Here is a 458,431-nt window from a genome sequence, read left to right as displayed (position 1 = left end):
GCGGGGTTTTCCCTGTTTGGGAAGAACCCGGTCAACACCTGGCCCATCGTCCTGGGGACTTGGCTGTACGCCAAGAGCAGAAAGGAGCCCTTTGGAAAGTATGCGGCCGTGGCCCTGCTGTCCTCGGCCCTGGGGCCGGTCATCAGCTATATCATCCTGGACAACGGCTGGGGCACCCCGGTGCTTGGGGTGGCGACCGGCCTGATGATCGGCTTTGTAATGCCCTCTCTGTCCGCCTATACATACAAGATCCAGAACGGGATGAACCTGTACAATGTAGGGTTTGCCTGCGGGCTGATGGCCATGCTGCTGGTGTCCCTGATGAGCTCCTTCGGGGCGGAGCCGGAGGTCTCTTACCTCTGGGCCACAGGGTACAACGCTCTGTTCGGCGGGCTGCTGGGGACGATGTGCATAGCAGCCATCCTTGCCGGCCTGTTTTTCTGCAGGAAGCCGGTCTGGGCGGCCTGGGCGGGTTACCGCCGCCTGCTCCAGACCAGCGGCCGGGCCCCCAGCGACTATCTGCGCATGTTTGGCGCGGCGCCGGTGCTGATCAACATGGGGGTCAACGGGTTGATCGCAATGGGGGTGATCCTGCTCACCGGCGGGGACCTGAATGGGCCCACAGTGGGCGGGGTCCTGACTATTGTGGGCTTCTCTGCCTTTGGAAAGCATGCGGGCAACATCGTGCCCATCATGGCCGGTGTGGTCCTGGGCAGCTTCGTGATGCACTCCTCGGTCTCCAGCGGCGCCGTCCAGCTGGCCATGCTGTTCGGGACTACCCTGGCTCCCATCTCTGGCTACTTCGGCTGGCCCTACGGCGTGCTGGCGGGGTTCCTCCACTCGGCGGTGGTACTGTATGCGGGCACGCCGGTGGCCGGGCTGAACCTCTATAACAACGGCTTTTCCGGCGGCCTGCTGGCTATCATCCTGTATCCCACCATCGTGGCCATCGCCCGCCACCGCAAGCCGGTGATCACCGAGGCGGAGTACTTCGACCACATGGAGCACGACGAGCCGGAGACCCCGCCTCCAGTGCAGGACATGATCGAGGAGGAGGACTGAGGGAGCGCCCCGGCTGGAAAAAGAAAATGGATTTTCCATACAGAACTTCTTTACAGAGCGGGATGGGGAGTATATAATCATTCCGCGGCAGGGGGGCGGCGCAGGTGTACGCTCCGGCAAGACCGCACGGGACAACGTCATTTTGGAGGCTGCTATGGAAAAAGAGGTCATCATCTCCATCAAGGGGATGCAGAAATATGAGAACGCCGAACCGGACACCATCGAGCTGGTGACAGGGGGGCGTTTGGAGCGGGACGGCGAGAGCTTTACCCTGTCTTATCAGGAGAGCGCCGTCACCGGCATGGACGGGACCCTGACCACCTTCCAGATAGAGCCGGAGCGGGTGACCCTGCTCCGGGTGGGGGAGTACACCTCCCAAATGGTGTTTCAGGAGGGGCGGCGGCACATGTCCATGTACAACACCCCCTATGGCACCATGTCCATCGGGGTGAACACCCGGCATTTGACAGCCCAGGTGGGCGAGAGCGGCGGCGACATCGAGATCGATTATGCCATCGAGATCGACCACACGGTGGCGGGGCGAAATGTATTTCAGATCAAGATCAAGGAGGCGGCACCGGGCTGCAGCTTGAAGCAGTAGCGTGGTCAATCTCGATTGCGGGCGTTCCGCGCCCGCACCGCAGGGCGGGATCGACTCCCGCCCGAGGAATCAAAGAGCCCGGGATCCCGCCGCGGGCCGGCCCGCGGTGGGCGATCGACCACACGGTGGCGGGGCGAAATGTATTTCAGATCAAGATCAAGGAGGCAGCACCGGGCTGCAGCTTGAAGCAGTAGTGCGGCCCACTCCAGCGAGAAAGAATTATTGTAAGGTGTGATACGAGAGATGAGCAATATGATTCAGGCCGCGCGGGCTCAGGTCGCTGAGCTGACCCAGGCCGCGTACGAGAGGGCCGCTGCAGCAGGTGTGCTGACCGGCGGAGCAGAGGTGAAGGCCACCGTGGAGATCCCCAAAGACACCGCTCACGGGGACTATGCCTCCTCCTTCGCTATGGCGGGGGCCAAGGCCCTGCACATGGCCCCACGGGCCATTGCCCAGGCCATTGTGGACCACATGGACCTGACAGGGAGCTATTTCCAGAAGGTAGACATCGCCGGCCCCGGTTTTCTGAACTTTACTCTGGGGCCCAAGTGGTACGGCCAGGTCCTCGCCCAGGTGGAGCAGGAGGGGCCTGAGTACGGCTCCGGCAGCGAAGGAAAGGGCGAGCGGGTGATGGTGGAGTTCGTCTCCGCCAACCCCACCGGCCCCATGCACATGGGCAACGCCCGTGGCGGCGTACTGGGGGACACCCTGGCCAACGTGCTGAAGCGGGACGGCTGGGACACCTGGAAAGAATTTTATGTCAACGACGCCGGCAACCAGGTCCACAAATTCGCCATGTCCATCTACGCCCGCTGCATGCAGCTGACGGTGGGGGAGGAGAACTACCCCTTCCCGGAGGAGGGCTACCATGGGGACGACATCCGGGAGCTGGCCCGGGGCTTCCTGGCCCAGGCGGGAGAGTTTCCAGGCCAGACCTCTCAGGATGCGTGGGAGACCGCTATGGCGGAATATGGCCTGTCCGTCAACATCCCCAGGATGAAAGCGGACCTGAAAAAGTACGGCATCGAGTATGACCAGTGGTTCCTGGAGTCTGAACTGCACAACAGCGGCTATGTGGAGGAGACTGTACAGCTGCTCACCGACAAGGGCTGGACCTATGAGAAGGACGGGGCCCTGTGGCTGAACACCACCCAGCTGCTGAAGGAAAAGTTCATGCGGGAGGGGAAGAGCCAGGAGCAGGTGGACAAGCTGGACCTGAAGGACGACGTGCTCTGCCGGGCCAACGGCTTCTATACCTACTTTGCCGCCGATATCGCCTACCACCGCAACAAGCTGGAGGTGCGGGGGTTTGACAAGGCCATCAACATCTGGGGCGCCGACCACCACGGCCATGTGGCCCGGCTCCAGGCCGCCCTGGACGGGCTGGGCCTGGACGGCTCCCACCGGCTGGTGGTGGTGCTGATGCAGCTGGTCAACCTGATGCAGGACGGCAAGCCGGTGCGGATGTCCAAGCGCTCCGGCAAGGCGATCGCCCTCCACGACCTGCTGGACGAGATCTCAGTGGACGCGGCCCGGTACTTCTTCAACTCCCGGGCCAGCACCAGCCCCCTGGACTTTGACCTGGACCTGGCGGTGCGGGAGGACAGCGAGAACCCGGTGTACTATGTCCAGTATGCCCACGCCCGCATCTGCTCCTTGGTGTCCCGGCTGGCGGAGGAGGGGGCGGCGGTCCCCGCCGCTGCGGGGGTGGACGCCGGTGTGCTGAACGCCCCGGAGGAGCTGGCCCTTATCAAGGCTCTGTCCCAGTATCCGGAGGAGCTCCATCTGGCGGCTCGGGATTATGACCCCAGCCGCATTAACCGGTATCTGGTGTCCCTGGCCGGGGACTTCCACCGCTTCTACAACGCCTGCCGCATCAAGGGGGAGGAGCCCGGCGTGCTCTCCGCCCGGCTGAAGCTGGCGGACAGCGTGCGGGCCGTCCTGGCCAACGGCCTGGGTCTGCTGGGCGTCACCGCGCCGGAGAAGATGTAACGATCTGGACGTTGAGCCGGCCCTCAGCCCCCAGGGCTGAGGGCCGGCTTTTTCCAAACCATGAGAGAGGAACGTGATACCATGCCGCAGAAAAAAGGGGCCCTGGACCGGATCCGGGACAGACTCCAGGCCAACCGGAACCGGCTGACCTACGTCCTGCTGCTGCTGGGGGGCCTGCTGGGACTGGCGGGGTGGGCCCTGCTGCCGGAGGTGGTAGCCATCCACGCCCAGCAGGCGGCCAACATCGGGAAAAACACCATCCTGCTGGCGGACCTGGCCCTGACCTGGGGATTCACCGCCGCCTTCTGGGTCCGCCCTAGGGAGATCATCTATTTTGTAGCAGCATGTTTGGGGGCGTTCCTGTCTCTGAGCGTGCTCATCATCAATGTGATGCTCTGAAAGAGGTGGGGAACGGAATGACGCTGGAACAGCTGGAGGAGAAACTGAGGGGCAGAGAGCCGGGGCTGATGGACGCCTCGGGACAGTACGCAGTTCTGGTCCCTCTGGTGGAGCGGGAGGGGAAGCTGCATATCCTCTATGAGGTGCGCTCACAGGACATGCGCCGCCAGCCCGGGGAGGTCTGCTTTCCCGGAGGGCGGATAGAGGGAGATGAGACCCCGGAGGCCTGCGCCATCCGGGAGACGGAGGAAGAGCTGGGCATCCCCACAGCATCCATCACCGTTCTGGGACGGCTGGATTTTGTGGCCCACCGAGCCAATTTCATCATGTATCCGGTGCTGGCCAGGGTGGAGACGGCTGCGGCAGAGAGGATGGCCCTGAACCCGGCGGAGGTAGATCACACCTTTCTGGTGCCGCTGGAGCACATCGTGCACAATCCGCCGCTGGAGTACAGCTACGCCCTGGAGCCCCGCCCGCCGGCGGACTTCCCCTACCAGCTGATCGGCATCCCACGGGGATATCGGTGGCAGCAGGGGAGGGAGACGGTGCCCGTCTATCTGTGGCAGGGCCACGCCATCTGGGGGCTGACCGGGCGGATCACACGGCATCTGGCGGGCCTGCTGGGCGGAGAGATGGGATGAGCGGGGCGGAGCACCTGGGCCCCTACCTTCTGGAGGTAAAGGAGGGGGTCTTTCCCCTGGGGGGAGACAGCCTGGCCCTGGGGGCCTTCGCTACAGTGAAGCGGGGCTGGCGGGTGTGCGACCTGGGGACGGGGAGCGGCTGTCTGCTCCTGATGCTGGCGGCCCGGGAGGGGGGGCTCTCTCTCACGGGAGTGGAGCGGGAGGAGCGGGCGGCCCAGTGTGCCCGGGAGAACCTGGTCCACAGCGGCCTGGAGGGGACGGTCCTCCAGGCGGACTGGCGGCAGGTGACCCTGCCGGCTGGCGGGTTCAACCTGGTCATCTCCAATCCCCCCTACTTCCAGCCTGGACACGGCGGGGACGGGGGCGGGGCCCGGCAGGCCGACTGCTCCCTTGAGGAGCTGTGCCGCACCGCGGCCCGCCTGCTGAGAAACAGGGGGCGGTTCGCCTTGTGCCACCGGCCGGAGCGGCTGGCGGACCTGATGTGCGCCCTGCGGGGGAGCGGCCTGGAGCCCAAACGGATGCGGCTGCTGGCCCATGGGCCGGAGCATCCCCCCTCCTGTGTTCTGATGGAGGCGGTGCGCCGGGGGCGGCCCGGTCTGCGGATCGAACCGTGAGGGGCGCAGGTGCTCCCAACTGGAGTGCTGAAAAATTTCAGAAAAATTTTGGGCCCCATGCAATAAACGAGACCTCCCACGCATTATGTAGTTGAACGGCAAACAGATAAGCCCGAGATACAGCCGGACACAACATAAAATGACATTTGGGAGGAACATGAAATGAAACGGAACTGGAAGAGCCTGATGGTGAGCGGAACTGTACTGACGGTCCTGGCGGGAGCGCTGACTCTGCCTGCCCTGGCCTCCGTGGGCCAGCGGACGGCCGCCCTGCATTATCAGAACATCAAGGTGACGCTGGATGGCAGGACCCTGGATCTGACGGACAGCAGGGGCAACGAGGTGGAGCCCTTCACCATCGACGGGACGACCTATCTGCCGCTGGCTTCCATCAGCAAGGCGCTGGGAATGGACGTGCGGTGGGATGCCGACACCAACACTGTGATCCTGAACACCAAGGGCACCGGCACCACTGCCGCTGAGAGCTACATCGGGGTGGAACGTGCCAAGGAGATCGCCCTGAAGGATGCGGGGCTCTCTGCCTCCCAGGTCAGCTTTGTCCGGGCGGGGCTGGACTGGGATAACGGCCGCATGGAGTACGAGGTGGAGTTCTGGAAGGACAACGTGGAGTACGACTATGAGATCGACGCCTACACCGGCACCATCCTCCACAGCGACCGGGACATCGAGGGGTACAGCATCCCCACCCAGTCCTCCGCCGACATCGGCGCCGACCGTGCCAAGGAGATCGCGCTGGACCACGCCGGTGTGTCCGCCTCCAAGGCCACCTTTGTGCGGGCCCATCTGGACTATGAGGACGGACGCCGGGTGTACGATGTGGAGTTTTACAGCGGCAGCAAGGAGTATGACTATGAGATCGATGCCGCCAGCGGCGATATCCTGAGCTGGGACTACGACGCCGAATACTATACAGGTCAGGCCGCCGGTCAGACCGGCAGCTACCTCAGTGAGGCGGAGGTCCGCCAGATCGTGGAGGACCGGGCGGGGGTCTCCGGGACCTTCCGGGAGCTGCATCTGGACCGGGACGATGGCCGCGTAGTCTACGAGGGCGAGATGCGGGACGGCTGGACCGAGTATGAGTTCACGCTGGACGCGGTGACCGGTACCATCCTGGAGTGGGACGTGGACCGGCACTGAGCATTGGTTTCATGACAGAACGGCAAGAGGCCGCCGCGGAGTTCCGCGGCGGCCTCTTTGGCTGAGCGGAGGCATGTCATATGGGAGGGGGCTGCTTTGAGCGGGAAAGGGAACGGAGAAAAAATGGGCGGCCCGGAGCTCCGTTCGGGGATAGAAAAAAGGCGGGTCCTGTGTTATAATGGCTCCATGGAAACAAACCGAGCCGCCCTGTCCCAGGGTGGGCGGCGGCGGAAAGGAGCATAAGGCATGGCAGGAACCCTCTATCTGGTCCCGACTCCCATCGGCAATCTGGGGGACATCTCCCCGCGGATGGCGGATACTTTGGCGCAGGCGGACTTCATTGCCGCAGAAGACACCCGGGTGACAGTGAAGCTCCTCAACCATCTGGGGTTGAAGAAGCCTATGGTCACCTACCACCGGCACAACACCGCAGCCAGCGGTCAGGCGGTGCTGGACCGCCTGCTGGCAGGGGAGAGCTGTGCTCTGGTCACGGACGCGGGGATGCCGGCCATCTCCGACCCGGGGGAGGAGATGGTGGCCCTGTGTGCCGCTGCCGGGGTCCCGGTGGTACCCATCCCGGGTCCCTGCGCCCTGGTCACGGCGCTGGCAGCCTCCGGCCAGCCCACCGGCCGCTTCACCTTTGAGGGCTTTTTGGCCATGAACAAGAAAAACCGCCGGGCCCACCTGGAGTCCCTGCGGGGGGAGGAGCGGACCATGATCTTCTACGAGGCCCCCCACAAGCTGGTTGCCACCCTCCGGGACTTGGCGGACACTTTTGGCCGGGAGCGGGAGATATCTCTGTGCCGGGAGCTGACCAAGCTCCATGAGGAGATCCGGCGCACCACTCTGGGGGAGGCGGCGGACTGGTATGGGGAGGAGACGCCACGGGGAGAGTTCGTCCTGGTAGTTCGGGGTGCCCAGCCGGAGGAGGAGGGGGAATGCACTCTGGAGGACGGCCTGACATTGGCGGAGCGGCTGCGGGAGGAGGAAGGGCTCTCCCTGCGGGACGCGGTGCGCCAGGCGGCCAAGGAGCTGGGGCTCTCACGGAATGAGCTCTACCGCCTGGCGGTGGAGCAGGAATAAAAACGGCCCCTGCCCAGGAAAGGGCAGGGGCCGTCTGCTGTGGGGGTCATGGTTTGCACTGGCCGCAGGGGGAATATCCCTGGGCGATCAGCTCCTCACGGCTGCCGGAAAAGGCCTGGCGGTTTTCCTCTTTCATGGAGGCGGCGCCGGAGCAGAAGGGGAGATGAAATTTTCCAGAGCTGGTGTTCAGGATGTACAGGGTGTCCTCCGGCTCCTTCTGGGTGCTGTCCTCTGGAAGAGCATCCCCCTCCAGGGAGCTGGCACCGGTAGCGTAGTCGATGGTGATGCCGGGCTGGTCATTATAGACATAGACGTTGAAGCAGATGCCCTCGCCCTGGTCCTCCACCGACTCGGCCTCCATCTGCACGCCCCGGGCCACCAGCTCAGTGCCCTGAAAGATGGGAGTGACCCGGTAGAGGACGTGGTTGCCGGTCTCCTGGACGTAATCCGCCACCATGTTTTCAAAGGGGAGCATCCCCTCCACGTTGAGGTAGCGGGTGCCGGTGATGAGGTTCTGCTCATTGGCATTCTCACCGCTGAGCTGATAGCCGATGAGATGGCAGCGGTTGTACAGGTACTTGCCGTCCACGATGTCATATTTCACCGTCTGCCAGCCGCTGGGCTTGACTTGGCCGATGCTGTCCCGTTCCTCCGTGGGCATCAGGTCCAGACCGATGTTGGCATAGGCGGTGCCGCACCGGCCAAGCAGATCCAGGCTGCTGTAAGTCTCGAAAGAGTCGGTGGTGAAGTCCTCCTGGGAAAAGCCGGGCTGGTTGTCCTGGAGCACCACATAGGGCTCGCCGGAGAAGGGCGGGACGTCCTCCAGAGAGAAGGAGGAGGGCGCGGCCTGAAGGAGCTGGCCGCAGCCGGACAGCGCCGCGCAGAGCAGCAGGAGGAGGGGGATGAGATGGAGCGTACGTATTTTCATGGGCAGTAGACTTCCTTTGTGATTTTTTTATGGGAGGAGCCGGGAAATTCCTCCCGGCCCAACAGGGACCACCCCAGGGCGGCCGGGTCCAGGTCCAGAAACAGGTCCGCGGGGTAGCGGCGGTTCCAGTGATAGAGGACCATGGACTCCACCCGGTCCAGGAAGGGCCGGATGGGCCGGTCCTCCAGAAAGCAGAACTCCCCCGGGGCGGCCTGGGCGAGAAAGTCCTCCGAGGTCAGGATGGAGCTGGAGAGGCCGTCCCGCAGGGAGGAGAAGAGGGAGCGGGAGCCGGGGGCCATCCACAGGGGGGAGCCGGCGCACGTCCGGAGCACGTCTTGGCAGAGCACCCGGTCCCGGCTGAGCCGGCGGCCATGGAACAGCAGGCCGCCCCGGTCATCGATGCAGGAGATCAGGATCATGGTCTACCCTCTTTCTTCGGAAACAGTACATTTGTTCTGGTGTGCCTGTTGATTGTAGCAGAGATGGGGCCAAAATTCCAGAGGAAAAGAAAAAATTTTTCTCCGTTCCGAGAAAAGGCGGCCCTCCCTAGGACCTTGTATCCGGGGCGTCCGATGTGGTATGATGGAGACGTCCGGTACATGATCAGGACTGGAAAGGAATGTTTGGATATGGAACTGGAAACAAAGGAACTTTTGGACCTCTCCCACACCCTGGCGGGGGAGTATCTGGCGGGATTTCAATACCCCTGGCAGGCCCTGGACGGGATCAAGGAGCTGATCCTGACCCTGGGGGCTGCGCTGCCGCCGGAGGAATATGACCAGCCCGCCCCCCAGGTCTGGGTGCATAAAACGGCGGTGGTGTTCCCCACAGCCTATCTGGGGGCGCCCTGCATCATTGGGCCTGAGACTGAGGTGCGCCACTGTGCGTTTATCCGGGGCTCGGCCCTGGTGGGGGCCCACTGCGTGGTGGGCAATTCCGTGGAGCTGAAAAACGTGATCCTGTTCGACAACGTGCAGACCCCCCACTACAACTATGTGGGAGACTCCATCCTGGGCTATAAGAGCCATATGGGTGCCGGCTCCATCACCTCCAACGTGAAGTCAGACAAGACGCTGGTGACAGTGAAGAACGGAGCAGAGCGGATTGAAACGGGCAGGAAAAAGTTCGGCGCTATCCTGGGCGACCATGTGGAGGTGGGCTGCAACTCCGTGCTGAATCCGGGGACCGTGGTGGGGCGGGGGAGCAGCATCTACCCGGTCTCCTGCGTCCGGGGTGCCATCCCGGCGGGCAGCATCGTCAAGACCGGGGGCGTGGTGGTCCAAAGGAGCTGAGTGCCGCGGGGGATGCGGAACAAGACAGAGGGCGCGGCGGGATCTGCCGCGCCCTCAAGCTGTTTGTGGGAGCCCTCTCTCCCACGGACCGGCGGAGGCGGAGACCAAAAGAAAAACGCCCCAAATCCTGGCTGGATCCAGAGCGTTTAAAAAACCGCATAAAATTTGTCTGCTGTTTCTATCTGGGCTGCTGGGGATCAAATCAGAACTGTCCGCACTCCTGGAGTGCCTTGATGCACTTGGGGCAGATATTCTTGCCGCGGAAAACGATGACATCCCGGGCGTCATCACAGAAAATGCAGGCGGGCTGATATTTTTTCAGAATGATGGACGGTCCATCCATATAGATCTCCAGGGAGTCTTTCTCCGCGATATCCAATGTACGGCGCAGTTCGATGGGAAGGACGATACGGCCCAGCTCATCGACCTTCCGGACAATGCCGGTAGATTTCAATGTGATCATTCCTTTCTTCCTTCTTCATGTCCCAGTCGTCAAAACGATCGATGCGGTTTCGCAGTCATAATGTACGATTTTGGAAACTAAACATTATTATACTACAAAGTGCGACTGTGTCAACCATAATTTGTGAAGATTCTGCAAAAAGTGTTCGGAAAGAGCAAAAAATGATGGGAAAACAGGGAAATCAGAAAAATGAACACCACGGCAGAGAATGGTTATCTTTTCCAGACATGTCCCGTATATATGATTTGAAGGGGGGACAGGGGTATGACGATGACGATCCTCTGGACGGGGATGGTGGTGCTCTCCATCCTGTGCGGACTGGCTACGGGGCAGTCGGCCCAGGTGGCCGCGGCGGCGGTGGAGGGGACCCAGGCGGCGGTGGAGCTGTGCCTGTCCATCGCGGGGATGCTGTGCCTGTGGACCGGGGTGATGGAGGTGATGCGGCGGTCCGGGCTGGCAGAAAAGCTGTCCCGGCTGCTTCGACCGATGCTCCGGCTGCTCTTTCCCCAGGTAGCCCGGGACCGGGAGACCATGGACAGCATCGCGGCCAATGTGTCGGCCAATTTGCTGGGGCTGGGCAACGCTGCCACCCCTCTGGGGCTGGAGGCCGCCCGGCGGATGAGCCGCTGCAGCCCCGGGGTGGCTTCCGATGCGCTGTGCATGCTGGTGGTGTGCAATACGGCCTCCATCCAACTGATCCCCACCACGGTGGCCACGGTGCGGGCTGGGGCAGGGAGCGCCGCTCCCTTTGACATCCTGCCTGCCGTTTGGCTGGCCTCCGGGCTGTCGGTAGGGGTAGGGGTGCTGGCCTGCAAGATATGCGCGCGGATATGGAGGGATTGACATGCTGGACCTGATGATGACCCTGGTGGTGCCGCTGACGCTGGGGCTGGTGGCGGTCTACGCCGCCTGCCGCCGGGTGGACGTTTACGATGCCCTGATCCAGGGAGCAGGGGAGGGACTGGGCACCTTGGCCCGTATCATCCCCAGCCTGGTGGGGCTGATGACGGCGGTGTATATGCTGCGGGCGTCGGGGGCGCTGGATCTGGCCGCTCAGGCCCTGGCTCCCCTGCTGGACCGGGTAGGGGTGCCGGCAGAGCTGCTCCCTCTGATGCTGGTGCGCCCCATCAGCGGGAGCGCCGCCCTGGGGGTGGGGGCGGAGCTCATCACCAGCAGCGGGCCGGACTCCTATGTGGGCCGGGTGGCGGCGGTGATGCTTGGGTCCACGGAGACCACCTTCTACACCATCGCGGTCTACTTCGGCGCAGTGGGCATCTCCCGGACCCGGTACGCGGTCCCCGCCGCCCTGTGCGCCGACCTTACCGGCTTTCTGGCGGCGGCCTGGGCGGTCCGGCTGTGCTTTGGAGGCGGATAAAGCTCTCACACACCGCGTCAGGCGGCATGTGAGAGCTCTCTTACTATGGGGCGGACAGGAGAGTCAGGGGCGGCCCGTCCAATCGGATGACCCGGTCCGCCCGGTCCAGAACGGCAGGCTCATGGCTGACCAGGATGACAGGGGCGGCCAGCTCCCCCAGGGCGGATAGGATGCGGTCTGCCCGCTGAGGGTCCACCCCTGCAAAGGGCTCGTCCAGCAGATAGAGGGAACCGCCCAGGGCCAGCGTGCGGACCAGGGCCAGACGCCGTCCCATGCCGCCGGACAGATGGGCGGGATAGGTACGCTCTTCCCCTTCCAGCTCTGCCAGCCGCAGCCAGTGGGGGACCTCCACCCACCGGGGGCGGGGGAGCACGTCGGTAAGGTGCTGCTCCACGGTACGCCAGGGGAAGAGGCGGTCCTCCTGAAAGAGCAGGGCAGCGGAGCGGAGGGACAGGCCGGTGATCCGGCCGGAAATGGGGTGCTCCAGCCCGGCCAGAACCCGCAGCAGGGTGGTCTTGCCGCAGCCGGAGGGGCCGGACAGGGCGGTGATCCCCGTCTCAGGCAGGGTGAGGGAGAAGCGGTCCAGCACCCGCTTCTCTCCAAAGGTGACGGTGACCTCCTCCAAACAGATCATGGCGACCACCTCCTGTTTATCCGGTTCAGCAGAGCAGAGAGCAGTTTTTCCAGGGTAAGGGACAGAAGGAGGATAACCAGCGTCCAGGCAAACAGGGAGGGGGTCTCCAGATAGTCCCGGGCCTGGACGATCTGCGTGCCCACCGCCCAGGCGGGGCGGCAGAGCACCTCGGCGGCCACCCCGGACTTCCAGGCAAGGCCCAGAGAGGTGACCACTGCGCTGAGAAAGTAGGGCCGCACCGAAGGGAGATAGACCAGCCGGACGGTCTTGGGGCGGGAGAACCGGAGCGCTCTGGCCTGTTCCAGCAGCCTGGGGTCGGTCTCCCGGATGCCCCGGCTCACGTTCCCCCACACCACCGGCAGCACCATCAGGGCGGAGACCACCACAGGCACCAGACCACGGCGGGTCCACAGCAGGACGAAGAGGATGAAGGAGACCACTGGCACCGCCCGGATGACCCGGACGGCGGGGGAAAGGAGGACATCCGCCCATCGGCTGGCGCAGGTGAGGGCGGCGGTCAGCGCCCCCAGCAGAGTGCCGGCCAGCAGTCCGGCCAGGACCCGGACCAGGGAGAGCAGGGCGGTCTGCCAGAAACTGGGTACCCCCGCCAGCTGGATCAGCGTTCCCAGGACCGCGGCAGGGCCGGGAAGGATGAAGGACTGGCCCACAGCCAGGGCGGCCAGCTGCCACACCACCAGCCAGAAGGCCAGGGGAAGGAGGGGCCGCAGCAGACGGTCAGGGCAGATAGTACAGGCTGTCATAGGGGATGCTGCCGCCGATAGCGGCGGGGTCGGCGCGGTACAGGACCTCGTAGTAGGCCTGGACGGTGTCCTGCATCTCCTCCCCGGTGAGCAGGGTGAGATTGCACTGGGGGATGGCGGCCTCCGCGATCTGGGCGTTGGCGGTGATGCCGTATTTGGCCACCAGCTCCGCCGCCTCCGACCGGTTGCCCTCGTCAGACATGAAGGAGATGGAGTCACCGTACAGGTCCAGGAAAGCGTCCACGGCCTCAGGATGCTCCTCCACGAATTCCCTGCGGGCTACGATGCAGCCCATGGGCAGAGGGGTGGAGGAGACGGCATCCCACTCAGCGCTCAGGTCCAGGGCTTGGCGCACGCCGGGGTCCTTCATCAGCAGGGCAGTGGCGGCGGGGACGGGCAGCATGCACACGCCGTCCTCGGCGGAAAGCATGTTGGCAGTGACCTCCTGGGCGGTGAGCCACTGGATGGTCACATCCGCGGCGGGGTCCAGCCCGTTCTGGGTCAGCAGATAGTTGAGGATGTACTCCGGGTTGGCCCCCTGGCCGGTGGCGTAGATGGTCTTGCCCTGCAGGTCGGCCATGGACTGGATGGAGTCCCCCTTCTCCAGGATGTACAGCACACCCATCGTGTTCACTGCCAGCATCTGAATGGAGCCGTCGGTCTTGTGGTAGAAGTTGGAGGCCACATTGGTGGCCACAGCGGCGATGTCTGCCTCGCCGTTGGACAGCAGGGCGGTGGCCTCGCTGTTTTCCGTCACCACGACGGAACTGACGGAGATGGGGCTGTCAGCAGGAACGTGTTCCGGGGCGTAGTACTCCATCAGATAGGCAGCCCCTACACCGGTAGGGCCGGAAAGGACGGCCAGATCGATGGGGAGGACCTCATCGTTCGGGGCGGGGATGCCGGAAGAGGAGGTGCTGGAGCTGACGGAGGAGCTGGCGCCGCCAGAATGGGAGGGTGCCTCTGCGGGACGGCAGCCCGAGGCAGAGAGGAGGAGCAGGGCGGACAGGAGCAGGGGCAGAAGCTTGGTTCGTTTCATGGCAGGATTCCTTTCTCAGATTTGGACGGATACACCTATTCTGGGCAGAGACGGATCGTTGACTGGATTTGTACACCGAAGGGGAAATTTTCTTACCCGGAGCCCCGGACACCCTCCAGAGCGGCCGGATCGGGGACGAGGATGGCCCGTCCCTCCCGCCGGATCAGGCCGGCCTGTTCCAAGTCCTGAAAGGCCCGATACACCGAGGCGCGGCTGATGCCCAGCTGGCGGGCCAGACCGGAGGCGGAGCACTCCACTGCGCCATAGGAGAGGCTGCTGAGCAGATAGCGGACCACCCGGCCCTCCGTATCCCCCACAGCCAGGGAACCCAGCCGGGCGTTGAGGAAGCGGATGCGGCCGGTGAGATAGGTCAGATAGTTCCGGCGCAGCAGGGCCTCCTCCCCCAGAAGGCGGTCCAGCAGCTCCTGGTCCAGCAGGAGGCAGCGGCAGATCCCTTGGGCGGTGAGGGTGGTGGCATAGTCGGGGGCGTCGTTGTAGAGGGCGGCGGCGCCGAAGAGATCCCCTGGCTCCAGGGTGCTGACGGTGAGGCTGCCCTTGGTCACCAGTACCCGTCCGGAGAGGAGCAGCCCCAGACAACGGCGGAAGCGGTCGGGTCGGTAGATCTCTGCGCCGGAGGAGAAGTCCTCCACCGAACAGCCGGACCGCGCCAGGACATCCCGGACCAGTGCCTCGGGACATGCCTGAAACAGGGGGCAGCGGAGGAGCAGATCCCACTGGTGCGGAGGGAGAGAGACAGGCATGGAGGTCAGCTCCTTTCCAAAACTGTCTCATTTGAGACGGTTTTATTGTAGAACAGCTGGAGGGAAATGTCAAGGGAAAGAGCATACGCCATGAAAACATGTAAGACCGGTATATGAGGAGGGGCGCGCACGGAAGGGAGAGGGAATTACCTGTATGGTAAAACGCCTGGGGAGACAGACGACCCTGTCTGCCTCCCCAGGCGTTTTTACCATATCGTTCCGCCCCAGGGGTCAGCCCTTGAGCAGATCCTTGAAATAGGTGTCTGCGTAGTGGATGGCGCCCACTGGGTTGTGGGCCAGCACCCGGTCTTTTACCACCAGGGTGGTAACCAGTGCTTTGGAGTATTGATAGAAGAGGGAGTCGTGGCCCACACAAAGCCCCAGACAAATATTGAATTGGGTGTCCTGGCTGTTGAGCAGCTCGGCCTGGGCAATGGGGTTGCACATGGCCTCAAACTGGCCGGGCTGGAGCTTGCACTCCTCCGGCACCCCGGCCCGGGACTTGTCCAGTCCGCCGGTCTTGCAGATGACGGACACCACCTGGAAGCCGTTATTCCGCAGGACCCGCTCCACCACAGCGGCCTCCTTCTTCAGTGCCGCACAGAAAGCCAGACCCAGCTTTTGATAGTGCATGGATCGGGAGAACTCCACGATCTCCTTCAGGCGGGGCCAGCGGCAGTAGCCAGCCGACTCGATGGCGGCGCTGGTGACAAAAAAGTCGTGGTTTTCCTCTGACCAGTAGCGCTCCAAAAGCCGGTCAAAGAACTCCGGGTCCCGCATGGGACAGTTCCGGGGCAGGTCCCCGCCCCCCTTCTGGCAGGAGCGGAGGGTACAGCTGGCGCAGGTGTACATACAACAGATCCTCCTTACAGTCTCTCATTCTTCGTCAGGCTGATACAGCTCCGGACGGAACACTCCGCTCTGGTCCCGGCACCAGGCGGTGCCTGGTTCGGAGTCCAGCAGAGGGATGATGTCCGGGTCGTAGTTGCACAGGGTGTTGAGGTGATAGATGCCGCTGCGGCCGGGGTCGTCCATATAGCTGTCGCTCTCATCTCCGGCGGTGAAGCGCCAGCCGCTATCCCAATTCTCGTCCCCCTCCTCCGGCTCCTCCCTGTAGCAGTAGCCCACCCGGCAGCCGTCCACCAGGATTCGGTCAGTGGCGAAGCAGCCCTGGGGGCCCTCCCCGTCATAGAGGTGCCGGAGCTCCCGCTGGGGGATGGCGAACTCCTTCTGGGGGCGGTCGGAGAGGACGCTGGGGCGGTCCACGTCCACCGTCTCCAGGTCCTCCTCGGGAAAGAGGTCCAGCAGCTCTCCGGCACTGTGGGAGAGCTTGAAGTCCATCTCCTCCTGATACAGAGGGAGGAGCTGATAGAAATTTACCTCATCGCCGCCGGAGAGGGGACAGACCGACGCCTCCTGGGGGAAAGCACCGGGGTTGACCAGCATGATGCCGTTGAAGCGGGTGTTTTCCGCAAAGGGGGAGCCGTCCGGGTTGGCAATGGTATGGCCCCAGCCCAGCCAGCTGTCCTCGTTGATGGGCAGGCGGGCCAGGATTTTCAGCCAGCGGATGGGCCAGTACCACGCCTCGCCCTCTTCGCCCACCTTCCAGTCGGGGGGCAGGCAGATAAACAGCTCAGCCCGCTCCAGCTTCTGGCCGGCCAGATCCTCCGGCACGTTCATGGCGTGGGCCCCCATGCCGTGGGTCATCAGGATATAGTAGTTCCGCTCCGGGCTTGGGGGGATGATGTAGATGTCCACATGGATATCGGGGGAGACGATCTCGTGGAACACGTTCTCCGACGATCCGAAATAGGTGTGGATATGCTGGTCCACGGTGTCCCAGTCCTCCTGGCCGTACACCTCGGGACAGCACTGCTTGGCGGCGATGTACTTCTGGCACTGGCGGATGAACTCAGGGGCATCCGGGTCCTGGGGGTCCAGCTCTGCCGCCCGCTGGAAGTGGGGCAGGGCCTCCTCTTCACGGTCCAGATAGAACAGGGCGTAGCCCAGCCGGTAGTGCCACAGGGGGGCCTCCTGTCCCTGGTCTGCGATGGACTCCAGAAGGGAGACGGACTTTTCCAGCGGCCCGGCCTCCTCGGGCCCGGCCAGGTTGTTGTAGGCCCGGGCCAGCTGGCAGGTGAGCTCATAGCCCCGCTCCCGCTGGGGGATGGCCTCGATGGCGTCGATGATCCGCTGATATTGGTCCTCCTCGTGCCAGCGCTGAAGCTGGCCGAGCAGTTCCGTATCCAGGTCCTCCATATTTGGAACCTCCTTCTTCTGACTCTGTCCGGCGCCGGATGTCAGGCCAGACTGGCCAGATAGGCGGCCGGGCCGCTCTCGTACAGGTCACCCCCGTGGGCGTCCAGGATAACGGTGAGGGGGAAGTCCTCCACCTCCAGACGGCGCACCGCCTCACAGCCCAGGTCCTCCCAGCAGATGACCTCCAGCTCCTTCACGCTGGCGGCCATCAGGGCCCCGGCACCACCCAGGGCGGCCAGGTAGACCGCCCCATTGCGGACCACCGCATCCTTCACGGCCTGGTCCCGCTTGCCCTTTCCGATCATGATGAGCTGGCCCAGGTCCAGCAGGCGGGGGGAGTAGGCGTCCATCCGGCCGCTGGTGGTGGGACCGGCGGAGCCGATGACCTGACCGGGGCGCTCCGGAGTGGGGCCCACATAGTAGACGGCGGAGCCCTCCACGGGGAAGGGCAGGGAACCCCCGGTGTCCAGCAGCTCCATCATCCGCTTGTGGGCGGCATCCCGGGCGGTGTAGACGGCCCCAGACAGGAGCACGGTGTCACCGGTCCGCAGGGGGGCGAGGTCCTCTCTTGTAACGGGGGTTCTGAGTTTATATTGCATGGAAATCCCTCCCAAATGGCTTGGTCGATATTTTAGATGGGTATTACAGATGATCCAGCAGAAAACGGTGGACCGTATCCGCAATCTCTTTGGGGCGCTGGCGGTATAGATCATGGGGGAGCTCAAACAGATGGAAAGAGGAGGTGGAAAAAGCAGAGAGATAATTCCTCGCACACATCCGCCATTCCTCTTTGGGAAGAGGAGTGCCTTTGCCGTTGGAAAGCAGAAACAGCGTGGGGACAGAGGCAGGCGGTCCCTCCTGACGTATCTGACGGATGCTGTGGGGAAGGGCTTTTGCCTCGTTGATCCAGACGATGCTGGCAAAGTTCCGACGGGCGGCGGGCACCAGGTCCTTCCGAACTGAGGCGGGACAACGCCTCAGCAGAGAGTGGGAAGCGAGCTGGAAAAGTATGGCTCGCTTCCAGTCGGGGCGGCCCAGATGTTCCAGATGGTGCAGGACAGAGGCAAGATCCATGTTCTGATAGGCATCGGGAGTGGCGGGGTCCAGTCCCACAAGGGCGGAAATCTCCTCTGGATATTTAGAGGCCCAGTGCAGTGCCTCCAGAAACCCCATGCTGTGGGCCGCCAGCACCACTGGAAAAGGGTGCTTCAGTGCGGCCAATACCCTGCGGTACTCCTCCACCACGGTGTCCACATCCCGGGGGGCCTCGGTCAGATCACTGAATCCATAGCCGAATTTGGAGGGGATCAGGACGGAGTACCATTCTCTCAGGGCATCGGCCAGAGGGGCGTATTCCAGTCCGGGGAAGAGGATATTGGAGCCGGACAGGATCACAAGTGTGACCGGCCCTGATCCCACAGAGGATACCTGGAGGGCCCGGCCGCCTACAGCTACCATTTGCTCGTCCATGACAACACCTCCATGGGCGGTCAGAGCTGGGAGGAGGCCCGGCGGGTCACATGGCAGCTCACATTCACCGCCACGGGCAGGCCGGCCACGTGGGTGGGGGCGGTCTCGATGGACAGGCCCAAACAGGTGGTCCGGCCGCCGAAGCCCTGGGGGCCGATGCCCAGGGCATTGATCTCCTCCAGCAGCTCCTCCTCCAGCTGGGCATAGAAGGGGTCGGAGTTGGGCTGGTCGATGGGGCGGAGCAGGGCATGCTTGGCCAGATAGGCCGCCTTGTCAAAGGAGCCGCCGATACCGATGCCCAGCACGATGGGGGGACAGGGGTTGGAGCCGGCCAGGCGCACCGTCTCCACCACGAATTTTTTCACGCCCTCCACCCCGTCAGCGGGCTTGAGCATCCCCAGGCGGCTCATGTTCTCCGAGCCGAAGCCCTTGGGAGCCACGGTGATCCGGCACCCGTCCCCAGGCACCAGCCGGAGGGTGATGGCGGCGGGGGTGTTGTCCTCTGTGTTCACCCGGCGCAGGGGATCACCCACGATGGACTTGCGCAGATAGCCCTCGCCGTAGCCCCGGCGGACCCCCTCGTGGACGGCCTGCTCAAAGTCGCCCTGGATGTGGACCTCCTGGCCCAGCTCCACAAACACACAGGCCATCCCCGTGTCCTGACAGACAGGCAGTTCTTCCCGCTCCGCAAGCTCCAGATTGTCCCACAGCAGGCCCAGGGTCTCTTTGGCAAGAGGCCAGGGCTCCTCCCGGCGGGTGCGGTCCAGGGCGGAGACGATGTCGGGGGGCAGGTGAGTGTTGGCTTGGATACACAGCTTTGCCACCGCGTCGGTGACGGCGGCGGCGGAAATGGTACGCATACAGACGCCCTCTTTCTTCGGGTTTTCTCCATTGTACCAAATTTCGCAGAGAGGGGAAAGGGCTGGACGAAAAAAATGCCCCGCCGCAGGCGGGGCATTGAAAAAAACGACGGCCCTGGTGCTGACTGGGGCCGTCGTTAGTTCAAAGAAAGCATATTAAAAAGGCCCTTATGGGACAGAGGGAATGGAAACTCAATCTGGAAGATTACAGAACAAATTGAGCCTGTTTTCTCTGTAAACTCATCTTGACTGAATTCCGACTTCCTATGGAAGAACTGGATACAGAAAGCAATATTCTTTAAGAAATCAGATTCATCATTAGAGAGGACTATCATTCAAATGCCGAAAGGAAATCATCAATAATTTTTGATAAAGCATCTCTTTGCTTTGGGGTTAACTGTTTGAGTTCGTCATGTTCAGCCAATGAATCCAACATTACAGATTCGCCACATAATAAACGATCAGTAGAGATGGATAGACATTCGCATAATTTAATGATGTTTTCCGGCCGCATAGCCTTGTGCCCATTCTCTGCGGCAGAAATCATTTTAGTGGAAAGCCCACTTAAATTTGCCAACTGTTCTTGTGTATAGCCTTTGTCTTTCCGTGCTGATGCAAGTCGCGACCCAATTTCTTCTAAAGTTTTGTTTTTCATTTCATCCCCCGCCATAGAACTATAATATTACCCCGATAGGGATTTTTAGCCCTCTATGGCGGGCAATACCCCGTCATAGCTCCATATCTTGCTGACAGATTGAAAGAAACGCATCTATAATTTTGTTAAGGGCTATGCGTTGTTTGTGTGTAAGAGAAACAGAAATATCTGAATGCAATGCATTGCCAGTCATTAAATAAGAGATGTCCAATTCAAGAGAGTGACAGATACGCACAATATTTTCAGGGCGAAGTGCCTTTTTTCCTTTTTCAGCAGAGCTAATCGTTTTTACTGATACTCCCGATAGTTCTGCTAAATTTTCTTGAGTTAATTTTAATGATTTGCGTTGGGTAGCTAGGCGCTCTCCCATTTCGACAAGGAATTTATTACCAGATGTCAGAAAAACACCCCCTATAGGGGAATATTATCTTGAATTCAGGAATTTTATAATCCACCATAGTAGATATATACCCCCTATAGGGGGTATAATAAAGAAAAATTTTTGATATGGATGGCGTGTGCGAAATTAAATGTCGGAGGTAGCATGTGGTCATAGATAAAACGACAGGAAGAGGTTGTGCCTGGAGCATAGCATCAAAAACAATTACCAAGAAACTAATTGCTGAAGGGATTGTAGATAAGACCATTTTTATAAAGGCTTGGAAAAATGGCTATGATTTGCTCCGAGTGACCGACTGCGGGGAGAATTGTGCGTATCTAATGTCACAAAGGACAAAGGAGTTAACAGGGCAACCATTATGGGCCCCTTCTTTTATTGCTCCAGAAATATGGGGAAAAGCTGTAAGCAGATTTCAAAACTATGGAAAATTGGGCAGAAATGTGGAGATGTATCTGCTCCCGGAAATGAGTGAATACCTGCGCAGTATTCCGGATATAGAACTGATTTCTATGACGAGAGAGTTTCTCATAAAGCATGGTGTGGTCAATAAGCCCATTCGCCAGCATGCAGGGAAAACATACTATTTTAATGAAAGTGAAGTTTATTCTCTTGATGAGCAGTCCCAGATGTTCCCGTATGAGGGGCGTATGAAATTTAATACATTTCAAGTAAGGGGCGAAACCTGCTTCAACAGAAATGTCTGGATCAAAGCCGCGTCACGGTTTGAAATCGGGATGACATTGGAAGCGTGTATTGAGATTTTTTTAAACACAGAACTGACGCATAAGGCCCAGCAAGAACTATCTCCAATCGACCGATTAGTACAGCACATAGGGCCGCCCACATATGAGCGTGTTCCAGAGAACAAAGATGAAGCTGCATTTGACCATATTCGTGTGATTGTTGGCCTCCCTCGTTATCAGTTCTACTCATGGGAAGCCTTACAGAATGAAGTTAAAAAGTATCAGCGTGAAATATATCAGCAAGTCATTCAGCGGTTGGAAAAAGATCGTCAGTTTAAAAAATATGGCGTGCCAGTCAATTTTCTTAAAATCAGTAATGTTACATTGTTGCGGGATTTTTCATTGGAGTTTATTTTTGAACTGAAAGAATAAAAGATCATTAAAAAGAGGAGGACGCCGCTTTGCGGCGTCCTCCTCTTTCGTTGGTTATGGACGTTGTATCGTACCAGGGTTCTTTCAGTTAAATTTTATAATGAGACGCAGCTCACTGATGGATACCGCGGTTCTGGTCGCCCTCGGGATTGACGCCGAACTCGTAGTCGTTGCCGGGGAGGATGGCGTTGAGCAGGATGCCCGCCAAGGCGGCGATGGCCAGGCCGGTGAGCGTGATGGAGGTGCCGGCCACGGTGAAGGTGATGCCGCTGGAGAAGCCCAGGCCGCACACCAGGATGACGGCGGCGATGATGAGGTTGCGGGACTTGGTCAGGTCCACGTTGTTCTCCACGATGTTGCGCACGCCGATGGCGGAGATCATGCCGTAGAGAATGAAGGACACGCCGCCCACGATGGCGGAGGGCATAGAGCCGATGATGTCGGCCATCTTGGGAATAAAGGAGAGCACGATGGCATAGACGGCCGCCAGACGGATGACCCGGGGGTCATGGACCTTGGACAGGACCAGGACGCCGGTATTCTCGCCATATGTGGTGTTGGCGGGGCCGCCGAACATGCCGGCCAGGGAGGTGGCGATGCCGTCGCCCACCAGGGTGCGGTGCAGGCCGGGCTCCTGAATGAAGTTCTGCCCCACGGTGGCGGAGATGGCGGACATGTCGCCGATGTGCTCCATCATGGTGGCCAGGGCGATGGGGGCCATCACCAGGATAGCGGTGAGGTCAAACTTGGCCATCTGGAAGGGGGGCAGGCCCAGGATGCTGGCCTCGCGCACGGCGGTGAAATCGATGAGGGGGATGGCCTCTCCTGCGGCGTTCAGCACAGTGACGCCGCAGGCGTTCATGATGAGGGCGGCGATATAGGAGACCACCACGCCCATCAGAATGGGGATGATCTTGAACATCCCCTTCCCCCAGATGTTGAAGATGATGATGGTGGCCAGGGCGATCAGGGCCAAAGGCCAGCAGGTGGAGGCGTTGCTCACCGCGGAGGGGGCCAGGGTCAGGCCAATGCACACGATGATGGGGCCGGTGACCACCGGGGGCAGGAAGCGCATGACCTTCTTCACGCCCACCAGGCGGATGACCAGGGCCAGCGCCAGGTAGAGCAGGCCGGCAACCACGATGCCGCCGCAGGTATAGGCCAGCTTATCCTGGGGAGACATGTCCGCATAGATGCCGGTGTTCAGGTTGGCCATGGTGCTGAAGCCGCCCAGGAAGGCAAAGGAGGAGCCCAGAAAGGCAGGCACCCTGAATTTGGTGCACACATGGAAGAACAGGGTGCCGATGCCGGCAAAGAACAGAGTGGTCTGGATGTCCAGGGGCAGACCGTACTGCTGGACCAGGATGGGGACCAGGATGGTAGCGCCGAACATGGCGAACATGTGCTGGAGGCCCAGCACCAGCATCTTGGGGGTGCCCAGCTTCCGGGCGTCGCGGATGGGTTCGTTTGGATTCATGGATAAAACTCCCTTCTCACTTTCTCTGACACACAAAAAAAGACAATCACACCGGTGATTGCCCGCCTGCGGAACAGAAGAGAGGCCCCCAAACCCGATACAGCGACCCGTACAGCACGGTCATGGACCTCTCCTCCCTTCCATTTCCGAACAATCATACCAGAAGAGCGGGAGACACGCAAGTCTTATTGCCGAATTTCGTCTTTTTTTCCGGAATCACCAAAGGAAGGCCCGGGTGGGGGAACAGGTTGGAGGTTGTGTTGATTGACAACGTATGGGGGATACGATACAATAAAAACGATTTTTTTCTTGGGGCGGCGGGCTATCCGGCCCGGGACCGCCTGACAGATTTGAAAAAGGAGCGTCTGCCCGTGAAAAAGCCCTTTGTCACCCTGGAGCAGCTCCAGGCCATCACAGAGCAGTATCCCACCCCATTCCACCTGTACGACGAAAAGGGAATCCGGGAGAATGCCCGCCGCCTGTACCAGGCTTTCTCCTGGAACCCCGGCTACCGGGAGTTCTTCGCCGTCAAGGCCACCCCAAACCCCCAGATCCTGAAGATCCTGCGGGAGGAGGGATGCGGCGTGGACTGCTCCTCCCTCACCGAGCTGATGATGTCCGACCGCTGCGGCTTCCGGGGAGAGGAGATCATGTTCTCATCCAACGACACCCCGGCGGAGGAGTTTGCCCTGGCCTCCCAACTGGGGGCCACCATCAACCTGGACGACATCACCCACATCGACTTTCTAAAGGACACCATCGGATCCATTCCCAAGCGGATCTCCTGCCGATACAACCCAGGCGGGACCTTCACTCTGGGGGAGTCTGAGGAGGGCTTCCAGGTCATGGACAACCCGGGGGACGCCAAGTACGGCATGACCCGGGAGCAGCTGACCCAGGCTTTCAGCCGGCTGAAGGAGCTGGGGGCGGAGGAGTTCGGCATCCACGCCTTCCTGGCCTCCAACACCCTGTCCAACGACTATTACCCCGCCCTGGCCCGGATTCTGTTCCGGGTGGCTGTGGAGCTGAAGGAAGAGACAGGCTGTCACATCACCTTCATCAACCTGTCCGGCGGCGTAGGGGTGCCCTACCGCCCGGAGCAGCCCGCCAACGACATCGCCGTTATCGGGGAGGGGGTGCGCCGCGCCTATGAGGAGGTGCTGGTCCCCGCCGGGATGGGGGATGTGGCCATCTGCACCGAGCTGGGCCGCTTCCTGCTGGCGCCCTACGGCTGTCTGGTCACCCGGGCCACCCACGAGAAGCACATCTACAAGGAGTACATCGGGGTGGACGCCTGCGCAGCCAACCTGATGCGGCCCGCCATGTATGGGGCCTACCACCACATCACCGTCATGGGCAAGGAGGACGCCCCCTGCGACCACAAGTACGACGTTACCGGGGCCCTGTGCGAGAACAACGACAAATTTGCGGTGGACCGGATGCTGCCCAAGATCGACATGGGCGATCTGCTGGTCATCCACGACACCGGCGCCCATGGACACGCCATGGGCTACCAGTATAACGGCCGGCTGCGCTCCGCCGAGGTGCTGCTGTGCCAGGACGGCTCCACCCGCCTGATCCGCCGGGCGGAGACCCCGGAGGACTACTTTTCCACCGCAGTGTGGGAGTGAGCTCCCCAGACCACAGATCGAGAGACAGGACCGCCGCGCGTGCCGCGGCGGTCCTGTATTTGAGTGCTTCTTGTTGAGGTGATTTTGTTGCATATCCTGACTGAACTCAGCCTGATCTTTGCCCTGTGCCTGGCGGGGGAGGGGATCGCCGCCCTGCTTCCGGTGGCCTTCCCCGCCAGCGTCATCAGCATGCTGCTGCTCATGGCCCTGCTCTTGACCGGCGTGGTCAAGGAGCGGCGGATCCAGACAGTCTCCCGCTTCCTGGTGACCAACATGGGGCTGTTTTTCATCCCCTCCTTAGTGGGGACCATGGAATATGTGGAGGTCCTGAGGGCCCAGGCCCTGCCCTTTCTGGCCGTTACCTTTCTGACTACGCCGGTGGTCTATCTGGCGGCCGCCTGGACGGTCCAGCTGCTGATGCGGCGGAGCAGAAAGGAGGCAGGGCGTCATGTTTGAAGCGGTGATTTCCTCCCCGTTTTTCGGGTTAGCCCTCACCCTGGGGTGCTGGTGCCTGGGGGTGGAGCTCCAGAGACGGACAGGACTGCTGATCTGTAACCCAGTGCTGGTGGCCTCCCTGCTGGTGATCGGGGCGCTGACAGTATTACGCGTCCCCCTGGAGTGCTACAATGCCGGCGGCGGGCTGGTAAAGCTGATGCTGGGCCCGGCCACCGCGGTGCTGGCCCTGAATATCTATCAACAGCGGCAGGTGCTGCGGGAACACTTTCTCCCCGTGTTGGCAGGGTGTCTGGCGGGCAGCGCCGCCAGCATGGGCTCCGTGCTGCTGCTGTGCCGGCTGTTCCGCGCCGAGGAGATGCTTGCTGCCTCCATGCTGCCTAAGAGTGTCACCACAGCCATCGCGCTGGGCATCTCGGAGAGCGGGGGAGGCATCCCCGGCATCACCGCGGCCGCCGTGGTCATCACGGGAGTGGAAGGAGCCATGCTGGCTCCTCTGTTTGCCAGATGCTTCCGCATCACCGACCCGGTGGCGGAGGGGGTAGCCATAGGCGCCAGCAGCCACGCCGTGGGTACCTCCAAGGCCCTGGAGATCGGCCCCCTCCAGGGGGCCATGAGTTCCATCGCCATCTGCGTGTGTGGGATCTTCACCTCAGTGCTGGCGCTGTTCTTCTGAAGGAGGCAGCGGAGCTGGACACAGAGAGGATAGATAAGAAAGCACAGAAGGCCGCCGGCATCGCCGGCGGCCTTCTGCTGTTTATTTGCCTTGAGATCAGTCCAGTACGATATAGTCCAGGGAGACATAGCCGATAGCGGCCTGGCCGGACTGGGTGAGGTAGGAGACGTGGAGCCAGCCGTCTTCCGGCGGAGCGAGGAGGATGACCCTGCCTCCTTCCCGCAGATAGCCCACCACAGAGTGGGAGGTGCTGGGGCCGGAACGGACGTTCAGGCCGTTCTCCGCCCCGCGGACGGTGCCGGCGGAGGCGGCGGTGTCGCAGAGGACCACAGCGCTGGTGCAGGCGTCCCCGCAGGAGGCGGTAATGGTGACGCTCACCTGCCCGCCGGTGGTGTTCAGGTTGGTGATGGTGCCGTCGCTGGTGACTGGCGCCACAGTGGGCACGCTGCTGGTCCAGACGACGGTGCCGGCGGCTCCCTCAGGGGAGAGCGTGGGGGTGAAGTGATAGCTGGAGCCGGCCTGGAGGGTCAGTTCGCCAGTGTCCAGGGTGATGCCCTCCACGGGGACAGCGGGCTCCTCCGGCTGGCTGGTCTGTCCCGGCTCCTCCGGCTGGTCCGGATCAGCAGTTTGGCCCGGGCCCTCTGCCTGGCCGGGGTCGGCGGTGCCGCCCGGCTGAGGGTCCTCCTCCGGCTGGACCAGGTCGCCGGGGTCCAGATCGGCAGGAGGCGTATAGTTGGACAGCTTATACAGCAGAGCGGCCATCTCAGCGCGGGTGAGGAAAGCCTGAGGATTCAGGTTGCCGTCGGTGTCGCCGCCCACGATCTGATAGGCCACCAGGGTGGCAGCGTGCTGGGCAGCCCAGTCGGAGAGGGAGGCGCGGTCACCGAACTGATCCAGAACGGTGAGAGCGCCGGGCTGGCAGGTGATGCCCAGGAGAGGCAGGGCCTGGTTCAGAATGGTGAAAGCCTGCTCCCGGGTGACATCAGAGGCGGGAGCCAGGGTGCCATCCCCCACGCCGGTGGCCAGACCGTTGGCCTGGGCCCAGGACACAGCGGTGTAGTAGTAGTCGGAGGGGGATACGTCAGTAAAGGAGGCGGGGGAGGTGACGGCCGGCTTACCCGCCGCGCCGTAGAGCATCAGCAGAAAGTCGCCCCGGCGGATGTGCAGGTCAGGGCCGAACTCAGTGTCCGAGATGCCGCCCACCAGGCCGTTGGCATAGCAGTAGTCCACGGCGGTGTAGGCCCAGTGCCCCTCGGGCACGTCCTCGTGGGAGTTCTCCAGGGAGACCGTGATGGTCTGGCTCTGCCCGCCGGCAGAGGCGGTGAGGGTTCCGGAGGCGCCCCCGGGGCCCTCAGCGGTGAACAGTCCGTCCTCGGTGATGGAGCCGATGCTGCCCTCCACCGTCCAGGAGATGGCTCCCACGTCCCGCATGGCAGCCCGGGACCAGTAGGTACCCTGGGCAGTGAGCTGGACCTGGTCTCCAGGCTCCAGGGTGAGGGAGGTGAGGGCGTCGGTGCTGTTCTCCCGGGAGACGGTGAGGCCGGTGAGATGGTCCACTACGTGGATCTGGGCGGTGCCCTCCACATCCAGATCCGGGGACCAGAGCTCCAGGGTATCGGTGCCCGCGTCACTGCCGGCGGTGTAGATGTTGTCCTCCACCCGGCCCAGGTCGTCCAGGGAGGAGATCTCCACCTCGCCTGGGTCATCCCGAAGGATGTTCAGACCGCTGTCCAGCACGGCCGTCTCCCCCAGGTCCACAGAGGTGCCGGTGAGGACCACCAGCCCGTCATTTTTCAGCACCAGCCGGTCCGGATCGCCGTCACCCTCATCCCGGGAGACCAGGAGCAGGTAGGTGGCGCAGGCCCGGGGCTTGCCATCGGAGGGGATGTTGACGATGGAGGGGCCCTCTTGGCCGGGGACCCAGACACTGATGGCGGTGGAGCCGCCGCCGTCCAGGTTGACCGCCCAGACGCAGCCCTGGGAGAGCATCTCCTCCGCCAGATCCAGCTGGCTCAGTCCGCCGGAGTAGCCGCTCCTGCGGCCGTCCACAGCGTACAGGACCAGGGTGCCGTCCTCCCGCACGCCCAGGGCGGAGCGGGGGTCGCGGCCCTTTTCCACATAGGTCCAGGCAGTGGAGTCAGTGATCTGTCCGTCCCGGACCATCACATCGCCCACGCCGCTGGCCCACTGGGCGTCCTCGAGGGTGGAGGAGGTGCAGTCGGTGTGGAGGGTGACCCGGTCGCCCACCTGGAAGCTCTGGAATACGGACTCCAGGCCGCCGGCGTCGGCGGCAGTCAATATGTACTCGTTCTCGCCAATGACCACTGAGGTGTCGGTGCGGAGCAGCTCAGTGACCTCCAATTCCAGACGGCCGGAGACGGAGAGGGTGTCGTCGGGATCGGTCAGCTCCATGCGCACCATCCAGCCGGGGGTGCTGGTGTGGGTGGAGACGGTGGAAAAATCGTAGTTGAACAGGTAGAGCCCGCCGGAGTCGGCCCGGTATTTGTTCAGGTGGGTCAGAACGGTCTGGCCTCCGGTGGACTCGTTGGTGAGGGTGAGGGTGACCTGGGGCTGCTCTACCAGCTCCACCTCACCGTCGGTGATGACCACGGCGGCCTCGGCCTCCGGGCTGGATTTATAAATGCCGTCCTCAATGGAGATGCCCAGAGGCACGCCGGTGGAGGGAGCAAAGAAGTCGGTATTGATGGCGCCCAGCACGTGGTAGCCCAGGCTCTGGGCATAGCTGACCGCCAGATTGATGGAGCCGGCCCCGTAGGCGGTGCCGGAGGCCTGGAGGAAGATGGGCTCCACCTCCCGGCTGTCCGGAGAGAGTTCCAGGGAGAAGCTCTCCACCCGGCCCGCGGCGGAGTGGCTGGTGATGGTGTTGGAATAGGTCAGGCCGTCAGCCAGCTCCCGGGTGGTGCGCAGCTGGGGGGAGCCTGCGGCGGCGTAGGCCGAGGGCAGTGCCAGCAGCAGTGCCAGCGTCAAGGCGGTGAGGCGGCGGGCAGCTTGGGTGAAATGACGATGTTTCATGGATACTCCTTTTCACATGGTTAGGACAGGTGGTGGGGACAGCAAAACTAATTCCTTATTATAGCAGTGGAGCAGGGCACTTTCAATGGAAAAAAGTGTACAGATTTCGGGAAAATGTGAACATCCTATGAACACACGGGCCAACGGTTGAAAAAGTCGGAGGGGTGGTGTAAAATAAAACGATTTTATTGGGGATCCATAGGAGGTGGCGCGATGGAGGAGCGGCAGGACCATGCCACACGGACCATCAGCATCGTGATGATCATCGCCCTGGTGGGCAAGGTGCTGGGGCTGTACCGGGACCATCTGCTGGCGGTTTACTACGGGACGGGGATGGCGGCTAACGCCTTCAATACAGCCAGCCGGATCCCCAGGGTGTTTTTTGACGCGGTGTTCGCCTCCGCTATCTCGGCCTGCTTTATCCCGGTGTTCAGCGAGTATCTCACCCGGAAGGGGCGGGAGCCGGCCTTCCGCTTCGCGGGCTGCTTCATCACCGTGATGGGGCTGCTCTCTGCGGTCCTTTCGGTGCTGGGCATCCTGTTCGCGGGGCCCCTGGTCAGCCTGTTTGCCGACGGATATGATGCCCAGACGGCGGAGCTGGCCGTCTCCCTCACCCGGGTGATGTTCCCCACGGTGCTGTTCACCGGGGTGGCCTTCTCCTTTGTGGGAGTGCTCCAGTCCCTGGGGGAGTTCAATGTCCCTGCCCTGATCAGCGTGGTGTCCAACCTGGTCATCATTCTCTATTACCTGACGTTGGACCAGCAGTTCGGCATCTACGGCCTGGCCGTTGCCTTTCTGGTGGGCTGGTTCCTCCAGGCGGCGGTCCAGGTGCCCTCACTGCGCCGGCTGGGCTTCCGCTACCGGCCGGGGCTGGAGCTGCGCTCCGAGGGGATGCGGAAGGTCTTTGCCCTGATGCTGCCAGTGATGGTCTCCACCTGGGTGCAGCCCATCAACCTGACTATCAACTCCAAGTTCGGGTCCCGACTGTACGAGGGGGCCGGAGTGTCCGCCATCGAGTTTTCCACCAACTTGTATCTGGTGATCGCCGGGGTGTTCGTCCTGTCCGTCACCAATGTGATCTTTCCCAAGCTGTCCCGCCTCACCGGCCGGGAGCAGGAGGGGGAGTTCCGGGAGACGCTGCGGACCACCCTGCACGGCTGTCTGTTCTTCGTCCTGCCCATGTCGGCGGGGTTGATGGTGCTCTCCCGCCCGCTGATCTCCTTTATTTATGGAGGAGGCGCTTTTGATGATTTTTCCGTCTCCATCACCTCCCAGGGGCTGTTCTGGGTCTCGCTGGGGATGACGGGATACGCGGTCCAGAATATCCTCAGCCGGGCCTACTTCGCCCGGCAGAAGGGGAAGGTGCCCCTGGCGGCCGGTGCGGCCTCCATCCTGGTCAATGTCCTGCTGTGCATGGCGCTGGCCCAGAGGATGGGGGTGGCTGGTCTGGCCCTCTCCTCCGCTGTATCCTCCACCGTCTACGCCCTGTTGCTGGACATCCCCCTGGAGCTGCGGGGGGAGGGGGTCCTCAGCCGGAGTTTCCTGCTGGACCTGGGGAAGATGGCGCTGGCCACCGCGCTGATGGCGGTGGGCGCCTGGGCGGTGGCCGGCCTGACAGAGGGCCTGCTGCCCGGCAAGGCGGGGGAGCTGCTCACCCTGGGGGCTTCGGCGGCGGCTGGCGTGGCCGTCTACTTCCCGGCGGCGGTGCTGCTGAGATTGGACGAGGGGCAGCTGGCCCTGAAGATGGTGAAACGAGTGTGGAAACGAGGCTGATGCAATGAATCGAGCGATAGAGATCTGGAACAGCAGCATACTGGGGCGGGTGCTCACCGCCATCTGTCTGTGGTTCAGCGGACAGTGGCAGAGAAGTCGGGTGGTCCGGGCCTTCGTGGCCCCAATGGCGGGCCGACAGGCGGCGGAATCCAGTGTCTTTTTCCGACTGTGGGACCTGATCCGGGGCGGGCTGTGCGCCCTGTACCGCAGGCTGGGACTGGAGCGCCTGTTCGGGGGGAGCATCTTTTTGTGCCTGACCCTCTGGTGTTCTGCGGCGGTGGTGCTGGCCCCCCTGCTGCCCACTATGGCGGTACTGGCTCTGGCGGCGGTGGCTTTCGCCTCCCTGGCACTGAATCTGGTCCGGGACCGGGCACGGCCCCTGGCCTACTCCCCGGTCAACCGGTATATCCTGCTGTACGCGGCGGTGTATCTGGCGGCCACGGCCACCTCCGTCACGCCCCGGCAGAGCCTGTTCCCCGGCCTGCTGATGGTCTTTTTCATGGCCTTCGCCTTGGTGGTGGAGAACGCCGTGGACAGCTGGGAGCGGGCGGAACAGCTGGTGTTTCTCATGGTGCTGGCGGGAGGCGTGGTGGCTCTGCTGGGCGTGGGCCAGTATGTGCTGGGCGCCACGGGGGATGCCGCCTGGGTGGACAGCGACATGTTCTCCTCGGTCACCATCCGGGTCTACTCCACCCTCCAGAACCCCAATGTGCTGGCCGAGTATCTGATTTTGATGATCTCCCTGGGCGGGGCGGCCCTGCTCACCGCCAAGGGGACCGGGAAACGGCTGGTGCTGCTGGCCTGCTGCGGGGTGATGTGCCTGTGCATGGTGCTCACCATGTCCCGCGGCGGCTGGCTGGGCCTGCTGATCGCGGGGATGATCTTTTTGGTGCTCCTCAACCCCCGGGTGCTGGTGCTGGCGCCGGTGGTGCTCCCAGTGGCGCTGGTGGCCCTCTACTTTGTGCTGCCGGATACCGTCATCAGCCGCTTCACCAGCATCGGAAACCTGGAGGACACCTCCACGTCCTACCGGGTGTCCATCTGGATGGGCACCATAGCCATGCTGAAGGACTACTGGCTGTGCGGCATCGGGCCGGGCACCGGGGCTTTCAATCTGGTCTACCCGGCATACAGCTACAATGCAGCCAATGCTCAGCACGCCCATAACCTCTTTTTGCAGATCATGTCGGACGGCGGCGTGGTGGCCCTGGTGGTGTTCCTGCTGATCATCTTCATTTTCTGCCGGGTGATCTGCTCGGCACTCTCCCGGAACCGGAGCTGGCGGGCCCGGTGCTATCTGGCCGGCGCCATCGGCGGCGTGGGCGGGTTCATGGCCCAGAGCATGACCGACTACACATTTTATAACTACAGGGTGGCCCTGCTCTTCTTCGCGGTGCTGGCCCTGGGAGCCAGCTTTGCCCGGCTGGCGGAACAGGAGGTGGAGGACCGGTGAATACCATTTTACAGGTCATCAGTGACACCAATATCGGCGGCGGCGGCCGCAGCCTGCTCAACTATCTGAGCTGTCAGGACCGCAGCCAGTTCCAGTCCCAGGTGGTGCTCCCACGGGGCAGCGCCCTGAAAGGACCTGTAGAGGCGCTGGGGGTGCCGGTCCATGAGATCGACGCCATGGCGGACCGGTCCATGGATCTGTCGGCGGTGGCTCCCCTGCGCCGGGTCATCCGGGCGGTGGACCCGGATCTGGTCCACACCCACGGTTCCATGTCCGCACGGATGGCTGCCCGGCTGTGCGGCAAAAAGGTGATCTACACCAAGCACTGTGTCTTCCCCCTGGGGCGGGTGATGGGAAGCCCGGTGGGCCGTCTGGCGGGCCATGTGCTGGATGCCTGCCTGTCCGACGGGGCCATCGCAGTGAGCCCATCGGTGCGGGAGCTGCTGCTCCAGTCCGGCGTACCGGATCGGAAGATCCACGTGCTCTTCAACGGTGTGGCTCCCCTGGAGGCCCCTACGGAGGAGGAGCGGACCGCACTGCGGGCGGAGTACGGCTTTGGGCCGGAGGACTTCGTGGTGGGCATCCTGGCCCGGGTGGAGGAGTACAAGGGGCACAGCGTGCTGCTGGATGCGGCGGAGCAGCTGCTCAGTCAGGGCCGCCGGGTGAAGGTGCTGGTGGCCGGAGAGGGCAGCGCCGAGGCTGCCCTGCGGCTGCGGGCGGTGTCCTTCCCCCAGGGGACAGTGTTTTTTGCCGGCTTTATTGAGCGGGTGGAGCGGGCCCTGTGGGCCATGGACGCTCAGATCAACGCCTCCACCGAGAGCGAGGGGACCAGCCTCTCCCTGCTGGAGGGCATGAGCTTCGGCCTGCCCGCCGTGGTCAGCGATATCGGGGGCAACCCCCTGCTGATCCAGGACGGAGAGAACGGCCTGGTCTTCCCCAACCGGGACAGCCGGGCCCTGGCCGACTGTGTGGCACGGCTGATGGATGACCCCGCCCTGCTGCGCAGGCTGGGAGAGGGGGCCAAACGGTCCTTTGAAGAAAACTATACCGGCGAGATCTTTGCCAAGCATGTGGAGGACGTCTACCGGGACGTCCTGAAAGGAGTATCTCATGGAACCAAATAAGCCGAAATTCCGCTTCCGACTGAACCTGTTCGACAGCATCGTCCTTGTACTGGCCCTGGCGGTGGGGGCATTCCTGGTGTGGAGCGCCATAAAGCCGGCGGCCGCACCGGCGGAAGGGGCCGTTTCCGCGGCAGGGACGGTGCAGTACACCATCCGATTTCAGAAGATGATCCAGGGAGCCAGCGAGCGGATCAAGCCCGGGGACCAGCTGGTGGACACCGTGAAGAACTACGAGCTGGGCACAGTTGTGTCTGTGGAGACAGTGCCGGCCCAGGCTCTGATCCAGGATCACGAGGACAAGGCCTTTGTCCTCGCCGGGATCGAGGGTTACGAGGACGCTTTGGTGACAGTGGAGGCCCCCTATACCGAGGGAGAGGACTCCCTCCTGCTGGGCGGAGGCTTCAAGCTGCGGGTGGGCGTGACCGCCTATGTCCGGGGCTCCGGCTATATGGGCAGCGGGCCCGTGGTTTCCATTGAGAGGGGGGAGCAGGGATGAAAAAGATCATCGACCGCAACGGCCGCCTGTTCGGCTTCATCAGCGTCATCGACCTGCTGGTCATCGTAGTGGTGGCGGTGATGGGCTTTGCCCTGTACACCAAGAACACCCAGATGGCCATCACCAGCACCAACACGGCGGACCAGACCATCACCTACCAGATCCTGGCCAGTGGGATACGGACCTATGTGGCCGAAGCAGTGCGGGAGGGCGACCAGCTCTTTGACCCGGACCGGAGCAGCGGCGGCACCCTGGGCACCATCACCGACATCCAGCTCATGCCCGGCACCAAGCTGGCCGAGTTTGACGACGGCACCGTGGCGGCCGCCACGGTGGAGGATGGCGTGGACATGCTGATCACCGTAGAGGGCACCGGCCTAGTGAGCGAGTCGGGACGCTATACCCTGAATCGGGTGTATGAGCTGGGGGTCAACTCCTCCCGGACCTTCTGCACAAAATACGCGGAGTTCATCGGCACAGTGACAGAGATTTTTTAAAAAGGGGCGGCAGACATGAAGATCCTGATGGCCACTATGGGCCTGGATATCGGCGGAGCGGAGACCCATATCGTAGAGCTGGCCAAGGAGCTGAAGGCGGAGGGACACGACATCGTGGTGGCCTCCAACGGCGGTGTCTATGTCCCTGAGATCGTGGCCGCGGGCATCCGCCACTACCAGGTCCCCATGCACCGGCGGGACGCCGGATGCATGCTCCGTTCCCGAAAGCTGCTGAAGGAGATCATCCGTACTGAGAGGCCGGACGTGGTGCACGCCCACGCCCGCATCCCCGCCTTCCTGTGCGGCACCCTCCAGAGAACGATGAAGTTCCCCTTCGTCACCACCGCCCACTGGGTGTTCACCACCAAGGGCGGGCTGCGCTACCTCACCAACTGGGGGCAGCGGACCGTCGCCGTCTCCGATGACATCAAGGCGTATCTGATCCGGGAATACGGGGTGCCGGAGGAGCACATCTCTGTGACCATCAACGGCATCGATACAGAGAAGTTTTCTCCACAGACTTCCGGCCAGTCAGTGGTGGAGGAGTTCGGCCTGGACCGGTCCAGGCCGGTGGTCTCCTATGTGAGCCGGATGGACGAGGACCGGGCCCTGGTGGCCCGGCAGCTGATCCAGATCGCGGAGGAGCTGGACCGGGCGGTGCCCGGGGTGCAGCTGCTCATCGCCGGAGGGGGCAACGTGTTCCGGGAGCTGAAAGAGCAGGCGGAGGCGGTGAACGCCCGGATGGGACGCACCTGCGTGGTGATGACCGGCCCACGCACCGACATCAATCAGATCGTGGCAGCGGGGGACATCTTCGTAGGGGTGTCCCGGTCGGCGCTGGAGGCCATGTCCGCCGCCAAGCCCGTCATCGTGGCGGGAAACGAGGGGTATCAGGGCCTCTTCGGTCCGGAGAAGCTGGAGGAGGCCCGGCTGGGCAACTTCTGCTGCCGGGGACTGCCCATGTCCACTCCGGAGCGTCTGCTGGCCGATGTGGCCGCCGTCCTGTCCCTCTCCCCGGAGAAGAAGGAGGCGGCGGGGGCCTACGGCCGGGAGGTGATCTTCCAGTATTACTCCGTGCGCCGGATGGCAGCGGACTGTCTGGCCATGTATGAGCAGGTGCGCCGCCGGAAGTACCAGGTGGTCATGAGCGGCTACTACGGCTTTTCCAACGCGGGGGACGACGCCATCCTGGAGGCCATCCACCAGAGCATTCTGGAGGCCAGTGGGGAGGTGGGGGTCACCGTGCTGTCCAACGACCCCCGCGAGACCCAGCGGCACTACGGCATGAATGCCATCCCCCGCTTCCGTTTCTGGAAGGTGTTCGGTGCCCTGCGCCGATGCGACGCTCTGCTGTCCGGCGGGGGCAGCCTGCTCCAGGACCGGACCTCCACCCGCTCCCTCCTCTACTATCTGTCCATCGTGCGCTGTGCCGAGTGGATGGGGAAGCCGGTGATGCTCTACGCCAACGGCATCGGGCCGGTGCAGAAGCCGGCCAACCGCCGCCGGGTGAAGCGGGCAGTGGAGCGGGCCGCTCTGGTGACCCTGCGGGACCACAGCTCCGCCCGGGAGCTGGTGGAGATGGGGGTGGAGCGCCCAGATCTCCACGTCACGGCCGACCCGGTGTTCAACCTGGATCCCGCCCCCAAGGAGCGGGCCGGGGAACTGCTCCGGTCCGCCGGGCTGGAGCGGGGCACTCCCTTCGCGGCGGTCTCGGTGCGGGACTGGCCGGATACGGGCAGCTTCGCCGGGGAGCTGGCCGCCCTGTGCGACCATCTCTACCGGACCTGCGGGATGGAGATCCTGTTCCTGATGATGCAGCCCTGCCGGGACCGGGCGGCCACCGCCCAGGTGCGGAGCGCTATGGAGTGCCCCTCCCATCTGCTGGACGCCCCCTGCACCCCGAGGGAGCTGATGGCCGTGCTGGGGGAGGGCAGGCTGTGTTTGGCTATGCGGCTGCACACCCTGATTTTCTCCGCCCGGATGGCGGTCCCTGTGCTGGGGTTGGTCTATGATCCCAAGGTGGCCAGCTATCTGAAGGAGCTGGACATGCCCTCCGCCGGTGATGTGCATCACTTCCGCCGGGAGGAGGCCATCGCCGCCGCGGACCGCCTGATGGCGGACTATGAGGGGAGCCTGGAACGCCTGCGGGTGAAATCCGCCGCCCTGAGCCGGGCGGCCCGGGAGAACGAGCGATTGCTGCTGGAGCTGCTGGAGAGGAAACAATAGAGCTTTTGACTGGAACGCGCGGCAGGAGCGGAGACGGGGAGCTCCGGCTCACCGAATCAGCTTGAACAAAAAAGATCCTTTCGCTTACGGGCGGCCCCACGGGGCCGCCCGTAAATCGTTTTCAGGGATGAGACGGGCGAGCCTGTGCGGGCCTATGCAGGGCCGCTGCCCGCTCCGGAGTCCGATAGGGAAATCAGGCTCTTGACAAGAGAGGTTTATTGCGATAAACTTGCAGTGAAAGAGAGGTTTATTAGAATAAACCTAAAGGGGGACGGACGGTGGAAAAGCTGTTTGACGGGGAATACCGGCTGATGGAGGTGCTGTGGGAAAGTGCACCAGTGAATTCCACCCAGCTGGTGACTCTGTGCCGGGAGCAGCTGGGCTGGACCAAGAGCACCACCTATACGGTGCTGCGCAAGCTGTGCCGGAAGGGGGCGGCCAGAAACGAGCGCGCGGTGGTCACCCCGCTGCTGACCCGGGAGCAGGTCATCCGAGCCCAAGGGGAGGAGCTGGCGGTGAAGGCGGGGGGGATGGCCCCCTTCCTCAACGCCTTTTTCAGCGGGCGGAAGCTGACCATGGAGGAGGCACTGGAGCTGAAGGACCTGATCGACCAGCACACCTGGGAGGACTGACCGTGGACGGACTGAACACGTGGCTCACCATATTTTTGAATCACCTGAACGCGGGGCTGGCACTGGGGGTCGTCCTGGCCGTCCTGATTCTGCTGCGCCCTCTGCTCCTCCGGCTCCTCACCCCCCAGCAGCGGGTGGCAGTCTGGTATGTAGCGTGGAGCATCGGCATATTTGGGAACCTGTGGGGGCTGACCAGCCTGGTAAGGGTGCTGCCGGTAACGGTCTGGGACCTGCTGGGACCCCGGCCGGGCGGGATATTCGGCGCGCCGGCTTTCCTGCCGCCCGCCTACGACGGGCCGGGGGAGTACCCCGTGGTCCTGCCCGGCGGGGAAACTGCGGCGGTGGAGCTGAACAGCGGTCCGCTGCTGGCCCTGTCCCTCCTGTGGGCCGCGGTGGCGGTGGGGCTGCTCCTGTGGTATTGTCACCGGTCCTTCGCCCTGATGTGCTGGGGGCGGCAGGGGAGCGAGCTGGAGGAGAAGGAGCTGGTGGCCCTGGGGGCCGACCGGCTGGAGCTCTGGATGCAGCCCGGAAAGATCCGGGCGTGGATCACCCCCGGGCTGCCCACTAGCTTTGTCATGGGGGATTCGGTGTACCTCCAGGCAGAGCTGCCCAAAGAGCAGCTTTCCCTGGTGCTGCGCCATGAGCTGAACCACATCTATCTCCGCCATGGGTACTTCTCCGGGCTCAGGGGCGCCTGCCTGCTGCTCCACTGGTGGAATCCGATCCTGTGGCTGGCATTTCGGTATATGGGCCGGGATATGGAGCTGGCCTGTGACCAGAGGACCCTGGATCAGCTGGAGCCGGAGCAGCGGAAGGAGTACGCCAAGACCCTGGTGGAGCTGGGGGCGGGGCGGCGCCTGTGGGAGGCCCCGCTGTGCTTTGGGGAGTGCGACGGAGCCCTGCGGGTGCGGGCGGCGGTGGCCTGGCGTCCCCTGACCCCTGTGCGCCGCCTCACCGGGCTGTTCTGTGCCGCCCTGGTGTTCCTCCTCTTTGCGGGGGCGCCGGCCGTGCCGGGGGGAGTGACAGAGACTGATTTCTCCCGAAACCTGACGCAGATGGAGGAGGCGCCGGAGAAGGTGGTGGAGGAGCTGATCCGGCGGCTGGAGGAGAAGGGGGACCTGCTCTCCGGGGTGAGCATCGCCGCCGGCTGGTGGAAGTGGGAGGGCACAGGGGGCCGGATCTATCTGGAGACCAGCGTGGGCACTTGGCGGGCGTTCCGGTGCGTGCTGGGGGAGAGCGGCAAGATGGGGATGATCCAGCTCCGGCAGGAGGGCCGGCCCCATGACCTGGCGGACTGCACTCAGTTTTATCCCGTGGACTGAGCCTGAGAGAAAGGAGAGGAGCGGATATGATCGGCCGATTTTTTGTTGTGGGCATGTTTATGATGATCAATCTGGGGCTGGCAGTGGGAATGATGTTCGCCGCCCTGTTTCTGCTGCGCCCCCTGCTGGTGCGGATACTCTCCCCGGGGCAGCGGGTGGCCCTTTGGGTGGTGGGCTGGATCAGCCTGTACAGTCCGAGCTTTTACGGCCTGCTCAGCCTGGTCCACATCCTGCCCGTCACCTTCCGTGACCTGATCACCGGGCGGGTAAAGGACGGCGGATGGACGACCTCAATCCCCGCCTATCTGCCCATGGATTACCACGGGGCGGGGGTGTACCATCTGTCCCTGCCCGGCGGGGCGGTGGTGCCGGTGGAAATCGGGGAGGGGATAGCCGGGGCGGCCGCGCTGCTGTGTCTGGGCGTCCTGGTGCTGGGGATCGTTTTTTCCTGCCGACAGGACAGGCGGCTGAAGGAGCTGCTGCGCAGGGGGGAGCCGCTGGGCGGAGAGGAGGCTCTGACCAAGCATGTCCTCCAGGAGGAGACGCGGAAGATCCAGATCCGGCTGGTGGAGGGACTGCCCACCAGCTTCCTCACCAGCAGGAGATGGCTGGGGTCGGTGGAATATGTGATCTGCCTCCAGCGGGAGCTGTCCCCGGAGCAGCGAGCCCTGGTGCTGCGCCACGAGCTGGAGCATATCAGGCTGGGGCACCTCTGGTTCAAGGGGTGGGCCAACATGGGGGTATTTCTCTATTGGTGGGACCCGCTGATCTGGCTGGGCTACAAATATTTCTGTCGGGACCTGGAGCTGGCATGCGACGCGGCCGTTCTGAAGGAGCTGGAGCCGGAGGAACGGCGGGAGTACGCCAGGACCCTGGTGGAGATGGGGGCCGGGCGGAGCCTGTGGAGCACGCCATTGTGCTTCGGGGAGTGCGATACAGCGGTGCGGGTCAAGACAGCGGCCCGCCCGCAGCGAACAGGGGGAGCCTGGCGGGGCCTCTCCTGGCTGACGACGGTGCTGCTCTTCCTCTTCTTCCTGGGCGGCCCCACCCAGGGGGTGCTGGCGGAGGACGCGCTGCTCACCTGGGAAAGAGGGGGCGGGACTGTGGACACCCTGGTGGCCCATACGATGGATCAGGTGAGGCAGGATCTGGGACTGGGGCCCATCCTGGCCCTCCAGGTCTGGTGCGTCGCGGAGGACGGCGAGCACGTCTGGGTGGTGATGGAGCTGCTGGAGCAGGGCTGGGTGGGGGCCGAGTATTTCTGGTATCCCACGCGGGACCGCCTGTATTTTACTCATGCAGAGGTGCTGAAAAAGCCCCCGGATCTGACGGGGGCGGTGCCGCTGTCATGAAAGCGGGAAGCATTGTGCTGAGGTCATGTTCCCTGCTCATGGAGGCATTCCTTGGCCTTTCCCTTCTGCGGTGGACCTTCCGCTATGAGAGGGCCCGGTTGGTACTGCAAAAGGGTGAGTGCAGTGGAGGACCTGGACCAGGAGGGCTGGGACCGGGTCAAATAGCATACGCCCGCCCTGCCGCCATGGTGACAGGGCGGGCGTATGTGGAGCTCGGCCGGCGGGAGTGGGCAAAAAATACAGGGAGCGAGGCCCAGGGCTTGTCAACCGGAGGCTTTTATGAGACAATAAAACGTGTACGGCGGTCCTTGAACCGCCAAAATGGAATGTGACCAACGATCCAGGAGTTTTGTATATGAGTGAACTGTTTGAAAAATCTATGGCCACCCTGGAGCTGCCCCAGGTGCTGGCTCTTCTTGCCGACTGCGCGGCCACCCTGGAGGGAAAGGAGCGCTGCCTGGCACTGCGTCCCCTCACTGATCTGGACGACGTGGCCCGGGCGCAGGAGGAGACCTCCGCCGCGGTAAAGATGCTCATTCTGCGGGGGAGCCCCGGCTTCTCCGGGGTGAAGCCGGTGTCGGCCAGCCTCCAGCGGGCGGACATGGGGGGGAGCCTGTCTACCCGGGAGCTGCTGGACATCGCCTCTGTGCTGCGGTGCGCCCGGGGGGCGCGGGACTACGGGGACAGCGAGGAGAAGACCGTCATCTCCCACCTGTTCCGCTCCCTGACCCCAAACCGCTTCCTGGAGGACAGCATCACCAACTCCATCCTCAGTGAGGAGGAGATCGCCGACTCAGCCAGCAGCGAGCTGGCCTCCATCCGGCGGCACATGCGCTCCACCGAGGCCAGGGTGCGGGACATCCTCCAGCGGCTGATCTCCTCCAACCAGTCCAAATACCTCCAGGAGTCCATCATTACCATCCGCTCCGACCGGTACGTGGTACCGGTGAAGGCGGAGCACAAGAACGCCATCCCCGGCCTGGTCCACGACGTGTCCTCCAGCGGCTCCACCTTCTTCATTGAGCCCATGGGGGTGGTGAAGGCCAATAACGAGCTGCGTGAGCTGGCGGCCAGGGAGAAAAAGGAGATCGAACGCATCCTGGCGGAGCTGTCCGCCCAGTGCGCCGCCCATAAGGAGGATATCGGGGAGGACTATACCCTGCTGATCCTGCTGGACACCATCTTCGCCCGGGGACAGCTCTCCCTGAAGATGGAGGCCAGCCAGCCCGGCCTGTCGGAACGGTACCTGAGGCTGCGGGGAGCGCGGCACCCCCTGCTGGATAAAAAGAAGGCGGTGGCCAACGACCTGGAGCTGGGAGACCGGTTCGACACCTTGGTCATCACCGGTCCCAACACCGGCGGCAAGACGGTGACCCTCAAGACCCTGGGCCTCATTACACTGATGGCCCAGTGTGGGCTGCACATCCCTGCCAAGTCGGACAGTACGGTGCGGGTCTTCCGCCGGGTGCTCTCTGACATCGGGGATGAGCAGTCCATTGCCCAGTCCCTGTCCACCTTCTCCTCCCATATGACCAACATCGTGGGCATCCTGAAGGAGGCGGACGGTCAGACCCTGATCCTGTTCGACGAGCTGGGGGCAGGCACCGACCCGGTGGAGGGCGCCGCCCTGGCGGCGGCCGTCATTGAGAGTGCCCGGGAGCTGGGGGCACTGGTGGCGGCCACCACCCACTATGCCGAGCTGAAGGTGTACGCTATGACCACCCCCGGGGTGGAGAACGCCTCCTGCGAGTTCAATGTGGACACCCTGGCCCCCACCTACCGGCTGGTAATGGGCATCCCGGGCAAATCCAACGCCTTCGCTATCTCCCGGCGCCTGGGCCTGCCGGAGGAGATCATCGACCGGGCGGCCGCCCGGCTGGATGCGGAGAACGTGCGCTTTGAAGACGTACTCACCAAGCTGGACCAGCAGCGCCAGGAGATGGAGAAGGACCGGGCGGAGGCCCGGCGGCTGAAGCTGGAGATGGAGCAGTCTGCGGGCAAGGCCCGGGAGTACCGGAAGCGGCTGGAGGAGGAGCGCTCCAAGGTGGTGGAGAAGGCCCAGGCGGAGGCCCGGGCCATCATCCAGGAGGCCAGAGACGCCAGCGACCTGGCCCTCTCCGAACTGAAGGAGCTGAAAAAGCGCCAGGACCTGGACTGGCAGCAGGTGAACGACGGACGGGCGGAGGCCCGCCGCCTGCTTAATGAGGCGGAGCGGTCCATCGGCGGGGCGGCGCAGGAGCCGGAGGCCCCGCCCCCCACCCGGCCGGCCCGGGCCGGGGATACGGTGGAGCTGGTATCCATGGGGACCAGAGCCAGCGTCCTGTCGGTAAACAAGGACGGCACCCTCCAGCTCCAGGCGGGGATCTTGAAGATCACCGCCAAGCAGGACGAGGTGCGGGTGGTGGAGGGCGAGACCCAGAGCCAGAAGGAGGCCAGGCGCATCGTCCAGCGGGCCCAGCACACCCTGCGCGCCGCCGCGGCCCCCTCTGAGATCGATTTGCGGGGCATGATGACCGACGAGGCCATCGCGGTGCTGGACCGCTTCCTGGATACTGCTATGATGGGCAAGCTGGAGAGCGTGACCATCATCCATGGAAAGGGGACCGGCGCGGTGCGCAAGGCGGTGCGGGAGCATCTGAAGCGCAGCCGCTATATCAAATCCTTCCGCCCCGGCCGCTACGGCGAGGGGGAGGACGGCGTCACCGTGGCGGAGCTGCGGTAAGGGGCCGGGCCCTCTTTCCAGGGGGACAGAAGCGCGCACGGCCGGCCCAGCGGTGGGCGGAGACCGGGAAGAAGGGCATCTGCCGCCGAATGCCGTGGACCTCCCGCAATTTTTGTTGAGAAAAGAAGGCAGATTTGTGAAAAATGTCATTGACGGATGCGGGATGAATTTGGTATGCTAGTAACACACAAATCGAGTGCGGAGGTACGGATATGTATAGTCAGGAAGCGGTCGTCAATAACCAGGTAGGCCTGCATGCCAGACCCGCCACGTTCTTTATCCAGAAAGCCAACGAGTTCAAAAGCTCCATTTGGGTGGAGAAGGACGAGCGCAAGGTGAACGCCAAGAGCCTTCTGGGCGTGCTCTCCCTGGGTATTGTCAAAGGTACTCCTATCAAGCTCATTGCGGATGGTCCGGATGAGAAGGAAGCGGTGGAGGCTCTGTTCAAGATGATCTCTTCCGATTTTTCCGAGTGAGCCACACAGCGCAGATCCGAAAGGCACCGCTTCGCGCGGTGCCTTTTTTAACATCTCCCCGGGAGGCCCCCTATGACATTTGACGAATTGAAGGAAAAGGCCCACGCCCTGCCTCTGAAGCCAGGCGTGTATATCATGCAGGATGCCAAAAACACGGTGATCTATGTGGGCAAGGCCAAGGCGTTGAAAAACCGGGTGTCCCAGTATTTCCAGGACTCCGCCTCTCACACGGAGAAGACCCGGGCCATGGTGTCCCAGATCGACCACTTTGACGTGATCGTGGCGGACAGCGAGTTTGAGGCCCTGGTACTGGAGAACTCCCTCATCAAGCGCCACCAGCCCCGGTACAACATCCTGCTCAAGGACGACAAGGGCTACCCCTACATCCGCTTGTCCGGGGAGGAGTACCCCCGCTTCTCCCTGGCCAACCGGGCGGCGGAGGACGGGGCACGCTATTTCGGCCCTTACGCCAGCCGCCACGCCACCCAGGCTATCGTGGACGCCCTGCGCTCCGCCCTGCGCCTGCCCTCCTGCGGGAAGCGCTTTCCCCGGGACATTGGGAAGGAGCGCCCCTGCCTCAACTTCCACATGGGCAAGTGCGATGGCTACTGCCGCAGCCTCCAGATGAAGGAGCAGCATGAGGAGGCCATCGCCCAGGCGGTCTCCCTGCTGGAGGGGCGGTTCAAGGAGGTCAAAGCGGACCTGACCGCCGAGATGGAGCGGGCGGCGGAGGAGCTGCGCTTCGAGCGGGCGGCGGAGCTGCGGGACCGCATCCAGGCCATCGAGCTGCTGGGGATGCGGCAGAAGGTGGTGGCGGGCTCCCTGGCGGATACCGACGTCACCGGCTTTTTCCGGGGGACAGCCAAGAGCTGCTTCGTGGTCCTGCACTACATGGAGGGGGAGCTGGCGGCCAAGGATATGGACCTGCTGGAGACCCCTATGGAGGAGGACGAGGAGGAGGTCCTCTCCTCCCTGGTGCGGGAGTACTATGTGGGACGAAGCCGGCTGCCCAGGCAGATCCTGCTGCCCTGTGAGCTGCCCGACCAGGTCCCGCTGACCCGGATGCTCTCCGAGCAGGTGGGCCGCCGGGTGGAGCTGGTGACCCCACAGAGGGGGGCAAAGATGGATCTGATCCGGCTGGCCAACCAGAACGCGGCAGAAGAGGTGGCCCGGGCCACCACCCGGGAGGAACGCCAGAACAAGCTGCTGGAGGCGCTGGCCAGGATGCTGGGCATGGAGGAGCCCCCCCGGCGGATGGAGTCCTACGACATCTCCAACACTGGAGCCAGTGACATCGTGGCCTCCATGGTGGTCTATGTGGACGGAAGGCCCCTGAAGCGGGACTACCGCCGCTTTAAGCTGAAGGATATGGAGGGCCCGGACGACTACGCCTCCATGGAGCAGGTGCTGACCCGGCGGTTCCGCCGGTATCTGGACGGGGACGAAAAATTTGTGGAGAAGCCCGACCTGCTGCTCATTGACGGCGGTCTGGAGCATGTGCGGGTGGCCAGGCGGGTGCTGGAGGCCATGGCGCTGGACATCCCGGCCTTCGGCATGGTGAAGGATGACCGGCACCGCACCAGGGCCCTGGTCCACCCCGACGGGCGGGAGATCGGTATCCAGGCGGTGCCGGCAGTGTTCTCCCTCATCGGGCAGATCCAGGAGGAGACCCACCGCTTCGCCATCGAATACCACCGGCAGCTCCAGGCGGGACACGTAAAAGGCTCCGTTCTGGACAAAATACCCGGGGTGGGGGAAAAGCGCCGGGCCCAGCTGCTCAAGCACTTCAAAAGCGTGAAGGCCATCCGGCAGGCATCTCTGGAGGAGCTGGAGCGGGCGGTCCCCCAGAGCACGGCCCAGGCGGTGTACCAGTATTTCCGCAGGGGAGAGACAGAAAATCAGGATCAGGCTGAGAGAAAGGAAGAGTGACCATGCGAGTGATCTCCGGCTCCGCACGGGGCAGAAGACTGAAAGAGCTCCAGGGGATGGACACCCGGCCCACCACCGACAAGGTGAAAGAGTCCCTGTTCAACATCATCCAGTTCGAGATCGAGGGGCGGAGCGTCCTGGACCTGTTCGGCGGCACCGGACAGCTGGGGATCGAGGCTCTGTCCCGGGGGGCGGAGCGATGCACCTTTGTGGACGCCCGGCGGGAGGCTGCTGCCCTCATCCGGGAGAACCTGAAGGCCACCGGACTGGAGAAGGCGGGCCGAGTGGTGCAGGGGGATGCGATCTCCTTCCTCAGCGGGTGCCGGGAGCGGTTTGGTGTCATATTCCTGGACCCGCCCTATCAGACCCAGCTGCTGGAGCAGACTCTGGAGCTGGTGTCGAAGATTGACATTCTTTCGGAACATGGTATAATGATTTGCGAAAGTCCCGCGGAGAGGGAGCTTCCCCCGCTGGCACCTCCCTATGAAAAGGGGAGGGAATACCGGTACGGCAGGATCAAACTGACAGTTTACCGCCGTCAGGGGAGTGACCCGAGATCATGAAGACCGCTATCTATCCCGGCAGCTTTGACCCTGTCACCCTGGGGCATCTGAACATCATCAAGCGGGCCGCTCAGTGCTTTGACCGGGTGATCGTCTGTGTGATGGTGAATTCCAAGAAGCACGGGCTGTTTACCCCGGAGGAGCGGGTGGAGCTGCTGGAACGGTGTACTGCCCGCTTTCCCAACGTGGAAGTTGACTTCTCCGACGAGCTGCTGGCCGCCTATGCCAAGCGCAGGAAGGCTCATGTGGTGGTGAAGGGCCTGCGGGCGGTATCCGACTTTGAGCAGGAGGTCCAGATGGCGGTCATCAACCGCAAGCTGAACCCCAGGCTGGAGACCATGTTCCTGGCCTCCAGCGATAAGTACACCTACCTCAGCTCCACCGTGGTGAAGGAGATGGCCCGGTATGGAGCAGACCTGGGGGAGTTCGTCCCCCGGGAGATCGTGGACGACGTAGACCGGAAAATGCGCCAGGCGCAGGAAAAGGAGAATGACTGATGGCAAGCGGTGTGGAAGAGCTGCTGGACATGCTCTTTGAAATGGTGGATGAGGCCAAGAATATGCCCCTTTCCAGCGACAAGTGCGTGCTGGAGCGGGACCGCGCCCTGGATCTGATCGATGACATCCGGGCCCAGTTCCCTGTGGAGCTGGGAGAGGCTAAGAAGCTGGTGGCCTCCCGGAACGACTATATCGCCGCGGCTAAGCGGGAGGCGGAGGTGATCCGCAAGCAGGCGGAGGCGGAGGCGCAGCGCATGCTGGCAGAGGAGTCCGTGCTGAACCAGGCCAAGCAGCGCTCTGCTGAATTGATGCGCCAGGCGGAGGAGCGCAGCCGGGAGTTGAAGCGCTCCGCCAACGAGTACTGCGAGGACGCCCTGCGCCGCACCGAGGAGGCGGTGGCGGAGGCCTATGACGAGATCAAGAAGTCCCGGGCCCGCTTCCGGGCGGCGGCCAGCGCCACCGCCGCGGGGAGCCCGTCGGGAGGGCGGGCTGCCTATGACGCGGCGGCCGAAGAGGACTGAATCACAGAGAACAGCGGGGGCCGCACGGATGTGCGGCCCCCGCTTTGTGCCACGGTGGGTGGGCCTCCCGGGAAAATGAAGGGGGGATGGGGCAGGCCTTCATTTTTTACAAAAAATTTTCTTGACATTTGGAGAAGAGAGGTTTACAATAACAACAATCAGCCGGCGGGAGGCGCTGGACGCTCCGGCAGTATGGAGAAAAAAGCGTCGGAATGGACAAAAAGGGGAAAGTTGTCCTGCCTGTTGAGAGACACAGCTGCCAAAGAAACGGGCGGCGGAGAAAGAGGTGAGCACAGATGAGATCTCAGCGTTATGTGACCCAGGGAGAGAGGTGGGACTGCAAGCGGTGCGTGCAGACTGTGCATAGGAGCCAACATGATCTGGGGTGACCCCCAAAAATCTTGTTTTTCCAGTTCAGCCTGATTTTCTCCGCCATCGTTTGCAGTAGTGCAGCGGTGGCGTTTTTGTTGCCTGAAATGATAAAATGACGTTCCCATGGAAAGGAGAGATCGACATGACGATGCTTCGTGAGAAGAAGAACAGTATCTGGAATCAGATGCGTCAGGATAAAGACATCGACGACATGATCTTTGAGAGTGAGCCTGCTGCCCGCAAGGAAGCTGTGGTATGCAGTGAGCGCTGACGGATCTTCGGATGACTGGACCGGGAGCCTGTACCCAGCCGCGGCAGAGCTGCGGGTCGGGGAGACAGGCTCCCGGTCTCTGCGTTTCAGGCAGGGCCGTGCCTGAGGAGAGGCCGGGCGGCCCCGGTGCGCCGATGACCGGGGAGCAGCGGAGGGGCAGGCCCCGTTCCTGCGTGGAGAAGGAGAGTGGCGTGTACCATAGGGGCCGATGCCTGCCCGATCAGGGCCGGTTGCTGAATCTTGCTCCATAACTGGATAAAGTGGGCCAATTTGCACAGAAAGACTTGCACCCGGGCAAAAAATATACTAAAATAACCATAAGATTCAGGCCGGAGGGGGAAACCGGCCCTTTCTGCCGTCCAGAAGGGACGCCGGAAAAGTCTTTGCCCCTGTTTATGTTTCATAGAATCCAGCTTTGAAAAAGCATCACGGAGGTCAGATGAACATGAGAAAGATCAACTTTACAGAGACAGTGCTGCGTGACGCGAACCAGTCGCTGATCGCCACCCGCCTCCCCTATGACAAATTCGAGTCCATTCTGGAGACCATGGACAAGGCTGGCTACTACTCCGCTGAGGTGTGGGGCGGCGCTACCTTTGACGTGTGCCTGCGTTATCTCCAGGAGGACCCCTGGGAGCGGCTGCGGAAGATCCGGGCCAAGATGCCCAATACCAAGCTCCAGATGCTGCTGCGAGGCCAGAACATCTTGGGCTATAAGCACTATCCCGATGACGTGGTGCGTAAATTCGTGGAGTACTCCGTCAAGAACGGCATCGACATCATCCGTATCTTCGACGCTCTGAACGATGTGCGCAACCTGGAGGTAGCCATCGACGAGACCGTCAAGCAGGGGGCCCACGCCTCCGGTACCATCTGCTTCACCACCAGCCCGGTCCACACCCTGGAAAAGAACGTAGCCATGGTGAAGGATCTCCAGAAAATGGGCGTAAAGTCCATCGCCATTAAAGACATGGCGGGCATCATGGGGCCCAAGGACGCCTATGACCTGGTCTCCGCCATCAAGGACGCGGTCCCTGAACTGCCGGTGGTGGTCCACACCCACTGCACCACCGGCCTGGCTTTCATGACCTATCTGAAGGCGGTGGAGGCGGGTGCCGATGTGATCGACACCGCCATCTCCCCCTTCTCCGGCGGCACTGCCCAGCCTGCCACCGAGACTCTGGCTTACGCCCTGCGCCAGCTTGGCTACCAGGTGGACCTGGACGACAAGGTCCTCGTCAAGATGGCCGACTTCTTCAAGGGCGTCCGGGCCGACTTCCTGGCCGACGGGACTCTCGACCCCATCTCCATGGCCACCGATACCCAGTGCCTGAATTACCAGATCCCCGGCGGCATGCTGTCCAATCTGATCTCCCAGCTCAAAATGATGAACGCCATCGATAAGCTGGACGAGGCCTTGGCCGAGACCCCCAAGGTCCGTGCCGACCTGGGCTATCCGCCCCTGGTCACCCCCACCAGCCAGATGGTGGGATCCCAGGCTGTGCAGAATGTACTGGCCGGCGAGCGCTACAAGGTGGTGGGCAAAGAGATCAAGGCCTACTGCCGGGGTGAGTACGGCCGTACCCCTGCCCCCATCGATGCCAAGATTCAGAAGAAGATTTTGGGCAACACCCCTGTGGTGAAAGGCCGTTTCGCCGACTCCCTGGAGCCCGAGTTTGAAAAGACCAAGAAGGAACTGGGCGACAAGGCCAAGAGTGACGAGGATGTCCTGTCCTATATCGCGTTCCCCCAGGTGGCCATGGCCTTCTTTGAGGACCGTGCCACAGGGTTCAAGAAGAAAAAGGAGGCTGCCCCTGTGAAACCTGCTGCGCCCGCCGCCCCTGCTGCGGCTCCCGCTCCCCGCGCGCCCTTTGCCGGCCCCGTCTACTATGCCGCGGTGCCCGTGCCCCAGACCCCCGGCTATGTGAGCCGTGCCATCCAGCCCTTTGCCGCGTCCTACCAGCCCTCTTATCTGAAGATGGGAGACCGGGAGGACTGCACCGGAAACTTCACCATCACCATCGATGGCAAGCCCTATCAGGTGTCGGTGGCCAAGGCTGATACCCCCACCGCCGCTCCTGTGGCCGCCGCCCCCGTGGCTGCCGCCGCTCCTGCGGCCGCCGCTCCCGTGGCAGCGCCCACCCCGGCACCGGCCGCTGCTCCTGCCCCTGCCCCTGCTCCCACCGCTGTTGCCGCCGGCGAGACGCCGGTAAACAGTCCCATGCCCGGCAATATTTTTAAGGTGGAGTGCAAGCCCGGCCAGGCAGTGAAGGCGGGCGATGTACTGGTGGTGCTGGAGGCCATGAAGATGGAGATCGAGGTCTCTGCCCCGGTGGACGGCACCGTCAAGTCTGTATCCGCCACAGTGGGCACCGCCGTCAATACCGATGACCTGCTGGTAGTCCTGGGCTGACAACAGAAATTCAGAGGATAAGCAACGACTCCCCGCCAGCCAGTTCCGGCTGGCGGGGAGCCTTTCTGACCGCCCGGGCAGGGGGAAGAGAAGCACTGCGGCCCTCTCACACACTTTTAAGGAAGTCTTAATGGAAATCACCTTGAAAAGGCAGAGGGAACATGGTAAACTGAATCATCTGAACAGGCCGGATGGAAGAGGAGGAGTGACCGCATGAAAGGGATCGTATTGGCCGCAGGGAAAGGCACCCGTCTGTATCCCATGACCAAGCCGGTTTGCAAGCCGCTGCTTCCCGTGTACGACAAGCCCCTGATCTACTACCCCATCGCGATTCTGATGCAGGCTGGGATCTCAGAGATTCTGGTGATCGTTCCCCCTAACGAGACCGCCACCTTCACCGCTCTGCTGGGGGACGGGAGCCAGTACGGTCTGAAGATCTCTTATGCGGAGCAGCCGGTGCCCCGGGGGATCGCGGACGCCCTGCTCATTGGGCAGGAGTTCGTGGGGGACGACCGGGTCTGTCTGGTGCTGGGGGACAACATTTTCTACGCCCCCACCTTGGGAGCCACCCTGAAAAAGGCTGCGGCCAGTCCCGCGGCCGCCACAGTGTTCGGCTACTACGTGGAGGACCCCCGCCCCTTTGGCGTGGTGGAGTTCGACAAGAATGGAAAGGCCATTTCCATTGAAGAGAAGCCCCGCTACCCCAAGTCCAACTATATCGTGCCCGGTCTCTACTTCTATGATCAGCAGGTGATGGAGATCGCCCGAGCCCTGAAGCCCTCCGCCCGGGGAGAGCTGGAGATCACCGATGTGAATCTGGAGTATCTCAGCCGAGGACAGCTCCAGGTGATACCGCTGGAAAAAAATTTTACCTGGCTGGACGCCGGCACGGCGGACAGTCTGCTGGCGGCGGCCCAGACAATCAAGGAGATCCAGGACACCACCGGCCGCTATGTAGGCTGCCTGGAGGAGCTGGGTTTCTATGAGGGCTGGATCTCGGAGGAGCAGGTCCACGCCATCGGGGACGAGCTGGAGATGACCCTCTACGGCAAGTATCTGAAGTGCCTGTGAACGCCTCTATCGGGCCCCGGCGGGAGATGTCCCGCCGGGGCTTTCCTGCGTGCCTCCCTGGGCCAGACAGGTGCGGCGCAGCTCCTCCACCTCTCCGGACGTGAGGGAGGCGCCATCCAGCGTCAGCAGGGCGGCGAGGAGCTCCTGAGGTGGATACCCAGATGTACCCGCTCCGTATGTGAAGGCATCCACTGCCCGCTTGTTCTCTGTGAGATCCATGTCTACCCCTCCTTCCTTTTCCAAATGGCGGGGCTGCGCTTCAAGTGTCCCCACATAAAATGATAGGGGATTTTGTCGAAACATACAATACCAACAAAGTGGATTTTGGAGTATCATAGTGACCGGAGAGGGCGGGTGGCTGTCCTGATCCGCCTGTCTCCCCATTAGAAGGAGAGGCGGAGGTGAGGAATTAAGACTTTGATATTGCCATTTGTCTGATTTTATGGCAAAATGAAATCCTGCAAAGCGGTTTTTGCAGAATGACGGGAGCAGACGGAAAGGAGGCTGGTTTCATGAGGCGGCTGCGGCGGAGAATGACCGCTGTGCTCACAGCGCTTCTCCTGTTGACCCTGCTGATTCCCTGGGGTCTGGCGGAGCCGGCCCCTGGGCCCCACCAGACCACGGTGCTCTTTACCCATGATCTCCACTCCCACTTCCTGCCCTTGGAGAGGGCGGACGGCGGGGAGTCCGGAGGCTATGCCCGGCTGGCCTCCGCACTGGAGCAGCAGCGGGCCCTCCACCCGGATGCTCTTACCCTGGACGGGGGAGACTTCTCCATCGGCTCTCTGGTCCAGACCCTCTACACCACCCGGGCGGCGGAGCTGCGGACCATGGGCGCTCTGGGTTATGACGCCACGACTGCGGGCAACCATGAGTTTGACCACACTGGCCTGGGCTTTGCCCAGATGCTCACGGCGGCCTACACCAGCGGAGATCCGCTTCCGGCCCTGCTCATGGCCAACTACGCCCCATCGGCCGGTGGTCCTGACCAGCTGGACATCCAGCGGGCCATGTCGGCCTACGGCGTGACCGACACGCTACTGCTGGAGCGGGGCGGGGTCACCTACGGCATTTTCGGCCTGATGGGCACCGACTCGGACGACTGCGCCCCCACTTCGGGCTTCACGCTGGAGGACCCGGTGCAGGCGGCCCAGCGCTGCGTGGACAGCCTGGAGGAGCAGGGTGCGCAGTTTATCATCGCGCTGTCCCACAGCGGGACCGACGAGCGGGAGCGGAAGTCGGAGGACCAGCAGCTGGCCAGGGAGGTGGAGGGGATCGACCTGATCCTCTCTGGCCATACCCACACCACCCTCACCCAGCCCATTGTGGAGGGGGATACCTATATCGTCTCCGCCGGGCCCTACTGCGAGAATCTGGGGAGCATCACTCTGGAGTGGTCGGAGGACGGAAGCAAGACCCTGGTGGACTACCAGCTGATCCCTATCGACCAGACCCTGCCGGAGGACCAGGAGATCGCCTCCCTGGTGGAGGAGTGGAAGGCCCAGGTGGGGGTGGATTATCTGGCCCGCTACCACCTGACCTATGACCAGGTGCTGGCCCGGGCGGACTTCTCCCTGACGCGGCCGGAGTCGGGCGTCCAGCAGGGAAATCCCCTGGGGGAGCTGGTGGCGGACGCCTTCCTCTGGGCGGCGCGGGAGCTGGCAGCGGAGGACCCAGGGGTGCCCACGGTGGCAGTCACTGCCGACGGCGTGCTGCGGGCCGATCTGCCTGCGGGGGATATCACCGTCTCCCAGGCCTTTGATGTGCTCTCCATGGGAGTGGGGGAGGATGGGACCTCTGGTTTTCCACTGGTGACCTGCTACCTCACCGGGAAGGAGCTGCGGGCGGCGGCAGAGGTGGACGCCTCGGTGACCCCTATCATGCCGGCGGCCCAGCTGTACATGTCGGGGATGGTGTACACCTTCAACCCCCACCGGATGTTTTTCAACCGGGTGACCTCCTGCTGGCTGGAGGAGCCCTCCTTCGCCACCGGCCTGTTGGAGCGTGAGATGTCCCGGATCGAGGACGACCAGCTCTACCGGGTGGTGACCGGGATGTACTCCGCCCAGATGCTGGGCACGGTGAAGGAGAAGTCCCTGGGGCTGCTGTCTCTGGAGCCCAAGGACGAGAACGGAGTGCCCATCACCGATTTTGCCACCCGGGTGCTCCGGGACGGGAACGGCAGCGAGATCAAGGAGTGGTATGCCCTGGCGGCCTACCTTCAGTCCTTCGGGGATGAAGGGGTGCCCGAGCGGTACGGCATGCCGAAGGGGGACGGGCGCAAGTCGGTGGACCGCAGCTGGAACCCCATCGAGCTGCTCCGCTCCCCCAACTGGATCACCCTGGTCACGCTGCTGGCGGCGGCGGCGGTCCTGGCGGCGGCGGTGCTGCTGGTCCGGGCCCTGGTCCGGCGGGTAAGGCGGCGGCGCTACGGCGGCGGCCGGAAGAGGTACCGGGGATAGGATGCCGGCGCGGGCATCCGCCCATCAGAATCAAGATCCGGGCGGCAGGGACCGCCTGTGAGGAGGAAAGAGTGTGAAAGAACAGTATCGCATCGCGGCCAAGCGGAGCCTGACCCCGGAGATCGGGCAGATCTCGGTGGAGGCGCCGCTGATCGCCGCCAAAGCCAAGGCGGGCCAGTTCATCATCCTGCGGGTGGACGAGGCGGGGGAGCGTATCCCCCTGACCATCTCCAGCGCCCAGGACGGAAAGGTCACTGTGGTCTATCAGAAGGTGGGGGGCACCACCTTGGCCCTGGACCAGCTGCAGGAGGGGGACTGCCTCCACGACTTTGTGGGCCCTCTGGGCACCCCCACCCACGTGGAGGGCTACCGCCGGGTGGCGGTGCTGGGCGGAGGCCTGGGCTGTGCCATCGCCCTGCCGGTGGCCAAGGCCATGAAGGAGGCCGGGGCCCAGGTGGACCTGATCGGCGGCTTCCGCTCCAAGGACATCGTGATCCTGGAGGAGGAGATGGGACGGGCGGCCACCGACTTGTACATATGCACGGACGACGGCAGCTACGGTTACCACGGCTTTGTCACCGGCAAGCTGGAGGAACTGATCCAGGGCGGGGCCCAGTATGACCATGTGGTGGCCATCGGCCCCCTGATGATGATGAAATTTGCCTGCAAGCTCACCGAGAAGTACCACATCCCCACCACGGTGAGCATGAACCCCATCATGATCGACGGCACCGGCATGTGCGGGTGCTGCCGGGTGACGGTGGGGGGCGAGGTGAAATTCGCCTGTGTGGACGGCCCGGACTTTGACGGGCATCAGGTGGACTTTGACGAGGTGATCGCCCGCAACGCCACCTATCGGGAATTTGAGGCGCGGCGGAAGCAGGACCACCTGTGCCGCCTGGGAGGAGGTGCCATGAATGGCTAACATGCAGCTGACCAAGACCCCCATGGCGGAGCAGGACCCCCAGGTCCGGAACCAGAACTTCCTGGAGGTGGCCCGGGGCTACACCCTCGAGGAGGCCATGAACGAGGCCAAGCGGTGCATCCACTGCAAGAACCCGGCCTGCGTGTCTGGCTGCCCGGTGGGCATCCCCATCCCGGAATTTTTGGATCAGGTGGCCCAGGGGAACATCGCTGCCGCCTATGAGATCCTGTCCAACGCCAACGCCCTGCCCGCCATCTCCGGCCGGGTGTGCCCCCAGGAAAATCAGTGCGAGGGCAAGTGTGTCCGGGGCATCAAGGGGGAGCCGGTGGCCATCGGGCGGGTGGAGCGGTTCGTAGCTGACTGGGCCGCCCAGCAGGGAGTGGCCAACACGGCCACCGCACCCAAGACCGGCAGAAAGGTGGCGGTCATCGGTTCCGGCCCGGCCGGCCTGACCTGCGCCGGCGAGCTGGCTCGGATGGGATACAGCGTTACGGTGTTCGAGGCGTTCCACCTGCCCGGCGGCGTACTGACCTACGGCATCCCCGAGTTCCGTCTCCCCAAGGCCATCGTGGCCCGGGAGGTGGCCAACCTGGAGAAGATGGGGGTGGAGATCCAGCTGAACATGGTCATCGGCAAGGTGCTGACCATCCCCGAGCTGTTCGACATGGGCTATGAGTCTGTGTTCATCGGCTCCGGTGCCGGGCTGCCCATGTTCATGAAGATCCCTGGTGAGTCCCTGGTGGGGGTGTACTCCGCCAACGAATACCTCACCCGCATCAACCTGATGAAGGCCTATCAGCCGGACAGCGAGACTCCCATCCTCCACAACCGCAAGGTGGCGGTGGTGGGCGGCGGCAACGTGGCCATGGACGCCGCCCGCTGCGCCAAGCGCCTGGGGGCAGAGGTCCACATCGTTTACCGCCGCTCTGACGCGGAGCTGCCTGCCCGGGCGGAGGAGGTCCACCACGCCCGGGAGGAGGGCATCATTTTCGACCTGCTCACCAACCCTGTCTCTATCCAGGGGGATGAGAAGGGGCATGTGGAGTCCATCACCTGCATCCGGATGGAGCTGGGAGAGCCGGACGCCTCCGGCCGCCGCAGCCCGGTGCCCATCCAGGGCAGTGAGTTCACCATGGAGGCGGACGCCGTCATCATGGCCCTGGGGACCAGTCCAAACCCCATGAGCTACGGCGGAACTCCCGGTCTGGAGCGCACCCGGAAGGGCTGCGTGGCCGCGGACGAGGCGGGACACACCTCGGTGGAGGGGGTCTTTGCCGGCGGCGATGCCGCCACCGGCGCCGCCACTGTCATCCTGGCCATGGGGGCCGGCAAGCACGCCGCAAAGGCCATCGACGAGTATTTGAAGAGCAAGAAATAAGACAAAGGGCTCCGCACAAGCTGCGGGGCCCTTACTGTAAAAGTCCTGTTTTTGGGGCTGCTTCTGCGGTAGGATGGAAAAAGGAGGGGAAAGACATGCTTTATCTGAGGAGGTTCTCCCTGCCGGGGCAGGGGGCAGAGGCCAGCTTCCTGGCACGTGACAGCGAGAACAAACGGACCTGTTACGGCAGCCGCTACCCCTTCGGCATCTTTCTGTCCCGAAAGGTCCCTCCTCTGACCTTTGAGCCCATCACCATCCTGTGCGGCGGGAACGGCTGCGGCAAGACCACGGTGCTCAATCTGATGGCGGAGAAGTTGAAGCTGCGTCGCGGGACTGTGTTCAACCGGAGCTCCTTTTTTCAGCCCTATCTGGATCTCTGCGAGGCGGAGACGGCAGGGGCCTTCGGGGCGGCGGAGCTTGAGAACAGCCGGATCATCACCAGTGACGATGTGTTCGACGGCCTGCTGGATCTCCGATATATGAATGAGAACGTCGAGCACAGGAGAAAGGAACTGCTGGAGGAATATGCGGATGCCCGGTACGCCCGTTTTCAGATGCGCTCTCTGGAGGACTATGACCGCTTGCGCCAGGTGGTGGAGGCCCAGCGCAAGACCGGCTCCCACTATGTGCGGGACCGGGTGATGAAGGATATCCCGGGCCGTTCCAACGGGGAGAGCGCATTCCTTTACTTCACCAGGGAGATCCAGGAGGGCGGGCTCTACCTGCTGGACGAGCCGGAAAACAGTCTGTCTGCCCGGCTCCAGCTGGAGCTGGCCCGCTTTCTGGAGGACTCCGCCCGCTTTTACCGCTGTCAATTCGTCATCTCCACCCATTCCCCCTTCCTGCTGGCCCTGCGGGGGGCGAAGATCTATGACCTGGACCAGGACCCGGTGGAGCCCTGCCGCTGGACCCAGGTGCCCAGTGTCCGCACCTTTTACGAGTTCTTCCGCAGCCGCCGGGAGGAATTTGAGGATGAGAACGGCGCCCCGGACTGACCGGGGCGCCGTTTCATTTGTGGAGAAAGCCATACTGGGGGGAGCTCCGCCGCTTTTTCACGCGTTTTTATGCCTGCTCCGGATGTTTCTCCAGCCAGGAGACAGCATAGGTGCAGGTGGCGGCGGGGGTGCCGCCGTTTTTACGGATCTGCTCCAGGGCGGCCCGGACCAGCTTATCCGCCATCCCCTGCCCCCGGAGGGAGGGGTCCACAAAGGTGTGGTCGATGGTATAGATCCCGGGCTGAGTGCAGGGGAATGTGATCTCAGCCACCAGACGGCCCCCGCCGTCCAGCCCGTAGACCCGGGTAGGCTCAAATTGCAGCTCCATGTTTATCACCTCGTGCCCAGTGTAGCACACAGGTGGAGAAAAAGCCAGAAAAATCCTGCTCTGAGGAAAAGAGCCCCCAGAGCGGGGGCATCAGCTCTTGGGCTTGGACTTGAAGAGCAGCGCCACCAGGAAGCCGAAGAAGATGGCGGCGGTGATGCCGCCCGCCGCTGCGGTGACACCCCCGGTGAGGGCCCCCAGGAAGCCCTGCTCCTCCACTGCCTTGCGCACCCCCTTGGCCAGCAGATAGCCGAAACCGGTGAGGGGGACGGTGGCTCCGCTCCCGGCCCAGTCCACCAGCTTCTGGTAGACGCCCGCGCCGCCCAGGACCACGCCGGTGACCACATAGAGGACCAGGATCTTGGCCGGGGTGAGAGGCGTCTTGTCGATGAGAAGCTGTCCGATCAGGCACAGGATGCCGCCGCAGAGAAACGCGTTGAAATATTCCATATCAGTGACCTCTTTTCTTGGACATGACGGGGATCATTTGACAGCGGAGATGGCGATGGCGTGGCAGATACCGGGCACCGACTCTCCCTGAAAGGCGGAGGTGGGGGAGTGGAGGGCGCCGGTGGGGCAGAAAAGGATATTTTTCCAGCGGCCCTCCCGCATCCCGTTGAGCAGATAGCCGGTGAGCACCGAGGCGGAGCAGCCGCAGCCCGAGCCGCCGCAGTGGACGTCCTGATTTTCCAGATCGAAGATCATCAGACCGCAGTCGTTGTGGTTGGTGGACAGGTCCACCCCGTCCTGCCGGAACAGCTCCAGCAGCAGCTCACGCCCAAGCTTGCCCAGGTCGCCGGTGACGATCAGGTCGTAGTAGTCCGGCCCCCGGCCGGTATCCTGAAAGTGGGCGGTGAGGGTGGCATAGGCCGCCGGGGCCATGGCGGCCCCCATGTTGTTGGTGTCAGTGATCCCCTTGTCGGTGATCTTGCCCAGGGTGCAGTGGGTGACGTAGGGACCGGGCCCCTCCCGGGCCAGGATGGCGGCCCCGGCGCCGGTCACCGTCCACTGGGCGGTGGGGGTGCGCTGGCCTCCGTACTCCAGGGGGGTGCGGTACTGCCGCTCCGCCGTACAGAAGTGGGAGGAGACCACCACCGCCGCCCACTCCCCGAAGCCGCCGTCCAAGGTCATGGAGGCCAGGGCCAGACCCTCCCCCATGGTGGAGCAGGCCCCGTAGAGCCCGAAAAAGGGGATGTCCTGCCCCCGGGCGGCGAAGGAGGAGCCGATGCACTGGTTGAGCAGGTCGCCGGCAAAGAGCCAGTCCATGGTGGAGGCAGCCTGGCCGGCCTTGTCCAGCGCCAGGGCGAGGGCCTGCTTCTGCATGGCGCTCTCCGACTTCTCCCAGGTGGCCTCCCCAAAGGTGTCATCAGAGCCGATGAGGTCGAAGGAGCTGGCCAGAGGGCCCTCCCCTTCCTTCTTGCCCACTACATTGGCGTGTCCGGCCAGGGTGGGCGGGTTGGCAAGGGCCACCGTTTGACGGCCCAGTTTTTTTGTTGTCATGGCGTCAAGGACCTCCGTGCTGTTGAAAATCAGAGGTAGCTTGCCCCGAGAATGAAAAAATATGAAAAAAGGCGCATGTCCCGTCCGACAAAATATGGCGGACGGGACATGCGCAGCAGCTGGTGGAAAAACTTTTTTAGAGGGTGACCTCTCCGGCCAGGTTGGAGTCGAAGATATCGCGGACCTGCGCCGGGTCCTCGGTCTGGCCCAGGGCCCACATGAGCTTGGTCACCGCGGCTTCCGTGGTCATGTCGCGGCCGGGGATTACCCCGCACTCCAGCAGGCGCTGGCCTACCTCGTAGATGGACAGGTCGCTGGACTCATAGAGGCACTGGCTGCACGCCACCACCGACACCCCGTGGGCAGTGAGCTCGCCCAGCCGGTCCAGCAGGTTCCGGCGGAGAAAGTGCATCCCGCCGGCGCCGAAGGTCTCCAGGACGATGCCCCGGTAGTGCATGTCCATCAGCATGGAGAAGACCGCCGGGTTGGTGCCGGGGATCAGCTTGAGCAGAAAGACGTCGGGGCACAGCCGATCCAGCAGCCGGGTGGGGCGGCTGGGGTCGCCGGGGCGGATGGCGCTCTCGTTGCGGTGGATGCCGTTGGCGAAAACTTCCCCCAGATAGGGGGCGTTGACGCTCTCGAAAGCCTCAAAGCCCATGGTGCGCACCTTCACTGCCCGGCAGCCCCGGATCAGCTTGTGGTCAAAGGCAATGGAGACGCCGGGGATGCGGCAGTCCACGGCGGAAAAGGCGGTATAGAGGTTGTTGCGGGCGTCGGTGAGCAGGTTGTCGATGGGCATCTGGGAGCCGGTGAGGACTACGGGTTTGGTGAGATTCTGGAGCATGTAGCTCAGCACCGAGGCGGTGTAAGCCATGGTATCAGTGCCGTGGGTGATGACGATGCCGTCATAGGCGTCCAGATTTTCCATCACCGCCCGGGCGATGGTCTGCCACTCCTCAGCCTGGATGTTGGAGCTGTCCAGGTTGAGGATGTCCCGGGCGTCGATGTGGTAGTGGGCGCGCAGGTCCGACATATATTCCAGCAGGCCCCGGGCAGAGATCTGGGGCTCCAGTCCCTGGTCGCCCCGGCGGGAGGCGATGGTGCCCCCGGTGGTGAGAAGCAGGACTCGGGTCATGGAAAACCTCCTTGCAGAAGAGATGGAAGGGTCAGGGGAGGGGGCGTAAGAACCGGACGAGGACCTCCGCCAGCGCTTCGGGGGCGTCTGTGTTCACCTCGTGCCCCGCACCGGGGATGAGGGCCAGCTCCCCCTGGGGCACCAGCCGGCAGAGCTGCCGGGCGGCTTTCTGGTTGGCATGGTCCCCCGTGCCGCAGACCGCCAGGACAGGACAGCGGAGCCGGGCCAGGCAGCCTCGGAAGTCCAGGGCCATCATGGAGCGGGACAGGCGCATCGTATCCGCCTTGCTCAGCCCGCTGGCGGAAAACATGGACCCGGGCATCAGGCGGAACATGGCGTTTTGGAGCCGGAGCAGGCCCTTGGGCATGACGAACTGGGTGCCGATCAGGACCAGGGCCCCAACCCGGTCCGAATGCTCGATCCCGTATTGCAGAGCCAGGACCCCGCCCAGGGACAGACCGCACAGGGTGAGGGGGGCGGGAAGGGCGCCGCAGTACCGTGAGAAGGCCTGATAGAGATTTTCATAACAGACCTCCTTTCCCCGAATCAGACCGAAGAGATCGGGACAGAGGCCGCCTGGCTCCTGCCCCAGCACGCGGAGCACCGACTCCCAGCTGGCCGGGGTTTGGCCCAAGCCATGGAGATAGACAACAGACATGGGATCGCCTCCTGGCCCTCCCGGACCGGTAGAGGAGCGGCCGGAAGAGAGTAAGATCGGACCGGACAGGGCCCGTTTTTTCCATCATACGATATTTTTCACCCGCCATCAAGGGAGAATTCCGATTTTGTTCGGGGCTGGGGCACGGAAGAGAGCTGACTCGATCCGAGGCGCCCTTCTGGCCACAGCGATATTAAGCGGGGGACCTGAAAGCCTTTTTACTTTATCTGAAACGATAAAAGATAATTATTTTATGTTTATCATTAAAAAATAATTGACAAAAATATGTTGAGTGATATACTGTGTGTTAAGAAATGAAAGGAGCCTTTATTTATGAAAGAAAAAGCGTTGAAAAGATATGCTCATTTTATCTCCATACTTCTTAACATCGTCTGCATTGTTTTCGGCGTATTAAGTGTATCGTTATTTGCAGGGATCGTGGTTATCGTTTGTGCCCGGCTTTTTTTGCCGGAAATGTTCCGCCAGGCGTGGGAAACTGCTGTTAAAGCAGGGCAAACTCTTAGCTTTGGACAATGCGCATTCTTTTTCATTTGCTGTCTTGGAATGCTCATCTGTATCTTTTTAGCCCTGTATAACGCCAAAAGATTGTTTGGATGTATCGGCAAAGGAAATTCTCCTTTTACAGCTGAAACAGCCAGTCAGATACGGAAAATAGCATTGTATGTCCTGGTGTTTGCTGTTTTTTCTGCATTCTCTGTCTTTAAAATGGCATTTTCACAATTCTTCATGAGTGGTTTGTTTGCCCTCATTCTGTTTTGTATCTCCCTTATTTTTGACTATGGATGTGAGTTGCAGCAAGAGGTGGATGAAACGCTGTAAAGGAGATATGATATGGCAATAATTTTAAGGCTTGATAGAATGATGGCAGATAGAAAAATAAGCCTAAACGAACTATCTGAAAAGGTCGGCATCGCAAATGTCAACTTATCTAAAATCAAAACAGGTAAAGTAAGTGCTATCCGCTTTTCTACACTGAATTCCATTTGCAAAGCACTGGATTGTCAGCCAGGGGATATATTAGAATATCAGAAAGACATGGAAGAATAAAATTTCTGTTTTTTATGATATTTTTCTGCTTTGTCCAGTGTGTAGTGAAATTGACGGAGTTGAAAAAGAGGAAAAAATTGATATAATAAAAAATCAGAGATCCTGCGTCCGGCGAAAACGGCCCATCGGGGGCGGAGGCTGGACTGCCACAGAAAGGAAATTCGTTATGTCGGTTGAAGAGCCAAAGCGTACCCTGGCTTATATCTGCCCCGCCTGCCGCCAGTCGGTCATTGTGGAGCGGGACCTGTTTTCCCTGGCTGCCGCCACGGCCCATATCAAATGCCCCTGCGGCAGATCGGAGCTGCGGGTGGAATTTGTGGACGACCATGTGGACCTGGAGGTGCCCTGTCTGTTCTGCGGCCGGGAACACCGGGTGAGCTGCTCCACCCACGCCTTCCTGCACCAGAAGGCCCTGGCCTTCTCCTGCGCGGCCTCCGGCCTGGACTGCTGCTACGTAGGGGAGGAGGGCCCTGTCTTTGCCGCTACGGCCCGGCTGGAGCGGGCGGCCGATAAGCTGAAGGAGGAGCAGGCGGCCGAGGAGAAAGCCGCGTTCCTGGACGAGATCGTCATGCACGAGGTGCTCTCCGAGGTGAAGGACATCGCGGCCCGGGGAGGTGTCTCCTGCGTCTGCGGCTCCAGGGAATGGAAGCTGAAGGTGAATTACAGCTCCATCGACCTCATCTGCGCCCAGTGCGGCGCCCAGATGCGCATCCCGGCCGCTACGGCGGACGACATCGACGACATCTGCTGTAAAAATACCATATTGATCCGGGGAAAGAAGTGAAACGGCATGGGACAGTTTTTTGAATATGAGATGACGGTGGACAGCCGGGATGTGGACGGCTGGGGCCGGTGCCGGCCCTCCGCCGTGCTGGGCTATCTCCAGGAGGCGGCCACCCTGGCCGCGGAGGACGGGGGCTTCGGGCGGGAGAAGACCCTGGAGTACCACGCTTTCTGGATGCTGGCCCGGATCTGGTTCCGTCTGGACCGCCCCCTGCGGTGGGAGGAGAAGGTGACGGTGCGCACCTGGCACCGGGGCAGTAAGACGGCGCTGATGTACCGCGATTTTGACCTGCTGGCGGGCGGCGTCCCAGTGGGCGAGGCGGTGTCCGCATGGGTGCTGGCTGGTGTGGAGGACCGGAAGCTGCTCCGCCTGTCCCAGATGCGGGAGCTGGAGGGGACCGAGGGCGGCGGGCTGTGCAAGCAGCTGACCCTCTCCAAGCTGCGCATGCCTGGAGAGATGGAGGAGCGGGACCGGCGGAGGATGGGGTACAGCGACACCGACATCAACGGCCATGTGAACAACACCCGCTACGCCGACTTCGTATGCGATGCCCTGCGGCTGGAGGGCCTGCCCCGCAGCCGCTTTCTGAGCGACCTCCAGATCGGATACACCGCAGAGAGCCGGGCAGGTGATGTGCTGACTCTGGAGGTGGGAGAACAGGGGGGGCAGCACTTTGTGAAGGGTGTAGACGAGGCGGGCAAAACTCACTTTGAAGCGGCCGCGAAATTTGGAGAAGAGATTCATTGACAAGCCCGCGAGGCGGGGGGTACAATAGAAAAAATATGATCCTCAAATCCCAACATCATTCCTTGCTATTGGAGAGAAAAGGAGCTGTGAACTATGGTCAACCAGGACGCTTCCCAGAAGTTTGTCAAGCAGGGGCTTACCTTTGACGACGTGCTGCTGATCCCCGCCGCCAGCGATGTGCTGCCCGCTGATGTGGATCTGCACACCAATCTGACAAAGAAAATCCGGCTGAATATCCCGCTTATCAGTTCCGCTATGGATACCGTCACCGAGTATCGCATGGCCATCGCCATCGCCCGGGAGGGCGGCATCGGCGTCATCCACAAGAACATGTCTATCAGCCAGCAGGCGGAGCAGGTGGATATGGTCAAGCGCAGCGAGAACGGCGTCATCACCAACCCCTTCTGGCTGGCTCCGGGCCACACCCTGGCGGAGGCCGACGAGCTGATGGCCAAGTACCGCATCTCCGGCGTGCCCATCTGTGACAACGGAAAGCTGATCGGCATCATCACCAACCGGGACATGAAGTTCGAGACCGACATGAACCAGCTCATCGACAACGTGATGACCAAGGAGAACCTGGTCACCGCCCCCGAGGGCATCACCTTGGAGGAGGCTAAGGAGATCCTGCGCCGCCACAAAATCGAGAAGCTGCCCCTGGTGGACAAGGATTTCCGCCTCAAGGGCCTGATCACCATCAAGGACATCGAGAAGGCGGAGGTGTACCCCAACTCCGCCCGTGACGAGAAGGGCCGCCTGCTGGTGGGTGCCGCCATCGGCGCCACCGCCGACGTGCTGGACCGGGTATCCGCTCTGGTGGAGGCCGGCGTGGATGTGCTGAACCTGGACTCTGCCCACGGGCACACCCAGAACGTGCTGGAGACCGTCAAGCGCATCAAGGCCCTCTACCCGGAGGTCCAGCTGATTGCTGGCAACGTGGCCACCGCCGAGGGCACCCGCGCTCTCATCGAGGCAGGCGCCGACTGTGTGAAAGTGGGCATCGGCCCCGGCTCCATCTGCACCACCCGCGTGGTGGCCGGCATCGGCGTGCCTCAGATCACCGCCATCTATGACGCCGCCTGCGTGGCCGCCCAGTATGGTGTGCCCATTATTGCTGACGGCGGCGTGAAGTTCTCTGGCGATATCGTAAAGGCCATCGCCGCTGGCGGCAGTGTGGTCATGATCGGCTCTCTGCTGGCGGGGTGCGAGGAGTCCCCCGGCGATACCGAGATCTATCAGGGCCGCCAGTTCAAGACCTACCGCGGCATGGGCTCCCTGGCCGCCATGAATCACGGCTCCAAGGACCGCTACTTCCAGGAGTCCAACAAGAAGCTGGTGCCCGAGGGCGTGGAGGGGCGCGTCCCCTATAAGGGCTCCACCAGCGACACCATCTATCAGCTGATGGGCGGCCTGCGGGCCGGCATGGGCTACACCGGCTGCCACAGCATCGCGGAGCTCCAGCAGAACGCCCAGTTCATGCAGATCACTGCCGCCGGCCTGCGGGAGTCCCACCCCCACGACATCTATATCACCAAGGAAGCTCCCAACTATACCATCAGTCCCGACTGATTGCAGAGCCCGGGCCGCAGCTGCGGCCCGGGCTTTTCCATTTCCATGATCCCCCCTGTCCTCCCGGAGCAGAGTGAGTCTGACCCAATGGGGAGCTATCCCTTTTTCCGTGTCAAGAAGATCCCGACGATCGCGGCGATCAGGATGATGGGGGCCGCTCTGACGAACAGCCATTCCAACCCGTGAAGGGCCACCCCGATTACAGCGGTCTCGGGATCGCTGTAATCCCAGCCTAAGTAAGGGCTGTTCAGGGCCGACAAGAAGGCGAAGATGGCCGCTGTGACCGCGCACAATGAGAGGAGGAGCCAATGCAGGATACGCCTCCTTGTGGTTTTTCTCTGCGCAAGCTGCAGGTTTATCACCTCCAGTTTTGCGGAGATGGCTTTCAGGGTATCAACGTCCGACTCCATGACAGTTTCTCCCAGCAAGGTGCTCACGGGGGTCTCAAGGGCTTCCGACAGAGAGATCAGCAGGTCAGAGTCGGGGACAGATATTCCTTGTTCCCATTTTGAGATCGTCTGCCGCACCACGTTCAGCTTGACAGCAAGCTCCTGCTGGGAAAGTCCTTTTGATGTTCGGATCGCTTTTATGTTTTCGTTGAGCATTTGGGATGGTCTCCTTCCATCTGTTCTCCGCCATAATTATATAGAGAGCGGCCCGTTGCCGCAAGCAACGTATGTTAACATTTCAGGAAAATGGCCATTTTTGTTCCATGATTTGAGGCTGGCCGCTGTTCATACGCAGAAAAAATGAGTTCGATCTCTGGATGCTTTGGAGCGTTTCATATACATGTAAATTTCCCTGCGCTTGGGAGAAAGAAGAAGGGGCGGAAGTCCATGAATAAGGAGGAGAAGAATATGGAGCGGTACACCCTGCGGGAAGGGGGGCGGGTCCTCTGCCCCACGGAGCGCCTGGAGGCGGCGCTGGAGCGGCTGGCGGCCTTTGAGGACCTGGCCTGTGGACTGGAGGAGGAGCAGCAGTCCATCTCCCGGCGTCTGGAGGAGCTGAGAGGACAGCGGAAGGAAAAGACCGTCCAGTTCCGGGAACTGCTGGCCCAAAAGCTGGTCAACAGCAGCCTGATCCAACTGCTGGAGCGGAAGGGACTGAAATGAGACCCAGCTGTCCGGCGGACGGGAGGGACAAGCGGGCCCCCGAAGAGAAATTACTTTCTCTCCGGGGGGCTTTGTGCTACAATGCGTATAGCTGAAAAACAGGCTGGAGAGGGGCGAGGACCGTGCTGAAGCTGATACTGGGCCGGGCGGGATCGGGGAAGACTACCGCCGTCTACCGCCGCATGTGCGGGGCGGGGGCGGAGCGCCCCCAGGTCCTGCTGGTGCCGGAGCAGAACTCCCACGAGGCAGAGCGGGCGCTGTGCAAGGTGGGGGGGAACGGAGTATCCCTGTATGCGGAGGTGCTCTCCTTCAGCCGCCTGGCCAACCGGGTCTTTCTGGCGGCCGGAGGGCTGGGAGAAGCGGAGCTGGACGCAGGCGGCCGCCTGCTGCTGATGCACCGGGCAGTGAAGTCGGTGGCGGCCCAGCTCACCGTGTGCGCCCGCTCAGCGGGGCGGGCCTCTTTCCTCCGCAGCCTGATCGCCACTGTAGACGAGCTGAAGAGCTGCCGGGTCTCCCCGGCAGACTTGGAGCGGGCGGGCTGTGAGGCGGAGGGACCGGAGGGAGAGAAGCTGCGGGACCTGTCCCTGATCTGCGGGGCTTACGATGCCCTCACTGCCCAGGTGGCCCTGGACCCCAGGGACCGGCTGACCCGGACGGCGGAGAAGCTGAAGGACTGCCCCTGGGCAGCGGGGAGGGACCTGTGGCTGGACGGCTTCACCGACTTTACTCCCCAGCAGATAGAGGTGCTCTCCCGCCTGCTGGAGCAGGCCCATTCCGTGACGGTCACCCTCACCTGTGACCATCTGGAGGAGGATGAGGGGGGGACCGGCATCTTCTCCCCCGCCCGCCGAACGGCCGCCCAGCTGCTGCGGGCGGCCCGGGAGCGCCGCGTCCCCAGCCAGGTGGAGCACCTGGCGGCGGAGGGAGGAGGACGGGCGGCGGATCTGGACTTCCTGGAAAAGGCCCTGTTCGCCCACGCTCCCGGCCTGGAGCGGGAGCCGGAGGGGGCAGTGGAGCTCTTTGCCGCCCGGACGCCCCGGGGAGAGGTGGAGTGGACTGCGGCCCGCATCCTGGAGCTGGTGCGGCGGGAGGGGCTCCGCTTCCGGGACATCGGGGTGGTAGCCCGGTCCTACAGGACCTATCAGGATTTGGTGGAGTCGGTGTTCGCCCGGTACGGGGTGCCGGTGTTCTCCTCCTCTATGAGTGAGATCCTGGATAAGCCCATCCTGGCTCTGGTGACCGGGGCGCTGGACACGGTGGCGGGGGGATATGTCTATGACGACGTGTTCCGCTATCTCAAGACCGGCCTCACCGACCTGGGGGAGGAGGACCGGGATCTGCTGGAGAACTATGTCTTGAAGTGGGACATCCGGGGGAGCCGGTGGACGCAGGAGAAGCCCTGGACCATGCACCCCAGGGGCTATGGCTTCCCCATGACGGAGGAGGACCAGGCCCTGTTGGAGCGGGTGGACCGGGCCCGGCGGCAGGTGGCGGCCCCGCTGGAGAGGCTGCGGAAAAATTCGGCCCGTACAGGACGGGGACAGGCTATGGCTCTCTACGGCTTTCTGGAGGAGATCGGCCTGCCACGGCGGCTGGGAGAGCGGGTGGAGGAACTGCGCCGGCGGGGGGAGCCCGCGCTGGCCGAGGAGTACCGCCAGCTCTGGGAGATCCTGTGCGGCGGGCTGGAGCAGTGTGCCGCCCTCACCGGGGAGGTGCCTATGGAGCTGGAGGAGTTCTCCAGTCTGTTCCAGCTGGTGCTCTCTCAGTATGACGTGGGCACTATCCCGGTCTCCCTGGACCGGGTGACAGCGGGGGAAACCACCCGGCAGACCGGCCACCGGGTGAAGGTGCTCTTCCTGCTGGGGGCGGACGACAGCTCCATCCCCCAGGTGGGGGCGGAGCCCGGCCTGCTCTCCGACGACGACCGCACCCTGCTGGCCTCCTACGGCCTGGAGCTGAACCAGAGTGCGGAGGAGCGCCTCTACCGGGAGATGACCACCCTGTATCAGATCTGCGCCCTGCCCAGCCGGCGTCTGATTCTCACCTGGCCCGCCCAGGGGGCGGGGGGGGAGGAGCGGCGGTCCTGCTTCCTGGTGGGGTGTCTGAAGCTGCTCTTCCCCGGCCTTGCAGAGGTGCGGGAGGAGGGACTGGGGGACTCCTTCCGCATGGCGGCCCCCCTGCCCGCCTTGGAGCTGGCGGGGCGGAGCCCGGCAGTCCGGCGGGTGATGGGGTCCCTGCCGGAGTACGCCCCCCAGGTGGAGCGGCTGGAACGGGCCGGACGCTGGGAGCGGGGCAGGCTGACCCGGGGGGCGGTGGACCGGCTGTATGGACAGCGGGTACCCATGTCCGCCTCCCGGATGGACAAGTACAAGTCCTGCCACTTCTCTTACTTCATGCGCTACGGCCTCCAGGCGGAGCCCCGGAAGCCTGCCGGATTCACTGCGCCGGAGTACGGCACCTTCGTCCACTATGTGCTGGAGCATGTGCTCCAGAGCTGCCCCATCGGGGAGGAGAGCTGGGGGGAGGAGCTGCAAAAGCGGCTGAGAGCGGCGGTACGGGCGGCGGTGGACCGCTACACGGCAGAGGAACTGGGAGGGTTGGAGCACCAGAGCCAGCGCTTCCGCTATCTGTTCCGCCGCCTGCTGCGCTCCGTCCAGGCGGTGGTGGACAACGTGGCCCAGGAGCTGTGCGCCTCCCGATTCCGGCCCATTTCCTTTGAGCTGGGCTTTGGGAGCCGGGGGGAGCTGCCTCCGGTGGAGCTGACGGCGGAGGGGGTTACCATCAGCGTCTCCGGCTTCGTGGACCGGGTGGACGGCTGGGTGGAGAACGGGCGGCTCCACCTCCGGGTGGTGGACTACAAGACCGGCCGTAAAAGCTTTGACCTGACGGAGGTGTGGAACGGCCTGGGCCTCCAGATGCTTCTGTACCTCTTCGCCCTGGAGGAGCGGGGAGAGGGGTTCTACGGACTGCCGGTAGAGGGGGCGGGGGTGCTTTACCTGCCTGCCCGGGACGCGGTGGTCCGGGGCAGCCGGACCATGAGCGAGGAGGAGCGGCAGAAGGCAGTGGACAAAGAGCTGGTCCGCCGGGGATTGGTCCTCTCCGATGGGGTGGTGCTGGAGGCTATGGAGCGGCCAGGGCCGGGGGGCTACCGCTTCCTGCCCCTGCGGGTGTCCAAAAGCACAGGGGAGATCACCGGCGAGGCCCTGGTGAGCGCCGAGCGGCTGGGGCGGCTGGAGAAGCACACCCGCAAAGTCCTGGAGGAGATCTGCCGGGAACTGGCGGCAGGCAACATCGCTGCCGATCCCTTCTGGCGGGGGCCTGAGAAGAACGCCTGCCGTTTCTGCGACTACGCCGCCGCCTGCCACTTTGAGGAGGGCAGAGGCGGGGACTGCCGGCGCTGGCTGCCGGGGGTCAAGGCCCAGGAGTTCTGGGAGAACGTAGAACGAGAGACAGACTGAGAGAGGTGCAGCAGATGGAACATCGTTTTTATAAGCTGGAGATCTTTGTGCCGGAGGACTATTTCGCAGCTGTCCGTCAGGCCCTGTGGTCGGTGGACGCCGGGCATATCGGGGAGTATGACCGGTGCCTGAGCTGGAGCCGGGTGAACAGCTGCTGGAGGCCCCTGGAGGGGGCGGACCCCTTTGAGGGCATCCCTGGGGAGCTGTCCCAGGAGCAGGAGCTGAAGATCGAGGTGTGCTGCCGGGGGGAGCGGCTGAGGGAGACCCTGGCGGCAGTGAAGGAGGCCCACCCCTATGAGGAGCCCGTGATCAACGTGCTGCCCCTGGTGGGCACAGGGCTGTGAGAGGAGGACTGTGATGGACATCAGGCTGTGCTGTGTAGAGGCGGGGGAGGGATTCCCGCTGGTGCTCCTCCACGGCAACGGGGAGGACCACACCTATTTCAAGCGGCAGATGGGACCCTTTTCCCAGCACTTCCGGGTCATCGCGGTGGACACCCGGGGCCATGGGGAGAGCCCCAGAGGGACTGCCCCCTTCACCCTGGAGCAGTTTGCGGAGGATCTGAAGGAGTTCCTGGACGGGAGGAGCATTACCCGATGCCACCTGCTAGGCTTCTCCGACGGGGGCAACATCGCTCTGCTGTTCGCCCTGAAATACCCGGAGTATGTGGAAAAGCTGATCCTCAATGGGGCGGACCTGTGCCCCTCCGGCGTGAAGCTGACCACCCAGCTGCCCATCGTGCTGGGCTGGGGAATGTGCCGGGTGCCAGCCCTGTTCAGCCGGAAGGCCAGGGCGAATTGGGAGATGCTGGACCTGATGGTGACCCAGCCCCACATCCCCACGGAGGCGCTTGCCCGGCTCCCTATGCCCGCCTTGGTGGTGGCAGGGGAGCGGGACATGATCCGGGAGGGCCATACCCGGGCCATCGCCGCCGCCATCCCGGACAGCCGGCTGGCCATCCTGCCCGGGGACCACTTCGTGGCTCGGCGGAACTGGCAGACCTTCAATCCCCTCGTGCTGGATTTCCTGCTGGACGGCGCACAGATCCCGTAGGAATTGGAAAGGAAAGACAGAGATGGATGATTGGTTCACGCTGGAGCGGATCGATGAGGATACGGACATCCTCAGTGAGTACCGCCACTGGGAGGAGACTCACTGCTACCTGCTGCGGGGAAGGGAGCGCAGCCTGCTCATCGATACCGGGCTGGGGATCTGCGACATCCGGCAGGCGGTGGACCGTCTGACGGATCGGCCGGTGGCGGCGGTAGCCACCCACATCCACTGGGACCACATCGGGGGCCACCGGTACTTTCCGGAGTTTTACGCCCACGAGGCAGAGCTGAATTGGCTGTCGGGCGGGTTCCCGCTGTCCGTGGAGGCCGTCCGGGCCATGGTGGCGGACCGCTGTTGCCTGCCGGAAGACTTTGATGTGAGCCGGTACACCCTGTTCCAGGGGCATCCCGCCCGCGTGCTGCGGGACGGAGACCGCATCGAGCTGGGCGGGCGGACCTTGGAGGTGCTCCACACGCCGGGCCACTCTCCTGGCCACATGTGTTTTTGGGAGGCGGAGCGGGGCTATCTTTTTTCCGGAGATCTAGTCTATCGAGGCACCCTGTTCGCCTGCTACCCCTCTACCAACCCGGAGGAATACCTGAGTTCCCTGGAGCGGACCGCCTGCCTGCCGATGGAGCGCCTGCTCCCTGCCCACCACGCCCTGGACATCGGGCCGGAGCTCCTGGGCCGTGTGCGGGACGCTTTCCGCGGGCTGAAAGAGCAGGGAAAGCTCCGCCACGGCGGCGGCACCTTTGATTACGGGGAATGGGCGGTCCGGCTGTGACAGGAAAACCGGAAAAGCAGAACGACGAAAAAAGAAGGAATGGACCATGCAGCAGAACAAAAATATTTTGATCATCAACGACATGCCGGGATATGGAAAGGTCGCTTTGGCCGCCATGCTGCCGATTTTGTCCCACATGGGGCATAATATCTACAACCTCCCCACCGCCTTGGTGTCCAACACCCTGGATTATGGGAAGTTCACCATCTTGGATACCACCGACTATATGAAAAAGTCCATTGCCGTGTGGAAGGAGCTGGGCTTCTCCTTTGACTGCATCACCACGGGCTTTCTGGCCTCGGCGGAGCAGGTGGACATTATCCGCGCCTTCATCGAGAGCCAGAGGAAGGAGGACCTGTTGGTGATGACCGACCCCATCATGGGGGATGAAGGGAAGCTCTATAACGGCGTCACCGAGGAGACGGTGGAGAACATGCGCCGCCTCATCGGGGTGGCGGACGTGATCGTCCCCAATTTGACGGAGGCGGAGTTCCTGACAGAGCGGTACCGGGGGGCGGAGGCCCTCGACCGGCATCAGGCCCGGGAGGTGGTGGACGCCCTGCTGGCCTGCGGGCCCAGATCGGTGGTCATCACCAGCGGGCTGGAGGCGGAGACCGGCCGCCACGTGGTGTGGGGCTACTGTCACCGGCAGGGGCGGTACTTCACCCTGCCCTTCGACTTCATCCAGGTCCACTTTCCCGGCACTGGCGACGTGTTCTCTGCCGTCCTAATAGGAGAGCTGCTGGCCGGGACCGGCCTGGAGCAGGCGGCCCGGAAGGCCATGGATACGGTGGAGCGCCTGGTCTGTCTGGACCGCAACGAGGTGGAGAAGAACAAGGGTATCCGCATCGAGCGGTTTTTGAAGGAATTGGATCTCTGAGCCTCCAGAGGGCGGAAGAAAGGAAGAAAAGGGATATGTGGGCAGTTTTTGCGCTCCTGTCTGCGGTGTTCGCTGCGCTGACCGGGATATTGGCCAAGCTGGGGATGGAGGGCATCAACTCCAACCTGGCCACCGCCATCCGCACCGTGGTGGTGCTGGTGATGGCCTGGGCTATTGTGTTCCTGACAGGGAAGCAGCATGAGATCGGGGATATTTCCACCCGGAGCTGGGTGTTCCTCCTCCTGTCCGGCCTGGCCACCGGCCTGTCCTGGCTGTGCTATTTCCACGCCCTTCAGATCGGCCAGGCCAGCCGGGTCATCCCCATCGACAAGTTCAGCGTGGTCATCTCCATGGTGCTGGCCTTTGTGGTGCTGAGGGAGGCGGTGACCGTCCAGACCGTTATAGGCGGCCTGCTCATCACGGCAGGGACGCTGGTGTTGATCCTGTGAATGGAGCGGACAGAGAGAGGAGGACGTGCAGATGGCCTTTGCCTTGACAGAGGAACAGAGCAGAGCAGTCCATGACCGGGGGGGCGGACTGCTGGTGTCGGCTGCGGCCGGCTCGGGCAAGACCCGGGTGCTGGTGGAGCGGCTGCTGGACCAGGTGACCGGGGAGGGAGCGGATATCGACGACTTCTTGGTCATTACATATACCCGGGCGGCTGCGGCAGAGCTGCGGGCCCGGATTGCTCAGGAGCTGTCCGATCGGCTGGCGGAGCGGCCCAACGACCGGCACCTGCGGCGGCAGACCACGTTGGTCTACAAGGCCCAGATCTCCACGGTGCACGCCTTCTGTGCCGCTCTGCTGCGGGAGAGCGGCCACCAGATCGGGTTGGACCCGGACTTTCGGCTGTGCGACGAGGGGGAGGGCGCGGTCCTGATGGCCCGGGTGCTGGGGGAGACCCTGGACCGCCAGTACGAGGATCTGGACTCGGAGGGGGACTTTGCCGCCCTGGTGGACACCATGGCCGCCGGGCGGGACGACAGCCGCCTGGAGCAGATCGTGCTGGACGTGTTCGGCCGCATCCAGAGCCACCCGGACCCGGCGGGCTGGCTGGCAGACCAGAGCCGCCTGTGGGAGCTGGATGGGGTCACCGACGCGGGGGACACCCCCTGGGGGGCGCTGCTGCTGGCCGACGCCAGGCGGCAGGGGGAGCGCTGCCTGGAGCTGCTGCTCCGGGCGCTGGAACTCACCGGCCGGGACAGCGTGCTCAGCCAGAATTACGGCCCCAGTCTCTCCCAGTCCATCCAGGGGGTGCGGGCCCTGCTGGCGGCGGACAGCTGGGACGGCGTGTACCGGGCCCTGCCAGTGGAGTTCCCAGCGGCGGGGCGGAAAAAGGGCGTGGAGGACCTGGAGGCGGCGGAGCGGGTGAAGGGACTGCGCACCCGCTGCAAGAAGCAGATGGACAAGCTCTTTGAGGACCTGGGCGGGGACAGCGGGCAGCTGCTGGCCGATCTGGCCCTGGCCCGGCCCGCGGTGCGGGGCCTGATGGAGCTGACGGCCCGCTTTCAGGAGGACTACGCCCGGGAGAAGGCGCGCCGGGGCATACTGGACTTTTCCGACCTGGAACATCTGGCCCTGCGGCTGCTCACCCAGGACGGGGACGGAGGGCCCGGCCCGCTGGCCCGGTACTGGAGCGGCCGGTTCGCCGAGGTGATGGTGGACGAGTATCAGGACACCAACCAGGTGCAGAACGCCATCTTCACTGCCGTGTCCGATGGGGGGCGGAAGCTGTTTATGGTGGGAGACGTGAAGCAGTCCATCTACCGCTTCCGGCTGGCCGACCCCACCATCTTCCTGGACAAGTACCGCCGTTTCAAACCTTGGGACCAGGCGGCGGAGGGGGAGGAGCGGACAGTGGTGCTCACCCGCAACTTCCGTTCCCGGCCGGAGGTCCTGGAGGGGACCAACGACCTCTTTCGAAATATTATGTCAACTGAATTCGGGGAGCTGGACTACACCCAGGACCAGGCGCTGGCGCCGGGGGCCGCTTTCCCGCCGGAGGGAGACTGGCGGGTGGAGCTGGACCTGGAGGACCTGTCCTTCCTGGGGGACCAGGAGGAAGGGGAGCGGGCGGACAAAAATCTGCTGGAGGCCCGCTGGGCGGCCCGCCGTATCCGGGAGCTGCTGGACGGGGAGCTGATGCTGACGGAGGGGAGCGGGCAGCGGCGGGCGGAGCCCTCTGACGTGCTCCTTCTCCTGCGCTCCCCGGGGGCGGTGCTCCACCACTATATCCGGGCCCTCAACGAGGCGGGGCTGCCCTGGTCCGCCGAGGGCGGGGAGGACTTCTTTGCCTCCACCGAGATCAATGTGGCCCTGTCCCTTCTCCAGATCGTGGACAATCCCCGCCAGGATGTGGCGCTGATCGCGGCCCTGCGTTCCCCGGTGTACGGCTTTTCAGGAGATCAGCTGGCTCTGCTCCGGGCGGAGGGGGAGGGGGACTTCTATTCCGCTGTGGTCCAGGCCGCCGGCCGGGGGGACCAGGCGTGCCGGGATTTCCTGACGGAGCTGGAGGAGCTGCGCTTCGGGGCAGGGGACCGCACCTGCCGCCAGCTGATCTGGCACATCTATGAACGGACCAACCTGCTGGGCCTGTTCGGGGCCATGGACGGGGGGCAGGAGCGGCAGGGTCGCCTGCTCACCCTCTATGCCCTGGCGGGGCGTCTGGAGGAGGCGGGGTGCCGGTCTCTCTTCCAGTTCCTGCTGCGCCTGGAGCGGATGCGCCAGACCGGGGGACTGTCCCTGTCCGCCCCAGGCCGGGAGGGGGGCGGTGTGACCATCATGTCCATCCACCGCTCCAAGGGGTTGGAGAAACCGGTGGTGCTGCTGTGCGGCCTGTCCCGGCGGCTGAACCGGGACGACCTCCAGCGGCCTGTCCTCTTCCATCCGGTGCTGGGGGTGGGCCCCCGGGGCCTGGACCGGGAGCGGATGGTGGAGTATCCCACCCTGGCCCGCAAGGCGGTGGCCCGGAAGCTGGAGCGGGAGATGATGGCGGAGGAGCTGCGTCTGCTCTATGTGGCCATGACCCGGGCCAAAGAGAAGCTGATCCTCTCCATCCCGCTGCGGCGGGGAGCGGAGGAGCTGGAAAAGCTGGGGGAGGACCTGTCTGTTCCACCCTCCCCCATGGCGTTGGAGCACCAGCAGAGCGTGGGCGGCTGGGTGCTGCTTCACGCCCTGGCCCGGCCCGAGGCGTCCGCCCTGCGGAGCATGGCGGGGCTGCCGGAGGTGTCCCCGGGGACTCTGGGGCCCGCCTGGGATATTCGATGGGTAGATGGGGCGGCACTGGCCCAGATTCCGGAGCAGAGGGGCCGCTTCGCGGATCTGCCCGGAGAGTCGGAGACGGAACCGGAGGGGCTGAGAGAGGCGCTGGCCTGGCACTATCCGTTCTCCCTTTCCTCCCAGACCCCCTCCAAGCTCACCGCCACCCAGCTCAAGGGGCGGAGCCTGGACCAGGAGACCCGGGAGGAGGCCGCCCTGGCGGCCCTTCCGCCCCAGCCGCTCTCCATCCTGCGGCCCCAGTTCGTGGCGGAGGAGCGGGGACTCACCCCGGCCCAGCGGGGCACAGCCCTGCACCTGGCCATGCAGTATCTCCCCCTGGACACGGACACCCCGGAGCGGGCAGCGGCGGAGCTGGAGCGCCTGGTGTCCGGCGGCTTCCTCACCCCCCAGCAGGGGGCGGCGGCCGATCCGGGACAGCTGTCCGCGTTCTTTAACTCGCCCCTGGGCAGGGAGATGGCGTCGGCCCCCGTGTGCCGCCGGGAATTCAAATTTTCCGTGCTGCTGCCGGCGGAGGAGTTCTGCCCCGGCCTGGAGCCGGGGGAGGAGGTGCTGCTCCAGGGCGTAGTGGACGCCTGGTTCGAGACTCTGGAGGGCATCACGGTGGTGGACTTCAAGAGCGACCGGGTCTCCCGGTCCGGGGCGGCGGCCCGGGGAGAGGAGTACCGCCCTCAGCTGGAGGCGTACAGCCGGGCCCTGGAGGAGATCACCGGAAAACAGGTGGTCCGAAAGGCGCTCTGGTTCTTCGAACTGGGGGAGCTGATCCTTCTGTGAAAGGGCGACAAAAGGGCCGAGAAAAAAGTCAGGATAATTTTTTGAAAAAATAGTTGCTTTTGCGGGAGATCCATGCTATTATATCAGTTGCGTTTACAGATGATCCCTCCATGGAGAAAGAGGTGAAGATACAATGAAAGCAGGCATCCATCCCGATTATCAGCAGACCACCATCCGGTGCGCTTGCGGCAATGTGATCGAGACTGGCTCCACCAAGAAGGATATCCGCGTGGAAGTGTGTTCCAAGTGTCACCCCTTCTACACCGGTAAGCAGAAGATGGTGGACACCGGTGGTCGTGTCAGCCGCTTCAACAAGAAGTTCGGCCTGGACAAGTGAGATTGCGCCTCAAAAGCCGCACCGTGGATCGGTGCGGCTTTTTGTCGTATTTTGCTGTCGGCCCGGAGTATCCTCGCCCCAGGGAGGGGCATAAACTAACAGATGAGATCAAAAATGAGTTAGGAGGCTGTATCATGAAGAAGATCGACGTGAAGAGCTTGCAGGACAACGTATTTTCCCTCATCGGGGACCGGTGGATGCTCATCACCGCCGGCACGGCGGAGCGGTGCAACACCATGACCGCCAGCTGGGGCGGACTGGGCGTGCTGTGGGGTGCCCCGGCGGCCACCATTTACCTGCGGCCCCAGCGGTACACCAAGGAGTTCGTGGACCGGGAGGAGTATTTCACCCTGGCCTTTTTCGGGGAGGAGCAGCGCAAGGCCCTCACCCTGTGCGGCAGCAAGAGCGGCCGGGAGGTGGACAAGGTGAAGGAGTGCGGCTTCACCGTGGCCCAGGCCGAGTGCGGGGCCCCCTATTTTGAGGAGGCGGAGCTGGTGCTGGTCTGCCGCAAGCGCTATGCCCAGGAGATGGACCCCCAGGCCATCCCCCAGGATGCCAAGGACAGATTTTATCCTGAGAAGGACTACCATACCATGTATATCGGAGAGGTCGTGGAGGCGCTGAGGAAATAAGGGCCTCAGCGCCCGGACCGCCTCCTGACAGACGGGGAAAATCCCATTTTGGAGGATCTATGACAGAAAACAACACGGAAAAGAAAAACAGGGCGGTGCTGGTGGGCCTGTCCTCCCGCGCCCTGGCCCCGGAGGAGAACGCCGACGAGGCATCCATGGAGGAGCTCTCTGCCCTGCTGGAGACAGCGGGGGGAGAGTGCGTGGGCGTGGTGACCCAGTCCAAGGACAGCCCGGACCCCCGTACCTTCATCGGGGAGGGCAAGGTGGCTGAGGTGAAGGAACTGGCCCATGCCATGGACGCGGACATGGTGATCTTTGACAACGGCCTGTCTCCCTCCCAGCAGAGGGTCTTGTCAGAGGACCTGGGGGTGTCGGTGCTGGACCGCTCCGCCCTGATCCTGGACATCTTCGCCCAGCGGGCCCGCACCCGGGAGGGCCGGCTCCAGGTGGAGCTGGCCCAGTATAAGTATCTGCTCCCCCGCCTGATGGGCATGTGGACCCATCTGGAGCGGCAGGAGGGCGCCATCGGCACCCGCGGCCCCGGCGAGACCCAGCTGGAGAGCGACCGGCGGCACATCCGCCGCAAGATCTCCAAGCTGGAGGAGGAGCTGAAGGATGTGCGCCGGGTGCGGGCCACCCAGCGGGAGCGGCGCATCAAGAACGAGGTGCCGGTGGTGGCCATTGTGGGCTATACCAATGCGGGCAAATCCACCCTGCTCAACCGGCTCACCGGGGCGGCCATCCCGGCCAATGACCGGCTGTTCGACACCCTGGACACCACCACCCGCACCCTGGAGATCTCCGACACCTGCACGGTGCTCATCTCCGACACGGTGGGCTTTATCCGCAAGCTGCCCCACCATCTGGTGGAGGCCTTCAAGGCCACCCTGGAGGAGCTGGAGTACGCCGACCTGCTGCTCCATGTGATCGATGCCTCCAACCCGGAGTGGCGGGACCAGACGGCGGTGGTGGAGGACCTGATCCGGGAGCTGGGGGCCGAACAGACCCCCCGCCTGGATGTTTTCAACAAATGCGACCGGTATCTGGGGGACATCCGGCCCCACGGGGAGGACATCGTCTCCATCTCCGCCAGGACCGGCGAGGGGGTGCCCGAACTGCTGGCCGCCATCGGCAGGCGGCTGGACAACGGCGCCCGCCGGGTGATCATCCATCTGCCCTACGACCAGGGCGGGCTGCTGGACAAGCTCTACCAGCAGGCCAAGGTGGAGTCGGTGGAGTACGGCGAGACCATCGATGTGGCGGCGGTCTGCACCCCCAAGGTGATCGGTCAGCTGGGCCCGCTGGTGGAGGGCTGGAGGCCCCGTCGGGAGCCCTGGGAAGACTGAAAGCCCCATCTCAGAAAAGAAAGGGAAAGGACCATGGACGTGATGCTCAGACCCTGGCGCCCGGAGGACGCCCCCTCTATCGCCCGGCATGCCGATGACCCCCAGGTGGCCGCCAACCTGAGGGATGTGTTCCCCTGCCCCTACCAACTGTCAGACGCGGAGGAGTTCATCCGCCTGTGCAGGGCGGCGGAGCCGGAGCAGGCCATATTCCGGGCCATAGTGGTGGATGGACAGGCCGTGGGCAGCGTGGCCCTCACCCGGGGCACGGATGTCTGCCGCCGGTCGGCCGAGCTGGGCTACTGGCTGGGCCGGGCCCTCTGGGGCCGGGGCATCATGACCAAGGCGGTGGAGGAGATGTGCCGGACGGGCTTTGAGGCGTGGGACATCGTGCGCATCTACGCGGAGCCCTTCGCCCACAACGCCGGCTCCCGCCGAGTGCTGGAGAAGGCGGGCTTCGCTCTGGAGGGCGTCATGCGCAGCGGCATATGGAAAAACGGCCGGCTGCGGGACTACTGCATGTACGCCCTGCTGCGGCCGGAGACCCCGTAGGACTGCCACAGGCGGCGGAGGGCGCCGGCGTCCTGCTCCAGGCTGTCCCCCAGCCGCTGGAGGAGGTTTTCGGAGATTTCCCGGGAAACCTGCTCCGGGCGGCAGGAGAGGCCGTCCATATAGTCCAGCAGAAGGGAGAGCAGCAGCGTGTCCTCTGTGATGCGGGTGACCGTGTCGTTCAGATGGTCCAGCAGTTCGAGCTCGTTCATCATTTATGCACCTCACAATATATCGCTGAAAGCGATTATAATGGAGTTGAGGAGAAAAGTCAATCGCTTAAAGCTATATATTTTCATAGACATAGCTATGAGCTATAATAGCTTACGGTGATGGATTTTGAAGGACTATAAAGAAGTGATTCGAGAAAAGAGAATAGAGTTGGGATTGAGTCAATATAAGTTGGCGAAATCTGTGGGGATTGCGCAATCTTTTATGAATGAGATTGAAAGTGGGCGAAAGACCCCATCTCTGGATGTTTTCTTTCGGATCTGCAAGGAATTGCAGATCAAAGTCTTTCCTGACGAGCCCTAAGGGGCGCCGCGGCCCCGGTCCCTGCGCAGGGACGCACACTGTGCGCCCGCCGTCCGTGAGGATGCGGCCCGATGCGGGCATCGGGCCCTGCTGGGTGCGTGCTTCTCCCTGTCTTTGTGTAGGGGGTGGGGCTTGCCCCCGCCCGCCGGTCCCAGGTCTGCGATGTGCCGCAGGAGTGATTTCCAGACCTGCCCGGGCTATTGAATCGCTCTGGCGGAAGAACGCCCCCTCATCCGTCACGGCTTCGCCGTGCCACCTTCCCCCCCGGAGGAGGGGAAGGCTTTTCGGGCGGCTGGAGGCCGCCCCTACATGATATTTTCGGCCTTTGCGCAGGGGCGCGCAATGCGCGCCCGCCGGTTTCCCACCAGCCGCCCCTATTGTGCCAATCTAGGCGCGCCCCGCGAGTATTCCCCAAAACGTGCAAAGGCAGGTGACCCCATGACAGAGTATTACATCCCCACCCAGGCCGGTGAGGCGGAGCTGGTCGAGAAGCGCTCCCGCTTCATCGGCCATGTCTGGCGTGTGGAGAGCGAGGAGGAGGCCCGTGCCCGCATCGAGGAGATGAAAAAGCGGTACTACGACGCCCGGCACAACTGCTGGTGCTACCTGCTGCGGGAGGGGCCGGTGCGCTACTCGGACGACGGGGAGCCCCAGGGGACGGCGGGCCAGCCCATGCTCAACGTGTTCCAGCGGGAGGAGGTCACCAACGTCTGCTGTGTGGTCACCCGGTATTTTGGGGGCATCCTTCTGGGGGCGGGGGGGCTGGTCCGGGCTTATACTCAAAGCGCCAAGGACGCCCTGGACGCCGCCGGCATCTCGGTGGTGCGCCGCTGGGTGGAGACGCTGGTGCCCTGTCCATACAGCCTTTTGGAGCGCCTGAAGTCGGAGACCGCCGCCTGGGGCGGCGTGATCCCGGAGACGGAGTACGGGGCTGATGTGACCCTCACTGTCTTGCTGCCGGAGGAGAAGGCGGAGGCATATCTGGCACACATCCTGGACATGACCGCCGGGACGGTGGAGGGCATCGCCACCGGGGAGCGGTTCCAGGACGTGCCTTGGCGGCCCGCCGGAGGGGCCGGCGGACCCGGATAAAAAAATTTTTGAAAAATTTTGATTTTTTAGAAGGAAAATGGGGAGTGGCCTCGTATAAGATAAAGTGTACGGAACTGTACGACCTCACATGCACCCCGGCGGGGTGGGACAGGAGGGACCATGACGCTGAGAGAGCAGACTGAACAGAGGGAGCGGGAGACACTGTCCTCCCGCGCCTGCCTGGCGGAGCAGACCCGGGGCCGGGCGCGGCCGGAGGAGCCCTGCGGCGTGCGCACCTGCTTCCAGGTGGACACAGACCGCATCGTCTACTGCAAGTCCTTCCGGCGGCTGAAGCACAAGACCCAGGTGTTCCTCCAGCCGGAGGGGGACCACTACCGTACCCGGATGACCCACACCCTGGAGGTCAGCCGCATTGCCCGGACCATCGCCCGGGGGCTGGCGCTGAACGAGGACCTGACCGAGGCCATCGCCCTGGGCCACGATTTGGGCCACACCCCCTTCGGCCACGCGGGAGAGCGGCTGCTCAACTCCATCGTGCCCGGCGGCTTCGCCCACTTCCGGCAGTCCCTGCGGGTGGTGGAGCGGCTGGAGAAGGAGGGAGCCGGACTGAACCTGACCTGGGAAGTGCGCAACGGCATCGAGCGCCATACCGGCGGGGAGGACGCCGCCACCCTGGAGGGGCAGGTGGTCCGTCTGGCCGACAAGATCGCCTACATCAACCACGACATCGAGGATGCCCTGCGGGGCGGAGTGATCTACCCCATCGACATCCCGCTGGAGGTGTCCCAGGTGCTGGGCTTTACCCACGGGGAGCGGATCAACGCCCTGGTGGTGGACGCCATCTCCGCCAGCCGGGGGCAGGACCGCATCTGTCAGTCCCCCCAGGTGGGGGAGGCCATGGCGGTGCTGAAGGAGTTCATGTTCGCCAATGTCTACACCAACCCCATCGCAAAGGGGGAGGAGAGCAAGGCCCAGGACATGCTGAAGATGCTCTTCGGGTATTACCAGAAAAACCCCGATGAGCTGCCCGCCGACTTCCAGGCGATCCGCCTGGAGGAGGGGGTGGACCGGGCGGTGTGCGACTATATCGCAGGGATGACCGACCCCTTCGCGGTGAGCGAGTACACCCGGCTGTTCATCCCTATGGGATGGGGCGTGAAGTAGGCCTTTTTCCCCAAATAGGGATAAAGAGCCGGGATTCGGGCCATCAATAGCGGAAGGGGGAGAAAAATGCCCATACCGGAGCGGTTTTTGGACGAGCTGATCGCCCGGACTGACATCGTGGACCTGGTGGGCGAGTATGTGCGCCTGACCAAAAAGGGCCGCAACTACTGGGGACTGTGCCCCTTCCACTCAGAAAAGACCCCCTCCTTTTCCGTCTCCCCGGACAAGCAGATCTTCAAGTGCTTCGGCTGCGGGAAGGGCGGCGGGGCCATCAACTTCATCATGGAGCTGGACAGCCTGCCCTTCCGGGACGCGGTGGGAGTGCTGGCCAAGCGGGTGAACCTGGAGGTGCCGGACACCGGCGGCTTCAGCGCCGGCATGAAGGAGCGGCGGGAAAAGCTGCTGACCATCAACAAGGCGGCGGCCCGGGTGTTCCACAAGTGGCTGTACGCCCCGGAGGGGGCGGCGGGGCTGGCCTACCTTCAGAGGCGCGGGCTGAGCCGGGGGACCCTGACCCGGTTCGGACTGGGCTTCGCCCCCGACCGCTGGGACGGTCTGCTGACGGCCCTGGCGGAGCAGGGGTGGGACAAGGCCGACCTGCTGGACGCCGGGCTGGCGGTGAGCAACAAGGACGGCCGCATCTATGACCGCTTCCGAAACCGGGTCATGTTCCCTATCATCGACATCCGGGGGGACGTGATCGGCTTCGGCGGCCGGGTGATGGATGACTCCACCCCCAAGTACCTCAACTCGCCGGACACGCCGGTGTACAACAAGAGCCGCAATGTATTTGCCCTGAACATCGCCAAGAAGTCCAGGGCGGGGCGGGTGATCCTGACGGAGGGGTATATGGACACCATCTCCCTCCACCAGGCGGGCTTTGACAGCGCGGTGGCCTCCCTGGGCACCTCTCTGACCGCGGAGCACGCCCAGCTGCTGGCCCGCTACTTCAAGGACGCGGTCATCGCCTACGACGGCGACGGGGCGGGGGTGTCCGCCGCCCAGCGGGCCATCCCCCTGCTGGAGCGGGCGGGGCTGAATGTGAAGGTCCTCCGGGTGAAGGGGGCAAAGGACCCGGACGAGTTCATCAAGAAATACGGGCCCGAGGCCTTCGCCCGTCTGCTGGACAAAAGCGAGAACCACATCGACTACCGGCTGGAGCAGCTGCGGGGCCGGTATGACCTGAGCGACGACAGCCAGCGGGTGGAGTTTCTGCGGGAGGCCACCGGGGTGATCGCCTCCCTGCACAGCGCGGTGGAGCGGGAGATCTATGGGGGCCATGCGGCCCAGATGGCAGGCATCTCCGCCGAGGCCATGGCCCAGGAGGTCAAAAAGGAGCTCCGCCGCCGCATCCAGAAGGAAAAAAAGCAGCAGGAGCGGCGGGACCTGTCCCCCGCCACCCAGCTCCAGCCCAAGGCCAGGGGGATGCGCTACGACAACATCCGCTCCGCCCGGGCGGAGGAGGGGGTGCTGCGCCTGATCCTGCTGGACAGCTCCCTGCTGGAGGAGACGGAGGGCCTGACGGGTTCGGAGTTCTCCTCTCCGCTGCTGGGGCGGATCTTTGACCTGCTGCGCAGCCGTGCGGCAGAGGGACTGAGCACCCAGCTGCCCGCCCTGGCCGGAGCGCTGGAGCCGGAGGAGATGGCCCACCTGGCCTGGGTGGCCGAGCAGCCGGAAAATCTGGCCAACAGCCACAGAGCCCTGGCCGACTACATCGCCCTCATCCGGGAGGAGGGGCTGCGCCGCAGCGGGACAGATGAGGAAGCTCTGCTGAGGGCGGCGCAAAAGAGATATCAGGAAACAAAAGCATATATGGAGGAGAAGCCATGAGCACCAAGAAGACAGAGACTTCCGCCGCTGTGGAAGAGAAGAAGAGCAAGACCGACATCGAGACCCGCATGGAAGCGGGCAAGGTGGAGGTCATGAAGGTGGTGGGAGGCATCCCAGGTGCGGAAAAGCTGGCCGAACTGATCGAGCGGGGCAAGAAGAAGGGCAATCTGTCGGCCGCCGAGCTGATGGACGTGCTGGAGGACATGGATCTGGAGTCCGAGCAGATGGACAAGATCTATGATACTCTGGAGAACCTGGGCATCGACACAGTGGGGGAGGACTACATCCCCGAGCTGCCCGACGACGTGGAGCCCACCATTGAGGCCATCGAGGAGCTGCCTGAGGAAGAGATCGTGGACCCCAACACCATGGTGGACGCCTTCGGCACCGACGACCCGGTGCGGATGTATCTGAAGGAGATCGGCAAGGTCAACCTGCTCACCTCCGATGAGGAGATCGACCTGGCCCAGGCCATGGGGGCGGGCGCCGAGGCAAAGGAGCAGATGGAGGAGCTGGAGAGCTCCGGAGAGGAGATCCCCGCCGAGGTCCGCACCGAGCTGGAGAAAGCCATCAAAAAGGGCGAGCGGGCCAAGCAGCGGCTGGCAGAGGCCAACCTGCGCCTGGTGGTCTCCATTGCCAAGCGGTATGTGGGCCGGGGGATGCAGTTCCTGGACCTGATCCAGGAGGGCAACCTGGGCCTGATCAAGGCGGTGGAGAAGTTCGACTACACCAAGGGGTACAAGTTCTCCACTTACGCCACATGGTGGATCCGTCAGGCCATCACCCGGGCGATCGCTGACCAGGCCCGCACCATCCGCATCCCGGTGCACATGGTGGAGACCATCAACAAGGTGATCCGGGTCTCACGCCAGCTGCTCCAGGAGCTGGGCCACGACCCCACGCCGGAGGAGATCGCCGACGAGATGAACATGCCGGTGGACCGGGTGCGGGAGATCCTGAAGATCGCCCAGGAGCCTGTCTCTCTGGAGACCCCCATCGGGGAGGAGGAGGACAGCCACCTGGGGGACTTCATCCCCGACGAGGATGCCAGCGAGCCCGCCGAGGCCGCCTCCTTCACCCTGCTGAAGGAGCAGCTGGTGGATGTGCTCTCCACCCTGACCCCCCGGGAGGAGAAGGTGCTCAAGCTGCGCTTCGGCATCGAGGACGGACGGACCCGTACCTTGGAAGAGGTGGGAAAGGAGTTCAACGTCACCCGGGAGCGCATCCGCCAGATCGAGGCCAAGGCCCTCAGAAAGCTGCGTCATCCTTCTCGTTCCAAGAAACTAAAAGACTTTTTGAACTGATCCGGGGATCGTTTTGCTGAGTGTTCCGGGGCGCAGCTTTCCGGGGCCCCCGGGCGGGCCCAGCGCAGCGGGCCGCACGGGGAGAGCCGGAGCGACGGAATGAGTGAGCTCCCGCCTCCGGCAGGGGCGAGGGATATGCAGTCCGCGACGGCGACGCGTCATCCTTCTCGTTCCAAGAAACGAAAAGACTTTTTGAACTGACAGGCGGGCAGAGCACCGGAGGGCCGGGGCGCAGGTTTCAGGTGCCCCACCTGCAAAAAGGACCCCAGCGGAACACACATCCCCCGGAGCGCGGCTCCGGGGGTGTGCTTTGCGGGAAAGAGCGGAGAACGACTATGACAAAGCAGGATGTTTTGAAGCAGTATTTCGGCTATGACACCTTCCGGGGCGGTCAGGAGGAGATCATCGACGCACTGCTGGCCGGGCGGGATGTGCTGGCCGTCATGCCCACGGGAGCGGGGAAATCGGTGTGCTATCAGGTGCCTGCCCTGCTGCTGCCCGGCATCACCCTGGTGGTCTCCCCGCTGGTCTCCCTCATGAGGGACCAGGTGACCCAGCTGGTGCAGATGGGAGTGCCCGCCGCCTACCTCAACAGCTCTCTCACCTACCGGCAGTATCTGCTGGCCCTGGACCGGGCCAGGGAGGGCCGGTACAAGATCATCTATGTGGCTCCGGAGCGGCTGGATACCGAGGGGTTCCAGTCCTTTGTCCGCTCGGCCCAGATCTCCATGGTGGCAGTGGACGAGGCCCACTGTATCTCCCAGTGGGGGCAGGACTTCCGCCCCGCCTATCTGAACATCCCGGACTTTGTGGACCGGCTGCCCCAGAGGCCGGTGGTGGGGGCCTTCACCGCCACCGCCACCTCGGAGGTCCGGGAGGATATCCAGCGGCTGCTGGAGCTGGAGGCCCCCCTGTCCATCACCACCGGGTTTGACCGGGACAACCTGTATCTGGAGGTGTGCCGCCCCTCCGTAAAGCGGGTGGAGCTGCTGGCCCGGGTGCGGGAGCGGCCGGGGGAGTGCGGCATCGTCTACTGCTCCACCCGGAAGAACGTGGAGGAGGTCTGCCAGTTCCTCCAGAGCTCCGGCATCTCCGCAACCCGCTACCACGCCGGGCTGGAGCCGGAGGAGCGGCAGCAGAATCAGGAGGACTTCCTCTTCGACCGGGTCCAGGTGATGGTGGCTACCAACGCTTTCGGGATGGGGATCGACAAGTCGGACGTGCGCTTCGTCATCCACTACAACATGCCCAAGGACCTGGAGAGCTACTACCAGGAGGCGGGCCGGGCAGGCCGGGACGGGGCGGAGGCCCGATGTATCCTGCTGTACAGCGGGCAGGACGTGCGCACAGCCCAGTTCCTCATCAGCCAGAGCGAGCCCAGCGAGCAGCTGGACCCGGAGACGGCGCGGCAGCTCCAGGAGCGGGACTTGGGTCGTCTGAAGCAGATGACGTTCTACTGCCGCACCCGGCGGTGCCTGCGTCAGTATATCCTGAACTATTTCGGCCAGTCGGCCCCGGACTACTGCGGCGCCTGCTACAACTGCCTCCACAATTTCCAGGAGATCGATGTGGGGGAGGACGCCCGGGCCATCCTCCGCTGTGTGGCGGAGACCGGCCAGCGGTTCGGCGCCGGACTGATCGCCGCAGTGCTGTGCGGCGGGGAGAACGAGAAGATCCGCCGTTACCGGCTGGAGCGGGAGAGGACCTATGGAGCCCTGGCCGCCCTGAGTCAGCGGGAGGTCCAGGACCGCATCCGCTTCCTGGTGGACGAGCACATCCTGGAGCTCACTGACGGCCAGTACCCGATCCTCCGGTGCGGGGAGCGGGCGGAGGACGTGGCGTACAGCGACGGACCGCTGATGATGAAGGCCGTTCGGGAGGAGCGGCCGGCGGCCGACCGCCGGCGGGCGGAGGACAGCCCCCTGACAGAGCGGCAGCAGGCCCTCTTCCAGCGGCTGCGGGAGGAGCGCGCCCACCTGGCCCGCCTCCGGGGCGTGCCGGCTTTTGTGATTTTCTCCGACAAGACCCTGCGGGAGATGGCGGCTGCCCAGCCACGGGATCTGCGTCAGCTCCAGAACGTGGGCGGCGTGGGCAGCTTCAAGGCGGAGCAGTACGGAGCTCAGTTCCTGGAGATCATCTCGGATTTTCAGGAGACAGCGGCAATATAAGAGCCTGCCCCAGACAGATGGTGTCCGGGGCAGGCTCTTATATACATATTTTACTTCGGAGCGTGGGGGCCGCAGCGAGTGTGGTGTCCGCCGCACCCGCCGCAGGTGCCGCAGTCCCCATTGCAGTGGCCGCCCGACTTGTGGGACTGCCACAGGGAGCGGACCGCGAGGGCGACCACGCCCGCAAGGATCAGGGAGACGATGATGGTAGGCAGCAGCTGGGACATATCTGACCCTCCTTGTCGATCACAGATTATTTCTTGCTGGCAGGGATGTCGGTCAGGTGACGGACCTCCTCGCTGGGCTGGTAGCCCCTGCGCACCAGCAGGAAGATGATGCCGGCCAGCAGGGCGATGGCGATGACGGTGAAGACGCTGAAGGCGGCCTCGCCGGTGAACAGACCGCCGATCTGATAGACGATCATGGCAGTCACATAGGCGAACAGGCACATGTAGCCGATGGCGCCCAGAGTCCACTTGGTGTTGTGCATCTCCCGCTTGATGGCGCCCATGGCAGCGAAGCAGGGGGCGCACAGCAGGTTGAAGATCATGAAGGAGTAGGCGGAGATGGCGCCGAAGTCAGCCCCCACCATAGCCCAGATGGGGCTGGAGTCCTCCATCAGATCGATGTCGCCGGCGTAGTGGTACAGCACACCGAAGGTGTTAACCACCTCCTCCTTGGCGATGAGGCCGGTGAAGGTAGCCACTGCGGCCTTCCAGGCCATGGAACCGGTCCAGCCCAGGGGGTAGAAGATCCAGGCGATGGCATTGCCGATGACGGCCAGCAGGGAGTCGTTGTTGTCCTCCACGGCCTGGAACACGCCGTCCACAAAACCGTAGCCCTGGAGGAACCACAGGATGATGGAGGAGATCAGGATGACGGTGCCGGCCCGCTTGATGAAGGACCAGCCACGCTCCCAGGTGGCCCGCAGCACGTTGCCGGCGGAGGGGGCGTGGTAGGCGGGCAGCTCCATGACAAAGGGGGCGGGCTCGCCGGCAAAGGCCTTGAATTTCTTCAGCATGATGCCGGAGACGATGACCGCCGCCACGCCAATGAAGTAGGCGGAGGTAGCCACCCAGGCGGAGTTGCCAAAGACAGCGCCGGCGAACAGGCCGATGATGGGCATCTTGGCGCCGCAGGGGATGAAGCCGGTGGTCATGATGGTGATTTTGCGGTCACGGTCCTGCTCGATGGTGCGGGAGGCCATGATCCCGGGCACGCCGCAACCGGTAGCCACCAGCATGGGGATGAAGCTCTTGCCGGACAGGCCGAAGCGGCGGAAGATCCGGTCCATGATGAAGGCGATGCGGGCCATGTAGCCCACATCCTCCAGGACAGCCAGCAGGACGAACAGGACCAGCATCTGGGGCACGAAGCCCAGCACGGCGCCCACGCCGGCCACGATACCGTCCTGGATCAGGCCGTACAGCCAGTCGGCCACCACAGGCTCGCCACTGGCGTTGAGCAGGAAGCTGTCAAAGAAGCCGGGCACCCACTCACCGAAGATGGTGTCGTTGGTGAAGTCAGTGGCGGCGGTGCCGATGGAGATGGCCCAGCCGCCCATGGCGATGGCATAGATCAGAAACATCACTGCCACGAAGATGGGCAGGGCCAGGACACGGTTGGTCACGATCCGGTCGATCTTGTCGGAGGTAGTCAGGCTGTGCTTGGGGGCCTTCTTTTTTACTGCCCTGTTGACCACAGAGTTGATGTACGCATAGCGCTGGTTGGTGATGATGCTCTCAGCGTCGTCCTCCAGCTCGTTCTCACAGTCGGCGATGTGGGCCTCCAGGTGGGCCTCCAGGTCTTTGGTCAGGGTCAGGGACTCCAGCACCTTCTCGTCCCGCTCGAACACCTTGATGGCATACCAGCGGAGATACTGGTCGTCCACCATGCCCTGAATGGACTCCTCAATGTGGGCGATGGCGTGCTCTACGCTGCCAGTGAACACGTGGGGGAGCTCCCCGGCCTTGTGGGCCTGGGCCGCGGCTACGGCCCGCTCGGCGGCGGCCATGCCGCCCTCGCCCTTCAGGGCGCTCATCTCCACCACCTGGCAGCCCAGGGCCTGGCCCAGCTTCTGGAGGTCGATCTTGTCGCCGTTCTTCCGCACCAGATCTATCATGTTGACCGCCACTACCACGGGCAGGCCCAGCTCGATGAGCTGGGTGGTCAGGTACAGGTTGCGCTCGATGTTGGTGCCGTCCACGATGTTGAGGATGGCGTCCGGCTTCTCATTGACCAGGTAGTTGCGGGCCACCACCTCCTCCAGCGTATAGGGGGACAGGGAGTAGATGCCAGGCAGGTCCTGGATGATGACCTCCTTGTGGCCCTTCAGCTTGCCCTCCTTCTTTTCCACCGTGACGCCGGGCCAGTTGCCCACGTACTGGTTGGAGCCGGTCAGGGCATTGAACAGGGTGGTCTTACCGCAGTTCGGGTTGCCCGCCAGCGCGATCTTGATGTTCATGGTATTTCTCCCTTCAGAAAGTTAGAAGTGACTAACTAACAGTGAAAAACGAAAGCGGAGCTCAGAGGATCTCGATCATCTCCGCGTCTGCCTTGCGGACGGACAGCTCATAGCCCCGCACATTCAACTCCATAGGGTCCCCCAGCGGGGCGACCTTTCGGATGTGGATCTCCACTCCCTTGGTGATCCCCATATCCATAATGCGGCGCTTCACGGCTCCCTCGCCGTGGAGCTTAGCCACGGTGACGGTGTCTCCCACCTTGGCGTCTTTCAGCGTTTTCATCCTTTCTCTCCTCCTCAGATCATAATACGGTTGGCCATGGTCCTGTCCACAGCGACCCGGCTGTCCTTTACCTGAAGAATCAGGTTGCCGGCCATCTCGCTGATGACGGTCACCGACTCGTCCACCACAAAGCCGAGCTCTGCCAGATGCTGGCGCACCTCGTCCCTGCCGGTGATCTTTCGGATGACCACGGTCTCGCCGGGTCTGGCCATTGTCAGGGGCATCATGAGACTCCCTCCCAGATCAGGTTGACTTTTGCTGCTAGAATTGCTTGAAAAGCTGGTTAGCTTAATCTAACCATCGGAACAGATAGAGTTTACTTCTGCTAACCGGATTTGTCAAGCCCTTTTCTGAAAAAATTGGGCCGTGCTCCGCACTTTTCCAGCCGAGACAAAAGCAGCCGGTGAACAGAGCAGGATCCCGTCTATTTTTCCCAGAGAGAAAAAAGCATGGCCCGCCGTACCAGCGGCGGGCCATGTGCCTTATTTCACGTTTTGGCCGGGGAAGGTGAGGCGGATGGTGGTCCCGCGGTCCGGCTGGCTCTCCAGGGAGAGGTCGGCCCCGTGGAAGGCCGCCCCGTGCTTGACAATGGACAGTCCCAGACCGGTGCCTCCGATGGCTTTGGAGTGGCTCTTGTCCACCCGGTAGAACCGCTCAAAGACCCGGCTCTGGTCCTCAGGAGGGATACCGATGCCCGTGTCGGACACAGAGAGCTCCGCGCCCCGGTCGGAGCGGGAGACGGAGATAGTGACCCGGCCCCCAGGACGATTGTACTTGATGGCGTTGTCGCACAGGTTGCTGATCATCTCGTCCAAAAGCTGGCGCACGCCAGAGATCCGCACCGGTCCGCCCGTCACCTCCAGGGTGACCTGCCCCTTGACAGCGGCGGGGGTCAGGCGGCCGGCCACCTCCTGGGCCAGGTGGTACAGGTCCACCTCCTCCGTCTGGAGGGAGCTGCCCCCTTCATCCAGCTGGGACAGGCGGAGGATGTCCTCCACCAGGCGGATCATGCGCTGGGCCTCGCCGTAGATGTCGTCTGCGAAGCCGGGGATGTCCTGCGGCTTGACCAGCCCGCCCTTGATGATCTCCGCAATGCCGGAGATGGAGGTGAGGGGGGTCTTGAGCTCATGAGATACATTGGCGGTGAACTCCCGGCGCAGCTCCTCCCGCTGTTCCCGCTCGGTGACATCCAGGATGACCAGCACGGCGCCGGCCACCTGGCCGTCTTGGATCACGGGGTTGGCCAGCAGCTGGCAGCAGCGGCCTCCCAGGTCCACCAGCTGCTCGTCCCGCCTGCCGGTGAGGGCGGCATCCACCGCTTGGCGGAAGCGCTCGGTGCGGTTCAGAGTGAGGTAGCTGGCCCGTTCCTCAGGGGCGGCGGCGTGGAGCAGGCGCAGGGCACCGGAGTTGTGGGAGAGGATGCGCCCCTGCCGGTCCAGCAGGAGGAAGCCCTCGCTCATGTTCTCGGTGATGGCGGTGAACTCGTTCTGCTTCTGGCGCAGCTGGGCCATCTGCTGGGCGATGGTCTGGTTCTGCTGCTTGATGCGGGAAAGCAGGGGGGTGAGCTCTTCGTAGGTGTCGGAGTCCTCTGGGTGCTCCAGGTCGATGGCAAGGACGGGCTTGATGATGTGCTTGGAAAGGCGGGAGGCCAGCACCGCCGACAGGGCCACGGCCAGCACCAGGATGATGAGGATGGGCTGGACCATGGACAGGAGCAGGGAAGGGAGGCTGCGCTGCTCACTGGACACCCGCAGCACCGTCCCGTCAGCCAGCCGCTGGGCAAAGTACAGGGTCCGCTGAGAGAGGGTCGTGGAGTAGCGGGAGGCGGTGCCTGTCTCGCTCTCCAGAGCGGCTCGCACCTCCTCCCGGTCGGCGTGGTTCTCCATCTGGGCGGGGTCGGCCTGGTTGTCAAAGAGGACAGTGCCGCCGGCGTCGATCCAGGTGATACGGTTGGCGGAGGAGAGACCGTCCAGATAATCCATGCTGCCCATCTCCACCCCACGGGCGGCCAGGGCGGCCTCCGACTCCAGCTGGATCAGCAGCTGGCTGCCAAAATACTGGTACAGCACGCCCATGAACAGAGCGATAGAGAGAAAGAATACCGCAACGCCCACCAGAAAGGAGTTGCGGAAGATTTTAGATGTCATGGCTGTTCCTCACTTTTGGACGGATCAGATTCCGCCTTGTAGCCAACGCCCCGCACGGTCTCGATGCAGCGGCCCGCCTCCCCCAGCTTTTGACGCAGGGTGCGGACGTGGACATCCACTGTGCGGCTGGCGCCGTCGAACTCATAGCCCCAGATGGTGTTGAGCAGCTGGTCCCGGGTAAATACGGTCCCCGCATGCTCCACCAAAAGGGAGAGCAGCTGGAATTCCTTCAGGGTGAGGGTGACTTCCCGCCCGTGGGCCAGCACCTGATGGCGGGCCGGATCGATGCGCAGTGGGCCCAAAGTAAGGGCGTGGACCGGCTCCGCCTCCCCGCCGCTGTGGCGCAGGGCGGTGCGGATGCGGGCCATCAGCTCCATCATGCCGAAGGGCTTGGCGATGTAGTCGTCCGCCCCGCCGTCCAGGCCCACCACCTTGTCGTACTCGGTCCCCTTGGCGGTGATCAGGATGACGGGGAGCCTGGCGGTGGAGGCGCCGGCGCGGATGCGCTTGAGGATGTGCAGGCCGTCCTCCTCTGGGAGCATCAGGTCCAGCAGAACCAGGGAGGGGAGCTGCCGCTCCATGGCGGCCCAGAACTGGGAGGGCAGTTCAAAGCCCTCCGCCTCCATGCCCTGGCTGTTCAGGGTATAAATGACCAGCTTGCGGATGCTGGGGTCGTCTTCCAGAAAATAAATCATGGGTAGGACCTCCTACGGCTGTGAAAATTGGGGCGCCCGCCGTTCAGGGCAGGTCAGCATGGTGCCCGGTGAGGGAGTACTCCACCCACTCGGCGATGTTGACGGCGTGATCTCCGATGCGCTCCAGATATTTGGCGATCATCAGCAGGTCGATGCACACCTCTCCGCTGTCCCCCATGCCGATGCGGCGGATCAGCTCCTCACGGACCTGGAGAAACAGATCGTCCACCACGTCGTCGGAGGAGATCACTGCCTCCGCCAGACCCAGGTCCTTGCGGACAAAGGAGTCCACGCTGTCGGTGACCATCTTGATGGTGGCCCGGGCCATGTCCCCGATAGGGACCAGGTCCTTGATGCTGTTGTCGGCGATATCCCGGGTGATCTCAGCGATGTCTGCGGCTTGGTCGCCGATGCGCTCCATGTCAGAGATCATCTTCAGGGCGGAGGAGATGGTGCGCAGATCCCGGGCCACCGGCTGCTGCTGGAGCAGCAGCTTCATACACAGGCTTTCGATGTCCCGCTCCTTTTGGTTGATGTCCCGCTCCGCGGCCAGCACGGTCTCCCGCAGGCCGGAATCGCCGTCCAGCAGGGCCTTGGCCGCGCCGGAGATGACCTCCTCGCACAGGGCACCCATGGTGATAAGTTCTACGTTGAGCCGCTCCAGCTGTGCTTCAAATTTGACTCGCATTATCCAAACCTCCCGGTGATGTAGTCCTCGGTGCGCTTGTCCTGGGGCATGGAAAAGAGCTGCTCCGTGTCCCCGTACTCCACCAGGTCGCCCAGCAGGAAGAAAGCGGTCTGGTCGGAGACGCGGGCGGCCTGCTGCATGTTGTGAGTCACCATGACGATAGTGTACTCGCTTTTCAGCTCCATGGCAAGGTCTTCTATTTTGGATGTAGAGATGGGGTCCAGGGCGGAGGTGGCCTCGTCCATCAGCAGCACCTCCGGTTGGACGGCCAGGGCCCGGGCGATGCACAGGCGCTGCTGCTGGCCGCCAGACAGGCCCAGGGCGGGCTTTTTCAGCCGGTCTTTCACCTCGTCCCAGATGGCGGCCTGACGCAGGGACTTCTCCACCAGCTCGTCCAAGGCCAGCTTGGAGCGCACTCCATGGGTGCGGGGGCCGTAGGCCACGTTGTCGTAGATAGACATGGGAAAGGGGTTGGGCTTCTGGAACACCATGCCGATGCGCCGGCGCAGGTCGGTGACGTCCACGCCGGGGGCGTAGATCTCCTGCCCGTGGAAGGTGAGGGAACCGGTGATCTTCACGCTGGGGATCAGGTCGTTCATCCGGTCGATGGTCCGCAGAAAGGTGGACTTGCCGCAGCCGGAGGGCCCGATGAGGGCGGTGATCTTGTTGGCTTTGATGTCGATGGAGATGTCCTTCAGTGCGTGGTTCTCACCGTAATACAGGTTCAGCCCGCAGGCCGAGAGAATGACAGATTGATCCATAGTTGTCCTCCTTAGCGCTTTTTCAGGCGCTTGCCCACCAGCTTGGCGGACAGATTGATGGCGAGGGTGATGGCCAGCAGGACCAGGGCCACAGAGAAGGCCAGGTCGAACTCGGCCCGCTCCTTGGCGTAGACGTACAGGGCCACAGTGAGGGTGGCACCGGAGCTGTCAGTCAGGCCACTGAACAGAAGGGAAAGGTCACCGGTGGACAGAAAATGCGACAGAGCTTGGTCGTTGAAGCTGCCGAAAAAGTTCTGGAGGGTGGTGCCCATGCCGGCGGTGAACATGAGCACCGCAGACTCGCCCACCACACGGCCGATGGACAGGATGCAGCCGGTGACGATGCCGTCCACGGAGGAGGGGAGCACCACGGTGCGGATCATGTGCCACTTGCCGGCCCCCAGGCCCAGGGAGCCCTCCCGGTAGCTCTGGGGCACCGTCTTCAGGGACTCCTGGGTGGTGCGGATGATGGTGGGCAGGGTCATGATGACCAGGGTGAGGGCGCCGGCCAGCAGGGTCTTGCCCAGGTCCATGACCTGACAGAAGATCAGCATACCCACCAGGGCGTACAGGATAGAGGGGATGCCGGCCAGAGTCTCGGTGGCGAACTCGATGGCAGAGACCAGCTTGTGGTTGGAGGCGTACTCGGTGAGGTAGATGGCGGCCCCCACCCCCAGGGGCAGGATGAAGATCAGGGTGACCACGATGACATAGAGGGTGTTCTGGATGGCAGGCATGATGCCGTCGGTCCCCCGCAGGACACTCTCCTGGCTGGTGAGGAAGGTCCAGTTCAGATTGGGCAGGCCCCGGTAGAGGATGTAGCCGATGAGAAAGAGGAGCAGCAGGCAGGTGATGCCCGCGGAGAGATACAGCAGCCCGCGCATCCCCACCTCATAGGTGCGGCGGCGGGGAGAGAGGCCCTTGGACTGGTAGCTCTGGGCCTCTTCCGAGGAGATCATGGCGTTGGTCATAGCTCAGCCCTCCTTGTTCCGTTTCAGGAATACGTTTAGGATCACATTGATGCACATGATAAACAGAAATAGGATCAGCCCAATGGAGTACAGGGCGTTGCGCTGGAGGCTGCCCACGGCGGCATAGCTCATCTCGCTGGCAATGGCGGTGGTGAGGAATTTGACGCTGGAGAGCAGAGAGGGCATGTTGGCCACATTGCCGGCCACCATCAGGATAGCCATGGCCTCACCGATGGCCCGGCCCACGCCCAGCACCACAGCGGCGGCGATGCCGCTCTTGGCTGCGGGGACAGAGACCCGGAAGTAGGTCTCCAGCTCGGTGGCCCCCAGGGCCAGGCTGGCCTCCTCATACTCCCGGGGCACCGCATTCAGGGCGGTCTCGGACACCGAGATGATGGAGGGCAGGATCATCACTGCCAATACGATGATGGCGGCCAGCAGGCTGTCACCGGCGGCGATGTCAAAGGTTTTACGGATGGCGGGGAGAAGGACCATCATGCCCACCAGGCCGTAGACCACCGAGGGGATGCCCGCCAGTAGATCCACTGCCGGACGGATGACGGCGGCCACCTTGGGGGGCGCCACCTTGGAGAGAAAGACGGCGGTGAGGAAGCCGATGGGCACCCCGATGAGGATGGCCCCGGCGGTGCCATAGATAGAGGTGAGGATAAAGGGGAGGATGCCATAGGCGGGGTCGGTCTTGTCGGTGGAGGCCCAGCGAGTGCCGAAGAGGAAGTCGGTCAGCCCCACCTCACGGATAGCGGGCAGGCCGGAGATGATCAGGTACACGGTGATCAGCAGGACAAAGGCGATAGCGATGAAGCCGCAGACCAGAAATACGGTCTTCATGATCCACTCCATGGCCTCTTTGGCCCGGAGGGCGCCCCCGCCGGGGACGCCGGGATGCTCTTTTTTCATAGTACTCAACCTTTTCTTGTAGATTCTGTCTCCTCAGCTGACACACGGGCGCGGGGGCCGTGCCTGTGTGTCAACTGAGGAAAGGGGGCAGAAGGGGAGACATCATTCAAAACAAGCCCCCGGGCTCGGGGGCTTGTTTTGAATTGGATCGGGTGAGCTCAGGCGTTGGCAGACACAGCGCCGGCAACAGCAATGATCTCAGCGGCGTCAGCGCTCATAGCAAAATCCAGGAAAGCCTGGGCTGCCTCGGAGAGCTGGGTGCCCTCCTTGGTGACCATAACGAAGGGACGCTGGATCTCATAGGAGCCGTCCTTCACGGTGTCCTCGGAGGGGGTCACGCCGTTGACCGCCACGGCCTTCACGGTGTCGTCCACGGCGGACAGGGAGGCATAGCCGATGCCGTTGGGGTTGGAGGCCACGTTGCCGATGACGTCGCCGGTGGAGGAATACTCGTTGGTGTACTTACAGGCATCTTCAACGCCCACGATCTCCTCAAAGGCCCCCCGGGTGCCGGAGCCGGCCTCGCGGCCAAAGACCGCGATCTCGGCATCGGCGCCGCCCAGCTCGGACCAGTTGGTGATCTCGCCGGTGAAGATCTGGGCGATCTGCTCCACGGTCAGGTCGGTCACGCCGTTCTCGGGGTTGACAACCACGGCCACGCCGTCCAGGGCTACGATGTTCTCTACGGCGCCGTTGCTCTTCTCTTCGTCCTTCAGGGCACGGGAGGCCAGTCCCAGGTCCACGGTGCCGTCGATGGCGGCCTGGATGCCGGTGCCGGAGCCAGTGCCGGAGTAGTTGACGGTCACATCGGGGTTCTGCTCCATAAAAGCCTCAGCCAGGGCCTTGACCACGCTCTCCATGGAGGTGGAGCCGTCTGTGTTCACGGTGCCGCTGAGGGTGGTGGTCTGGGATTGGACAGGGGTGGAGCTGGCGGCGGGGGTGCTGGTGGGAGTGGAGGTGGTCCCATTGGAGCCGCAGCCGGCCAGCAGGCCGGCCATCAGGGCCAGAGACAGCCCCATGCAAGTCAGTTTTTTCATGTAAGATCTTCTCCTTTATTGCATTCGTTTTGTGTTTCATCTGGAGTACAGGGCTCAGTATAAAAAAGAAATGTAAAATGCGAAACAGCGGATATGTTAAATCTGCGTAAAGTGCGGTAAAATCAGAGAGTAAAAATGTAAAATACCGGCCGCCGGGACTTCCGGCGGCCGGTTTGGAATATCACATGTTCTGAATGGAACGGTGGACTGGCCTCAGCTCCGCTCCTCCACGGGGTCCTTGTCCCGGAAGAGCAGAGAGATGCACCACACGGCGGAAAGACCCACCAGGGTATAGATCACGCGGCTGATCATACTGCCGGAACCGCCGCAGGCGAAGGCCACCAGGTCGAATCGAAACAGACCCACGCTGCCCCAGTTCAGGCCGCCGATGATCAGCAGAGTCAGGGCGATCTTATCCATTATCATGGTTCATACCTCCTCGCATTGGTATTCCGGAGGTAGTTTGGCCAAAAGAGAGCTTTTTATTCCGTCGGTTCAAAAATTAAGGGAGCCCGGCCCGAAGCCGCAGGGCAGCAGGGTGGAGAGCGGGGCGGACTGGAAGGCACCGTCCCCTCGGACGGCCAGGACCCGGAGCTGGGGAGCAAATTCAAACAGCATCTGCCGGCAGGCACCGCAGGGCCAGCAGAAGTCGCTTCCCCGGCCGGCGATGGCGATAGCGGTGAAGCCGCCGGTGCGGCCCTCGCTCACCGCCTTGACCAGCGCCGTGCGCTCGGCGCAGAGGGTGGAGCCGTAGGCGGCGTTCTCCACATTGCATCCGGTGAACACCGCCCCGTCACTGCACAACAGGGCAGCGCCCACGGGAAAATGAGAATAGGGTACATAGGCCCGCTCCTGCATGGAGACGGCCGTGGAGATCAGCTCAGCATCAGTCATAGTTTGCTCCTTTCTGTGGCGGATATCCGGAAAGCGGGAAGCGCCGGTGCTGCGGAATGCCCCGGCGGGGACCGCAAAGGGAGACATCGCTCTGGGGGAAAAACAGAATGTGAAGGAGAGAGGGCCATATTATAAAACAGAGCGTGAAAAAGACCTGTGGTTTCCTTTACGGTCAGTACAGGCAGAGTCCCTGCATCTCGTCTCTATTTTACCACAGAGACCGGTGCTTCTCAAGGGCCTCCACGTCTCTTCTGCGCCGGGAACTGCCAGGGGATGGCTCCGGCAGTTTGAAAAAAACCGGGTGATCGGAGACCACTGCCTTGCAAAGGACAGGACAACATGGTGGAGTAAAGCAAAAAATTTTGTGCCCTTTGGCGGGAGGAACGCCTTGTTACGCACCCGGGGCCGGCCTGGGAGAAACAGGAACAAGCAGGAGCAAAATAAGACATTTGTTCCAAACAGTGATTTTTTGCAACGACCTATGTGAAAAAAACAAGTTCCTGCTCTTGCCAGAACGGGACACAGAGCTTATAATAAAAAAACGACAGCAGAGAAAAATGACGAAAAGGGAGCTCGCATGACGGGCTGAGAGGGAGCTGTTCGCTCCGACCTGTGACCTGATTTGGGTAATGCCAACGTAGGGAAATATACTTGCGGAACTAGGCCGCGGGGATATCCCGAAGTGGGGTGCCCCGCGGTTTTTGCTGTCTGCGGACAAAGGAGAGAGGGATATGGAGCTGGGAGCCTGCCTGGACCGGGTGCGGGAGCGGAGGCCGCTGATCCACTGCATCACCAACTATGTGACGGCCAACGACGTGGCAAACCTCCTGCTGGCCTGCGGGGCCAGCCCCATCATGGCCGATGAGCCGGAGGAAGTGGAGGAGATCACGGCCCGGTGCGCCGGACTGTGCCTCAACTTGGGAACACCCAGCCGGCGCACCATCCCCAGCCTGATGCGGGCCGGGGTCAAGGCCGGGGAGCTGGGCCGCCCAGTGGTGCTGGACCCGGTAGGGGTGGGGGCCAGCGCCCTGCGTCTCCGCACGGCCCAGGAGCTGATGGCCCGTGTCACCTTTACCGTGCTGCGGGGCAATGTCTCAGAGCTGCGGGCCCTGGCGGGCGGCCAGGAGCACACCCGGGGGGTGGACGCCGGCGGGGCGGACGCAGTGACGGAAGCGGAACTGGAGCGGGGGGTGGCCTTCGCCAAAGGGACCGCCCGCCGCACCGGGACCGTAGTGGCGGTCACCGGGGCCATTGACCTGGTCTCAGACGGGGAGCAGTGCGTCGTGATCCGCAACGGCCGCCCGGAGATGGGGCTGGTCACCGGTACCGGCTGTCAGCTGTCCGCCCTGACTGCGGCCTGCCTGGCCGCCAGCCCGGAGCGCCCCCTGGAGGCGGCCGCCGCCGCGGTGTGCGCCATGGGAGTGGCGGGGGAGCTGGCCTGGGCGAGGATGTCCCCTCAGGACGGAAACGCTACCTATCGGGATCGGATCATTGACGCTGTGTGCCGGATGGACGGCGCGGCGCTGGAGAAAGGAGCCAACTATGAGATGCGATAAAAAGGATTTGCTGCTCTACGGCGTAACGGACCGGAGCTGGCTGGGGGACAGGACCCTGGCCCAACAGGTAGAGGCATCCCTGCGGGGGGGCGCCACCATGATCCAGCTGCGGGAGAAGCATATGGACCGTGGGAGCATTCTGGCCCAGGCCCTGGAACTGCGGGAGCTGTGCGGGCGCTACGGCGTGCCCCTGATCCTCAACGACGATGCGGAACTGGCCCAGGCGGCAGGAGCGGACGGCGTCCACGTGGGCCAGAGCGATATGGAGGCGGGGCGAGTCCGGGCCCTGCTGGGGGAAGACAAACTCATCGGCGTGTCCGCACGCACGGTGGAGCAGGCCCTGGCCGCCCAGGCGGCGGGGGCCGACTACCTGGGGGTAGGAGCCATGTTCCCCACCGGGACCAAGCAGGACACCCGACCAGTGAGCTATGACACCCTGAAGGCCATCTGCGCCGCCGTGGATATCCCTGTGGTGGCCATCGGGGGCATCGGAGCCGGCAATGTGGCGGAGCTGGCGGGGAGCGGCATCGCCGGGGTGGCGGTGGTCTCAGCCCTGTACGCCCAGCCCGACGTGGAAGCGGCCACCCGCTCCCTCCGGGCCCAGGTGGAGCGGGTGGTGGGCCCATGAGGATCGAGGGGGCCATCTTCGATCTGGACGGGACCCTCACCGACTCCATGTACATCTGGAACGAGGCGCCCAAGGCTCTGGTCCGGAAGTTTGGAGGAAAGCCGCCGGAGGACCTGGCCCGGGACATCCGGGAGATGGGGCGGCGGGAAGCCTCGGAGTACATGGTGGATACATTTTGCCTCCCCTGTACGCCCGAACAGGTGATGGAAGGGGTGAACGCCCTGGTGACAGGGGAATACCGGGACAGGGTCCCCATGAAGACGGGGGCGGACACACTGCTGGAGCGGCTGGGAGCCCTGGGGGTCCCCTGCGGCATCGCCACCGCCAGCGAGGCCTTTCAGGCACGGGACGCCATGGTCCGTCTGGGGCTGTGGAAGCACTTCCTGTTCGCCTTCAGTTCCCTTCAGTACGGGCCTAAGACCGGACCGGACCTCTATCGGGCTGCTGCCCGCAGCCTGGGCAGCGCGCCGGAGCGCACGGTGGTCTTTGAGGATGCCCTCCATGCCGCACGCAGCGCCAAACGGGCGGGCTTTCTGGTGGCGGGGGTGTATGACCCCTCCGCCGAGGAGGATCAGGAGGCACTGCGGTGCCTCTGCGACTGGTATCTTCCCCGGCTGGACTCCCCGGATTTCCTGGCAGCATTGGAGCGGGGCTGAGCCGGGAATGGAGCGGGTGCGGCCCGGAGAGGAGGGGCAGAGGAGCACAGTGAGGGATGGCCGTCAGACCGTCCCGAACACAGCAAAAATGGGGGCAGCCGTAAGGCCGCCCAGCCGGGGCGCAGCCCAGCGGAGCGGGTGCGGCCCGGAGAGGAGGAAGGGAGCGCAGTGAGGGATGGCCGTCAGGCTGTCCCGAACAGAGCGTACTTTGCTCCGACGACGCGGCACCTCGGGGGCACCACCTGGTGTCGCGGAACAAAACTTCAATGCGGAGAAAGGAGTTTTCTGATGAAAACAGCATTGACGATCGCTGGGAGCGATTCCAGCGGAGGCGCCGGGATCCAGGCCGACATCAAGACCATGACTGCCAACGGCGTCTACGCCATGAGCGCGGTCACCGCTCTGACGGCCCAGAATACCACCGGCGTCTACGGCATCCTGGAGTCCACCCCGGAATTCCTGGCCAGTCAGCTGGACTGCATTTTTACCGACATCTTCCCCGATGCCGTCAAGACAGGGATGGTGTCCTCTACCGGGCTGATCCAGGTCATCGCGGACAAGCTGAAGCAGTACCAGGCCCGGAACATCGTGGTGGACCCGGTGATGATCGCTACCAGCGGGTCCCGCCTGATTTCGGAGGAAGCGGTGGAGGCGCTGAAGAGCCAGCTGCTCCCCCTGGCCGCCGTCCTCACCCCCAACATCCCAGAGGCGGAGGTCCTGTCGGGCCTCACCATCTCCGGCTCGGAGGACATGGAGCGGGCTGCCCGGGAGATCGGGGAGCGGTACGGCTGCGCTGTGCTGTGCAAGGGCGGGCACGACCTGAACGACGCCAACGACCTGCTGTGGCAGGATGGGAGCTGCAAATGGTTCTGCGGACGCCGGATCCATAACCCCAACACCCACGGGACAGGCTGTACGCTCTCCAGTGCCATCGCCTCCAATCTGGCGAAGGGCTGCGACCTGGAGACGGCGGTGGAGCGGGCGAAGATCTATCTCTCGGGGGCGCTGTCCTCCATGCTTGACCTGGGGGCGGGCAGCGGCCCCCTGGACCACCTCTTTTCCATCCCGGAGCTGGACCTGGACCGCATCCGGTCCCTTCAGTCCCCCGCCGGAGGAAGGTGAGGGGCGGTCCGCCTGATGACCGAGATCCATGAAATAGGAATCAATAGATAAAGGAGAAGATCTTTATGGAACGCAATTATACCACACAGATGGACGCCGCCCGCCGGGGGATCGTGACCCCGGAGCTGGAGACTGTCGCCCGAAAGGAGCACATGTCCGTGGAGGAGCTGATGCCCCTCGTCGCGGCCGGCAAGGTGGCCATCCCTGCTAACCGCCTGCACAAATGCCTGGACCCGGAGGGCATCGGCTCCATGCTCCGCACCAAGATCAATGTCAACCTGGGAGTCTCCCGGGACTGCAAGGACTACGACGTGGAGATGCAGAAGGTGCTCTCTGCGGTGAATATGGGGGCCGAGGCCATCATGGACCTGTCCAGCCATGGCAACACCCAGCCCTTCCGCCAGAAGCTCACTGCCGAGTGCCCGGTGATGATCGGCACCGTCCCTGTCTATGACAGCGTCATCCACTACCAGCGGGACCTGGCCACCCTCAGTGCCAAGGACTTCATCGATGTGGTCCGCCTCCATGCCCAGGACGGCGTGGACTTCGTCACCCTCCACTGCGGCATCACCCGCAAGACCATAGATCAGATCCGCAAGCACAAGCGGAAGATGAACATCGTCTCACGGGGCGGTTCCCTTGTGTTCGCATGGATGTGCATGACCGGGGAGGAGAATCCCTTCTATGAGTTCTACGACGAGATCCTGGATATCTGCCGGGAGTACGATGTGACCATCTCCCTGGGCGACGCCTGCCGCCCCGGCTGCCTGGCTGACGCCACCGATGTATGTCAGATCGAGGAACTGGTCCGCCTGGGCGAGCTGACCAAACGGGCCTGGGAGAAGGACGTGCAGGTGATGGTGGAGGGGCCCGGCCATGTGCCCATGGACCAGATCGCCGCCAACATGAAGGTGCAGCAGACCATCTGCATGGGAGCCCCCTTCTATGTGCTGGGCCCCCTGGTCACCGACATCGCCCCTGGCTATGACCACATCACCGCTGCCATCGGCGGGGCCATCGCCGCCATGAGCGGCGCTGCTTTCCTGTGCTATGTCACCCCAGCCGAGCACCTGGCGCTTCCCAACCTGGACGATGTGAAGCAGGGCATCATTGCCAGCAGGATCGCTGCCCACGCCGCCGATATCGCAAAGGGCATCCGGGGCGCCCGGGACATCGACGACAAGATGGGCGACGCCCGCCGGGCCCTGGACTGGGAGGCCCAGTGGGCCTGTGCCCTGGACCCGGAGACTGCCAAGGCCATCCGGGACGACCGCTCCCCCGAGCATGACGACACCTGCTCCATGTGCGGCAAGTTCTGTGCTGTGCGCTCCATGAACAAGGCCCTCAGCGGGGAGTATATCGACATCCTCTGATGGATTGTCTCCCATCAGAAAAGGGAGCAGGAGGGAGAGGCGCCCCCCAGGGTGGGCGCTCATTCCCGGACCAACAGCTGAACAGCGCGGAAGACCGCCCTCTCACGAGGGCGGTCTTGACAAATACGGGGGGAAATGCCGGAGACGGGCCGCTTCATTGTTTTACCCATTAAAATAATAGGAAAATTTCTGTTTTCAGAAAAAATACAGTTAGACATTTGGAGCAGAACGTGCTAGAATAGGGGCAGATCCTGGCGAGAAGGGGCTGAGCGCCGTTTGAGGAGCGGAGTCCCGGGGCAAACTGATAGAAAGAAAGCGGAGCCCGGTCGGAGCAGGTCCGGGCCTGTACGCGGGAGGAACCTCATGTTAGAGTTACAAAACATCAGCTATGGCGTGGAGCAGGACGGCGACAGCAAGAACATCCTGCGGGACATCAGCCTGACCATCGACGAGCGGTTCGTGGCTATCACAGGGCCCAACGGCGGAGGAAAGTCCACTCTGGCCAAGGTCATTGCGGGCATCCTGACCCCCACTCAGGGGCGCATCCTGCTGGACGGGGAGGATATCACCGGGCTGGACATCACCCAGCGGGCCCAGAAGGGGATCAGCTTTGCCTTCCAGCAGCCTGTCCGCTTCAAGGGCCTGACGGTGAAGGACCTGATCACCCTGGCCTCGGGCAAGCAGATCGGGGTGCCGGAGGCGTGCGGCTATCTGTCCGAGGTGGGGCTGTGTGCCAAGGACTACATCGACCGGGAGGTGGACGCATCTCTGTCCGGCGGAGAGCTCAAGCGTATCGAGATCGCCATGATCATGGCCCGGGGCACCAAGCTGTCTGTCTTTGACGAGCCGGAGGCGGGCATCGACCTGTGGAGCTTCAGCAATCTGATCCAGGTGTTTGAGCATCTGCACGAGAAGATCAACGGCTCTATTATCATCATATCTCACCAGGAGCGTATCCTGGACATTGCGGACCGGATCATCGTGCTGGCCGACGGGCGCATCCAGACCCAGGGGACCCGGGATGAGGTGCTGCCCCAGCTGCTGGGAGAGGTCCCGGGCGTGTGCAGCGCCCTGTCGGAAAAAGTGCGGTAAGGAGGGAGCAGAGAGATGGACGCGATCCAGAAAAGCCTGCTGGAGCAGGTGGCCGGGCTCCACGAGGTGCCCGAGGGGGCCTATAACATCCGGGCAAACGGCAAGGCGGCGGCCCGAAACACTACCGCCAGCATCGACATCGTCTCCAAGGAGGACAAGGACGGCATCGACATCATCATCAAGCCGGGGACCAAAAACCAGTCGGTCCACATCCCGGTGGTGCTGAGCGAGAGCGGTCTGACGGAGACGGTATATAACGATTTCCTGATCGGAGACGACTGCGACGTGACCATCGTGGCCGGCTGCGGCATCCACAACTGCGGGGTGCAGAACTCGGAGCACTCCGGCATCCACACCTTCCATGTGGGCAAGCGCTCCAAGGTGCGCTATGTGGAGCGCCACTACGGCGAGGGGGACGGCCGGGGGGAGAACATCATGAACCCCACTACCGTAGTGGAGATGGACGAGGACAGCTACATGGAGATGGAGACCACCCAGATCAAGGGGGTGGACTCCACTGTGCGCACCACCAACGCCAAGCTGGGGCCCCGCGCCACCCTCATCATCAGGGAGAAGGTGATGACCCACGGCAGGCAGCTGGCCAAGTCCGACTTCACTGTGGACCTGGACGGAGAGGACTGCCACACCAACGTGATCTCCCGTTCTGTGGCTAAGGACCAGTCCAGGCAGGTGTTCCTGGCCCGCATCAACGGAAATGCCCGGTGCTACGGCCACTCGGAGTGCGACGCCATCATCATGGACCAGGGCGTGGTGGCCGCCATCCCGGAGGTCACCGCCAACTGCGTGGATGCCAGCCTGGTCCACGAGGCCGCCATCGGCAAGATCGCCGGGGAGCAGCTCATCAAGCTGATGACCCTGGGCCTGACGGAGAAAGAGGCGGAGGAGCAGATCGTCAACGGTTTTCTGAAATAAACGGACCACGGGAGAGAGGACGGAGACGTCCTCTCTTTCTTTTTCCGCCGGAATGTGGTACAATACCGGAAAAATCCTTTGTAAAGGGGGGCGGGCCGTGAGGACCATTTATGTTGACCTGGTGGAACTGGACCAGTCCGGTGCGCTGGGACTCATCAGCAGTAAGGTGCGGATCCTTCCCGCCGGGGCAGTGATCCGCACGGAGCAGGCCGAGATTCGGGCGGAGGTGCCCCAGTATCAGGAGATGGCAGAGCGGGCTGGGGTATTCTTTTTCTTTGAGGATGAGGAGCTCCCGGAACTCCCGTTCTTCGCGGTCCCCGGCCTGGAGCTGTCGGCCCGGGACCGGGATGGCAGCTGGTACGGCCGCTCGGAGGCCCTGGGGGAGGGTGTGTACTGCGTCACCCCGGAGGGGACTGCCTTCCGAGTGTCAGAGGACATGGGCCGGTTTTCCAGCCGCCTGCTGGCGGGGGAGGAGGTCCGGGAGATGTGGGAGCCAGCCCCAGGGCTCAGGGTGTACCCCTCCAAGGCGGAGGCGGCGGGACAGATCCGGCTGATTCCGCTCTCAGAACTGGCCCCGGAGGCACTGGAAAGGGGAGAATAGGCTGTGTATCAGATCGCTGGCGCCGCCCAGATGAAGGAACTGGACCGGCAGGCCATAGAAGAATATGGGGTCTCCTCGCTGGGGCTGATGGAGCGGGCCGCCCAGGCGGTGGCGGAGGAGGTGCGGGGGCTGCTGGAGGGCGGCGGCCCGGACTTCATCGGCGGAGCCGACTCTGTGAAGGTCCTGGGAGCAGGGGCGGAGACGGAGGAGGACCGGCGGGAGCTGGAGGCCCTTCAGGCCCTTGCGGAGGAGAAAAATCAGAATCACGCTCCCTGGGTGGGGGTGCTGTGCGGCCCCGGCAACAACGGCGGGGACGGCGTGGCCGCCGCCCGCATCCTCCGGGGCATGGGCTTTCGGGTCCGGGCCTTCCTGGTGGGGGACCGGAGGAAGATGACGCCGGACGAGCGGGCCATGGAGAAAAAGCTGGAAGAAGCTGGAGGCGTGCTGGAGGAGTTCCGGCCGGAGGACCGCCGGCAGATGCTGTGGTTGTCTCTGTGCGGCTGCCTGGTGGACGCCCTGTTCGGGGTGGGGCTCTCCCGCCCTGTGGAGGGGGACGCCCTTCTGGCTGTGCGATTGATGCAGGGAAGGTCCCCGCTGAAGCGGGTGGTGTCCTGTGACATCCCCTCCGGGGTCCACGCCGACACTGGCGCCGTATTGGGTGAGGCCGTCCGCGCGGACCGGACCGTCACGTTCACCTGCGCAAAGCCCGGCCTCTATCTGGGGGAGGGGGCCTCTTGTGCCGGACTGGTCACAGTAGCGGACATCGGCATCCCCCACAGGCTCATCTTCGGCCCCGGAGCACAGATGCGCTTCCCGGTGGGGGTGATGGGATATGAGGATGTGGTCCTGCCCCGGAGAAAGCGGGACTCCCACAAGGGGGACTACGGGCGGGTGCTGATCCTGGCAGGGAGCGTGGGCTATACCGGGGCCCCGGTGCTGGCCGCCTCCGGCGCGGTGCGCGGCGGGGCGGGCCTGGTGTCCCTGGGCGTGCCGGAGGAGATCTGGCCCATCGCGGCGGTGAAGTGTCTGGAGGCCATGCCCTTCCCCCTGCCGGCGCGGTATGAGGATATCCTGAGGCGGGCGTCGTCCTGCGAAGGGGTGCTCATCGGCCCGGGACTGGGCCGGGCGCCCCGGACGGAGCGGCTGGTCCGTTCCCTGCTGGAGGACCTGAAGGTGCCGGTGGTGCTGGACGCCGACGGCATAAACGCGCTGGACGGGCATATAGATAGTCTGGACGGACGAAGGGCTCCCACCATCCTGACCCCCCACGCCGGAGAGTTCGCCCGGCTGACCGGGCGGCCCCTGCCGCTGGAGGACCCCCTGACGGCGGCCCGGGACTTTGCCCGGGACCACCGGTGTGTGCTGGTGCTGAAGGGGCACCGCACCGTCACCGCTGCCCCGGACGGCCGGGCCTGGATCAACACCACGGGCAATCCGGGCATGTCCAAGGGGGGCAGCGGCGACGTGCTGGCCGGACTCATCCTCGCCCTGCTGGGACAGGGGTGGGAGCCGGAGCTGGCGGCCCGGGACGGCGTATATCTCCACGGGGAGGCCGGGGACCGCTGCGCCGGCAGCCTGGGGGAGTACGGTATGACGCCCGGGGACCTGGTGGAGCGGCTGCCTGAGACCCTGGAGGCCCACGTCCGGTCCGGATCCTGAATTTGGAGGTCGGAGCGGTGCGGAGATCCCTGCTGATTTGCGTACTGATGATGACCCTCTCCCTCTCCGCCTGCGGCGGAGGCGGGGGAGGCAGCGAGGCGGAGGAGCTCGCCCTCACCATCCGGGGGGAGTATCTGGCTATGACGTCCTGCGCGGCCCAGGCCGTGGTGACAGCGGATTATGGCCAGCGGGTCTACCGGTATGAGCTGTCGGCTGCGGTGAACGGGGAGGAAGCCCTCTTCACCCTGACCGCGCCGGAGACGGTGGCCGGCCTGACGGCCCGGATCGAAGAGGATGAGGGCTGGCTGGAGTACGATGGAGCCATCCTGGAGACCGGAGAGCTGGCTCCCGGCGGACTGACCCCCATGGGGGCCATCCCCGCCCTGCTGGAGACCGCTCGGTCCGGCTATCTGGACACCTGTGTCCTGGAGGAGCTGGGGGAAGTCCAGGCCCTGCGGGTGGTGAGCCGGGACCCGGAGGAGAAACAGGGCAGCGGGACGGAGACCACCCTGTGGTTCGACGCCGCCACCCACGCCCTGGTCCGGGGAGAGATCTCCCAGGATGGGGTGTGTGTGCTCCAATGCGAATTTTCTCAATTTACCAAGGAATAGAGGTTTTACCATGACAGAGACCGCGCAAATGAGGACCTGGGCGGAGATATCCCTGGACCGTCTGGCCCATAACTACCAGACTCTGCGGGCCATGCTGGCTCCGGACTGCCGCTTTTTGGGGCTGTGCAAGGCTAACGCCTACGGCCACGGGGCCCTCCAGGTGGGGCGGAAGCTGGAGGCGCTGGGGGCCGATATGCTGGCGGTGGCCTGTGTGGATGAGGCGGCGGAGCTGCGCCGCGGCGGCGTGACCATCCCCATCCTGTGCCTGGGGCAGACGCCGCCCCAGCTGGCCGAGCTGCTGCTGGAGCATGATGTGACCCAGACTGTCTCCGACCTGGAGACCGGCCGGGCCCTGGCCCGCGCGGCACAGGCTGCGGGACGGACGCTGAAGATCCACGTGAAGGTGGACACCGGCATGACCCGGCTGGGCTTTCTCTGGCGGGAGGGGGGTGAGCGGGAGACCGCCACCGCCATTGCGGCGCTGTGCGCCCTGCCCGGCCTGGAGGCGGAGGGGCTGTTTACCCATTTTGCGGACGCCGACGGGAACGAGGAGTATACCATGGGGCAGTTCACCCGTTTCCTGGATGCCAGGCAGGCTCTGGAAGCGCTGGGGGTCCGGTTCAAAATTTGCCATTGTGCTGCCAGCGCGGCCGTGTTAAACTATCCTTGTACTCATATGGATATGGTCCGTCCCGGCATCGCCCTGTACGGCTATTATCCCGCGCCGGGACTGGAGGGACTGGACAGCTCCGGCCTGCTGCCGGTGATGGCGCTGAAGACTCGGGTGGCCGCCGTGCGGGCCGTTCCTGCGGGCACCTGTGTCAGCTACGGCTGCACTGCCCGGCTGGAGCGGGACAGCCGCCTGGCCGTGCTGCCGGTGGGCTATGGGGACGGATATCCCCGCCTGCTCTCCAACCGGATGGAGGTGCTGCTGCGGGGCCGGCGCTGCCCCGTGGTGGGCCGTATCTGCATGGACATGTGCATGGTGGACGTGACAGATGTCCCGGACGCGGTTCCCGGGGACGTGGCGGAGCTCTATGGCCGGGAGGGTCTGCTGGAGCAGGCCGCCGCGCTGGCGGGCACCATCCCCTATGAGCTGCTGTGCAACGTGAACCCCAGGGTCCCCCGGATCTATACGGGCTGGGGGGAGTGACAGGGACCGATCCCAGCTGCCCCGCATAAGATGGTATGGAGCAGCGGGCCGCCGCCCGCCGCCGGGCAGGGGCTGCGGAGTTTTTTCCCTGCATGTATAAACCTTGCCGCCCCGTGGGAAAATCATAATACAGCGTTACATAAAGACCGCTGCCGGTCCGCTGTAACGCCGTATTATCTTCCGGCGGAGTGTGAAATCACGTGGACAACAGTGTAGTCAAACGAGGCGATATTTTCTATGCCGACCTGAGCCCGGTGGTGGGCAGCGAACAGGGGGGCGTGCGCCCGGTGCTGATCGTGCAGAACGACACCGGAAACCGGCACAGCCCTACTGTCATTGCCGCCGCCATCACCTCCCAGACCGGCAAGGCGCGCCTGCCCACCCACATCTCCCTGGCCGCCATGAGCTGCGGCCTGCCCAAGGACTCAGTGGTCCTGCTGGAGCAGATCCGCACCCTGGATAAGCGCCGCCTGCGGGAGCACATGGGCCGGGTGGACGAAACGATGATGAAGCAGGTAGACACGGCCATCGCGGTGAGCTTTGGCCTTCATCCAGACACGATGGTATAAAAGTGCGCCCGTCCCGGAACTCTGGGGCGGCGCGGAACACGAAGGCGTTCCCCCATGGCCCGGCCCCGGCCGGGCTGCGGGGGAGCAGAAAAGGAGTACATAGGATGAAGCAGAACAAGAAATGGAGCATGCGGATCGCCTCCTTCTGCCTGGCCGGTGCCTGCCTCTGCGGCGGAGCGGTCCTGGCGGCGGGGGGAGATGAGTCCGACCCCCTGGTCACCCTCAGCTATCTTACCCAGACAGTCACCCCCAATATCCTCAAGCAGGTGGACGAGCAGGCGGCCAAGCGGCAGAGTGAGCTGCTGGCTCAGCTCAATACCGCCATCGCGGACTATAAGATGGCAGTGGAGGGCGGCGGGGCCTCCGGGGGGACCAGTGCCTCCTACTCCGTGGTCACTCTCACCTCCGGGCAGACACTGGCCCTGGGGGTGGGATGCGAGGTGATGCTGCGGGTGGGCACCGCCACCCTGGCGGCCAACACGGACCCGGGGCTGATCGACGTAAGCACCGGGGGGACGCTGAACAACGGCGGCGCGCTGACCGCCAACCACCTTTACATGGCCACCATCGCGGACCGGACAGTCCAGGCCACCGCCGCCACCGTCAAGCTGCTGGTGCGGGGAGAGTACACCGTCTCCTGAGACTGGAGCACAGACAGAGGGCCCGGCATGTCTCTTTGACATGCCGGGCCCTTTCTGATATGATCGAAGCAGAGAGAACGGAAAGCCCCGGAGATGGGAGAGTCAGAGAGTGGAGGCGCATTTTCCCCGCGGAGGGGGACACCGGTAGAGAGGAGAGAACGTGTCTATGGCTGTTAAAATGCTTCTGATTGCTATATTGATCGCTGTGCTGATGACGCTCTTCAGTGGGATCTACCCGGGCTCTGTCCTGTATGGTTGGCTGGACCAAAACGGTCTGAACTTCGTATGGGCCGGACTGACAGCGGGGATCATAGCCGCCTGCCTGGTCCTGTACCGCCGGAGGAAAAAGTGATCGTATTATGAGTATGAAAGACAAGGCCCCTTTTTATAAAAGGGGCCTTCCATGAAACAAAACTTGGAATTCCTTGCGGAGCACCCCTGTATGGCAGCGAAAGGCCGGACCTCTGCCTGAATGTGAGTGAGCTGCTGGAGCTGATCCAATGACTCCTTGGGAAACCGCATAGCGGCGGCCTCTTTCGCGGATGCCGGACAGCGGTTCCGGGCCGGTCAGGAGGTTGCGCCTTCCTCGTCTTCCTCCTGCACACCGCCCTGGCACACGCCGGCGGAGGAGGCTGGGGAGATGGCGTTCCGGCCGTACTTGGCCCGAATCTGGTCCAGCGTCCGGTCCAGGCGTTCCAGGCGGTCCCGCCTGGGGGCGTCTGCCTGGCCCAGCAGGTCCAACTGGACGCCAGCCTGGTCCTCGGAGATCAGATAGAGGGCGGTCACCGTCAGGGCACGGACGGGACTGTCCATGTTCCAGCAGCCCTCCGCCAGGGAGACGGCGGCCTGGGACAGCTCCCGGGCCAGGCAGGTGGGGGGCTCCAGCCGGCGCTGGCGGCTGATATCCCGGAAATCCGGGTCCCGGATGGCCAGAGAGACGCCGGCAGCCTTCATCCCTGCCCGGCGCAGGCGGACGGCCACCCGGTCGGACAGCATGGCGATGCCGGAGCAGATCTCTTCCCGGCCGGACAGGCTGCGGGGGAAGGTAAGGCCGTTGCCAATGGACTTGGGTGCGTTCTCCTGACAGGCGGAAGAGACGGGACTGCGGTCCAGCCCGTTGGCGTAGGCATGGAGCTGCCTGCCGTGGCGCCCCAGCAGGGAGAACAGGGCTTCCCGGTCAAACCGGGCCAGATCGCCGATGGTCCGCACCCCGAACCGCTTCAGGGTGTCTGCCGCAGCCCGGCCCACATAGAGCAGGTCGGTCACCGGCAGAGGCCAGACCAGGGCACGAAAGTTATCCGGCGAGATCAGGGTGACGGCGTCCGGTTTTTTGTAGTCGCTGCCCAGCTTGGCAAACACCTTGTTGAAGGAGACTCCCACCGAGATGGTCAGGCCCAGCTCCCCCCGCACCCGACGGCGGAGCTGGTGGGCCAGGGCCAGGGGGTCCCCGCCGAAGAGGTGGAGAGAGCCAGTGACGTCCAGCCAGCTCTCGTCGATGCCGAAGGGTTCCACCAGATCGGTGTACTCCTGATAGAGCTGGTTTACCTGGCGGGAGAACTCCCGGTACTTGTCGTGGTGGGCGGGAAGGAGAACCAGCCTGGGACACTTTTTCCGGGCCTGCCAGATGGTCTCCGCGGTCTTGATACCGAAGGCCTTGGCAGGCTCGTTTTTTGCAAGGATGATGCCGTGGCGGCTGGCCGGGTCGCCGCACACCGCCACTGGGAGGTGGCGCAGTTCCGGGTGGTCCAACAGCTCCACCGAGGCGTAAAAGCTGTTCAGATCACAGTGAAAGATGACACGGTCCACCGGGCGCTCCCCCCTTATTAGGATGTCCTTATTATATCCCTTTGGGCCATGGAAGTCAAACCTTTGTTCGATTCCTCTTGACGGAGCGATCTGGATATGCTATGGTGAAAATAGGAAAGGAGGTGGGGAGATGGAGTATCTTCCGGCTAAACATCTGCTCCACCGCAGCCGGGACACCCGGTGGTTCGGGACGGATCACACCATGAATATCTATCGGGGGTGCTGTCACGGGTGCCTGTACTGCGACAGCCGCAGTGCCTGCTATCAAAACCCGGACTTTGATACGGTAAAGGCCAAGGCAGACGCCCTGCGCATCCTGCGGGACGACTTGGCACGGAAGGTCCGGCCCGCCTTCATCGCTACCGGGGCCATGAGCGACCCCTACAACCCCTTTGAGGCGTCCCTCCAGCTGACCCGACACGCCCTGGAGCTGATCGACGCCTACCAGTGCGGGGCGGCCATTGCGACCAAGAGCGACTTGATCGTCCGGGACGGGGACATTTTGGACTCCATCGCCCGGCACTCGCCGGTGATCTGCAAGCTCACCATCACCACCACGGATGACGCCCTGGCGGCCCGGCTGGAGCCCGGGGCGCCCTCCCCCTCCCGGCGGCTGGCCGCTCTCCGGGAGCTGGCGGACCGGGGACTGTTTGCCGGGGTGCTCCTGATGCCAGTACTGCCCTTCCTGGAGGACACGGAAGAGAATGTGCTGGAGGTGGTGGAGCGGGCGGCGGAGGCAGGGGCATCTTTTGTCTACCCAGCCCTCGGCGTGACCATGCGGGAGGGCCAGCGGGAGTATTTCCTACAGGGGCTGGAGGACGCCTTCCCCGGGCAGGGGCTGCGGGCTCGCTACCTCCGGCGGTACGGGGACCGGTATTGGTGCGCCAGCCCCAGGGCCAGACGGCTGTGGGAGGTGTTCTCTCGCAGGTGCGGTCAGTTGGGCATGCGGTACCGTATGGAGCAGATCGTCTCCGCAGCCACCCGGGACTATGGGGACCGGCAGCTGAGCTTTTTTTGACGGAAAATACAGAAAAGGAGCGGGACAGATGAAATATACGGCAGTGGTGCTCTCTGTGGCGGATGTCAAGGCCGCCAGAGGATTTTATGAGGATCTGTTCGGATTGGAGGTCTGCCAGGACTATGGGATCAACGTATCCTTTACCTGCGGGCTCTCCCTCCAGCAGGAGTTTGACTGGCTGGTGGGGCTGCAGAAGGAGCGGATCGGGAAAAAGAGCAACAACATGGAGCTTTGCTTTGAGACGGAGGACCTGGACCATTTTCTGGAGCAGCTGAGACGATACCCCGGGGCAGAGCGCCTGGGGGACGTGGTGGAACACGGCTGGGGACAGCGGGTGGTCCGCTTTTATGATTTGGACGGGCACCTGGTGGAGGTGGGGGAGGACATGGGCATGGTGGTCCGGCGTTTCCTCCGCAGCGGGATGACCATGGAAGAAGTGTCCGACAGGATGGATGTCTCCATGGGGGACCTGGAGAAGCTGCTGGAGAGAGACACCGACGGCCACTCCTGAGCGTTCCGGCCGGAATGAAAAGCCATTGACGAACCGCTGCCTGGGCCTTACAATGGCGGTGCGGGAATAAAAACACATCATGGTTGGTAGTCCATGAGCGGGCCGCGCTCCCGTCAGTAGCCCTCCCTCCCGGGTCGTCCGTTTCCCGACACAAGTGTTTGGGAGGAATCGAATATGGACCGGAACGTGAGCAGCTTTACGGTGTGCTTTCAGCCCCCCTTCTGGGTGGGGATCGCGGAGCGGTGGACGGCGGACGGCTATGAGGCCGCCCGGGTAGTCTTTGGACCAGAGCCCTCCGACGCCCAGATCTACCAGTGGCTGGGGGTGGAGTGGCACAAGCTGCGGTTCAGTCCTGCCGCTCCGGGGAAGCGGGCCAGAGTCCGGCCGGAAAACCCAAAGCGTGTCCGGCGGGAGGCCAGAAAGACCCTGGAGAGCTCCGGAGCTGGCACCAGAGCCCAGCAGGCCCTGGCCAGAGAGCGGGAGCAGGCGGGAGAACGGCTCCGCCGGGAGCGGCGGCAGCGCCGCCTCCAGTCGGAGGAGGAGCGGTTCCGTCTGCGCCAGCAGAAAAAGCGCGAAAAAAAGAGGGGGCGGTGACGCCCCGGGACCGGAGGGCCGCGGGAGATCTCCCGCGGCCCTCCGGCATGAAAATAGGTGAAATGACATATGGGAAGTTTCAATAGACCCATTCGTGTCAATAATACATGTGCAAAATAGACAGGAGTGACGGGAAAATCTTTGTCAGATATGGAGAAGATTTTTTCTCCCTTGAGAGTTTTTGTAGGGATTTGAAGCGGGGCTGGTATCCTGTGCCTATCCGGAGCAGAAAGAAGACGCGCTCCGGCCATTCTAGGAGAGAAAAGGAGACAGAGAGATGACCATTGAACTGAATGTCCTCCAGACGACAGGGCTGGCCATGCTGCTGTTCGTGCTGGGCCGCTTCATCGTGAACCACGTGGGATTCCTGCGGCGCTGCTGCATCCCGGCCCCCGTGGTGGGAGGGCTGATCTTCGCCATTTTCCACCTGGTGGTCCATCAGACGGGACTGCTCACCCTGACCTTTGACGAGACGCTGAAAAATGTGTTTATGATCTGGTTCTTCACCAGTGTAGGGTACGGGGCCAGCTTCAAGGTGCTGCGCAGGGGCGCGGGACCGGTGCTGGTGTTCCTGCTGCTGGCCACCGTCATGATCACGATGCAGAACTTTGTGGGCGTAGGCTTCGCCCAGCTGTTCGGCTTGGATGACCCCCGGCTGGGCCTGTGCATGGGCTCCATTCCCCTGGTGGGCGGCCACGGCACTTCCGGCTCCTTCGGGCCCCAGTTCGAGGCGGCCGGTGTGGCGGGAGCCGAGGTGGTGGCCATCGCCTGCGCTACCTACGGCCTGGTGTCCGGCAGCCTGATGGGCGGCCCCATCGCCCGGGCGAAGATCAAAAAGTATGGTCTGCACTCCTCCGTGAAGGCGGAGGCCGTGGAGACCGTGGAGACGGTGCAGGAGCCCAGCCCGGCCAAGGACCAGGGCGCGGACAGCATCCTGAAGGCATTCATCCTGCTGATCATTGCCGCCGGCATCGGCACCTATATCAATGCCTACTTTGACGGCAAGATCACCCTGCCCACCTATATGGGCGCCATGATCGTGGCGTTGATCATTCGCAATGTCAGCGACTGGCGGAAGATCGAGCTGCCCATGCACGCCATCGACATCAGCGGAAATGTCTGCCTGAATATCTTCCTGGCCATCGCCCTGATGACCCTGAAGCTGTGGGAGCTGGCGGCCTTGGCGGTTCCCATGATCGTCACCCTGCTGGTGCAGACCCTCATCATGTTCCTGTTCGCCTCCTTCATAGTATTCCGGGTCATGGGACGGGACTATGAGGCGGCCTGCATGACCACCGCTTTCTGCGGCTTCGGCATGGGCGCGACCCCCAACGCCATGGCCAACATGCTCAGCGTCACCGGCCAGTATGGCCCCGCGCCCAAGGCGTTCTTCGTGGTGCCCATTGTGGGAGGCATGTTTGTGGACTTCACCAATACCGCCGTCCTCTCCGTGTTCCTGAATTTCCTGCCCAAATGAGGGCAGACCAAAAGCTCCCACCGCCTGCGGGCGGTGGGAGCTTTGCCGCTTTTTCGAGAAAGATGCAGTCTGCCGCGGACAAACCTCACACTGGCAGCCTGAGCAGTGTTTTTCCCGACACGCATGTCGCCGGGGAAAACGGATCAGAACTGAATTCACGCCTGCGGGAGCGAACTCTGCGAGGCTTTTTCTGTGGGAGGCCGACGGCTATGATCTGGGCGGGGGTCAGTCCGGCCCGTTCTGCCGGGCGGCGGCCAGGCGCTCCGCCTCTTTTTTTCGCTTCTTGGCCAGATATCGGTCCTCCTCGCTGAACACACAGCCGCAGTATTTCTGCATATAGAAGCCGTGGTCCCGGGCAAACTGCTGCCCCTCCCGGAAGAGGGGGCGGAAATCCCGGTACAGGAATTCCACGCCGTACTCCCCGCCCATGGCCCGGGCCACGGCGCAGATGGCCTCGTGGTTCTGGTAGGGGCTGATGAGCAGGGAGGTGGTGAAGCTGTCAAAGCCGTGCTCGGCGGCATAGCGGGCGGTCTCCTCCATCCGCACCCGATAGCAGTAGGCGCAGCGGCCGTCGATGTTGTCGGCTACATGCTGGACGAACTGGCGCAGACCGTAGTCATTGACTACCACCAGAGGGAGGGAGATCTCCCTGGCGTAGTCCTCCAGGCAGGTTTTTCGGCTGCGGTACTCGGTATAGGGGTGGATATTGGGATTGTACCAGAAGCCGGCCAGCTCGATGCCCTCCTCCCGCAGGGCGGCGATGGGGCGGTTGGCGCAGGGGGCGCAGCAGATATGCATCAGCGTCTTCATGTCAGTCTCCTTGTTCTGGGTCGAGGATTTGGACGGGGACGCCCTGACGCATGGCGTAGGCCAGGGTCTGGGCGGTTCCGCCCTTGGGCACGCCGTCATAGACCGACAGCACCAGGGCAGAGCGGTCCACCATATAGCGGTTCCGCCGCTGCATACAGAAGCGGTCATAGCGGTGCTGGACCAGAGTCTCGAAGTCGCACTGGTCCAGAATGGCCTGATACCGGTGCCGTTCTGCCTCGGGCCAGGCGTCGGCCTGGCTCTCGCAGGGGCGGGCGGCCTCCAGGGTGACGCCGGAGCGGCACAGGCGCAGGGCCAGCACCGCCTCCGCAAAGTACAGGTCCGTCCCCCGGGCCATGCCGCAGATGAAGTGGCGCATTCCCTGGGCGTAGGCTCCCTCCACCGCCTGGGTCAGACGGCGCTTCAGCGTCAGACAGCGGGGGTCCGACTCCCGGCTGCCCCAGGGCAGCTTGTCCGGGCGGTGCCCGGTGAAGCAGCAGGTGGTGGCGCGGTCCACGGGGCATCCCTCCCAGCAGTTTTTTTCTATTGTAATCTGCGGAGGGGGGATTGTCAACTGAAATAGAAAATTTGTTCGAGGCACTCAGCTGAAAAAGTCCCGCACCGCATCAGCTGCTGCCAGGCCGTTGGAGGCCAGCGCCGGATGCGCCCCATGGTCGAATAGGCACATCCTGGCCTGGGGCAGGATCTCCAGAATATGCTGGTATTCCGCCACCAGATCTTTCCGGCACATGACGTCCTCCCGGCTGCCCATCAGCAGTAGGGGGGCCTGCAGCTCGTCCAGGGGCCTGGAGAAAAGGGGGAGGCCCTCCCGGGCGCACCGGACCAGAGATCGGGTGTCCCGGTCCACCACTTCCTCCCAGTCCGCTCCCTGGCACCACTGGTAAAACTGACGCGCCTGGTGGGATGCTTTGGCTGCGGCCCGCTCCTCCAGCAGCTCCCGGTCAAAGCCGCGGTGAAGGGTGCGGCCATCAAAGCTGTCGGCCACGATCCCCCGCACCAGATCAGGGTGCTCCAGCCCCGCGTTCAGGGCGGCCCAGGCACCGCCGCTGGTCCCCACCAGAAAGACGGGACCAAGGCCCAGGTGCCTGATCAGAGCGGCGGCCTGCCTGCCCTGGTCGATCCAGAGCTGGGGTGGAAGCTCCGGCATCCGCTGAGAGCGCCCGCTGCCCAAAAAATCAAGCAGGATACAGTGAAAGCAGGGGGTATAGAAGGGGAGCAGAAACTGAAACATCTGGGAAGAGGCGGTGTTCCCGTGGAGGAACAGGAGGGGAGGACCTACACCGGAGCAGGTGTAGAAGCAGCGCTTCCCCTGATAGAAAAAATAGGGCAAAGGAAAGCACCTCCTTAATTCGGATCGGAGCAGAGGGGGAAGACGGCGGAAAGGCGCGGCGGTGCGGTCAGCCGCGGCAGCGGGACGAGGCGAAGGCGAGGATCAAAGAGGGAAGGATAGAGGCGATCAAGGGGCCCCATTGGGTGGACCAGGAGGTGAGGGAGAGGGGGACCCAAACGATGCCCAGGCAGATGCAGGCGGCGGAAAATAGGAGCTGCCGCCTCCGAGAGTGGTGCTGGGGGACATAGGGGTACAGATGGAGAGCCCAGGCAACGCCCTGCCAGAGATTATACAGGCCCAGCAGAAAGACAGAGGGGGTGACCACAGGCAGGAGACGGAAGATGCACGCGAGAAAACCAGCCAGAGTGAGGAAGACATAGACACCCCAGTAGATCCATTTTTTCATGCCGCGATCCATGTGAGAGACCTCCTTGTCCGCCCGGTGCCGGATGGCAGACAGCTCATCCGGGCTTTGCCAACAGTATAGCACAGGGACGTCCCGTGTTCCATGCTTTTTCTTGCCGAAATGGCGGGGCGGGGCCCGCGAGAAGAGAAGCGCCGGCGGGCTCAGGCCCGCCGGCGGAGGGATGGGGGAGCGGAGCGCTCAGGGGGCAGCGGGGCCCAGCAGCACCGGCTGGAGCTGGCGGCCCTCCAGGGCGGCCTGGGCGGCATCAGCCACCAGGGAGAAGTCGGCCACCAGGGAGGCGGGCTTCTCCTCCGGGTCGTCCTGCCGGAAGGGGACCAGATAGATGTACTTCCGGGCCATCAGCTGCCCCAGGTTCCGGGCCGAGGCGGCCAGCCCGTCGTTGGTAGAGGGAGCCAGCAGGATGGGGCGGCAGTTGCGCAGGTGGGCCTTGGCGGCCAGGGTGACGGTGGTGTCGGCGATGCCGCAGGCCAGCTTGCCCAGGGTGCTGCCGGTGCAGGGGGCGATGATCAGCAGGTCCAGCAGGCCCTTGGGGCCGATGGGCTCCGCCTCCTTCTGGGTGGCGATCACCCGGTGGTCGCAGATGCGCTCCATCTCCCGCATCAGGTCGTGGGCGGTGCCAAACCGGGTGTCGGTGTCTGCCACCACCTCAGAGACGATGGGGATGACATGGTCATACCGGGCCTTCACCGCCTCCAGGGCCTCCATGGCCCTGTGGTGGGTGCAGAAGGAGCCGCACACCGCGAATCCCACAGTTTTATGTTCCATATTGCAGCCTTCCTTTCCAGATATCACACGTCCAGCTCGTGGAGCATGTTGTAGATGGTGCTCCGAATGGCGCCGCCAGCGGTGACAGGGGCCACCTTGCCGGGGAGGGACAGGGCCCAGATCACCTGACGTCCCAGGCGGTCGGCGGCCTTGCGGTCCACCCCGCCGGGCTTGGAGGCCAGGTCGATGATGAGGCAGTCGGGCCGCAGATCTTTCAGTTCCGTCTCCCCCAGTACCGGGGCGGGGACGGTGTTGACCACCAGATCGTAGCCGCACAGCCAGCCGTCCAGACCGCCGATCTGCTCTGCGCCGTAGCCCTCGCTCTCCGCCAGAGCCAGCTGCTCATATCGCCGGGCGGCCACGCTGACCCGGGCTCCCAGGGCGGCGAAGCGCCGGGCCGCGGCCTGCCCAACCCGGCCGAAGCCGGTGATGAGCACCCGAGCCCCGTGGATGGTGACAGGCATCTGCTCCATAGCCAGCTGGACCGCCCCCTCCGCCGTGGGGACTGCGTTGGCCACCGCCAGCTCCTCCCGGGCGAAGTAGTCCCGAAGGATCAGCCCCCGGGCGTCAGCCATAGCGGCGGAGACCGGGTCTACCCGGCCGCCGCACAGGATCTGGGGGGGTGAGAGGGCATCCAGCAGAGAGGCCAGGGGAAGGGCGGAGCGGGTAAGGGGGGTGTTGACCATCCCCTCGGCCCCGGCCACCGGGAGAGGGAGGACCACGCAGTCTGCCCGGCCGATCCCGTCCAGCGAGTCGGCCAGGGTCAGGTTTTCCGTGGGCGTGACCACGCTGCCGCTCAGGGCGTAAGTATGGACGCGGTGGCCGTCCTCCGCCAGCAGGCGGGCCAGACAGGCTTGGCGCAGGTCCCCGCCCAGCACCCAGAAATTCAGTTCACGTTTCATGGCGTCAGCCTCCATTCTTTGCTGGTCCAGTCTATGACGGGGGAGAAAAGGGGGTTCCGGGGCCGGAGAGTGGCTGTCAGGGCCCTCTTGCTGGGAAAGTAAAAAATGCGGAGCGGGGCGCGGTATTTTCCGTGGGCTTTTCCGGGGATTTTCTTTGCAATGCGGGGGTATTTTGCTATAATATACTATCTATCGGTATGGACAGATCCAAAATCTTCCGACATCCACGGGGGAGGGACCGCTCTCCCACGGAGACGAGGTGTGTGTTTGTACTTAAAAGCATTGGAGACCAGCACCTGCGCGCTGTGTCCGTTTTACCCAAGCCGCCCGTCTGGCGCTCAGCGTTCTTCAGGAGGGGCGGACATTATCATCCAACAGATGGCGAGGCGCAGGAAATCACCGAAACGATGAAAGCCGCCGATCAAATGACATGGAGCGGTAAGATGAACAATATCCGAGCCGGTGCAATGGAAGTCGTAGACAAGGAGATCATATACGCATAAAGTGAAGTGACAGCGGAGCAATGCCCCTTTTATCGTATTCCTGAGGTGTTGGCTCACCCGACCCGATTTCCGGTGGCTGACAGCAGATGCAGAAATCCTATATGCTCTGACGCCAGACCGCATGGGGCCATGCCTGATTATCCCTGTTTGTTGAGTGTGGTATGCAGCCCATAAGCCGGTGCGTCTTTACTGGAAGGGCTGAGATAACAGTTCTTGGAAGAGACTGTATTCAAAAACTGATGCCAGCTATCCACATACCGCTCATACTGAGAGCGCTGCGTGTGTGTTTTGCCATGCCAGGTGCATTCCTGCGCCGTATAAAACTGGTTCCAGTAGTGATTTATAGAAACACCCCAGCGGGGTATCTTGGGATGTGGTTGCCCAGCCCTTGCGGTGGCTTCTGTCAGGCCCAAAGCGCACAGTACCTAAACCCGCAGTTCCCCGACTTCACAGACTGTTCTGTAGACGGATTATATGAGTGTGCCGCCCTGACCCAGTGGTTCTGGAGTCAGGCAGAAGAGGCTGGAGGGCGCTTTGACCGCCGCAATGGTTGCCCCAATTACCAGAAGACGTTGCGGGCGGTGCGGAGGGACTGAGCAAAACTATGATCTGATGGAATTGATACAGTCTTCTCTCATCAAATCCGTCAGTGCTGACGGCTTTGAGAGAGCCAGTCACAAAATACAGATTTCAGTCTGAGACAGAAAAATGGAATAAATAAAAAGTTACCGAGAACCGCAGCTCCGGGGTTCTCGGTAACTTTTTATTTGCCTTCATTTTTGAAAACTATTCTGCGACAGAGCCTTTTCTTTTGAAGCTGTCAATCGACCTGCTGGCGAAAGGCTCCGGAGGAGAAGGGCATGAAAGAAAACCATCTGGCTCTTTTCTGCAGAGTGAGTAAAGGGAGCCGAACATCCCTCACCTTTTGCTGTGCTTATTCTGACAGTGATACAGTGCTGAAGTTTGCGATTTGCTGCTCCATGGCAGTGAGACAAACGCATTGTTTCGCTCTTAACGACGGGCTGGATCATTTTTCTTCAAATATTTCGACACTGTACTATACAGCAGATTCATCTCAACAGGCTTCGAGATGTGAGCATTCATTCCGGCCTCCAAAGCGTCACGCACATCCTGAGCAAACGCATTTGCCGTCATCGCAAAGATGGGGATGGATGCTGCGTCTGGATGAGCGAGCTTCCGAATTTCTCTCGCTGCCTCATAGCCATTCATCACCGGCATCTGTATGTCCATGAAAATTGCATCGTATGTTCCCGGCTCAGACTGATCGAACTCGTTGACCGCCTGAAGGCCGTCACACCTAAGTGTAAATGTGGCTCCCCACATCTGAAGCAGCTCTCCCAGTATCTCAGAATTGATCTCATTGTCCTCTACCAGCAGGAAATGATAGCCGGACAAGTCACCAGGCTCCACCTCAATGGGCACATCCCGGCAGTATTGTTCCTGATCAGAGGGAAGATCAAATTCCAGTTCCACCTCAAACTTTGTCCCTTGCCCCAGCTTGCTTTCCACTTGGATCGTGCCGCCCATCAAATCGACCAGTCCCTTGGTGATGCTCAATCCCAGGCCGGTCCCTTCCACCTTGGAGACCTTTTTGCTCCGGTTAAATGGTTCGAACAGTCGGTTGAGGAATTCATCACTGATGCCGATTCCGGTATCCTGAACTGTGAAGCGGTAGCGTACGCATCCGTGCCTCTCTGCATTGATCTCCTCAACACGGAAGATGACCATACCGCCCTCCAATGTGAACTTGAAGGCATTGCTCAGAAGATTGATCAAGATCTGCTTGATTCTCAGCGCATCGCCGGTAAATTTGATATGCTGGAACACACTCGTCTCAATTTTGAAGCACAGGCCTATGTTTTCCGCCTGAGAGGTCATAATAGAGGATATATTTCCAATCAGCTCCTCAATATGGATCGTTTGAAGGTTCAGATGTATTTTAGACTGTTCGATCTGGCTCATATCCAGAATGTCATTGATCAGGCTGAGTAAATGCTGGGATGACACAGAGATCTTGTACAGATAATCCTTCAGTTTGTCGGTGTTATCCAGGTTCGCAAGGGCCAGGGTCGTCATACCAACGATCGCATTCATGGGCGTACGGATGTCGTGGCTCATTGAGGAGAGAAAATCACTTTTCACCTTACTCGCGTTTTCCGCTTCGCGCAGTGCTCTTTCAAGCTCTTCCTTTGCCTTTCGCTCCGCGTTCAAGACGTCCGTTACATCCGCCCGGATGAAGCAGACCCGTCCAAGCCGCAGATCGATGGCCGAAATGTGCATTTTTTTCGTTCGGATCTCACCGGCGGCATTGTACACAGAAAAGATGAAGGAGTAGCTTCCCTGCTCTTTTAACCGTTCCAGCATCGTGGCAGGATCCAGCATCTTTTCTACATATCCCTCTTCGCCCCAGTCTTCCACAAGCGTCTCTCCCACGACTTTCCGGATGCGCTCAGAATTACAGCCTGTCATCTCAGGGATATTGTCATCTCCACCGCTCACGATCTCATATTGGTCGGTAAGAAGATCCACATCCGCCACCAAGTCATATTTCGTAGAGGACAGCGTTAAAAATATCTTATCTCGTATCGTCTCCTTCGTGATGTCCGTCACAGTCAGGATACCAGTAATATCTCCTGTGTCCGGCATCTCTACTAAACGCACCTTAAATTGGACATATCTTCCGGCACGCTGCTTCGGGAGGTCGATAAAGCAGGGCATGACGATTTCTCTGTCGCCGGCGGCATAGGCTCTTTGAGACGGTTCGTTCAAATATTTGGAGTAAAAGGTCTTTCGCTCCTCCTGATCGACGATCAGGGTCCCCAGCCCTGTGAAAAAATTTTCCCGCTCCGAACCAAACAGAGAAAGAAGGTCGGAGTCTGTGTGGTCCACGATCTCAAGGATCTGATTTTTTGTAATGTTACAGTGTCCAAGAATCAAAGCATCCGGTCCAGCCAACTGATAGTGCTGGTGTATCTGCTCCTGATACTGCTGGCGCAGCTGCTCCTTGACCTTTTTTTCTGCGGTCACATCGTGATAATCGGCATAGACCCTTACACAGTCGCCGTCGCACTGAATGACAGACACCTTGGTCTTGACCCAGATGTACTCCCCGTTTCCCTTTTGCAGGCGATACTCAAGCTCATATTTCTCGCGTTTTTCGCTGATACAGCGATCCAGATTCTCACGAACGAACGCCTGATCGTCCGGATGCACGCCGGCAAGGGCGCTCTCCTGATACATGGCCCAGGCGTCCTCATGGCGCATACCCAGCATTTCTGAAAAGCCTTCTGAGAGATACTCCGGTTTGATGCTTCCGTCTACATCATGTCGGATCACGGCCATGCCGCCGGGAAGATATTTCACCGCAGTCTGAAAATACTGCTCCAGCCGCTCCTTTGCCCTGCGTTCTTTCAGTTCCTCAGTCGTATCGCGTACATATTTGATGTACGCCGGGGTCCCATTCCAGTCTGTTACCCGGGTCCTCGTCGTATAGGTCCTTCCGTTCAGTTCGTGGACTTCCACACCTTCCGATTGTGCAGACGCGCCTGAATACAGGGAGCAGAACTCACATGGTTCTGTTCTGCCGTGCAGCACCTCGTAGCATTTCCCGGCTGGGAAGGCGCTCTGTGCTCCGCCCCTGGATTTCAGGCTGTTGGCATACAGGAGGTCGTAGTTTTCCGAATCGATCACATAAATATCGTCCGCCGATTCACTGACAATGTGCTGAAACAGCTGGAACTCCGGAGATAGTCCGGAGAACAGCACCTGGAACTCCTCTCCCACCATCCATCCCACTAGATGACACCAGATCTGACGCCCGCCCTTGCTTTTCAGCCAGAAATGCGTGCTGAGCTCTGTATGCTCTTCCCGCGCCACGCGCAAGGCTTGTTCCACCTGCTCCCGGTCGCACTCGCAAACGATCTGCAGGGCGTTTCCACGGGTAAGCGCTTCAAATTCCGACCGATCGCCGCAGATCAGCTTTACAAGCGTATCAGAGCAATACTGAAACACAAATTTGTCCGTGGACCCGTCATAGACAGCAAGGCCTCCGTGGAGCGCATCGATCCCTCTGTTTTGATTCTGATTCATAAACGATCCTTCCTGCCTCTCAGTTTTCACGTCGGATGTGGAGTTTTTCAACGCGCATACCTCTGGACACAGAGCCACGCGCATCGTCTTTTTGTCGACCTGCTTACCGGCCGCTGAACCCACAGGAAAGCGTCAAAGGGAGGCTCACGGCAGGACCTCGTTGAATACCTGGTCGATCCGGCTGTGCAGCGTCTGCAAGGTCTTTTGTAAGTGCTGGTTCTCCGCTTTCAGATCCTGGATAAACAGCTGGCGCTTGATCTTCAGCCGCAGCAGCTCTGCATTCACAGGCTTCTGAAGAAAGTCTGACGCTCCGTTGGTAAAGCCCTCCAGTTCAATATCCACGCCCTCCAGGCTGGTCAGGAAGATCACGGATATATTGGACCAGTTTTCAGATTTTTTCAGCACCTTGAGCAGGTCCATGCCGCTGACGCCCGGCATCACCATATCCAGCAGGATCAGATTCAAATCTGGCGAACGCTGAAGCTCGCCCAGGGCCTCTACTCCAGTATTGGCGCTGACCACCTCAAATTCTGGCTCCAGCAGAGCCTTGACGATGGCCACACTGGTCACATCGTCGTCTACGATCATGATTTTTTTCATCCGCGTTCCTTCTTTCAACCGGTTTGTTCCGCTAGGAACTGGGTGATGCTCTGGGTGACCCTGCGGTACTCCTGGGTAAGTTGGCGTTGATAAGTTGTCAGCTCACTAGGGGGCACAGCGGTTCTGATCTGCTCCAGATATTCGGCAGACAGCTGGCGCAGCGGCTCGATACCCAGATTAGCAGTCAGGCCCTTCAACGTGTGAACATGGCGCTCCAACGCCTTCATGTCACGAATGTCATAGGCATGGGCCAGGGCGCTGAAGGTCGGGTCCTGTGGAAATTTCAGGATAAAGCGCCTCAAAATCGACTCCATTCCTCCCAATCTGGCCACAGTTGCCGGTGCATCTACCCCGATTCGCTCCAGCAGTTCATGAAATTCCATACAGTGTCACTCGCTTTCTAACAATCGAGCTGCGCTCTCTTCGCAGAGCATTTGAACCCGATGTCTGCTCACAGTTTGTCTTTATCTAATTGTAACAGTATTTTTACGATCTGTATAGATAGGAAATCTCAAATTCTACAAAAAGTTACAGTATGTCTACAAGGGAGGAGACGAGATTGTTCTGCATAAAAAATGATCCGGCCCTGTACGGAAGCGCACTCCACAGATCTAACTTAAGAGTATGGCATTGATAATTGAACAAGATATACCGGCCAAAGGCAAAAGGAGTATTGATTTTCAGATAAAATTATGTTACACATATATCACCTATCACCGAGCTCATTTGCGCTTCTGATGATCTTAAGACAGTACAATATCTGGAAGGTCATGAAAACAGCAAAATAACAGCGGACTTTGCATTAAGGTGAAGTACAGTAAACCACATCATTTCCCTCGCGTTTACCGGAGAATGTTATAATTGATGTAAGCACCGAATGACCGTGAGGCTGTGCGGTGTGTTTTGCTGTCAGCCTTTCGGGTAAGCCTCCACGATACATCCCTCCATCTCCCGGTTGTGTCCCAGCACCCTGCGGAGCTTGGCCTCATCCAGCAGGCCGATGGAGCTGACGGTACGGAGGAGTTGGTTCAGGATGTTCCTGCTGCTGCGAACTTCATAGACCAGCGTTGGCATATCAACAGGAGGGGCTTCCTAGATGGCATCGCGGTTGATGCACTGCCGGATGAACCGCTTATGGGAGCCTCGCCTGCTGCTGTACTGGTCATTGAGACGGGAGAGCTCCTTGTTAGACGGACAGATGACGATCTGGTTGCTCGCCTCAAAAGATATGGCACCCAAGGATATGCAGGAGCTGCTGGACAAGGCAGCCTGCGGGGAGTAAAAGTGTTCCCCTGTTTCAGCCTGTAAGGTCAAAAACAAGGGAAACTATATAAGACTCAAACATTGATATTATAAGCGATTATCGCTCACTATGGGGATTTAAAACTGACTCTGCCTGGCTCAGACGATAACAAACAAATATTCGGTCCGGTCCTGGGGCTGAGATTCTAATTGAGAGGCTCGCAATTTTGGACGCAAAGTGCGCGCTGGCGCCGACTTTTACAACAGAGACGTTCCTCCATGAACTTTTGATGCGAAATGTCAATGACCATGCCAGTGAGAAGCATGTCCCCTTGCTGCTCGGAAAAGGAGCCATTCATCAACAGCCATACGACCTCCCCATCGGGACGAACTACACGATATTCTAAGCTGATCGTTGACTCCCTCTGTTTTATGGCGTTACGCAGCCGTTGCTCAATCCAGGGAATATCCGAGGGATGTACCAAGTGGATCGCTTGGTTATTTAATTTGTTGCGGAATGTCTCCCTTGTAAAGCCATGCAGAGCATAGTAGTGATCGTTCGCATAGATCAAGGTAAGATCCCGATCCGTTCTGGCACGGAAAATTCCGCCCATCGGACATTGAACGATGGACTCCAGTTCAGCCTGCGCCTCCATTTGACCGGTGATGTCCAAGCATAGGCTGACCAGTACTGATGCGCCATTGGGTAAGACCGTCTGTACTCCTGTCTCTTTTACCCAGATATAGCCTTTGCCTCTGCACAGCATTCTATATGCCGTTGTATAGTTATTTCCAACGAGAAGGGCCTGTGCGATCTCTGCCTTTACATTTTCGCGGTCCTCTGGCCGAAGGCAATTGATCATGGTTTTCCCGACAGCGGCGATGAGATCCCTCTGGCTTGGATAATTCAAAAGAGACAGCATCTGTTCATCAATGTAATAGAGGGGGAAGCCCGGAGCATTATAAGTAATCATAATACCGCCGAACATACATTTGCTCAGCAAATCCAGCATTGCTTTTTCTATACAATGCTCAAGCTGTCTCTTCTCGTTAGGTTTATGAACGAAGCACTGCGAAGGGGCTGGCATTTTCAGATCACTCTTCATTCCCACATAACTCTCCCATATACATATTGAATAGGGCTCTCCTTACACTGCTGTTTTTTGAGAGACGGCACTTAATGCAGCCTGCCGGATCGTAGAGGTCAAAACTTTCATCTCAGCAAGGATCTCGTTGTATATCTCCGCACGGCATACGGACATATTATTGCATAAAGCTGTCTCTCTCTGATGTGAGTCCTGTTTCCACCGCAGAAACAAGACTTTGAGTTGATTGGAGCTTTGGGTATTGACGGGGTCCAGATAATGCCCCGCCAATTTCGAATCCCCGCGTGTCAGGGCACCCTCAAAAGCGTAGCGTATCCCGCGCTCTACCTGTGCGAAACTGGCTCCGTTCTGCTTGGCTATCTTTGCGTATAACGCACAGATCTTTCCGGAAAAATAGTAGGGATCTTTATCCATGAGTTCTAAAGCATCGTGAATATATATAAACCCTTTTGTATTGACCGGAATCCCTGCGCGCAGCAGAGTATCCGCGATTTCATCGTATATCATAATAAATATCCTTTCAATGATAGATTGCCCAGCCGTTCCTATGGGGGCCACGTACATTTCCTGGTTGACAAGCGCTGTCTTTTGCTTTAGTATTATCGATATACTTAAATACGCCGTTCGTGGTACATATGTCCATGTAACACGTTCAGCACCCTTAGCTTACAACAAATATCTTTGAAAGTCAACCGATTTTTACAAATTTCTTGTTATCCTCTTTTTGCGGGCAAGAGATTTGTGAGGCAGAAAATGGGGATTGTAGCGTCTGATAAGGAGGACCTCACATGAGCCTGGGAGATAGATTACGGCAGAGGAGACAGGAAATGGGCCTCACCAGGCCCCAGCTGGCGGCTAAAATATGCGTGACTCCCTCAGCGATTGCCAATTACGAAAATGGTATCAGCACCCCGAAACCTGATATCCTGATTTCCCTAATCAATGTGTTGGAAGTCGATGCCAATTATATTTACTCCGATTATCTTGGACATAGCCAAGTAAGAAATCTTTATGACCAGGACCTGAATGCGGAAGAAATTGATTCTATTCAAAAATATAAAAAGCTTTCGGAAGAGGGAAAGCGGCTCGTTCGGCTGATTATCAATGAGGAATATGCCCGAACTATTACCAAGAGTCAGCTTACCCTCCCCTGCTATCTGCCTGGTGTGCGTAAGCTCCACACCGGATTTCTCATGCAAACGAAATTGGGCAGCGCGCACATCATGCAAAAAGATCTGCCTGACGGAACCGATTTTTGCTTTCAAATTCAAGTAGATCAATATCTGCCTGTCTTTCGAAAATTTGATATTCTGGCACTCCAGAGAAGACAGGCACGGCACAATGAGATGGGGCTGTTCTGTCTCAATGGCATTTACTATATCCGTACCCTTTTCCAGGAGAAGGGAGAGTGCCGTCTTCGATCTCTAAATGTAATTGATGAGGATATTTTGGTGAAAGAAGCGGATGAATTCCACTGTATTGGTACGGTCCTTGGCCAAGTAAATGCCGTTTTGGAAACTTAAATGAACCCTGCTTTCCGAATATTTTTGGCGAAAAGAAGGGATCTTCGTTGTGAAAAGCCTTGGGGCTTTTACTTTTTATGCAGATTTTTGATATTAGTAAGAACTTGTAAAATATAAATATAAAATTTTGTATTTGAATGAACACTACATAAATATAGACAACGGAAGCTCAAAAATTGTACCGCATAGACAAGAAAAAGCCCATCAAAAAGGCGCCCTCTACAAACAGGTATCCCCCATCTATAATGGAGCCATGAGGCAGCTAGAGGGCGGGAGATATATACTGAGTGGCGGCCTGTGAGGATGAGCGTGATGCCTAGGAGCAGATCTGCGACCTGTGCCGCGAGATTCTCACCGGGTTTAAGTCGGAGCACACCATCTCTGCCTTGTCCAGCGCCGGGGAGCTGGCCGCCGCGCCGGACGGCGGGGAGCGGTTTGAACTTCTTATATATGGATATCCTGATGGAGGCCGGACGGGAATGGAACTGGCCTGAGATCCGCGGGCAGAGAATGAACAGACCAGCATCCTCTTCATCGCCAGCAGCCAGGAATGCCTCAAGGACGGCTACTCCGTCCGCCCTATCCAGTACCTCTACAAACCGGTGGACCGGGCGGAGCTGGCTCAGGCCATGGAGACAGATTTCCGTCTGCACCACCGACCGGACCGGGTGACCCTGCGGCTGGGCAGCAAGACATCGGTGCTGCCGCTGGATACCCTGCTCTATGCCAAAAGCCAGAGCCACGGCACGGTGGCCGCCTTTCCCAACGGCCAGCTGCGGAAGCACAGCAGTGCCGCCGCCACTGCCGCGCACAGCAGGAAAAAAGAAGCATTCATGATCGTATTCGCTTCACGGCGCAGTCCTCCTATCCTCTTTTGTTTGGTATGATTGTACCAAGATGCTGGGCAAGTCCTCATAGTTCCTTCTGGCAGCGACACCTATACCTTCTATATTTCCCTTGGAGCCAACCAGCGCCTGAACACTTCGTCACCTTCTCCTGGCGGGCCATAAGCGGCAGTGTCCAGGTGGAGGGCGGGGCAAAAAACGTGACCCTGGATGGTACTTTCGCGCTGGAAGTAACTGCTGACCGCAGCTCCTTACTGACGAAGGGCAACGGGACCTTTATGGTACAGGTCTACGACCTGGAAAACGCCCCCTTTGAAAACGGCGCCGACCGCTGGGAGCAGAGGGTGACGGTGGAGGTGGACAATCTGGCGGTCTATGCCAAGAAAGCGATGGATACCGTTACTAAATAGAAAATTTCATGCCAGAGAAGCAGATGGGTGTATTTCCTGTCCTGCAGCTTTTTATAAAGTAAAGGGTGCTTCGCCCTCCGAAGTCTTATCTAGCCTTACCAGATTCCCCCCGCGCTGTTTGCAGCTCTTGCCATCAGCCACCCGGTCACAGTACCGGGGGGCCTTTTTCATTTTCGGAATGAAATATTTCCAGCACTAGTTACATCGACTGACCTGCTGGCTGTCCTGTTCGGAGTAAAGTGTCAGAACCAACGGCCGAAAATCCAGCAAACTACGCAGCCGGAACAGCCGTTTTTTCTGTGAAGGCAACTTTGTCGGGCCACAGATCCGTACGATATCGGCGTAAACTGCTCGCAAACTTTCGCACTGCTCGGCAATATTTATTTTTTGTTGAAGTTATATTGACAATTTGTTGAGATATCATTATAATTACCCCATTACCAATGAGACACAGAAAAGGGGACTGACCATGCGTCAAGAGGAGGCGTTCGAGTTTCTCTGCCGTCTGGCCCAGGGGATTGCCAGTATGTTTGGCGACAGCTGTGAAACGGTAGTCCATGAGATGGAGGGTGAGCGGATGAAGAATCTGGTGATTTTCAATGGTCACGTCTCCGGACGCAGCGCCGGCTCCACGCTGAGTATTTATGGAAGGGATACCATCCAGGATGACCCGGAAGGGACCAGTCTGGATCAGGATTTCCTGAACCAGATGGTAGTGACCCCCAGCGGGAAGAATATCAAATCCTCTACTTTCCACCTGCGGGGCGAGGGGTACCATTATGCCCTTGGCATCAACTATGATGTCTCGGTGATGGGGGCGATGCGCCGCCTGCTGGAGAACTTTACCGAGTCCTCTGGCAGCCTATTGGACTCTATCTCAGAGGACCGCTCTGATTTGGATGCCATCTTCGATGCCTGCCAGGCCAAACTGGACAAGCCCATGTCTCAGATGCGCAAGGGCGACCGAATGGCGCTGGTGGCCCTGCTGAAAGAGAAGGGTATTTTCCACCTGCAGCGCAGCGTCCCCTATGTAGCCGAGCGTATGGGTGTATCCAAATATACGATTTACAACTACCTCAATGAGTTGGAGCACATTTAATGAAGCAGACCATAATGCTGGAGAAGGGGAGACGCCCATGACAATTGTAGAGGCCGCAGAAGTCCGCCAGCGGCTGACCATGCCTGTGTGTATCGACCTGATGCGCACCAGCCTGCGGGAGCTGGAGGCCGGGAATTACACCCAGCCGCTGCGCTCCATTGCCCTGCTGCCAGGCGGAGAGAAGTTTGGGTTTATGCCGGCCTGTTTGGGGGACTGCTTTGGAGCCAAAGTGCTTTCAGCGTTTCCCCAGAATGCAGGAACCAAATACCCATCCCACATCGGCTATGTGCTGCTATTTGAGGGAGAACACGGCAGCTTCCTGGGAATGGCCGACGCGGCGGTCATTACTGAGATCCGTACCGGCGCGGTCTCCGGCGTTGCCACCGACCTGCTGGCCCGGCCCGATGCCCACCGCCTAGCCATTATCGGGGCGGGAGCACAAGGACGGTCTCACTTGGCCGCCATGACCGTTGTGCGGGATATCCATTCCGTGACCGTCTATGATCAAAACACTCAGACGGCCCGCCGCTACTGTCAGGAGATGGAGGAAAAATTTGGTATTCCGGTCACCGCTGCAGACAGTGTCCGGGAGGCGGTATGCGACGCTGACATCGTCTGCACCGTAACGCCCAGTCGGGAGCCATATTTGGAGAGCGACTGGATCGCCCCCGGCACCCATATCAACGCCGTGGGCGCTTTCACGCCCACCACCCGAGAGGTCACCAGTACTCTGGTGGCCAAAGCCAGACTGTACGCCGATCAGGTGGAGGCCATGCGCAAGGAGTGCGGTGAATATCTGGTCCCCCTGCAGGAGGGACTGATCGGTCCGGACCACATTGTGGGCTCTCTGGGCGACGTGCTGCTGGGGCGTGTCCCGGGCCGGAGCAGCGGGGAAGAGATTACTCTGTTTGACGCGCTGGGCCTGGCCGTGGAGGATGTGGCCTGTGTCAAGTATCTGTGCGGCGGAAGCCGCAGCTGAATGGCTGGCCCCATGACCCGACAACAATAAATTTATCTGAGGAAGAAGGAAACCGCCATGAAAAAATGCATTGCCCTGCTTCTGACCGGTGTGATGCTGCTGGGCCTCCTGTCCGGCTGCAACACCTACCAAAATGATGACAGCGCCTCCAGCGCCGGAAGCACCTCAAACACGGCAGATGGAGTCAGCGCCGACTTCACCATGGCCTACAATGGTGTGGTGACTCTGAACCCCATTATGAGCCAGAGCTCCAACGATTTTAACCTTTTCTATCTGACCCAGATCCAGTTGGTGCGCTTCTACGGCGATGAGCTGCAGTACGACGCTGCCGAGCGTTACGAGGTCAGCGATGACTATACCGTCTACACCTTCCACCTGCGGGACGGCCTGAAGTGGTCGGACGGCCAGGCGCTTACCGCCCACGACTTTGAGTACGGCGCCTACTGTCTGCTGAATCCCGACATGGGTAGCCCGGCGGCATACAGCTGGTTTGCCATCAAGAACGCCTCGGCCTATAATTCCCGCGAGATCACCGATTGGGCCGAGGTGGGCGTGAAAGCCCTGGACGACCTGACCCTGGAGATCACCCTGGAGCGGCCGCTCAACTCCTTTGACCGCACCATTGCTGTGCGCGGCCTGTACCCCCTGCGCCAGGATTTTGTGGAGCAGGTAGGCAGTCAGCAGCTGGGCTCATCGCCGGAGACCATGCTGTTCTCCGGCCCGTACATCATCACCGACTGGGTGCTGGAGAGCTCCATGGAGCTGAAAAAGAATGATCTCTACTGGGACAGTGCCAATTCCTTCCCCACCCAGAACCTGCACTTCATCGAGGTGGAGGATGACAACACCAAGGTGGCCATGTTCGAAAATGGCGAGGTGGACGCCATTGAGCAGATCTCCAGCCAGTATTTTGGACACCTGAATGAGTACCTGAACTCCTTTGTGGGCGGCGGCATTATGTTCCTGTGGATCAATCAACAGGGTACTAGTCCGGAGACCGCCGCACTGTTGAGCAATCAGAACTTTCGTCAGGCCCTGAACTATGGCTTCGACCGTTCCGCCACCGTCAATGCGGTAAACCCCGGTTACAAAGCCTATAACCGACTGGTGGACTCCAACTTTGCCGGTCCCGACGGCGGCAAGTTTGTGGATGAGTACCCGGTGGAAACGGTGCCTCTGTCCGGCGACGTGGATAAGGCCAAGGAGTATCTGGCCGCGGCCATGGAAGAGTTGGGCTACTCTGATGTCTCTCAGCTGCCCCAGCTGGAGCTGATCACCTGGGATACCTCGGAGCAGAAGCTGCTGCTGGAGACCATTATCGACCAGTGGAAGCAGAATTTGGGCCTGGAGAATATCCAGCTGACCCAGTATGTGATTGGCACTGCCATTGGCAGCTTCTACGACCTGAGTTATGATTTGTTTGCCATTACCTGGGAAACTGACGTGCTGCCCACCGACATTATGGAGGCCATGGTCACTGGCGGCGAGGTCAATTACGGCATCTGGAGCGATGCCCAGTTTGACTCCCTGGTGGAGCAGGCCATCAACGAGCTGGAGCCGGACAAGCAGGCGGAGCTCACCGCCCAGGCCGAGCAGATCTTCCTGGACAATGCGGCCATCCTGCCCCTGTATGAAAACGGCGTGACCGGCGCAGTGCAATCCTATGTGGAGGGCTTCCAGATGTCCGCCACCAGCTCCGGTTATCAGTTCAATCACCTGGTGGTACACAAGTAAACAAGTAGTTTTGCGCAGCGGGGAGCGCGGCGGCTTTTCAGGCCCCGTCTCCCCGCGTATCGTTCTTCGAAAGGAGACCCGCCTTGAAACGATATATTCTAAAGCGGCTGGTGATCTCGATCATCACCATCTGGCTCATTGCCACATGCAGCTTCTTTCTGCTCCATGCCCTGCCGGGGACCCCCTTCGGCACCACGCAGCTGATGAGCCAGGAGATGCGGGACAAGATGATGGCCTACTATGGGCTGGACCGCCCGCCCCTGGAGCAGTACCTGACCTTTCTGTCCAACCTGATTCGGGGTGATTTCGGCTACTCGCTGAAATATGTAGGGCAGTCGGTCAACGGCATCATTGCCCAGACCTTCCCGGTGTCGGCGCAGCTGGGGCTGCAGGCATATCTGCTCAGCTTCCCCATCGGGATCTTTTTCGGCATTATTGCCGCCCGGCGGCGGGGCCGTCCCCTGGACTATGCTCTGGTGGGCTTCTCCGTGCTGGGCGTGTCGGTGCCGGTATTTATTCTGGCATCCCTGCTGCAATATGTATTTGCCACCGAACTGGGGTGGTTCCCGGTGGCCCAGTGGAAGGGCTTTGCCTACACCATCCTGCCCACACTGACCCTGGCCATCGGCTCCATCGCCGGAAAAACCCGCAATATGCGCACGCTGATGCTGGAGGTCATTTCGGAGGACTACGTCAAGACTGCCAAGGCCAAGGGCCTCTCCTCTGCCCGGATCGTCTGGAGCCACCAGATCCGCAACGCCATCATCCCCATGATCCCCTCCCTGGGCATGGAGATCGTGACCATCCTGATGGGATCCTTTGTGGTGGAGCAGATTTTTGCCATCCCGGGTATCGGCGCGTATTTTGTCCAATCGATCCAGAGCCTGGACTACACCATGACCCTGGGCTTAACGGTATTCTTCGGTGTGTTTGTGGTCAGCGCCAACTTTGTGATCGATTTGATTTACGGCCTTGTGGACCCGCGGATCCGGGTTGCGAAATGAGGTGCATTCAATGAACAAACCCGCTTCCTCTCTGAACGAGCAGGATTTTGTCCGTCTGCCCGCTGACCGAAGCATGGCCGACGCCATAGTGCGCCCCAGTGTCAGCTACTGGCGGGACGTGCTGCGCCGTATTCGGTCCGACAAAGTCGCCATAGTCAGTCTGACCTTCCTTGTCATCATCATCCTGATGGCCATTTTTGCCCCCATACTTTCTCCTTACGGCTATGAGACCACCGATCTGCTCCACACCAACCAGCCTCCCAGTGCCGAGCACTGGTTCGGCACCGACGCCGGAGGCCGGGATCTGTGGACCCGGGTCTGGGTGGGGGCACGGATCTCCCTGATTATCGGTCTGGGCGGCGCCATTGTGCCCCAGATCATCGGCATCTTTTTGGGCGGCCTGTCCGGCTTTTTCGGCGGCTGGGTGGATATGCTCATCATGCGCATCATTGACGTGGGCGTGTGTATCCCATCACTGGTGTATGTGACCCTTATTATGCTCTGGCTGGACGCGGGCCCCGTGGCCATCATCATCGCTATTGCCATTACCGGTTGGATGGACTCGGCCCGCGTCGTCCGGGGCCGGATGCTCCAGTTTAAAAACCGGGAGTTTGTCCTGGCTGCCAGCACTCTGGGGGCCTCCCCCATCCGCATTATTTTCCGGCATATCCTGCCCAATATCCTGGGCCAGCAGGTGGTCAACATCTCCTCTGCCATCCCGGCGGCCATTTTCCTGGAGGCATACCTGAGCTTTATCGGCCTGGGCATCAAATCCCCCATGACGTCCTGGGGTCAGCTGTGCCAGGTGGGCTCGGAGTTTTACCGCCTCTACCCCTACCAGCTGTTTATTCCCGGCGTGTTTATCAGTGTGACCATTTTGGCATTTTATCTGTTCGGCAACTGTCTGCGCGATGCGCTGGACCCCCATCTGAGGGACTAAAGGAGGCGCCTTATGACGAACCATCTTTTGGACGTGCAGGACCTGCATGTCTCCTTTGACACCCACGCCGGCGAAGTCCAGGCGGTACGGGGCGTCAGCTTCTGGCTGGATGCGGGTGAGACGCTGAGCATTGTGGGCGAGTCCGGCTGCGGCAAGTCGGTGACCATCCAAACCATTATGAAGCTGCTGCCCTCCCCTCCATCCCAAATCAAGTCGGGCGCCATCACCTACCAGGGCACCGACATCACCCATTTGAGCGACAAAGCTATGGAGTCCTACCGGGGCAAGGAATTTTCCATGATTTTTCAGGATTCTATGACCAGCCTGAACCCAACCATGCGGGTGGGACGGCAGATGTGCGAGGGTATTTTGCGCCATCAGAGGGTGTCCCGCCAGGAGGCCCAGCAGATTTCGGCAGAGCTGCTGGGGCAGGTGGGCCTGCCCAACCCGGAGCTGGTGGCAAAGCGCTACCCCCATACCATGTCCGGTGGTCAGCGTCAGCGGGTCATGATCGCCATGGCTATGGCCTGCAACCCCAAGATCCTATTTGCCGACGAGCCCACCACCGCCCTGGACGTGACGATGCAGGCGCAGATCTTGGATCTGATGAACCACCTGAAGGAGAAGCGAGGGACCTCCATACTGCTCATTACCCATGATTTGGGCGTAGTGGCCAAGATGGCCGACCGGATCGCCGTGATGTATGCGGGCAAGATCGTGGAGTACGGCGACGCGCGGCAGGTATTTTACCGCCCCAGCCACCCCTATACCTGGGGGCTTCTGGGGGCCATGCCCAACCTGATCCAGGACGTGAAGAGTGAGCTGTACGCCATTCCCGGCACGCCGCCCGATCTGTATGCCCCGCCCAAGGGGTGCGCCTTTGCGGCCCGGTGTCCCTACGCCATGGAGGCGTGCTTGAAGGAAGATCCCCCGGAATTTGCCTGCGGTCAGGGCCACGGCTCCCGCTGCTGGCTGCTGGACCCAAGGGCACCCGATGTAACGCCGCCGGAGGGCATTCCGCCCCTGCCGAAAGGAGGCAGTGATCATGTCTGATGCAATTCTCCAGGTTTCCAACTTGGAAAAACACTTCCGTGTAGGCCGGGGCAAGATCCTGCGGGCGGTGGACAATGTATCCTTTGCCATCCAGCGGGGCAAGACCCTGGGACTGGTGGGCGAGTCCGGCTGCGGCAAGACCACCGTGGGCCGCACCCTGCTGCGTATCTATGAGCCGGACGGGGGCACCATCGTGTTTGACGGCCAGGACATCAGTAAGGTGACCCGGGCCCAGGCCAAGGCCCTGACTCGAAAGATGCAGATGATCTTTCAGGACCCCTACGCCTCTCTGAATCCCTTTTTCACCGTAGGCGAGATCATCGCGGAGGGCCTGGAGCTGCATAAGCTTTGCGCCAATGCCAAGGAGCGGCGGGAGCGGGTGTATGAGCTGCTGAACATGGTAGGCCTCAGCAAGGAGCACGCCAACCGATTCCCCCATGAGTTCTCCGGAGGCCAGCGCCAGCGGGTGGGTATCGCCCGGGCGCTGGCATTGAACCCGGAATTTATCGTCTGTGATGAGCCCATCTCCGCCCTGGATGTGTCCATCCAGGCCCAGGTGGTCAATATGCTGATGAAGTTTCAGCGGGAGCTGGGACTTACTTACCTGTTTATTGCCCACGATCTGTCCATGGTCCGCCACATCGCCGATGAGACGGCTGTCATGTATCTGGGCACCATGGTGGAATACGGCCCTACGGAGGAGGTTTACGGCCATCCGGCCCATCCATATACCCAGGGTCTGCTCTCGGCAGTGCCGGTGGCCGACCCAGACTACGAAAAGACCCACCACCGCATCCCTATGGAGGGCGAGGTGCCCAGCCCCATCGACCCCAAACCGGGCTGCCGTTTCTGCGGCCGTTGTCCCCGGGCTACCGAGCAGTGCCGCACGCAGACGCCCGCGCCCAAGGACCTGAGCGGCGGACATTTTGCCGCTTGTCATCATCTGGATTAGGAGGAACACTACCAATGAATACAACAGAAATGGTTCAAATTGCCCTGGATCTGGCCCAACTGCAGGAACTGCCTCTGGATTCCTCCGTCTCGGTTCCAGGGGAGAATATCACCCGCGTGCTGGCGGGCATTGATATGGGTGCTGCCGAGCTGACTCTGGCCCGCCAGCTGGGCTATGACTGTGTGGCCAGGCACCATAACATGGTGCCCCGCCTGGGTAAGCTGGGAGAGCTGGTTGCCCAAAGCCACTATGAGAAGCTGGTACACTATGGTGTGCCCGTCAACGTAGCCCAAAAGCTGCTGGAGCACCGCAAGCGGGCTACGGAGATCATGTTTCACGGCTCCAACCTGGACGGGGGGCCGTCTGTGGCCCGGCTGCTGGGGATGCCATATCTGGGCCTGCACACCCCCGCCGACCTGCTGGGCGAGCGGATGGTGGAGGCGAAGGTGGACGAGGTCTATAAAGCCAATGACAACCCCACCGTCCAGGAGATCCTGGACAATTTAATGACCATCCGAGAGTATGCCCAAGCCCCCGAGGGCCAGCGCCCTGTCATCTGGGTGGGCGAAAAGGACAGCTACGCAGGAAAGACTGTGGTGGATTTTGCCGGCGGCCTGGGGGCGGAGCTGGACGAGCTGAAGGCGCTGATCACCGCCGGTGTGGGTACCTTTGTCTGCATGCACATGGACGCTGACATCGTCAAAGCCCTGCAGGAGGACAACCGCTGCAACGTGCTGTGCATGGGTCACATGGCCAGCGACTCCATTGGCTTTAACCAGATCCTGGACGCCTGGGAGGCTCGGGGCGTAGAGGTCACCCGCATCGGCGGGCTGGTCTGACAGGAGGCCCGCCATGGCATGGACTTTGATTCGGGGCGGGACTGTGGTAGACGGGACCGGCTCCCCGCCCTTCCAGGCCGATGTGTGCATCCGGGACGGCGTAATAGACGCCGTGGGCCCTGACCTCTCCGCCCCGGAGGGAGCCCAGGTGATGGATGCCGCAGGGAAACTGATTACCCCGGGATTTATCAACATGCACTCCCATTCCGATTGCTCCGCCGCCATGTACCCCAATATGGAGAGCACGCTGGGCCAGGGCATTACCACGGAATTTGCCGGACATTGTGGCCTGGGGGTCGCCCCAGTACAGCATAGTTGGCTCTACATGTTCCCAGAGAAAAAGGCATTCACCAAGGTCATGCCTGAGCCGCCTGGGGGTATTAACCCATACAACGCCTATCTCGTTCCCACTCAGCGGCTGCGGGAGCCCTTTGCCCAGACCTACGGTCAGGAGCTGGACTGGACTACTTATGGCCAGTTCCTGGAGCATCTGCGCCGAGTGGGGCTGGGCGCCAACCTGGCTGTGGTGGCCGGGCAGGCCCAGATCCGCCTACAGGCCATGGGCACCGACTACCATCGGGACGCCACTGAGACGGAGATCGCCGCCATGGAGGGCGCCCTCAGCGAGGCCATGGATGGCGGCGCGCTGGGACTGAGTCTGGGCCTGGACTATGAGCCGGGCCTCTTTGCCGGGCGGGAGGAACTGCTGCGCCTGATGAAGCTGGTGGCTGCCCGGGGCGGCATCGTCACTGCTCACACCCGCAGCCGCAGCCACCCCTATTATGGCCATGCTCAGAGCTTCCTGGACGGTCTGCGGGAATTTTTGGACCTGGGACGGGAGAGCGGCGTCCGCATCCATGTCAGCCACATACAAAACGGCTACAACGTCACCCCGGCCCACGACGGTTTGATCCGTGCCGCCGTGGCCAAGACGCTGGAGGAGCTGGACCGAGCCCGGCAGGCGGGTGTAAACGTCACCTGGGATGTGATCCCCAAGTACGCCTATGGTCCCTTCCACTACCCTATGGCCGCCTCTCTGTTCCAACCCTACGTGGAGCGGTGTGGGGGCTGTGCCGCTTTTTCCCGGGCGTTGACCCTGCCTGACTTTCGGCGGCAGGTTGTTGAGGAGATCCGGACCGGACGCCATCCGTCTCAGGGGGTCTTTACCCGCTTTGATCCGCAGGCCGACCCAGCCTGGGACACCCGCTACCGGTTTACCCGTGTGCAGCGGGCAGGCTGTGTAGGCAAAACGATTCGAGAGGCAGCGCAGGGGGCAGACAGCCTGGAGCTGCTGCTGGATGTGCTGACCGAAGACCCCTACGCCGCTATGATTTCCCTGGGGCGCCGTCCGGAACATACCCCCGACCGGGACGCCTTTGTGGCCCGAACGGAGGCCACCATTGGTCTGGATACCTGGACCTTGGACTACGACGCGGCCCTGTCCGAGGGCGACCTGCCGCTGGAGTGCGGCTCGCCCGCCACATACGAGGGGATGACCGTGTTTCTGGAGACGGAGCGGGACAAGGGCGCTGCCATAGAAGAGACGATACGCAAGCTTACCGGCAATGCGGCCCGCACCCTGGGACTGACCGACCGGGGCTTTGTCTCCCAAGGTCTGGCTGCCGATCTGTTGGTACTGGACTGGGAGCATTTCTCTGCCAGGGAAAATCTTGCTGATCCCCGACATGGCCCGCAGGGACTGGACTATGTGCTGGTGGCCGGGCAGATCGCCGTGGACCACGGCGTCCATACCCATGTGCGCAGCGGCACGGTTCTGGGGCCTGAACATCGAAAGGGAGAGAACTGAGCTATGTCTTTTGACTTTCAAACTCTGGCCGACGCCATTGACTACGGCTTCGGCACCGGGTTCCGACCGGACTATACCGTGATGGCCGGAGCACAGCTGCATGTAAAAACCGCCCCCTGCATTATCGACGCGCTGACCAGGTTTTCTCAGAGTGGTCTGTATGGTTGGACCGACTCCGATGACCCCCTGTACATCCGGGCTGTTGTCAACTGGATGGCAAAGGTCCGCGGCTGGGAGATAGAACCTTCCTGGATCGTGCCGTCCTACGGGATCCTTCAGGCCATGTGTGCCTCCATCCGCGCCTTTACTCAGCCCGGCGACGGCATCATTGTGCAGCAGCCGGTCTATCTGCTCTATGCCCGCGCCATCGCCAACTGCGGTCGGAAATTAGTGGACAGTCCCCTGCAACTGCGGGGTGACCGGTATGAGATGGACTTTGCCGACCTGGAGGAGAAAATGGCCGCACCGGAAAACAAACTGATGCTCCTCTGTAACCCTCATAACCCCACTATGGATGTATGGGAGCGGGAGGATTTGGAGCGAGTGGCGGCTTTGGCCCAAAAGCACCATGTGCTGGTGGTGGCGGACGAGATCTTTGCCGAGCATGTGTGGCAGCCCGGTCTGATGGTTCCCTATGCCGCCGTTCCGAACGCGTTGGACCACTGTATCATCTGTACCAGTCTTGGCAAGGCGTTCAATTTTACCGGTACCAGCCACTCCAATGTGATCATCCCCGATGCGGCCATCCGGAAGGCCTACCGCACCCAGCGGGATGCCGATCACTATGGCAGCCTCTCTCCCTTCATGCGGGCCGCGGTGTTGGCGGCCTACACAGATGAGGGCAAGGCGTGGATCGACGAACTGATGGACTTTGTGCATGAGAACGAGTCCTTGGTGCGGGACTGCTTTGCCCGCTGTATGCCGGCGGTGAAGCTTCTGCGCCACAGAGCTGGTACGCTAATCTGGGCGGACTTCCGCGGCTTGGGGCTGTCGGAGCTGGAGCTGGAGCGGTTCTTCTTGTCCGCCGGCGTGGAGCCTGACCTGGGCAGCAAGTACGGCGCTGCCGGGACCGGCTTTTTGCGCCTGCAAATTGGAATGCCCCGCTCTGAGCTGACCGGAGCGCTCACCCGCTTGGAAGCTGCCGCCCGGAAATGCGGCTTTGCCCAAGAGGCGCCTTACATCTAATAAAAATAGGGCTCTGCACGAAAAAATGTGCAGAGCCCTTGTTATAGGCGACGATGATGCCGGAAGACCTTTGAAAAGTGGAGGGAAGAGGTTACTCCAGTATGTAGAAAATTAGGCGAAAATATAAAAGGTGTATTTCAACCTTGCGCCTATGGGTCAGCATTTCAGATAACAAATTAGAATTTGTCAATCTTTATCTTTGTCATTCTTTTTCTTCTCGTTATAGATAGCAACCGCCACTCCTATACCTATTGAAAGAATTACACAAATCATAATCAATCCAAAGTTTGGTATCATAATTTTTGCACTCCTTTGTCAAATTCTTATTAGCTTAATACCTTTTACTCTGTGGTTTCATTTAGTTCATCAGTAGAAATGCAATATTGACTACAATTCCCACACACGAAAAGATAAGACCAAAACTATAAATTCATCTATATAGACGTAAACATTTCTTTGATGTTTTACTCTTTATTATTTTATCATCCGTGAATGCTTCCTGCAAGGCACACTGGTGAAATCGCCGGAGTTGGAATCATCAACACCTTTCTTAAACAGGGACGCATTATCTAGCATATTGAAAAGGGATAGATGGTGTGATACAATAAAAAATTATCACTAACCTCAGGCTGTTGCAAGATGTGATGGGGTACTGGAACATCTGTACAACTATGGAAACTTACACAAAAGCGTTAAGAGAAAAGAAATTGGAAACAATTCAAGCCCTAAATGGGGCGTTCAAAATCTCGTGACCATACTGCCCCAACGGTTACGCGGTTTTTGTGGTGCAGAATTCCATGAAATCCCATGTTGCACCGATCTTACACCAACTCAAAAAGAAATTATGGTGAGTTTTGAGAATTTATGAAAAAGCAGAAAGCTTGGAAACCATTGCGGCGCAAGGATTTGAAAGGATTTAAGAAGAAGGGGGCGACGTTGTGTACTTAAAAGCATTGGAGATCCAGGGCTTCAAGTCCTTTCCGGACAAGACGGTGCTCACCTTTGGGGAGGACATCACCGCCATCGTAGGACCAAACGGCAGCGGAAAATCCAATATCTCCGACGCCATCCGCTGGGTCATGGGGGAGCAGTCCACCCGGGCCCTGCGGGGTGGGAAGATGGAGGATGTGATCTTCGGCGGCACTGCTCAGCGCCGCCAGACGGGGTATGCCGAGGTGTCCCTCATCCTGGACAACACCAGCCACATCTTTCCCATGGATGAGAGCGAGGTCATGGTGACCCGGCGGTATTACCGCTCCGGGGAGAGCGAGTACTATATCAACCGCCGCTCCGTCCGCCTCAAGGACGTCAACGAGCTGTTCATGGACACCGGCTTGGGCCGGGAGGGCTACTCCATCATCGGCCAGGGCAAGATCGACGAGATCCTCTCCGTCAAGAGCGCCGACCGCCGGGAGGTCTTTGAGGAGGCCGCCGGTATCTCCCGCTACCGCCACCGGAAGGAGGAGGCAGAGCGGAAGCTGGTCCATACGGACGAGAACCTGGTCCGGGTCAACGACAAGATCGCCGAGCTGGAGCTCCAGGTGGAGCCCCTGCGGGAGCAGAGTGAGCGGGCCAGAAAGTTCCTGGTGCTGCGGGACGAGCTGAAGGGGCTGGAGGTCTCCGTGTGGCTGGACACCCTGGAGCGGCTGCGGGCCAGCCACATCAAGCTGGACGCCGATTATCAGGAGGCTGCCCGGCAGAAGGAGGAGGCCCGGGCGGCCCTGGAGCGGCTGTATGCCGCCGCCGAGGCCCTCTCCGCCCAGATGCGGGAGAAGGACGTGGAGGCGGACCGGCTGCGCTTTGAGAGCCAGAGCCGGGAGGCCGCTGCGGCGGAGCTGGAGAGCGCTATCGCGGTGCTGAAGAACAATGTGCAGAACAACCTGGACAACGCTCAGCGCATCCGGGCGGACCTGGACCAGCAGGAAGGCCGGGCGGACAGCCTGGCGGGCCAGATCGGCCAGCGGCAGGAGCGGCTGGCCGAGATCGAGGACAAGCTGACTCGGATGCGGGAGGAGCTGCGGGGCAAGAGCGAGCAGGCCCAGGAGGCGGCCCAGTCTGCCGGGACCCTGGCACGGGAGCTGGAGGAACTGCGGCAGAAGGAGGCCATGGAGACGGCCACCGCCGCCGAGGCCAAGGCCCTGCTCTCCGCCCTGGCGGCTGCCGCTCAGGAGGTGCTGGACCGGGACGAGACGGTGCGCCAGGAGCTGCGGGAGCTGGACAGCCGGCTGGAGGAGGGGCGCGCCGCCCAGCGTCAGGCCCGGAAGGCCCTGGCCAAGGCGGTGGAGGAGCGGGACGCGGTGCAGAACGTCATCAGCGGCTACGCCCTGCGCCTGGAGTCACGCCGGAAAAAGGCGGAGCAGGCCCGGGAGCGCCATATGAAGCTCCAGATGGACGAGAATGCCCTGTCATCCCGGGTGAAGATGCTCACCGAGATGGAGAAGCTCCACGAGGGCTACTCCAAGGCGGTCAAGCTGGTGATGGGGGAGGCCCAGCGGGGAAGCCTCCAGCATATCCACGGTCCGGTGGCCGACCTGCTGAAGGTGCCGGAGGAGTACACCGTGGCCATTGAGACCGCGCTGGGGGGTGCCATGCAGAACCTGGTGGTGGACCGGGAGGAGGACGGCAAAGCCGTCATCCAGTATCTGAAGCGCCGAGACGCAGGCCGGGCCACCATTCTGCCCCTCAGCTCCATCCGGCCGGGGGAGCTGAGGGAGGGACAGGCCCTCCGGCGGGAGCCCGGCTTCGTGGGGGTGGGAGATCAGCTGATCTCCTTCCAGCCCCAGTACCGGAACGTGTTTTCCAACCTGCTGGGCCGGGTGGCGGTGATGGAGGACCTGGACCACGCCATCGCAGCGGCCCGGAAATACGGCTATAAGTTCCGCATCGTCACCCTGGACGGGCAGGTGCTGAACCCCGGCGGCTCCATGACCGGCGGCTCCGCCAGCCGCAGTGCCGGCATCCTGAGCCGTGCCAACGAGCTGGAGCGGCTGAACGAACAGGGCCGGGGCCTGCGGGAGCAGCTGGCCCAGGCCGCCAAGGCGCTGGAGGAGGCGGACCGGGAGGCCGCCGCCGCCGGCTATGAGATGGAGACGGCCCAGAGCCAGCTGCGGGAGTGGGAGGACGCCATCCTGAAGGCTGAGGGCGAGGCGGCCCACTGCGACAGCGTGGTGGCCGACCTGGAGCGCCAGTCGTCGTCCCAGAGGGAGGAGCTGGAGCAGCTGAAGAGCCGCTCTGCCCAGATCGAGTCGGACACCCGGGGGGCCAGGAGCCGCATCCAGGAGCTGGAGGGGGCCGCCGCTGCCCTGAAGAGCGAGGCGGAGGGAAAGGTCAGAGGCCAGACGGATCTCCAGGACCGGTCCGCCCGCATCACCCGGGAGCTGTCCGAGCTCACCGCCTCCCTGGCCGCCCTGGAGGCGGAGCAGGAGACCACGGCCAAGAGCCTGGGTGAGCTGAAGAGCCTGCGGGACGACATGGCGGGGGACCGGGAGCAGAACCAGGCCCTCATCGGCCAGTATGAGGAGAAGAACCGCCAGTTCACCCAGGAGATCGGGGAGAAGACAGCACGCCTCCAGGAGCTGCGGGCGGAGAATCAGGTCCGCAGCGAGGAGATCCGCGCCCTGGGCGAGGAAAAGCTGGCCCTGGAGGGACAGCGCAACCAGGCGGACAAGGACAGCAGGGCCAAGAACGACGAGCTGCTGGCCATGGAGCGGGAGGTCTCCATACTGGAGCAGCGGAAGGTGGCTGCCGCCATGGAGGAGAAGCAGCTTTTGGACAAGCTGTGGGAGACCTACGAGCTGTCCCACGAGGCGGCCAAGCAGCACCGGGTGGAGATCGAGTCGGTGCCCAAGGCCAGCCGGCGCATCGGGGAGCTGAAGCGGGCCATCTCCAGCCTGGGCTCCATAAATTTGGGGGCTATCGAGGAGTATCAGCGGGTCAACGAACGATACACCTACCTCACCGACCAGAGAGACGATGTCCAGCGGGCCAAGGGGGAGCTGGAGGAGATCATCGCGGACATCACCGGGGAGATGAAGACCATCTTCGCCCGGGAGTTCCAGACCATCGACCAGGCATTCGGGCAGACCTTTACAGAGCTCTTCGGGGGCGGCAAGGCCACGCTGGAGCTGGAGGACCCGGAGGACATCCTCAACTGCGGCATCGAGATCAAAGTGCAGCCCCCGGGCAAGGCGCTGAAGATCATCACCCTGCTCTCCGGCGGGGAAAAGGCATTCGTGGCCATCGCCCTGTATTTCGCCATTTTGAAGGTCCGGCCCACCCCCTTCGTGGTGATGGACGAGATCGAGGCCGCCCTGGATGACAACAATGTGGCCCGGTTCGCCCATTACATGCGTTCCATGGCGGACAAGACCCAGTTTATCGTCATCACCCACCGGCGCGGCACTATGGAGGAGGCCGACGTCCTCTACGGCGTCACCATGCAGGAGCAGGGCGTGAGCCGTATGCTGACGATCAATCTCAACGACGTGGAGAAAGAGCTGAAGATCCGGTGAGATCTCATTCCTCCCCCTGAATGAGGACGATTTTCTGGATCACTGGGCCTATATCGACCCCAATACTGCCCGCTGGGCGGAGAACAGATATTTTACGGCATAGAACCGGGGAGGACACATTTGAAGGAGAAGGAAAAGGGCGGGTGGCTGCCCATTGTGGGGCTGATCCTGCTGATTGCGGTCCTTTTTGCGGGGGTGAAGCTGGTATTCGCGGGGCTGGGATATGTTATCCCCCAGGACGAAGGTCCCGAAGAGACAGGGACCTGGTACCAGATGTACAACGAGCAGGGGGAGGCGGTGCGCTACACTCTGCGGGAGCCGGGAGAGATCGACCTGTCCGCGCCGGACATCGCCCAGTGGATGGAGCAGGCGGCCGGAGAACTGGAGCAGACCCCGGAGACAGAAGGGATTGTCTTCTGGCTCTACCGCCAGGACACCGACGAGTATCTGCTCTATCTGCCGGACCAGGACCGTTCCCTGCTGGAGGGCGGGCTGACCGCCTCCGAAGAGACGGAGGAGGACAGTGAGGTGTGCCTGGTCCTGCGGGCCCGCACCCCGGAGAACAGCAAGCCGGTGGCGCCGGAGGAGACGCTGTACTGCTTCGCCACTACCTCCGACAGCTGGAACGGAATCCGGGTCCGAGTCATCCTGGACGGCCGGGAGCAGGAGGTCCGCAAGCTGACCTCCATTGGAGACCGGCTGTACTCCACGGAGGAGACCTATATCGGCCGGGACCGACTGGAAGGGAGCGGGACATGAGCCGGAGGACCCTGAGATGCCTGCGCTGCGGCGGGACGATGGAGCTGCTGCGGCGGGAATTTCTCCAGCTGGGAAAGACAGGGTGGGTCCTGGGAGATCTGGACAACCTGCTGGCCGGGGCGCTGGATGTGGATATCCTGTGCTGTTCAGACTGCGGGAAGCTGGAATTTTTCCGGGGAGAGTGGAGTGGTCTGAGCTGGAGGACCCGGAGGGCAGCGGCATCGCCCGGATGGAGTGTCCCAGCTGCGGCAGGAGCTATGAGCTGGACAGCCCCAAGTGCCCCTTCTGCGGAAAGAAGAATACCAGATTGTTTTAAGAAAGGATCAAACGTATGGGCTTTTTTGACAAGCTGAATCGGATGTCCTTGAGAAAAAAACAATATGTTATCATTGTTGTGTTGGGAACAGGGCTTTTGACCGCAATTTTGAAGGCGGAAACGATACTGGGCGCCGCTGGCCTGTTTCTGATTGCGGCAGGTATTATTTTGGATGTCGTTTGGATTCGTTGCCCCCAATGCGGTACTTGGCTGGGGAAATATCCGGGAGACTATTGTTCCAGCTGCGGCGCAAGGATCGACTGGAAAAATGATAAGAAAGGGAACGACTAATATGGGCTTTTTTGACAAGCTGAAAAAGATCAATATTTTTGCCAGCTTCGGTTCGGAGCTGACCGACGACTTTTACGATGAGCTGGAGGAGTCCCTGATCCTGGCGGACACCGGCATGGACACCACCCTGGAGCTGGTGGAGGAACTGCGCCGCCGGGTGCGGGAGGAGCGCATCAAGACGGTGGAGGAGGCCCGGACCTGCATGTGCCGGTGTATCGCCGACGCCATGCAGGTGGGCGACCCAGCCCTGGACCTGTCCACCAAGCCTTCGGTGGTACTGTTCATCGGGGTGAACGGGGTGGGCAAGACCACCACCATCGGCAAGATCGGGGCACAGCTGAAGAAGGAGCGGAAAAAGGTGCTGCTGTGCGCCGCCGACACATTCAGGGCCGCCGCCGCAGAGCAGCTGACCATCTGGGCGGACCGCTCCGGCCTGGAGATCATCAGGCAGCACGAGGGTGCGGACCCGGCGGCTGTGGTCTTTGACGCTGCCTCCGCCGCCAAGGCCCGGAACACAGACGTGGTGCTGGTGGATACCGCCGGGCGGCTGCACAACAAACAGAACCTGATGAACGAGCTGAACAAGATCTCCCGGGTCATCGACCGGGAGCTGCCGGGCTGCGCCAAGGAGACCCTGCTGGTGCTGGACGCCACCACGGGGCAGAACGGACTGATCCAGGCCAAGCAGTTCCGGGAGGCCGCCGGCATCACCGGCATCGTCCTCACCAAGCTGGACGGCACCGCCAAGGGGGGCATCGCCATCGCCATCGCCCGGGAGCTGGGCGTGCCTGTGAAGTACGCCGGGGTAGGCGAGGGGATCGACGACCTCAGACCCTTTGACGCGCTGGAGTTTGCGCAGGCGCTCATTTGAGTTAGGGATTAGGAATTGGGAGCCGGCCGTCCTGGCGCTCGCCGTTGTAAGACCATGTCACCGGCGGGGCAGCTGCCGCCTCAGAGTTAAGAAAAATTAAGAGTCATATTCATATCTATTTCAACATTTTTCCTCAGCGATATGGTAAAATAAAATGACGTCTCCCGGAACGGGAGGGGAATACGGAGGGAGGGCCTGCCGTGAAGCGTATCGGGAAGATATTTCTGGGCGTGCTCTGTGCCGCCGCATTGGCGGCGGGGGGCTTTTGGATCAACGACCGCCTCTCCTACCCCATCGATCCTGGAATGGACGGGCTGGAGGGCTCTTTGACGAACTGGCTGAACCGGGGGATAGACGCGGTCCATGGCTATCAGCCCCGGCTGCATGAGCCGGTCACCCTGGGAGAGCGGACCTACGTCCCCATGGAGGTGGGGGAGAAGCTGGGCTACGCTCTGCTGGAGCGGAGCATCACCGGCAGATATCGGATCGCCCACACCTCTTCCGGAAACGCCCCCTTTCGGTGCGGTGTGATCGAGGAGAACGGCGGAAAGCAGCTGCTTTTTCAGGGACGGAACACCTTCGGAGAGATCGACAGGGTCCAAATCACACTGGACAGGGGCTGTGAATATGAGCTGAAGCTGCCCCGGAAAGAGGTCTTTTTCATCCACACCGGGGTGGACAGCCGTATCCCCACCGGACTTGCCTCCGAGGAGCAGATCACCCTGTACGACGGAGAGGGGCAGGACATCACCGAATCATTTTTCATGAGCATGGGAGGCATTCAGTAAAGACCGCATAAAACAGAGGGGCCCTCAGCGGGCCACTCAGAGAACAGGAGAGGACAAGACGATGCCGCGTATTGACGGAAGAAAAAACGATGAGCTCCGAACCGTGGAGATCATCCCCCATATCAACAAGTTTGCCGAGGGCTCCTGCCTGATCCGGTGTGGAAACACCCATGTGCTGTGCACCGCCAGCGTGGAGGACCGGCCCCCCCGCCACGTGCCCGAGGGGGAGGGCTGGGTCACCGCCGAGTACTCCATGCTCCCCCGGGCCAACCGGGAGCGGTCCCGCCGGGACATCTCCAAGCTGAAGCTGAACGGCCGCTCCGCCGAGATCCAGCGGCTCATCGGCCGTGCTCTGCGCTCTGTGGTGGACATGAAGAAGCTGGGACCCTGGAACATCACCATCGACTGTGATGTGCTCCAGGGGGATGGAGGGACCCGTACCGCCTCCATCACCGGCGGCTTTGTGGCCATGATGCTGGCCTTCCGAAAGATGATGGAAGCAGGCCAGCTGGCGGAGTATCCGGTCAGCGGCTATGTGGCCGCCGTGTCCGCCGGCATCGTGGACGATGTGCCCCTGCTGGATCTGTGCTATGAGGAGGACTCCGCCGCCATGGTGGACCTGAACTGCGTCATGGACGACCAGGGCCGCCTCATCGAGATCCAGGGCACCGGCGAGGAGCGGCCCTTCACGCTGGATGAGCAGCGTCAGCTGGTGGAGCTGTGCGAGAAGGGTATCCGACGGCTTCAGACGGTCCAGCGGGCTGTGCTGGAGGGGTAACTCCAAACCTGAGGAGGCGGAGGCCTTCTACTGTCCCCGACTGCCGCCGGATTATTGTCCCTGTGCCGGAGATCGAGACCACCGGACAGAAGCTGAAAAAGAAGCTGGATCAGATCAGGTCTGATATAGAAAAGACCCGGGAGAACTGGCAGGAGCAGAAGACGGAGCAAAAAGAGGATAAAAAGTGGAACAAACGAAAGGGCAAGGACCCGTGGGAGTGGTAACTATGAAGCTGGTACTAGCAAGTAAAAACAAGAAAAAGCTGGCGGAAATGAACGATATCCTGTCCCATCTGGGCGTGGAGGTCTGCTCTGAGGCTGAGGCGGGGGTGGATGTGGAGGTGGAGGAGACCGGCACCACCTTTGAAGAGAATTCCCTGCTGAAGGCCAGGGCGGTCATGGAGGCCAGCGGTCTGCCTGCCATCGCCGACGACTCCGGGCTGTGCGTGGACGCCCTCAACGGCGCGCCGGGGGTGTACTCTGCCCGGTACGGAGGGCCTGGGCTGGACGACCCGGGACGGGTGCGCCTGCTGCTGGAGAACATGCGGGGCCAGATGCCCCGGACCTGCCGCTTTGTATCGGTGATCACCTGCTGCTTTCCCAACGGAGACGTGCTCTCTGCCAGAGGAGAATGTGAGGGCACCGTGGCCTTCACCCCCATGGGGGAGGGAGGCTTCGGCTATGACCCGGTGTTTTTTGTGCCGCCGCTGAAAAAAACCTTTGCTCAGCTGACGGCGGAGGAGAAGAACGCCATCTCCCACCGGGGAAAGGCTCTGGAGGCGTTTCAGGTGAAGCTGAGGGAGTATCTGGAGAAAAGCTGACGCCCGGCCCCAAATGGGAGCCCAGCGGAGCGGGTCCTATTTGGAGAGGACGAGCAACGAAATAGAGCGGATGTCCGCCGGGAGGCGGACGGAGCGGAATGGATCGAGAGGACAGGCCGGCAGGGCCGGCCCCAAATGGGAGCCCAGTGGAGCGGGTCCCATTTGGAGAGGACGAGCAACGGAATAGAGCGGATGTCCGCCGGGAGGCGGACGGAGCGGAATGGATCGAGAGGACAGGCCGGCAGGGCCGGCCCCAAATGGGAGCCCAGCGGAGCGGGTCCCATTTGGAGAGGACGAGCAACGAAATAGAGCGGATGTCCGCCGGGAGGCGGACGGAGCGGAATGGAGTTTGTGAGGACGATGGATTTGACAAGCAAACAGCGTGCCCAGCTGCGCGGTCTGGCCAACGGGATCGACACCATCCTGATCGTGGGCAAGGAGGGCATCGGTGACAATCTGGTCAAGCAGGCCAACGATGCCCTGGAGGCCCGGGAGCTGATCAAGGGCAGGGTGCTGGAAAACGCCCTGATGTCGGCCCGGGAGGCGGCGGAGGCGCTGGCCCCCCTGACCAGAAGCGAGGTGGTCCAGGTGATCGGGACCAAATTTGTTCTCTACCGCCAGAGCCACCGGAAGGACAAAAAGGACAAGATCGTGCTGGTGGAGGGAAAGAAGAGAGAAAGCGTACCCCAGAGGGAGCCATAAAAAACAGAATTGTCTCTGAGGAGCGGCAGCAAGAAGGACTGAAGCGGAAGAAGGGCTGAGAGGAGGCTTGTCTCTTGAAACGGAGAAAATGGCGTGCGGCCCTGACCGCCCTCCTGCTTCTGGCTGCGGTGGGGGGACTGCTCTGGTGCTTCTTTCCCCGCTCCATGATGGAGGGAGAGCTGTACTGTGTGACCCTGTGGGACGGACAGGCGAGGGTAGACCTGACGGACCGGGCAGACCGGGAAGCTGTGACAGAGCGGATCGCGCGCTGCCGACGGGTCTATGGCGGGAAGGTGGGCGGCTACCAACTGGATAGGTGCCCCTTAGAGCTGGGCTTCAGCTACCGGGGGGGCAGCTGGTATCTGATCGCCGGACCGGAGGGCGCCTTCGCCTATGACAGCGGGGAGCGTTTAAACTGGCGCATTCTGGACGGAGAACAGCTGTGGCGGGATCTGGCATCCGCTCTCCCGTCCAGCTCAGAGCCGGGGGAGCGGTGAACTTGGAAAGGAAGGGTGTCTGTATGAAAATTGGGATCTATGGAGGGACCTTCAACCCACCCCACCTGGGGCATCTGGAGGCGGCCCGGACGGCGGTCAAGGTGCTGGAGCTGGACAAGCTGATCCTGATCCCGGCGGCGGTCCCGCCCCACAAGGCCCTGCCGGAGGGGACGCCGGAGGGTGCCCACCGTCTGGCCATGACCGAGCGGATGGCGGACGCCCTATCCATGCCGAAGGTGGCGGAGGTATCCCGCATGGAGCTGGACCGGGAGGGCAAGAGCTATACCGCCGATACCCTCCGGGCCATCCGGGCTCAGTACCCGGACGCCCAGCTGTGGCTGCTTATGGGGACAGACATGTTCCTCACCCTCCACCTGTGGCACGACCCGGAGGTCATCACCCAGCTGGCGGGGATCTGCGCCTTTGGCAGAACAGAGCAGGACGGAGAGGAGCTGTTCGCCCCCCAGAGGGAGTTCCTCTCCCAGAAGTATCAGGCCCAGATCGTCACCATCACCCTGCCGGGACTGGTGGATGTGTCCTCTACCCGGCTGCGGGAGCTGCTGGCCCGGGGGGAGGGACAGGAGTATCTGCTCCCCCAGGTGTACGGCTATATCCTGATGAACCGGCTGTACGGCACCCACGCGGACCTGAAGCGGCTGGAGCTTCCGGAGCTGCGGGCCTGTTCCTACTCCATGATCCGGGCCAAGCGGGTCCCACATGTTATGGGCGTGGAGGAGGAGGCGGTGCGCCTGGCCGAGCGGTGGGGCGGGGACGAGGGGATGGCCCGCCGGGCCGCTATCCTCCACGACTGCACCAAGTATCTGGAACTGGACGACCAGCTCCGCCTGTGCCGGCAGTACGGGGTGGAGCTGGATGAGCTGGAACAGCAGGCGGTGAAGCTGCTCCACGCCAAGACGGGGGCCTGTATCGCTCGGGACATTTTTGGGGAACCTGATGAGGTGTACCAGGCCATCTTCTGGCATACCACGGCCAAGGCGGACATGACCCTGCTGGAAAAGATCATCTATATCGCCGATTACATCGAGCCCAACCGGGACTTCGAGGGGGTGGAGGAGCTGCGCCGGCTGGCGTATGAGGACCTGGACCGGGCCCTGCTGCTGGGGGTGGAGACCACCATCCAGGAGATGCGGGACCGCCGGCTCCCCATCCACACCAATACCCTCCGGGCCCGGGACTGGCTGAGAGAGCACGGGACAAAAACAGAGGAATGACAAGAGGAACGAGCAGATGAGCACTGAGAACAGAGGACGCAGAGAGCAGCATCGGGAGCGGCGCTCCCTGGGAGAGAAGTTTCAACAGTGGCGGCAGCAGCGCCGGGAGTGGATCGCCGGGATGACCCGGGGACAGCGCATCCGGCACCGCCTGCTCCAGGCGGCGGTGGTCCTGGCCATCGCCATCATCGCGGTCTGGGCGGTGATGAGCGCCTGGATACGGGTGCCCAAGGTGCCTGACCCGCCGACGGCCGGCCCGGACACCACCCAGCAGCCCGGGGAGGGAGAGGACATCCAGTTCACGGGGGCAGAGCTGCCCAATGTGGCCAAGAGCGGACGGAAGGAGGGCTACTACACCTTCCTGGTGGTGGGGCGGGACGTGGCCAGCGGCCTGACGGACACCATCCTCCTCTTTACGTTCGACACCAATAACAAGAGCCTGAACGCCATCAGCCTGCCACGGGACACTATGATCAACACCAGCGCCAAGGGCGGTTCGCTGAAGCGGATCAACGTGGTGTACAACCGCAACCGGGGCTCCTCCGACCTGCCGGAGGCCCAGCGGGTGGAGAACGGCATGACTGCCCTGAAGCAGGAGGTGAGCCGCCTGACCGGCATCTACCCCGACTTCTATGTGATGGTGGAGTGGGAGGCCATCGGCGAGCTGGTGGACGCCTTGGGCGGAGTGTACTTTGACGTCCCATTTGATATGAACTACGACGATCCCTATCAGGACCTGCATATCCACCAGGAGGCTGGCTACCGGAAGCTGAGCGGGGAGGACGCCATGGAGGTCATCCGCTGGCGGAAGAACAACGGGGAGCCCTCTCCGGGCGATGTGGGACGTATCCAGATCCAGCAGGACTTCCTCTCCGCCGTACTGGACAAGTGCCTCCAGCCAGCAACCCTGCTGAAGGCCCCGGCACTGGCCCAGGTGTTCCTGAACAACGTGACCACCGACCTGACAGTGGGCAATATCCTGGCCTTCGCACAGCTGGCTATCGGCATGGACCCGGAGAGCGATGTGAAATTTTCCACTATGCCCTATACCGGGGTCATGTATGACAGGGCCTCACTGGTGCTGCCGGTGGAGAAGGAGCTGCTGGAGATCCTCAACAGCGGCATGAACCCCTATGTGGACCAGATCCAGTCCAGCGACCTCCAGCTGATGTACAAAAAGAGCGGCGGGGGATACGGGGTCACCACCGGCACCCTGCTGGACTCCAGCATGGCTTACGCCGGGTCCTCCAGCTCCTCCTCGGGGACACAGACTACCCAGGAGACAGAGGAGCCTGAGACAGAACAGCCAGGGGAGACGGACGCCGGGACGGAGACCCCCGGCACCACGCCCCCGGAGGGCACGGAGACCGGAACCGGGGAACCCGGCAGCACCGGCTCGGAGACTGGGGAGCCCGGCACGCAAGGGCCGGAGGGAGAGACTCCCGATACGGATGACCCCGGGGCTGTGCAGCCTGAAGGGCCCGGCCAGGGGGAGGGAACTGGAGCCTCCCAGCCGGAGCAGGACCCTGGCGGCGGGAACGGGGGTGCGTCACAGTCCGAACCCTCCCAGCCCGGCACAGAGGGGGAGAGCGGCGGCAGCGATCTGCCCCCGGAGTGGCTGTTGCCTGATGTGGCGTGATGCCTGATACAGAATACAAAAAGGAAAGGAATTTTGCCCATGACATCCCGAGAGAGTGCGATCGTGTTAGCCAAAGCCCTGGACAGTAAGAAGGGCATGGAGATCAAGGTGCTGAAGACGGAGGAGCTGACCACCCTGGCGGACTACTTCGTCATCTGTACTGCCTCCTCCACCACCCAGATCAAGGCCCTGTCTGACGTCTGCGAAGAGGCGATGGAGCGGAACGGAGAGCGGGTCCACCACATTGAGGGCCACCGGGGCGGCACCTGGGTGCTGATGGATTTCTCCTCCGTGGTGGTCCATATCTTCATGGACGAGGCCCGGAAATTCTATGACCTGGAGCGCCTGTGGGGCGATGCCCAGGAGGAGGATCTGAGCCAGGTCCTGAAGCCGGAATAAGAGAGAACGATAAAACAGACAAAGAGGCCGGTGCGCTTGCGCACCGGCCTCTTCGGAGTAAGAAAGAAAACCACCGGGAAGTTGGTCCTCTGATCGAATGGGAGATGGGGGCGCTACGCCAGAGCGAGGGCGGGCAGGCCCCCCATGTCCCCCTGGTGGACCGTCCGGAGCTGATGGATCTGACAGAAGTCGGCAGGACGGACCAGGGCCGGCGGCTTGGAGAGTTCCAGCGCCCCGCTGTCCCGCAGGAGGCCGGCCACGAACTGGGAGCAGAAGTAGTGGTCACGCCGGTCCAGCGGGAGGTTGAAGAAGCAGGAGAGGGCACCCAGCAGATTGTAGTGGTATCGCTGCCGCTGCGCGTACATAGCACTGATCTGTCGGCGGAGGCTGGCGTATATCTCTGGGGAGACGGACAGCTCATAGAGGCAGCAGGGGACCTGCTGCCTCTTGGTCCGGAGCTCCGGACCGATTTGTTCCTCCACCAGCCCGGCGGGGAGGGCAAAGTGGGAGTATTTCCGGGCAAAGCTGTAAAAGGGACCTATGGGGCCGTCCAGTCCAATGGATGCATGGGTATAGGAATCCGCAGTGGCCAGATGGATCAGACGGGAAAACCAGGTCCCGGAGCGGGTCAAAAGGATGTAGATGGTGCGCGCCTCTGTGGTGTTTCCCATGATGTTTTCTCCCTTCCTGTCTGTGTGCATTCAGGATACAGGATGGATTCTAAGAGGCAATAAAGAGAAGATTAAGATTTTTTGAAAGAGAGATGAGAATTTTTTTATCATCTCTTCCGGGAGACGGACGCGGAAAAAGGGGGGAGCGGCCCTTGCAATCATCGAAATTTTCGGATATAATATTACGGAATTTATGCGTATGCCTGCCGGAGGGTTCACTCCGGCGCAGAAATACAGGAAAGTGTGATTGATTTGAAGTACGATTTCACAGCCATCGAAAAGAAGTGGCAGAGCAGGTGGAAGGAGGAAAAGACCTTCGCCTGCCAGAACGGCGACACCTCCAAGCCCAAGTTCTACGGCCTGGTAGAGTTCCCCTACCCCTCCGCCGCCGGCCTGCATGTGGGCCATCCCAGGCCCTACACCGCCATGGACGTGATCGCCCGGAAGAAGCGGATGGACGGCTATAATGTGCTGTTCCCCATCGGCTACGACGCCTTCGGCCTGCCTACTGAGAACTTCGCCATCAAGAATCACGTCCATCCCGCTAAGGTGACCAAGGACAACATCGCTAACTTTACCCGCCAGCTCCATATGCTGGGCTACTCCTTCGACTGGGACCGGGTGGTGGACACCACCGACCCCGGTTACTACAAGTGGACCCAGTGGATTTTCCTTCAGTTATATAAGCACGGTCTGGCCTATAAGACCACCATGCCTGTGAACTGGTGCACCTCCTGTAAGTGTGTGCTGGCCAATGAGGAGGTGGTAGAGGGCGTGTGTGAGCGCTGCGGCGCCCCCGTCATCCGCAAGGAAAAGAGCCAGTGGATGCTGAAGATCACAGAGTACGCCCAGAAGCTCATCGACGGTCTGGACACTGTGGACTTTATCGACCGGGTCAAGACCCAGCAGCGCAACTGGATCGGCCGCTCCACCGGCGCCGAGGTGGTATTCAAGGCCACTACCGGCGAGGACATCAAGGTCTTTACTACCCGGCCCGACACCCTGTTTGGTGCGACTTACATGGTCCTCTCCCCGGAGCACGCCCTGGTGCGGGGCTGGCTGGAGAGCGGCAGGCTGAAGAATGCAGATGCAGTCGTCTCCTATCAGAAGGCGGCGGCCTCCAAGTCTGACCTGGAGCGCACCGAGCTGAATAAGGAAAAGACCGGCGTGGAGCTGGACGGCGTCCGGGGGTGTCAACCCGGTCAACGGCAAGGAGATCCCCATCTTCATCTCCGACTACGTCCTGTCCACCTACGGCACCGGCGCCATCATGGCCGTTCCTGCCCACGACGACCGCGACTGGGAGTTTGCCAGGAAGTTCGGCTGTGAGATCATCGAGGTGGTATCCGGCGGTGAGGACGTGCAGAAGGCCGCTTTCACCGCCAAGGACGACACCGGTATCATGGTCAACTCCGACTTCCTCAACGGCCTGACGGTGAAGGAAGCCATTCCTGTTATCACCAAGTGGCTGGAGGAAAAGGGCATCGGCGAGGCCAAGGTGAATTATAAGCTGCGGGACTGGGTGTTCTCCCGCCAGCGCTACTGGGGCGAGCCCATCCCCATGATCTGGTGCGACAAGTGCGGCTGGCAGCCTGTGCCTGAAGATCAGCTGCCCCTGCTCCTGCCCGAGGTGGAGAGCTACGAGCCCACTGACGACGGCGAATCCCCCATCTCCAAGATGACCGACTGGGTAAACACCACCTGCCCCTGCTGCGGCGGCCCGGCCAAGCGCGAGACCGACACCATGCCCCAGTGGGCCGGCTCCAGCTGGTACTTCCTGCGGTATATGGATCCCCACAACGACAAGGCTCTGGCATCCAAGGAGGCCCTGGAGTACTGGGGACAGGTGGACTGGTACAACGGCGGCATGGAGCATACCACCCTCCATCTGCTCTACTCCCGGTTCTGGAACAACTTCCTCCATGACATAGGGGTCATCCCCTGTGCTGAACCCTATGCCAAGCGCACCAGCCACGGCATGATCCTGGGCAAGAACCCCCATTATGTGGGCAATGTGGAGACCGAGGAGGAGAAGCAGGCACTCATTGAAAAGTACGGCAATCAGGCCCTGCGTCCCTCTGTCAAGATGTCCAAGTCTCTGGGCAACGTGGTCAACCCCGACGACGTGATCCGGGATTACGGCGCGGACACCATGCGCCTGTATATCATGTTCATCGGCGACTTTGAAAAGACAGCGGTTTGGTCCGACGACTCCGTCCGTGGTTGCAAGCGCTTCCTGGACCGGGTGTGGAACCTGGCCACCGAGCAGGAGCACACCGGCGAGGAGTACTCCAAGGCCAACGAGGCCGCTGTCCACAAGGCCATCAAAAAGGTGTCTGAGGATATCGAGGCCATGAAGTTCAATACCGCCATTGCCGCCCTGATGTCCCTGGTCAACGACTTCTATGCCAACGGAGCCAGCCGGGGCGACATGAAGGCCCTGCTGCTGATGCTCTCCCCCTTCGCTCCCCACATGTGTGAGGAGCTGTGGGAGATGGCCGGCTACGGCGGGCAGGTATGCCTCCAGGCATGGCCTGAGTATGACGAGAGCAAGACCGTGGCCGCCACTGTGCAGATGGCAGTCCAGGTGGGCGGCAAGGTCCGGGCCAACATCGTGGTCCCCACGGACAGCGACGAGGCGGCTGTAGTGGCCTCCGCCCTGGCGGAGCCCAAGATCGCACGCATGGCGGAGGGGATGGACTTAGTCAAGTCCATCGTGGTCAAGGGCCGCCTGGTGAACCTGATCTTCAAGCCCAAGGCGTGAGACCCATCCGGGCGGAGCGGGTTTTCATAAAATGTTCAAATTTTCTCGGGAAACTGGAGCTTGACAAGAAGGAAAAAGTCTAATATAATGAATCTGTTAAAGCCATATGAATGGCCCTTTCGCGGCAGGGGACGCCCCGCCGCGCCGGAGGGAGGGAAATATAAATGTCGGAAGTCCGTGTAAGAGAAAACGAGTCTTTGGAGAGCGCGCTGAAGCGCTTTAAGCGCAGCTGTGCCAAGTCTGGCGTGCTGGCTGAGGTCCGGAAGCGTGAGCACTACGAGAGCCCCAGCGTTAAGCGCCGCAAGAAGTCCGAGGCTGCCCGCAAGAATCGCAAGAAGTTCTATTAAGGCATCAAAAACGCCGCAGCGTGAGCTGCGGCGTTTTCTAATGACAAAAGCCCTCCAGACCGGAGGGCTTTTCCACTTTTCAGGCAGGAAAGGGGGTCACAGCTCGATGTTGCCGGCGGCCTTGTCATTGACCACATAGTAGGCCTTGCCATCCTCCGGCTTGACATACAGGCAGAGCTTCTTGATGGAGGCGGCGCGGTGGCCCTCAGCCAGATAGGCCGCCTTAGCGCGTTCGGCTAACTCAGAGACGTTCCACTCTCCGCTGCCAAACTGGACAAAGATATCCTCCGTCTTCTGGGGTGCGGCCTTGGCAGCGGGCTGCTTTTTAGCCTTGGCGGCCTTGGGCTTGGCGGCGGTCTCAGCGGCCTTTTCTGTCACAGGCTTGGAAGCCTGTTCCACTACGGTCTCGGCCGCCTTCTCAGCGACAGGCTCAGCCGCCTTCTCAATTGTCTCCGGGGTCTTCTTCATAGTAGGACACTCCTTTTTCTTACGCAACATGATGCGATAGTGGGCTGAGGAAGAAAAATCGACCTTTCTTGTATGTTACACTTTTATTCTGTCACTTTCAAGAGTATGATGGAAAATAATTGAATTTATTCGCTCAAAACAAAAAAGCGGAGGAAAAAAGCCCTTTTCTTATGAGGTTTGTTGGTGTGTTTTTGGAGGAAATAGGATAAATTTAAAAAACCGGTTAGGAAGCCCGCATTGGAAGGGGACCTTGCCGGCGGAGGAGCGGAAGAAAGCACAGGGATGGCCCCACAATTTTATCAGTTCTTAAGATTTTCGGTCTTGCAACTTAAACTGTCTATGCTATCCTTATAGTACAGTCGGGCCGGACCTGCTGAGCCGGCCGGAAATGAAGCTTCTGGGGGAGAGAGTATGTACACGATACTGATTTGTGACGATGACCGGGACATCGTCTCCGCACTGGATATCTACCTGACCAGCGAGGGGTACCGCACCATCGCGGCATATAACGGCCGGGAGGCTATCCAGGCGGCGGAGGAAAACGAGATCCATCTGATCCTGATGGACGTGATGATGCCTGAGCTGGATGGCATCCGGGCCACGGCCAAGCTGCGGGAGGGGAGCAATGTGCCCATTATCCTGCTTACCGCCAAGAGCGAGGATACAGACAAGATCCTGGGACTGAACATCGGGGCGGACGACTACATTACAAAGCCCTTCAATCCCCTGGAGGTGATCGCCCGGGTGAAGAGCCAGCTGCGCCGCTATACGGCACTGGGGGGAGCGGAGAAGGCGCCCGGTATGCTCACCGTGGGCCCCATCTCTATGGACGACGGGTCCAAGCAGGTGATGGTGGACGGTGCGCCTGTGTCCCTGACGCCCATTGAGTATAACATTTTGAAGCTGCTCCTCTCCCACCCGGGACAGGTCTTTTCCTCTGCCCAGATCTATGAACAGGTATGGAACGACCCCGCCTACGGCTCAGAGAACACGGTGGCGGTCCACATCCGGCATCTGCGGGAGAAGATCGAGATCGACCCCGCCGAGCCCCGCTATCTGAAAGTAGTGTGGGGGCTGGGCTATAAGATCGAGAAAGGGGGAGCGTGAGTGAGCGATGTCCGAAAGAGCGTGCCGGCCAAGGTGATCGCCTCACTGCTGATTCTGGTGTCCGTCTTCAGCCTGTGCTGGCAGGGGATGGCTGTGCTGCGGGGGATCGACTATGTGCTGACAGACAGCTGGCAGGATACCTGGGAGTTCAAAGAGCTGATCCGGGAACGGGAGGACCAGCTGGCCGAGTGGTTCGCGGCCAGAGCCGCGCTGGAGGATCCTGGACTGGCCTATCTGGACCAGGTGCGGTATGAGACAGATGCGGAGCGGATCGGAGCAGCAATGGCGCAGGATCAGACCTCTTTCCGCTACCGGGTGCTCAGTCAGGACGGGACAAAGGTCCTAGCCACCAATCTGGCGCCGGGGGAGTCCCTGGAGCAGCTGGTGCCCGAGATCCACTCCGCTGTGTTCCGTCCAGGGGAGCACCTGACCCAGCCCTGGAACAGCAGCCCCGATGCGGGGGACCCTGCGCTGGTGACGGAGGGGTCGGAGGAGAGCGGAGATGCCTATTATATCATCGAGTGTGGCGTCCCCCAGGAGCTGCCCGGGGCAGAGGATGAATTTTCTGAGCTCCATGCCCGCGACACAGGGGGCCGGAAAGAGATCCCCCTGAGGATCGCTGCCACCTGTGTGTGCCTGGTGCTCTCCCTTGCCTGCTTTGCCTTTCTCATGTGGTCCTCCGGCCATAAGGAGGGAGTGGAGGGGATCGTCCTCACCTGGCAGGAAAAAATCTATTTTGACCTGTATCTGATCGGGGCGGGGGTCCTGTTTTTCATTCTGATTTTCCCGCTGATGGAGTTCCTGTACGGCTGGGGGTATGCGTCTCAGGAGAGCTATGAGAACCAGGTGAGCGCCACCGTGGTCTCTCTGTGCGTAACGGCTATGACGGCGCTGGCCGTGCTGGTCCTGCGCACCTTGGTGGTGCGCTGCAAGGCGGGGGTCCTGGCCCGCACCACCCTGGTTTGCCGGGCATGCAGCTGGATATGGAGCGGTCTGCTGGATGCCATCCGCTCCTTCCCCATGATATGGAGGAGCGTGGCGGGGTTTTTGGCCTATCTGGTGCTATGCTTTTTTGCCCGCCGCATCTGGTGGGACAATCCCATCCCTCTGTTTCTGATCAATCTGGGGATGCTGCTGTGGCTGTGCCACTGGAGTGTCTGCTTCCAGCGCCTGCGGAAGGGGAGCGAGGCCATCGCGGGCGGCAACCTGAACCACCAGATCGACACTACCCGCATGCCCCACGATCTCAGGCTCCACGCCGAGGCGCTCAACAACATTGCTGACGGGCTCAACGGTGCGGTGGAGGAAAAGATGAAGAGTGAGCGATTCAAGGCGGAGCTCATCACCAACGTCTCCCACGATCTGAAGACTCCTCTCACCTCTATTATAAATTATGTCAACCTCCTGAAAATGGAGGAGGTGGAAAACCCTAAAGCCCGGGAATACATCGAGGTGCTGGATCGGAAGTCCCAGCGGCTGAAAAAGCTCACAGAGGATCTGGTGGAGGCGTCCAAGGCCTCCACAGGCGCGCTGACGGTGAACCGGGAGAAGATCGGAATGTGCCAGCTGGTGGACCAGGCTCTGGGGGAGTACGAGGAGAAGCTGGAGGCCCGGAAGCTCACAGTGGTCCCCAGTCTGCCGGAGGGGGAGACCTATGTGTATGCGGACGGGCGCCATCTGTGGCGGGTCATTGACAACCTGCTGGGCAACTGTGCCAAATATGCCATGGAGGGGACCCGCATCTATCTGGAGCTGGTCCGGGGGAAGGGGCAGGTGACCCTGTCCATCAAGAACATCTCCCGGGACCCGCTGAACGTGCCGCCGGAGCGGTTGATGGAGCGCTTCGTCCGGGGGGACGAGTCCCGGACCACCGAGGGCTCCGGGCTGGGGCTGTCCATCGCCCGCAGCCTGACGGAGCTCCAGGGCGGGACCTTCGAGCTGGCGGTGGACGGGGACCTGTTCAAGGCCACCGTGACCATGCCCCAGTCGGGCTGAGCGGAGAGAGAGGAGAGGCATCCGCCTCTCCTCTCTTTCTGTCCTCTGCGCGAAAAAGGGCGTGTGTGCCTGCCTCTTGCATTGGAACTGGTTTCCTGCTATAATCAACACGAAAAACAAAAATGCGGCAGTTTGCGGGCGCGCCAACGCCCGCAAACCTGCGCAGGTGCTGACACCACCTACACAACGGCCATCCGGCCGCACCGCATGGATATTATACGACATTCCGGTCTTTCTTGTAAAGGTCGGTTTTGCTGTTGTACTCCTGCGTCCGTGTTGCATGGAGAAGCCCGTGCTTCTCGCGCTGTGTAGGCTTGCCCTGCACGGCGTTTTTGTTTTTCGCCCGCCGCCCGGGGGCGGGAGCCCCCGGGGCCGGTGCGGTGAAGAACACAAATGGAGGAGTATCGAACATGGACGCAGAGACACAGAGACAGACGCCAAAGCTTAGGACCAACCTGGACACGAACTTTTTGAAGCTGTTCGCCATCCTGACTATGGTGGTGGACCACGTGGGGACCGTCTTTTTCCCCCAGCACCCGGAATTCCGGTGGGTAGGACGGCTGGCCTTCCCGATTTTCTGCTACTGCCTGACAGTTGGCCTGATGTACACACGGGACATCAGGCGGTATCTGGGGCGGCTGGCGCTCTTTGCAGTGGTCTCCCAGCCCTTCTTCGTCCTGGCCTTCCATCCCCACAACTTCTGGGAAGAGCTCACCAGCTGGAACATCTTTGTCACTCTGTTTTTCAGCCTGCTGGCCATCTACGGCGTGAAGGAGCGGAAGTGGTGGTGGTTCCTCCTCGGGGTGCTGGCCATCAACGTTCTGAACGCGGACTACGCCAACACGGGCGTCATCCTGACCCTGATCTTCTACCTGTGCCGGAACAAGCCCTGGCTGGGGGCGCTGCTCTATGTGCTGAGCTACCTCCCGGCTCTCTGGGGCGGGTCCCTGGAGGACCCAATGGCCCTGGTGGTGGGGGGACACGCCATCGGCTTTGAGATCTTTGCCCTCCTGTCCGCGCCGCTGATCTTCCTGCCCACCCACGTGGAGCCCAAGATTCCTAAGTGGTTCTTCTACGCCTTCTACCCGGCCCACCTGTTCATCATCTTCCTGGTGCGGACGGCCCTGCATATCTGATGAGGAGGAGAGAGCACAGCCGCCCGGCTAAGGCCGGGCGGTTCAGATTGTAAAGCCTTGCAGAGTTCACGTCCGCAGGTGCGAATCAGGTTCCGAAGTGTTTTCCCCGACGGCATGTGCGTCGGGGAAAACACTTCTCAGGCTGCAAGTGTAGGGGTTGTCCGTTTGCCACGGTCGACCCCTGCTCACGGAAGAGTGCAGCTTTTTCGACAGTGTCAGCCGCCTCAAAATGGGGCCCTCTGACAAAACGTTGATTTTCCTAAAACAATCCCTGATGTGTAGCCTTTTTGTCCGAAAATCCGTGTATGAAGCAGACAGAGAAAAGGGAGGCGATGCTATGGAGCGGGAGGAAGCAGAGCGGCTGGTAGCGCGGTACGGTCCATCTGTCTACCGGCTGGCGTATGCCCGCACAGGGAGCAAGGAGGATGCAGAGGATGTCATGCAGGAGACCTTTCTCCGTCTGGTGCGCGCCGCCCCGGAGTTTCGGGATGAGGAGCACGGCAAGGCGTGGCTGCTCAGGGTGGCGACCCACTGCGCCGCAGACGTATTTCGGATGCCTTGGCGGAAACGGGATCTTCCGCTGGAGGCGGCCCGGGGCGTGTCATCCGCACCGCCGAAGGAGCCAGACAGCAATGTACTGGCGGCGGTGCTGTCCCTGCCGGAGAAATACCGCCTCCCGGTCCATTTATTTTACTATGAGGGGTATTCTATTGCAGAGACAGCGGCTGTTTTGGGCCGGCGGGAGAGCACGGTGCGGGCCCAGCTCACCAGGGCCAGAGCCATGTTGCGGGAAAAACTGGAGGTGGAATGTATATGACAGGACAGAAATATCGGCGGGCAATGGAGCAGATAGAGCTGTCCCCGGACCAGCGGGAGCATCTGGTTCGGGCTATGCTCCAGGAACAGCCGAGGAGAAAGCGGAAGAGAGCTCCGGTCCGTTTGCTGCTGGCGGCGGCACTGGCCTGCGGCGTGCTGACTGTATCGGTGTTGGCCCTCTCTCCGGCCCTGCGGGAGTATCTGACTCAGGCGTTGGGAAGTTTTGCTCCGTATAGCCAGGAACTGAGCGGGGCCACAGCAGTGGATCAAAAGGTGAAGGTCAGGGTGGTGTCGGCGGTAACGGACCGGTATCGCGTCAAGCTCTATGTAGAGCTTACCGACCTGACAGGGGAACGGATTGTGGACGAGAATACCAGACTGTCGGCAAAAATTCAAAGGGAGGCGGGGGAAGACGGCTTGCGGTCCCGGTGTGTGGGATATGACCCGGAGACCTGCACCGCATTGTTTGAGTTAAACGGGAACATGGAGGAGGGAGGAAAATATCAGGAGCAGATGAGGCTGCGTATCACACAGGTCAGACCTCAGCAGTACCATGAGTACACCATAGAAACCCAATCCATGGCGGCAGCCTTGTCGGAGGACTATGCGCAGACAATGGAGCTGGAAACAGGGGAGGTGGTTTTGCTCCCCGGCCAGACGCAGCTGAAGCTGCCAGGGCTGGAGCGGGCGGAAATCTCATCCCTGGGATTTATGGAGGATGGGACGTTCCACACGCTGTTCCGCCTGCCAGAGGGGGCGGTCCTGGACCAAGAGGGACTGGATGGCTCCTGGCTTTGTGTGGACATGACAGTAAATGGGGAAATTCCATGCAGAACCGTAGAGAGCTGCTGTTTTGTCCGCGATGGTATTCCATATCTAGAAGTAATCCACGATCATGTCTCTCTGGACGATCTGGACGGAATTTCCTTTCAAGGAGTGGGGGGAAACATTGTGCAATCGGAAAAAATCTCCGGGAACTGGGAAATCCTGTTCCAGGTGGAGAACATGAGCGTCCGGGAACTGGAGCTGACCGGGGCCGCGGCTGGATCGACTATTTCCACTCAACTGATTTTGACGCCGCTGGGGGCGATGATCACAGGGGAATACGAGAAAGGATACTGGGGCGGGCAGAGCTGTGCTGTGGTCTATCAGGACGGCACACGCATGGATCACACAGAGATCGAGGCAGGTCGGATGAGCCCGGAAGGGGTCTGTATTCTGGGGAATTGGACCTTTGGGGAGGCTGTGGATCTGGACCGCGCGGCGGCGCTGGAGATCGGCGGTCTCTGGATTCCCCTAACCGGAGCGGACGCCGGTGTAGTGCGGGCAGATTAGAACAAACCGGCACCTGGACGTGTTTCGTCCAGGTGCCGGTTTTCTGTGCTTTGGGCCGGATCAGATCCGCTTCCACACCGCTCCGCCGGGCACGTCAGTGACTTCGATGCCCCGGGCCTTCAGCTCGTCACGGATGCGGTCTGCCTCGGCAAAGTCCTTGGCCTTCTTGGCCTCGCCCCGGGCCTTCACCAGAGCGTCGATCTCGGGGGCCCCCTCGCCGGTGACGGTGTAGCCCGCCTGGGCCTGGGCGGCCTTTACCTTGGCCTGCTCCTCCCGCACCGCAGCCGCCTTGTCCAGCAGGGACAGGGAGAGCACCTGGTCGAAGCTGTCCAGGATGGCCAGCCGGGTGGCTCCGCTGGCCTTGGCTTTCAGGGCGTCGTACAGCAGGGTGACGGCCATGGAGGTGTTCAGGTCGTTGCCCATCTGCTGGAGAAATTTCTCTTTATACTCCGCCAGAACGGCTTCGTCCACAGATCCGTCCTGGGGGTCCAGGGCGGCGATGCGGGCGATGAGCTTGTCAAAGGCGGCCCTGGCGTTGTCCAGGTTCTCCCAGGAGAACACCAGCCCCTTGCGGTAGTGGCTCTGGAGGCAGAAGAACCGGTAAACCAGGGGATCATAGCCCTTCTCCTCCAGCAGGGAGACAGTGAGGAATTCGCCGGAGGACTTGGACATCTTGCCGGAATTGGTGTTCAGGTGGTGGACATGGAACCACTGGCGGCACCAAGGGTGGCCCAGATAGGACTCGGACTGGGCGATCTCATTGGTGTGGTGGGGGAAGGCGTTGTCGATGCCGCCGCAGTGCAGGTCCAGATACTCCCCGTTGTACTTCATGGAGATGCCGGAACACTCGATGTGCCAGCCGGGGTAGCCCACGCCCCAGGGGGAGTCCCACTTCAGGGCCTGATCCTCGAATTTGGACTTGGTGAACCAGAGGACGAAGTCATTTTTATTGCGCTTGTTGGTGTCCTCCTCCACGCCATCCCGGACGCCCACCGCCAGATCCTCCTCATCGTGGTCGTTGAACACGTAGTAGCGCTCCAGCTTGGAGGAATCGAAGTACACATTGCCCCCGGCCTGATAGGCGTAGCCCTTCTCCAGCAGGCGGGTGATGATCTGGATATACTCGTCGATGCAGCCGGTGGCGGGCTGCACCGTGTCAGGGCGCTTGATGTTCAGCTTTCGGCAGTCCTCAAAGAAGGCGTCGGTGTAATACTGGGCGATCTCCATCACGGTCTTGTGCTCCCGGCGGGCGCCCTTGAGCATCTTGTCCTCGCCGGTGTCAGCGTCGGAGCTGAGGTGGCCAACGTCAGTGATGTTCATCACCCGGTTCACGTCATAGCCGGACCAGCGCAGGAATTTTTCCAGCACGTCCTCCATGATGTAGGAGCGCAGGTTGCCGATGTGGGCGAAGTGGTACACCGTGGGTCCGCAGGTGTACATCTCCACGTGGCCGGGGGTGTGGGTCTGGAACTCCTCCTTCTTGTGGGTGGCGGAATTATATAACAGCATGATAAAAAACCTCCATTTTCTTCGGTGAGGGCGGCCTGGGCCGCCCGGGATCGTGAGAGAACTATGCCCGTTCCTTCAGGAACTGGTCATCCAGCAGCTTCTCCAGGAATTCCACACGCTGAGACAGGGCTTCCAGCCGTTCCAGGGTGGGATTCTCCACGCTGGTCTGGTCTACGTCATCGGCGTAGTGGGTGACCCGTCCGGCGATGCGGACGATCTGGGCGGGGATGCCCACGGCAGTGGCGTCCTCCGGCACCTCGCTGAGCACCACGGCGTTGGACGCGATCCGGGCGTTGTCACCCACCCGGAAGGGCCCCAGCACCTTGGCTCCGCAGCTGATGAGCACGTTGTTTCCGATGGTGGGATGGCGCTTGCCGTGGTCCTTGCCGGTGCCGCCCAGGGTGACGCCATGATAGATCAGGCAGTCGTCGCCGATCTCGGCGGTCTCGCCGATGACGATGCCCATCCCGTGGTCAATGACCAGGCGGCGGCCGATCTTGGCGCCGGGGTGGATCTCAATGCCGGTGATGTGGCGGGCCAGCTGGGAGTTCAGGCGGGCCAGGAAGGGAAGGTGGTGACAGTAGAGCCAGTGGGAGACGCGGTGGAAGATGACGGCGTGGACGCCGGGGTAGAGGAGAAAGATCTCCAGCTTGCTGCGGGCGGCCGGGTCGCGCTTCTGATAGGCGCCCAGCAATTCACTCAGTGACTGAAACATGATGTCCTCCTTGGGGGAGATCCATTCCGTCTCCCCATTTATTGTGGGCGGGAAGAACAGCGCCCGGGACATCGCGGTGCGCTCCGGCGGCTGTGCCGGAGCCGGGGAAAGGGAAGATGCAAGGGGAACGCCTCCTTTTCGCAGCTTGGACACAAACAAAAGCGCCCCTCATGCCCACAGGCATAAGAGGCGATCGCTCGCGGTTCCACTCTCATTTTTCACTCAAAGGCCGGTATCGGGGCCAGACCGGGCAGCATTACCCGCCGCGCTCCCGGACGCACTTCACATCCCGCGGACTGGGACCGCTCTCAGTCGGTGGCGTTCCCTCTCTGTCGACCGGTGGAGGATGCTACTTTTCCGTTCACAGCGCTTACGATTTATTATATTATCATCTGAAGGAAGGGGTGTCAAGGAGGAGGGAGGGCTTTTCAAAAATTTTCCCGACGCCCCGCCGGGGCGCCGGGAAAAGGGTCATCGGAAATAGACCAGGGGATCGTCCGGGCGGTCGGCCCGCTCCACCCGCTGGGCGTAGAGGACCACGCCCTCCCCCTGATAGACGGGGGACTCCTCCCACTGGATGCGGGCGGCCACCATGACCCATTCCCCCTTCTTCAGGGAGCGGGACCGGTCATACTTGCACAGGAAGCCGAAGAAGCGGATGTCCTCGGCGCAGCAGGTCATGGCGTTGCGGCCGGGGATGAAGGTGCCCTTGGGCAGCTTCATGCTGGTCATGGCCTGGGCCCGAAAGACCACGGTCTTGCCGGTGTAGCGCTCTGGGTGCTCCTGGATGTCCAAGTACCAGATGCCGTAGTCCTCGTCCTCCAGGACGATGGTGTCCGCCTCCAGGGAGTAGGGGAGGATGTCCTCCACCTCCAGCTCCTCCCCCTTCTCGTCCTCAAAGACGATCTCGCACATGCGGTTTACCGCCCGGATGGAGCGCTTCCAGCCGGACAGGGGCATGTCCGGCGTGCAGCGGTTGAAGAGGACCATATCGGCCTCGGTGACCATGTCGATGACCATGGACTGCATGTTGGAGCGGTACATCTCGAAGGTGGAGCCGTCGATGACGTCGATGGCCTGGTAGAGCCCCCAGGTCTTGGGCAGCTTCAGGTCCCGGAGGATCTGGATGGGCCACATGCCGTTGTACTCCAGGAGCACCCGCTCCGGCTGATAGCGGCGGTCGATCTCCTGGAGAAAGCTGGTGTTCAGCTGGGCCTGGTCCTGGACAGGGACCAGGCGGGTGTTCCGCCTGGTCAGCTGCTCCGGATCATACTCCGTCTCGCCGTCCTCACACATCAGCAGGACGGTGCGCTGCCCATCGGCAAAATAATCCATATTCAGGGTGTCGGTGAGCAGAGTGGTCTTGCCGCTGTCCAGAAAGCCGGTGATGAGGTACAGCGGGATACGGGGATCTTTCATGCAGCCTCACCTCACGCCAGCAGGAACAGCTTTTCCAGCCTGGCCTCGTCCAGGCCCGCGCCGATGACGCACAGGCGGCCGGTGTAGTCGGCGCTGCCCTCCCGGATCTGGAACTCGCCGGGGACCAGGTCGAAGTGGAGCCAGCCCTCGCTGTCCTGATCGGGGACCATGCCCTTGGAGCGGAGGATGGTGCCGTAATCCTCCGTCATGGCCAGGACGGAAAGAATGTCCTGGAGTTCCTCCCGGCTGTACTTCCGAGGAGTCTCCCGGCCCCAGCTGGTGAACACCTCGTCGGCATGGTGATGGTGGTGGAAGGTGGAGTGGATGCAGCTGTCGCACAGGTCGCAGGAGCCGCAGGCCCCCTCGCATCCCAGCTCAGCGTGGATGGCGTCCAGCTCCTCCTGGGTGTGGTGATGGCCGCAGGAGCAGGAGTCCCCGTGGTCATGGTCGTGGTGGTGCTCGTGCTCATGCTCATGCTTATGCTCGTGGTCATGGTGGTGGTCATGGCCGCAGGAGCAGGGCTCGTCCTCCCCGTGGTCGTGGTGGTGTCCGATCTCCTCCATCAGCTCGCGGGCCAAGTCGTGGCCCCCCTCCATGGCAGAGACGATCTGGGCGCCGGTGAGCTGGTCCCAGGGAGTGGTGAGGATAGCCGCCTTGGCGTTGTGGGGACGCAGCATGGCTACGTCGGCGGCCAGCTTGGCCTGGTCCATGTTCTGGGTCCGGCTGAGGAGGATAGCGGAGGCGTGCTCCACCTGGTTGTTGAAGAACTCGCCAAAGTTCTTCATATAGATCTTGCACTTCACCGCGTCCACCACGGTGACAAAGCTGTGCAGTTCCAGGGGGGCACCGCCGTCCCGCACCCGCTCCACGGCGGCGATGACATCGGACAGCTTGCCCACGCCGGAGGGCTCGATGATGATGCGGTCGGGCGAATAGGTGTCCAGCACCTCCTTGAGGGCGGTGCCGAAATCCCCTACCAGGGAGCAGCAGATGCAGCCGGAATTCATCTCCGTGATCTGGACGCCGGCATCCTTCAGAAAGCCGCCGTCGATGCCGATCTCACCGAACTCGTTCTCGATCAGGACCACTTTCTCGCCATGGAAGGACTCGGAGAGGAGCTTCTTGATGAGCGTGGTCTTGCCGGCACCCAAAAACCCGGAGATAATGTCGATTTTGGTCATGGTGACACAGATCCTTTCTTCAAACAAGGCGGCAGGGCCGCCGGATGGACAGAGGGGGAAGGGGGAGCGCCGGATACCAGAGCCTGGTATCCGGCGCATAGCAGTCCGGGAAATTACTTCTGCCGAACGGTGATCTCGTTGCGCTTGGGTCCGGTGGAGACCAGGGTGATGGGATAGCCGATCCTGGACTCCAGGAAGTCCACATAGGCCTTTGCCTGCTGAGGCAGGGCCTGGTAGTCGGTGCAGCCCCGGATGTCGCACTTCCAGCCGGGGAGCGTGGTGAACACGGGCCTGGCCCGCATCAGCTCCGGGGTGGTGGGGAAGCGGTCGGTGACTGTCCCGTCGATCTCATAGCCGGTGCACACCGGGATCTCATCCAGATAGCCCAGTACGTCCAGGCAGGTCAGAGCCACCTGGGTGGCCCCCTGGACCATGCAGCCGTACTTGGTGGCCACAGTGTCGAACCAGCCTACCCGGCGGGGACGGCCGGTGGTGGCGCCGAACTCGCCCTTGTCACCGCCGCGGCGGCGCAGCTCATCTCCCGCCTCGCCCAGCACCTCGCTGACGAAGGGCTCGGTGTTGGAGCCCACAGAGGAGGAGTACGCCTTGGTGACGCAGATCACGTCCTCCACAGCGGTGGGGGGGACGGCGGCCCCCACGCAGCCGAAGCCGGCCAGGGTGTGGGAGGAGGTGGTCAGGGGGAAGATACCCAGGTCAGGGTCCTTCATAGAGCCCAGCTGGCCCTCCAGCAGGACGGTCTTGCCCGCCCGCAGGGCGTCGTGAACAAAGGTGACGGCGTCCCCCACATAGGGGCGGATCTGCTCCCGCAGCTCCATCAGCTGCTGGTACAGCTCGTCCACGTCCAGGGAGGGCTTGTGGTACAGGTGCTCGAACAGCACATTTTTCAGGGAGACGGCGGCGGTCAGGCGCTCCCGCAGCCGGTCCTCGTGGAACAGGTCGCAGACCTGGATGCCGATCTTGGCGTATTTGTCCGAGTAGAAGGGGGCGATGCCGCTCTTGGTGGAGCCAAAGGCCTTGCCGCCCAGGCGCTCCTCCTCGTAGCTGTCCTGGAGACGGTGGTAGGGCATCAGGATCTGGGCCCGCTCCGAGACGATCAGGTTGGGGGCGGGGACGCCCTGGCTGGTGATGGAGCCCAGCTCGTCCACCAGCTTCTGGATATCCAGTGCCACGCCGTTGCCGATGATGTTGGTCACATGGGGATAGAAGGTGCCGGAGGGGAGGATGTGCAGGGCGAACCGGCCATAGTCGTTGATGATGGTATGGCCCGCGTTGGCCCCGCCCTGAAAGCGGATGACCACGTCGGACTGCTCTGCCAGCATGTCCGTGATCTTGCCCTTGCCCTCGTCGCCCCAGTTGGCGCCTACGATCGCTTTTACCATATCTGTTACCTCCGTGGACCGGGATTCGCAACCGCACAGCGGATTTGCCTTATCCGGCCAACATGACAGCATTCTTATTATACTTCCTCTAAAAGAGGGATGCAAGGGAAAAAGCTGTTTTTCCCATGTATTTTTCCGAACAACGGCAGAAATGGAGCCCATGAGTCTGCGGAGACGATAGGGCGGGAGAACATTGACAGAATGGTAAAAAAACATTAAAATAAAAAAAGCGCCTTTTTTGGTCGGAATGGACAAAGCTCTGCGGTGAGCCGGCGCGGAGTGGAAGAAATTTTCCCCGGGACAGGCGCTCAGACACCCCGGACTGCACATGCGGTCCGGGAGAAATAGGGAGGTAGCAGAGTATGAGAGCAATGACAAGACGCGCGCTGGCGCTGGTGCTGACCCTGGCCATGGCGCTGTCCCTGTGTCTGGCGGCCCAGGCCGCCGGCCCCCAGGTGACGGTGACCCTGGATGGGACGGCGCTGGAGCTGGAGGTCCCCGCCTATATCGACGGGCAGGACCGGACCCAGGTCCCCGCCAGCATCGGCCCCCAGCTGGGGCTGACGGTCCAGACTGGTGACGGGAGCGTCACCTTCACCAAAGGAGAGGCCAGCCTGACCTTCCAGGACGGGGCCAAGGAGGCGGGCGGCGTGATCATGGACACCGCCGCCGACCTGTCCGGCGAGGTGGGCTATGTGCCCCTGACCTATCTGGCCCAGTTCTTCGGCTTCCAGGTGGCCTGGAACGGCGTCACCCGCACTGCGGCGGTCACCAGCACGGCCGCGGAGGAGGAGACCGCTGTGACCAAGCTGCCCCAGCTGGTGTATTCAGAGCTGGAGAGCCTGATGGCCCAGCAGGCAGCCCAGTATCAGACCAAGGACAACGTGGTGCCCATGCTGTGGCAGGGCGTGCTGGAAATGGACATCCAGGTGGGCGATGCCGCCCGCACCGCCAAGCTCTATGTGCCCCAGGGCACGCCCCAGGGCGCCATGTTCGTGGTGATGAACGTCCCTGAGGGCCTGAACGCCGTGAGCTTCATGGAGACCAGCGGCTGGATGGACAAGGCGGACGAGGAGGGTTTTTGCCTGTTCGTGCTGGAACCCGCCCAGGGCACTCCCTGGGGAACTCTGGAGGAGGAGCAGGCATACATCAATGCCGGCATCAGCGCCGCCAAGGCGGGCAAGTGGCTCCAGCCCGGTCCCAGCATGTACCTGGTGGGCTACGGTGCCATGGGTACCTGCCTGCAGAAGTACGCCATGGAGAATCCCCTGAATATCGCCGGAGCGGTGTTCCTGGATGCCAGCCTCATTGACGCCGGCTACATGGCGTCCAACGGGGATGTGTCCTTTGATACCGATACCAAGACCTACGGCGTCACCCGCAAGGAGGTGCCGGTGCCCGTCAAGATCGTGGAAAGCACCATGACGGAGCAGGCAAAGGCTGTGGCGGACTACTGGCAGGCCGCAGCCAACGACAAGAACGCCGTGGAGCGCTTTGCTCCTGAAGGCGGCGAGATCCTGGCGGCCGCCGTGGTCACCGAAGAGGGGAACTATGACTACGCCCTGCCTGCCACCACCGACATGATCTGGGACTTCATGGGCCAGTTCTACCGCTACGGCGGCGGTGTGCTGTCCAACGCTATCTCCTGGAAGGTGGACTATGAGGAGATGGGAGTGGAGTTCCGAAGCTTCACCGACTCCCAGGGCATCGACCGGCAGTATCTGGTCTATATCCCTGAGGCTTACCGCGGCAGCGGCGAGCAGCTGCCCGTGGTCATCGCCTATCACGGAGCCTCCACCTCTATGCGCAATTTCTTTGAGAATACCTTGTGGTACAATATCGCCGATGAGGAGGGCATCATGCTGGTGTTCCCCGAGTCCACCCTGGTGCCGGTGCCCCCCACCCTGGGCGGCGGCGAGGCCAACCCCACCGCCTACCGCGCGCTGTGGCAGGTGGAGGACCCTGAGCTGCGCTACACCGACGTGGTGTATGCCGAGGACCTGCTGGACCAGCTGATCGCAGTCTATCCCCAGGTGGATCAGGGCCGCATCTACTGCACCGGCCACTCCATGGGCTGCATGATGACCCACTACCTGGGCAGTGCCGAGGTCTCCCACCGCTTCGCCGCCATGGGCGCCACCTCTGGCCCCCTGATGGCCAGGGAGGAGACGGGATCCCAGACCGTGCCCATGTTCATGACCATGGCCCAGTACGACATGTGGAGCTATGACCTGAACCAGGACGACACCATGACCACCCAGGCGGTGGACATGTGGCTGGTCCGCAACGGGCTGGCGGACGCCTCCAACGTGGTCGAGGTCCGTAAGACCGGGGCCACTGAGACCTATGTGGAGGGCCGCTACAACAACTCCGTCTGGGAGAATGAGGACGGCATCCCTCTGTTCCGCTACGCCTGGGTCACCGGCAAGGACCATGTGAACCTGCCGGCAGAGAACCAGCTGCTGTGGGACGAGTGGTTCAGCCAGATCACCCTGGACACTGAGACAGGCGTGCGCGCCTACCGGGGACAGGCCGTCGGCTGAGTCAGACAAGAGAACAGAAGCGACCGGGAGGGCGCGGCATCCGCCGCGCCCTCCCTCTTTGCCTTTGAGAGGACTGGGAAAAGGAGGAAGCCCCGCGGCGGAGAAGAATTGAAGATGTTCCAAAAAAGTGTGGATTGACGCTTTGTTCACATCTGAATAAGATAGGTGATACATGGCGCTCCTTTTTGAGAAATAGGACAAAGGGGGTGGCTCAGCAGAGAAAGTGGAGAGAGGAGCGGAAGGGGCGCCGGAGAAATGAAACAAGAGGAGGGCATCCAACGTGAGAGCGATGACAAAACGGATCTTATCTTTGGCGCTGACGCTGGCCATGGTGCTGTCGCTGTGCCTGACGGTCCAGGCAAAGGGCTCTGTGACCGTCACTTTGGACGGACGGGCCCTGGAGCTGACCGCTCCTGCCTATGTGGACGGGAACGGCAGGACCCAGGTGCCGGTGACCATCGGCCCCCAGCTGGGGCTGACCTACCAGCAGAAGGAGGGTGAGGTCACCTTTGTAAAGGGGGAGGCCAGCCTGACCTTCCGGGATGGGGAGAAGCAGGCCGGCAGCATGACCATGGACACCGCCGCCGATCTGTCCGGCAGCGTAGGCTATGTGCCCCTGGTCTACCTGGCCCGGGCTTTCGACTTCCAGCTGATTTGGAACAGCGGGACCCGGACAGCGGCCCTGACCACGCCGGTGGAGGGCTTCCAGGCCCGGGACCTGGCGGAGATCGAGGCCCCGGCCCACGATTACAGCGAGAGCAACCAGCTGCCTCTGACCGGGTACTTCAAGGCATCCCTCACCGGTGAGTTTGCCGGCCGTGAGGTGCGCTACTACATCCCCGACACAGCGGTGATCCGCCCCTATTACCACTTTATCGCCGTGCCCGACGGGGTGAACGCGGACCAGTTCCTGGTGGACAGCGGCTGGAAGCAGGTGGCGGATGAGACCGGCGAGTGTCTGTTCGTCCTGCTGCCTGATCAGACCACCTATATGTGGGGAGATGTGGAGCAGGAGAAGGACTATATTGCCGCCGCCAAGGCATATCACTCCGGCAATGGCGCCTATTTCACCACCTTCGGTGAGTTCTATCTGGTGGGCTATGGAGCCGGCGCAGCCCCCCTGGAGGCCTGGGCTGCGGAGAACCCCCATCTGATCATCAGCCAGGCCTATCTCAACGGGACGACCTATGGCCTGGAGAACCTCCGGGCGGCCGGAGAGGAGTCCTACGGATGGAAGCACATGACCGACGGGGATATCCGGGACCGGGACGGCGACGGCATCAACGAGCGGGTGGATGAGAACGGCAACCAGAAGATCCTGTATCAGATGGCGGACCGGCTGGATCAGATCCTGAACCCGGACAAGGGGAGCGAAGCAGGCCTTCTGACCAAGGGTGATATGCCCCTTCCCACCTGGCTGGTCAACGCGGAGTCCGACGACAGCCTGACCTACTGGAAGCAGGTCAACCGGGCGGACAGCGCAGACGCCAGCGTGACAGCACTGGGAAGCGTTCCGGTGAGCGGGCAGGTGTACAGCCAGAAGGAGGACACCTGGGCCACCGAGTATGCGGGCCGGATCTCCAAGGTGGTGGATCTGGAGACCGCCGCAGACACGGTCTCTTATGACTTCACCCGTGCTCTGCGGGACGAGATGACCGACTACACCCGGTATGACAACTCCATCTCCTACGGCAACGGCCTGACCTACCGGCTGGATTATACCGACATCCAGGTGGAGCGCTTCTCCTCCCGGGACAAGCGGGCGGTGGGGACCGTCAGCGGCCCGGATCTGAACGGGAACGAGGTGGAGGCTGAGATCACCATCCAGGCCCTGACCCTGGACGACGGCTATGTGACAGACGTGCTGCTCTATGTGCCGGAGACAGCGGGGACGAAGGACATCCCCGTGGTGGTGGTATGGCACGGCGGCTCTCAGACCGGGCACCTGTTCATGGATTCCACTGCCTGGTGGCAGACCGCCGCGGCGGAGGGCTTTGCCCTGGCGCTGCCTACCCGTACCAACCACAACCAGGGTACATCCTCCGACTATGACCTGCCCATCTTCGACAAGGTGGTCCAGTATTTGAAGAACGACGGCCGCTTCGATATGGGCCGGATCTATACCACCGGCCAGTCCATGGGCTCTGTGGCCACCATCGCGCTGGCGGAGAACCGGGCCTCCCAGCTGGCCGCGGTGATCTCCAGCAATGCCGGCGGGCCCAGCCGTCTCTCCGGCGGCGACGCCATCCCCGCCGGACTGGTGGTGGGCGAAGGAAACTACGCCGACCGGGGCATCCCCGGCTATACGGCCGACACCAGTTATCCCGAGGACGACACCAGCGTGCTGGTGCGCTCCACTGAGGCTGCCGCCGCGGGCGCCGACATCTACTGGGACGCGGCCAAGAACCTGAAGGGCGCGACCAATCACAACATGAACGACTGGATCGCCTATTTCACCGATGCCAACGGCCTGGGCGAGGACAGCCTGAGCGATGTGATCGTGTACAGCGGCGGAAACGCCCTCAACGGCGGCCACGATGATGCCCAGGGCAGCCTGAGCGATTGGGAGAGCAACAACGCCCGCTACCGTACCTGGAAGTGGTACAATGAGGATGACATCCCCGTGATGACCTACATCTTCTCTCTGTACGAGGCCCACAACTGCATCCCCGGTTTCCGGCCGCTGATGTGGGACTTCCTGGAGCATTACAGCGTGGAGACCGCCGCCGACGGCACGGTGACCCGCTATTACAGTGCCTCCGGGTTTGAACAGGACGACGCGGTCGTGATCCAGTGACCGGCAGATGACCTCCGGGGCGGAGCCAAAGGCTCCGCCCCAAATTTTGTCCCGGAAGCCCGGCATACAGATGAAAAGCGGCAGAGACTACAAAAAGTGGGGACAGGTCAAAAAAATGGAGATTGACGGTTTGGAGACTGGTTATTAAACTGGACATATCCAAGGGGCATTTTTTGGGAGATCTTACAAGGGAGGCGCGGCACAAACAGAGCGGATAAGGAGAGACCCGGAAATGCCATGGAAAGGAAAAGAGGAGGTTATCGATTGTGCGAGCAGTGACAAAACGCATCCTGGCTCTGGTACTGACCCTGGCAATGATCCTGTCGTTGGGGCTGACCGTACAGGCAGTGGGCAGCCCTGTGTCCATTGAACTAAACGGGACGGCCATGGAGCTGACAGCCCCGGCGTATATCGACGGACAGAACCGGACCCAGGTGCCGGTGACCATCGGCCCCCAGCTGGGGCTGACCTATCAGCAGAAGGAGGGGGAGGTCACCTTTGTAAAGGGGGAGGCCAGCCTGACCTTCCGGGATGGGGAGAAGCAGGCCGGCGGCATGACTATGGATACCGCTGCCGACCTGTCCGGCAGCGTGGGTTATGTCCCCTTGGTATATCTGGCCCGGTTTTTGGGGATCCAGGTGGCTTGGGACGGAGCCAGCAGGACGGTCTCTCTGACCGGCAGTGCCGGCCTGACTGTGGCAGACATCAGCAGTATTCAGGCTTATACGGATATGACCTTTTATGGTCAAGGACTGGTTTCGGTGGAGATCACCTACCGTCCAGGAGTGGATGTGAGCGGTGTGACAGCGCAATCCTACATCCTGGAGGATCGGGGGACCCTGTCCCCGGACTTTGGGCGGATCGAGATCGCGGGTGTGTCCGTTCAGGGACAGACTGTGACCCTGAGTATTGCGGAAAACACTGGAGCCACTTCCAATAATAAGATGATCTATACCGGAGATCAGAAGGAGGGCTCCCGGGAACGCAACGCCTTTGGCATTTACTGTACCGGGGCTTGGTACCGTGATGTAAATGGTGTCATTTACTACGGTAAGGAGGACACCGCAGAGTATAGGGCCAACACCACCGGAATGGGCTACCAGGCCCGGCCCTGCCTGGAGCTGAGGCTGCGCCACACCGGCGAGGCAGAGAGCGCTTCCGCCTGCCTGGCCAATGAAAAGGGTCAGTATAACGCCGGCGGTCTGTGGAAGCGGACCATTGACGCCAATTTTGGCGAAGGCGGCTTCCAGACCTTTGAGGAGCTGGGCATTCAGGTGGAATCCACTGCAAAGAACGCCAAGGATGTGGTCCCGGACCAGTATGTCCGCGGCTACCTCTATGTCCCGGAGGATTACACCGGTGATGAGGAAGTCCCTCTGGTGGTCACCATCTCGGGCAATGGTACCTCCTTCTGGATCCTGGAAGACGGCACCAATAATTTTGGTACCAACATCATGTATGATGCGGCCACCACCTCCTGGATCGGAAAGGGCGCCATTGTGGTGGGGATCCATGACCGCTCGATCATGGGCGGCAACGGCGAGGACTATGACTATCTCCTGGACGATGTGAATGTGATCAAGTATCTCCTGGAGCACTACAACATCGACCGGGACCGCATTATCATCCATGGCAATTCCCGCAGCACCATGGCGGCCAGCACCATCATCCAGGCACTGGCCGGACAGCCCTACTCCGCCGGACAGGATGCGGCCGACTGGGGTGACCGTCCCCGTACCAAGACCCTGGATAAATCGGTATATGACTTCGAGATCGGCGTGTTCCTGTGCAACAACGGCCTGTATGGCGGGCAGGGGCTCTGGACCTACGAGGACCGCCTGGCGGTGGCAAAGACCGGTCTGCGGGCATGGATCTTTGACGCGGAGCAGGACTTCAACAATATTGATTATGTGGAGGAACAGATCAAGGCGTTCAAAGAGGCTGGGTACAGCGACCAGTGGATCGCGGAGAACCTGCGTCTCACCTGCTTCCCCTCTGAACTGTTCTACTACTGGGGCGAGAGCGACCACTCCACCACCCGGATCAATTATTGGTACTTTGGAGACGGTGAGATCTATTACGGCTCTGACTGTCATATTGATGAGAATGGGCAGCTGGTGTATGACAGTAAGGTGATGCCGGGCGGAACTTACACCGTTGAGGCCCGGGGAGCCAGCCGCTCCGGTACTAAGGAGGGTCATGCATACACCGTGTATGGGGAAAACTTCCAGGAGTGGGCGCTGGAAACAACATGACCGATCCCACCTATGCACTGAAGTCCGTGGGGACTCTACGGCAGCGCTATACCCGCCGGCTACTCTGAGAAATGAATGGCTGACGATCTGCGGGTCTCCTTCTACAAGGACTACAAGTTCGCCGAGTGGGGCGTGAACAATCACTCCTGTATCTCAGTGAGTGGGCTTTGACCAGAGGAGTGTAAGATCTATTTGCTTTCTCTCTTGCTCTGCGGAGCGTCTCCTTAGCGATATGGGGCAGTCCCTCTGGGGTCTGCCCCATATCGTATTTTGGCCAAGGGGAAGGGGAGAAGAAAAAATGTTTATCTTTCAAAAAAATGTGGATTGACGTTTTGGATATTCAAAATTAAAATAAAACTAAATAGAGCGTCTTTTTTGACGAAAATGACAAAGGAGGGGCGCAAAGCAGAGGGAAGAGAGGAAATGCAGAAAAGAGCTCTATCCAATCAGGAGATCCTGAAAAGAGGAGGTCATCGATTTATGCGAACCATAACGAAACGGCTCCTGTCTCTGGTGCTGACGCTGGCCATGTTGCTCTCCCTGGGCCTGACCGTCCAGGCTGTCAACACGGCGGTAACGGTCACGCTGAACGGGACGGCACTGGAGCTGGAAGCGCCCGCCTATATCGACGGGCAGGACCGGACCCAGGTCCCCGTGAGCATCGGCCCCCAGCTGGGGCTGACCTATCAGCAGAAGGAAGGGGAGGTCACCTTTGTAAAGGGAGAGGCCAGCCTGACTTTCCGGGACGGGTCCAAGGAAGCTGGCGGCATGACTATGGACACCGCCGCCGATCTGTCCGGTGAGGTGGGCTATGTGCCCCTGGCCTATCTGGCTCAGTTTTTCGGACTGAGTCTGACCTGGAACGGCGCTGCCCGCACCGCTGCGCTCTCCACCGGCTCCGACCTGACTGTGGCGGACATCCAGAGCATTCAGGCCTATACCGACGAGACCATGTACGGCACCGGTGTGGTGGAGGTGCAGGTCACCTATAAGCCGGGTGTCAATGTCAGCGGCGTCACCGCCGACAGCTACATCCTGGAGGACCGGGGCTCCCTGTCCCCCGACTACGGTCGGATCAAGATCGCTGGTGTCTCTGTCCAGGGCCAGACTGTGACCTTGACGATTGACGACGGCTCTGCAGCCACCGCCAACAACAAGCTGGTCTACACTGGGGATCAGAAGGAAGGCCCCCGTGAGCGCAACGTGTTCGGCATCTATGCCACCGGCGCCTGGTACCGCGATGTGAACGGCGTCATCTACTACGGCAAGGAAGATTCCGGCGAGTACAAGGCCAACACCACCGGCATGGGTTACCAGAGCCGCGCGTGCCTGGAGCTGAAGCTGCGCCACGCCGGCGAGGCTGAGAGCGCCGCCGCCTGCCTGGCCAACGGCAAGGGCCAGTATAACGCCGGCGGGCTGTGGAAGGAGACGGTGGACCGCCAGTTCGGCGCTGGTAAGTTCCAGTCCTTTGAGGATCTGGGCATCCGGATTCCCTCTACCGCCGCGGCAGCTACTGACGGCACCCAGGACGCCTATGTCCGGGGCTACGCCTATATCCCCGCCAACTATGATCCCGCCAACGGCATCGTGTTCACCCTGCAGGGACAGGGCATCTCCTACTGGAAGCTGCCCGACGGCACCGATGACGATGGCACCGGCATCATGTATGATTCCGCCACCACCTCCTGGGCCAACAAGGGTGCCATCGTGGTCAACATCCACGACCGCTCCAGCGCAGGCCCCGGCGAGTATTTCGATATCTATGATTTCGTGGTGGACGATGTCAATGTGATGCAGTATTTCATCGACACCTATGGTGTGACCGGCAACATCGTACTCCAGGGCAACTCCAGAGGCACCATGGCCTCCGCCTTGGTCATTAAGGCTCTGGCTGGACAGGCTTACAACCCCCAGAACCAGAAGAAGGATGCCGGACTGGAGGAGACCAGCACTCTGCCCGAGGGCAAGTATGACTTCACCATTGACGCCTATATCTGCCAGAATGGTACCTTCGGGTACAGCTACGATGAGGAGGACTGGGCCGCCATCGCTGCTACCGGCCTGAAGGTTTGGGCCTTCGACGGAGAGCAGGACTCCAACAACGTGGAGAGCATCGCTCAGTACACCCAGATCATGACCGAACTCAAGGGGGCCGACTGGGCGAAGGAGAACATTCGTCTTACCGGTTACCCCTCTGAGATCTATGCCTACTGGGGTGAGAGCGACCACTCCACCACCCGTATCAACGGCTGGTACTTTGATGATGCCGCTTTCTATGGCCCCGACTTGGAAATCGTGGACGGCCAGATCGTCTACAATACCAAGCTGAGCGACGGGGATACTTATACCCTGGACTGCCGGGGCAGCGCCGCCGGCAGTAGCAAGCAGGGCTATAAGTACACCGTGTACGACGAACTGTATCAGGAGTGGGCTCTGGACAAGAAAGGCGCCTCCGTCACTGCCGGAGCTCCCGCCGCTGACCAGATCACCTCTATCCAGGCCACAGCAGTGGCTAACTTCTATGGCTACAAGGTGGGTACAGTGGACATCACCTACGCCGCGGGTACTGACCTGACCGGCGTCACCGCCGACAGCTACACCCTGTATGACCGGGGCTTCAATAATCCGGAGTTCGGCGAGGTGGAGATCACCGGCGCCTCTGTGGATGGGAACGTGGTCACCCTGACCGTCGATCAGGGGACGGATAAGGTCACCGACCGCAGCCGTGAGACTTACGGAACTCTGTGCACCAGCTCCAGCTGGTATGTGGATTCAGAGGGGAACATCCACTATGGCGATACTCAGACCACTGATGCCCTGGGTATCACCATCTACCCCAACACCATTAAAAAGGGCCTGCAGTGGAGAGAGAATATGGACCTGGTGCTGTGCGTCAACAGCGACGACATCACCACCGGTATCCGCTCCACTGACGGCGCTGGCACTATGCTCGCCGATACCGTCTGGGAGCCCACCATCCTGGCCGATGACCTGGACAAGGTGGAGCTGGAGATGGTGGATGTAGGCTGGAAAGCTGCAGACTACACTATGCTGGGCGATCAGGGCGAGGTCCCCGTCCATGTTATCTACCCCGACAACTATGACCCCAACCGGGCGGAGCCCTACCCCGTCATCGACTATCAGTGCGGCGGCGGCGTCTGCTACTGGGAGGTCACTGACGGCAGCACCACCCCGGCCAACAACCTGGGCTGCAACGTGGTCTATGACGTGATGATGACCGAGTGGCACCGCCAGATGCCTGACGCCATCATTATGAGTGTCAACGTCCACTCCTCCACAGTAGAGAATTCTGCCAAGGAGATCGCCGGCGTGCTGGATTACGCCATCGAGAACTGGAACGCGGACAAGGACCGCATCATCCTGGTGGGCAACTCCCAGGGCACCCTGATCTCCTCCGACGTGATCCGCCAGCGCCCCGATCTGGTGGCGGGCTATGTGGAGTGCAACGGCAACCTGGGCGGCATGGCATCCGCTGATGCGGTGGACGGCACCCTGGCAAACAGCAGCCTGGGGAGCTGGACCGAGGAAGAGGTCCAGGCCATGATCGACAACGAGGTGTCCGTGTGGATGTTCAACGGCGAGACCGATGGTGACAACCCCGCTGCCCAGCAGGACGTGATCGAGATCGTGAAGGACCTGTATCGGGAAGCCGGGAAGAGCGAGTCCTGGATCGAGGAGCATGTCCGGGCCTCCGGGCTCCAGTCCTGGAAGTTCAAGGATTGGGGCGAGACCGACCACTCCGTTACCAAGGTGGTGGCTTGGTACTATTTGGGCCAGCCCTACATGGATGTGGAGAAGGGCACCTCTCTGAAGGCCGGCGACACCTACCAGTATTCCGGCAAGGAGGAGAGCTACGAGAAGTATCAGTACACCATGGACTATGTGTACACGGTGTACCCGGAGAGCGTGGCCCAGTGGGCGAAGGACGTTTTCGCCTCTGTGTAAGCGCAGATAGAGCCGGTCCCGCAGGCCGGCGGAAGGAAGAGCATTACTTTGCTTCCTCTCTCACGCTCTGCGGAGCGTCTCCCTAAAAGAGCGCCGGGCAGACCCGTAAGGGCCTGCCCGGCGCTCTTTTAGGGAAAGGGACCGTTTTTTCTGCCCCGTCATAGGATAGGGAAAGAAATGGGGGCGGTTTGGCATGAAAAGGGAAAAACAGATGGGGGAGGCCCCAGCGGTCCTGTGGCGGGAGGAGAAAAAGACCCTGACTCTGTGCGGGGAGCCGGTGCTGGAGGAGACCCTGGCCTGGCCGGAGTTTGAGGGGAAGGGGCGGGCAGTGCGCCGCATGACGGGCTACTACCGGCGCCTGGTCCGGTCCTGCCGCCTGCGCTGGGAGCGGGAGACCTACTGCCTGGCCTGCCTGCGGCTGGCCGCCTGCCGGGAGGAGTCCCGGGTCTTCCAGCCCTGGCAGGCAGGGCTGACGGGAGAGGTAGCCATGGAGGGGGCGGACCTGCTGAGCATCCGGATGGAGCTGCGGGAGGTGCGGGGAGACGGGCGGCCCCTCCTGTCCTGTTCCGGGGTGACCTGGGACTGGAAAGCGGGCGCGCCGGTTCCGCTGGGTATGCTGCTGCCGGAGCGGAGCCGCCGGCGGCAGCTGCTGGAGGGGATCAGGCAGGCAGGGGAGGGGGAGCTCCGGAGTGGGAGCTGTCTCCTGGACCCGGATTGGAAGGAGACGGCGAGGCGGGACTTTCGGGCCAGCCGCTTCTGCCTGCGCCCGGAGGGCATCGAGCTCTTTTATCCCCAGTGTTCTCTGGCCCCGGCGGTAGAGGGGGTGCTCTCCTTCCGGGTGCCCCTGGCGGGGGCTGCGTGGACGGCGGGGGAAGGGACAGCCTCAGAGACATAAAGCTGGGGCATGGCCGCATACCTCTTATTTGAGGTGATGGTCATGCTGCTCTCCCGTCTGAATGACGCCGTCTGGTCCCCCTGGCTGCTGGGACTGTTCCTGGCAGCGGGGCTGTATTACTCCCTGCGGACCGGCTTTTTCCAGCTCTTCCGCATACCCCTGTGGCTCCGCACCACCTTCGGAGCCATGCTGCGCCGGCGGGGGCGGGGGAATGGGCGGGGTATCTCCCAGTTCCAGGCCCTGGCCACCGCCCTGGCCTCCACCATCGGTACAGGCAGCATCGCCGGGGTGGCTACCGCCATCTGGTTCGGCGGGCCGGGGGCGGTGTTCTGGATGTGGGTCTCCGCCCTGCTGGGCATGATGACAGGGTGCGCGGAGAAGTTGCTCTCCGTGCGCTACCGCCGCGCCGGCCCCGCAGGGTGGCTGGGAGGGCCCATGTACTACATCCGGGACGGCCTGAAAAGCCCGTTGCTGGCGGGCTGGTTTGCACTGGCATGCCTGCCGGCCACCCTGACCGGGGGAGACATGGTCCAGTCCAGCTCCATTGCCGCCGCCCTCCAGGCCACCTTTGGATGGGACCGGCTGGCGGTGGGGGCGGCCGTCGCGGTCCTGACGGGGCTGGTGATGGTGGGGGGGATCGGACGCATCGCCCGGGTGAGCAGCGGTCTGGTCCCGGCGATGGCGCTGCTCTATCTGGGGGGCGGGGCGGCGGTGCTGGCTGCCCGGGCCGACCAGATCCCGGAGGCGATGGCACTGATCTTCTGCTCGGCGCTCCGACCGGAGGCCGCAGTAGGGGGCGGAATGGGATACACCCTGGCTGCCGCTCTGCGGTACGGGGTGGCCCGGGGGGTGTTCACCAATGAGGCGGGGCTGGGGACTTCCGCCATGGCCCACGCTGCGGCAGAGGTGGACTGTCCAGCCCGGCAGGGGATGTGGGGGATCGTGGAGGTGTGCGTCTCCACCCTGCTGGTATGCACCGCCACCGCCCTAGTCATCCTGGTCAGCGGGGTGTACGGCCCGGCGGACGCCCTGGTCCGGGGGGCGTTGGGGGCAGTGCCTCCTGACCGGCTGGGGGCGCCGCTGACGGCGGCGGCCTTCTCCTCCGTGCTGGGGCCCTGGGGTGGGGCGGTGGTCTCCCTGAGCCTGCTCCTCTTTGCGTTCTCATCCATCCTGGGATGGAGCTGGTACGGGGAGCAGAGCATCCTCTACCTGACCGGGTCCAGGCGGCTGGTCCCCGCATACCGGCTGGTGTTCCTGTCCTGTGTGGTGCTGGGGAGCGTGTGGGAGGGGGAGGCAGTGTGGGAGCTGGTGGACCTGTGCAACGCGCTGATGGCCATCCCCAATCTGACGGCCCTCCTGCTCCTCTCCCCCCAGGTGCTGCGGGAGCTGCGGGACTGGGAGCGGACCGGAGGATAAAAGACAGGGGCCGCGGAAGTTTCCGCGGCCCCTGTCAAGGGGGAAGATCACTTTGAGACGAGTTCCGGACAGACTTCCTCATAGAAGCGCTGGGCTCCGTCGTGAAGGGGGATGGGGAGGTCCTCACACAGAAAATCCCGGTCGGACAGGACAGACATGGCGGGATACAGTTCCCCCATGATATCGGCAGACTCCCACAGGGCCTGGGTCATGGAGTAAACCAGCTCCTCGTCCATGGAGACGTCTACACACAGCAGGCACTTGACCCCAAAGGTGTCTACATCCTGGGACTGCCCGGGGTAGGTGCCGGCGGGGATGACGGCGGGGTAGTAGAGGTCGTTCTGGGAGAGGATCAGATCCAGCTCCTCCTGGGTGTAGCGCAGCAGGCGGGAGGGGACCCGCTCCGGGAGCTGAGCCAGCCCGCTCACCGGGGCGCCGGTAAAGCCATGGATGGCGTCCAGGTCGCCGCTGAGGATCAGGTCCGTACCTGCCCCCAGGCTGCAGTTTTCCAGTACAGTCCCATCGCCATCCAGCCTCAGGGCGTTGATCACAGCCCAGGTGGCCAGCTCGGAGGCGGAGCCCTGAGGGCCTGCGCCGATGCGCATTCCCTTCAGGTCATGGACATAAAACGCGCCGGTGCGAATGGGGGACATCCAGTTGGAGGTGCTGGAAAAGACAGCGGCAACGGCCCGCAGGTCTTCATTAGTGGGGGCGCTGTCCTCCGTGCCGTAGACAGCGGTATAGGCGGAGTCGCCCGCCACCAGCCCCAGGTCGATCTCGCCGGAGGAAAGGTTCTGAATGTTCATGAAGGAGCCTGTGGAGGTGCTGATGTTGAACTTCAGCTGGTCGGTGCTCAGGACCTGGGCGATGGCAGTGCCCACGGGGGTCATAGTGCCACCGGTGTCTGCGGTGCCGATGGTGAGCACGATCAGGCCGTCCGCATCCAGCGGTGAGATATCCTCGGGCTGCGATGCACAGCCGCCGCAGGCGAGGCATAGGGCGGTCAGACATGCCAGGACCGCCTTATTGCGAAAAAACCCCAAGAGACCACCCTCCCTATCCATGGAATTCATGCTGCTGTCTCTACTATACCACAGATGTGGAAGATTTTACAACCTCAAAATACAATGGGACAGGGGCGCGTATCAGATACGCGCCCCTGTCCCATTGTAAAGAGGGAGGTGAATCGATTTAGTGAGCAAGAAGGCCGCCAAACACGGAGAGGAAAATGGGGTTATAGATATCGTCGATAATGACGGCGAAAGAGGGATACAGCACCCAGGCCACATTGTGCCAGCCGTACTGATCCATAACAGCCTTCTCATTGGCAACGGCATTGGGACCAGAGCCGCAGCCCCAGCCGCAGTTGCCGGCGGCCATGACGGCGGCGCCGTAGTTGCGGCCGAACATGTTGTAGGAGACAAAGATGGCGAACAGAGCCATGAGCGCTGCCTGAAGCAGCAGGATGATGCCCATCTGCCCAGCCACGTCAGCCAGAGCAGTAATGTCGATGGTCATCAGCACCAGGGCCAGATAGAGCTCCAGGAACATATGCTCCAGGGCGTCCACCTCGGGGGTATAGAACTTGATGTGGGCGGCCTCCATCACATTGCGGGCGATGGCGCCGGCGAACAGGCAGCCGATGAACTTGGGCATCTCAATCATGGGGATGTTGTCCAGGATGCAGTAGATGGGCATGCCCAGGGCGCACAGCAGCAGGACCATGCCGAACATGGAGACCATGCGGCTGTTGCTCAGTTCATTGATCTTGCCGTCAGCGGCCGCCTCGGGCTTGTCGTTGGGGTCCGCCTTCAGGTGGTGGCGGCTGATAAGGAACGCAGCCACAGGGCCGCCGATGAGGGAGCCCATGATGTTGCCCAGGGTGCCGGCGGTGACGCCCACGGTGGTGGCGGACTCAGGGGCACCCCAATCGATGAAGATGGGGCCGAAAGCGGAGGCGGTGCCCACGCCGCCGGACATGGAGGCGGAGGAACACTGAAGAGCCAGATAGGGGTCCATCCCGATGAGGTTGCCCACCAGTACGCCCAGCACGTCCTGGAGGGTGATCAGCAGGCAGGCGGCCACAGCGATCATGATGCACAGCTTGCCGCCGGCGTGCCGGATCAGCTTCCAGCTGAAGCCGAAGCCCACGCACATAAAGAAAATGTTCTGGCACAGGTCCTGGATGGTCTTGACATCGAAGGAAAAGGCCATCACGCCAGATGCCTTTAGAATGGCGACTGCGATAGAGAACAGCAGGCCGGAGACCACAGGAGCGGGAATTGCAAATTTTTTCAGAAGCGCGGAGCGCTTGACGATGGCGTGGCCCAGAAAGATCACAATAGCTGCGAAACCAAGGCTGGTGAGATACTCGAACTGAAAGGAGCTGACCGCTCCATCCACACCAGCTGTGTAGGTCCCGAAATAGCCAAGGATTTTTTCCAAAGTCATACACATCTCTCTCCTTTCTTTCCTGCCCGGCAGTCCGCCGGACACACACCTTTTACAATAAAGATTCTATAAAGACAAGGGGAAGAAGTCAATTTATCGTAATTATTGAAGGGCTTTTGTAACTATTGTAACTGAATAGGCCCCCAAAATCAGGCTGTGCGGAAAGAAAGCTGAGCGGGAAGGAAAAAGCAGGCATCGGTCCTGCGATGCCTGCCGGGAGGGATAGGGATGATATTCAGCTGTGCAGCCTCAGGTAGCGGATGGAGGGGCGGCCTCCGGTCTGGTAATCGATGGAGCTGGTGATCTCCCCCTGATCCACCATGTAGTTGACATAGCGGCGTACCGTGATACGGGACAGGCCCACATGTTCGGCGATCTGTTCGCTGGTAAAGAAGTGCTCCGGGTTCTCATCGAAAAAGCGGCGGATCCTGGACAGAGTGCTGAAATTCACGCCCTTGTCCAAGGGCGTACCGGGAGGCACTGCCTCCCGGTGATGGACCAGCTGGTCAATGGCGCTCTGGTCCATGCTGCCGGGCCCCTGCTCCAGCAGCCGCCTGGCCTGAAGGAACCGGTCCAGCGCCTGACGGAAGCGGGGGAACTGGAAAGGCTTGACAAGATAATCCAGCACCCCCCGGGCGAGCAGGCCCTGGACGATATGGGTGTCGTTGGCGGAGGTGACCGCGATGATGAAGGGGCTCTCCCCCAGGGTGTGGAGCTGGTCTACGAATTCAGTGCCGTTCATGCCCGGGGTGTAGTAGTCCAGGATGATCAGATCCGCCTTGAGCTCCGGCAAATGGGCCAAAGCCTCTCCGCCGCTCTTGAAGGTGCGGACCACACGGAACTGGCTGTCCGCCTCCACGTACTGCTTGTCGATGGCGGCCACCATGGGGTCGTCCTCGATGATAATGACTTGGTACATCCGGTCTCACTCCTCTCTGGTAAAGGTCAGGGTGAAGCAGGTGCCTACCCCGGGCTCGGTCTCCAGCTCGATGCAGCCTCCATGCTCGTCCACCAGCCGGCTGATCAGATATAGGCCGAAGCCACGCCCCTCCCCCTTAGAGGAGAATCCTTTGTCCCAGATGTGGGGCAGGATGTCGGGGGCGATGCCGCCGCCGGTGTCCTCGCAGACCACCAGATTGCAGTCAGGGCGGCAGTACATGGACAGCTTGATCTCCCGCACCTCGCTGTGGCTTCGGCTGAGCTCGTCGATGGCGTTTTCCAACAGGTTGCCCAGGATGGTGGCATAGTCCTCCGGGGAGAGGAGCAGGTCCTCCTCCCGGCAGAAGCTGTCGTGGGTTACGGTGAGCAGGATGCCCAGCTCGGCGGCGTGCATCATCTTCCCGATGATGAGGGCGCACAGGTGGGACACCCGGATACAGTCCGCCGTCTCCCGGATGGACTGGCTGGTGACCAGACTGGTGTTCATGATGAACTGGACAGCTTTCTGGCTCTCGCCGGTCTGGAGATAGCCCAGGATGATGTGGAGCTTGTTCATGAACTCGTGGTTGAAAAAGCGCAGGGTGTCCAGCATGTAACGGGCGCCGGAGAGCTCGTCGGACAGCTTGCGCATCTCCGTCTTGTCGTGGAAGACGTTGAGCACCCCCTGGGAGCCGTTCTCCCCCAGGATGGGCACCTCACTGGCCAGGATCTGGCGCTCCTGGATGACGCAGGAGCGGTTGTGCACCGCCTGCCCGCTGCGGGCCACCTGGATGCAGCCCGTCTCCGGGAAGAAGCGGGTCAGCGGCTGTCCCTCCAGGGGGGTGGAGCCGCACTGGAGCAGGGTCCGGGCCTGGTCGTTGGCAAAGACCACCTGCCCCCGCAGGTCGGTGGCCACCAGGCCGTCCTCGATGGAGTTGAGCAGGTCGTCCTGCTGTAAGTAGAGGTCCAGCAGTTCCTTGGGGTGGTGCCCGCGGAGGGAGCCCTTCAGCAGATGGACGATTCCACGGGCGAGCAAAAGGGCCACACCGAACATGCCGCCCAGCACCAGAGAGAAGAGCAGCACGAGATTGAGGCTGCGCTGGAGAATGTCGGCCCGGAAGATGGCCACGGTGACAAAGCCGATGATGGAGCCAGACCCGTCCCGGACCGCATGGAAAGCCACCCGCTGGTTGCCGTGGGTGCCGTAGCCGGTGGTGATATAGGGCGGGGAGCCGGACAGGATGGCAGTCTCCTCCCCGGCTACAAAGGTCTCGCCGGTCTCCAGGCGGCTGGTGTGGTAAAAGCGCAGACCATTTCGGTCATAGACAGCAATGATGTCAATACCAGGAAAATTCTGGTGCAGGGAATCCAGCGACCCGGTGACCTCCTGGGTGGGATAGCCATTCGCCAGCATCTCCGCCACGCCATCCATAGAGGCCACATAGGCGGCGGTGCTGGAGATGGTGGAGTCGATGCTCTGACTTTGGCGGGCGATATCGAAATAGAGGGTGATCCCCAGAGAGAGCATCAGTAGCAGGGCGGAGACAGCAGAAAAGCTTAGGAAGAGCTGCCGCTCCAGGGAGAGGCTTTTGATCTTTTGCAGCATGGAGTCACCTCCGCGATCGAGGGTCGGCCAGGGTCAGAGCTGGTTCCGGTCCCGAAGCCAGCTGGGGAGGGTCCTGGCCCGGATGCTGGAGACGATGCCCATGGCGGTGTAAAGGGTGATGATGGAGGAGCCGCCATAGCTGAAAAAGGGGAGCGTGAGCCCCATGACAGGCAGGATGTACAGGCACATGCCCACATTGAAGAATACCTGGGCCAGCAGCATCCCGGCGATCCCCATGGATACATAGGCGGAGAAGGGGGAGCTGGCGTTCCGGCCCACCCAGTAACACCGCAGGATGATGAGGGCCAGGACCAGGAGCAGCAGGAGGCAGCCCACCATGCCAAGTTCCTCCCCGCAGACGGAGAAGATGAAGTCGGTCTGTCGGGCAGGGAGAGCGGCACTGTATGATGCCTGAGTCTGGGTGCCGTTGAGGTATCCCTGGCCGGTGAGCTGGCCCGAGCCGATGGCCAGCAGGGAACGGCTCTGCTGGAAGCCAGCCCCCAGCGGATCCAGGCTGTGGTCCAATACGACCATAAACCGATTGCGGATATAGGCGAAGCGGTCACTCTGGAGGATGGTGAACCAGGCCCCAAGAATGGCACCCACGAAGCACGTCCCGCCCAGAGCGAACCATCGAGCCTTCACCCCCGCCATCCAGGAGATGGTGACGAAGAGGAACAGATAGATGACGCACATACCGATGTCACCGCAGACCACGGCGATCAGCCCCACCATCAGCAGGGTATGACCGGTGAGCTGGGCCACGGAGAAGGGGGAGCTGATGTCCCGCTCCTGCTGGTGGATGCGGGCGGCCTGCCAGGCCAGAAGCAGGATAAAGGGGATCTTGACGATCTCGTTGGGCTGGAGATCCAAGGGGAAGTGGGGGATGATCCGGTCCAGAGCGAGCCAGTTCCGGTTGCCCCCCGATTCCTTTCCCAGGGGGGTCAGGAGCAGGAGAATGAAGCCCACATCAAAGGCCACCAGCCACTTCCAGCACTTCTCCACGAACAGCTGGAAGTCCACAAAGGTGAGGACGATATAGATGACCACGCCGATGCAGATGGCGACGGCCTGGACGATCACGTTCCGATTATTATTATCGAGATAGCGGGTGGCGCTGTAGATCAGGGCCAGGCCGTAGCCGCTGGCCGTGAGACATAGGAACAGAAGGAGCACATCGCCCTTCTTGAAAAACTCCCGGATGGGGGAAAACAGGGTGGTCACGTTGTCACCTCTTCAGTAGGGGGAAATATTTTCTTTCAAATTGTTATTTTACCGCCTTTGTGTGAAAAAGTAAACTGACAGTTCTGAAAAAAGGGCGGTTGGGACCGCGTTTCCTCCCGGCATGTGGAGCTGCGGGCGGGAAAAGCATGAGGACGGCGGAAACATCACTGGAAAAGCGTGGGGGACCTGTGTTATAATCGGAGGCGAGAACGTGGAGCCGCGATGTCCGCGGGGAGAGGAGCGAGCATGGAATTTGTGACCAACAGCCCCGAGGAGACGGAGGAGCTGGGAGAACGGCTGGGGCGGGCCCTGTCCCCGGGGGATGTAGTGGCCTTTACCGGGGACCTGGGGGCGGGCAAGACCGCATTCACCCGGGGCATCGCCCGGGGGCTGGGGATCGGGGATCGGGTGACCAGTCCCACCTTTGCCATTGTCAACGAGTATGAAGGGGGGCGGCTGCCGTTGTTCCACTTCGACATGTACCGCCTGACCTCCTCCGACGAGCTGTTCGACATCGGCTGGGAGGACTACCTGGCCCGGGGCGGCGTGTGCGCCGTGGAGTGGAGCGAGAATGTGGCGGACGCGCTGGAGCGGGACACTGTCCGGGTGGACATCCGCCGGGGCGGGGAGGAGAGCAGGCGGGTGATCTCGGTGGAGCCTGTCCCCGCCGGATTTTGAGCAGAGAGGGGAGATCGACGATGAAAATACTGGCCCTTGAGACCTCAGCGGCGGCCTGTTCCGCCGCCCTGTGCCAGGACGGGACCCTGCTGGCCCAGAGCTGGCAGAACAGCGGGCTGACCCACAGCCGGACCCTGCTGCCCCTGGTGGACAGCATGCTGAAGAACTGCGGCGCGTCCCTGAAGGAGGTGGAGGTAATCGCCGTGGCGGCCGGCCCCGGCTCCTTCACCGGGCTGCGCATCGGCGTGGCTACCGCGAAGGGGCTGGCCTGGCCGGAGGACAAGCCCTGCGCCCCCTGCTCCACCCTGGAGTCCATGGCCTGGCCTTTGGCCCACCTGGAGGGGCGGGTCATCGTGTGCGCCATGGATGCCCGGCGCAGCCAGGTGTACAACGCCCTCTTCCTGGCCGCAGGGGAGGGCCTCCAGCGGCTGACGCCCGACCGGGCCATCGGCCTGGACCAGCTGGGGGAAGAGCTGAAAAAGGTGGAAAAAGAGAAAATTGTAGTTGGAGACGGGGCCAGGCTGTGCTATAATACTTTAACAGAGCAGGGTATCACCCTGAAAATGGCCCCGGAGCATCTGCGGATGCAGAGCGCCTGGGGTGTGGCCCGCGCGGCGCTGGAGCTGGTCCGTTCAGGCGGACTGGTCTCCGGAGAGGAGCTGGCCCCCGTGTACTGCCGCCTGTCTCAGGCGGAGCGGGAGCGGCTGGAGCGGGAAGCTAAATCAAAATAAAAAGGGGAGCGTTTCAGATGTTTGACAGCAAAGTCCATGTTTTGGATCACCCGCTGCTCCAGCACAAGCTGAGTATCCTGCGGGACGAGCGCACCGGTGTGAAGGAGTTCCGGGAGATCGTGTCCGAGATCGCTACACTGGAGTGTTATGAGGCTACCCGTGATCTGCCTCTGGAGGATGTGGAGATCAAGACTCCCGTGGCCACCGGCACCTTCAAGTGCCTGACGGGGAAGAAGCTGGCCATTGTTCCCATCCTGCGGGCCGGGCTGGGCATGGTGGACGGCATCCTGACGCTGATCCCCTCCGCCAAAGTGGGGCACATCGGCCTGTACCGGGACCCGGAGACCCTGGCACCGGTGGAGTATTACTGCAAGATGCCTCACGACATCGCCGAGCGGGACGTCATCGTCCTGGATCCCATGCTGGCTACCGGCGGCTCCGCCGTGGCGGCCATCCAGTTCCTGAAAAACTATGAGTGCAGGAGCATCAAGCTGATGAACATCCTGGCCGCCCCTGAGGGCATCCAGGCAGTGCGTACCGCCCATCCCGATGTGGACATCTATGTGGCCGCGGTGGACGAGAAGCTCAATGACCACGGCTATATCGTCCCCGGCCTGGGCGACGCGGGCGACCGAATTTTCGGCACTAAATAAGTATCGGATACAGGCAAGGCGGCGGGCCCCTCTGGCAGGAAGGGTCCGCCGCCTCTGCACTGTTGTCATTTTCTGGGGTGCTGGGGATGAAAGGGAGACGGCGAGGGAGGATTTGACAGGGGCGCGGAATTCCTCTATAATAGTAAAAAACTGCAAAAGGAAGCGGCCCGAGCCAGAGAGAGGCCGGAATGGAGGAGCATGTGATGGACATCCATGTGGGAGATGTGCTGAAAATGAAGAAGGCTCACCCCTGTGGAAGCCAGGAGTGGCTGGTCCTCCGGGTGGGCATGGATTTTCGGATGCGCTGTCTGGGCTGCGGACACGAGGTGATGCTTCCCCGGAACAAGGCGGAGAAAAGTGTCCGAAAGGTGTATCGGGACGGCACGGAGGTCAAACTGGAGGCGCGCCTGGCAAAGGGCGGCCAAGGAGGAGGGGAAGAGGCATGAATCAACGATACTGGAGCAGCCGGATCCAGGGACTGGTGCCCTACACCCCCGGGGAGCAGCCCAAGGACCGGACGTTCATCAAGCTGAACACCAACGAGAACCCCTACCCCCCTTCTCCCCGGGTGCTGGAGGCCATCCGGCGGGAGGCGGATCAGCGCCTGCGGCTCTATCCGGATCCGGAGTCTGCCGCGCTGCGGGGGGCGCTGGCGGAGCACTATGGCGTGGAGCCGGAGCAGGTGTTCTGCGGCAACGGCTCAGACGAGGTGCTGGGGCTGTGCTTTTACGCCCTGTTCAGCCCCGGGCGGAAGGTGGTGTTCCCAGACATCACATACAGCTTCTATCCGGTCTATACCGAGCTGTTCGGGCTGGACTATGAGGAGATCCCCCTCAACGAGGACTTCACCCTGCCGGTGGAGCGCTTTCTGGGGGGGGACGGCGGCGCGGTGATCTGCAACCCCAACGCACCCACGGGCCGGGCCCTGCCTTTGTCTGACATCCGGCGGATCGTGGAGGCCAACCCGGCAGCGGCGGTGCTGGTAGACGAGGCCTACGCCGACTTCGGGGCCCAGTCCGCTGTGGAGCTCATCGACCAGTATCCCAACCTGCTGGTGGTCCGCACCATGTCCAAGTCCCGGTCCCTGGCGGGGATGCGGATCGGCTACGCCCTGGGCAGCCAGGACCTGATCGCTGGGGTGAACTGCGTGAAGAACTCCTTCAACTCCTACCCCCTGGACCGGCTGGCCCAGGCGGCAGGGGAGGCGGCCGTGCGGGACACGGCATATTTTGAGGAGACCCGGGGCAAGATCATGGCGACCCGGACGTGGGTCACCCACAGGCTGCGGGAGATGGGCTTCCAGGTCCATGACTCCAGCTCCAATTTCCTGTTCATCGCCCACCCGGACCACTCCGGGCGGGTGCTCCAGCAGGGGCTGCGGGACCGGGGCGTGCTGGTGCGCCGGTTTGAACGCCCCAGGATACAGGACCATCTGCGGGTGTCCATCGGGACAGACGAGGAGATGGAGGCCATGTGCCGGGCTATGGAAGAGATTTTGAAAGGACAGTGACCCATGCGATACGACAGTGACCTGCTGTACCGTCCCCCAGGGGAGTGGCGCAGCTATCTGCTCCAGTGCACCATCGGGTGTTCCCACAACAAATGCACCTTCTGTGCCATGTACAAGGAGAAGAAGTTTCGGGTCCGCCCGGTGGAGGAGATCCTGGAGGACATCGACATGGCCCGCAGCTACTACGGGCCCAATGTGGAGCGGGTCTTCCTCATGGACGGGGATGCCATTGTGATGAGGACGGAGCAGCTGCTCCAGATCCTGGAGAAGCTGTATGCTGCCTTCCCTAAGCTCCAGAAGGTGACCACCTACGCCGGCCCCAGGAGCACCCTGAGCAAGACGCCGGAGGAACTGCGCGCCCTGCGGGAGGCCGGACTGACCCGGGCCTATCTGGGGGTGGAGAGCGGCAGCGACGCAGTGCTCCAGGCCATCCAAAAGGGCTGCACCGCCGCGGAGATGCTCCAGGCGGGCCAGAACCTGGTGGCGGCGGGCATCGACCTGTGGGCCATCGTCATCCTGGGCCTCACCGGCCAGGGGGGCGACTGGGAGGAGCACGTCCTGTCCACCGCCGGCATCATCAACAAAATGAAGCCCCGCCACCTCTCAGCCATGACTTTTGCCCCTGCGGCGGGCACCCCGCTGGGGGAGGACGTGCTGGCCGGGCGCTTTCAGGTGTGTACCCCGGACCAGATCCTGGAGGAGTGCCACCTTCTGCTGGAGCACCTGGATGTGGACCCCCTCCACTTCACCAGCAACCACGCCTCCAACTACCTGCCCCTGAAGGGGGGGCTGCCGGAGGACCGGGAGAAGTTCCTCTCCCTGATCGACCAGGCGCTGGAAGGCAAGATCCGCCTGCGCAAGACCCTGAATCGGGGGATCTGAGATGTCCCGAAAGTGAAGACCGCCCCGCCGGAGCCTTTGGTTCCGGCGGGGCGGTCTTTATCGGTTCAGCGGCGGCGGCGTCCCAGCCACAGGTCCGTCCCGATAAGGATGGCGCACCAGAGCAGGATCAGCCCCCCGATGAGCAGAGCGCAGTTGCGGAAAAAGACCTCCGGCAGAATCAGGATGATCTGGTCCACCGCCGGGTCGAGGAGCCAGTTGTCCTTCCCCGGGAAGAACAGGGCGTGGAATACCACAAAAGCCCGCTCAAAGTCCAGGGAGGCCAGCAGGCCCACCACGGCGAAGACGATGCCCAGCCCCGCGGCAGCCCAGAAGCCGGGGCCCCGGCCCAGAAGGGGGCGGGGCCCCAGGCCCATCCGCCGGCCCAGCAGGAACCAGAGGAGCAGGAGGGCGGCAGACAAGGCCAGCACGGCCAGATCCAGCAGGAAGAGGACCCGCACATCGGCAAAATGGTCCCGGCCGGACTGTGACCAGGACAGCGCGCCGGTGGAGAACTCCGGGGCGCCCAGGCAGAAGTCCAGCATCTCGTCATAGGCCTGGCGGATCGCCTCCTCTGTCAGGCCGGTAGCCTGGACCAGCCCCAGAGGGCCGATATGGGCGTAATAGAAAGGGCGGCAGAGGATGGGGACCGCCACAGAGGAGGAGAGCACGAGGCAGGCCGTAAGGACGGCCAGCAGGACGGACAGGCTCTTACTCTGTTTCATCAGGGACACCTCCCGAAGGGATGACCAGACCGGACAGGACGATGAGCACCTGCCCGGGGAGGTAGAAGAGCCACATCCCTACCTGGGCCACGGAAGAGAGGGGGGGAGGGAAGAGGCTGGGGAACTGAGAGACTGCGACCAGCATGTCGCACATGAGGTAGAGGAGCAGTCCCAGGGAGAAGAGGCGGCCCCCGGCGTCCCGCAGGGACAGGCTCAGCAGGGCGTTGAAGAGGAAGTGGGAGAAATAGAGGGCCGCGGCTGCGGTCTCCGGTGTGAAGAGCTCCAGTTGGTACAGGGCCACCAGAAGCAGGGAGAACAGAAGGAACCTGGGAATGAGCAGGGCATGGCCTCCGTTGGCCTTACAGATGCGGACCATATACGCAACCTGGACCCCGTAAAAGAGGAGGATGCCCAGGAGGTACCAGCGGTCCAGCACCAGCAGGAAGAGGTCGGCCGCTGCGGTCATGGCCAGCGCGGCGGCCACCAGGCGGTCTCCGCCCCGGGAAGCCCCCGCCAGGGCCATGAGCAGGCACAGCAGCAGGGCGGCATACTTCAGGGCGGTGCTCAGAGGACCAGGAGAGAGCAGGTCCAGGGCCAGGAAGGAGAGGTAGAGCGCCCCCTCCAGCAGCAAAAAAGCCGGCACGCTCCACCGGCAGAGCCGCTCGATCAGAATGTTCTCCTCCCTTCCGCAAAGGCTGTCCCGTTCAGTGTAGCACGAATGAGAAAAAAATACAATCCTTGTCAACAGAAGAGGACCGCAGCGCCCGGAAAAAGGCACTGCGGTCCTTGCTGATGTCGTGAAGCAGGATGGAAGGTTACTTCGCGGCGGTGTTTTTCTTCTTGCCGAAGATGGTCATGCAGCCCTCAACAGCCAGCACGATAGCCAGGATGAACAGCAGCACGCCCAGGATGGCCTGCGCATAGGGGGCCCAGTCGGTGGCAGCGCCGGCGGTGATCTTGCCCACCTGAGTGCTGATGGTCTGAGCCAGGGAAGTCAGGGTGACGATCAGCATGAAGATCATGGGGATGTAGAACATCTTGTTGTTCTTGCCGATGTTGCCCAGCCAGGCACAGACGGCCAGCAGGGCCAGAGCGGCCAGCAGCTGGTTGGCGGCGCCGAACAGGGGCCAGATCTTGGAGTAGCCGGTCATGCCCAGACCCACGCCCAGCACCACGGTGATGGCGGTGGCGACCACGGGGTTGGTGAGGATGGCCTTGAAGCCGGTGGCCTCCTTATAGGTCTGGCCGGGCTTCAGCCAGAACTCCTGGAACATGTAGCGGGCCAGACGGGTGGCAGTATCCAGGGAGGTCAGGCAGAAGACAGATACGGTCAGCACCAACAGGGAGCTGACGGTGGCCTGTGTGCCCGCCAGACCGGGGATGGAGGCGATCATGCGGGAAATGCCGGTGGCAAACACCTGGGTGGGGGTGACGATCTCGCCGGAGGCGTACTCGGTCCAGATGAAGGACACAGCACACAGGGAGACCAGGGCCAGCGCACACTCGATGAGCATGCCGCCGTAGGCGATGGGCTTGGCGTCCCGCTCGTGGTCCAGCTGCTTGGCGGTGGTGCCGGAGCCCACCAGGGAGTGGAAGCCGGAGATGGCGCCGCAGGCGATGGTGACGAACAGAGCGGGGAAGACATAGCCCAGGGAGGTGCCGGTGGGCGCCAGGCTGTCATAGAAGCCGGTGAAGGCGGGCATATCCATGTGGGCAGCGTCCGCACCAGTGAGACCGGCCCCGATGACGCCCACAGCGGCGATGGCCATCATGGCGTACAGCAGGAAGGAGGACAGATAATCACGGGGCTGGAGCAGGATCCACACGGGAGCCACAGAGGCCACCAGAATGTAGGCGCCGATGATCCACATCCACACGGAGTTGGACAGATAGATGGGGTGCCAGTTCAGGCCGATGAGCAGGCAGATCACGATGCCCACGCAGCCGGCAATGGTGGCCACTGCCAGGGAGGCCCCGCGGCGGTAGACAAAGAAGCCGAACAGGACGGCCATGACAATGAACAGCAGGGAGATCATGGCCACGGACGCGTTGGTGGCAGAGGCGGCGGTGTCCAGCACGCCGTCCACATAGGTGGCCTGGAAGGTGCTGGCCACGATGGAGGCGAAAGCGGCCACCACCAGCACCAGGGTCAGGTAGGAAAAGATCAGGAACAGCTTCTTGGCCCGGTCGCCGATGTTCAGGGCGACCACCTCGCCGATGGACTGGCCCTTGTGGCGGATGGAAGCGAACAGGGCACCGTAGTCATGGACGGCGCCGAAAAAGATGCCGCCGATCAGCACCCACAGCACCACAGGCATCCAGCCGAATACGGCGGCCTGGATGGGGCCGTTGATGGGGCCGGCGCCGGCGATAGACGAAAAGTGGTGGCCCATCAGCACCGGAGCCTTGGCGGGGACATAGTCCATGCCGTCCTCCAGCTCATGGGCAGGGGTGGGCCGGGAGTCATCCACGCCCCACTGCTTGGCAAGCCATCCGCCGTAGAAGATGTAACCTACGATCAGAATGACAATGCCAATGGAAAGAACTAACACTGCATTCATTTAAGTTTCTCCTCTCCTTAACTTAAATTTCTGGATCTCGCGGGCCACAAGACCACTCAGGCTCTTCCCCAGATCTTTGCCGCTGCGGTTCGTGGCGATGTCGCCGGTGGACAGGTCCACCGCTGCTATACGAAACTCCATCCATCCATGGAGCGATAGCTTAAAGTCCCGGTGCTTCTTCAGCTTTTGAAGCTGGGCCAGAGCGTCCGGGTCGGCCTGATCACACAGGACCACGGCCGACAGATAGGTGCACATATGCTGGGAATGGGGGCGGATGCGTGGCATCCCGTCCTCCAGCGTGCGGGCCTGAAGCTCCACCAGGCTGGTGAAGTCCAGCCGGGGGAGGGAGTATAGGTAGAGGTATTCGTGGGTCTCCGCCGCCCACAGCTCCGCCTTTTTGATCAGTACGTACTGAGAGCCGCGGGAGTGATAGGCGCACAGTGCTTTCAGGGGGGAGCCGTCTTGGACGGGCTCTACGTCAAAATAGGCTGTGTATGCCTCCGAGAGGCGGGCGAGGAGGGTATCGCGCAGTTCAGACACAGGGGACCTCATTTCCATGGGGAGCCATAGGCAGAACAGAAGCGGAAACCGATTCCCGCTCCCGCCCAAATAAACCCCAAAATTATGAATAAAATGTTAAAATCATGATAGCAGATTTCCACATATTTTGCAAGGAAATTCTTCAAAAAGGGAGGAAAGAAATGAAGATCCTCCATCAAATTCTTTTGATTAAGATAGAATAAACAAAAAAATAAAGAAGAAGGAGAAGAAATTGTGCAGAAAACCGCGGGATGGGAGAAAAAAGAAAAAAAGGGACAGCGCTGTGCAGGATTACCGCCGTTTTTTATAGGGGAAATATGGAGGGCGTGGGGAGAGGGGAGACGTTCCGGGGATTTGACAGCGGGTGCGGGATTGAGTACAATGGGAAATCATGCGCCAGGCCGCGCCGGCCCCCGGAGAGAGGGGGAGGCGCGGAGACGGACAGGGCGCTCTTCCCAAAAGTGAGTCCCGCGAGCGGAGGTTGTCTACATGAGTTGGGAAAGAATGACTGCTATGGGCCCGGCGGGGGAGAACAGATGGAGCCGTTGGCGGCGGCTGCTGGTCCCGTCCCTGTTTTTTGCTGGGGTCATCTACTATGAAGAACTGTTTTTGAAGCTGTTTTGTTTCCACGCCGTCACGCCGGTGGGGGCGCTGTTCACCCTGTTGTTCACCCTGCCCATCGCGATCCTGCTGGGACTGCTGTGCGGCGGGGTCGCCCCACGAAAGGGGCGGGTGCTGCTGCCGGCAATGACCCTGCTGCTCTCCGTGTGGATGGGAGCCCAGAGCATCTATTATCACCTGTTCAAGACCTTCCTCACAGCTTTCTCCCTGACTAAGATGGGGATGGTGGCCGGTGCTTTCGGAGACATGGCGGTTGGGGAGATCCTGCTCAACTGGTTCCCCATCGCCATGATGGCGGTCCCCTTCGGACTGGCGGTGGTCTTCCGCCGGCGTCTGATCCCGGAGGAGGGCCCCATGTCCAGAAGGATGGGGGCACGGTGGGCCCTCCTGGCGGCGGTGGTCCAGCTGGCTGCCATGGGCATCGTGATGTGCTGCGGCGGGGGCTCCATGTCCCTGCGCTTCATCTATCTCCAGGCGGCGGTGCCGGAACTGGAGGTGCAGAACTTTGGGATGCTGACCCAGAACCAGCTGGAGCTGCGCAGAGTGCTCTTCGGGATCACCCCGGAGGACCAGAGCCTCCGGAAGGGGCAGGCGCTCCACCTCTACCGGCCGGCCAGTGAGCCGGTAGAGGTGGAGTCCGCGGAGTATTCCTCCGCGGACTATCACATCTTGGACATCGATTTCGACCGGCTGATAGCGGAGGAGACAGACGAGGACCTGCTCCAGATGCACACCTATTTTTCCCAGCAGGTGCCCACAGCAAAAAATGAGTGGACGGGCTATTTTCAGGGAAAGAATTTGATCTGGATCGTGGCAGAGGGGTTCTGTACCCTGGCTATGGACCCGGAGCGCACTCCTGTGCTCTATGAGATGGCCCACTCTGGCTTTGTGTTTGACCACTTCTACACCCCTCTGTGGGGGGTGTCCACCTCGGATGGGGAGTACACCACCACCACGGGGCTCATCCCAAAGTCCGGGGTGTGGAGCTACTCCCAGTCCGCAGGAAATTACATGCCCTTCGGTTTTGGAAACCAGTTCAGCCAGCTGGGCTACCGGACGATGGCCTTCCACGACTACCTCTATACCTACTATGACCGGGATAAGTCCTTCCCCAACATGGGCTATGAGTACTATGCCCTGGGGCACGGGTTAGAACTGGAAGAGATCTGGCCTCCCTCTGACCTGGAGATGATGGAAGAGATCGTTCCCATGTTCGTGGACGAGGAGCAGTTTATGGTCTACTGCCTGACGGTGAGCGGCCATCTGAACTACACCTATGAGGAGAACGCCATGTCCCGCAGGCACTGGGACGAGGTGGCTGGCCTGCCGTACAGCGAGGGGCCCAAGGCATATCTGGCCTGTCAGATGGAGCTGGAACTGGCCATGGAGAGCCTGCTCACCCAGCTGGAGGAGGCGGGCAGGCTGGATGACACCGTCATCGTCCTTTCAGGCGACCACTACCCCTACGGACTGACCGACGAGGAGTACAGTGAGCTGCTGGGCCGTCAAGTGGACCCCAACTTTGAGATATTCCAGAACACCCTGATTCTGTGGAACGCCCAGATGGAGGAACCGGTGCGGGTGGAGAAGCTTTGCTCCAGCCTGGATGTAATGCCCACCCTGGCTAACCTGTTCGGCCTGGAGTATGACTCGCGGCTGATGGCGGGGCGGGATATCCTGTCTGACGAACCCGGGTTGGTGATCTTCTCGAATTACAGCTTCCTGACAGAGGAGGGGGCATACAACTCAGTGCTGGATGAGTTCCGGTCCTGGGACGGCTCCCCGCCGGACGAGGCGTATGTGCAGAGCCAGATCGCCGAAGTGCAGAACCGGGTGGCCTATTCGGCCATGATCCTGGACCACGACTACTACCGGGTGGCCCTGAACGGGCCGCCCAGGGAGGAAGGCTCCCTGTTCAGTGCCCATCGGGAGCCCCAGCCGGACTCCGGCTGGCTGGACTGAATCCAAAAATGCCCGGCCCACTCAATGCGTTGAGCGGGCCGGGCATTTTGTATGATGGGAACCGGACCATAGATGGGGGCCGGAGAGTCTTTGGTCTGTCTCCCGGGCAGGCTGTTGTCCGTGCGGGAGACAGTGGGCGCACCGCCGTGCGCCGGAGGTGAGACGCAGCCCGGGGAGAACGGGCCGCATACTCGGGGTTGGGAGGGGATGGAGCCCTCCGTGGATTCTGGAAGGGGAAAGCCGGATCGCTCCGACCACCCATAGAATACCATACCAGGAGGGAAAAACATCAAGAAATTTGAGACAAAGCGTGAACGAATTGTAAATTGCTATGGAAGAAAAAGGACCCAGCCTTCCGGCTGGGTCCAATGGTTTTTTTGAAGGGAGCTGAGCTCAGGAGAGAATGCCCAAATCGGTCCACAGGTCGTTGTAGAGGGTGCGGGTGTCTACCGGGCGCACCAGATAGGCCTCGCAGCGGTCCAGAACCTCCTGGGGGGCAGCCATGATCTCATAGCGCTCCATGTCCAGGGGTTCGCCATAGGTCTCCTCGTAGTAGTCGGGATAGGAATCCAGGGCCTCCTGATTGGGGGAGGCGTACCAGATATAGTCCATATTTTTCAGGCTGGCATCGGTGGAAGCCATGAAGTTGATCCACTCATGAGCCTCATCCACATTCTCTGCGTTCTTAAGGATACACATGGCATCCACGAACCAGTTGGAGCCCTCCTCGGGGACCACGTAGACCAGGTCCTCATTGTTCTCCAGCATGCTCAGGTAGTCGCCGGCATAGTAGGTGGCCACGGCGGCCTCGCCGGCCTCCATCTTGTCGAAGACCTCGTCCATGACCCATGCCTGATACACACCGGCCTTCTTGGCCTCAGCAAGCAGATCGTAGGCGGCCCGCAGCTCCTCCTCGCTGTCGGTGTTGACGGAGTAGCCCAGATCCATCAGTGCGATGCCCAGGGCATCCCGGGAGTTGTTGATCATCAGGACCTGGTCGGCATACTGGGGGTCAAACATGGCGTCCCAGCTGGTGATGGGCTGGTCCACCATGGTGCTGTTGTAGATGATGCCCAGGGTGCCCCAGGTGTAGGGGACCGTATAGAGATTCTCCGGGTCATAGGACAGGTTCTTGAACCGGTCGGCGATTTTGGAAAAGTTGGGGATCTTGTCGTAGTCCAGAGGCTGGAGCATGTCCTCCTCGATGAGCTGGGAGATCATATAGTCCGAGGGGACGATCACATCGTAGCTGGTGCCGCCCAGAGTGAGAGAGGAGTAGAGCTCCTCGTTGCTGGGAGAGGTCTGGTAGTTGACTTCGATCCCGGTCGCCTCCTCAAACTGCTGGATGAGGCTCTCATCAATATATTCACCCCAGCTGCACACGTTGACCACCCGCTTTTCGGTACCGGAGCCGGAGCAGCCAGCCAGCAGGCCGGCGGACAGGGACAGGGTAAGAATGAGGGAAAATGCTTTTTTCAATGGATCATTCCTCCAATATTCTATGGTTTTCTATTTTCACGGCTGAAGGCCGCAAAAATCAGCGGCGGAGCTTCCTGGCCGCCTTCTCCTGACTGGCCTCCCGCAGGTTGATGACGATCAGCAGGATGAGCACGGTGGCGAACAGCAGGGTGGAGATGGCGTTGACCTCCGGACTGATGCGTTTTTTGGTCATGGCGTAGATGCGCATGGCCAGGTTGGCGGTGGTGGAGCCGGCGGTGAAGTAGCTGATGACAAAGTCGTCCACCGACATGGTGAAGGCGATGAGCAGGCCGTTGACGATGCCCGGCTTGATCTCAGGCACCACCACCTTCCAGAAAGCCTGCATCCAGGTGCAGCCCAGGTCCTGGGCCGCGTCCACCAGGTTCTTGTCCATCTGCCGCAGCTTGGGCATGATGGACAGGATCACATAGGGGATGTTGAAGGTGATGTGGGCGATGAGCATGGTGCCGAAGCCCAGATAGAGCTTGGTGGGCAGATCGGTGCCCAGACTGGCGTTGATCCACTCCGCAGCCTGTCCCCACAGGGAGAAGGCTGCCACAAAGAACAGACACATGCTCACACCGGTGACAATATCGGCGTTGACCATGGGTATATTGTTGATGGTCATCAGGGGACCGCGCCAGCGCCGCTTCATGTTGTAGAAGCCGATGGCGGCGAAGGTGCCCGCCACGGTAGCGATGACCGCCGCCAGGACGGAGACTGCCAAGGTGGTGTAGAAGGCGTCCAGGATCAGGTCATCCCGAAGCAGCTCCCGATACCAGTCCAGGGTAAAGCCGGCCCATACCGAGCGGCTGCTGGAGTCGTTGAAGGAAAAGACGATGAGTACCAGAATGGGGGCGTAAAGGAACACAAAGACCAGCGCCATGGAGAGGCGGCGGAAGAGAGAGGCGGAACGGCTCATAGCATCACCGCCTGTTCCTCGCCCTCACCGAAGCGATTCATTACCGACATACAGATGACCACGATCACCATCATCACCAGCGCCACGGCGGAGCCCAGATAGGGGTTATAGGCCGAGCCCTTGAACTGCATCTCAATCAGGTTGCCCAGCAGAAGATGCTTGCCGCCCCCCAGCAGATGGGAGATGGCGAAGGTGGACACCGCAGGGACGAACACCATGGTGATGCCCGAGAGGACCCCAGGCAGGGACAGGGGCAGGGTCACACGGCGGAACACCGTGACCGAATCGGCCCCCAGGTCCCGGGCGGCCTCGATCAGCCGGTGGTCCAGCTTGACGATGACCGAGTAGATGGGCAGGATCATGAAGGGCAGGAAGTTGTACACCATGCCCAGCACCACCGCGCCCTGGGTGTTGATCATTTTGAAATACTCGATCTCCGTGCCAAAGAGGCCGTTGATGAGGTCGAACAGGCCGATAGCGTCAAAAAAACGGTTGAGCAGGCCGGTGTTCTCCAGGATGGACATCCAAGCGTAGGTGCGCAGCAGGAAATTCATCCACATGGGCAGCATGATGAGCATCATGGCCACCCTCTGGAAGCCGGCTCCCTCCCGGGCCAGGAAACAGGAAATGGGGTAGCCCACCAACAGGCAGATCACGGTGGCGATGAGGGCCAGCTTGAAGGACCGGGTGAAGACCACCGCGTAGTCCCAGATGCGGGCGAAGTTGTCCAGGGTGAAGCCGCCTCCGGCGGAAGAAAAGGCATAGACCACCACCATCAGAATGGGGATGACCACAAAGATGGCCATCCAGACCACATAGGGGATGGAAAACAGGGAGAGCTTATTCCGCTTCATCTCCGGCCTCCTCCCCCTCTGCCTCCTCGGGGTCATAGGCGGCGTCGCTGATCTCGTCATACTCCTCGCTGTAAGAGGAGTAGTCTCCAAACATGCCGGAGTAATGGCTCTTCTTCATCACGTGGAAGCCGTCGGGATCGATCTTGATGCCGATACGGCTGCCCACCGGGGACAGGTCCGTGGTCTGGATCAGCCATTTGAAGCCATAGAAGTCCACGATGATGTCATACTGCATCCCCTTGAAGGTGACGGAGGTGACGGTCCCCTTCAGCTGGCCCTGCTCCTCTGGCACGATGTCCACATCCTCGGGGCGGATGACCACGTCCACCGGCTCGTTGGGGGCAAAGCCCTTGTCCAGGCACTGGAAACGGCGGTTGAAGATCTCCACCACGCCATCGGTGCGCATAATGCCGTCGATGATGTTGGACTCGCCGATGAAGTCGGCCACAAAGGCATTCTGAGGCTCGTTGTAGATGTCCTCCGGGGTGCCGATCTGCTGGATCTGCCCCTTGTCCATCACTACCACCGTGTCCGACATGGACAGGGCCTCCTCCTGGTCGTGGGTGACATAGATGAAGGTGATGCCCATGGCTTGCTGGATGCGCTTAAGTTCGTTCTGCATGTCTTTGCGCAGCCGCATATCCAGCGCCCCCAGAGGCTCATCCAGCAGCAGCACCTTGGGACGGTTCACCAGGGCGCGGGCAATGGCCACCCGCTGCTGCTGTCCACCGGACAGGGAAGACACAGAGCGCTTCTCAAACCCCTTCAGGTTGACGACATCCAGCATCTCCATGACCCGCTCCTGGATCTCCTTCTCAGTGAGCTTGACTTTTTGACGACGGATGACCTTTCCCTTCTCGTCCCGCTCCTCCTTCGCCTTGGGGATGCGCAGGCCGAAGGCGATGTTTTCAAAGACATTCAGGTGGGGAAACAGAGCGTATCTCTGAAATACTGTATTGATGGCCCGTTTGTGCGCCGGGACAGCATTGATCCTCACACCGTCAAAAAATACGTCGCCAGCGGTGGGCGTCTGGAAACCACCGATAATGCGCAGAGTGGTGGTCTTGCCGCATCCACTGGGACCGAGCAGTGTGAGGAACTCCTTGTCATGGATATTCAGCGTAATGTTATCGAGCACGACCTCGTCGTCAAACGCCATGGTGCAGTCCACCAGGCGGATCAACTCCTTGGACATGTATCCTCCCCCATTTCCTTTCAAGTTACAGCTTGTCAGCTCCCTCGGTCTCATTCCCGCCGCTGTCCGCAGCAGAGGGACAGCTGGAGGTCCCGGCGGGGATTCACAGATAGCGAGATACACTATATCCGCTTACCGATAAAATGTCAATGGATTTTGTCGAAAATCTCGGTGAAATCCCCCCGCCGGAAAACCGGGAAAGCCCGGCCGGAGCAAGGAAAACTGGGGGTGCGCCGGAGTGAGGGGAGATCCCGGCGGACCGGCGGGGATCACAGGGAAAAGCCGGGAAAATATTCCGTCACGAAGTCCACCTGCTCCACCTGGAACTGCTGTCCGTCCAGAGGAGCCAGCGCCCCGGCGTCGGTAGTGAAGCAGAACTCCAGCCGGTAGGAGTACAGGGCCTGATAGCTGCGGCCGTAGCGCTTGTTCTGCCGCTCGCTGCCATATTTGCCGTCTCCCAGCAGGGGGTGCCCGGCGGCGGCGAACTGGGCCCGGATCTGGTGGGTGCGCCCGGTGATGAGCTGGCAGCGCACCAGGGAGAGCCCGTTCCGGACGGCCAGGGTCTCGTACAGTGTGACGGCCGTCTTGGCCCCCGGCCTGGGACGGCTGCTCACGGTGACCTGTTTTTTTGCCTCATCTTTCAGAATGTAGCCCTCCAGCCGGCCGGCGGGGCGCGGGAGAGTTCCGTGGACTATGCAGAGGTAGTATTTTTTCAGCTCACGGTCCCGGATCTTCTGGTTCATCACCCGAAGTCCCTCCGCCGTTTTGGCGGCGATGACGATGCCCCCGGTGTTCCGGTCGATGCGGTTGCACAGGGCGGGGGCAAAGGCCCCCTCCTGGTAGGGGGACCACTCCTTTTTCTGATAGAGGTAGGCCTGGATGTGGGTGATGAGCGTGTTGACCCGCTCCGTCTCGTCGGGGTGGACCACCAGGCCGGGGCGCTTGTCCACTAGAAGGATGTGCTCATCCTCATAAAGGATCGTGAGTTTGGGCTGGTAGAGGGAGAGAAAGGCGTTTTCCGGTGTGGGGGTCTGGAAAAACTCGTCGTTGATATAAAGCTGGAGCAAGTCCCCCTGGACCAGACGCACGTCCCGCTTTGCCCCCCTGCCGTTGAGCTTGACCCGCTTGAGACGGATGTACTTCTGGGCCAGCGGGGCGGGGAGGAGGGGGAGGGTCTTGGCCAGCCAGCGGTCCAGGCGCTGTCCAGCGTCGTTCGTTCCAACGATAAATTCCTTCATGGGGCAAGTCGGTCCCTTCCACAGTATTGAGCGTGTGATATCCTGCCACCATTCCACCATATTCTTGTTTTTTTGTCAATCCCGATTTCGCCCGGCGGGCCGGCGGGGCGCCGCAAAAAAATTTTTTCCTCAAATGCAAAAAAGTATTTGACATTATTCCCCGATTTGTTTATAATACTCGCTGTACCATTCTGCGAGTATGGGGTCCATACCCCGGAGGGAGGTTCCATATGCGTCTGGATCTGAAGGACATCATCCACGTTCCGGGCGCGTCCAAGGACTTCCAATTTCAGCTGGACCTGTCCCAGCTGGAGTTTTATGGCTCCCATCCCATCAGCCGGCCGGTAGAGGCCGCGGGCACCGTGACCAACCACGCCGGGGCCTTGGAGCTGACGGGCACGGCCCGCTCCCTTCTGGACCTGGCCTGCGACCGCTGCGGGAAGGAATTTTCCCGGGAAAAGGCGGTGCCTTTGGACTGCCTCCTGGCCGATGAGCTGGAGGACGAGGAGAACGACGAGATCGTGCTCCTGGAGGGCAGCGAGGTGGATCTGGACGAGCTGGTGACCACGGCTTTCGTCCTCGCAATGGATACAAAGAACCTTTGCTCAGAAGACTGCAAAGGGCTGTGCGCCAAGTGCGGAGCAGACCTGAACCTGGGTCCGTGCGGGTGCAGACCTGAAGTGGATCCACGATTGGCGGCGCTTGCGCAGCTGTTGGATGATGAAAACTGAGTAGTCCGAGAAGTGCCTGCGGGAGGAACGCAGGGCACGTAAACCGAAGGAGGTGTCACCAATGGCGGTTCCCAAAGGAAAAGTTTCGAAGGCCAGACGCGATAAGCGGCGCAGCTCCCACTGGAAGCTGGAGACTCCCGGTATCGTGACCTGCCCCAAGTGCGGTGCCTATCGGCTGCCCCACCGGATGTGCAAGTCCTGCCTGACCTATAATGGCCGCGAGTTCGGCCAGGTCGAAGCCCAGTAATAAAAAAAGACGCTGTGTGCAAACACAGCGTCTTTTTTTGTCCTGCTGGCTCCAACAAAATTTCCCCCTGGATTTTGCATCGGGGAGAAGGCAGGAAAGTTTGGAAGGAGTGGTACGCCTGAAAGAGAAGAAACAGATCCCGTGGAGACGCTGGACCGGACAAGCGTCAAAAGAGATGAGATCCTGCTGGGAGGCAGTTTTCTATGGGGAAAACTGGGAGGATACAGACTCTGGGGACAACAAAAGGGTGCTGAGCAATGAAAAATTTCTTGAAATCCCGGGGAAATGCGGTACAATGGTCTTATATGACAAACAAAGGAGGTCCCCCAATGTCCGATTGTCTGTTCTGTAAGATCGTCGCGGGAGAGATCCCGTCCAACAAGGTGTATGAGGACGAGCAGTGCTTCGCCTTCTATGACATCGATCCCCAGGCGCCCACCCACTTCCTGGTCATCCCCAAGGCCCACATCGCCTCCGCTGCCGAGGTGACGGCGGAAAACAGCGGGGCGGTGGCCCACATCTTTGAGGTCATTGCCAAGGTGGCCAGGGAGCTGGGACTGGACAGCTACCGCATCGTCTCCAACATCGGGGAGCAGGCGGGGCAGAGTGTAAAGCATCTGCATTTCCATGTACTGTCCGGCCGGGATATGACCTGGCCTCCGGGCTGAGAGAAGCCCCGAGACGGATCTTTGTAAAAAGGGCCTGGGCGGCTGTGCACAGCCGCCCAGGCCCTTTTTACAATATCCTACAGAGAACAGTTGCAAAAGGGAGCCGTTTCCTTTATGATAGAAGGAAAGAGGCCGCAGGCCGAGATGCGGAGAACGGCTGGGGAGATTTCTCAGACTGGGTATCGATACGAAACTGCAAGGAGACCAATATGAATATCATCAAGATCATGACTCCCAAGGCTCTGACCGTGTTTTTACATACAGGGGACACGGTGCGTCAGGGACTGGAGCTGCTGCGGCAGCATGGATACACCGCCATCCCGGTGCTGAATGACCAGGGAGAATACCTGGGCAGCATCACAGAGGGGGACTTCCTGCGTCATATTTTGGCCGTGGGTACCACCGACAGGAAGGCTCACGAGAAGTACCGCATCGGGGGCCTTCTCCGCCCGGACTTCTGCCCGCCGCTGGGCATCCGGGCCACTCCGGATCAGGTGGCCCAGGCGCTTCTGCGGCAGAACTTCATCCCTATCGTGGACGACCGGAACTGCTTCTGCGGGATCGTCACCCGGCGCTCCTTCATGGCCTTCCTGGTGGAGCGGACAGATCTGGAGGAGCTGGAGGCATCCCCGGTGTAAAGAGAAAACCTCTGTACCATGTGGTACAGAGGTTTTTTGTCAGCCTTATTCCAATCACACAGCGCGGGTGACCTTACCGGAACGGAGGCATCTGGTGCAGACGTACACGTGGGTAGGAGTGCCCTTCACGATCGCCTTCACGCGCTTCACATTGGGCTTCCAGACACGGTTGGAACGGCGGTGGGAGTGGGAGACCTGGATGCCAAAGGTGACGCCCTTGTCGCAGAATTCGCATTTAGCCATGTTGCTTACCTCCTCGCTATGAGAGTACGCTTATAGAAGCATCGACTGATATAATACCAGATGTTGCGTGAAAATGCAAGAGTTTTTTTCAAAAACTCCGCTTATTCTCAGGAGTGGAAGGGCAGGGGCAGCCTGTGGCCGGCCGCTCCTGAAAATTTTACGGGCACGCTCTGGCAGTTTTGACAAAAAAGGAGAGGGCAGCATCTCCTGCCTGTGTAAAATAGGACAAGAAAAAACGGCTGTTCTCTTGCGTGCCGGGTGGAAATGAGCTATACTAATCCAGAACCAGAATATAGGAGAGGGGTGCACCCTGTGACAGAGACCCAAAACAGCGTCCGTCTGGGCGAGATCATCAAGGAATTCCACCTGGAGCTCCTCCACGAGGGAGAGGACTACCAGAATATCCCGCTGCGGACCCTGGACGTAAACCGCCCCGGACTTCCGCTGTCCGGCTTTTTTGAGCATTTTGACACCAAGCGCCTGCTGGTGATGGGACTGACCGAGACTACCTATGTCAGCGGCATGAGTGAAGAGCGGCGCCGGGAGAGCTTTGACCGACTGCTCTCCTACCCGGTGCCTGCCCTGATCTATACCCGGGGCATCGACCCGTTCCCAGAGTGTATGGAGATGGCCCAGAAATACGGGCGCACCGTGCTGCGCACCCAGGAGCAGACCTCGGCTTTTATGAGCTCTCTCATCGGCAGTCTCTACAACCATCTGGCTCCCCGGATCACCCGGTCAGGCGTGATGATGGAGATCTACGGCGAGGGGGTGCTCTTCCAGGGAGAGTCCGGCGTGGGCAAGAGCGAGGTGGCCATCGAGCTGATCAAGCGCGGCCACCGCATCATCGCGGACGACGCGGTGGAGATCAAGGAGACCAACCATGGCACCCTGGTGGCTTCCGCCCCGGAGCTGATCCGCCACTACATGGAGCTGCGGGGCATCGGGGTCATCGATGTACGCCGCCTGTTCGGCATGGGGGCCATCAAGATGAATCAGGAGATCGATATGGTCATCAAGCTGGAGCCCTGGGATGACACCGCAGTCTATGACCGCCTGGGCCTGGAGAACACCTACACCGAGATCCTGGGGGTGCAGCTGCCCGCCCTGACCATCCCGGTGAAGCCGGGCCGGAACCTGGCCAGCATCGTGGAGGTGGCGGCCATGAACAACCGCAACCGCAAGATGGGCCACAACGCGGCGCTGGAGCTGACCAGAAGAATGGATCAACATTTTGCCCGGAAGATGGGTGTGGGAGATGAATGAGATGTATATCGGGCTTGACATCGGCGGCACCAACATGGTGGCCGGACTGACCAATGGAGCGGGAAAGATCATCAACAAGGTGAGCCGTCCGGTGAACAAGGCGTGGGACCCGGCAGAGCTGTGCCGCCAGTCCGCCCAGCTGGCCCAGCAGGCGGCGGAGGTGGGGGGCTTCGCCGCAGATCAGATCAAGGCAGTGGGCCTGGGCCTGCCCGGTCTGGTGGACAACAAGACGGGCTATGTGATCCAGACTCCCAACATGCCCTTTGACAACACTCCCATCCGGGAGATGTTCCAGGCGGAGTGGGACGTGCCCGTCTATCTGGGCAACGACGCCAACTGCGCCGCTATCGGTGAGTACTGGGCCGGCGCGGCCAAGGACTGCGACCCCGCAGTGGTGGTCACCCTGGGCACCGGCATCGGAGGCGGCCTGGTGGTGGGCGGCAAGCTGTACACCGGCTTCGCCCAGTCCGGGCTGGAGGTGGGCCACATGATCATCCGGCCCAACGGCGTGCTGTGCGGCTGCGGGAACCGGGGATGCTGGGAGCAGTACGGCTCCGCTACTGCCCTGATCCGTATTGCCCAGGAGGCCATGGAGCGGGACCCGGGCAGCGTGATGTGGGAGCTGTGCCAGGGGGACCGCTTCCGCGTGGACGGGCGTATCCCCTTCCAGGCTGCCCGGCTGGGGGACCTGTCGGCAAAGAAGGTGCTTCACCGCTATCTCGAGGGGCTGTCCATCGGCCTGATCAACCTGGTGAACATCCTCCAGCCGGAGATCATCTGCCTGGGCGGCGGCATCAGCAACGCAGAGGACGACCTGCTGCTGGACCCCCTGCGGGGGCTGGTGCTGGCGGGCTGCTTCGACAAGTCCAAGCCGCCGCGCCTGGAGAGAGCCTCCCTGGGCAACGACGCCGGAGTGGTAGGGGCTGCCATGCTGTACAAGATGCTGTAAGGGCCCGGCTCCCGGCCGGGAGAGCAGCGGTGGAACAAGAACAGGGCGGCCTCCGCAGATGCGGAGGCCGCCTCGGCTTGTGGAAAAAGCTCTCCTGTGAGGAATTCCGCCACCCGCAGGCGACGGAATAAAAGTTTGATTTCGTCATTTCCAAGGGCGTGTACCTCGGGAATGACAGTCTCTCCGCCCATTGCCTGGCTGGCTCCTGAGAACGTCCGGGTTCAGAGGACAAAATCCTCGTCCTTCAGCCTGGAGAAATCCGCCTTAGCCGGGCGGGGAGGGACCCGTTTCAATGGGTCGTACTTGAAGGATCGGCAGCTGGAACCGGCAGACATGACCCCCTTCCGGTCGCAAATCACCTGATCCTCGCTCAGGGCGCGCCCACGGGCGCAGTAGGTGCAGCGGGGTTCGATCTTTTTTTGAAACAGGCCCATGAAGGTCCCTCCCAATGCGTTGTTGGGACCATTATACTCTCTTTGGCCTGGGTTTTCCACTGCTTTTTTTCACCATATAGACGGCCAGTGCCACAAAGAGCAGCCAGACGCCCCAGGCGGCCGCGGTGGAGATGGTTAGGGCACGCTGAAAGTCCAGGCTGGCGATGCCCTCCACCTGTTCCGCCAGGTAGGAGGAGACCGGCGCCTCCAGGGGGAAGCGGCGGACCAGCAGGGCAGTGAAAAGGGCGGAGAGGCCGCCATGGAGCAGCTTGCCGGTGAGATAGGTCCGCAGGGACAGGCCGCTGTCTCCCAGAAAGGCCAGCACCTGGCAGTGGACAGAGAGGCCGGCCCACCCCAGCATGAAGGCGGCCATGGACAGCCGGCCGGTCACTGTGCCCGCTCCGGTGAGGGAGGAGACCCCGGAGGAGAGCTCCAACAGGCCGGTGATGAGCCGCTGGGCCCATGCCTGATCCAGCCCCAGGGGGGAGAGCAGAGCGGCCGCCCCGCCGGCCAGAGCGCCCATGACGCCGGAGAGAAAGAGCATCCGGATGACCACCGTGAAAAACAGCACGAAGGCACAGATGTTCAGGGTGGAGGACAGGGCCCCGGTGATGGAATGGGTGAAGGCCACGGGGAAGCTGGCTGCCTGGAACTGGGGGGCCGCATGTCGTCCCGGCCGGGGTCCCTCGCCGGGCCGGTAGAAGCGGAAGAGCAGGCCTACGCACAGGGAAGCGGCGATATGTGCCAGATAGAGGAGCAGCCCCGCACGGCTGCTGGCGAAGATCCCGGTGCCCACCACCCCCAGGATAAAGGCGGGACCTGAATTGTTGCAGAAGGCCAGCAGCCGTTCTGCCTCTGTTTTGGAGCACTGGCCGTTCTCGTATAGGGCGATGGCAGTGCGGGCCCCCACCGGGTAGCCCCCCACAAAGCCCAGGGCGAGGGCGGAGGAGCAGGCGCCCCCCACCCGGAACAGGGGGGCCATGACCCCCTCCAGCAGACGGCCCAGGTAGCGGCTCATCCCCAGCTCTACCACCAGGGAGGAGAGGACAAAGAAGGGAAAAAGGGAGGGGATGATCACATTGCCGCACAGGGCCAGCCCGTCCCGGGCGGCGGCCATGCTCTCCTGGGGCCAGCGCATCAGGGCCAGAACAGCGCACAGCAGAGCCAGACCCAGCATCAGGTCCCGGTATTTTCTTCTGGAGAACAGACGGCCCATGGGGCTCACCTCCCGGCGCAGAGCGGGCCGCACGGAACGTGCGCGGTCCCTTATGGATCTATATGCGCGGGCAGAAAAAAGATGCCCTTTTTCTGAAACAGGAGAGAAAACTGCCCCGGCGCGGTCTCAGGACCGCGCCGGGGCAGTTCAGTTGGAAGAAGGGGCTTCAGCCCTTAGTGATGGTCACAGCGTCGTTGTTGGCAAAGGCGGAGGGGCTGTAATAGCGGGTGCCGTCATCGGCCAGGCGGTAGTGCTCCAGGAAGTCCCAGGCCAGCCGGAACTCCTCGGGGTAGCAGTTGTGCTCCCGGGCCAGGGTGCGGGTGAACTGGACCAGGGGGATGCTGTTGCTGTCCGCCCAGGTGTAGGTGTAGTAGCGGCCGCTCTCGTCATAGCTGGAGCAGGCGGCCAGGAAGCTGGCGTGGTCGTTGGGGGTGAAGGTCACATCCAGGCCGTTCATCTTCTGCGCGCCAGTGACCCAGTTGTAGATGGCGCTGTCAGCGGCGGTATTCCAGGGATCCTTTACCAGGTCGCGGCCCCTGTCAGGCTCGCTGATGTCGGCCTGACCGGCCAGCAGATAGCTGGGCATCATGCTGTCGGCAGTGAACTCCGTGTTAGGGAAGGAGGTGGAGGACACGGCGGCGAAGTAGTAGGCCTCGCTGTTGTGGGTCAGGGTCTGCACAGTCCGGCTGCCAGCGGAGTGGCCGGTGCCGTACACCCGGGTGAGGTCCAGCTGGACCCCGGCCTGCTTGCTGACCACCTGGTCCAGCAGCAGCAGGGCGGAGCGGGTCATGTTGGCGTTGTCCTCGTCATCGCCATAGGTAAGGGAGGCGGCACTGGACTTGCAGTACTCGCCCATGATGAGCAGGACACAGCCCTCGTCGTTGGCCACGGCCCAGTAGCCAGAGCAGTCCATAAAGGTGGCAGCGGCCTGAGTGTTACCGGGATAGACCACCAGAACAGGGGTCCCAGAGGCACCGTTGTTTTTCACGGAGTCGGGGATGTACACCAGGGACTCACGGGGGTCCAGGACGCCGTTGCCGTCGTAGTCATTGAAAGCATACATGCAGGAGTAGACGGTGCCCTCCACCGGGCATCCGGGGACGGAGACCCGGGTGGACTCCAGGGACCGCAGCTCCACAGTGGCATCGCTGCCGTCATAGCCATCGAAGGTATAGGTGGCGATGGCCTTGCCGCTCTCCGCGGCAGTCCGGGCAGCCTTGGTGGCCTGATAGTAGTCCAGACGGTAGGCCAGGTTGTTGCTGTAAGCAAATTGATAGGTGTAGCGGGTGTAGGCGGCCAGGAAGTCCCGGATCTGGGCGGCGTTCAGGTCAGCGCCGTCCTCTACCCGGACCTGGGAGATGCCATACCGGGCGTTAGAATCCCAGGCCTTGGCGTTCTGGTTGGCGTAGCGGGTGCTCCAGGAGCTGGAGGAGATGCTTTGACGATACAGCCCATCCACTGTGGGGACAGCATAGGCGTCATTGACGTTCTTCCAGTAGCTGACGCTGGCATCCCCCTGGGGATAGCCGGCGAAGAGGGTGGGCACAGGGACATCCGCATTGGTCATGAACTTCGCGGAGGCAATGGCACCGTCGTTCTTCATATCAGTCAGGGTGGCAGTGAACTCCTCATCGTTGCAACCGGGGTGATAGGTGCTCACATTATAGCCGTTATAGGTGCGGGCAGCGGCCTGGTCCAGATAGCCGGAGCCCACGCTCTTGCCGCCGATGAAGGCCTGGCTGATGACGTACAGGGGGTTCTCGGCGGTCCAGGACTCCAGCACCGCGCAGCCCTCGCCGTAGCCTACATAGTAGTTGCAGGAGTGGCCGGTGAAGAAGGAACAGGTGGTGCCGTCGCTGAGGGTCACCTTGCCGGTCTGGACCACGCCGCCGGGGGCGGTCTCACGGGTGCCGCCGGCGTCGTTGCCGATCACCTCGCCCAGGCAGGCCTCCAGATAGGCGGCCTCGCTGTCAGGGGTGCCCCAGCCGCCCTGGCCGGGCTCCAGGACAAAGAGGAGCTCGCCATAGGTGTCGGCCTGCTCCAGCCAGCCCTGCTCCTGAAGGAAGGCGTAGGGGTCCGCAATGCCGTCGGGCAGGGCTATGACGGTGATGTAGGCGCGGAGGGCGGCGTGCTGGCCCACATAGAGCTTGAAGGAGCGGCCGGCGGCCTCGCCGTCCTGGAAGGTGTAGGTGTAATAGCCGATGACGGGGTGCTCATTGACTTCAGTGCGGTCGATGGGCAGGGAGCGGGTCTCGCCGCTCCTGCTGGTGTGGGAGAGCAGATACCGGTTGAGATCGGTGGGCGCGGCGGAGGCCGCGGAGGCGCCCACAGACAGGCCCAGGACCAGGGCCATTGCCAGAAGCAGGGACAAAGCTCGTTTGCGCATGATGATTTCCTCCTCATTCCCTCGTTTGTTGGTGCGTGCTGGGCGCGGGCATCGCTGTCGGCGGGGTCTAAAGACAGCAATTAGACAAAATTTACAATTTTTCCTGCGCTTTCGTCTTTATTATAGCTGTTTTGACTGCCGCTTTCCAGTGAGAAATTTTGATAAATGGATGGGAAAAATGCATGGGATGGGATGAGAGAGGGGAAGGAGGTCAGCGGGGCCGGGAAGAGGACCGGATGGAAAGGGCGGAGCATACCCGGCCCAGGGTGAAGCGGTACATGCCATATAAGAACAGAGAGAGGACGAGGACCACCAGGGCGCAGTTGGCCAGGCCGGCCAGCTCGCCGGGAGTGAAGCTGCCGCTGTTGAAGTACAGGATCATGGCGAAGAAGGCGTAGATCAGCAGGGTGCCCGTGCACAGGGGGACGAAGAACACCCGGGAGATCTGCCCCTTTACCGTGCGGCAGAGGAAGGCGTTGGAGGCCCCCAGATGCCGCAGGTCGTCATAGACCCGGGCGTTGGTCATGGCGATGGTCATGCAGCGGGTAAAGAGGATGACCACCATAGCGGCAAAGCAGACGATGGAGACAAAGACGAACAGCATCAGAAAGACCGCCATGGTAGTGGTGAAGTCCGCCTGGTCCAGCACCCGGAAGCGGGGCATGTATTTCCAGGAATTCCGGAAGTTGCTGGAATCCCGCTGGTCATATTCAATGGGAGAAAATCCATTGGGTTCCAGATGGGCCGGGTCCAGGAAGTAGTAGCCCTTCTCTGCCAGATAACGGTCCCGGACCACCGGGTCCCAACCGAAGAAGAGGGCCACCTCGGGGCCGGAGCGGTCCACGATCTCGTCGAACAGGGCCCTTGCAAAGAAGTAGGTGTCCTCCTCGTCCTCCACGTCAAAGACGGCCACCACCTCCCGCCATTCATCGGGCAGGCCCTGGGTGATGCGGGCATAATCCCCGTCGTCCAGCACCCGGTATCCCAGAAGGGAGGTGCTGCGCAGGGGCTCGGCCGGCGTGACGGCCAGATGTTCCCCGGTGAGGTGGTTGGTGACCAGGGAGATGCTGTTCCCGGCGCCGCTGCTATCCCCGTTGCGGTCATAGACTGTGGCCGCTGTACCGGGTTCCAGATCCAGGTCATCCCCGGTAAGGATGTTCCAGGCGCTCTCCGACAGGAACACATCAGAGGCAGTTTCCTCACAGTAGACCACATCGTAGGTGGCGCCCAGGGGGCCCTCCGATACAACATCGGCGTAGCCGTCGTAGGCGAGCACCGCACCGGACTGCTGGGCGTAGCGGGTGACAGTCACTCCCATCTCCTCTGCCAGATGGAGCACCTCCTCCCGGCCGGGCATGTCCTGGTCAGCCCGGTAGTGGAACAGGTAATCGAATTCCCGGTCCTCCGTTGTGGACGAGGTGCCGCTGCTCAGCATAGGGATATAGAAAGCGGCAAAGTAGGCCCCGGCGGCCAGCACCGTCACCACCACCATATTCCGCACGGTCTGGCGTCCCTGGAACTTCATCATGCTGGAGGTGATCAGGTCCCTGTAGCGGCTGCTGCCCCGCCGCCAGCCGTTGACTACCGTGTGGAGGAGGATCATGTAGAGGCCGGCCAGGGCGGGCAGATAGAACAGGGCCGTCAGGGCGTCGGGGGCGTACCAGTGGAGGACCAAAATAAAAAATTTGGGGGCCATATAGCCCAGAAAGCCGCCCGCCGCCAGCAGGATGATGCCCAGAGGACCGTACCACCGGGGGACCGCACGGATGGGCTCAGACTTCCGGGACTCGTTGACCACGTCCAGGATGTTGGTCCGCCGCAAAAAGCGGCCCAGCATAACAAACAGCATGACAACCACAAAGAGGGAGAAGGCCAGGGCCAGCAGATAGGCATGGGGGTCAAAGGCCAGGGCCATCTCCTCTGAGTCCACCAGCAGGAGCCGGAACCCCTGCCAGATGAACCAGGCCAGCGGGGTGCCCAGCAGGGCGCCCAGGGCACAGGCGGACAGGGACATCAGAGCCAGCTCCCCCGCCAGCACCCGGCGCAGCTGGTCCTTGGAGGCACCCAGGGCCAGCAGGATGCCCACATCCCGGGACTTGTGGCGGAAGAACAGGCCGGAGGCGTAGGTGGTGAATACGCCGCAGCCCAGGACAGCCAGCACGAAGATCATGGTCATCTGCTTGCGGCTGTCGCCCCCCTCGGGAAAGACGGAGAGCACCGTGGGGGAACCCATCATGGAGGCGTAGGCGGTGATGAGGAGCACGGAGACGAAACAGCACAGGGTGAGCAGGGCATACTGCCCCAGGCTCTTCCGCCGCAGGGCGGCGGTCACTTGGGAGAAACGTGTCATTGGGCGCTCGCCTCCCCCATCTCCCGCACCGCGTCCAGCAGCTCGTCCTGGAAGGTGCGTCGGTCCTTCTCGCCGCGGGCCAGGGTGCGCCACACCCCCCCGTCCCGCAGGATGATCACCCGGTCGCAGAAGGAGGCGGCAAAGGAGTCGTGGGTCACCATGAAGATGGTGGCCTCCAGGTCCGCCTTGGCCTGGAGAAAGGCGTCGATCACCGCCCGGGAGGAGCGGGAATCCAGATTTCCGGTGGGCTCGTCGGCCAGCAGGAGCATGGGGTGGTTGATGAGGGCGCGGGCCACGGCGGTGCGCTGCTTCTCTCCGCCGGAGATCTCTGCCGGATACTTGTTCCGGATGGCACCGATGCCGAAGATGCCGCACAGGCGGTCGGCGGCCTGCTCCATGTCGCCTCCGGTCTCCCCGGCGATGATGCGGGGCAGGAGGATGTTGTCCCGGACCGTGAGGCCGTCCAGCAGCAGGAAGTCCTGGAACACGAAGCCCAGTTTCTTGTTGCGCACTGCGGCCAGGGTGTCCTCGTCCAGCCGGGCCAGCTCCTGGCTGCCCAGGCGGATGCTGCCCGAGTCGGCGGGGATGTAGCAGGAGATGCAGTTGAGCAGGGTGGTCTTACCCGAGCCGGAGGGGCCCATTACGGCCACAAATTCCCCCTTTGCCACCTCCAGGGACACGCCCTTGAGCACCTCATAGGTGGTCTTGCCTACCTGATAGCTTTTGTGCAGATCTTGTACAGAGAGCATAGTGATCCTTCCTTTCTGCTCCCAGCATAGCAGGGGAGGTGGATGGGAAGCAACCGCCCCTGTCACAGACGGCGGGCCGGGTGAAAATTTTGGGGATGGGATGTCATATTTGACCGCTCTGCTGTCAAACTTGGTTTGGAAGGGAAGCAGAAATGTGGTATCATACTCTCTGTACACTGAGAGGGAGAAAAATTCCGGGAAAACAGGGGCCGCCCCGGCGGGGAGGCGCGGCACAAGGCCATGGGAGGTGGACGGTTTGCTTCAGATCGGGATCTGCGACGACGCACGGGAATCCCGCTTCCAGCTGCGGGTGCTGCTGGAGCGGGCGCTGGAGGGGCGGTCCGCGCCGGCGCGGCTGCTGGAGTTCTCCTCCGGAGATGCGCTGCTGGGCTGGATGGACCGGCATGCGGGGGAGCTGGATCTGGTGTTCCTGGACATCGAGATGGAGGGGACCAACGGCATGGATACGGCCAGGGCCCTGCGGGAGGCAGACCAGAGCCTCCAGCTGGTATTTGTCACAGGGTACAGTGACTATGTGTTTGACGGCTATGAGGTGGGAGCCCTGGGATACCTGCTCAAGCCCGCCGGGGCGGAGGAACTGGAGAAGGTCCTCACCCGAGCGCTGACCGCCCTTCAGCGGCAGGAGGAGGAGCTCTTCTTCTGCCGCAGCGGGGAGGTGTTCTACCGCATCCGGCGGGACGCCATCCTGTACTTCCGCTCAGACCGGAGGCAGGTGACCTGCGTCACCCCCAGGCGTGCCTATATTTTTTACGGGAAGCTGGACCAGGTGGCTGCCCAGCTGGGGGCGGAGTTCGTCCGCATCCACCAGCGGTATCTGGTCCGGGCGGGGGCGGTGGACCGGGTGACAGGGAGCGAGGTGTGGGTAGGGGAGGAGATCCTGCCCATCAGCCGCTCCTGCCAGCGGGAGGCGCTGCTTGCCTTGACACGGGCGGCGCTGGAGTAGGGAGGGAATGGGAATGATCGTTCTGCCTGTATGGAAGGAGCTGCTGCAATGGGGGCCGCTCTTGCTGGGAGGCGCAGCCATGGGCTCGACAGTGGAGCGGGTGCTGGGGCCGTGCCGGAGCTGGCCGCGCCGGGGGGCGCTGTATCTGCTGCTTGGGTTCACCCTGGGGCTGCCCGCCTGGGTGGGGGACCACAACCCCATCCTTCTGTTCCTCCCCTTCCTGACGGTATTCCTCCTGTGCGGCGGGGGACGCCCTCAGGCCCGGCTGGTGGCTGGAGGCATCTTTTATACGCTGCTGGTCCCCATTGGGATGATGGCGGATACAGTGCTCAAACAGGCGATCAACAGTGTGTCGCACAACGGGGAGAGGGTGGGGAGCAATCTGGTGAAGCTGGTATGCTGGGCGGTGCTGGTGCCGGTGATCTGGAAGCTGGTGCGGAGACCTGTGCGCCTGTCCTCCCGCCTGTGGAAGCTGCTGGGCGGGCTGACGCTGGCCCCCCTGATGGCCACCCTGTCCTTCTCCCTATGGGGGACGGGAATGGTGGGAGACGAGCTGGTGGATCACTTCGTGGAGGGGATCGCCTATACCATCCTGCCCTTTGCCTCCCTGTCTGCCCTGGCCCTGCTGGCAGCCCTGGCCGTGCTCTCCCGGCACGAGGAGTTGGAGGAGGAGAACCGGCTGGCCGGACTGCGGGAGGTGTACTACCAGGGGCTCCGGCAGGAGCAGGCCCAGGTGCGCGCCCTGCGCCATGACATGCGCAACCACCTGTCCGCCCTGCTGGGTCTGCTGGAGCGGGGCAGCTGGGAGGAGGCGGAGCGGTATCTGCGGCAGCTGGGCGGTTCCCCAGCCCTCACCGGACACAGGCGCTTCTGCGGTAATGAGACCGTGGATGTGGTCCTTGCCTCCAAGGCCGCCGCCCTGGAGGAGGCGGGGCTGACGGGGGAATTTCAGGTCAGCCTGCCTGAGCAGATGGATATCCCGGCGCCGGAGCTGTGTGCCCTGCTGGGAAATGCCCTGGATAACGCCATCGAGGGGGCAGCGGGGGCGGAGGACCGGACGGTGCGGCTGAGGGCCCGGGCGGACAAGGGGCTGCTGATGCTGCGGGTGGAGAATGCCTTGGGACGTCCCGTAAAGCGGGGACCGGACGGAGCCTTTGTGACAACGAAGGGGGAGCGGGAGGCCCACGGCTTTGGCCTGGCGGGGATGGAAGAGATCGCCCGCCGCCGGGGCGGCTCCCTGGAGGCAAAGGCGGAGGGCGGGCGCTTCCAGCTGACGGTCTGCCTGCCCCTGGATGGGGGAAACTGAGCCTCTGGGGACAGCGGAGACAGAAGGCGGGGACAGAGCAAGCCCCCCGGCGCCGCGGCGCCGGAGGGCTTGCTATTTGTCTGGTTCGGTTCAGGACTCTGCTTGGTCCAAATGACGCAGGCCGGCGATGTCGCTCACCGGAACGGAGAAGACCATAGCCTGGGCGGGCGTCTGGATGCCGGCCTGGGCCATGATGGCCTTCATGATGTTCTTCTTGTCCTGGGAGCGGGTCAGGATAAAGACCAACTCCCGCTCAGAGGCGATAGAGACGCCGAAAAACTTTTTGGCCAGTTCCATACCGGTCCCCTTGGCGTGGATGGTGGTCCCGCCAGTGGCGCCCGCGCCGCGGGCGGCCTCCATGACCTGGTCTGTATGCCCCTGATTGGCGATCACCAAGATCAGCTCATGGGCGATCTCTCTCTCCATGGGTTCCTCCCCCTCCTGATTCTGGGTCAGATATTCCTTGACGGACGTGCCGCCGATGCTGGACACGGGCACCGTCATCAGTACGCCGTTGCCCGGCACGTCCAGCCACAGGTCCCGGGCCGCCCTGCGCACCATACACCGGGAATGGGGGGCAAGGCAGAACAGGACCGATTTTTCCGAGGCCTCCAGCCCGAGACAGTCCAGGATCTCCGTGGTGGCGGTCCCCTGTCCCAGCGCGGTGAGAACCAGCGGGATGTCACGGCCGCGGAACCAGTTGATAAACGACTCACACTTGGACCGGTCAGTGATGGTGATGATAAGATCCAATCCGCTCATAGCGGTCACTCCTCCTCGCGTCGTGGGGGCGGCAGCGCCCTCAGAGCTCGATGATGTCATCATCCGCCGGGGCGGTCTGCTCTCCGCTGGTGCCATTCTTCTTCAGGCGGTACTGATAGAGCAGTCCCAGCATCTGGATGGTGATCAGCGGCGTCATGGCCACCATGGCCACCACGCCGAAGGCGTCGGTGATGATGCTTCCGCCGATGGCGTCGCAGGCTCCCATGGCGAAGGGGAGCAGAAAGGTGGCGGTCATAGGGCCGGAGGCTACGCCGCCGGAGTCGAAGGCAATGGCGGTGAAGATCTTCGGCGTGAAAAAGGACATGATGATAGCGGCCAGGTAGCCGGGGATCAGCAGCCAGAAGATGGAGATCCCGGTGAGCACCCGCACCATGGACAGTCCAATCGACATCGCCACGCCGATGGACAGACTGGTGCTCATGGCCCGGCCGGGGATGGCACCGGAGGTGATCTCCTCCACCTGCTTGTTGAGCACGTGGACCGCCGGCTCCGCCTGGACGATGAACCAGCCCATCAGCATGCCGATTGGGATCAGGACCCAGCGATAGGGCAGGGTGGCGATCTGATAGCCCAGATAGTTGCCGGCGGGCATGAAGCCTACATTGACGCCGGTGAGGAACAGTACCAGCCCAATATAAGTATATAAAATACCGACTACGATTTTCAAGACCTTTTTCTTTTTTAATTTCAGGGATACCACCTGAAACACGACAAAAAAGGCGGCGATGGGGGCCAGACACAGGGCCACCTCTGCGATGTACTCGGGGAGCCCCTCCTCAAACAGCTTCCAGAGGGCACGGCTGTCCGGAACCTCTGGGATGGAGACAGGGGTGTAGGCCCCAGAGGCGGGGTAGAGCAGGGAGAGGACCATCACGGCCAGGATGGGGCCGATGGAGCACAGAGCCACCAGGCCGAAGCTGTCCTGAGAGGCGTCGGCGTCGCTGCGGATGGAGGAGACGCCCAGGCCCAGGGCCATGATGAAGGGGACGGTCATGGGGCCGGTGGTGACGCCTCCAGAGTCAAAGGCGATGGCGAGAAAGTCCCCGGGGATAAGGGCGGCAAGGGTGAACACGACCAGATAGAAGCCCACCAAGAGACGGTTCAGGGGGACCCGGAACAGGATGCGCAGCAGGGCGATGACAAGGAAGATCCCCACCCCTACGGCCACCGCCCCGATGAGCACCGGGTTGGGCACGCCGGGGACCTGGGTGGCCAGGACCTGGAGGTCGGGCTCGGACACGGTGACGATGACTCCAATGAGGAAGCTTACCGACACCACGATCCACAGCTTGCGGGAGCGGGTCATGGCCGCGCCTACCCGCTCGCCAATGGGGGTCATGGCCTGATCGGCCCCCAGAGTGAACAGCCCCATCCCACCGATCAGCAGCACCGCCCCGATGAGGAAAGTCATTAGGGTGGCGGTGGGGATGGGAGCGATGGAAAAGCACAGGACCAAAACGATCAGCACGATGGGGAGTACGGAGGAGAGGGCCTCCCGCAGCTTTTCCAGAAGGATGGTCTTGCTCTGGCCCATCTGATCCCTCCAATTTTGCATATGTTCCCGGAGCAAAAATCATCACCTCGATAGAGAATATCGTCCCAATTCCTTTGTGGGCGCCAATCTCCCTGTGGGGCCGGGAGCAGAAAGGGGAAATTTCGGCCCAGGGGTACAAAGTGGAACTGAGCAAAAATATAAATTATTTTATGCGCTTTGATAACAGTTTACCATGGTTTTGCGGCTGGCTCAACCAAAAAGGGAGATATCTTAATACAATCTTAATGTTTGGGGCAAAATAGGCAGAAAACGGCCGGACCCGTTCTAACGGGTCCGGCCGTTACCGGAACAGTGGAGAGGGATGCAGCAGTCAGCCGATGCCGCCCATCACGGAGCCCAGAATGAGCACTGCCAGGGTGACCCCGCAGAACAGGTACTTTCCCAGGGGATAGAACCAGGGGCCCAAGGGCCTGGTCCGGGCCAGGTTCACCTGCTCCTCCACGAACTGCCTGCCGCAGATCCAGAAGAACATGACCGCCGCCAGCAGCGCACCCAGGGGACAGATGTAGATGGAGCAAATGTTCATCCAGGGGTCCACGATGGGGACGATGACCAGCCCAACCAGGATGCCTGCTCCCCCGGTGATGGCTGCGGCGGCGGGGCGCTTCAGGTGGAACAGCTCCTGGAGAGTGGCGGTAGGCGCCTCGAACAGGTTGACCAGAGAAGTGAGGGCCGCGAAGATCACCGCAGCAAAGAAAAGGATCAGGATCAGCCAGCCGCCGGGGATGGTGCTGAGCACGTTGGGCAGATAGATGAACATGAGGCCGGGGCCGCTCTGGTCCAGCTGCTGGCCGGCCACCGCCATGGCGGGGATGATGACCAGGGCAGCCAGCAGAGCGGCCACAGTGTCAAAGACGGCCACCATCCTGGCGTCAGAGGGAACATTGGAGCTGCGGCTGAGGTAGGAGCCGTAGATCAGGGTGCCGTTTCCCGCTACCGAAAGGGAAAAGAAGGCCTGCCCCAGGGCATAGATCCACACCACTGGGTCCAGCAGCCCCTTGGGGTCCAGGACGAAGATGTACTGATAGCCCGCTCCGGAAGCGGGCAGGGTGAACAGATAGATGGCCAGCCCGACGAAGAGGACATAGAACAGGGGGGTCATGACCTTGTTGGCCAGTTCGATCCCACGGCCAATGCCGAAAGCCAGAATGGCGATGGTCACCGCCATGCCGACGAGCTGCCAGGGAACATTTCCAGCAGCAGTGGCATTGAAGTGGGCGGCGAAAGCGTCCAGGCCGGACATGCGGGACAGGGTGCCGGTGAGAGCGTCGGCGGTGTACTTGAAGATCCAGCCGGTGACGACCGAGTAGCCGATCGCCAAGGCCAGGGAGCCCAGCACCGGGATCAGGCCCAGCAGGCGGCCGGGCCGCTCATGGCCGAAGCGTAGCTTGGTGGCATAGCCGAAGGCACCGATGGGGCCGGAGCGGGTGGCCCGTCCAAAGGCCATCTCCCCGATTACCCCGGTAGAGCCGATGATGACCACAAAAATGAGGTACGGGATGAGAAAGGTGGCCCCGCCGTACTGGGAGACACGGGCGGGGAAGAGCCAGATGTTGCCCATCCCCACCGCAGAGCCGATGCAGGCCAGGATGAACCCCCATTTAGACCCCCAGGAGTCGCGGACAGCGCTGTGTTTTTCCATGGAAAGACGCCCCTTTTCAAAAAATACCACCGGAACACGAGAAAACCGGCAGGGGCCATGCGGGCCATGCCGGGTAACACTTTTTTAATTATAGCACACGCTTGGAAAAAAGGCAAAGAAAACCTGGTCACGTTCGTTTTCTCACCACTGCAGAGGCGCTGGGCTGCCGCAGGGAGGAAAATTTTCCCCAGACTCCGGCTGTAAGATGTCTCCAAGGGGATACGTCGTGTGGGTGGGACCTCGCCCTATACTTGTCCTATCTACACCCGCCGCCGGGGTACCAGCATATACTGACTGTCGAGAAACAGCATCCCACGCCACAGATGCGGGGAACAAAAATAGCCACGGCCGCCGGAAGAATTGGCAGCCGTGGCCGTTATGAAAGATACAACAAGGCGAGCATACAACAGAGCCCTCCGGACGGCGGAAGGACCGCTGCCGGAGGGAAAGGGGGCGGAAGTGCTCACTCCAGGTCGATGGCATTGACAGGGCAGGATTCCCTGGCCTGAGAGGCGGTCTTCTCCAGGGTCTCAGTGACCTCCTGAATGGGCTGAGCCAGTCCGTCGTCTCCGATCTCAAAGACCTCCGGACAGATGCTGACGCACAGACCACAGCCGATGCAGTTGGAATTGACAGTAGCGTTCATGATGTGCTCCTTTCCTCCCCGGCCAGCGGATGCCGCGGGGCGTATCTGAGCACAGTATGCCCGAAAAGCAGAAAAAATACACAAACAGAAAAAGGACAGGCAGGCCCCGCAGGGTCTGCCTGTCCGGTATAACGTAGGGGAAGAAAATCAGAGGATCCGGCGGCCGCCCACGAAGCCGGTGGTGTAGTAGGCACTGTCCATGTCGCTGATGATGACGCCGGTGCTGGAGGTGGAGGCGTGGATGAACTGGCCCCCGCCGATGTAGATGCCCACGTGGGAGGCACGGCTGGCACCGCTGCCCGACTTCAGGAAGAAGACCAGATCGCCGGGCTGGAGCTCACTCATAGAGACGGAGGTGCCGTTGCTCATCTGAGCGGAAGCAGTGCGGTTGAGGGAGCAGCCAAACTGAGAGTAGACATAGCGGACAAAGCCGGAGCAGTCAAAACCGCTGGGGGAGGAGCCGCCGTAACAGTAGGGATAGCCCAGATACTGCATGGCCAGATCCACCACCTCGGAGGCGGAGCCGGAAGAGGCGGCCTCGGCCGCGTCGATAATGGTCACATAGTCCGCGGACACATAGCCCTCTTCCACCTTGTACCAGCCGTCCAGGGTCTCCAGAATGGTGAGGACCTTGCCAGTAGAGAAGGAGTCCACCTTCTCACTGTCGGTGCTGGGGGCGGAGCGGACATTCAAGGGGCCCTCCGTGACCTTGCCGTAGACGGGCTCCGCCACAGTGGGCAGCTCTACAGTCTCAGACAGCACTACATAATCGGTGGAGACATAGCCCTGAGTATCCTGGAAGGAGACCTGGTACCAGCCGCTTTCGGTAATACCAGACACCTCAATCTGGGAGCCGTCGGGGATGGTCTCCAGAACGGCGGCGTCGGTGCTGGAAGCGTTGCGCAGACGAAGACCGCCCTCGGCGTCCACTGTGCCGGACACAGCAAAAGCCGGAGCGATCATACCGGTGACAGCCAGCAGGCCGGCGGTCAGCTTGGCAGCAAAAGACTGAGAAAAGTGCATGGCGGAAGTCCTCCTGATCGTCATATCTCTGTTTCTGGAGCGCGGGCGGCTCTTTACTTCGTGCTCAGTGCCCGGTCCAGCCAGACCGTGGCCACGTCCATTGCGGTGTATAAGCTGTCCTTCTCTGTCTTTTTGACCACCCGGTCCCGGCTCTTCAGGTCGGGATCGGTCAACTGGAGCTGAACGGCCACCTTTGTGGCCACATCCAGATCGTCAACCTTCTTAGTGTCCAGGATCTGGAGCATGATGATGTACTTTTCGGCCATCGTGCCGTAGTAGATGAGGTTGTCTTTCCGGCGCAGGGGATGGCCCTTATAGGAAAGAGGGATCTTTTCAGACGCCATGGTCTGCCTCCTTAAGGAAATTTTAATGTTGTAACCGAATTGTAACACATTTGAAACCCTTTGTCAAATACTCTCATCTAATTTTTTTCTGGGAAATGGAGGAAAGACGGCGGCAGAGGGGATGGAAAGAGGAAAAACGGCCTCCGGAGCTGCCTCTGGAGACCGTTTTTCGCCTGAATGGCGGAGATGCGGGGTCAGAATATGCTCAGGCTGAGCCGGCGGCCCAGCTGTTCCAGCAGCCGGATGCCAGCCAGACTGTTTCCCTTTTCGTCCAGCCCGGGGGAATAGATGCCGATGCCCATACGGGCAGGGGAGACCGCCATGATGCCGCCCCCCACGCCGCTTTTGGCTGGCAGTCCCACTTTGACGGCGAAGTCCCCCGAGCCGTTGTACATGCCGCAGGTCATCAGCACGGCGTTGACATAGTGGGCATATCGGACGGGGAACAGCCGCTCGCCGGAGGGGGAGCGGCGGCCCCGGCCGGCGAAGGTGCAGGCGATATGGGCCAGGTCCCGGCAGTCCACCCTGATGGAGCAGGCCCGGAAATAACAGTCCAGCACCTCCTCCGGGTCGTCATGAAGCAGTCCGCAGCTCTCCAGCAGAAAGGCCATGGCCCGGTTACGGCTGCCGGTCTGTTTTTCCGAGCGGTAGACCGCCTCGTCCACCGACAGGCTGGGATCTCCAGCCAGCCGGCGGGTCAGCTCCAGCAGCCGCTCCAGCCGCTGGGAATAGCTCGTCCCGTGGATCAGGGTGCACAGCAGGATGGCTCCCATGTTGACCATGGGATTGAGATGCTCGCTGAGCAGGGCCTGGTCCGTATAGTTGATGGCGTCAAAGGGTTTGCCTGTGGCCTCCACTCCCACCCGGGCGCGGACCGTGTCCTCCCCGTTGTCCATCAGCGCCAGGAGGAGCAGGATGGGCTTGATGATGCTTTGAATGGTGAAGGTCCGCCTGTACTCCCCCGCGGAGCTGATACGTCCGTCGCTGGACACCACGCAGATGCCCAACTCGTCCCGGTCCGCCTTGGCCAGCTCCGGGATGTAGCCAGCCACCCGGCCCTCCCGGGTGAAGGGGCGATTTTCCTCCACCAGCTTTTCCAGCAGCGCGTCCATGACGTCCCTCAGTGCAGCTCCAGCCACATGGCTGCGCCGGAGGCGTAGGCGGCGGCACCGTAGATGAGCGCCTCCTCCCGGAAGCGGATCTTGGGATTGTGGAGGCTGACACCGCAGCCGTCCTGGGCGGTGCCGCCTCCCACCACGAAGAAGGTGGAGGGGACGCGGGCGGCGATCTCGGCGAAGTCCTCGGAACCGCTCATTTTCTCACCCCGCTGGAGCATTTTCAGTCCCTCCCGCTGCCACCCCTGGGCGACGGCGGCGGCAGTATCCCCGTCGATCTGGAGGGAGCAGGTGGAGCAGAGATCGGTGACTTGGGCTCTGCCCCGGAAGGCCTCCGCTGTGCAGGTGCAGATGGTGTCGATCCGTTCCAGCAGGTGGGTGCGCAGCGGCTCGCTGAAGGTGCGCAGGGTGCCCTCCAGCACCGCAGAGGAGGGGATAATGTTGGCCGCGTCTCCCCCCTGGAACTTCCCGAAGGTGAGGACCACCAGCTCAGCGGGGTCCGCCTCCCGGCTCAGCAGCTCCTGGAGCGCCAGATGGATGTGGACGCCGATGTTGATAGGGTCCACGGTGGACTGGGGATGGGCGCCGTGGCCTCCGCGGCCCTCCACCCGGATGACCAGGTGGTCACTGGAGGCGGAGACCACGCCGGTGCCGTAGCCGCCCAGGCCCGCTGGAATCATGGGGATCATGTGGGCACCCATGGCCGCATCCACATGGGGATTTTCCAGGATGCCGGCCTCAATCATGGATCTGGCCCCTGACAGGACCTCCTCGCCGGGCTGGAACATGAACTTGACAGTGCCGTTGAGCTCTGCTGCCCGGTCCCGGAGCAGCTGGGCCGCCCCCAGCAGCATGGCGGTGTGCATGTCGTGGCCGCAGGTGTGGGCACAGCTGCGCTGAGAGGCGAAGGGGAGCCCGCTCTCCTCACGCATGGGCAGAGCGTCCATATCGGCCCGGAGCAGGAACACCTTCCCGTCGGGCTTTCCGGTCACGGTGGCGGTGACGCCCCCTCCCAGCCGCCGGGGCTGATAGCCCATCTCGGTCAGCCGTGCCATGACATAGGAACAGGTCTCGGGCAGGTCCATCCCCACCTCGGGATGCTGGTGGAGGTGCCGGCGGTCCCGGACCATCTGTTCATACAGCGCCTGAGCGCTCTGAAGATAATTCATACGATGTACTCTCCTTTCCGGTCACCGGTCCCCACCCTGGGGAAGATGGACCACCCGGATCTGCCCCATCCGGTACAGCACCCAGGCGCACAGGATGCACAGGGGGATGCAGGCCAGGATGGCGATGCCGCGGTTGACTGGTGTGACGAACACGTGGATCAGAAAGACCAGTACGCCGGGGAGGACGGCGGCCTTGAGCTTGCCCTTGATGACAGTGCCGCCCGCCTTGCTGGTCATCTGGCTGAGGAACAGGCACCCATAAAGCGCCGGGAGCATATAGCTTCCGGCGATCTTCACCGGCTCGCTCTCCAGAATGGGCTGGAGAGGGACCAGAAGGAGGACGCCCAGTACGATGATAACGGTGGTCACGATAGAGGAGACGGCCACCGCCACCGTGGCCACCGCGTCTCCGGCGTCGGTATTCTGCTCCACATCCGCCATCTCCAGGGCGTTCAGGGCGCAGGGGAGCTTCAGGTTGGAGATGTTCCCGGTGATGAAGGTGATGTAAGAGGCGGAGCCCAGCATGGGGACGTAGGTGATGACCTCTGAGATGGCGGTGGGGACATACAGGGCCAGCAGGCCGCTGCCGAACAGCAGCAGGTCCGGGATGGAAGGGAACATGTGATAGACGGTGCACATCACCGCAGGGATGCCCAGCATCCAGGCGATGGCCAGGATGCTGCCCAGCCGGCCCGTGCGGTGGATGGAGCGGTCGTAGCTGTCAGACTGCTTCATGTGAGAACGAGCCTCCTTTTAAAATATCTGTTCCAGCAGGACGGACGCGGCCATGCTGACGATCAGAGAGATGGACATGATGAAGCTCCCCAGCCACTTGAGATGAAAGCGCCTCATGCACAAAGCGCACAGGGCCGCCACTCCCATGCTGATGAGGAAGGTCAGGGCGTAAACTGTTCCGGAGGCGAAGATCAGCGGCGTGAAGGCGGCCACGATCCCCAGGAAGAAGCAGGAGTTGACGATGGTGCCCCAGTCGCCCCGCTTTTTCTTCAGGGTGCTCATCCCAGTCTGGATCTTTTCCACCGCGAAGATGTTGATGATGATGCCGGCCAGGATGCAGATGCTCATTACGAACATGACCGCGCCGAAGACGGTGTGGTCGGCCTGGGCGGCCATCTCGCCTACGGAGCCGTAGCCCATGCCGTCGGCCACCATGTCTGCCGCCATCAGCTCATAGCTCACCGAGCCCACCACCGACAGCCGATACCAGGGCCATGGGATGCCCAGTACAGTGGACAGGGTGAACAGCCCGATGACGATGGAGACAGAGGGGACGATGGTGAAGACCGCCGAGCTGCGGGCCACGGCGCTCAGCTTTTCCTTGGAGATCCCAAGCTCCAGACACCGCCTCCAGGACTTGCGCAGAAAGACGGCGGACAGCCCCACGATATACAGGACCCCGGCGGCGACCAGGACGTAGAGGAGCGGGGAATTTGCCACATCAAAATAACCCATGGTGTTCCTCCCTTGGCAGATAGCCAGATTTTTTTCCAAATACAGCTGTTTTGTTGTAAATTATACTATCATGGCGGAGCCGGCTTGAAAAATATAAAATGCATTTGCTTTCCATATCAAAAATGATATAATTTAACGACATGATCTCGTTTTGTGTCTCCGGGACAAGGGGAGCCTGGCGCTTCTGCCTGAGGGGACGGAAAATACACACAAAGATCGGGAGCCGGAAAAGAGAGAGCCGGGAGGGGATCGCATTGGAAGAACTGGATCTGAAATACCTGCAATACGCCTTAGCCGTAGTTCGCTATGGCTCTGTGACCCAGGCGGCCCGGGCCCTGTACCTGGCCCAGCCCAACTTGAGCCGGGCCATCGGGGAGCTGGAGCAGTCCCTGGGCTTTCCCCTGTTCCTCCGTACCAGACAGGGTATGAGCCTGACGCCCCAGGGGGAGCGGTTCCTGACGGAGGCGGAGACGCTGCTGGACCGGCTTTCCGACCTGGCGCGGGAGTGCCGTCAGGAGAGCCGGCGCCGGGTCCACTTTGCCTGTGTCCCCTCCTCCCTGTTTGTCAACACGGTGCTGGAGACGGCCCGGGGCCTGCCGGACTGGTCCATCCAGTGTGAGGAGTACTATGATTGCCGGGAGCTCTTTGACCGGGTGGGAAAGGGGGCATCCCTGGCCGCCTTTCTCACCTTTGGAACAGAGATGCGGGAAGAGCTTTTCGCCTACTTTGCCCGGCGGAACCTGCGCTACCACCCCCTGGCCCAGAGCCCGGCCTACGGGGTGGTCCGCCGGACCAGCAGCCTCTACCACCCGGAGACGGTCCCGCCGTCCATCCGGTACGATGAGGCCCTTTTGATGCTGAATGTGACCTATTTCGACCCCATAGGGGTGCATTTTCAGCCGGAGCGCTCCCCGCTGCCCCCGGCCAAAGGGATCTGCCACGGCGTGGGCCGGGCGGGCAACCTGGATATGCTGGAGTCCATGGACCACCTGGTGATGATCTCCTGTCACATCCACTCCAAGATCATGGCGCGGAATGAGCTGGCGGCGGTGCCCATCCGGCCCGCGTCCATGGACTATGAATATGGCTTCCTGACCCGGGCGGACGTCCGGCTCAGCCTGGAAGAGCAGGCACTGCTGGAGAAGATTGAAGGGGAGGTGCAGCGGGAGTTCGAGGCGTGAGGGCCAGATCGGTGCCCGGATCAGATATTATTGAAGAGAGGAGCGGCGCACTTCCTGTGGGGGAAGCGCGCCGCTCCTCTTGCGTCCAGGAAGGGATGAAAGGGGGGCATAGGGGGCATGATACCAAAAGTCCCGATTCGTTGGTGAGTTCTCATCCCGTAGGGGGCTGGAACGGCAGGGGAAGCGTTTCCCCGGGCACACAAAACGGAATTGGAACGTACAGAAGAAAGGGGAAGAGGGCCATGAAACTGAAGGATCAGATCGCGGTGGTGACCGGCGGGAGCCGGGGGATCGGATATGCGGTGGTGAGAGCCTTCCTGAAGGAGGGGGCGGAAGTGGTGCTGTGCGCCAGCCGGAGCGAGACGGCGGAGCGGGCGGTATCCCAGCTGAAGGCGGAGCTGCCGGAGGCCCGGGTATGGGGCATCTGGCCCAGCCTGGAGGACCCGGAGCAGGTCCGGACGGCCTTTGACCGGATCGGGGCGGAGCATGGGCGGATCGACATCCTGGTCAACAACGCGGGGGTCTCAGAGAGCACGCCCTTTGGGGCGTACACCGGGGAGCTCTTTGACCGGGTGATGGACCTGAACGTAAAGGGAATGTTCCACTGTGCCCGTGGGGCGGTGCCCTGGATGGAGAGGCAGGGCAGAGGCGTGATCTTGAACACCTCCTCCATAGTGAGCTTCTATGGACAGCCCGCCGGCGTCGCCTATCCGGTCTCCAAGTTCGCAGTCAACGGCTTCACCCTGTCCCTGGCCCGGGAGCTGGCGCCGAAGGGGATACGGGTCAATGCGGTGGCCCCGGGCATCATCGAGACGGACATGCTGCGGGCAGTGCCGCGGGAGGTGCTGGCTCCTCTGGAGGCCCAGATCCCCCTGGGGCGTGTGGGGCAGCCGGGGGAGGTCGCGGAGGCCTTCGTGTTCCTGGCCTCGGAGCAGGCATCCTATATCACCGGCGTGGTCCTCCGGGTGGACGGACTGGCCCGGGCCTGAACAGTGCCGGGCTACGGCCGCTTTCTCCCAGAGGCACTGGGGATGTTCAGCTCCTCGCGGTATTTGGCCACGGTACGGCGGGAGATGGGGCAGCCCTGCTCCGTCAGTAGGGTGCATAGCTTCTGGTCGGAGAGAGGCTTGGTGCTGTCCTCCTCCCGAATCAGGCGGCGGAGCAGTTCCTTGGCGGCACAGCTGCCGACCTCGGCACCGCTCTCCCCGGCGGCCCGGCGGGAGAGAAAATGACGGAGGGGAAAGACCCCCCGGGGACACTGGACATATTTGTCCCGAATGGCGCGGCTGACCGTGGATTCATGGATCTCCAGCTCTTGGGCGATGTCGGACAGGCGCAGGGGCCGCAGGGCGCTGGGCCCCGATCGGAAGAAGTCCTGCTGGCGGCCGGCGATAGCCTGGGCACACCGGAGAAGCGTGGTCTCCCGCTGACCAATGGCCCAGAGCACGTTTTCGGCCTGGCGGAGCTTCAAGGTAAGATATTCCCGCACCTGGGCGTCATCGGACTGGGTCAGGAGACTGCGGTAATAGGAGTTGATCTGGAAGTAGGGACGGTCACTGTTCCGCAGGCGGGCAGTGAAATGTCCGTCTATCTCTTCGATCAAAATATCCGGCTGAATATAGGAGATCTCGCTGGGGAGCGCGAAGATGGAACCGGGACGGGGATTCAGCTCTCGGATCAGCCGTTCGGCGGACCGGACCTCCTCCTGAGAGATGGAGAGGCGGGCGGAGATGGCATGATAATGTTTTTTGGCCAGCTCCTCCAGGCAGTCCCGAACAATGGCAAGGGCGGGGCCCTCCTCATGGATGCGGAGCAACTGAAGCTCCAGACACTGGGAGAGGGAGGAAGCCCCCACACCTGCGGGTTCCAGGGAGCGCAGTAGCTCCAGAGTGCGGGCGAGCCGCCTTTGGGAGATGCCAGAAGTCCGGGAGAGCTCGTCCAGTGGGATGCGGAAATACCCATCCTCGTCCAGACAGGCGGACAGGTAGCACAGAAGCTGCTTGGCAGACTCATCCAGATCGAGCTGCTGGATCTGGCGGAAGAGAAAATTGGAGAGGGATTCCTCCAGACCGCCATCCGTCCCCACCTGGGCCAGCGGGTCCAATTCCTCGGCGTCCAAGCGCTGGTAATAGCGATTTTGACGGTCGCTGTCCTCCAGCCACTTCACACGGCGGAAGAGCTCCTGATCCCGGGGAACTTCCTGCTCGGAGCGGGGCGGCTCCAGATCGATGATAGGGTTCTCCTGGGCGAGCTCCTGAACATAAGCCTCCAATTCCACTGTGCTCATCTGAAGGAGCGCGAGGCTCTGGAGCGTCTGCTGGGTGAGCTGTTGAGTCTGCCGTTGGACCAGTTCCATAAGGGACGCCTCCTTTTTCAGAGCTATTATAGCAAATATGCCGAGGGGAAACAAGATAGGCATAAGGCATGACGGGACCGTACAGAAGCATACACCATATAAAATTAAGAATATTTTTATTCTTTTTTATCTGAATGAGGTGCACCTCATGGAAGTATGCATCCAATGATGGTAGGATTCTGCTTACAGTATTGTCGAAATTTGGAGGGAAATGAAATGCATGCATATACCAAGCTGGTCAAAAAGTTTCTGAATGGGTACATGGCCGAGACACGGGAACAGCGGGGCATGTCTAAGGAAGAGATGTCGGAACGCCTGCGCATCGAGCCACGTTCCTATGCGGATCTGGAAAAGGAGCGCTACTGCCTGTCCGCACCGTCTCTGATGTTCTTCCTGCTCTTCTTGGAAAGTCCCGGGGTGGAGGAGCTGATACAGAAATTTCGTCAGACAGTGGAGCAGGCGGACCAAAATGGGACAGTATAGAACGGAGATCGGGACGGCGGAGGTATGTGACATGCTGTGCCGGCTGGGCGCCACGGCAAATTACAGGGGGTTCTCCTACACCGCCTATGCAGTGCTGCTCTGTGTCCAGCAGCAGGACCGGCTCCTGCTGGTCACCAAATGGCTCTATCCGGATGTGGCGAAGCGGTATGGGACAAACTGGAAGGCGGTGGAGCGGAACATCCGAACCGTGATCACCGTGGTGTGGGAGCAGAACCGTGCCATGCTGGAGGGACTGGCCCGCCGTCCGCTGCTTCAGCGCCCCTGCGCGGCGCAGTTCCTGTCCATCCTGTCCAACAGCCTCCTGTGCGAGCAGAGGGCGGGACCGGTGCAGAGCTGAAAAGGAACACAAAAAGAGGCAGAGCGGACCCGGGAGTGCATCCCGGAGTGCCGCGCTGCCTGTTCTGTTTTGGCCGGTGCCGTCCCACGACCCAGGGCGGGGGCAGGCGGAGATCTGGAGGGAGAGGAAGTTCAGATAACGCCCTTTTCCCGCCATGCGGAGATCTCCTCCGGTGTAAAGCCGAGGAACTGGTAGACCTCATCGTTGTGCTCGCCCAGCAGGGGAGCGCAGCCCCTCACATAGGGGTTCGTCTCTGACATCTTGACGGCCTGATTCGTGATCCTGACAGGACCCAGCTGGGGGTGGGTGACCTCTGTGTACATGCTTCGCTCATCCCTGAAATGGGGGTCATTGGCCACATCGGCCACTGTCATGACCGGCGCCGCCGCAATTTTGGCCTCTGCCAGCCGCTCCAGAAGCACGTTTTTTTCGAATTTTGAGGTCTCCTCCGCAATCATGGGGGCCAGCAGCACGCGGTTTTTGACGCGGTCCTCCACACGCTGGAACTCCGGTATGTCGATCCACTCGTCATGCCCCAGAATGTGGGCGAATTTCGGCCAGGCGCTGGCTTGTCCGGCGCTGATCATTACCTTTTCTTGGGATAGGTGTTTCCAGGGGCACTGGCCTCGAAAAAGTTTCCCAGCTGGTCTATGACGCCGGAGCGGAAATTTTCGATCAGAACGCAGCGTTTCAAAATGATTGATTTGCGATACATGATGGCGTATGACGAAACTGCATTTTTCAATCCCCACGCAATGAAAACCCTGGACTGATGATTTACGCAAAATTAGAATAAGAATAGAAGGCCCGCCGCTGCGACAAATTCGCAGCGGCGGGTCTTTTGCGGGGGAAAGGGCCCCGGAGGCGCTGGAAAGGAGCCGCCGGGGCGGGCTCCAGCCAAATCAGGGGATTATCGTGCGCTGCGCAGGGCGTCCCGGACCAGGTCAGCATAGGTACGCATGTCAGTGATCTGGATCCACCGCTCCAGACTGCCGCTCCAGCGGTAGGTGTGGCAGTTGGTGGCCTCCTGCACGTCTTCATAGTACCAGGCGTCCTTCGGGTTGTCCGGCCAGTGGATCATGTCGTCCAGCATGTGATCAGCGTCGGGGGCGCGGTCCAGCACCTCATTGATGAGGGCCATGACCTCAGCGCGGGTGATGCTCCGGTCGGGGTCGTAGGTGCCGTCGGGATAACCGGCGATCCAGCCCTCAGCGGCGGCGCGGTTGATGTACTCCCGTGCCCAGTGGCCGGAGATATCGCTGAACTTGTCCGGGCCGGAGTACCGGGCGTCAGAGAACTGGGCGGCCACCACAGCGAACTCGGCGCGGGTGATGTAGGCGCCGGGGTCAAAGTCGCCGCCGGTGCGACCGGTCATGATGCCGCCGTTGTTCAGGGTGGTGATGGAGTAGAAGGACCAGCGGCTGGACTCCACATCAGGGAAGGGGTTCCGCTCGGTAATGTAGTCCGCCCGGGACGCGTCGGTGAGCAGGCGGAAGAAGATGGTGGCCACTTCCTCACGGGTGATGGGGTCGTTGGGCTGGACGGTGCCGTCGGGGTAGCCGGAGACGTAGGCGAAGTGGTCCTCCTTGTTCAGCTGAGGTGTTCCGCCGGAGCCGCCGTGCCCGCGGTCGTCGTCGTCATCGTCATCATCGTCATCATCGTCATCATCCCGGTCGTCATCGTCATCCTCATCCTCCCAGAACAGGGCGAAGGGGGAGAAGGAGTCCACAGTGAAGCGGATGCCTTCATCCGTGGCCACCAGGGTGCCGTCCTCAGTGGAGTAGAGCTCCATGGTGTAGTTGCCTTGCTCCAGGTCGGTGTTGCTGTTGCGGTCCAGGCCCGCATAGTGGACCAGCTGGAACTCGCTGTTCCGATCCGTTCCATCGGGGTAGGGCCAGTAGAGGGTGATCTCCCCGTCGGTGGTGACATAGGCGTTGCCGTTGCTGGTGTCCACCAGGTCCAGGTAGCGCAGCTCCGCACTGTGGTCCTCGGTGATGGAGTTGAATCCATCCACCGCGCTGTTGTGCAGGGTATTGCCCTGGTCGGGGACGATGCTGTCCACCAGCAGATGCACAGCATCAGGATCAGCGACCTCCAGCCTGCTCTCATTGATGTAGAGAGCGGCGTCTGCGGGGATATGGGCGGTGATGCTGTTCACCTCATTGGTGGGGGGCTCATTGACCACAGGGGTGGTGGCGGTGTCGAGATCAGTCACGCCCCGGATGGTCAGCGTACCGGATCCCACCGCCGCGCTGTACTGCTCCGTGTCTGCGCCTACCGTAAGCTCGGCCTTGACCCGCTGCTGCTCCAGATCTCCGGCATAGATGGTCATGTCATACTGCCGGAACACGCTGTTCACCTGGACAGTAAAGTCGTCACTGGTCATGAAGGAATCAGGGTCGTCCTGATCGGTGAACTGGAGGCGGATGGGGACCTCGCCATTGGGGGTCTCAGCGGGCAGGATGCGGTAGATGTAGCGGTCATAGGCCATGCTGGTGTTGCCGGGATTGTTGTCGTACCGCTCCAGCTTCCAGATCCGCTGTTCTCCGCCGAAGTTGTAAGTAAAGGTCAGATATTTGGACAGGTCCACCACCTGCTGTCCATTTTCATTGGTGACAACATCGGCGGGATCTGCGTGTTCGATCAGCCACGCATTCAAATCACTGGGCAGGGTGATGTAGAAGCCTGGCACGGGCAGTCCGTTGTCGGTGGCGCCGATCTCGTTTCCGCTGCCGTTGACCACGCTCTCATAGCTGCTGCCGCCGGTGTAGATGGTGATATCGGCGGGCTGGATCATGATCTGCCGGGCGTCGGGGGTACCGTCGCCGTTCCGGTCATAGGCCCACACGGCGTAGACCGTGGCCACCGCCGGGATGTTGACTTCGGATACCAGAGTGGGCAGCTGTTCGCCCGCGTCATAGATCTTCTCATGGTTGTCGGTGGTGGTCCAGCCCAGGAAGAGGACCGCTGCACCCTCGGTGTCAGTATGGGTGGGGGCGGTGTAGTCATCTTCTTCCCCCAGTTCATAACCAGTCTGCTGGGCCAGGTCCGGGACTACGAATGTGGTCTCCCCGGCGATGCGGCCGCCGTTGGCGTCATAGGTCAGGGAGTAAGCGGTCACCGGCACCGGATCAGTCGTATCTGTAACTGCGTCCTCGATCTCATCTGCGGTCACGGCAGCGGTATTCGTCACGCCTGCCGCCACGTCTGTCTGCGCCGCGGTATAGGCATAGGTGATGATGACCTTGTCGCCCACTCCAATGCTGGAGATGGTGTAGCTGCTGTCGCTGAGGGTATGATCGATGTCCCCTACCCGGATCACCGTGCCGGCGCTCCACAGGGTGTCTTCAATCGTCACATCAGTCAGGGGCGCATTGCCGGTATTGCGCACTGTGATCGTGTAGTGGATCTGCTCTCCCACACGGACAGATGCCTCCTGAGCTGTTTTCTCCACTGTCATGGCGGGTGCCGCCGCAGTAAGTCTGTAGGTGTAGGTGGTGCTGGTCCCCGCCGTCAATGCCGCCCCGGCCACGGGGGACTCATCATCCCACGCGCCGCTCAGGATGTGCGCTGCATCAGGCTCAACTTTTGTGGTGTCAGGAATATTCGTCAAAGTCGGCGCGGGGCTGACCTCGACCCATTTGTCAGAGGTCTCATCATATTCCGACAAACGATAGACCTGTTCAATTTCCGTGCTTCCGTTTGCCCAGGTGCCCCCCACGACCTGATAGATCACTTGGGCCTGGTACTGATCCGGGGTACCGTCGCCGCCATCTTCGCCGCCGACTTTGTCCACGGCGTAATACAGCTTCAGCGTCACGATATCTTCCGGCTTCTCAATTTTGGTCAGCGTACCGGTCGTATTGGAGAGCGCAGGGTCCAGACAGTACCCCTCATACGCTTTGGGGGTGGCCGTTACCTCTGCCCCGATCGCCCCGGAGAAGCGCTCCGTCTCCGTCGCGGACACAGGATAAGTTCCATCGTCGTTTGCCTTGTAGTGCTCCACGACATACAGAACATTGCCGGGGACAATGGGGGTGGTGCTTTTGGCAAAGGTATAGGTGTACGTCACATCATCGGTCCCGGAAACTGTGGCAGGAGGCGTGGTATCCCAGCCGCCCTGCGTTCCGTCCGTGCCACCATAGCCAGCGTCCGGCTTCATTCCGGTGGGGGCTGTCAGGTAGGCGCTGCCGTTCATGTCCCACTTGCCGTCCTTCATCAGCGTCACATAGGTGACTTTGGCGGCGCTGGTGCCATCCTCCCAGGTCCCGTTTACCACCTGGAAGGTCACTTTCTTCTGGTACTTGTCCGGGACACCGTCGCCGCCGCCATTCTCGCCGCCGACTTCATCCAGGCTGTAAACCGCCGTGATCTCCACATTGCCGGTGAGCGTGCCGGAGGTCACCCCCTTCACCGTGTCTTTGGCATAGCTCTGACCTTTATATGTGATCGAGTCAGGGATCTGGCCGCTCACATCATAGGGAGACTCCTTGGACATCTCTTCGCTGACATAAGAAGTTTGGATCTCCGTTTGCTCCGCATCATCCATCACATACTTGACGGTCACCGTGTACTGGTCCTCACAGACCACCTGGAACGTGACCGCCTCTTTGCTCCCGTTTTTCAGCTTCCAGCCGTTGTGATACACATAAGTGACTGTGGCCATATCTTTCGCGGGGGTGTGAGTCGCACTGGTGGTCTCATTATACGCCGTCACGAAGCGCTCAGAGGAAATGGTGACCGTATATTCCAGATGGCGGTCCACCACCCGGGAGGATGTGGTATAATCCCCTGCCGTCAAGGTCATCGGCTGAGAACCTGCATGGCCCGCGGCCTGGTTGGTGCAGCTCACGGTGACTTTGATGCTGTTCAGAAATTCAGGCGTCCCGGCCTCCACCCACTTGGCGGTCAGGGTCAGATCGCTGCCGCGGATGACGACCTTTCCGCCTGCGTCCACCTTGGAGCCGTCCTCATATCCTGTTCCGGAAATGGTCCAGCCGTCGAAGACATAGCCCGTAGCCAGCGCGGCCTGGACCGCCTCGTCAGAAGGAATGGCGGCTTGGACTTCCTCATTGCGCTTCAGACCGGTCTGAGTTTCAGGAACATCGTACTCAGTCAGTGCCCCGCTTTGGTCGCCCCAATCATACTGGATCTGATAGGTGTTCTCATCTTCCTTTAACTCCAGCAGCAGATAGAAGGGGTAAATGGTGTTCCCGCCTAGATAGCTGTTGTTCCAGTTGGCTTCACTAGGTTTTGAGGTGGGATAGTTTCGGCCTAAGCCGCCGACATTGCGCCAATGATTAAAATCATTTTCGTCAATGGAAACGTGTGTTACAGCGGAATAATCCCCGTTTTCGTCCGGCTCAATGGTGACAGCGTCACCATATTCGACCACACCGCACCCGGTATAGTTTCCGCACACCAGACGGTAGGAGGAGAGATAGTAGCCCTCCGCCACCCGGATGTCCAGGCCGCTGCGGATCAGCTGGCCCGCGTTGGCCGCCTCCGTATCATCCAGGGCCTCCTGAGGGGATACATCTTTCCTTGTATAAGTGACATCCTTCGCCCCGGCGGACACCGTTACCAGAGAGGGGTCCGTGATCTTTTCATTACCCCATCCATAATATTCGTCAAAGCTCCAATACACGGGCCACCAGTTGCGCCACTGGTCCCCACGTTCATTCTCATCGGTCTTTTCCTCCAGCGTCCAGGTATAGGCCCACTGGTAGCAGGCATCACCATGCTGGTGCTCTTCCTTGCTGCAGGTCAATGTGTAACATCCGGTTTTGAGAGAACATTCGTGCCTGCACTCGGTGGGGCCTTCGGTTTTGTCAATTACTTGGTATCCCCATGCCCAATCTAGGATGCTGAAGGAGTGCCACGTGCACCCTGTATCGTCTTTATGGAACCCGAGCCTATTATAATGGTCCGGATTGTCCTCCTTCGTACACTTCACCCACTGTGTGGGATAGCAGTCGTCATTGTGCTCATGTACACAGTCATGGCTGTAGCAGCTGTCCAGAGAGTGGGCGTGTTCCTCCTCTTTGCAGGTAAGATCTCCCCGCTCAGCGTCGGGCCCTACCCACTCTGTCCCATCCGGAATGTTTTCCGGCGGCTTTTGATCGGGGTCGGTCGTTTCAAACGTATCTCCTATCTCATACTCTGACCCTCCCGGCGCCGCAAAGGCGGACACCGGAAGCAGGGACAGCACCATGCACAGGGTCAGCAATACGGCCAAGAATCGCTTTTTCATGTCATTTCTTTCCTCCTTAGTAGCTGATATTCATGCCAGCGCAATCGAGAGCTGGGGGGGTGGTCACATCATCCCCACCCCCTTTCCGGCATCCCAGCCCACGGAGAACTGTTCCGCCTCCATCATCTGGTCGAAGGCCTGGACCACCAGCTGGTCCACACTGACCCGGATGGCATCCTGGGTCTCCTGCCACAGCCGGCGCAGACAGCGTGGGTTCCCTTTTTCCTCCGGCACCCGGGCGTCCCGGCACAGGGACCGGATCTCGCCCGTCACCTGGGTCCGCCGCATGGGCTGCCCGTTCCGGCTGCGGAACACCGGTCCTGCGGTGATGCCCTGCCGGGCCGCATAGCCCCGCAGCTCCTCCGCCAGCGGCGGCGGCAGACGCACGGGGCTGGGTCCCCGCCCGTCCAGCGCCTCCGCCGTCAGCCGGGGCAGCTCCCCCACCGACAGGCCCGTGCTGCCGAATACCTTCACCAGCAGGTAGAGCCGCTCCTTCTCCAGAACCCGGGCGGTGGACAGCAGACGCAGATACTCCCCGCGGGTCAGCTCCGGCCGCTCCCCCTCCGCCGGGGGCGGGAGGGCGGCGGTGGCCTGGAGTTCCCGGTGGCCCAGATAGGTCATCAGGCCGTTGGCCGCCGCCAGCCGCACATTGATAGTCCGGGGAAGATACCCCTGGTCCTCCAGCGTCTCCCGCCAGCGGTCCAGCGTCCCGCGGCCTACCCGCTTGTCCGGCGGCAGCGACCGGTACAGCCCATAGATGCTCCGCCGGTACGCCGCCAGGGTGTCTGCGCTCCGGCCCTGCTGGCGCAGGGTGTCCAGATAGGCGTCCATGGCCTCCGGCGTGAGGCATACCTCCCCTGCCGGGGCCTCCTGTTCCATCACCAGTTCCATGCCGTTCTCCCCTCTCGCCCCCCAGTTGTAGGCAAAATCAATATTTTGCCGCGTTCTATCCCGGGGAAGGAGCTGTTCGGGCAGAAAAAAAGAGCGCCGGCGGCGCTCCTGAGGGAAAAAGGGCGTGAAGATTGAGCCGTATGAGCAATTTGGGCTCATATGGCTGGTCTTTGCGCAAATTTAGCAGCTCCAGCTTGAATTTTCCATCGGCCTGTGCTATAATCTACCAGAAATCTATGTAGCCTCCTGCGGCCTTTCCTGGTCGCTGGATGCAAAATATTGATTTTGTCTAGCAGACGAGGCGCAGGCGGTCCAGATCCCGGCGGTGCTGGGCACCGGTGGAGATGAGATAGATGCGGGTGGTCTCAATGCTGGAGTGCCCCAGGACATCGGCCAGCTTGGCCACGTCCCGGGTGGCCTGATAGAAGGTGCGCGCAAAGAGATGGCGCAGGTTGTGAGGGAAGACCTTGGTGGGGGCCACCCCGGCCCGGAGGCACAGGCGCTTCATCTCCGCCCAGATCTGCCGCCTGGACAGAGGCTTGCCGCTTTTGGTGAGGAAGATCTCGCCGGAAGCGGTTTTTTGCTGTCTGGCGTACTTGAGCAGCTTGCGGCACAGCTTGCCGGGGAGGAGGATGGTGCGGACCTTGCCCTTGAGGGCGATATCCGCCTGACCGGAACGGGCGGCCTCCACAGTGATATAGCGCACCTCGCTGACCCGGATGCCGGCGGCGCAGATGGTCTCCATGACCAGGGCCAGGCGGTCCCGGCCCAAGGTGCGGGCGGTGTCCAGCAGGCGCTGGTACTCCTGGCGGCTCAGCTCCCGCTCCTCGCTCTGAAAGAGTCTGCGCTGCACCCGCAGGGCGCGGACACGGCAGTCCTCCAGGCCGATGAAACGGAGAAAGGTGTTGAGGGCGGCCAGCATGGAGTTGATGGTGGCGGGGCGGTAGCCGGAGCGGACCAAGTGGGCCTTCCAGCCCGTGACCGCCTCCCGGTTCACCGGCGCCCCCGCCAGCCACTCCAGAAAGGCCCCTGCGTCCCGCAGGTACTTCTCCACTGTCCCCGCGCTCCGCTCCTCCTCCGCCAGCCTCCGGGCAAAGGCAGACAGATGTTCCTGGGGCACATGGTGATCTTTCATACAAAAACTCCCCTTTTCTTCCAGTGTGGTACTATTTTACCGGAAACGGGGGGCGTTTATCCGAAACCTAGGGGAAGAAAAGGAGGAAGGCTGTTCAATTTGCAGCCCAACCTCCGGCACCGGACACTCCTTTTTATATATAAGGTATGAAAATGCGGGGCGGGGGAGGAAAATCGTTGACTTGAATATCCTGGGAGGGTATGCTATACTCAACTTTGTATGAATCCACGGAGGGCCCGGGCCGCACAGCATACTGACAGGGGGAACTGCCGGTATGCTGTTCTGCATCGGGACAGGGGAGCCGGGGGCTCCGGCCCCGGCAGAAGGGGGAGGCAGCGTGCTGCGCCTGTTGTCCAATCAGAATTTTAACCCTACCCGCCTGATCGTGGTGAGCTTCGGGGCCATCATCCTGCTGGGGACTTTTCTGCTCCACCTGCCTATCTCCGCCCGGGACGGGCAGTTCACCCCCTGGCTGACCTGCCTGTTCACCGCCACCTCCGCCACCTGCGTCACTGGTCTGGTCCTGGTGGACAGCGCGCTCCACTGGACTCCCTTCGGTCAGGGGGTGATCCTGGCCATGATCCAGCTGGGCGGGCTGGGATTTGTCTCATTGATCAGCCTGATCCCTCTGCTGCTGCGGCGGCGCATCGGCCTGTCCCAGCGGCTGGCCATCGCCTCCGCATTTAATCTGAATGGGATGTCCGGGGTAGTGCGGGTGGTGCGCCACGCCCTCATGGGCACCTTTCTGCTGGAGGGCTGTGGTGCGATCCTGCTGGCTACTCGCTTCGTCCCTCTCTTCGGCTGGGGGCGGGGGCTGTGGTACTCCATCTTTCACAGCGTGTCCGCTTTCTGCAATGCCGGATTCGACCTGATGGGGGAGCACACCGGGGCCTTCTCCAGCCTTGCGGGCTTCCGGGAGGACCCGGTGGTGCTGGGCACCATCGGGTGCCTGATCGTGCTGGGCGGCCTGGGCTTTTTTGTTTGGGAGGACTGCCTGGAGCATCGGAGCTGGCGGCGGCTGTCCTTCTACTCGAGAATGGTGCTTGCCGTCACCGGGGCGCTGATCCTGGGGGGCTGGCTGTTCTTTCTGGGGGCAGAGTGGAACAATCTGGAGACCCTGGGTGGTATGACGGCGGGAGAGAAGGTGGGCAATGCTCTCTTTCAGTCGGTGACCCTGCGCACAGCAGGGTACAGCGTTCTGGACCAGGGGGCCCTGCGGGACGGGGCGGCTGCCCTGTCCGTGGTGCTGATGCTGATCGGGGGCTCCTCCGGCTCCACCGCCGGCGGCATCAAGACGGCCACCGCCGGCGTGCTGCTGATCTCACTGTGGGCCGGCCTGCGGGGGAGAGACCAGGTGGTGCTCCGGCGGAGGACCATCCCCCAGGCCCGGGTGCTCAATGCCATGACCCTGACCCTGGTGGTGACCTGCCTGTTCCTGGCCGGGTCCATCGCCCTGACATTGGCGGACGGGGTCCCCTACCTGGCTGCCGCCTTCGAAGTGGCCTCGGCCATGGGGACCGTGGGGCTGACCATGGGGATCACCACCGGCTTGTCCCCGCTGAGCCAGGGAATCATCATCGCGATGATGTTCCTGGGCCGGGTGGGCGTGCTGTCCTTCTCCATTGCGTTCCTGATCCGGGACCGGGGAGAGAATAAGATCCGCTACCCCAGTGTGGATGTGATGATCGGCTGAAGGAGATGTCTATGAAAAGCTTTTTGGTGATCGGACTGGGCAGATTCGGCACATCGCTGGCCTGTGAGCTGTGTGCCCTGGGCCACGAAGTGATGGCGGTGGATCTGCGGGAGGAGCGGGTCCAGGAGGTGGCGGGCTCTGTGACCCACGCCGCCGCCGGAGATGCCCGGGACCCGGAGGTCCTCCGGGCCCTGGGAGCCAGGAACTTTGACTGTGCTGTGGTGTCCGCAGGGGACGACGTGGGCACCAGCGCCCTCATCGTCCTCAACCTGAAGGAGCTGGGAGTGCCCCAGGTGGTGGGCAAGGCCCGCAGCGCCGTCCACCACCGGGTGCTGGAGAAGATCGGCGCCGACCGGGTGGTCTTTCCGGAGCAGGAGATGGCCCTGCGCCTGGCTCGGAACCTGGCCAACGGGGACATTCTCAACTTTATCGAGCTGTCGGAGGAGTACTCCATCATGGAGTGCCGCTGTCCCCGCCAGTGGCAGGGGAAGAGCATCCGGGAACTGGACGTGCGGGCCAGACACCGCCTGAACATCATCGCTATCCGCCGGGGGGGCGGCATGACCATCTCCCCCGGAGGTGAGTACGCCCTTCAGGAGGAGGACGAGCTGGTGGTGCTGGGACGGAACGAGGATATCAGAGAGGTGGAGCGGCTGTGAGAGAGGAGTGGATCACCAGCCGGAAGAACCCTCTCCTGGTCCAGATCCGCCGCCTGGCCTCCAGCCGCGGCGCCCGGCGCTCAGCGGGGATGTTCCTGGGGGACGGCGTCAAGCTGCTGGAGGAGGCCCTGAAGTGGGGAGCGCCCCTGGAGACGGTGGTGTACTCGGAGGGGCTGGACGGGCCGGAGCTCCCGCCGGAGGTGCGGACGGTCCGGGTGCCGGAGGATGTGATGGCCTCCATCTCCCCCATGGAGTCCCCCCAGGGGGCGCTGTTCCTGTGCCGGATGTGGGACACCGCCCCGCCGCCCCGCCTGGAGGGCGGGCGCTATCTGGTGCTGGACGGTCTCCAGGACCCGGGGAACGTAGGCACTATCTGGCGCACCGCCGATGCCCTGGAGGCGGACGGCCTGCTCCTGGTCCACGGATGTGCGGACCCCTTCGGCCCCAAGGTGGTGCGGGCCACCATGGGGGCCTGTTTCCGGCTCCCGGTGTGGGAGACCGGCCCGGAGAGGCTGGCGGGCCTGCTGGAGCGGTCAGGACTGGCGCTGTACGCCACCGCCCTGCGTGAGGATACGGAGGATATCAAAACGGCGGACCTGAGCCGGTCCGCCGTGGTGATTGGGAGCGAGGGGCGCGGGGTCTCGCCGGAACTGCTCGCTATGAGCCAGCGGGCCCTGAAGATCCCTATGCGGGAGCGGTGTGAGTCCCTGAACGCCGCCGCGGCCGCCGCGGTGGTGCTCTGGGAGATGGGCCGCTAATCCCGGCGGGGCCGGTGTCCTGCGTCCAGCTTTCGGTAGGCCCGCTGGATGATGACCAGTGAGACGGCCAGACACAGGGCGAACAGGGCATAGGCCGGAACATAGCTGTGGAAGCGGTCAGCCAGCAGGCCCGGGATGGGGCCGAAGAGGAGCATCCCAAGAGCGTAGGACACAGTGAGGGAGCGCACCGCACCCTCGTACTGGGCGTCCCCGAACAGGTCGGCGGACCAGATGGCAAAGGTCACCGCCGAGATGGGCAGGCCCAGGCCGAACAGGGTCATGGCCGCGAAAGCGGGGAGCATCCCACCCAGGTGGGCCACACAGCACAGGAGCAGTCCGGCCAGAAAGATCAAATGGACGTACCAGTTGCCCGCCCGGCTGCCAAAGCGGTCATAGATCTGGCCGCAGAGGATCTTGGATACGCAGATGACCAGCCCCAGGTAAGAGATGAGCAGAGCGGCGGAGGCGCTGTCATAGCCGGCGGTGGTGTAGAGCACTGTGAGGTGGGAGAAACCGGGCCCGCCGGGGCCGCCGATGAGAAAGACAGCCAGCAGCAGGGACAGCCGGAGGGCGGGAGTCATGCCTGCCGGCGCGGGGCGGGGCGGCGGCGCCGGAGTCTCCGGACCGCCCAGGTGGTAGGGCTCCAGGCCCAGGTCGCCGGGGACGTCCCGGACCAGGAGAAAGACCAGCAGCCCCAGCACCAGCACCGCCAGCCCCTCCAGCAGAAAAGCGGCGCGCATGCCGTGGGCCTGGATGATCCCGGTGATCAGCGTGGGGACAAAGATGGTGGACACGCCGCTGCCCGCGGCGGCCAGCCCCAGAGCCAGGCCCCGCCGGTCCCGGAACCAGTGGCCCACCGCCAGGGAGAGGGGGACCATGCCGCCGTAGCCGTAGGCCAGACCGGTGAGGGCCCCCGCGGCACAGTAGAGGGGGAAACTGTCGGCCAGGCCGAAGCAGAAGCAGGACAGGGCCAGCAGCACTACCCCCAGGGTCATCACCAGACGCAGTCCGATCCGGGCGCACAGCTGATTCACTGTCAGCATGGCGGCCAGGGTGAAGAGGCTGCGCGTGGTGGTGATCCAGGAGCCCTGGGCGTTGGAAAAGCCGTTGAGCTGGATGATGTAGGGCTGATACACGGAGAACACGTTGATGCCCATCCCCATGACCGCGAACAGGGACAGGGCGCCGCCCAGACAGATGATCCAGGCGTAATGGGGCCGCCGAAGGGAGACCATGGGAACAGCACCTCCTTATTCCTATCTCCTACCATACAGGAGGCGGGGACGTTTGTAAAGGGGGATTTTACCGGAGGAGCGGGACGGAGGGAAGAAAATTGGCGACGCTGAAATACTGGCTGTGGCTCACCGGCCGCAGGGGGCTGGGGAATGCCGGCGCCCTGCGGGTGCTGGACCACTTTGTCACCCCGGAGCGGGCCTTCTACGCCGACCCGGAGGAGTACGCCCTGGTGGAGGACCTGACCCCGGCGGCCCGGCGCGCCCTGCTGGACAAGGACACCGGCGGGGCGGAGCGCATCCTGGAGGACTGCGCCCGCCTGGACCTGCGGATCATGACCCTCCAGGACGCCGACTACCCGGAGCGGCTGCGGCAGCTGCCCGACCCGCCTCTGGCGCTGTACATCCGGGGCCGGACCTTCGCCTTCGACGAGGAGGCGGCGGTGTGCATGGTGGGGGCACGGGAGGCCACCCCCTATGGGATCGGCTCGGCGGGGCGGCTCGGCCTGGAGCTGGCCCGGGGCGGGGCCCTGGTGGTGTCTGGCATGGCCCAGGGCATCGATACGGCCAGCGTCCAGGGCGCTTTGAAGGGCGGCGGACCGGTGGTGTCGGTGCTGGGGGGCGGAGTGGATGTACCCTACCCCCGGGAGAACCGCTGGCTCTATGAGGACGTGGCCGCCGCCGGGGCCCTCATCTCCGAGTACCCGCCGGGGACGGAGCACCGGGGGGAGCACTTCCCGGTGCGCAACCGCATCCTCAGCGGCCTGTGCCTGGGGGTAGTGGCGGTGGAATGCCGCCCTCACAGCGGCACTATGATCACGGTGGACCGGGCGCTGGAGCAGAACCGGGACCTGTTTGCCGTGCCAGGGAACATCGACGCCCCCATGAGCCAGGGCCCCAACCTGCTGATCCAGCAGGGGGCCAAGCTGGTGACCAGCGGGCGGGACATCCTGGAGGAATACTGGGACCGATTCCCGGCCAAGCTGTCTCCGGGAGAGCCCCTCAGCCCGGTGGCGGCCGCCGCCCGGCTGGAGACAGCGGCCTGTCCGGCCCCTGCCCCGGCGGAGCGGGAGGAGGCACCGGCGGCACCCGGGCGGGAGCGCATCCCCGCCGCGGAGCAGCGGGACCGCTTTACCGACGACGAGCTGGCGCTGATCGCCGCCTTGGGCGGACGGCGCCGCTCCGCCGACGAGCTGGTGGAGGCCGCACAGATCCCGGCCCGCCGGGTGCTCTCTGCCCTGACCATGCTCCAGGTGCAGGGGGCGGTGGAAGAGGGGCCGGACCGCCGCTTCTCCGCCCTGGTGGAGCTGGAGGAATAGACCCTTGACAGACGCGCGCGGGGACGCTCCGCAGCTGCGTTTTGACTTATACTTTTTTCTTATCTTCGATTTTGGAGGTTATTTGATGGCAGCAAAGACCGATTTGGTGATCGTAGAGTCTCCGTCCAAGGCCAAGACCATTGGGAAGTACCTGGGGCCGGGCTATGAGGTGAAGGCGTCCATGGGCCACGTCCGGGACCTGCCTAAGAGCAAGATCGGCGTGGACATCGAGGGAGGCTTTGTCCCCCAGTACCAGCCCATCAAGGGCAAAGAGGACGTGATCAGCGACCTGAAGAAGGCAGCCAAGAAGAGCGGCCGGGTCTATCTGGCCACCGACCCGGACCGGGAGGGGGAGGCCATCTCCTGGCATCTGAAGGAGCTGCTGGATATCCCGGACGACAAGACCTATCGGGTCACCTTCAACGAGATCACCAAGAAGGTGGTCAACGACTCTATTGCCGCCCCCCGGGCCATCGACCAGAACCTGGTGGACGCCCAGCAGGCACGGCGCATCCTGGACCGCATCGTGGGCTATGAACTCTCCCCCCTGCTGTGGCGGAAGATCCGGCGGGGCCTGTCCGCCGGGCGGGTCCAGTCGGTGGCTACCCGGCTGGTGGCGGAGCGGGAGGAGGAGATCCGGGCCTTTGTCCCCCAGGAGTACTGGACCATCGAGGCGGAGCTGGAGCGGGTGCGCCCAAATCTGGGGGGCTTCAAGGCCCAGTTCTACGGCCGGGAGAAGAAGATGGAGCTCCGCAGCCGGGAGGAGGCGGAGGAGGTGGTCCGGGCGGTGTCCGCCGCCCCCTTCTCCGTGACCAGGGTGAAGCGGCAGGACAAGCTGCGCAATCCGGCGCCCCCCTTCACGACCTCCACCCTCCAGCAGGAGGCCAGCCGCAAGCTGAACATGACCCCCGCCCGCACCATGTCTATCGCCCAGCAGCTCTATGAGGGCGTGGACATCACCGGGGAGGGCACCGTGGGCCTGATCACCTATATGCGTACTGACTCTCTGCGCCTGTCCGAGGAGGCCATCGCCGCCGCCAAGGGCTTTATCGAGAGCCGCTACGGCAAGGAGTACTATCCCGCCCAGGCCCGACGCTACAAGACCAAGGGCAATGCCCAGGACGCCCACGAGGCCATCCGTCCCTCCGACGTGACCCTCACCCCGGAGGACGTGAAGAAGGACCTGACCTCGGAGCAATACCGCCTCTACCGGCTGATCTGGGGCCGGTTCCTGGCCTGCCAGATGGCAAGCGCGGTCTATGACAGCGTATCCATCGAGGCCCAGTCCGCCGGCTACACCTTCCGGGCCAGCCACTCGGAGCTGAAATTCTCCGGCTTTACCGCCGTGTATGAGGAGGGCCGGGACGAGGACGACGAGGCACCCCAGTCCCCCCTCCCCGACCTGCGGGAGGGGGAGCCGCTGGACCAGAAGGGGCTGAAGCAGGACCAGCACTTCACCCAGCCCCCCACCCGGTACACCGAGGCCACCCTCATCAAGGCTCTGGAAGAGAAGGGTATCGGACGCCCCTCCACCTACGCCCCCACCATCTCCACCATCCTGAACCGGGAGTACGTGGTGAAGGAGGGGAAGTACCTCCGCACCACCCCTCTGGGCGAGGTGGTCACCGGCCTGATGAAGGACAAATTCAACGATATCGTGGACTACGCCTTCACCGCCCAGATGGAGGAGCGGCTGGACAAGGTGGAGGAGGGAGAGGCCAACTGGAAGAAGGTGCTCTCTGACTTCTACGGCGGCTTTGAGGCAGAGCTCCACCAGGCGGAGCAGGACCTGGACGGGGAGCGCATCAAGGTGCCAGACGAGGTTTCGGAGGAGATCTGTCCCCAGTGCGGGCGGAACCTGGTCATCAAGTCCGGCCGGTTCGGCCGCTTCCTGGCCTGTCCCGGCTGGCCGGAGTGCGACTTCACCATGCCGCTGGTGGTGGAGATGCCGGGCAAGTGCCCCAAGTGCGGAGGGCGTCTGTTCAAGCGCACGGGCAAGAGCAAAAAGACCAACAAGCAGTACACCTATTACTGCTGTGAGCACCTCAACAGCAAGGACGAGTCCAAGCGATGCGACTTCATGACCTGGGACGTCCCGGTGAAGGACAACTGTCCCGTCTGCGGCTGGACCATGTTCAAGAAGGCGGGCCGGGGGGCGAAAAAGCCCTTCTGCATCAACGAGGCATGCTCCAACTTCACCCCGGAGGAGAAGCGGGGCGGCTGGCGGAAAAAGACGGAGGAGAGCGGGGAGGAGGCCCCTGCCCAGGAGGCGGCGGAGGAGGGCAAGACCGCCGAGAAGAAGGCTCCGGCCGCCAAAAAGACCACCGCGAAGGCGGCGGCCAAGAAGCCTGCCGCCAAAGCCGCGGCCTCGAAAAAGGCATCCACGGCTAAGAAGACCGCCGGGAAAAAGACCGCCGCCAAGAAGACGGAGGAGGGATGACCGGCGGGGGCTGAACGCTCAGGCGGTCAGCCTTCCGTTCAGCTCCCGGCACAGGTCCACGGTGGCCAGGAACATGGCCTCCAGCAGGCAGGAGTTCTCCTGAAAGGCGGCCTTTTCATAGCGGTCGAACAGGGTGCGCCCCTCTTCATCCAGATGATCGAGGATCTCCAGGGACCAGGTATCCCGCCGGGTGCTGCTGATCCGGTAATCGGAGTCCACAGCCAGGTAATTTTGAAGGGTAACTTTGTTGATGTACTCAAAGAGAGCTTCCATAAGATCGGTCATTGTGATCAACTCCAAACACGAATGATTTATACATGTTATAACACGTATAGATTATTCGTGTCAAGAGGAAGTAAAGAGATGTATGGAGAACGATTAAAATTTTTGAGAAAAGAACGGAAGATTCCGCAGAAAGACCTTGCGGAGCTGCTGGGGATCAGCATCCGTGGATATCAGTTCTACGAGAGCGAGAACAATGAGCCCAATATTGCCGCATTGGTGACATTGGCGGATTTTTACGGGGTGACCATCGACTTTCTGGTTGGGCGCACGGACGAGGAAGCATAACGGTACTGCGTATAGGGCGCAGCGGCCCGGCACACCGCTGCCCAAAGCCTTTCCCCTCGGGAAAGAGGTGCCCAGCGGATGCCGCATCCCCCCAAAAGCCTTCCCCCCTCCTGGGGGGAAGGTGTCGCGGCGTATGCCGCGACGGATGAGGGGGCTTCCTTCCCACGTCCCGCATCTATAGGGCGGGCAGGTCTAGGACCCGTCCCTGCACAGAGACGAGGACCGCTCATGGGGACGGCGGGCGCGCAAAGCGCGCCCCTACGCAAAGGCCGAAGGGAACCCGCAGGGGCGGCTTTCAGCCGCCCGAAAAGCCTTCCCCCTTCTGGGGGGAAGGTGTCGCGGCGTATGCCGCGACGGATGAGGGGGCGGTCCTCCGCCCGCCTCTGGCCGCAGGGCGGAACCCCCCAAAACACTTCATCGCCGCCCTCCGGCAGGGCGGGCGGATCTCGAGGAGGAGAGCTATGGAACCAGTGAAGATCATCGGCGCCGGTCTGGCGGGCTGCGAGGCGGCCTGGCAGCTGGCCCAGCGGGGCATCCCGGTGGAGCTGCACGAGATGAAGCCGGAGAAGATGACCCCCGCCCACCACAGCCCGGAGTTTGCGGAGCTGGTGTGCTCCAACTCCCTGCGCTCCGACCAGCTGGAGAACGCGGTGGGACTGCTGAAGGAGGAGCTGCGCCGCTGCGGCTCTCTCATCATGTCCTGTGCGGATGCCCACCGGGTGGAGGCGGGGGGCGCCCTGGCGGTGGACCGCCGCGCCTTCTCACAGGCAGTGACCCAGGCCATCCGCTACCACCCCGCCGTCACGGTGGTGGAGGGGGAGGTAGAGCGCATTCCGGAGGAGGGGCAGGTCATCGTCGCCGCCGGCCCACTGGCCTCCGACGCCCTGACGGAGGAGATCTCCCGCCTGTTCCCGGACAGCCGCTACCTGAATTTCTTCGACGCGGCGGCCCCCCTGGTCACCTTTGAGAGCGTGAACATGGAGCGGGCCTGGTTTGCCTCCCGGTACGACCGGGGGACACCGGATTACATCAACTGTCCCATGGAGGAGGAGGAGTACCAGGCCTTCTGGGAGGCCCTCACCACCGCCCAGGAGGCGGAGGTCCACGGCTTTGAGGACTCCGGCGTCTTTGAGGGGTGCATGCCTGTGGAGGTAATGGCCCGCCGGGGGCGGGACACCCTGTGTTACGGCCCGCTGAAGCCGGTGGGCCTGAAGGACCCCAGGACGGGGCGGGAGCCCTTTGCGGTGGTCCAGCTCCGCCGGGACAACGCTCAGGGCTCCATCTATAATATCGTGGGCTTCCAGACCCACCTGAAATGGCCGGAGCAGAAGCGGGTGTTCTCCATGATCCCCGGGCTGGAGCGGGCGGAGTTCGTCCGCTATGGGGTGATGCACCGGAACACCTATCTGGACTCCCCCCGCCTGCTGGACCGGTACTACCGGGTGCGGGGGCAGGAGCGGATCATGTTCGCGGGACAGATCACCGGCGTGGAGGGATATGTGGAGTCCACCGCCTCCGGCGCGCTGGCGGCTATGGAGCTGGCCCGGCGGCTGGAGGGGAAGGAGCCCATCAATTTCCCACGGGAGACCGCCATGGGCGCAATGGCCCTTTACATCAGCGACCAGAGTGTGGTAAACTTTCAACCGATGAATGTGAATTTCGGCCTGATCCCGCCCCTGGGCTACCGGGTCAAGGGCAAGCGCAACAAGAACGCCGAGCTGTCCAAGCGGGCGCTGGAGGCGCTGGGGGAGCTGGAGCTCTCCTGACGGGACCGCTTGAGACCTCGGGACGGGACCGGAGCTGAGGAAGAGGCCGGTTCAGACCTTTCCGTCCCCTAGGGCCAGCCGAAGTCCCAGACAGAGGCCGTGGGCGAAGGAGACCAAATCGCTCTGGTCAGTGAAACGTAGGACGGCGTCCCAGAGAAGGTCCCGGGCCTCTGGGTCACGGATGACCTCCAGGCGGTCCAGACAGCTGGAGAGGGCCTGACGGCGGCGCTCATACTCTGGGTCGTCCTCATACATCAGCCGCCCAGAGTCTACCTCGGAAAAATAGAGTTCTTAGAGCTGGACTTCCATTGCAACATCACCACACTAAAAGGATGTATTTGATATATATCTTTTTAGTGTGGTTGTCAAGGGGGAAATATGTTTCATAAAGATCTATATGGGCTCCGCTTGAAAAAATTGAGAAATCTGTCTGGGGAGAGACAGGCAGATTTGGCGGCAGTTTTGGGCGTGAAGCCCAATCAGATCATGGAAATGGAGAACGGGCGAAAGACCACCACATTGGAAAAGCTGGCTCTGATTTGTCGGCATTACAACGTCTCGGCGGACTATCTGCTGGGGCTGACCGACGAGCCCAGGCCGCTGGTACAGCAAGAGAAAGAAGGTTAATGGAATGAAGATCATAGTGGACGCCATGGGAGGAGACAACGCGCCCCAGGCTCCGGTGATGGGGGCCGTCCAGGCCAACCGGGAGTATGGTGTGGATATCATCCTGGTGGGGCGGGGGGAGGCCATCCTGAAGGTGCTGGAGGAAAACGGCATCCAGGAGCTGCCCGCCGGCGTGGAGATCGCCCACGCCAGCGAGGTGGTGGAGATGTGCGACAACCCGGCCACCGCCTTCCGGGAGAAGAAGGACTCCTCCCTGACAGTGGGGCTCAACCTGCTCAAGGACGGCAGCGGGGACGCCTTTGTCTCCGCCGGCTCCACCGGCGCCCTGCTGGCCGCCGCCACCCTGCTGGTCAAGCGCATCCGGGGCATCCGCCGGGCCGCCCTGGCCCCTGTGGTGCCCACGGGGAACGGCGGCGCGGTGCTCATCGACTGCGGCGCCAACGCCGAGTGTCCCCCTGAGTATCTGATGCAGTTCGCCTATATGGGCTCCTACTACGCCGAGCACGTGCTGGGCCGCCCGGAGCCCCGGGTGGGCCTGCTGAACATCGGCGTGGAGCCCTCCAAGGGCACTGAGCTGCAGCGCACCGTCTACCCCATGCTCCAGAAGGCTGACCAGGAGGGCCGCATCCGCTTTGTGGGCAACATTGAGGCCCGGGAGGCCGTGGAGGGCAGCGTGGACGTCATCGTGGCCGACGGCTACTCCGGAAATATCTTCCTCAAGACCATGGAGGGCACCGGTCTCTTCCTGGCCCGGGAGATCAAGAAGATATTCAAGCAGAACCTGCTGACCAAGCTGGCGGCGGTGATGGTCTCCGGCGGGCTCAAGCGGTTCAAGAAGCTGATGGATTCCAGCGAGGTGGGCGGCACCGCTCTGGTGGGCATCTCCAAGACCGTCATCAAGGCCCACGGCTCCTCCAACGCCTACGCCTTCCAGAACGCCATCCGCCAGGCCAGCCAGTCCGTCTCCTCCGGTCTGATCGAGAACATCACCGCCAACATCGACCTGATGCGTCTGGACGCGCCGGAAAAGGAATGACGTTTTTCGAAAAAATGGAAACTCCCTATTGACAGCCACCCTGTTTGTGCATATAGTAGGGACAGAAAAAGTGCTGGAGCACAGCAAAAGGAGCAGGCTAGTTATGATTTTTGAAAAGCTGAGTGCACTGATCGCCGAGCAGTTCAACGTGGACCCCGACACCATCACCATGGACACCTCCTTTGAGGACGACCTGAACGCGGATTCCGTGGACATCGTGGATCTCTCCATGGCCCTGGAGGAGGAATTCGGCATTGAGGAGCTGGGGGAGGCGGAGGCTACCTCCATCACCACCGTGGGCGACCTGGTCCGCCTGATCCAGAGCAAGATCGACTAAAGGCACAAAAGACAAGATTCAAAGCTCCGCCGGAGAGGCGGAGCTTTGCCTTAGCGGGACCAAGACCGGCGCGGGCCAGCCCCGCGCCCCGGGAGGAGACACAGGAACATGACCACATTAGAGGAAAAGCTGGGCTACACCTTTCAGAGCCCGGAACTGCTGGAAAACGCGCTGACCCACAGCTCCTGCGCCAACGAGAGCCGGGGAAAGCTGCAGAGCAACGAACGGCTGGAATTTCTGGGCGACTCCATTCTGGGGATGGTGGTGGCAGACCACCTGTACCGGAACCACCCGGACCTGCCGGAGGGGGAGCTGACCCGCACCCGCTCCGCCCTGGTGTGCGAGGAGAGCCTGGTGGAGGTGGCCCAGGCCCTGGGGCTGGGAGAGTATCTGAAGCTGGGCAAGGGGGAGGAGGCCGGCGGCGGCCGCCACCGGCCCTCCATCCAGGCAGACGCCGTAGAGGCGGTGCTGGCTGCGGTCTATCTGGACGGCGGCATCGGCTCGGCCCGGAAGATCATACAGAAATTCATCCTCAGCCGGGAGGTGGCCGGCCTGACCAAGCCCCGGGACTATAAGACCGCCCTCCAGGAGCTGGTCCAGCGGGAGAGCGGGCAGGTGCTGGCCTACCAGCTGGTGGGCGAGGAGGGTCCGGACCACGACAAGCGCTTTTTTGTGGAGGTGGACCTGAACGGCACCCCGGTGGGCAGCGGGCAGGGCCGCAGCAAAAAGGAGGCCGAGCAGATGGCCGCCAAGGCGGCTATCGGGAAGCTGGGCGGCTGAAGCGGCCGCTCCCCGGAAAAGTGAAGCCCCGCCCGGCTCGGGCGTCAGGGACCGCCCCGGCCGCAGGCCGGGGCGGTTTTTACGTGCTCCCCAACGCCTTCCCACTGGGGGGAAGGTGTCACGGCGCAGGCCGTGACGGATGAGGGGGCGTCCTTCGTACGGCAAAAATCCACAGGATAGGCGGGGCATGATCTTCTTGCTCCGGACTCCGGGGCGGAGTCCCCTGGGAAGGGCACGGAAATATATTCTGTCCCGCTCTCGACGGGGGAAATAAAAATTTTTTCAAAAAACCATTGACAAACGTGGTTAGCATATGCTAATATAAACGCGGTTAGAGGAAACTAACTGGCCGGGATTCTCCTCACACCTCCCTGCTTTCTTCCCCACACTTGTTCCGGCCTGAATCCTCCAGCCACCAGAATCCCCGAATGGACAGGCATCCCGTTTGGGAAACAGCCCACAGCCGCGATCACACGCGCGGCTGTGGGCCTCCTCCTTTTTGGGGGGAGGGGCAACTGGGATGTTGACGGGGGCGCCTGGGCATGATATAGTGGAAAAAAACAGGCGGGATCTTTGCCATGGAACAGATCCTGTTCCGCAGGGAGGGGCACCTTTGAACAAAAATCTGCTGAGAAGCATCCTTTTGATCATCACCTACTCGGTGGTGCTGGTGCTGGTACTGGTGAAGATCGACCTGATATGGGCCGTGGCGGCTCAGATCCTGGGGGCGCTGAAGCCCCTGTTCCTCGGGTTCGCCATCGCATTCGTGCTCAACCGGCCCTGCACCTTCTTTTTCCGACTGTACCACGGGGGGCTGGCGGGGCGGAAGCTGGACCGCTTCAGCCGTCCGCTGGCAGTGCTGTCCGCCTATGTGGCTCTGGTGGTGGTGGTCACCGCCCTGTTCTCCTTTGTGCTCCCCCAGGTGGCGGACAGCATCCGTCTGTTCGTCAGCAGTCTGTCCGGCTATATGGCCAACCTCCAGGCCCTGGCGGACGAGGTGTTCGCCCTGTTCGACCGGGAGGGCGTGGATTTCTCCAGCCTGAACGAATATCTGCGGCGGGTGCTGGAGGGGGTGCTGAACACAGCCACCAACGCGGCCTCCCATGTGCTGGTCATCACCAGCGGGGTCATCTCCATGGGGGTGACGCTGGTGCTGGCCATCGTGTTCTCCGTCTACATGCTCTCCGGGCGGGAGAAGCTGCTCTCGCAGTGCCGCCGGGTGATGCGGGCCTACCTGCCCGGCTCCTGGGCGGACCGGGTGCAGAGCGTGGTCCAGCTCTCCGCGGACACCTTCACCAATTTTGTCTCGGGCCAGCTCACCGAGGCCTGCATCCTGGGGGTGCTGTGCGCCCTGGGGATGCTGTTCATCCAGTCCGACTACGCCGCCCTGGTGGGGGTGATCGTGGGCACCACGGCCCTGATCCCGGTGATGGGGGCTTATATCGGGGCGGTTCTGCCCGCCTTTCTGCTGCTGATGGTGGACCCGTGGCGTGCATTGGCGTTTCTGGTATTCCTGGGCATCCTCCAGCAGATCGAGGGCAATGTGATCTATCCCAGAGTGGTGGGCACCTCCATCGGCCTGCCCGGTATCTGGGTGCTGGCTGCGGTGACGGTGGGCGGCGGCCTGTTCGGCCTGCTGGGCGTGCTGCTCAGCGTGCCGGCGGCGTCGGTGCTGTACACCCTGTTGAAGCGGGATGTGCACCGCCGGCTGGAGGAGAAAATGCCCGCCCCGGAGCAGGCAGAAGAGGGAACAGAATAGGCACAGGGGCCGGCGGGATCTCCGCCGGCCCCTTCTGACTTGCGGCTGCCCGGCCTCCGGGGTGGTCCTCCCCTCCCGGCCCGGTGCCGGGATGCGGTCCGATGGGACATGGGTCCCCCTGAGCGAGAAATCGAGCCACAGGGACGCAGGCCGAAAAGTTCTTTCAGATTTTGAAAAAAGAATACCCAAGCGCAAAGATTTATGGTATGATGACAAAAGGGTGATTTTCCAGCCGGCAGAGCCGGCCGAGAGGAGGGAACGGCACATGAGAAGACATATCGGGCTGGCGTTGCTGACGGCGGCGCTGTCTGTCCTGCTGACCGGCTGCCTGTTCCGCTCCACAGAGGATCTGTACGCCCTTCCGGAGCGCTTTCCAGGCTATGAGGACCTGACCGGCAAGCGCAGTGAGATCCAGGCCGGCCTGGAGATGGAGTATGGGACCACGGTGGAGACTGCGGTCATCTACTCCGGCGACAACACCTCTGTGATCCAGTTTCAGGATATGGACGGCGACGGCTCCCAGGAGACTGCGGTCATCTCCTTCCGCATCCCGGGGGCGGAGCGCTCCCTGCGGGTCTATTTCCTCACCACCCAGGGAGACACCGAGCGCTATGAGATCAGCGCGGTGGTGGAGGGGGACGGCACCGGAATCAACGCCATCGATTATGTGGAGCTCAGCGGCAGCGGCAAAAAGGAAGTGGTGGTCAGCTGGCGCACCATCGAGGGCGTCAACCAGCTGGGCGTCTACTCCCTGGACGAGCTGGAGAGCAATGAGACCGTTCCGGTGGCCTCCCAGCTCCTGATGACCGGATACAGCGGATACAGCCTGCTGGACATCGACCGGGATACCCGGACGGAGCTGGCGGTGATCCGCCTGGACCCGGCGGGCGTGGACAGCACGGTGGAGGTCTACGGCTGGCAGAATGGGATGCTGGATCGGCTGGGGACCGCCCGGCTCTCCGCCGGCATCACGGCCCTGGCCTCCAACGGCGTGCGGATCAACTACCTCACCGGGGTGATCCCCGCCCTCTATATCACCAGCACCCTGACGGACGGAGGACAGGCCACTGACATCGTGGCCATGCGGGACGGCTCGCTGGTCAACCTGACCATGAACCAGGAGACAGGCGTGAGCGTGGAGACCATCCGGGGCTATGGTGATATCCGCCCTATGGATGTGAACAGCGACACCATCCTGGAGATGCCCCGCCCCCACCTGCTGCCCACCTACGGGGAGAACTTGTCCAGCGACTTCTGGCTCATCGACTGGAGCCAGTACGACGTGGGGGGGAGGGCGGCCCCAGTCTTTACCACTTATCACAATATGTCCGATCAGTGGTATCTGATCATCCCAGAGGAGTGGGTGGACCAGATTACCATCTCCCGAAGCGACAGCAGCGGCATACGTGCGGTCATCTTCTCCCTCTGGAACGGGCAGAAGAAGGCTCCCACCCCGTTTTTGGCCATCTACAAGCTGACCGGCATCAACAGCAGCAGTCAGGCCGCCAAGGAGGGGCGCTTTATTCTGGCGGAGGACGGCGACGCCATCTACGCGGCAGAATTTTTTGAGAGCGGCTGGAACTGCGGATTGGATGAGGCCGGCGTGCGGGACAGCTTCCGCCTGATCCTGAGCAACTGGGCCGGAGACTGACCGGAGCGATCCACAGGAGGAACGGAAATGAAAAAGATCCTGGTGTTGGAGGACGAAGAGAATATCCGCAGCTTTGTGGTCATCAACCTGAAGCGGGCGGGCTACGAGACTGTGGAGGCGGGCACCGGAGAGGAGGCCCTGGCCCAGCTGAAGCAGAACCCTGGCATCAGGGTGGCCCTGCTGGACATCATGCTGCCCGATATCGACGGCTTTGAGGTGTGCCGGCGCATCCGGGCCATGGACAATAAGATCGGGATCATCATGCTGACGGCCCGGACCCAGGAGATGGACAAGGTGACCGGCCTGATGACCGGGGCGGACGACTATGTGACTAAGCCTTTCTCCCCGGCGGAGCTCACCGCCCGGGTGGATGCCCTGTTCCGCCGCACTGGAGGGGATGAGGAGCTGGAGGCAGATGACGAGGTGGTCCAGCCCCCCTTCCGGCTGAATACCCGCAACCGGACCCTGGAGAAAAACGGACAGCGGGTGAAGCTGACTCAGGTGGAGTACGGCATCGTGAAGCTGTTCATGGAGAACCCGGGCAAGGCACTGTCCCGGGAAGAGATCCTGGACGCGGTGTGGGGGCGGGACTACTTTGGAGAGCTGAAGATCGTGGATGTGAACATCCGCCGCCTCCGCATCAAGATAGAGGACGACGCCACGAACCCGGTTTATATCACCACCGTGTGGGGATATGGGTACAAGTGGGGCGGATAAGCAGGCTCCCAGGGGCGTCGTCCGGGGCCCCGCAGAGCGGGGCGCGCGGCAGCGCGTCAATGCTTCGCAGTGCGAAGCATTGGCGGAGGGGCAATTCATTTGCCCCGAGCATCGGAAAAAAGAGGGGGCCCCAAAGAGTGAGCTCTTTGGGGAGGGACGCCACGAACCCGGTTTATATCACCACCGTGTGGGGATATGGGTACAAGTGGGGCGGATAAGCAGGCTCCCAGGGGCGTCGTCCGGGGCCCCGCAGAGCGGGGCGCGCGGCAGCGCGTCAATGCTTCGCAGTGCGAAGCATTGGCGGAGGGGCAATTCATTTGCCCCGAGCATCGGAAAAAAGAGGGGTCCCCAAAGAGCGAGCCCTTTGGGGAGGGACGCCACGAACCCGGTTTATATCACCACCGTGTGGGGATATGGGTACAAGTGGAGCGGATAAAGCGAAGAAAACAGCGGGGATAGGCCCCTGAACGGAGAGGAGGGATACGGTGGCGAAGAAGACAGTGATCCAGGACCGGGTGAAGATCCGGGGCATCCGGAAGCGCTGGCTGGTGAACAGCATGGGCGTGGTGACCCTGATCCTGCTGCTGGCCATGGGAACGCTCACCTTGTCCCTGTGGGCGTACTATGAGGGGTCCATGCGGGACAACCTCTCCTCCCGGGCCTCTGACACGGCCCGGAGCTTCAGCGTCTACACCCGGCGGGAGTACCGGACGGCAGCCCAGGACTATGTAGCAAAATTTCCCGATAAGCAGAAGCTGGAGGTGCAGTTCATCGAGACAGACGGTTCGCTGCTGTGTACCAGCTACGGCCTGACCACCTCGGGCACGATGCCGGGGACGCCGGACATCACCGGCGCCATGGAGAGCGGCGATGTGAAGCCCTGGACGGGACAGGACCCCCAGACAGGGGAGCGGATCATGGCCGTGTCCGCCCCTATCATCTACCAGGGGACCACAGTGGGTGTGATCCGGTTCGTCACCTCTATGGCGGCGGTGGACCGGCAGTTGTTCCTGTCCATCGGTGTATGCACCCTGATTGGGATCGCCATTTTGACTATGGTGTATTTCTCTAACCTGTATTTCGTGCGTTCCATCGTGGAGCCGCTGGCCAGCATCAACGAGACGGCCCGCCTCATTGCGGACGGCAGCTACGGCATCCAGATCGAGAAGAAGTTCGATGACGAGATCGGAGAGCTCACAGACACCATCAATGACATGTCTCTGAAGATCAAGCAGTCGGAAAAGACCCAATCGGAGTTTATTTCTTCCGTCTCCCACGAGCTGCGCACCCCTCTCACCGCCATCACCGGCTGGGCGGAGACGATTCAGAGCGGTGAGCTGAAGGACCCGGGCGACGTGCGCAAAGGGATGGACATCATCGTGTCGGAGGCCCACCGGCTGACCAACATGGTGGAGGAGTTGCTGGAGTTCTCCCGCATTGAGGACGGCCGCTTCACCCTGTCGGTGGAGCCGCTGGACCTGAAAGCGGAACTGGAGGACGCGGTGTACACCTACAGGGAGTTCTTCCGCAAGGAGGGCATCGCTCTGGAGTACACCGAGTGCCCGGAGGAGATGATCCCCATCTCCGGAGACCCAGGGCGGCTGCGTCAGGTGTTCTGCAATCTGCTGGACAATGCGGCCAAGCACGGCGGCAGCGGAAAGCGTATCGACGTGTCCATCGCCCAGGAGGGGGGAGAGGGCGTCATCCGCATCCGGGACTACGGCCCCGGCATCCCGCCGGAGGAGCTCCCCCATGTAAAGTACAAATTCTATAAGGGCAGCTCAAAAGCCCGGGGTTCCGGCATTGGCCTGGCGGTGTGTGAGGAGATCATCACCCGGCACGAGGGCACCCTGGACATCGGAAACGCGGAGGGCGGCGGCTGCCTGGTGACCATCCGGCTGCCAATTGAAACATAAGTTCTATTCCCCCTTGCTATTCCGGCCCTGATTTGGTAGAATAGCGCTGAGCCTGTCCTTCAATGAAAAGGAGAACCAAGATCCATGCAAGAAAAGCAAGAAGAAACACAGCAGAACTGTGCCCGGGGCAGCTGCTCCAAGGGCTTCAAGACCATGTGCGGCGGCCAGGCCCTCATCGAGGGCATCATGATGCGGGGTCCGAAAAAGGAGTCCGTAGTGGTCCGCCGCCCTGACGGCGGACTGGAGATCCAGGAGAGGGAGCTCAGATTCATCCGGGACCGCTATCCGGTGCTGGGCTGGCCCCTGATCCGGGGAGTAGTCAACTTCGGCGGCTCTATGTACAGCGGCGTCAAGGCGCTGATGTACTCCGCGGAATTTTTCCCCGAGGACGGGGAGGCGGAAGAGGAGGAGCCCTCCAAGTTCGAGGTATGGCTGGAGAGCAGGCTGGGCAGCGAGAAGGCGGCCTCCTTTTTCCTGACTCTGGCGGTCATCTTGGGCGTGGGCATGTCCATCGGCTTGTTTTTCCTCCTGCCCACCCTGCTGGGCACCGCCGTGACCCTGTTCACAGACTCCATGCTGGTGCGCAACGTGGCGGAGAGCCTGCTGAAGATCGTGATTTTTGTGGGCTATCTGGTACTCTGCTCCCGGATGAAAGACATCCACCGGGTGTTCCAGTACCACGGGGCGGAACACAAGACTATCTTCTGCTATGAGGCGGGCCTGCCCCTGACGGTGGAGAACGTGCGCAGGCAGCCCAGGCACCATCCCAGATGCGGCACCAGCTTCCTGTTCATGGTGATCGCCATCTCCATCCTGGTGTCCACCGTGGTGTTCGCCATCTGGCCGGTGCACAACCCGATCCTGCGCTTCCTGGCCCATCTGGCCATGCTGCCCCTGATCGTGGGCATCAGCTACGAGTTCAACCGCTGGGCCGGACGGCACGACGGCCCCATCACCCGCATCCTGGTGGCCCCGGGCCTGTGGCTGCAGAACTTCACTACCTTTGAGCCGGACGACTCCATGATGGAAGTGGGCATCAAAGCGCTGGAGCTGGTCCTGCCGGAGAAGCAGGGCGAGGACGCCTGGTAAAGCACCGGAGGCGCTTGGTTGAATTAGGAATTTTAGCCGTTGTGGGGAGCCTTCCAGTTGGAGAGGGGGTTCCTGCTGCGGGAGCCTTGGAGAGCGTGGCGGGGAATCAGGACCGGACCGTGTGCGGCGGAGCTGGACAAAATAATTCCTCATTCCTAATTGAAAAAATGGGGGGGAGCTGAATGGCGACGACCTATAACAACCTATACCTGGACACCCGGGCGCGGCTGAGAAAGGCAGGCATCGACGCCGCCCAGCTGGAGGCCCGGGAACTGCTGTGCTATGCCTCTGACAAGAGCCGGGAACAGCTGTACCGGGACATGTCCCTCTATGTTTCGGCGGAGCTGGAGCGGCGGGTGGAGGAGCTGGTCCAGCGCCGCCTGGCGGGGGAGCCGGTAGCCTATATCGTGGGGGAGTGGGAGTTCTATGGCCTCCCTCTGGATATCTCCAGCGACGTGCTCATCCCAAGAAGTGACACAGAGGTGCTGGCCGAACGGGCCATCCTCCGTGCCAGAGCGGCAGGCGAGGGAGCCCGGGTGCTGGACCTGTGCGCCGGCAGCGGCTGCGTGGGGCTGGCGGTGGCCGCCAATGTGCCCGCCTGCCGGGTGGTGCTGGGGGAGCTGTCGGAAGGAGCCTTGCGGGTGTGCAAGCAGAACGTCCGCCGCAACAGCCTGAACGCCCGGGTCACCTGTGTCAGCGTCAATGCCCTGGAGCCCCCGGCCTCTGCCCTGTGGGACTTTGACATCATCGCCTGCAACCCACCCTATATCCCCACTGGAGACATCCCGGGCCTGGATGTCTCCGTGCGGGACTATGAGCCCCATATGGCCCTGGACGGCGGGGCGGACGGCCTGGATTTTTACCGGGCCGTGACCCAGAAGTGGAAAAGCGCCCTGCGGCTGGGGGGCAGCCTGATCTTTGAGGTGGGCATCGGACAGGCCCCCAGCGTGGAGGACATCCTGGCCCGAAACGGCTTTGAAGGCATACAGACCACCGCAGACACCCAGGGGATCTGGCGGGTGGTAGAGGGGACCGTGAACCGTTAATGGCATATGGAAAGACGAAGAAATGGATGATAGGCGGGGCGGCGCTGGCGGGGACCGCGGTCCTGACGGCCGCCCTGTGGCAGGGACTGACTCTGCGCCGCTACGCCTTGCATACGGACAAGCTTTCCGCCCCAGTGCGCCTGTTGCTGCTCACCGACCTGCACAGCACATTTTATGGACGGGCGCAGCGGGGGCTGCTCTCCGCCATCCAGGCCCAGACGCCCGACGCCGTCCTCCTGGCGGGGGACATGGCAGACGACTCCCGGGGCGACGCCGGGGTGGATGCCCTGATGTCCGCCCTGGGTGGGGCATATCCCTGCTGCTATGTGTCGGGCAACCATGAGGTGCGCACCGGCTGTTTGGACGCGCTGAAGAGGCGCTTCCGGAGCTGGGGGATCACCGTGCTGGAGGGCAGCGGCACTCTGTTGGCGACGCCGGGGGGCACACTCCGGATCTGCGGGGTGGACGACCCCTCCGCCTTTGCCGGCGAGTCGGGGTGGCTGGAGCAGTTCCGGGCCTGCCAGGCGCTGACGGGGGACAGCCGGTACACAGTGCTGCTCTCCCACCGGCCGGAGCGGACGGAATGTTACCGGGACAGTGGATTCGATCTGGTGGTGTCGGGCCATGCCCATGGCGGGCAGGTCCGCCTGCCGGGGATGATCAACGGCCTGTTCGCCCCGCACCAGGGGGCCTTCCCGGACTACGCCGGCGGGCTCTACGCCCTGGGGAGCACCACCCTGGTGGTGAGCCGGGGGCTCTGCCGGAACCTGCTGCCCCGGGTGTTCAATCCCCCTGAGCTGGTGGCGCTGGATCTGCTGCCCGCAGAGGACAAGGCGCTGTGAACCTTAAGAGAAAAGTGGGCCCGGAGACGGCTGCGCCGCCCCCGGGGATGGAAAGGATCGATCAGAATGGCTGAAAAGAAAAAGAGCGTGGAGTCTGCCTCCCCCGCCTCTGATAAGAAGAAGGCTCTGGAGACCGCCATGGCCCAGATCGAGCGGGCCTATGGCAAGGGCTCCATCATGCGCCTGGGAGAGAACGCAGGGGTGGTGGTGGACGCCATCCCCACCGGCTCCCTGTCCCTGGACATCGCCCTGGGGATCGGCGGCGTGCCCAAGGGGCGCATCATTGAGATCTACGGGCCGGAGTCCTCCGGTAAGACCACCCTGGCCCTGCACATCGTGGCGGAGGCCCAGAAGCGCGGGGGCGAGGTGGCCTTCATCGACGCGGAGCACGCCCTGGACCCCTCCTATGCCCGCGCCCTGGGGGTGGACATCGACTCCATGCTCATCTCCCAGCCAGACACCGGCGAGCAGGGTCTGGAGATCTGTGAGGCCCTGGTCCGGTCCGGTGCCATCGACGTGGTGGTGGTGGACTCGGTAGCCGCCCTGGTGCCCCGGGCGGAGATCGAGGGGGACATGGGGGACAGCCATGTAGGCCTGCTGGCCCGGCTGATGAGCCAGGCCCTGCGGAAGCTGGCCGGCTCCATCGCCAAGACCAACTGCATCGTCATCTTCATCAACCAGCTGCGGGAAAAGGTAGGGGTCATGTACGGCAATCCGGAGGTGACCACCGGCGGCCGGGCGCTGAAGTTCTACGCCTCGGTGCGCATCGACGTGCGCCGGGTGGAGGCACTGAAGAACGGCGGCGAGGTCATCGGCAACCGCACCCGGGCCAAGATCGTGAAGAACAAGGTGTCCCCCCCCTTCCGGGAGGCGGAGTTCGACATCATGTACGGCGAGGGCATCTCCAAGTGGGGCGAGCTGGTGGATCTGGCCGTCAAGCTGGATATTCTTCAGAAGTCCGGCTCATGGTTCTCCATGGGGGAGACCCGCCTGGGCCAGGGCCGGGATGCTGTGAAGGAGTACCTGAAAAATAACCCGGAGCTGGCCGACCGCATCGAGGCCGAGGTGCGGGCCAACTCCTTCAAGCTGATGAGCAAACAGTCCCAGATCGCCGCCAGGGCCGCAGGCCGGGCGGTGGACGTGTCCGCCGACGACTTTGAGGACGGGGCGGACGGGCAGTAAGCCGTGGTCATCCAGGATCTGAAGCCCTCCCGGCGTGTGGAGGGCCGCTGGCTGGCGGTGCTGGAGGACGGCTCCATCCTCCGGCTGGGGGAGGGCGAGGTGGTGGACTTCGCCCTCTATGCCGGCAAGGAGCTGTCGGAGGGGGAGGCCGAGGCCCTTACCCAGGCGGCACGCCGGAGCGGACTGCGCCAGAAAGCCCTCAACCTGCTGACATCCAAACCCATGTCCCGCCGGGAGCTGGAGCAGAAGCTCCGAAGCTGGGAGGCGGGGGAGGAGGAGGCAGCCGCCATCGCTGACCGGATGGAGGAGCTGGGCTTCCTCAACGACGCCGCCTATGCCGCCCAGGTGGTCCGCTATTACTCCGCGAAGGGATACGGGGAGCGGAAGCTGCGGGACGAACTGTACCGCCGGGGGATTCCCCGGGAGCTGTGGGACGAGGCCCTGGAGGGGGCCGCGGACCCCTCCGCCGCCATTGAGGAGTTTCTGCGGAAAAAGTGGAGGGGCACGCTCCCCGATGATCCACGGGAGCTGAAAAAGGCCTCTGACGCCCTGGCCCGCCGGGGCTACTCCTGGTCCGACATCGTCGAGGGCCTGCGCCGCTACGGGGCTGAGGCAGAATCAGATGAATAGGCAGAGCGGCCGTCATCACTTGCACGCCCAGCCGCAGCCCTGCCAGAAAAGCGGTTTGTTCCTGCCATGCAAAGGCCAGAAAATGGGCCTGCTCAAAGGTAAATGTCAAGGAGAATATTATGTGTGGCACAAAAATATTTGGGGAACGGATCTTTCAGATGTGGCGAAAGGATGGCCTGAGTCAAAAACAGCTGGGAGATGTAGTCGGGCTGTCTCACCAAGGCAATCAGCACCAAAGTATCGTCTGATTACCTATTGGGAATTACAGACGATCCCTCCTGGCGGGGGAAATAAGGCATCCAATGGGCGGGCCGAATAATGTCACTCGAAGGGGCCAAAGAGACAATGAGACATCTTACCGCCCAAAAGGTGGCAGAATTTCTGATATAAAATTAAGAAATATTGGAGCGATACATCATGCCATACAAAGTAGCCTTTGTATCCTTGGGCTGCGCCAAAAATCTGGTGAACACCGAGCAGATGATGGCCCTGTGCCGGAGAGCGGGGTACGACGTCACGGGTGAAACGGAGGGGGCCGACGTGGCAGTGCTGAACACCTGCGGCTTCATCGAGTCGGCCAAGAGCGAGGCCATCAACAGCATCCTGGAGCTGGCGGAGCTGAAAAAGGCAGGTAAGCTGAAGAAGCTGCTGGTGGCGGGTTGCCTGACCCAGCGCTACCGTGAGGAGATCCGCACGGAGCTGCCCGAGGTGGACGGGATGCTGGGCACCGGCAACTATACCGATGTGGCCTCCGCCGTGGCGGAGCTGATGGAGGGGGAGCGGCCGGAGCACTTTGGCGATATCCACCGCACCTATGAGGACGGGGAGCGGATGGTCACCACCCCGCCCTACACCGCCTTTTTGAAAATCGCGGAGGGGTGCAGCAACGGCTGCGCTTTCTGCATCATCCCCAAGCTCCGGGGGCGCTACCGCAGCCGCTCTATGGAGGCCCTGGTGGAGGAGGCACGGGGATTGGCCGCCTCCGGCGTGAAGGAGCTCATCGTCATTGCTCAGGACATCACCCGGTATGGGCTGGACCGGAAGGACGGCTCCACCCTGGCCAAGCTGCTGGACAGGCTGTGTGAGCTGGACTTCCACTGGATCAGGCTTCACTACCTCTACCCCGAGGCGGTGACGGACGAGCTGATCGAGACCATCGCCCGCCAGCCCAAGATCCTCCACTATCTGGATATCCCCATCCAGCACTGCAACGACGCCATCCTGAAGGCTATGCGCCGCCGGAACACCAGGGCGGAGATCGAGGCGCTGTTCGCCAAGCTGCGGAAGGCCATGCCTGACGTGGTGCTGCGCACCTCCCTGATCTGCGGACTGCCCGGCGAGGGGGAGGCGGAGTTTGAGGAGCTGTGCCACTTCCTGCGGGAGCAGCGCATCCAGCGGGCCGGCGTCTTCCAGTTCTCCCCTGAGGAGGGGACCCTGGCCGCCGCCATGGAGGGCCAAGTGGACCCGGACACCGCCGCCCGGCGGGTGGAACTGGTGGTGGATCTCCAATCCCGGGTCATGGACGAGTACAATGAGGAGCGGCTGGGCACCGTGATGGAGGTACTGTGCGAGGGCTTCGACAGCGCGGAGGGGTGCTACACGGGCCGGACCTACGCCGACTCCCCGGACATTGACGGGAGGGTGCTCTTCACCGCCGCCGGAGTGATCCCGGCGGGCACCTTCGTCAACGTGCGCATCACCGGCATGTCCGACGGGGACTTGACGGGTGAGATCGAGGAATGATGCGATTTTACACGGCGTGAGGTGTGTTTTACCGAAAAAGACATGGGAGGGTAGACGATGCCTTTGGTTTGTGATAAACTGTCTATCCGGCTGAAGGAGCAGGGATTACGGAAGTATGATCTGCGAAAGGACAAGATCATTGGCATGTCTGCACTGGGAAAATTGCGTAAAAATGAGGGACATATAGACACCCGGACGATTGAGGCGCTGTGTGAATATCTCCACTGCCAGCCGGGCGACATCATAGAGTATTTTCCCGAAGGGGAAACGGATAAAGGAGATAGTAACGGATGAATACCGCCAACAAGCTGACCCTGCTGCGGGTGGTCATGATCCCCGCGTTTCTGCTGGTGCTCTATCTGGACGTGCCCGGCGCCAGCTACTGGGCCCTGGCCATCTTCGTGGCAGCCAGCCTTACCGACACCCTGGACGGCTATATCGCCCGGCATTACAACCAGGTGACGGACTTCGGTAAGTTCATGGACCCCCTGGCGGACAAGTGCCTGGTGGTGGCTGCCATGCTGTGGTTCGTGGAGATCGGCCAGATGCCGGCCTGGGCGGTGCTCATTGTAGTCATCCGGGAGTTTGCCGTCAGCGGCCTGCGGATGGTGGCCGCCGACAAGGGGCGGGTCATCGCCGCCGGCTGGTCGGGGAAGGTGAAGACTGCCTCTACCATGGTGTGCATCGTGCTCATGCTCATCCCTCCCGTGGCTCGGGAGATCAGCTCCCTGTGCGTGGCGGTCATCGTGCTGACCACCATCTACTCCGGGGTGGAGTATTTCATCAAGAATCTGGATGTGCTGTCCGGAACAAAATGAGTGCATTTTCCATAATAGCCTGTATTCAAATCAGAGAGCCCCGTCTGTCTCAAACAGACGGGGCTTTTTTACCAGACCCCCTCAAAGAAAGGGAATTTGAGAATGAGGCGCTGCGATCACAGAGCATCCGGGCACGGGGCAACACGCCCCCGCACAGGAGTGGGAGGAAGCGGAAAACGGCCCCGCAGGCCGGAAACGCTGGGCACAACAGCTAAAATGACACGGGGAGTTCCCCCCTCTGACTTGTATTTCCAGGGAATACGGCGTAAACTAGGGCCAGAAATAGGGTGGGGAGGGCATAAAATGCTGCGTGAGTGGAGATTTGAACGGACAACAGAGCCAGAAGAGGTGCACAAGGCAGAGCTGAAACAGAGAAGAGCAGATTTGGCGGGCCTCCAGCAGCGGCTGAAGCAGGCAGGGCTGCCGGTGATCGTATTGGTGGAGGGGTGGGGAGCGGCCGGAAAGGGGAGCGTGATCCGCTCCCTGATCCGGGAGCTGGACCCCCGGTTTTTCAAGGTGATCAGTGTCTCCATGCCCACAGAGGAGGAACGCCGCTGGCCCTTCCTGAAGCGCTACGTTCAGAGCATCCCGGAGGCGGGAAAGGTCCTCTTCCTGGACTCGGGATGGATGGATGAGACGGTGCGGGAACGGCTGCAGGGCGGCCTGTCCGAGCGGGAGTATGCCCGGAGGCTGGAGAGCGTGAGGATGATGGAGCGGCAGCTGGCGGCAGGCGGCTATCTGCTGGTGAAGCTGTTCCTCCACATCGACAGGGAGCGCCAGCGGAAACGGCTGAAGAAGTTAGCCAGCCACAAGGACACGGCCTGGAGGGCAGGGGAAAACGACTGGCGGCAGAACAAGAACTATGGGCGGACGCTGGATGCTTTCCAGGATTTTATGTCTGCCACTGACGCACCCTGGGCCCGCTGGAAGGTGATCGACGGCTCCCATGCCGTCCGGGCGCAGCTGGAAGCGGCGGACTGGCTGTACCACCAGATCTGCACCGCCCTGGACTGCCGGCCCGCAGCGGAGCAGCCGAAGAGGGAGTGGCCCCTGCTGCCCATGGAACCCCTGTCCCAGGTGAGATTGGATCAGGCCCTGGGGGAGAAGGAGTACCGGAAGCAGCTGAAGAAGTGCCGGAAGGAGCTGGCGGAGCTTCACAATGAGCTCTACCGGAAAAAGGTGCCGGTGGTCATCGTCTACGAGGGGTGGGACGCCGCAGGGAAGGGAGGCAACATCAAGCGCCTGGCCTCCGCCCTGGACCCCCGGGGCTATGAGGTCATCCCCATCGCCGCCCCCACCCACGACGAGCTGGCCAGGCATTACCTGTGGCGGTTCTGGGAGCGCCTGCCAAAGACGGGCCACATCGCCATCTTTGACCGCAGCTGGTACGGGCGGGTGATGGTGGAGCGGCTGGAGGGCTTCTGTTCGGAGGCAGAGTGGCAGCGGGCCTATGACGAGATCAACGAGTTTGAGCGGGAGCTCACCGATGCCGGGACGGTGGTGGTGAAATTCTGGGTGCAGATCGACAAGGACACCCAGCTGGCCCGGTTCCGGGAGCGGCAGAACACCCCGGAGAAGCAGTGGAAGATCACGGAGGAGGACTGGCGGAACCGGGAGAAGTGGGACGCCTATGAGGAAGCGGTGGACGAGATGCTGGCCAGGACCAGCACGGAGCGGGCGCCGTGGCATATCCTGGAGTCGGTGGACAAGCGGTATGCCCGGATCAAGGCCATGAGGCTGGTCATCGGTGCCATCCGGCAGACGCTGGACCGGTGAGCAAGGAAAGGCCCCGGCGGGGAGGAAGCCCTGCCGGGGCCTTTCCCGTCTCAGAAGGAGATGCGGAGGGAAAAGAGACGGGAAAATGGAAAAACCGCCCCTCTTTTTCCGAAGGGCGGTTTGCGGATATTGATATTTACAGCAGGCCGCGCACTGGTGGGAGAGTCAGCCGTGAGAGTGGTCGGGGTCCCGGAGCAGGACCTGGTCGCCGGCCTGGTACTCCTTGGCGTAGCGGCCGGGGGAGGTGCCGGTGAGATGACCAAAGGTGCGGATGAAATGGGAGTTGTCGGAGAAACCGGACAGCTCCCCCGCCTGCTGGACGCTGACCCCCTCCTGGAGCAGCTGCCGGGCCCGGAGGATGCGGCTGTAAATGATATACTCCATGACGGAAAAGCCGGTGGCCGACTTGAAGATGCGGCACAGATAGTGCTTGCTGATGAAGAACCTGCCTGCGATCTGATCCAGGGTCAGGGGCTCAGCCAGGTTGTCCCGGATATAGTCCAGGATGGGCGCCACCCGCAGAAAGTCCTTGTTGCGGATGGCCTCGCCGGCGGTGGAGGCGTTGAGGACAGGGGCGACGCGGATCAGCAGGTTGAGCAGGGCAATGGTCTGGTGGATGTCGCTGCCGAAGGAGCCGTCGTTTTTGTTGCGCTCCAGGGCCTGAAACAGCTCGATGATCTCGGTCATCTCGTCGGTGGACAGGGCGGCACGGCGGAAGCTGTCGTGGGTCAGCTGGGTCAGGTCGGTCTGGGGGGTGGACAGCTCGGCAAGGGCCTTCCGGCCGATATGGAGGATATACCGGGCGTGGAAGCCGGTAGCGATGGTGCGGTGGAGGGTGTTCTCCCCGATGAGGTACAAGGTGCCCCGCTGGAGGGGATAGACCTGGTCGTTGACGAAGATGTTTCCCGGGCTGGTCAGGGGGAGCAGGAGCTCGTAGTGGTCGTGGAAATGGAGGCGGCTCATGTTCCAGGTCACATTGTGATTCAGCTGTAAATGAAATTCAACATTGGTCATGAAACTACCTCAAATACCCTTAAAAAAGTGAAGTTTCTGGTAAAATTGCAGAGGGTTTGGCTTGCCCAACTTCCTTTGTTGTGGTATTATAACATACGTAGTGAAGATATGCAAACTTTTTGCCAAATTAGCAAAGGAAATCCATCGGAGCCTGTGATAAACTGGCCTACGATGAAAATGAGGCAGATTGCAATTTTCACAACAGGAAGAAGAGCAAAGAAAGCAAGCGAGACCGTACATTCCAAATCTTTTGTAATGGGGGTATTACCATGAACAAAGTGTACACCTTGCACGATGCGATCGCGAAATACGTCGAGACTGGAGACTGCATCTCCTTCGGCGGCTTCACGACCAACCGCAAGCCCTATGCTGCCGTGGCAGAGATCCTGCGCCAGGGGCAGGGCGACTTCACCGTCTGGGCTGGTCCTGCCGGCGGCGACTGGGACATGATGATCGGAGAGGGCCGCGTCAAGGCCTACATCAACTGCTACACCGCCAACTCCGGCTATACCAATGTCTCCCGCCGCTTCCGCGCCGCCATTGAGAAGGGCGAGCTGGCCTATGAGGACTACTCTCAGGACGTGGTCATGCTGGCCCTCCATGCTGCCTCCCTGGGCCTTCCCTTCCTGCCTGTCCGTCTGATGCAGGGCTCCGGCCTGACCAAGTACTGGGGCATCAGCGAGGAGCAGCGCAAGACCCTGGACAAGGTGGACGACCTGAAGTATGTGGAGATGGACAACCCCTTCAACCCCGGCGAGAAGATCGTGGCCGTCCCCGTGCCCAAGCTGGACACCGCCATCATCCACGTGCAGAAGGCCAGCCCCGACGGCACCTGCATCATCGAGGGCGACGAGTTCCATGACGTGGACATCGCTGTGGCCGCCCGCAAGGTCATCGTCACCTGTGACGAGCTGGTGAGCGACGAGTACATCCGCCGCGATCCCACCCTGACCCGCATCTTCGGCGAGTGCGTGGACGCTGTGGTCCACTGCCCCTATGGTGCCTGGCCCTCCCAGTGCTACAACTACTACGACAACGACTCCCACGCTCTGAAGGAGTACGACAAGGCCTCCAAGTATCAGGACGCCGAGGACGCCAAGGCCCAGCTGGCCAAGGCCGCCGCCAAGGCTGAGAAGGCCGCCGCGGCCAAGCCCGAGGACGAGAAGCTGGCCGAGGCCGCTGCCCGGGCCAAGAAGGCTGCCGATGACGCCGCCGCCGGCGTGGCCGTCCCCGAGACCTTCAAGGACTACCTGGACAAGTGGGTGTACAGTGTGAAGGACCACGACGAGCTGCTGGACAAGATCGGCGGCGCCCGTCTGATGCGCCTGAAGAACGAGCCCCATCTGGGTTATTCCACCAGACACTAAGAGTTGGGAGGTTTACGACAATGGCTGATTATACGAAGTACACCAAGCAGGAAATGCAGGCCTATGCCATCGCGAAGAACATCAAGGAGAATCAGATCGTCATCGTGGGCACCGGCCTTCCTCTGATCGGCGCCTCTCTGGCCAAGCGGGTGGTCTGCCCCTCCTGCCACCCCATCGTGGAGAGCGGCCTGATGGACTGCTCCCCCGTGGAGGTCCCCCGTTCTGTGGGCGATAACCGCTTCATGGCTCACTGCGCCGTTCAGTGGCCCAACATCCGCTTCATCGGCTTTGAGGCCAACGAGTGGCTGCACGACGCTGACCGGCTCATCGCCTTCATCGGCGGCGCCCAGATCGATCCTTACGGCAACGTGAACTCCACCTGCATCTATGGCAAGGGCGACTATGTCAAGCCCCAGACCCGGTTCACCGGCTCCGGCGGCGCCAACGGCATCGCCACCTTCTGCAATACCATCATCATGATGCAGCACCAGAAGCGCCGCTTCATGGAGAAGATCGACTACATCACCTCCTGCGGCTGGATGGACGGCCCCGGCGGCCGTGAGCGCGCCGGCCTGCCCGGCAACCGCGGTCCCCAGATGGTGGTCACCGACCTGGGCATCATGAAGTTCGACGAGGAGACCAAGCGGATGTATCTGGCTTACTACTATCCCTTCTCCTCCCCTGAGATGGTCCAGGAGAACACCGGCTTCGAGGTGGACGTGTCCCGCGCCCAGCTCTTCGAGGGCCCCTCTCCTGAGATCATCCGGGTCATCCGCGAGGAGATCGACCCCGGCCAGGCCTTTATCAAGGTCCCCAAGGAATAAGAGATCCCGCTCCGGAACACCATACTACCAACATAGGAGGAATTGACATTGGGTAACTATTCTATGCCCCGATACTTCCAGAACATGCCCGTGGTGGGCAAGCCCGTCCGCGCCAACGCGGAAAACGTGGCTGAGCTGAAGGCCATCGAGGAGGAGATCCACGCCCAGATCGTGAAGGGCCTGGAGAACGGCAAGGCCGACGCGGACATGAATGCCAAGGGCCAGCTCACCGCCATGCAGCGGGTGTCCCTGCTGGTGGACCCCGGCACCTGGTGCCCCCTGAACAGCCTGTACAACCCCGAGAAGAACAAGACCGGCACCACCTCCATCGTCAAAGGCCTGGGCCGTGTCAACGGCAAGTGGTGCGTCATCATCGCCTCCGACAACAAGAAGCACGCCGGCACCTGGGTGCCCGGCCAGGCTGACAACCTGCTGCGGGGCAGCGACACCGCCAAGCGGCTGCGCATCCCCCTGATCTATCTGCTGGAGTGCGCCGGCGTGGAGCTGGACCAGCAGGAGAAGGTGTACCCCAACCGCCGGGGCGGCGGCACCCCCTTCTATCGCAACTCCGAGCTCAACCAGATGGGCATCCCCGTCATCGTGGGCATCCACGGCACCAACCCCGCCGGCGGCGGCTACCACTCCATCAGCCCCACCGTCCTGGTGGCCCATGAGAAGGCCAACATGGCCGTGGGTGGCGCCGGCATCGTGGGCGGCATGAACCCCAAGCCCCACGTGGACATGGAGGCCGCTCTGGCCCAGATCGAGGCCACCAAGGGCCTGCGGGCCGATCCTCCCGGATCTGTCTCCATCCACTTCGGACAGACCGGCTTCTTCCGCGAGGTGTACAACACCCAGGAGGGCGTCATCGCCGGCATCAAGAAGTATGTGGATATGCTGCCCAGCTATGACCTGGAGTTCTTCCGCGTGGATGCGCCCCAGTCTCCCGCCGTCTCCGACGAGGAGCTGTACGACCTGGTGCTCAACAACAAGAACCGTCCTTATGACATGTACTCCGTCATCGCCCGCCTGTTCGACGGCAGCCAGTTCATGGAGTACAAGAAGGGCTACGGCCCCGAGATGATCACCGGTCTGGCCAAGGTGGACGGCCTGTTGGTCGGCGTGGTAGCCAACCAGCAGGGCGTGTTCCCCAACTACCCTGAGTACAAGATGGAGAAGTACGGCCAGTCCATGGGCGCCGGCGGCAAGCTGTACCGCCAGGGACTGATCAAGATGAACGAGTTCGTCACCCTGTGCGCCCGCGACCGCATCCCCATGATCTGGATCCAGGACACCACTGGCATTGACGTAGGCGATGACGCCGAGGTCGCCGAGCTGCTGGGTCTGGGCCAGTCCCTGATCTACTCCATCCAGACCAGCAAGCTGCCCATGATGGAGATCACCCTGCGCCGCGGCACTGCCGCCGCTCACTACGTGCTGGGCGGCCCCCAGGGCAACGACAACAACGCCTTCTCCCTGGGCACCGCCGCCACTGAGATCAACGTCATGAATGGCAAGACCGCCGCCAACGCCATGTACACCGGCCGTCTGGCCAAGGATCAGAAGGCGGGCAAGGATCTCCAGCCCACCATCGACAAGATGAACGCCCTGATCGACGACTACGATGTGAAGTCCAAGCCTCTGTTCTGCGCCCAGGCCGGCCTGGTGGACGAGATCGTGGACATGCCCATGATGCGCAACTACATCGTGGCCTTCACTGATGCTGTCTATCAGAACCCCGAGTCCATCTGCCCCTTCCATCAGATGCTGCTGCCCCGTACCATCCGGGACTACGACAACCTGAAGAAGTAAGGGCCTTTCCCACACAAATGCGCCCCCTCCGCCCGGGCCACAGCCGGTCCCGGCGGAGGGGGAGAGCAGCGGCCCGGCGCAGGTGTGACAGCGCCGGGGGTCCTGGAGAAAGCAGTCTCCGGCGGGACCACACAATTTCTGACATTGGAGCGAAACCATGGATAAAATTTACACGCTGGGCATCGATATCGGCTCCACCGCCTCTAAGTGCGTTATCCTGGCGGATGGCAAGGAGCTGGTCAGCAAGTCCCTCATCCCCGTGGGAGCGGGGACCAGCGGCCCCCAGCGGGCCATCAGCGACGTACTGGAGAACGCCGGGCTGAAGCGGGAGGACATGGGCTATGTCCTGGCCACAGGTTACGGCCGCAACTCCATGCTGGAGATCGCAGACCAGCAGATGAGCGAGCTGAGCTGCCACGCCAGAGGAGCCAGCTTCCTTTTTCCTGAAGTCCACACCGTCATCGACATCGGGGGCCAGGATGTGAAGGTGCTCCAGATCGAGAACGGGGTCATGACCAACTTTGTCATGAACGACAAGTGTGCTGCCGGCACCGGCCGGTTCCTGGACGTGATGGCCCGGGTGCTGGAGGTGAAGGTGGAGGACCTGGGGACGCTGGGGGCGCAGTCCACCAAGAACGTGTCCATCAGCTCTACCTGCACTGTCTTTGCCGAGAGCGAGGTCATCAGCCAGCTGTCTCTGGACACTGACAAACGGGATATCATCAACGGCATCCACCACTCCGTGGCCAGCCGGGTGGCAGGCCTTGCCCACCGGGTAGGCGTCCGGGATCAGGTGGTCATGACCGGCGGCGTGGCACAGAACACCGGCGTGGTCAAGGCGCTGGAGGAGGAACTGGGCCACATCATCTATACCTCGCCCCTGACCCAGTACAACGGGGCTCTGGGGGCGGCGCTGTTCGCCTATCAGAGGTATCAGAAGGAACAAAAGGGATGAAAAAAGTCCTGTTTGGTATCGCACTGATCCTGTTCGCCGTAGTACTGCTGTTGTCAGGGATATGGCTGCCAGTCATAAGTGACCTGATGGATAGAACGGAGTTTGCCGTCCTTGTCGCGGCCATCGGACTGGTGATTGCCGGGATCGGCGCGTTTACCAGGGAGAAATGATCCATTTCGGGCTGTTTTCCCAGCGGCCCCGCAACATTGAAACATTGATTTTTCTAGTGAATCTAGTGAGGAGGAGAAGAACAATGGCTAAAACTGTAAGCCCCGGCGTTCAGGCGCTGCGCAAGGTCGTCGAGGATGTGTACGCCGACGCCCGCAAGGCCAAGGCCGAGGGCAAGCTGGTGGGCTGGTCCAGCTCCAAGTTCCCCTGTGAGCTGGCCGAGGCCTTTGATCTGAACGTCATGTACCCCGAGAACCAGGCTGCCGGCATTGCCGCCAACCGGGACGGCGAGATCATGTGCAAGGCTGCCGAGGACTTGGGCTTTGACAACGACATCTGCGGCTACGCCCGCATCAGTCTGGCCTACGCCGCCGGCAAGCGTGCTTCCCGCAAGGTGGACCTGGAGACCGGTGAGTATGTCATCAACCCCAACAGCGGCAAACCCCTGAAGGACGAGAACGGCAACGTGGTCATTGACCCCGAGACCGGCAAGCCCAAGAAGGACCCCAAGACCATGCAGCCCTACACGGTGCTGGACGACATCTATGAGATCGAGGCCCTGCCTGAGGGCCGGGAGAAGGAGCTGCGGAAGGCGGCTATCAAGCCATACCGCCAGATGCAGATGCCTCAGCCCGACTTCATGCTCTGCTGCAACAACATCTGCAACTGCATGACCAAGTGGTATGAGAACATCGCCCGCATGCGCAACATCCCCCTGATCATGATCGATATCCCCTACAACAACACTGTTGATGTCCATGACACCAATGTGGCCTATGTCCGCGCCCAGTTCGACTCCGCCATCAAGCAGCTGGAAGAGCTGACCGGCAAGAAGTTCGACGAGAAGAAGTTTGAGCAGGCCTGCGCCAATGCCAACCGCACCGCCCAGGCCTGGCTGCGGGTGTGCGATTACCTGCAGTACAAACCCTCCCCTTACAGCGGCTTCGATCTGTTCAACCACATGGCCGACGTAGTTACTGCCCGCGGCAAGGTGGCCGCCGCCGAGGCCTTTGAGCTGCTGGAGAAGGACCTGGAGGAGGCCGTCAAGAACGGCACCTCCACCACCCCCTTCCCTGAGAAGTACCGTGTCATGTTCGAGGGCATTCCCTGCTGGCCCAAGCTGCCCAATCTGTTCAAGCCTCTGAAGGAGCATGGCGTCAACGTCACCGCCGTGGTGTATGCCCCCGCTTTCGGCTTTGTGTACAATAATATGGACGAGATGGTCCGCGCCTACTACAAGGCCCCCAACTCCGTGTGTATCGAGCAGGGCGTGGATTGGCGCGAGGGCATCTGCCGGGACAACAAGGTGGACGGCGTGCTGGTCCACTACAACCGCTCCTGCAAGCCCTGGTCCGGCTACATGGCCGAGATGCAGCGCCGCTTTACCAAGGATCTGGGTGTCCCCTGTGCCGGTTTTGACGGAGACCAGGCTGACCCCCGGAACTTCAACGAGGCCCAGTATGAGACCCGTGTCCAGGGCCTGGTGGAGGCCATGGAGGCCAATCAAGCGAAGAAGGAGGCCGAGGCGAAATGAGCACCGAGGTTTTGCTGAACGAGTTCAAGGAGTATTCCGAGCACCCCTACCGTGTGCTGAGCGAGTACAAGAAGCAGGGCAAAAAGGTGATCGGAATGCTGCCCTACTATGCCCCTGCCGAGCTGGTGGTGGCCGCCGGCATGGTGCCCATGGGCATCTGGGGAAGCAACAAGAAGACCATTGCTCTGGCTAAGGAGTACTGCGCCACCTTCTACTGCACCATCGCCCAGCTGGCGCTGGAGATGCTGCTGGACGGCACCCTGGATCAGCTGGACGGCGTCATCACCCCCACCATCTGTGATACCCTGCGGCCCATGAGCCAGAACATCCGCGTGGCCATGAGCGACAAGTTGCCCTGCATCTTCCTGGCCCATCCCCAGTACCGCAAGCCCGCTTTCGGCCTGCAGTTCACGGTGGACCAGTACATGCACGTCAAGTCTGAGCTGGAGAAGATCGCCGGCAAGGAGATCACCGATGACGACCTGCGGGCCGCTATCAAGGTGATGAACCGCAGCCGCGCCGCCCGCCGGGCTTTCGTCAAGCTGGCCAGCGAGCACTGTGATGTCATCTCCGCCGTCAGCCGCTCCGCCGTGCTGCGCTCCGCTTGGTTCATGGAGCCCGCCGTCTACGCCGAGAAGCTGGAGGCCCTGAACGCCGAGCTGGCCCAGCTGCCCGCAGCCAACTGGAAGGGCAGAAAGATCGTCACCTCCGGCATCATCTGCGACAACCCCAAGCTGCTCCAGATCTTTGACGACAACAACATCGCCATTGCCGCCGACGACGTGGCCCAAGAGAGCCGCGCTTTCCGGGTGGACGCCAGCGAGGAGGGCGATCCCATGATGGCCCTGGCCCAGCAGTTCGCTGATCAGGACTATGATGTCCTGCTCTACGATGAGCACTCCAGCCAGAACCGCCGGGGCGAGTTCGTGGCCCAGCTGGCCAAGGACAGCGGTGCCCAGGGCGTGGTCCTGTTCATGCAGCAGTTCTGCGACCCCGAGGAGATGGAGTACCCCTATCTGAAGAAGGCGCTGGACGAGGCCGGCGTGCCCCACATCAAGCTGGGTGTGGACCAGCAGATGCGGGACTTCGGGCAGGCCAGCACCGCCATCCAGGCATTTGCCGACGTGCTGTAAAGATCCCATGCAGAAAATCGGTCTTCTGGGCCGAAACCCTTGAAAAATTCCCGCTGAAGTGATATAATGCCACCAATTTCGGGTTTCTCCCCCTGTGTCCCGTCACGGGAACAGGGGGAGTCCGGGAAAATGGACGTCCGATTGGGAGGGGCCTGCGCCCGGCCCAAGCCGGTGACCATAAAATAATCAAAGAAGGGGAAAGATAGACTATGAACTACAACGTAACTGTAAATGGAAAAGTTTACAGCGTGACTGTGGAAAAGACTGGAGCCGCCGCTCCTGCCGCTGTCGCTCCCGTGGCCGCCCCTGTGGCTGCCGCTCCTGTCGCCGCCCCCGCGCCCGCTGCGGCGCCCGCTCCCGCCCCCGCCGCCGCTCCGGCGCCCGCTGCTGCTCCCGCCGCTGTGGCCGCCGGTGAGACGGCCGTCAACAGCCCCATGCCCGGCAATATCTTCAAGGTGGAGTGCTCTGTGGGTCAGGCCGTGAAGGCTGGCGACGTGCTGGTGGTGCTGGAGGCCATGAAGATGGAGATCGAGGTTTCCGCCCCCGTGGACGGCACCGTCAAGGCCGTGGCCGCCACCGTGGGCACCGCTGTCAACACTGACGATCTGCTGGTCACCCTGGGTTAAAAGTAGGGGGTACAGATACATGCCTAGTGTTGATAAAGCAATTATTAACCCGTTTGAACCTCTGGATGTCGGTGAGGCCCTGCTGGTAGCCGTGTCCGGTCTGCTGGTCGTCTTTGTGATGCTTGCCATGCTGATGGCGGTCATTTTGGTGATCTCCAAGATCGTGGGCGCTATCGAGGGTAAGGGAAAGGCTCCTGCCGCACCCGCCCCCAAGTCCGCTGCCCCTGCCGCCAAACCGGCGGCAGCCCCCGCCGCCCCTGCGGTGGATGAGGGTGAGCTGGTTGCGGTGATGATGGCCGCTGTGGCTGAGGAGTCCGGGATGTCCCCCAACTCCTTCCAGATCACCAACATCAGTGCGGCTCCTGCCGCCGCTGCCCCCGCCCCTGTTGCTGCTCCTGCTGCGGCCCCCGCACCTGCTCCCGCTGCCGCCCCCGCGCCTGCTGCGGCTCCCGCCGCTGTGGCCGCCGGAGAGACGGCCGTCAACAGCCCCATGCCCGGAAACATCTTCAAGGTGGAGTGCTCCGTGGGCCAGGCTGTAAAGGCCGGCGATGTGCTGGTGGTACTGGAGGCCATGAAGATGGAAATCGAGGTCTCCGCTCCCGTGGACGGAACTGTGAAGGCCGTCTCTGCCGTTGTGGGTACTGCTGTGAACACCGATGACCTGCTGGTCACCATCGGTTGAGAGGAGGGGTGAAGTATGGAATTTCTGAAAGAAGTCATTTTTGCGATTGCTGGCGGTTCTGGCTTTGCCGCTCTGGACTGGAAGACCGTGGTCATGCTCGTCATTGCCTGTGTCCTGCTGTACATGGGTATCGGCAAGGGCTTTGAGCCCCTGCTGCTGGTCCCCATCGCATTCGGTATGCTGCTGGCCAACCTGCCCATTACCGGCTTGTTTGCCGAGCCCGTCTATGATGCCGCTACCCATAGTGGAACAGTAGGCTTTATGTGGGTACTCTATCAGGGTGTCCAATACGCCATTTACCCGTCCATCATCTTTATGGGCATCGGTGCCATGACCGACTTTGGTCCTCTGCTGGCTAACCCCATGTCCCTGCTGCTGGGCGCTGCTGCGCAGCTGGGCATCTTCGCAGCGTTCCTGATGGCGCTGGTCCTGGGCTTTACTCCCGCTGAGGCTGCCGCCATCGGCGTCATTGGCGGCGCAGACGGCCCCACTGCTATCCTGACGGCATCAAAATTGGCGGTAGAGCTGTTGCCGGCTATTGCCATCGCGGCATACTCTTACATGGCCCTGATCCCCATGATCCAGCCCCCGCTGATGAAGCTGATGACCACTAAGAAAATGCGTCAGGTCAAGATGAGTCAGCTGCGTGTGGTCTCCAAAACTGAGAAGATCATCTTCCCCATTGCCGTGACCATCTTCGTAGTGCTGCTGATCCCCGATACTGCACCTCTGATTGGTATGCTCATGCTGGGCAACCTGTTCCGTGAGTGTGGTGTCACGGAGCGTCTGTCTGATACCGCTCAGAACGCTCTGATCAATATCGTGACGATTCCGCTGGGCCTGTCCGTGGGCTTTAAGGCTACGGCCAGCAGCTTCCTGACTGTTGAGACCCTGTCCATTATCGCTCTGGGTCTGACGGCTTTCCTGCTGTCCACTGCTGGCGGCCTGCTGCTGGGCGATTTGATGTATGTTCTGACTGGTGGCAAGGTCAATCCGCTGATCGGCTCTGCCGGCGTGTCCGCCGTGCCTATGGCGGCCCGTGTGTCCCAGGTGGTGGGACAGAAGGAGAACCCCTCCAACTTCCTGCTGATGCACGCTATGGGACCCAATGTGGCTGGCGTCATCGGTTCCGCTTGTGCCGCTGGATTTATGATCAAGGTCTTCGGCGGCTGATTTAAAGCGATTACAGTTTCAAACAGGTGCTCGGCACACCGGTGCAGACCGGTGTGCCGAGTGCTTTTTCCGTGCAGGAAAAGAGATGCGGCGGAGAGAAAAGAGGGGGCATCGAGGGGGAAAAGGCGGAAAAAAGCTGGGCAGAACAGGGGAGAGGAGGAAGGAAGAAAAAATTTGAAAAAAATAAAAATAGTACTTGCCAAATCAAAAAATATGTGCTATTATTTATAAGCTGTCAGCGAGAGATACTTCTCCTGCGGTATGCGGCTGTAGCTCAGTTGGATAGAGTGTTTGGCTACGAACCAAAAGGTCGGGGGTTCGAATCCCTTCAGCCGTACCACTCGTCGCAAGCGTCGTATCGCTTGCGACGAGTTTTTTCGTTTCATTACAAAACTTATCGCGCACTCACTTTGCCGCTCCTCGCTTCCAAACCGAAGCCCAGCGTAGCGGGTTCGGTTTGGTTTTTGGCACAGACCTGTAGCCACTGCATCTTTTTTGTCCACATATTCCAAGTTAAAAGCTATATTTTGATCTTATAAACGAGGCCGAAATGTAGCTTTTCTTTTTATCAATTTGTCGAAGAAACCTCCATGTTATACCGCTCATGAGCACATGAGTAGAAAACATGGAGGCTTTGTTATGCCTGAGAATATCACTTGGAGAGGCAGGACGCAATCGGGGGAAAGAGAACTGCCCGCCGCTCCGCCCCGGCGCCTGGCGCGGGGGGAAACGGCGGGCAGACTGCGCCTCAGGGCGCGGCAAGGTCACATGATATGCTCTTCGGCGCAGTTGTCCAGCACACGCATCCCCATCTCCTTGGGTGCGGCAACGGGAAATTTGGCAATGCTGGTCTCGTCGAATTTGGCACACAGGCGGAGCTGAGGATTGAGGCGCAGGTCCTCCATATGGGACGGCCTGCGTGCTCTGCGCTTTGCCATAAAGATCACCCCTGGCACAGTATGCCCTAAAATCCGACCGATGTTGCAGGGAAGACGGCCGCTGTGCTGGGAGCAGGGAGAGTCAAAACTTTTCCATATGCTGAAGATCCATTACAAAGACGACCACACCGCCCACATCCTGCACAACAGGGGTGGCGGGCATGAGAGGAGGGTAGGGGTGCCCCATGGGGATAGAAAAGCTTTGGTAGACCGTGGCTTTCCGTTGACCCGCCCGGCGCTTCAGAATGTCCAGCACCTCATCCAGACGGGGCTCTTCAACGCCGATCATGATGGTGGTGCTGTGCTTTTTTAGAAATCCTCCGGTGGAGCTGAGCATCGTAACAAAAAAGCCGTTTTGATTCAGCTCGTAGACCGTATCCTCGTAATCTTCCCCCTGGAGGATAGCCAAAACCAATTTCCCACTGTGCTGTTCCATGTAAGACCTCCTTGTTTGTTCCCGCAGGGCCAGACCAGGTCAGACCCGCTTTTGAAAATTCCCTACCACTGAGATGTTGTCATCCAGAATGACAAAGATGTTTGGGTCCTGCTTCTGCAGCGCCTTACGAAGCTGAAGAGCTTCCTTTTTGGAGACCACTGTGAGAAGCATCTCCGTCTGCTCTCCGCTGTACGCCCCTTCTCCCTCCCATTTTGTAACGCCGCGGCCCACATATTCAAAGACCAGCTGCTCCATCTCCGGCTTTTTGGTGATGATAAGCATAGTGACCATCACATTTTGCAGGTGCGCCCGGTCCAAGCAGAGAAAAGTAACGCAGGTGAACAGAATGCTGTACACCACCACCTGCCGGTCAAAAAACAGAAAACCGACCCCATAAACTGCAAAGTTCAGGGCCATGGAGATACGGCCAACGCTCAGAAGGGGGTGCTTCTGAAGGCAGAGCAGCCCCAGGATCTCTTCTCCGCCTCCAGAGCAGCCAGAGGTGAGGGTCAGGCCGGCGCCAGCGCCGCAGGCGAGGCCGCCGATGACACAGGCGGTGAGATGCTCATCGAACAGACCAGACTGAGGAATAGGGATCAGGGCCAGAAAAATACTGTAACAGGCCACACACAGGGCGGTCTTTGCAAAAAAAAGATGTCCAAATCTGGACCAGGCCAGAATGAGCAGGGGGACATTGAGCAGAAAGTAAATGATGCCGGCCACGTCCCCCACAGACTGGAGAGACGGGAAAACAGAGAGCAAAACCATGCGCAGAAGCTGTGCGATCCCTAAAAATCCGCCGCTGTACATTCCGGAAGGCAGAATAATACAGTTCATGGATACGGAAAACAGCAGGGAGCCGACAACAATGAGGGACATATCTTTGACAATCTGGCCGCTGTGCCGCCGAAGTCCCATCGCCTGCTTATATTGTACCATACAGTCCCACCCTTATCAATCCAATTTATGAAATGGTCCCGGAATACCCCAAAGGGATATTCCGGGAGCAAATCTGTAGGAAAGCGGACGATCAGGCGGGAATCAGGCCGTTGTCCACCAGGAACTGATGGGCGACCTCCTTGGCGCTCATGCCGTCCACATCTACCTGAGCGTTCATGGCAGCCATGGTAGCCTCGTCAATGGCACCGTCCAGCTTGGAGAGGACCTCGGCCAGAGCGGGATCAGACTGGATCAGATCGGCATTTACGAAGTTTACAGCGTAGTAGGGGGGGAAGAAGCCCAGGTCGTCCTCCAGAGTGGTCAGCCCCAGCTTGGAGAGCAGAGCATCTGTGGCAAAGGCGTCCACCACGTCCACCTCGTCGTTTTCAATGGCAGTGTAGCGCAGGCTGGCATCCAGTCCGGTGACATCCTTGAACTCGGCGTTGTACTGGCTTTCCAGAAGAGGCAGACAGTCCTCGCGCTGGATAAACTCTACGGTGCATCCCAGCCGAAGCTCAGGGGACTTCTCGATCAGATCAGACAGAGTGGTCAGGCCATAGGCCTCGGCGGTCTCGGGCTTGACGCTCATCACATAGGTGTTATTGAAGCCCAGAGGAGCGGAGGTATAGATGTTGTGGTCTTTCATCATCATATCGCTGACAGTCTGCCAAACTACGTCTTTATCGGTATTCATGGGCTGGGCCAGCAGATTCATCAGGGCGGTCCCGGTGTACTCCACGAACATATCGATGCTTCCCTGTTCCAAGGCGTCAAAGCAGACGGCGGCCCCGGCCAGACCGAAGCGCTGATCCACCGTGTAATCGGTGTTGGCCTCGATCAGCTCGGTATAGAGCTCACCCAGAATATTGACCTCAGTAAAGTTGGAGGTGCCTACCACGATGGTCTTGTCGCCGCTTCCGGTACTGGAGGGGGCAGAAGAAACAGACCCGCTTCCGCTGCCGGAAGAGCCGCAGGCGGCAAGGGAGAGGGACAGCGCAGCCGCTGTGAGAGCGCAGGTGATTTTTTTCAGGTTTTTCATGACGCAAGAAACTCCTTTTTCTTATTTTGAATTTTAAAATCAAGAGATCAGCCCAGATAGGCTCAGGCAATGATGGCGGCATAGGATGCCGCGGAGACAGCGACCAGGGCAAAGCACAGCCCGCCTGCCACTGCCTTGCGGCGGGTCCGGACAGCTTTGCTGAGGTTTTTGATCTGGTCCTGAGGCAGCAGCCCCTCGCTGGTGAGGGCCCGTTCCACGCGGCCCAGGAGGTAATCCAGAGTGAGGGCCATCACAGCGGAGGCGACCGCCCCCATGACAGTCATAGGATAATTGAGGGAGTTCATACCCAGCATAATGAACCAGCCCAGTCCGTTGGCTCCGGCGAAAGCGGCGATGGTCATGGTGCCTACCGCACCCACGGCAGCGATACGGATGCCGGACATGATATAGGGCGTGGCCATGGGCAGCTCCACTCGGCCCAGCTGCTGCATGCGGGTCAGTCCGATGCCCCGTGCCACCTCGAGGGAGACAGGAGAGATGCTGGAGATCCCGGTGTAGGTGTTTTTCAGAATGGGGAGGAACGCATAGACAAACACCATGAAGATAGCCAGTGTCTCACCGACGCCCAGAAAGGGGATCCCCATGGCAAGCAGGGCCATACAGGGGATGGACTGCATCACATTGGCGATGCCGATGACCACGCTGGAGACCTTTTTGCTTCTGGTGATGAAGATACCCAGGGGGACGGCAATGATGAGGGCCAGAACCACGGCGAAGCAGGTCATGGCCAGGTGGCGCAGGAATTCCTCCACCAGACTGTCCCACTCCTCTGCATAGATCGTCAGATAGGGAAGGAAATTCTCCGCCAGACTGTCCCACCACGATGCGGGGGACTCTATCAATGCGCTGCTGCTGCCCATATAACTCCGCTCCTTTCTCCCGCAGTATGCTCAGGGACGAACTGCCTGCTCATAGTGGCCAGCAGACTGCTCTTGGTCAAAAATCCCACAAGAGTCCGGTCGTGCTCGATCACGGGTATAATGCCGGACACATCGTAGTCGATGGTGGAGATGATCTCTTTGAGAGTGGTATCCCCCTCCACCGCGACGTAGTCATCGGAGAGGTAGGTCTCGGCGGAGCCAGAGCCGTCTTTCTCCGACATCAGCTCCTCCAGCCAGAGGACCCCCAGCAGACGGTCCCGGCCGTCTACCACCAGCAGGCTGTCCACGCCGCTCTGGCGCATGATCTGCAGAGCCTGGAGCACGGTCCGCCCCCTGGAGATGGTGATGGGACGGCGGCGCATAATGTCCCGGGCCCGGATATACTCGGGGTTGGCCCACAGACGGTTGGCACCAATAAAGTCCGTGACATACTGATTGGCGGGAGCTTTCAGGATCCGCTCCGGGGTGTCGCACTGGACGATGTGCCCTTCCTGGATAATGCAGATGCGGTCGGCCAGCTTGATCGCCTCGTCCATGTCGTGGGTGACGAATACGACAGTCTTTTTTGTTTTTTTCTGGAGCGTATGGATCTCGTCCTGCAGCTCGGCCCGGGTCATGGGATCCAGAGCGGAGAAGGGCTCATCCATCAGAACGATGGGGGGGTCCACCGCAAAGGCCCGGGCTACTCCCACGCGCTGCTGCTGCCCGCCGGACAGCTGAGAGGGGTATTGGTTGCGGTAGGTGTCCGGGTCCAGATCGACCATTCGGAGCATCTCAGTCACCCGCTCAGAGATCCGCTCGCTGGGGTAGCCGGCGATGCGCATGACCAGCGCAATATTTTCCTCCACGGTCAGATGGGGGAAGAGGCCGCCGGCCTGAACGACATAGCCCACCAGGTTGGGCAGCTGATTTGTTTTGATGCGGTCCACCGGCGTCCCATTGATGAGCAGCTTGCCCTTCTGCACATTGAGCAGCTTGTTGATGCTCTTGAGAAGAGTGGTTTTTCCACAGCCGCTGGAGCCGATGAGAACAAAAAATTCACTGTCCTGAATGGTAAGATCCACGTGGTTCAGAACGGGCCTATCTTTGTACGCCATAGACACATTTTGAAACTCAATCATAAGCGTGTCTCACGATCCCTTCTTTGTTATGGCGGTATCGTAACAGAATTTCAGTTAATGTGACCCTAGGATTCTGCCTCTGGAATTAAGAGTGTGTTAGTTCAGGCAGGGACCCACCGCCCGCTGGGAAGAAAAAGACTGCCCGCCCCCTGCAAGACGCAGGGAACGGACAGTCAGGGACGCAGGTGCAGAGGTCAGGCCTCGTCCTCCTGCTTCTGGCGGATCATGCGGTAGCCCACGCCGATGTGGGTCTGGATATACTGGGGGTGGCTGGGGTCCACCTCCAGCTTTTTGCGCAGAGTGGCCATGAAGACGCGGAGAGAGGGGGTATCCGAAAAGGCGGAGCTGCCCCAAATCTCGTTGAGGATAAAATTGTGGGTGAGGACCTTCCCGGTATTTCGGGCCAAAAGGCAGAGCAACTTGTACTCGATGGGGGTGAGATGGATCTCCACCCCATCTCGATAGGCACAGCCGGCAGCATAGTCAATCTTCAGGTTCCCGTTCTCGTAGAGGCTGGCTTCCTCACTTACCTTCTGGCTGTCATAGCGGACCCGGCGCAGGGCGACCCGGAGCCGGGCCAGGAGCTCGTCCACGGAGAAAGGTTTAGTCAGATAGTCATCGGCGCCGGCGTCCAGCGCGGCCACCTTGTCGCTGTCCTCGCTCCGGGCGGAGATGACGATGATGGGCAGGTTGCTCCAGGTGCGGACCTTTTTGATGATGTCTACCCCGTCCATGTCGGGCAGGCCCAGGTCCAGCAGCATGACGTCCGGGCGGTAAGAGAGGGCGTCCACCAGAGCACTGGCCCCTGTCTTGGCCCGATGGAACTGATAGTTCTGGGTCTCCAGAGTGGTGGCGATGAGGTTTCCCACCGCTGCGTCGTCTTCTACCATAAGAATGTGCGGCTTATTCATACATTTTTACCTCCGAAGCCCTCAGGGTGAAACGAAATACTGACCCGTGGGGCTGATGATCCTGAACTGATATCTCACCGCCGTGAGCGGTGATGATGGACCTGCACAGGGAGAGCCCCAGGCCCAGCCCCCGCCGGCCATCTCCGCGGGAGTTGTCCGCGGTATAAAACATATCAAATATTTTCTGCTTGGCGCTGTCCGCAATACCTGGACCGTCATCGGAGACCTCGACCTGCACAAAAGGACCGGCCCGGACAGCGGACAAGGAGATGTGGGAACCGGCAGGGGTGTACTTGATGGCGTTGTTGACCAGATTGATGACCACCTGGACGATGAGCCGGGCGTCCATATCCGCCATCAACAGATCGTCCTCCAGTTCTACAGAGATATGGTGCTGCTCCGCATTGCGGTCCAGATGGGACAGGGCTTCATGAAAGACCTCATCCAGAAGCTCCGGGCGGATGTTCAGAGAAACAGAGCCGTTGCCCATCCGGGTGAGGGAGAGCAGATTTTCCACCAGGTTGATGAGCCACATAGAGTCATCGTAGATGGAGCGGTACAGGTAGCGCCGCTTCTCCTCATCCAGCACGGCCCCGTTCTCCATCAGGATGCCGGCGTTCCCGGATATACTGGTCAGTGGGGTGCGCAGGTCGTGGGAGATGGCCCGCAGCAGATTGGCGCGCAGGGTCTCCTGATGGGCCAGCTCCTCGATCTGCTGCTTGGCGCGCGCCGTCAGCTCCTTTTCCAGCGCCAGTCCGCACTCGTCCAGGATGGCTACTGTCAGATTTTTTTCAAAGGAGTCCACCTTCTGAGCATTGGGGATGGCAATGCCAACCACCGCCAGCACCTTGTCAGAGCCGCGGACCGCAATGTAGAGGCATTTGGAGCTGGGAAGGGTGTGGGTGGTAGCGCCGGCGTGCTTGTTGTTGTTCCAGACCCACTCCGCCACCGCCCGCTCTGAGGAAGTGAGATATGCAGACATATCCCCGCCTTTGGAAACAGGGAACAGCATGGCCTCCTGCTCCAGTCCGTCCTCGTCGGCGGAATAGATCAGGACGTCCCGCTCCAGCAGCTTTTTCAACTGGGTGGCCGTGACCGCCAGGATTTCCCGGCTCCCCTCCGCCTTCTGGAGCTTCTGGCTGGTCTCCAGCAGGATCTCAGTGCGGTATGCCTTTTGGGCGCTCTGGATGGCCTGCCGTTTGACACGGGTGGTAAGAGAGCTGCCCAGCAGCGCTACGGTCAGCATGACGGCAAAGGTGGCGATATAGCTGGGGTCGCTCATCAAAGTAAAATAGGGGTAGGTAAAAAAGTAATTGAAGATGAAGACGGAGCAGAGGGATGCCAGCAGGCTGTAGCTGTGCCCCGTGGTGGCCATGGAGATGGTGAGGACGCCCAAGATGTAGACCATGATCACATTTTCAGTGGAAAAGCCCGCTCGCTGGAAGAGAAAGCCCACGGCGGTGCAGGCAGCCAGGATCAGGAGGGCCTTGAAAAGATCCCGGACGGAGAAGCGCTCCTGGAGAAGATAGGGCTGCCAGGAGTGGCGGGCGGGCCGCTGGACCTGGTCCGGGATGATGTAGATATCCAGGTCAGGAGCCAGCTCTCCCAGACGGTCCATCAGACTCTTGGCGCCCAGGAGGGGGCCGCGTTTCTGGGGACTGCGGCCCAGCACGATCTTGGAGATCCCGCTGACTTTAGCGTATTCCGCGATCTGAATGGCGGGGTCATCCCCGTAGACCGTGCTGATCCGGGCGCCCAGCTCCTCTGCAAGATGCAGATTGTTCCGCAGCTGCCGGCGTTCCTTGTCGCTCTGGCCCTGAAAGGAAGGAGTCTCCACGAAAAGCGCGGTAAAGGCGCCGTGAAATGCCTCTGCCATCCTGGCAGCAGTGCGGATGACCTTCTCGTTGGAGGGAGAGCCGGACAGGCAGATGAGAATGTGTTCCCGGGCCCTGGGGGGATATCTGTCCCCACCGGAGGGCTTCCGCTCCAGGCGGTCAGCGGTCCTGCGCAGGGAGAGCTCCCGCAGGGCGGCCAAGGTCTGCTCGGTCAAAAGGTGCCCTTCCCCTCCGCCGATGGTCCCGGCCCGCAGGCGCGCCAGAAGGTCGGAGGGCTCCAGATCGACAATCTCCACCTGGTCAGCAGAGTCAAAGACCTGGTCCGGGACGCGCTCCGGGGCGGAGAAGCCGGTGATGGAGGAGACCACATCGCTCAGGCTTTCCAGCTGCTGCACATCCATGGTGGAATAGACGTCAATGCCCGCGCGAAGCAGCTCGGCAATATCCTGGTAGCGCTTGGCGTGGCGGGCTCCCTTATTGTTGGAGTGGGCCAGCTCATCCACTAGGATCAGCTGGGGACGGCGGCGGAGGGCGCCGTCCAGGTCAAATTCGCCCTGCCCTCCACCGGGAGGGATGAGGGGCGGGAGCCGTTCCAGTCCTCCGGCCAGTGCCAGGGTATCAGGATAGGCGGCGGGTGCCAGAAAGCCCAGCACAACGTCCGTGCCCGCCTCTTTTGCGCGGAGGGCGGCGTCCAGCATAGCGTAGGTCTTCCCCACTCCGGCGGCGTAGCCAAAAAAGATCTTCAGTCGACCGGAGGACTCCTGTTCCAAAGTGTGGTCCCCGGGAGTCAGCCCGTCAGGGCGGGGCTGAGGATCAGAACGCAAGGTATCACCTCGTCTCTTGCTTGGGTCGTTTGTATATTATAGTATAACACAGGTGGTATCAGCATAACATTGGCATTTTTGACGGGGTGTAAAGATTACATTAAGGAATCTTTATTAATACAGTATTTATGCACGGAAAATTCTCTTAATCTGGCGCTAATGTCCGATGTGATATAATAAGAAATAAATGCGGGACAGCGCGTGGCCCGGCTGCCCGCCCTGCGGACAGCCGGGCCCTGGATGAACAGCCGCATAGGAACATATCAGAAGGGAACAGGAGCATGATGCATGCTGCGGGGGGATTCTGTGCCGTCTTTCAAACATGACCGTGTCACACCGGCACAAATCATTATTTTAGGATTCCTGCTGCTGATCTTTACTGGGGCAGTGCTGCTGATGCTGCCCTTTTCCACCCAGGAGCCCGGAGGGGCCTCATTTGGGGATGCGCTGTTCACCGCCACTTCCGCCACCTGTGTGACCGGACTGGTGCTCCACGATACGGCGCTTTACTGGTCACCCTTTGGGCAGCTGGTCATTCTTCTGCTGATCCAGGTGGGCGGAATGGGAGTGGTCACCATCGCGGTGGCGATTTTCATGTTTGCGGGCAAACGGATCGGGTTGAAGCAGCGGTGGGTGATGCAGGAGTCCATTTCCGCCCCTCAGGTGGGCGGCATCGTGCGGATGACGGGGTTTATCCTAAAAACCGCCTTTTTGATTGAAGGGATTGGGGCCCTGCTTCTGGCCCTGCGGTTCTGCCCGCAATTTGGTCTTGGAAGAGGACTTTGGTACGCGGTGTTTCACTCAGTGTCCGCGTTCTGCAATGCGGGCTTTGATCTTATGGGAGTAAACTCCCCGTTTTCTTCCCTCACAGACTACGTAGGCGATCCTTTGGTGAGCAATGTGATCGCTTTTCTGATCATAATTGGCGGCGTCGGCTTCCTCACCTGGAATGACATCAGGGAGCACAAGCTCCACTTTCGACGCTACCGGCTGCAGAGCAAGCTGATCCTGACCACCACGCTGGCCCTGATCCTGACAGGGCTCCTGTTCTTTCTGCTGTATGAGTTCGAACAGGGGCAGTGGGTGGACATGTCCCTGTGGGAGCGGATCAACGCCGCGTTTTTTCAGTCCGTGACACCGCGCACCGCAGGCTTCAACACAGTGGATCTGACTGGCCTGAGCCAGCCCGCCCAGCTGCTGATCATCCTGCTGATGCTGGTGGGCGGTTCACCGGGTTCCACAGCAGGCGGCTTCAAAACCACTACGCTGGCGGTGATGCTGCTGGGGATCCGGGCAGTTTTCCGCCATAAGGAGCGGCCCCAGTGCTTTGGAAGGCGCATCGCAGATGAGTCGATCCGAAACGCCTCTGCCATCTTCCTGCTTTATCTGCTCCTGTTCCTGACAGGGGGCATCCTGATCTGCTGCATAGATGGCGTACCCCTGATGGCGGCGCTGTTTGAGGCGGCGTCCGCCATTGGTACCGTTGGCCTGTCGCTTGGGATCACGCCGGAGCTCTCCGGGGCGTCCAGGCTGATCCTGATTTTTTTGATGTATTTCGGGCGTGTGGGCGGCCTGACCATGATCTATGCGGTCACGGCCAAAGGCGCACCGGAGCTGTCCCAATTCCCCCAGGAGCGGGTCACCATAGGATGAGATCGGAGAGGAACAAATCATGAAGTCAGTGCTTTTGATCGGGTTGGGACGGTTCGGCCGCCATATGGCCCAGAAGCTCCGGGAACTGCACCATGAGGTAATGGCGGTGGACCGGAATGAAGAGCGGATCAACGACGCCCTGCCCTTTGTGACCAACGCACAGATCGGGGACAGCACCAGTGAGCAGTTCATTGCATCTCTGGGGGTCAGTAACTTTGACCTGTGCGTGGTAGCGATTGGAGATGACTTTCAGAGCTCCCTGGAGACCACCGCTCTGCTCAAGGAATACGGCGCTCCTTTTGTGCTCTCCCGGGCTGCCCGGGACGTCCACGCCAAATTCCTGCTGCGCAACGGTGCGGACGATGTGATCTATCCGGAGAAGCAGACGGCCTCTTGGGCCGCGGTCCGGTACAGCTCTGACCATGTGTTTGACTACATCAAGCTGACACCGGACCATTCCATCTATGAGACGGCGGTGCCGGAATCCTGGGTAGGAAGGACTGTGGTCCAGCTGGCGGTGAGGCAGAAGTACCGCATCAACATTCTGGCCATCAAGCGCAGCGGCACACTGGAGCCTCTCCCAGGCCCCAATCACACCTTTCAGTCGGATGAGACCCTGCTGATTCTGGGGGATGACCGGGACATCCAGAGATTCCTGCATGTCTGACAAGCGATACCGAACGCGGCAGGGAGGCCGGTCCGGCCCCGGAGTTCTGTTGGTCCGCAGCGGAGGGGGAGTTCCCCCAAAAGCTCCCTGCTTCCAGTGTTTTCGGAACTGTGACAAAATAAAAAACTTCTCCCTCTGCGTGTGTCCCTGTCCGGGGATGAGGTGGAGAGCGGGACGGCAAAATACGACCGCATGGCGCCACGGCGTCATGCGGTCGTATTTTGATGATTCTGACGCTTGTCTAGAGGCTGTCCCCCTGGAACGGTGTATCCGCTCGCCGGAGGTCAGACAGGCGCTGTTCCAGGACGATGCCGGCCTGATTCAGGATCCCGCGGATCAGATTCTGCTCAAATGCCTCGGGGAGAGGATAGTCATCGCAGGGGATGCCTACAACAGCCTGAGGCCCGCCATGGCTTCGTACTGCCAGGTAAAGGCATCTGGAATTGGGCAGGGTGTGGGTCCCTGCCCCGGCGTGCTTGTTGTTTTTACACACCCAGTCGGCCACCGCCTTCTCCTGCCCACCCGTATAGCGGGAGAGGAGATCGGACTCTGTTTCCGGATAAATGCGGGCCTGCATCAGCTGGCCGTCCGGGTCCATGGGGTAGTAGAGGATCGGCCTGTCGAGCAGCTTTCCAAGCTGAGAGACCGCGATGGCGAGCACCTCATGTTCGCCAGATGCCTGCTGGAGCAGCTGGGTGGCCTCCAAAAGGACCTCAGTGCTGTAGTTTTTCTGTACCGCCATCCTGGCCTGCGTCTTGATCCGGATGGTCAGAGAGCTGGTAAGAAAGCTGGAGAGGAACATGATAAAAAAGGTGATCACATAGCTGGGATGAGCATCCAAGCTGAAATAGGGCTCCGTAAAGAAAAAGTTGAAGGTAAGTACACTGAGCAGCGAGGAGAGAATGCCATAGAGGCGGCCCTCTGTCCAGGTGGCGGTGAGAAGCACCCCCAGAATATAGACGGTGACAATATTGGTCTCTCCGAAGCCCAGACGGGAAAACAGCTCCCCCAGAAGGGTGGCTGCGGCCAAAATGCCCAGCATTTTTCCGGTGTCTTTCCAGGAGAAGGAGAGCTCCGAGGGGGCTATCTTCCATTTGGGGCGGTAGGCAGGCTGTCGGTCCGGGATAATGTAGACATCCAGATTTGGTGCCAGCTCGGTGAGCCGGTCTACCAGGGCTTTCTTGTTCCACCAGCCGCGCCGCCGGCGGTGGTTGGTGCGGCCGAGCACGATTTTGGTCACGCCGCTGGTCCTGCTGTAGTCTGCGATCTGGGCGGCGGGGTCATCACCATATACTGTGGCGATCCGTGCCCCCAGATCTTCCGCCAGCTTCAGATTGGCCCTCAGGCGCTTCCGATTTTCACCGCTGAGCTCCCTGGTATCCGGAGTCTCCACGAAGAGAGCGGTAAAATCTCCTTGAAAGGCCTCGGCCATTCGGGCGGCGGTACGGATGACTTTTGCATTGGAGGGGGCGCTGGACAGACAGACCAGGATATGGTCGCTGGGGTTGAGAAAGCCCTCCGGATGTTGCTTTCGGGCGGTGCGGTTGAGGCGGTCAGCGGTCCGGCGCAGAGCGATCTCCCGCAAAGCGGCAAGGTTCTGCTTGGAAAAGAAGTGGCCCAGGGCTTGCTGAGCCTGGGCGGCCCGGTAGACCTTGCCCTCCTCGAGCCGGGCGATCAGGTCGTCCGGCTCCACATCCACCACCTCGACTTGGTCGGCGGAGTCAAATACCCAGTCTGGGATCCGCTCGTTGACCGTTACACCGGTCAAGCTGGAAACGAGGTCGTTTAGGCTCTCCAGATGCTGAACATTGACGGTGGTGTACACATCGATCCCGGCGCGCAGCAGCTCTTCAATGTCCTGATAGCGCTTGACATGGCGGCAGCCCTGTGCATTGGAATGGGCCAGCTCATCTACCAGGATGAGCTGGGGCTTGCGGGCCAGAGCGGCGTCCAGATCGAATTCCCGCAGGGTGATGCCCTTGTAGGATACGACCAGGGGAGGAAGGCACTCCAGACCTTCCACCAGTTTCATGGTGGCGGGTCTGATATGGGGCTCAATATACCCGGCCACTACGTCCACGCCCATATCTTTCATCTGGTGGGCCATCTCCAGCATGGCATAGGTTTTCCCCACGCCGGCCGCATAGCCGAAAAAGATCTTGAGCCTGCCCTGCCGGACCCGCGTTTCGTCGGGGTCGATCATTCGAATTTTTTTCAGAATTTCTTCCGGAGTTGGTCGATGTTCTTCCAAGACCATCTCACCTCCCGTGGGGGATCACAACAGGAAACAGGATCTTCAGAAATACCTTTTCCGCAGGGCCGCCCCGGATAAAGTCAAAAGTGATCTGTTTTCCGGAGGGGTCCAGGATATAAAACTGCCCCGGCTGGTTGATGATTTGGAATTCCAGCTCATCCAGCACCTGCTGAAGGGTGAGCTCCCACTCCATCATGCAGAATCCCGCTCCCTCCTGGGCAAACTCGTGGAGCCAGGCAAACTCCATGGGCTGTTCGCCGTCCCGAAGAAAAATGCGCCAGAGATGCTGCTTCTGCTCTAAAGAGAGGGCCTGGAGATAGTCGATGGGGCTGGGGTCTCCCTCCAGGGTGAGGTAGCGGTACAGACTGCCGTCCTGATCCTCCAGAATCTCATTTTCGTCCAGAAAAGCTCCGGCACGGCGGTCCACAGCACAGCAGCGGGCGTTATAGCGGATCTGGCCGAGCACATCTCTGAGGCGGGCTGCATGTTCTGACGAATCCGCCTCCAGCTTTACACAGAGGCCGGAGAGCTGGTCAAAGGGCCTGCCCGACACACAGCGGGTACGGCAGAGAATTCTGTTCCCCTCCTCCAGATGGAAGGTGAGCTCCCCGGTCTCGCCGCCGGGGGCGGTGCCATACAGAGCGGTCTCCCAATGGGAGGAGAGACAGGCCATCAGCTCACGGCACTCCTCCTCCAGGTAGCTGGTATCACATGCAGAGTCCCGGTAGAGCAGGAGGAGACCTTTTGTCCCCTCCTGATACAGCAGAGAGGGGGCCGCAGTAAAAAGATCGTTGATGGTGCAGACCAGCTCCAGTGCCAAAAGTCCCGCCGGCTGACGGAGCAGAGCGCGCTCCTGCAACGGGGCGCGGTGTTCTTCCGCAGTCTGATAGGGGTACAGCATGTCATGTTCCTCCTTTTTCCTTCCTATTTGCAGCGTATGCAGAGGCAGGCTGTCAAGCTTTTGATACCCGGGCAGGCGAGCCCCGGCCGGGTGGATGCCGGCAGAGCTCGCCTGTCTCAGAGTACTTCGTTATTTGCTGACCTCACCGATGAGGCCCAGCTCCTGGGCGATGGCCAGGTTGACGCCTAGAACATTGACAGCCTCCTCGCCGAAGATGCCCAGCACCTTGTGGGTGGTGTTGGCTTCCACGATCTCTTCCAGGCGCTCCTCGCTCAGACCGGTATTCTCAGCGAGCGCGGGGATCTGGACCGCCGCAGAGGCGGGGCTGATGTGGGGGTCCAGGCCGGAGCCGGAGGCGGTCAGCAGATCGCCGGGGATGTCCCCTACGGTCAGGCTGGGGTGGCCGGACAGGAAATTGTTGATGTCGCCCTCCACGCGCTCCGCCAGGGCGGGATTGCTGTTGGCATAGTTAGCGGAGCCAGAGCTCAGGCCGGCGTACTCGCTGCCGTCATTGTAGTAGCTCACGCCATCCTCACCCACATAGTAGGTATTGTAGTGGTACTGGGAGGGACGTCCCCTCATAAACCGGGGATCGGTGAACTCCTGACCCACAAAGCGGGAGCCTACCGGCTGACCGTCCACATAGATCAAGTTGCCTCCTGCCTGTGAGGGGAAGATAAGGCTGCCCAGGCCGGTCATCAGGACAGGAAAGAGGAATCCGCAGATCAGCAGCAGGACCAGAGTGGTCACTACTGCCTGGCGGATGCTGCCCGCCGCAGAGCCTTTGCTTGTACTCATATTGAAGAACCTCCTTAGAAGCCGATGAAGCCGATCATTTCCAGCAGAGGACTGATGATCAGGTCGATGATCTTGATGCCGACAAAGGGAGTGATGATACCGCCGACGCCGTAGATCATCAGGTTACGGACCAGCATTTTGCTGGAGGACATGGGACGGTACTTGACGCCTTTCATGGCCAGAGGGATCAGGCAGGGGATGATAATGGCGTTGAAGATCAGAGCGGACAGGATCGCGCTGGTGGGCGAGGCCAGTCCCATGATGTTCAACACGCCCATCTCAGGAATGGCCAGCATGAACATGGCCGGGATGATGGCGAAGTACTTGGCGATGTCGTTGGCAATGGAGAATGTGGTCAGAGATCCGCGGGTGATCAGCAGCTGTTTGCCGATCTCCACCACCTCCAGGATCTTGGTGGGGTCGGAATCCAGATCCACCATATTGGCAGCTTCCTTGGCGGCGGTGGTGCCGGAGTTCATTGCCAGACCTACGTTGGCCTGGGCCAGAGCGGGGGCGTCGTTGGTGCCGTCGCCGGTCATAGCGACGATCTTGCCCTCGGCCTGTTCCTGCTTGATGACGGTGATCTTGTCCTCAGGCTTACACTCCGCAATGAAGCCGTCCACGCCGGCCTCCTTGGCGATGGTGGCAGCAGTCAGGGGGTTGTCGCCGGTGCACATGATGGTCTTGATCCCGATGGCGCGCAGGCGCTCAAAGCGTTCCACCATGCCGGGCTTTACGGTATCCTTCAGATAGATGACACCCAGAATGCGGCTGCCTTCACAAACAGTCAGGGGGGTGCCGCCCAGAGAGGAGACTTCGTCCACCCGTTTGCGCAGTTCGGCAGGAATTTTGCCGCCCTGGGCGGTGACGTACTTCTCGATGGCGTCGGCCGCGCCTTTGCGGATGATGGTGCCGTCGGGGAGATCCACACCGCTCATGCGGGTCTGCGCCGAGAACTCAATGAAGCTGGACTTGGGATCGTCCTCCACCTGGCAGCCCAGCTTACGGCCCAGCTCTACAGTGGACTTGCCCTCGGGAGTGCCGTCCCGCAGGGAGGTGAGGACCGCGCAGCGGATCAGCTCCTCCTTGCTGGCGCCGCCCACGGGGTAAAAATCAGCAGCCAGGCGGTTGCCGTAAGTGATCGTGCCCGTCTTGTCCAGGATCATAGTGTCCACGTCGCCGCAGGCTTCCACCGCCTTACCGGACATGGCGATGACATTGAAGCGGGTGACACGGTCCATGCCGGCGATACCGATGGCGGACAGCAGGCCGCCGATGGTAGTAGGGATCAGGCAGACCAGCAGGGCAATCAAAGTGGAGATGGGGATCTGAACATTGTTGTACACCGCAAAGGGATACATGGTGACCACCACGATCAGGAAGATGATGGTCAGGGACACCAGAAGGGTGTTCAGAGCGATCTCGTTGGGGGTTTTCTTCCGGGAGGCACCCTCTACCAGAGCGATCATGCGGTCCAGAAAGCTGTTGCCCGGCTCAGAGGTGATGCGGATCTTCAGCCAGTCAGACACAACGGTGGTGCCGCCGGTGACGGAGCAGAAGTCGCCGCCGCTCTCCCGGACCACGGGGGCGGACTCGCCGGTGATGGCGGACTCATCCACCGAGGCAATGCCCTCAATGACCTCGCCGTCGTTGGGAATGATCTCGCCGGCGCTGACCAGGACCACATCGCCCTTCTTCAGCTCGCTGGAGGAGACGATGGTCTGAGTGCCATCCTCGTGGAGCAGGTGTGCCTGGGTATCCTTCTGGGTCTTTTTCAGAGAGGCCGCCTGGGCCTTGCCCCGGCCTTCAGCCACGGCCTCCGCGAAGTTGGCAAACAGAACAGTGACAAATAGGATCGCACAGACAATGATATCATAGATCCGCAGCTGCTCGGCATTGGCATCGCCGAACAAACCTGGTACGAAGGAGAGCAGCAGGGTGATGAAGAATCCGATCTCCACTACGAACATGACCGGGTTTTTCATCATGTAGCGGGGGTTCAGCTTGATAAACGCACCCTTCACCGCACCCTTCAGGATATCAGGGGTGATAAATTTTGTATTCTGCTTTTTACTCATGGTTCAAAAGCCCTCCTTAAGCCCACAGAGTCAGATGCTCTGCAATGGGGCCCAGCGCCAGCGCCGGGAAGAAGGTCAGCGCAGCGAAGATGTAAACAACGCACACCAGGCCGATGGTGAAGGTGGCGCTGTCGGTCCGCAGAGTGCCAATGGAATCGTTGACGAACTGCTTGCGCATCAGGGAACCGGCAATGGCCAGCTGGATCACGATGGACAGATAGCGGCCGAAGAACATGGCCAGACCGGCGGTGATGTTCCAGAAGTAGGAGTTGTCCGCCAGACCCTCGAAGCCGGAACCGTTGTTGGCAGCGGAAGAGGCGTACTCATACAGGACCTGGGACAGGCCATGGAAGCCGGGGTTGGTGATGCCGGCCAGACCGCCTTCGGTAGAGACCGCCAAGGCAGAGAAGGCCAGGATCAGGAAGGGGTGGATAATGATGCACAGAGCGGTGAGCTTCATCTCCCGGCCCTCGATCTTCTTGCCCAGGTACTCCGGGGTACGGCCGATCATCAGGCCAAAGATGAACACGCCGAGAATAGCATACATGATCATGTTCATCAGGCCCACGCCCTTGCCGCCGAACACCACATTGAGCATCATGTGCAGCAGGGGAATCATGCCGCCCAGGGGAGTCAGAGTATCATGCATGTTGTTGACCGTGCCGGTAGTAAAAGAGGTGGTAGTGGTGGTGAACATGGCGGACTGGGCAATACCGAAGCGGACTTCCTTGCCCTCCATGCTGCCCATGGACTGATCCAGCCCCAGTTTGGCCAAGGCCGGGTTGCCCTGGCTCTCAGACCAGTAGCAGACACTCAGGCCGATGAGGAAGATGATGCCCATGGCGAAGAAGATGGTGCGGCCCTCGGAGCCGTAGAGCTTCGCGGTGAAGCTGGGCTTGCTCACCAGTTCGCTGGTCTTGACCAGATCCTGGGTGGTGGCGCTGTGCTCACTGGAGCTGGCGGTCTTACGGCGGCGGTCTTTGACCATCTTGCCGAACATGATCACGCAGGCGCCGGGCAGGATCATCATGGAGTAGAGCTCCACCAGATCGCTGATGATGGTGGGGTTCTCAATGGGAGTAGAGGAGTTGGCACCCAGGAAGCCGCCGCCGTTGGTGCCGATGTGCTTGATGATCTCCAGCGCGGCCACGGGGCCCATGGCGATATCCTGCTGAGTCCCCTCAATGGTGGTCACCGTCACGTTGGGATCGAAATTCTGGGGGACGCCCTGCCAGATCAGGAGCATGCCGCCGATGATGGAAAGAGGGATCAGAACGCGGGTGGTCACCTTGACCAAATCAGCATAGAAGTTGCCCACGTTGTCCTTGCTCTTGCCAGCCAGTCCGCGGACAAAGGCGATGCAGGCGGCGTAGCCAGTGGCGGCGGACACGAACATCATGTAAGTGATGACCAGCATCTGGCTGAGATAGGACAGGCCGGACTCACCGGAGTAGTGCTGTAAGTTGGTGTTGGTCATGAAGGAGATGATTGTGTTGAAGGACAGGGTCTCCTCCATCGCGCCGATGCCGTTGGGGTTGAAGATGGGAAGAAACTGAATTCTCAGGACCAGATAGCCGACAAACACCATCACGGCGTTGGTCAGCAGAAGAGCCAGCGCATACTGCTTCCAGTTCATGCCCTTGTCGGGATGAATGCCGCACACCTTGAAAATCCCGCCGTCCACCCGGTCGAACACCGGATCGGCGAAGGTGCGCTGGCCGGAAGCAATATGATACAGATAGTTCCCGATCGGGATGACAATGATCATGAAGATGATCACTGTTAGGACAAGCTGTAACATATGTGTTGTTCCTCCTGTGCGAAACTCGCTTTACAAATGACACATTTGGGGTCAGAAACGTTCAGGGTGTACCAGGGCGTAAACCAGATAGCCGCCCATCAGCACGATGATCGCACCTAATAAAATCATACCCATACTCAATACCTTCTCTCATTCCTCGTGGAACTGATGCTCACACCAGTCAGCCAGCAGCTTTACTGATCCGAAGCAGACCAATAAGACCGCGATCATGATGACGTCTTTCATAGAAACCATCCTTTCCAAAGTTCTGTTTCCGGAACGGACGTATTATAGCACGCAGGGGATTAGCAGGCGGTTAACGTATTCACAGGAGAATTAAACTTGCATTAAGAAAAAGAAATAAAAAAGATAAAAAGAAAGAAGGACAATTGGCTCCTAATACAATTTTAATACGGCGGATGATTTGCAAATCTCACACAAACAGGGCTTGTAGTAGAATCATTTTTAAGGAAGTGATCTTGTGGAAGCTCTGGTACTGGTGGGCGGGACGCTGTTTGTCTGGACCGTCGGATTCTGGGCGGTGGGCCAGCTGGACCGCTTTTTCAAGGAGAAAAACGCTCCCTGCCGGAGGGAGCGGGAGGGGCAGACCCGCAGAAAAAGAAAAGTTCTGTGCCGGAACGCGGGAAAAGCGGAGGGACAGAGGTAAGACAAGGGGAGGGGCCCAGACTGTGTTTTTACATAGTCTGGGCCCCTCCTGTATTCGAAACAGGTCTACGACCGCAGAAACAAAAAAGTCTGGCCTTGCTGTATCGATTTTCCGCGGAAGATGGGCCGGGCCGCTCCAGCGGCTTCAATTCGCACTGCCCCCGTTGCTGACCGGCAGCGGTGTGGGCAGCTTAAACGCCCACTTTGCGGTGCCCTGGGGGTGCAGGACCTGCTCTATGAGATGTCCGCCACGCGGAAGCCGGGCGGGTGCGCGGATCTGCTCTGCCTGAGTCTGATGCTGTTTTTCCTGGAGGAAAAGGGGGGGGCCGGGAGTGGACAAAAAAGAGATTGCAATCGACAATGGAATATGGTAATATCAACATATAAACTGTGTCGTATTTCGCCTGGATTGGTGAAAATACAGAAAGCGGGCTGGTTCAGAAAAGGGACCAGGACCGCTTTCTGTGTTATTTGGGGAAGTGTAGATTTTTTAACAGAGGATGCAGGAAATGCGTCACTTCAAAAAAGCAGGGAAACTTGCAAAAACGCGGACTGCCGCGGGACAAGACAGGAGGAGCAAACGGATGAAGGAGACAAAACAGGGGGCGCTGCCCGGGACGGCGGCGCAGGCCAGGCAGCTGAAGGCATGGCTGAAGGAGAACGGGGAGAAGCCGGGGGCGGCGCTGCCTGCCCTCCAGAAGGCGCAGGAGATATACGGCTATGTCCCCCGGGAGGTCCAGCAGCTGATCGCGGACGCCCTGCACAAGCCGCTGACGGAGATCTATGGGGTGTCCACCTTTTACTCCCAGTTCAATCTGGAACCCAAGGGGCGCAACCGGATCAGCGTGTGTCTGGGGACCGCGTGCTACATCAAAGGCGGCGGGCGGATCTATCAGCTGCTCCAGGAGAAACTGGGCATTGGAGACGGGGGCTGCACCGAGGACGGCCGCTTCAGCTTGGATGCCTGCCGCTGCCTGGGCTGCTGCGGGATGGCGCCGGTGATGATGGTGAACGAGGACGTGTACGGCAGCCTGACCGGCGACGAGCTGGACGCCATTCTGGCGAAATATGAGTAAGGAGGGACTGAGCGTGGGGCAGACGGAACACAAAAACATTAAGATCCGCAGCCGGAAGGACCTGGAGGCCATCCGGGAACGGACCAGGCCCCTCCTGGAGGTGGAGCGGGGAGCCCGGATCGTGGTGGGCATGGGCACCTGCGGCCTGGCCGCGGGGGCCAGGCAGGTCTATGAAGCCATGGCGGAGGAGATCCGCCGACTGGGGCTGGAGGACGTGATCCTGGAGCCGGTAGGCTGTGTAGGGATCTGTCAGTTTGAGCCTGTGGTGGAGGTGTACCAGCCCGGAGGCGTGCGCACCACCTATGTGCACATGACGCCGGAGCAGGGCGTGCGGGTGGTGCAACAGCACATCCGGGGCGGCAACCCGCTGGCGGAGTACACCATCGGGGCCGTGAGAAGCGGGAGGTGAAGGGAATGTATCGCAGCTATGTGATGATATGCGGGGGGCCCAACTGCACCCTGCTGGCGGGCAGGCAGGAGAAGCTGGCGGAGGAATTCGAGGTCCAGCTGAAGCTGGCCGGTCTGCGTAAAGAGGTCCAGGTGATGCGGGGCGGCTGTCTGGGGCTGTGCTCCAGCGGGCCCAACGTGGCAGTGTTCCCGGAGGGCACGATCTACAGCCATGTCCATGTGGAGGACGTGGCGGAGATCGTCAGTGAGCATCTGCTCAAGGGCGGCCGGGTGGACCGCCTGCTCTACAACGAGAACGAGGCCACCAGCACAGTCCGCAGCCTGGAGGAGACAGAGTTCTACAAGAAGCAGCTGCGCATTGCCCTGCGCAACTGCGGCGTCATCGACCCCCAGAACATTGACGAGTACATTGCCCGGGACGGCTATGCGGCACTGGAGAAGTGCCTGACCGAACTGACGCCGGACGAGGTGATCCAGATCGTGCTGGACTCCGGCCTGCGGGGCCGGGGCGGAGCAGGCTTCCCCACCGGACTGAAGTGGCGCTTTGCCAGCGGGGAACGGGGCCAGGTACAGAAATATGTCTGCTGCAACGCGGACGAGGGCGACCCCGGGGCCTTCATGGACCGGAGCGTGCTGGAGGGCGACCCCCACAGTATCATCGAGGCCATGGCCATCGCGGGCTATGCCATCGGGGCCAGCCAGGGCTATATCTACGTCCGGGCGGAGTACCCCATCGCGGTGAAGCACCTCCAGATCGCTCTGGAGCAGGCCAGGAGCTACGGACTGCTGGGGGAGGATATCTTCGGGACGGGCTTCTCCTTCGACCTGGAGATCAAGCTGGGGGCGGGGGCTTTCGTATGCGGGGAAGAGACCGCCCTGATGACCTCCATCGAAGGGAAACGGGGAGAGCCCCGGCCCCGGCCGCCCTTCCCGGCGGTGAAGGGCTTGTTCCAGCGGCCCACCATCCTAAACAACGTGGAGACCTACGCCAACATCTGCCCCATCATTCTGCGGGGGGCGGAGTGGTTCTCCTCCATCGGCAGCGAGAAGAGCAAGGGGACCAAGGTATTTGCCCTGGGCGGGCGTATCCAGAACACCGGCCTGGTGGAGGTGCCCATGGGCACCACCCTGCGCACTATCGTGGAGGAGATCGGGGGCGGCATCCCCCACGGGAAGAAATTCAAGGCCGCCCAGACCGGCGGCCCCTCCGGCGGATGCATCCCCGCGGAGCACATCGACACCCCTATCGACTACGACAATCTGGCCGCCATCGGGACCATGATGGGCTCCGGGGGCCTGATCGTGATGGATGAGGACACCTGCATGGTGGACATCGCGAAATTCTTCCTGGAATTCACGGTGGACGAGAGCTGCGGAAAGTGCACCCCCTGCCGGGTGGGAACCAAGCGCCTGTTGGAGCTGCTGACTAAGATCACTGAGGGGCGGGGCACCATGGAGGATCTGGACCGGATCGAGGAGCTGGCGGCCTTCATTAAGAGCAACAGCCTGTGCGGCCTGGGGCAGACGGCGCCCAACCCAGTGCTGTCCACCCTGCGCTACTTCCGGGAGGAGTACCGGGAGCATATCCTGGAGAAGCGCTGCCCCGCCGGGGTGTGCAAGGACCTGCTGACCTACTCCATTGATCCTGTCAAGTGCCGGGGCTGCACCATCTGTGCTCAGAACTGTCCGGCCGACGCCATCAAGGGGAGCGTGAAGAATCCCCACAAGATCGACACCAGCAAGTGCATCAAGTGCGGCAGCTGCTATGAAAAATGCCGGTTCGGCGCGGTGATCCGGGGATGAGGGGGAGTGTGAAAATGGAACATGTGAGTGTGAATACAGTGGATGTGGTGAACCTCAAGATCAACGGGATCGCCTGCCGCGCCCCCGCCGGCGCCACCGTCCTGGAGGCGGCCCACGGAGCGGGGATCGCCATCCCTACGCTGTGTTATCTGAAGGAGCTGAACGCCATCGGCGCCTGCCGGATCTGCGTGGTGGAGGTGAAGGGGGCCAAGAACCTGGTGCCTGCCTGCGTCTATCCCATCGCCGATGGGATGGAGGTGTACACCAATACCGAGCGGGTCCAGGCGGCACGGCGGACCAACCTGAAGCTGATCCTGTCCATCCACAATCAGACCTGCCTGACGTGCAGCCGAAGCGGACTCTGTGAGCTCCAGCGCCTGTGCCGGGAATACGGGGTGGACAACCAGATGGCCTTCGAGGGGGAGAAGATCTGCTATGAGCCGGACACGAGCGCGGTGCATATGGTCCGAGACAACTCCAAATGCATCATGTGCCGCCGGTGCGAGGCTGTGTGCAGCCTGGCTCAGGGGGTGGCCTGCATCGGCACATCGGGCCGGGGCTTCGCCACCCACATCGGCCCCAGCTTTGACAGCCCGCTAAGCGAGACCGCGTGCATCCACTGCGGACAGTGCATCATCGCCTGCCCCACCGGTGCCCTCTATGAGAAGGACAACACGGGCCTGGTGTGGAACGCCCTGGGTGACCCCCAGAAGCATGTGGTGGTACAGACGGCCCCCAGTGTCCGGGCGGGGCTGGGAGAGATGTTCAGCCTGCCCATCGGGACCAATGTGGAGGGGAAACTGGCGGCGGCCCTCCGGCGGCTGGGTTTCGACGGCGTGTTTGACACTGATTTCGCGGCCGACCTGACCATCATGGAGGAGGCCACCGAATTCCTGCGCAGGGTCCAGTCCGGGGGCACGCTGCCCCTGATCACCAGCTGCTGCCCCGGCTGGGTAAAGTACTGTGAGACCTTCCACCCGGACTTCATCCCCAACCTGTCCACCTGCAAAAGCCCTCAGCAGATGTTCGGCGCTATGGCCAAGAGCTATTACGCCGAAAAGATGGGACTGCGGCCGGAGGATATCTTTGTGGTGTCGGTGATGCCCTGCACAGCGAAAAAGTTCGAGATCACCCGGGAGGGGGAGTGCGGCGCCGGCGCGGGCATCCCGGACGTGGATGTTGCCCTGACCACCCGGGAGCTGGGACAGATGATCCAGCGGGCCGGACTGCTGTTCGCGGAGCTGCCGGAGGAGGAGTTCGACCCGGCCCTGGGCATCGCAACCGGAGCGGGGCATATCTTCGGCGCCTCCGGCGGCGTGATGGAAGCGGCACTGCGCACGGCCAGCGAGCTGCTCACCGGCAAGGAGCTGGAGAAGGTGGAGTTCCAGGAGGTGCGGGGCGCCCACGGCATCAAGGAGGCGGCCTATGAGATCGCAGGCAGGACTGTCCGGGTGTGCGTCCTCAGCGGAACGGCCAACGCGGGCCAGGTGCTGGAGGACATCCGAAGCGGAAAGCGGGCCTATGACTTCATCGAGATCATGGCCTGCCCAGGCGGGTGCGTGAACGGCGGCGGCCAGCCCCTCCAGCCCTCTGTGATCCGCAATTTCCGCAGTGTGTCCGCTATGCGGGCCGGCGCCCTGTACCAGGAGGACCAGGAGATGCCCCTGCGGAAGAGCCACAAGAGCCCGCTGATCCAGGAGGTCTATGAGCACTATCTGGACCAGCCCGGCAGTCAGCGGGCCCACCAGCTGCTCCATACCTGCTACACAGACAGAAGCGGACAGCACCGCTGAGGGGAGGAGGCACCCTATAACAAAGGCGCAGGGCCGCGGAACTGAGGTTCCGCGGCCCTTGCTGTTAGAAGATTCAGGAGATGCCGGTGGGAGAGCGGCAGAAAAAATCACAATTTCCCCTGTCACCCGGAGACAGGATATGGTATAATGGGGACCAGAGACGACAAGAGCCGCCCACATCCGTGAGGAGCGGAGCGGAGGAAAGTGAGGTAAGTTGTGGATAACCAAGAGCTGAATACCCATTTTATCAAGGTCATCGGACACCGGAACCCGGACACGGACTCGGTCTGTTCCGCCATTGCATACAGCCGCCTGAAGAACACCCTGGACCCAGAGCACCCCTGCAAGCCCTGCCGGGCGGGACTGCTGAACCGGGAGACGGAGTTTGTGCTGAACTATTTTCAGGTCCCAGACCCCCAGCTCTACACGGACGTGAGCCCTCAGATTCGGGATGTGGACATCCGGCGGATGGAGGGCGTGGATGGGGAGATGAGCCTGCGCCGGGCTTGGATCACCATGCGGGACCAGCAGATCGACACCCTGTGCGTGGTGGACAAGGAGCGGAACCTGAAGGGCCTGATCACCGTGAAGGACGTGGCCACGGCGAACATGGACGTGTTGGACACCTACATCCTGGCGGAGTCAGAGACCAGCTATCAGAACATCGTGGACATCCTGGACGCCAAGGTGCTGGTGGGAGACATCACCGGCAAGAAGGTGGAGGGGCGCATCGTCATCGGCTCGGGAAGCGCGGAACAGATGGAGCGGTCCATCTCCAAAGGGGACATCGTCATCGTGGCCAACCGCAGTGAGAGCCAGCTCACCGCCATCGAGATGGGGGCGGGCTGCGTGGTGGTGTGCGCAGGCTGCAAGGTGTCCCGGACCATCTGCATGCTGGCTGAGGAGCAGGGGTGTATGATCATCAGCACCCCTAACAGCACCTATGTCTCCGGACAGATGATCAGCCAGGCCGCCCCCATCCGCCACTACATGGTGCGGGACGATCTGCTCACCTTCAATCTGAACAGCTCCGTGGAGTCCGCCACCAAGGTGATGGCCTCCGTCCGATTCCGCTACTTCCCGGTACTGGATGACGACGGGCACTACATCGGCGTAGTCTCCCGCAGAAACATGATGAACCTGCATAAAAAGCAGCTGATCCTGGTGGACCACAACGAGAAGGGCCAGGCGGTGGAGGGGATCGACCAGGCGGAGATCCTGGAGATCATCGACCACCACCGCATCGGCTCCATGGAGACAGACGGCCCGGTCTATTTCCGCAATGTGCCGGTTGGGTGCACCTGCACCATCATCTATCAGATGTACCGGGAGAACGGGGTGGAGCTGGACCGGTCCACCGCCGGACTGCTGCTCTCCGCCATCCTTTCGGACACCCTCATGTTCCGCAGTCCCACCTGCACCCCCCTGGATGAGCAGGCGGGCCGGGAGCTGGCCAAACTGACCGGGGTGGACCTGGAACAGTACGCCAATGCTATGTTTGAGGCGGGAGGCGACGTCACCGGCCGGACCGCAGAGGAGGTATTCAACACCGACTACAAGATCTTCAACAGCGGGGAGGTCCGCTTCGGCGTGGGCCAGGGCAGCTACTTGACCGAGAAGAACCGGAAGGCCAGCGAGGCCCTGATCGGTCCCTACCTCCAGACCGCACTGGAAAAGCAGGGGCTGGACTACATTTTCTACATGTTCACCGATGTGCGCAACTCCAGTACTGAGCTGCTGATGGCGGGCAAGGGCGCTGAATCCCTGGTGGAGAAGGCCTTTGACACCACCGTGACGGACGGGATGGCGGTCCTGCCGGGGGTGATCAGCCGGAAAAAGCAGATGGTCCCTGTGCTGATCAACGCCATCAAGCAGGAGCGGGGCTGAATACACGAAAAAACAGGAGCGCCTGGGGCTGTGGGACCCTAGGCGCTCCTGTTTTTATCTATGCCCGCAGGCTTGTCCGTCTCACAGCTCCACAAGGTAACGCTCATAGCAATTGACCACCCGGGTACTCCCATACTGCTCCTCCCGCCGGATGCCTCTGTTGTAGGAGAGGTGGGTGTGTCCATGAAGGAACAGGGCTGGGTGGAAGAGGTCCAGCAGGCGGTTGAAGGTCTGAAAGCCGGTATGGGCCAGATCCCGGCAGTCCACCATGCCAAAGCCTGGGGAGTGGGTCAGCAGGATGTCGAACCCTCGGTTCCAGAGCAGCTTCGGGGCCAGCTTCAGAGCCCGCATACACATCTCACGCTCAGTATATTGGTGGGGCCCCCTGCTGTACCGCATGGAGCCGCCCAGCCCCAGGATGCGTACCCCCTGATACTCGTACAGGCGGTCCTCCACACACAAGCAGCCGGCGGGTGGAGTTTCCCGATACTTGCCGTCGTGATTCCCGTGGACATACAGGATGGGACAGCTGGCGAAGGTGGCCAGGAAGGAGAGATAGCGGGGGTCCAGGTCGCCGCAGGAGAGGATCAGGTCCAGTCCCTCCAGCTTGCCGGGGGTATAGAAGTCCCAGAGTGCCCGGGATTCACAGTCAGAAATAGCTAAGATCTTCATGGCTCGCTCTGCCGCTCCACACCCTGGAGCTTGATGAGCTCCTGAGCTTTTTCTGTAAATTCTTCAAATTGGGGGATGCGGCCCTCCACCGAGGTGAGCAGCCAGTTCATGGACAGAATGCGGTCGGCGGGCATGGGGGCGTCGTCGCCATAGACCACCCGGCCGCTCTGATCCATCAGTACGCCGTAGAAGGGGTCCAGCCGGTCAGCCTTCAGGGCCTCCCGCAGTACACCGGCCAGCCGCCGGGGCCCGGTGGGCAGCCGTCGGGAGCACAGCACGCTGACTACGCCCTGCTCCATCCCCCACCAGTAGTTGACCGCACTGCTGCCCTGGTCCTCCTGCTTCCAGCTGCCTTCCATCACCCGGCGGACCAGGCTCTGGTACAGCCGGCCCCAGTGGGTCTGGATCAGGGCCAGGTTATGCCGGTTGCCCATCTGGGTGCCCGTGCTGGCGGCCAGCCGGTCCAGGTAGTCGATATAGACGATCCCCTGGGCCTGGAGACGTCCCACCGCGCCGCCGTCCCGGAGATGGGCCCAGTCCAGATAGATGCGGGCGTTGGCGTTCACCATCCGGGCTCCCTGGGCGAAGGCATTGATGCTGGCGATGCTGCCGTAGGTAGGGTAGTCGGCTACATAGCCGATGCAGCCGTCCCGGGTCAGAGTGCCGGCAATGGCCCCCTTGATAAACTTGGCCCCGTACAGCCGGGGGTAATAGGTGCGCACCGAGGGGTAGGAGGTGTTCAGGGAGCAGTTCAGGATCTTCACATCCGGGTGGAGAGCGGCCTGCCGGACGCTGGAGAGCAGCAGCTTTGGGGTGGTGGTGAAGATGACGTTGGCGCCCCTGCGCACTGCATCCTCCACGGCTTGGTCTACCTCCCCATCGGTGCGGACGTTCTCGTAGGAGAGGGTGCGCACCTGACCGTCGGTGAAGTTCTCCAGAATGTGCCGGCCATACTCGTGGCTGTACACCCATTTGGAGGCGGCGGCGCTGCTGTCGTGGATGAAGGCGGCGCAGACCCGGCCCGGGGTATAGAAGGAGAAGCGGGGCTTTTTCACGTCATCTTCCAGCAGCAGGGCAGTCCCCGCATTTTCCAGCCGGTTCTGGATCTCCGGCCGGATGCGGGACAGCTCCTCACAGATCTGGGAGGGCATCTTGCCGCAGGACTCCTGATAGCCGAAGATCTTGATGTAGGTCAAAAAGGCCAGGGAGATGCCTGTGTAGTCCCAATCCCCCCGGAGGTAGGCGTCCCGGAACATATAAAAGAAGGCCCGGAAGGAGTAGATGTCTTCCGCACTCCAGGCATCGCTGTCGGAGCGGCCCAGTGCTTCCAGCAGTTCCGGGTACTCGCCGGGCTGGCGGAAGACGATGAAGTTCAAACCCGTCATCTTGTAAAAGTCCAGAAACTCGTAATAGGCGGCCACCTCCGGGTCGTCAGACGGCTTGGGCAGCAGGCGGGTGACAGTGGCCGGGATAGTAATAGCGCCGAAATACTTCAGCACGCTGACCCGCTTGTGGCCCTCCATCACATAGAAGTGGTTGAGGTACTCCACCACCTTGACAGGGTCCCGGATGCCCTCCTCCAGGTGGATGCGGCACAGGGCGCTCCACTTGGCGGCGAACTCGGTGTCCGCCGGGAGGATAGGGTAGAACCCTCGGGAGAAAGCGTCCCCCCGAAGGTGGTTGCAGGTGCCGTCGATCTGCTCCACGGGGATCTCCGCCAGACCCAGGGATTCCCGCCGCACCGCCAGCTTCTCCGGGGCATCCGGCAGGGTGCGGGGGCCCGTCTCCTCCCCCAGGGCCTGGGCGGCTTTGACCTCTTTGAGTCCCTGGCGCATCGCCTTGTGATAGTCCTCTGATGGCATGCCGTGCCTCCTTTTGATCTGGCTGTACCGTACCTTGTCATTGCACGCTTTGGGCCTATTTCAATAACAAGGTATCACAGAAATGGGAAAAATTCAATTCCTTTCCCCAAAAAGAAGGGAGAGGTGATGTGCGGCATGAGGCCCGACACACGCAAGTGGCCCCCGGCGTGCCGCAGGGCACGCCGGGGGCCGGGACATATCAGATGTGAGATTTCTGACAGGAAAACCAGGGCTTACAGGGCCGTGATCAGATCCGTGGCCACCGCGGTCCAGGTCATGATGATGGCGTTGATGACTGCACCGGTGTGATAGCTGCCGGTCTTTTTGTAGCAGAAGGTAGTCACCTTGCACGTGATGAAATAAGTCAGGATACAGTTGAGCAAGGTGGAGTTGGCTCGGGACATCTGCACATTGGTGATGGCAGTGTAGCCAGTCATCCAGAGCTTTCCATAGGCGTAGATTAGGAAAAGTGCAGCGGGGATGGTGCTGGTCAACCAAACCAGACGAGTAAATCCGGCCTCCGACTGTCCTTTGATCTTCAGGCCGATGGTCTGGCTGAAGTTAAAGACGCCGAAGAACAGCAGATACAGGGGGAAGTAGGTCAGAAAAAGCCCCCAGCGGGTATTGTTGAGGACATTGATCTGTACCTTCCAGATGCGGGGAGACAGGCCCCAGAACACCTCGGCAGCGTAAGTCATGACATAGACGGTGCCAACTGCGATCAGGCCCAGAAGCAGGGCTTTGAAGAAGTTGGGCCAGGAAGTTTTTGCGTGAGTCAGGATGCGTTCCTTATTGATGGTGCCGTCCCATTTGAAGCGAATGGCCAGAATGGTGACAGTGAGCAGAGCACTGCACCCGAACCAGAACACAAAGCCGTTGGTGTTGTTGATGCGGAGGACAGACTTAAAGTTACCTAGGAACATCTGGCCGTTATAGATGGCCCACTGGCAGATCAAAGTGTTGATAATGGCGGGCATAATCAGATAGAACAGGAAGGGAGCGTTGACTCCCGAGACCGGGGCGGGCATGGGACGGATGATGCTGGAGAAAAAGCTGGTATCCAGCAAAAGAGAGAGGACGGGGAACATCATGATCAGAACAGCGATGATGCCAATGGCGGTCCCGATTTCCTTGGCGGCGTAACTGATGCCTTCAGCGGGGATGGGAGCGGGAGCCAGGGCCTGCTCGAAGAAATCTACCATGTCCAGAATGGGTTCCTTCAGCAGAAGGGCGGTAGGATGTCCGGAATTTCCGGTGTACAGGATGCGGGAGGTGCCGTCTCCCATGTCATACCAGGTCCCCAACTCAATGGGGCTGGCCCCCATCTGTTCTGTGAAGGGCTCGGCAGTGGCAATGTCACGGGCAGAAATCTTGCCCTGTCCATAGGTGTTATCCCAACTGCCGATAAAGACGCCCATATTGATGCCCTCCAGATTGAAGTTTCCGGCAGCCAGATAGAACACAGCCTTTACTCCCTCACGGACCACAGTGCAGTCTGGGTCGGTGGTCACAGCCCACTTGGCACGACCGGTCCCGGCGGAGTGCCCCATGGCGCCAATGCAGTGCGGGTCCACAAACTTCATGGACATGAGGTAATCCATAGCTGCGCGGGACCCCACATCGGGGGTGTTGACAATTTCAGAGCGGCCGATGGTATAGGGATCTACCGCCATAACGACATAGCCGCGGCGAGAGAGCTCGATGGCTACGGAACTCATATTCTCCAGACTGGCATTTCCGCCGGGCAGAGCCAGAATGCCGGGGGCTGGGGAATCCTCCGTGGCGGTCTGGGGCACATACAATTTGGCGCTCATCCGGTATCCCTCATCAGTAACGAAGTCAATACGGTCCACTTTTACTGTGCCGCCTGAGATCTCTGAGTAACTGGCTGTGCTGAAGCCTCCGATAAAAAGAACCAGAGACAGAAGAATGACCCAGATTCGTCGGTCAAGTTTTTTTAGTTTTTCCATTCCATATATCTCTCCTTGTTTGGAAGCATTGGGATTTGTGCTTTGACGGATGGGAAAGAGTACCCGGCCAGATACAGCTCCTGAATTTAGGGTAAAGGAGCTGTCTCCCTTTTTCCAGACAAGGATTTTCAAACAGGGGTAAAATTTTTCTCTCTTTTTAAGATATGTTTCCCTTTGCAAAATTTGTTCTCCCGGAAAGAAAAGCGAATACAGAAAGAATGGGCCCGCACATGCTTTATATGCGGGCCCGTCCAGCGGGAAGAAAAAGCGGGAGTCTGTCATTGTGAGGAGACCCCATTCTCCAGAAGCAACGCCTGAACCAAAGACTGGTCCACGGAGCCGAGGATCTCTTCCAAAAGGGGCTCGGCCAACTGTTGAAGGGTTTCCTGATCCTTAGGAGTTAAATCGTGAATTTGGAGCTCGCTGGTCTGCTGGGTGCTGACCTCGGCCTGCCGCTGATTGAGAATTTGGCTCAGACGGGACTTCAGCACCTCCTGATAATCGCTGGGAAGGGTATGGAAGGCGTCGTAATTCATCACGATGGCGCTGCTCATGACGAACAGGGGACCACGCAGGGCATAGGGCTGGAGCTGCAGAAGATTCTGAGAGCGCAGGATAGTGTAAGTAGTCTCAATGGCGTCAATTCCATTTTCCTCCAAAATATATTCCAGACCACTCAGCCCAACATTCTCGATCCGCTGTACCCCCAGAGCATCATAGAGTTGATTGTGATAGAAGCTGCCGCTGGTGCGGAGCCGCAGTCCTCTCAACTGCTCTAACGAGGTAATGGGTGCTGTGCTGGAGATGATCCAGGGCTCACCTGTACGCAGATAGAGCAGCTCCAGGCCTTGCTCTCGGTAAGCATGGTTGAGGGCATCAAAGAATTTCCCGTCATATACTCGAAATGGCTGGATATACGCTGTAAAGCAGGCAGGGATATCCAGAATAGCAGCCTCCGGAATAATGGAGGTACATACGGAAGTGCTGGAAGCTGCAATGGAGAGGGTGCCGCGCTGGGCGGCCTTTACCATATTTTCTCCCTCACCTAATACATTTTCTCCGTAGAGCACCAGCTCTACATTACCGTGGGTGTCCTCCAAAACCAGATCCCGCCACTCCTCAAAGGATTGAGTATATCCGCTTCCGGAATAGCCGACCCCAAACTGATAAGGGACAGACTGTTCCTGAATCAGATCGGAAGCGGCGTGCTGGGACTGAGCCGGAGGCAGGGAAGCAGGGGCACAACCTGAGAGGAAAAGCAGAAGTGCCGCTGCACCATTCAAAAAGGCCTTAGTCATTCCGATTCCTCCCATTTTTTACTGCTTTCGGTATGCACCGGGGGTGGTGCCAGTGTGCCGCTTAAAGACCCGGTTAAAATTTTGAAGGGAGTTGAAGCCGCAACGGAATCCAACCTCCTGTACCGGAATTTTACTCTGCCGCAGAAGGAGCTTGGCCCGCTGTACCCGGCATTCATTTACATAATTTACAAAGTTTACTTCACTCAGCTCATAAAACAGGCGGCTTAGATAAGCAGGTGTAATGCCAACGCTGTCAGCCACCATCTCCAGAGACAAATGGCTGTCTACGCATCGCTCTTGAATATACTTCTGAGCCTGAGCCACATAGCGATTCCGGTTTTTCTGACCATAGTAGGCTAGGAGAGACAGACCCTCGGTCCCAACCCGGGAGGCCAGGACGAAGAGTTCCGAGCCGGTCTGATGCTCTGCCCGACGGTAGTAGGATTCAAAGAGAGCCAGCTTCTCCTCGGGCACATGAAGATTGAGAAGGGCCTCTACCATGCAGTCCAGCATAGCGCTGCAATTTTCCAGCGGAGAGAGGGAGCCGGCCGCGGCATGGGCTGCCTCCTGGAGCAAAACGTCAAAAGCCCGCTTTGCACCGTCAATATCTCCGCTTTTGGCCAGTTCCACGCACTGGCGGCAACCGCTCTGCTGGTCCTGTTCCTCCTCCGCGCCCGAGCCGTGGTAATGCTGATAATTCAGACTTTCCAATGCTTCGACATAGGAGTAGTGCAGATTGGTGATGCCGCGGCAGGGCTTGCCCCTGCCCAGGGTGAACAGATTCTCTACATGATTCTGTCTGGCGTATTCCTGTACGATTTTGCTCTGCTCCAATTCTGCCGCCTTAATCTGGGCGGCGGAGGCGGAATGGGGAAATGCGAGGATCAGTACCAGGGAATAATCGTCCATCAGCAGGTACTCACAGCTGTATGGCTGACAGGAGACGGATGGCTGAAGCTCCTGGGAGAGCCTGCGGTACAGGTCCCCCATCAGCTCATCCGGGTTTCCATCATAGCTGTCATCCACTGCTCCAGCCAATACTGCAAAGATGCCGTCCGGCTGGAATGGGCTGTGCAGATAGGCCAGCCGGTCCAGTAGATAGGTTTCCGGGAGTTCCTTACCGCGAAGAAGATTTTTGTACAGCCGCTCTCGGACAATGGGGGCCATTTCAGCCACCTCCTGGGAGAGGGAGACCTTTTGGCGGAGGGTGTCCTCATAGACCCGGCGAACTACCTCGAGCTCGTTTTCTCCTCCGCCATGCTCCACAGTCTCTACGGCGGAGCGGAGGATGCGGATAGGACGGTAGATGCTCAAGGTGATGGCAACGGCAGCAGCCAGGCTGACCGCACCAAAGATTAGCAACCAGATCCCGATCAGCTGGAGCAGATCAAGAGGGGAGAGCTTGGTCTGAGACGGGTCCTGCCAGAGCTGAAAGCTCCAGCCAGCATGTCCTGTAAAGGTTTCCGCCTGGGTCTCCGAGGGAGAGTAGCTGCCGACGGAGAAGATGGGAGCACCCGATGGGTCCAAAATTTCCATATAAACACCGGTATCTCCCAGGGACTGCTCCAGGAAATGAAGCAGGACATCCTCATGGATTTCCACCAGAAGGGCGCCGTTTTTTTCAGGAGTAGGAAAATCCTGGAGCAGGGCTACCTTACCGTCTAAGGTGAGCACAACTGTGGAAAAGGTTTCGTCTCCTACGACGCGAGGCTGGATGTGGGAGTTGAACTCGGCAAGAAAGGCACGCTGAGGAGCATCCTTGATAGGGAGAATGGTCCCGGAAGCGTCGTAAAGGGCCTGATTAGAGTAGGTAAGCAGATAGGCCCGGTCCACCAGAGGGTAGTCCTGCTGAAAGGTAGACAGGGCTTTGACGATTTCCACCTTTCTGGCATAAGAGACCTCGTCCGGAACCAAAATGGCCCCTGTGATATCCGTGTTCCAGAGGAGCTGCTGCATAGCGCGGCCCAGATCCAGAACAGCCAGATCCACATACTCGCTGGCGGTGCCAAGCAGTTGCCTGGCACTTTCCTGGGCCTGGCGCTCATAGCTCCTGGAGATATAGGAGCCTATAAAAAGAAAAGAAATCAGGAACATGACGCAGACCATGGAGAGCAGCAGAAAAAGAATGCGGTAGAACATCCTTTTTGATCTCAGATTTTGAAACAGCTTCATCAGACAGCCCCCCTTCTAAAAGTTTGTTAATAATAAGATACCACATATAAAGGCAGCCGTCAGCCCTCCTTCATGCAGAATGGAGATATGGAGATGGGGAAGAGCCGAAAAGTGCATAGGCGTCCAGTGGACGCCCATGCACCTGCTATGTTTTTTAAAAGTTAGGTAGGACTACACTGTAGCGCGCCTGCCCCGGCCTGCGGTGACCAGCTGCCAGAGGGGGAGCAGAAAGAGGAAGAATGCCGTCAGCAGGGAGGCGGCGGGGGCCCCGGCGGAGGCCAGGGGGACACCCCCGGCAATGGACCAGGGGATGAGGGGGGCCACCACCACGGCGCTGTTTTCCAGATAGATGGCCAGCTTTTCCCGGCTTTTCTCCAGACCGCCGCACAGCTGGTGGGTGAGCATGATGGACAGAGTCTGGTTGCAGGCGATGGCGCTGGCGAGGACGGAGGTGACCAGCACTGCGGCGTAGGGGGACAGGACCGCACCCCACGCCTCGATGCGTCTCCGGATGGGCTCCAGCAGCCCGGTCCTCTGGAAAATGCCGGAGTAGGAGGAGGAGAGGCAGACGATGGCCCCCACCTGGAGCATGGAGACAATGCCGCCCCCGTCGATCATGGTGGCCAGCTCCGGGCTTTGGGCGGAGAAACCCAGGACGGCGTCCTTCAAAAGGGTCAGGGGGGCGGCGCCCTGATAGGCGAGGCAGAGCACCGCGGCAGCGGCGATGCTGGCCAGCATGGCCGCCTTCACCCGCACCCGCAGGGCGGAGAGCACCAAAATCAGAGCCGCCGGGATGAGGGGGAGGGGACCCAGACGGAACTCCAGGGCGAAGAGGGGGGCGATGTCCGCCGCCTGACCGGCGGCGGGGGAAGACAGGCCGAAGAGCAGATACAGCCCGGCGGCGAGGGCGAAGGGGACCAGGCAGGTCCGCAGCATCTGCCGGATGTTCCCAAACAGGTCGGTCCCGGTGAGGTCGGCCACCAGCAGGGCGCTGGTGGAGACGGGGGAACACCGGTCTCCAAAGTAGACCCCGGACAGGATGGCACCACCGGTCATCAACGGGTCGGCCCCCAGGGCGGCGGCCATGGTCATGCAGACGGCGCCCATGGTGGCCGCCGAGCCGAAAGCAGTGCCAGTGAGGAAGGAGACTAGGCAGTTGAGCAGAAAGGAGCACACCAGGAACAGACGGGGCTCCATTACCCGGACGGAATAGCACACAATGGCCGGGATGGTGCCCCCCGCCCGCCAGAGAGAGGTGAGGATGCCGATGAGGACGAAGGTGGTCAGGATATTTTTAGCGGCCCGGACCCCCTGAGCGGACATACCCAGCACCTCCGGAAGAGAAAAGCCCTTTCGGATGGCGTACAGGGCAAAAATGACATATCCCAGCAGCAGGGCGAACAGGAGGGAGATATGGAAGATGACGCACACCAGCAGCGCCGCTGCGAACAGAGAGAAGACAAGGAGCTCCATGACGCACCTCGGGTTGAAGAATGACAAAAGGAGGGGAGGACCTACTGGTCCCAATGGGAAAATCGTCCATTGAGCGTGGGTACGGCTATTATAAACGAAATGGAGGAAAAGTACAAGGACGGGAACGAAGTCCCCGCCCCGCGGCATGGCGCTGTGTTTTCCGGTACGTGCGATAAAATTCGAAATGGTCCGCAATATGCGGGGGACAGAGATCGTGCTTATCAGGTGAAAGGTACGTTTACAGGCTCAGGGCCGGAAAGAGAGCGGGCTATGGAGGACCGGAAGATCATCGAGCTGTCTGGATGCGTATCGAAGAGGCGGCCTGATGTTTTCATCAGGCTGTAGGAGGAGCCGCTGACGAAGGCTCAGGTAGACAGCGGCGGCGATTGGAGCTTTGCCAGATGTGAGGATATCATGATGACCACAAAGACGGGACCTATCTTTTGTACTATGCCGGCCATGTGCAGTTTATCGCAGAGACGGAAGCGGCTCATACATAAAGAGCTTTGAACCTTATAAAAATCATATTTATGAGGAGAACCCCATTTGTAACTCCGAAGTCGGGTTATCAATGGGGTTCTCCATTTATACAGTTTCCAAATGCCTATTTTTCATATCTGCGCAGAAGATCAAGCAGTTTTGCGGCATGTTCCGCTTCATCTTCCGCAAACTCGGAAAACAGTTTGGCAAGCGCCGAGTTATCCTCCTCGAGTTCATGGGCATAGGCCTGATAGTCCCGTACAAGTTCAGTTGAATTTTGCCAGGCCCTGAGCACATGATCCCGGTTAGTAATGGTAAAACCATTTTTGGTATCCATAGAAATACCTCCTAAGTTTGATATTGTTTTTGTATCTCTGTCATTAGCTGCCGTTTGTTCATCGGTGGCAGACAGGAGTGATTCCGGCACACATAGAACGTGGTTTCTTCGTTCAACAGCTTATATTCTTCCGATGGATGTTCCAAAACCTTGACTATGGCATCAGATGGCAGCACAAATGGAAGGTCGTTCAAGTGCTCTCCGTTCGGGACTGCGGTGATCAAAAGCGGCGGCTCCCAAAAATCTGACAGAGCCATTAAAAACATGGAATATCCGGCAGGATATCGTTCCGCTTCTCCTGACATATAGGCAAGCTGTTTGTTCAGAATGTTCTCCATACCCTGATCCGGCAGCAATGCATTCACACGTACAAGCACATATGCTAGGAGGGAGTTTCCACTGGGGATCGCCCCGTCATAGCACTCTTTCGGGTGAAAAAGCAGCGCTTCGTTCTCTGTGCCGCTGAGATAAAAGCCGCCATGGAGCGAATCGTGATACTGGGCGATAGCTTCTCTGATGAGCTGTACCGCCCGGCGAAGAAAGGTGCGTTCCAGTGTGGCATCATACAGAGAAAGCAGAGCAAAAATATAGCTTGCATAATCATCCAGAAAACCGCGCGCTCCCAGTTTGCCGCCCCGAATGCTTACATAAAGCGTATCCTGATCGCACAGGCTGTTCTCAAGAAAACCTTGCGCCCTTTTTGCGGCGTCCAGATATCTGGGATTCCGACTGCACCGGTACAGCCGGCACAGCGCCGCGATCATAAGGGAATTCCATGCCGTCAAAACCTTGTCATCTGTATGCAGGCGGGTGCGCCTCCGCCTGTATTCCCGCAATGTGGGCAGAAAAGGGTCAAAACGCGCATCTGTCAAATTTTTTGTGTGGAGAAGATTGGGAATGCTCTTACCCTCAAAGTTCCCCGCTTTTGTAATACCGAACCGTTCGCAAAAGGCGGAGCCGTCGGCTTGCCCCAGGAGCTCGATGATCTCCTGCGGAGTGAATACATAGTATTTTCCCTCCTCGCCATCGCTGTCCGCATCCTGGGCGCTGTAAAAGCCGCCGCTGGGAGAGGTCATTTCATTGAGAATATAAGAGGCTGTCTTTTCCGCAACTCCCAGATAAAATGACTGCTCCGTGAGATCATAGGCTTTGCAGTAGGCGAGGATCAGCAGAGCGTTATCATAGAGCATCTTCTCAAAATGCGGAACAAGATAATACCGGTCTGTGGAATATCGGCAAAATCCGTATCCAATATGATCAAACAGTCCGCCTGCATACATCTTTTGCAGGGTTGTTTCCGCCATGTTTAAGGCGCGGCTGTTCCCGTGCTTTTCGTATTGCTGCATCAGAAACAGAAGATTGTGGGGGGCTGGAAATTTCGGTGCGCCGCCGAAACCGCCAAATGACGCATCAAAGTTCTGCTGATACCATTGCAGGGCAGTGTACGGTAAAGTTTTATCTGCTTGTGACGCAGGAGTACGATGCTGATGGAGAGCCTCCGTGATTTTGTTTGCGGAGCGAAGAAGGGCGTCCCGCTCGTTCTTCCATTTCTGCTGAATAATGAGCAGCAGTTCTTTGAGTCCTACGGCCCCGTATCGGGCAGTCTTAGGAAAATAGGTCCCAGCGAAGAATGGTTTCTGCTCTGCGGTCATAAAGATGCTGACAGGCCAGCCGCCCCTCCCGGTGAAAGCCTGACAGACTGCCATATAAATGCTGTCAATGTCGGGGCGCTCTTCTTTATCTACTTTGACCGACACGTAGTACTTGTTTAAGATATCAGCGATTTCAAGATCCTCAAAGCTTTCACGGGCCATTACATGGCACCAGTGGCAGGTGCTGTAGCCAATGCTCAAAAAGATGGGTTTATCCTCTGCTCTTGCTTTGCAAAAAGCTTCCTCGCCCCAGGGGTACCAGTCTACCGGGTTTTCCGCATGCTGGAGAAGGTATGGGCTTGTCTGATATTTCAGATGATTGCTCAAATCCTCACCTCAGTTTTTCAGATCCCCCATTGCGGGGCCACCGCTGCCGATGCTCACTACTTTGTGCTCCGATCTCTTTCCTAAGATTGAAAATTAGGCTGATTCCGAGTTTGCTCCCGTAGTGATCTCATATACTTCTCCCCATGATGATTCTGATGATAGTGTGGTCTAAAAGGAGAAAAGTATGTCTTTTCTTTTACGTCCCATGATTTGGTACAAATTCATAGGCGGCATGGTCGCTTTGAAGGGAAAATATTGCTTTTCCTCTTTCCCACAGCCTTGCCTGCAAATGCACATTACAGCTTTCCCGAATGGTGCTGGACATCTTTCCGCACTGTGGCGCACGAAGAGGGTGGCCCGTATGTGGGGATGTTATATCCAACTCCAGCAGGAGGCTGCCTTGAGACAGACAGATATGTTCCGGGGTAAATGCTTGAACTTTGACGCCTTTGTAGGTTGCCAAACGATACTCCCTGCCTTGGTACACGATCGCGCAGATGCATCCGCGGAAGGAACTTCCGCAAAAGGGGATATGGGCGATCGAGATCATGATAGAACATGCGCTCGGGAAATCATTGCACTGCATCCACAGGTAGGAGCGGGGAAAAGAGGTTCCGCTGTCCTTCTCTACATAGCCGAGACCACCTTCGAAGCTATGCACATATCCATCCATTCGGACGCTGCCTTGGAGTGTGTGGGCCATGCTGAGAACGCCGTGCCGGCACTCCATGGGGAAAAAACGGAATGGCCCCATGATATCGGAACAGAGCGGCGCAAGCGGTCCGTACACGATCTCACCGCTGATGCCGGGCAGCTCAATATGGCAGCCCTGGCTCGAAAACCAACATCGGTCCGCCTGTATCATACCGTTACAGACGGTCAGATCCGACACCTGAAATTGTCGGGCACCTTCTCGAGAGATCAGTTGGATAAAATCGCCGCTCACTGCCCGGCCGGGAATGAATGCTACCATGTCATCCCCTTTTTGATGCTTAAAATACCAGCCCTCAAAACCTTTTTGTCCCGACATACGCATGTTACAGCCCTCCTTTGAGGAATGGACTAAGTATGCCCATATGAGCGGGATATAAGACGATCTTTATTTGCTTCTCAACGAAACGCAGGTGCATCCTCTTTTCATGTATATACGGTCCCAACGCGTCATAAGCGTACGGCGGCGGCCTATTTTCGAATGGATAATGGATTTTCAAGGCAGCTCCTACCTCTCATGCATGATATGCACACGGAAGAGAGCTGCCTTTCACTTCTGCCGGCGGTTTTGGATCTGATCAGCGTTTTCCGGAAGCATACTTGCCCATGTGTATGTCCAGCACCCCTCTGGGCGGCTGGATCAGGGCATCCTCATACCGGCACGTCCACTGGATCTGACGGCTCAGCTGGCCGTCCTCTATGCCGTCTATGGTTTCCCCGTCCTGAATGGAGTTGTCATGCTCCAGAATGTAGGAAGCCGCATTGTAGGCATGGTTCACCACCCAGTTGGGGTCCATTCCGTGGAAGTGGTACTGGAGGTCCGGCAGGAACAGGGTGCTCATGCCCACCGTGTCGATGAGCATATCTTCGGTGCCCTCAATGTTGAAGAAACGGACATTGACCCCAAAGCGAATGAAACGGTCCGGCCCCTCGATCTGGTGGGAGCGCACATCCTCCGCCAGAAACAGTTTGCCGCAGTTCTGGAAATAGAACGCCTCACAGGTGGGATACAGCTCCGCCAGAGCCGCCAGAAAGTCGGCATCCAGGTTGGCCCGCTCCAGAGCCGGAAGCGCCGCCGCCAGCATATCGGTGGCTACCACCTGATACCGACACTCCCGGAAGATCCGATCGCGGTCCTCCTGACAGTCCCACATCTGGCTCATCAGGAAGGCGTCAAAGCCTTTGCCCTTGAACTTGTCGCATTTCATCACCATCAGCTGCACCGGGCATTTGCCATCCTGAAATTCCGCGATATGACCCAGGGCGGCAAAGCCGGCCATCTTTTTATCACGGCAGAAACACTCTACGGCGCCGATGTGCTTTTCCATCACAGCGGTCATCTCATCCTTGTCCGGCATATCCACCGGCTCTTTGAACAGCATCTGAATGAGATAGGGGCCGCCGGGCTGGGGGCCTTTTTTGTCATCCAGGTTCTGCTGGAACACTTGATTGCTCATTCGATTTCCTCCTTATAGCAGTAGATCATGCGGCAATGGACAATCACTGCTTTGTGTGTGGAGTTACTCCAAAAACTAAAAAAAGAGCCACGCAAAACAGAATCAGTCCAATAAAATTACGCTCTATCAGCAGTTTTATGGCCATGAGAAGCAGAAAACCGCAAATCAGAATAATTATACCGTTCATTTCCTTCATTTTCGTTCTTTCGGTCTGTTAGCGAACAGCTTCCACCGGAACTCCAGTTCTTTCTGGACAAACTCTTTCGGCAGGCCCCGGGGGTTGGCGATGAGATACCATACCCGAAAGGTGCGCTTCTCCGGGTCTGTCTCCTGCCGGTAGAGCTGATAGCCCGCCTCATCCTCCTGCGTCCACTGTCCTGTCTGCCGCTTGGCCTGCACAAAGGGTTCCACCACCCGATCCAGTTCCTCCCTGGTGCGGCTTGAGGCCCAGGCGTGATCCACATCATTGGTATGGGAGAGGTGGAACAACATCGAACCCATCCAGTTCTTTGCCTTGTGTTCTGGCGTTCCGCGCAATTCCGCCTGACGGCGGTACTCCGCCAGCTGTTCCGCCGTTCCGTACCGTTCCACCATCTGCTCCCGCACATAGATGCACCAGCTGTAGTCCTCCGGCTGGGTAAAAGGGGTGCAGACCGGCTGGAGCGCCTCTGCCGGGTCCGCCTCAAAGCGGTCGATAAAGTCGAGGTAGTGGGCTTTAATCAGGGGCAGGAAGGTGTCCAGCAGCCCGGTGTTCAGCAGCAGATCTTCTGTGAGCATCCGAAAGAACGAACCGCCTGTTGTCGATTCTATTCTGAAAGAGTAGAGGTAGTCATCTCCCTGCTTAATGATACAGCTGAAACCTACCTCCACATTTCCATGGCCGATTTCGTAGTCTATGTAGTTGTAGCGGCTCCGCTCAAACCAGATCTGATAGGTCAGCCCGTTTTTCATTTTCTTTTTGAAGTCGCCCTTTTTCAGCCGTTTCCAGCCCTTTTTCTCCAGGCCCAGGCCGTTCCATAGGTAGTCCAGAGCCTCCGCAAAGATGTCCGCCGGGCGTTTTTGTCCCATAGCTATCCCCCTCCCCCACTGCTTATGTCTGTGCCTCGCTGTTCCTGATCGCATCTGCTAATTGACCGCTAACCGTGTCTATGTAGAGATACACTCCGTCCCGGTCGCAGTGGTACAGGTTGGAATAGCTGGTACTCCCATTGGGGTGGATGGGATTGGGCTCCACCACCTCAGTGGCTTCCAGCAGGCCGGCACCAAGCTCCGCCGCGGCAGTGAGGGCCTTTTTCAGCACAGCAAGCTGTCCGTTGCTCCAAAGTCCCTCCAGATCCTCCAGCACCTTTGGGTCCTGCTCCAGATCCCGGAGAAGCTGTACCACCTGCTTCGGAGACAGGTACACACCGGCACAGTAGTTTTCAACAATCTGATTTTTTGCCGGATTGGGAAAGGCTGCTGGCGCCACCTGTGCCCACGGGGTGAAATACCGGGCATATTCCGGCTTCTCCTCCACCAGAAAGGAAAATGCGCTCCCCCGGGTGTAATAGTAATCCCGGAAAAAGCCCTGGATCACCGCAATGTAAAAGCCATGGCTCTTATCAAACAGCTCGTCTGGTGCTGTCCCTGCCCCGACCCGCAGGGTATCCAGATATTTTTCCGCATAGAAATCCTCTATCCCATGCTGTGCGGCAAGGGCCAGCACCTTTTCCTCCTGCCCCTGCTGGACCCAGGTAAGTGGGGTAAAATACCATTTCTGCATTTCTTCCGGCGAAATCGGGTGAAAACTCACATCGTATCCCATACACTTCCTCCTTAGTAATCCAGTAAAATGGGCACCTGCTGTTCCTCGGCAAACCGCATAGCCCGCCAGAACATGGAGAAGGCGAACTTGGCAAGAGATTCCGTATCATACTGGGTGTGCTCCGGGATGTCCGCCTTGCTGTACTGTCCATTCGGGCCCACGGTCCCGTCTACCGGGTATCCCTCCGTGTCTGCCCAATCAAGGATGGTGTCCTCATCGGCCTGCCACGCCAGCTGGTTCAGTTTCTCCAGCTCCTTCCGCAGTCCGCCCAAAGTGGCAATCAAAGCCGGATCGTCGGTGGGCAGGGGAGCCTTGAATAGGAGGGGGGCTTCCAGCGGGAGCCACCAAGTGGTCCCCCGGAACAGGGACCACACCCGCTCCTCATCTGATGCAAGGCGGGCGACCAGAGGATGCTCCCCAAAGTTCCAGTCCTTCTCCACGGTGGGGGGCACCGGCTCATCGTACGTATGGCAGGCGGCCACCAGCAGCATAGCGCCGAAGGCGTCCCAATCGGGCTTGTCGGTGTAGTAGGGTTTCTCATTATCTTCAGGCCAGGGAGTGCAGGGGAGCTGGCCCGGCTGAGAAATGGCGCTCAAGATCTGATCCCGCCAGTTCTCCACCGCCGCCTGGATTTCAGCTGGGGACATTTCTTCCTCGTTATCAGCAGCTTCTCCATCCGGCGTGATCCGGTTAAAGGTGTATCCGTTTTCCTCCGCCCACTGCTGGACGACGGTTTTCCAGTTGTGAGAATAGTACCGGGTCAGCGTCCCGGCGTAAATGTCAAGTCCCATAAGTTTTTCTCCTTTTCTGTTTTGTCAAAGTCGTTCCAGAGTACAGTCGTGCCCGGAATGGTCCGTATCCAAAATGATTTCCACAATGGTGTCCATAGTCTCTTTTCCGAGATCGCGGACGCTTTTTTCATAGGCCAGCCACTTGATGCGGATGGGCTGGCCATACTCATGCCGCCCAAAACCGCCCCGGAGAATGTCATTGAAGGCGTCCAGGTTCCGACCAATCTTCCAGTCCAAACCGAAGGTAAATACCCGCTCCACCTCGTCATAAAAACCGGCCATGTTGGAAAAGCGGCGGCCGTCGATGGTGAACACCTCTCTCATGTCCATATAAACGGCTCCTTTAAGTCATATTTCTCCATGATCTTATTTTCCAAGGCTTCATAGGCATCCATATCCTCTGGCTGCGCTGGAATACCCTTTTGCCAATAACCGTTCCCATAGTAGAAAAACATAGCCCAGTAATAAGGCAGGTCATGGCTGAATATCGCCACTCCAATGGCATCGGCCACTGGCTCTGCCAGCGGTGAGCGTTCCACTATCTGGGAGGCTTCCTCATAGGAGATCCCCACCAGCTCCACCAGCAGGTGTTTCACCAGTTCGCAGAAGCTGTGCTGATTGAATATGACCTGACCATCCTCATCTTTGAACACAAGTCCATCTCTCACCATGGTATTCTGCTCCGTTTCTTACTCCTCGTCCCCGGCCTTGAAGTTGTAGATGGGGCGGATGACCTTTACCACATCCGCTGTGGGGCCGATATTGTCCAGAATGTCCTGCATCCCCTTGTAGGCCATGGGGCACTCGTCCAGGGTGGCCTTGCTCACCGAGGTGGTGTAGACTTCTGCCATCTGCTTTTTGAATTCAGACACCGTGAAAGACTGTTTGGCGTCCGCCCGGCTCATGAGCCGCCCGGCACCGTGGGGGGCGGAGCAGTTCCAATCCTCGTTACCCTTGCCCACGCAGAGCAGGCTCCCGTCCCGCATATTGATGGGGATGAGCAGCTGCTCGCCCTCTTTGGCGGACACAGCCCCTTTCCGCAGGATCATGGCGTCGGTGTCGATGTAGTTATGGATAGTGGTAAACTGCTCCTCCACATGGAGCTTCATGCCTTTGACGATCTCATCCATCATGGCCTGCCGGTTGAGCATGGCGAAGTGCTGGACGATCTTCATGTCGTGGATATACTGCTCAAACAGTTCCCCGGACACATAGGCCAGGGCCTTGGGGATACTGGTCTGCTTGAGGTTTTTCAGCTTCTTCAGCTCTTTCTGGATCTCCTTCTCCCGGCCCTCCGCCTTCATCTGGGCCACCAGGGCCTGGAGAGAGGCATCGTCGGTGCGGTTGAGCACCTTATAGCCTGCCTCCTGATAGTAGCTGGCCACCTCTACGCCCAGATGACGGCTGCCGGAGTGGACCACAATGTAGAGGTTTCCCTCATCGTCCTTGTCCACCTCGATGAAGTGGTTTCCGCCGCCCAGGGTGCCGATGCTTTTTTCTGCCCGGAGGAGATCCACATGGCGGGCGCAGCACAGTTCGCTCAGGTCGATCTCATTGAGGTAGCGGTGGGCCTTATCCCGGATGGAGAAGCCGGAGGGGATTTTCTCATAGATCAGCTTGTCCAGCTTTTGAAGCTCCAGCCGTCTCTCCCGGATACGAGTGGTCTCCATGCCGCACCCGATGTCCACACCCACCAGATTGGGCACCACCTTGTCGGTGATGGTCATGGTGGTGCCGATGGTACAGCCCGCCCCGGCGTGGATGTCGGGCATGAGCCGGATACGGCTGCCCACCGTAAATTCTTGGTTGCACAGTTCCTGAACCTGTGCGATGGAGGCGCTGTCCACCACATCGGTGAAGATCTTGGCCTCATTGTATTTTCCTTTCATTTCGATCATAATTTCCTCGCAATATTCTATGGGGTATGGCCCCGTCAAGTCATCTCATACAGCAGGGCAGCGTCGCCCTGCACCAGTTCCAGATGGGAGCGCAGCGTTTCCAGTCCGCTTTGCACCGCCTCGGTGGGCAGATCCCAGTCTGGGGCAATTTCAGCGGCCAGCTCCGGAAGGTTCTGCTCCCGCAGAGCTGCCAGCAGTTTAGACGCCAGCTCTCCCTCCAGCAGAGCGCAGTCCAGGGTATCCTCCGTCTGGGGAGCAGGAAAACGGACATCCAGATCCAGCTCGCTCTCACACCAGTCCCAGATGGCCATATAGACCGCGCCGGAGCAGTCGCCGTTGGACAGTTCCTGCCGCTGGCCGTCTTTGAGAAGATAAAAGGATGCGATCTGTGACATGGTGATTCCTCCTGATTGTTATTCACATTATTACTAATAAGTCGAACAAAATTAGGGTGTTGGATTAACTAATTACAATCAATGATAATACCAGCGTCTTTCGCCCATTGTTCGCTTTCATTAGCAGGCACCACAATAATTTGATTTTTTAATTGATATTTCCATCCTAATTTTATTGCATATTGTATCATTGTTGATACAACAGAAGGTTGATAGAAGTTAATAGCCCATGTAGCAATTCCCCAATTAAAAATCACCTCGATGTATGTTGATTTCAAACTATAACATCTGACTTTTACATGGGTAGCAGTCTCATTGACAATCCAGGAAAAAGCGTGACCATCTATAATAATTTTACGCTTCTTTTTTCTAAAGACTTTCATGTTTTTCTCCAGATATGTAGCTTATTGTAAGTGCTTTTTGCCTTCCATCAATCCTTCGGCCTGCAACCGGATCACATAGAAGGCCCGCACCCAGTCCAGCTCCTGCTCCATGGATTCCTCCAAAGCCAGCAGGCGGCGCTTTCCCAGCCTTCGGTCCAGAAGGGCAAAGATGCGGACAAGGGGATTCTCGCTGACGAGGCTTTTCTCGATGCTCTGGTTGTCAAAGATCCCAAACGCCTCATAGAACACCTTTTGGTCAAAGGAGCCCTGATCCAGCGCATAAGCATGAGCGCGGTCGATGGCCCCTTTTGCACGGTCGTAATCTTTCAGCGTGGTGGACCGCAAGTGATGAAATTTCGTCCACACATTCTCAAAATAGGTGTAGTAGTTGCTCCGCAGCACTTCCACACCGTCCACTCGAATGGCTGCCCGGCCCTCATGGTCGGCGCTTTTGCTGTAACTGGCGGCAAAATACTGGATGTGGCCCCGGAGCGCCGGGCACAGGTAGTCATTCTCCAATTTGTTCCGGATTCCGCTCCAAGTTGACATGATAGCCGCCTCCTTTCTGATGCCGCTGTGGGTAAGGTTGATTCCTAATAAATTGAAATTTGAAGATTACATATAATCCTCGATATATGATCGTTCTATAAATTCTTTTACTGCAAATATATCTGCAAACTCCTCATACCGGGGAAATCCGTCCACATTATGTGCTGAGTAAGTCAAATGGAACAGATAGTAAATGTCTCTTCCTATTCCGTTTCTGACAACATATAACACATCATCATTGGATTCACACTTCGCAACCGCCTGGATTTTTTTTCCGTATAAGAAGTGGTCTTGTCCTATTTCTTTGTTTAGTTCAGCAACAAATGCCCCGTCCGCCTGTGTGAAGGGGATCATATACCAGTTAAAATCTTTACCATATTTATCGTACAGATCACAGAACATTTCTTCTAATGTCATTTTTCCTTCACTCATTTACGGTTCAGCCCCCAACCGCTGCGCTGTTTTTATTGCTCATTGAGATACCTCGCCAATTTCTTCTCCAGCAGTTCCGTCATATCATTGCAGAGGCGCTTTACCTTATCCTGCTCATGGGCGTAGTACCAGATGGTTTCCTCTCCGGGGCGGAGCAGAAGCTGGTCGCCGTCCGCTTCTTTCCAGAACTCGCCCAGCACACAATACCGCTCTCCATGGATGGTCAGATGAAATGTTCCAGAGAGTTCAACGATTACACCTGTGGATACATTGATGCCTGCGGTCAGCAGGAAGAACTCCCGCACCTGGGCCGGAAGCGTGAAATCCAGCACCCTTTCTCGTCCTGCGATTTGCTCCTCTGTGGCGGCGGGCTTGATCTCATCAAAGAGGTTAAGCACCTTTGCCAATGCCTTGGAGAACTTGGGGTAACGATGAAACCACTCCGGGTGACTGGCCTTGAATTCCGTTTGCTTTTTCCGCTGCTCTCGCTTCTGCTCCTCGCAGAACGCATCCAGCTCCGCCAGATACCGCTCCTGGTAGAGATCACTGGTCTTAAATGCTGTGCCGCTCTTTTCCAGAATGGCGATGGCTCCCTTTTGGCTGGTAAGCACCGGGACCCACTGAAAGTCATGCCGGCAAGGTTTCAGTTTCAGAAATTCACCGCGATTGAGCAGGGTTTCCAGTTCGGACTCATGCTTGTCCCACCAGCTCCGCCAGGTTTCGGGCGTTTCCCGCCCCTCGGCCAGGTCCAAGAGTTTTACTGTCAATGATTCTTTGTTCATAGGTACATACTCTCTTTCTCAGCTGTCACGATACTTGTGATTCTATGGCTTCGCCATCATCATTGATATAAGTGTAATGAATAAAATCCTCGTCCACATTACTCGGAAGCACAAAGCTCATTCATTTTTGGAATCAGTAATTTATCCATCCACTGACAAACAATCTCAAAGGTATTGTCAATTTTTTCTTCATTTCCTATATCAAGATATATTTCATTGTCTCTTAAACTGCAAAACAGTGGTTGTGTGTTGATGTCCGGTTTGGCGTAACCATAAGGGTCGTATGGACGGGTGTTGATTATATAGCAAACCTCTATGCTTATGCTATCCTTTGTGTTCCCGCCAAATGAGGAAAACGCAATCATATATGTGAAATTTTTACTGTGCCTCGTAAGTGTTTTGTCGGATTTTTTATACTTAAAGCCTAAATGCCCGTACTTTCCTTGCAACTTGTTTCCAAGCATTTGCATTGCTTCGTTAAAGTTCATTGTGCCCCCTCCATTTTTTACAGGAAAAATAAATATAGTTCATTTCTCCGTTTCAGAGGTCGCAGGAATAGATGCTCATGACCCCGTAATCGGTGTGCAGGACAAGCCCGCTTTGGGTAAAGGCAAAATTCACCTGCAGCACCACAAAGGGGTCGTCAATGGCAGCCAGCAGTTGGCCGCTGCTGGTATCCCACAGCTCTATGGGAGAGTTGCCACGATCCTGCTGAACAGCCATCAGGCTGTCCCTTGTCTTCACCGCGCAGGTATCTGAAAAACTCAGCCCCTGCCGGACAGAAAATGGGAAAGGATTGGCTATCTCCTCTCCGGTCTGGGTCAGATAGAACTTGCCGCCCACCGAGAAAAACTGGTCATCCGGGGAGAAAAAGGGATGCCAGCCCTCATTGGAGATCACTGTTTTTTGGGCGGACTTCAAATCGACCAGCACATACTCACCCTCGGTGACGCGGTAGGCCGCTTTGCTCTGCCGGGGAGAGAGCATCCCGAAGCAGTAATAGGCAAAATTCGGGTCTTTTGACTTCTTGCATTTTACCGTTTCCCGCCATATCTCTGTGTTGCTGCCAAAGTCAAAGATGACGATCTCCTCGCCCGTGTACCACAGGGCCAAGTTGCCGCTGACATCCAGCATGGCCTTCATGCTGTTTTTCTTGTTGGCAAAGGGTGTGATTTCATGGGTGCGGAGTGAGAACTGCTGGAGAAGATAGCTGTTGTTCAGCAGCAGAGTATCATTGGGGCAGAGGACCTGCTCATAGGTCATCCGCCTGGCACCCAGAGAGACCGTTTCAAGGATCTCTCCGCTGCCATTGAAGTAATAGAGGATCTCGTCCTCAAAATCTCCGGCCACCCTCGTCAGGAAGAAGTCGTCCCGTGTGAGGGCGGCAGCCAGGGGCATAAAACCGTTGCTGTCCTTTCCAACAAACCGATGGCACCGCGCCTGCCCAACAGCAGCATCTGGATTCTGATAGACAAATCCTTTCCGCATCTGGCTCATCATGGCGCTGGCCGCCTTGCTCTTGACCTGGAAGGCGGAGTCACACAGGATCTCCTTGACCTTCCCGCCATTCAAGCAGGTTCGGATGATATGTCCGTCAATTTCGATCCGCCACTTCTTATTTGTGGCGGGGTTGAGGAAGGTTTTTTCAATCATGGCTTCGACCTTTCCTCCTTTCGGATCAGGATGCTTTTTCCCTCGGCGTTGATGCTATACAAGTCGTCCAGATGGATGTGGAATCCGTCCTCACGCACGGTTTCTGCCATACCCAAAGCGGCTTTCGCCAATAGAAGCAGCCCCGCCCGGTTTCCCGTTAATTCCAATTCATTTCCATCATCATGGGTGGCAAAGGAGAGGTGGGCTTTCGGTTCTAACGGTAGGATGGGCAGTTGTTCATCATTGAATTGAATGGTCAGTGTTTTGGTTGTCATCGTTTGTATCCCACCTTTTAAAAACTTCTCAATCAAAATCCATCCAAAGCAGGTGTTTTCCGCAGTGGAGACACTGGAACAGATAGCATTGCAGGTGCCCGCCATTGACGGATTCCCGAATCATTTCCTTCTGCTCCTCGTCCCACATAGGATCTTCCAGCACATCTTCCATCACACCCAGCGCCCGCAGTTCTCTGGAACCCACAGGGCCCAGATAGGCGCAGTAATCGCCGCAGTGGGCGCGCCAGTATTCCTGCTGCCAGCCGGAGTAGCCGGGAGTGCGGTGGATGAGCTCGTCCAGCTTTTCAGAATCGTCCACACCATCATCCACAGAGAAATCGTCCTGGAAGCTGCCGTCATATTTCCGGGCCGCCTCGCCGCTGGAGATACACTCCGGGCACAGATGCTCAATATCCTTCACAGCGTAAAAGGGGGCTGTATAGAAAATATGAGTTGTCTTGCCGCAGCAGTCGCAGACAACGCCATCTGGGGACTCCTCAAAAGCGCCGGTTTCCAGAGGGGTGGGGTGATACCGGAAGGTGGGCAGGCCCAGCTGGGCCTGCCGCTCCTTCTCTTTCTGTTTTTCCTCCGGCGTTTTTGGCCTGGGGAGGGCATAGTGGTTGCCCCAGTTCTCCGCATAGTCCTTCAGCGTACCCAGCCGCTTGAGGGTCTTTTTATCGGAATGATTTCCAATTTGGCAGAGCAGTTCGTAGGAGTCCTTCTTAAAGTCCAGCAGATCATACACATCCACCAGCACTTCCTTGGCCTGCCGGTCCTCGGCGTGTTCCAGGTCCTCCTTGAAGGCATAGAGGGCGCGGACACTGTCCGGATTTCCTTCTGTCTCTCGAAACTGCTTTTGGAGTTCAATATATTGCTTCAGGTATTCGTTCATGGTCAAAATCTCCCATCAATCCCACCAGAAGTACCAGACGGCGGACTGTTTCTGGGAAACGCAAGTCCGCTCATCAAGTCTGTGGGGAGGGTTCCGCACGGTCCAGAGGAGTCTCATTACATACACTTACTTTGAACGGTTTGTTCTCCAGATCAAAATCGATCGTGATACTTCTGCTGTACTGATCCAGATCATTTTCGATGGTATATTCTGTGGAAATCCCAAACTCTGGATGATCGCTGTATGTGTTGGGAAGATGAGTCCAACCATCACTGGAAGGATACCTCTCAATCAAATAATCCTGGGTTACATGGTTCAGTTCCTGATTATCCAATTTGATGCTGGTGTGTTTCTCATCATAAAAAACCACCATGGAATCTACCACACCATCTTCGATTTTTTGAGATGGCGTATCCGACCCTATGGACACCTGGTTTGTAATGGTCACCTCTAACAACACCCCGTCTTTTTCCAGGAGCCGGATGATGGACCCACCCGGCAGGATCTCCTGCCCATCTTTGGATAGAGACCAATCTGCCCGTGTTTCATAATATTCTTCACCCACGAACGGCTCCAGGAAATAGGGCGTCTGCCCGCTGATTTTCCAACCATCGTCGGTCAACTGCTTCAAAGAAATCGGGATCGGATAATAAACACCGTTCACTGTGAGCCCCAATTCCATATTTTCCGGCATGGCTTCACTCTCCTGTTCATCCGGCATTTGCGTGATGCTCTCTGTGATCTCCTCTGAAGCAACAGGGGTTTGGGCCGTGCCGCCCTCCCGCCCGCAGGCAGTCAGCAGTACCAGGAAACAGCACATCATCAGTATCTGCAAGTTTTTCATAACGTTCCTCCTATCGTTGCTGTTCCGTCATTCCGATACAGCCCATCAATCCCACCAGAAGTACCAGACGGTGGACTGCCGCAGGACATCCGCCAGATTGCCCACAGTGGGGTCATCCTGCTCCTGATCCACAATGTCCGGACAGAAGCCGTACTGTTCTGTGGCAGCTTCCATGGCCTGCTCCTGGGAAACAGGGGCCGGGAGCAGGAACTCCAATTCATCGTGGCTCATGGCGGCAGGGATGGCGCCATACTGCTGGAACCAGTATTTCGCCACTGCCATCAGGTCCGGTGTGTCGGGGCACTCATTCCAATTTCCAAAGGGCAGATAGGCGAAGAGCTCCCAGGGATTCTTTACCGGAATTTTGGCCAGAATGAGCGGATAGGTCATGTGGCTATCCGAATCCCAATAGCAGGAGAAGCGGTCATTGTCATAGCCGCCCTCCATCTCACCAAGAACTTCCTCCTCCCAGTCCATATCGTCATCTTCGGTTTCCGCTTTACGCTGGCCGACCAGTTCCTCCAAAACCGCCTTTCCGTCCTTGACGGGAGCGGAGAGCATCTTCTTTCGATACTCCGTTACCGTTTTGAGGTCAAATTCGTAAATGTCCGCATCATTCTCCGGGTCGGCGTTCATCACCAGACACTCCAACAGCGTTTCGTCATCCGCCTTGATGAGCACGGGAATAAAGCCCTCTTTGAAACTTCCCCGTTTGGCATAGCTGTACGCCGACATGATGGGGTCATCGTCTGCCATGGATGGGAAATAGGTACACTCGCAGTCCAGATACTCCATGATGGCCTGAGCCACCTCGGAAGGCTCCAGCGTGTCCCCGTCGAAGTCCTGTCCCTGCCAGTTTTCAAAGCGTTCCCCGATCACCTCTGCCATAGCCTGATAGTAGTCCTCGTCAAAGGGGATGAACAGGTAGGCTTCATCCTGGAACTCATCAGAGTGATACCGCTCCGGGCCGAAGAAGCGGAGGGCGTTGTCATCAACATCGGCAGGATAGTAGGGGCTGTCGCCCTCTCCGTAGTAATAGCTTGCAAAGGCACGGCCTTGCTGATTGAACAGCACAGAGAACAGACAGCCGTCCAGCTTATCCCGGATAAACGCCCGCAGATCCACACTGGCAGGATCAGCTTTGACCTGTTTGGCCACTTCGCTATATTCTTTCAGGAAGTCCTCGCCCATCAGGTTGTGCTCCATACACCAGCGCAGGTAGATGGCCATGTGGTTATAAGCATTGATGGGGTCAATAGGCAGTTCCTTCTCCTCAATGCTCTCAAGGTGATAGGAAGCGTCGTCCATCTCACCGTCAAAATCATCATTGGAAAGGGTGCCACGGGTGATAGCATCCTGGCGGGTGGGGTTTACGACAAAACTGATCCCCCTCATCTTGTTCAGCAGAGCGTCTGCACCATGTTCCAGTTTATAGTCCAATTCATCCGCATAAAGAGGGATGACCTGATAGAAGTTGACCTCCTCGCCGCCCGGCAGGGTGCAGACCTCGCTGCCATCCTCCGCATCTTGGGGACCAATCAGGGTAGCAGTACACAGTTTGGTGTTGTCTGCAAATGGTTCCCGGTTCTCCACTGTATGACCATGCCCCAACCAGCTGTCACAGTTGATGGGCAGACGGGCCAAGGATTTCAACAGGCGGATGGGCCAGTACCACTTTTCGTCTTTCATGGACTCCTGATCCAGCTTCCAGTCCGCAGGCAGCGCGATAGCCAGCTCCGCCCGCTCCAGCTTGTATTCCGCCAGCTCCGCCGGCACATTCATCCGGTGAGCACCCATACCCATGGTGACCAGGGTGTAGTAGTCCCGCTCCTCAGTGGGCGGCACGATGCAGATATCCACATGGATATCCGGGGAAACGATCTCGTGGAACACATTCTCGACATTGCCGAAATACTGATCAATGTGCCCCTCGACGGCCTCCATCTCCTCCTCGGTGTAGACCTCGGGAACACCGGTTTCTTCATCCTCGGGTGCTTCATCGTCCGGGTCATCGTCATCATCGTCAGGGTCACCGTCCGATGACGCCCAGGAGATCTTCAGGGTCATCTGCTCCTCCGGCAGACTGACACCGGGGCTGCGGGTGATGGTGTGCTTATCGTCTGCAGAAAAGCCGATAGTCTCGCCATCCTTCAGCATCACATCACACGCCAGCACATAGGAGGCAAGGCTTGCCAAAAAGTCCCGCAGATCCTCCGGCTCGGCGTCGGTGTTCAGCACCTCCATTTCCTCCTTGCCGAACACCTCCATACCGTAGGTGTAGCCGTTCAAGCCGCCCTCGCTCCGGTACAGGCCGAACCAGATCCAGTTGAAGATGGGCAGTTCGTCCTCTTTGAGCATATCGGCAAAGCCCTCATAGAAACGAGGCTCAAATACCACACCGCTGGTGTAGATGCCAGTGGCGTATTTCTGGCGGCAGCAGGCGGCCACCAGCTTGGTGAAGAGCTTACCCTTCTCCAGAATCTTTTCCTCTTTGCCCAGAATAGCCACCATGATATGGGCGCGGTGTTCCTTGGCAACTTGCACCGCATCCGGCCACATATAGTTGTTCTCGGCGTTCAGTTCCGCTTCGCCGTTGGGAATGGGATAGGCCGCCAGACTGACGGCGGCGAGCATATCACCTACCTCGAATACCAGTGCGTCGTCATCCTTCTCCTCACTGGCGTCGTATTCATCCACGGTGATGTCCCATTTTTCCTTCATGTCCCGGATGAACTGCTCTTTGTCCCATTCTCCCTTGGACAGCAGCACAAAGCCGGTGAAGACGCCTGTGTGGTCACTCTCGTTCTCGGTCTCTGCCTCGGTCCGCTTTGCGATCTCCTCCTGACACGCTTGGATCACCGCTGGGGCGTCCTCATCCTCCGGGTCCAGCTCCGCCCAACGCTGGGCGTAGGGGATGGCCTTTTCCTCCTGTCCGTAGAGATATTGATAGGCATACGCCATCCGCATATTCCACTGGGACTTGTCCTGTCCTTCCTGCCGGACGGACTCCAGCGCCTCGATGGCCCGCCGCAGGGCTTTATCTCCCCTATAGTTAGGGGTCCCCTCATCGTGATCCCCAATAATGGAATAGTTTTCCAGTGCCCGTGCCATGGCATAGGCAATACGATAGGTTCGCCAGTCCTCTGGGACGGCGTTCAATGCTTGGATGCAGCGAGTGTACTCATCCTCGTCGTTCCACTGCTCGATTTGTGCGAAGAACTCCTCCGCGTTCTCTGGGGTGTAAGGGATATAGTCCATGCCCGTCAGCGCCTCGTCCAGCTCATCCTCTTGCTCCTCAGCGTCCGGTTCCTCCTCGGGTGGTGTTTTCAGGCTCACAGTACCAGCCTCCCGGCGGAAGGTGTGGAAGCTGGCCCAGGGGATGTCACTGTCCTCGAAGAAGGTTTTCGCCTTATCCAGAGCCGCCCGGATGTCCCAGGCGATAAAGTCTACATATCCGCAGTAGAGGCCGGTGGCTCCGCCGGTGAGGGTGAGCACTTCCGGGCCGTCCCCGGTGGTGAACACTTCCTCCAGTTTGTCCCGGAAGTCGAAGATCTTCTCCGTTCCTTCCTCCTCCCGCAGGGTATCCAGGGGATAGCAGAAGAAGCCTGCCACCGCGCCGTCAGCGTGGAGATTGTCCATAAAATCATTGTCGACATTCAAATAGCCGTTGATGAGCGGCACACAGTTGGTGGAACCTGCCATCACATCCAGCCGCCAGTCGGCTTCCGGGTCTTCATTGGCTTTCATTTCGTAGCCAAGATAGCTCTCCAGATAGGCATTTGGATCAGTGGAGAGGGTCGCTCCCTTTTCTTTCAGCATATCGGGCAACTGGGACAGGAGGAAGGACGGCTCCGCCTTGGGCTCCTCCAGCACATCAAAGCTGCCTATGTATCTCATGTGGGGGATCTCGCCCAGCACTTGGTCGGTGAGGGTAGTGAGCATCCACCAGGCCCGGCCTTCCGCCTCCCGAAGCATAGGCAGCAGCTTTTCACAGTAGGCAAAAATGGCGAAGCTGTTTTCACCCTGCTCCTCCAGCCAGATCTGCACATCCTCCCCGGAAATCTCCCAGCCATCCTCGGTACGCAGACCGATGTTCTGGAGGGGCTGACGGCCAACCAGGATTTTCCAGTGCTCCAGCACCTCCTTGGGGGCGTGCTTCTGGAAGTGGACCAGCTCAAACAGCTTGACCTTGTCGCCCTCCGGGGTGAGGATCAGCTCGTACTTCTCGCCGTTGAAGCCCATCTCGAAGGAGATCTCATCAAAGATCAGATTCAGGGTTTCTTCCATTTGGGCCACGAGTTCTGCGCCGCGGGTGTGGTCTTTGTCGTTGTCCATCATCTGGCGCAATTCTGCTTCCATCTCGGCAAAGGTTTCCCACCAGTTCTCTGTCCGTTCCCGGAAGCACTCCGAGAACTGCGGCAGGGAAATGCCCTTCCTGCACCAGTCGATCAGTTCCTCAATGTCCTGTCGGGTGTTGAGCTTAGGATCATCACCGGGATGCAGTTCCAGAGCTTTTTCAAAATACCGCAGAGCGCGGCCCTCCTGGTCCAGATAATAATAGGCATACCCCATGCGGAAATTCCAAGAATAAGTTTCTCCCAGTTCCTCCTCGTGGGACTTCATCAATTCCAGTGCCCGGTGAAGCAGCTTCCTTCCCTCCGGCTCACTGGGGTCCGCCAGGTTGTTGTAGGCCCGGGCCAGCTCCATATCGATTTCCGGGGTATGCTCCTCGGAAGGAATAGCATCCAGAGTGTCAATAATTTTATGGTGTTCGTCGTTTTCATGCCACTTCTGGCACTGCTTCAAAATATCCATATCCGGGTCCTCCTCGTCCTGTTCCGGTTTCCAGTCTTTGATCTGCTGGAACACGCCATTTTCATCCCGCTCAAAGGCGCAGGGAGCGGGTGTGCGTAGCAGCGGAATGATGTCGGGATCGTCGTTGCAGATCGTGTTCAGCTTGTAGATTCCGGCATTGTTGGGGTCGTCCATGTACGCCTCGCTCTCGTCACCAGCGGTGAAGCGCCAGCCGCTGTCCCAGCCGCCGTCCGGCTTCTCCCGATAGCAGTAGCCAACCTTGCAGCCCTCCACCGTGATGCGGTTGGTGGCGATGCAGCCATCGGCACCCTCCCAGTCGGGAAGCAAATGTTTCACATCCTCCGCTTTCACATGGTAGTCCCGGTTGCGGCCAGCGGCGTCGTACAGTTCCTTCCGCAGGGATTCCACATCCCGAGCCATCTCCTGGATCTCCCCCTCGTCCATTATCTCACTGAGGTCATATTCCAGTGGGTTCTGCGCGAAATCCGCCAAAGCCTTGTTCATGGCGTCATGCTCCTCTGGCGTGGCGGTGATGCGGATACGGCGGGCGGGGGTGTTGAACTCGTCCAGATCCTGGAGGCTCACACTGCCGCTGACGCTGCACTCCAGCAGGATGGCGGCCAGGTCGGTGACCACATCAATGGCGAAGTGAAAGTCCATCTCCACGCCATTAGAGTGGGTGAACTCCAGATACTCCACAGTCTGGTGGAAGTCCCAGTTCTGCTTGTCCAGACCGATCTTGGCAAAAATCTCGCTGAGGGAGATTTCCTTCTTTTTCTGATCCTCTAAAAAGGCCACAAGGTTCAGGCTGTCATCCGAGCCTCCGATAAAGTTGCCCCAGTATTTTTTGATATACATGCGTCGCGCCTCCTTTTATTCCGGCCACTCATCTCCGTCACAACGGCTGATGAAGTCATAGTGCAAACTCTCAAAATAGTCGTTGGGATAGGATTCACCGTCCTGATGAAGCTCCAGCCCCTCCAGATCCATCATCTCATTGATATATGCAAGGGTATCGTGGATACCCGCAATATGTTCGTCCTGAAGCATCTCAGCTATTATGCTTTTCTGCTCCGGGGTCAGTGCGGCGAGAAGTTCATTTTTCGCCTTGTTGTCCTCTGTCTTGGGGAAACCATCGCCCTTGACCCACCGGGCTGTCACACTGTCTTTCCGCTCCACAAGACCGTCAATAAATGCTTTATATAGTTCAAGTTCCTTACTCATGTTAAATCCTCCATTCCCAAGTAATTTACTTTCGGATTAAGTTCCCGTCATCAATGAGGGTAGCCTCCCGGATGCGCCGGAGGGATTCCGGCTCCAGCAAAAACTCCCGCAGGTTCGGGTCCTCAAAAAAGGACATGGGACGCACCTGCGTCGGCCCGGCAACCGCCCACAGCCGCGATGTTGCCAACCGCTCCGCTGTCTGGAGCGCCTTCTCCCGTTCACCCAGATAGAGATAGCGGGCGATTGCGTCCCGATAGGAGGAGTCAGCCAGGGGCACGCCCTGAATCTCCTCAAAGAGATCTACGGCATCCCTGGCGGTTCCGAACATACAGCAGTGGTTATAGAGCTTCCGCTTGGCATCGGGATCGTCCGGCGAGAGCTTTTTATTCTGTTCCACCAGCTTTGCCCATAGCTGCTCCTTTGTCTGCGGTTCCTTCGGTTCATGGTAGGGGTAGTTCTTGTCGTTGTCCGCAAATGGCATTACGCCCCGCTTGAGGTAGTCCATCAGGATGTCACAGAACCGATCCCGCTGGGGAAGGCCGTTCTCCGCCCGGACGCGCGCCTGTTCCTTTGTCAGCGCCTCAATCATCTCCTGCTCCCGGTGGAGCTGGATGGCGGCCACCGTCATGGCAGTCATGTGTTCATCGCTCACATTGCTGTAATACCACTCCTCCAGCCAGGGAAGGATGGTCAGATCCAAAGCCAGCGCCTTTTCATAGTCCAGGTTGAAATAGGCGACCTCGGCCTTGACTGCTGCTACCTGATGGGGGTATTTATCAGCAAAGGATTCCAGAGTGTCCAAGGCTCCTTTTTTGCCATCCATGATCTCATAGCAGACCATGCGAAATTTTTTAGGCAGTTTGATTACATCCATGTTGCTTCCTCCTCAATCTGAAAGTGGTGAAATGCAGTCACTGTTTTTATTTATAGGTTTCCTTCTACCACGATTACGTAGGTATAGGTCAATGCCGTTTCAATCCACTCCAAGATAGAGTGGAGGAAGGCTGATTCCTTTTCTGTCGGGCTCGGCAGTCTGTGATTCCTTTTCCACAAAACAAACCGCCTTTGTCAATAGAGCAGGAAGCTGATCCCTATCTGCTGTCTCATACCGCTTGACCGGATGCGCCCAATCAAAATCCTGAATGATAGAAATGATGTATCTGTCCTGATACCAGCCCATATCCAGTAAAAATCCGTTTGGATATTCCACTTGCAGCATATCTTCTTTTTGTGTGTCATCCAGAAAAGTGACTGTTCCAGTGCCAAAATCCACCTTGCGCCACGCTTGAACCATCATTTATCCTCCTACAGCTTATCCCGATTTTCCTGTAAATCGCCCTGTATCAAGTGCTGGGCAATGGCTTGGTTCAGTGCCTTATGTGGGTGATAGGCTGCCTGCTCTACATCGTGCAGGCACTCCTCCATCAATGCCTCTGGAGAAATGCCTTCCCGTTTACCATAAAGGTGGCCGAAGGCATAGCACACTGACTTGAGAAAGCCGAAAATGTAGTCGTGATTTCCACACATACCGGGCAGGTCGTTGAAAGATCCCATGCCTCCGTATGCCCGAAGATGGTGGGCGACCTCACGGCGCTGGGTCCAGTCCTGAATATCCCTCTCCAGCCAGTCGATCCAGTTTTGAAATTCTGGATGGTCTGCCAGAAGGATGGAGCGCAGACAGGTCAGAGCTTCGGTATAAATATCTGTCTGTTTCATCAGAACCCTCCTGATTCTTTTAACGCTCCATCATAGGTGCGGCTTTCCCAGATGGCCTCAAATTCCGCTTTCTCTATTATGCAGGCATGGAACTCGTCGCCCCAGACATGGGTGTTGAATTCTTCCACGGTGGGGATCGGCGTGATCTCGATGGCACCGGCGTAAAGGTCGGGGATGTTGCGGGTGTGGCCGTCTGCAAAGATGTCAATGGAGCGATGGGCCAGCCGCTCATTTTCGGTATCCACTTCATAGAAGATGACCGGCGGTTCTCCCTCCGGTGCGTCCTCCCAAAAGAGTTTGATGTACTCGATCATTCCATTTCCCTCATTTGAACCAATGCCAACCCGACATAGTGCCGGTCAACTCATTCATCTGTACCGCAATGTCATAATCGCCCTGACAGCCCAGCAAAGCTGTGGGATGATCGTTTTCCAGAATCAAATCATAAAACTCAACCGCTATACCTTGGAATTCCTCTGGAATCTCCAACACAGAAAAGAAATCCACTGATTGAGCATTTTGGAAAAATTCAATGGCCGTTTTACTGCATTTTACTGTTATCCCTTTATGAGTGGTCAACTCTTTCATGCTTTCGCAGCCTCACTCATGTTCAGATACATCCCCATCGTTTTTTCATTGTCACAGGCCGCCCGGATCATCTTGGATAGCAGCATCAAATCATCGATATATTGGGAGTACACGCAGAACACATCTTCGTCGGAGTCAAAGTGAAACAGATCCTCTCCGCTGTTGTTTTCCTCAAACTCCCGGATCACGCCCTGGACCAGCCGTTCCCAGTCTCCGCTGCTGCCGGTCAGTCCCAGCCGTCGGAATTCCTCTGTCCGGAATCCGTCGCTGATCTTCAGCAGAAGGGAGATCGCATAGGGGTGGTGGGGAATGAGAAAAAATGGCGCGATCTGCTCCGGCTCCACCCAGATTTTGAATGGCGGGCGCGGATCGGGTAACCATGGAAGGATCTCCCATTCGCCCTCCCGCCGGTTTCCGTATTGGGAGAGGTCTTTCATTGCTTCACCACCTGTTCCAGTTTCTTTCTGCATTTCTCAATGTGGGCCTGCTTGGCGGCCATGATCTCCCGCACCATCTCTGTCTTCATCTGCAACAGAAGCGCGATCTTCTCAACGGGCATCCCGTCCGCCGCCAGCATACAGAGAATCTCCTTCTGTGCGGAGGCCTTGCCAGCAGAAAAACCGGTATCATAGTCGTGAGACAGCAGGGCAAAGAATTGCTCCGGTGTCAGAGTGGAAATCAGTTCCTGGTCTCTGTGGCAGATCCTGCTGCGAAGTGATTGTACTTCTTCCTGTGATAGTTTAGACATGGACTTACCTCTTTCCGGCATATCATGAACCGATTTGTTCCATATTTGCCGGGCGGAAGATCCTGCGGCCCGCCAGCAGCTCCTCCAGCTTTTTGGCCAGCGCCTCCACAATGGCGTGGCATGGGTTTTCATACCCCACGATCTCCAGCTTTTGCAGCTCGACACAGTGGAGCGTTCCATAGAAGCCCAGCATGAAATCCGTCAATTCAGCAATCATCTGGTAGCCTTCCATGTTGTCCGCATCGGTCTGGCCCTCTTTGGCGGTCATCAGACCGATGATCCCCACCGCCACAGTGAAAGCGCCGCAGCAGGACTGCTCGGTCTGCATCCCAAGGCCCATGACGGAGAACATTTTCCGGGTCTCCTCAGACAAATTCAGATGGTAATATTCATTGCAGGCCATGAACATCGCCTCGGCGCAGGTCAGGTCCGTGCCGATGTGGTAGTGGTTGACCAGTTCATAAAGTTTCATTTCTGCCATACTGTACTCCAATCGCAAAGCATTTCGTTCTCTGTCACCCGGCGCAGCTCGTCCCGCACCTCCATCAGCGCAAAGCCCAGCAGGTTTTGTCCGCGCCACTTCATCGGGTCCTGGGCCTCCAGCGAACTGGCCGCGAGGCGGATGCCCCAGATGTTATCGTAGGGGCTGGCCTCTACCAGCACACTGTCCCCGGTGGAGAGGAGAAACTCCCGCAGATCGCGGTTCTGGCTGAATTTGCACCAGTTGCCATTCAGCACAATGGCGTATTTGAACTTGTCCCATACCTTCTGGTCAAAGCCCCGCACCTTGCGGCCCAGGGCCTTGATCTGTTTGGGATCGCTGCATTTCAAAATCTGCTCCCGGATTTCACTATCGCCAAACAGCTGGGCTTTGCCCGCCATCATATACTGCTCCATGCAGAGATAGGTGTCGGCGATGGACCAGAAATCTTCCATCCACCACTGGCTGAGGCAGCTTTTTGTCAGCTGGCCGTCCTCGGAAGGCTGATGGCCCCAGAACAGGCACAGCTCCCGCTTTCTCCCCGCGGCAAACTCCTGCTGGAGCCACTGGCGGGTGTACTTTGGCTGGCCCTCCGGCTGCCATACCTCCACAAAGAAGTCGCCGTGCTCCAGCATTTCAACCTTATCCTCGTCATCCCACCAGCCCTTCCAGGTCACCGGTTCGGGAAAGAGGGCTCGGTATTCCGCCCGCTCCTCCGGTGAGAGAGTGCCCAGCCAATCGCCAAATCGGTATATGGTTTCCTCCCCATAGCCCATGCGCCAGCCGATGGAGTATCGCTCGATCTCCCGGTGGGCCAGCCAAAGGGGAGGCATGATTTTCTTATCTTGTAGTGCCATAGGGGTTCTCCTTTTCTGTTCAGTGTTATCGCAGTTCTTCTCTCACATCCAGTGGAGCGCCGTCCAGAGATGTGATCTGTGACAGCTCTGTTTCCGTCAGATTTTTCAGGAAAATGCAGTATTCGTCCGGGTGGCCTCCTACAAACTCCATTTTTGGCATTCCGATTTGCTGTGGGTCGGTGATCCACAGGCAGGGTTCTCCTGTCGCCCAAAACCGGGTCAGAGTAAGAATTTGGCCGTTATAAATAACTTTCTGCTCCATCCTTATCCCTCCTGCAGCTTCTTCAACAGCTTCACGATCCGCTCCCGGTTCTTTGCGGTTTTCATGAAGGTGGGGAGATGGTCAGCCTGGGTCATTTTCGCTCTTCCCATCGGCTTTTCCCGCAGGTCGGCGCTGAGATAGTCGATCAGATAGGCAAGGTGCTCCCGGTTGAGGGCCCAGACTGGCTTACCCTGGAAGAAGGTCAAAAACCAAAGTTCCAGGCGAACCAGGGGTCCTTGCCGCCCTGAATCTCCGCACCATAGGAGAAAGCCTCCACCGTCTTGTGTACCTCCCCCGGCATGGTTGTCCCACAGTAGGGACAGGCCACATGGAGGACGGGAAAGCGCTGCTTTGCCTCATCTTCAATATCCACCCGATAGTACCTGCCGCAGTTCCTGCATTGGTTATGGACATCATAGCGGTAGACCGTCCGATCCTGCGTCATCCGGTGGCCGCAGCTCAAGCAGCGGAAATAGGCGTCATCCTCATCCGCTGTCACCATGCCCGTGCCATGGCACTTGGGGCATTTTACCTGGAGGCCGGAGGTCAGGGCGTTGTATGCACTGTATGTAAAGTATGGTTCATCAACAATTCGGCTCATGCGCCCACACGCTCCTTTCAGAAAATTGCTTTTACAGCCGAAACCGGAATGGTTTCAAATCTTTTGCTTTGATTGTCAGATCCGAAACGCTCTTTTGCAGGACCTTTACCTGTTCCAAATACTCCGCAGGTGCGTGGATCTGCTCCAGATAGCCTGTATAGCGGATAATCTGATCCAGCGCCCGTTTCCTGTATTTTGCGATTTCCCCCAAATGGGAATAACTGCGGCCTGACATATAGTTTGGAACATCTATGTTCCGAATGATTTCTATATCAAGCGCCCCGTGCTCCTCTTTCTCAGATTTAATGGTGGACAGCATATCTTCCACAGAAAAACGGATGCCGCGCTCACAGAGAAACCGTAGTTCATCAAACAGGTAGTTCGCCACAAAATGTTCAGCCAAGGGCTCAAAAATTACATCATCCTGATACCAGCCGCCGTGGGCGCAGGAGATCAGTTCACGGTATCGCTTATCTGTGATCCACTGGCGCAGTATCTCTTTGCTCCCGCGCATCCATGCGTCCAGCCGGGCTTTTGTTTCCTCGGGGCTATCGTAGGCTGTTCCATAGCAGGGCAGACCATTGGCTTTCAGCCACTTGGTCACTGCCTTGTTGAATTTCGTGTAACTCATGTGATGCCCCTTTCAAAAATCTCGCACATGATCAAACTGTTCAATCAGGGCATCTTTCTGGAGCATATCTCCTGGCAGGGCGTCCAGGATGCCCCGCAGGGCCATGTAGATCTCATCCCGCTCCTCGGTTTCGATAAAGCCCATCTTGTTGAAGGTCTGGGTATAGGCTGTCACCGCATCCAGCGCCTGGGCCTGGGCGTCCTCGCCCGGTTCAGCGGCCAGCTTCATCAGCTGGGAACGGGTCTTGCGGTATTGATTGGCTGCTTTTTTCGCAGCGGAGGCGGGGATATGCTCCGCACCGTCCCAGCCCCGGAATGGATTATCCAGGTTTTGCGCCAGCCACTCCGGTTTCCGGGGCTTGGTGATCCGCAGATCCATTCCCGGCTTGCTTTTCCAGAGCCGCTTTGCCGCTTTTGCTGCCGTCTCCGGCAGGCTGGTCATCCAGAACCAGCGAAGTTCCGGCATCTGCTCCGGGGTGGGGATGTCGTTCGCCTCGAAGCCGAACAGGTCGAAGGTGGAGAGATTCGTCAGTTCCCGGAACCCTCCCACGGCGGAGAAGTTTTGCAGGTTTCCCGGCGCGCCCCAGAGCCGCAGCTCCTTCAGGTGGGGATGGACAGTGGCCAGTCCGGTCAGATCAAAGTCCTTCAGCTGGATGCTATGCAGCCCACAAAGGTTCGGCAGTTCCGTGTGCGGGCGGTATTCCCCGATAAATTGGAGGGTCAAACCGCTGCCATCTTCGGGGGCATGGATGGTACAGGCGTCCGGCCCCTTGTTCTGGAACAGGAGCTGCTCCGTTTCCTCACCCAGCCACAGCTCCTCCAGCCCGGTCATGTCCAGCATCAGCTTTCTGATGCTGGTGCCCCGCAGATCAAGTGTCCTCTGACCGTGGTTCAGCAAAGTCAGTTCATCAAGGAAGGGATTTCCCCGCAAAAACTCCAGCAGATCCGGGTGCCACCGCTGGCAGATGAGGTCGGAGAGGCAGGGCAGCGCCTTTAGTTCCAGCGCCGAATCGAATGGCGCGTACTGGTCCATCACCCGATGGCTGCTGACCTTTAGCGGGATGCCGCCGATCTCCGTTTGCTCGTCGCTCTCCATGGCCTCCTTGAAGGCCCGCCGCCGCTTTTCCGGGATGGCCTGCCACCGGATCTGGAGGTACACATCATAGCCGTCATTCCAGCCGCCATAGGAGCGGCAGGGCTGGTCGGTGAAGGGCGGAAGTGTACCCACCAGCGCGTACTGGGGCGGGACCTCCAGCGGCACCCGCAGCAGGTGGAGGTCACGGGACCAGTACATAAAGTCCTTGTAGAGCGGGCGGAGATGAGGAAGTTCCTCCGCCGTCAGAGGGGCGTCACCTACCCAGTCCAGAGAGAGGACCACCGCCCAGGGCTCCTTGCTCACCGAGTCCGGCGGCGCGATATAGGCCACCTGACAGGCGGTGTAGCGTTTCAGATATTGGTTGTAGACCGTATAGACCTCTCCGGTGCTGGCTTTCATGGCGCCACGCTCCTCTCATCCGTTCTTTTCCAGATAGAATCCCCATACGCAGTTGGAGAACTCTCCAGCGGCGAAGCGTCGGATTTGTCCATCAATCTCTGCCTGCCAGACCTCGAAGGTATGGTCTTGGTGATAGATCGGGTCTTTGACTTTTACTCGCTTGCCGGTGGTTTGCCAGTCGTAGTCAAAGATGTTCACACCGAACAATTTGCATTGACCGTCTGGGCCAAAGGTTTCATATTCCCATGCCATGTGATGCCTCACAATTCAACGCACTTACCTACAAAGCAACAATTTTATTCCTGCTGTAAGAGTTCTATCAAAGAATCCAAATGCTTATCCCACGATTCCCAGTGATTACTTTCTTTCCAAAGTTCTACGATTTCTCTTTCGCCATCTTCATCAGGAACTTGATTTTTAATACTCCTCAATCGCCTAAGAAGGTCTTTTCGAGCAGTAGCTGAAGCTGAGAAATTCGTTATTGCTGACCAAACATTAGAATCCTCATCATCGTAGTTTAGCTTTCCTGTTTCCTGCCATTCTGAATAAAGTTCTGCGAGCGCGATGGCGGTATTATCATAGAGAAAGTCAATTTCGTTCACTGTTTCTCCAAGAAAACCTTCCTCTTTCAGAAAGCCTATCAATCCACCTAAAGTCAGTTTCTTATGTTTGGGTAAATAATCTGATTTCAAAAGGAAAATTAGGTCTAAGCCATTATCACTTTCCAATGCTTTTACACCCCATGAACCCATCTTCCTGTACCTCCAATCTGATTCTCATGAACTTCACAATCCCGTGCGCTGCCAGCCGTTCAGCCGCTCCTGCAGCCCGTCGATCCTCCAGCCCTCGCCCACACGCTTCATGAGAAAGCGGCGGTCAAAGCCTATATTTTCCTCCCTGGTGTAGATGTAAAGCTTGTTCCGGGTGATCTGCTCCGCATCCAGGAACTGCTCCCCCTTGTAAGTACCCTGGGCACTGTACGAGAGGCCCAGGGGCCGGTAGCCCGGACGGGGCTTTTCACTCACATACTTCTCCCAGATCGCCAGCAGGCGGGGCACAGCCTCAGCGTCTTCAAACCCGGCCTGCTCCATGTACTGCTCCCATTCTGTCATCTCGGCAAAGAAAGCGGACAGCACCCTGCGGCATTCCGCCGCCGCCTGCTCATCCAGCTGGACGGGCTTTTTGGCCTTTTCCCGCTGGAGCTGGGAGAAGTGTTCCATCTGCTCCTGGGTGAACTGCACATGGGCCACCGGCTTGATGTAATTGTTGCCTGCGATGGCCAGCAGGCCCTCGTAGGTAATTGCGGTATGGTCCATCTGGATGTGGGAGAGCTTGGGGATGGAGGCCGCCTGAAGCAGCCCGGCATCGTCCAGCCTGGTGCGGTTGAGGGTCAGAAGGTCCAGCTTGCAGCCTTGCAGGGCGGCCAGGCCGCTGCCGTTGATTCCGGCGTTGCCGTCCAGAAGCAGATAGCGCAGCTTGGGCATGGCGGCAAAGACCGGAAAACAGGCGTCTGTGAGGGCGCCGTTCTCTACACCGAAATTGACCATATTTTTATGTCCGGCAAAGGGCGTCAGCAGTTCATCCGTCACTGGATAGCCTTTCACATGGAAGCCCACCAGGGTGTAACCAGCCAGCCGCTCCATGATCTCCGGGGTCAGCTCCGGGACTTCAAACTGCTTCTCTCCGTCTAAGGTCAGAATACCGTTTTCCCAGTCTGCTGTTCTGGCCCGTTTTGGTAATTCCATTGCTTACCTCCTTATTCCTGCTCTTTGTAGCTGGCTTCAATATCGATGAACCGCACATACACGGCGCAGACTTCGCCCTTGGTGTCGTAGCCGAAGTAGACGGGATAGTAACCGTCGCCCCAGCCAGAGGCGAAGATGGGCAGGTTGCAGTCGGTGTCCGGCACTGTCCAGTTGAGCCAGTCGCCGCAGTCTCCCTGATATTTGGGGTGGGCTTTGGCGTTTTCCTCCAGCAAGTCACAGAACAGGTCGTTGTAGGGGTCGATGTCCGGGGTTTCCTCCAGCCGCTTGGTCCAGTATGCCTTAAAGGCCGCCTGGGTCTGGATGTCCGCCACACAGCCCATCCCGGCGTCTACGCCAAAGCCGAAGTAGTCATCATCTCCAATCGCCGCGTCCAGCTCCTCGCTGCCTGTCATACCCAGCTCATAGCGGACAGGCTTTTCCTGGCTGACCTCCACCTTGACGCAGGCGTAGCGGTCGCCGTATTTCTCACTGGGCACCACGCAGATCTTCACGGGATAAGTCCCGGCAGGAATGGTCTGTATAAAGGGCGGTGTATCCTCCAGCTCCACCAGCGGATCGCAGACGAATATCTGCCCGGTGGGGAAATGGACGGTGCCGATGTCCAGCACATCCACCCCCATGTTCCCAATCACTTTTTCTGTAAAATGGGCTTCCAGGTCCGTTTTGCAGGCCAGCTTGTCCTTGATAGATTCGTATTTGTTCAGCCATTCTGTGGTAGGCATATCGGTATCTCCTTTCGGTCCCGGGTCCACCCGGATGATGGGCCGGTAAAAGTCATAGTCGCCGTTCAGGTCATTGTCCTCCTGCACTTCCGGCTTGCAGTGCGGGGAACAGGGCAGAAACCCCAGGAACGGCCCCAGTCCGCCGCAGATACTGCGCCCGCCGTCTCCGCCGCAGGTGGTGAGTTTGTCAGCCTGCACCACTTCCCGCATGTAGGGGTCGTAGGCGATGGACAGACCGAAGAAGTTGGGCTGCTCCATGTCATAGGGTCTGTCCTGCTCCTCATCCATGTCCTCAAACCAGCGCAGGCGCATGGAGTAGTCCAGCCCATCCCCCCAGGGGAACAGGGTGCGGCACCCGCCGCCGCACAGGTAGGCCCACTCATCCGCCGTAGGCAGTGAAAGACCTTGCTTTTCCAACTGTTCAAGAAGCGCATGGTAGTCTGTGCGGTTATAGATCCAGAGCTGAAAGCCCGTTTCTGTTCGATCTATACGGGCTGATTGATGTAAGGTAAGGCTGTCAAGGCCGCTCCAGGCAAAATCACGGAACTGCCTCAGCCAGTCAGGGTGGGCAGTCAATCTGGGATTTTCCATCTGAACCGGCTCCCAGCAGAGTTCCTCCAACTCCCGGCCCACCAGCATGGGGCCGATGGCCGCCTGCCGGACGGGAGCCAAGCTTTCTCCAATGAATTCTGCCGGGTCCTGCTCCAGTTCCCATTCTTGAAACAGGTACTCTAATTCTGCCCGGCTCTCCTGATTCAGTCCCACGGCAAACCTGTCCCAGCCAAGGGTAACGGTATCACCGGGAACAAAGACAAACTCCCGGCCATCTTTCCTGAAGATTCCAGTGGTGCAGCTCTGGCCCCAGCGGTCAAAGTGCTCTATCCGCACAAAATCCAGGTGGTACTGCTCTGAAAGCTGCTCCATGAGAGCTTGTCTTTTCTCAGGGGAGAGCTGGTCAAACTGGGGACGAAGCAGCATTTTTCCCATGTCCAGCCGGTTGTCTGCACACTTCTGTGGCAATTTGGATTCCTTCCCTGGGAGGAAGAAGGGCAGATTCGGATAAGTTTCTGCATACTCCCGCCAGGGCTCCAGCCTTCGGGGCTTGTTCGCCGTCCGCAGGAAACCCCAGAAGTCGGTGGGGTAACGAAACACCGGCCCCACGCCGTTCCGTCGGGTGACGATGACCACCGTTCCATCGGTGAGCACGCCAATGTGCTGCATCTTTTCGCTTCCGAACATCCCCGGACGGATGCGCAGCACCTCCCTTGTGCTCATGTTGATAAGCTGGGCAAAGTCATCAGAGAGGATCTCTCCATTTCCCTGCACCAGCAGCCAGTCTTCGGTAAACCAGCGAAGTTTCAGCCCCTCACCCATTCCGGGCAGGTCGGCGATTCGGCACCGTCCGGTGTCCATGTCCAGCTCCAGCAGGCATTCCTTCACCCGCCACTTGCCGCTGACGGCGTGGATCATGTAAATACGGCCTGTGCCGGGAACGGGGACCGCTTCGGAGAGATGGTCGTATCCGTACAAAGGGAAGGGGTGCTCCGTGACCTTGCCATTTTCCCAGCGGTAAATGTGCCCCTTGTACCACTCATTGGAAAAATAGATCCGGCCAAGCCCGTCCGCCGTGATGCCGCAGTGATAGGTGCCGCTCCAGCCATCCTTGGGCAGCGGACAGTTTTTTACATCCTGGCAGGTGCCCCGGCCGGTCAGTTCAATCCGTGTAGCGTTGGTGGGATCGCCCACCCAGAGGGAATAGTCGGCCCAGAAAAAAGATTTCGGTGCGCCCTCATATCCGATGGGGGAAGGCTCAAAAAAGTTTAGAGTATTGGGGTTTTTGCATAGCAATGCCTTTCCAATCACCCCACTTGCGGAGGCCCTTGAAGCGGCATACAGCCCGGTTTGATTCGAATAGGAAATGCACCCGAAATGGCATAGACTCATGGAGCGGGTCACTTTCGGCGGACGGCAGCGCAGATCTGCCACACAACCATATTTCCATTCCTCGGAATGGATGCTTTTCCATTCCCCGGCCGCAAAGTCCCCTGCCAGAGAATTGAAGAAATAGTCGTGCTCGGTCTCAAGGATGTATTCCTCGCAGGGCATCAGAGCCCCGGGGTCCTGCTCTTTGGCATGGGCGCCCCATTTTCGTCCGGGCTGTTTCATCAGGCGGCAGTATTGCCCATGCTTTTTACAAAAGTGTTCCAGTTCGCTGCGTTCTTCCTCTGGGATCAGGATAAACAGATACTCGTCCTCTGCATCCAGGTTATATAGTGCCCAGCCGAAGGCGGACAGCTCCTGACCCAGAGCGTCCACACCCTTTTCGTGGGGCAGTTTCATATACTGGACGCCGACGGCATCAAAGCGTTCCTCCAGCAGCACCGGGACCTGTGCGCTCCATTTTTCTCGAAGTTCGGCCAGAGTGTCCTGCACAGCTCCGTCAAATTTCAGAATGTCCAGCGCATCGTCGATCTGTTGCTTGAAGTCAGCCATAAGCAAGTCTCCTCTTTTTCTGGTCTGCTGGGTACAGTGACAGCCATATGGTCAAATCGCGGACATTCTCCCCACGCCATGGTCGTCACCAGCTCCTTTCGCAGATAGCTTCCTCTTTCAATCTTTTTTTAGGTGTTTAATGTACTCACTTTCTGAGCCGTCCCAGCAGCAGTTCACGCACCGGCCATTCTGAAAATGATGGGGACAATTCGGGTAGCCATAGAGAATATGGGCACATTCCGGACACAGCCCCATCATCTGTGAGGAGCCTTTGAAAAACAGGCTGCCGCACTCATCGCAAATGACCAGTTCTTTTTCTGCCATGGGTATCACCAGTCCCTTTCCCGGATGGCCTCCTCAGTGTCAATGGGGATATTGAACCACTCCAGAATATAGGCCACGGCTGCCGCAATGCATTCCCGTGCCACCGTTTCGATCTCGCTGTCGTTCTCGTCAAACTCCTCCTGGAGATCATTGATGCCGCAGACCGCCTCGTCCAGTGTCTCCTGCACCACTCCGGTGGCGGTTTCGCCGCTCTCCAGCAGATCGATGACCTTCTGGAGCTCGTCCTTTACCTTGTCCACCAGAAAAGCAGGATAGTAATCGTCCTGATACATCTCGTCCAGCAGTTTGTAATTGGGGTCAAATGATTTCATAGGAATTGCTCCTTTCTCATTCAAACATCAAACCGTATGATTCGGTGAGGCTGCCATCATCCTCATGGAAAATACACTGATACAGAGGCTGACGCTGTGTTGCTTTGCGGAACCGCTCCAGAACCGGAGCCAGCGGCTCATCGGCAGGGATGCCGAGAGCATCAGACACCCGCCGCCAGCTGTCCATATCCATATCTTCCAAGTTACAGTTGCGCTGTCTCTGCCCGTATTCCTCCAGTGTTTTGGAATCTACATAGTGCTTTGCGTCACAGCAGTCGTGCCAGCAGATACAGCTCACGATCAGGGAAAAGAGGTCATCCATGTTCTCGGCCAGACGGCCTGCCTCACCTTCGCTGCTGTAATATCCAATGGAGCCATCTTCCAACAGGTGGTATTCTCCGCCGGAGCCATCCCTGGCAAAGGCCATACCGGGCAGGGAAAAGGTGCATCGGCCTTCCGCGTCATCCCGCGGGGATAACTCATCCAGCAGGAAGAAGTCAAACAGCGAATCAAATTCCTCTGCCAAATCAGGGGTTTCACGCAATATCTTCAAATAGTCCATTGTCGTTTTCCTCCGTTTACGGTTCTTGGGCCATTTTGCGCAGCTGTTCCAGCCACTGTGTTTCTTCCATTATCTCATCGTTCTGGTAAAAGTGGTCTTTATCGCGGGCCAAATGGTCAGCGAGCGGAGGTGCATCCAGCGGGGTGCATACCGTAAAACTGTCCCGATCCGCCCCTTTGATCTCCCGGTTGAGGTAGTACACCCGCTTGGCATCGCGGGAATACCAGTGCCCAAGTAGTTCCCAGGAAGTCAGCTCTGCTTTGGAAAGCTGTTTGCCGTAGGCATAGATCCGTTTCTCATCCCTGGCAAAATAGGTGTCGCCCAACGAGCGGAAAGAGGAAACTTCCGCGCCCTTGATGATCTTCACCTTGCCGTCTCCATTGTGGAAGTAGACCTGCCGGCTGTCCTTTGCATATCCCTGGGGCGCACCCGAATCGTTCTGGCCGTTGTCCAACACCTGGAAGGCTGCCAGCTCTGCATCCGAGATTCTCCCGCTGGTGGTGTAGACGGCTGTTTTATCCATCGCGTAGGCATAGTTTAACACCCGAAACGATGCCGGGTCTGCTCCACGCAGGCGAATCCCGCCGAGAAAGCAGGCCGTAGAGGATTTGCCCCAGTAACGCCAGCAGCAGAAGTCTTTGGGCGCAACACCCTTCAACAAGCCGTTTTCATATAGGCCGGAGAAGTAAACCGCTCCATCCTTGAGGAAAAACTCGTTGTCCACCGGCTTTGTGTTGGTGATCGGTTGGAGCATTTCTCCGTGCTCGGCTGTGATGCTCAACTCGATCTCATCGTCGCTATAGATCAAATGGAGCCCATGATGGGCTTTTCCATCAAAATGCAGTTCAATGTCATGGTATTTGAGAATTAAGGGCTTCCTGCCGCTTCTCATCGTGGAAACAGCATCGGGCTTGCCGAATATCTCCATGATCTCATCCTGTGACATTCCAAATTTCAACGGTGAAATGTTCTGAGGATTCTGCAATATTTGATTGCGCCAAGTAGTAAAGTTCTGTTTCATACTTTTAATAGCACTGGAGGACCAGCCATATCCGATCAAAGCGGCGGGCTGCCAGATCCTCTTTGGTGATGTAGAAATAGATATGCCCGCAGTCTCCGAACATCAACTCGAAGTCACCCTGCTCCACGGTATCCAGCTGGAACAGCAGCATCCAGCGGTCACGGGCCGTTTCTTCCGCCTGCTGTCGCACCTCCTTTGGAATCTTGATCCACCCATTGCCCAAATAGTAGCCTTGGGTCACCATATCACATTCGACAAACATACTGTTCTGAATCACATCGGGCCAACCCAGCAGTTGGGAGCGGTCAGCCGGGTCCTCTGCGTCCTCACCGGTCAGTTCCTCCCAAGCATCGTTGAAAGCGTCGTCATCCTCCTCATCTGGGAACACCTCGCTGAAGTCCTGCCAGGAAGGATAGGAGGATTTTGAGTCCATCTTGATTTTGACCATCGGAAACTTGAAATCTTCCTCCATATCCGCCGGAAAATCGGCGGAGGACAGCGCGGAAGTGTCCTCAAACCAGTAGACACGGGCACAGCCCTGATCCTTGGGGTCATAGCCCCAGCACTGGGTATCCGTCTCATAGAAGAAGGAGAGCAGGCCGTGATCGGGCAGAAGATGCTCCTTGTCAAACTGGGCCAGCTCCGCACAGTTGAACTGAGCCAGGAAAGTGAGAGGACGATCCTTCACCACATGGTCATAGCTCTCGCCCTCATAGGTGGGCCAAACAAAGTCCGGCGGCACATCCGGCTGCCCACCGAAGCGGGTGGCACCCAGCTTGTATGTCTCTTTTCTGGCAATTTTCAGCTGAATGCTGTTTCTGCCCAACGACTCCAGTTTTTCTTTGATGCTCATGTCAGTTCCTCCTTGATGCGTTCTCACAGCTTTCCATCCAGTGCCTCAACCGTTTTCATGGCAGCGGAATCAAATCTGCACTGCCGCAGTTCACGTTCGATCAGGGCAAACACATCTGGAAAGCATTCGATCTCATCCTGGTACTCATATTTCGCATACAGTTTCCCGTACTCCGAGATCCAAACCTCCGCCGGGTAGTAGTAGCCGACGTGGCCGATGGGCTGGCACTTCTGACCAGCTGCCTGCTCAATTTCCGCCAGCTCACAGCCGGACATATCCCGGAAATAGGCGTCCTCCAAATGGTTTTTGATTCCGTTGACCAGGTAAGGGAACAAAGCGAATTGAAAGTCAGCCGCCCAGTTCAGTTTTTTCTGTTCCAGATACCACTCACAGCACAGGCCGAAATACTTGCGGTAAAACCGCTGGGTGGTCTTCATCATCGGGACACCGTGATCGGCGTAATACTTCTCCGCAATGGAGATGTCCACTTTTCGCCCTTCCTGCCATCCGGCGTACTCCATCAGCTGCCTGACCTTGCTTTTGAGATCTCCGGAGATGGGGATGCGTTCTTTGATCATTCAATTCATCTCCTGTCTGCTGTGAATCAAAGTTCATGTGGATACCTAATCTTATCCAGGCCCGCCTTGATTTCTTCCCATTCGCTGCGTTTCGGGTTCAACGCAGTGACCAGTTCTTTTGTCACCGGAACCCCGTCAGCAAGCTGGCGCACAGCTTCCAAAGGCAGATCGGCCGGATAAAACCACTTCCCGTACTCCACATAGCTCAACGGATTGCCATCAATCGTGGAGAGCAGATCCTTGGATGCGTCCTCGCCGTCCATGGGATTGCAGTGCCATGTGGTGCCATCTTCCGTCCAGACGCAGAAGGTGCTTTTCATCTTTTTGACTTCACGGCTGCCCATGATCTTTTGCAACGCAGGGGGCATTCCATCTGTCAGGTCTTCGATACGGGGAAGTTTTTCCTCCCAGTCGTAGAGTTCGGAATCCACACCGTTGATTACACAGCCTTCCGGCGCAAACATGACGATCATGCTCTGGTCACTGCCATCAGTGGCAAAGAATGCCTCTTTGCCTTTTCGCCATGCGGGGTTGTAGGTATAGTGGCGAATGAAACTCCATTCCTCCTCCAGCATGACGATGTCCAGAGCCGCCAGCCCTTTACAGAAGTTTTTCAGGCGCTCCGCATTGGGAAGGCCAGATAAATCTTTTGTGGAAATCATGTGGGTATCCTCCTGTCTTTCGTCACCACAGCCGGTCGATCTTGGTATATATCTTACTGGGTTCTCTGTCCATAAAACTGGTCAATGAGTCGGTGGGTTCTGCAAGCGGCATCACATTCAAAATGTCCAGCACATAATACCAGATTCCTGTATCCCAGTCCCGAAACCGCCCATTGCAGACAGCCCGACCATAATCACCAGGAATCAAACCCAGTGCCAGCTCATTGAGGGGCTGTTTTTGCCCGGTCTTATCGCAGGTATATCGCTCCGGCATCGCCCCGATGTGCCAATCATAGCGGTAACGCACCTGGATTCCGGACTCCTGCTGAATCAGTTCAAAAGGGCGAAGTCGCATTGTGCCATTCGGCTTCCATTCCATCAGCCTGCAGCAGTCCCTATCGATCTGAAATCCATCAGTCCTCTGTAAAATCGATACAAAGTGTGTAGGTAGGCCAAAGGAATAATAAGAGAAGAAGTCTTTCGGCAGCCGCATGGCTCTGGGATACTGGTTCCGCTGTGCGGCCGCATTTCCGCCCCGGCAGTCTTTATACCATTGCAGGCGGATCTGCTGAACCAGAAGTGTGGGCAGATGCTTCGTCTGATTACTGTTCTGTCTCATCGCCGCACCTCCTTTCCTGGCGTCCCTTTATGAACGATTGGCCTGCTCCAGCCGTTCCATCAACAGTGGGATTGCCGTAGCCTGCCAAAAATCTCCGCTTATCCAACCAGTGGACATTCCTACATGAGTTTTGGAAAATTGATCTACATAGTAGTGTTTGCCCGGCTTCGGCAGCTCTCCGGTCAAATCCGCAAAGATGTGGAGGATTTCCTCTCGGAGAACATTTGGGGGATACGGCAGTTCCACCGCCTGATACCGCTCCTTCAGAAGCTGCCACAGGAAAGGGTCGCCCCGAAGCCCCCACTGATCTGGTTCTGGAGTGAAGATGATAGACACATTGCTCATGATAATTCTCCGTTATCCAAAATGCTCTCCAAATAAGTGAAGAGGTTCTGCGATAGATATTCCATGTTTTGGGCAATCTCCTCTTTCTGAACAGTATCTTCATCCAAGGAAAAGAGAACCTCATGATCGATCTGACAGATCCCACATTGCTCCTCATTCGGCATATTTGTTAGGTCAATGCACCGGATATAGAATCCACCATCATCCCATGCAAATGGCAGGTAACCATGTTTCACCAGAAGCGGGTTCCACGCATTTCGGACAGCCTTAAACGGGGCAGAAACGGGGTTCTCTCCAACGGGATTTTCGAAGTAGTGGTGGTAAACCGTGAGAAAAGCATTCAAACATTTGGGAAGGTTTGTTCCAATGGCTTTCTCCAGTGCCTCAATATCTTGGTCGGTGACGGTGGAGGGGATGAGCTTCCATGCCTTCCATTCATCTTTCGAATCTGCATCTTCCCGCCACATGGCCTTGTCCGATTCCCCCAAAGGTCGCATGACAGCAATTCCGTTTCCTAACTGTTCCAGTTTTTGATAGTACCGCTCAAAGAAATCCCGCATAAATCGACGGGCCTGTGTATCTGTCATAGCAAAACCTCCGGCGTTTTAGCTCTCATGGGTGATACAGAAAATCTCCTGGTTTAAGTCAAAGTAGATTACCATCAGCTCGTCGGTGATCTCCGGGTTGAAGGACAGATCCATAATGAAAACTTGTTGATCCATCTCGTCATCCACCAGACTGCCGAACCGCTTGAGCTTCAAAAAGTCCACCATCTCGGCAAAGGACAGCTTGGATGGGTCGGTTCCCGGAAAAAGTTCCGCCGCAATATCCGGGCCTACATCGTCCCGGTGGAACTCCATGAAAAATGTCACAACGCTATGGTAGCGGCTGTCCTCGTCCGCCAGCGCCGCTTTGATGGCGGCTTTGGCCTTCTCCGCCAATTCCTCCGCCTCATCCAGCATTTCTCCCACCGCATCCATGGCAGCAGGATCGCCAGTCAGTTCTTCCTCCACATCGAAGATAAAGGGTAGTCCCGATTCCTCGGGAAAGTTGAAGATTTCCTCGCCGGGGGTATATGTAAGATCCATGCGTTTACAGTTCAGCTTCATCTCTGCGCCTCCTTATCCCTCAATGTTGGCAGTTTTGAGGCCCTTTTTCAAGGAGCCGTAGACCGTCACCGCATGGTCGGTGAACATCTCATCGCAGTCAAACCAGGCGGTGAAGCTGCCGCCGGAGGTGACGGACAGGCTGGTCATGCTGATCCGCCGGACAAGTTCTTCCTCTGTGATGGGATCAGTTTCCGGGTTGCGGGCATTTTCATTATCCTGTGAAAGCCATTCATTAGCCAGCTCGGTCAGGTTCTTGGCCGCAAGCTCCCGCATGGCCTTGTCCCAGGTTTCGCAGTCGGCCAGCAGCTTTTTGGCGGCACTGCGGGCGCGGGTCCAGGAGGGCTTGCTTTCAGCATTGACCTCCAGAGAAAGGAGCACATCCTTTCCGCACCACTGGATCTCTCCCTCGAAGGTATCATAGTCCTTGTCCAGCTTCAGCTCACCCAGCACCTGGTCCTGGATCACCACCGGCTTGTGGTACTCGTCCAGAACCGCCTGAAGCTCCGGGCAGTCCTCATGGGCCTTGACCACCTGGGAGATACACCAGGGCCGCGCCACCAGATTTTTTGCCCATTCCTCTTTCATCCGGCGGATCTTCAGGCGGCAGATCTGCTCGTTTTGAAAGCGTTCCCAGCCCTTTTCGCTGTTACGCTCCTCATCGGTGACCGGCCACTCCAGCCGCTCCTCTTTGGTGCTGACCTTGCCGGTGTCACAAAACACCACGCCCAGCGTCACAACGGTCATTTCCCAAAAGTTTCCTTTCCAGTTATATCCGCCTCCAATGCAGCGATTGATCAGAGCGACCACTTCCTGCTCCTCAGGCTCGTACATCTCATAGAATTCTTCAAACATAGATCATTCTCCTTTACAGCAGTTTCAGCACTGCGGCGGCAGGCTCGGCAAACTCCGCCGGGGCCTGCTCCAATATATCCCGGCAGGCCAGCACCGCCTGCCAGGAGTAGTAATAGAAGCTGTAAAACAGGTCATCTGGAAAGACCTCGTCCTCCTCGTAGCGCATCTCATCTTCTTCCTCGTCGTATTCCTCCGACCACAGGTATTCTTCCTTCAGCAAATCGGAGAAGCAGGGGAGGGGAGAGGCGTGTTCCATCTCGTCTCCATCGTGGAAGCACTGGAGGATGCAGGCGAAGAATTCCAGCAGTTCCCCAGCCAGGAAATGGGCCGTGGGGTTTTGCTTGCTCTCTGCGAGGGCCTTCTCCCAAATCCGGCTCAGAAACACCATGCCGAAGGGGGTGGCGTGCCACAGGGTACTCTGGTGCTCCATGTTGGCGGTGAGCTCGTAGAGGGACTTTTTGACGGACGCCAGATCACGCATCTGTTCCAGCACCGCAAAATGCTCCGGGAAGTCCGTCCCCCGGCCATAGGCGGTGGTGAGCCGGTGCCACGGGATATCAGCGGCCTTGAGATGGGTGATGTAGGTTCTGTTTTCTTCTGTCATGTCGCTTTCCTCCTTATCCCGCTGTCTAACTGCGGTATTCCTTTTCAAGCTGGGTGTACCACCGTTTCAGCATGGTCTCCAGACTGGTTTTTCCGTTGCGGTCTGTAAAAACAAGGAACTTCTGCATCAGTCTGGGGAATAGATATTTACCCGCTTTTGTCAGGTCCTGATTGAGATAGACCATCCGCAGAATACGGCCCTGCCGGTCCAGAGGGTTCTTTTTCAACAGCTCCTTTTCAAAACAGAAGCGCAGAAACACCACATTCTCGTCGTAGAAGTCCTCCACCACAGCCGCACCAATGCTGGTGTATGTGATGTCGTACACCAAACGACTCCAATCAAATTTCTCGGCATAAAGAAGTTTCAGCGCCTTCTCCCAGTGTTCCTCCGGAATCGCCAGCATCCTGTGCTGGGCGGTGCTGGAGTAGCCGCGGTAGACGGGTTCCGGGTGTCCCAGCAGTTCGCTCACACTGTCGGCATAGACGAAGCACAGTTCCTCATCGAACAGGCCGCCGATAAAATTGCCGTTGCCGTACAGCATGAAGTTTTTGGACTTGGCCGGGGAATAAGAGAGGTTGTATTCCTGGGAGTCCAGGCTTTTATGTACTTTGTTCAGAAAGTCTATGGATGTCATGGCCTTGCTCCTTATTCCTCAAACTCGCCCTCGATCATCCCGTTCAGATACCTGCCGGGGTCTGTGATGAAGTCATCCCATTTGGCCAGAGGGTGGAATTCCTCATGCTCGATGTCCAGATACCACAGCTTTTTGTCTCTGGGGCTCCACAGCAGCAGGTAGTCGCTGTAATTGTCCATAGCAGCCATCAGGGAGAGCAGCTTCTTCCGTTTCCAGGTCATCTCCTGCACATCCATAAAGGAGTAGAGCTCCGCCCACTTCACCCATTTTTGCTCCGAGAACTCCAGCCGCAGGGGGCCGGTCTTCAGATATTCCACCAGCTTGGCGGGCAGCTTATAGGGCATGAGCTGCCGGAGCTTTTCCTGCTCGTTGTGCCATTCCTCCGGCTCCAGCGCCTTCAGGTAGTCAGCCAGCTCCTGATTTTTGTTCTGCACCGCCACGGTGTAAGGCCGGTCGCCGTATTTGTCAGCAATGGTGATGTCGGCCCCCTGTTCCACAAGCCAGCGCACCATGGGGAGATTCTTATGCCGAGCCGCTTCGGTGACAGTGGTGGAGGCGTTCGGAAACACCATGTCCGGCTTGTGGTAATTGATGTCTGCCCCTTTTTCCAGAAGCAGCCGGGCAAGTTTGGTATTGCCCTCGGACACAGCGGCCCGGAATGCCTCGCCGCCAAACTTGTCCACTGTGATCCCGGCCTGCTCCAGCACCTGGATATTCTCCGGGCGCTTGCCCCAGCGCACTTCCTGGAAGGCCCGCTCTTTCTGCTTCGAGCTGAGTTTTGCGGCCTGTCCAGCAAAGAGCGCCACCACCTCCGGCCCACAACAGCGGGCGGCGGTGAGCAGCAGGGGCTGTTCCTCTGCCAGACCGGGATCAGCTCCATGCTCCAGCAGGAAGTGGATCATGGGCACATCATTCCGAAAAACCGCGATCTCCAATGGCATCAGCTTGATGTATTCGCTGAGCTGGATGGGAACATCTAAATCCAGACCACCTTGGAGCAGCGCCTCCAGCTTGGGAATGTCATGGTCACAGATGGCGGCAGCCGTTTCCGGGAGAGTCTCCCAGCGGCCAATATATGCAATTTGGTACATAAGGCACCTACTTTCGTTGTTGTTTCACTTGATAGGGAACGGTCCGGCCCAGCACCCGGCCCTTGCCAACGGCATTGGCTCCCTCATAGATCAAAAATTCCGCATTGTTTTCCAGCGGGCCGTAGTCCACAGTGTCCGGGTAGAGGGGCTGGGCATTCCCCAAAGCCGGTTCATCAAATGCACAACGCTCCGTTCCATCCAGAAAGCACACACCCAGATATTCAGTGGTTCCTGTGACAACAAAATGGGGACTATACTTTCCACTGACCAGGCTGGGGGAAGTCTTTCTCTTGCCGCTCCAGAAGATGACCTCTACATGGAGCACAGCCCGATTTTCATCTGTCCCGATCATGCTGTATTGCTCCTATCCCACTATGGTGGTTTCCTGGACGGCCAGATTGTCATAATCCATGGCGAGCAGCTTCTCGGTGGCCTGTGGGGTACACATAAACCAGGTGCTCACACCCCAGGCATCCATCCTTGTGACGGTGAAAAAGTCAGTTTCGGCAGGAGTCGGATCTCTTGCGTCAATATAGTAGTCGGAGTAGAGATACACCAGATCCACCTCCCGGTCCGGCAGCCACTTGGCCCGGCGCGCACGGGGCTTGCCGTTTTTCAGCGTTTTCTCCCTGGGGTTCTCAAACCACGCCAGTTCCTTGAATTTCAGTCCGGTGAAGGTATCCATCAGCCGCTGGGCGATCTCCCGGTGGGTAAATACCCCACAGTCCCAGGAGCCCATCAGCCATGTCTTTATAAAGTAGCCCACCTTACTGCCAGGGGCAGGAGGTCCGTAGACGCTCTCGTCCGCCCACATGACTTCCATCTTTTCGCACTGATCCGGTCGGGGGCAGGATTGCTTGTTGCCATAGCGGTACATGATATTCACATAGCCATAGTCTTCGCCGGTTCGGTCATGGCCGACGGCGTCTATTTTATAAGCGGTTATGGACATTACAGCTTCTCCTCGTCCATGAGCTGCTCCTGCATCTCTTTGGGCAGATCATTCCACAAAATATTATATGTAAACTCCCGGATCTCCGGGTAACATTCCTGTGCGGTCTGCTCCGCAATATCTCCATCCAGATAGTGCATCTCCTGGTGGAAAAACCAGTTGAGCTTTTCCATCAGCCGGTAGAGGCGGATCTGTTCTTCTTGGGTCATGGGGCACCTCCTCGAATCATCAAAGGATGGAATGGCTGTACCTATGCCAGCTCTGCGTCCAAAATCTGGACTCGTTTCTCTTCCGCGTTCACATAGTAAAGGGCGATATAGTCAATGCCGTCCCGCTTGACCTGCTCCCAGGGCATACGCTCACCGTTGATCAGTTCCACGGTATCTGCCTCATCCGGTTCAAATGTTGCTTTTTCGTCCTCATAGTCAATGCTGTAACCCAGCTCCAGCACCAGCTTGGAGGCTGGGATCTCGTATCGCGTGAGGGGACGGTGCGCCAACTGGGCTGGATCGTGTTCATCGCAGAACAGATTGTCGTAGCCATGCCGCCCACCGTCAAAGATGACGAATTCCTCGCCGCTCTCTGGGTCGCGGGCTGTCACCAGTCCGGGGGCCTCATCGCTGTCTACAATATAGGATTGGGGCTCTCCCTTCACCGTGAGCAGATCTCCGTAATACCAGACCTCCAGCAGTTCACTGCCGGTGGTGGAACAGAGTGTCACGGTGGGCAGACGCTTCTCCGCCCATTCTTTCACATGGCCGATGAGCCAGGTGGGATATTTCTCAGTCATTATAGTCTTTCTCCTCCTATTTTAATTTCAGTACAAATCCCCAGATGCTCACCACAATCAAGAGGACACCCAGCAGAAAGAAAACCACCCGCCGGTATCCTCTGCTGTGTCGATGGGCATCCCGTGTACCGGTGGGGTCGCAGAGCCAGTTCCAGTTGCAGATCGCTCCAATTAAAATCACGGCCCCGATGAGCACCGAGGCAATGTACCAATGCTCTTGCAAAAATGCTGTAATTTGTTCGCTGTTCATTTAGGTTTCCTCCTCGCCTTCGTCGTCGCATATCACCTCATACCACGCTCCATCTTCTCCGCGCATCTGCATGGTACCATAGGGCAGATTCAGGAGCGGGATAATGTCTGGATCGATGCGGCAGATGTCCCGAATATCATAGAAGCCGCAGTGCGACTCGTAGTATTCATCCCCTTCACCGTACACATCGCCCTCGTCCCCAGAGTAGAAGGCCCAACCGCTCTCCCAACCCATATCCTCACGCTCGGGGAACAGCCGGTCCATGATCTGCACCTTACACCCATCCTGGGCGACGCGTTCGGAAGCGTAGCAGAACAGGGGACCGTCCCAGTCAGGAATGACAGCTGGTTTTCCTTCCGCTGCCCGCGCCACCCGCTCCTCGGGGTCATCTGCAAATTCCGCTTCCAGATACTGCTGAAACCGCTCATCCAGCAGGTGCTCCACACTCTGACGGTTCTTTTCGGTATATGGAAGGAGCAGGTAGGCCGCTTCTTTTTCCGCAATACTGTTCCAGACACGGTATTTGAGCCTGGACAAGACGATATTCCGACAGTCCCGGCGGTAGACATAGGGGTTAGAACGGTTGTCCTGGGCGTACCACTGGGCAAAACCGGAGCATCTCCGGTCAAAGAACTGAGTAGACAATTTCCCATCCAGGTTGTCCAGGATGAACACCCGAAGATCAGGCTCCTTTCCGGACTGGACTGCATCCACTATCTCCCGATACCGGGAGATGAATGGGTTACTCATCTGGCCCCGCTTCATAGCCCAGCCCAGGAAGAAAGCCATCAGATTGCAGGCGTCCAATTCGTCCACTGGCAGGTGAAGCTCCTGGATCTTTTTGATCTGGTCTGCGGCGTTGTCCATCTCCGCTGGGTCGTAGCTGATTTTCTCTCGGTCGGTGACCACATTCAGCCGGTGTGGATTGATGACTTCCAGGCTCTCGTCTGGGCAGAGGTCCAGCAGGGCATCCGAGCCGTGCTCCAGCTTGTATTGGAGCTCCTCCCGGTAGAGGGGGATCACCTGATAGAAGTTGACTTCGTCCCCGTCCGGCAGGCGGCAGAAAAAGGACTCCTCCCCAAACACACCGGGACAGAGCAGGATCTCGCCCCGCAGGTCCGTATTCTCTGCAAAAGGGATACCATCCTCACCCTCCATAAGTGTAGTTCTGGATTCCAGCCCTACCTCCGGGTCCTCCATGGCGAAGTGGGCGGTGGCCAGCATCATCCGGATGGGCCAGCTCCACAGTTCCTCCCGGCAGTCCACCTTTGTCAGCTTCCAATCTCGGGGCAGGTTGATGAGCAGCTCCGCCCGTTCCAGTTTTTCCTCCCGGCGCTCCTCCGGGAAACCCATCCGATGCCGGCTCAGGCCGACGGTGACCAGGGTGTAGTAGTCATGCTCCGGCCGGGGCGGGATGACGGCGATCTCCAGCGGGTGATCCGGGTCGCTGTCGTCCGTGAGGAGCTGGGTATAGACACCGAACTGCTGGTCGATATGTAATTTCACATGGCCGAGGATGTCATCGTCGGCAGGGGGAATGGTCTCCCGCCGGATGATCTCCTCCCGCTCTTTCCAATCCAGTTCCAAGGAATTTTCCTCCTCCAGATACTCCTCACAGTCCCTCACCAGCTTTTGGGCATCCGGGTCATCCGGAGCCAGGGCCAGCCAGTGCTTCGCATACTCATAGGCGGTGGCAGCGGAGCGGTATGCCATCAGGCAGGAATAGCCCATCCGGGAGTTCCAGTAAGGGTCGTTCTCTCCCTGAAGGCGAACGGACTCCAGCAGATCAATGGCGTGTCCGAGGAGTTCTCCATCCACCTCACCATCACTGCCGTGGGCGCTGTGATCCCCCAGCACCGCCAGATTGCTGTAAGCCCGACTCAGCTTGACGGTCAGCAGATAACCCCGCTCCTGTTCCGGGATGGCTTCGATAGCCTCAATACATCGCGAGAACTCGTCCGCATCATTCCACTGGTCAATTTGCTCCCGAAATTTTGTTTCTTCTGTCCGATTCATCGTTTCACCGCCTTTTCTGTGTCATCCTTTGCCTTTTTGAAGTGTCCGCTGCCTCGCCAGGTGTTGACCACACAGGTAAAGATCTGACCGCAGTGTTTGCATCGGACCGTGTGAGCCATAATTTCGTCTGCCCATCCATCCTCAGTCTTTACCTTCTCCAGCGAACAGGTGGATTCCTCTGCCATCAGTTCAAATTCACCTTGTTCCACCAACTGCTGGATATAGGCAATACAGGCCAGATAGTCCTTGGGGGCATCAAATTTTCTCCATGTTTGAATGGTTCGGCAGTGCTCGCACATAATGGATGCCTCCTCCTGTAAACGGTTGTTGTCAGCCCTGTATATCAGCGCCAACAGGGCCTTTTTTCAGCGTTCCATCCACAGTGATCACATGGCCCCAAAACATATCGTCGTCCTCATACCAGGCGGTAAAACGGCCGCCGGGAGATACTGTAAACTCGGTGAGCAGGATACGCCGGGCGAACTCATTCTCCGTGATGGGGTCTTTCTCCGGGGCCCGGTCAGTCTGGTCATTGTCCGCCAGCCATTCGTTGGCCTGAGCGGTGAGTTTTTGGGCCGCCATCGCCCGCAGGGACTTGTCCCACGCTTCCTGCTCTGCCACCAGCTTCTTCATCACATTAGTGACACGGGTCCAGGACGCTTTCTTTTCAATCTCCACATCCAACGAGATCCGCACTTCTTTTCCCATCCACTTGCAGGACCCATCGAATGTGCTCATCTCCCGATCCAGTATGAGGGTCCCCAGCACTTCGTCCTCCAGAAGAATGGGCTTTGTGTATTCCGCCCAAATCTCCTCCAGTGCCGGACAGGGTACGCCTTCCTCCAGTACCTCCGTGACATACCACTGAGGTTCGCTGAGGGCATCGCCTTTCCAGCCGCGGGCTTTGATCCGGTAGATCTGGCCCTTGGTAAACCGCTTGGAATAGTCGCCGGCCTCCCGCTCCTTGTCCGTCAGCGGCCAGCTCAGGTAGCATTGGCCGGAGATCACCTGTCCGGTCTTTACATCCGCCATGGCAAGGGCGTGGGTATGCGCTGTCCAGAAAGTATCCAGAAAGGTCTTGTCCGCGCTGATACCGTCCTGAATCAGCACCAGCTTTTCCTCGTCTTCTGGGGCGTATAGGGCAATAAAGTCCTTGACTTTTCTCTTTTTCATGGCGTTCTCCTTACGCAAATACCTGCTGGTATTTCTCTTTCAGTTCCTTCGGCGCCGTCTTGATGGCCTTGCTGCCGCCATTTTCAGAGGCCGGGCCCCAGATAGCCCAGAGCAGGCTCTGCCAAGCGATGGCCCGGAATTTCGGGTCTTCGTTTTCTTCCGGCAGGAGATAAGCAGAAAAGCGGCGCTTAACTGTCAGCAGCGCATCCAGGCTTTCCACATTGGCAATCAGGCTGCGGAATTCCCTGGCAGGCTCCAGCCACTGCATAGATAATGCGCCCCGCACCAATACCCCCAGTGTCCATGGTTGAAACCCAAACTTCCGGATCAAGGCATGAAGGAATTTCCCTTGCAGGGAGGAGTGCTCGTCGTCGCAGAGATCCAGATACTCCGCCACCAGTGTCGCCCACTGTTCTCCCACCAGCCCCAGAGCGAACACAGCGAAAGAGCCAGGCATCGCACAGGCTTCATCCGCGAGGTTTTGGTACCATTCATACTCCCGCATAGCCAGCCGTGCATACCGCTCAATATCGGTGTGTAATTTGGGGTGCTGCACAGCGCAGGCAAAGAGCTGATTGATTCCCTTCCTGGGCAGGCCGGGAATGGGCAGATAGAGTTTGTCCTTTCCACGGAACTCCACCGAGTAACTGCGGGGAAATTCCTCCTGCTCCAGCACCGCACACAGGTAGTCCAGGATTTCAGCATAGCACTCCTCGGTGGAGTCCCTGGCGGTAATGCGGATAGCAGCGAAAGCGTCGTTGGCCGACGCGGTGAAATGCTCCGTCTTACGCCGCTGGATACCCTTTGGCAATTTGCCGCTGCCATTGGTTTTCAGCTGCTTCACCATGTCCGGGCGAAGCTGGGAAACCAGGCCAAGAATGTGTTCGGTTTTGAGGGATTCAAAACTCTGTCCATACACTGTATGGCAGACCGCCACATAGCAGGCAAAGTGCAGCAGCCCTTCGTCCACATCCTCCGCTCGCAATTCCGGCCACACCGTGCAGGGCGGAAACACTGTAAACCCATCTTCCCGCTCTCCCACAAGGAAGTACCGCTCCTGCACCTGCTTTTCTATGTACTTCTCCAACTGATAGCGGATCTCATTCCAGCCCGCCAACCGCCGCAGGGCATCGCAGAAAATAACAGCTTCCTCATAGGGGAATCCCTTCAAAGGCAGTTTGGACAGATACCGATCCAGCAGCTGGCTGGGCAGAAAGGGCGTTCCGCTTTGGTTCCGAACGACCAGCGGGGAGCCGGAATGGTTTTCTTTTGCGGTTCCATCCAACACATCCTGGATGCACTGATCTGCGTGTTTCAGCACTTCGGGGTCCGTATCCGGTTTATGGATCAGGTAATAACGGCCATTTACGCCGTCGCGTTTCGGTAAACTCATAGCAGGCTGCCTCTTTCTTCCGGGTTCGCCGTTATCGGAACAAAAATCTGTGGGTAAAGTTCCTTCAGTTCCTCCGGAGCTGATTCCACCACTTTCTGACCACCCTTGGCGCTGGCTTTGCCCCAGATCACATAGCAGACCGTTTCCCACGCGTATTGCAGCACTTCCTCCGGGCTGGATTCTGTTTCCAGGGTGGGTTCCTCGTCATCATCGTCATCCTCGTCGGAGGAAAAACCGCTTGGAACGATCTCGGACAGGTGGATTTTTGCCTCCAGCAGAGCGTCCAGGCTTTCTGCGTTTGCCATCCACGCGGCATAGTCCTTGGAATACTTCATGTTCTGCATGGACAGCACACCCCGGACAAACATAGGGACGGTATCGGCGGTAAATCCGAACCGTTTCACATACGCCCGGAGGAATTTTTCCTGTAAGTGGGAGTGCTCATCATCACAGAGGCCGAGATAATCCCATACCAGCTGCTGCCACTCTTGCCCCAGCATTCCCAGGGCGAACACGGCAAAACTTCCGGGGAGAGCGCACTGCTCATCGCTGAGATTGGTGTACTGCTCATATTGCCGCATGGCAAGCCGGGCGTACCGTTCCATCAGGGGGTGGAGGCCGGGGTACTGCACGGCACAGGCAAAGAGCTGGTTTACTCCCTTTTTGGGCAGTCCTGTGATGGGAAGATAACTCTTTTCCGGCCCTTTGAACTCCACCGCATAGCTGCGGGGAAAATCCTCCTGTTCCAGAAGCTCACACAGGTAGTTCAGCACTTCATGGCAGCATTCCTCTGTGTTGTCCCTGGCAGTAATACGGATCACGGCAAAGGCATCGTTGGCCGATGCAGTGAAGTGCTCTGTTTTCCTCTTTTGCAGAGAGATCGGCAGCCTGCCGGTTCCATTTTCCCGGAGCTTTTTCACCATATCAGGACGGACTTTCTCTACCAAGCCCAAGAGATAATTGGTTGAAAAATATTCATAGTTCGCTCCATATATCTTATAGCTCACCGCCACATAGCAGGCAAAGCGCAATAGCTCTTCTGAAAGATCCTCCGCACGGATACCCGGTTTTAGGGAATATTCCTGTTCTTTCCAGTAGTCATCTTCACTGCCTGTTCCGACAAAATACTTCTCTTGTAATTCCCGTTTCAGCAGGTTAATCAAATAATAGTCAATTTCACCCCAGCGGCTCTGGCGGCGCAGGTTTTCGCTGAAGGCGATAGCTTTTTCCGCATCCATGGTTTCCGCTCGCTGGGTTTCAATCCATTTTCTCACCAGATCGCACACCTCAAAGGGCGCACCTTGACTGCTGACTACTACCGGCGGCCAGAGAGAATCAAGCCGCGTGATTCTCCCGTCAATGGCATCCTGGATGCACTGGTCAAAGAGCGGTTGCAGTTCCTCCTGTACCTCGGGCTTCATCCAGTAACAGCGCCCGTCCGCACTATTTCGTTTTGGTAAATTCATTTGATGCACTCCTCTCATGTCTGCTGGTGCTGCATGGATACGATCTGGCAGTCCGGGCAGAACTCCACATAGAGCGTGCCCTCCGCACAGTCAAACACTGTATCCCACTGGATCTGGGCCAGATACTTCATGGGCTTCCCACAGTGGGGACAGGTGGTATATTCCGCGTCCTGCACCCAGTTGGCAAAACCGCCCACCGTGTTCACATCCTCGCAGGCTGCGCCGTAAAACAGGGGCACAGGCGCCTTACCCAGCACGAAGGGATTTTCGGTAAGGGCCTTGTAGTCCTCCGGATGGACATAGCAGTCCATCTTCTCCGCCCCGTCAAAGAGCTCGGAGGGAAAAATCTCCACGCCGCCGTCCAAAGTGAAGTGATTGAAGGCGGGGCCTTTCAAAAATCCCACACAGCTGGGGCAGCAGGTGGCGGTCAGGATACCGTCCAGCCCCAGGAACCGGAGCCGCTCATCCCGTCCGTCCAGCACCAGCATATCCACTATGCGTCCGCCACAGTGGGGGCATGTGTCCTTCCGTGCCCGGCCAATGCGGACGGGAGACTTCTCACCGCTGGTTCCCTTGACCATGGGATAGCAGGTGTCAAAGTTAAGTTGGATTCTCTGGCCCTCCTTGTCGAAGGTCCAGCCGCCAATCTGCGCATAGCTGGACGGGTCCACATAGAGGCCCTTGCGCCAGGGCCGGGGATTCCGCTCCAACTCCAACAATGTCTCCATTGCCTTTTCATCCCCCTGGAAGGCAAGGCAGCACATCAGGTTAGACGCTTCGCTGGAATTTTCCGTGGACAACAGCGCATGGATCAAGCCGTCCCGCACATCCTCTGGGGCGCGATAGTAAAGTTCAGAAGGCCAGAAAACCTCTGCGGCCAGCGCCGCCCGCTGGATCTCCAGAGGGATGGCGTCCCGGCAGCCAAGCAACTGCCAAAAGTCGGTGAATTCCGGGTCCTCCATATCAGCCAGCCGCTGGATGTTCTGAATCAAGTTTCTCTGCTTTTCGGCAATCTGTTCCAGCGTCCAGGCCAGAGCAGCTTGTCGCTCTTGTTCGCACTTGCATTTCCAACATAGTCCCTGATACCCAAGGGGCGTCCCACAGCTGGGGCAGGCGTATTTCAGATTCATATTCTCAGACTCCTTTCAGAAAATAGAAAAAACGCCCTGCGAGACCCTGTCACTTGGACAGGCTGACGCAGGGCATGAAAAGGGCGCAAAGAAGAAGTCACATCCACCCACAGATGTGATTTTCTCCATAAACAAAATCCATTTTTATATAGAAACAGAGTTATTTTTGACTGATTCGTGTGCATCTCCCAAAAACTTCCGCCTGCATTGCACATCATTGAATGCGTAAAGTGCAAGCCGTTATCATAAATGATGGGGTCAAATCGCTCTTTTCCATCATACATAATTGCATGGAAATTATCAACTAAAACTTATCATTGCCTTTCCATATGAGAAAGAGGCCGAGATCGCGGATTTTGAAAGCTGCATTTTCCCATGTACAAGCAGTGAAAATGTGATATTGTATTCGCACAGAAATAACGGGGACGCTTTTTGAATGGTTTTTCGGTTGGAAATGTGGTCAAAAACGCTTCCTGCCCGTGGCTGAAGGTCATGCAGCGGCCCGGACAGGGAGCGTTTTTTGTATCTCTATGCGGCTGTTCCTGCGTTGTAGGTCAGTCAGAAAAAATGTGTAAATGATTCCTGTTGTCTGCAACGCAGGATTTGCTGGTCTATAAACAGGGGGAGAAGACTCCCAGGGATGCCATAAAAGGCTCGGAAGACAAATTTCTTATACAAAATCGAAAGATGAAACCGAATGTGTCACCAATTGCCTCTGGTCCAAGTGATGATATGCTCTGCCGTCTCCTCAATTCCCATCACAGAACTGTTGATGCAGAAATCATAATTCTCCGGAACCCCCCAATTTCTGCCGGTATAGGTGTCATAGTATTTTTTTCGCTGTTTATCAATTTTTCTGATGGTGTCCTCCGCTTCTTTTGGCCCGAGGCCCTCGATCTCCATCCGGCGTCTGATACGATCCCCGAAGGGAGCGCAGATGAACAGGCTGATCACCGGGATGCCGGCAGATTTGAGGATGGCATCGGCACACCGCCCCACAATAATGCAGGGATCTTTCTGGGCAAGTTCCAAGATCACCTGGCTCTGCATCTCAAACAGGATGTCCTCCGCCGGCTGGCCCTTCCGCACCTGAGGTCCGCCCTCATAGACGCCGGTAAAGAGCCAGGGATTGGGTGCTTTTTCCTCTCTGCCCGCAAACAGCTCCTCCCGCAGTTCCGCTTTCTGTGCGGCCAGAGTGATCAGTTCCCGGTCATAGCACCTGATGTTCAGTTTCTCTGCCAGCCGTTTTCCGATCTCCCGGCCGCCGCTGCCGAACTGACGGCCCAAAGCAATGATCGGCATCTTCATGTTACGAATCCTCCTTACAAATCTGCTCCGCGGCCGGGCGCGGTTCCGTCATCCGCAGGGTAGCGCCGCGAACATGATCTTTTAAAAGCTGGTCGGTAAACCGGATCAGCTCTTCAGGGGTTCCCTGGATCTCGCCCAGCAGCCACTCCTCGATCATGCTTGCCAGCGCCCCCACATAAAATTTCGTCAGCAAATCAACTTCGTCATCGGATGCGTGGTAGTTCAGTGCTATGACGATCCGCTGGATCGTACTCTGTATGATAGCGTGAATATCTGTCTGAAAAAAGCGTTTCAGATGTTCCCGGCTCAAGGAGTGCAGGGCGCACAGGCAGACAGTCCGGTTTTCCTGAAGATACTGAAAGAGTTGGAGCAGGCCGTCCTGCCACAGCATCACACCCTCATGCTCCCGCAGCAGTGCCACAGCCTCCTGGTCGAACATCCAGCGCACTGCGTCGTAGATATCCTCAAAGTGGTAGTAAAAATGCTGCCGAGCCATGCCGCAGGACTGCATGATCTCCGCGATGGTAATTTTATTCAGAGGCTTTTGTGCCATCAAAGTTTTCAGTGCGGCGCAGATCTCCCGCTTGGCCGCCTCGCTGGCTTCGTATGTTCGCTGTCTCATCCCAACGACCACAGACCTTTCCTCGAATTCTTGATTTTATTTTAGCACAGATCCCAGGACTTATCATAGATGCAGATTAGGAGCAAGTGTCAGAAATCTGACATTTGCCCCTGTTCTGCATCTTGTTTTCCACCAAGAGATTTTTTATGCTGAAAGAAACCAAACCGGAAGGAGCGCGGCGCGATGACAGAGCAGTATCAAGTCACCATACAGGGTCAACTGGGTCCGCGGGAGGGAGTTCTGACCCTCAGTTATCAGGAGAGCTACATTACCGGATCACTGGATCTGGTGGGCTATGTCAACAAGGTGCAGGGCGTGCGGGCAGCGGATGGGACGCTCCATCTCTTTCATCCCATCCAAACGGTGGTGAGCACCATTCCCTGTGAGACCGTTTTAAGACTGCAGGCAGGGAGCCTGTGCGGAACATCTACCTCAAAATCCGCCCAGATGCGGTGGGAAGGCGCACTTCTCCATCAAGGACCCCGGGAGGCATCGGAACTGTGAGCAAGGGAACGGAAAAGTCATCCTTTTTTGAGAAACTGGCCACAGTCATCGTCGACAAAAGAAACCTGATCTTTTTTCTTTATGCCTGTGCCCTGATCTTCTGCCTGTTTTCCCGAAACTGGGTCAGCGTGTGCAACGACATTACAGAGTATCTGCCGGAGACCACGGAGACCCGCCAGGGACTGACCCTCATGGAGGAGGAGTTTACCACCTTCGGCACCGCCCGGGTCATGGTCTCCCATGTGACCTATGAGATCGCGGAGGAACTGGCGGAGCAGATGGAGCAGATCGAGGGCGTCACCTCGGCCACCTTCGGGAGCAGCACCGTCGGCGCGGACACAGGAGGTGACGGTGAGCCGGAGACACCGGAGGACATCACGGAGTATTTCAAGGGGGCTGACGCCCTGATCTCCGTGACCTTTGACGGCGAGGAGGAGGACGAGATCAGCCTCGCCGCCCTGGCTGCCATCCGGGAACTGCTGGAGCCCTACGACTATTACATTGACAGTGCTGTAGGCAACTCACAGGCGGATTCTCTGGCCAGCGAGATGGGGACCATTCTAGCGGTGGCGGCGGTGATCATCGTGCTGGTGCTGCTGCTCACCTCCCGCTCCTATGCGGAGATCCCGGTACTGCTCATCACCTTTATCGTAGCGGCCCTGCTGAATCTGGGCACCAATTTTATTTTCGGGGAGATCTCCTTCGTCTCCAACTCTGTGACCGTGGTTTTGCAGCTGGCGCTGGCCATCGACTACGCCATCATCATGCTCCACCGCTTTCTGGAGGAGCGGGAGTACGCCGAGGACCGGGAGGCCTGCATCGCAGCGGTGAGCGCCGCCATTCCCTCCATCTCTGCCAGCAGCCTTACCACCATTTCGGGTCTGGCCGCTATGATGTTCATGCAGTTCCGGATAGGCTTTGACATGGGCATTATCCTCATCAAGGCCATTCTGTTCAGCATGCTCTCGGTCTTTACCCTGATGCCGGGCCTGCTGATGCTTTTTTCCAAGGCCATGGCAAAAACCCAGCACCGCAGTTTTGTCCCAAAGATCGACCGCTGGGGCAAGTTTACCCTGAAACTGCGCTATGTAGGCGTGCCCTTGTTCGCAGCGGCCATTGTGGCGGGCTTTCTGATGTCCAATCAGTGCCCCTATGTCTACGGCTACAGTCAGATCCAGACCGCCCGACAAAATGAGACCCAGATCGCCGAGAAGAAAGTCAACGAGACCTTCGGCACTCAGAACGTAATGGCGCTGATCGTGCCAAAGGGCGACTATATCAGTGAAAAGGCCCTGCTGGAGCGGCTGGAGACCTATGACCAGGTGGACTACGCCATGGGCCTTTCCAATGTGGAGGTCATGGACGGCTACATGCTCACGGACGCCCTGACGCCCCGGCAGTTTGCCGAGATGACGGATCTGGACTACGAGCTGGTATGTCTTGTTTATGCCGCCTATGCAGCGGAGGGCGAAGAGTACGGAAGGATCGTGGGCGGCCTGGATGACTATACAGTTCCGCTGATGGATATGTTTTTCTTTGCCTATGACAAGGTGGAGGAGGGCTATGTAGATCTGGACGAGGAGGAACAGGCGGATCTGGATGCTCTCTATGAACAGCTTTCTGACGCCCGAGAGCAGCTGCTGGGAGAGGACTACACCCGGATGCTGGTCAGTCTGGATCTGCCAGAGGAGGGGGAGGAGACTTTTGCTTTCCTCCAGACCATCCATGACGAAGCGGAGAGATACTATGACGCCGAAAACGTCTATCTGGTTGGGGACTCCACCAGTGACTATGACCTGTCTGTGTCCTTTGCCAGAGACAATGTGATGATCAGCGTGCTGTCGGTGGCCTTTGTCATTATCGTCCTGCTGTTCACATTCCAGTCGGTGGGCCTGCCCCTCCTGCTGATCCTGGTGATCCAGGGCAGCATTTGGATCAGCTTCTCCTTCCCTGGCGTGACCCAGCAGCCCATCTTCTTTATGAGCTATCTGGTGGTGACCTCCATCCAGATGGGGGCCAACATCGATTACGCCATTGTGATCTCCTCCTGGTACAACGAACTGAAGGAGAAGATGCCGCGGTCAGAGGCTATCGTCCAGGCGCTGGACCTGTCCTTCCCAACGGTGTTGACCTCGGGGAGCATCCTATCTGCCGCCGGGTTCCTGATCTCCCAGATCACTACGGAGCCAGCCATTGTGGGCATCGGCGAGTGCCTGTGCCGGGGAACGCTGATTTCCATGTTTTTAGTCATGTTTATCCTGCCCCAGATCCTGTACGTGGGAGACAAGATCGTGGAAAAGACCCGCTTCAACATCAAAGTTCCGGAGGTCAGCCACAGCGCCAGCGGCACCGTCTATGTAAATGGCCGGGTCCGGGGCCGGGTGTCCGGTGTGGTGGACGCCCACATCCAAGGCGTGATCTACGGAGACGTCTCCGGGATGCTGGAGACTGGAAGTTACCAGACCAAGGAGGTTCCAAAAGCAGATGAAACGGAAAAGCAGTAAATTCTTGAGTCTCCTGCTGGCGGCGGTCTTGCTCCTCTCCCTTATCGCTCCCGCTGCTCTGGCCGCTGGGACCGCCGATACCATCTATCTCCGCACGGCAGAGGATCTGGCGGGGTTCTCCCGGAACTGCACCCTGGACAGCTGGTCTCAGGGGAAAACCGTCTATCTGGAGGCGGACATTGATCTGACCGGCGTGGACTTTGCCCCCATCCCTACCTTCGGCGGCACCTTTGAGGGACAGGGACACACCATCTCCGGCCTGTCCATCACCGGCAGCGGCAATGTGCGGGGACTGTTTCGGTACATACAGCCCACCGGCTCTGTGCGGGATCTCCACGTCTCGGGCAGCATCTCTCCCGCTGACCGCAAAAACGTTCTGGGCGGCCTGGCAGGGAAGAACCAGGGGACCATCACGATGTGTTCGTTTTCCGGGACGGTAAGCGGATTGGACAGTATTGGCGGGATCGCAGGCATCAACGAAGCTCAGGGGGAGATCATCAACTGTGCTTTCTCCGGCTCTGTTACCGGGGAGCACTATGTGGGCGGCATTGCCGGACAGAACTACGGTTCTATCATCCAGTGTGAAAACAGCGGCAGCATCAACACCACAGAGGTGGACACGGAACTGGATCTGGACGCTTTGAATCGTGAGCAGCTCAATGCTGCGGAGAATGTACCTGTGTGTACTGACATTGGCGGCATCGCCGGGTTTTCCTCAGGCATCCTGCAAAGCTGCGTCAACACCGGGGCGGTGGGGTATGCCCATGAGGGGTATAACATTGGCGGCATCGTAGGGCAGCAGTCCGGATATCTGAACGGCTGCACCAATTCCGGGATGATTTTGGGCCGGAAGGATGTGGGCGGCATTACCGGACAGTTGGTGCCGGAGGTGCGTCTGCTCTACACTGAGAGCCAGGTTGGCGACCTGTTGGATGAACTGGACGTGCTGCGAGACCTGATCGGCCGGACCAATGATGATGCCCGCAGCGCCTCCAACGAGATCTCTGAGCGGATGCAGGCTATTTCCGACCGGGCGGGGGAGGTCCAGGGGGCTATCAGTGACTTGGCAGATCTCACCACAGACTGGGCCAATGAAAACATTGATGCGGTCAACAGCATGTCTGCCCGGATCTCCTGGCTCACGGATAAACTGTCTCCCATTATGGAGGATGCCACAGACGCGCTGGATCTGATGGAGAAGTTGGCTGGTCAGATGAATGATGTGATGGACGAGGCGCAGGAGGCCGGCGATCTGGCCCCCGATGCAGCGGACCGGTTTGAGGACGTTATGGACGATCTGAGGGTCGCTGCCCGGCATGGCCGGGACTCGGCAGACCACCTCAAAGCGGCTATGGCGCACTTGCGGAATGTACTGGGGAATCCGGATACGGACACAACCCTGGCGGAAATACAGGCGGCAGTTTCTGAACTGTCCAACGATCTCTCGGATATTGACAGCTGTTTTGTACAAATATGGGAAATTTTACAGGGTGCAGATGGTGTGCTTCAGGGGAGGCCGGAATGGGCAGCTCTTCTGGAAAAGCTGGGGGCGTTTCAGTCTGCCTGTGCCGCTCTGCCAAACTGCTTGGACCAGGTCAACGATGCGCTTGCTCAGGTGATCGGGTCGGAGACCGCTGCCCCGGAAGCATTGGCGCAGTTGAAAAGTGCTGCAGAGGATCTACTGGCCGCCGGACAGGCGTTTGGGCAGGCGGGGGCGGAACTGGCCAAGGCGCTGATGAATGTCGCCCCTGGACAGGGGCCGGATTTGACAGCCGCTTACCAAAAATTACAGGATGCGTCCCAACAGCTTACAGACACACAGGAGGAAGTAGAAAACATTCTGAAAGATTTAGGCGCGTCTGAAGCCGAGCGGGATCTGCAGGTGAAATTGGACGAACTGAATGCTGCCATCGCCGCCGCAGAGCTGGCCGCCGCAGAGGCGGAGGATGCCCTCGCAGCATTGGCCGGGATCGAATCTGCCCAGACTGTCGTTGAGACACTCCAGGTCGAACTGGCGGCCATCCGTACCAGCCTGGAGCGCGCAAAGCTATCTGCACAGGAGATCGCCGCAGCCGCGGAAAAATTGGTGGTGCCTTCCATCAATATCGAGGAATTGGAGGCCGCCAGACAGGAGATACAGGCCGCCAGGGATAGTTTATCCTCCGCACTGCGCGCATTGGCCCGCAGCGTGGACAGCGGCGGGAGTGCCGTCCGCAAACTGCGGGAATTGCTGGAGAAGGCCGGGGATGCCATAGATGAACTGAGGGATGCCGGAGATACCATGGAGGAACTGTCTTCTCTGACTTCAGACATCATGGAAGACCTTTCCCATGTGCTGCAAGAACTATCTGAGATGCCCACCATCACCATCCGTCCCATCAGCAGCGAGATCAAGGAACAGGGGGATGCTCTGGACAGTATTTTTACTGACCTGATCGACAGCGGAGATGCTCTTCGGGAGTCCATGTCCAGCAATACGGACATTTTGCTGGACGATCTGGACGCCATCAACCGGCAGTTCGGTGTCATTACCGACCTGATGCGGGATATTCTGGATGGTTCTGATGAGAAATTTGAGGATCGGTTTGAGGATGTGTCGGACGAAGCGCCTGAAACTACAGATACGGGCTATCTCTCTGACGCCAGGAATGACGGAACGGTGGAGGGCGATGTTAATGTGGCCGGGATCGTGGGCTCTATGGCTATTGAATACGACTTTGACCCGGAGGACGATTTGATCCGGGAAGGCGACCGCTCCCTGGACTTCCGATATCAGACCAAGGCAGTTGTCGCATCCTGTATCAATACAGGAGCAATCACCGGAAAGCAGGACTACGCCGGCGGTATTGTCGGTCTGATGGACCTGGGACGGGTTAGAAACTGCGAGAATTACGGCGCTGTATCCAGCAGCAACGGCGACTATGTGGGAGGTATTGCCGGCGCCTCCTGGGGCAGCGTCCGGGACAGCTGGAGCAAGTGCCACCTGTCTGGCAGGGACTATGTGGGCGGTGCGGCTGGATTAGGGGCTACCCTGATAAATTGTCATACCCTGGTGACCATCGATGAGGGCTCTGCTTATCTGGGGGCGGTAGCGGGAGATGTGGACAGCGACGGCACCGTATCCGGCAACACCTTTACCAGCGAGAACCTGGGCGCTCTGGACGGTATCAGCTATGCCGGGAAGGCGGAGCCGGTGGATTTCGATTCCCTGTGCAGCACAGAGGGCGTGCCGGAGCTGTTTTCTCAGCTGGAGCTGACCTTCGTGGCCGATGGCATCACCGTAGCCGTGGTCCCCTTCCAGTATGGGGAAGGGATCGAATCCCTGCCGGAGATTCCGGCGAAAAAGGGGTACTCCGCCGCTTGGCCGGATCTGGACTATACCCATCTGAATGCCAGTCAAACCTTGGAAGCGGAATATACTCCCTATACCTCCGCCCTTTCGGACGGTGGGGAACTGCCGGAGATCCTTGTGGACGGTAGTTTCAGCAGCCGGGCAGAAGTCTCACACACGATTGAGAATGTGACCTGGAGTGATCGCCAGGGAAAGACGCACACCGGCACTGCCTATACCGTCACAGTGGACGACCCGGATTTAGAGCAGGTGTCCTATACGGTTCACTACCGCCTGCCGGACTCTGGAAAACACTATGCGCTATGGGTACAGGAGGAAAGCGGCTGGTCAGAAGCGGATTTTGAGATCGACGGACAGTATCTGCTGCTCACCAGTCAGACGGAGGAGATCACTTTCTGTATTGCAGAGCGGTCCAGCAGCCTTCTTGTCTGGCTCGCGGCCGGAACAGGTTGCCTGTTGCTTCTGGCTGCCGTATTCTGTGTGCTGCGTCACATTCAAAAAAAGAGGCATTGAACCCCATGTATGGTCGGCAAGCTCACAGGTGAAGTAGTTACAAAAGAAGAACTCTATGAAGCTGCTTGGGCAACGGACTGCGGACTGTCCATGAGCAAGTATGCCGAGGCTTACCAGATCAACCGAAGCAGCGCAGACTGCCTGCAAAGGAAGTTCCTCACTGCCCTGGCCCGTGTCCTGTTCCCGGAGATACAAGCCTTTTTCGAGAGCGAGGAGGGGCAAAGGGAATTTGCTGAGTGGAAAGCACAACAGGGAAAGTCTAAGGGATAAAGGAGGCGGGAGTGTTTTATACACTCCCGCCTCCTTTATCCCTCTAAAATACCAACGTGATTTCTTCTGTAAATAAAAGCCAGTGTTAAACAAGCGAGAGTATATCCAATGATGGCAATTAAAGATGCCTCTATACCAAATCCTGCTCCAGTTAACAAGATGTTGTCTGATGGTATAATGAGTTGAAAAATAGGTTCGCCATAAGCACCCTCCGATGTTGTAATGTGCAGAATGTCCGTTACTATCGCAAAGTTCCATACTGTATGCATAAGAATATTGTTACCAATGGAATTTCCTGCATAGGAGGCAAGCGAAAACATAGTGCCTACCAAAGTACCGCTGATGATTAAAAGAAAGACACCTCCGATTGTAAAAGTTTCCATTGATGGGAGATGTGCAAAACTGAACAAAACGGATGGGACAAGCACAGCAATGTACTTATTCCATTTACTTTCGAGCAGTCTCATAATGAAACCACGGAATAGTATTTCTTCCAATATCCCCGCTTTCAAAGCAATAAGAATAGATGAAATAATAATTAAGAAGATGTCACCAGTGGAAAAAACATTTACTTGTGCCCGTCCAATGATTAGAAAGATAGTAACTACAAAAGCAGGTAACAAAACAGATAAACTAACTCCCCACCATTTAACGGAAAATGAAATCCCGAAGTCTTCCATTTTTAGATGGAGAACTTTTGTTGTATAGAGCCAAAAGAAAATTAGTGTCAGCAACAGATAGCCCGGCATTCTGATAATAGGGTACAACTCACGGACTGGAAGATCTATGGTAGAAAATAGGAAATCAAAAATTAGACTTCCCAATAAATCACCGGCCAAAAACAGCAAAAAATATACAATAATTACGGAAATTGTCTTTGGTGTTGAAAACTTATAATTCATTCTGGTTTCACAATCCTCCCAATAAAATGGTCTTGTAGAGAGATGTTAAATGTTATTATAGCATGGGAAATAAAACATACAAGGACAGGGCCCTCCCTGCCCTTGTATGTTTTAACTAACATTTCGATAGAAATGATAAATCCGGTCACATTACCCACTTGGACAATGTAGTTCAGATTATCATTGTTTGGCCCGAGTGGGGAGACTCGAACGCACGACATCCAGCTCCCAAATGTGTGTCGTAACCTTCAACCGGTACTCTACCGCCCTCTTTGGCCCTTTCCTCTGCTTGGGCAGTTCCTCTTTAGAACTCTTTTGCCCTGCTTGTTTCAAGAAACCCCTTTCGTCTTTTGGGATTTGTGTGGGATTGGATTCTGTGTATTAAAAGATGTTCCGCCCGGTTTAATGGGGGCGATGACAGGCCAATCACCTCAGAACAGAGGCGCAGAAACTGCGCCGCATAAACAAAAAATAAGGCCCGTCCCACCGGCAGTCTGAGCGCAGCTCGTCTCCACGCAAATCAACGGCTGTCTCCCCAAAGTTATTTCATTCTACCATGCCGCCGTACAAAAGACAATAAAAGCATATACGGGGCAATAAAGTAGTGGCTATTTCCCTCTTTCTGTGGTATTGTTCGGTTGCCGAAAGGAGGCGACAATATGCAGAAAGAAACGGACTTCACGGTAGGCCGGTGGTGCAACCGCTGGTTCTGCGAGAACCGGGGCAGATGGAGCGGCAGCACCGTGGGCGGATACCGCAACCTGATCTACCGCCACATTCTCCCCGGAATCGGGGGTATCCCGCTGGTGGAACTGTCAGAATGCACCGTCACCAGCTTCTATGACAGCCTGCGGAGCCAGGGACTCAGCGCCAGAAGCGTCTGGTGCATTCATCTGCTCCTGCGGCGCTGTGTGGATGAAGCGGCCCGCGATCAGCGCATTCCATACAACCCGGTGCGACTCTGCCAGGAGCCACAAGCAGAAGAGTATGAAACAGCTCCCTTACGCCTGGGGCAGCTCCAGCGGTATCTGAACGCTGCGGAACAACTGGGCGCACTCCCTCTCATCTACACAGGACTCTCCAGCGGCCTGTGGCAATGTGAACTCATCACCTTGTCGTGGGCCGATTTTCATATCCGCTGCCGGTACATCCTCAAGGGGCAGCGCCTGCTGACCCTTAACAGCAAGGCGGAGCATCTCCTGGAGCAGATACCGGAAACCGGCCGCTATGTGTTCCTCAACCCCAAGACCGGAGCGCCGTATCAGCTCCACGAGTTCTACTACCTCCACAAGCGGATACTCAAACAGGCGGGGTTGCCGTGGGCGGCCTTCCGGAACCTGCAACACCAATGCGGGGAGGTGGGGATATGACGCTGAGAGAGTATATCCTCCGCTGGCAGGAGGTCTATGACAAGAACCAGAGCAGGCCGACTACCTACGCGGCCCACGGTTACATCTTTAAGAACCATATCCTCCCTGGCCTGGGGGAGATCCCACTCTCTGAATTGACCGTGGAGCAGGTGGGAGATTTCCTGGAGGAGCGCAGGCACTTTGGCGGTCATCGCCCGGAAAGTCCCGAATACCCAGGACTGGGCGAACACACTATGCGGCACATCCTCCGGCTGCTCCAGCAATGTCTGGATCAGGCGATCCGAGATGGGCTGATAGCGGACAACCCCGCCCGTAGGTTTCACTATCCAAAGCCCAAGAAGGTCAGCGCCAATGTACTGACGGCATCAGAAGTGGAGGACTATCTGGACGCGGCAGAGCGGCTGGGTCACCTCCCCATGTTCCTGCTGGCGCTGACGGCGGGACTTCGGCAATGCGAACTGATTGCTCTGAAATGGAGCGACCTGGATGTAAAAGAGCGGACACTGACCATTACGGAGAATCGCTCGGTGGAGCGACGGGAGCTGGTGGAGTATGAAGACGGCACCAGGATCGTCAGTCTGACCCAGGAAGCGGTTGAACTCCTGCGCCTGGAACACGCCAAACATCCGGGAAGCCCTCTCATGTTCATGCACCCGGCCACCCAGAGGCCCTATTCACCCCAGATGGTGCGCCGTCTGCACAATGAGGTCATCAAAGAGGCCGGGCTGGATCACATCAGGTTTGCGGATCTCCGGCACACCTGTGCCGTCCTGTCCCTGCAAAACGGAATGGACACAAAAGAGGTTTCTCAAATGCTGGGCCACTTCAGGATCGCAATGACGCGACAGAACTATGCACCATACCTGGCCCATACTGCCGCCAAAAGCGAAAGCAAGCCCAATGAAGCATCCACGGAAGATCTTAGGGAAGCGGCAAATATTCTGTATAATCTTCTGAGATTCTGATGGATATTCTGCGGAAGGTGTGGTATATGTTTGGGTCACAAGGAGATGATGACGATGGAAAACAAACTGCTCAAAGAGCTGTATGATTACTTTTATGTCCGCCCGGAGCTTGACGAACAGGAGAACGAAGTGGAGGAGTGCCATAAGGCGTTGATTGCAGCTCTGGAAAAGCCGGAGCGAAAACTGGTGCTGCGCATCATCGATGCCCAGGATTCTATTAGAGAACAGACATCCCTCGACAGCTTTGTGGCTGGCTTTGAACTGGCATGGAGGCTCTCAATCGAACTGCACAACGATGAAAACGAGCGCTCATTCTCCTGTCGGACCAGGAGAACGGGCGCTCATTGTGTATGGGAAGACGAAATATAAAATGAGCCTGGGCAGCTCTCGAAAAGCTGCCCAGGCATTCTGCTTGTAGGCTTGGTTCAGCGTTCCCACAGAAGGACCGCATCCACCACGGCCTGCTCAAATTCGGCCTGCGCCAGACCGGGGAGTTTCAGATAATCTCCCACCAAATAGTAGACCGCATCCACCTGCCGATCTACCTGATAGGTGGCTGTCTCAAAGTCGGTCAGCAGCCCGTTACCGATGCACAAATGTCCCTCACGGTTCGGCATCACATCCGAGCGAAGGGTACGGTCAAAATAGAGGAAAACAGCATTCCGTCCGTCCATCTCCCGGCTGAAGCCGTGGAAAGAATCGTAGCTCCCGCCGTGATAGTAGAGGTCAATTACCTCATCCACCGCAAGCTCTGCCGTCACCAGACCGTCCGTATAGGCCACCGGCTGCGGGACATCAGCTGCCCCCGCCAAAACAATGGAGAAGATCAGCATGATCGCCACCGCAAACACAACCGCCCGCCGGCGCCCACGGGAAAACTTCTTCTTCACTTCCTGAAGAACACGGGCTTCCGTTTCCGACTCCTGAGAGAGCGAGGGGACAGGAGCCTCCTCCTTCATTTCCGCCAAACAGGCGTGGCATTCCTGGCATTGTGCCACATGGGCTTCGATCTCCTGCTTGCTGGCCTCGCTGCACAGCCCGTCGCAGTACAGGGGCAGCAGGTCGCGGATGATATCACATTTCATCATAACCCCTCCTTGATTTTCTGTTTCGCACGATAATAAGTCACTCTGGCCCAGTTTTCAGATTTGCCGAACAATTCGCCGATCTGTGTATAAGGTAGTTCCGCAAAGACCCGCAGGGTAAACACCTCCCGGTATGGCTCTGGCAGAGCATGGAGCCGCTGATGGATCTGGCGGGCATTTTCCTGGATGAGCAAATCCTCTTCTACATTCTGAGGGGAGGTCATCTGCTCCAGAGCCTCATCTCCCGCCTGCCGCTTTGCCTTTCTCAAGTAGGAGAGCCAACAGTTCTTCCCAATTTGGCACAACCATACGGACAGCCGGCATTTTCCTTGAAAGGAGGCGCTGTGTTCAATGGCGCGGCAGAAGGTCTCCTGAGTCAATTCTTCCGCCAACGCTTGGTTCCCACAGAGTCCTGCCAGATAGCGGTACACCACTGGGAACTGCTCCTTGTACAACTGATCGAAATCCATCCACATCACCTCGCTTTCTGCCTATATGCCGCACATCGGTACGAGTTGTTACAAAATTAATGCTGCCTTTTATTTTCTGGCGAGAACAACTTTGCCGCTTGTTTTTGAAAGAGTGAGCGATCAAGCAAGCTGTGCGATGAGCACAGACAGTCGGTTGCTGAACATCCGACCTACAGTCACGGCACTTGCCGCCAGCTTCGCCCTGTGGGCCACTGTATGGGTCCGAAGCTGCGGCGGTCAAAGAGATACCCGTACAGGTCCAACAGCCGCAACAACTACTTTTCAAAGGCTCAACTATATCATTTTCGTTAAAATGATATAGTTGAACCTTGACACGAACAAGATTACTTGATATAGTTTAATTATATCATTATGAGAAAAATGATAAAATTGACCTAAAGTGGGGTACAGAATGCGCACCTACGATTTTGCCAAAAACTATGAAAAGCTGCTTGTCCCGGATATCGTGGCCCTGCTGACTCAGATTCATGAATACAAGGGAGAACAGGCTCTGTTTATCGAGGCCAAGGCCGATACCCTGACCAAACTGGTGGAGATCGCCAAGATCCAGAGCACCGAGGCCTCCAACAAAATCGAGGGCATTTATACCTCGGACGAGCGCCTGAAAAAGCTGGTGCAGGACAAGACCACCCCCCGCACCCGGAACGAGCAGGAGATCGCTGGCTACCGCGATGTGCTGGCCACCATCCATGAGAGCTTTGACTATATCCCACCCAAAGCCTCTATGATCCTGCAGCTCCACCGAGATCTCTATAAATTCAGCGGCGCGTCCTACGGCGGGCACTATAAAACAGCGGACAATGTAATCGCCGAGACGGATACTCAGGGAAATAAAAGCATTCGTTTTCAACCCCTTCCGGCCTGGGAGACGCCGGAGGCGGTGGACAGCCTCTGCCGAGCCTACGAGGAGGCTGTGGGGAAGGGTGACATGGATCCGCTGCTGCTGATTCCCATGTTCATTCTGGACTTCCTCTGTATTCATCCCTTTAACGATGGTAACGTCCGTATGAGCCGCCTGCTGACCCTGCTGTTGCTCTACCGGGCAGGCTATATCGTGGGCAAATATATCAGTATTGAAAAACTCATTGAGGAGAGCAAGGAAACCTATTATGAGACCTTCCAGCAGAGCTCCCAAGGATGGCACGAGGGAACCAGCGACTATGCCCCCTTTGTGCGCTATACCCTGGGCGTAGTGGCGGCGGCCTACCGGGACTTTTCCGCCCGTGTGCAGGTTCTGGCCGTCAGTGGCATAAGTAAGCCGGACCGTATCCGGGAGATCATCAAGGGTACCCTGGGGAAGGTTACCAAGGCGGAGATCATCCAGCAGTGCCCCGATATTAGTAAAATCACGATACAGCGCACTCTGGCCGACCTGCAGAAGAGCGGGGAAATTCTGAAACTCAGCGGCGGGCGCTATACCGCCTATATTTGGAACAGTGAGAAATTATAAAATATGCAGAGGAGATGAGCATATGCCCAATGGCGGATACATCAGAAAATACAAGGAAGAACGGCCGGTTGTTGCGATCTGTTATGATTTTGATAAGACACTTTCGCCGGACGATATGCAGGCGCAGGGGTTTATTCAGGCTGTTGGGTATGAGATTTCTAAATTCTGGCAAGAGTCCAATGGTTTGGCTGGTAGTAACGATATGGACCAGAACCTGGCATATATGTTCAAGATGATGGAGACGGCAGAAGGTCGTGTCCTATTCACGAAGAAAGCACTGCTGGAGTACGGCACCAAGGTCCGTTTGTTTTCGGGTGTAGAGGATTGGTTCCGCCGCATCCGGGAGTACGGAGAAGATCATGGTGTCATAGTGGAGCACTATATCATTTCCTCCGGCTTGAAGGAGATGATCGAGGGAACTGCCATTGCCAATGAATTTGAGAAGATCTATGCAAGCACCTTCTTCTACAGCGAAAAAGGCGTAGCCAAGTGGCCCGCACAGGTGGTCAATTACACCAATAAGACGCAGTTTTTATTTCGGATTGAGAAAGGCGTTTTGGATATCAATGATCCAGGCGTGAATGAGTCGTTTGCTCCGGAGGACATCCGAGTGCCCTTCCGCAATATGATCTACATAGGTGATAGTGACACTGATATCCCCTGTATGAAGTTGGTTACTACCTATGGCGGACACTCGATTGGAGTCTATAATGCAGATACATTGGATAAGACAAAGGTCTACAAGATGATGCGGGAGGGGCGGATCCGATACTTTGCACCTGCTGATTATTCGGAAGGTACCCAATTGGACGAGCTTGTGAAAGCGATCATTGACAGGACTGCGACCAATGAGAGACTGGAAGGAATCCATTTCAGGTGTAAAAAGGAAAATATTGAGGCAGACAAGCAAAACAGCGAAGAAGAACTGGAAAAGACGGATTCGTTGATTTCGTTGGAGAACAGCCGTAGTTTTACAAGGACTCATGAGGTAATCAAGAAGTTGAGCCGATACAATACTTGGTCACCTGCAGAATTGAGCCTGCTGTTCCGAATTGCGGCGAACAACAGCCAGGTACGGTACATCATCCGTGATACTGATGTGAAACTGTTTTACAGCCAACTGTTAGGTAAGGTCAAAAAAGAGACAGAAGAAGTAAAAATTATACGAGAACTGTTGGAGAATGAGGAATAAACTATGCTGAACGGTGAACTGAAAAACAAAATCGACCGCCTCTGGGAGACCTTCTGGACCGGCGGCATTACCAACCCCCTGGATGTGGTGGAGCAGATGACCTATCTCATGTTCATCCACGACCTGGACGCCGCCGACAACCAGCGGGCCAAGGAGAGCGCTATGCTGGGGTTGCCCCACAAGAGCATCTTTTCCGGCGAGGTGCAGGTGGGGGAGCGGACCATTCCGGGCAATCAGCTCAAATGGTCAGTGTTCCACGATTTTCCCGCCGGACAGATGTATTCCGTCATGCAGGAGTGGGTGTTCCCCTTCATCAAGAACCTCCACGCCGACAAGGACAGTGCCTACGCCAAGTATATGGGGGACGCCATTTTCAAGATCCCCACGCCTCTGATGCTGGACAAGATCGTCACCGCCATGGACGAGATCTACGCCCAGGCGGAGCAGCTCCACGACGCCGATGTCCGGGGCGACATCTACGAATACCTCCTGTCCAAAATCGCCACCGCCGGGGTTAACGGCCAGTTCCGCACCCCCCGGCACATCATCCGCATGATGGTGGACATGATGGCCCCCCGGGCGGATGATGTGATCTGCGACCCGGCCTGCGGCACCGGCGGCTTCCTGGTGTCGGCCGGCGAGTATTTGAAGGAGAACAGGAAAGAAGAAATCTTCTTTGACCACCAGAAGAAGGACCACTACATGAACCACATGTTCCATGGCTACGACATGGACCGCACTATGCTGCGCATCGGGGCCATGAACATGATGACCCACGGCATCGACAACCCCTACATTGAGTATCGGGACAGCCTCAGCGACCAGAACATCGACCGGGAGAAGTACACCCTCATTTTGGCCAATCCCCCCTTCAAGGGGAGCCTGGACGCGGACATCGTGTCCGCCGACCTGCTGAAGGTGTGCAAGACCAAGAAAACCGAGCTGCTGTTCCTGGCCCTTTTTCTGAGGATGCTGAAGGTGGGCGGGCGGTGCGCCGTCATCGTGCCCGACGGGGTGCTGTTCGGCTCCTCCAAGGCCCACAAAGACATCCGCAGGGAGATCGTGGAGGGCAACCGGCTGGAGGCGGTGATTTCCATGCCCTCCGGGGTGTTCAAGCCCTACGCCGGGGTATCTACGGCGGTGCTGGTGTTCACCAAAACAGGCCACGGCGGCACGGATGATGTGTGGTTTTACGACATGAAGGCCGATGGCTTCTCTCTGGATGACAAGCGCACCGAGGTAAAGGAGAACGACATCCCCGATATTGTGGCCCGATTCCACAACCGTGAGGGGGAAAAGGCGCGGGAACGCACCGAGCAGTCCTTCCTGGTGCCCAGGGAGGAGATCGCCCAGAACGGCTATGACCTGTCTATCAATAAGTACAAGAAGGTGGAGTATGTCCCCGTGGAGTACCCCTCTACCCAGGAGATTCTGGCCGACCTCAAGGAGCTGGAGATGGAGATCACCAAGGGGCTGGCGGAGCTGGAGGAGATGGTGTGATGGCGAGATTGGGGGATGTTTTTTCGGTCATACGAAATGGCGCATCTATTAAACAAACAGATGGTGCAGGCGGGCTTCCAATTACCAGAATTGAGACAATCTCGAACAGAGAGGTTGATCGAAATAAACTTGGATATGCAGGAATTAAAGGTGCCGATAAGTATCGTGGGTACATTCTTCAAGATGGAGACATTCTAATGTCGCATATCAACAGCGAGAAACATTTGGGAAAAGTAGCTCTTTATAAAAAACAAGGAAATGAAATAATCATTCACGGAATGAACTTGCTAATGCTACGTGCAAATGAAGCTCTTGCCTATCCTCCATTTGCAGCATATTATTTTGAAACTAATATGTTTTTGAACCAGATTCAAAGAATTACAAAGAAATCTGTAAATCAAGCAAGTTTTACCGTTACAGCACTAAAAGAAATTGAGATGCCGCTTCCGCCGCTGGAGGAGCAGCGCCGCATTGCCGCCACACTGGACAAGGTCAGCGGCCTGATCGCCAAGCGCCGGGCGCAGCTGGACAAGCTGGACCTGTTGGTCAAAGCCCGGCTTGTGGAGATGTTTGGCGACCCAGAGACCAATCCAATGAATTGGTTAATTGTAGAAATTGGCTCAGTAATCAAATCAATTGATTCTGGATGGAGTGGAAACGGAAAACAACGAGAGAAAAAAGCGGGTGAAATTGCCGTTTTAAAGGTTAGTGCAGTAACAAAAGGCTATTTTATTCCAGAAGAATGCAAGGTTTTAGATGACCAAGAAAACATAAAAAAATATGTTTCCCCACAAAAAGGTGATCTACTGTTTAGTCGTGCAAATACAAAAGAAATGGTGGGTGCCACAGCAATTATCAGGGAAGATTATCCCGAGTTGATTTTGCCAGATAAGTTATGGAAAATCCGTTTTTCTGATCTAACTAATGTAATTTACATGAAGTATATTCTAAGTAGTCAGACTATTCGAAACAAGTTTTCGGCAGCATCCACAGGGACAAGCGGTTCCATGTATAATGTTTCCATGGAGAAGTTTAAAGCAATTCAAATACCTATGCCAGAAATCAGTATACAAAATCAATTTGCTTCTTTTGCCGAAAGCGTGGAGAAATCAAAATTGACGATTCGGCGGAGCCTTGATAAACTGGAAGCACTGAAAAAAGCCTTGCTGCAGCAATATTTTGGATAGATGAATGGAACGGGAGAATTTTAGAGAGACATGAATGTTACTTTTTTGATTGGTAACGGATTTGATAGAAATCTTGGCTTAGATACTACATATTCTGATTTTATCAAAGTGTACAAGGAATCGGATGCAAACACTCAAGCCTTAAAGAACTTCCGCTCCTTCATTACCGAAAACGAAGAACTATGGTCATCTGCAGAGCTTGCGTTTGGAAAGTATACCGGTGAGTTTGGCGGTGGTGAAGGAGAATGGTTTTCGGAATGTCAAGATGATTTTTGCCAAAATTTAGCGTTATATTTAAAAGAACAAGAGCTGCGTATTGATTATTCGACTAATAAAGATGCAATTTTTAAAGCATTTTCTCATCTGAATAATATAACTTCATCCTTCCCGACCCAAGAACGAGCAGTGTTGGATGGCGTATATAAGAATTGTGTATCTGAAGGAATTAGTTTCAATTTTATTTGCTATAACTATACTCGCACTTTAGACCAATGTCTTGCTGTACTGAAAGAAAAAAATTCTATAATTGGAACGCATAAACACGGTTCTCAAACATTAAACCATACAATTGGACAAATATGCCATGTCCACGGAACTGTTGAAAAGGACATGGTGTTTGGAGTAAATGATGAGTCACAAATCCTTAATGTAAAATTGTTTGATTGTGACGATGGAGATTTATACAAAAGTTTACTTATAAAAAGGCAAGCAAATGCATCCTATCTGGAAAATACTGATGGAAAAGCGAATCAAATGCTAACAAACAGTAAAATAATATATGTTTACGGAATGTCCGTTGGTGACACAGATAATTTGTGGTGGGATCGAATTTGCACATGGTTAGCTGAGGATAATACGCGTCATTTAATTTTACAAAAATATGAGATGCCGCCAAAGGGAGTTTTTCCTCGTCGTTATCAGCGGTTTGAACGCGAACAGCGTCGACAATTTATGGAGCATTCTCAACTTGCCGAAGAGAAAAAGAAACTCATTGAAAACCGTATTCATATAACTGGAGAAAATATCTTTCAAAGCATACATAATATTGCAAATCCTTCTGTTAGGAGAGTGTCAGAAGGGACTGAACAAATTACCGTAGAGGTGTAGATAATCTGTTTTGTATTATAGGTGATGCCATGACCAACTTTGATTTTCTCCTCTCCGACCCCCAATTTACCGTCTTCGGAGAGGTCGCTGTCGCAGCGGAAAAAATCTATACCATCGACCCGGCGGCCTGTGCCCTGAACTGCCGCCGGTGTATGGAGTTTGCTGTCAAATGGATGTACTCCGTGGACGGCGGGTTAGTCATGCCCTACGATGACCGGCTGGCCAGCCTTATGGACACCGAGGACTTTCGGGCCATCGTGGACCGGGATCTGTGGCAGCGTCTCAAGTACATCCGCCAGACAGGCAACGCCGCCGCCCATACCAGCAGGAAGATCGCTCCGGAGCAGGCCCGGCTGTGCCTGGAAAATCTATGGTACTTCATGGACTTTATCGCCTGCTGCTACGGCACGACTTATACGCCCGGAGAATTTGACCCGGCCCTGCTGGAGCAGCAGACCGCCACCCCGGCTCCCGCTCCCGTGCCGGAGGTGGACCTGGCCGCCCTCATGGCGGAAAATGAGGCTCTACGGGCAGAGCTCACCGCCCGTCGGGAGGCCCAGCAGCCCAGCTACACCCCCAAGCCCCTGGACCTGTCCGAGTACGAGACCCGCAAGCTGTACATTGACGCCATGCTCACCGACGCGGGCTGGACGGAAGGGAAGGACTGGCTCAATGAGGTGGAGCTGCCCGGTATGCCCAACAAGAGCGAGGTGGGCTATGCCGACTATGTGCTCTACGATGATGCCCACCGCCCCCTGGCCGTCATCGAGGCCAAGCGCACCTGTGTGGACCCGTCCAAGGGCCGCCAGCAGGCACAGGAGTACGCCAAAATTCTGGAAAAGAAGTATGGCCGCCGCCCGGTGATCTTCCTCACCAACGGCTTTGACACCCGCCTGGACGACGGGGCCTACCCGGAGCGGAAGGTGGCCGCCTTCTACTCCAAGCGGGATCTGGAGAAGCTCTTCAACCTTCGGGACATGCGGACAAGCCTCAAGTACATCCAGGTGGACCACGCCATCGCGGGACGCTACTATCAGGAGGGGGCAATCAAAGCCACCTGTCAGGCTTTGGCCCAGAACCGCCGGAAGGCCCTGCTGGTCATGGCCACCGGCTCCGGTAAGACCCGCACGGTCATCGCCCTGGTGAAGGTGCTCCTTCAGCACGGCTGGGTAAAGAATGTCCTCTTCCTGGCTGACCGCAACTCCTTGGTCACCCAGGCCAAGCGCAGCTTTGTGAACCTGCTGCCCGACCTCTCCGTGACCAACCTGTGCGAGGAGAAAGACAACTACACCGCCCACTGCGTCTTTTCCACCTATCAAACCATGATGAACTGCATCGACTCGGTGGAGGACGGAGAGGGCAAGCTGTTTACCGTAGGCCACTTTGACCTGGTGATCTGCGACGAGGCCCACCGTTCCATCTACAACAAGTACCGGGACATTTTTAACTACTTCGATGCCCCTCTGGTGGGCCTCACCGCCACCCCTAAAGACGAGATCGATAAGAACACCTATGAGGTCTTTGAACTGGAGAGCGGCGTGTCCACCTACGGCTACGAGTTGGCCCAGGCGGTAAAGGACGGTTTCCTGGTGGACTTCCTCACCGTGGAGAGCAAGCTGAAATTCCTGGAGGAGGGCATTTCCTACGCCGACCTATCCGAGGAGGAAAAGGCGGAGTATGAGGCCACTTTTACTGACGAGAACGGGGAGCTGCCCGAGCGGATTGAGTCCTCCGCCCTCAACGAGTGGCTGTTCAACGAGGACACCATCCGTCTGACCCTGAACCTGCTGATGACCAATGGCCTGAAGATCGACTACGGGGAGAAGCTGGGCAAGACCATCATCTTCGCCAAGAACCACCGCCACGCCGAAAAAATTCTGGAGGTCTTCGGCAAAGAGTATCCACACCTGCCCGGCTATGCCAAGGTCATCGACAACTACATGACCTACGCCCAGAGCGCCATCGACGAATTCTCTGACCCGAAAAAGCTGCCCCAGATTGCCATCTCCGTGGACATGCTGGATACCGGCATTGATGTACCCGAGGTGCTGAACCTGGTGTTCTTCAAGAAGGTTATGAGCAAGGCGAAGTTCTGGCAGATGATCGGCCGGGGTACCCGTTTGTGTCCGGGGTTGATAGACGGGGAGGACAAAACCAAGTTCTACATCTTCGACCTGTGCGGCAACTTTGAGTTCTTCCGAATGAACAAGGGCAAGGCCACTGCCAACCAGATGGCCCTGCAAAGTGCCATCTTCTATCTGAAAGCCCAGATCGTCTACAAGCTCCAGGACCTGGCCTATCAGACTGAAGACCTGATTCCATTCCGGGAGAAGCTGGTGGAGGAGATGCTGGCCAAGGTGCAGCAGCTGGACCGGGAGAACTTCGCCGTGCGGCAGCACCTGCGGTATGTGGAGAAGTTCGCCGACCCGGCGAGCTACCAGGCCCTCAGCTATGAGGATACGCTTCATCTGAAAGAGGAAGTGGCCCCCCTGCTCCAGCCGGATATGGACGAGGCCAGCGCCGTGCGGTTCGACGCGCTGATGTACGGGATCGAGCTGGCTTATCTGGTGGGCAAGACCTATAAGAAAGCCCGAAAGGACCTGGTGAAGAAGGTCAGCGGCGTGGCCAGCGTGGCCAACATCCCGGAGATCCGGGCCCAATCGGAACTCATCGAGAAGATCCTGCATACCGACTACCTGGACAACGCCGGGATCAACGAGTTTGAGCACATCCGGGAGTGCCTGCGGAATCTGATGAAGTATCTGCCCCACGACGGCGCGATTTACAACACCAATTTTACGGACGATATCCTCTCCGTGGAGTGGAAGGAGTCGGAGCTGGAGAACGACGACCTGAAAAACTACAAGGCCAAGGCGGAGTTCTATGTGCGCCAGCATCAGGACAAGCCCGCTATCGCCAAGCTGCGCTCAAATGTGCCGCTGACGGCGGAGGATGTAAAGGCGTTGGAGTCCATCCTCTGGAGTGAGGTGGGCACCAGACAAGACTATGAGGCCGAGGTGGGGCAGAAACCTCTGGGGGAGTTCGTCCGGGAGATCGTAGGTATGGATATGAACGCCGCCAAGGAGGCCTTTGCCCAGTACTTAAACGATGTCAATCTGGACAGCCGGCAGATCTACTTCGTCAACCAGATCGTGGAGTATATTGTCCATAATGGAGTCATGAAGGATCTGTCTGTGCTTCAGGAACCGCCCTTCACAGATCGTGGAAGTATCGTGGAGATTTTCACAGATCTGTCCCTGTGGGCTGGGATCAAAAGTGTCATCGACCGGATCAATGCCAACGCCGCGGCATAGATTAAGCCGCAGGAATAAAAAAGAGGGAGAGTCGGTCTTCATTAGCTCAGAGATTCTTGACCTGTTCCTTAGTTAGAACCGCAGGCGTAATAGAATGTGACCCTCAAATTCTACGGGGGAATAAAACAAAGAAAAGCCTCTTCCATTTACAACGGTTCCGTGCTCCGCTGTACTGAGGGCAGGAAGACAAATAGGGGGTGACCAGATGACAGAAAGAAAAATCCGTGCCGGGTACTACCGGCGGTACGATGGCAAGGTGGTCTATGTGGCCTCGCTGGCCACCGACGTCGACACCGGCGAGGAAAGTGTCATCTGGACCACCTATCCCTTCGCAGATGCTCCCAAGTACTACACCTCCAGCAAAAGTCCTTCTGCGCTTTTATCGAGGTGAACGGCGAGCGGAAAGCTAAGTATAAGCGATTGCTCAATATGAAGATCTCAGGGGAAGCCATAGAGCGGCTGGAGGAAGAAGGCTTCCGGGGACCGGTTCGTGGATGGCCTGTCCATTCGCAAGTAGGCAGAAGCCCATCAACTGAACCGTGGCAGCGTGGACTATCAGCAAAAGAAATTCTTCTTTGCCCTGGCTCGTCTGCTGAAAGAACGAGATGAGGCGGAGGGTACATGCCGACTGCGGAAACCAGCACATAAGTAAATAATCCAACCTAAAACGGAGCGCCTGCTACAAAGCAGACGCTCCGTTTTTCTGTCAAATGTATGTCAATAGGATGTGATTTCCCCAATACAAGTAGAGAGGCAACTCGGACACCATCCAAACATTATGTCAAATCTATGTCACACGCAAATGTTCGCGGCTAAAGAAGTAGAGGGAGTTTTGAGAAGGAGATGGTCAACATGAAAGAATCTGTCTACAAGAACTACGGCGAGGCAACGGTGCCGGGCACATCACCGTCCAGTGGGTATGAACTGATGCACGAACCGGATTTCCCGGTACTGCGTGTGGGCAGCTGCATGGTAGTGCCGAAAGAAAAGTACATTCAGTGGATGGAGGAGCATACGGGAGGTGCTATATGAAGTTCCAACAGTGGCCTAAACGAGATCCCGACAAAAACTATTTCAAGGTCCCCAATGAAGTATTTCACATCGGTCTCAGTTACCCGGAGATCTCCATCTACTGCTATCTGCTGAGCATCGAGGACAGAGAAACATACCAGTGCTACCCCAGCTACAAGACCATCGGCAAGGCGCTGGGTATGAGTGAGAACACCGTGAGCAAGTATGTGCGCAGCCTGGAGGAGAAAGGTCTCATCCGCACCGAGCCGACGATGGTGCGGAGCAAAGACGGCAGGCCCCTCAACGGGAATCTGCTCTACACCATCCGTCCGATCCAGGCGGCAATCGAATTGTTCTACGAGCGGCAGTTCCAGCAACTGGAGGAGGATGCCGCCCGCCAGAGGGCGGTGGAACGCCTCGCAGAATCGGCCCGTGAAAGCCCCCAGAACGCCCTGTGTGCGCCTTTCGGAGAGGAAGCGAGTCCCAGTGCCGACCCGGGGTTGGAGGCCCGATTTGGCCCGCTTTCGGAGGTGCTCCCGGGGACGAAAGAAAAAGCAGGATAAACGACGGGGTCGCAAGCGCCCCCGTCAGAAGCACCTCTGCCCGCAGTGCGGGCAGTTGCGGGGGCTTTTGCGGGGATTGGAAATGGGGTCAAAATCCGGACTGTGACATCATCTCTGCGGTCACAATCCCCGAAAGCCTACTGCCACAAGGAAAAAACAGGGGTCAACCCCCCGGAAAGGAGAACATTATGAGCAAAAAAGAGAAATTCCCACTCTACCTGTCGCCGGAGAAAAAGGCTATCCTGGAGCGCCGGTATCAGGAGGACGGGAGCCGGAGCATCACCGCCTTCATTGAGCGGGCGGTGGACTTTTATCTGGACTACCTCAGCGCCAACAACGCCGGACTGTTTCTCCCCACCTCCATCAAGTCCTACCTGGACGGAAGGATGGGACAGCTGGAGGTGCGGCTGTCCTCCATCGCCTTCCGGCAGGCAGTGGAGCAGGACATGGTGGCCAGTATCCTCGCCGACGCGTATCAGTTCAGTGGCGAAGATCTGCGCCGACGGCGGGCGGAGAGCGTTCAAAATGTGCGGAAAACCAATGGCCGCATCTCGCTGGAGCAGCGGGTGCGGGACGCTTGGGAGGAGGACGATGAGTGGCAGGATTGATTGTGAAAAGTCCTTATCTCAAGTGTGGAGGCGGCAGTTCGGTCAGCGGCTATCTGCGGTATATCGGTACACGGGAACGGGTGGAGATCCTCCCGGATGACCGTCCACCCACCCGCAAACAGGAGCAGCTCATCACCAAACTGACAAAGGATTTCCCGGAGGCCAGGGAGCTGGGCGAGTATTCCGATTACAAAGACACGCCCACCAAGGCCAATGCCTCTGTCTTTATCACCCGAGCACTGGAGGAAAACTGGTCTCAAGTGCAGCAGTCAGACGACTACATGAAGTACATCGCTACTCGGCCTCGTGCGGAACGGCTTGGTAATCACGGGCTCTTTGGTGATGAGGAGACTGTGAGTTTGGAACAGGCCATGCAGGAACTGGATCAGTACAACGGAAATGTGTGGACGCATATTCTCTCCCTGAAGCGAGAGGACGCTGCGCGTCTTGGATATGACAATGCCAAAGCGTGGCGGAATTTGCTCCGAGCAAATCGCAATGAAATTGCCGCCGCCATGAATATTCAACCGAACCACTTCCGCTGGTACGCTGCCTTCCACGATGAGGGCAAGCATCCCCATGTCCACATGATGGCATGGTCGACACAACCGGGAGAAGCATATCTCACGCGGGACGGCATCCGCAATATCAAATCCACGCTCACCAATCAGATCTTCAAACAGGAGATGCTCCACACCTATGAGCAGAAGTCACAGTCGAGAGACGAACTGGTGCGGGAGGCCCGCCGCATGATCCGGCATCTCACCCAGGAGATGACACGAAGCATCTGTACGGCTCCTGAGATTGAGCAGAAGATGGAGCAGCTGGCCGGACAGCTGGAAACGGTCAAGGGCAAAAAGTCCTATGGCTACCTTCCCAAGTCCGTGAAGAAAACCGTGGATGAGGTAGTGGACAAGCTGGAGGAGCTGCCGGTAGTGCGTGAGTGCTACGACCGGTGGTGCAGGCTCCAGGGCGAGGTAGAGAGCTACTACCACGACAACCCCAGAGAACGGAAAAGGCTGTCCCAGGAGAAAGAGTTCCGGCAGATCAAAAACGCTGTCATCCAGGAGGCGGAGCACATCCGTCTGGGTGAGATCTCCTTCGAGGACGATGACTTGGCTGAGCACGACGAGCCGGAACCGGCGCATCGTGAGTCCAATGCCTGCCGGGAACTGTGGCGAATCATTCGGAACGAGGACATTTCTCTGGACTACCGTGACCGGGCGGCAGAGAAGTTGGAACAGGTGGCAGAGTGCGGCGACGCCTATGCGCAATACCGAATGGGACAACTCTACCGGGACGGCCCTTTGCTGATTCCTGACAACCGCAAGGCCAAACACTGGCTCACTCAGGCAGCGAAACAGGGCCTGCCTGAAGCACAGTATGCCCTTGGCAAGCTGCTTCTCTCTGACGATTGGGAAGTGCGGGACCCGGACGAGGGCATCCGTTGGCTGAAACAGGCGGCGGAAAACGGAAGCCACTTCGCCGCTTACCGTTTGGGCAAAGAGTATCTGGAGGGAAACGCTGTCAACATGGACACCACCAGAGCGGCGGATTGGTTCACCAAATCGGCGGAGGCAGGAAACCAGTACGCCCAGTACATGCTGGGCAAGCTGCACCTGACGGGACAAGGGCTTTCTCAGGACCAGGCGCAGGCAATGGTGTGGTTCAGCCGTTCCGCCGCCCAAGGAAATTCATACGCCCAGTTCTTTCTGGAGCAGAGAAGCGATCTCCGACCGCCCTCTGTGATGCTGGCGGTCACTCAGTTGCTCTACCACATGAGCCGGATCTTCCAAGACAACTCTGTGCCGCCCGCCGTCCCAATGGGCCAGCAGGTGGATCGAAAACTCAGGCGGAAGATCTAGGAGAAGAAGATTGCTATGGGCCACAAGCCGGATGACCATGAGGAGCAGTGGCCTGAAATGACCATGTAAGCGGCGCAGAATATGGGCCGCAAAACAAAGAATAAAATCCCTTCTGGCAGAAGGGTAGAAAGGAATCCAATGAAACGATCCAAATACAACTCTTTCAATGAACTGCCCCTGATGCTGACCGTGCAGGATGTGGCCGATGTGCTGGGTATCGGGCTGGCCCACGCCTACGAGGTAGCCCACCGGCAGGATTTCCCCACCATCACCCTGGGCAGCCGGATCATTGTCCCCCGTGATAAGTTCATGGCGTGGATCGATGAGCAGGCGGCCAAAAAGACGGAAATATTTTAGTGGCTATTCCAAAGATTCTGTGGTATTTGTTTGTGTTGCCAAGGAGGGATGAACAATGGCAAAGAAACGAGCAAACGGCGAGGGCAGCATTCGAAAGAAGCCCAACGGCCGCTGGGAGGGCCGATACACTCAAGGCATCGACCCCAACACCGGCCGCGCCATTCAGAAAAGCGTGTCTGCCAGGACGCAGGCCGAATGCAAAGAGAAACTGGCAAAGGCCATCCGGGACAACCGGGGCATCCCGGTGAACCACAACGAGGACTACACTGTGGCGGAGTGGTGCCGGCTGTGGTTTGAAACCTACAGCAAGCCTGTGATCCGCCCCAACACCGCAAAGACCTATGAGAACATGATCGAAAACCACATCGTACCGGCCATCGGAGGAGTTAAGCTCAAACGGCTCACCGCCATCCAGATCCAGAAGATGTACAACGATTCCAAGACCAGCGGACGGGTGCAGCGGTTCGAGAAAAAGACCGACACGGCCCTGTCTGGAAGCACAGTGCGGCGCATCCACATGGTGCTGTCCTCGGCACTGAAGCAGGCGGTCAAGGAGCGGATCATTCCGTACAACCCCTGCGACAACTGCCGCATTCCGCCCAAGGAGAAAAAGGAGATGACCATCATCCCGCCGGAGAAGCTGGGGGTGTACCTTAGCGAGGCGGAGAAGTACGGCGTCCTGCCCATGTTCTTCCTGGAACTGTCCAGCGGCCTGCGGCGGGGGGAACTGCTGGCCCTCCGGTGGGACGACCTGAATGTGAGGGATCGCATCCTCTCGGTGAGCAAGCAGGTCACTCGCATCGATGGGGAGCTGGTGGTGACGGAGCCGAAAACCAAGAACTCTGTCCGCAAGGTGGCGATGTCCCAGCAGGCCGTGGATATGCTGGTGAAGGAGCATGAACAGCACCCGGATAACCCCATCCTGTTCCCGTCGCCCCGCACCGGCGGCTATTGGAGCCCGGATGCGGTGTCCAGGATTAACCGGAAGCTGCTGGCGAAGGCGGGCATTGAGGAGCATGTTCGCTTCCATGATCTGCGCCATACTTTCGCCACCATGGCCCTCTCCAGCGGCGTGGATATAAAGACCCTGTCCAGTATGCTGGGCCACTATAGCGCCGGGTTTACCCTGGACACCTATACGCACATTACCAACGATATGCAGAGAGGTGCGGCGGAAAAGATCGGCGGCTTCATAGAAACGGCCACGGCTAAACCGGAACCTGAGCCGCCTAATCCGACGGAGGAGAGCCGGTGCAAGGTGATACCGTTCGAGAGAGTGGGATAACCGGGGATCTCCATATGGAAAGTCAGAATGCATCCGGAAAGGATGTACTCACAACTTGTCGAAAAAGTCCAGCTTATGCTTGATCTCATTGAGATAAGACACCCAAATACAGCCGTCTCCGGTTTTCATCCCGGAGGCGGTTTTAATAAACCCATACACCATAAAAGAGGGCATAACAAAAGCGCGTAGTTGTCCCGGATTATGCGCGGTGGAGCCAGTTCCCGCTCGCGGGTGGTCGGCTTATTTATGGACTCGGTCGCTTGGATATACCGTTTCTCCTCTGCATTAGTAGCAATAAAGTCCACTTCCTTGTTTATCACAGGCAAGCATAAAAAGCATGCCTGTCCATATTCAACCAGCAGTTCAATGACAACTGATCGAGTTTGGAGTATGCTTGACCCATCGAATTGTTCCGCCGGGGAGTGATATGAGGAGGTATGATCCATGAATATGAAAGATGCGTTTCGATTTCAGAATAAGCTGAAAGCTCTGATGTGTGAGGCCACTGCCATTCTTGAGGATCGGCGCAATATCGTCAAGGTCAAGACAACACATCTTCGGAGCAAGGTCATGTCCGATACCCAGGATGCTGTAGTGGAGGAAGCTGCTCCCAGTGAGTATGCCGGCCATGCCAACGGGGTAGCCGCCTTCCTCATGTCCCTGCTGGAGGAGCGGGAGAAATTGTGTCGGGCTATCCATACTGCCAAGAACTCTTTGGATTTGGATATGGACAGCGAGGTGGGCCTGAACCGGCAGCGTCAGGACCTGGCTGAGGTATTCCGCCACATGGCCATGCTTCGCAACAGCGAAAAGACCATTGCCGGCGGAGGCTCCGGCTTCCGATTCAACGGCGAGGGAAACCAGGTCTCCTACCGATGTGATGCCACGCAGGTCACCACCATCGACTTTGACCGGAACAAGATCCGGGGCATGGCTACGGCGCTCAGCAAGAAGGCCGACGAGATCTCCATGTCCCTGGATAAGTGTCTGGTCAACACCGAGGTATCCTATGAGCCGCCATTTGACATGAATGATAGCTTTGAGGATATCCTCAGCGACTTCATCGAAAAGAGCACGGCTGCATAAATGCCGCCACCACACCTTCAGGTGTGGTGGGCGTGGCAGAATGGATAGGCGGTGATGATCGGTTCAGGCGCAGATGAATTATGATGCTGCGCACTCCCCGGCAAAGAATGGACTGCATCTGATGAATGCAACATGAGCTCATAACTCATTGTGAAAGGCTCGTCAGTCGCCTCCATCCTCGTCCACCGAAATACTGCCATTTCTAACACATATCCATTGTCAAAAGCAGAATTCGACCTTATGCTTCTCTGATACTTGCCATAATGGCGTGATATTCTATTTATGAAGTCGCTTGTTCACGCAAGGGCTGCAGTCGTCCAGTAGGATCGCGGCAGGCCTATGGTCACAGGCGGATAAGGATCTAAGCGGTTTTGAAATTCTGCCATGCCCACTGTACCTGAAGAAATTTCCACATAAAAAGACCTGAGCAGCAGGCGACTGCCTGCTGCTCCAAAGAAACAATATGAGAAGTGGAGATGATGATCTCGTTCATCGGCACCTGGAGCAAAGCGCTCAGTGCATAGAGGTTATCTACACTGGGAAGGCTCTGGCCCCGTTGCCATTTGTAGATGGCTTGCGGCTCCTCAAATCCGAAATAGTGCTGGAGATCTCGGACTGTCAGGCCGCGATCCTTCCGGAGTCGGCAGATATTCGCCCCGGTAGCCACAGGATCGATGACAGGAAACTGAATCATGGACATATGGATCGCCTCCATTCATCAGGATGTCTCCGCTTCAGCGGAGTATCTTAGCATACCTGATGTGCTCTGAAATAGCAAGTGATCTTTGCCATTTGTAATGAAATCGTTATAGAGGAGTCTACTATGGGAACATTCACGGTGCCATCAGTATATCAGCCAGCTATTGCTGCGCTATGCCCTCTGGGGTGATCACACCAAGACAAAAAGAAGGAGATGATCAGCTGTGACGCAGTTGATTCCATTGGACAAACGCAGTAAGAAAGCCCGGCGGGAATACCACGCGAAACAGCGTGGCTCCTGGCACGGGGTCAACCCTATCACCCGGACCGTACAGAGCAGGAAGATTTATGACAGAGCAAGAGTTAAACAAGCGGATCACCGAGATCTTGGAATCTACTAAAAACGAGCCTGGATGCGGCCGACGTTCCGGTCGCCAATATCGCCGCACCCAGTGTGTCAGGCACTCAGACCATCTTCTGTTTCTCATTCAACACAGCAGGTATGCACCAAACATGGGGTATATCATGGGAGACTATGAGAGATTAAGAACGTTACTTCATTCCGGACTGCATATTCAGTATATGAAGTCCAGCGATCGTCAACAGTATCTGAAGCGAAGATCCAATCGAAAGGTCCGTAAGTATTTCGGCCTATCAAAGAAGGGCAACCAGTATCGCAAAGTGTTCGAATACTGGTGGACGCTCTATTGAATTTAAGATAGGTCAAAGATTGACTTATAGCAGGAGGGATCCTGCTTCACGACCTACACAGCGTAGACATACGATCAGGAGTCGCCGACAACGGCGCTGATAGAAACGGCGAAAATGCGGAAATTTTCCTGTTAGGGATGAGTTAGGGATTTGTCAGTTTCAGCGGCTATCCTTACTCATGCTCCAGTCGCTTTTCTTCCCCTGAAACCACCGCTGAACAGCAATCGCCTTAAACACAAAAACCAGAACAAAGTCAGGACCACCCGTAAAACGGGTGGCCTGCACTGACCCTATAAGGGTCTAGTATTGGCCGCGCCTCAAGGCGCGGTGAAACGGTCTGCCGACCGCATTCTCTTACGAGCGGCCCCACCAAGTGGGGCTGCTCTTACTTGCTCTTATTAACCGGCTCACCCGTAAACGGGTCATAGTATTCTTTGATTGTGAGCTGGTCGCTTATTTTGTCTTCCTGGAGCTGATTTCGGATATACTCCGCAATGGCTTTTTTGTTTCTTCCCACCGTATCCACGTAATATCCCTTACACCAGAACTGTCGATTTCCATACTTATACTTCAAATTCGCATGTCGATCGAATATCATCAGTGAACTTTTTCCTTTGAGATATCCCATAAACTGTGATACACTATACTTCGGTGGTATACTTACGAGCATATGGATATGATCCGGACAAGCCTCTGCCTCTATGATTTCCACACCTTTATACTCGCACAGTTTCCGAATAATCACCCCGATATCCGATCGAATCTGCCCATATATCACTTGTCTTCGATATTTTGGGGCGAAGACTATATGATACTTACAGTTCCATTTTGTGTGGGCCAAGCTGTCTGTTTCTTCTTTTTTCTTTATCACTGATATTCCTCCTTCGTTTTTGAGATGCGGTCGGCCAACCACTCTCATTCTACCGAAGGAGGTTTATCTTTTCTACGTATAGGCATACCCTTTTTGGAGCCACGGGCATAGCCCGTGGTTGCCGTTTTACAAAACGAAGAAAAACCGCCTAAACAGGCGGTTTTTCTAAGAAAGGTGGTCCGAGTGACAGGATTCGAACCTGCGGCATCCTGCTCCCAAACGGTTGAACTAAATTTTTTCTGGTACTTTCTAATAGTTTTTAACCATTTCCGCTACATTCCGCTCACTCTTTGCCGCTCTTAATTCCACTGTTTCCGGGTGCTCCAACGCTGTCTGTGGTCAAACATGTGGTCAAAGAGCCCTTCTTGACCAGGCGCGACATTCGCTGCCGCCGCCTGTCCAGAAGGGCTCTTTTTCATGTTCGGGTCTGGGGTATTGTAACTCTGGCAAAGCCTGAAAGCAAGTCATTTCTGACTCTCAGGCGTATCAGTTTTTAGCACGCCTATACAAAGAATACAGGCCGGTGAAACAGTCCCTGTTACTCCTCGTCCGATTCCAACTCGATCTTGTCATGTGGGAAGGGGTTGCAGTTCAGGAGTTCCAGCAACTTCCGCTGCAGTTCCTTTTCACCCAAACGGCCGCAGGCATTCAGGATCGTCTCCTGAGGCCGGTCCACATAGGCGCTCTGGAACAACTGGCGGGCCAGGCGGTCATCCCACTTCAGCTCCTCCACCAACAGCGGCAGCATATCGTCGCTGGACAGCAAGTCATACAGATCCCAGCCCAGCAGCTGATTGGCCGCCTCCTCGCTCTGGAGGTGTTCCTCCGCCGTGCTGAGCAGCAGTTTCGCCATCTCAAGGGTGGTCTGGGGGTCACGCCGTGCAGTCTCCACCAGGAGGTCCATGGTGTGCATCTCCGCCAATTCTGCCTCGGACCAGTGGCTGGCCGCCTGGGGAAAGGCGGCAATGAGAAGATCCCGGCAGGCCCACTCATTTTCGGAAAAATCCCACCGGCGCACCATATCTTCCAGTTCGGTCCGGGAAAAACTGCGTGGAGCCTCCTCGGCGGAGGTATCTGTCACCGTAACAGTGACCTGGATAGTGGGTGAGGCTGCCTGCATCAACTTGGCTTTCTCCGAGGGATGGAGCGAGGAAATGCTGCCAAAATCGCCGCACCAGCCGCACTCCCACCGGCTGCCCCGGATCATCACAGGACTGCCGCAGTGCGGGCATCGAATGGTCGCCATAAGAATTATCTCCTTTTGCCACATAAGGCAGCATTTGTTTGGGTACAAAACATGCTTACAGATTAGTCGCACTTTGCAGACCTTGTTTTATATTATTAATCAGAGAATCCAAAGTTTTTTCCATAACAGAACGTTTTAACTCACATTCCCATATTACAAAAACATGCCATCCAAGCTCTCGGAGCAATTCGTAGTTTTTTTGATCTCGGGCTATATTACCGATTATCTTTTCCCTCCAAAACTCCGAATTGTTTTTAGGCCATACAAAGTAGCGGCAGCCCGTATGCCCGTGCCAGAAGCATCCGTTTACAAAAACCACCGCTTTATATTTGGGAAGAACGATGTCCGGTTTCCCTGGAAGCCGAGCATCGTTTTTCCTATAGCGGAACCCTTTGGAAAAGAGATACTTTCGGACAAGCTCTTCGGGCTTGGTATCCTTGTTCCGGATACGGGACATATTATAGCTTCGAGTTTCGGACGAATGTACATCCGCCATAATAATCCCTCCGTTTCAATCAGTCATCATAATAGTCTCTTAGCTTTTGATGACATATTTTTGTAATCATAGACTTGCCGGAGCTATCAATTTCTCCCCAAAGACCTGGCGAAACAGAGAATAGTTGAGACTTTTCATTATAGAAAAAATAGCCGCTTTCAATCAAGGCCTTCACGGGATTGGCAATAAGGTTTGTGATTATCTGCTTATCGGTTACATCATCTCTCAGATAAATACACGGCTTCTTTTCGACTGGCAAACCGTGTGCTTTTCTGTCTGCGTAATATCTGCGGAAAAACGTCGCGGCCTCCTGAATAGTAATGCAGCCATTTTTATCCCCAAAGTGGAGAAGTGCCAGGATCAGAATAGGCTTATACGAATATGACATCTTCATGGATTTACAGTAATCAAGAAGACTGGAGAGCTTTTTAACATAAATTACTGTATCAGCGTGCTGAGTATCTTTAGTGCGAACCTTCTCTATTTCCTTGTCCGACATTGCTTTTCCTATGGCAGACGCGATGCTTTCAATACGATGTATTGCGGAAGTGTTACCCTCAACATAAAAATCTTTTACCGCAAGCTTTAATTTATCTTTTAGCATATCAACTGAGTCCCGCTCTGCAGCTTCCGGAGAAAGCTGAATGCCAGCAGCGCTCAATATATAATCGTATGCCTCTTGGGACAACGGCCGAATAGAACTCTGCCAAGGTGGATTAATACTTTTACGAACAGTTTCAAATCCAAGTTGCTCTATATATCCGCCATCCGGGAGATAAATCGGTACTTTTTTTTCAAATCTCTGGCAATCAACCAATTTGGCGTAATAGTTTTCACCATCTGCAGTCAGGATTTCATTGACAGTTCCCATCCCAAAATAATACCGCTGGCTTTTGTCGTAGCGATTTCCTTGGTAGTAAATAAAAATATCGCCTTTATGAAGTTGATTTTTATACTTTGCAGGGTAGTGGTATGAGCGGAACAGTTCATCTGCATAGGAAGATGCACTATCTACTTTTTGTGACAGGACAACAAGCATACTTCCACCTCATCACTCCAGAATTTCTGCAAAAAATCCGATAGATTTATCATCCAAGGTGCCAACAACTGTGCCACGGTCCAATAACCTGTTACCACACTCACAACAGGTTTCAGGAAGCAAAGCACAATTGTGGCATGCAGCCAGATTACAGGATTCCGGACCTTGCCCCAAAGACTGAATACAAACCGGATCAGAAGAGCACCATGCTGCATTTCTGATTGCATCCCGAACAGTATCTTCAATGTGTCCTTTTGTACCTTGCCGAACCAAGCCACCAAGAGAACCCTCAGAATCACCGGACGCCGTGTAAATCAAGACGCCATACATTCCGTATTCATTATCAGTCTTTTCGCAGTAAATGCGCTCGCGAATAGAGGAACTACCATAGCCACATTCAAAACTGAGTTGGTTAATGAGCAAGTGAGCAAATGTGTGAATCAGTACGAATTCAGGCCGTAAATTACCTGAAGAATTAGCTCCAAAACGGGATTTCTTGTAGGCGGTCTGCAGGTTCTTCAGCCTTTCCACAACAGCAGGCTGTTTTGCCCAATTTTCCACCTCAGATTTGTTAAACTCAAAGAAAATACCTTCACCCTGTACCCGAATCGCGGGCAACCAGTTGTCATCACCAATCCGAAGCATTTTTTTGCGCTCAGAAATTGGCAGTTCTTTTGGCTCGGCGCGGGAAAAACCAACAAACGCACGGGTCTCTTGCAATTTGTGCACAAGGGAAATGCTCTTAAAATATTTGCTTATGCTTGGATCATAAAATGCAATCGGATAGTTTTGGGAATGGAATGGCTGTGCATCGCTTCCACTGCTCTTGATGAGAACGTTGTATTCAGCCAAGCGGTAAGCATCTTCGGTCATGTCCTCTGTGACATCAGGCAGTCCTTCCAAGCCTTCAGCCCGGCGGGCAAAAGCATTATATAGTTCATCCGGATCAACATGGTTCCGCTCAGCCAGAATGTTAATGAACCCACGGTTCCATTCTCCATCTACCCGTGATGAGTTAAGTATTTCGAAAAACTCATCCAAAATAGCAATGATCTTCTTCGCAGTCTGCTCATCATCGGTAGGAATGTAAATAGAACTTCTTGTATCTGCAAACCATACATTAGTAGCACCGCGGAGAACCACACGAATTTCAGCATTTCCGCAGGGATGGTCCTGGTCAGCATCCATCCCCAACCAAGGCTTTGCCCCCTTGCATTTATAGCCAATCTTTGCAAGTGCTCCTGGCATGGTGGCACCTGCGATGGATTTTTTAGCGCCACAAGCACACTCGTAGAAAACACCACTTAATGATGCAGAGGCACCCCCGGTGCTTCTTCTAATTTTGCATTTTCCGCCATTTTCAATGGGGACATATGTATGCCCGCTGCCATGATGAAGCCATTCCGCTACAGGAAAATCATCAATATGCCCATCAGGGCAGATGACAATGAATCGTTCAGGAATCAGCTTTCTTTTGTGTCGGAATGATGGATTACATTTACGACCATTGGGCCACTGATAGCAATCACACTCGGGCTGTTGTTGATAGAATGTTGTTTTTTGCATCGTACCGCAGAATGGACAATAGTGCCATGTTGGGAATCGTACAGCAGGAATTTTCAAAAAACAGTTTTGGGGATCTGCGTTCTTTTCCCTGAAGTCAGGTGGCCAGCGAAGCTCCTGTACTCCCAAGCGGCGCTGCAGACGTTCATCCTTAATGATAAACGGAATGGCATCATTATAGCGCCACATATCGAGACCGGCAATCATCAGCGATTCATCATTTGGGAACGGTACAATTGCTCCCACACCCCACGGGCCAATCAAAGCACTTCGGCGCATTGGCTTATTTGAATATGCCATCTTCGCTCTCCTTCGCAGTATATCTGTTGGTCAAAACTTCGGCTTCACAGGATGCATCCACACTTCGCATGGAAGTTGGGGTTTCTATACCGCGGCCTCCCCATGCCTCATTGGGATGACTGCCGGCAGAATACATCAGGGGAACCGGGTCGGCATAAGACCGGTCTGGGTTTTTTGCGGGCTCCCATTTTCTCGGATTCCAGTCCTCCCAACATTGGAGAATATACTCAATCCGGTTCAGTGTTGCATCCAGTTCCTCGCTGTCGATATCGTCCACGCGATTTTCGATAATGTTGAGCACTCTTCCCTGCAGTTCTTTATCAGGATAGGTAGGCGGATCTTCGTTGAAACGGCTGTCATTTTCAAGTCGCATCATTCCAATCATAATAGCATGCAGAGCTCTTTCGCGGACAGGTGCTGAAAAAGGTGTAACACTGGTAGGTTCGACACTGCAGTATACTCTGGAATGATAAGATTTGAAATGTTCATAATGAGATTTATCCCGGGGGCGGCCTGGACGGTAAAGCACAAACACAATACCGGGAGCATCCGTGGCATTTCGACCGACACGGCTTGTTGCCTGGATATATTCCGAAGTTGTTTTAGGTTGACCGGCAACAGTCATCAGGCCGAGCCTTGATACATCAAGGCCAACAGAAATCATGTTTGTTGCAAGGCATATATCGATAGGATGTTCTTTAACCTTGCCCGCTGCATCTTCTTCACCGGAGTAGCGAATTCCAAGATTGGCAAGGCTTGCAGTAACTTCACTGCCGGAAATACGACTGGTAAGTTCTTCGTCGCGCCAGATGTAGCGTCTGCACTTGCGATATTCTTCCTTTGTCGGATAGCGCTTATCATCAAAACGGCGCTTATACATGACATCCAAATGCTGATCAATATCCGCCCGAATCCATGTGGCAGCTTGTCCGAGTTCGCGGATGCTGTTATAATATCCGATATTTGTCCAATAGGGATCTCTGTCAGATTCTTTTTCAACTTTCATTGCCTTTGCCCCATACAACAACGCTGCAAATAAGCGAATCGCAGTTGTTGCATCAGAAGATGAGCCCGTCGCAAGAATGCCGACATATCGCCGTCCATTTTGCCCGTGATCCTCTTTTGCAAAGAAAGAATTGCCGGCATCCAAGCCAGGAGGAGGGAACTGGAAAACATGGTCTTCTTTGCAGCCATACAAGGCGTGGCACTGAGCTTTGGCCCGGCTGATTGTTGCTGTGGACGCAATTATTTTGGGATGGATTTCACCAGACGGAGTCCTGACTGTACAGAGTTCATGTATCAGAGTTTCATAATGACCAACCATAGAACCCAGAGGGCCGGAAATCAGGTGAAGCTCATCCTGGATAATGAGGTCTGGAGATGTTTTCTTTTCACCATTTTCATAGCCAAAAAGGCACTGTGCTTTTGGCCGGAATGGCAACATGGCAAATTTGTCCACTGTCCCCAGTAACAATGTAGGCGTTGATTCATAGATGGCATCGTCTACCACAAACAGGGGAAGGTCTTCTTTTGAAAAGTCGCAATTACGATTTCGGCATCTGAACACAATTTTGGCTTTCCCGTGTGGGCCCATCACTTTTTTATATCCGGCAATCTCCCAAATATTCCCACGCTGAATTGCACCCATTTGGGCGCCGCACCAAGGGCACTTTAGTATGACAAATGGATTCTCTTTGCCGTCTTGTTTGAGCTTTTCAAATTTTTTTACAGCACCTTCGGAACCATCCATATGATTGGGCGTCGTCGTGCCGCCAACCCAAAGGCCGATAGTAATCCTGTTCTTTCCAAACAGGTCCTCGTGTTCCTTGCGAAGCAGCTCACATGCACAAATCATAGCGGAGGCCCGCTCATACTGCTGTGCGGTCAGCAGGCGCAATGTATAACGCATAAGAATAGCAGTTCCCTTGTCCGCTTTGTCCAAAAGGCGCCGAATAAAAATTGTATATGCGGACAGGCCAAGGTACGCTTCTGTTTTACCACCGCCAGTTGGAAACCAGATTAAATCTACAATACCACGCTCGTTGCAATCAAGGTCATACATGGAGCGAAGATTCATCAATACAAATGCAAGCTGAAATGGGCGCCATTTACCATAGCGTGTTTTGTCCCCATACCATGTATTGCTGTTTGTTACTTCCGGAAGATTTACCGGATTGATTAAACGGATATCATTGATTCCATCATCTTCCCATCGCTGCAACGGAAGATTATAGTGAAGCTGTTGCATCAGCATCGCCAGATTCATATATTGGAACGCAGTTCGCACTTCTTCATTTTGTTCCAGCAAATCGATGCCTTTTTCCATGCGGGAAAGGCAAATATCACAGTTACGGATATGCCTGTCTGCTGTAATTGCATATTCGGGTGACAAACTCTTGCGGATTATACGAAGTCCATTAATCCACTCACGGTACTTTTGGCACATCAGGCGAAGCTCGCTGACTGTCTCGGAGAAACTACCATAAGGGCTCATTTTAAGCATCTCAAGAGATACGCCGTCAATCGTGCTGGGGACAATTGGTTTAATATCATATCGGGGGAAAGTAGCCGTGGAAATCCATCCAACGGTATCAGATTCCTCCCAATCGGCAGCACAGCCATGTCCTATTGCGAAATTGTGGATATCGCGATACAAGAGCTGGTTGGAACGGTAATCCTCATCTTCGGTAATTCGCTGTCCTTCAGAAAGCGGCGAAAAACCTTTTTCGGAAAACAATGTAAATTTGACTTGGAAGAAACATTCATCGTCTCTGACGGAAGATCCCTTTTTCCCCTTGGTGTTTTCCAGTGTAAAGGTATAGATTGTGCTGTTTCCGGCCCTATAGCGATATGTAATGTCAAATTGCAATCCCGTATTCCCGATAGGTTCCTTGCGCAAACTTTTATCAGCGGTGGGAAGTATAAGCGGATTTCCGTCATTTTCCCAAGAAAGCGCTGTACGGGGATATGTTGTAACTTTTCGCTCGGTTTTGGGATCAATAGCCGTTAGTGTAGTATATGTACCTGCCGATACTTTCACACGGACGTTGTCTTCGCTTTTGATTGCGACAGTGATGCTGATTGCCGATTGCCTGTATGCATTGGATCGATTGATCAGTTCTTCCGCATTTTCCAGAAACTCAGGGGTAGCTCTGGATTTCTTTGCCGGCTCAGCACCAGGATCTTCACCCTCAGGGCCTGTTACGGGTTCACTTTCTCCTTCTCGGGTATCTACATCCGTATCCGTCGTCTCTCTCGGATACAAAATGCCAGCAATGTATCGTGTCCGGGGAGGATCGGTCGTTAGAATTTCCTCACCATTGCTTTGCGTCATACCCGGCCAGTCAATGGGATCCGGGCCAATAAACTCTTTTTCAATATAATCAATCAATTGATCTCGCCGGGTATCACTCATTGAATAGCCTCCTCATCAAAAGATTATCGTATTCTCTCTTGGCTGCATCTGTCTCCAAAATGAACAGACCAGAGCATGCACGACTCAGACCGACATACATCAGCTTATCTGAAGAAAAATTTTCAATATCCGTCAGGATGATTACGGTATTTTCAAGGCCTTTGTATGCCTGAATCGTACAAAAAGTTGTGTTCACTCCAATTGGCACTTTAAAATCTTTTATCGGATACCCGTCAAGCATGGAAACAACAGAATCGTCTCTTCGCTTGGGGGACAAAATTGTGATTTGCTCAGGGCTGATATGTGCGTCTGCCAGCTGTTTAAGCAGTGCCTGCAGTTTTTTACACTGGTTTTCCATTGTAGACCAAGTAATGTACTGTACCGGAGGACCATCAACCTTGGTCCATAGATTATGTGGGGCCTTAAAGCCGGTTACAGTTTCGATTTCTTTGCAGATTGGCTTTGTATTTCTACAGTTTATTGTTAGTTTGAAACGAATAAAAGCGGTTTGATCTTCCAGCTTCTCTATCATCCCGGCACCGGACATACCATCTGCATAAATTGCCTGCATGGAAAAATCTCCAAACATCGTCCAGCGACCTCTGGAAAGGCCTTTTTCCAGACAAGTACTCATAACCTCCAAATAACTGTCCCGTATCAGATCCTGTGCTTCATCCACAACTATTTTGTCATACAGCTCACCGCCATCCAACAGCGCAATTGCTGCAGCTTCAGGAAGATCGCTCTGGTAATACTGCTGAATCTTATCCGAATCTTGTGGATATATGGGCAGAAGGCCAGCCTTTCTGGCAACCTGAGTCATATACTTATGGAATGTCCCGATGTACTTAGGACGCACAGCCTCCGGCATGGTTTCAAAGTAACTGCTTAGCCAATCTGCAAGATTGGCATTAAAACAGAACAATGCAACTTTCTCACCGCGTGCAACAGACTTTTTAACTTCCTCAATAGCAAGGAGTGTTTTCCCAGTACCTGCCGGACCTTGAATAAGGCATCTTGGATTGTCATCCAGTTGGTCAAGACAACGATATTGTTCTTTTGTCAGCGCAATCAGTGCATCACTTGCATTACGGAGCTGTGCACTCATTGGGACTGTACAATCAAAATCACCACGGAGAAGCGATGCCATATATCTGACATCCGAAGAATCAGGGAGTTTAGAATCGTTGACAGGACCATAGTGGGACTCCCATTTAGCTTTGGTGCCATCTGAAAGCCGTTTAATAAATTGCTTTACATTGACACCGTCACGTGAGTCAAACACCTGCCATTGTTCTTCTTCAATTCCAGTAGAAGTAAATTCAATATCCGGAAACATAACGCCGTAACCGAACAGCACATTTTCAATATGACGATGCTCAATGTCGATACGTTTTTTCATTGCATCAACAATACTGAAAATTCCGTCTCTGGCTTGGTCAAACGGCCCCCGGACTTTGCTGTTTGTCTTGCCATATCTGTTGGTAAAATACCAGATACCATTCTCTCGTCTGACCCGGCCACCTTTAACTTCGAGTGCAAAGATCCCCAGCTTGGGAGCAAGGACAAGAAAGTCTGTTTCTCCGTATATTACTTTATTATGGGTTGCAATTCCGAGAGAATGCAGGACGATCCATTTGTCTGTTCCAGGTGCATTTTGAAACCATTCAAAAATTTTTCGTTCTGCATTGGATTTCACCTCCGGAGAAATCACAGAAGGGATCATGATGGCCATAACAAAACTCCTTACTCATCACCAATAAGGCGGTTGGTATCTGCGATGTCAACTGTTACAGGTGTTCCAATATCAATGATCTTCAAGATACGAACCGTCCCAATTCCATCAACCTGCATTTCTATAGGTTCCCAGATGTTGAAAGGATCAATATCTCCATACTCCTTTAATGCTTCAACAATCCGGTTTCTCAATTGCATTGATAACACTCTGCCAGCCTGAACATGAGCGCTGCGGACTATTTGCGCTGCATCAAATACTTGATCCAGCAGTTCCTTTAAGACGCTGCTGCCAGTCGCCACAGCGATATACTCCAAGTCTTGCTTGCTTTGTGGAGCAATAACATCATCGTCATGAATCCAACCATGTACTGCCTGTTGCCCTTTGGAACACCCGGCATCCTGCAAGTGCTGATAGATTTCGTCATCCGAATAAAACAATGTCTCAATTTCCAGAGCTTCTTTCCACTTACCTGCCATTTCCCGCATTTCAGTCTTTCCTGACCGGTTTAAAATTACATCCGCCATCTCACGGATCAGGTCTTTAGAGGTTTCACGTACAACAACAAAATCACCCACTTTTAATTGTTCGGGCAGGACAGAGTCTATTTTGTCAGCGTCATTCATGATAATATTGGTCGCTGAAATAACCTTATGACCGGTACGATAAAACGCCAGGTAACCACCTACATAGTTAACGGGAATTGCTTCTGTTGTTTCATTTGCAGCTTTCTGTCCGCCGCTGGCAACATATTGGCGGTATTTATTTTCCCGGAGAACCACTTCAATTTCAGCGAACTCATCCGTTTTCGGAGTGTCTTCCGGAACAGGCTGTACCGGAGTAAATCGGCTGGTAGACACATGAATTTTTTCCGTATTAAAAGACTTTTCTATGGCCTGTCGATTTTGAAAACTGTCAAGGGCTGTATTCCACTTTGTTGTATCGTAGTTCTTCCAGCGTTTTTCGTAGTCATACAGCAAAACCGTATATATTTGAGTATTGAAACCATAAAGGATTTTTCGCATAATAGCGCGCTTCAGCCAACCGACAACGATTGTTGCAGAAAACTGTGACTCCTGCACAGGATAATACTCTGCCGGGTACAGAACATAAACCTGCGTGATGAGCCGCTGCCTGCGACACCACATCTGCCAGTATTCCTGTACATGCTTTTTTTCAGAGCGTTCTGGAACAACAATGCAGAGGCTTTTATATTTTCCCTTTTGCAATATGTCGGCTAAAGCATCATGTTTGGGGAGGGGGTATCCCTTAGTAAAGATTTTTTTCAAACAATCTATAATTGTGACATAATCATCATAAGTTTCAGGCGCGAGGTAATTTCGTTCACAGGCAAGAATACTCCCGCACTCATCCAGAGTAAGCCTTGGCTGGGACAGTTGAGTTTCAACAAAGGGGACCGTCTCGCGAAGGGCAATGAATGAGAGAGAAAACAACCCGTCAAACAATTTGAGCATTTGAGCGGACTGCGTTTGTGCTTCTATCCGATGAGAATATAGTTTGCGAATAGCAATACTAACTTCATTGCCGTCCATCGCAAGATATTTAACTTTCCGCTTTGCACAGTGTTTGGTTTTTCGGTCAGAACTCAGCGCGCTGACATTATAAAGGCGATCCGTAATGCTGGTTTCATCCCACCGCCACAGATTAAACTGCCTGTCCAGGAATGGTTGCAAATCAAAAGAGTTAACGATATCAGTTACGCATGTGATTGGAACACCCAAACGCATCAATTCATCAAGTGCGTCCATCTGACTCAGCAGAGTATTGGCATTGGAACCGTCAATAATAATGGACTGAATAGGATGACCTTGTTCCGCCAGTGCAGCTATTGCATATAAATCTGATGCAAGAACAATGGCCGGAATACCATCAAGTTGCCCGGCACCGATATTTCTGACATTTCCCTCATAATCAGCATGCCCAATAAGAAGAATGTCCTTAATATCGCGGCCACACAACTTACAAATAGAAAACAATTCTTTGGCATTGATTACCGAGGTCATATTTACGATAGAACTATCCATGTGTGTTCTGTAATCAGAAAGCAATGTTAGGAATTTTTCATCTGGTGTCAGGCAACCAGAGACATCTTCTAACTTCCTCTTTTCTTCTATATATTGATTGTAAGTACTCAAACGTCGTTGTGTATTGGTTAGTTGAAACAACGGAAAGTTTTCAATAGGAGCATCAATGATTAGCGGCGTACCTTTATCAACGACTTTAATCCGCATTCTTTGTTCACTGTTTCTTCCTTCTATGCCGACGAATTCAACAACAGCGTTTCCAAGTTTTAATTTTTCACCAGGTTTAAACGCTTCAGGATCATAAGCACGCTCGATTTTACCTTCAGCTATATTGTGCAGCAACTTGATCAGTGTAAAGATAAAAATTGACTGAATACGTTCCGGGAAAACAAGAATGTTGAATTTTCCCTGGTGTGCAATCATTTTATCAAGCATTAAAACGCTGGCTTTGATAATAGGAGGTATGCCCACAGAATGAGCGTTATCTTCAAAGGATAGACTAATTCCGTCGAAACTGCTTTTCTGTGACAGCAGTTGTGCTACATAGTCTTGCCATTCCATCATGGCTATCCCTCCTATCGTGTCAAATGGTAAAGCCCTTTTGAAGTGCAGCCTGATAGGCTTTAACGGCATGTGTTGCTTGCTTTATGCTGGGCTTCTGTCCTCGAGCGGCCAAAGTACCAACGGAGAACAGCAGGCTGCGCTGCCAAGGTTGGAAGTTCTTCGTTTCCTTGGCCCAGCGCGACAGAGCAAACCAAGTCTCTGCCGGAATAGCTGAAGCTTCATCGATGAGCGCAAGTTCTTCTTCTGTAAGAGAATCAATACTTCCGGTTGCTGGTTGACTGATAGCCTCCGGTCGTGCTACGGATAACAGTTCGCTCTGAAGTTTATCGCTGATTGTGTATTCATGCTCGCGGATCGCCTGCCAGCACTTTTCTTTTTTGCACCATTCGCCTACATTGGCCCCGCCGGGAGGATTCACAATTATCGCCTGAACAAACTTGGAAATCTCAACAATTTCATACTCCAAAGACGGGGTGAGCGCCTGTTCCTTCCATATCCGCTCCAAGTCAATACGCTGGGCGGTTTTGAAAGAGAGAAAAGCCAGTGTATATGTAACAATATTGGCACGGTATCCGCCATATTGTTGCCTTTGGACGAGCTTTTCGGTTTGACGGAACAGAATTGCTTTGGCAATAAGATTTTGGTAATAAACTTCATCCGGAACAAAAACTTTGCGCTCTTTCAAGCGAAGCATAAATTTATGGAAATTCTTTTGAGCTCCCTCACTGACCTGCCAAGGGAGCTGATCCCAAGTGTTTTCATACTTGGCAAGATCTGTTTTTGTGAACAAGGGATGCGTTTCCTTATATTCTTTTTTCCGTTTGGTAGTGGATTCACGGGTGAGCATATCTGCATACTGACCACGTGCTCGTTCATAAAACCAGTTTCGCGGTTTCAGGCCACCTTGGGCAGGAGCCCAAATGGTACGTGATAGCTCTTCGATACGTCTGTGGAAGGGATCATTGGCCGAAAAGTCTGCAATTTGTATTTTGTTTTGAGTGTTGGCAAAGGTCGAAATTCTGGGGACGATTTCATCCATATCCTCTGCAGAATGTATCACCGAGATTTTCATTTGAACAAAAACTTGCGACAAATCTGCGGAAATTTTACGGTCGTTTTTGGCGTTGAAAATGGATGCAGTAGTCTGACCACCGTTAACAATCTGCATATCTATGATACGCTTGATGGATGGTTTTCCATTTTCATCGCGGACAATTTCCACGCTCTCCGCTGTAACAGAAATACCGTTGTTATATGCAAGGAACATATCAGGCTCTTCCCGCAGAGTATCACGAATTCCCTTATTGACACCGCCTTTTACCTGAAGGAATGAGCGAACATTTTTCTCCAGCAAACGATCTCTGAACTCATCATAAAGAGTAGCCAACAAATCGCCATTAATGATGGCCAAATAAACGCTGTATTTTTTGCTGGTGCTGTTTTCAATGCAGGGAATTGTTGTTTGGAACTTCTCTTCAAAATCAATTTCTATCGTTTCCCGCATTTTGCCGGAAGTAACACAGCGATACAATCGATCAATATCCCACAAAGAGAAAGAGACCTCTGCGCAACCGATGGTAATGTTCTTTAAGGTAATCGGTTTTACGAGCCCATTTGTCAGTGCGCAGATCCGCACATGCTTTATGTTGTCCTTGTTTTTGTGTAATGTTATGGCAAACTCATAGGTGTCATTATCTTTTTGAAAAGATGTATACAGATCATTGATGGCTTTGTGGTATAACTGAATCGCACGCTTAATGGCAGCGTCAACATCCGTCTGGGATACTGAGCGTGGTAGTTCTGTATCAGAATAAATGCTGACAAAAATATCAACTGATTCGTAGTCTTCAGAAATTGCATAGCCGTTCATCTGGAGACCGTATCCTCGGAAAGGACAGATAACAGGGTCTGTTACCTCGCCTGCTTCTTCCAGATACTCCATCATGACATTTGTGAGAAAATCTTCTATGGTCCAGCCACTGGTTTCGGTATCAGAGGCACACAAAACCTCTTCCCTGAAAGCAGTGTAGAATTCATCAAGTGTTTGATTTTTCGACATTTTTGTCACCTTCTGTAAATCGAACCAATAATGCATCAGCGATGATGTAAGCAAGACAAACGGGAACTGCATTACCTATTTGCTTATAAGCAAGTGTTCGAGATGGTTTCCCAGTCACTGATTCAAAATAATAATTATCAGGGAATGTTTGAATCCGGGCAGCTTCTCTTGGTGTAAGAGAACGGTTTTGTCTGATATCCGGATGGATAAAGTAATGCCCATCACGGGAAATGTGCGCCACAACTGTTTGGGCACAGGTTAGGTTCCCGGCTACAACTTTAAATCGATCCAGAAAACTTTTGGTATTGTTATGAGTGCGCAACCGCTCAGGAAGATCCGTGTACGCTATCCTTGTCTTGCTTTTATTCCAAGTATCAACGACAATGCGATATATCTCCAAATCTTGGGCAGTATTGGGACGTGCCTGATGAAATGTGACTGCCTCTTTGTCATATTCTTTTATTTTGGAGCTGAAAAGATACTTTCCAGTGTAATGGGCTGTTTCCACTGGTGTAATAACACCTTCTCCAGCTTTAATTGGGGGAAGGTCGCAGAATAGTTCTCCAACTTTATGTTTGCTCTTAACTACAGGAATTTCTGGATAAAAATCTGTTTTTTCACCGCGGTAACCAATTAAAATAATTCTTTTCCTGTTTTGAAGCACCCCATAGTCTGATGCATTCAGTGGACGAAAATCTGTTGTATAGCCGCATGTTTTAAACAATTTGCGCATATTGTCGAAATGCAAAGTGCCGTCTTCGTCCCTGGCTGACAAAAGGCCAAGAACATTTTCAAACACAAAGTATTTCGGCTGATACTTTTTCAGGAATTCTGCATAGAGTTTGTATAGATAATTTCGTTTATCTCCAACCATTTTGCTTTCAGACCTGGCGCGTCCAGCGATGGAATAAGCCTGACACGGAGGGCCTCCCACAATTAAATCGAGTTTTTCATTTCCCAGAAGCGCATCGATGTCCTTGAAGATACTGGGCAGGGTCTCCTGTGAAATTTCGTAGTTGAGAACAGAACCCAATATCTCTTCAGGAATCAGATCATAAAAATCTGTACGCGAGATTTCACCCTTTAAATAGCGGGTATATGGCACAAGGTTCTGTTGCTTTTTGAGCCAATGGTATGCGGCGCGCGTCTTTAATGTATAGCACGCAGCTGCGTCCATTTCCACATGAGCAACGGGTTCATAACCAGCTCTGATAAACCCCTCAGACAAACCTCCGGCTCCCGCAAACAAATCAAGATATTTTGGCATGGTAATCTCCTCGTCTTTATTGGCGTCAGGGAGTCATTTGTCCTCTGGTATAAACTCCATAATGTATTCAATCTGGCAATCCAGAGCCGTACAAATTTTCAGGAGAATCTCTGTTGTCACATGACCGTTTTTGCCCATCTTTGTTACTGAAGCAGGGCTGATGCCTGCCTTTGCACACAAATCTTTTTTCCTCATGTCCTTATCAATCAGTAATTTCCAGAGCTTTTTATAACTGACGGCCATAAATTTTCTCCTCCCGAGCTATTAAAGTAAAAGCACTCTGCCAGCTGACAGAGTGCTTTTCTCTTCATCCATCTGCCTTGGCATATATTCAACACCAACAGCGTTTTAATTATCTTATCAGGTTCAGTAAAAAAATTCAAGAAAAAATGATAGATTCGCACGATTTCTGGAGAAAAATGTATATGGAAAGGGGGGGAAAAGAAAAAGTGTCAGATTATATGTCTTGCAAGATCAATTTCTGTCTGACATGCATACTGACAAGGATTAGGAATCTCTATTGAGGTACAGACTGATTTCGAGCCTGTGTCGCTTTCCTTTAGTTTTCGAACAGTGTGACCAGCTATATAAAAGCGTACCGGAAGGAATGATGCGCAAGATGAAGAGCGTTTGTGGTATTGGAAACCGTCCGCATAATGCTGCTGCTTCTGGATTCTGGTTGGAGCGATTGTACCCTTGGATGCAGCATCTTGGCAATTTAAAAAGCTGGAACCGATAATTCTTTTTTCTAAATCATCTTGCCCCAAAACCTGACAGTGGTTATACTGGTATAAAAGAAGAAATCAAATCAATTGGTGGTGGATTGTATGACAGAGGTAGTAGCAGCCCTGATCTGGGATCGGGATCAGTTTATGATTTGCCAGCGCCCAGCACATAAGGCAAGAGGACTCCTATGGGAGTTTGTTGGCGGAAAGGTAGAGCCAGGAGAAACCAAGGAACAGGCTCTGATTCGGGAGTGTCAAGAAGAACTGGCCATTACTCTGGATATTGGCGAAGTATTTATGGATGTAACCCATGAATACCCGGATTTGACGGTTCACTTGACCCTATTCCATGCCACTATCCAAGAAGGGATTCCACAGAAATTGGAGCATAACGACATTCGCTGGATCACAGTGAGTGAAATTGATCAATTTGCGTTTTGCCCGGCGGATGAGGATATCTTAAAAAAATTAAAGAACAAAAAATAAGTTGATTACATCTCAAAACGGAGGTTTTTCATATGCCGGGAGAAAAATTCACGCTAATGCAATACTCAGTCAACGCAATCCTCGGCCTCATCGAGGCAAACGATTTTGTCATACCCGAAATCCAACGTCCTTTTGTCTGGAAGCGTAGCCAAGTTAGGGATCTAATTGATTCTCTTTACCATGGATATCCCACTGGGTACATCATCACTTGGAAAAATCCATCGGTAAGGACCAAGGATGGCGGATACTCCCAGGGGAAAAAAGTCCTAATTGATGGCCAACAACGAATTACTGCCTTGATGGCCGCTATTTCCGGAAAAGAAGTCTTGGATGAAGATTTTAAAAAAGATCGGATCAAAATAGCGTTTAACCCCCTGGCAGCTGATGACAGCAAACGATTCGCCGTCCAGGACGCATCCCATTTAAAGGACAAAAAATGGATTCCGGACATCTCGGTTCTGTTTTCTGCTAATTTTAAGCCAAGAGCATTTGAAAACGAATACGCAAAAAACAACCCGAATGTAGACCTGGATGAGCTGGCCGAGGAGATTAGCAAGCTTACCGGAATTGCAAACCGGCAAATTGGCGTAATTGAACTTGACCACTCCCTGGATATTGATGAGGTTACTGAAATATTTATCCGCATCAACTCCAAGGGGACCGCTCTAAGCCAATCTGATTTCGTCATGTCTAAAATGGCCGCAGATACCGACCACGGTGGAAGTATAATGCGGAAAGCGGTGGACTATTTCTGCCATTTAGCGGTAAAACCAGAATTCTATGAAAATCTGAAAAAAGACACAGAATTTCAGCAATCAATCTTTGCTGACAAGATTAAGTGGCTGGCAAAAGATTATGACGACATCTATGATCCAGGGTATAGCGATATGCTGCGAGTCTCCTTCATGCATCAATTCCGTCGTGGAAAATTAGCCGACTTAGTAAGCCTGCTATCTGGAAGAGATTTTGAAACCAAGGAATTTCGCGAGGACATTGTATCTGATTCCTATCAGAAGTTGGAGCATGGCATTTTGAATTTTATCAATGAATACAACTTTGCACAGTTTATCCTGGCCATCAAAGGAGCTGGCTTTATTTCCAGCAAACTTTTAAATTCCGCGATGACATTGGATTTTGCCTATACGCTCTACTTAATTTTATTGGATACCCCTGAAATTCCAAATGTACAAATTAAGCGGTATGTCCAAAAATGGTTCGTTCTTACCACGCTGACTTCCCGCTATATCGGCTCACCAGAATCCCAAATGGATCGTGATATGCGGAGTATCCAGGAAAAAGGCTTCAAGAATTTTCTATCCGAAGTAGAAGCTTCCGCATTGTCCGACACTTTCTGGACTGTCACACTCCCCCAGAACTTAGAGACATCTTCTGTAAATAGCCCTGCTTTTAATGTGTTTCTTGCTGCACAGGTTCATTTGAACTACAATTCGTTGCTGATGAATGGTATAAAAGTCAGCGATTTAATTACTGTTGCGGGAGATATCCACCACATTTTCCCGAGAGCCTATCTTAAAAAGAATGGCGTAGATAGCAAAACGAAATACAATCAGGTAGCCAATTATATTTATCTTGATACACAAGTCAACAAAGCTATTAGCGATGATGCACCCTGCGACTATTTTAGCAAGGCGTTTATGCAATGCGAAACCAAAGCAATAGAGTTGGGGAACATTTGCAACCTGTCACAATTGAACGAGAACTTACAAGAAAACTGTATCCCCCTGTCTGTTAAAAATATGGACGCATCCAGCTATGAAGAGTTTTTGACCGAGCGCCGCAAGTTGATGGCATCTATGATGAAACGGTATTATTGGGGCCTGTAAATTATGGAGTGTTGCGACATGAAACAATACCGTAAGCTCGTTCGTGATCAAATCCCAGAGATCATTAAAGCAGATGGAAAAATCTGCATCTGCGAAACACTTTCTGACAAGGACTACCTGTCCCTTTTGGACCAGAAGCTGAACGAGGAACTGGCGGAATATCAGGAGAGCAAATCTCTGGAAGAACTCGCCGACCTTCTGGAGGTCATGCAGGCGGTCGTGAAAGCCCGGGGCTGGACGCTGGAAGAATTGGAGCAGGTGCGGGCGGACAAGGCTGACAAACGGGGTGGATTTGAAAAGAAAATTCTTTTGAAAGAAGTGCGGGAAAAGGAGCCTTCTGATGGATGAAAAAGACGATTTAATGGCCAGAACCATGGTAGAAAATTTGAGCATCGGCATTAACCCTCTCACAGGCAGAGCACTTCCACCGTCAGATTGCTGCGCCAACGAGGTGGTACAAGAAGCGCTAAAGGCGGTATTGGAGCATTGTTCCCTGGAATCCTATGCCTCTATTCTGGAGCGGCAGAGAAAAGAGAAAGAGGCGGCTCAAAAGGAGAAAAAAGAACGCCGAAAAGCTCAATACCCAAATACCGGGAAAGCGTGGTCCAGAGAGGAAAGCGAGAAGCTCTATGATTTGTACTTTCGGAGAAAGAATAACATCTGGCAAATCGCAAACATCTTGAAAAGAACACCAGGAAGTGTCTCAACTCATCTGAAAAAATTTGGATATTGATTGTGAGGTGACCTCCATGTCTACCTACCGCTCCGCCTCCGGCAGCAGTGCCGAGGATCTGTTCATCGAACTGTTCTCCGACACTTTCGGTGCCGAGAAGGCCGGCTATCTATACTCCCAGTATCCCTTCTCCGACATCTATCAAAATAGCCGGTTTGCCGATTTCCTGATCGAAAACGGCGGACGAAAGGTGGCCATTGAGATCGACGACGAGGCTTCCCACAACCCAAAATTGATCTCCCGGAACAAGTTCTATGATGACCTGCTCAAGCAGAACAGCATGATCTACCTGGGCTGGGACGTGTATCGCTGGGCGGTGCGGCAGATGCAGCAGCAGCCGGAGACCGTGAAAGACGAGCTGCGGGTATTCCTGGGCCAGCACCCCAGCTTCAAGGAGATCGAGGACTACCTTCCCACTCAGCGGGGCAAGTCCCTGGACGGCTCCAAGCTGGAGCTGAAGGAGCACCAAAAGCAGGCCCTGGCGGTTCTGGAGGAGATGCGCTGCAACTTCGAGACCATCGCCCTGCTCTACCACGCCACCGGCACCGGCAAGACGGTGACCGCTGTTATGGACGCCAAGCGGTTCGGGAAGCGGACGCTATTCCTGGCCCACACGGTGGAGCTGGTGGATCAGGCCACCAAGACCTTCCGGGAGCTGTGGCCCCGGGCCACGGTGGGGCGCTATGTGGAGAGCATGAAGCAGGGCAACGCCTTTGCAGTCTGTGGCAGCATTCAGAGCGCTGCTCTGAATCTGGAGCGGTTCAAGCCAGATGACTTCAGCTACATCATCGTGGACGAGGCCCACCACGCCTCCGCCGATACATACCAGAAGGTCCTGTCCTACTTCACGCCGGAATTCACCCTGGGCCTGACCGCCACACCAGAGCGGGCCGACGACAAGAACATCCTGGATATCTTCAAGAACACCGCCCACAAGCTGGACATCCAGACCGCCGTGGAGATCGGCGAGCTGGTGCCAGTGCGGTGCATCCGCATCCACACCAACATCGATTTGACCAAAGTGCGGTTCAACAGCGTCCAGTACAACATCCGGGACTTGGAAAGCAAGATCTATGTTCCGGAGCGGAACCAGCTCATCGTGGACACCTGGCTCCAATATGTGAAGGACAAGCGGACGGTCATCTTCTGTGCCTCCGTCAAGCACGCTCAGGAGATCGCCGGGCGACTCCATGACGCTGGTGTGGCCGCTGAGGCTGTATCCGGCGAGATAAAGGCCAGCGACCGCCGGGAGGTCTTGGCTCGGTTTGAAAAGGGCGAAACCAAGGTGCTGTGCGCCTGCGACCTGCTCAACGAGGGCTGGGACTGCCCCGCCACCGAAGTGCTGTTTATGGCCCGACCCACCATGTCCAAGGTGCTCTATACCCAGCAGCTGGGCCAAGGTATGCGGCTGTCACCGGGCAAGGAAAGCCTGATGGTGTTTGATTTCGTGGACAATGCCAGTCAGTACAATATGCCCTATTCCATGCACCGGCTGTTCCGGCTGAAGGAGTACAAGCCCGGCGCTCTGGTATTGGGCACCAAGGGGCAAAAGGCCGCCGAACAGGGCCTCTACGACCGAGGCGAACGCCCGGACGCCCTCATCGACTGGCCGGTGGACGCCCTGGACTACGAGTTGGTGGACATTTTCAACTGGCAGGGGGAAGCCGCCGGGATGATCTCCCAGATGGAGTTCGTCCGCCGGGTGGATGTGCAGACGGAGACCATCGAGCGGTATGTCCGGGATGGCCTGCTGGTACCTGATCTGGTGGTGCCCATGAGTGAGCACCGGACCTTCAAGTATTTCAAAGAAGTGACCCTCCAGAAATATGCGAAGCAGTACGGCTGGACCCTTATTGACGACTCCAACCGCAAGGACCTGTTCCTGGATATGGTACGGCAGATGGACATGAGCTACTCCTACAAGCCGGTACTGCTCAAAGCGGTGCTGCTGTTTGCCGACGACAAGGGCCGGGTGAAGCTCAGCGACATCGCCGCCTACTTCCGTGAGTTCTACGAGGCCCGCCGGGCAGCCGGTCTGGTGGTGGAAAAGGCCAACAGCATCTACGCCAAGGGCGGCTATACTGACGCCCAGGCCCAGCGGAACATCCTGTCCAATCCATTCAAACGGTTTGAGGATATGCAGATGCTCCACCATACTAAGACCCTGGGCGTGATTCAGGTGGACGAGTCCGTCTGGAAGAAGCTGACCCGGGAGGAGAAACAGGAGATCGTGCGGATTTGCGATGAAAAGCTGGAGCAGTACTATGGACGCTTAAATCGGTGACCCAAGAATATGGAGCGATGAGGTATCACGCAGCTATGGAACATACAGGATTTCAGGACAAGGACCAATATACTCAGAAGGCAAATGCACTGTTTGCCGATTGGAAGCGGCAACACGGCCACATTTCCGAAAGCAGCGAGTACAGCACGGTCCCGATTGAGATTAACCACCGCTCAAATGTATTCATTCGCGATGGAGTTATTTGCCCGGAGCAGTGGTTTTCCCCGTCACAAGAAGTCCGCCCACTTTTTCTGCTGAAAGAGGCATATGGTGGTGACAAGGACTGGGATCTGGTACAAGATTATCTGATGAGCCATGAGAAAATCACAAAGATGTGGAACCGTATCTCACATTGGACTTATGGACTAACTTCTACAACGGCAGATTGCATTGCACCTTATATTCCAGATTTGCCAGTCGGCAGCTTCGGAAACGCATATCTATGCCAGGCTGCAGCAATCAACATCCGAAAAAGTGGCGGAGGGAAAAACTCGTCCATGGATGTCATTCGCAGCTATGCAGCCTTTGATGCAAAGCGGCTTTTGGAGCAACTGCAGCTTTGCGATCCAACGGTAATTGTTTGCTGTTATACTGGTTCGGCTCTGGATATCATATGGAAAGAGGCAAACGGTAGTGTTGCGCGGACTCCGCACAACGAAAATCTCTACTATACCATTCGCCTGAACCAGCATGATGTACTGGTGCTTGACTATTGGCACCCTGCCAATCAGTACCCGGATATCATGAATTATTATAGTCTGATGGCAATCTACCAGATGGCGCTGAAAGACAGAGAAAGGAAAAATGGAAGATGAACGTCATCTGCTTCGGCGACTCCAACACCTACGGCTACGATCCCCGGGGCTATTTCGGCGGGCGGTATAACGCGGACTGTCGGTGGGTGGACATCCTGTCTGCGGCAACTGGCTGGACGATCCGAAATCTGGGACAGAACGGCCGGGAGATTCCGTATTCATCTCTCGCCTTCCCTTCTGACACAGATCTGCTGATCGTCATGCTGGGGACCAACGATCTGCTCCAGGGCCGAAGCCCGGAGCAGGCCGCCGAGCGGCTGGAACGGTTCCTCGCCGGCATCACCTTGGATCGAAGCAGGATCCTGCTGATCGCGCCGCCACCGGTGACCCTGGGCGAGTGGGTGCCCAGCCCGCAACTCATTGATGACTCCCATACCTTTGCCAAGTGCTGTCAGACTCTGGCGGAGCAATTGGGTATCCGCTTCGCCGACGCCGGGAAATGGGACATCCCCCTTGCCTATGACGGCGTCCACTTCACGGAGCAGGGCCACAGGGCCTTTGCCGCCGGACTTCTGGAGGAACTCAGATGAAACGAATGATCCCCCTGCTGCTCTCCCTTCTGTTGCTGGCCGGATGCGGCGGGAATGCCGCCGACGGTGCCTACCAGCAGATCACCCAGGAAGAGGCCAAAGAAATGATGGACGCCCAGAAGGTCATCATCCTGGATGTGCGGGAGCAGGACGAGTACGACAGCGGCCACATCCCCGGCGCCGTACTGCTGCCGGTGGGCTCCATTGATGAAACCACTGCCGCTCAGGTAATCCCTGAGAAGGACTCCACTGTGCTGGTCTACTGCCGCAGCGGAAACCGCAGCAAGACCGCTTCCACCGTGCTGGCCGACCTTGGGTACACCAATATCTACGAATTCGGCGGCATCAACACCTGGCCCTATGAGATCGAGTCGTGAGGTACTACCAAAGAAGCGGAATATTGAAGAGCAGTTAAATGACAGGGGGTGAAATGTATCTGCTCACTCCTTGTCCCGTTGAATCAGGTCTGGGAGCTTCATCAATCTCACACCGAGTTTGACGGCTACGGTTTTAGGAGGAAAATGAACGTGAGAAAAAATATCCAGCTTCCTCTAAGTATAAGGTTAGATGATTCTGGTTGTTCACGATCCTTTCATCTGGTATAATATGTTGCACATTAGTTTGAGAGAAAACTTCTGCCTTAGAAATTTATATGTAACGATACAACGCTAAAAAGAAAGGGGGAGTTGTGTGGATGAAATCATGAAACTTGATGATTCTGGAGGCGACACCAACATTCTCGAACTCACCGGTGATCTCCTGGCTGATGCTCGTGCAGATCTGACCAAATCAACCACGCTGAGCGTTCCCATTGCACAACTGGCTACATTAGGAACCGGGGTGGCCTCACTGATCCCTGCGCTCAACACGGTAACACAGACGATTAGCTTTGATACATCTGGCTTGTATCGCGTAGCCAATCAAGCCGTGGGAGACACCTTAAAGATTGCTAAGAATGGGAACTCCTGGGGTGCTTTAAAAACTGCAGATGGTGGTTCAAAGCTTGCCCAGCTTCAGTCTACTGGCCCCCTGACCGCAACATCCAAGTCAGTCGCCGCCATCAATCCAGCAACTATGATGATGGCCATAGCCCTATTCTCCATCGAGCAACAGCTTGGCGAAATTAGTGAGATGCAGAAACAGATTCTATCTTTTCTGGAAATCGAAAAAGAACCTGAAATAGAAGCAGATGTGGAAACCATTTTCAGCATAGCATCCAAGTACAAACTGAACTGGGATAATGAACATTTTGTCGCCAGTAACCACAAGATGGTTCTGGATATCCAGCGCACAGCACGAAAGAACATGCTGAGCTATGAGAAAAAAGTCAGCGATATTGTGAAAGGGAAAAAGCTGATTGTTGCCCATGCGCAGGTAAAATCTGCACTACAAGATTTATTGAAGAAGTTCAAGTACTACCGGCTTTCTCTCTACACGTTCTCCATGGCCTCTTTGATGGAAGTTATGCTGGGCGGTAACTTCAACGAGGAATATGTCTCTGGTATCAAAGATGAGATCCGTCAGATGTCCGAGGCCTACCGAGACCTCTTTGGCAGGTGCTCTGTATACCTGGAAAACCTAAGCAGCTCATCAATAGAGAAGAATTTTCTGGCTGGTATTGGCACCGCGGGCAAAGCGGTGGGCACATTGATCGGCAACATTCCTGGCATTAAAGAGGGACCAGTGGACGAATTCTTGGTCGACCAAGGTTCACGTATGAAAAAAAGCGCTCATAGTATACAGACCCAGTCCATTAAAGAGTTTGCTGAAATCAGCAACCCCCAAACGGGCGTCTTTGTTGACCGGCTGGAAGATGTCATACGGATTTTTAATCACACAGATCAAATTTGTTTTGATCGTGAAAATATCTACTTAATGTAAGCAGTACAAAATCTACATCGCCTATACAAAGAATAAGGCCGGCGGGCGCTTCAGCATGAAGTGCCCGCCGGCTCATTTTATTTTCTCATGCGTAATTGTATTTTCAAAAATATTTCCCTAACAATGGTTGTGGATTGCCCAAAAATGTCCGTTAGTAAAGTGAAAGGATATTTTGATTGTCATTTCCTGCCGTATTTTTCCCGCAGGCTCTGATGACCTTCCTGGTCCCGCCGACGCAGATCATCCGCTGAAAAGGTCTGCCACTTGGGATCGTCAGCGCCTAAGTCCAACAGCATAAACCCTTCCGGGTAGTGCAGTTCCGGGTCAAAGCCAATGTTGCCGGCCACCATCCTCTGCCAAGCCGTCTCCGCCGGTGAGGTCTGCGTCTCGTCCACAGTGTAGTCCTCCAGGTCGTGCATGGTGTCGATCTTCCGAAGAAATTCCTCCGCAGTCAACTTTCCGTCCAGGTAGTCGATCCGGGCCAGCCGGGCATTCTCGCTCCAATCTCCATATTGCAGGTAGTCCATGGGGATCAGGTCCTGCCGGTTTTCGGGAAGAGCTGTGGTGTAGCGCAGCATGCGGGCGTACATGCGGTCCCGCAGTTTTTTGCAGACCTGCAGCGCCTCGTCCTGCTCCGCGTCCAGGTTGCGCTTGAATCGGGAGCCTCTCTGCTTGCAGGGAAACCCGTCCGTCTCCCGGTCACAGTAGTGGGTCTCCTTTTTCGTCTTGGGGATGAAATAGAGCCAGCAGTAATCACAGCGGGCAATGCGCTGTTTGTCCTGATGGAAGTATAGAGCAAGCTCCAGCCCTAAAAGCCCAAAGATGGAATAGGCGGCATAGACCTGCCCCTTACTTGGTCCATCCGGCAGCAGGGCCGGATCACACAGACTCTGCAGCTGCGGATAAGCCCTGATCAATTTCTGGTACCGCTCCTGCTGTGTGGCCCGCTCCATGCCGTCACAGGCGATCTCCAGTGCGTTGCGCAAGTACACCTGAGCCCGAAGAGGCTCCTCTAAAATCTGAAGCAGTTGTGCCGCGGCGTTGAGGAGAAACAATGCGCTGCCGTCATCCTCCTGCCGCAACGACTGGTCCATGAGCTGTACTACCACAAAGTAACCCACCGGATCAATATCCTGGAGCATAGTCGGCAGCAGAAGGGCCTCGGCAACAAAATCTTCGAAGTCAGCCTGTGAGACATCTATGCGCTCCTCAAATAAGGGATGATGTTCCCGTAGGTTCCGGATCTCCCGGCGGTACGCGCTGTAATCGATCTCCGAAGCGGTGATCAGATGCTCAGCGGGAGTTACGGAGGGAAGTGTGGTCTCCCTGCCGTCTGCATGGTGCAGGATCACGGACCATCGATTTTTATCTTCTGCCTTCAGCAGCAATACGGCAATTCCGCTTGCCATCTGCTCGCCTCCTCTCAAGATCACTTCCTGATGTAAGCAATTCTTTTTTTATTTTACAATGAACTCAGCCGGAAGGGCAACAGCACCTTGAAAAATAAATACCCATCACCAGAGATGATACTCACCGGAGAAGTATTGCCATGACGCTGTTGTGGGCGAAGCAGCCGAGCATACCAAGGGGAAGCAAACGCCGTGTGTGTCAAACAAGGCCGCAGGGCTGGAACGGGTATGGTGATGGCCAGACACAGGCAAAAGACAGTCACCGTAAAAAAAGACCGCTGAACTGCTGCAACAGTTCAACGGCCCGCTGCGTTTCGGAAAACACAGCCCAATCTGTATTCAGTTTATCAGAGAGACCTCCGAAACGCAAGAACAATTTTTCTCTGTATTTGAAAATGATCGGAGGTATTGAAATGAAGATGTCAGTCTGTAAAAGCTACGGCGACCTGCCGCTGTTTCTCAATGCAAAACTGGTGGCACAGGTGCTGGGCGTGTCCATCTCCACCGCCTACGAGGTAATGCACGAACCCGGTTTCCCGACACTCCGTGTGGGCAGCCGCATGGTGGTACCGAAAGAAAAGTTCATTCGGTGGGCGGAGGAACAGTCCGGAGGTGCGAAATGAGAAAGCAGAGCTGGACCAAGCGGGATCCCATCAAAAACTATTTCCCACTGCCCAACGAGATCTACGATCTGGGGCTGTCCCGCGGCGCGATCTCGGTGTACAGTTTCCTGCTCCGCCGGGAGGACCGCAAAACCTATCAGTGTCTGCTCAGCTACCGGGAGATCGGCGAGGGCGTGGGCATGTGCGTGACCACGGTACGCAAGTATGTGGCGGAGCTGGAGGAGCGGTCGCTCATCCGCACCGAGCGCACGACCGTTACCACCAAAGACGGCCGCAAGCGCAACGGCCGTCTGCTCTATCATATCCTGCCTATCCAGTTGGCAATCGATCAGTACTATGAGCGGCAGATGGACATGGCCGACCTGGCACTGGAACAGCACAAGGCAAAGCAGCGCCTGGCCGCGCTGGAGAGAAGGGAGTGTGTATCCGGATGCTGATGCAGGAACTGGGCCGCATCCTTCAAGAAGATCCCAACCTGTGCGCCATGGCTATGGCGGACAAGCGAAAGTACATCATCAGCAAGTGGAACGCCAGTCATAGTGATCCCATCGACGAAGACGCCGTGGCACTGTTTCTCTGCGATGAGAACCGCGGCGACCTCACGGATGAGCAGAGAGCATTTGCGAAAGAGCGCTGTGCGGAATTTGAATTCTGCAATCAAATTACTGTGTACCGACTGCTTCAATGCGGCGAGATGATACGCCAGCATCTGGTGTCCGGTCCGGCGGAATACTTCCGGATTTTCCTGCCGCAGTGCGCCGTCCCCTGCGGCAGAGGAATCCCCCTTTGCAGCGGCCTGTGAGGCGCTGTGTGCCCTCCTTCGAGGCAGGGCAGAGTCCCTGCCCCACCTGGGGCTTTCAAGGCGGATTTGGCCCGATTTCGGGCCAGACTTCGGGACGGGGGCCACGGGGGGACGAAGAGCAGGAGAAACTGCCGGGGTCATGTGCCCCTCGGCAGAGACACAACTGCCCGCAGTGCGGGCAGTTTCGGGGGATGGGCGAGGGCGTTCCAAAAACAAAAATTTCCTCATTAGGGGGTTCTCCCGGCACAAAAACCACGAATCACAAGAAAATTCAGGGCGTTCCTACGAAAAAAAGGAGGTTTCAAAGCATGGTTATCGGAAAAGAGAAATTTGCCCTCTGGATCACGCCAGAGGCTAAAAAAGAAGTGGAAGCTCACTACAAACAGGATAACTGCAAAAGCCAGAGCGAATACATTGAGAAGGCTGTCCGATTCTATTCCGGCTACCTGGATACGGAACACGCGGAGGAATATCTGCCCCGTATCCTCTCGGATGTGCTGGAGGGGAAGCTGGGCGCCTTCGGAAAACGCATGGGGCATCTGATTTTCAAGCAAGCGGTGGACCAGGATCTGATGGCGAATCTGTTCGCCAGCGATATCAATGTTAGCTTGGATACACTGCAAAAACTTCGGGTGCGCTGCGTGAAAAATGTGAAAGAAACCAACGGGGAAATTGATTTCCAGGATGCGTTTCAGTTTCAGAAGAGGATTGAGGAATGAAGGGCCTCATTCAAAAGTCCGGCTACATCAAGCCGGGAAGCGGCGGCGGACACTACGCCGAGTACATCGCCACCCGGGACGGCGTGGAGGTGACGGAGCCGGCGGCGGGCGGCTATCTGGAATACATGGCGGAGCGTCCCCGCTCCCACGGTCTGTTCTCTGCGGACGGTGTTGCTGATCTGGAGCAAACCATGGAGGAGATCAACGCACACGCCGGTCCGGTGTGGACCTTCATCTACTCTCTAAAGCGTGAGGATGCTGCACGGCTGGGCTACGAAAACGGCGAGAGCTGGCGCAGATTGCTGCTGGCTCATCAGGCAGAACTGGCAGCGGCGATGAAAATTCCGCCCAGCAGCTTTCGTTGGTGCGCCGCCTTCCACGATGAAAAGCACCACCCACACATCCACATGATGGTCTGGTCTGCCGATCCCAGGCAGGGCTATCTGACTGAGAAAGGCATCGAGCAGATGCGCTCCCAGCTGTCCAACGATATCTTCCGGGACGAGCTGCTGTCCCTTTATCAGGAGAAGGATCTGTCCTACCAAGAGGTACGGGACGCAGCTATGGAGGCCATGGGCCTCCTCATCCGAGAAATGAAATCCGGCCTCTGTGACAGTCCGGTCATCGCCGGTCAGATGGAAACGCTGGCCGGAATGCTGGCGGAGGTCAAAGGTAAAAAGGTGTATGGCTATCTCAAAAAGCCGGTGAAGGCGCAGGTGGATGCCATCGTGGACGAGTTGGCCAGGCTCCCGGAGGTAGCGGAGTGCTACGAACAATGGAACCGGCTGCGGGATGAGCTGGAGCGGTACTACAAGGACACGCCGAGAGAACACAAACCATTGTCGCAGCAACAGGAATTCAAGGCCATCAAGAACATGGTCATCCGGGAGGCGGAGGAACTGCGCCTGGGTACCTTCACCTTCGAAGATGCGGCCATGAAAGATGAAGTGGATGAGGACCAGGAGGAGGTGTACTACGCCTGGTCCTCCCACTGGCAGATGGCGGAAGCCTACCAGAACGCGAAAGAGATCCTCTCGGTATATGAAAACACAGAAGCGGAAAAGGCGGAGCAGGTGCGGTTGCTGGAGCAGCTCTGGGGCGCCGGCTTCACCGTGGCCGCTCACCTGCTGGGCAAGTGCTGGCGGGATGGTATGGGTGTGCTGCCGGATGACGAACAGGCGGAGCTGTGGTTCCGCCGCGCAGCCGAAGCCGGTCATGACTTTTCCCAATACGCTCTGGGGAAGTTATTGCAGAGGAAAAAGCGGATGGAGGAAGCGGTGTCCTGGTATGAGAAAGCGGCGGAGCAGGGCAACACTTGGGCCGCTTACCGGCTGGGGAAACTGTATCTGGAGGGAAAGGATGTCCCAAAGGATACAGCCAAGGCGGTGGAGTATCTGAGCGATGCCGCCCAGGAGGGAAACCAGTATGCCCAGTACGCTCTTGGCAAGCTGTACCTCACCGGCGAGGATGTGACCCAAGACCGGGAGCAGGCGTATAGCTGGTTCTGGGAATCCGCATCTCAGGGAAACGAGTATGCCCAGTTCTTTCTGGATCACTTCAATGACAACCGCAGCCCCAATGTGCTCCTCTCTGCCACCAAGCTCCTCCACCACATGGGCCGGATCTTTCAGGACAACTCCATTCCGCCCTGCCCGCCGGGCAGCCAGAGAGCGGATCGCAAACTGCGCCAGAAGATCCGTCAGAAGAAGATCGCCATGGGCCACAAGCCGGATGACCATGAGGAGGAGCAGAACATGGGCGGCATGACCATGGGCGGGATGTAGGCGTATTAAAATCTGACATGCCAAAACAAAGATAAAAACCTCTCCCCAGCCCCAAAATCTTTCTGAAAAAGTTTCAAATAAGGGGTGGATATTGGGAAACAGTTCGGGTATTGTGTGTTGCTGATAAGGAGGCGATGCGCAGTGAACGACTACATGAGAGCACTGCACCAGCAGTTCTTCCGGGAACCGGATGTGTCAGAGTTGGAAGAGGACATCGAGAACACCCGCCAGGAGGTGAGAGACTGCCTGGACAAGATGCAGCGGCGCAGGCTCATGCATTTGGTGGATACTCAAAATCTGCTACGGGAGGAGACTTCCCTGGCCAGCTTCACGGCCGGATTCAAACTGGCCTGGGGACTGAGCAAAGAACTGGAGGCAGACGGCCTGTACTCCTTCGATGAGGATGAGACAGAACGCATCTGCCGCAGAATGGAACAGGAGGAATGATCGAGATGACAAATCGACTTCCCATTCAGCGGTGCCAGTACTGTGGGTGCGAGGACATCGGTCTTGGCTGGCAGCACGGCGAAGCGCTGGTCACATTCAAGAAACACGGAATGCTGGGCAACCGACTGCGGTATCTGATCTGCCGCCGCTGCGGTGCAGTGCTCTACCAGTGCGTGGCGGAGCCTTACAAGTATCCTCCTGTGAAATAGGCTACGCAGTAACCGCACGACAAATGAAACGGAACGATTGGAGGTGAAACAACATGGCAAAGAGACGACCATCCGGAGATGGCATGGTACGCAAACGGGAAGACGGGCGTTGGGAAGGCCGCATCGTGGTGGGCCACAAGGAAAACGGCGAGCCCATCTTCCGATATGTGCTGGCCAAAACTCAAAAAGAACTGCTGGCCAAACTCCACCGTGACATGGATATCTATCAGGACGCACAGCTTACCGAGGACAGCCGAATGACGCTGGGCGAGTGGCTGGATCGCTGGATGGAGGAATATGGTGCCGTCACCCTGCGGCCCAACACCCTGCGCAGCTACGAGCAGTACATCCGGTGCTATGTGAAGCCCTACCTGGGCGGCAAGATTGTCTCACGGGTCACACGGCTGGACATTCAAAAACTGTACCGGAAGCTGAAGAAAGAGGGGCGTGTCCACGACCACCCGGAGTATGGGCACGAACTGTCGGACACCATGGTGCTCCGCATCCATGCCATGCTCCACCGCTGTCTCAAAGATGCGGAGCGGGACCACATCGTTCCCTATAACCCAACGGACGGCGTCAAGCTGCCCAAGAGCAACTACAAAACCAAGCAGGTTCTTGACCGGGAGCAGATGGACGCCTTCCTGGCAGCAGTGGACAAGAACGAAATCTGGCGTGACTTCTTCTACACGGAACTGACCACCGGCCTGCGTCGAGGTGAGATCTGCGGTCTCATGTGGAGGGACTTTGATGAGAACGCCGGGACACTGAAAATCCTCCGCTCGGTGAATGTACCTAAGCGGGGTGAAATGGAGATCGGCGAGACCAAGACTGAGAGGGGCAGACGTACCATCCGTCTGCCCCCCAGTACTGTCCAGCGATTAAAGGAGAGGAAAAAACACGCGGTCAGTCAGTGGATCTTCCCGGAACCGCTGGCTCCGGAGAAGCCGGTGCGCCCCAGCGCTGCCTACTACTGGATGAAGGTGCTGCTAAAAGAGGCAGGACTGCCTCACATCAGGTTCCATGATTTACGCCACACCTTCGCCACCCATGCCCTGGCCAGCGGTGTGGATGCCAAGACTCTCTCCGGCATCCTGGGACATACCAATGCATCGTTCACACTGGATACCTACACGCATGTGACACCGGATATGCAGAGAGCCGCCAGCGATGTAGTTGGCGACTTTCTGAAAAATCTATTGGGAGAGGAGTTGAACCCATGGCCAGAAAACGAAAAAGCGGAACCGGCACCATAAGGCAGCGAAAAGACGGACGCTGGGAAGGCCGGGCTGTGGTGGGCTATGATGACAAGGGACTGCCCAAAACAAAAAATGTGCTGGCCAAAACCAAGCGGGAATGCCAGGAAAAACTGGCCAAACTGTTGGAAGAAGTGGGCGGTACCAAATCCGAAAAAATCTGTGCCGATATGCCATTCGGAGAGTGGATGGACTTCTGGTATCAAACCTATCTCAAGCCCGGCCTTCGCCCCACCACGCAGTTAAATTATGAGAGAACCATCTACCAGCACATCATCCCCCAACTGGGCAGTATCCCACTGTGCCAACTGAGTCAGAAGGATCTCCAACAGTTCTATGCCTATCTGAAAAAAGAGGGGCGGCTTGTCCGCACCGAACAATATGGGAAGGGCCTGTCCGATCGGATGGTGCGAATGTGTCACGCCAAATGTCGGGCAGCGCTGGACCAGGCGGTGCAGGAGAACCTGATCCGAAGCAACCCTGCTGTGGGCTGTAAGCTGCCGCCCAAGCGGGGACGGGAGATGCAGGTGCTGTCCCGCCAGGAGCTCCAGCGGTTTCTCATGCAGGCCAAGGCGGACGGCTACTTTGAACTGTTCCTGCTGGACTTATCCACCGGCCTTCGCCGGGGCGAACTGCTGGCGCTCCAATGGTCCGACCTGGATCTGGATACAGGAACGCTGTCCGTGACCAAACAAGTCAATGAGGTGAAGGGAAAACTGCAGCTGAGTGTCCCAAAGACAAAAGCGTCCATCCGCAAACTGGTGCTGCCGCCTGCCGTGGTGGAGGTGTTCCGGGAATACCGAAAGGCGGCAAAGTCCCGGTGGCTGTTCCCCTCGCCCATCAAGGAGGATGAACCAATCAGGCCCAGCTCCGTGCTCCGAATGCTCCATATCATTCTGGAGCGAGCTCAGTGCAAACAAATTCGCTTTCATGATCTGCGCCATACTTTTGCCACCATGGCGCTGGAGAATGGCATGGACATCAAAACACTCTCCGCCATGCTGGGGCATGTGTCAGCGGCCACCACCCTGGACATTTACACCCACATCACCGGCGACATGCTCAGCGAAGCTGCCGCCAAGATCGACCGTGGCCTGGGCAATGAAGTGGCGGAGGACTCTTCTGCAGCAGATCCGCTCACCGACTTCCAGCCGGTCATGCGGCGCACAAGAAAGCCTGGAACTGGCTGTATCACCCAGATCAACGACCACCTCTTTGAGGGACGCTATTCGCCCACCTGGCCGGACGGTACCAAACACTCCAAGTGCGTCTACGCCCACACCCGTGAGGAGTGCGAGGAGAAGCTGAAGGTGCTCATCCAGCAGCTGAACGCCGAGCGGAAGGCAATCCAGGACCGGCTGCGAGGGATCCCATCACCTGAGAAACTCACCAAGAAGCAGCGGCAGATCTGGGAGTATATGAAGATTTACCCCGACGAGACAAATTACAGCACCATCGCCAAGGGGGCTAAGGTGACCCGGCATACGGTGGCAAAATGGTATGGGATGATCCGTGAGATGGTAAATCCTGCCGCACAAATTGGGACAGGGATCGTATCATAATCTGATACGGTCCCTGTCCACTTCATAGAGCAATTTATAAAAATACATGTTTTAGAGGCAGACTTACCAGCCTTCGGACAACAGGAAATCCGCCAGATGTACGATGCGGATGCCGTTCTCATTGCCCACATCCAGGCTGTTGGTGGTGACCACATACTTGGGGTAGTGGTCCTGGATCTCCATGAGGTTGCCCACCTCCCGGTCAGAGTTCTCCGGCAGTTGGACACAGACCTGGACATAAATCTTCTCCTCCCGGCGGATGCCGATGAAGTCGATCTCCTTGGCTGCGTTTTTTCCGATATAGACTTCGTAGCCCCTGCGCTTTAACTCCAGGAACACGATGTTTTCCAGAGCGCCGTCCAGCATCTTCCGGTCGTAGCCAAGGAGACAGTATTTCAGCGTGACATCGGCCAGGTAATACTTTTCCTGGGTGGCCAAGACTGCCTTCCCCTGGATATCGTACCGGTGGCAGGGGTAGATGACAAAGGCCTGCTCCAGCCAGCGCAGGTAGTTGTAGATGGACTCCACTGAGACGGTGCGGTGTTCATTGCGCAGAAACTTGGTGATGGAACTGGCGGAAAAGGTCTTCCCCATGTTTTCCATCAGGTACTTCACCACCCGGTCAAACAGATCCTGCTTATTGATCCGGTGCCGCTTCACGATGTCCCGTGAGATCACTGTGTGGTAGATACCGTTGACGATCTGATAGGCACTCTGTGCGTCATAGTTGCCCAGAGCGATGATGGGAAATCCGCCGAAGCGGATGTAGTCCTCCAGCAGTTCCTTTGGTGTCCGGGGGTCTCCTGCCTTGAAGTCCAGAAACTCCCGGAAGGACAGGGGGTAGACCGGGATGGACACATACCGGCCGGTGAGGTAGGTGGAGATCTCACTGGACATCAGTTTGGAGTTGGAGCCGGTGACATAGATGTCCGCATCCGCTCCCTCCAGCAGACTGTTGACTGCCTTTTCCCAGCCCTTGATCTCCTGAATTTCATCCAGCAGCAGATAGCAGCGGCCTTTTCCCTGAATCTGCGCTTTCAGATCATCATACATGTCCTTGGCAGAGATGTCCGATGGAATGTCCATCTCTGTGTAGCGTTTCTGGATGATCCGATCCTCCGGTACGCCCCGTCGGCGGAACTCATCGGCCAGCATCTGAAAGATGGTAGATTTTCCGCAGCGCCGCACGCCGGCCAGGATCTTCACCAGCGGCTGGTCAATAAACGGCGTGACAGCCTCGATATAGGAAGGTCTCAGAATCATGAAATCGCCCCCTTGCTTTTCTTATTATACCCAAAATCTCCGGCATATTCAAATACTTTTTCGTGTCTAACAAGAAAAACTTGCAGGGCAATGCCGGGACATATTTTTCATGCGTTTTAGAGTCTCAATGAGATGGTTATCCCCTGAGCGGAATATTTCCGGGCTTCATCGTGCAGCCTGCCGGATTGCCAGGTCACCCCGTTTATGGTATGATGACACCAGAACGGGAGGAGGTGCCGGTATGCCCCGTATGGATGTCACGGAAATGGCCTTTGCCAAACTCTATCCTCTGCTGGTGGCCAAAGCCGAGAAAAAGGGCCGCACCCGGGAAGAGGTGGATCAGGTCACCGCCTGGCTCACCGGCTATTCGTCGGAGGAGCTGGCCCGCCTGGAGCAGTCCGATGTGAGCTACGGCGACTTTTTCCGGAACGCCCCCTCCATGAACCACAACCGGACTTTGATCACAGGCAAGATCTGCGGCGTCCGGGTGGAGGAGATCGAGGATCCCCTCATGCGGGATATCCGGTACCTGGACAAGTTGGTGGACGAGCTGGCCAAGGGCAAGGCTATGGAGAAAATTCTGAGAAAGCAGATGCCTGACGATGAATAAGCAGGAGATTTACGCCCTTCTGGACGAAAGAAACATCTGGCATGAGATAACGGAGCACAAGGCCGTGTACAACATGGCGGAGGTGGCGGAGATCCACCTGCCCTACCCGGAAGCCGACGCCAAGAACCTCTTCATCCGGGATGACAAAAAACGCAATTACTATCTCATTACAGTCAAAGGCGACAAGCGGGTTGACCTGAAAGCCTTCCGGCAGCAGCACGGCACCCGGCCGCTGACCTTCGCCTCGGATCAGGATTTGATGGATATTCTGGGGCTGATCCCTGGCGCGGTGACGCCCCTGGGCCTGCTCAACGACCGGGAACACAAGGTGACCTTCTTTCTGGACAGGCCCTTTCTGGAAGGCTCTGGTCTGATCGGGGTCCATCCCAACGACAACACCGCCACCGTATGGCTCAAAACCCAGGATCTGCTCCGGCTCCTGGAGGAGAACGGCACTCGGATCACCCTGTTTGAGGCATAACGATTTGTCGCCCGCCAGGCGACCAAACCAAATTAAAATTCCCCTATACTGTGCTTGTAAATCAAACAACACAGCATAGGGGGATTTTTTATGAAGCAGAATCTGACGGAACTGGTGTTCATTCTGGACCGCAGCGGCTCCATGCAGGGGCTGGAGGGGGACACCATCGGCGGCTTCAACGCCATGATCGAAAAGCAGAAGAAGGAGCCCGGCGAGGCCTTCGTCTCCACCGTCCTCTTTGACGACCGGAGCGAGGTGCTCCATGACCGGGTGTCCCTGGAGAAGGTCCGGCCCATCACGGAAAAGGAGTACTATGTTCGGGGCTGCACCGCCCTGCTGGATGCCATCGGCGGGGCCATCCACCACATCGGGAACATCCACAAGTACGCCCGCCCGGAGGATGTGCCGGAGCACACTCTCTTCGTCATCACCACCGACGGCATGGAGAACGCCAGCCGCCGCTACTCCGCCCAGCGGGTGAAGGAGATGATCCAGCACCAGAAGGAGAAATACGGCTGGGAATTCCTCTTCCTGGGGGCCAACATCGACGCAGTGGAGACGGCGGGCCACCTGGGCATCGCCCCCGACCGGGCGGTGAACTACCACTGCGACAGCGAGGGCACCCGCCTCAACTACGAGGTGGTGGGCCGGGCCGTGGCGGCCGTCCGGTGCAGCGTCCCTCTGGACGAGCACTGGAAAGATGCCATTGAGGAGGACTTCCGCAAACGGCAGAAGTCGGGGCGACAGTGATCCGCAGGCAGAAAAAATGAAGGACGGAGGCCACGCCTCCGTCCCCCATTCCTGTCTCAGATCAGCAGATCATTTCAGCTTGGCGCCGTCCTGGAATGCGTTGCCAACCTTCTCGCCCAGCACCCGGTATGTGTGGTGAATGGGGTCAAAGGTGATGGGGCGCAGCTTGTCCGGGTCGATCTTGCCGTTCTCATCCAGCACGGACTCGTCGGCGCTCACATTGACGATCTCGCCCACCAGGCGGCAACTATCCGGGTCGTAGCTCACCAGGCGGCACTCCACCGCCATGGGGAGCTCGTCGATGAGGGGAGCGTCCACAAATTCCGACTTGGTGGTGTGCCAGCCGGCTTTTACCACCTTGTCCGCCACCTGATTGCCGGATTCGATGCCCACATAGTCGCAGGCCACCATCTGCTCCGCCGTGGCCATGCTGACGGTAAAGGCCTTGCGGGCCAGGATATTGGCGGTGGTTTTATGACCTTCGCTGATGCACATGCTCAGCTCCTTGTCCTCGCTGATGCCGCCCCAGGCCGCATTCATGGCGTCGGGGGTGCCGTCCTCATTGTAGGTGGCCAGGATAAAGACCGGCTGGGGATAGGTCCAGGGCTTGGCTCCAAAATTCTTGCGCATATCGATGCCTCCTTGTATGGGTATGTATGTGCTATCATTATACTACGGATTTGAGTTTGGGAATATGGAAATTGGCTGCCGGGAAAGAATCGTCAAATTGGAAAGTTTCCCTTGACTTTGACGCTCCGTCAACTGATACAGTATCCGTAAGGAGGGATATCTATGGAGTATTCCATTCAGGAGCTGTCGCGCCTGTCCGGGGTGACCACCCGCACCCTGCGCTGGTACGACCAGATCGGCCTGCTGAAGCCCAGCCGGGTGGCGGAGAGCGGCTACCGCTACTACGGCGGGGCGGAGGTGGACCGGCTGCAGGACATTCTGTATTACCGGGCCCTCGGGGTGGAGCTGGCCCGGATCAAGGAATGTCTGGACGATCCCTCCTTTGACCGTCTGGCCGCCCTGCGAAACCACCTGGCCGCGTTGGAGGCGGAGCGGGAGCGGCTGGAACAGCTCATCCGGTCGGTGAAGGACACCAGCGGAGCGGAAGAAAGGAACGAGATCATGAGCGACGAGCAGAAATTTGAGGCGTTCAAGCAGCGGGCGGTAGCCCACAACGAGGAAGTTTACGGAGCGGAGATCCGCACCAAGTACGGCGACCAGGAGGTAGACGAGGCCAACGCCGCGGTGAGGAACCTCACCCAAGAACAGTATCGGGAGTGGACGGAGCTGGGCCGGGAGATCCAGGAGCGGCTGGAGGAAGCCGTCCGGGCTGGGCTGTCCCCGGAGAGCCAGGAGGGCAAGGAGCTCACCGCCCTCCACCGCCGGTGGCTCACCATCACTGGAAATCAGTACGACCCGGCCAGACACCGGGGCATCGCGGAGCTCTATGTGATGGACGATCGGTTTACCGCCTACTACGACAAACAGGTGCCCGGCTGCGCCCGCTTCCTGCGGGACGCCGTGGTCCACTGGGTAAAGTAAGCATTACAGCCAAAAAACAGGGTCCTCCCACGCTATGCCCCATCCGAGGAGCACGGTATGGGAGGATCTATGTTTCCTGCCGGTTTATTTGCCTCAGGCCCCGGTACAGCATCCGAAGAGTGATGACCACGATCACCACATAGATCACGGCGCTGGAGGCGGCGGACACCGGGAGCATGCTGTTCTCACCGGCATCCGTCCGCTTGACCATGATCAGAGTGTTTTGCAGCGTCAGGATGGCGACCAGCGCGTCAATCAGGTTGACCGTCCGCAGCTCCGCGATCAGGATATTTCCGCTGGCCCTGCGCCGCTGCCAGTTGATGTGAAGGGAGGCCATGGTGATCTTCCAGGTGGTATAGGCCGCCATGGCAATGGCCGGGATCAGCCCCATGATCACGGGCTTGTCCAGCACTACCATCATGGCGATGGGCAGCATCAGCGACAGATCCAGTGCCAGCAGGAAAAGGGAACTGATGAGGAAGGTCCGGCGGCGGCAGCGGTCCCGCTCGACTTCACTCTGTGCCTGGCCGCGCTTTTCCGTGAGGAGGACCATGCCCCGAATGGCCATGAGCAGGAGGTAAAAGACGCAGATGCTGCCGTGCCACACCGACCTGTGCCAAAGGCCCAGGTATCCGTTGTACAGGGCAAAGAGCGCCGTGCAGCCAAAGGACGCCGCGGCGCTTATCAGGGTTTGGAAAATGTAATCCTCCCGCCAGCCCCGGAGGAAGCGTCCCATCCGGCCGTCACGCTTCATAGTCGCCGCCTTTCGGACGCACGCAGGCCTCGATGATGCGGGCCACCGTCTCCACCTCATCGGAGCAGTCCTTCCGGAGCCACTCCTTGACGATGGCCATGATGCCCTCCACATAGTAGGTGATATAGTAGGGCTGGTGGGCCTCCGGGATGGCAAACCGCGCCAGAATGGGGTGAAGGATATACTGTTTCAGCCCCTCATACCGCGCCTCGGTCCGCATGCCGCCGGGGTTTTGGAACGCCGCCCGGTAGACCTTTTTGTTGTCCCGGATGAAGCGGAGGAAGGGCAGCAGATATTCCCGGGTGACCAGGATCAGGTCCTCCGGCTCCCGGCTGTCTACGCCCCGGAAAAGCTCCTCTTTCTGCTGGGGGAAATAGGAGAGGAACCGCCGGTTGACCATCTCCGCCGTCTCGTTCACCAGGTCGGCGACGGTCTCATAGTGCAGATAGAAGGTGGAGCGGTTGACCCCGGCCCGCTGGCAGATCTCCTTGACGGTGATGTATTCCAGATCCTTTTCCTCCAGCAGTTCGATGAGGGCTTCATCCAGGCGCAGGGCGGTATTGAAGTATTTGCTCTCGGATTTGTTCATCTGCCGCCCTCCTTCCTGTTCACTCCGCCCCTTCGCTGATCTCCCGGGCCAGCTGGATGATCTCAAAGGCGTATTTTTCTTTGCCGGAGCGCAGGAGCTTTTTGTAGATGGGGTAATTCACCCCCACGCCCACCAGCCCCAGGATGCCCAGCAGGATCCCGCCGCCTGTCAGCGGCAGGGAGCCGTTTCCGATCACGCCCATGGAAAGGCACATCCCCAGTCCCAGAACCATGGTCATCCCGACGCCGAAGGAGTAGGCGAAGATGTTGGCCGGGCTCTTTGCCCTTCGGTCCAGCTTCCGCAAGGCGACCATCTTGGAGGTGTCCTTGGGGGCATATTCATTGGCGATGGCTTCCGCAAAAATCTTATCTGTGTTCATAGTGATATCTCCTCAAAAGAATGGTTCAGCGTTTGCTGACGATCCCATCCTAAACGATTTGAGGAGGAAAGAGAACGACACGGTTTGGGGTTCATGCCGATTTCAGCCGCTGCGTGTGCGGTTCGGTTTCCGCTTGATGGCCAGTAGCCGCAGGAAATCCGCAAACAATGCGGTATTCACCGGCTCAAACATGAGCCATTTCCCATCGTGGTAAGTTGGCGTTTCATCATAAATGGTCTGCACTTCCGGCGCGTAATGCTCCATGTCATTCTCAAATTTTAAGCGCTCGTCCTTGCCTAAGATGATCATAAACCCGATGCAGTTTTCTCTGGCATAAAGCGCGCACAGGGTTTTGCCGCCCCGGCGGTATTTATACTCATAGGTCCATGCTTTCCCGCCGCTGCCCCACAGGCGCTCCATGTCATAGTTCTCCTCAATCAGGGCACACAACTGCGTCCAGATCTCATATAAGGGTTTCCCAACTAAAGCTGTCATCTGCTCCGCGCTCGGAACCATATTCAACATAACGACCACCTCGCCATCCGCATATGCTTATTTCAGCAATTCCTTTCTTAAATCGTCCAAGTACAGCTTCTGCTGCCGCTTCAGATAGCCGGGGACAAAAGGGCGCATCCACCAGTGCTTGGCATGGACAGTCTCGGTGCAATGGAGCTGGGTACCGCCGCCCTCCGCAGCTTCAAAGATGCCCTCCCAGGAGCCGGACATGTTGCCGTTCTCCATGGTAAATGCCCAGTGTCGGAGAGGTTCGCAGGCCGTGACGGTGAAGTTCGTGGCATAGCCGCTCTTGGTGTGCTCCACAAAGTGGGTCTCATCCAGAACTTCCACCTGGGTAAGGTCGCTGCGCCAGGCGATATGGGAAAGGTCGGTCACCACCTGCCACACCCGCTCCACTGGGCAGGGGAAATGGACGGTCACCCTGGAAGTTGCCATACCAATGCTCCTTTCAAAACCACAATGCTGGTTCTTCCCGAAATACCGGAGTATCGCCTTGAGCATAGGGGTCGTAGCGGTTTTCATTGCAGCCGAATTCCTGCAAAAAGCAGATCTGTCCCGCCTCGTTCCAGCGGATGAGGGAGAGACCGTCAAAGCTCTGGACGGTGCCGTCTGTCATGGCGCACCGGAAGGCCCACTCCACCACGGTCTGGTCCCCCTTGTGGAAATACTGCCGGATGTCCCACCGCTCTACGGTGCCCCGGGTGTTCCACTCGTCAAACCACAGCTTGATCTTCCCACTGCCGTGGTATTCCGGCCCCCAGCTCTCGATGTAGACGGCGTCGGGGGCGAAGAGCTCCTCGAGCCCTGTGTCCTGCTTGCACAGCCACATGGAAAACCAGCGGCGGACCTGTGTTTCCCTCTGTTCCTGCATCTCCATAGCTGTCTCCAACTCCATTACACATATTTCACCGGCTGACGGATGACGGTTTTCAGACGCTCCGGCTTGGTCCGCCGCACATCACTCAAATAGATCTCGTGGTGTAACCGCCCTTCTCAGAAATCTGCCTCATAGACCTGATCCTTGGCGTACTCTTCCATGCCTGCCCGGCACAACGACTCGATGTCCCGCTGGATGGTCCGGCGGGATACCTCGAACTGCTCCACCAGATCCGGGGCGGTGATCTTCTCCCGCTGGAGCAGGATGGACAGGAGCCGCTCCATCCTCATGTAAACTACTGTCATTCCTGATTCTGCCTGCATTATACCATAGGAACCAGACAACTGTCTGTCATGTTCTCCACGCAAGAAAAACTTTTGCTGGAATCTGCGGGATTGTCTTGCTGTGGAGGGCGTGGTATCATGGAGGCAGATTTTCCGGGAGGTAGCGGACATGGAGGAGCAGTTTCTCAATCTGACGGAAGAAAATCTGGATCAGGAGCACCTGTGCTGCATCATCCGCAGCAAAAAGCCCCACCCCGGTGTGGAGGCCAAACGGGCCTGGCTCCGGGAGCGGCTCCGGGAGGGACATGTGTTCCGCAAGCTGGATGCCAAGGGTGTGGTGTTCATCGAGTACGCCCCGCTGGAGACCGCCTGGGTGCCGGTGGAGGGGGATAACTACCTTTATATTTATTGCCTGTGGGTCAGTGGGGAGTTCAAGGGCAGGGGCTACGGCAGACAGCTGATGGAGTACTGCCTGGCCGACGCAAGAGCCAGGGAAAAGTCCGGCGTGTGTATGCTGGGTGCCGAAAAGCAAAAGGCCTGGCTCTCAGACCAGGCTTTTGCAGAGAAGTATGGATTTGAAACCGTGGATACCACCCCGGAGGGCTACCGGCTGCTGGCCCTCTCCTTTGACGGGACCAAGCCCCGCTTCGGGAAGAACGCCAAGGTGCAGGCCATCGAAAACCAGAAGCTGACCGTCTATTACACTTCCCAGTGTCCCTACATCCACCAGAGCGTGGAGCTGGTGCGCAAAACCTGTGAAGAACTGGAGGCGCCCTGCACCCTCATCCCGGTGGACACTCTGGAGAAGGCCAAGGCCTTGCCCTGCGTGTTCAACAACTGGGCGGTATTCTATCAGGGAAAGTTCGTGACGGTGAATCTGCTGGACGCCGCCGCGCTGAAGCGGCTTCTGAAACAATAAGGTGTGCCTATGGAAATCAGAAAAGTGGAGACCGATCAAAAGAGATACCTGGATTTACTGCTGCTGGCCAACGAGCAGGAGGACATGGTGGACCGCTATCTGGAGCGGGGGACCATGTATGTGCTGGAGGACGGCGGCGTCAAGGCGGAGTGCGTGGTGACCGACGAGGGAAACGGCGTTCTGGAGCTGAAGAACATCGCCGTTGCGCCCGCCGAGCAAGGCAGAGGCTACGGAAAGGCCATGGTGGACTTTCTCATCCGAACCTACAAGGGGCAGTATGCAGTGCTACAGGTGGGCACCGGAGACAGCCCCTCCACCATTCCCTTTTATGAGGCCTGCGGCTTTTGCAGGCACCATCTGGTCAGAAACTTTTTCACCGACCACTACGACCACCCCATCTACGAGTGCGGGGTGCAGCTGGTGGATATGGTGTATCTGCAAAGAAAACTATGAAACATGACATGTGAGCATCGTGATCCATCCGCCGCTTATTAAAACCCGTTCTCAAAAAATGGAAGTGCAATGTTCAACCATTCCTCCGGCAGATAGACGGCCAGATAGCCGTGCCCACACCCTTTTGCTTCGTAGATCCGGCTGGAGGGAAGCAGCTGCTGAAACATATGTGCGGAGTTTTTAACGCATTTCATTTCCTTTTCTCCGTACCAGTACATAACCTGAGCGCGGCTGCTTCCCACGCTTTCTTTCAGGTAATATTGTGCCATATAGGTTCGGTACATAGTGTATAAGGTTTTTCGCGGCGTTCTGGGTATGTCCTGAAGATAGTATTCCTGGATCTCCCGGGGATAGACCATTTCTTTGGGCAGCAGCTTGGGCATCAGTTTTAACTGGAGACGGCACGCCCCTTTGCTGAACAGCAGCCACCCAAACAGCCATACCGAGGCGATGCAAAAACGGGCCATCATTGGCCTGGGATAGCAAAGGCTGCCGTCAATGATGGCTTTTTCCGTAAGATCCGGCTTCCGCGCCAAAAGCTCCATCACGATCTGGCCGCCCAGGGATACCCCGCACAGGGCAAAAAGATGTCCGCCGCAATGCTGCTGGATATAGTCCATCAACTGGTCTGCCGTCCGCTCGGTGGAGACATAGGGCGTTCGATATTCCTCGCCATGCCCATCCAAGGTGGGCAGGATGACATGATAATGCTGGGCCAAAACACGGGCCTGCCGCAGGTAGTTCCACCATGCGTTTCCGCCGCCATGGATCAGCATGACATGGGGGAGCGTACGGTCTCCGAATTCATGAAATGTCATATTGGGTTTCCTCCCGAATGGTAAAAAAGCAGGATGATTGAATCATTATACTGCGAACCCACACAGAATTCCATCCCGGAGCAATACAAAATCTGCACTGTATAGCAAGGGCTTCCACCCTCTGAAATTCAAAGAGTGGGAGCCTTTGCTATACCTGTTTCCAGTGGTTCAGTTTGGGCAACTGAGCCTCAAAATAGGCTCTGACCTGCTCTGGGGGCCAGGCTTCATTGGACATATGACTTTCCAGGAAATTCAGCAATTCCTCAAGGCTGGTGTAGACGAATTTCCCGTCGGCATAACACCACTTGCAGTACTCCTCGTTGAAGGTGCCGTCCGGCTCCCGGCTGATATTGGCGTCCTCCAGGGGCATACCGCAGCACTGACAGACCAACTGCCTGGGGGAACCCAACAGGGTGTTGATGGAGACATCAAACAGCCCGGAGAGCAGCTTCAAAGTTTCTGTATTAGGCACTGTTTCACCGGTCTCCCAGCGGGAAACCGCCTGACGGGTCACATGCACTTCTTCCGCCAGCTGTTCCTGGGAGAGTCCGCGCTTGGTGCGCAGTTCCAGAAGAATATCTTTGGGTTCCATGTTGATCACCACCTTGCCTGGATTGTATCACAGCGGGAGCAAAAAGCAAAGCAACTGGCTGTTGCCTCAACTCGCATCAGGCGTATCAGTTTTTAATATGCCTATACAAAGAATAGCGCCTGCTGAAATCTGTGGATAATCAGCGGGCGCTATCGCTTATTTCAGGAATCTTGTTCAGGGTACTTGCCATGAGCACCTGTCCAGTGCTCTGCCGCACTCAGGAAGGCGGCGTGGCCGTGGGCGCGGATGTACTCCAGTGCCTGCTTGTACTTGCCGTATTTGTATCCGGGGTGGTTGAGAAAGGACTGGATGATCTCACAGCGGTCATATTCCTCGCAGTCCGCGCAGGTGATGTGACCTCTGGTTAGGCAGCATTTCTTCATCCTGCATTTGGCCCGGCTCAGGTCCCGGGAGCCGTCCAGATACCCCGGCTTGCAGCCCTTACAGGTCTTCCGATACTCCCGGCAGGTGCCGCAGTAGGCGCCGCAGCAGCCGATCTCCTCTGTATTATTCATAGGGAGGAACTCCCTTCAAAGTGATAGATTTTTAGAAAATCGCTGATGCGTTCCTCGACCGCATGAAGGGACGCTTCATCGCCGTATGGGATGTTGATGCATCGCTTTCCTCTTTTACAGGCGGGCAGACTCTCAGACAAGCGGTTTAGAAACGCCTCGTCGGAAAAATGGACGGAGAAGTGGTTCTTCGCGGCGGAGACTGCCACATACCCCTCGTTCATCTTTTTCCCCACCAGCCACATGGGTATGGAAAAGGAGATTTTAGGAGTCAACTGCGGATATTCCGCACGCATAAACTCAATGAATGCGCTGACATGCTGCCGCTGTTCCTCATTCAGCGACGCCACATACTCGGAAACAGAAGCTGCGCCCATATCATACCTCCAACTGCCTATTGGGACTGCTGCCGGTCCCACTCTTTTTTCAGGATGGCATACTGCACCGTGTTTTCATATCGGGGCGTGCCGTCGGGATTGTTCACGAAGGAGATGAATTCCAGAAATAGGCCCTCCCGGCGCATGCCCAGCTTTTCGCACAGGTGCTGACTGGCAAGGTTATAGTCCTCGGTGTAAGCGTAGATGCGCCTTGCGCCCTTTTGGGAAAAGAGATAGCCGAAAAAGGCCTGGGCTGCCTCGAAGGCGTACCCCTTGCCCTGGTAGGCCCCGTTCAGCATCCAACAGGGGCTGAAGGTGTCCCGCACGGCGTCCTCACCTGCGTGGGGCTCGCCCGTCTCCGGATAGGCGTCGATCTCGCCGATGACCTTGCCGCCGTCTTTCAGCGTGATGGCGAAGTAGTACTCCGTCTCGCTCAGGCGCTTTTTCATCTCTGTTTTTGCCTCATCCAGGGAGTGCAGCTTCATACTGGCAAAGCAATTGACTGCGGGTTCTTTCAGATACTCATAGACATCCGCTGCGTCCGTCTCCAGAAAGGGGCGCAGGATCAGCCGTTTTGTCTCGATCACCATATTTCGGCACCTCAAGAAAAGCAAAAATGGATAGCGAAATTTAATGGAATAGTTTTGTTGCAAAAATTAAGAAAAATCCGTCAAAATCACAAGATTTTGACGGATTTTGGTCCGAGTGGGGAGACTCGAACTCCCGGCATCTTGCTCCCAAATAGGTAAAGAAAGATTTTTTGAATTATTTCCTCTCGATTTTGGCTCTTTTCGCTCCATTCCGATTGCTTTCTGTCACTCTTTGAACATGCTGTTTCCGTATACTCCACACCGCACTGTGGCTGAAGCTGTGGTCAAAAATCTCGCAAAATGAGTTGGAGGGCATTACTTCAACACACCAGGGAGGGCTTTGGGGTCGGGGCATCCAGTGATAGGATCAAGAACACCATGAAGCAGGCGAAGTACCTCATTCTGACGGCTCAGGATTTGCAGGGCTGTAAACAAAAATACGCGATACGCCATATTGACAGGATTTTCGTTGTGTGCTATATTAAATCCAGTGGTTTCAAACCGGCGGACTGATAGAACAGAGGTGGCATATGGCGAAAAGAATTGCCGGGGTAACAGAAAAATTACTGGAGTGCGCAAAAGCGGAATTCATGAGGAATGGGTACGAGAATGCGTCTCTCCGTGTGATTGCGGAAAAGGCCGGCTCCAGCAAAGGGGCGATTTATATTCGCTACCCGGACAAAGAGAGCCTGTACCGTTCCCTCGTACAGCCTGCCATGGATGATTTTTGTGGTCTGATTCAATCAACCTTAGAGCAGTTTAACCAGTTGCCCGGAGTCGAACAGACCAGTCAAATGTATTCCTTCTCCGACCACGGTTTTTGGGCCTCTGTGGACTATATCTACGATCATTTTGATGAGTTCAAGCTGCTTTTAACCAGTGGGGAGAATAGTACATATCAGGAATTCCTCCACCGGATCGTGGAACTGGACAACCAATGTACCATGCGCTATATTCAGGCGTCCGGGAACGACGCAATTTCCAGCGGCCGCCTTACACCGGAGCTGGGCCATCTGCTGTCCAGCGCCTTTTATACCGGGATGTTCGAGGTGGTCATCCACGATATGCCAAAGGATCAGGCGGTCGAGCATATCCAGAGGATGCGGCGTTTTTACACCGCCGGCTGGAAAACCATCTTCTTCGGAGATGGAGGTGAAAACCATTGAGCGGGTGGATTGACCGGAGCGGCTGGATTCACTGCCCTACCTGCGGCAACAAGACCCGCACCAAGGTGAATCCAGACACCATTCTAAAGCGTTTTCCGCTTTTCTGTCCCAAATGCGGAGCAGAACACATCGTTGATGTGCAGGGACAAAACATCATATTATCAGAGCCAGACGCAAAGACGCAGAGCCGATGATTTGCAGGATAATCCTGCGGGTTGTCGGCCTTTTTTTTGTTGATTGGTTAGAAGCCGCTAACTTTTGGGAGGGATACGATGCAGAAACAAAGGAAGCCATTTAGTTTGATGGCATTTATCAGACCGCACCGGGCGGGATTTATTACCTCCACTGTTCTTGCTGTTCTCAGCGTGACCAGCGGGATGATACCATACTTTGCTGTGGCAAGAATGGTCAACCTGCTTATTTCTGGTGAAAAGAACTTTTCGATTTATCTGGCCTGGGGAGCAGTCGCCCTGATCGCCTATCTGCTCAGGTCTGTTCTTCACGGCATCTCCACCCGATGCTCCCATGAAGCCACTTTCCATGTACTGTCGGAACTGCGGCGGGCTGTGGCGGATAAGCTGACCCGCGTTTCTATGGGCTATCTGACCGATACGCCATCGGGCCGCCTGAAAACAACCATGGTAGAGCGTGTGGAACAGATGGAGGTCCCGCTGGCCCACATCATTCCGGAAATGACCTCTAATCTGCTGGTCCCTATCGCTATTGTGGTCTACCTCTTTGTCTTGGACTGGCGCATGGCGTTGGTCTCGCTCATCACCATCCCCATTGGGATGCTTTGTTACATGGCCCAGATGAAAGAGTACCCGAAAAAGTATGGCGCGGTGATCCAGGCTGGCAAGCACATGAGCGCCACCACGGTGGAGTACATAGGCGGCATTGAAGTCATCAAGGCGTTCAATCAGAGTGCAGCCTCCTATGGCAAGTTCACGCAGGCCGTGCGGCAGAGCGCAGACCTTATGTTGGACTGGATGAAATCCACGCAGGGGTACTCTGCCCTGATGATGACCATTTGGCCCGCTGTGCTGATCGGCGTTCTGCCCATTGGGTGTGTCTTTTATAGGAATGGCAGTCTGACCGCCCCGGATTTTATCACGATTGCAATCCTGTCCCTCGGTATCGTGGGGCCATTGGTAGCGGCGATCTTTTTGACCGATGATTTCTCCAAAATTGCGACCATCACCGGGGAAATTGGCGCTGTGCTGTCCGAGCCGGATCTGGAGCGGCCTGCGCAGAGAAAAGAACTGCATGGGCTGGACATTGACCTGCGGGATGTGACATTCGCTTACAAAGATAAGCAGGTTTTGAACGGCGTCACGCTGAATATCCGGCAAGGCACGACCACCGCGCTGGTGGGGCCGTCCGGCTCCGGCAAGTCCACCATCGCCAAGCTCATCGCCTCCTATTGGGACGCTGGCGGCGGGAGCATCACCATCGGCGGGGTGGATGTGAAAAACCTCCCGCCGGAACAGGTAATGGATCTCATCGGCTATGTCTCTCAGGATAATTTCCTGTTTAATGTCTCTGTCCGGGAAAATATCCGTATGGGACGGCCGGAGGCCACCGACGATGAAGTGGAGGCCGTGGCAAAGGCGTCCGGCTGTCATGATTTCATCATGGGTCTGGATCATGGATATGACACTGTGGTGGGCGGCGCAGGCGGACACCTCTCCGGCGGGGAGCGCCAGCGGGTCGCCATTGCGCGGGCCATGATGAAAAACGCCCCGATTGTGATTTTGGACGAGGCGACTTCCTACACGGACCCCGAGAACGAGGCGGTGCTTCAGGACGCCATCGGCAGGCTGACCCGTGGAAAGACGCTCATCGTCATCGCCCACCGCCTGAGCACCATCACCGATGCAGACCAAATCGCCGTGGTGGAACAGGGAAAAATCCTGGACGCGGGAACGCATGATGAACTGCTGAAGCGGTGTCCCCTCTACGCGCAGATGTGGGCGGCCCACACGCAGGCGAAAGATGCGGACATGAGAGAAGGAGGTGGCAAGCATGTTTGACGCATATAAACGGTTTTTCCGCTTTGCCGGGGAGCAGAAAGGCACCTGGTATAAGGGAATGGCCTTTGAACTGCTGCGGAGCATTTTTGAGGCTTTGCAGTTTGTGGCGCTGCTGGTCGTGCTCCGCGCCCTGGTAGAGCAGAACATGACCGGGGCCACCCCATGGATGGCCTTTGGGATCATGGCGGTCAGCGTGGCCGGAGCCGCCCTGTGCTGGTATCTGGCCCATAACAGCGAGGGGCACGCCAATTACCGGATGTGCGCGGAAAAGCGCATCCATATCGGGGAGCGCATGAAGTATATGCCCATGGGCTACTTCAACGCCCAGAGCCTGGGCAGCCTCACTGCGGCGGCCACCTCCACCATGGAGGACCTGGAGAGTCTGTCCTTTGCGGTGATCGCCCGGACGGTGGTGGGCATGATTCGGACCACCATCTTCTCTTTGGCGATCCTGTGCTTTGATTGGCGCATCGGGCTGGTATTCCTGCTTGGTATGCTTCTGTTCCTTTGGGTCAACTCACTTTTGCTGAAGAAATCCAGAGAGTTATCTCCGGGGCGGCTGGCAGCCCAGACAAGGCTGGTGGACGCTGTGCTGGAATACATACAGGGCATGAGCGTGGTGCGCGCTTTCCATGGAGACAAAGCGGCCAATCAGACGCTGAACCGCACGATTGAGGAGACGGAACAGCAGAATTTCAAGCTGGAGCGCAAGCGTATTCCCTACAATGTGTTGGAGCAGATCGTCCTGCGTGTTACGGCGGTGGCGGCGATTCTGCTCTCAATCTGGTTTTTCCTGCAAGGCAGTATGACCCTCTTTACCTGCCTGATGGTGGTGGTTTCCGCTTTCCTGGTATATAGCGAGCTGGAGTCTGCCGGGGAGATGTTCTTTATGCTGCCCATGATCGATGCCTCCATCGACCGGGTGGAGGAAATCGACCGCGCTCCACGGATGGACGAGGGCGGCTCGGTACAGACGCCGAAACACTGCGGTATTTCCTTCGAGCATGTGGACTTTTCCTATGGAGAGCGAAAAATCATCCGCGATGTCAGCTTTACCATACCGGAAGGGACAACCACTGCCATCGTGGGGCCCTCCGGCTCCGGCAAGACCACCCTCACCAGTCTTATGGCAAGGTTTTGGGATGTGGACAGCGGCGCGGTCAAGCTGGGCGGCATTGATGTGAAGGACTATGCGCTGGATAGTTTGATGCGCAATTTCAGCATGGTCTTTCAGCGCGTGTACCTGTTCAACGACAGCATTGAGAATAACATCAAGTTCGGCAAGCCGGACGCCACCCATGAGGAGGTGGTGGCCGCGGCAAAGGCGGCCCGGTGCCATGACTTCATCACGGCCCTGCCGGATGGCTACGATACCATCATCGGTGAGAGCGGCGCCACGATCTCCGGCGGGGAACGCCAGAGGCTCTCCATCGCACGGGCCATGCTCAAGGACGCGCCGATCATCATTTTGGACGAGGCCACGGCCAATGTTGACCCCGAGAACGAGGCGGAGTTGCAGGAGGCAGTCAAGGTCCTGACCGCCGGAAAAACTCTGGTTATGATCGCACACCGGATGAAAACTGTCCAGGAGGCGGATCAGATTCTTGTACTGGATCAAGGGCGGATTGTGCAGCGGGGCCGCCATGCGGAACTGATGCAGCAGGGAGGTATCTATGCGGATTTTGTCTGCTCCCGGAGATCCGCAGAATCGTGGCGTATTGCGGAGCGGAAAAGCAGCGAGGTTAAAGCGGAGGTATGAGCAAGAAACTATTGGCCCGGATCGGCCTGCTGGTGATTGTCCTGTTCGGCGTCACGATCCTGACTTTCTTTTATACCAACCTGTCCCCGGTAGATGCGGCCGAGGCGCTGGCAGTGCGCCGTTACAACCGCCCCACCCCGCAGCAGGTTGAACTGGTGCGGGAAGAACTTGGGCTCGACCAGCCGATTCTCCAGCAGTACGGCTCCTGGCTGTGGAACGCCCTGCATGGAGATTTCGGAAACTCCTATAACACTGGGCGGCCGATTGTGGAAGAACTGTCGGCTTCCATTCGGCCCACCCTGGTTATGGCTGCCATGGCGCTCCTGTTTGCCACTCTGCTCAGTATTCCGCTGGGAGTGCTGTCCGCCAGCAGAAAAGGCGGCTTGGCGGATCGGAGCATCTACCTGTTCGGCATCATCTGTATGTCTCTGCCGAATTATTGGATCGGCTTCATGCTTCTGCTCGCCTTCGCGGTTTATATTCCTATTTTCAGCATTATGGGAGCGGACAGCCTGAAGGATTTCATTCTTCCGGCCCTGGCGCTGGCTATTCCTATGGCCGCCGGCAACATCCGTGTGTTTCGATCCTCACTTCTGGATGGGTACAACAGCGATTTTGTCCTGTATGCCAGGGCCCGGGGCGTATCGGAGTGGAAAATCGCCAATCTGGTGAGTCGGTTTGCGCTGCCGCCGCTGATCACCATGCTGGCGCAGAGCTTCGGCTTTATGATTGCGGGCAGCGCCATGGTGGAAAGCGTGTTCTCCATCCCGGGGCTGGGGTCCATGCTGGTCACTGCGTTGGGAGCCAGAGATACCATTACCATCAATGCGTGTGTACTGCTCACCGCCGTCATTTTCGTCCTGGTCAATTTTATCGCGGACTGCGTGAACGCGCTTCTAAACCCGCAGAGCCAGAAGGGAGGCGGCCTATGATCCGCAAAATCAT

At 58.9% G+C, this 458,431-nt stretch carries 443 protein-coding genes, 1 tRNA gene, 2 pseudogenes and 1 riboswitch (2 of these 447 running past the window's edge); of the genes and pseudogenes, 233 read left to right on the top strand and 213 right to left on the bottom strand.

The genetic code is table 11. From position 1 onward, the window contains the following. The 8 genes from L9O85_RS11175 to rsmI all read left to right on the top strand — a co-directional run. Positions 1-1,062, top strand: the 3' portion of a protein-coding gene (locus tag L9O85_RS11175) for a DUF1576 domain-containing protein (protein WP_242850294.1). Its footprint begins 297 nt before the window's first position; the window shows 1,062 of its 1,359 coding nt (coding positions 298-1,359); the start codon falls outside the window, past its left edge; the stop codon is at positions 1,060-1,062. A gap of 154 nt (positions 1,063-1,216) precedes the next feature. Beyond that, positions 1,217-1,663, top strand: a complete 447-nt coding sequence (locus tag L9O85_RS11170) for a DUF1934 domain-containing protein (RefSeq protein WP_050625425.1) — start codon at positions 1,217-1,219, stop codon at positions 1,661-1,663. 243 nt (positions 1,664-1,906) lie between these two features. Then, positions 1,907-3,655 carry an arginine--tRNA ligase gene (gene argS / locus L9O85_RS11165; protein ID WP_050623706.1) on the top strand — a complete coding sequence of 583 codons (1,749 nt, stop codon included), beginning with the start codon at positions 1,907-1,909 and terminating at the stop codon, positions 3,653-3,655. A gap of 81 nt (positions 3,656-3,736) precedes the next feature. Then, complete coding sequence (locus L9O85_RS11160) at positions 3,737-4,054, top strand: hypothetical protein (RefSeq protein WP_050623707.1); 318 nt, start codon at positions 3,737-3,739, stop codon at positions 4,052-4,054. A 17-nt stretch (positions 4,055-4,071) separates the two neighbouring features. Next, complete coding sequence (locus tag L9O85_RS11155; protein ID WP_276852637.1) at positions 4,072-4,695, top strand: NUDIX hydrolase; 624 nt, start codon at positions 4,072-4,074, stop codon at positions 4,693-4,695. After that, positions 4,692-5,309, top strand: a complete 618-nt coding sequence (locus tag L9O85_RS11150) for a tRNA1(Val) (adenine(37)-N6)-methyltransferase (RefSeq protein ID WP_301578614.1) — start codon at positions 4,692-4,694, stop codon at positions 5,307-5,309. Before L9O85_RS11155 ends, L9O85_RS11150 begins: the two co-directional genes overlap by 4 nt. A 162-nt stretch (positions 5,310-5,471) precedes the next feature. After that, complete coding sequence (locus tag L9O85_RS11145; protein WP_276852633.1) at positions 5,472-6,467, top strand: PepSY domain-containing protein; 996 nt, start codon at positions 5,472-5,474, stop codon at positions 6,465-6,467. Positions 6,468-6,713: 246 nt separating this feature from the next. Further along, positions 6,714-7,550, top strand: coding sequence for a 16S rRNA (cytidine(1402)-2'-O)-methyltransferase (gene rsmI, locus L9O85_RS11140; protein WP_050623711.1), 837 nt, complete (start codon positions 6,714-6,716; stop codon positions 7,548-7,550). Between the two features lie 46 nt (positions 7,551-7,596). Here the strand turns inward: rsmI and L9O85_RS11135 are convergent, their stop codons facing one another. Together L9O85_RS11135 and L9O85_RS11130 are read right to left on the bottom strand one after the other, a co-directional pair. Continuing rightward, on the bottom strand, positions 7,597-8,478 hold the full coding sequence (locus L9O85_RS11135; RefSeq protein ID WP_301578610.1) for a DNA/RNA non-specific endonuclease: 882 nt from the start codon (positions 8,476-8,478) through the stop codon (positions 7,597-7,599). Beyond that, positions 8,475-8,897, bottom strand: coding sequence for a hypothetical protein (locus tag L9O85_RS11130; RefSeq protein ID WP_277102856.1), 423 nt, complete (start codon positions 8,895-8,897; stop codon positions 8,475-8,477). The genes L9O85_RS11135 and L9O85_RS11130 overlap by 4 nt, the downstream gene beginning before the upstream one ends. Before the next feature lie 210 nt (positions 8,898-9,107). On the opposite strand from L9O85_RS11130, the gene L9O85_RS11125 reads away from it, so the two are divergent. Next, positions 9,108-9,770, top strand: coding sequence for a UDP-N-acetylglucosamine pyrophosphorylase (locus L9O85_RS11125; protein ID WP_050625426.1), 663 nt, complete (start codon positions 9,108-9,110; stop codon positions 9,768-9,770). Positions 9,771-9,972: 202 nt separating this feature from the next. Here L9O85_RS11125 and L9O85_RS11120 read toward each other — a convergent pair whose 3' ends face one another. Beyond that, a complete protein-coding gene (locus tag L9O85_RS11120; RefSeq protein WP_050625427.1) occupies positions 9,973-10,224 on the bottom strand; it encodes an AbrB/MazE/SpoVT family DNA-binding domain-containing protein in 252 nt (83 codons plus the stop codon). A 273-nt stretch (positions 10,225-10,497) separates the two neighbouring features. On the opposite strand from L9O85_RS11120, the gene L9O85_RS11115 reads away from it, so the two are divergent. Together L9O85_RS11115 and L9O85_RS11110 are read left to right on the top strand one after the other, a co-directional pair. Further along, the gene (locus L9O85_RS11115) at positions 10,498-11,076 is read left to right on the top strand and encodes a nucleoside recognition domain-containing protein (protein WP_050623714.1); all 579 of its coding nucleotides are present in this window, start codon (positions 10,498-10,500) and stop codon (positions 11,074-11,076) included. A 1-nt stretch (position 11,077) separates the two neighbouring features. Then, positions 11,078-11,608 (top strand): spore maturation protein, encoded by a 531-nt coding sequence (locus tag L9O85_RS11110; protein ID WP_050623715.1) that lies wholly within the window; start codon positions 11,078-11,080, stop codon positions 11,606-11,608. Between the two features lie 43 nt (positions 11,609-11,651). Here the strand turns inward: L9O85_RS11110 and L9O85_RS11105 are convergent, their stop codons facing one another. The 11 genes from L9O85_RS11105 to L9O85_RS11055 all read right to left on the bottom strand — a co-directional run bounded on the left by L9O85_RS11105 (position 11,652) and on the right by L9O85_RS11055 (position 20,417). Next, positions 11,652-12,242: an ATP-binding cassette domain-containing protein gene (locus L9O85_RS11105; RefSeq protein ID WP_301578609.1), complete on the bottom strand. Its 591-nt coding sequence runs from the start codon at positions 12,240-12,242 to the stop codon at positions 11,652-11,654. Next, entirely contained in the window at positions 12,239-13,003 is a 765-nt protein-coding gene (locus L9O85_RS11100; protein ID WP_301578608.1) for an ABC transporter permease, read from the bottom strand. The genes L9O85_RS11105 and L9O85_RS11100 overlap by 4 nt, the downstream gene beginning before the upstream one ends. After that, entirely contained in the window at positions 12,978-14,042 is a 1,065-nt protein-coding gene (locus L9O85_RS11095) for an ABC transporter substrate-binding protein (RefSeq protein ID WP_301578607.1), read from the bottom strand. The genes L9O85_RS11100 and L9O85_RS11095 overlap by 26 nt, the downstream gene beginning before the upstream one ends. 92 nt (positions 14,043-14,134) lie before the next feature. Further along, on the bottom strand, positions 14,135-14,803 hold the full coding sequence (locus L9O85_RS11090; RefSeq protein ID WP_050623719.1) for a Crp/Fnr family transcriptional regulator: 669 nt from the start codon (positions 14,801-14,803) through the stop codon (positions 14,135-14,137). Positions 14,804-15,034: 231 nt separating this feature from the next. Then, the gene (locus L9O85_RS11085; protein ID WP_050623720.1) at positions 15,035-15,655 is read right to left on the bottom strand and encodes a DUF1847 domain-containing protein; all 621 of its coding nucleotides are present in this window, start codon (positions 15,653-15,655) and stop codon (positions 15,035-15,037) included. A 24-nt stretch (positions 15,656-15,679) separates the two neighbouring features. Further along, complete coding sequence (locus L9O85_RS11080; RefSeq protein WP_301578606.1) at positions 15,680-17,062, bottom strand: immunity protein Imm33 domain-containing protein; 1,383 nt, start codon at positions 17,060-17,062, stop codon at positions 15,680-15,682. A gap of 41 nt (positions 17,063-17,103) precedes the next feature. Continuing rightward, on the bottom strand, positions 17,104-17,661 hold the full coding sequence (locus tag L9O85_RS11075; protein WP_050623722.1) for a Fe-S-containing hydro-lyase: 558 nt from the start codon (positions 17,659-17,661) through the stop codon (positions 17,104-17,106). A gap of 43 nt (positions 17,662-17,704) precedes the next feature. Beyond that, positions 17,705-18,532, bottom strand: a complete 828-nt coding sequence (locus L9O85_RS11070) for an alpha/beta fold hydrolase (RefSeq protein WP_301578605.1) — start codon at positions 18,530-18,532, stop codon at positions 17,705-17,707. A 20-nt stretch (positions 18,533-18,552) separates the two neighbouring features. Continuing rightward, entirely contained in the window at positions 18,553-19,392 is an 840-nt protein-coding gene (locus L9O85_RS11065; protein WP_276852615.1) for a fumarate hydratase, read from the bottom strand. 331 nt (positions 19,393-19,723) lie between these two features. Next, complete coding sequence (locus L9O85_RS11060) at positions 19,724-20,047, bottom strand: helix-turn-helix domain-containing protein (RefSeq protein ID WP_276852613.1); 324 nt, start codon at positions 20,045-20,047, stop codon at positions 19,724-19,726. A gap of 73 nt (positions 20,048-20,120) precedes the next feature. After that, positions 20,121-20,417 carry a helix-turn-helix domain-containing protein gene (locus L9O85_RS11055; RefSeq protein WP_276852611.1) on the bottom strand — a complete coding sequence of 99 codons (297 nt, stop codon included), beginning with the start codon at positions 20,415-20,417 and terminating at the stop codon, positions 20,121-20,123. A 176-nt stretch (positions 20,418-20,593) separates the two neighbouring features. Between L9O85_RS11055 and L9O85_RS11050 the strand changes: the two genes are divergently transcribed. Continuing rightward, complete coding sequence (locus L9O85_RS11050; protein ID WP_301578604.1) at positions 20,594-21,562, top strand: hypothetical protein; 969 nt, start codon at positions 20,594-20,596, stop codon at positions 21,560-21,562. Between the two features lie 112 nt (positions 21,563-21,674). On the opposite strand, the gene L9O85_RS11045 is transcribed toward L9O85_RS11050, so the two are convergent. Next, entirely contained in the window at positions 21,675-23,039 is a 1,365-nt protein-coding gene (locus L9O85_RS11045; protein WP_050623727.1) for a uracil-xanthine permease family protein, read from the bottom strand. 371 nt (positions 23,040-23,410) lie between these two features. On the opposite strand from L9O85_RS11045, the gene L9O85_RS11040 reads away from it, so the two are divergent. The 3 genes from L9O85_RS11040 to L9O85_RS11030 all read left to right on the top strand — a co-directional run bounded on the left by L9O85_RS11040 (position 23,411) and on the right by L9O85_RS11030 (position 25,799). After that, on the top strand, positions 23,411-24,670 hold the full coding sequence (locus L9O85_RS11040) for a diaminopimelate decarboxylase (RefSeq protein ID WP_276852650.1): 1,260 nt from the start codon (positions 23,411-23,413) through the stop codon (positions 24,668-24,670). Positions 24,671-24,757: 87 nt separating this feature from the next. Continuing rightward, the gene (locus L9O85_RS11035) at positions 24,758-25,126 is read left to right on the top strand and encodes a CidA/LrgA family protein (protein ID WP_050623728.1); all 369 of its coding nucleotides are present in this window, start codon (positions 24,758-24,760) and stop codon (positions 25,124-25,126) included. Beyond that, positions 25,119-25,799: an LrgB family protein gene (locus L9O85_RS11030; RefSeq protein WP_301578603.1), complete on the top strand. Its 681-nt coding sequence runs from the start codon at positions 25,119-25,121 to the stop codon at positions 25,797-25,799. The genes L9O85_RS11035 and L9O85_RS11030 overlap by 8 nt, the downstream gene beginning before the upstream one ends. Before the next feature lie 96 nt (positions 25,800-25,895). On the opposite strand, the gene L9O85_RS11025 is transcribed toward L9O85_RS11030, so the two are convergent. Beyond that, positions 25,896-28,832 (bottom strand): S-layer homology domain-containing protein, encoded by a 2,937-nt coding sequence (locus L9O85_RS11025; RefSeq protein ID WP_301578602.1) that lies wholly within the window; start codon positions 28,830-28,832, stop codon positions 25,896-25,898. A gap of 213 nt (positions 28,833-29,045) precedes the next feature. On the opposite strand from L9O85_RS11025, the gene murJ reads away from it, so the two are divergent. The 18 genes from murJ to rfbA all read left to right on the top strand — a co-directional run bounded on the left by murJ (position 29,046) and on the right by rfbA (position 50,542). Then, entirely contained in the window at positions 29,046-30,605 is a 1,560-nt protein-coding gene (gene murJ, locus L9O85_RS11020) for a murein biosynthesis integral membrane protein MurJ (RefSeq protein WP_050623731.1), read from the top strand. Positions 30,606-30,609: 4 nt separating this feature from the next. Further along, positions 30,610-32,058, top strand: a complete 1,449-nt coding sequence (locus tag L9O85_RS11015) for an O-antigen ligase family protein (RefSeq protein WP_301578601.1) — start codon at positions 30,610-30,612, stop codon at positions 32,056-32,058. Next, positions 32,055-33,182 carry a glycosyltransferase family 4 protein gene (locus L9O85_RS11010; RefSeq protein ID WP_301578600.1) on the top strand — a complete coding sequence of 376 codons (1,128 nt, stop codon included), beginning with the start codon at positions 32,055-32,057 and terminating at the stop codon, positions 33,180-33,182. Before L9O85_RS11015 ends, L9O85_RS11010 begins: the two co-directional genes overlap by 4 nt. After that, complete coding sequence (locus L9O85_RS11005; protein WP_050623734.1) at positions 33,169-33,678, top strand: DUF4330 domain-containing protein; 510 nt, start codon at positions 33,169-33,171, stop codon at positions 33,676-33,678. The genes L9O85_RS11010 and L9O85_RS11005 overlap by 14 nt, the downstream gene beginning before the upstream one ends. After that, positions 33,675-34,175 (top strand): DUF4330 domain-containing protein, encoded by a 501-nt coding sequence (locus tag L9O85_RS11000; protein ID WP_050623735.1) that lies wholly within the window; start codon positions 33,675-33,677, stop codon positions 34,173-34,175. The genes L9O85_RS11005 and L9O85_RS11000 overlap by 4 nt, the downstream gene beginning before the upstream one ends. 15 nt (positions 34,176-34,190) lie before the next feature. Continuing rightward, the gene (csaB, locus tag L9O85_RS10995; protein ID WP_050623736.1) at positions 34,191-36,401 is read left to right on the top strand and encodes a polysaccharide pyruvyl transferase CsaB; all 2,211 of its coding nucleotides are present in this window, start codon (positions 34,191-34,193) and stop codon (positions 36,399-36,401) included. Between the two features lie 278 nt (positions 36,402-36,679). Then, positions 36,680-37,033: a BlaI/MecI/CopY family transcriptional regulator gene (locus L9O85_RS10990; protein ID WP_077138727.1), complete on the top strand. Its 354-nt coding sequence runs from the start codon at positions 36,680-36,682 to the stop codon at positions 37,031-37,033. Between the two features lie 2 nt (positions 37,034-37,035). Next, positions 37,036-38,355, top strand: coding sequence for a M56 family metallopeptidase (locus L9O85_RS10985; protein WP_301578599.1), 1,320 nt, complete (start codon positions 37,036-37,038; stop codon positions 38,353-38,355). A gap of 26 nt (positions 38,356-38,381) precedes the next feature. Next, positions 38,382-39,707, top strand: a complete 1,326-nt coding sequence (locus L9O85_RS10980) for a M56 family metallopeptidase (RefSeq protein ID WP_301578598.1) — start codon at positions 38,382-38,384, stop codon at positions 39,705-39,707. Positions 39,708-40,062: 355 nt separating this feature from the next. Next, positions 40,063-42,429: an endonuclease MutS2 gene (locus L9O85_RS10975; protein ID WP_256183259.1), complete on the top strand. Its 2,367-nt coding sequence runs from the start codon at positions 40,063-40,065 to the stop codon at positions 42,427-42,429. A gap of 212 nt (positions 42,430-42,641) precedes the next feature. Continuing rightward, a complete protein-coding gene (locus tag L9O85_RS10970; protein ID WP_050623740.1) occupies positions 42,642-42,905 on the top strand; it encodes an HPr family phosphocarrier protein in 264 nt (87 codons plus the stop codon). 72 nt (positions 42,906-42,977) lie between these two features. Then, positions 42,978-44,834, top strand: a complete 1,857-nt coding sequence (gene uvrC, locus L9O85_RS10965; protein WP_108980746.1) for an excinuclease ABC subunit UvrC — start codon at positions 42,978-42,980, stop codon at positions 44,832-44,834. Between the two features lie 2 nt (positions 44,835-44,836). Then, positions 44,837-45,397, top strand: a complete 561-nt coding sequence (gene rsmD, locus L9O85_RS10960) for a 16S rRNA (guanine(966)-N(2))-methyltransferase RsmD (RefSeq protein WP_276852588.1) — start codon at positions 44,837-44,839, stop codon at positions 45,395-45,397. After that, entirely contained in the window at positions 45,394-45,894 is a 501-nt protein-coding gene (gene coaD, locus L9O85_RS10955; RefSeq protein ID WP_050623743.1) for a pantetheine-phosphate adenylyltransferase, read from the top strand. The genes rsmD and coaD overlap by 4 nt, the downstream gene beginning before the upstream one ends. Beyond that, positions 45,894-46,415 (top strand): hypothetical protein, encoded by a 522-nt coding sequence (locus L9O85_RS10950; RefSeq protein ID WP_108980748.1) that lies wholly within the window; start codon positions 45,894-45,896, stop codon positions 46,413-46,415. Before coaD ends, L9O85_RS10950 begins: the two co-directional genes overlap by 1 nt. A gap of 514 nt (positions 46,416-46,929) precedes the next feature. After that, positions 46,930-47,058 (top strand): hypothetical protein, encoded by a 129-nt coding sequence (locus L9O85_RS10945; RefSeq protein ID WP_256183476.1) that lies wholly within the window; start codon positions 46,930-46,932, stop codon positions 47,056-47,058. 445 nt (positions 47,059-47,503) lie between these two features. Continuing rightward, the gene (locus L9O85_RS10940) at positions 47,504-49,471 is read left to right on the top strand and encodes a pyruvate carboxylase subunit B (protein WP_276852584.1); all 1,968 of its coding nucleotides are present in this window, start codon (positions 47,504-47,506) and stop codon (positions 49,469-49,471) included. Between the two features lie 213 nt (positions 49,472-49,684). Continuing rightward, entirely contained in the window at positions 49,685-50,542 is an 858-nt protein-coding gene (gene rfbA, locus L9O85_RS10935; RefSeq protein WP_050623746.1) for a glucose-1-phosphate thymidylyltransferase RfbA, read from the top strand. Positions 50,543-50,548: 6 nt separating this feature from the next. Here the strand turns inward: rfbA and L9O85_RS10930 are convergent, their stop codons facing one another. After that, entirely contained in the window at positions 50,549-50,761 is a 213-nt protein-coding gene (locus tag L9O85_RS10930) for a hypothetical protein (RefSeq protein WP_277117612.1), read from the bottom strand. Positions 50,762-51,054: 293 nt separating this feature from the next. Between L9O85_RS10930 and L9O85_RS10925 the strand changes: the two genes are divergently transcribed. From L9O85_RS10925 to L9O85_RS10910, 4 genes are all read left to right on the top strand, one after another. Further along, entirely contained in the window at positions 51,055-53,004 is a 1,950-nt protein-coding gene (locus tag L9O85_RS10925) for a bifunctional metallophosphatase/5'-nucleotidase (RefSeq protein ID WP_256183475.1), read from the top strand. A gap of 73 nt (positions 53,005-53,077) precedes the next feature. Further along, positions 53,078-53,929: a sulfide/dihydroorotate dehydrogenase-like FAD/NAD-binding protein gene (locus tag L9O85_RS10920; protein ID WP_108980752.1), complete on the top strand. Its 852-nt coding sequence runs from the start codon at positions 53,078-53,080 to the stop codon at positions 53,927-53,929. Continuing rightward, positions 53,922-55,307 (top strand): NADPH-dependent glutamate synthase, encoded by a 1,386-nt coding sequence (gene gltA / locus L9O85_RS10915; protein ID WP_301578597.1) that lies wholly within the window; start codon positions 53,922-53,924, stop codon positions 55,305-55,307. Before L9O85_RS10920 ends, gltA begins: the two co-directional genes overlap by 8 nt. A 95-nt stretch (positions 55,308-55,402) precedes the next feature. Continuing rightward, complete coding sequence (locus L9O85_RS10910) at positions 55,403-56,302, top strand: AAA family ATPase (protein ID WP_301578596.1); 900 nt, start codon at positions 55,403-55,405, stop codon at positions 56,300-56,302. 67 nt (positions 56,303-56,369) lie between these two features. On the opposite strand, the gene L9O85_RS10905 is transcribed toward L9O85_RS10910, so the two are convergent. From L9O85_RS10905 to L9O85_RS10885, 5 genes are all read right to left on the bottom strand, one after another. Next, positions 56,370-56,630 carry a GNAT family N-acetyltransferase gene (locus L9O85_RS10905; protein ID WP_050623751.1) on the bottom strand — a complete coding sequence of 87 codons (261 nt, stop codon included), beginning with the start codon at positions 56,628-56,630 and terminating at the stop codon, positions 56,370-56,372. A 90-nt stretch (positions 56,631-56,720) separates the two neighbouring features. Beyond that, the gene (spoVAE, locus tag L9O85_RS10900) at positions 56,721-57,077 is read right to left on the bottom strand and encodes a stage V sporulation protein AE (RefSeq protein WP_050623752.1); all 357 of its coding nucleotides are present in this window, start codon (positions 57,075-57,077) and stop codon (positions 56,721-56,723) included. Between the two features lie 33 nt (positions 57,078-57,110). After that, a complete protein-coding gene (spoVAD, locus tag L9O85_RS10895; RefSeq protein WP_276852574.1) occupies positions 57,111-58,127 on the bottom strand; it encodes a stage V sporulation protein AD in 1,017 nt (338 codons plus the stop codon). A gap of 136 nt (positions 58,128-58,263) precedes the next feature. Further along, complete coding sequence (locus tag L9O85_RS10890) at positions 58,264-59,262, bottom strand: asparaginase (protein WP_050623754.1); 999 nt, start codon at positions 59,260-59,262, stop codon at positions 58,264-58,266. Between the two features lie 31 nt (positions 59,263-59,293). After that, on the bottom strand, positions 59,294-59,920 hold the full coding sequence (locus L9O85_RS10885; RefSeq protein ID WP_301578595.1) for an alpha/beta fold hydrolase: 627 nt from the start codon (positions 59,918-59,920) through the stop codon (positions 59,294-59,296). A gap of 333 nt (positions 59,921-60,253) precedes the next feature. On the opposite strand from L9O85_RS10885, the gene L9O85_RS10880 reads away from it, so the two are divergent. The 5 genes from L9O85_RS10880 (at position 60,254) to guaB (ending at position 64,088) form a co-directional block, all read left to right on the top strand. Further along, positions 60,254-60,760, top strand: a complete 507-nt coding sequence (locus tag L9O85_RS10880) for a DUF2975 domain-containing protein (protein WP_276852572.1) — start codon at positions 60,254-60,256, stop codon at positions 60,758-60,760. Positions 60,761-60,772: 12 nt separating this feature from the next. Further along, positions 60,773-60,988: a helix-turn-helix domain-containing protein gene (locus L9O85_RS10875; RefSeq protein ID WP_050623758.1), complete on the top strand. Its 216-nt coding sequence runs from the start codon at positions 60,773-60,775 to the stop codon at positions 60,986-60,988. Between the two features lie 166 nt (positions 60,989-61,154). Then, positions 61,155-61,772 carry a hypothetical protein gene (locus tag L9O85_RS10870; RefSeq protein ID WP_301578594.1) on the top strand — a complete coding sequence of 206 codons (618 nt, stop codon included), beginning with the start codon at positions 61,155-61,157 and terminating at the stop codon, positions 61,770-61,772. Positions 61,773-61,778: 6 nt separating this feature from the next. Next, on the top strand, positions 61,779-62,519 hold the full coding sequence (locus L9O85_RS10865; protein WP_050623760.1) for an acyl-[acyl-carrier-protein] thioesterase: 741 nt from the start codon (positions 61,779-61,781) through the stop codon (positions 62,517-62,519). Between the two features lie 93 nt (positions 62,520-62,612). Beyond that, positions 62,613-64,088: an IMP dehydrogenase gene (gene guaB / locus L9O85_RS10860; protein WP_050623761.1), complete on the top strand. Its 1,476-nt coding sequence runs from the start codon at positions 62,613-62,615 to the stop codon at positions 64,086-64,088. A gap of 95 nt (positions 64,089-64,183) precedes the next feature. On the opposite strand, the gene L9O85_RS10855 is transcribed toward guaB, so the two are convergent. After that, positions 64,184-64,693 (bottom strand): helix-turn-helix domain-containing protein, encoded by a 510-nt coding sequence (locus L9O85_RS10855; protein ID WP_301578593.1) that lies wholly within the window; start codon positions 64,691-64,693, stop codon positions 64,184-64,186. A 231-nt stretch (positions 64,694-64,924) separates the two neighbouring features. On the opposite strand from L9O85_RS10855, the gene L9O85_RS10850 reads away from it, so the two are divergent. From L9O85_RS10850 to L9O85_RS10795, 12 genes are all read left to right on the top strand, one after another. Continuing rightward, on the top strand, positions 64,925-65,200 hold the full coding sequence (locus L9O85_RS10850; RefSeq protein WP_050623763.1) for a hypothetical protein: 276 nt from the start codon (positions 64,925-64,927) through the stop codon (positions 65,198-65,200). A gap of 122 nt (positions 65,201-65,322) precedes the next feature. After that, positions 65,323-68,658, top strand: coding sequence for a PD-(D/E)XK nuclease family protein (locus L9O85_RS10845; protein WP_301578592.1), 3,336 nt, complete (start codon positions 65,323-65,325; stop codon positions 68,656-68,658). A 14-nt stretch (positions 68,659-68,672) separates the two neighbouring features. After that, complete coding sequence (locus L9O85_RS10840; protein ID WP_050623765.1) at positions 68,673-69,002, top strand: cytochrome c biogenesis protein; 330 nt, start codon at positions 68,673-68,675, stop codon at positions 69,000-69,002. A gap of 13 nt (positions 69,003-69,015) precedes the next feature. Further along, on the top strand, positions 69,016-69,711 hold the full coding sequence (locus L9O85_RS10835) for an alpha/beta fold hydrolase (protein ID WP_050623766.1): 696 nt from the start codon (positions 69,016-69,018) through the stop codon (positions 69,709-69,711). Between the two features lie 22 nt (positions 69,712-69,733). Then, a complete protein-coding gene (locus L9O85_RS10830) occupies positions 69,734-70,495 on the top strand; it encodes an MBL fold metallo-hydrolase (protein ID WP_301578591.1) in 762 nt (253 codons plus the stop codon). A gap of 46 nt (positions 70,496-70,541) precedes the next feature. Next, positions 70,542-71,375 (top strand): pyridoxamine kinase, encoded by an 834-nt coding sequence (locus L9O85_RS10825; RefSeq protein WP_276852561.1) that lies wholly within the window; start codon positions 70,542-70,544, stop codon positions 71,373-71,375. Positions 71,376-71,410: 35 nt separating this feature from the next. Further along, on the top strand, positions 71,411-71,824 hold the full coding sequence (locus L9O85_RS10820; RefSeq protein WP_050623769.1) for an EamA family transporter: 414 nt from the start codon (positions 71,411-71,413) through the stop codon (positions 71,822-71,824). 31 nt (positions 71,825-71,855) lie between these two features. Continuing rightward, on the top strand, positions 71,856-75,425 hold the full coding sequence (gene addA / locus L9O85_RS10815) for a helicase-exonuclease AddAB subunit AddA (RefSeq protein WP_301578590.1): 3,570 nt from the start codon (positions 71,856-71,858) through the stop codon (positions 75,423-75,425). A 133-nt stretch (positions 75,426-75,558) separates the two neighbouring features. Beyond that, positions 75,559-75,762: a 50S ribosomal protein L31 gene (gene rpmE / locus L9O85_RS10810; RefSeq protein ID WP_050623772.1), complete on the top strand. Its 204-nt coding sequence runs from the start codon at positions 75,559-75,561 to the stop codon at positions 75,760-75,762. A gap of 134 nt (positions 75,763-75,896) precedes the next feature. Next, a complete protein-coding gene (locus L9O85_RS10805) occupies positions 75,897-76,394 on the top strand; it encodes a flavin reductase family protein (protein ID WP_108980767.1) in 498 nt (165 codons plus the stop codon). A 59-nt stretch (positions 76,395-76,453) separates the two neighbouring features. Further along, positions 76,454-77,740, top strand: a complete 1,287-nt coding sequence (gene hflX, locus L9O85_RS10800; RefSeq protein ID WP_277102501.1) for a GTPase HflX — start codon at positions 76,454-76,456, stop codon at positions 77,738-77,740. Positions 77,741-77,782: 42 nt separating this feature from the next. Continuing rightward, positions 77,783-78,289, top strand: coding sequence for a GNAT family N-acetyltransferase (locus L9O85_RS10795; RefSeq protein ID WP_301578589.1), 507 nt, complete (start codon positions 77,783-77,785; stop codon positions 78,287-78,289). Here L9O85_RS10795 and L9O85_RS10790 read toward each other — a convergent pair. Beyond that, positions 78,250-78,501 carry a hypothetical protein gene (locus tag L9O85_RS10790; protein WP_301578588.1) on the bottom strand — a complete coding sequence of 84 codons (252 nt, stop codon included), beginning with the start codon at positions 78,499-78,501 and terminating at the stop codon, positions 78,250-78,252. The two genes, L9O85_RS10795 and L9O85_RS10790, sit on opposite strands and share 40 nt — an antisense overlap. A 142-nt stretch (positions 78,502-78,643) precedes the next feature. Between L9O85_RS10790 and L9O85_RS10785 the strand changes: the two genes are divergently transcribed. From L9O85_RS10785 to recQ, 6 genes are all read left to right on the top strand, one after another. After that, entirely contained in the window at positions 78,644-78,820 is a 177-nt protein-coding gene (locus L9O85_RS10785) for a helix-turn-helix transcriptional regulator (protein ID WP_256182686.1), read from the top strand. 438 nt (positions 78,821-79,258) lie between these two features. Beyond that, complete coding sequence (locus tag L9O85_RS10780) at positions 79,259-79,912, top strand: YigZ family protein (protein ID WP_301578587.1); 654 nt, start codon at positions 79,259-79,261, stop codon at positions 79,910-79,912. A gap of 120 nt (positions 79,913-80,032) precedes the next feature. Continuing rightward, the gene (locus tag L9O85_RS10775; protein ID WP_050623779.1) at positions 80,033-81,037 is read left to right on the top strand and encodes a deoxyguanosinetriphosphate triphosphohydrolase; all 1,005 of its coding nucleotides are present in this window, start codon (positions 80,033-80,035) and stop codon (positions 81,035-81,037) included. A gap of 66 nt (positions 81,038-81,103) precedes the next feature. Beyond that, positions 81,104-82,867: a DNA primase gene (dnaG, locus tag L9O85_RS10770; protein ID WP_301578586.1), complete on the top strand. Its 1,764-nt coding sequence runs from the start codon at positions 81,104-81,106 to the stop codon at positions 82,865-82,867. A 92-nt stretch (positions 82,868-82,959) separates the two neighbouring features. Further along, positions 82,960-84,171 (top strand): RNA polymerase sigma factor RpoD, encoded by a 1,212-nt coding sequence (rpoD, locus tag L9O85_RS10765; protein WP_077138818.1) that lies wholly within the window; start codon positions 82,960-82,962, stop codon positions 84,169-84,171. 335 nt (positions 84,172-84,506) lie between these two features. Continuing rightward, positions 84,507-86,339 (top strand): DNA helicase RecQ, encoded by a 1,833-nt coding sequence (gene recQ / locus L9O85_RS10760; RefSeq protein ID WP_301578585.1) that lies wholly within the window; start codon positions 84,507-84,509, stop codon positions 86,337-86,339. A 50-nt stretch (positions 86,340-86,389) separates the two neighbouring features. Here the strand turns inward: recQ and L9O85_RS10755 are convergent, their stop codons facing one another. The 13 genes from L9O85_RS10755 to cdd form a co-directional block, all read right to left on the bottom strand. Further along, positions 86,390-86,566, bottom strand: a complete 177-nt coding sequence (locus L9O85_RS10755; RefSeq protein ID WP_242850298.1) for a FeoB-associated Cys-rich membrane protein — start codon at positions 86,564-86,566, stop codon at positions 86,390-86,392. Between the two features lie 26 nt (positions 86,567-86,592). Then, positions 86,593-88,803, bottom strand: coding sequence for a ferrous iron transport protein B (gene feoB / locus L9O85_RS10750; protein WP_301578584.1), 2,211 nt, complete (start codon positions 88,801-88,803; stop codon positions 86,593-86,595). 61 nt (positions 88,804-88,864) lie between these two features. Further along, positions 88,865-89,086 carry a FeoA family protein gene (locus tag L9O85_RS10745; RefSeq protein ID WP_050623783.1) on the bottom strand — a complete coding sequence of 74 codons (222 nt, stop codon included), beginning with the start codon at positions 89,084-89,086 and terminating at the stop codon, positions 88,865-88,867. Positions 89,087-89,100: 14 nt separating this feature from the next. Beyond that, positions 89,101-89,313 (bottom strand): FeoA family protein, encoded by a 213-nt coding sequence (locus tag L9O85_RS10740; RefSeq protein ID WP_050623784.1) that lies wholly within the window; start codon positions 89,311-89,313, stop codon positions 89,101-89,103. Between the two features lie 255 nt (positions 89,314-89,568). Next, positions 89,569-91,233, bottom strand: a complete 1,665-nt coding sequence (locus L9O85_RS10735; RefSeq protein WP_276756759.1) for a sensor histidine kinase — start codon at positions 91,231-91,233, stop codon at positions 89,569-89,571. Next, positions 91,230-91,928 (bottom strand): response regulator transcription factor, encoded by a 699-nt coding sequence (locus L9O85_RS10730; protein WP_050623785.1) that lies wholly within the window; start codon positions 91,926-91,928, stop codon positions 91,230-91,232. The genes L9O85_RS10735 and L9O85_RS10730 overlap by 4 nt, the downstream gene beginning before the upstream one ends. Positions 91,929-91,971: 43 nt before the next feature. Continuing rightward, complete coding sequence (gene phoU, locus L9O85_RS10725; RefSeq protein WP_050623786.1) at positions 91,972-92,616, bottom strand: phosphate signaling complex protein PhoU; 645 nt, start codon at positions 92,614-92,616, stop codon at positions 91,972-91,974. Further along, positions 92,616-93,377, bottom strand: a complete 762-nt coding sequence (gene pstB / locus L9O85_RS10720; RefSeq protein WP_050623787.1) for a phosphate ABC transporter ATP-binding protein PstB — start codon at positions 93,375-93,377, stop codon at positions 92,616-92,618. Before pstB ends, phoU begins: the two co-directional genes overlap by 1 nt. Before the next feature lie 11 nt (positions 93,378-93,388). Continuing rightward, positions 93,389-94,348 (bottom strand): phosphate ABC transporter permease PstA, encoded by a 960-nt coding sequence (gene pstA, locus L9O85_RS10715; RefSeq protein ID WP_082203537.1) that lies wholly within the window; start codon positions 94,346-94,348, stop codon positions 93,389-93,391. 3 nt (positions 94,349-94,351) lie between these two features. Then, complete coding sequence (pstC, locus tag L9O85_RS10710; RefSeq protein ID WP_108981576.1) at positions 94,352-95,209, bottom strand: phosphate ABC transporter permease subunit PstC; 858 nt, start codon at positions 95,207-95,209, stop codon at positions 94,352-94,354. A gap of 215 nt (positions 95,210-95,424) precedes the next feature. After that, the gene (locus L9O85_RS10705; protein WP_050623788.1) at positions 95,425-96,303 is read right to left on the bottom strand and encodes a phosphate ABC transporter substrate-binding protein; all 879 of its coding nucleotides are present in this window, start codon (positions 96,301-96,303) and stop codon (positions 95,425-95,427) included. A gap of 213 nt (positions 96,304-96,516) precedes the next feature. Further along, the gene (locus L9O85_RS10700; protein WP_050623789.1) at positions 96,517-96,729 is read right to left on the bottom strand and encodes a DUF378 domain-containing protein; all 213 of its coding nucleotides are present in this window, start codon (positions 96,727-96,729) and stop codon (positions 96,517-96,519) included. Between the two features lie 69 nt (positions 96,730-96,798). Further along, on the bottom strand, positions 96,799-97,197 hold the full coding sequence (gene cdd / locus L9O85_RS10695; RefSeq protein ID WP_050623790.1) for a cytidine deaminase: 399 nt from the start codon (positions 97,195-97,197) through the stop codon (positions 96,799-96,801). A gap of 555 nt (positions 97,198-97,752) precedes the next feature. Continuing rightward, a riboswitch (TPP riboswitch) is annotated at positions 97,753-97,858 on the top strand. Between the two features lie 70 nt (positions 97,859-97,928). Here cdd and thiM point away from each other — a divergent pair. From thiM to L9O85_RS10625, 14 genes are all read left to right on the top strand, one after another. Then, complete coding sequence (gene thiM / locus L9O85_RS10690) at positions 97,929-98,753, top strand: hydroxyethylthiazole kinase (protein WP_276756758.1); 825 nt, start codon at positions 97,929-97,931, stop codon at positions 98,751-98,753. Then, positions 98,740-99,381, top strand: coding sequence for a thiamine phosphate synthase (gene thiE, locus L9O85_RS10685; protein WP_108980778.1), 642 nt, complete (start codon positions 98,740-98,742; stop codon positions 99,379-99,381). The genes thiM and thiE overlap by 14 nt, the downstream gene beginning before the upstream one ends. Beyond that, positions 99,378-100,037, top strand: coding sequence for an HAD family hydrolase (locus tag L9O85_RS10680; protein WP_276756757.1), 660 nt, complete (start codon positions 99,378-99,380; stop codon positions 100,035-100,037). The genes thiE and L9O85_RS10680 overlap by 4 nt, the downstream gene beginning before the upstream one ends. Positions 100,038-100,325: 288 nt before the next feature. After that, positions 100,326-101,159: a bifunctional hydroxymethylpyrimidine kinase/phosphomethylpyrimidine kinase gene (thiD, locus tag L9O85_RS10675; RefSeq protein WP_301578583.1), complete on the top strand. Its 834-nt coding sequence runs from the start codon at positions 100,326-100,328 to the stop codon at positions 101,157-101,159. Positions 101,160-101,224: 65 nt separating this feature from the next. Further along, positions 101,225-102,532, top strand: a complete 1,308-nt coding sequence (gene thiC, locus L9O85_RS10670) for a phosphomethylpyrimidine synthase ThiC (protein WP_050623795.1) — start codon at positions 101,225-101,227, stop codon at positions 102,530-102,532. 363 nt (positions 102,533-102,895) lie between these two features. Then, the gene (locus L9O85_RS10665) at positions 102,896-103,624 is read left to right on the top strand and encodes an ABC transporter ATP-binding protein (protein ID WP_050623796.1); all 729 of its coding nucleotides are present in this window, start codon (positions 102,896-102,898) and stop codon (positions 103,622-103,624) included. 15 nt (positions 103,625-103,639) lie between these two features. Then, positions 103,640-104,557: a SufB/SufD family protein gene (locus L9O85_RS10660; RefSeq protein ID WP_050623797.1), complete on the top strand. Its 918-nt coding sequence runs from the start codon at positions 103,640-103,642 to the stop codon at positions 104,555-104,557. A 97-nt stretch (positions 104,558-104,654) separates the two neighbouring features. Then, the gene (locus L9O85_RS10655; RefSeq protein ID WP_301578582.1) at positions 104,655-105,158 is read left to right on the top strand and encodes a hypothetical protein; all 504 of its coding nucleotides are present in this window, start codon (positions 104,655-104,657) and stop codon (positions 105,156-105,158) included. 3 nt (positions 105,159-105,161) lie between these two features. Next, entirely contained in the window at positions 105,162-106,817 is a 1,656-nt protein-coding gene (locus L9O85_RS10650; protein ID WP_301578581.1) for an NAD(P)H-hydrate dehydratase, read from the top strand. Positions 106,818-106,834: 17 nt separating this feature from the next. Then, positions 106,835-107,428, top strand: a complete 594-nt coding sequence (locus L9O85_RS10645; protein WP_276756754.1) for a hypothetical protein — start codon at positions 106,835-106,837, stop codon at positions 107,426-107,428. 10 nt (positions 107,429-107,438) lie between these two features. Beyond that, entirely contained in the window at positions 107,439-108,581 is a 1,143-nt protein-coding gene (gene alr, locus L9O85_RS10640) for an alanine racemase (protein WP_301578580.1), read from the top strand. A 200-nt stretch (positions 108,582-108,781) separates the two neighbouring features. Beyond that, positions 108,782-109,150, top strand: coding sequence for a type II toxin-antitoxin system PemK/MazF family toxin (locus L9O85_RS10635; protein ID WP_050623800.1), 369 nt, complete (start codon positions 108,782-108,784; stop codon positions 109,148-109,150). A gap of 104 nt (positions 109,151-109,254) precedes the next feature. Next, on the top strand, positions 109,255-109,791 hold the full coding sequence (locus tag L9O85_RS10630) for a hypothetical protein (RefSeq protein ID WP_108980783.1): 537 nt from the start codon (positions 109,255-109,257) through the stop codon (positions 109,789-109,791). Between the two features lie 166 nt (positions 109,792-109,957). Then, the gene (locus L9O85_RS10625) at positions 109,958-110,143 is read left to right on the top strand and encodes an LPXTG cell wall anchor domain-containing protein (RefSeq protein WP_108980784.1); all 186 of its coding nucleotides are present in this window, start codon (positions 109,958-109,960) and stop codon (positions 110,141-110,143) included. Positions 110,144-110,358: 215 nt separating this feature from the next. On the opposite strand, the gene dinB is transcribed toward L9O85_RS10625, so the two are convergent. Further along, complete coding sequence (gene dinB / locus L9O85_RS10620; protein WP_108980785.1) at positions 110,359-111,597, bottom strand: DNA polymerase IV; 1,239 nt, start codon at positions 111,595-111,597, stop codon at positions 110,359-110,361. Positions 111,598-111,727: 130 nt separating this feature from the next. On the opposite strand from dinB, the gene L9O85_RS10615 reads away from it, so the two are divergent. The 4 genes from L9O85_RS10615 to gltS all read left to right on the top strand — a co-directional run bounded on the left by L9O85_RS10615 (position 111,728) and on the right by gltS (position 115,197). Continuing rightward, the gene (locus L9O85_RS10615) at positions 111,728-112,615 is read left to right on the top strand and encodes an SPL family radical SAM protein (protein WP_301578579.1); all 888 of its coding nucleotides are present in this window, start codon (positions 111,728-111,730) and stop codon (positions 112,613-112,615) included. Between the two features lie 28 nt (positions 112,616-112,643). Further along, on the top strand, positions 112,644-113,126 hold the full coding sequence (locus tag L9O85_RS10610) for a VOC family protein (RefSeq protein ID WP_301578578.1): 483 nt from the start codon (positions 112,644-112,646) through the stop codon (positions 113,124-113,126). A gap of 174 nt (positions 113,127-113,300) precedes the next feature. Then, on the top strand, positions 113,301-113,720 hold the full coding sequence (locus tag L9O85_RS10605; RefSeq protein WP_301578577.1) for a YjdF family protein: 420 nt from the start codon (positions 113,301-113,303) through the stop codon (positions 113,718-113,720). A gap of 277 nt (positions 113,721-113,997) precedes the next feature. Further along, positions 113,998-115,197, top strand: a complete 1,200-nt coding sequence (gltS, locus tag L9O85_RS10600) for a sodium/glutamate symporter (protein ID WP_050623807.1) — start codon at positions 113,998-114,000, stop codon at positions 115,195-115,197. 225 nt (positions 115,198-115,422) lie between these two features. Here the strand turns inward: gltS and L9O85_RS10595 are convergent, their stop codons facing one another. The 6 genes from L9O85_RS10595 to L9O85_RS10570 all read right to left on the bottom strand — a co-directional run bounded on the left by L9O85_RS10595 (position 115,423) and on the right by L9O85_RS10570 (position 119,449). Further along, positions 115,423-116,007, bottom strand: a complete 585-nt coding sequence (locus L9O85_RS10595; protein WP_108980790.1) for an epoxyqueuosine reductase QueH — start codon at positions 116,005-116,007, stop codon at positions 115,423-115,425. Between the two features lies 1 nt (position 116,008). After that, entirely contained in the window at positions 116,009-116,521 is a 513-nt protein-coding gene (locus L9O85_RS10590) for an SLOG family protein (RefSeq protein ID WP_276756749.1), read from the bottom strand. 84 nt (positions 116,522-116,605) lie between these two features. Continuing rightward, on the bottom strand, positions 116,606-117,355 hold the full coding sequence (locus L9O85_RS10585; protein ID WP_301578576.1) for an alpha/beta fold hydrolase: 750 nt from the start codon (positions 117,353-117,355) through the stop codon (positions 116,606-116,608). Between the two features lie 67 nt (positions 117,356-117,422). After that, complete coding sequence (locus tag L9O85_RS10580; protein WP_276756747.1) at positions 117,423-117,773, bottom strand: hypothetical protein; 351 nt, start codon at positions 117,771-117,773, stop codon at positions 117,423-117,425. A 186-nt stretch (positions 117,774-117,959) separates the two neighbouring features. Then, the gene (locus tag L9O85_RS10575; RefSeq protein ID WP_276756746.1) at positions 117,960-118,547 is read right to left on the bottom strand and encodes a dipicolinate synthase subunit B; all 588 of its coding nucleotides are present in this window, start codon (positions 118,545-118,547) and stop codon (positions 117,960-117,962) included. Positions 118,548-118,570: 23 nt separating this feature from the next. Beyond that, positions 118,571-119,449, bottom strand: a complete 879-nt coding sequence (locus L9O85_RS10570) for a dipicolinate synthase subunit DpsA (protein WP_077138730.1) — start codon at positions 119,447-119,449, stop codon at positions 118,571-118,573. A gap of 263 nt (positions 119,450-119,712) precedes the next feature. On the opposite strand from L9O85_RS10570, the gene L9O85_RS10565 reads away from it, so the two are divergent. Beyond that, positions 119,713-119,952, top strand: a complete 240-nt coding sequence (locus L9O85_RS10565; RefSeq protein WP_276756745.1) for a TnpV protein — start codon at positions 119,713-119,715, stop codon at positions 119,950-119,952. A gap of 1,011 nt (positions 119,953-120,963) precedes the next feature. On the opposite strand, the gene L9O85_RS10560 is transcribed toward L9O85_RS10565, so the two are convergent. From L9O85_RS10560 to L9O85_RS10545, 4 genes are all read right to left on the bottom strand, one after another. Beyond that, positions 120,964-124,062, bottom strand: a complete 3,099-nt coding sequence (locus tag L9O85_RS10560; RefSeq protein WP_301578575.1) for a PAS domain-containing hybrid sensor histidine kinase/response regulator — start codon at positions 124,060-124,062, stop codon at positions 120,964-120,966. Between the two features lie 144 nt (positions 124,063-124,206). After that, the gene (locus L9O85_RS10555; protein ID WP_108980797.1) at positions 124,207-124,662 is read right to left on the bottom strand and encodes a response regulator; all 456 of its coding nucleotides are present in this window, start codon (positions 124,660-124,662) and stop codon (positions 124,207-124,209) included. Positions 124,663-124,676: 14 nt separating this feature from the next. Next, a complete protein-coding gene (locus L9O85_RS10550) occupies positions 124,677-125,045 on the bottom strand; it encodes an Hpt domain-containing protein (RefSeq protein ID WP_108980798.1) in 369 nt (122 codons plus the stop codon). A 526-nt stretch (positions 125,046-125,571) separates the two neighbouring features. Continuing rightward, positions 125,572-125,736 (bottom strand): hypothetical protein, encoded by a 165-nt coding sequence (locus tag L9O85_RS10545; RefSeq protein WP_276756743.1) that lies wholly within the window; start codon positions 125,734-125,736, stop codon positions 125,572-125,574. Between the two features lie 22 nt (positions 125,737-125,758). On the opposite strand from L9O85_RS10545, the gene L9O85_RS10540 reads away from it, so the two are divergent. Next, complete coding sequence (locus L9O85_RS10540) at positions 125,759-125,944, top strand: hypothetical protein (protein ID WP_050623817.1); 186 nt, start codon at positions 125,759-125,761, stop codon at positions 125,942-125,944. Between the two features lie 166 nt (positions 125,945-126,110). On the opposite strand, the gene L9O85_RS10535 is transcribed toward L9O85_RS10540, so the two are convergent. After that, positions 126,111-127,010, bottom strand: coding sequence for a PAS domain-containing protein (locus L9O85_RS10535; protein ID WP_301578574.1), 900 nt, complete (start codon positions 127,008-127,010; stop codon positions 126,111-126,113). Positions 127,011-127,052: 42 nt separating this feature from the next. Continuing rightward, positions 127,053-127,517: a sporulation initiation factor Spo0A C-terminal domain-containing protein gene (locus L9O85_RS10530; RefSeq protein WP_157954732.1), complete on the bottom strand. Its 465-nt coding sequence runs from the start codon at positions 127,515-127,517 to the stop codon at positions 127,053-127,055. A 281-nt stretch (positions 127,518-127,798) separates the two neighbouring features. Here L9O85_RS10530 and L9O85_RS10525 point away from each other — a divergent pair, with 281 nt between their 5' ends. From L9O85_RS10525 to rsfS, 27 genes are all read left to right on the top strand, one after another. Further along, positions 127,799-128,533: a helix-turn-helix domain-containing protein gene (locus L9O85_RS10525; protein ID WP_050623820.1), complete on the top strand. Its 735-nt coding sequence runs from the start codon at positions 127,799-127,801 to the stop codon at positions 128,531-128,533. Between the two features lie 629 nt (positions 128,534-129,162). Continuing rightward, positions 129,163-129,420 carry a hypothetical protein gene (locus L9O85_RS10520; protein WP_133248304.1) on the top strand — a complete coding sequence of 86 codons (258 nt, stop codon included), beginning with the start codon at positions 129,163-129,165 and terminating at the stop codon, positions 129,418-129,420. A 158-nt stretch (positions 129,421-129,578) separates the two neighbouring features. After that, the gene (locus L9O85_RS10515) at positions 129,579-129,788 is read left to right on the top strand and encodes a hypothetical protein (RefSeq protein WP_301578573.1); all 210 of its coding nucleotides are present in this window, start codon (positions 129,579-129,581) and stop codon (positions 129,786-129,788) included. Positions 129,789-130,257: 469 nt separating this feature from the next. Next, positions 130,258-130,887, top strand: coding sequence for a helix-turn-helix transcriptional regulator (locus tag L9O85_RS10510; protein ID WP_050623823.1), 630 nt, complete (start codon positions 130,258-130,260; stop codon positions 130,885-130,887). Positions 130,888-130,924: 37 nt separating this feature from the next. Beyond that, on the top strand, positions 130,925-131,866 hold the full coding sequence (locus L9O85_RS10505) for an ornithine cyclodeaminase family protein (protein ID WP_276756741.1): 942 nt from the start codon (positions 130,925-130,927) through the stop codon (positions 131,864-131,866). 57 nt (positions 131,867-131,923) lie between these two features. Beyond that, positions 131,924-133,600, top strand: a complete 1,677-nt coding sequence (locus L9O85_RS10500; RefSeq protein ID WP_050623825.1) for a peptide ABC transporter substrate-binding protein — start codon at positions 131,924-131,926, stop codon at positions 133,598-133,600. 83 nt (positions 133,601-133,683) lie between these two features. Further along, positions 133,684-134,604 (top strand): ABC transporter permease, encoded by a 921-nt coding sequence (locus tag L9O85_RS10495; protein ID WP_050623826.1) that lies wholly within the window; start codon positions 133,684-133,686, stop codon positions 134,602-134,604. A 10-nt stretch (positions 134,605-134,614) separates the two neighbouring features. Beyond that, entirely contained in the window at positions 134,615-135,544 is a 930-nt protein-coding gene (locus L9O85_RS10490; protein ID WP_301578572.1) for an ABC transporter permease, read from the top strand. Between the two features lie 12 nt (positions 135,545-135,556). Further along, positions 135,557-136,597: an ABC transporter ATP-binding protein gene (locus L9O85_RS10485; protein WP_108980807.1), complete on the top strand. Its 1,041-nt coding sequence runs from the start codon at positions 135,557-135,559 to the stop codon at positions 136,595-136,597. Continuing rightward, positions 136,590-137,549, top strand: a complete 960-nt coding sequence (locus tag L9O85_RS10480) for an ABC transporter ATP-binding protein (protein WP_050623829.1) — start codon at positions 136,590-136,592, stop codon at positions 137,547-137,549. Before L9O85_RS10485 ends, L9O85_RS10480 begins: the two co-directional genes overlap by 8 nt. A 14-nt stretch (positions 137,550-137,563) precedes the next feature. Continuing rightward, positions 137,564-138,388, top strand: a complete 825-nt coding sequence (locus L9O85_RS10475; RefSeq protein WP_108980808.1) for a hypothetical protein — start codon at positions 137,564-137,566, stop codon at positions 138,386-138,388. A gap of 13 nt (positions 138,389-138,401) precedes the next feature. After that, entirely contained in the window at positions 138,402-140,195 is a 1,794-nt protein-coding gene (locus L9O85_RS10470) for an N-acyl-D-amino-acid deacylase family protein (protein WP_108980809.1), read from the top strand. 3 nt (positions 140,196-140,198) lie between these two features. Further along, the gene (locus L9O85_RS10465; RefSeq protein ID WP_050623832.1) at positions 140,199-141,380 is read left to right on the top strand and encodes a MalY/PatB family protein; all 1,182 of its coding nucleotides are present in this window, start codon (positions 140,199-140,201) and stop codon (positions 141,378-141,380) included. Between the two features lie 938 nt (positions 141,381-142,318). Further along, the gene (gene smc, locus L9O85_RS10460) at positions 142,319-145,891 is read left to right on the top strand and encodes a chromosome segregation protein SMC (RefSeq protein WP_301578571.1); all 3,573 of its coding nucleotides are present in this window, start codon (positions 142,319-142,321) and stop codon (positions 145,889-145,891) included. Positions 145,892-146,011: 120 nt separating this feature from the next. Further along, positions 146,012-146,650 carry a hypothetical protein gene (locus L9O85_RS10455; RefSeq protein ID WP_276756737.1) on the top strand — a complete coding sequence of 213 codons (639 nt, stop codon included), beginning with the start codon at positions 146,012-146,014 and terminating at the stop codon, positions 146,648-146,650. Between the two features lie 139 nt (positions 146,651-146,789). Then, complete coding sequence (locus L9O85_RS10450; protein ID WP_276852903.1) at positions 146,790-146,966, top strand: hypothetical protein; 177 nt, start codon at positions 146,790-146,792, stop codon at positions 146,964-146,966. 15 nt (positions 146,967-146,981) lie between these two features. Continuing rightward, positions 146,982-147,257, top strand: coding sequence for a hypothetical protein (locus tag L9O85_RS10445; protein ID WP_276852905.1), 276 nt, complete (start codon positions 146,982-146,984; stop codon positions 147,255-147,257). A 1-nt stretch (position 147,258) separates the two neighbouring features. Further along, on the top strand, positions 147,259-148,128 hold the full coding sequence (gene ftsY, locus L9O85_RS10440) for a signal recognition particle-docking protein FtsY (protein WP_050623836.1): 870 nt from the start codon (positions 147,259-147,261) through the stop codon (positions 148,126-148,128). Positions 148,129-148,328: 200 nt separating this feature from the next. After that, positions 148,329-148,916, top strand: coding sequence for a hypothetical protein (locus tag L9O85_RS10435; RefSeq protein WP_301578570.1), 588 nt, complete (start codon positions 148,329-148,331; stop codon positions 148,914-148,916). A gap of 61 nt (positions 148,917-148,977) precedes the next feature. Next, a complete protein-coding gene (rph, locus tag L9O85_RS10430; RefSeq protein ID WP_050623838.1) occupies positions 148,978-149,694 on the top strand; it encodes a ribonuclease PH in 717 nt (238 codons plus the stop codon). Between the two features lie 62 nt (positions 149,695-149,756). Next, positions 149,757-149,918 carry a hypothetical protein gene (locus tag L9O85_RS10425; protein WP_276852911.1) on the top strand — a complete coding sequence of 54 codons (162 nt, stop codon included), beginning with the start codon at positions 149,757-149,759 and terminating at the stop codon, positions 149,916-149,918. A 2-nt stretch (positions 149,919-149,920) separates the two neighbouring features. Then, positions 149,921-150,514: an XTP/dITP diphosphatase gene (locus L9O85_RS10420; protein WP_256182016.1), complete on the top strand. Its 594-nt coding sequence runs from the start codon at positions 149,921-149,923 to the stop codon at positions 150,512-150,514. A gap of 360 nt (positions 150,515-150,874) precedes the next feature. Beyond that, positions 150,875-151,216 (top strand): YhbY family RNA-binding protein, encoded by a 342-nt coding sequence (locus L9O85_RS10415; protein WP_050625435.1) that lies wholly within the window; start codon positions 150,875-150,877, stop codon positions 151,214-151,216. A gap of 74 nt (positions 151,217-151,290) precedes the next feature. Further along, on the top strand, positions 151,291-151,713 hold the full coding sequence (locus L9O85_RS10410) for a hypothetical protein (protein WP_276854230.1): 423 nt from the start codon (positions 151,291-151,293) through the stop codon (positions 151,711-151,713). A gap of 23 nt (positions 151,714-151,736) precedes the next feature. Next, a complete protein-coding gene (nadD, locus tag L9O85_RS10405) occupies positions 151,737-152,945 on the top strand; it encodes a nicotinate (nicotinamide) nucleotide adenylyltransferase (RefSeq protein WP_050623841.1) in 1,209 nt (402 codons plus the stop codon). A 16-nt stretch (positions 152,946-152,961) separates the two neighbouring features. Beyond that, positions 152,962-154,584 (top strand): LCP family protein, encoded by a 1,623-nt coding sequence (locus L9O85_RS10400; protein WP_108980848.1) that lies wholly within the window; start codon positions 152,962-152,964, stop codon positions 154,582-154,584. A gap of 39 nt (positions 154,585-154,623) precedes the next feature. Beyond that, positions 154,624-154,983 (top strand): ribosome silencing factor, encoded by a 360-nt coding sequence (gene rsfS, locus L9O85_RS10395; RefSeq protein WP_050623843.1) that lies wholly within the window; start codon positions 154,624-154,626, stop codon positions 154,981-154,983. 113 nt (positions 154,984-155,096) lie between these two features. Here rsfS and L9O85_RS10390 read toward each other — a convergent pair whose 3' ends face one another. Continuing rightward, positions 155,097-155,654, bottom strand: coding sequence for a hypothetical protein (locus L9O85_RS10390; RefSeq protein ID WP_050623844.1), 558 nt, complete (start codon positions 155,652-155,654; stop codon positions 155,097-155,099). A gap of 252 nt (positions 155,655-155,906) precedes the next feature. Between L9O85_RS10390 and leuS the strand changes: the two are divergent. After that, positions 155,907-158,418: pseudogene (gene leuS, locus L9O85_RS10385) on the top strand (leucine--tRNA ligase). A 164-nt stretch (positions 158,419-158,582) separates the two neighbouring features. Beyond that, on the top strand, positions 158,583-158,765 hold the full coding sequence (gene rpsU / locus L9O85_RS10380; protein WP_023348912.1) for a 30S ribosomal protein S21: 183 nt from the start codon (positions 158,583-158,585) through the stop codon (positions 158,763-158,765). Between the two features lie 96 nt (positions 158,766-158,861). On the opposite strand, the gene L9O85_RS10375 is transcribed toward rpsU, so the two are convergent. Continuing rightward, the gene (locus tag L9O85_RS10375) at positions 158,862-159,233 is read right to left on the bottom strand and encodes a DUF6465 family protein (RefSeq protein ID WP_050623846.1); all 372 of its coding nucleotides are present in this window, start codon (positions 159,231-159,233) and stop codon (positions 158,862-158,864) included. 411 nt (positions 159,234-159,644) lie between these two features. Between L9O85_RS10375 and L9O85_RS10370 the strand changes: the two genes are divergently transcribed. From L9O85_RS10370 to L9O85_RS10350, 5 genes are all read left to right on the top strand, one after another. Next, a complete protein-coding gene (locus tag L9O85_RS10370; protein ID WP_050623847.1) occupies positions 159,645-160,340 on the top strand; it encodes a response regulator transcription factor in 696 nt (231 codons plus the stop codon). Next, positions 160,341-162,335, top strand: a complete 1,995-nt coding sequence (locus L9O85_RS10365) for a sensor histidine kinase (RefSeq protein ID WP_301578569.1) — start codon at positions 160,341-160,343, stop codon at positions 162,333-162,335. It abuts the gene before it with no gap. A 410-nt stretch (positions 162,336-162,745) separates the two neighbouring features. Beyond that, positions 162,746-163,471 (top strand): TraX family protein, encoded by a 726-nt coding sequence (locus L9O85_RS10360; RefSeq protein ID WP_301578568.1) that lies wholly within the window; start codon positions 162,746-162,748, stop codon positions 163,469-163,471. Positions 163,472-163,808: 337 nt separating this feature from the next. Further along, on the top strand, positions 163,809-164,288 hold the full coding sequence (locus L9O85_RS10355) for an RNA polymerase sigma factor (RefSeq protein ID WP_256183432.1): 480 nt from the start codon (positions 163,809-163,811) through the stop codon (positions 164,286-164,288). Next, positions 164,285-165,622, top strand: coding sequence for a hypothetical protein (locus tag L9O85_RS10350; RefSeq protein ID WP_301578567.1), 1,338 nt, complete (start codon positions 164,285-164,287; stop codon positions 165,620-165,622). The genes L9O85_RS10355 and L9O85_RS10350 overlap by 4 nt, the downstream gene beginning before the upstream one ends. 60 nt (positions 165,623-165,682) lie before the next feature. Here L9O85_RS10350 and cysS read toward each other — a convergent pair whose 3' ends face one another. The 5 genes from cysS to L9O85_RS10325 form a co-directional block, all read right to left on the bottom strand. Continuing rightward, on the bottom strand, positions 165,683-167,131 hold the full coding sequence (gene cysS, locus L9O85_RS10345; RefSeq protein WP_301578566.1) for a cysteine--tRNA ligase: 1,449 nt from the start codon (positions 167,129-167,131) through the stop codon (positions 165,683-165,685). A 61-nt stretch (positions 167,132-167,192) separates the two neighbouring features. After that, positions 167,193-167,846, bottom strand: coding sequence for a serine O-acetyltransferase EpsC (epsC, locus tag L9O85_RS10340; protein ID WP_050625436.1), 654 nt, complete (start codon positions 167,844-167,846; stop codon positions 167,193-167,195). Between the two features lie 471 nt (positions 167,847-168,317). Then, a complete protein-coding gene (locus L9O85_RS10335; protein WP_301578565.1) occupies positions 168,318-169,265 on the bottom strand; it encodes a TIGR03943 family putative permease subunit in 948 nt (315 codons plus the stop codon). A gap of 11 nt (positions 169,266-169,276) precedes the next feature. Beyond that, positions 169,277-170,446, bottom strand: coding sequence for a CobW family GTP-binding protein (locus tag L9O85_RS10330; protein ID WP_301578564.1), 1,170 nt, complete (start codon positions 170,444-170,446; stop codon positions 169,277-169,279). 113 nt (positions 170,447-170,559) lie between these two features. Next, positions 170,560-171,846: an adenylosuccinate synthase gene (locus L9O85_RS10325; protein ID WP_050623854.1), complete on the bottom strand. Its 1,287-nt coding sequence runs from the start codon at positions 171,844-171,846 to the stop codon at positions 170,560-170,562. 362 nt (positions 171,847-172,208) lie between these two features. On the opposite strand from L9O85_RS10325, the gene L9O85_RS10320 reads away from it, so the two are divergent. From L9O85_RS10320 to L9O85_RS10295, 6 genes are all read left to right on the top strand, one after another. Next, positions 172,209-174,389 (top strand): stalk domain-containing protein, encoded by a 2,181-nt coding sequence (locus tag L9O85_RS10320; protein ID WP_301578563.1) that lies wholly within the window; start codon positions 172,209-172,211, stop codon positions 174,387-174,389. Positions 174,390-174,678: 289 nt separating this feature from the next. Then, entirely contained in the window at positions 174,679-177,186 is a 2,508-nt protein-coding gene (locus L9O85_RS10315; protein WP_430688792.1) for a stalk domain-containing protein, read from the top strand. A 266-nt stretch (positions 177,187-177,452) separates the two neighbouring features. After that, positions 177,453-179,441: a stalk domain-containing protein gene (locus tag L9O85_RS10310; protein ID WP_276757209.1), complete on the top strand. Its 1,989-nt coding sequence runs from the start codon at positions 177,453-177,455 to the stop codon at positions 179,439-179,441. A 480-nt stretch (positions 179,442-179,921) separates the two neighbouring features. After that, positions 179,922-183,407, top strand: coding sequence for a stalk domain-containing protein (locus tag L9O85_RS10305; protein ID WP_276757206.1), 3,486 nt, complete (start codon positions 179,922-179,924; stop codon positions 183,405-183,407). A gap of 193 nt (positions 183,408-183,600) precedes the next feature. Further along, the gene (locus L9O85_RS10300; RefSeq protein WP_301578561.1) at positions 183,601-184,302 is read left to right on the top strand and encodes a hypothetical protein; all 702 of its coding nucleotides are present in this window, start codon (positions 183,601-183,603) and stop codon (positions 184,300-184,302) included. A 9-nt stretch (positions 184,303-184,311) separates the two neighbouring features. Further along, complete coding sequence (locus L9O85_RS10295) at positions 184,312-185,718, top strand: alanine/glycine:cation symporter family protein (RefSeq protein ID WP_077138732.1); 1,407 nt, start codon at positions 184,312-184,314, stop codon at positions 185,716-185,718. 47 nt (positions 185,719-185,765) lie between these two features. On the opposite strand, the gene L9O85_RS10290 is transcribed toward L9O85_RS10295, so the two are convergent. The 5 genes from L9O85_RS10290 to L9O85_RS10270 form a co-directional block, all read right to left on the bottom strand. After that, positions 185,766-186,761, bottom strand: a complete 996-nt coding sequence (locus L9O85_RS10290) for a TAXI family TRAP transporter solute-binding subunit (protein WP_256183108.1) — start codon at positions 186,759-186,761, stop codon at positions 185,766-185,768. 148 nt (positions 186,762-186,909) lie between these two features. After that, the gene (locus L9O85_RS10285) at positions 186,910-188,163 is read right to left on the bottom strand and encodes a sodium/glutamate symporter (RefSeq protein ID WP_050625439.1); all 1,254 of its coding nucleotides are present in this window, start codon (positions 188,161-188,163) and stop codon (positions 186,910-186,912) included. 241 nt (positions 188,164-188,404) lie between these two features. Next, positions 188,405-189,088: a response regulator gene (locus L9O85_RS10280; protein ID WP_050623861.1), complete on the bottom strand. Its 684-nt coding sequence runs from the start codon at positions 189,086-189,088 to the stop codon at positions 188,405-188,407. A 6-nt stretch (positions 189,089-189,094) separates the two neighbouring features. Then, positions 189,095-190,693 (bottom strand): ATP-binding protein, encoded by a 1,599-nt coding sequence (locus L9O85_RS10275; RefSeq protein ID WP_276852768.1) that lies wholly within the window; start codon positions 190,691-190,693, stop codon positions 189,095-189,097. 33 nt (positions 190,694-190,726) lie between these two features. Next, positions 190,727-191,917 (bottom strand): FtsW/RodA/SpoVE family cell cycle protein, encoded by a 1,191-nt coding sequence (locus L9O85_RS10270; protein WP_050623863.1) that lies wholly within the window; start codon positions 191,915-191,917, stop codon positions 190,727-190,729. 246 nt (positions 191,918-192,163) lie between these two features. Here L9O85_RS10270 and tsaE point away from each other — a divergent pair, with 246 nt between their 5' ends. From tsaE to L9O85_RS10240, 6 genes are all read left to right on the top strand, one after another. Continuing rightward, positions 192,164-192,595, top strand: a complete 432-nt coding sequence (tsaE, locus tag L9O85_RS10265; protein WP_108980863.1) for a tRNA (adenosine(37)-N6)-threonylcarbamoyltransferase complex ATPase subunit type 1 TsaE — start codon at positions 192,164-192,166, stop codon at positions 192,593-192,595. A 20-nt stretch (positions 192,596-192,615) separates the two neighbouring features. Then, on the top strand, positions 192,616-193,326 hold the full coding sequence (tsaB, locus tag L9O85_RS10260) for a tRNA (adenosine(37)-N6)-threonylcarbamoyltransferase complex dimerization subunit type 1 TsaB (protein WP_050623865.1): 711 nt from the start codon (positions 192,616-192,618) through the stop codon (positions 193,324-193,326). A 17-nt stretch (positions 193,327-193,343) separates the two neighbouring features. After that, complete coding sequence (gene upp, locus L9O85_RS10255) at positions 193,344-193,979, top strand: uracil phosphoribosyltransferase (RefSeq protein ID WP_050623866.1); 636 nt, start codon at positions 193,344-193,346, stop codon at positions 193,977-193,979. Positions 193,980-194,182: 203 nt separating this feature from the next. Continuing rightward, positions 194,183-194,425, top strand: coding sequence for a DUF951 domain-containing protein (locus L9O85_RS10250; protein WP_277102538.1), 243 nt, complete (start codon positions 194,183-194,185; stop codon positions 194,423-194,425). Continuing rightward, the gene (hisC, locus tag L9O85_RS10245) at positions 194,422-195,489 is read left to right on the top strand and encodes a histidinol-phosphate transaminase (protein WP_301578560.1); all 1,068 of its coding nucleotides are present in this window, start codon (positions 194,422-194,424) and stop codon (positions 195,487-195,489) included. Before L9O85_RS10250 ends, hisC begins: the two co-directional genes overlap by 4 nt. A 3-nt stretch (positions 195,490-195,492) precedes the next feature. Further along, the gene (locus tag L9O85_RS10240) at positions 195,493-196,371 is read left to right on the top strand and encodes a B12-binding domain-containing radical SAM protein (RefSeq protein WP_050623868.1); all 879 of its coding nucleotides are present in this window, start codon (positions 195,493-195,495) and stop codon (positions 196,369-196,371) included. Between the two features lie 65 nt (positions 196,372-196,436). Here L9O85_RS10240 and L9O85_RS10235 read toward each other — a convergent pair whose 3' ends face one another. The 4 genes from L9O85_RS10235 to L9O85_RS10220 form a co-directional block, all read right to left on the bottom strand. Then, a complete protein-coding gene (locus L9O85_RS10235) occupies positions 196,437-197,093 on the bottom strand; it encodes a TIGR01906 family membrane protein (protein WP_301578559.1) in 657 nt (218 codons plus the stop codon). Beyond that, a complete protein-coding gene (locus L9O85_RS10230; protein WP_301578558.1) occupies positions 197,080-197,736 on the bottom strand; it encodes a lysoplasmalogenase family protein in 657 nt (218 codons plus the stop codon). The genes L9O85_RS10235 and L9O85_RS10230 overlap by 14 nt, the downstream gene beginning before the upstream one ends. 172 nt (positions 197,737-197,908) lie before the next feature. Further along, positions 197,909-199,654: a carbon starvation CstA family protein gene (locus L9O85_RS10225; protein WP_301578557.1), complete on the bottom strand. Its 1,746-nt coding sequence runs from the start codon at positions 199,652-199,654 to the stop codon at positions 197,909-197,911. Next, positions 199,655-200,194, bottom strand: a complete 540-nt coding sequence (locus L9O85_RS10220; protein ID WP_050623872.1) for a hypothetical protein — start codon at positions 200,192-200,194, stop codon at positions 199,655-199,657. 489 nt (positions 200,195-200,683) lie between these two features. Here L9O85_RS10220 and L9O85_RS10215 point away from each other — a divergent pair, with 489 nt between their 5' ends. Beyond that, the gene (locus L9O85_RS10215) at positions 200,684-202,777 is read left to right on the top strand and encodes an LTA synthase family protein (protein WP_301578556.1); all 2,094 of its coding nucleotides are present in this window, start codon (positions 200,684-200,686) and stop codon (positions 202,775-202,777) included. A gap of 393 nt (positions 202,778-203,170) precedes the next feature. On the opposite strand, the gene L9O85_RS10210 is transcribed toward L9O85_RS10215, so the two are convergent. From L9O85_RS10210 to L9O85_RS10190, 5 genes are all read right to left on the bottom strand, one after another. Beyond that, entirely contained in the window at positions 203,171-204,256 is a 1,086-nt protein-coding gene (locus L9O85_RS10210) for an ABC transporter substrate-binding protein (RefSeq protein WP_050623874.1), read from the bottom strand. A gap of 58 nt (positions 204,257-204,314) precedes the next feature. Next, positions 204,315-205,178 carry an ABC transporter permease gene (locus L9O85_RS10205; protein ID WP_050623875.1) on the bottom strand — a complete coding sequence of 288 codons (864 nt, stop codon included), beginning with the start codon at positions 205,176-205,178 and terminating at the stop codon, positions 204,315-204,317. Continuing rightward, on the bottom strand, positions 205,175-206,032 hold the full coding sequence (locus tag L9O85_RS10200) for an ABC transporter permease (RefSeq protein WP_050623876.1): 858 nt from the start codon (positions 206,030-206,032) through the stop codon (positions 205,175-205,177). Before L9O85_RS10200 ends, L9O85_RS10205 begins: the two co-directional genes overlap by 4 nt. Beyond that, positions 206,019-207,227: an ABC transporter ATP-binding protein gene (locus L9O85_RS10195; protein ID WP_050623877.1), complete on the bottom strand. Its 1,209-nt coding sequence runs from the start codon at positions 207,225-207,227 to the stop codon at positions 206,019-206,021. The genes L9O85_RS10200 and L9O85_RS10195 overlap by 14 nt, the downstream gene beginning before the upstream one ends. Positions 207,228-207,496: 269 nt before the next feature. Continuing rightward, positions 207,497-208,465 (bottom strand): RluA family pseudouridine synthase, encoded by a 969-nt coding sequence (locus L9O85_RS10190; protein WP_050623878.1) that lies wholly within the window; start codon positions 208,463-208,465, stop codon positions 207,497-207,499. Between the two features lie 230 nt (positions 208,466-208,695). On the opposite strand from L9O85_RS10190, the gene L9O85_RS10185 reads away from it, so the two are divergent. From L9O85_RS10185 to L9O85_RS10170, 4 genes are all read left to right on the top strand, one after another. Then, on the top strand, positions 208,696-209,196 hold the full coding sequence (locus tag L9O85_RS10185) for a YceD family protein (protein ID WP_050623879.1): 501 nt from the start codon (positions 208,696-208,698) through the stop codon (positions 209,194-209,196). Positions 209,197-209,257: 61 nt separating this feature from the next. Then, on the top strand, positions 209,258-209,443 hold the full coding sequence (gene rpmF, locus L9O85_RS10180; protein WP_050623880.1) for a 50S ribosomal protein L32: 186 nt from the start codon (positions 209,258-209,260) through the stop codon (positions 209,441-209,443). A gap of 329 nt (positions 209,444-209,772) precedes the next feature. Continuing rightward, on the top strand, positions 209,773-210,111 hold the full coding sequence (locus tag L9O85_RS10175; protein ID WP_050623881.1) for a histidine triad nucleotide-binding protein: 339 nt from the start codon (positions 209,773-209,775) through the stop codon (positions 210,109-210,111). Positions 210,112-210,320: 209 nt separating this feature from the next. Then, on the top strand, positions 210,321-210,749 hold the full coding sequence (locus L9O85_RS10170; protein ID WP_050623882.1) for a CBS domain-containing protein: 429 nt from the start codon (positions 210,321-210,323) through the stop codon (positions 210,747-210,749). A gap of 54 nt (positions 210,750-210,803) precedes the next feature. Here the strand turns inward: L9O85_RS10170 and rpmB are convergent, their stop codons facing one another. Further along, complete coding sequence (gene rpmB / locus L9O85_RS10165; RefSeq protein WP_050623883.1) at positions 210,804-210,992, bottom strand: 50S ribosomal protein L28; 189 nt, start codon at positions 210,990-210,992, stop codon at positions 210,804-210,806. Positions 210,993-211,304: 312 nt separating this feature from the next. Here rpmB and hprK point away from each other — a divergent pair, with 312 nt between their 5' ends. Together hprK and L9O85_RS10155 are read left to right on the top strand one after the other, a co-directional pair. Further along, positions 211,305-212,258 carry an HPr(Ser) kinase/phosphatase gene (hprK, locus tag L9O85_RS10160; protein WP_242850303.1) on the top strand — a complete coding sequence of 318 codons (954 nt, stop codon included), beginning with the start codon at positions 211,305-211,307 and terminating at the stop codon, positions 212,256-212,258. Between the two features lies 1 nt (position 212,259). Further along, entirely contained in the window at positions 212,260-213,207 is a 948-nt protein-coding gene (locus L9O85_RS10155) for an ROK family protein (protein ID WP_050623885.1), read from the top strand. Positions 213,208-213,428: 221 nt separating this feature from the next. Here the strand turns inward: L9O85_RS10155 and L9O85_RS10150 are convergent, their stop codons facing one another. The 5 genes from L9O85_RS10150 to L9O85_RS10130 all read right to left on the bottom strand — a co-directional run bounded on the left by L9O85_RS10150 (position 213,429) and on the right by L9O85_RS10130 (position 220,342). Continuing rightward, positions 213,429-213,641, bottom strand: coding sequence for a hypothetical protein (locus L9O85_RS10150; RefSeq protein ID WP_050623886.1), 213 nt, complete (start codon positions 213,639-213,641; stop codon positions 213,429-213,431). A gap of 31 nt (positions 213,642-213,672) precedes the next feature. Continuing rightward, positions 213,673-214,857 (bottom strand): nucleoside recognition domain-containing protein, encoded by a 1,185-nt coding sequence (locus L9O85_RS10145; protein WP_108980872.1) that lies wholly within the window; start codon positions 214,855-214,857, stop codon positions 213,673-213,675. Between the two features lie 166 nt (positions 214,858-215,023). Then, entirely contained in the window at positions 215,024-217,243 is a 2,220-nt protein-coding gene (locus tag L9O85_RS10140) for a hypothetical protein (RefSeq protein WP_277117681.1), read from the bottom strand. A 211-nt stretch (positions 217,244-217,454) separates the two neighbouring features. After that, positions 217,455-219,593, bottom strand: coding sequence for an ABC transporter permease (locus tag L9O85_RS10135; protein WP_301578555.1), 2,139 nt, complete (start codon positions 219,591-219,593; stop codon positions 217,455-217,457). Then, positions 219,590-220,342, bottom strand: a complete 753-nt coding sequence (locus L9O85_RS10130) for an ABC transporter ATP-binding protein (protein ID WP_108980875.1) — start codon at positions 220,340-220,342, stop codon at positions 219,590-219,592. Before L9O85_RS10130 ends, L9O85_RS10135 begins: the two co-directional genes overlap by 4 nt. 247 nt (positions 220,343-220,589) lie before the next feature. Between L9O85_RS10130 and L9O85_RS10125 the strand changes: the two genes are divergently transcribed. Further along, positions 220,590-221,306, top strand: coding sequence for a LytR/AlgR family response regulator transcription factor (locus L9O85_RS10125; RefSeq protein WP_242850304.1), 717 nt, complete (start codon positions 220,590-220,592; stop codon positions 221,304-221,306). Between the two features lie 13 nt (positions 221,307-221,319). After that, a complete protein-coding gene (locus L9O85_RS10120; protein ID WP_256183458.1) occupies positions 221,320-222,612 on the top strand; it encodes a sensor histidine kinase in 1,293 nt (430 codons plus the stop codon). Between the two features lie 90 nt (positions 222,613-222,702). On the opposite strand, the gene L9O85_RS10115 is transcribed toward L9O85_RS10120, so the two are convergent. The 10 genes from L9O85_RS10115 to L9O85_RS10070 form a co-directional block, all read right to left on the bottom strand. Next, on the bottom strand, positions 222,703-223,374 hold the full coding sequence (locus L9O85_RS10115; protein WP_301578554.1) for a P-II family nitrogen regulator: 672 nt from the start codon (positions 223,372-223,374) through the stop codon (positions 222,703-222,705). A gap of 40 nt (positions 223,375-223,414) precedes the next feature. Then, a complete protein-coding gene (locus tag L9O85_RS10110) occupies positions 223,415-224,929 on the bottom strand; it encodes a DUF1538 domain-containing protein (RefSeq protein ID WP_301578553.1) in 1,515 nt (504 codons plus the stop codon). Between the two features lie 331 nt (positions 224,930-225,260). Next, complete coding sequence (locus L9O85_RS10105; protein WP_301578552.1) at positions 225,261-226,592, bottom strand: sodium-dependent transporter; 1,332 nt, start codon at positions 226,590-226,592, stop codon at positions 225,261-225,263. 463 nt (positions 226,593-227,055) lie between these two features. Beyond that, positions 227,056-227,238 (bottom strand): ferredoxin, encoded by a 183-nt coding sequence (locus L9O85_RS10100; RefSeq protein WP_050623896.1) that lies wholly within the window; start codon positions 227,236-227,238, stop codon positions 227,056-227,058. 147 nt (positions 227,239-227,385) lie between these two features. Beyond that, positions 227,386-228,261, bottom strand: coding sequence for an SH3 domain-containing C40 family peptidase (locus tag L9O85_RS10095; RefSeq protein ID WP_050623897.1), 876 nt, complete (start codon positions 228,259-228,261; stop codon positions 227,386-227,388). A gap of 53 nt (positions 228,262-228,314) precedes the next feature. Beyond that, complete coding sequence (locus tag L9O85_RS10090; RefSeq protein WP_050623898.1) at positions 228,315-228,605, bottom strand: hypothetical protein; 291 nt, start codon at positions 228,603-228,605, stop codon at positions 228,315-228,317. Between the two features lie 194 nt (positions 228,606-228,799). Further along, positions 228,800-229,717 (bottom strand): glutaminase A, encoded by a 918-nt coding sequence (gene glsA, locus L9O85_RS10085; protein WP_301578551.1) that lies wholly within the window; start codon positions 229,715-229,717, stop codon positions 228,800-228,802. A gap of 8 nt (positions 229,718-229,725) precedes the next feature. Continuing rightward, on the bottom strand, positions 229,726-230,889 hold the full coding sequence (locus L9O85_RS10080; RefSeq protein WP_301578550.1) for a M20 metallopeptidase family protein: 1,164 nt from the start codon (positions 230,887-230,889) through the stop codon (positions 229,726-229,728). Between the two features lie 21 nt (positions 230,890-230,910). Then, positions 230,911-231,624, bottom strand: coding sequence for a hypothetical protein (locus L9O85_RS10075; protein ID WP_276852747.1), 714 nt, complete (start codon positions 231,622-231,624; stop codon positions 230,911-230,913). 18 nt (positions 231,625-231,642) lie between these two features. Next, the gene (locus L9O85_RS10070) at positions 231,643-232,359 is read right to left on the bottom strand and encodes a DUF5058 family protein (RefSeq protein WP_276757159.1); all 717 of its coding nucleotides are present in this window, start codon (positions 232,357-232,359) and stop codon (positions 231,643-231,645) included. A 254-nt stretch (positions 232,360-232,613) separates the two neighbouring features. Here L9O85_RS10070 and L9O85_RS10065 point away from each other — a divergent pair, with 254 nt between their 5' ends. Next, entirely contained in the window at positions 232,614-233,540 is a 927-nt protein-coding gene (locus L9O85_RS10065; protein ID WP_050623903.1) for a LysR family transcriptional regulator, read from the top strand. A 242-nt stretch (positions 233,541-233,782) separates the two neighbouring features. Beyond that, entirely contained in the window at positions 233,783-234,529 is a 747-nt protein-coding gene (locus tag L9O85_RS10060) for an SDR family NAD(P)-dependent oxidoreductase (RefSeq protein WP_301578549.1), read from the top strand. Positions 234,530-234,540: 11 nt separating this feature from the next. On the opposite strand, the gene rpoN is transcribed toward L9O85_RS10060, so the two are convergent. Continuing rightward, the gene (rpoN, locus tag L9O85_RS10055) at positions 234,541-235,896 is read right to left on the bottom strand and encodes an RNA polymerase factor sigma-54 (protein ID WP_301578548.1); all 1,356 of its coding nucleotides are present in this window, start codon (positions 235,894-235,896) and stop codon (positions 234,541-234,543) included. Between the two features lie 216 nt (positions 235,897-236,112). Here rpoN and L9O85_RS10050 point away from each other — a divergent pair, with 216 nt between their 5' ends. Both L9O85_RS10050 and L9O85_RS10045 read left to right on the top strand, forming a co-directional pair. Next, on the top strand, positions 236,113-236,379 hold the full coding sequence (locus L9O85_RS10050) for a helix-turn-helix domain-containing protein (RefSeq protein ID WP_050623906.1): 267 nt from the start codon (positions 236,113-236,115) through the stop codon (positions 236,377-236,379). Beyond that, positions 236,366-236,737 (top strand): sporulation initiation factor Spo0A C-terminal domain-containing protein, encoded by a 372-nt coding sequence (locus L9O85_RS10045; protein ID WP_276757155.1) that lies wholly within the window; start codon positions 236,366-236,368, stop codon positions 236,735-236,737. Before L9O85_RS10050 ends, L9O85_RS10045 begins: the two co-directional genes overlap by 14 nt. Positions 236,738-236,868: 131 nt before the next feature. Here L9O85_RS10045 and L9O85_RS10040 read toward each other — a convergent pair whose 3' ends face one another. The 4 genes from L9O85_RS10040 to L9O85_RS10025 all read right to left on the bottom strand — a co-directional run bounded on the left by L9O85_RS10040 (position 236,869) and on the right by L9O85_RS10025 (position 245,016). Then, positions 236,869-237,324 (bottom strand): CoA transferase, encoded by a 456-nt coding sequence (locus L9O85_RS10040; RefSeq protein WP_050623908.1) that lies wholly within the window; start codon positions 237,322-237,324, stop codon positions 236,869-236,871. A gap of 323 nt (positions 237,325-237,647) precedes the next feature. Continuing rightward, the gene (locus L9O85_RS10035) at positions 237,648-242,990 is read right to left on the bottom strand and encodes an S-layer homology domain-containing protein (RefSeq protein ID WP_301578547.1); all 5,343 of its coding nucleotides are present in this window, start codon (positions 242,988-242,990) and stop codon (positions 237,648-237,650) included. A gap of 63 nt (positions 242,991-243,053) precedes the next feature. Continuing rightward, a complete protein-coding gene (locus L9O85_RS10030) occupies positions 243,054-243,881 on the bottom strand; it encodes a tyrosine-type recombinase/integrase (RefSeq protein WP_301578546.1) in 828 nt (275 codons plus the stop codon). Between the two features lie 289 nt (positions 243,882-244,170). Then, on the bottom strand, positions 244,171-245,016 hold the full coding sequence (locus L9O85_RS10025) for a tyrosine-type recombinase/integrase (RefSeq protein WP_108980891.1): 846 nt from the start codon (positions 245,014-245,016) through the stop codon (positions 244,171-244,173). A gap of 274 nt (positions 245,017-245,290) precedes the next feature. Here L9O85_RS10025 and L9O85_RS10020 point away from each other — a divergent pair, with 274 nt between their 5' ends. The 3 genes from L9O85_RS10020 to L9O85_RS10010 are packed head-to-tail and all read left to right on the top strand — an operon-like array spanning position 245,291 to position 248,126. Beyond that, positions 245,291-246,709, top strand: a complete 1,419-nt coding sequence (locus tag L9O85_RS10020; protein WP_108980892.1) for a TrkH family potassium uptake protein — start codon at positions 245,291-245,293, stop codon at positions 246,707-246,709. An 11-nt stretch (positions 246,710-246,720) separates the two neighbouring features. After that, entirely contained in the window at positions 246,721-247,368 is a 648-nt protein-coding gene (locus L9O85_RS10015; protein ID WP_050623913.1) for a potassium channel family protein, read from the top strand. Further along, on the top strand, positions 247,365-248,126 hold the full coding sequence (locus L9O85_RS10010; protein WP_050623914.1) for a TrmH family RNA methyltransferase: 762 nt from the start codon (positions 247,365-247,367) through the stop codon (positions 248,124-248,126). Before L9O85_RS10015 ends, L9O85_RS10010 begins: the two co-directional genes overlap by 4 nt. Here L9O85_RS10010 and L9O85_RS10005 read toward each other — a convergent pair. Next, a complete protein-coding gene (locus tag L9O85_RS10005; RefSeq protein ID WP_276757141.1) occupies positions 248,123-249,361 on the bottom strand; it encodes an MFS transporter in 1,239 nt (412 codons plus the stop codon). The two genes, L9O85_RS10010 and L9O85_RS10005, sit on opposite strands and share 4 nt — an antisense overlap. Before the next feature lie 98 nt (positions 249,362-249,459). On the opposite strand from L9O85_RS10005, the gene dprA reads away from it, so the two are divergent. Both dprA and topA read left to right on the top strand, forming a co-directional pair. Further along, the gene (gene dprA, locus L9O85_RS10000) at positions 249,460-250,677 is read left to right on the top strand and encodes a DNA-processing protein DprA (RefSeq protein WP_301578545.1); all 1,218 of its coding nucleotides are present in this window, start codon (positions 249,460-249,462) and stop codon (positions 250,675-250,677) included. Between the two features lie 85 nt (positions 250,678-250,762). Then, positions 250,763-253,117, top strand: a complete 2,355-nt coding sequence (gene topA / locus L9O85_RS09995) for a type I DNA topoisomerase (protein ID WP_301578544.1) — start codon at positions 250,763-250,765, stop codon at positions 253,115-253,117. 18 nt (positions 253,118-253,135) lie between these two features. On the opposite strand, the gene L9O85_RS09990 is transcribed toward topA, so the two are convergent. Beyond that, on the bottom strand, positions 253,136-253,402 hold the full coding sequence (locus tag L9O85_RS09990) for a hypothetical protein (protein ID WP_050623918.1): 267 nt from the start codon (positions 253,400-253,402) through the stop codon (positions 253,136-253,138). Positions 253,403-253,480: 78 nt separating this feature from the next. On the opposite strand from L9O85_RS09990, the gene L9O85_RS09985 reads away from it, so the two are divergent. After that, the gene (locus tag L9O85_RS09985) at positions 253,481-253,687 is read left to right on the top strand and encodes a helix-turn-helix domain-containing protein (RefSeq protein WP_276757136.1); all 207 of its coding nucleotides are present in this window, start codon (positions 253,481-253,483) and stop codon (positions 253,685-253,687) included. Between the two features lie 461 nt (positions 253,688-254,148). Beyond that, positions 254,149-255,453, top strand: coding sequence for a methylenetetrahydrofolate--tRNA-(uracil(54)-C(5))-methyltransferase (FADH(2)-oxidizing) TrmFO (gene trmFO, locus L9O85_RS09980; RefSeq protein ID WP_301578543.1), 1,305 nt, complete (start codon positions 254,149-254,151; stop codon positions 255,451-255,453). 51 nt (positions 255,454-255,504) lie between these two features. Here trmFO and L9O85_RS09975 read toward each other — a convergent pair whose 3' ends face one another. Continuing rightward, a complete protein-coding gene (locus L9O85_RS09975; RefSeq protein ID WP_301578542.1) occupies positions 255,505-255,708 on the bottom strand; it encodes a hypothetical protein in 204 nt (67 codons plus the stop codon). A gap of 195 nt (positions 255,709-255,903) precedes the next feature. Between L9O85_RS09975 and L9O85_RS09970 the strand changes: the two genes are divergently transcribed. From L9O85_RS09970 to pap, 17 genes are all read left to right on the top strand, one after another. Then, on the top strand, positions 255,904-256,080 hold the full coding sequence (locus L9O85_RS09970) for a helix-turn-helix domain-containing protein (RefSeq protein ID WP_242850306.1): 177 nt from the start codon (positions 255,904-255,906) through the stop codon (positions 256,078-256,080). A gap of 4 nt (positions 256,081-256,084) precedes the next feature. Further along, on the top strand, positions 256,085-257,116 hold the full coding sequence (plsX, locus tag L9O85_RS09965) for a phosphate acyltransferase PlsX (RefSeq protein ID WP_050623923.1): 1,032 nt from the start codon (positions 256,085-256,087) through the stop codon (positions 257,114-257,116). Between the two features lie 103 nt (positions 257,117-257,219). Continuing rightward, positions 257,220-257,453: an acyl carrier protein gene (gene acpP, locus L9O85_RS09960; protein WP_050623924.1), complete on the top strand. Its 234-nt coding sequence runs from the start codon at positions 257,220-257,222 to the stop codon at positions 257,451-257,453. A gap of 108 nt (positions 257,454-257,561) precedes the next feature. Then, entirely contained in the window at positions 257,562-258,233 is a 672-nt protein-coding gene (rnc, locus tag L9O85_RS09955; RefSeq protein WP_050623925.1) for a ribonuclease III, read from the top strand. Between the two features lie 613 nt (positions 258,234-258,846). After that, a complete protein-coding gene (locus tag L9O85_RS09950) occupies positions 258,847-259,992 on the top strand; it encodes an AI-2E family transporter (RefSeq protein ID WP_256182730.1) in 1,146 nt (381 codons plus the stop codon). A 265-nt stretch (positions 259,993-260,257) separates the two neighbouring features. Further along, positions 260,258-261,643, top strand: coding sequence for a hypothetical protein (locus tag L9O85_RS09945; protein WP_050623926.1), 1,386 nt, complete (start codon positions 260,258-260,260; stop codon positions 261,641-261,643). Positions 261,644-261,670: 27 nt separating this feature from the next. After that, complete coding sequence (locus tag L9O85_RS09940; RefSeq protein WP_050623927.1) at positions 261,671-262,360, top strand: response regulator transcription factor; 690 nt, start codon at positions 261,671-261,673, stop codon at positions 262,358-262,360. A 485-nt stretch (positions 262,361-262,845) separates the two neighbouring features. Beyond that, the gene (locus L9O85_RS09935) at positions 262,846-264,276 is read left to right on the top strand and encodes a sensor histidine kinase (protein ID WP_050623928.1); all 1,431 of its coding nucleotides are present in this window, start codon (positions 262,846-262,848) and stop codon (positions 264,274-264,276) included. Between the two features lie 84 nt (positions 264,277-264,360). Then, positions 264,361-265,365 carry a DUF1385 domain-containing protein gene (locus L9O85_RS09930; protein ID WP_242850307.1) on the top strand — a complete coding sequence of 335 codons (1,005 nt, stop codon included), beginning with the start codon at positions 264,361-264,363 and terminating at the stop codon, positions 265,363-265,365. 182 nt (positions 265,366-265,547) lie between these two features. Beyond that, positions 265,548-266,411, top strand: a complete 864-nt coding sequence (prmC, locus tag L9O85_RS09925) for a peptide chain release factor N(5)-glutamine methyltransferase (protein ID WP_256182731.1) — start codon at positions 265,548-265,550, stop codon at positions 266,409-266,411. Beyond that, positions 266,411-267,253: a metallophosphoesterase gene (locus L9O85_RS09920; RefSeq protein WP_301578541.1), complete on the top strand. Its 843-nt coding sequence runs from the start codon at positions 266,411-266,413 to the stop codon at positions 267,251-267,253. The genes prmC and L9O85_RS09920 overlap by 1 nt, the downstream gene beginning before the upstream one ends. Positions 267,254-267,319: 66 nt before the next feature. Further along, a complete protein-coding gene (recA, locus tag L9O85_RS09915) occupies positions 267,320-268,435 on the top strand; it encodes a recombinase RecA (RefSeq protein WP_050623930.1) in 1,116 nt (371 codons plus the stop codon). Between the two features lie 3 nt (positions 268,436-268,438). Then, entirely contained in the window at positions 268,439-269,065 is a 627-nt protein-coding gene (locus tag L9O85_RS09910; protein WP_050623931.1) for a regulatory protein RecX, read from the top strand. A gap of 417 nt (positions 269,066-269,482) precedes the next feature. Continuing rightward, complete coding sequence (gene rimO / locus L9O85_RS09905) at positions 269,483-270,808, top strand: 30S ribosomal protein S12 methylthiotransferase RimO (protein ID WP_301578540.1); 1,326 nt, start codon at positions 269,483-269,485, stop codon at positions 270,806-270,808. Between the two features lie 57 nt (positions 270,809-270,865). Continuing rightward, positions 270,866-271,102 carry a helix-turn-helix domain-containing protein gene (locus L9O85_RS09900; RefSeq protein ID WP_108980901.1) on the top strand — a complete coding sequence of 79 codons (237 nt, stop codon included), beginning with the start codon at positions 270,866-270,868 and terminating at the stop codon, positions 271,100-271,102. Next, positions 271,099-271,626: a CDP-diacylglycerol--glycerol-3-phosphate 3-phosphatidyltransferase gene (pgsA, locus tag L9O85_RS09895; protein WP_050623934.1), complete on the top strand. Its 528-nt coding sequence runs from the start codon at positions 271,099-271,101 to the stop codon at positions 271,624-271,626. The genes L9O85_RS09900 and pgsA overlap by 4 nt, the downstream gene beginning before the upstream one ends. Before the next feature lie 303 nt (positions 271,627-271,929). Then, positions 271,930-273,402: a polyphosphate:AMP phosphotransferase gene (pap, locus tag L9O85_RS09890; RefSeq protein ID WP_276854063.1), complete on the top strand. Its 1,473-nt coding sequence runs from the start codon at positions 271,930-271,932 to the stop codon at positions 273,400-273,402. A gap of 165 nt (positions 273,403-273,567) precedes the next feature. Here the strand turns inward: pap and L9O85_RS09885 are convergent, their stop codons facing one another. Then, entirely contained in the window at positions 273,568-274,416 is an 849-nt protein-coding gene (locus L9O85_RS09885; RefSeq protein ID WP_050623936.1) for a helix-turn-helix transcriptional regulator, read from the bottom strand. Positions 274,417-274,685: 269 nt separating this feature from the next. Between L9O85_RS09885 and L9O85_RS09880 the strand changes: the two genes are divergently transcribed. From L9O85_RS09880 to L9O85_RS09830, 11 genes are all read left to right on the top strand, one after another. Beyond that, the gene (locus L9O85_RS09880) at positions 274,686-275,783 is read left to right on the top strand and encodes a CoA transferase subunit A (RefSeq protein WP_108980906.1); all 1,098 of its coding nucleotides are present in this window, start codon (positions 274,686-274,688) and stop codon (positions 275,781-275,783) included. A gap of 20 nt (positions 275,784-275,803) precedes the next feature. Further along, the gene (gctB, locus tag L9O85_RS09875) at positions 275,804-276,607 is read left to right on the top strand and encodes a glutaconate CoA-transferase subunit B (RefSeq protein WP_050623937.1); all 804 of its coding nucleotides are present in this window, start codon (positions 275,804-275,806) and stop codon (positions 276,605-276,607) included. 63 nt (positions 276,608-276,670) lie between these two features. Further along, complete coding sequence (locus L9O85_RS09870; RefSeq protein ID WP_336454718.1) at positions 276,671-278,419, top strand: acyl-CoA carboxylase subunit beta; 1,749 nt, start codon at positions 276,671-276,673, stop codon at positions 278,417-278,419. Positions 278,420-278,576: 157 nt separating this feature from the next. Beyond that, a complete protein-coding gene (gene hgdC / locus L9O85_RS09865) occupies positions 278,577-279,374 on the top strand; it encodes a (R)-2-hydroxyglutaryl-CoA dehydratase activase HgdC (RefSeq protein ID WP_050623939.1) in 798 nt (265 codons plus the stop codon). Next, positions 279,371-279,544: a hypothetical protein gene (locus L9O85_RS09860; protein ID WP_187120338.1), complete on the top strand. Its 174-nt coding sequence runs from the start codon at positions 279,371-279,373 to the stop codon at positions 279,542-279,544. Before hgdC ends, L9O85_RS09860 begins: the two co-directional genes overlap by 4 nt. Positions 279,545-279,627: 83 nt before the next feature. Next, entirely contained in the window at positions 279,628-281,076 is a 1,449-nt protein-coding gene (gene hgdA / locus L9O85_RS09855) for a (R)-2-hydroxyglutaryl-CoA dehydratase subunit alpha (RefSeq protein WP_050623940.1), read from the top strand. Further along, entirely contained in the window at positions 281,073-282,209 is a 1,137-nt protein-coding gene (gene hgdB / locus L9O85_RS09850) for a (R)-2-hydroxyglutaryl-CoA dehydratase subunit beta (protein WP_050623941.1), read from the top strand. The genes hgdA and hgdB overlap by 4 nt, the downstream gene beginning before the upstream one ends. Positions 282,210-282,418: 209 nt before the next feature. After that, positions 282,419-282,835: a biotin/lipoyl-containing protein gene (locus L9O85_RS09845; RefSeq protein ID WP_276758238.1), complete on the top strand. Its 417-nt coding sequence runs from the start codon at positions 282,419-282,421 to the stop codon at positions 282,833-282,835. A gap of 19 nt (positions 282,836-282,854) precedes the next feature. Next, positions 282,855-283,517: an OadG family protein gene (locus L9O85_RS15205; protein ID WP_276758235.1), complete on the top strand. Its 663-nt coding sequence runs from the start codon at positions 282,855-282,857 to the stop codon at positions 283,515-283,517. Positions 283,518-283,532: 15 nt separating this feature from the next. Beyond that, positions 283,533-284,690 (top strand): sodium ion-translocating decarboxylase subunit beta, encoded by a 1,158-nt coding sequence (locus L9O85_RS09835; protein WP_108980910.1) that lies wholly within the window; start codon positions 283,533-283,535, stop codon positions 284,688-284,690. 263 nt (positions 284,691-284,953) lie between these two features. Continuing rightward, positions 284,954-285,030 (top strand) — tRNA-Arg (locus tag L9O85_RS09830). Between the two features lie 424 nt (positions 285,031-285,454). Here the strand turns inward: L9O85_RS09830 and L9O85_RS09825 are convergent. The 8 genes from L9O85_RS09825 to L9O85_RS09790 all read right to left on the bottom strand — a co-directional run bounded on the left by L9O85_RS09825 (position 285,455) and on the right by L9O85_RS09790 (position 293,635). Beyond that, positions 285,455-285,628 (bottom strand): hypothetical protein, encoded by a 174-nt coding sequence (locus L9O85_RS09825; RefSeq protein WP_170116224.1) that lies wholly within the window; start codon positions 285,626-285,628, stop codon positions 285,455-285,457. A gap of 82 nt (positions 285,629-285,710) precedes the next feature. Beyond that, the gene (locus L9O85_RS09820) at positions 285,711-286,064 is read right to left on the bottom strand and encodes a cyclic-di-AMP receptor (RefSeq protein ID WP_050623943.1); all 354 of its coding nucleotides are present in this window, start codon (positions 286,062-286,064) and stop codon (positions 285,711-285,713) included. A 39-nt stretch (positions 286,065-286,103) separates the two neighbouring features. Continuing rightward, on the bottom strand, positions 286,104-287,003 hold the full coding sequence (locus L9O85_RS09815) for a YitT family protein (RefSeq protein WP_050623944.1): 900 nt from the start codon (positions 287,001-287,003) through the stop codon (positions 286,104-286,106). Between the two features lie 91 nt (positions 287,004-287,094). After that, a complete protein-coding gene (locus L9O85_RS09810) occupies positions 287,095-288,042 on the bottom strand; it encodes a glycine betaine ABC transporter substrate-binding protein (protein ID WP_050623945.1) in 948 nt (315 codons plus the stop codon). A gap of 62 nt (positions 288,043-288,104) precedes the next feature. Continuing rightward, positions 288,105-288,923: an ABC transporter permease gene (locus L9O85_RS09805; RefSeq protein WP_082203552.1), complete on the bottom strand. Its 819-nt coding sequence runs from the start codon at positions 288,921-288,923 to the stop codon at positions 288,105-288,107. Continuing rightward, positions 288,902-290,065: an ABC transporter ATP-binding protein gene (locus tag L9O85_RS09800; RefSeq protein WP_276758231.1), complete on the bottom strand. Its 1,164-nt coding sequence runs from the start codon at positions 290,063-290,065 to the stop codon at positions 288,902-288,904. Before L9O85_RS09800 ends, L9O85_RS09805 begins: the two co-directional genes overlap by 22 nt. 194 nt (positions 290,066-290,259) lie before the next feature. Beyond that, complete coding sequence (locus L9O85_RS09795; protein ID WP_050623947.1) at positions 290,260-290,976, bottom strand: response regulator; 717 nt, start codon at positions 290,974-290,976, stop codon at positions 290,260-290,262. Beyond that, complete coding sequence (locus L9O85_RS09790) at positions 290,969-293,635, bottom strand: sensor histidine kinase (protein WP_276758228.1); 2,667 nt, start codon at positions 293,633-293,635, stop codon at positions 290,969-290,971. The genes L9O85_RS09795 and L9O85_RS09790 overlap by 8 nt, the downstream gene beginning before the upstream one ends. 288 nt (positions 293,636-293,923) lie before the next feature. Between L9O85_RS09790 and L9O85_RS09785 the strand changes: the two genes are divergently transcribed. Beyond that, positions 293,924-295,288 carry a TrkH family potassium uptake protein gene (locus L9O85_RS09785; RefSeq protein WP_108980912.1) on the top strand — a complete coding sequence of 455 codons (1,365 nt, stop codon included), beginning with the start codon at positions 293,924-293,926 and terminating at the stop codon, positions 295,286-295,288. 19 nt (positions 295,289-295,307) lie between these two features. Beyond that, positions 295,308-295,955, top strand: coding sequence for a potassium channel family protein (locus L9O85_RS09780; RefSeq protein WP_050623950.1), 648 nt, complete (start codon positions 295,308-295,310; stop codon positions 295,953-295,955). Between the two features lie 241 nt (positions 295,956-296,196). Here the strand turns inward: L9O85_RS09780 and L9O85_RS09775 are convergent, their stop codons facing one another. From L9O85_RS09775 to L9O85_RS15200, 6 genes are all read right to left on the bottom strand, one after another. Beyond that, positions 296,197-298,212, bottom strand: a complete 2,016-nt coding sequence (locus tag L9O85_RS09775) for a sensor histidine kinase (RefSeq protein WP_301578539.1) — start codon at positions 298,210-298,212, stop codon at positions 296,197-296,199. A 1-nt stretch (position 298,213) separates the two neighbouring features. Continuing rightward, on the bottom strand, positions 298,214-299,110 hold the full coding sequence (locus tag L9O85_RS09770) for a hypothetical protein (protein WP_050623952.1): 897 nt from the start codon (positions 299,108-299,110) through the stop codon (positions 298,214-298,216). Between the two features lie 129 nt (positions 299,111-299,239). Continuing rightward, positions 299,240-299,908, bottom strand: a complete 669-nt coding sequence (gene kdpC / locus L9O85_RS09765) for a potassium-transporting ATPase subunit KdpC (RefSeq protein ID WP_050623953.1) — start codon at positions 299,906-299,908, stop codon at positions 299,240-299,242. A gap of 14 nt (positions 299,909-299,922) precedes the next feature. Continuing rightward, the gene (gene kdpB / locus L9O85_RS09760) at positions 299,923-301,986 is read right to left on the bottom strand and encodes a potassium-transporting ATPase subunit KdpB (protein WP_050623954.1); all 2,064 of its coding nucleotides are present in this window, start codon (positions 301,984-301,986) and stop codon (positions 299,923-299,925) included. A gap of 16 nt (positions 301,987-302,002) precedes the next feature. Beyond that, on the bottom strand, positions 302,003-303,787 hold the full coding sequence (locus L9O85_RS09755; RefSeq protein ID WP_050623955.1) for a potassium-transporting ATPase subunit KdpA: 1,785 nt from the start codon (positions 303,785-303,787) through the stop codon (positions 302,003-302,005). Between the two features lie 51 nt (positions 303,788-303,838). Beyond that, on the bottom strand, positions 303,839-303,886 hold the full coding sequence (locus L9O85_RS15200; RefSeq protein ID WP_430688791.1) for a potassium-transporting ATPase subunit F: 48 nt from the start codon (positions 303,884-303,886) through the stop codon (positions 303,839-303,841). A 382-nt stretch (positions 303,887-304,268) separates the two neighbouring features. Here L9O85_RS15200 and L9O85_RS09750 point away from each other — a divergent pair, with 382 nt between their 5' ends. The 6 genes from L9O85_RS09750 (at position 304,269) to L9O85_RS09725 (ending at position 311,420) form a co-directional block, all read left to right on the top strand. Continuing rightward, positions 304,269-304,454: a hypothetical protein gene (locus L9O85_RS09750; RefSeq protein WP_256182745.1), complete on the top strand. Its 186-nt coding sequence runs from the start codon at positions 304,269-304,271 to the stop codon at positions 304,452-304,454. 583 nt (positions 304,455-305,037) lie between these two features. Then, positions 305,038-305,529 carry a complex I 24 kDa subunit family protein gene (locus L9O85_RS09745; protein ID WP_050623957.1) on the top strand — a complete coding sequence of 164 codons (492 nt, stop codon included), beginning with the start codon at positions 305,038-305,040 and terminating at the stop codon, positions 305,527-305,529. Positions 305,530-305,542: 13 nt separating this feature from the next. Further along, positions 305,543-305,938, top strand: coding sequence for a (2Fe-2S) ferredoxin domain-containing protein (locus tag L9O85_RS09740; RefSeq protein ID WP_050623958.1), 396 nt, complete (start codon positions 305,543-305,545; stop codon positions 305,936-305,938). A 5-nt stretch (positions 305,939-305,943) separates the two neighbouring features. Further along, positions 305,944-307,740, top strand: a complete 1,797-nt coding sequence (nuoF, locus tag L9O85_RS09735; RefSeq protein WP_108980917.1) for an NADH-quinone oxidoreductase subunit NuoF — start codon at positions 305,944-305,946, stop codon at positions 307,738-307,740. Between the two features lie 14 nt (positions 307,741-307,754). Beyond that, positions 307,755-309,533: an NADH-dependent [FeFe] hydrogenase, group A6 gene (locus tag L9O85_RS09730; protein WP_242850308.1), complete on the top strand. Its 1,779-nt coding sequence runs from the start codon at positions 307,755-307,757 to the stop codon at positions 309,531-309,533. A gap of 216 nt (positions 309,534-309,749) precedes the next feature. Then, positions 309,750-311,420, top strand: a complete 1,671-nt coding sequence (locus tag L9O85_RS09725; protein ID WP_082203553.1) for a putative manganese-dependent inorganic diphosphatase — start codon at positions 309,750-309,752, stop codon at positions 311,418-311,420. Between the two features lie 81 nt (positions 311,421-311,501). On the opposite strand, the gene L9O85_RS09720 is transcribed toward L9O85_RS09725, so the two are convergent. From L9O85_RS09720 to L9O85_RS09360, 73 genes are all read right to left on the bottom strand, one after another. Beyond that, complete coding sequence (locus L9O85_RS09720) at positions 311,502-312,092, bottom strand: metallophosphoesterase family protein (RefSeq protein WP_050623960.1); 591 nt, start codon at positions 312,090-312,092, stop codon at positions 311,502-311,504. Continuing rightward, positions 312,089-313,954 (bottom strand): BMP family ABC transporter substrate-binding protein, encoded by a 1,866-nt coding sequence (locus L9O85_RS09715; protein ID WP_050623961.1) that lies wholly within the window; start codon positions 313,952-313,954, stop codon positions 312,089-312,091. Before L9O85_RS09715 ends, L9O85_RS09720 begins: the two co-directional genes overlap by 4 nt. A 233-nt stretch (positions 313,955-314,187) precedes the next feature. Then, the gene (locus tag L9O85_RS09710; RefSeq protein ID WP_301578538.1) at positions 314,188-315,768 is read right to left on the bottom strand and encodes a hypothetical protein; all 1,581 of its coding nucleotides are present in this window, start codon (positions 315,766-315,768) and stop codon (positions 314,188-314,190) included. Positions 315,769-316,202: 434 nt separating this feature from the next. After that, positions 316,203-317,222 carry a TRAP transporter substrate-binding protein gene (locus L9O85_RS09705; protein WP_276758212.1) on the bottom strand — a complete coding sequence of 340 codons (1,020 nt, stop codon included), beginning with the start codon at positions 317,220-317,222 and terminating at the stop codon, positions 316,203-316,205. A gap of 18 nt (positions 317,223-317,240) precedes the next feature. Next, a complete protein-coding gene (locus tag L9O85_RS09700) occupies positions 317,241-319,394 on the bottom strand; it encodes a helix-turn-helix domain-containing protein (protein WP_276758209.1) in 2,154 nt (717 codons plus the stop codon). 171 nt (positions 319,395-319,565) lie between these two features. Then, positions 319,566-320,867, bottom strand: a complete 1,302-nt coding sequence (locus tag L9O85_RS09695; RefSeq protein WP_256182131.1) for a Na+/H+ antiporter NhaC family protein — start codon at positions 320,865-320,867, stop codon at positions 319,566-319,568. Between the two features lie 604 nt (positions 320,868-321,471). Next, the gene (locus L9O85_RS09690; protein ID WP_108980920.1) at positions 321,472-321,684 is read right to left on the bottom strand and encodes a ferritin family protein; all 213 of its coding nucleotides are present in this window, start codon (positions 321,682-321,684) and stop codon (positions 321,472-321,474) included. 11 nt (positions 321,685-321,695) lie between these two features. After that, entirely contained in the window at positions 321,696-323,663 is a 1,968-nt protein-coding gene (locus tag L9O85_RS09685) for a thioredoxin domain-containing protein (RefSeq protein WP_301578537.1), read from the bottom strand. A 196-nt stretch (positions 323,664-323,859) separates the two neighbouring features. After that, positions 323,860-324,699, bottom strand: coding sequence for a tocopherol cyclase family protein (locus L9O85_RS09680; protein ID WP_050623965.1), 840 nt, complete (start codon positions 324,697-324,699; stop codon positions 323,860-323,862). Positions 324,700-324,952: 253 nt separating this feature from the next. Next, positions 324,953-325,831 (bottom strand): DUF4261 domain-containing protein, encoded by an 879-nt coding sequence (locus L9O85_RS09675; RefSeq protein WP_301578536.1) that lies wholly within the window; start codon positions 325,829-325,831, stop codon positions 324,953-324,955. A gap of 192 nt (positions 325,832-326,023) precedes the next feature. Beyond that, positions 326,024-326,899, bottom strand: a complete 876-nt coding sequence (locus L9O85_RS09670; RefSeq protein WP_301578535.1) for a spondin — start codon at positions 326,897-326,899, stop codon at positions 326,024-326,026. 22 nt (positions 326,900-326,921) lie between these two features. Next, a complete protein-coding gene (locus L9O85_RS09665) occupies positions 326,922-327,635 on the bottom strand; it encodes a YjfB family protein (RefSeq protein WP_050623968.1) in 714 nt (237 codons plus the stop codon). 11 nt (positions 327,636-327,646) lie between these two features. Continuing rightward, positions 327,647-328,426: a hypothetical protein gene (locus L9O85_RS09660; protein ID WP_301578534.1), complete on the bottom strand. Its 780-nt coding sequence runs from the start codon at positions 328,424-328,426 to the stop codon at positions 327,647-327,649. 24 nt (positions 328,427-328,450) lie between these two features. Further along, positions 328,451-328,756, bottom strand: a complete 306-nt coding sequence (locus L9O85_RS09655; RefSeq protein ID WP_108980925.1) for a barstar family protein — start codon at positions 328,754-328,756, stop codon at positions 328,451-328,453. Next, complete coding sequence (locus tag L9O85_RS09650) at positions 328,747-329,097, bottom strand: hypothetical protein (protein WP_301578533.1); 351 nt, start codon at positions 329,095-329,097, stop codon at positions 328,747-328,749. The genes L9O85_RS09655 and L9O85_RS09650 overlap by 10 nt, the downstream gene beginning before the upstream one ends. An 18-nt stretch (positions 329,098-329,115) precedes the next feature. Next, complete coding sequence (locus L9O85_RS09645; RefSeq protein WP_301578532.1) at positions 329,116-330,324, bottom strand: RtcB family protein; 1,209 nt, start codon at positions 330,322-330,324, stop codon at positions 329,116-329,118. Between the two features lie 35 nt (positions 330,325-330,359). Beyond that, positions 330,360-330,719 (bottom strand): hypothetical protein, encoded by a 360-nt coding sequence (locus tag L9O85_RS09640; RefSeq protein WP_301578531.1) that lies wholly within the window; start codon positions 330,717-330,719, stop codon positions 330,360-330,362. Positions 330,720-330,787: 68 nt separating this feature from the next. Further along, positions 330,788-331,102: a hypothetical protein gene (locus tag L9O85_RS09635; protein ID WP_227145648.1), complete on the bottom strand. Its 315-nt coding sequence runs from the start codon at positions 331,100-331,102 to the stop codon at positions 330,788-330,790. Positions 331,103-331,123: 21 nt separating this feature from the next. Beyond that, a complete protein-coding gene (locus L9O85_RS09630; RefSeq protein WP_301578530.1) occupies positions 331,124-331,651 on the bottom strand; it encodes an SF0329 family protein in 528 nt (175 codons plus the stop codon). A gap of 66 nt (positions 331,652-331,717) precedes the next feature. Then, entirely contained in the window at positions 331,718-332,083 is a 366-nt protein-coding gene (locus L9O85_RS09625) for a hypothetical protein (RefSeq protein WP_256182148.1), read from the bottom strand. 32 nt (positions 332,084-332,115) lie between these two features. Continuing rightward, the gene (locus L9O85_RS09620; protein WP_301578529.1) at positions 332,116-332,865 is read right to left on the bottom strand and encodes an SMI1/KNR4 family protein; all 750 of its coding nucleotides are present in this window, start codon (positions 332,863-332,865) and stop codon (positions 332,116-332,118) included. Between the two features lie 98 nt (positions 332,866-332,963). Next, entirely contained in the window at positions 332,964-333,353 is a 390-nt protein-coding gene (locus tag L9O85_RS09615; protein ID WP_050623976.1) for a hypothetical protein, read from the bottom strand. Between the two features lie 52 nt (positions 333,354-333,405). Beyond that, on the bottom strand, positions 333,406-334,518 hold the full coding sequence (locus L9O85_RS09610) for a hypothetical protein (protein WP_301578528.1): 1,113 nt from the start codon (positions 334,516-334,518) through the stop codon (positions 333,406-333,408). After that, positions 334,515-334,793 carry an Imm32 family immunity protein gene (locus tag L9O85_RS09605; protein WP_050623979.1) on the bottom strand — a complete coding sequence of 93 codons (279 nt, stop codon included), beginning with the start codon at positions 334,791-334,793 and terminating at the stop codon, positions 334,515-334,517. The genes L9O85_RS09610 and L9O85_RS09605 overlap by 4 nt, the downstream gene beginning before the upstream one ends. 28 nt (positions 334,794-334,821) lie before the next feature. After that, positions 334,822-335,685: a CbrC family protein gene (locus L9O85_RS09600; protein ID WP_301578527.1), complete on the bottom strand. Its 864-nt coding sequence runs from the start codon at positions 335,683-335,685 to the stop codon at positions 334,822-334,824. Positions 335,686-335,758: 73 nt separating this feature from the next. Continuing rightward, positions 335,759-336,529, bottom strand: coding sequence for a hypothetical protein (locus tag L9O85_RS09595; RefSeq protein WP_301578526.1), 771 nt, complete (start codon positions 336,527-336,529; stop codon positions 335,759-335,761). A 45-nt stretch (positions 336,530-336,574) separates the two neighbouring features. Next, positions 336,575-342,202, bottom strand: coding sequence for an immunity protein Imm33 domain-containing protein (locus tag L9O85_RS09590; protein WP_301578525.1), 5,628 nt, complete (start codon positions 342,200-342,202; stop codon positions 336,575-336,577). A 15-nt stretch (positions 342,203-342,217) separates the two neighbouring features. After that, entirely contained in the window at positions 342,218-342,568 is a 351-nt protein-coding gene (locus L9O85_RS09585) for a DUF6547 family protein (protein ID WP_301578524.1), read from the bottom strand. 25 nt (positions 342,569-342,593) lie between these two features. Next, positions 342,594-343,442: a hypothetical protein gene (locus tag L9O85_RS09580; RefSeq protein WP_301578523.1), complete on the bottom strand. Its 849-nt coding sequence runs from the start codon at positions 343,440-343,442 to the stop codon at positions 342,594-342,596. A 99-nt stretch (positions 343,443-343,541) separates the two neighbouring features. Further along, complete coding sequence (locus L9O85_RS09575) at positions 343,542-343,865, bottom strand: hypothetical protein (RefSeq protein WP_301578522.1); 324 nt, start codon at positions 343,863-343,865, stop codon at positions 343,542-343,544. Between the two features lie 8 nt (positions 343,866-343,873). Continuing rightward, the gene (locus L9O85_RS09570; RefSeq protein ID WP_301578521.1) at positions 343,874-344,284 is read right to left on the bottom strand and encodes a DUF6966 domain-containing protein; all 411 of its coding nucleotides are present in this window, start codon (positions 344,282-344,284) and stop codon (positions 343,874-343,876) included. Beyond that, positions 344,284-344,598 (bottom strand): DUF6881 domain-containing protein, encoded by a 315-nt coding sequence (locus tag L9O85_RS09565; protein WP_301578520.1) that lies wholly within the window; start codon positions 344,596-344,598, stop codon positions 344,284-344,286. The genes L9O85_RS09570 and L9O85_RS09565 overlap by 1 nt, the downstream gene beginning before the upstream one ends. A gap of 10 nt (positions 344,599-344,608) precedes the next feature. Further along, positions 344,609-344,872, bottom strand: coding sequence for a hypothetical protein (locus L9O85_RS09560; protein WP_050623985.1), 264 nt, complete (start codon positions 344,870-344,872; stop codon positions 344,609-344,611). After that, positions 344,869-345,309 carry an Imm51 family immunity protein gene (locus L9O85_RS09555; protein WP_108980935.1) on the bottom strand — a complete coding sequence of 147 codons (441 nt, stop codon included), beginning with the start codon at positions 345,307-345,309 and terminating at the stop codon, positions 344,869-344,871. Before L9O85_RS09555 ends, L9O85_RS09560 begins: the two co-directional genes overlap by 4 nt. After that, on the bottom strand, positions 345,306-345,620 hold the full coding sequence (locus tag L9O85_RS09550) for a hypothetical protein (protein WP_108980936.1): 315 nt from the start codon (positions 345,618-345,620) through the stop codon (positions 345,306-345,308). The genes L9O85_RS09555 and L9O85_RS09550 overlap by 4 nt, the downstream gene beginning before the upstream one ends. Positions 345,621-345,642: 22 nt before the next feature. After that, positions 345,643-346,101 carry a C-GCAxxG-C-C family protein gene (locus L9O85_RS09545; protein ID WP_242850309.1) on the bottom strand — a complete coding sequence of 153 codons (459 nt, stop codon included), beginning with the start codon at positions 346,099-346,101 and terminating at the stop codon, positions 345,643-345,645. Next, positions 346,089-346,958, bottom strand: a complete 870-nt coding sequence (locus L9O85_RS09540) for an NADAR family protein (RefSeq protein WP_301578519.1) — start codon at positions 346,956-346,958, stop codon at positions 346,089-346,091. Before L9O85_RS09540 ends, L9O85_RS09545 begins: the two co-directional genes overlap by 13 nt. Before the next feature lie 25 nt (positions 346,959-346,983). Next, positions 346,984-347,220 carry a hypothetical protein gene (locus tag L9O85_RS09535; protein WP_193955471.1) on the bottom strand — a complete coding sequence of 79 codons (237 nt, stop codon included), beginning with the start codon at positions 347,218-347,220 and terminating at the stop codon, positions 346,984-346,986. Between the two features lie 2 nt (positions 347,221-347,222). Next, the gene (locus L9O85_RS09530) at positions 347,223-347,426 is read right to left on the bottom strand and encodes a hypothetical protein (RefSeq protein WP_301578518.1); all 204 of its coding nucleotides are present in this window, start codon (positions 347,424-347,426) and stop codon (positions 347,223-347,225) included. Continuing rightward, positions 347,423-347,821 (bottom strand): hypothetical protein, encoded by a 399-nt coding sequence (locus L9O85_RS09525; protein ID WP_301578517.1) that lies wholly within the window; start codon positions 347,819-347,821, stop codon positions 347,423-347,425. Before L9O85_RS09525 ends, L9O85_RS09530 begins: the two co-directional genes overlap by 4 nt. Positions 347,822-347,852: 31 nt before the next feature. After that, on the bottom strand, positions 347,853-348,452 hold the full coding sequence (locus L9O85_RS09520; protein ID WP_301578516.1) for a hypothetical protein: 600 nt from the start codon (positions 348,450-348,452) through the stop codon (positions 347,853-347,855). 12 nt (positions 348,453-348,464) lie between these two features. Then, positions 348,465-349,946 carry a hypothetical protein gene (locus L9O85_RS09515; protein ID WP_301578515.1) on the bottom strand — a complete coding sequence of 494 codons (1,482 nt, stop codon included), beginning with the start codon at positions 349,944-349,946 and terminating at the stop codon, positions 348,465-348,467. A 15-nt stretch (positions 349,947-349,961) separates the two neighbouring features. Next, positions 349,962-350,198: a hypothetical protein gene (locus tag L9O85_RS09510; protein WP_301578514.1), complete on the bottom strand. Its 237-nt coding sequence runs from the start codon at positions 350,196-350,198 to the stop codon at positions 349,962-349,964. A gap of 44 nt (positions 350,199-350,242) precedes the next feature. Next, on the bottom strand, positions 350,243-350,698 hold the full coding sequence (locus L9O85_RS09505; protein WP_050623993.1) for a DUF4259 domain-containing protein: 456 nt from the start codon (positions 350,696-350,698) through the stop codon (positions 350,243-350,245). Positions 350,699-350,731: 33 nt separating this feature from the next. After that, positions 350,732-351,691, bottom strand: coding sequence for an NTF2 fold immunity protein (locus L9O85_RS09500; protein WP_301578513.1), 960 nt, complete (start codon positions 351,689-351,691; stop codon positions 350,732-350,734). 11 nt (positions 351,692-351,702) lie between these two features. Beyond that, positions 351,703-354,927 (bottom strand): DUF4241 domain-containing protein, encoded by a 3,225-nt coding sequence (locus L9O85_RS15195; RefSeq protein WP_430688771.1) that lies wholly within the window; start codon positions 354,925-354,927, stop codon positions 351,703-351,705. 329 nt (positions 354,928-355,256) lie between these two features. After that, positions 355,257-355,583 (bottom strand): DUF5713 family protein, encoded by a 327-nt coding sequence (locus L9O85_RS09490; RefSeq protein ID WP_050623996.1) that lies wholly within the window; start codon positions 355,581-355,583, stop codon positions 355,257-355,259. A 16-nt stretch (positions 355,584-355,599) separates the two neighbouring features. Next, on the bottom strand, positions 355,600-356,145 hold the full coding sequence (locus L9O85_RS09485) for a hypothetical protein (protein ID WP_050623997.1): 546 nt from the start codon (positions 356,143-356,145) through the stop codon (positions 355,600-355,602). A gap of 16 nt (positions 356,146-356,161) precedes the next feature. Next, the gene (locus L9O85_RS09480; RefSeq protein ID WP_301578512.1) at positions 356,162-357,166 is read right to left on the bottom strand and encodes a DKNYY domain-containing protein; all 1,005 of its coding nucleotides are present in this window, start codon (positions 357,164-357,166) and stop codon (positions 356,162-356,164) included. A 4-nt stretch (positions 357,167-357,170) separates the two neighbouring features. Next, positions 357,171-358,019, bottom strand: a complete 849-nt coding sequence (locus tag L9O85_RS09475; RefSeq protein ID WP_301578511.1) for a YwqG family protein — start codon at positions 358,017-358,019, stop codon at positions 357,171-357,173. A gap of 23 nt (positions 358,020-358,042) precedes the next feature. Then, a complete protein-coding gene (locus L9O85_RS09470; protein ID WP_256182175.1) occupies positions 358,043-358,597 on the bottom strand; it encodes an SUKH-3 domain-containing protein in 555 nt (184 codons plus the stop codon). A 26-nt stretch (positions 358,598-358,623) separates the two neighbouring features. Further along, complete coding sequence (locus L9O85_RS09465; RefSeq protein ID WP_301578510.1) at positions 358,624-359,259, bottom strand: hypothetical protein; 636 nt, start codon at positions 359,257-359,259, stop codon at positions 358,624-358,626. 22 nt (positions 359,260-359,281) lie between these two features. Further along, positions 359,282-359,878 carry a hypothetical protein gene (locus L9O85_RS09460; protein WP_301578509.1) on the bottom strand — a complete coding sequence of 199 codons (597 nt, stop codon included), beginning with the start codon at positions 359,876-359,878 and terminating at the stop codon, positions 359,282-359,284. Positions 359,879-359,905: 27 nt separating this feature from the next. Next, positions 359,906-360,223, bottom strand: coding sequence for a hypothetical protein (locus L9O85_RS09455; protein WP_301578508.1), 318 nt, complete (start codon positions 360,221-360,223; stop codon positions 359,906-359,908). Beyond that, a complete protein-coding gene (locus L9O85_RS09450) occupies positions 360,220-360,810 on the bottom strand; it encodes an SMI1/KNR4 family protein (protein WP_301578507.1) in 591 nt (196 codons plus the stop codon). Before L9O85_RS09450 ends, L9O85_RS09455 begins: the two co-directional genes overlap by 4 nt. A gap of 18 nt (positions 360,811-360,828) precedes the next feature. Beyond that, entirely contained in the window at positions 360,829-361,332 is a 504-nt protein-coding gene (locus L9O85_RS09445; RefSeq protein WP_301578506.1) for a DUF2004 domain-containing protein, read from the bottom strand. A gap of 12 nt (positions 361,333-361,344) precedes the next feature. Next, the gene (locus tag L9O85_RS09440) at positions 361,345-362,184 is read right to left on the bottom strand and encodes a DUF2262 domain-containing protein (RefSeq protein WP_301578505.1); all 840 of its coding nucleotides are present in this window, start codon (positions 362,182-362,184) and stop codon (positions 361,345-361,347) included. A 13-nt stretch (positions 362,185-362,197) separates the two neighbouring features. After that, positions 362,198-362,788: a hypothetical protein gene (locus L9O85_RS09435; protein WP_301578504.1), complete on the bottom strand. Its 591-nt coding sequence runs from the start codon at positions 362,786-362,788 to the stop codon at positions 362,198-362,200. Between the two features lie 25 nt (positions 362,789-362,813). After that, on the bottom strand, positions 362,814-363,422 hold the full coding sequence (locus L9O85_RS09430) for a hypothetical protein (RefSeq protein ID WP_256182183.1): 609 nt from the start codon (positions 363,420-363,422) through the stop codon (positions 362,814-362,816). 11 nt (positions 363,423-363,433) lie between these two features. Then, complete coding sequence (locus tag L9O85_RS09425; protein ID WP_301578503.1) at positions 363,434-364,513, bottom strand: ankyrin repeat domain-containing protein; 1,080 nt, start codon at positions 364,511-364,513, stop codon at positions 363,434-363,436. Positions 364,514-364,520: 7 nt separating this feature from the next. Then, on the bottom strand, positions 364,521-364,865 hold the full coding sequence (locus L9O85_RS09420) for a hypothetical protein (protein WP_301578502.1): 345 nt from the start codon (positions 364,863-364,865) through the stop codon (positions 364,521-364,523). Positions 364,866-364,877: 12 nt separating this feature from the next. Next, the gene (locus L9O85_RS09415; protein ID WP_301578501.1) at positions 364,878-365,465 is read right to left on the bottom strand and encodes a hypothetical protein; all 588 of its coding nucleotides are present in this window, start codon (positions 365,463-365,465) and stop codon (positions 364,878-364,880) included. Next, complete coding sequence (locus L9O85_RS09410) at positions 365,465-365,674, bottom strand: hypothetical protein (RefSeq protein ID WP_301578500.1); 210 nt, start codon at positions 365,672-365,674, stop codon at positions 365,465-365,467. Before L9O85_RS09410 ends, L9O85_RS09415 begins: the two co-directional genes overlap by 1 nt. Before the next feature lie 41 nt (positions 365,675-365,715). After that, positions 365,716-366,255, bottom strand: a complete 540-nt coding sequence (locus tag L9O85_RS09405; RefSeq protein ID WP_301578499.1) for a hypothetical protein — start codon at positions 366,253-366,255, stop codon at positions 365,716-365,718. A gap of 16 nt (positions 366,256-366,271) precedes the next feature. Continuing rightward, complete coding sequence (locus tag L9O85_RS09400; RefSeq protein ID WP_256182190.1) at positions 366,272-366,505, bottom strand: Imm17 family immunity protein; 234 nt, start codon at positions 366,503-366,505, stop codon at positions 366,272-366,274. Continuing rightward, positions 366,506-368,521: an immunity protein Imm33 domain-containing protein gene (locus L9O85_RS09395; protein WP_301578498.1), complete on the bottom strand. Its 2,016-nt coding sequence runs from the start codon at positions 368,519-368,521 to the stop codon at positions 366,506-366,508. Then, a complete protein-coding gene (locus L9O85_RS09390; RefSeq protein WP_301578497.1) occupies positions 368,518-368,820 on the bottom strand; it encodes a hypothetical protein in 303 nt (100 codons plus the stop codon). Before L9O85_RS09390 ends, L9O85_RS09395 begins: the two co-directional genes overlap by 4 nt. 31 nt (positions 368,821-368,851) lie before the next feature. Continuing rightward, entirely contained in the window at positions 368,852-369,694 is an 843-nt protein-coding gene (locus tag L9O85_RS09385) for a DUF2262 domain-containing protein (protein ID WP_301578496.1), read from the bottom strand. 10 nt (positions 369,695-369,704) lie between these two features. Further along, the gene (locus L9O85_RS09380) at positions 369,705-371,087 is read right to left on the bottom strand and encodes a DUF6138 family protein (RefSeq protein WP_301578495.1); all 1,383 of its coding nucleotides are present in this window, start codon (positions 371,085-371,087) and stop codon (positions 369,705-369,707) included. Further along, a complete protein-coding gene (locus L9O85_RS09375; RefSeq protein WP_301578494.1) occupies positions 371,084-372,553 on the bottom strand; it encodes a DUF6138 family protein in 1,470 nt (489 codons plus the stop codon). Before L9O85_RS09375 ends, L9O85_RS09380 begins: the two co-directional genes overlap by 4 nt. Before the next feature lie 14 nt (positions 372,554-372,567). Continuing rightward, positions 372,568-373,683, bottom strand: a complete 1,116-nt coding sequence (locus L9O85_RS09370) for a hypothetical protein (RefSeq protein WP_108980964.1) — start codon at positions 373,681-373,683, stop codon at positions 372,568-372,570. Between the two features lie 702 nt (positions 373,684-374,385). Next, the gene (locus L9O85_RS09365; RefSeq protein ID WP_077138738.1) at positions 374,386-374,991 is read right to left on the bottom strand and encodes an AAA family ATPase; all 606 of its coding nucleotides are present in this window, start codon (positions 374,989-374,991) and stop codon (positions 374,386-374,388) included. Between the two features lies 1 nt (position 374,992). After that, on the bottom strand, positions 374,993-375,613 hold the full coding sequence (locus tag L9O85_RS09360) for a TetR/AcrR family transcriptional regulator (RefSeq protein ID WP_108980965.1): 621 nt from the start codon (positions 375,611-375,613) through the stop codon (positions 374,993-374,995). A 183-nt stretch (positions 375,614-375,796) separates the two neighbouring features. Between L9O85_RS09360 and L9O85_RS09355 the strand changes: the two genes are divergently transcribed. The 4 genes from L9O85_RS09355 to L9O85_RS09340 are packed head-to-tail and all read left to right on the top strand — an operon-like array spanning position 375,797 to position 382,756. Next, a complete protein-coding gene (locus tag L9O85_RS09355; RefSeq protein ID WP_108980966.1) occupies positions 375,797-376,117 on the top strand; it encodes a hypothetical protein in 321 nt (106 codons plus the stop codon). Then, on the top strand, positions 376,114-378,621 hold the full coding sequence (locus tag L9O85_RS09350; RefSeq protein ID WP_108980967.1) for an efflux RND transporter permease subunit: 2,508 nt from the start codon (positions 376,114-376,116) through the stop codon (positions 378,619-378,621). Before L9O85_RS09355 ends, L9O85_RS09350 begins: the two co-directional genes overlap by 4 nt. Then, positions 378,602-382,486, top strand: coding sequence for a GLUG motif-containing protein (locus tag L9O85_RS09345; protein ID WP_301578493.1), 3,885 nt, complete (start codon positions 378,602-378,604; stop codon positions 382,484-382,486). The genes L9O85_RS09350 and L9O85_RS09345 overlap by 20 nt, the downstream gene beginning before the upstream one ends. A 9-nt stretch (positions 382,487-382,495) precedes the next feature. Next, positions 382,496-382,756, top strand: a complete 261-nt coding sequence (locus L9O85_RS09340; RefSeq protein ID WP_147577051.1) for a hypothetical protein — start codon at positions 382,496-382,498, stop codon at positions 382,754-382,756. A gap of 35 nt (positions 382,757-382,791) precedes the next feature. Here the strand turns inward: L9O85_RS09340 and L9O85_RS09335 are convergent, their stop codons facing one another. Beyond that, positions 382,792-383,658: a CPBP family intramembrane glutamic endopeptidase gene (locus tag L9O85_RS09335; protein ID WP_301578492.1), complete on the bottom strand. Its 867-nt coding sequence runs from the start codon at positions 383,656-383,658 to the stop codon at positions 382,792-382,794. A 659-nt stretch (positions 383,659-384,317) separates the two neighbouring features. Between L9O85_RS09335 and L9O85_RS09330 the strand changes: the two genes are divergently transcribed. Genes L9O85_RS09330 through L9O85_RS09320 form a run of 3 tightly spaced genes read left to right on the top strand, consistent with a single transcriptional unit; the run spans position 384,318 to position 386,362 of the window. Continuing rightward, entirely contained in the window at positions 384,318-385,028 is a 711-nt protein-coding gene (locus L9O85_RS09330) for a tyrosine-type recombinase/integrase (RefSeq protein WP_301578491.1), read from the top strand. Further along, positions 385,025-385,993 carry a tyrosine-type recombinase/integrase gene (locus L9O85_RS09325; RefSeq protein WP_301578490.1) on the top strand — a complete coding sequence of 323 codons (969 nt, stop codon included), beginning with the start codon at positions 385,025-385,027 and terminating at the stop codon, positions 385,991-385,993. The genes L9O85_RS09330 and L9O85_RS09325 overlap by 4 nt, the downstream gene beginning before the upstream one ends. 54 nt (positions 385,994-386,047) lie before the next feature. Next, on the top strand, positions 386,048-386,362 hold the full coding sequence (locus L9O85_RS09320) for a DUF6809 family protein (RefSeq protein WP_329737178.1): 315 nt from the start codon (positions 386,048-386,050) through the stop codon (positions 386,360-386,362). Between the two features lie 56 nt (positions 386,363-386,418). On the opposite strand, the gene L9O85_RS09315 is transcribed toward L9O85_RS09320, so the two are convergent. Beyond that, positions 386,419-387,081: an anti-sigma factor family protein gene (locus L9O85_RS09315; RefSeq protein WP_301578489.1), complete on the bottom strand. Its 663-nt coding sequence runs from the start codon at positions 387,079-387,081 to the stop codon at positions 386,419-386,421. Further along, the gene (locus L9O85_RS09310) at positions 387,078-387,548 is read right to left on the bottom strand and encodes an RNA polymerase sigma factor (RefSeq protein WP_301578488.1); all 471 of its coding nucleotides are present in this window, start codon (positions 387,546-387,548) and stop codon (positions 387,078-387,080) included. The genes L9O85_RS09315 and L9O85_RS09310 overlap by 4 nt, the downstream gene beginning before the upstream one ends. Before the next feature lie 412 nt (positions 387,549-387,960). Here L9O85_RS09310 and L9O85_RS09305 point away from each other — a divergent pair, with 412 nt between their 5' ends. From L9O85_RS09305 to L9O85_RS09240, 14 genes are all read left to right on the top strand, one after another. Then, positions 387,961-389,019: a Fic family protein gene (locus L9O85_RS09305; protein WP_301578487.1), complete on the top strand. Its 1,059-nt coding sequence runs from the start codon at positions 387,961-387,963 to the stop codon at positions 389,017-389,019. A gap of 22 nt (positions 389,020-389,041) precedes the next feature. Beyond that, positions 389,042-390,211, top strand: coding sequence for an HAD family hydrolase (locus L9O85_RS09300; protein ID WP_301578486.1), 1,170 nt, complete (start codon positions 389,042-389,044; stop codon positions 390,209-390,211). 3 nt (positions 390,212-390,214) lie between these two features. Continuing rightward, positions 390,215-391,711 carry an HsdM family class I SAM-dependent methyltransferase gene (locus tag L9O85_RS09295; protein ID WP_301578485.1) on the top strand — a complete coding sequence of 499 codons (1,497 nt, stop codon included), beginning with the start codon at positions 390,215-390,217 and terminating at the stop codon, positions 391,709-391,711. Then, positions 391,711-392,898 (top strand): restriction endonuclease subunit S, encoded by a 1,188-nt coding sequence (locus L9O85_RS09290; protein WP_301580151.1) that lies wholly within the window; start codon positions 391,711-391,713, stop codon positions 392,896-392,898. Before L9O85_RS09295 ends, L9O85_RS09290 begins: the two co-directional genes overlap by 1 nt. 30 nt (positions 392,899-392,928) lie before the next feature. Beyond that, complete coding sequence (locus tag L9O85_RS09285; RefSeq protein WP_301578484.1) at positions 392,929-394,005, top strand: AbiH family protein; 1,077 nt, start codon at positions 392,929-392,931, stop codon at positions 394,003-394,005. Positions 394,006-394,034: 29 nt separating this feature from the next. Beyond that, positions 394,035-397,319 (top strand): DEAD/DEAH box helicase family protein, encoded by a 3,285-nt coding sequence (locus L9O85_RS09280; RefSeq protein ID WP_301578483.1) that lies wholly within the window; start codon positions 394,035-394,037, stop codon positions 397,317-397,319. A gap of 205 nt (positions 397,320-397,524) precedes the next feature. Continuing rightward, positions 397,525-397,710, top strand: a complete 186-nt coding sequence (locus L9O85_RS09275) for a hypothetical protein (protein WP_242850314.1) — start codon at positions 397,525-397,527, stop codon at positions 397,708-397,710. A gap of 461 nt (positions 397,711-398,171) precedes the next feature. Then, positions 398,172-398,351 (top strand): DNA-binding protein, encoded by a 180-nt coding sequence (locus L9O85_RS09270; RefSeq protein ID WP_108980977.1) that lies wholly within the window; start codon positions 398,172-398,174, stop codon positions 398,349-398,351. Continuing rightward, entirely contained in the window at positions 398,348-398,893 is a 546-nt protein-coding gene (locus L9O85_RS09265) for a helix-turn-helix domain-containing protein (protein ID WP_301578482.1), read from the top strand. The genes L9O85_RS09270 and L9O85_RS09265 overlap by 4 nt, the downstream gene beginning before the upstream one ends. A 188-nt stretch (positions 398,894-399,081) precedes the next feature. Beyond that, on the top strand, positions 399,082-399,501 hold the full coding sequence (locus L9O85_RS09260; protein ID WP_301578481.1) for a hypothetical protein: 420 nt from the start codon (positions 399,082-399,084) through the stop codon (positions 399,499-399,501). Beyond that, the gene (mobP3, locus tag L9O85_RS09255) at positions 399,489-401,366 is read left to right on the top strand and encodes a MobP3 family relaxase (protein ID WP_301578480.1); all 1,878 of its coding nucleotides are present in this window, start codon (positions 399,489-399,491) and stop codon (positions 401,364-401,366) included. Before L9O85_RS09260 ends, mobP3 (L9O85_RS09255) begins: the two co-directional genes overlap by 13 nt. 138 nt (positions 401,367-401,504) lie before the next feature. Beyond that, a complete protein-coding gene (locus L9O85_RS09250; protein WP_008980528.1) occupies positions 401,505-401,723 on the top strand; it encodes a helix-turn-helix domain-containing protein in 219 nt (72 codons plus the stop codon). Positions 401,724-401,778: 55 nt separating this feature from the next. Beyond that, positions 401,779-403,008, top strand: a complete 1,230-nt coding sequence (locus tag L9O85_RS09245) for a tyrosine-type recombinase/integrase (protein WP_301578479.1) — start codon at positions 401,779-401,781, stop codon at positions 403,006-403,008. Between the two features lie 444 nt (positions 403,009-403,452). Then, positions 403,453-404,094, top strand: a complete 642-nt coding sequence (locus tag L9O85_RS09240) for a hypothetical protein (RefSeq protein ID WP_276756797.1) — start codon at positions 403,453-403,455, stop codon at positions 404,092-404,094. 361 nt (positions 404,095-404,455) lie between these two features. Here the strand turns inward: L9O85_RS09240 and L9O85_RS15115 are convergent, their stop codons facing one another. From L9O85_RS15115 to L9O85_RS09180, 12 genes are all read right to left on the bottom strand, one after another. Further along, positions 404,456-404,794 carry a helix-turn-helix domain-containing protein gene (locus L9O85_RS15115; protein ID WP_337542111.1) on the bottom strand — a complete coding sequence of 113 codons (339 nt, stop codon included), beginning with the start codon at positions 404,792-404,794 and terminating at the stop codon, positions 404,456-404,458. Between the two features lie 1,095 nt (positions 404,795-405,889). Beyond that, positions 405,890-406,372: an IS200/IS605 family transposase gene (gene tnpA / locus L9O85_RS09230; RefSeq protein WP_108981534.1), complete on the bottom strand. Its 483-nt coding sequence runs from the start codon at positions 406,370-406,372 to the stop codon at positions 405,890-405,892. Positions 406,373-406,913: 541 nt separating this feature from the next. Then, on the bottom strand, positions 406,914-407,621 hold the full coding sequence (locus L9O85_RS09225; RefSeq protein WP_301578478.1) for a hypothetical protein: 708 nt from the start codon (positions 407,619-407,621) through the stop codon (positions 406,914-406,916). Positions 407,622-407,676: 55 nt separating this feature from the next. Continuing rightward, complete coding sequence (locus tag L9O85_RS09220) at positions 407,677-408,117, bottom strand: very short patch repair endonuclease (RefSeq protein ID WP_301578477.1); 441 nt, start codon at positions 408,115-408,117, stop codon at positions 407,677-407,679. Between the two features lie 19 nt (positions 408,118-408,136). Beyond that, entirely contained in the window at positions 408,137-409,156 is a 1,020-nt protein-coding gene (locus tag L9O85_RS09215) for a hypothetical protein (RefSeq protein ID WP_301578476.1), read from the bottom strand. Positions 409,157-409,168: 12 nt separating this feature from the next. After that, positions 409,169-411,019 (bottom strand): DUF1998 domain-containing protein, encoded by a 1,851-nt coding sequence (gene drmB / locus L9O85_RS09210; RefSeq protein WP_301578475.1) that lies wholly within the window; start codon positions 411,017-411,019, stop codon positions 409,169-409,171. Further along, positions 411,003-414,434: a helicase-related protein gene (locus L9O85_RS09205; RefSeq protein ID WP_301578474.1), complete on the bottom strand. Its 3,432-nt coding sequence runs from the start codon at positions 414,432-414,434 to the stop codon at positions 411,003-411,005. The genes drmB and L9O85_RS09205 overlap by 17 nt, the downstream gene beginning before the upstream one ends. Continuing rightward, on the bottom strand, positions 414,427-416,169 hold the full coding sequence (locus L9O85_RS09200) for a PhoH family protein (RefSeq protein ID WP_301578473.1): 1,743 nt from the start codon (positions 416,167-416,169) through the stop codon (positions 414,427-414,429). The genes L9O85_RS09205 and L9O85_RS09200 overlap by 8 nt, the downstream gene beginning before the upstream one ends. 11 nt (positions 416,170-416,180) lie before the next feature. Further along, a complete protein-coding gene (locus L9O85_RS09195; protein WP_301578472.1) occupies positions 416,181-418,778 on the bottom strand; it encodes a DrmE family protein in 2,598 nt (865 codons plus the stop codon). Between the two features lie 19 nt (positions 418,779-418,797). Then, positions 418,798-420,837, bottom strand: coding sequence for an AIPR family protein (locus L9O85_RS09190; RefSeq protein WP_301578471.1), 2,040 nt, complete (start codon positions 420,835-420,837; stop codon positions 418,798-418,800). Continuing rightward, positions 420,815-422,104: a DNA cytosine methyltransferase gene (locus tag L9O85_RS09185; RefSeq protein ID WP_301578470.1), complete on the bottom strand. Its 1,290-nt coding sequence runs from the start codon at positions 422,102-422,104 to the stop codon at positions 420,815-420,817. The genes L9O85_RS09190 and L9O85_RS09185 overlap by 23 nt, the downstream gene beginning before the upstream one ends. Positions 422,105-422,137: 33 nt before the next feature. After that, positions 422,138-422,347 carry a helix-turn-helix domain-containing protein gene (locus L9O85_RS09180; RefSeq protein WP_301578469.1) on the bottom strand — a complete coding sequence of 70 codons (210 nt, stop codon included), beginning with the start codon at positions 422,345-422,347 and terminating at the stop codon, positions 422,138-422,140. Between the two features lie 584 nt (positions 422,348-422,931). Here L9O85_RS09180 and L9O85_RS09175 point away from each other — a divergent pair. From L9O85_RS09175 to L9O85_RS09135, 9 genes are all read left to right on the top strand, one after another. Then, positions 422,932-423,315 (top strand): (deoxy)nucleoside triphosphate pyrophosphohydrolase, encoded by a 384-nt coding sequence (locus tag L9O85_RS09175; protein WP_301578468.1) that lies wholly within the window; start codon positions 422,932-422,934, stop codon positions 423,313-423,315. A 32-nt stretch (positions 423,316-423,347) separates the two neighbouring features. Further along, positions 423,348-425,159, top strand: coding sequence for a GmrSD restriction endonuclease domain-containing protein (locus L9O85_RS09170; protein ID WP_301578467.1), 1,812 nt, complete (start codon positions 423,348-423,350; stop codon positions 425,157-425,159). 18 nt (positions 425,160-425,177) lie between these two features. After that, positions 425,178-425,507, top strand: coding sequence for a nucleoside triphosphate pyrophosphohydrolase (locus tag L9O85_RS09165; protein ID WP_301578466.1), 330 nt, complete (start codon positions 425,178-425,180; stop codon positions 425,505-425,507). Further along, entirely contained in the window at positions 425,500-425,892 is a 393-nt protein-coding gene (locus L9O85_RS09160; RefSeq protein ID WP_301578465.1) for a hypothetical protein, read from the top strand. The genes L9O85_RS09165 and L9O85_RS09160 overlap by 8 nt, the downstream gene beginning before the upstream one ends. A gap of 7 nt (positions 425,893-425,899) precedes the next feature. Further along, the gene (locus L9O85_RS09155) at positions 425,900-428,176 is read left to right on the top strand and encodes a DEAD/DEAH box helicase (RefSeq protein ID WP_430688790.1); all 2,277 of its coding nucleotides are present in this window, start codon (positions 425,900-425,902) and stop codon (positions 428,174-428,176) included. A gap of 35 nt (positions 428,177-428,211) precedes the next feature. Then, complete coding sequence (locus L9O85_RS09150; protein WP_301578463.1) at positions 428,212-428,991, top strand: hypothetical protein; 780 nt, start codon at positions 428,212-428,214, stop codon at positions 428,989-428,991. Continuing rightward, positions 428,988-429,521, top strand: coding sequence for a GDSL-type esterase/lipase family protein (locus L9O85_RS09145; protein WP_301578462.1), 534 nt, complete (start codon positions 428,988-428,990; stop codon positions 429,519-429,521). The genes L9O85_RS09150 and L9O85_RS09145 overlap by 4 nt, the downstream gene beginning before the upstream one ends. Further along, a complete protein-coding gene (locus L9O85_RS09140) occupies positions 429,518-429,898 on the top strand; it encodes a rhodanese-like domain-containing protein (protein ID WP_301578461.1) in 381 nt (126 codons plus the stop codon). The genes L9O85_RS09145 and L9O85_RS09140 overlap by 4 nt, the downstream gene beginning before the upstream one ends. A gap of 313 nt (positions 429,899-430,211) precedes the next feature. Continuing rightward, a complete protein-coding gene (locus tag L9O85_RS09135; RefSeq protein ID WP_301578460.1) occupies positions 430,212-431,402 on the top strand; it encodes a hypothetical protein in 1,191 nt (396 codons plus the stop codon). Positions 431,403-431,581: 179 nt separating this feature from the next. Here L9O85_RS09135 and L9O85_RS09130 read toward each other — a convergent pair whose 3' ends face one another. Then, a complete protein-coding gene (locus L9O85_RS09130) occupies positions 431,582-432,811 on the bottom strand; it encodes a DUF6076 domain-containing protein (RefSeq protein WP_301578459.1) in 1,230 nt (409 codons plus the stop codon). Positions 432,812-433,224: 413 nt separating this feature from the next. Here L9O85_RS09130 and L9O85_RS09125 point away from each other — a divergent pair, with 413 nt between their 5' ends. The 9 genes from L9O85_RS09125 (at position 433,225) to L9O85_RS09085 (ending at position 440,213) form a co-directional block, all read left to right on the top strand. Continuing rightward, positions 433,225-433,434, top strand: a complete 210-nt coding sequence (locus tag L9O85_RS09125) for a helix-turn-helix domain-containing protein (protein ID WP_301578458.1) — start codon at positions 433,225-433,227, stop codon at positions 433,432-433,434. Then, positions 433,431-433,871: a helix-turn-helix domain-containing protein gene (locus L9O85_RS09120; protein WP_301578457.1), complete on the top strand. Its 441-nt coding sequence runs from the start codon at positions 433,431-433,433 to the stop codon at positions 433,869-433,871. The genes L9O85_RS09125 and L9O85_RS09120 overlap by 4 nt, the downstream gene beginning before the upstream one ends. Continuing rightward, a complete protein-coding gene (locus L9O85_RS09115) occupies positions 433,865-434,236 on the top strand; it encodes a hypothetical protein (protein WP_301578456.1) in 372 nt (123 codons plus the stop codon). Before L9O85_RS09120 ends, L9O85_RS09115 begins: the two co-directional genes overlap by 7 nt. Positions 434,237-434,544: 308 nt before the next feature. Further along, a complete protein-coding gene (locus L9O85_RS09110) occupies positions 434,545-434,955 on the top strand; it encodes a hypothetical protein (protein ID WP_301578455.1) in 411 nt (136 codons plus the stop codon). Beyond that, a complete protein-coding gene (gene mobP3, locus L9O85_RS09105) occupies positions 434,952-436,739 on the top strand; it encodes a MobP3 family relaxase (RefSeq protein WP_301578454.1) in 1,788 nt (595 codons plus the stop codon). Before L9O85_RS09110 ends, mobP3 (L9O85_RS09105) begins: the two co-directional genes overlap by 4 nt. 141 nt (positions 436,740-436,880) lie before the next feature. Next, positions 436,881-437,186, top strand: a complete 306-nt coding sequence (locus L9O85_RS09100; protein WP_301578453.1) for a hypothetical protein — start codon at positions 436,881-436,883, stop codon at positions 437,184-437,186. A gap of 5 nt (positions 437,187-437,191) precedes the next feature. Continuing rightward, positions 437,192-437,395, top strand: coding sequence for a hypothetical protein (locus L9O85_RS09095; RefSeq protein WP_301578452.1), 204 nt, complete (start codon positions 437,192-437,194; stop codon positions 437,393-437,395). 53 nt (positions 437,396-437,448) lie between these two features. Beyond that, complete coding sequence (locus tag L9O85_RS09090; protein WP_301578451.1) at positions 437,449-438,651, top strand: tyrosine-type recombinase/integrase; 1,203 nt, start codon at positions 437,449-437,451, stop codon at positions 438,649-438,651. Then, positions 438,615-440,213, top strand: coding sequence for a tyrosine-type recombinase/integrase (locus tag L9O85_RS09085; RefSeq protein WP_301578450.1), 1,599 nt, complete (start codon positions 438,615-438,617; stop codon positions 440,211-440,213). Before L9O85_RS09090 ends, L9O85_RS09085 begins: the two co-directional genes overlap by 37 nt. Before the next feature lie 63 nt (positions 440,214-440,276). Here the strand turns inward: L9O85_RS09085 and L9O85_RS09080 are convergent, their stop codons facing one another. Next, positions 440,277-441,476: an ATP-binding protein gene (locus tag L9O85_RS09080; RefSeq protein ID WP_301578449.1), complete on the bottom strand. Its 1,200-nt coding sequence runs from the start codon at positions 441,474-441,476 to the stop codon at positions 440,277-440,279. Between the two features lie 241 nt (positions 441,477-441,717). On the opposite strand from L9O85_RS09080, the gene L9O85_RS09075 reads away from it, so the two are divergent. The 3 genes from L9O85_RS09075 (at position 441,718) to L9O85_RS09065 (ending at position 443,317) form a co-directional block, all read left to right on the top strand. Then, entirely contained in the window at positions 441,718-442,086 is a 369-nt protein-coding gene (locus tag L9O85_RS09075; protein WP_301578448.1) for a DUF2200 domain-containing protein, read from the top strand. Continuing rightward, complete coding sequence (locus L9O85_RS09070; RefSeq protein ID WP_301578447.1) at positions 442,079-442,567, top strand: prolyl-tRNA synthetase associated domain-containing protein; 489 nt, start codon at positions 442,079-442,081, stop codon at positions 442,565-442,567. Before L9O85_RS09075 ends, L9O85_RS09070 begins: the two co-directional genes overlap by 8 nt. A gap of 90 nt (positions 442,568-442,657) precedes the next feature. Further along, a complete protein-coding gene (locus L9O85_RS09065) occupies positions 442,658-443,317 on the top strand; it encodes a vWA domain-containing protein (RefSeq protein WP_301578446.1) in 660 nt (219 codons plus the stop codon). Positions 443,318-443,386: 69 nt separating this feature from the next. Here the strand turns inward: L9O85_RS09065 and L9O85_RS09060 are convergent, their stop codons facing one another. Then, positions 443,387-443,947 (bottom strand): flavin reductase family protein, encoded by a 561-nt coding sequence (locus L9O85_RS09060; RefSeq protein ID WP_301578445.1) that lies wholly within the window; start codon positions 443,945-443,947, stop codon positions 443,387-443,389. A gap of 162 nt (positions 443,948-444,109) precedes the next feature. On the opposite strand from L9O85_RS09060, the gene L9O85_RS09055 reads away from it, so the two are divergent. After that, entirely contained in the window at positions 444,110-444,868 is a 759-nt protein-coding gene (locus tag L9O85_RS09055) for a MerR family transcriptional regulator (RefSeq protein ID WP_301578444.1), read from the top strand. A 67-nt stretch (positions 444,869-444,935) separates the two neighbouring features. Here L9O85_RS09055 and L9O85_RS09050 read toward each other — a convergent pair whose 3' ends face one another. The 7 genes and pseudogenes from L9O85_RS09050 to L9O85_RS09015 all read right to left on the bottom strand — a co-directional run. Beyond that, positions 444,936-445,622, bottom strand: a complete 687-nt coding sequence (locus L9O85_RS09050) for a hypothetical protein (protein ID WP_301578443.1) — start codon at positions 445,620-445,622, stop codon at positions 444,936-444,938. Further along, complete coding sequence (locus tag L9O85_RS09045; RefSeq protein WP_301578442.1) at positions 445,612-446,211, bottom strand: TetR/AcrR family transcriptional regulator; 600 nt, start codon at positions 446,209-446,211, stop codon at positions 445,612-445,614. Before L9O85_RS09045 ends, L9O85_RS09050 begins: the two co-directional genes overlap by 11 nt. A gap of 19 nt (positions 446,212-446,230) precedes the next feature. Next, positions 446,231-446,590: a dihydropteridine reductase gene (locus L9O85_RS09040; RefSeq protein WP_301578441.1), complete on the bottom strand. Its 360-nt coding sequence runs from the start codon at positions 446,588-446,590 to the stop codon at positions 446,231-446,233. A 102-nt stretch (positions 446,591-446,692) separates the two neighbouring features. Beyond that, a complete protein-coding gene (locus L9O85_RS09035; RefSeq protein WP_301578440.1) occupies positions 446,693-447,115 on the bottom strand; it encodes a DUF3788 domain-containing protein in 423 nt (140 codons plus the stop codon). A 27-nt stretch (positions 447,116-447,142) separates the two neighbouring features. After that, positions 447,143-447,541, bottom strand: coding sequence for an SRPBCC family protein (locus L9O85_RS09030; protein ID WP_301578439.1), 399 nt, complete (start codon positions 447,539-447,541; stop codon positions 447,143-447,145). 13 nt (positions 447,542-447,554) lie between these two features. Next, positions 447,555-447,977 carry a nuclear transport factor 2 family protein gene (locus L9O85_RS09025; RefSeq protein ID WP_301580148.1) on the bottom strand — a complete coding sequence of 141 codons (423 nt, stop codon included), beginning with the start codon at positions 447,975-447,977 and terminating at the stop codon, positions 447,555-447,557. A gap of 164 nt (positions 447,978-448,141) precedes the next feature. Further along, positions 448,142-448,273 (bottom strand): annotated as a pseudogene (locus tag L9O85_RS09015) (HTH domain-containing protein); the annotation flags it as partial. 163 nt (positions 448,274-448,436) lie between these two features. Here L9O85_RS09015 and L9O85_RS09010 point away from each other — a divergent pair. Both L9O85_RS09010 and L9O85_RS09005 read left to right on the top strand, forming a co-directional pair. Continuing rightward, complete coding sequence (locus tag L9O85_RS09010) at positions 448,437-449,186, top strand: GNAT family N-acetyltransferase (protein WP_301578438.1); 750 nt, start codon at positions 448,437-448,439, stop codon at positions 449,184-449,186. Between the two features lie 9 nt (positions 449,187-449,195). Then, positions 449,196-449,639, top strand: coding sequence for a GNAT family N-acetyltransferase (locus tag L9O85_RS09005; RefSeq protein WP_301578437.1), 444 nt, complete (start codon positions 449,196-449,198; stop codon positions 449,637-449,639). Between the two features lie 38 nt (positions 449,640-449,677). Here L9O85_RS09005 and L9O85_RS09000 read toward each other — a convergent pair whose 3' ends face one another. The 5 genes from L9O85_RS09000 to L9O85_RS08980 form a co-directional block, all read right to left on the bottom strand. After that, on the bottom strand, positions 449,678-450,457 hold the full coding sequence (locus tag L9O85_RS09000; RefSeq protein ID WP_301578436.1) for an alpha/beta fold hydrolase: 780 nt from the start codon (positions 450,455-450,457) through the stop codon (positions 449,678-449,680). Positions 450,458-450,605: 148 nt separating this feature from the next. Continuing rightward, positions 450,606-451,049 carry a zinc ribbon domain-containing protein gene (locus tag L9O85_RS08995; protein ID WP_301578435.1) on the bottom strand — a complete coding sequence of 148 codons (444 nt, stop codon included), beginning with the start codon at positions 451,047-451,049 and terminating at the stop codon, positions 450,606-450,608. Between the two features lie 161 nt (positions 451,050-451,210). Then, on the bottom strand, positions 451,211-451,564 hold the full coding sequence (locus tag L9O85_RS08990) for a DUF3795 domain-containing protein (RefSeq protein ID WP_301578434.1): 354 nt from the start codon (positions 451,562-451,564) through the stop codon (positions 451,211-451,213). Continuing rightward, positions 451,561-451,938, bottom strand: coding sequence for a DUF1801 domain-containing protein (locus tag L9O85_RS08985; RefSeq protein WP_301578433.1), 378 nt, complete (start codon positions 451,936-451,938; stop codon positions 451,561-451,563). The genes L9O85_RS08990 and L9O85_RS08985 overlap by 4 nt, the downstream gene beginning before the upstream one ends. A gap of 17 nt (positions 451,939-451,955) precedes the next feature. Beyond that, positions 451,956-452,528, bottom strand: coding sequence for a GNAT family N-acetyltransferase (locus L9O85_RS08980; protein ID WP_301578432.1), 573 nt, complete (start codon positions 452,526-452,528; stop codon positions 451,956-451,958). Between the two features lie 530 nt (positions 452,529-453,058). Between L9O85_RS08980 and L9O85_RS08975 the strand changes: the two genes are divergently transcribed. From L9O85_RS08975 to L9O85_RS08950, 6 genes are all read left to right on the top strand, one after another. Beyond that, on the top strand, positions 453,059-453,694 hold the full coding sequence (locus L9O85_RS08975; RefSeq protein ID WP_301578431.1) for a TetR/AcrR family transcriptional regulator: 636 nt from the start codon (positions 453,059-453,061) through the stop codon (positions 453,692-453,694). Between the two features lie 65 nt (positions 453,695-453,759). Beyond that, positions 453,760-453,888, top strand: a complete 129-nt coding sequence (locus L9O85_RS08970; RefSeq protein WP_430688789.1) for a cysteine-rich KTR domain-containing protein — start codon at positions 453,760-453,762, stop codon at positions 453,886-453,888. 78 nt (positions 453,889-453,966) lie between these two features. After that, a complete protein-coding gene (locus tag L9O85_RS08965) occupies positions 453,967-455,727 on the top strand; it encodes an ABC transporter ATP-binding protein (protein ID WP_301578430.1) in 1,761 nt (586 codons plus the stop codon). Continuing rightward, on the top strand, positions 455,720-457,486 hold the full coding sequence (locus L9O85_RS08960; RefSeq protein ID WP_301578429.1) for an ABC transporter ATP-binding protein: 1,767 nt from the start codon (positions 455,720-455,722) through the stop codon (positions 457,484-457,486). The genes L9O85_RS08965 and L9O85_RS08960 overlap by 8 nt, the downstream gene beginning before the upstream one ends. Further along, positions 457,483-458,418, top strand: a complete 936-nt coding sequence (locus L9O85_RS08955) for an ABC transporter permease (protein ID WP_301578428.1) — start codon at positions 457,483-457,485, stop codon at positions 458,416-458,418. Before L9O85_RS08960 ends, L9O85_RS08955 begins: the two co-directional genes overlap by 4 nt. Next, a protein-coding gene (locus L9O85_RS08950) for an ABC transporter permease (protein ID WP_301578427.1) crosses the window boundary here: on the top strand, positions 458,415-458,431 show its 5' portion. Its footprint extends 802 nt past the window's final position; the window shows 17 of its 819 coding nt (coding positions 1-17); the start codon lies at positions 458,415-458,417; its stop codon lies off the right edge, out of view. Before L9O85_RS08955 ends, L9O85_RS08950 begins: the two co-directional genes overlap by 4 nt.

It is taken from the genome of Lawsonibacter asaccharolyticus, from assembly GCF_022453915.1.
GTDB classification, from domain to species: Bacteria; Bacillota; Clostridia; order Oscillospirales; family Oscillospiraceae; genus Lawsonibacter; species Lawsonibacter asaccharolyticus.
This window is presented reverse-complemented; position numbering and strand designations above follow the sequence as displayed.

Coding starts and splice junctions, on each gene's coding strand:
- L9O85_RS11170 (WP_050625425.1), top strand. CDS start 1,217: ATGGAAAAAGAGGTCATCATCTCCATCAAGGGGATGCAGAAATATGAG.
- argS (WP_050623706.1), top strand. CDS start 1,907: ATGAGCAATATGATTCAGGCCGCGCGGGCTCAGGTCGCTGAGCTGACC.
- L9O85_RS11160 (WP_050623707.1), top strand. CDS start 3,737: ATGCCGCAGAAAAAAGGGGCCCTGGACCGGATCCGGGACAGACTCCAG.
- L9O85_RS11155 (WP_276852637.1), top strand. CDS start 4,072: ATGACGCTGGAACAGCTGGAGGAGAAACTGAGGGGCAGAGAGCCGGGG.
- L9O85_RS11150 (WP_301578614.1), top strand. CDS start 4,692: ATGAGCGGGGCGGAGCACCTGGGCCCCTACCTTCTGGAGGTAAAGGAG.
- L9O85_RS11145 (WP_276852633.1), top strand. CDS start 5,472: ATGAAACGGAACTGGAAGAGCCTGATGGTGAGCGGAACTGTACTGACG.
- rsmI (WP_050623711.1), top strand. CDS start 6,714: ATGGCAGGAACCCTCTATCTGGTCCCGACTCCCATCGGCAATCTGGGG.
- L9O85_RS11135 (WP_301578610.1), bottom strand. CDS start 8,478: ATGAAAATACGTACGCTCCATCTCATCCCCCTCCTCCTGCTGCTCTGC.
- L9O85_RS11130 (WP_277102856.1), bottom strand. CDS start 8,897: ATGATCCTGATCTCCTGCATCGATGACCGGGGCGGCCTGCTGTTCCAT.
- L9O85_RS11125 (WP_050625426.1), top strand. CDS start 9,108: ATGGAACTGGAAACAAAGGAACTTTTGGACCTCTCCCACACCCTGGCG.
- L9O85_RS11115 (WP_050623714.1), top strand. CDS start 10,498: ATGACGATGACGATCCTCTGGACGGGGATGGTGGTGCTCTCCATCCTG.
- L9O85_RS11110 (WP_050623715.1), top strand. CDS start 11,078: ATGCTGGACCTGATGATGACCCTGGTGGTGCCGCTGACGCTGGGGCTG.
- L9O85_RS11105 (WP_301578609.1), bottom strand. CDS start 12,242: ATGATCTGTTTGGAGGAGGTCACCGTCACCTTTGGAGAGAAGCGGGTG.
- L9O85_RS11100 (WP_301578608.1), bottom strand. CDS start 13,003: ATGACAGCCTGTACTATCTGCCCTGACCGTCTGCTGCGGCCCCTCCTT.
- L9O85_RS11095 (WP_301578607.1), bottom strand. CDS start 14,042: ATGAAACGAACCAAGCTTCTGCCCCTGCTCCTGTCCGCCCTGCTCCTC.
- L9O85_RS11090 (WP_050623719.1), bottom strand. CDS start 14,803: ATGCCTGTCTCTCTCCCTCCGCACCAGTGGGATCTGCTCCTCCGCTGC.
- L9O85_RS11085 (WP_050623720.1), bottom strand. CDS start 15,655: ATGTACACCTGCGCCAGCTGTACCCTCCGCTCCTGCCAGAAGGGGGGC.
- L9O85_RS11080 (WP_301578606.1), bottom strand. CDS start 17,062: ATGGAGGACCTGGATACGGAACTGCTCGGCCAGCTTCAGCGCTGGCAC.
- L9O85_RS11075 (WP_050623722.1), bottom strand. CDS start 17,661: ATGCAATATAAACTCAGAACCCCCGTTACAAGAGAGGACCTCGCCCCC.
- L9O85_RS11070 (WP_301578605.1), bottom strand. CDS start 18,532: ATGGACGAGCAAATGGTAGCTGTAGGCGGCCGGGCCCTCCAGGTATCC.
- L9O85_RS11065 (WP_276852615.1), bottom strand. CDS start 19,392: ATGCGTACCATTTCCGCCGCCGCCGTCACCGACGCGGTGGCAAAGCTG.
- L9O85_RS11060 (WP_276852613.1), bottom strand. CDS start 20,047: ATGAAAAACAAAACTTTAGAAGAAATTGGGTCGCGACTTGCATCAGCA.
- L9O85_RS11055 (WP_276852611.1), bottom strand. CDS start 20,417: ATGGGAGAGCGCCTAGCTACCCAACGCAAATCATTAAAATTAACTCAA.
- L9O85_RS11045 (WP_050623727.1), bottom strand. CDS start 23,039: ATGAATCCAAACGAACCCATCCGCGACGCCCGGAAGCTGGGCACCCCC.
- L9O85_RS11030 (WP_301578603.1), top strand. CDS start 25,119: ATGTTTGAAGCGGTGATTTCCTCCCCGTTTTTCGGGTTAGCCCTCACC.
- L9O85_RS11025 (WP_301578602.1), bottom strand. CDS start 28,832: ATGAAACATCGTCATTTCACCCAAGCTGCCCGCCGCCTCACCGCCTTG.
- murJ (WP_050623731.1), top strand. CDS start 29,046: ATGGAGGAGCGGCAGGACCATGCCACACGGACCATCAGCATCGTGATG.
- L9O85_RS11015 (WP_301578601.1), top strand. CDS start 30,610: ATGAATCGAGCGATAGAGATCTGGAACAGCAGCATACTGGGGCGGGTG.
- L9O85_RS11005 (WP_050623734.1), top strand. CDS start 33,169: ATGGAACCAAATAAGCCGAAATTCCGCTTCCGACTGAACCTGTTCGAC.
- L9O85_RS11000 (WP_050623735.1), top strand. CDS start 33,675: ATGAAAAAGATCATCGACCGCAACGGCCGCCTGTTCGGCTTCATCAGC.
- csaB (WP_050623736.1), top strand. CDS start 34,191: ATGAAGATCCTGATGGCCACTATGGGCCTGGATATCGGCGGAGCGGAG.
- L9O85_RS10980 (WP_301578598.1), top strand. CDS start 38,382: ATGATCGGCCGATTTTTTGTTGTGGGCATGTTTATGATGATCAATCTG.
- L9O85_RS10975 (WP_256183259.1), top strand. CDS start 40,063: ATGAGTGAACTGTTTGAAAAATCTATGGCCACCCTGGAGCTGCCCCAG.
- L9O85_RS10970 (WP_050623740.1), top strand. CDS start 42,642: ATGTATAGTCAGGAAGCGGTCGTCAATAACCAGGTAGGCCTGCATGCC.
- uvrC (WP_108980746.1), top strand. CDS start 42,978: ATGACATTTGACGAATTGAAGGAAAAGGCCCACGCCCTGCCTCTGAAG.
- rsmD (WP_276852588.1), top strand. CDS start 44,837: ATGCGAGTGATCTCCGGCTCCGCACGGGGCAGAAGACTGAAAGAGCTC.
- coaD (WP_050623743.1), top strand. CDS start 45,394: ATGAAGACCGCTATCTATCCCGGCAGCTTTGACCCTGTCACCCTGGGG.
- L9O85_RS10950 (WP_108980748.1), top strand. CDS start 45,894: ATGGCAAGCGGTGTGGAAGAGCTGCTGGACATGCTCTTTGAAATGGTG.
- L9O85_RS10945 (WP_256183476.1), top strand. CDS start 46,930: ATGACGATGCTTCGTGAGAAGAAGAACAGTATCTGGAATCAGATGCGT.
- L9O85_RS10940 (WP_276852584.1), top strand. CDS start 47,504: ATGAGAAAGATCAACTTTACAGAGACAGTGCTGCGTGACGCGAACCAG.
- rfbA (WP_050623746.1), top strand. CDS start 49,685: ATGAAAGGGATCGTATTGGCCGCAGGGAAAGGCACCCGTCTGTATCCC.
- L9O85_RS10930 (WP_277117612.1), bottom strand. CDS start 50,761: ATGGATCTCACAGAGAACAAGCGGGCAGTGGATGCCTTCACATACGGA.
- L9O85_RS10925 (WP_256183475.1), top strand. CDS start 51,055: ATGAGGCGGCTGCGGCGGAGAATGACCGCTGTGCTCACAGCGCTTCTC.
- gltA (WP_301578597.1), top strand. CDS start 53,922: ATGGCTAACATGCAGCTGACCAAGACCCCCATGGCGGAGCAGGACCCC.
- L9O85_RS10910 (WP_301578596.1), top strand. CDS start 55,403: ATGCTTTATCTGAGGAGGTTCTCCCTGCCGGGGCAGGGGGCAGAGGCC.
- L9O85_RS10905 (WP_050623751.1), bottom strand. CDS start 56,630: ATGGAGCTGCAATTTGAGCCTACCCGGGTCTACGGGCTGGACGGCGGG.
- spoVAE (WP_050623752.1), bottom strand. CDS start 57,077: ATGGAATATTTCAACGCGTTTCTCTGCGGCGGCATCCTGTGCCTGATC.
- spoVAD (WP_276852574.1), bottom strand. CDS start 58,127: ATGACAACAAAAAAACTGGGCCGTCAAACGGTGGCCCTTGCCAACCCG.
- L9O85_RS10890 (WP_050623754.1), bottom strand. CDS start 59,262: ATGACCCGAGTCCTGCTTCTCACCACCGGGGGCACCATCGCCTCCCGC.
- L9O85_RS10885 (WP_301578595.1), bottom strand. CDS start 59,920: ATGTCTGTTGTCTATCTCCATGGCTTGGGCCAAACCCCGGCCAGCTGG.
- L9O85_RS10880 (WP_276852572.1), top strand. CDS start 60,254: ATGAAAGAAAAAGCGTTGAAAAGATATGCTCATTTTATCTCCATACTT.
- L9O85_RS10875 (WP_050623758.1), top strand. CDS start 60,773: ATGGCAATAATTTTAAGGCTTGATAGAATGATGGCAGATAGAAAAATA.
- L9O85_RS10870 (WP_301578594.1), top strand. CDS start 61,155: ATGTCGGTTGAAGAGCCAAAGCGTACCCTGGCTTATATCTGCCCCGCC.
- L9O85_RS10865 (WP_050623760.1), top strand. CDS start 61,779: ATGGGACAGTTTTTTGAATATGAGATGACGGTGGACAGCCGGGATGTG.
- guaB (WP_050623761.1), top strand. CDS start 62,613: ATGGTCAACCAGGACGCTTCCCAGAAGTTTGTCAAGCAGGGGCTTACC.
- L9O85_RS10855 (WP_301578593.1), bottom strand. CDS start 64,693: ATGCTCAACGAAAACATAAAAGCGATCCGAACATCAAAAGGACTTTCC.
- L9O85_RS10850 (WP_050623763.1), top strand. CDS start 64,925: ATGAATAAGGAGGAGAAGAATATGGAGCGGTACACCCTGCGGGAAGGG.
- L9O85_RS10840 (WP_050623765.1), top strand. CDS start 68,673: ATGGAACATCGTTTTTATAAGCTGGAGATCTTTGTGCCGGAGGACTAT.
- L9O85_RS10835 (WP_050623766.1), top strand. CDS start 69,016: ATGGACATCAGGCTGTGCTGTGTAGAGGCGGGGGAGGGATTCCCGCTG.
- L9O85_RS10830 (WP_301578591.1), top strand. CDS start 69,734: ATGGATGATTGGTTCACGCTGGAGCGGATCGATGAGGATACGGACATC.
- L9O85_RS10825 (WP_276852561.1), top strand. CDS start 70,542: ATGCAGCAGAACAAAAATATTTTGATCATCAACGACATGCCGGGATAT.
- L9O85_RS10820 (WP_050623769.1), top strand. CDS start 71,411: ATGTGGGCAGTTTTTGCGCTCCTGTCTGCGGTGTTCGCTGCGCTGACC.
- addA (WP_301578590.1), top strand. CDS start 71,856: ATGGCCTTTGCCTTGACAGAGGAACAGAGCAGAGCAGTCCATGACCGG.
- rpmE (WP_050623772.1), top strand. CDS start 75,559: ATGAAAGCAGGCATCCATCCCGATTATCAGCAGACCACCATCCGGTGC.
- L9O85_RS10805 (WP_108980767.1), top strand. CDS start 75,897: ATGAAGAAGATCGACGTGAAGAGCTTGCAGGACAACGTATTTTCCCTC.
- hflX (WP_277102501.1), top strand. CDS start 76,454: ATGACAGAAAACAACACGGAAAAGAAAAACAGGGCGGTGCTGGTGGGC.
- L9O85_RS10795 (WP_301578589.1), top strand. CDS start 77,783: ATGCTCAGACCCTGGCGCCCGGAGGACGCCCCCTCTATCGCCCGGCAT.
- L9O85_RS10790 (WP_301578588.1), bottom strand. CDS start 78,501: ATGATGAACGAGCTCGAACTGCTGGACCATCTGAACGACACGGTCACC.
- L9O85_RS10780 (WP_301578587.1), top strand. CDS start 79,259: ATGACAGAGTATTACATCCCCACCCAGGCCGGTGAGGCGGAGCTGGTC.
- L9O85_RS10775 (WP_050623779.1), top strand. CDS start 80,033: ATGACGCTGAGAGAGCAGACTGAACAGAGGGAGCGGGAGACACTGTCC.
- dnaG (WP_301578586.1), top strand. CDS start 81,104: ATGCCCATACCGGAGCGGTTTTTGGACGAGCTGATCGCCCGGACTGAC.
- rpoD (WP_077138818.1), top strand. CDS start 82,960: ATGAAGGTGGTGGGAGGCATCCCAGGTGCGGAAAAGCTGGCCGAACTG.
- recQ (WP_301578585.1), top strand. CDS start 84,507: ATGACAAAGCAGGATGTTTTGAAGCAGTATTTCGGCTATGACACCTTC.
- L9O85_RS10755 (WP_242850298.1), bottom strand. CDS start 86,566: ATGTCCCAGCTGCTGCCTACCATCATCGTCTCCCTGATCCTTGCGGGC.
- feoB (WP_301578584.1), bottom strand. CDS start 88,803: ATGAACATCAAGATCGCGCTGGCGGGCAACCCGAACTGCGGTAAGACC.
- L9O85_RS10745 (WP_050623783.1), bottom strand. CDS start 89,086: ATGAAAACGCTGAAAGACGCCAAGGTGGGAGACACCGTCACCGTGGCT.
- L9O85_RS10740 (WP_050623784.1), bottom strand. CDS start 89,313: ATGATGCCCCTGACAATGGCCAGACCCGGCGAGACCGTGGTCATCCGA.
- L9O85_RS10735 (WP_276756759.1), bottom strand. CDS start 91,233: ATGACATCTAAAATCTTCCGCAACTCCTTTCTGGTGGGCGTTGCGGTA.
- L9O85_RS10730 (WP_050623785.1), bottom strand. CDS start 91,928: ATGATTTATTTTCTGGAAGACGACCCCAGCATCCGCAAGCTGGTCATT.
- phoU (WP_050623786.1), bottom strand. CDS start 92,616: ATGCGAGTCAAATTTGAAGCACAGCTGGAGCGGCTCAACGTAGAACTT.
- pstB (WP_050623787.1), bottom strand. CDS start 93,377: ATGGATCAATCTGTCATTCTCTCGGCCTGCGGGCTGAACCTGTATTAC.
- pstA (WP_082203537.1), bottom strand. CDS start 94,348: ATGACCAACGCCATGATCTCCTCGGAAGAGGCCCAGAGCTACCAGTCC.
- pstC (WP_108981576.1), bottom strand. CDS start 95,209: ATGGAGTGGATCATGAAGACCGTATTTCTGGTCTGCGGCTTCATCGCT.
- L9O85_RS10705 (WP_050623788.1), bottom strand. CDS start 96,303: ATGAAAAAACTGACTTGCATGGGGCTGTCTCTGGCCCTGATGGCCGGC.
- L9O85_RS10700 (WP_050623789.1), bottom strand. CDS start 96,729: ATGATAATGGATAAGATCGCCCTGACTCTGCTGATCATCGGCGGCCTG.
- cdd (WP_050623790.1), bottom strand. CDS start 97,197: ATGACTGATGCTGAGCTGATCTCCACGGCCGTCTCCATGCAGGAGCGG.
- thiM (WP_276756758.1), top strand. CDS start 97,929: ATGGAGCTGGGAGCCTGCCTGGACCGGGTGCGGGAGCGGAGGCCGCTG.
- thiE (WP_108980778.1), top strand. CDS start 98,740: ATGAGATGCGATAAAAAGGATTTGCTGCTCTACGGCGTAACGGACCGG.
- L9O85_RS10680 (WP_276756757.1), top strand. CDS start 99,378: ATGAGGATCGAGGGGGCCATCTTCGATCTGGACGGGACCCTCACCGAC.
- thiD (WP_301578583.1), top strand. CDS start 100,326: ATGAAAACAGCATTGACGATCGCTGGGAGCGATTCCAGCGGAGGCGCC.
- thiC (WP_050623795.1), top strand. CDS start 101,225: ATGGAACGCAATTATACCACACAGATGGACGCCGCCCGCCGGGGGATC.
- L9O85_RS10665 (WP_050623796.1), top strand. CDS start 102,896: ATGTTAGAGTTACAAAACATCAGCTATGGCGTGGAGCAGGACGGCGAC.
- L9O85_RS10660 (WP_050623797.1), top strand. CDS start 103,640: ATGGACGCGATCCAGAAAAGCCTGCTGGAGCAGGTGGCCGGGCTCCAC.
- alr (WP_301578580.1), top strand. CDS start 107,439: ATGACAGAGACCGCGCAAATGAGGACCTGGGCGGAGATATCCCTGGAC.
- L9O85_RS10630 (WP_108980783.1), top strand. CDS start 109,255: ATGAAGCAGAACAAGAAATGGAGCATGCGGATCGCCTCCTTCTGCCTG.
- L9O85_RS10625 (WP_108980784.1), top strand. CDS start 109,958: ATGGCTGTTAAAATGCTTCTGATTGCTATATTGATCGCTGTGCTGATG.
- L9O85_RS10615 (WP_301578579.1), top strand. CDS start 111,728: ATGGAGTATCTTCCGGCTAAACATCTGCTCCACCGCAGCCGGGACACC.
- L9O85_RS10610 (WP_301578578.1), top strand. CDS start 112,644: ATGAAATATACGGCAGTGGTGCTCTCTGTGGCGGATGTCAAGGCCGCC.
- L9O85_RS10605 (WP_301578577.1), top strand. CDS start 113,301: ATGGACCGGAACGTGAGCAGCTTTACGGTGTGCTTTCAGCCCCCCTTC.
- gltS (WP_050623807.1), top strand. CDS start 113,998: ATGACCATTGAACTGAATGTCCTCCAGACGACAGGGCTGGCCATGCTG.
- L9O85_RS10595 (WP_108980790.1), bottom strand. CDS start 116,007: ATGAAGACGCTGATGCATATCTGCTGCGCCCCCTGCGCCAACCGCCCC.
- L9O85_RS10580 (WP_276756747.1), bottom strand. CDS start 117,773: ATGGATCGCGGCATGAAAAAATGGATCTACTGGGGTGTCTATGTCTTC.
- L9O85_RS10575 (WP_276756746.1), bottom strand. CDS start 118,547: ATGGAACATAAAACTGTGGGATTCGCGGTGTGCGGCTCCTTCTGCACC.
- L9O85_RS10570 (WP_077138730.1), bottom strand. CDS start 119,449: ATGAAACGTGAACTGAATTTCTGGGTGCTGGGCGGGGACCTGCGCCAA.
- L9O85_RS10560 (WP_301578575.1), bottom strand. CDS start 124,062: ATGAATCAGAATCAAAACAGAGGGATCGATGCGCTCCACGGAGGCCTT.
- L9O85_RS10555 (WP_108980797.1), bottom strand. CDS start 124,662: ATGAAAAAAATCATGATCGTAGACGACGATGTGACCAGTGTGGCCATC.
- L9O85_RS10550 (WP_108980798.1), bottom strand. CDS start 125,045: ATGGAATTTCATGAACTGCTGGAGCGAATCGGGGTAGATGCACCGGCA.
- L9O85_RS10545 (WP_276756743.1), bottom strand. CDS start 125,736: ATGCCAACGCTGGTCTATGAAGTTCGCAGCAGCAGGAACATCCTGAAC.
- L9O85_RS10540 (WP_050623817.1), top strand. CDS start 125,759: ATGGCATCGCGGTTGATGCACTGCCGGATGAACCGCTTATGGGAGCCT.
- L9O85_RS10535 (WP_301578574.1), bottom strand. CDS start 127,010: ATGAAGAGTGATCTGAAAATGCCAGCCCCTTCGCAGTGCTTCGTTCAT.
- L9O85_RS10530 (WP_157954732.1), bottom strand. CDS start 127,517: ATGATATACGATGAAATCGCGGATACTCTGCTGCGCGCAGGGATTCCG.
- L9O85_RS10525 (WP_050623820.1), top strand. CDS start 127,799: ATGAGCCTGGGAGATAGATTACGGCAGAGGAGACAGGAAATGGGCCTC.
- L9O85_RS10520 (WP_133248304.1), top strand. CDS start 129,163: ATGGAGACAGATTTCCGTCTGCACCACCGACCGGACCGGGTGACCCTG.
- L9O85_RS10510 (WP_050623823.1), top strand. CDS start 130,258: ATGCGTCAAGAGGAGGCGTTCGAGTTTCTCTGCCGTCTGGCCCAGGGG.
- L9O85_RS10505 (WP_276756741.1), top strand. CDS start 130,925: ATGACAATTGTAGAGGCCGCAGAAGTCCGCCAGCGGCTGACCATGCCT.
- L9O85_RS10500 (WP_050623825.1), top strand. CDS start 131,924: ATGAAAAAATGCATTGCCCTGCTTCTGACCGGTGTGATGCTGCTGGGC.
- L9O85_RS10490 (WP_301578572.1), top strand. CDS start 134,615: ATGAACAAACCCGCTTCCTCTCTGAACGAGCAGGATTTTGTCCGTCTG.
- L9O85_RS10485 (WP_108980807.1), top strand. CDS start 135,557: ATGACGAACCATCTTTTGGACGTGCAGGACCTGCATGTCTCCTTTGAC.
- L9O85_RS10480 (WP_050623829.1), top strand. CDS start 136,590: ATGTCTGATGCAATTCTCCAGGTTTCCAACTTGGAAAAACACTTCCGT.
- L9O85_RS10475 (WP_108980808.1), top strand. CDS start 137,564: ATGAATACAACAGAAATGGTTCAAATTGCCCTGGATCTGGCCCAACTG.
- L9O85_RS10470 (WP_108980809.1), top strand. CDS start 138,402: ATGGCATGGACTTTGATTCGGGGCGGGACTGTGGTAGACGGGACCGGC.
- L9O85_RS10465 (WP_050623832.1), top strand. CDS start 140,199: ATGTCTTTTGACTTTCAAACTCTGGCCGACGCCATTGACTACGGCTTC.
- L9O85_RS10445 (WP_276852905.1), top strand. CDS start 146,982: ATGGGCTTTTTTGACAAGCTGAATCGGATGTCCTTGAGAAAAAAACAA.
- ftsY (WP_050623836.1), top strand. CDS start 147,259: ATGGGCTTTTTTGACAAGCTGAAAAAGATCAATATTTTTGCCAGCTTC.
- rph (WP_050623838.1), top strand. CDS start 148,978: ATGCCGCGTATTGACGGAAGAAAAAACGATGAGCTCCGAACCGTGGAG.
- L9O85_RS10420 (WP_256182016.1), top strand. CDS start 149,921: ATGAAGCTGGTACTAGCAAGTAAAAACAAGAAAAAGCTGGCGGAAATG.
- L9O85_RS10415 (WP_050625435.1), top strand. CDS start 150,875: ATGGATTTGACAAGCAAACAGCGTGCCCAGCTGCGCGGTCTGGCCAAC.
- nadD (WP_050623841.1), top strand. CDS start 151,737: ATGAAAATTGGGATCTATGGAGGGACCTTCAACCCACCCCACCTGGGG.
- L9O85_RS10400 (WP_108980848.1), top strand. CDS start 152,962: ATGAGCACTGAGAACAGAGGACGCAGAGAGCAGCATCGGGAGCGGCGC.
- rsfS (WP_050623843.1), top strand. CDS start 154,624: ATGACATCCCGAGAGAGTGCGATCGTGTTAGCCAAAGCCCTGGACAGT.
- L9O85_RS10390 (WP_050623844.1), bottom strand. CDS start 155,654: ATGGGAAACACCACAGAGGCGCGCACCATCTACATCCTTTTGACCCGC.
- rpsU (WP_023348912.1), top strand. CDS start 158,583: ATGTCGGAAGTCCGTGTAAGAGAAAACGAGTCTTTGGAGAGCGCGCTG.
- L9O85_RS10375 (WP_050623846.1), bottom strand. CDS start 159,233: ATGAAGAAGACCCCGGAGACAATTGAGAAGGCGGCTGAGCCTGTCGCT.
- L9O85_RS10370 (WP_050623847.1), top strand. CDS start 159,645: ATGTACACGATACTGATTTGTGACGATGACCGGGACATCGTCTCCGCA.
- L9O85_RS10360 (WP_301578568.1), top strand. CDS start 162,746: ATGGACGCAGAGACACAGAGACAGACGCCAAAGCTTAGGACCAACCTG.
- L9O85_RS10355 (WP_256183432.1), top strand. CDS start 163,809: ATGGAGCGGGAGGAAGCAGAGCGGCTGGTAGCGCGGTACGGTCCATCT.
- L9O85_RS10350 (WP_301578567.1), top strand. CDS start 164,285: ATGACAGGACAGAAATATCGGCGGGCAATGGAGCAGATAGAGCTGTCC.
- cysS (WP_301578566.1), bottom strand. CDS start 167,131: ATGCTGTTATATAATTCCGCCACCCACAAGAAGGAGGAGTTCCAGACC.
- epsC (WP_050625436.1), bottom strand. CDS start 167,846: ATGTTTCAGTCACTGAGTGAATTGCTGGGCGCCTATCAGAAGCGCGAC.
- L9O85_RS10335 (WP_301578565.1), bottom strand. CDS start 169,265: ATGAAAGATCCCCGTATCCCGCTGTACCTCATCACCGGCTTTCTGGAC.
- L9O85_RS10330 (WP_301578564.1), bottom strand. CDS start 170,446: ATGACCAAAATCGACATTATCTCCGGGTTTTTGGGTGCCGGCAAGACC.
- L9O85_RS10325 (WP_050623854.1), bottom strand. CDS start 171,846: ATGGTAAAAGCGATCGTAGGCGCCAACTGGGGCGACGAGGGCAAGGGC.
- L9O85_RS10320 (WP_301578563.1), top strand. CDS start 172,209: ATGAGAGCAATGACAAGACGCGCGCTGGCGCTGGTGCTGACCCTGGCC.
- L9O85_RS10315 (WP_430688792.1), top strand. CDS start 174,679: ATGACAAAACGGATCTTATCTTTGGCGCTGACGCTGGCCATGGTGCTG.
- L9O85_RS10305 (WP_276757206.1), top strand. CDS start 179,922: ATGCGAACCATAACGAAACGGCTCCTGTCTCTGGTGCTGACGCTGGCC.
- L9O85_RS10300 (WP_301578561.1), top strand. CDS start 183,601: ATGAAAAGGGAAAAACAGATGGGGGAGGCCCCAGCGGTCCTGTGGCGG.
- L9O85_RS10295 (WP_077138732.1), top strand. CDS start 184,312: ATGGCCGCATACCTCTTATTTGAGGTGATGGTCATGCTGCTCTCCCGT.
- L9O85_RS10280 (WP_050623861.1), bottom strand. CDS start 189,088: ATGTACCAAGTCATTATCATCGAGGACGACCCCATGGTGGCCGCCATC.
- L9O85_RS10275 (WP_276852768.1), bottom strand. CDS start 190,693: ATGCTGCAAAAGATCAAAAGCCTCTCCCTGGAGCGGCAGCTCTTCCTA.
- tsaE (WP_108980863.1), top strand. CDS start 192,164: ATGGAATTTGTGACCAACAGCCCCGAGGAGACGGAGGAGCTGGGAGAA.
- tsaB (WP_050623865.1), top strand. CDS start 192,616: ATGAAAATACTGGCCCTTGAGACCTCAGCGGCGGCCTGTTCCGCCGCC.
- upp (WP_050623866.1), top strand. CDS start 193,344: ATGTTTGACAGCAAAGTCCATGTTTTGGATCACCCGCTGCTCCAGCAC.
- L9O85_RS10250 (WP_277102538.1), top strand. CDS start 194,183: ATGGACATCCATGTGGGAGATGTGCTGAAAATGAAGAAGGCTCACCCC.
- hisC (WP_301578560.1), top strand. CDS start 194,422: ATGAATCAACGATACTGGAGCAGCCGGATCCAGGGACTGGTGCCCTAC.
- L9O85_RS10240 (WP_050623868.1), top strand. CDS start 195,493: ATGCGATACGACAGTGACCTGCTGTACCGTCCCCCAGGGGAGTGGCGC.
- L9O85_RS10235 (WP_301578559.1), bottom strand. CDS start 197,093: ATGAAACAGAGTAAGAGCCTGTCCGTCCTGCTGGCCGTCCTTACGGCC.
- L9O85_RS10225 (WP_301578557.1), bottom strand. CDS start 199,654: ATGAATGCAGTGTTAGTTCTTTCCATTGGCATTGTCATTCTGATCGTA.
- L9O85_RS10215 (WP_301578556.1), top strand. CDS start 200,684: ATGAGTTGGGAAAGAATGACTGCTATGGGCCCGGCGGGGGAGAACAGA.
- L9O85_RS10205 (WP_050623875.1), bottom strand. CDS start 205,178: ATGAGCCGTTCCGCCTCTCTCTTCCGCCGCCTCTCCATGGCGCTGGTC.
- L9O85_RS10200 (WP_050623876.1), bottom strand. CDS start 206,032: ATGAAGCGGAATAAGCTCTCCCTGTTTTCCATCCCCTATGTGGTCTGG.
- L9O85_RS10195 (WP_050623877.1), bottom strand. CDS start 207,227: ATGTCCAAGGAGTTGATCCGCCTGGTGGACTGCACCATGGCGTTTGAC.
- L9O85_RS10190 (WP_050623878.1), bottom strand. CDS start 208,465: ATGAAGGAATTTATCGTTGGAACGAACGACGCTGGACAGCGCCTGGAC.
- L9O85_RS10185 (WP_050623879.1), top strand. CDS start 208,696: ATGCGTCTGGATCTGAAGGACATCATCCACGTTCCGGGCGCGTCCAAG.
- rpmF (WP_050623880.1), top strand. CDS start 209,258: ATGGCGGTTCCCAAAGGAAAAGTTTCGAAGGCCAGACGCGATAAGCGG.
- L9O85_RS10175 (WP_050623881.1), top strand. CDS start 209,773: ATGTCCGATTGTCTGTTCTGTAAGATCGTCGCGGGAGAGATCCCGTCC.
- L9O85_RS10170 (WP_050623882.1), top strand. CDS start 210,321: ATGAATATCATCAAGATCATGACTCCCAAGGCTCTGACCGTGTTTTTA.
- rpmB (WP_050623883.1), bottom strand. CDS start 210,992: ATGGCTAAATGCGAATTCTGCGACAAGGGCGTCACCTTTGGCATCCAG.
- L9O85_RS10155 (WP_050623885.1), top strand. CDS start 212,260: ATGTATATCGGGCTTGACATCGGCGGCACCAACATGGTGGCCGGACTG.
- L9O85_RS10150 (WP_050623886.1), bottom strand. CDS start 213,641: ATGGGCCTGTTTCAAAAAAAGATCGAACCCCGCTGCACCTACTGCGCC.
- L9O85_RS10145 (WP_108980872.1), bottom strand. CDS start 214,857: ATGGGCCGTCTGTTCTCCAGAAGAAAATACCGGGACCTGATGCTGGGT.
- L9O85_RS10140 (WP_277117681.1), bottom strand. CDS start 217,243: ATGCGCAAACGAGCTTTGTCCCTGCTTCTGGCAATGGCCCTGGTCCTG.
- L9O85_RS10135 (WP_301578555.1), bottom strand. CDS start 219,593: ATGACACGTTTCTCCCAAGTGACCGCCGCCCTGCGGCGGAAGAGCCTG.
- L9O85_RS10130 (WP_108980875.1), bottom strand. CDS start 220,342: ATGCTCTCTGTACAAGATCTGCACAAAAGCTATCAGGTAGGCAAGACC.
- L9O85_RS10120 (WP_256183458.1), top strand. CDS start 221,320: ATGATCGTTCTGCCTGTATGGAAGGAGCTGCTGCAATGGGGGCCGCTC.
- L9O85_RS10115 (WP_301578554.1), bottom strand. CDS start 223,374: ATGAGCGGATTGGATCTTATCATCACCATCACTGACCGGTCCAAGTGT.
- L9O85_RS10110 (WP_301578553.1), bottom strand. CDS start 224,929: ATGGGCCAGAGCAAGACCATCCTTCTGGAAAAGCTGCGGGAGGCCCTC.
- L9O85_RS10105 (WP_301578552.1), bottom strand. CDS start 226,592: ATGGAAAAACACAGCGCTGTCCGCGACTCCTGGGGGTCTAAATGGGGG.
- L9O85_RS10100 (WP_050623896.1), bottom strand. CDS start 227,238: ATGAACGCTACTGTCAATTCCAACTGCATCGGCTGTGGTCTGTGCGTC.
- L9O85_RS10095 (WP_050623897.1), bottom strand. CDS start 228,261: ATGCACTTTTCTCAGTCTTTTGCTGCCAAGCTGACCGCCGGCCTGCTG.
- L9O85_RS10090 (WP_050623898.1), bottom strand. CDS start 228,605: ATGGCGTCTGAAAAGATCCCTCTTTCCTATAAGGGCCATCCCCTGCGC.
- glsA (WP_301578551.1), bottom strand. CDS start 229,717: ATGGACGCGCTGCTGGAAAAGCTGGTGGAGGAAAATCGCCCCTTCACC.
- L9O85_RS10080 (WP_301578550.1), bottom strand. CDS start 230,889: ATGAATTATCTTCAGAGCGCTCAGGCGCTGTATGAACAGATGGTCCGG.
- L9O85_RS10075 (WP_276852747.1), bottom strand. CDS start 231,624: ATGAAGCAGTCTGACAGCTACGACCGCTCCATCCACCGCACGGGCCGG.
- L9O85_RS10070 (WP_276757159.1), bottom strand. CDS start 232,359: ATGGGTTATTTTGATGTGGCAAATTCCCCGCTCCTCTACGTCCTGGTC.
- L9O85_RS10060 (WP_301578549.1), top strand. CDS start 233,783: ATGAAACTGAAGGATCAGATCGCGGTGGTGACCGGCGGGAGCCGGGGG.
- rpoN (WP_301578548.1), bottom strand. CDS start 235,896: ATGGAACTGGTCCAACGGCAGACTCAACAGCTCACCCAGCAGACGCTC.
- L9O85_RS10050 (WP_050623906.1), top strand. CDS start 236,113: ATGCATGCATATACCAAGCTGGTCAAAAAGTTTCTGAATGGGTACATG.
- L9O85_RS10045 (WP_276757155.1), top strand. CDS start 236,366: ATGGGACAGTATAGAACGGAGATCGGGACGGCGGAGGTATGTGACATG.
- L9O85_RS10040 (WP_050623908.1), bottom strand. CDS start 237,324: ATGATCAGCGCCGGACAAGCCAGCGCCTGGCCGAAATTCGCCCACATT.
- L9O85_RS10035 (WP_301578547.1), bottom strand. CDS start 242,990: ATGAAAAAGCGATTCTTGGCCGTATTGCTGACCCTGTGCATGGTGCTG.
- L9O85_RS10030 (WP_301578546.1), bottom strand. CDS start 243,881: ATGGAACTGGTGATGGAACAGGAGGCCCCGGCAGGGGAGGTATGCCTC.
- L9O85_RS10025 (WP_108980891.1), bottom strand. CDS start 245,016: ATGAAAGATCACCATGTGCCCCAGGAACATCTGTCTGCCTTTGCCCGG.
- L9O85_RS10020 (WP_108980892.1), top strand. CDS start 245,291: ATGCTGTTCTGCATCGGGACAGGGGAGCCGGGGGCTCCGGCCCCGGCA.
- L9O85_RS10015 (WP_050623913.1), top strand. CDS start 246,721: ATGAAAAGCTTTTTGGTGATCGGACTGGGCAGATTCGGCACATCGCTG.
- L9O85_RS10005 (WP_276757141.1), bottom strand. CDS start 249,361: ATGGTCTCCCTTCGGCGGCCCCATTACGCCTGGATCATCTGTCTGGGC.
- topA (WP_301578544.1), top strand. CDS start 250,763: ATGGCAGCAAAGACCGATTTGGTGATCGTAGAGTCTCCGTCCAAGGCC.
- L9O85_RS09990 (WP_050623918.1), bottom strand. CDS start 253,402: ATGACCGATCTTATGGAAGCTCTCTTTGAGTACATCAACAAAGTTACC.
- L9O85_RS09985 (WP_276757136.1), top strand. CDS start 253,481: ATGTATGGAGAACGATTAAAATTTTTGAGAAAAGAACGGAAGATTCCG.
- trmFO (WP_301578543.1), top strand. CDS start 254,149: ATGGAACCAGTGAAGATCATCGGCGCCGGTCTGGCGGGCTGCGAGGCG.
- L9O85_RS09975 (WP_301578542.1), bottom strand. CDS start 255,708: ATGTATGAGGACGACCCAGAGTATGAGCGCCGCCGTCAGGCCCTCTCC.
- plsX (WP_050623923.1), top strand. CDS start 256,085: ATGAAGATCATAGTGGACGCCATGGGAGGAGACAACGCGCCCCAGGCT.
- acpP (WP_050623924.1), top strand. CDS start 257,220: ATGATTTTTGAAAAGCTGAGTGCACTGATCGCCGAGCAGTTCAACGTG.
- rnc (WP_050623925.1), top strand. CDS start 257,562: ATGACCACATTAGAGGAAAAGCTGGGCTACACCTTTCAGAGCCCGGAA.
- L9O85_RS09945 (WP_050623926.1), top strand. CDS start 260,258: ATGAGAAGACATATCGGGCTGGCGTTGCTGACGGCGGCGCTGTCTGTC.
- L9O85_RS09940 (WP_050623927.1), top strand. CDS start 261,671: ATGAAAAAGATCCTGGTGTTGGAGGACGAAGAGAATATCCGCAGCTTT.
- L9O85_RS09930 (WP_242850307.1), top strand. CDS start 264,361: ATGCAAGAAAAGCAAGAAGAAACACAGCAGAACTGTGCCCGGGGCAGC.
- prmC (WP_256182731.1), top strand. CDS start 265,548: ATGGCGACGACCTATAACAACCTATACCTGGACACCCGGGCGCGGCTG.
- L9O85_RS09920 (WP_301578541.1), top strand. CDS start 266,411: ATGGCATATGGAAAGACGAAGAAATGGATGATAGGCGGGGCGGCGCTG.
- recA (WP_050623930.1), top strand. CDS start 267,320: ATGGCTGAAAAGAAAAAGAGCGTGGAGTCTGCCTCCCCCGCCTCTGAT.
- rimO (WP_301578540.1), top strand. CDS start 269,483: ATGCCATACAAAGTAGCCTTTGTATCCTTGGGCTGCGCCAAAAATCTG.
- L9O85_RS09900 (WP_108980901.1), top strand. CDS start 270,866: ATGCCTTTGGTTTGTGATAAACTGTCTATCCGGCTGAAGGAGCAGGGA.
- pgsA (WP_050623934.1), top strand. CDS start 271,099: ATGAATACCGCCAACAAGCTGACCCTGCTGCGGGTGGTCATGATCCCC.
- pap (WP_276854063.1), top strand. CDS start 271,930: ATGCTGCGTGAGTGGAGATTTGAACGGACAACAGAGCCAGAAGAGGTG.
- L9O85_RS09885 (WP_050623936.1), bottom strand. CDS start 274,416: ATGACCAATGTTGAATTTCATTTACAGCTGAATCACAATGTGACCTGG.
- L9O85_RS09880 (WP_108980906.1), top strand. CDS start 274,686: ATGAACAAAGTGTACACCTTGCACGATGCGATCGCGAAATACGTCGAG.
- gctB (WP_050623937.1), top strand. CDS start 275,804: ATGGCTGATTATACGAAGTACACCAAGCAGGAAATGCAGGCCTATGCC.
- L9O85_RS09870 (WP_336454718.1), top strand. CDS start 276,671: ATGCCCCGATACTTCCAGAACATGCCCGTGGTGGGCAAGCCCGTCCGC.
- hgdC (WP_050623939.1), top strand. CDS start 278,577: ATGGATAAAATTTACACGCTGGGCATCGATATCGGCTCCACCGCCTCT.
- L9O85_RS09860 (WP_187120338.1), top strand. CDS start 279,371: ATGAAAAAAGTCCTGTTTGGTATCGCACTGATCCTGTTCGCCGTAGTA.
- hgdA (WP_050623940.1), top strand. CDS start 279,628: ATGGCTAAAACTGTAAGCCCCGGCGTTCAGGCGCTGCGCAAGGTCGTC.
- hgdB (WP_050623941.1), top strand. CDS start 281,073: ATGAGCACCGAGGTTTTGCTGAACGAGTTCAAGGAGTATTCCGAGCAC.
- L9O85_RS09845 (WP_276758238.1), top strand. CDS start 282,419: ATGAACTACAACGTAACTGTAAATGGAAAAGTTTACAGCGTGACTGTG.
- L9O85_RS15205 (WP_276758235.1), top strand. CDS start 282,855: ATGCCTAGTGTTGATAAAGCAATTATTAACCCGTTTGAACCTCTGGAT.
- L9O85_RS09835 (WP_108980910.1), top strand. CDS start 283,533: ATGGAATTTCTGAAAGAAGTCATTTTTGCGATTGCTGGCGGTTCTGGC.
- L9O85_RS09825 (WP_170116224.1), bottom strand. CDS start 285,628: ATGGCAAAGCGCAGAGCACGCAGGCCGTCCCATATGGAGGACCTGCGC.
- L9O85_RS09820 (WP_050623943.1), bottom strand. CDS start 286,064: ATGGAACAGCACAGTGGGAAATTGGTTTTGGCTATCCTCCAGGGGGAA.
- L9O85_RS09815 (WP_050623944.1), bottom strand. CDS start 287,003: ATGGTACAATATAAGCAGGCGATGGGACTTCGGCGGCACAGCGGCCAG.
- L9O85_RS09810 (WP_050623945.1), bottom strand. CDS start 288,042: ATGAAAAACCTGAAAAAAATCACCTGCGCTCTCACAGCGGCTGCGCTG.
- L9O85_RS09805 (WP_082203552.1), bottom strand. CDS start 288,923: ATGGGCAGCAGCAGCGCATTGATAGAGTCCCCCGCATCGTGGTGGGAC.
- L9O85_RS09800 (WP_276758231.1), bottom strand. CDS start 290,065: ATGATTGAGTTTCAAAATGTGTCTATGGCGTACAAAGATAGGCCCGTT.
- L9O85_RS09795 (WP_050623947.1), bottom strand. CDS start 290,976: ATGAATAAGCCGCACATTCTTATGGTAGAAGACGACGCAGCGGTGGGA.
- L9O85_RS09785 (WP_108980912.1), top strand. CDS start 293,924: ATGCTGCGGGGGGATTCTGTGCCGTCTTTCAAACATGACCGTGTCACA.
- L9O85_RS09780 (WP_050623950.1), top strand. CDS start 295,308: ATGAAGTCAGTGCTTTTGATCGGGTTGGGACGGTTCGGCCGCCATATG.
- L9O85_RS09775 (WP_301578539.1), bottom strand. CDS start 298,212: ATGGTCTTGGAAGAACATCGACCAACTCCGGAAGAAATTCTGAAAAAA.
- L9O85_RS09770 (WP_050623952.1), bottom strand. CDS start 299,110: ATGCTGTACCCCTATCAGACTGCGGAAGAACACCGCGCCCCGTTGCAG.
- kdpC (WP_050623953.1), bottom strand. CDS start 299,908: ATGAGTACAAGCAAAGGCTCTGCGGCGGGCAGCATCCGCCAGGCAGTA.
- kdpB (WP_050623954.1), bottom strand. CDS start 301,986: ATGAGTAAAAAGCAGAATACAAAATTTATCACCCCTGATATCCTGAAG.
- L9O85_RS09755 (WP_050623955.1), bottom strand. CDS start 303,787: ATGTTACAGCTTGTCCTAACAGTGATCATCTTCATGATCATTGTCATC.
- L9O85_RS09745 (WP_050623957.1), top strand. CDS start 305,038: ATGAAGGAGACAAAACAGGGGGCGCTGCCCGGGACGGCGGCGCAGGCC.
- nuoF (WP_108980917.1), top strand. CDS start 305,944: ATGTATCGCAGCTATGTGATGATATGCGGGGGGCCCAACTGCACCCTG.
- L9O85_RS09730 (WP_242850308.1), top strand. CDS start 307,755: ATGGAACATGTGAGTGTGAATACAGTGGATGTGGTGAACCTCAAGATC.
- L9O85_RS09720 (WP_050623960.1), bottom strand. CDS start 312,092: ATGAAGATCTTAGCTATTTCTGACTGTGAATCCCGGGCACTCTGGGAC.
- L9O85_RS09715 (WP_050623961.1), bottom strand. CDS start 313,954: ATGCCATCAGAGGACTATCACAAGGCGATGCGCCAGGGACTCAAAGAG.
- L9O85_RS09710 (WP_301578538.1), bottom strand. CDS start 315,768: ATGAGCGCCAAATTGTATGTGCCCCAGACCGCCACGGAGGATTCCCCA.
- L9O85_RS09705 (WP_276758212.1), bottom strand. CDS start 317,222: ATGACTAAGGCCTTTTTGAATGGTGCAGCGGCACTTCTGCTTTTCCTC.
- L9O85_RS09700 (WP_276758209.1), bottom strand. CDS start 319,394: ATGAAGCTGTTTCAAAATCTGAGATCAAAAAGGATGTTCTACCGCATT.
- L9O85_RS09695 (WP_256182131.1), bottom strand. CDS start 320,867: ATGGAGCTCCTTGTCTTCTCTCTGTTCGCAGCGGCGCTGCTGGTGTGC.
- L9O85_RS09690 (WP_108980920.1), bottom strand. CDS start 321,684: ATGGATACCAAAAATGGTTTTACCATTACTAACCGGGATCATGTGCTC.
- L9O85_RS09680 (WP_050623965.1), bottom strand. CDS start 324,699: ATGCGTATGTCGGGACAAAAAGGTTTTGAGGGCTGGTATTTTAAGCAT.
- L9O85_RS09675 (WP_301578536.1), bottom strand. CDS start 325,831: ATGAGCAATCAAGTGTTCCAGCAGAACCTGGATGACAAAAAAGGCCCC.
- L9O85_RS09670 (WP_301578535.1), bottom strand. CDS start 326,899: ATGGGACAAAAACGCCCGGCGGACATCTTTGCGGAGGCTCTGGACTAC.
- L9O85_RS09665 (WP_050623968.1), bottom strand. CDS start 327,635: ATGGGATACGATGTGAGTTTTCACCCGATTTCGCCGGAAGAAATGCAG.
- L9O85_RS09660 (WP_301578534.1), bottom strand. CDS start 328,426: ATGGGACTTGACATTTACGCCGGGACGCTGACCCGGTACTATTCTCAC.
- L9O85_RS09655 (WP_108980925.1), bottom strand. CDS start 328,756: ATGGACATGAGAGAGGTGTTCACCATCGACGGCCGCCGCTTTTCCAAC.
- L9O85_RS09650 (WP_301578533.1), bottom strand. CDS start 329,097: ATGGTGAGAGATGGACTTGTGTTCAAAGATGAGGATGGTCAGGTCATA.
- L9O85_RS09645 (WP_301578532.1), bottom strand. CDS start 330,324: ATGATCGAAATGAAAGGAAAATACAATGAGGCCAAGATCTTCACCGAT.
- L9O85_RS09640 (WP_301578531.1), bottom strand. CDS start 330,719: ATGTCACAGATCGCATCCTTTTATCTTCTCAAAGACGGCCAGCGGCAG.
- L9O85_RS09635 (WP_227145648.1), bottom strand. CDS start 331,102: ATGAAAGTCTTTAGAAAAAAGAAGCGTAAAATTATTATAGATGGTCAC.
- L9O85_RS09630 (WP_301578530.1), bottom strand. CDS start 331,651: ATGTCAACTTGGAGCGGAATCCGGAACAAATTGGAGAATGACTACCTG.
- L9O85_RS09625 (WP_256182148.1), bottom strand. CDS start 332,083: ATGAGTGAAGGAAAAATGACATTAGAAGAAATGTTCTGTGATCTGTAC.
- L9O85_RS09620 (WP_301578529.1), bottom strand. CDS start 332,865: ATGAACAAAGAATCATTGACAGTAAAACTCTTGGACCTGGCCGAGGGG.
- L9O85_RS09615 (WP_050623976.1), bottom strand. CDS start 333,353: ATGAACTTTAACGAAGCAATGCAAATGCTTGGAAACAAGTTGCAAGGA.
- L9O85_RS09610 (WP_301578528.1), bottom strand. CDS start 334,518: ATGATTGAAAAAACCTTCCTCAACCCCGCCACAAATAAGAAGTGGCGG.
- L9O85_RS09605 (WP_050623979.1), bottom strand. CDS start 334,793: ATGACAACCAAAACACTGACCATTCAATTCAATGATGAACAACTGCCC.
- L9O85_RS09600 (WP_301578527.1), bottom strand. CDS start 335,685: ATGAACGAATACCTGAAGCAATATATTGAACTCCAAAAGCAGTTTCGA.
- L9O85_RS09595 (WP_301578526.1), bottom strand. CDS start 336,529: ATGAAAAACTTGCAGATACTGATGATGTGCTGTTTCCTGGTACTGCTG.
- L9O85_RS09590 (WP_301578525.1), bottom strand. CDS start 342,202: ATGTATATCAAAAAATACTGGGGCAACTTTATCGGAGGCTCGGATGAC.
- L9O85_RS09585 (WP_301578524.1), bottom strand. CDS start 342,568: ATGAGTAAGGAACTTGAACTATATAAAGCATTTATTGACGGTCTTGTG.
- L9O85_RS09580 (WP_301578523.1), bottom strand. CDS start 343,442: ATGGATGTAATCAAACTGCCTAAAAAATTTCGCATGGTCTGCTATGAG.
- L9O85_RS09575 (WP_301578522.1), bottom strand. CDS start 343,865: ATGATGGTTCAAGCGTGGCGCAAGGTGGATTTTGGCACTGGAACAGTC.
- L9O85_RS09570 (WP_301578521.1), bottom strand. CDS start 344,284: ATGAAACAGACAGATATTTATACCGAAGCTCTGACCTGTCTGCGCTCC.
- L9O85_RS09565 (WP_301578520.1), bottom strand. CDS start 344,598: ATGATCGAGTACATCAAACTCTTTTGGGAGGACGCACCGGAGGGAGAA.
- L9O85_RS09560 (WP_050623985.1), bottom strand. CDS start 344,872: ATGAAAGAGTTGACCACTCATAAAGGGATAACAGTAAAATGCAGTAAA.
- L9O85_RS09555 (WP_108980935.1), bottom strand. CDS start 345,309: ATGAAAGACCTCTCCCAATACGGAAACCGGCGGGAGGGCGAATGGGAG.
- L9O85_RS09550 (WP_108980936.1), bottom strand. CDS start 345,620: ATGTCTAAACTATCACAGGAAGAAGTACAATCACTTCGCAGCAGGATC.
- L9O85_RS09545 (WP_242850309.1), bottom strand. CDS start 346,101: ATGGCAGAAATGAAACTTTATGAACTGGTCAACCACTACCACATCGGC.
- L9O85_RS09540 (WP_301578519.1), bottom strand. CDS start 346,958: ATGGCACTACAAGATAAGAAAATCATGCCTCCCCTTTGGCTGGCCCAC.
- L9O85_RS09535 (WP_193955471.1), bottom strand. CDS start 347,220: ATGGAGCAGAAAGTTATTTATAACGGCCAAATTCTTACTCTGACCCGG.
- L9O85_RS09525 (WP_301578517.1), bottom strand. CDS start 347,821: ATGAGCCGAATTGTTGATGAACCATACTTTACATACAGTGCATACAAC.
- L9O85_RS09520 (WP_301578516.1), bottom strand. CDS start 348,452: ATGAGTTACACGAAATTCAACAAGGCAGTGACCAAGTGGCTGAAAGCC.
- L9O85_RS09515 (WP_301578515.1), bottom strand. CDS start 349,946: ATGAAAGCCAGCACCGGAGAGGTCTATACGGTCTACAACCAATATCTG.
- L9O85_RS09510 (WP_301578514.1), bottom strand. CDS start 350,198: ATGGCATGGGAATATGAAACCTTTGGCCCAGACGGTCAATGCAAATTG.
- L9O85_RS09505 (WP_050623993.1), bottom strand. CDS start 350,698: ATGGGTTCATGGGGTGTAAAAGCATTGGAAAGTGATAATGGCTTAGAC.
- L9O85_RS09500 (WP_301578513.1), bottom strand. CDS start 351,691: ATGGAATTACCAAAACGGGCCAGAACAGCAGACTGGGAAAACGGTATT.
- L9O85_RS15195 (WP_430688771.1), bottom strand. CDS start 354,927: ATGGCTGACTTCAAGCAACAGATCGACGATGCGCTGGACATTCTGAAA.
- L9O85_RS09490 (WP_050623996.1), bottom strand. CDS start 355,583: ATGAAATCATTTGACCCCAATTACAAACTGCTGGACGAGATGTATCAG.
- L9O85_RS09485 (WP_050623997.1), bottom strand. CDS start 356,145: ATGGACTATTTGAAGATATTGCGTGAAACCCCTGATTTGGCAGAGGAA.
- L9O85_RS09480 (WP_301578512.1), bottom strand. CDS start 357,166: ATGAAACAGAACTTTACTACTTGGCGCAATCAAATATTGCAGAATCCT.
- L9O85_RS09475 (WP_301578511.1), bottom strand. CDS start 358,019: ATGAGCATCAAAGAAAAACTGGAGTCGTTGGGCAGAAACAGCATTCAG.
- L9O85_RS09470 (WP_256182175.1), bottom strand. CDS start 358,597: ATGATCAAAGAACGCATCCCCATCTCCGGAGATCTCAAAAGCAAGGTC.
- L9O85_RS09465 (WP_301578510.1), bottom strand. CDS start 359,259: ATGATTTCCACAAAAGATTTATCTGGCCTTCCCAATGCGGAGCGCCTG.
- L9O85_RS09460 (WP_301578509.1), bottom strand. CDS start 359,878: ATGAGACAGAACAGTAATCAGACGAAGCATCTGCCCACACTTCTGGTT.
- L9O85_RS09455 (WP_301578508.1), bottom strand. CDS start 360,223: ATGAGCAATGTGTCTATCATCTTCACTCCAGAACCAGATCAGTGGGGG.
- L9O85_RS09450 (WP_301578507.1), bottom strand. CDS start 360,810: ATGACAGATACACAGGCCCGTCGATTTATGCGGGATTTCTTTGAGCGG.
- L9O85_RS09445 (WP_301578506.1), bottom strand. CDS start 361,332: ATGAAGCTGAACTGTAAACGCATGGATCTTACATATACCCCCGGCGAG.
- L9O85_RS09440 (WP_301578505.1), bottom strand. CDS start 362,184: ATGTTTGAAGAATTCTATGAGATGTACGAGCCTGAGGAGCAGGAAGTG.
- L9O85_RS09435 (WP_301578504.1), bottom strand. CDS start 362,788: ATGACAGAAGAAAACAGAACCTACATCACCCATCTCAAGGCCGCTGAT.
- L9O85_RS09430 (WP_256182183.1), bottom strand. CDS start 363,422: ATGACATCCATAGACTTTCTGAACAAAGTACATAAAAGCCTGGACTCC.
- L9O85_RS09425 (WP_301578503.1), bottom strand. CDS start 364,513: ATGTACCAAATTGCATATATTGGCCGCTGGGAGACTCTCCCGGAAACG.
- L9O85_RS09420 (WP_301578502.1), bottom strand. CDS start 364,865: ATGATCGGGACAGATGAAAATCGGGCTGTGCTCCATGTAGAGGTCATC.
- L9O85_RS09415 (WP_301578501.1), bottom strand. CDS start 365,465: ATGTCCATAACCGCTTATAAAATAGACGCCGTCGGCCATGACCGAACC.
- L9O85_RS09410 (WP_301578500.1), bottom strand. CDS start 365,674: ATGACCCAAGAAGAACAGATCCGCCTCTACCGGCTGATGGAAAAGCTC.
- L9O85_RS09405 (WP_301578499.1), bottom strand. CDS start 366,255: ATGACTGAGAAATATCCCACCTGGCTCATCGGCCATGTGAAAGAATGG.
- L9O85_RS09400 (WP_256182190.1), bottom strand. CDS start 366,505: ATGAACAGCGAACAAATTACAGCATTTTTGCAAGAGCATTGGTACATT.
- L9O85_RS09395 (WP_301578498.1), bottom strand. CDS start 368,521: ATGAATCGGACAGAAGAAACAAAATTTCGGGAGCAAATTGACCAGTGG.
- L9O85_RS09390 (WP_301578497.1), bottom strand. CDS start 368,820: ATGTGCGAGCACTGCCGAACCATTCAAACATGGAGAAAATTTGATGCC.
- L9O85_RS09385 (WP_301578496.1), bottom strand. CDS start 369,694: ATGAAAAAGAGAAAAGTCAAGGACTTTATTGCCCTATACGCCCCAGAA.
- L9O85_RS09380 (WP_301578495.1), bottom strand. CDS start 371,087: ATGAGTTTACCGAAACGCGACGGCGTAAATGGCCGTTATTACCTGATC.
- L9O85_RS09375 (WP_301578494.1), bottom strand. CDS start 372,553: ATGAATTTACCAAAACGAAATAGTGCGGACGGGCGCTGTTACTGGATG.
- L9O85_RS09370 (WP_108980964.1), bottom strand. CDS start 373,683: ATGAATCTGAAATACGCCTGCCCCAGCTGTGGGACGCCCCTTGGGTAT.
- L9O85_RS09365 (WP_077138738.1), bottom strand. CDS start 374,991: ATGAAGATGCCGATCATTGCTTTGGGCCGTCAGTTCGGCAGCGGCGGC.
- L9O85_RS09360 (WP_108980965.1), bottom strand. CDS start 375,613: ATGAGACAGCGAACATACGAAGCCAGCGAGGCGGCCAAGCGGGAGATC.
- L9O85_RS09355 (WP_108980966.1), top strand. CDS start 375,797: ATGACAGAGCAGTATCAAGTCACCATACAGGGTCAACTGGGTCCGCGG.
- L9O85_RS09345 (WP_301578493.1), top strand. CDS start 378,602: ATGAAACGGAAAAGCAGTAAATTCTTGAGTCTCCTGCTGGCGGCGGTC.
- L9O85_RS09340 (WP_147577051.1), top strand. CDS start 382,496: ATGGTCGGCAAGCTCACAGGTGAAGTAGTTACAAAAGAAGAACTCTAT.
- L9O85_RS09335 (WP_301578492.1), bottom strand. CDS start 383,658: ATGAATTATAAGTTTTCAACACCAAAGACAATTTCCGTAATTATTGTA.
- L9O85_RS09330 (WP_301578491.1), top strand. CDS start 384,318: ATGCAGAAAGAAACGGACTTCACGGTAGGCCGGTGGTGCAACCGCTGG.
- L9O85_RS09325 (WP_301578490.1), top strand. CDS start 385,025: ATGACGCTGAGAGAGTATATCCTCCGCTGGCAGGAGGTCTATGACAAG.
- L9O85_RS09320 (WP_329737178.1), top strand. CDS start 386,048: ATGGAAAACAAACTGCTCAAAGAGCTGTATGATTACTTTTATGTCCGC.
- L9O85_RS09315 (WP_301578489.1), bottom strand. CDS start 387,081: ATGATGAAATGTGATATCATCCGCGACCTGCTGCCCCTGTACTGCGAC.
- L9O85_RS09310 (WP_301578488.1), bottom strand. CDS start 387,548: ATGGATTTCGATCAGTTGTACAAGGAGCAGTTCCCAGTGGTGTACCGC.
- L9O85_RS09305 (WP_301578487.1), top strand. CDS start 387,961: ATGCGCACCTACGATTTTGCCAAAAACTATGAAAAGCTGCTTGTCCCG.
- L9O85_RS09300 (WP_301578486.1), top strand. CDS start 389,042: ATGCCCAATGGCGGATACATCAGAAAATACAAGGAAGAACGGCCGGTT.
- L9O85_RS09295 (WP_301578485.1), top strand. CDS start 390,215: ATGCTGAACGGTGAACTGAAAAACAAAATCGACCGCCTCTGGGAGACC.
- L9O85_RS09290 (WP_301580151.1), top strand. CDS start 391,711: ATGGCGAGATTGGGGGATGTTTTTTCGGTCATACGAAATGGCGCATCT.
- L9O85_RS09285 (WP_301578484.1), top strand. CDS start 392,929: ATGAATGTTACTTTTTTGATTGGTAACGGATTTGATAGAAATCTTGGC.
- L9O85_RS09280 (WP_301578483.1), top strand. CDS start 394,035: ATGACCAACTTTGATTTTCTCCTCTCCGACCCCCAATTTACCGTCTTC.
- L9O85_RS09275 (WP_242850314.1), top strand. CDS start 397,525: ATGACAGAAAGAAAAATCCGTGCCGGGTACTACCGGCGGTACGATGGC.
- L9O85_RS09270 (WP_108980977.1), top strand. CDS start 398,172: ATGAAAGAATCTGTCTACAAGAACTACGGCGAGGCAACGGTGCCGGGC.
- L9O85_RS09265 (WP_301578482.1), top strand. CDS start 398,348: ATGAAGTTCCAACAGTGGCCTAAACGAGATCCCGACAAAAACTATTTC.
- L9O85_RS09260 (WP_301578481.1), top strand. CDS start 399,082: ATGAGCAAAAAAGAGAAATTCCCACTCTACCTGTCGCCGGAGAAAAAG.
- L9O85_RS09250 (WP_008980528.1), top strand. CDS start 401,505: ATGAAACGATCCAAATACAACTCTTTCAATGAACTGCCCCTGATGCTG.
- L9O85_RS09245 (WP_301578479.1), top strand. CDS start 401,779: ATGGCAAAGAAACGAGCAAACGGCGAGGGCAGCATTCGAAAGAAGCCC.
- L9O85_RS09240 (WP_276756797.1), top strand. CDS start 403,453: ATGAATATGAAAGATGCGTTTCGATTTCAGAATAAGCTGAAAGCTCTG.
- L9O85_RS15115 (WP_337542111.1), bottom strand. CDS start 404,794: ATGTCCATGATTCAGTTTCCTGTCATCGATCCTGTGGCTACCGGGGCG.
- L9O85_RS09225 (WP_301578478.1), bottom strand. CDS start 407,621: ATGGCGACCATTCGATGCCCGCACTGCGGCAGTCCTGTGATGATCCGG.
- L9O85_RS09220 (WP_301578477.1), bottom strand. CDS start 408,117: ATGGCGGATGTACATTCGTCCGAAACTCGAAGCTATAATATGTCCCGT.
- L9O85_RS09215 (WP_301578476.1), bottom strand. CDS start 409,156: ATGCTTGTTGTCCTGTCACAAAAAGTAGATAGTGCATCTTCCTATGCA.
- drmB (WP_301578475.1), bottom strand. CDS start 411,019: ATGGCATATTCAAATAAGCCAATGCGCCGAAGTGCTTTGATTGGCCCG.
- L9O85_RS09205 (WP_301578474.1), bottom strand. CDS start 414,434: ATGAGTGATACCCGGCGAGATCAATTGATTGATTATATTGAAAAAGAG.
- L9O85_RS09200 (WP_301578473.1), bottom strand. CDS start 416,169: ATGGCCATCATGATCCCTTCTGTGATTTCTCCGGAGGTGAAATCCAAT.
- L9O85_RS09195 (WP_301578472.1), bottom strand. CDS start 418,778: ATGATGGAATGGCAAGACTATGTAGCACAACTGCTGTCACAGAAAAGC.
- L9O85_RS09190 (WP_301578471.1), bottom strand. CDS start 420,837: ATGTCGAAAAATCAAACACTTGATGAATTCTACACTGCTTTCAGGGAA.
- L9O85_RS09185 (WP_301578470.1), bottom strand. CDS start 422,104: ATGCCAAAATATCTTGATTTGTTTGCGGGAGCCGGAGGTTTGTCTGAG.
- L9O85_RS09180 (WP_301578469.1), bottom strand. CDS start 422,347: ATGGCCGTCAGTTATAAAAAGCTCTGGAAATTACTGATTGATAAGGAC.
- L9O85_RS09175 (WP_301578468.1), top strand. CDS start 422,932: ATGACAGAGGTAGTAGCAGCCCTGATCTGGGATCGGGATCAGTTTATG.
- L9O85_RS09170 (WP_301578467.1), top strand. CDS start 423,348: ATGCCGGGAGAAAAATTCACGCTAATGCAATACTCAGTCAACGCAATC.
- L9O85_RS09165 (WP_301578466.1), top strand. CDS start 425,178: ATGAAACAATACCGTAAGCTCGTTCGTGATCAAATCCCAGAGATCATT.
- L9O85_RS09160 (WP_301578465.1), top strand. CDS start 425,500: ATGGATGAAAAAGACGATTTAATGGCCAGAACCATGGTAGAAAATTTG.
- L9O85_RS09150 (WP_301578463.1), top strand. CDS start 428,212: ATGGAACATACAGGATTTCAGGACAAGGACCAATATACTCAGAAGGCA.
- L9O85_RS09145 (WP_301578462.1), top strand. CDS start 428,988: ATGAACGTCATCTGCTTCGGCGACTCCAACACCTACGGCTACGATCCC.
- L9O85_RS09140 (WP_301578461.1), top strand. CDS start 429,518: ATGAAACGAATGATCCCCCTGCTGCTCTCCCTTCTGTTGCTGGCCGGA.
- L9O85_RS09130 (WP_301578459.1), bottom strand. CDS start 432,811: ATGGCAAGCGGAATTGCCGTATTGCTGCTGAAGGCAGAAGATAAAAAT.
- L9O85_RS09125 (WP_301578458.1), top strand. CDS start 433,225: ATGAAGATGTCAGTCTGTAAAAGCTACGGCGACCTGCCGCTGTTTCTC.
- L9O85_RS09120 (WP_301578457.1), top strand. CDS start 433,431: ATGAGAAAGCAGAGCTGGACCAAGCGGGATCCCATCAAAAACTATTTC.
- L9O85_RS09115 (WP_301578456.1), top strand. CDS start 433,865: ATGCTGATGCAGGAACTGGGCCGCATCCTTCAAGAAGATCCCAACCTG.
- L9O85_RS09110 (WP_301578455.1), top strand. CDS start 434,545: ATGGTTATCGGAAAAGAGAAATTTGCCCTCTGGATCACGCCAGAGGCT.
- mobP3 (WP_301578454.1), top strand. CDS start 434,952: ATGAAGGGCCTCATTCAAAAGTCCGGCTACATCAAGCCGGGAAGCGGC.
- L9O85_RS09095 (WP_301578452.1), top strand. CDS start 437,192: ATGACAAATCGACTTCCCATTCAGCGGTGCCAGTACTGTGGGTGCGAG.
- L9O85_RS09090 (WP_301578451.1), top strand. CDS start 437,449: ATGGCAAAGAGACGACCATCCGGAGATGGCATGGTACGCAAACGGGAA.
- L9O85_RS09085 (WP_301578450.1), top strand. CDS start 438,615: ATGGCCAGAAAACGAAAAAGCGGAACCGGCACCATAAGGCAGCGAAAA.
- L9O85_RS09080 (WP_301578449.1), bottom strand. CDS start 441,476: ATGATTCTGAGACCTTCCTATATCGAGGCTGTCACGCCGTTTATTGAC.
- L9O85_RS09075 (WP_301578448.1), top strand. CDS start 441,718: ATGCCCCGTATGGATGTCACGGAAATGGCCTTTGCCAAACTCTATCCT.
- L9O85_RS09070 (WP_301578447.1), top strand. CDS start 442,079: ATGAATAAGCAGGAGATTTACGCCCTTCTGGACGAAAGAAACATCTGG.
- L9O85_RS09065 (WP_301578446.1), top strand. CDS start 442,658: ATGAAGCAGAATCTGACGGAACTGGTGTTCATTCTGGACCGCAGCGGC.
- L9O85_RS09060 (WP_301578445.1), bottom strand. CDS start 443,947: ATGCGCAAGAATTTTGGAGCCAAGCCCTGGACCTATCCCCAGCCGGTC.
- L9O85_RS09055 (WP_301578444.1), top strand. CDS start 444,110: ATGGAGTATTCCATTCAGGAGCTGTCGCGCCTGTCCGGGGTGACCACC.
- L9O85_RS09050 (WP_301578443.1), bottom strand. CDS start 445,622: ATGAAGCGTGACGGCCGGATGGGACGCTTCCTCCGGGGCTGGCGGGAG.
- L9O85_RS09045 (WP_301578442.1), bottom strand. CDS start 446,211: ATGAACAAATCCGAGAGCAAATACTTCAATACCGCCCTGCGCCTGGAT.
- L9O85_RS09040 (WP_301578441.1), bottom strand. CDS start 446,590: ATGAACACAGATAAGATTTTTGCGGAAGCCATCGCCAATGAATATGCC.
- L9O85_RS09035 (WP_301578440.1), bottom strand. CDS start 447,115: ATGTTGAATATGGTTCCGAGCGCGGAGCAGATGACAGCTTTAGTTGGG.
- L9O85_RS09030 (WP_301578439.1), bottom strand. CDS start 447,541: ATGGCAACTTCCAGGGTGACCGTCCATTTCCCCTGCCCAGTGGAGCGG.
- L9O85_RS09025 (WP_301580148.1), bottom strand. CDS start 447,977: ATGCAGGAACAGAGGGAAACACAGGTCCGCCGCTGGTTTTCCATGTGG.
- L9O85_RS09010 (WP_301578438.1), top strand. CDS start 448,437: ATGGAGGAGCAGTTTCTCAATCTGACGGAAGAAAATCTGGATCAGGAG.
- L9O85_RS09005 (WP_301578437.1), top strand. CDS start 449,196: ATGGAAATCAGAAAAGTGGAGACCGATCAAAAGAGATACCTGGATTTA.
- L9O85_RS09000 (WP_301578436.1), bottom strand. CDS start 450,457: ATGACATTTCATGAATTCGGAGACCGTACGCTCCCCCATGTCATGCTG.
- L9O85_RS08995 (WP_301578435.1), bottom strand. CDS start 451,049: ATGGAACCCAAAGATATTCTTCTGGAACTGCGCACCAAGCGCGGACTC.
- L9O85_RS08990 (WP_301578434.1), bottom strand. CDS start 451,564: ATGAATAATACAGAGGAGATCGGCTGCTGCGGCGCCTACTGCGGCACC.
- L9O85_RS08985 (WP_301578433.1), bottom strand. CDS start 451,938: ATGGGCGCAGCTTCTGTTTCCGAGTATGTGGCGTCGCTGAATGAGGAA.
- L9O85_RS08980 (WP_301578432.1), bottom strand. CDS start 452,528: ATGGTGATCGAGACAAAACGGCTGATCCTGCGCCCCTTTCTGGAGACG.
- L9O85_RS08975 (WP_301578431.1), top strand. CDS start 453,059: ATGGCGAAAAGAATTGCCGGGGTAACAGAAAAATTACTGGAGTGCGCA.
- L9O85_RS08965 (WP_301578430.1), top strand. CDS start 453,967: ATGCAGAAACAAAGGAAGCCATTTAGTTTGATGGCATTTATCAGACCG.
- L9O85_RS08960 (WP_301578429.1), top strand. CDS start 455,720: ATGTTTGACGCATATAAACGGTTTTTCCGCTTTGCCGGGGAGCAGAAA.
- L9O85_RS08955 (WP_301578428.1), top strand. CDS start 457,483: ATGAGCAAGAAACTATTGGCCCGGATCGGCCTGCTGGTGATTGTCCTG.